This window comes from Kribbella swartbergensis (assembly GCF_054784135.1).
In genome coordinates this window covers 111,716-494,134 of sequence record NZ_BAAGPM010000008.1, presented here as the reverse complement: position 1 = coordinate 494,134, position 382,419 = coordinate 111,716, and the positions used below count along the sequence as shown (strand labels likewise).

Annotated in this window: 382 protein-coding genes, 1 tRNA gene, 2 pseudogenes and 1 riboswitch (1 of these 386 running past the window's edge); of the genes and pseudogenes, 225 read left to right on the top strand and 160 right to left on the bottom strand. The window is 69.3% G+C overall.

Features of this window, described 5'->3' with window-relative positions:
- Both ACYVOK_RS06110 and ACYVOK_RS06105 read right to left on the bottom strand, forming a co-directional pair.
- Window positions 1–190: hypothetical protein (locus tag ACYVOK_RS06110; protein ID WP_460661248.1), on the bottom strand; the 190-nt coding region annotated here is incomplete at its 3' end.
- Window positions 191–396: 206 nt separating this feature from the next.
- On the bottom strand, window positions 397–1,806 hold the full coding sequence (locus ACYVOK_RS06105) for a hypothetical protein (protein WP_460661247.1): 1,410 nt from the start codon (window positions 1,804–1,806) through the stop codon (window positions 397–399).
- A gap of 324 nt (window positions 1,807–2,130) precedes the next feature.
- On the opposite strand from ACYVOK_RS06105, the gene ACYVOK_RS06100 reads away from it, so the two are divergent.
- From ACYVOK_RS06100 to ACYVOK_RS06060, 9 genes are read left to right on the top strand one after another with little or no spacing between them, the layout of a single operon-like run.
- Window positions 2,131–2,757, top strand: a complete 627-nt coding sequence (locus tag ACYVOK_RS06100; RefSeq protein ID WP_460661246.1) for a DUF6668 family protein — start codon at window positions 2,131–2,133, stop codon at window positions 2,755–2,757.
- A 15-nt stretch (window positions 2,758–2,772) separates the two neighbouring features.
- Window positions 2,773–3,060: a conjugal transfer protein TrbC gene (locus ACYVOK_RS06095; RefSeq protein ID WP_460661245.1), complete on the top strand. Its 288-nt coding sequence runs from the start codon at window positions 2,773–2,775 to the stop codon at window positions 3,058–3,060.
- Window positions 3,061–3,101: 41 nt separating this feature from the next.
- A complete protein-coding gene (locus tag ACYVOK_RS06090; RefSeq protein ID WP_460661244.1) occupies window positions 3,102–3,959 on the top strand; it encodes a hypothetical protein in 858 nt (285 codons plus the stop codon).
- Window positions 3,959–4,861, top strand: a complete 903-nt coding sequence (locus ACYVOK_RS06085; RefSeq protein WP_460661243.1) for a type IV secretion system protein — start codon at window positions 3,959–3,961, stop codon at window positions 4,859–4,861. Before ACYVOK_RS06090 ends, ACYVOK_RS06085 begins: the two co-directional genes overlap by 1 nt.
- 1 nt (window position 4,862) lies before the next feature.
- Window positions 4,863–6,494 (top strand): TrbL/VirB6 family protein, encoded by a 1,632-nt coding sequence (locus ACYVOK_RS06080; protein ID WP_460661242.1) that lies wholly within the window; start codon window positions 4,863–4,865, stop codon window positions 6,492–6,494.
- Window positions 6,481–7,989: an SCO6880 family protein gene (locus ACYVOK_RS06075; protein WP_460661241.1), complete on the top strand. Its 1,509-nt coding sequence runs from the start codon at window positions 6,481–6,483 to the stop codon at window positions 7,987–7,989. The genes ACYVOK_RS06080 and ACYVOK_RS06075 overlap by 14 nt, the downstream gene beginning before the upstream one ends.
- Before the next feature lie 16 nt (window positions 7,990–8,005).
- Window positions 8,006–9,619, top strand: a complete 1,614-nt coding sequence (locus tag ACYVOK_RS06070) for an ATP/GTP-binding protein (protein WP_460661240.1) — start codon at window positions 8,006–8,008, stop codon at window positions 9,617–9,619.
- Window positions 9,619–11,463 carry a type IV secretory system conjugative DNA transfer family protein gene (locus ACYVOK_RS06065; RefSeq protein WP_460661239.1) on the top strand — a complete coding sequence of 615 codons (1,845 nt, stop codon included), beginning with the start codon at window positions 9,619–9,621 and terminating at the stop codon, window positions 11,461–11,463. Before ACYVOK_RS06070 ends, ACYVOK_RS06065 begins: the two co-directional genes overlap by 1 nt.
- Window positions 11,453–11,827 carry a DUF4913 domain-containing protein gene (locus ACYVOK_RS06060; protein ID WP_460661238.1) on the top strand — a complete coding sequence of 125 codons (375 nt, stop codon included), beginning with the start codon at window positions 11,453–11,455 and terminating at the stop codon, window positions 11,825–11,827. The genes ACYVOK_RS06065 and ACYVOK_RS06060 overlap by 11 nt, the downstream gene beginning before the upstream one ends.
- Before the next feature lie 130 nt (window positions 11,828–11,957).
- On the opposite strand, the gene ACYVOK_RS06055 is transcribed toward ACYVOK_RS06060, so the two are convergent.
- Window positions 11,958–12,680 carry a hypothetical protein gene (locus tag ACYVOK_RS06055; RefSeq protein WP_460661237.1) on the bottom strand — a complete coding sequence of 241 codons (723 nt, stop codon included), beginning with the start codon at window positions 12,678–12,680 and terminating at the stop codon, window positions 11,958–11,960.
- 43 nt (window positions 12,681–12,723) lie between these two features.
- The gene (locus tag ACYVOK_RS06050) at window positions 12,724–14,052 is read right to left on the bottom strand and encodes an MATE family efflux transporter (RefSeq protein WP_460661236.1); all 1,329 of its coding nucleotides are present in this window, start codon (window positions 14,050–14,052) and stop codon (window positions 12,724–12,726) included.
- 435 nt (window positions 14,053–14,487) lie between these two features.
- Here ACYVOK_RS06050 and dnaB point away from each other — a divergent pair, with 435 nt between their 5' ends.
- A complete protein-coding gene (gene dnaB, locus ACYVOK_RS06045; protein ID WP_460661235.1) occupies window positions 14,488–16,389 on the top strand; it encodes a replicative DNA helicase in 1,902 nt (633 codons plus the stop codon).
- On the opposite strand, the gene ACYVOK_RS06040 is transcribed toward dnaB, so the two are convergent.
- A complete protein-coding gene (locus tag ACYVOK_RS06040) occupies window positions 16,390–17,022 on the bottom strand; it encodes a MerR family transcriptional regulator (protein WP_460661234.1) in 633 nt (210 codons plus the stop codon).
- An 84-nt stretch (window positions 17,023–17,106) separates the two neighbouring features.
- On the opposite strand from ACYVOK_RS06040, the gene ACYVOK_RS06035 reads away from it, so the two are divergent.
- Entirely contained in the window at window positions 17,107–17,616 is a 510-nt protein-coding gene (locus ACYVOK_RS06035; protein ID WP_460661233.1) for a DoxX family protein, read from the top strand.
- Window positions 17,613–18,014: a hypothetical protein gene (locus ACYVOK_RS06030; protein ID WP_460661232.1), complete on the top strand. Its 402-nt coding sequence runs from the start codon at window positions 17,613–17,615 to the stop codon at window positions 18,012–18,014. Before ACYVOK_RS06035 ends, ACYVOK_RS06030 begins: the two co-directional genes overlap by 4 nt.
- Before the next feature lie 102 nt (window positions 18,015–18,116).
- Here the strand turns inward: ACYVOK_RS06030 and ACYVOK_RS06025 are convergent, their stop codons facing one another.
- Window positions 18,117–19,163, bottom strand: a complete 1,047-nt coding sequence (locus ACYVOK_RS06025; RefSeq protein WP_460661231.1) for a TetR/AcrR family transcriptional regulator — start codon at window positions 19,161–19,163, stop codon at window positions 18,117–18,119.
- A gap of 67 nt (window positions 19,164–19,230) precedes the next feature.
- On the opposite strand from ACYVOK_RS06025, the gene clpX reads away from it, so the two are divergent.
- Window positions 19,231–20,457 carry an ATP-dependent Clp protease ATP-binding subunit ClpX gene (clpX, locus tag ACYVOK_RS06020; RefSeq protein ID WP_460661230.1) on the top strand — a complete coding sequence of 409 codons (1,227 nt, stop codon included), beginning with the start codon at window positions 19,231–19,233 and terminating at the stop codon, window positions 20,455–20,457.
- On the opposite strand, the gene ACYVOK_RS06015 is transcribed toward clpX, so the two are convergent.
- The 5 genes and pseudogenes from ACYVOK_RS06015 to ACYVOK_RS05995 all read right to left on the bottom strand — a co-directional run bounded on the left by ACYVOK_RS06015 (window position 20,405) and on the right by ACYVOK_RS05995 (window position 23,818).
- Window positions 20,405–20,599 (bottom strand): hypothetical protein, encoded by a 195-nt coding sequence (locus ACYVOK_RS06015; RefSeq protein ID WP_460661229.1) that lies wholly within the window; start codon window positions 20,597–20,599, stop codon window positions 20,405–20,407. The genes clpX and ACYVOK_RS06015 overlap by 53 nt on opposite strands.
- Window positions 20,600–20,656: 57 nt before the next feature.
- Window positions 20,657–21,193, bottom strand: a complete 537-nt coding sequence (locus ACYVOK_RS06010; protein WP_460661228.1) for a GrpB family protein — start codon at window positions 21,191–21,193, stop codon at window positions 20,657–20,659.
- The gene (locus ACYVOK_RS06005) at window positions 21,190–21,585 is read right to left on the bottom strand and encodes a RidA family protein (RefSeq protein ID WP_460661227.1); all 396 of its coding nucleotides are present in this window, start codon (window positions 21,583–21,585) and stop codon (window positions 21,190–21,192) included. The genes ACYVOK_RS06010 and ACYVOK_RS06005 overlap by 4 nt, the downstream gene beginning before the upstream one ends.
- 82 nt (window positions 21,586–21,667) lie before the next feature.
- Window positions 21,668–22,743 (bottom strand): annotated as a pseudogene (locus tag ACYVOK_RS06000) (ABC transporter ATP-binding protein).
- 172 nt (window positions 22,744–22,915) lie between these two features.
- Window positions 22,916–23,818 carry a LysR family transcriptional regulator gene (locus ACYVOK_RS05995; RefSeq protein ID WP_460661226.1) on the bottom strand — a complete coding sequence of 301 codons (903 nt, stop codon included), beginning with the start codon at window positions 23,816–23,818 and terminating at the stop codon, window positions 22,916–22,918.
- Window positions 23,819–23,901: 83 nt separating this feature from the next.
- Between ACYVOK_RS05995 and ACYVOK_RS05990 the strand changes: the two genes are divergently transcribed.
- Both ACYVOK_RS05990 and ACYVOK_RS05985 read left to right on the top strand, forming a co-directional pair.
- Complete coding sequence (locus ACYVOK_RS05990) at window positions 23,902–25,137, top strand: MFS transporter (RefSeq protein ID WP_460661225.1); 1,236 nt, start codon at window positions 23,902–23,904, stop codon at window positions 25,135–25,137.
- Between the two features lie 31 nt (window positions 25,138–25,168).
- Complete coding sequence (locus ACYVOK_RS05985; RefSeq protein WP_460661224.1) at window positions 25,169–25,867, top strand: dienelactone hydrolase family protein; 699 nt, start codon at window positions 25,169–25,171, stop codon at window positions 25,865–25,867.
- On the opposite strand, the gene ACYVOK_RS05980 is transcribed toward ACYVOK_RS05985, so the two are convergent.
- Window positions 25,854–26,792: an AraC family transcriptional regulator gene (locus tag ACYVOK_RS05980; RefSeq protein ID WP_460661223.1), complete on the bottom strand. Its 939-nt coding sequence runs from the start codon at window positions 26,790–26,792 to the stop codon at window positions 25,854–25,856. The two genes, ACYVOK_RS05985 and ACYVOK_RS05980, sit on opposite strands and share 14 nt — an antisense overlap.
- A gap of 90 nt (window positions 26,793–26,882) precedes the next feature.
- Between ACYVOK_RS05980 and ACYVOK_RS05975 the strand changes: the two genes are divergently transcribed.
- Entirely contained in the window at window positions 26,883–27,725 is an 843-nt protein-coding gene (locus ACYVOK_RS05975; protein WP_460661222.1) for an NAD(P)H-binding protein, read from the top strand.
- Window positions 27,726–27,813: 88 nt separating this feature from the next.
- A complete protein-coding gene (locus tag ACYVOK_RS05970; protein ID WP_460661221.1) occupies window positions 27,814–29,097 on the top strand; it encodes an erythromycin esterase family protein in 1,284 nt (427 codons plus the stop codon).
- A 53-nt stretch (window positions 29,098–29,150) separates the two neighbouring features.
- Here the strand turns inward: ACYVOK_RS05970 and ACYVOK_RS05965 are convergent, their stop codons facing one another.
- From ACYVOK_RS05965 to ACYVOK_RS05955, 3 genes are all read right to left on the bottom strand, one after another.
- The gene (locus ACYVOK_RS05965; RefSeq protein WP_460661220.1) at window positions 29,151–30,320 is read right to left on the bottom strand and encodes a hypothetical protein; all 1,170 of its coding nucleotides are present in this window, start codon (window positions 30,318–30,320) and stop codon (window positions 29,151–29,153) included.
- Between the two features lie 93 nt (window positions 30,321–30,413).
- Window positions 30,414–31,229, bottom strand: coding sequence for an ABC transporter permease (locus ACYVOK_RS05960; protein ID WP_460661219.1), 816 nt, complete (start codon window positions 31,227–31,229; stop codon window positions 30,414–30,416).
- Window positions 31,229–32,200 carry an ATP-binding cassette domain-containing protein gene (locus tag ACYVOK_RS05955; RefSeq protein WP_460661218.1) on the bottom strand — a complete coding sequence of 324 codons (972 nt, stop codon included), beginning with the start codon at window positions 32,198–32,200 and terminating at the stop codon, window positions 31,229–31,231. Before ACYVOK_RS05955 ends, ACYVOK_RS05960 begins: the two co-directional genes overlap by 1 nt.
- 89 nt (window positions 32,201–32,289) lie before the next feature.
- Here ACYVOK_RS05955 and ACYVOK_RS05950 point away from each other — a divergent pair, with 89 nt between their 5' ends.
- Window positions 32,290–33,255 (top strand): helix-turn-helix transcriptional regulator, encoded by a 966-nt coding sequence (locus ACYVOK_RS05950; RefSeq protein WP_460661217.1) that lies wholly within the window; start codon window positions 32,290–32,292, stop codon window positions 33,253–33,255.
- Complete coding sequence (locus tag ACYVOK_RS05945) at window positions 33,252–33,836, top strand: YdeI/OmpD-associated family protein (RefSeq protein ID WP_460661216.1); 585 nt, start codon at window positions 33,252–33,254, stop codon at window positions 33,834–33,836. The genes ACYVOK_RS05950 and ACYVOK_RS05945 overlap by 4 nt, the downstream gene beginning before the upstream one ends.
- On the opposite strand, the gene ACYVOK_RS05940 is transcribed toward ACYVOK_RS05945, so the two are convergent.
- The 5 genes from ACYVOK_RS05940 to ACYVOK_RS05920 all read right to left on the bottom strand — a co-directional run bounded on the left by ACYVOK_RS05940 (window position 33,837) and on the right by ACYVOK_RS05920 (window position 37,738).
- On the bottom strand, window positions 33,837–34,679 hold the full coding sequence (locus ACYVOK_RS05940; protein WP_460661215.1) for a phytanoyl-CoA dioxygenase family protein: 843 nt from the start codon (window positions 34,677–34,679) through the stop codon (window positions 33,837–33,839).
- A 46-nt stretch (window positions 34,680–34,725) separates the two neighbouring features.
- Window positions 34,726–35,685, bottom strand: a complete 960-nt coding sequence (gene pip, locus ACYVOK_RS05935) for a prolyl aminopeptidase (RefSeq protein ID WP_460661214.1) — start codon at window positions 35,683–35,685, stop codon at window positions 34,726–34,728.
- Window positions 35,686–35,736: 51 nt separating this feature from the next.
- Window positions 35,737–36,651, bottom strand: coding sequence for a UbiA prenyltransferase family protein (locus ACYVOK_RS05930; RefSeq protein ID WP_460661213.1), 915 nt, complete (start codon window positions 36,649–36,651; stop codon window positions 35,737–35,739).
- A 63-nt stretch (window positions 36,652–36,714) separates the two neighbouring features.
- Window positions 36,715–37,545, bottom strand: coding sequence for a Vgb family protein (locus tag ACYVOK_RS05925; protein WP_460661212.1), 831 nt, complete (start codon window positions 37,543–37,545; stop codon window positions 36,715–36,717).
- Window positions 37,532–37,738 carry a hypothetical protein gene (locus ACYVOK_RS05920; RefSeq protein ID WP_460661263.1) on the bottom strand — a complete coding sequence of 69 codons (207 nt, stop codon included), beginning with the start codon at window positions 37,736–37,738 and terminating at the stop codon, window positions 37,532–37,534. Before ACYVOK_RS05920 ends, ACYVOK_RS05925 begins: the two co-directional genes overlap by 14 nt.
- A 189-nt stretch (window positions 37,739–37,927) precedes the next feature.
- Between ACYVOK_RS05920 and ACYVOK_RS05915 the strand changes: the two genes are divergently transcribed.
- A complete protein-coding gene (locus tag ACYVOK_RS05915; RefSeq protein WP_460661211.1) occupies window positions 37,928–38,530 on the top strand; it encodes a TetR/AcrR family transcriptional regulator in 603 nt (200 codons plus the stop codon).
- Window positions 38,531–38,545: 15 nt separating this feature from the next.
- Complete coding sequence (locus ACYVOK_RS05910) at window positions 38,546–39,313, top strand: SDR family NAD(P)-dependent oxidoreductase (protein ID WP_460661210.1); 768 nt, start codon at window positions 38,546–38,548, stop codon at window positions 39,311–39,313.
- A gap of 25 nt (window positions 39,314–39,338) precedes the next feature.
- Here the strand turns inward: ACYVOK_RS05910 and ACYVOK_RS05905 are convergent, their stop codons facing one another.
- A complete protein-coding gene (locus ACYVOK_RS05905; RefSeq protein ID WP_460661209.1) occupies window positions 39,339–40,922 on the bottom strand; it encodes an LCP family protein in 1,584 nt (527 codons plus the stop codon).
- 64 nt (window positions 40,923–40,986) lie between these two features.
- On the opposite strand from ACYVOK_RS05905, the gene ACYVOK_RS05900 reads away from it, so the two are divergent.
- Together ACYVOK_RS05900 and ACYVOK_RS05895 are read left to right on the top strand one after the other, a co-directional pair.
- Window positions 40,987–41,466 (top strand): GNAT family N-acetyltransferase, encoded by a 480-nt coding sequence (locus ACYVOK_RS05900; protein WP_460661208.1) that lies wholly within the window; start codon window positions 40,987–40,989, stop codon window positions 41,464–41,466.
- A gap of 191 nt (window positions 41,467–41,657) precedes the next feature.
- Window positions 41,658–42,479, top strand: a complete 822-nt coding sequence (locus ACYVOK_RS05895) for a DUF3152 domain-containing protein (protein ID WP_460661207.1) — start codon at window positions 41,658–41,660, stop codon at window positions 42,477–42,479.
- On the opposite strand, the gene ACYVOK_RS05890 is transcribed toward ACYVOK_RS05895, so the two are convergent.
- Together ACYVOK_RS05890 and ACYVOK_RS05885 are read right to left on the bottom strand one after the other, a co-directional pair.
- Window positions 42,470–42,838: a VOC family protein gene (locus ACYVOK_RS05890; RefSeq protein ID WP_460661206.1), complete on the bottom strand. Its 369-nt coding sequence runs from the start codon at window positions 42,836–42,838 to the stop codon at window positions 42,470–42,472. The genes ACYVOK_RS05895 and ACYVOK_RS05890 overlap by 10 nt on opposite strands.
- A gap of 67 nt (window positions 42,839–42,905) precedes the next feature.
- A complete protein-coding gene (locus tag ACYVOK_RS05885; protein ID WP_460661205.1) occupies window positions 42,906–43,487 on the bottom strand; it encodes a MarR family transcriptional regulator in 582 nt (193 codons plus the stop codon).
- A gap of 280 nt (window positions 43,488–43,767) precedes the next feature.
- On the opposite strand from ACYVOK_RS05885, the gene ACYVOK_RS05880 reads away from it, so the two are divergent.
- Window positions 43,768–43,998, top strand: a complete 231-nt coding sequence (locus ACYVOK_RS05880; RefSeq protein WP_460661204.1) for a hypothetical protein — start codon at window positions 43,768–43,770, stop codon at window positions 43,996–43,998.
- 234 nt (window positions 43,999–44,232) lie between these two features.
- Here ACYVOK_RS05880 and ACYVOK_RS05875 read toward each other — a convergent pair whose 3' ends face one another.
- The 3 genes from ACYVOK_RS05875 to ACYVOK_RS05865 form a co-directional block, all read right to left on the bottom strand.
- Window positions 44,233–44,598 carry a VOC family protein gene (locus ACYVOK_RS05875; protein WP_460661203.1) on the bottom strand — a complete coding sequence of 122 codons (366 nt, stop codon included), beginning with the start codon at window positions 44,596–44,598 and terminating at the stop codon, window positions 44,233–44,235.
- A 67-nt stretch (window positions 44,599–44,665) separates the two neighbouring features.
- The gene (locus tag ACYVOK_RS05870; RefSeq protein ID WP_460661202.1) at window positions 44,666–46,954 is read right to left on the bottom strand and encodes an alpha/beta fold hydrolase; all 2,289 of its coding nucleotides are present in this window, start codon (window positions 46,952–46,954) and stop codon (window positions 44,666–44,668) included.
- Entirely contained in the window at window positions 46,924–47,313 is a 390-nt protein-coding gene (locus ACYVOK_RS05865; RefSeq protein WP_460661201.1) for an AfsR/SARP family transcriptional regulator, read from the bottom strand. The genes ACYVOK_RS05870 and ACYVOK_RS05865 overlap by 31 nt, the downstream gene beginning before the upstream one ends.
- A 58-nt stretch (window positions 47,314–47,371) precedes the next feature.
- Here ACYVOK_RS05865 and ACYVOK_RS05860 point away from each other — a divergent pair, with 58 nt between their 5' ends.
- The 5 genes from ACYVOK_RS05860 (at window position 47,372) to ACYVOK_RS05840 (ending at window position 51,446) form a co-directional block, all read left to right on the top strand.
- A complete protein-coding gene (locus ACYVOK_RS05860) occupies window positions 47,372–48,001 on the top strand; it encodes a DUF998 domain-containing protein (RefSeq protein ID WP_460661200.1) in 630 nt (209 codons plus the stop codon).
- Entirely contained in the window at window positions 48,001–48,450 is a 450-nt protein-coding gene (locus tag ACYVOK_RS05855) for a YdeI/OmpD-associated family protein (RefSeq protein WP_460661199.1), read from the top strand. The genes ACYVOK_RS05860 and ACYVOK_RS05855 overlap by 1 nt, the downstream gene beginning before the upstream one ends.
- Window positions 48,450–48,803 (top strand): YciI family protein, encoded by a 354-nt coding sequence (locus ACYVOK_RS05850; RefSeq protein WP_460661198.1) that lies wholly within the window; start codon window positions 48,450–48,452, stop codon window positions 48,801–48,803. Before ACYVOK_RS05855 ends, ACYVOK_RS05850 begins: the two co-directional genes overlap by 1 nt.
- 256 nt (window positions 48,804–49,059) lie before the next feature.
- Window positions 49,060–50,868 carry a histidinol-phosphatase gene (locus tag ACYVOK_RS05845; protein ID WP_460661197.1) on the top strand — a complete coding sequence of 603 codons (1,809 nt, stop codon included), beginning with the start codon at window positions 49,060–49,062 and terminating at the stop codon, window positions 50,866–50,868.
- Between the two features lie 5 nt (window positions 50,869–50,873).
- Window positions 50,874–51,446 carry a hypothetical protein gene (locus ACYVOK_RS05840; RefSeq protein ID WP_460661196.1) on the top strand — a complete coding sequence of 191 codons (573 nt, stop codon included), beginning with the start codon at window positions 50,874–50,876 and terminating at the stop codon, window positions 51,444–51,446.
- Here the strand turns inward: ACYVOK_RS05840 and ACYVOK_RS05835 are convergent.
- On the bottom strand, window positions 51,443–53,695 hold the full coding sequence (locus ACYVOK_RS05835; protein WP_460661195.1) for an AAA family ATPase: 2,253 nt from the start codon (window positions 53,693–53,695) through the stop codon (window positions 51,443–51,445). The two genes, ACYVOK_RS05840 and ACYVOK_RS05835, sit on opposite strands and share 4 nt — an antisense overlap.
- 162 nt (window positions 53,696–53,857) lie before the next feature.
- Here ACYVOK_RS05835 and ACYVOK_RS05830 point away from each other — a divergent pair, with 162 nt between their 5' ends.
- Together ACYVOK_RS05830 and ACYVOK_RS05825 are read left to right on the top strand one after the other, a co-directional pair.
- A complete protein-coding gene (locus ACYVOK_RS05830) occupies window positions 53,858–54,385 on the top strand; it encodes an NADPH-dependent FMN reductase (RefSeq protein ID WP_460661194.1) in 528 nt (175 codons plus the stop codon).
- 30 nt (window positions 54,386–54,415) lie between these two features.
- On the top strand, window positions 54,416–55,435 hold the full coding sequence (locus ACYVOK_RS05825; RefSeq protein ID WP_460661193.1) for an LLM class flavin-dependent oxidoreductase: 1,020 nt from the start codon (window positions 54,416–54,418) through the stop codon (window positions 55,433–55,435).
- Between the two features lie 2 nt (window positions 55,436–55,437).
- Here ACYVOK_RS05825 and ACYVOK_RS05820 read toward each other — a convergent pair whose 3' ends face one another.
- Window positions 55,438–55,935, bottom strand: a complete 498-nt coding sequence (locus ACYVOK_RS05820; protein WP_460661192.1) for an Lrp/AsnC family transcriptional regulator — start codon at window positions 55,933–55,935, stop codon at window positions 55,438–55,440.
- 140 nt (window positions 55,936–56,075) lie between these two features.
- Here ACYVOK_RS05820 and ACYVOK_RS05815 point away from each other — a divergent pair, with 140 nt between their 5' ends.
- Window positions 56,076–57,245 (top strand): trans-sulfuration enzyme family protein, encoded by a 1,170-nt coding sequence (locus ACYVOK_RS05815; RefSeq protein ID WP_460661191.1) that lies wholly within the window; start codon window positions 56,076–56,078, stop codon window positions 57,243–57,245.
- Here the strand turns inward: ACYVOK_RS05815 and ACYVOK_RS05810 are convergent.
- Window positions 57,217–57,795 (bottom strand): ClpP family protease, encoded by a 579-nt coding sequence (locus tag ACYVOK_RS05810; protein ID WP_460661190.1) that lies wholly within the window; start codon window positions 57,793–57,795, stop codon window positions 57,217–57,219. The genes ACYVOK_RS05815 and ACYVOK_RS05810 overlap by 29 nt on opposite strands.
- A 127-nt stretch (window positions 57,796–57,922) precedes the next feature.
- Between ACYVOK_RS05810 and ACYVOK_RS05805 the strand changes: the two genes are divergently transcribed.
- The 3 genes from ACYVOK_RS05805 to ACYVOK_RS05795 are packed head-to-tail and all read left to right on the top strand — an operon-like array spanning window position 57,923 to window position 59,670.
- Window positions 57,923–58,282 carry a helix-turn-helix domain-containing protein gene (locus ACYVOK_RS05805; protein WP_460661189.1) on the top strand — a complete coding sequence of 120 codons (360 nt, stop codon included), beginning with the start codon at window positions 57,923–57,925 and terminating at the stop codon, window positions 58,280–58,282.
- Window positions 58,283–58,285: 3 nt separating this feature from the next.
- Window positions 58,286–59,272: a pyridoxal-phosphate dependent enzyme gene (locus ACYVOK_RS05800; RefSeq protein ID WP_460661188.1), complete on the top strand. Its 987-nt coding sequence runs from the start codon at window positions 58,286–58,288 to the stop codon at window positions 59,270–59,272.
- Complete coding sequence (locus ACYVOK_RS05795; RefSeq protein WP_460661187.1) at window positions 59,272–59,670, top strand: GNAT family N-acetyltransferase; 399 nt, start codon at window positions 59,272–59,274, stop codon at window positions 59,668–59,670. Before ACYVOK_RS05800 ends, ACYVOK_RS05795 begins: the two co-directional genes overlap by 1 nt.
- On the opposite strand, the gene ACYVOK_RS05790 is transcribed toward ACYVOK_RS05795, so the two are convergent.
- A complete protein-coding gene (locus tag ACYVOK_RS05790) occupies window positions 59,657–60,532 on the bottom strand; it encodes a hypothetical protein (RefSeq protein ID WP_460661186.1) in 876 nt (291 codons plus the stop codon). The genes ACYVOK_RS05795 and ACYVOK_RS05790 overlap by 14 nt on opposite strands.
- A 102-nt stretch (window positions 60,533–60,634) precedes the next feature.
- On the opposite strand from ACYVOK_RS05790, the gene ACYVOK_RS05785 reads away from it, so the two are divergent.
- Together ACYVOK_RS05785 and ACYVOK_RS05780 are read left to right on the top strand one after the other, a co-directional pair.
- Window positions 60,635–61,204: a DUF4865 family protein gene (locus ACYVOK_RS05785; protein WP_460661262.1), complete on the top strand. Its 570-nt coding sequence runs from the start codon at window positions 60,635–60,637 to the stop codon at window positions 61,202–61,204.
- 60 nt (window positions 61,205–61,264) lie between these two features.
- Window positions 61,265–62,488: an MFS transporter gene (locus ACYVOK_RS05780; protein ID WP_460661261.1), complete on the top strand. Its 1,224-nt coding sequence runs from the start codon at window positions 61,265–61,267 to the stop codon at window positions 62,486–62,488.
- Here ACYVOK_RS05780 and ACYVOK_RS05775 read toward each other — a convergent pair.
- Entirely contained in the window at window positions 62,475–63,167 is a 693-nt protein-coding gene (locus tag ACYVOK_RS05775; protein WP_460661185.1) for a TetR/AcrR family transcriptional regulator, read from the bottom strand. The genes ACYVOK_RS05780 and ACYVOK_RS05775 overlap by 14 nt on opposite strands.
- 46 nt (window positions 63,168–63,213) lie before the next feature.
- Here ACYVOK_RS05775 and ACYVOK_RS05770 point away from each other — a divergent pair, with 46 nt between their 5' ends.
- Window positions 63,214–64,125, top strand: a complete 912-nt coding sequence (locus tag ACYVOK_RS05770) for an SDR family oxidoreductase (protein ID WP_460661184.1) — start codon at window positions 63,214–63,216, stop codon at window positions 64,123–64,125.
- Here the strand turns inward: ACYVOK_RS05770 and ACYVOK_RS05765 are convergent.
- Both ACYVOK_RS05765 and ACYVOK_RS05760 read right to left on the bottom strand, forming a co-directional pair.
- The gene (locus ACYVOK_RS05765; protein ID WP_460661183.1) at window positions 64,122–64,922 is read right to left on the bottom strand and encodes an MBL fold metallo-hydrolase; all 801 of its coding nucleotides are present in this window, start codon (window positions 64,920–64,922) and stop codon (window positions 64,122–64,124) included. The genes ACYVOK_RS05770 and ACYVOK_RS05765 overlap by 4 nt on opposite strands.
- Window positions 64,923–64,936: 14 nt before the next feature.
- Window positions 64,937–65,533, bottom strand: a complete 597-nt coding sequence (locus ACYVOK_RS05760; protein ID WP_460661182.1) for a LysE/ArgO family amino acid transporter — start codon at window positions 65,531–65,533, stop codon at window positions 64,937–64,939.
- A gap of 73 nt (window positions 65,534–65,606) precedes the next feature.
- Here ACYVOK_RS05760 and ACYVOK_RS05755 point away from each other — a divergent pair, with 73 nt between their 5' ends.
- Complete coding sequence (locus tag ACYVOK_RS05755; RefSeq protein ID WP_460661181.1) at window positions 65,607–66,488, top strand: LysR family transcriptional regulator ArgP; 882 nt, start codon at window positions 65,607–65,609, stop codon at window positions 66,486–66,488.
- A 2-nt stretch (window positions 66,489–66,490) separates the two neighbouring features.
- Here the strand turns inward: ACYVOK_RS05755 and ACYVOK_RS05750 are convergent, their stop codons facing one another.
- The 3 genes from ACYVOK_RS05750 to ACYVOK_RS05740 are packed head-to-tail and all read right to left on the bottom strand — an operon-like array spanning window position 66,491 to window position 69,327.
- Window positions 66,491–67,336, bottom strand: a complete 846-nt coding sequence (locus ACYVOK_RS05750) for an SCO6745 family protein (protein ID WP_460661180.1) — start codon at window positions 67,334–67,336, stop codon at window positions 66,491–66,493.
- Entirely contained in the window at window positions 67,336–67,839 is a 504-nt protein-coding gene (locus ACYVOK_RS05745; protein WP_460661179.1) for a GNAT family N-acetyltransferase, read from the bottom strand. The genes ACYVOK_RS05750 and ACYVOK_RS05745 overlap by 1 nt, the downstream gene beginning before the upstream one ends.
- 42 nt (window positions 67,840–67,881) lie before the next feature.
- Window positions 67,882–69,327: an ankyrin repeat domain-containing protein gene (locus ACYVOK_RS05740; RefSeq protein WP_460661178.1), complete on the bottom strand. Its 1,446-nt coding sequence runs from the start codon at window positions 69,325–69,327 to the stop codon at window positions 67,882–67,884.
- A gap of 265 nt (window positions 69,328–69,592) precedes the next feature.
- Here ACYVOK_RS05740 and ACYVOK_RS05735 point away from each other — a divergent pair, with 265 nt between their 5' ends.
- The 3 genes from ACYVOK_RS05735 to ACYVOK_RS05725 are packed head-to-tail and all read left to right on the top strand — an operon-like array spanning window position 69,593 to window position 71,077.
- Entirely contained in the window at window positions 69,593–70,024 is a 432-nt protein-coding gene (locus ACYVOK_RS05735) for a hypothetical protein (RefSeq protein WP_460661260.1), read from the top strand.
- Between the two features lie 2 nt (window positions 70,025–70,026).
- Entirely contained in the window at window positions 70,027–70,437 is a 411-nt protein-coding gene (locus ACYVOK_RS05730) for a thiol-disulfide oxidoreductase DCC family protein (protein WP_460661177.1), read from the top strand.
- A complete protein-coding gene (locus ACYVOK_RS05725; protein ID WP_460661176.1) occupies window positions 70,409–71,077 on the top strand; it encodes a TetR family transcriptional regulator in 669 nt (222 codons plus the stop codon). Before ACYVOK_RS05730 ends, ACYVOK_RS05725 begins: the two co-directional genes overlap by 29 nt.
- Here the strand turns inward: ACYVOK_RS05725 and ACYVOK_RS05720 are convergent, their stop codons facing one another.
- Complete coding sequence (locus ACYVOK_RS05720) at window positions 71,078–71,587, bottom strand: DinB family protein (protein ID WP_460661175.1); 510 nt, start codon at window positions 71,585–71,587, stop codon at window positions 71,078–71,080.
- Window positions 71,588–71,985: 398 nt separating this feature from the next.
- Between ACYVOK_RS05720 and ACYVOK_RS05715 the strand changes: the two genes are divergently transcribed.
- The 3 genes from ACYVOK_RS05715 to ACYVOK_RS05705 are packed head-to-tail and all read left to right on the top strand — an operon-like array spanning window position 71,986 to window position 75,378.
- Window positions 71,986–73,479 (top strand): DEAD/DEAH box helicase, encoded by a 1,494-nt coding sequence (locus ACYVOK_RS05715; RefSeq protein ID WP_460661174.1) that lies wholly within the window; start codon window positions 71,986–71,988, stop codon window positions 73,477–73,479.
- Window positions 73,480–73,535: 56 nt separating this feature from the next.
- Window positions 73,536–73,967 carry a DUF1304 domain-containing protein gene (locus tag ACYVOK_RS05710; protein ID WP_460661173.1) on the top strand — a complete coding sequence of 144 codons (432 nt, stop codon included), beginning with the start codon at window positions 73,536–73,538 and terminating at the stop codon, window positions 73,965–73,967.
- A gap of 37 nt (window positions 73,968–74,004) precedes the next feature.
- Window positions 74,005–75,378, top strand: a complete 1,374-nt coding sequence (locus ACYVOK_RS05705) for an MFS transporter (RefSeq protein ID WP_460661172.1) — start codon at window positions 74,005–74,007, stop codon at window positions 75,376–75,378.
- A 1-nt stretch (window position 75,379) separates the two neighbouring features.
- Here ACYVOK_RS05705 and ACYVOK_RS05700 read toward each other — a convergent pair whose 3' ends face one another.
- Window positions 75,380–76,021: a LysE family translocator gene (locus tag ACYVOK_RS05700; protein ID WP_460661171.1), complete on the bottom strand. Its 642-nt coding sequence runs from the start codon at window positions 76,019–76,021 to the stop codon at window positions 75,380–75,382.
- 104 nt (window positions 76,022–76,125) lie between these two features.
- Window positions 76,126–76,196: riboswitch (adenosylcobalamin (AdoCbl) riboswitch) on the top strand.
- A gap of 50 nt (window positions 76,197–76,246) precedes the next feature.
- On the opposite strand from ACYVOK_RS05700, the gene ACYVOK_RS05695 reads away from it, so the two are divergent.
- The 4 genes from ACYVOK_RS05695 (at window position 76,247) to ACYVOK_RS05680 (ending at window position 78,196) form a co-directional block, all read left to right on the top strand.
- Window positions 76,247–76,444 carry a CbtB domain-containing protein gene (locus tag ACYVOK_RS05695; RefSeq protein ID WP_460661170.1) on the top strand — a complete coding sequence of 66 codons (198 nt, stop codon included), beginning with the start codon at window positions 76,247–76,249 and terminating at the stop codon, window positions 76,442–76,444.
- Between the two features lie 4 nt (window positions 76,445–76,448).
- Window positions 76,449–77,198, top strand: a complete 750-nt coding sequence (locus ACYVOK_RS05690) for a CbtA family protein (protein WP_460661169.1) — start codon at window positions 76,449–76,451, stop codon at window positions 77,196–77,198.
- Window positions 77,195–77,746 carry a histidine phosphatase family protein gene (locus ACYVOK_RS05685; RefSeq protein ID WP_460661168.1) on the top strand — a complete coding sequence of 184 codons (552 nt, stop codon included), beginning with the start codon at window positions 77,195–77,197 and terminating at the stop codon, window positions 77,744–77,746. Before ACYVOK_RS05690 ends, ACYVOK_RS05685 begins: the two co-directional genes overlap by 4 nt.
- A gap of 66 nt (window positions 77,747–77,812) precedes the next feature.
- A complete protein-coding gene (locus ACYVOK_RS05680; protein WP_460661167.1) occupies window positions 77,813–78,196 on the top strand; it encodes a hypothetical protein in 384 nt (127 codons plus the stop codon).
- On the opposite strand, the gene ACYVOK_RS05675 is transcribed toward ACYVOK_RS05680, so the two are convergent.
- The 4 genes from ACYVOK_RS05675 to ACYVOK_RS05660 are packed head-to-tail and all read right to left on the bottom strand — an operon-like array spanning window position 78,197 to window position 80,803.
- Entirely contained in the window at window positions 78,197–78,574 is a 378-nt protein-coding gene (locus ACYVOK_RS05675; protein WP_460661166.1) for a VOC family protein, read from the bottom strand.
- 9 nt (window positions 78,575–78,583) lie between these two features.
- Window positions 78,584–79,180 carry a class I SAM-dependent methyltransferase gene (locus ACYVOK_RS05670; protein WP_460661165.1) on the bottom strand — a complete coding sequence of 199 codons (597 nt, stop codon included), beginning with the start codon at window positions 79,178–79,180 and terminating at the stop codon, window positions 78,584–78,586.
- A 38-nt stretch (window positions 79,181–79,218) separates the two neighbouring features.
- Window positions 79,219–80,082 (bottom strand): fumarylacetoacetate hydrolase family protein, encoded by an 864-nt coding sequence (locus ACYVOK_RS05665; protein ID WP_460661164.1) that lies wholly within the window; start codon window positions 80,080–80,082, stop codon window positions 79,219–79,221.
- Between the two features lie 25 nt (window positions 80,083–80,107).
- Entirely contained in the window at window positions 80,108–80,803 is a 696-nt protein-coding gene (locus ACYVOK_RS05660) for a GntR family transcriptional regulator (protein WP_460661163.1), read from the bottom strand.
- A gap of 103 nt (window positions 80,804–80,906) precedes the next feature.
- Here ACYVOK_RS05660 and ACYVOK_RS05655 point away from each other — a divergent pair, with 103 nt between their 5' ends.
- Together ACYVOK_RS05655 and ACYVOK_RS05650 are read left to right on the top strand one after the other, a co-directional pair.
- The gene (locus ACYVOK_RS05655; protein ID WP_460661162.1) at window positions 80,907–82,001 is read left to right on the top strand and encodes a mandelate racemase/muconate lactonizing enzyme family protein; all 1,095 of its coding nucleotides are present in this window, start codon (window positions 80,907–80,909) and stop codon (window positions 81,999–82,001) included.
- A 47-nt stretch (window positions 82,002–82,048) separates the two neighbouring features.
- Window positions 82,049–82,888 (top strand): amidohydrolase family protein, encoded by an 840-nt coding sequence (locus tag ACYVOK_RS05650; protein WP_460661161.1) that lies wholly within the window; start codon window positions 82,049–82,051, stop codon window positions 82,886–82,888.
- Here ACYVOK_RS05650 and ACYVOK_RS05645 read toward each other — a convergent pair.
- Window positions 82,885–83,982, bottom strand: a complete 1,098-nt coding sequence (locus tag ACYVOK_RS05645) for a DNA polymerase IV (protein ID WP_460661160.1) — start codon at window positions 83,980–83,982, stop codon at window positions 82,885–82,887. The genes ACYVOK_RS05650 and ACYVOK_RS05645 overlap by 4 nt on opposite strands.
- 45 nt (window positions 83,983–84,027) lie before the next feature.
- Window positions 84,028–84,501, bottom strand: coding sequence for a GNAT family N-acetyltransferase (locus ACYVOK_RS05640; RefSeq protein ID WP_460661159.1), 474 nt, complete (start codon window positions 84,499–84,501; stop codon window positions 84,028–84,030).
- A 158-nt stretch (window positions 84,502–84,659) separates the two neighbouring features.
- On the opposite strand from ACYVOK_RS05640, the gene ACYVOK_RS05635 reads away from it, so the two are divergent.
- Window positions 84,660–84,989, top strand: coding sequence for a WhiB family transcriptional regulator (locus ACYVOK_RS05635; protein WP_460661158.1), 330 nt, complete (start codon window positions 84,660–84,662; stop codon window positions 84,987–84,989).
- A 9-nt stretch (window positions 84,990–84,998) separates the two neighbouring features.
- Window positions 84,999–85,424: a PaaI family thioesterase gene (locus ACYVOK_RS05630; RefSeq protein ID WP_460661157.1), complete on the top strand. Its 426-nt coding sequence runs from the start codon at window positions 84,999–85,001 to the stop codon at window positions 85,422–85,424.
- Window positions 85,425–85,452: 28 nt separating this feature from the next.
- Here the strand turns inward: ACYVOK_RS05630 and ACYVOK_RS05625 are convergent, their stop codons facing one another.
- Entirely contained in the window at window positions 85,453–85,761 is a 309-nt protein-coding gene (locus tag ACYVOK_RS05625) for a TFIIB-type zinc ribbon-containing protein (RefSeq protein WP_460661156.1), read from the bottom strand.
- 226 nt (window positions 85,762–85,987) lie between these two features.
- Between ACYVOK_RS05625 and ACYVOK_RS05620 the strand changes: the two genes are divergently transcribed.
- On the top strand, window positions 85,988–87,328 hold the full coding sequence (locus ACYVOK_RS05620; protein WP_460661155.1) for an FAD-binding oxidoreductase: 1,341 nt from the start codon (window positions 85,988–85,990) through the stop codon (window positions 87,326–87,328).
- Between the two features lie 47 nt (window positions 87,329–87,375).
- Here the strand turns inward: ACYVOK_RS05620 and ACYVOK_RS05615 are convergent, their stop codons facing one another.
- Window positions 87,376–89,280, bottom strand: a complete 1,905-nt coding sequence (locus ACYVOK_RS05615) for a penicillin-binding transpeptidase domain-containing protein (protein WP_460661154.1) — start codon at window positions 89,278–89,280, stop codon at window positions 87,376–87,378.
- Between the two features lie 273 nt (window positions 89,281–89,553).
- Here ACYVOK_RS05615 and ACYVOK_RS05610 point away from each other — a divergent pair, with 273 nt between their 5' ends.
- Window positions 89,554–89,886 carry an L-rhamnose mutarotase gene (locus tag ACYVOK_RS05610; protein ID WP_460661153.1) on the top strand — a complete coding sequence of 111 codons (333 nt, stop codon included), beginning with the start codon at window positions 89,554–89,556 and terminating at the stop codon, window positions 89,884–89,886.
- Here ACYVOK_RS05610 and ACYVOK_RS05605 read toward each other — a convergent pair.
- From ACYVOK_RS05605 to ACYVOK_RS05590, 4 genes are all read right to left on the bottom strand, one after another.
- Complete coding sequence (locus ACYVOK_RS05605) at window positions 89,883–90,590, bottom strand: pirin family protein (protein WP_460661152.1); 708 nt, start codon at window positions 90,588–90,590, stop codon at window positions 89,883–89,885. The genes ACYVOK_RS05610 and ACYVOK_RS05605 overlap by 4 nt on opposite strands.
- Before the next feature lie 94 nt (window positions 90,591–90,684).
- Window positions 90,685–92,082: a S1C family serine protease gene (locus ACYVOK_RS05600; protein ID WP_460661151.1), complete on the bottom strand. Its 1,398-nt coding sequence runs from the start codon at window positions 92,080–92,082 to the stop codon at window positions 90,685–90,687.
- Window positions 92,083–92,183: 101 nt separating this feature from the next.
- Window positions 92,184–93,782: a sensor histidine kinase gene (locus tag ACYVOK_RS05595; RefSeq protein WP_460661150.1), complete on the bottom strand. Its 1,599-nt coding sequence runs from the start codon at window positions 93,780–93,782 to the stop codon at window positions 92,184–92,186.
- Complete coding sequence (locus ACYVOK_RS05590) at window positions 93,779–94,471, bottom strand: response regulator transcription factor (RefSeq protein ID WP_460661149.1); 693 nt, start codon at window positions 94,469–94,471, stop codon at window positions 93,779–93,781. The genes ACYVOK_RS05595 and ACYVOK_RS05590 overlap by 4 nt, the downstream gene beginning before the upstream one ends.
- Before the next feature lie 121 nt (window positions 94,472–94,592).
- Between ACYVOK_RS05590 and ACYVOK_RS05585 the strand changes: the two genes are divergently transcribed.
- The gene (locus ACYVOK_RS05585) at window positions 94,593–95,591 is read left to right on the top strand and encodes an acetamidase/formamidase family protein (RefSeq protein WP_460661148.1); all 999 of its coding nucleotides are present in this window, start codon (window positions 94,593–94,595) and stop codon (window positions 95,589–95,591) included.
- On the opposite strand, the gene ACYVOK_RS05580 is transcribed toward ACYVOK_RS05585, so the two are convergent.
- Window positions 95,526–96,440, bottom strand: a complete 915-nt coding sequence (locus ACYVOK_RS05580) for a DMT family transporter (protein ID WP_460661147.1) — start codon at window positions 96,438–96,440, stop codon at window positions 95,526–95,528. The genes ACYVOK_RS05585 and ACYVOK_RS05580 overlap by 66 nt on opposite strands.
- Window positions 96,441–96,527: 87 nt before the next feature.
- Between ACYVOK_RS05580 and ACYVOK_RS05575 the strand changes: the two genes are divergently transcribed.
- Together ACYVOK_RS05575 and ACYVOK_RS05570 are read left to right on the top strand one after the other, a co-directional pair.
- Window positions 96,528–96,965, top strand: coding sequence for an Lrp/AsnC family transcriptional regulator (locus ACYVOK_RS05575; protein WP_460661146.1), 438 nt, complete (start codon window positions 96,528–96,530; stop codon window positions 96,963–96,965).
- Between the two features lie 99 nt (window positions 96,966–97,064).
- A complete protein-coding gene (locus ACYVOK_RS05570; RefSeq protein WP_460661145.1) occupies window positions 97,065–98,276 on the top strand; it encodes a pyrophosphate--fructose-6-phosphate 1-phosphotransferase in 1,212 nt (403 codons plus the stop codon).
- Here ACYVOK_RS05570 and ACYVOK_RS05565 read toward each other — a convergent pair.
- Together ACYVOK_RS05565 and ACYVOK_RS05560 are read right to left on the bottom strand one after the other, a co-directional pair.
- Window positions 98,273–98,722 carry a low molecular weight protein-tyrosine-phosphatase gene (locus tag ACYVOK_RS05565; protein WP_460661144.1) on the bottom strand — a complete coding sequence of 150 codons (450 nt, stop codon included), beginning with the start codon at window positions 98,720–98,722 and terminating at the stop codon, window positions 98,273–98,275. The two genes, ACYVOK_RS05570 and ACYVOK_RS05565, sit on opposite strands and share 4 nt — an antisense overlap.
- Window positions 98,707–99,096, bottom strand: coding sequence for a phage holin family protein (locus ACYVOK_RS05560; protein ID WP_460661143.1), 390 nt, complete (start codon window positions 99,094–99,096; stop codon window positions 98,707–98,709). Before ACYVOK_RS05560 ends, ACYVOK_RS05565 begins: the two co-directional genes overlap by 16 nt.
- A 133-nt stretch (window positions 99,097–99,229) precedes the next feature.
- Between ACYVOK_RS05560 and ACYVOK_RS05555 the strand changes: the two genes are divergently transcribed.
- From ACYVOK_RS05555 to ACYVOK_RS05520, 8 genes are read left to right on the top strand one after another with little or no spacing between them, the layout of a single operon-like run.
- The gene (locus tag ACYVOK_RS05555) at window positions 99,230–100,399 is read left to right on the top strand and encodes a DUF4185 domain-containing protein (protein WP_460661142.1); all 1,170 of its coding nucleotides are present in this window, start codon (window positions 99,230–99,232) and stop codon (window positions 100,397–100,399) included.
- Entirely contained in the window at window positions 100,396–101,103 is a 708-nt protein-coding gene (locus tag ACYVOK_RS05550; protein ID WP_460661141.1) for a FadR/GntR family transcriptional regulator, read from the top strand. The genes ACYVOK_RS05555 and ACYVOK_RS05550 overlap by 4 nt, the downstream gene beginning before the upstream one ends.
- A 34-nt stretch (window positions 101,104–101,137) precedes the next feature.
- On the top strand, window positions 101,138–102,430 hold the full coding sequence (locus ACYVOK_RS05545; protein ID WP_460661140.1) for an ABC transporter substrate-binding protein: 1,293 nt from the start codon (window positions 101,138–101,140) through the stop codon (window positions 102,428–102,430).
- On the top strand, window positions 102,427–103,347 hold the full coding sequence (locus ACYVOK_RS05540; RefSeq protein ID WP_460661139.1) for a carbohydrate ABC transporter permease: 921 nt from the start codon (window positions 102,427–102,429) through the stop codon (window positions 103,345–103,347). Before ACYVOK_RS05545 ends, ACYVOK_RS05540 begins: the two co-directional genes overlap by 4 nt.
- The gene (locus tag ACYVOK_RS05535) at window positions 103,344–104,168 is read left to right on the top strand and encodes a carbohydrate ABC transporter permease (RefSeq protein ID WP_460661138.1); all 825 of its coding nucleotides are present in this window, start codon (window positions 103,344–103,346) and stop codon (window positions 104,166–104,168) included. The genes ACYVOK_RS05540 and ACYVOK_RS05535 overlap by 4 nt, the downstream gene beginning before the upstream one ends.
- Window positions 104,169–104,177: 9 nt before the next feature.
- Window positions 104,178–104,942, top strand: a complete 765-nt coding sequence (locus tag ACYVOK_RS05530; protein ID WP_460661137.1) for an SDR family NAD(P)-dependent oxidoreductase — start codon at window positions 104,178–104,180, stop codon at window positions 104,940–104,942.
- A gap of 32 nt (window positions 104,943–104,974) precedes the next feature.
- Complete coding sequence (locus tag ACYVOK_RS05525; protein ID WP_460661136.1) at window positions 104,975–106,189, top strand: enolase C-terminal domain-like protein; 1,215 nt, start codon at window positions 104,975–104,977, stop codon at window positions 106,187–106,189.
- Entirely contained in the window at window positions 106,186–108,237 is a 2,052-nt protein-coding gene (locus ACYVOK_RS05520) for a glucosidase family protein (protein WP_460661135.1), read from the top strand. The genes ACYVOK_RS05525 and ACYVOK_RS05520 overlap by 4 nt, the downstream gene beginning before the upstream one ends.
- 137 nt (window positions 108,238–108,374) lie before the next feature.
- Here ACYVOK_RS05520 and ACYVOK_RS05515 read toward each other — a convergent pair whose 3' ends face one another.
- Complete coding sequence (locus ACYVOK_RS05515) at window positions 108,375–109,046, bottom strand: GntR family transcriptional regulator (RefSeq protein WP_460661134.1); 672 nt, start codon at window positions 109,044–109,046, stop codon at window positions 108,375–108,377.
- A 180-nt stretch (window positions 109,047–109,226) separates the two neighbouring features.
- Here ACYVOK_RS05515 and ACYVOK_RS05510 point away from each other — a divergent pair, with 180 nt between their 5' ends.
- Window positions 109,227–110,819 carry a phage tail tip lysozyme gene (locus tag ACYVOK_RS05510; RefSeq protein ID WP_460661133.1) on the top strand — a complete coding sequence of 531 codons (1,593 nt, stop codon included), beginning with the start codon at window positions 109,227–109,229 and terminating at the stop codon, window positions 110,817–110,819.
- The gene (locus ACYVOK_RS05505) at window positions 110,812–111,414 is read left to right on the top strand and encodes a PEGA domain-containing protein (RefSeq protein WP_460661132.1); all 603 of its coding nucleotides are present in this window, start codon (window positions 110,812–110,814) and stop codon (window positions 111,412–111,414) included. Before ACYVOK_RS05510 ends, ACYVOK_RS05505 begins: the two co-directional genes overlap by 8 nt.
- 54 nt (window positions 111,415–111,468) lie before the next feature.
- On the opposite strand, the gene ACYVOK_RS05500 is transcribed toward ACYVOK_RS05505, so the two are convergent.
- Complete coding sequence (locus tag ACYVOK_RS05500; protein ID WP_460661131.1) at window positions 111,469–112,341, bottom strand: dimethylarginine dimethylaminohydrolase family protein; 873 nt, start codon at window positions 112,339–112,341, stop codon at window positions 111,469–111,471.
- 142 nt (window positions 112,342–112,483) lie between these two features.
- Between ACYVOK_RS05500 and hisC the strand changes: the two genes are divergently transcribed.
- Together hisC and ACYVOK_RS05490 are read left to right on the top strand one after the other, a co-directional pair.
- Complete coding sequence (gene hisC, locus ACYVOK_RS05495) at window positions 112,484–113,563, top strand: histidinol-phosphate transaminase (protein WP_460661130.1); 1,080 nt, start codon at window positions 112,484–112,486, stop codon at window positions 113,561–113,563.
- Window positions 113,560–114,279, top strand: a complete 720-nt coding sequence (locus ACYVOK_RS05490; RefSeq protein WP_460661129.1) for an SDR family NAD(P)-dependent oxidoreductase — start codon at window positions 113,560–113,562, stop codon at window positions 114,277–114,279. The genes hisC and ACYVOK_RS05490 overlap by 4 nt, the downstream gene beginning before the upstream one ends.
- A gap of 220 nt (window positions 114,280–114,499) precedes the next feature.
- On the opposite strand, the gene ACYVOK_RS05485 is transcribed toward ACYVOK_RS05490, so the two are convergent.
- Together ACYVOK_RS05485 and ACYVOK_RS05480 are read right to left on the bottom strand one after the other, a co-directional pair.
- A complete protein-coding gene (locus ACYVOK_RS05485; RefSeq protein ID WP_460661128.1) occupies window positions 114,500–115,093 on the bottom strand; it encodes a hypothetical protein in 594 nt (197 codons plus the stop codon).
- A gap of 488 nt (window positions 115,094–115,581) precedes the next feature.
- Complete coding sequence (locus ACYVOK_RS05480) at window positions 115,582–116,526, bottom strand: EamA family transporter (protein WP_460661127.1); 945 nt, start codon at window positions 116,524–116,526, stop codon at window positions 115,582–115,584.
- 462 nt (window positions 116,527–116,988) lie between these two features.
- Between ACYVOK_RS05480 and pdhA the strand changes: the two genes are divergently transcribed.
- From pdhA to ACYVOK_RS05460, 4 genes are all read left to right on the top strand, one after another.
- Window positions 116,989–118,155, top strand: a complete 1,167-nt coding sequence (gene pdhA, locus ACYVOK_RS05475) for a pyruvate dehydrogenase (acetyl-transferring) E1 component subunit alpha (RefSeq protein WP_460661126.1) — start codon at window positions 116,989–116,991, stop codon at window positions 118,153–118,155.
- Window positions 118,155–119,132 (top strand): alpha-ketoacid dehydrogenase subunit beta, encoded by a 978-nt coding sequence (locus ACYVOK_RS05470; protein ID WP_460661125.1) that lies wholly within the window; start codon window positions 118,155–118,157, stop codon window positions 119,130–119,132. Before pdhA ends, ACYVOK_RS05470 begins: the two co-directional genes overlap by 1 nt.
- Window positions 119,132–120,679, top strand: a complete 1,548-nt coding sequence (locus tag ACYVOK_RS05465) for a dihydrolipoamide acetyltransferase family protein (RefSeq protein WP_460661124.1) — start codon at window positions 119,132–119,134, stop codon at window positions 120,677–120,679. Before ACYVOK_RS05470 ends, ACYVOK_RS05465 begins: the two co-directional genes overlap by 1 nt.
- 106 nt (window positions 120,680–120,785) lie before the next feature.
- On the top strand, window positions 120,786–121,616 hold the full coding sequence (locus ACYVOK_RS05460; RefSeq protein ID WP_460661123.1) for an EamA family transporter: 831 nt from the start codon (window positions 120,786–120,788) through the stop codon (window positions 121,614–121,616).
- 2 nt (window positions 121,617–121,618) lie between these two features.
- Here the strand turns inward: ACYVOK_RS05460 and ACYVOK_RS05455 are convergent, their stop codons facing one another.
- Window positions 121,619–121,915, bottom strand: a complete 297-nt coding sequence (locus tag ACYVOK_RS05455) for a metal-sensitive transcriptional regulator (protein ID WP_460661259.1) — start codon at window positions 121,913–121,915, stop codon at window positions 121,619–121,621.
- 173 nt (window positions 121,916–122,088) lie between these two features.
- Between ACYVOK_RS05455 and ACYVOK_RS05450 the strand changes: the two genes are divergently transcribed.
- The 5 genes from ACYVOK_RS05450 to ACYVOK_RS05430 all read left to right on the top strand — a co-directional run bounded on the left by ACYVOK_RS05450 (window position 122,089) and on the right by ACYVOK_RS05430 (window position 127,474).
- Entirely contained in the window at window positions 122,089–123,549 is a 1,461-nt protein-coding gene (locus tag ACYVOK_RS05450) for an MFS transporter (protein WP_460661122.1), read from the top strand.
- A 14-nt stretch (window positions 123,550–123,563) separates the two neighbouring features.
- On the top strand, window positions 123,564–124,067 hold the full coding sequence (locus tag ACYVOK_RS05445; protein WP_460661121.1) for a hypothetical protein: 504 nt from the start codon (window positions 123,564–123,566) through the stop codon (window positions 124,065–124,067).
- Window positions 124,068–124,163: 96 nt separating this feature from the next.
- Window positions 124,164–124,802 (top strand): DUF305 domain-containing protein, encoded by a 639-nt coding sequence (locus tag ACYVOK_RS05440; protein WP_460661120.1) that lies wholly within the window; start codon window positions 124,164–124,166, stop codon window positions 124,800–124,802.
- A gap of 124 nt (window positions 124,803–124,926) precedes the next feature.
- Window positions 124,927–127,176 carry a heavy metal translocating P-type ATPase gene (locus ACYVOK_RS05435; protein WP_460661119.1) on the top strand — a complete coding sequence of 750 codons (2,250 nt, stop codon included), beginning with the start codon at window positions 124,927–124,929 and terminating at the stop codon, window positions 127,174–127,176.
- A gap of 25 nt (window positions 127,177–127,201) precedes the next feature.
- On the top strand, window positions 127,202–127,474 hold the full coding sequence (locus tag ACYVOK_RS05430) for a heavy-metal-associated domain-containing protein (protein WP_460661118.1): 273 nt from the start codon (window positions 127,202–127,204) through the stop codon (window positions 127,472–127,474).
- A 61-nt stretch (window positions 127,475–127,535) separates the two neighbouring features.
- Here the strand turns inward: ACYVOK_RS05430 and ACYVOK_RS05425 are convergent, their stop codons facing one another.
- Window positions 127,536–128,966 (bottom strand): S8 family peptidase, encoded by a 1,431-nt coding sequence (locus tag ACYVOK_RS05425; protein WP_460661117.1) that lies wholly within the window; start codon window positions 128,964–128,966, stop codon window positions 127,536–127,538.
- A gap of 265 nt (window positions 128,967–129,231) precedes the next feature.
- On the opposite strand from ACYVOK_RS05425, the gene ACYVOK_RS05420 reads away from it, so the two are divergent.
- The 5 genes from ACYVOK_RS05420 to ACYVOK_RS05400 all read left to right on the top strand — a co-directional run bounded on the left by ACYVOK_RS05420 (window position 129,232) and on the right by ACYVOK_RS05400 (window position 134,174).
- On the top strand, window positions 129,232–130,197 hold the full coding sequence (locus ACYVOK_RS05420; RefSeq protein ID WP_460661116.1) for a GntR family transcriptional regulator: 966 nt from the start codon (window positions 129,232–129,234) through the stop codon (window positions 130,195–130,197).
- Window positions 130,194–131,510 (top strand): MFS transporter, encoded by a 1,317-nt coding sequence (locus tag ACYVOK_RS05415; RefSeq protein ID WP_460661115.1) that lies wholly within the window; start codon window positions 130,194–130,196, stop codon window positions 131,508–131,510. Before ACYVOK_RS05420 ends, ACYVOK_RS05415 begins: the two co-directional genes overlap by 4 nt.
- Before the next feature lie 89 nt (window positions 131,511–131,599).
- Window positions 131,600–132,589, top strand: a complete 990-nt coding sequence (locus tag ACYVOK_RS05410; RefSeq protein ID WP_460661114.1) for an ATP-binding cassette domain-containing protein — start codon at window positions 131,600–131,602, stop codon at window positions 132,587–132,589.
- Window positions 132,586–133,395, top strand: a complete 810-nt coding sequence (locus ACYVOK_RS05405; RefSeq protein ID WP_460661113.1) for an ABC transporter permease — start codon at window positions 132,586–132,588, stop codon at window positions 133,393–133,395. The genes ACYVOK_RS05410 and ACYVOK_RS05405 overlap by 4 nt, the downstream gene beginning before the upstream one ends.
- A 149-nt stretch (window positions 133,396–133,544) precedes the next feature.
- Entirely contained in the window at window positions 133,545–134,174 is a 630-nt protein-coding gene (locus ACYVOK_RS05400) for an NYN domain-containing protein (protein WP_460661112.1), read from the top strand.
- Between the two features lie 104 nt (window positions 134,175–134,278).
- On the opposite strand, the gene ACYVOK_RS05395 is transcribed toward ACYVOK_RS05400, so the two are convergent.
- Window positions 134,279–135,628 carry a serine hydrolase domain-containing protein gene (locus ACYVOK_RS05395; RefSeq protein WP_460661111.1) on the bottom strand — a complete coding sequence of 450 codons (1,350 nt, stop codon included), beginning with the start codon at window positions 135,626–135,628 and terminating at the stop codon, window positions 134,279–134,281.
- Window positions 135,629–135,714: 86 nt separating this feature from the next.
- On the opposite strand from ACYVOK_RS05395, the gene ACYVOK_RS05390 reads away from it, so the two are divergent.
- Complete coding sequence (locus ACYVOK_RS05390) at window positions 135,715–138,948, top strand: AfsR/SARP family transcriptional regulator (protein ID WP_460661110.1); 3,234 nt, start codon at window positions 135,715–135,717, stop codon at window positions 138,946–138,948.
- Between the two features lie 10 nt (window positions 138,949–138,958).
- Here ACYVOK_RS05390 and ACYVOK_RS05385 read toward each other — a convergent pair whose 3' ends face one another.
- From ACYVOK_RS05385 to paaI, 5 genes are all read right to left on the bottom strand, one after another.
- Window positions 138,959–139,585, bottom strand: coding sequence for a TetR/AcrR family transcriptional regulator (locus tag ACYVOK_RS05385; RefSeq protein ID WP_460661109.1), 627 nt, complete (start codon window positions 139,583–139,585; stop codon window positions 138,959–138,961).
- 126 nt (window positions 139,586–139,711) lie between these two features.
- The gene (locus tag ACYVOK_RS05380; protein ID WP_460661108.1) at window positions 139,712–140,233 is read right to left on the bottom strand and encodes a DinB family protein; all 522 of its coding nucleotides are present in this window, start codon (window positions 140,231–140,233) and stop codon (window positions 139,712–139,714) included.
- A gap of 230 nt (window positions 140,234–140,463) precedes the next feature.
- Window positions 140,464–141,765 (bottom strand): phenylacetate--CoA ligase PaaK, encoded by a 1,302-nt coding sequence (gene paaK / locus ACYVOK_RS05375; RefSeq protein WP_460661107.1) that lies wholly within the window; start codon window positions 141,763–141,765, stop codon window positions 140,464–140,466.
- Between the two features lie 15 nt (window positions 141,766–141,780).
- Window positions 141,781–142,983, bottom strand: coding sequence for a 3-oxoadipyl-CoA thiolase (gene pcaF / locus ACYVOK_RS05370; RefSeq protein ID WP_460661106.1), 1,203 nt, complete (start codon window positions 142,981–142,983; stop codon window positions 141,781–141,783).
- On the bottom strand, window positions 142,980–143,423 hold the full coding sequence (gene paaI, locus ACYVOK_RS05365) for a hydroxyphenylacetyl-CoA thioesterase PaaI (protein ID WP_460661105.1): 444 nt from the start codon (window positions 143,421–143,423) through the stop codon (window positions 142,980–142,982). The genes pcaF and paaI overlap by 4 nt, the downstream gene beginning before the upstream one ends.
- Before the next feature lie 84 nt (window positions 143,424–143,507).
- Between paaI and paaN the strand changes: the two genes are divergently transcribed.
- The 3 genes from paaN to ACYVOK_RS05350 all read left to right on the top strand — a co-directional run bounded on the left by paaN (window position 143,508) and on the right by ACYVOK_RS05350 (window position 147,195).
- Window positions 143,508–145,175 carry a phenylacetic acid degradation protein PaaN gene (gene paaN / locus ACYVOK_RS05360; RefSeq protein ID WP_460661104.1) on the top strand — a complete coding sequence of 556 codons (1,668 nt, stop codon included), beginning with the start codon at window positions 143,508–143,510 and terminating at the stop codon, window positions 145,173–145,175.
- On the top strand, window positions 145,168–146,541 hold the full coding sequence (locus ACYVOK_RS05355) for a serine hydrolase domain-containing protein (RefSeq protein WP_460661103.1): 1,374 nt from the start codon (window positions 145,168–145,170) through the stop codon (window positions 146,539–146,541). The genes paaN and ACYVOK_RS05355 overlap by 8 nt, the downstream gene beginning before the upstream one ends.
- Window positions 146,542–146,676: 135 nt before the next feature.
- Window positions 146,677–147,195, top strand: coding sequence for a flavin reductase family protein (locus ACYVOK_RS05350; RefSeq protein ID WP_460661102.1), 519 nt, complete (start codon window positions 146,677–146,679; stop codon window positions 147,193–147,195).
- On the opposite strand, the gene ACYVOK_RS05345 is transcribed toward ACYVOK_RS05350, so the two are convergent.
- On the bottom strand, window positions 147,180–147,644 hold the full coding sequence (locus ACYVOK_RS05345) for a MarR family winged helix-turn-helix transcriptional regulator (RefSeq protein ID WP_460661101.1): 465 nt from the start codon (window positions 147,642–147,644) through the stop codon (window positions 147,180–147,182). The two genes, ACYVOK_RS05350 and ACYVOK_RS05345, sit on opposite strands and share 16 nt — an antisense overlap.
- Before the next feature lie 61 nt (window positions 147,645–147,705).
- On the opposite strand from ACYVOK_RS05345, the gene ACYVOK_RS05340 reads away from it, so the two are divergent.
- The 5 genes from ACYVOK_RS05340 to ACYVOK_RS05320 all read left to right on the top strand — a co-directional run bounded on the left by ACYVOK_RS05340 (window position 147,706) and on the right by ACYVOK_RS05320 (window position 153,243).
- Window positions 147,706–148,173 (top strand): PNPOx family protein, encoded by a 468-nt coding sequence (locus ACYVOK_RS05340; RefSeq protein WP_460661100.1) that lies wholly within the window; start codon window positions 147,706–147,708, stop codon window positions 148,171–148,173.
- Window positions 148,174–148,352: 179 nt separating this feature from the next.
- Window positions 148,353–149,630 (top strand): ABC transporter substrate-binding protein, encoded by a 1,278-nt coding sequence (locus ACYVOK_RS05335; protein WP_460661099.1) that lies wholly within the window; start codon window positions 148,353–148,355, stop codon window positions 149,628–149,630.
- 43 nt (window positions 149,631–149,673) lie between these two features.
- A complete protein-coding gene (locus ACYVOK_RS05330) occupies window positions 149,674–150,573 on the top strand; it encodes a carbohydrate ABC transporter permease (RefSeq protein ID WP_460661098.1) in 900 nt (299 codons plus the stop codon).
- The gene (locus ACYVOK_RS05325; protein ID WP_460661097.1) at window positions 150,570–151,475 is read left to right on the top strand and encodes a carbohydrate ABC transporter permease; all 906 of its coding nucleotides are present in this window, start codon (window positions 150,570–150,572) and stop codon (window positions 151,473–151,475) included. The genes ACYVOK_RS05330 and ACYVOK_RS05325 overlap by 4 nt, the downstream gene beginning before the upstream one ends.
- Before the next feature lie 133 nt (window positions 151,476–151,608).
- Window positions 151,609–153,243, top strand: coding sequence for a hypothetical protein (locus ACYVOK_RS05320; RefSeq protein WP_460661096.1), 1,635 nt, complete (start codon window positions 151,609–151,611; stop codon window positions 153,241–153,243).
- Here ACYVOK_RS05320 and ACYVOK_RS05315 read toward each other — a convergent pair whose 3' ends face one another.
- Window positions 153,244–154,086, bottom strand: a complete 843-nt coding sequence (locus ACYVOK_RS05315; protein WP_460661095.1) for a hypothetical protein — start codon at window positions 154,084–154,086, stop codon at window positions 153,244–153,246. It abuts the gene before it with no gap.
- Between the two features lie 79 nt (window positions 154,087–154,165).
- On the opposite strand from ACYVOK_RS05315, the gene ACYVOK_RS05310 reads away from it, so the two are divergent.
- Window positions 154,166–155,950, top strand: coding sequence for an NHL domain-containing thioredoxin family protein (locus ACYVOK_RS05310; RefSeq protein WP_460661094.1), 1,785 nt, complete (start codon window positions 154,166–154,168; stop codon window positions 155,948–155,950).
- Here the strand turns inward: ACYVOK_RS05310 and ACYVOK_RS05305 are convergent.
- The 6 genes from ACYVOK_RS05305 to ACYVOK_RS05280 form a co-directional block, all read right to left on the bottom strand.
- Window positions 155,940–156,191 (bottom strand): DUF6458 family protein, encoded by a 252-nt coding sequence (locus ACYVOK_RS05305; protein WP_460661093.1) that lies wholly within the window; start codon window positions 156,189–156,191, stop codon window positions 155,940–155,942. The genes ACYVOK_RS05310 and ACYVOK_RS05305 overlap by 11 nt on opposite strands.
- Before the next feature lie 136 nt (window positions 156,192–156,327).
- Window positions 156,328–157,098, bottom strand: coding sequence for a DUF4097 family beta strand repeat-containing protein (locus tag ACYVOK_RS05300; RefSeq protein ID WP_460661092.1), 771 nt, complete (start codon window positions 157,096–157,098; stop codon window positions 156,328–156,330).
- 121 nt (window positions 157,099–157,219) lie between these two features.
- Window positions 157,220–158,446 carry a hypothetical protein gene (locus tag ACYVOK_RS05295; RefSeq protein ID WP_460661091.1) on the bottom strand — a complete coding sequence of 409 codons (1,227 nt, stop codon included), beginning with the start codon at window positions 158,444–158,446 and terminating at the stop codon, window positions 157,220–157,222.
- Window positions 158,443–159,087 carry a hypothetical protein gene (locus ACYVOK_RS05290; protein WP_460661090.1) on the bottom strand — a complete coding sequence of 215 codons (645 nt, stop codon included), beginning with the start codon at window positions 159,085–159,087 and terminating at the stop codon, window positions 158,443–158,445. The genes ACYVOK_RS05295 and ACYVOK_RS05290 overlap by 4 nt, the downstream gene beginning before the upstream one ends.
- On the bottom strand, window positions 159,084–160,301 hold the full coding sequence (locus tag ACYVOK_RS05285) for a hypothetical protein (protein ID WP_460661089.1): 1,218 nt from the start codon (window positions 160,299–160,301) through the stop codon (window positions 159,084–159,086). The genes ACYVOK_RS05290 and ACYVOK_RS05285 overlap by 4 nt, the downstream gene beginning before the upstream one ends.
- A gap of 269 nt (window positions 160,302–160,570) precedes the next feature.
- Window positions 160,571–162,430: an acyl-CoA dehydrogenase gene (locus tag ACYVOK_RS05280; protein ID WP_460661088.1), complete on the bottom strand. Its 1,860-nt coding sequence runs from the start codon at window positions 162,428–162,430 to the stop codon at window positions 160,571–160,573.
- A gap of 112 nt (window positions 162,431–162,542) precedes the next feature.
- On the opposite strand from ACYVOK_RS05280, the gene ACYVOK_RS05275 reads away from it, so the two are divergent.
- Window positions 162,543–163,064, top strand: a complete 522-nt coding sequence (locus tag ACYVOK_RS05275) for a histidine phosphatase family protein (RefSeq protein ID WP_460661087.1) — start codon at window positions 162,543–162,545, stop codon at window positions 163,062–163,064.
- Here ACYVOK_RS05275 and ACYVOK_RS05270 read toward each other — a convergent pair.
- On the bottom strand, window positions 163,061–163,969 hold the full coding sequence (locus tag ACYVOK_RS05270; protein WP_460661086.1) for an endo-beta-N-acetylglucosaminidase H: 909 nt from the start codon (window positions 163,967–163,969) through the stop codon (window positions 163,061–163,063). The two genes, ACYVOK_RS05275 and ACYVOK_RS05270, sit on opposite strands and share 4 nt — an antisense overlap.
- Before the next feature lie 248 nt (window positions 163,970–164,217).
- Here ACYVOK_RS05270 and ACYVOK_RS05265 point away from each other — a divergent pair, with 248 nt between their 5' ends.
- The 9 genes from ACYVOK_RS05265 (at window position 164,218) to ACYVOK_RS05225 (ending at window position 171,254) form a co-directional block, all read left to right on the top strand.
- On the top strand, window positions 164,218–165,507 hold the full coding sequence (locus tag ACYVOK_RS05265; RefSeq protein WP_460661085.1) for an MFS transporter: 1,290 nt from the start codon (window positions 164,218–164,220) through the stop codon (window positions 165,505–165,507).
- A gap of 1 nt (window position 165,508) precedes the next feature.
- A complete protein-coding gene (locus tag ACYVOK_RS05260) occupies window positions 165,509–166,663 on the top strand; it encodes an anhydro-N-acetylmuramic acid kinase (RefSeq protein WP_460661084.1) in 1,155 nt (384 codons plus the stop codon).
- A 14-nt stretch (window positions 166,664–166,677) separates the two neighbouring features.
- The gene (locus ACYVOK_RS05255; protein WP_460661083.1) at window positions 166,678–167,196 is read left to right on the top strand and encodes an AAA family ATPase; all 519 of its coding nucleotides are present in this window, start codon (window positions 166,678–166,680) and stop codon (window positions 167,194–167,196) included.
- Window positions 167,197–167,279: 83 nt separating this feature from the next.
- A complete protein-coding gene (locus tag ACYVOK_RS05250; RefSeq protein WP_460661082.1) occupies window positions 167,280–168,314 on the top strand; it encodes a DNA polymerase III subunit beta family protein in 1,035 nt (344 codons plus the stop codon).
- Entirely contained in the window at window positions 168,311–169,573 is a 1,263-nt protein-coding gene (locus tag ACYVOK_RS05245) for an MFS transporter (protein ID WP_460661081.1), read from the top strand. Before ACYVOK_RS05250 ends, ACYVOK_RS05245 begins: the two co-directional genes overlap by 4 nt.
- The gene (locus ACYVOK_RS05240; RefSeq protein ID WP_460661080.1) at window positions 169,513–169,746 is read left to right on the top strand and encodes a hypothetical protein; all 234 of its coding nucleotides are present in this window, start codon (window positions 169,513–169,515) and stop codon (window positions 169,744–169,746) included. The genes ACYVOK_RS05245 and ACYVOK_RS05240 overlap by 61 nt, the downstream gene beginning before the upstream one ends.
- The gene (locus ACYVOK_RS05235; RefSeq protein WP_460661079.1) at window positions 169,746–170,138 is read left to right on the top strand and encodes a type II toxin-antitoxin system VapC family toxin; all 393 of its coding nucleotides are present in this window, start codon (window positions 169,746–169,748) and stop codon (window positions 170,136–170,138) included. The genes ACYVOK_RS05240 and ACYVOK_RS05235 overlap by 1 nt, the downstream gene beginning before the upstream one ends.
- Before the next feature lie 40 nt (window positions 170,139–170,178).
- Window positions 170,179–170,778, top strand: a complete 600-nt coding sequence (locus ACYVOK_RS05230) for a DJ-1/PfpI family protein (protein ID WP_460661078.1) — start codon at window positions 170,179–170,181, stop codon at window positions 170,776–170,778.
- Window positions 170,778–171,254: a MarR family winged helix-turn-helix transcriptional regulator gene (locus tag ACYVOK_RS05225; protein WP_460661077.1), complete on the top strand. Its 477-nt coding sequence runs from the start codon at window positions 170,778–170,780 to the stop codon at window positions 171,252–171,254. The genes ACYVOK_RS05230 and ACYVOK_RS05225 overlap by 1 nt, the downstream gene beginning before the upstream one ends.
- Here ACYVOK_RS05225 and ACYVOK_RS05220 read toward each other — a convergent pair.
- Together ACYVOK_RS05220 and ACYVOK_RS05215 are read right to left on the bottom strand one after the other, a co-directional pair.
- Window positions 171,232–173,760, bottom strand: coding sequence for a polysaccharide lyase family 8 super-sandwich domain-containing protein (locus tag ACYVOK_RS05220; RefSeq protein ID WP_460661076.1), 2,529 nt, complete (start codon window positions 173,758–173,760; stop codon window positions 171,232–171,234). The genes ACYVOK_RS05225 and ACYVOK_RS05220 overlap by 23 nt on opposite strands.
- Window positions 173,761–173,879: 119 nt before the next feature.
- On the bottom strand, window positions 173,880–176,261 hold the full coding sequence (locus tag ACYVOK_RS05215) for a hypothetical protein (RefSeq protein WP_460661075.1): 2,382 nt from the start codon (window positions 176,259–176,261) through the stop codon (window positions 173,880–173,882).
- Window positions 176,262–176,440: 179 nt separating this feature from the next.
- Between ACYVOK_RS05215 and ACYVOK_RS05210 the strand changes: the two genes are divergently transcribed.
- The 3 genes from ACYVOK_RS05210 to ACYVOK_RS05200 all read left to right on the top strand — a co-directional run bounded on the left by ACYVOK_RS05210 (window position 176,441) and on the right by ACYVOK_RS05200 (window position 178,319).
- Complete coding sequence (locus ACYVOK_RS05210; RefSeq protein ID WP_460661074.1) at window positions 176,441–177,016, top strand: TetR/AcrR family transcriptional regulator; 576 nt, start codon at window positions 176,441–176,443, stop codon at window positions 177,014–177,016.
- 76 nt (window positions 177,017–177,092) lie between these two features.
- Window positions 177,093–177,809 (top strand): phosphatase PAP2 family protein, encoded by a 717-nt coding sequence (locus tag ACYVOK_RS05205; RefSeq protein ID WP_460661073.1) that lies wholly within the window; start codon window positions 177,093–177,095, stop codon window positions 177,807–177,809.
- A 162-nt stretch (window positions 177,810–177,971) separates the two neighbouring features.
- Window positions 177,972–178,319 (top strand): DUF1330 domain-containing protein, encoded by a 348-nt coding sequence (locus ACYVOK_RS05200; protein ID WP_460661072.1) that lies wholly within the window; start codon window positions 177,972–177,974, stop codon window positions 178,317–178,319.
- Window positions 178,320–178,354: 35 nt separating this feature from the next.
- Here the strand turns inward: ACYVOK_RS05200 and ACYVOK_RS05195 are convergent, their stop codons facing one another.
- Both ACYVOK_RS05195 and ACYVOK_RS05190 read right to left on the bottom strand, forming a co-directional pair.
- Entirely contained in the window at window positions 178,355–179,338 is a 984-nt protein-coding gene (locus tag ACYVOK_RS05195) for a phosphotransferase enzyme family protein (protein ID WP_460661071.1), read from the bottom strand.
- A gap of 152 nt (window positions 179,339–179,490) precedes the next feature.
- Window positions 179,491–179,564, bottom strand: a tRNA-Gly gene (locus ACYVOK_RS05190).
- Window positions 179,565–180,910: 1,346 nt separating this feature from the next.
- Here ACYVOK_RS05190 and ACYVOK_RS05185 point away from each other — a divergent pair.
- The gene (locus ACYVOK_RS05185) at window positions 180,911–181,354 is read left to right on the top strand and encodes a MarR family winged helix-turn-helix transcriptional regulator (protein WP_460661070.1); all 444 of its coding nucleotides are present in this window, start codon (window positions 180,911–180,913) and stop codon (window positions 181,352–181,354) included.
- Window positions 181,355–182,124: 770 nt separating this feature from the next.
- Here the strand turns inward: ACYVOK_RS05185 and ACYVOK_RS05180 are convergent.
- Window positions 182,125–182,259, bottom strand: a complete 135-nt coding sequence (locus ACYVOK_RS05180) for a hypothetical protein (protein ID WP_460661069.1) — start codon at window positions 182,257–182,259, stop codon at window positions 182,125–182,127.
- Window positions 182,260–182,555: 296 nt separating this feature from the next.
- On the opposite strand from ACYVOK_RS05180, the gene dcd reads away from it, so the two are divergent.
- Window positions 182,556–183,131 (top strand): dCTP deaminase, encoded by a 576-nt coding sequence (gene dcd / locus ACYVOK_RS05175; protein ID WP_460661068.1) that lies wholly within the window; start codon window positions 182,556–182,558, stop codon window positions 183,129–183,131.
- A 59-nt stretch (window positions 183,132–183,190) separates the two neighbouring features.
- Here the strand turns inward: dcd and ACYVOK_RS05170 are convergent, their stop codons facing one another.
- Both ACYVOK_RS05170 and ACYVOK_RS05165 read right to left on the bottom strand, forming a co-directional pair.
- Complete coding sequence (locus ACYVOK_RS05170; RefSeq protein ID WP_460661067.1) at window positions 183,191–184,687, bottom strand: hypothetical protein; 1,497 nt, start codon at window positions 184,685–184,687, stop codon at window positions 183,191–183,193.
- Window positions 184,688–184,823: 136 nt separating this feature from the next.
- Window positions 184,824–185,447, bottom strand: a complete 624-nt coding sequence (locus ACYVOK_RS05165) for a hypothetical protein (protein WP_460661066.1) — start codon at window positions 185,445–185,447, stop codon at window positions 184,824–184,826.
- Here ACYVOK_RS05165 and ACYVOK_RS05160 point away from each other — a divergent pair.
- Window positions 185,416–186,189: a hypothetical protein gene (locus ACYVOK_RS05160; RefSeq protein ID WP_460661065.1), complete on the top strand. Its 774-nt coding sequence runs from the start codon at window positions 185,416–185,418 to the stop codon at window positions 186,187–186,189. The two genes, ACYVOK_RS05165 and ACYVOK_RS05160, sit on opposite strands and share 32 nt — an antisense overlap.
- A gap of 437 nt (window positions 186,190–186,626) precedes the next feature.
- On the opposite strand, the gene ACYVOK_RS05155 is transcribed toward ACYVOK_RS05160, so the two are convergent.
- Both ACYVOK_RS05155 and ACYVOK_RS05150 read right to left on the bottom strand, forming a co-directional pair.
- On the bottom strand, window positions 186,627–187,457 hold the full coding sequence (locus tag ACYVOK_RS05155; protein WP_460661064.1) for a DUF4097 family beta strand repeat-containing protein: 831 nt from the start codon (window positions 187,455–187,457) through the stop codon (window positions 186,627–186,629).
- Complete coding sequence (locus tag ACYVOK_RS05150; protein WP_460661063.1) at window positions 187,454–188,206, bottom strand: type II toxin-antitoxin system HicB family antitoxin; 753 nt, start codon at window positions 188,204–188,206, stop codon at window positions 187,454–187,456. The genes ACYVOK_RS05155 and ACYVOK_RS05150 overlap by 4 nt, the downstream gene beginning before the upstream one ends.
- Before the next feature lie 100 nt (window positions 188,207–188,306).
- Here ACYVOK_RS05150 and ACYVOK_RS05145 point away from each other — a divergent pair, with 100 nt between their 5' ends.
- Complete coding sequence (locus ACYVOK_RS05145) at window positions 188,307–189,101, top strand: SDR family NAD(P)-dependent oxidoreductase (protein ID WP_460661062.1); 795 nt, start codon at window positions 188,307–188,309, stop codon at window positions 189,099–189,101.
- Between the two features lie 2 nt (window positions 189,102–189,103).
- Here ACYVOK_RS05145 and ACYVOK_RS05140 read toward each other — a convergent pair whose 3' ends face one another.
- From ACYVOK_RS05140 to ACYVOK_RS05120, 5 genes are all read right to left on the bottom strand, one after another.
- Complete coding sequence (locus ACYVOK_RS05140) at window positions 189,104–189,622, bottom strand: Dps family protein (protein WP_460661061.1); 519 nt, start codon at window positions 189,620–189,622, stop codon at window positions 189,104–189,106.
- Window positions 189,623–189,659: 37 nt separating this feature from the next.
- Window positions 189,660–190,520, bottom strand: a complete 861-nt coding sequence (locus ACYVOK_RS05135) for a COG1470 family protein (RefSeq protein WP_460661060.1) — start codon at window positions 190,518–190,520, stop codon at window positions 189,660–189,662.
- Window positions 190,521–190,530: 10 nt separating this feature from the next.
- Window positions 190,531–192,066, bottom strand: a complete 1,536-nt coding sequence (locus ACYVOK_RS05130; protein ID WP_460661059.1) for an alkaline phosphatase D family protein — start codon at window positions 192,064–192,066, stop codon at window positions 190,531–190,533.
- A gap of 241 nt (window positions 192,067–192,307) precedes the next feature.
- Window positions 192,308–192,850 carry a hypothetical protein gene (locus tag ACYVOK_RS05125; RefSeq protein ID WP_460661058.1) on the bottom strand — a complete coding sequence of 181 codons (543 nt, stop codon included), beginning with the start codon at window positions 192,848–192,850 and terminating at the stop codon, window positions 192,308–192,310.
- Between the two features lie 91 nt (window positions 192,851–192,941).
- Window positions 192,942–195,131, bottom strand: coding sequence for a (Fe-S)-binding protein (locus ACYVOK_RS05120; protein WP_460661057.1), 2,190 nt, complete (start codon window positions 195,129–195,131; stop codon window positions 192,942–192,944).
- A 186-nt stretch (window positions 195,132–195,317) separates the two neighbouring features.
- Here ACYVOK_RS05120 and ACYVOK_RS05115 point away from each other — a divergent pair, with 186 nt between their 5' ends.
- Complete coding sequence (locus ACYVOK_RS05115) at window positions 195,318–195,866, top strand: hypothetical protein (protein WP_460661056.1); 549 nt, start codon at window positions 195,318–195,320, stop codon at window positions 195,864–195,866.
- 1 nt (window position 195,867) lies between these two features.
- Here the strand turns inward: ACYVOK_RS05115 and ACYVOK_RS05110 are convergent, their stop codons facing one another.
- Window positions 195,868–197,319 (bottom strand): GAF domain-containing protein, encoded by a 1,452-nt coding sequence (locus ACYVOK_RS05110; protein ID WP_460661055.1) that lies wholly within the window; start codon window positions 197,317–197,319, stop codon window positions 195,868–195,870.
- Window positions 197,320–197,403: 84 nt separating this feature from the next.
- On the opposite strand from ACYVOK_RS05110, the gene adh reads away from it, so the two are divergent.
- Both adh and ACYVOK_RS05100 read left to right on the top strand, forming a co-directional pair.
- Window positions 197,404–198,927: an aldehyde dehydrogenase gene (adh, locus tag ACYVOK_RS05105; protein WP_460661054.1), complete on the top strand. Its 1,524-nt coding sequence runs from the start codon at window positions 197,404–197,406 to the stop codon at window positions 198,925–198,927.
- A 2-nt stretch (window positions 198,928–198,929) separates the two neighbouring features.
- Window positions 198,930–199,307 (top strand): DUF779 domain-containing protein, encoded by a 378-nt coding sequence (locus ACYVOK_RS05100; protein ID WP_460661053.1) that lies wholly within the window; start codon window positions 198,930–198,932, stop codon window positions 199,305–199,307.
- Window positions 199,308–199,412: 105 nt separating this feature from the next.
- On the opposite strand, the gene ACYVOK_RS05095 is transcribed toward ACYVOK_RS05100, so the two are convergent.
- From ACYVOK_RS05095 to ACYVOK_RS05075, 5 genes are read right to left on the bottom strand one after another with little or no spacing between them, the layout of a single operon-like run.
- Window positions 199,413–201,908 carry a GH116 family glycosyl-hydrolase gene (locus ACYVOK_RS05095; RefSeq protein WP_460661052.1) on the bottom strand — a complete coding sequence of 832 codons (2,496 nt, stop codon included), beginning with the start codon at window positions 201,906–201,908 and terminating at the stop codon, window positions 199,413–199,415.
- Entirely contained in the window at window positions 201,892–202,524 is a 633-nt protein-coding gene (locus ACYVOK_RS05090; protein WP_460661051.1) for a hypothetical protein, read from the bottom strand. The genes ACYVOK_RS05095 and ACYVOK_RS05090 overlap by 17 nt, the downstream gene beginning before the upstream one ends.
- On the bottom strand, window positions 202,521–203,345 hold the full coding sequence (locus tag ACYVOK_RS05085; RefSeq protein WP_460661050.1) for a carbohydrate ABC transporter permease: 825 nt from the start codon (window positions 203,343–203,345) through the stop codon (window positions 202,521–202,523). The genes ACYVOK_RS05090 and ACYVOK_RS05085 overlap by 4 nt, the downstream gene beginning before the upstream one ends.
- Complete coding sequence (locus ACYVOK_RS05080; protein ID WP_460661049.1) at window positions 203,330–204,238, bottom strand: carbohydrate ABC transporter permease; 909 nt, start codon at window positions 204,236–204,238, stop codon at window positions 203,330–203,332. The genes ACYVOK_RS05085 and ACYVOK_RS05080 overlap by 16 nt, the downstream gene beginning before the upstream one ends.
- A 1-nt stretch (window position 204,239) precedes the next feature.
- A complete protein-coding gene (locus ACYVOK_RS05075) occupies window positions 204,240–205,553 on the bottom strand; it encodes an ABC transporter substrate-binding protein (RefSeq protein ID WP_460661048.1) in 1,314 nt (437 codons plus the stop codon).
- Between the two features lie 289 nt (window positions 205,554–205,842).
- Here ACYVOK_RS05075 and ACYVOK_RS05070 point away from each other — a divergent pair, with 289 nt between their 5' ends.
- Window positions 205,843–208,758 carry a M36 family metallopeptidase gene (locus ACYVOK_RS05070; RefSeq protein ID WP_460661047.1) on the top strand — a complete coding sequence of 972 codons (2,916 nt, stop codon included), beginning with the start codon at window positions 205,843–205,845 and terminating at the stop codon, window positions 208,756–208,758.
- Between the two features lie 157 nt (window positions 208,759–208,915).
- On the opposite strand, the gene ACYVOK_RS05065 is transcribed toward ACYVOK_RS05070, so the two are convergent.
- On the bottom strand, window positions 208,916–209,926 hold the full coding sequence (locus ACYVOK_RS05065) for a LacI family DNA-binding transcriptional regulator (protein WP_460661046.1): 1,011 nt from the start codon (window positions 209,924–209,926) through the stop codon (window positions 208,916–208,918).
- 107 nt (window positions 209,927–210,033) lie between these two features.
- Between ACYVOK_RS05065 and ACYVOK_RS05060 the strand changes: the two genes are divergently transcribed.
- Both ACYVOK_RS05060 and ACYVOK_RS05055 read left to right on the top strand, forming a co-directional pair.
- Window positions 210,034–210,951, top strand: coding sequence for an amidohydrolase family protein (locus ACYVOK_RS05060; RefSeq protein ID WP_460661045.1), 918 nt, complete (start codon window positions 210,034–210,036; stop codon window positions 210,949–210,951).
- Complete coding sequence (locus ACYVOK_RS05055; RefSeq protein ID WP_460661044.1) at window positions 210,948–211,511, top strand: cysteine dioxygenase; 564 nt, start codon at window positions 210,948–210,950, stop codon at window positions 211,509–211,511. Before ACYVOK_RS05060 ends, ACYVOK_RS05055 begins: the two co-directional genes overlap by 4 nt.
- Before the next feature lie 229 nt (window positions 211,512–211,740).
- Here ACYVOK_RS05055 and ACYVOK_RS05050 read toward each other — a convergent pair whose 3' ends face one another.
- Window positions 211,741–212,094: a hypothetical protein gene (locus tag ACYVOK_RS05050; RefSeq protein WP_460661043.1), complete on the bottom strand. Its 354-nt coding sequence runs from the start codon at window positions 212,092–212,094 to the stop codon at window positions 211,741–211,743.
- A 140-nt stretch (window positions 212,095–212,234) separates the two neighbouring features.
- On the opposite strand from ACYVOK_RS05050, the gene ACYVOK_RS05045 reads away from it, so the two are divergent.
- Both ACYVOK_RS05045 and ACYVOK_RS05040 read left to right on the top strand, forming a co-directional pair.
- Window positions 212,235–212,630, top strand: coding sequence for a RidA family protein (locus ACYVOK_RS05045; protein WP_460661042.1), 396 nt, complete (start codon window positions 212,235–212,237; stop codon window positions 212,628–212,630).
- A 95-nt stretch (window positions 212,631–212,725) separates the two neighbouring features.
- Entirely contained in the window at window positions 212,726–213,658 is a 933-nt protein-coding gene (locus tag ACYVOK_RS05040; protein WP_460661041.1) for a PhzF family phenazine biosynthesis protein, read from the top strand.
- Window positions 213,659–213,669: 11 nt separating this feature from the next.
- Here ACYVOK_RS05040 and ACYVOK_RS05035 read toward each other — a convergent pair whose 3' ends face one another.
- Complete coding sequence (locus ACYVOK_RS05035; protein ID WP_460661040.1) at window positions 213,670–214,293, bottom strand: hypothetical protein; 624 nt, start codon at window positions 214,291–214,293, stop codon at window positions 213,670–213,672.
- Between the two features lie 248 nt (window positions 214,294–214,541).
- On the opposite strand from ACYVOK_RS05035, the gene kdpF reads away from it, so the two are divergent.
- From kdpF to ACYVOK_RS05000, 7 genes are read left to right on the top strand one after another with little or no spacing between them, the layout of a single operon-like run.
- Complete coding sequence (gene kdpF, locus ACYVOK_RS05030) at window positions 214,542–214,631, top strand: K(+)-transporting ATPase subunit F (RefSeq protein ID WP_460661039.1); 90 nt, start codon at window positions 214,542–214,544, stop codon at window positions 214,629–214,631.
- Window positions 214,631–216,292, top strand: coding sequence for a potassium-transporting ATPase subunit KdpA (kdpA, locus tag ACYVOK_RS05025; protein ID WP_460661038.1), 1,662 nt, complete (start codon window positions 214,631–214,633; stop codon window positions 216,290–216,292). Before kdpF ends, kdpA begins: the two co-directional genes overlap by 1 nt.
- The gene (gene kdpB, locus ACYVOK_RS05020; RefSeq protein ID WP_460661037.1) at window positions 216,289–218,367 is read left to right on the top strand and encodes a potassium-transporting ATPase subunit KdpB; all 2,079 of its coding nucleotides are present in this window, start codon (window positions 216,289–216,291) and stop codon (window positions 218,365–218,367) included. The genes kdpA and kdpB overlap by 4 nt, the downstream gene beginning before the upstream one ends.
- Window positions 218,368–218,380: 13 nt before the next feature.
- Window positions 218,381–218,959, top strand: a complete 579-nt coding sequence (gene kdpC / locus ACYVOK_RS05015) for a potassium-transporting ATPase subunit KdpC (RefSeq protein ID WP_460661036.1) — start codon at window positions 218,381–218,383, stop codon at window positions 218,957–218,959.
- Between the two features lie 12 nt (window positions 218,960–218,971).
- Window positions 218,972–221,599 (top strand): sensor histidine kinase, encoded by a 2,628-nt coding sequence (locus tag ACYVOK_RS05010; RefSeq protein ID WP_460661035.1) that lies wholly within the window; start codon window positions 218,972–218,974, stop codon window positions 221,597–221,599.
- Window positions 221,596–222,273: a response regulator gene (locus ACYVOK_RS05005; protein ID WP_460661034.1), complete on the top strand. Its 678-nt coding sequence runs from the start codon at window positions 221,596–221,598 to the stop codon at window positions 222,271–222,273. The genes ACYVOK_RS05010 and ACYVOK_RS05005 overlap by 4 nt, the downstream gene beginning before the upstream one ends.
- A 49-nt stretch (window positions 222,274–222,322) precedes the next feature.
- Window positions 222,323–223,165, top strand: coding sequence for a hypothetical protein (locus ACYVOK_RS05000; RefSeq protein WP_460661033.1), 843 nt, complete (start codon window positions 222,323–222,325; stop codon window positions 223,163–223,165).
- 101 nt (window positions 223,166–223,266) lie between these two features.
- On the opposite strand, the gene rpsN is transcribed toward ACYVOK_RS05000, so the two are convergent.
- Complete coding sequence (gene rpsN / locus ACYVOK_RS04995; protein WP_460661032.1) at window positions 223,267–223,572, bottom strand: 30S ribosomal protein S14; 306 nt, start codon at window positions 223,570–223,572, stop codon at window positions 223,267–223,269.
- Between the two features lie 3 nt (window positions 223,573–223,575).
- Window positions 223,576–223,743, bottom strand: a complete 168-nt coding sequence (gene rpmG / locus ACYVOK_RS04990) for a 50S ribosomal protein L33 (protein ID WP_460661031.1) — start codon at window positions 223,741–223,743, stop codon at window positions 223,576–223,578.
- A gap of 124 nt (window positions 223,744–223,867) precedes the next feature.
- Between rpmG and ACYVOK_RS04985 the strand changes: the two genes are divergently transcribed.
- The 3 genes from ACYVOK_RS04985 (at window position 223,868) to ACYVOK_RS04975 (ending at window position 226,802) form a co-directional block, all read left to right on the top strand.
- Window positions 223,868–224,974, top strand: coding sequence for a CobW family GTP-binding protein (locus ACYVOK_RS04985; RefSeq protein ID WP_460661030.1), 1,107 nt, complete (start codon window positions 223,868–223,870; stop codon window positions 224,972–224,974).
- On the top strand, window positions 224,971–225,216 hold the full coding sequence (locus tag ACYVOK_RS04980) for a type B 50S ribosomal protein L31 (RefSeq protein WP_460661029.1): 246 nt from the start codon (window positions 224,971–224,973) through the stop codon (window positions 225,214–225,216). The genes ACYVOK_RS04985 and ACYVOK_RS04980 overlap by 4 nt, the downstream gene beginning before the upstream one ends.
- 164 nt (window positions 225,217–225,380) lie before the next feature.
- Window positions 225,381–226,802, top strand: a complete 1,422-nt coding sequence (locus tag ACYVOK_RS04975) for an aromatic amino acid lyase (RefSeq protein ID WP_460661028.1) — start codon at window positions 225,381–225,383, stop codon at window positions 226,800–226,802.
- On the opposite strand, the gene ACYVOK_RS04970 is transcribed toward ACYVOK_RS04975, so the two are convergent.
- From ACYVOK_RS04970 to ACYVOK_RS04955, 4 genes are all read right to left on the bottom strand, one after another.
- Window positions 226,799–228,010, bottom strand: coding sequence for an SGNH/GDSL hydrolase family protein (locus ACYVOK_RS04970; RefSeq protein ID WP_460661027.1), 1,212 nt, complete (start codon window positions 228,008–228,010; stop codon window positions 226,799–226,801). The genes ACYVOK_RS04975 and ACYVOK_RS04970 overlap by 4 nt on opposite strands.
- A gap of 362 nt (window positions 228,011–228,372) precedes the next feature.
- Window positions 228,373–229,131, bottom strand: a complete 759-nt coding sequence (locus ACYVOK_RS04965) for an IclR family transcriptional regulator (RefSeq protein WP_460661026.1) — start codon at window positions 229,129–229,131, stop codon at window positions 228,373–228,375.
- Between the two features lie 23 nt (window positions 229,132–229,154).
- Window positions 229,155–229,346, bottom strand: coding sequence for a hypothetical protein (locus ACYVOK_RS04960; RefSeq protein WP_460661025.1), 192 nt, complete (start codon window positions 229,344–229,346; stop codon window positions 229,155–229,157).
- Window positions 229,346–230,242 (bottom strand): GNAT family N-acetyltransferase, encoded by an 897-nt coding sequence (locus ACYVOK_RS04955; RefSeq protein WP_460661024.1) that lies wholly within the window; start codon window positions 230,240–230,242, stop codon window positions 229,346–229,348. Before ACYVOK_RS04955 ends, ACYVOK_RS04960 begins: the two co-directional genes overlap by 1 nt.
- Before the next feature lie 54 nt (window positions 230,243–230,296).
- Here ACYVOK_RS04955 and hutH point away from each other — a divergent pair, with 54 nt between their 5' ends.
- The 9 genes from hutH (at window position 230,297) to hutI (ending at window position 240,943) form a co-directional block, all read left to right on the top strand.
- Window positions 230,297–231,889 (top strand): histidine ammonia-lyase, encoded by a 1,593-nt coding sequence (gene hutH / locus ACYVOK_RS04950; protein WP_460661258.1) that lies wholly within the window; start codon window positions 230,297–230,299, stop codon window positions 231,887–231,889.
- 20 nt (window positions 231,890–231,909) lie between these two features.
- Window positions 231,910–233,565 (top strand): urocanate hydratase, encoded by a 1,656-nt coding sequence (gene hutU, locus ACYVOK_RS04945; protein WP_460661023.1) that lies wholly within the window; start codon window positions 231,910–231,912, stop codon window positions 233,563–233,565.
- A gap of 155 nt (window positions 233,566–233,720) precedes the next feature.
- Window positions 233,721–234,719: an ABC transporter ATP-binding protein gene (locus ACYVOK_RS04940; protein ID WP_460661022.1), complete on the top strand. Its 999-nt coding sequence runs from the start codon at window positions 233,721–233,723 to the stop codon at window positions 234,717–234,719.
- A 234-nt stretch (window positions 234,720–234,953) separates the two neighbouring features.
- The gene (locus tag ACYVOK_RS04935; protein ID WP_460661021.1) at window positions 234,954–235,613 is read left to right on the top strand and encodes an ABC transporter permease; all 660 of its coding nucleotides are present in this window, start codon (window positions 234,954–234,956) and stop codon (window positions 235,611–235,613) included.
- Window position 235,614: 1 nt separating this feature from the next.
- Window positions 235,615–236,265 carry an ABC transporter permease gene (locus ACYVOK_RS04930; RefSeq protein WP_460661020.1) on the top strand — a complete coding sequence of 217 codons (651 nt, stop codon included), beginning with the start codon at window positions 235,615–235,617 and terminating at the stop codon, window positions 236,263–236,265.
- Window positions 236,266–236,362: 97 nt separating this feature from the next.
- Window positions 236,363–237,292, top strand: a complete 930-nt coding sequence (locus ACYVOK_RS04925) for an ABC transporter substrate-binding protein (RefSeq protein ID WP_460661019.1) — start codon at window positions 236,363–236,365, stop codon at window positions 237,290–237,292.
- 11 nt (window positions 237,293–237,303) lie between these two features.
- Window positions 237,304–238,476, top strand: coding sequence for an allantoate amidohydrolase (locus tag ACYVOK_RS04920; protein ID WP_460661257.1), 1,173 nt, complete (start codon window positions 237,304–237,306; stop codon window positions 238,474–238,476).
- Window positions 238,473–239,783 carry a formimidoylglutamate deiminase gene (locus ACYVOK_RS04915; RefSeq protein ID WP_460661018.1) on the top strand — a complete coding sequence of 437 codons (1,311 nt, stop codon included), beginning with the start codon at window positions 238,473–238,475 and terminating at the stop codon, window positions 239,781–239,783. Before ACYVOK_RS04920 ends, ACYVOK_RS04915 begins: the two co-directional genes overlap by 4 nt.
- Complete coding sequence (gene hutI, locus ACYVOK_RS04910) at window positions 239,780–240,943, top strand: imidazolonepropionase (protein WP_460661017.1); 1,164 nt, start codon at window positions 239,780–239,782, stop codon at window positions 240,941–240,943. The genes ACYVOK_RS04915 and hutI overlap by 4 nt, the downstream gene beginning before the upstream one ends.
- On the opposite strand, the gene ACYVOK_RS04905 is transcribed toward hutI, so the two are convergent.
- Together ACYVOK_RS04905 and ACYVOK_RS04900 are read right to left on the bottom strand one after the other, a co-directional pair.
- Window positions 240,940–241,332: a phosphoribosyltransferase family protein gene (locus ACYVOK_RS04905; RefSeq protein ID WP_460661016.1), complete on the bottom strand. Its 393-nt coding sequence runs from the start codon at window positions 241,330–241,332 to the stop codon at window positions 240,940–240,942. The genes hutI and ACYVOK_RS04905 overlap by 4 nt on opposite strands.
- Window positions 241,333–241,522: 190 nt before the next feature.
- Window positions 241,523–241,993, bottom strand: coding sequence for a GNAT family N-acetyltransferase (locus ACYVOK_RS04900; protein WP_460661015.1), 471 nt, complete (start codon window positions 241,991–241,993; stop codon window positions 241,523–241,525).
- A gap of 257 nt (window positions 241,994–242,250) precedes the next feature.
- On the opposite strand from ACYVOK_RS04900, the gene dnaK reads away from it, so the two are divergent.
- The 4 genes from dnaK to ACYVOK_RS04880 are packed head-to-tail and all read left to right on the top strand — an operon-like array spanning window position 242,251 to window position 246,463.
- Entirely contained in the window at window positions 242,251–244,110 is a 1,860-nt protein-coding gene (dnaK, locus tag ACYVOK_RS04895; RefSeq protein ID WP_460661014.1) for a molecular chaperone DnaK, read from the top strand.
- Window positions 244,107–244,820 carry a nucleotide exchange factor GrpE gene (gene grpE / locus ACYVOK_RS04890; RefSeq protein WP_460661013.1) on the top strand — a complete coding sequence of 238 codons (714 nt, stop codon included), beginning with the start codon at window positions 244,107–244,109 and terminating at the stop codon, window positions 244,818–244,820. The genes dnaK and grpE overlap by 4 nt, the downstream gene beginning before the upstream one ends.
- Window positions 244,821–244,847: 27 nt before the next feature.
- Complete coding sequence (dnaJ, locus tag ACYVOK_RS04885; protein ID WP_460661012.1) at window positions 244,848–246,011, top strand: molecular chaperone DnaJ; 1,164 nt, start codon at window positions 244,848–244,850, stop codon at window positions 246,009–246,011.
- A complete protein-coding gene (locus ACYVOK_RS04880; protein ID WP_460661011.1) occupies window positions 246,011–246,463 on the top strand; it encodes a heat shock protein transcriptional repressor HspR in 453 nt (150 codons plus the stop codon). Before dnaJ ends, ACYVOK_RS04880 begins: the two co-directional genes overlap by 1 nt.
- A 617-nt stretch (window positions 246,464–247,080) precedes the next feature.
- On the opposite strand, the gene ACYVOK_RS04875 is transcribed toward ACYVOK_RS04880, so the two are convergent.
- Window positions 247,081–248,298: an amidase gene (locus ACYVOK_RS04875; RefSeq protein WP_460661010.1), complete on the bottom strand. Its 1,218-nt coding sequence runs from the start codon at window positions 248,296–248,298 to the stop codon at window positions 247,081–247,083.
- Window positions 248,299–248,477: 179 nt separating this feature from the next.
- Between ACYVOK_RS04875 and clpB the strand changes: the two genes are divergently transcribed.
- Entirely contained in the window at window positions 248,478–251,060 is a 2,583-nt protein-coding gene (gene clpB / locus ACYVOK_RS04870) for an ATP-dependent chaperone ClpB (protein WP_460661009.1), read from the top strand.
- 60 nt (window positions 251,061–251,120) lie between these two features.
- Here clpB and ACYVOK_RS04865 read toward each other — a convergent pair whose 3' ends face one another.
- Window positions 251,121–251,681, bottom strand: a complete 561-nt coding sequence (locus ACYVOK_RS04865) for a dihydrofolate reductase family protein (RefSeq protein WP_460661008.1) — start codon at window positions 251,679–251,681, stop codon at window positions 251,121–251,123.
- Window positions 251,682–251,757: 76 nt separating this feature from the next.
- On the opposite strand from ACYVOK_RS04865, the gene ACYVOK_RS04860 reads away from it, so the two are divergent.
- From ACYVOK_RS04860 to ACYVOK_RS04850, 3 genes are all read left to right on the top strand, one after another.
- Window positions 251,758–252,387, top strand: coding sequence for a hypothetical protein (locus tag ACYVOK_RS04860; RefSeq protein WP_460661007.1), 630 nt, complete (start codon window positions 251,758–251,760; stop codon window positions 252,385–252,387).
- A gap of 63 nt (window positions 252,388–252,450) precedes the next feature.
- Complete coding sequence (locus tag ACYVOK_RS04855; RefSeq protein WP_460661006.1) at window positions 252,451–253,110, top strand: hypothetical protein; 660 nt, start codon at window positions 252,451–252,453, stop codon at window positions 253,108–253,110.
- 14 nt (window positions 253,111–253,124) lie between these two features.
- Window positions 253,125–253,478: an ArsC/Spx/MgsR family protein gene (locus ACYVOK_RS04850; protein ID WP_460661005.1), complete on the top strand. Its 354-nt coding sequence runs from the start codon at window positions 253,125–253,127 to the stop codon at window positions 253,476–253,478.
- Between the two features lie 24 nt (window positions 253,479–253,502).
- On the opposite strand, the gene ACYVOK_RS04845 is transcribed toward ACYVOK_RS04850, so the two are convergent.
- The gene (locus ACYVOK_RS04845; protein ID WP_460661004.1) at window positions 253,503–254,654 is read right to left on the bottom strand and encodes a pyridoxal phosphate-dependent aminotransferase; all 1,152 of its coding nucleotides are present in this window, start codon (window positions 254,652–254,654) and stop codon (window positions 253,503–253,505) included.
- Window positions 254,655–254,796: 142 nt separating this feature from the next.
- Between ACYVOK_RS04845 and ACYVOK_RS04840 the strand changes: the two genes are divergently transcribed.
- The 3 genes from ACYVOK_RS04840 (at window position 254,797) to ACYVOK_RS04830 (ending at window position 256,800) form a co-directional block, all read left to right on the top strand.
- Complete coding sequence (locus ACYVOK_RS04840) at window positions 254,797–255,123, top strand: NIPSNAP family protein (RefSeq protein WP_460661003.1); 327 nt, start codon at window positions 254,797–254,799, stop codon at window positions 255,121–255,123.
- 94 nt (window positions 255,124–255,217) lie between these two features.
- Window positions 255,218–255,577: a YciI family protein gene (locus ACYVOK_RS04835; RefSeq protein ID WP_460661002.1), complete on the top strand. Its 360-nt coding sequence runs from the start codon at window positions 255,218–255,220 to the stop codon at window positions 255,575–255,577.
- Window positions 255,574–256,800 carry an RNA polymerase sigma factor gene (locus ACYVOK_RS04830; protein WP_460661001.1) on the top strand — a complete coding sequence of 409 codons (1,227 nt, stop codon included), beginning with the start codon at window positions 255,574–255,576 and terminating at the stop codon, window positions 256,798–256,800. Before ACYVOK_RS04835 ends, ACYVOK_RS04830 begins: the two co-directional genes overlap by 4 nt.
- On the opposite strand, the gene ACYVOK_RS04825 is transcribed toward ACYVOK_RS04830, so the two are convergent.
- On the bottom strand, window positions 256,801–257,505 hold the full coding sequence (locus ACYVOK_RS04825) for a FadR/GntR family transcriptional regulator (RefSeq protein WP_460661000.1): 705 nt from the start codon (window positions 257,503–257,505) through the stop codon (window positions 256,801–256,803).
- 217 nt (window positions 257,506–257,722) lie between these two features.
- On the opposite strand from ACYVOK_RS04825, the gene ACYVOK_RS04820 reads away from it, so the two are divergent.
- The 3 genes from ACYVOK_RS04820 to ACYVOK_RS04810 all read left to right on the top strand — a co-directional run bounded on the left by ACYVOK_RS04820 (window position 257,723) and on the right by ACYVOK_RS04810 (window position 261,124).
- Window positions 257,723–259,036: an ABC transporter substrate-binding protein gene (locus tag ACYVOK_RS04820; RefSeq protein WP_460660999.1), complete on the top strand. Its 1,314-nt coding sequence runs from the start codon at window positions 257,723–257,725 to the stop codon at window positions 259,034–259,036.
- A 397-nt stretch (window positions 259,037–259,433) separates the two neighbouring features.
- A complete protein-coding gene (locus ACYVOK_RS04815) occupies window positions 259,434–260,291 on the top strand; it encodes a carbohydrate ABC transporter permease (protein WP_460660998.1) in 858 nt (285 codons plus the stop codon).
- The gene (locus ACYVOK_RS04810; RefSeq protein WP_460660997.1) at window positions 260,288–261,124 is read left to right on the top strand and encodes a carbohydrate ABC transporter permease; all 837 of its coding nucleotides are present in this window, start codon (window positions 260,288–260,290) and stop codon (window positions 261,122–261,124) included. Before ACYVOK_RS04815 ends, ACYVOK_RS04810 begins: the two co-directional genes overlap by 4 nt.
- Here the strand turns inward: ACYVOK_RS04810 and ACYVOK_RS04805 are convergent.
- Window positions 261,082–261,765 (bottom strand): pyrimidine 5'-nucleotidase, encoded by a 684-nt coding sequence (locus ACYVOK_RS04805; RefSeq protein WP_460660996.1) that lies wholly within the window; start codon window positions 261,763–261,765, stop codon window positions 261,082–261,084. The two genes, ACYVOK_RS04810 and ACYVOK_RS04805, sit on opposite strands and share 43 nt — an antisense overlap.
- 54 nt (window positions 261,766–261,819) lie before the next feature.
- Here ACYVOK_RS04805 and ACYVOK_RS04800 point away from each other — a divergent pair, with 54 nt between their 5' ends.
- Window positions 261,820–262,587, top strand: coding sequence for an SDR family NAD(P)-dependent oxidoreductase (locus ACYVOK_RS04800; protein WP_460660995.1), 768 nt, complete (start codon window positions 261,820–261,822; stop codon window positions 262,585–262,587).
- A 70-nt stretch (window positions 262,588–262,657) separates the two neighbouring features.
- On the top strand, window positions 262,658–263,467 hold the full coding sequence (locus ACYVOK_RS04795) for a hypothetical protein (protein ID WP_460660994.1): 810 nt from the start codon (window positions 262,658–262,660) through the stop codon (window positions 263,465–263,467).
- 13 nt (window positions 263,468–263,480) lie between these two features.
- Here ACYVOK_RS04795 and ACYVOK_RS04790 read toward each other — a convergent pair whose 3' ends face one another.
- The gene (locus ACYVOK_RS04790; protein WP_460660993.1) at window positions 263,481–264,374 is read right to left on the bottom strand and encodes a LysR family transcriptional regulator; all 894 of its coding nucleotides are present in this window, start codon (window positions 264,372–264,374) and stop codon (window positions 263,481–263,483) included.
- Window positions 264,375–264,722: 348 nt separating this feature from the next.
- On the opposite strand from ACYVOK_RS04790, the gene ACYVOK_RS04785 reads away from it, so the two are divergent.
- Complete coding sequence (locus tag ACYVOK_RS04785; RefSeq protein ID WP_460660992.1) at window positions 264,723–265,625, top strand: LysR family transcriptional regulator; 903 nt, start codon at window positions 264,723–264,725, stop codon at window positions 265,623–265,625.
- 33 nt (window positions 265,626–265,658) lie between these two features.
- On the opposite strand, the gene ACYVOK_RS04780 is transcribed toward ACYVOK_RS04785, so the two are convergent.
- From ACYVOK_RS04780 to tdh, 7 genes are all read right to left on the bottom strand, one after another.
- Entirely contained in the window at window positions 265,659–266,483 is an 825-nt protein-coding gene (locus ACYVOK_RS04780) for an aldo/keto reductase (protein WP_460660991.1), read from the bottom strand.
- 62 nt (window positions 266,484–266,545) lie between these two features.
- Complete coding sequence (locus ACYVOK_RS04775; RefSeq protein WP_460660990.1) at window positions 266,546–267,631, bottom strand: winged helix DNA-binding domain-containing protein; 1,086 nt, start codon at window positions 267,629–267,631, stop codon at window positions 266,546–266,548.
- 29 nt (window positions 267,632–267,660) lie between these two features.
- Window positions 267,661–268,227 (bottom strand): hypothetical protein, encoded by a 567-nt coding sequence (locus tag ACYVOK_RS04770; RefSeq protein ID WP_460660989.1) that lies wholly within the window; start codon window positions 268,225–268,227, stop codon window positions 267,661–267,663.
- Between the two features lie 66 nt (window positions 268,228–268,293).
- Entirely contained in the window at window positions 268,294–268,704 is a 411-nt protein-coding gene (locus ACYVOK_RS04765) for a type II toxin-antitoxin system VapC family toxin (RefSeq protein WP_460660988.1), read from the bottom strand.
- Complete coding sequence (locus ACYVOK_RS04760; RefSeq protein ID WP_460660987.1) at window positions 268,704–268,979, bottom strand: ribbon-helix-helix protein, CopG family; 276 nt, start codon at window positions 268,977–268,979, stop codon at window positions 268,704–268,706. Before ACYVOK_RS04760 ends, ACYVOK_RS04765 begins: the two co-directional genes overlap by 1 nt.
- 52 nt (window positions 268,980–269,031) lie before the next feature.
- Window positions 269,032–270,201 (bottom strand): glycine C-acetyltransferase, encoded by a 1,170-nt coding sequence (locus tag ACYVOK_RS04755; RefSeq protein WP_460661256.1) that lies wholly within the window; start codon window positions 270,199–270,201, stop codon window positions 269,032–269,034.
- An 11-nt stretch (window positions 270,202–270,212) separates the two neighbouring features.
- The gene (gene tdh / locus ACYVOK_RS04750; RefSeq protein WP_460660986.1) at window positions 270,213–271,262 is read right to left on the bottom strand and encodes an L-threonine 3-dehydrogenase; all 1,050 of its coding nucleotides are present in this window, start codon (window positions 271,260–271,262) and stop codon (window positions 270,213–270,215) included.
- A gap of 107 nt (window positions 271,263–271,369) precedes the next feature.
- On the opposite strand from tdh, the gene ACYVOK_RS04745 reads away from it, so the two are divergent.
- The 6 genes from ACYVOK_RS04745 to ACYVOK_RS04720 all read left to right on the top strand — a co-directional run bounded on the left by ACYVOK_RS04745 (window position 271,370) and on the right by ACYVOK_RS04720 (window position 277,782).
- Complete coding sequence (locus tag ACYVOK_RS04745) at window positions 271,370–271,999, top strand: class E sortase (protein WP_460660985.1); 630 nt, start codon at window positions 271,370–271,372, stop codon at window positions 271,997–271,999.
- Between the two features lie 28 nt (window positions 272,000–272,027).
- Window positions 272,028–272,573 carry an orotate phosphoribosyltransferase gene (gene pyrE / locus ACYVOK_RS04740; protein ID WP_460660984.1) on the top strand — a complete coding sequence of 182 codons (546 nt, stop codon included), beginning with the start codon at window positions 272,028–272,030 and terminating at the stop codon, window positions 272,571–272,573.
- Entirely contained in the window at window positions 272,573–273,289 is a 717-nt protein-coding gene (locus ACYVOK_RS04735; protein ID WP_460660983.1) for a hypothetical protein, read from the top strand. The genes pyrE and ACYVOK_RS04735 overlap by 1 nt, the downstream gene beginning before the upstream one ends.
- Window positions 273,290–273,328: 39 nt before the next feature.
- Window positions 273,329–274,066: a LemA family protein gene (locus ACYVOK_RS04730; RefSeq protein ID WP_460660982.1), complete on the top strand. Its 738-nt coding sequence runs from the start codon at window positions 273,329–273,331 to the stop codon at window positions 274,064–274,066.
- 219 nt (window positions 274,067–274,285) lie between these two features.
- Window positions 274,286–277,270: an AfsR/SARP family transcriptional regulator gene (locus ACYVOK_RS04725; RefSeq protein WP_460660981.1), complete on the top strand. Its 2,985-nt coding sequence runs from the start codon at window positions 274,286–274,288 to the stop codon at window positions 277,268–277,270.
- A 122-nt stretch (window positions 277,271–277,392) separates the two neighbouring features.
- Window positions 277,393–277,782, top strand: a complete 390-nt coding sequence (locus tag ACYVOK_RS04720; RefSeq protein ID WP_460660980.1) for a hypothetical protein — start codon at window positions 277,393–277,395, stop codon at window positions 277,780–277,782.
- 15 nt (window positions 277,783–277,797) lie between these two features.
- Here the strand turns inward: ACYVOK_RS04720 and ACYVOK_RS04715 are convergent, their stop codons facing one another.
- The gene (locus ACYVOK_RS04715; RefSeq protein WP_460660979.1) at window positions 277,798–278,508 is read right to left on the bottom strand and encodes a DedA family protein; all 711 of its coding nucleotides are present in this window, start codon (window positions 278,506–278,508) and stop codon (window positions 277,798–277,800) included.
- 72 nt (window positions 278,509–278,580) lie between these two features.
- On the opposite strand from ACYVOK_RS04715, the gene ACYVOK_RS04710 reads away from it, so the two are divergent.
- From ACYVOK_RS04710 to ACYVOK_RS04700, 3 genes are all read left to right on the top strand, one after another.
- Window positions 278,581–279,201: a TrmH family RNA methyltransferase gene (locus ACYVOK_RS04710; RefSeq protein WP_460661255.1), complete on the top strand. Its 621-nt coding sequence runs from the start codon at window positions 278,581–278,583 to the stop codon at window positions 279,199–279,201.
- 3 nt (window positions 279,202–279,204) lie between these two features.
- A complete protein-coding gene (locus tag ACYVOK_RS04705) occupies window positions 279,205–280,434 on the top strand; it encodes an alpha-amylase family glycosyl hydrolase (protein WP_460660978.1) in 1,230 nt (409 codons plus the stop codon).
- Between the two features lie 133 nt (window positions 280,435–280,567).
- Entirely contained in the window at window positions 280,568–280,756 is a 189-nt protein-coding gene (locus tag ACYVOK_RS04700; protein WP_460660977.1) for a hypothetical protein, read from the top strand.
- Window positions 280,757–280,903: 147 nt separating this feature from the next.
- On the opposite strand, the gene ACYVOK_RS04695 is transcribed toward ACYVOK_RS04700, so the two are convergent.
- The 6 genes from ACYVOK_RS04695 to ACYVOK_RS04670 are packed head-to-tail and all read right to left on the bottom strand — an operon-like array spanning window position 280,904 to window position 287,325.
- Window positions 280,904–282,640: an FAD-dependent oxidoreductase gene (locus ACYVOK_RS04695; RefSeq protein ID WP_460660976.1), complete on the bottom strand. Its 1,737-nt coding sequence runs from the start codon at window positions 282,638–282,640 to the stop codon at window positions 280,904–280,906.
- On the bottom strand, window positions 282,637–283,521 hold the full coding sequence (locus tag ACYVOK_RS04690) for an intradiol ring-cleavage dioxygenase (protein ID WP_460660975.1): 885 nt from the start codon (window positions 283,519–283,521) through the stop codon (window positions 282,637–282,639). Before ACYVOK_RS04690 ends, ACYVOK_RS04695 begins: the two co-directional genes overlap by 4 nt.
- Window positions 283,518–284,708, bottom strand: coding sequence for a thiolase family protein (locus ACYVOK_RS04685; protein WP_460660974.1), 1,191 nt, complete (start codon window positions 284,706–284,708; stop codon window positions 283,518–283,520). The genes ACYVOK_RS04690 and ACYVOK_RS04685 overlap by 4 nt, the downstream gene beginning before the upstream one ends.
- Entirely contained in the window at window positions 284,705–285,754 is a 1,050-nt protein-coding gene (locus tag ACYVOK_RS04680; protein ID WP_460660973.1) for a maleylacetate reductase, read from the bottom strand. The genes ACYVOK_RS04685 and ACYVOK_RS04680 overlap by 4 nt, the downstream gene beginning before the upstream one ends.
- Window positions 285,747–286,502 carry a CoA-transferase subunit beta gene (locus ACYVOK_RS04675; protein WP_460660972.1) on the bottom strand — a complete coding sequence of 252 codons (756 nt, stop codon included), beginning with the start codon at window positions 286,500–286,502 and terminating at the stop codon, window positions 285,747–285,749. The genes ACYVOK_RS04680 and ACYVOK_RS04675 overlap by 8 nt, the downstream gene beginning before the upstream one ends.
- Complete coding sequence (locus ACYVOK_RS04670; protein ID WP_460660971.1) at window positions 286,495–287,325, bottom strand: CoA transferase subunit A; 831 nt, start codon at window positions 287,323–287,325, stop codon at window positions 286,495–286,497. The genes ACYVOK_RS04675 and ACYVOK_RS04670 overlap by 8 nt, the downstream gene beginning before the upstream one ends.
- 61 nt (window positions 287,326–287,386) lie before the next feature.
- Here ACYVOK_RS04670 and ACYVOK_RS04665 point away from each other — a divergent pair, with 61 nt between their 5' ends.
- Window positions 287,387–288,169 (top strand): IclR family transcriptional regulator domain-containing protein, encoded by a 783-nt coding sequence (locus ACYVOK_RS04665; protein ID WP_460660970.1) that lies wholly within the window; start codon window positions 287,387–287,389, stop codon window positions 288,167–288,169.
- Between the two features lie 362 nt (window positions 288,170–288,531).
- Here the strand turns inward: ACYVOK_RS04665 and ACYVOK_RS04660 are convergent, their stop codons facing one another.
- Both ACYVOK_RS04660 and ACYVOK_RS04655 read right to left on the bottom strand, forming a co-directional pair.
- Window positions 288,532–288,951 carry a VOC family protein gene (locus ACYVOK_RS04660; RefSeq protein WP_460660969.1) on the bottom strand — a complete coding sequence of 140 codons (420 nt, stop codon included), beginning with the start codon at window positions 288,949–288,951 and terminating at the stop codon, window positions 288,532–288,534.
- Window positions 288,952–289,065: 114 nt separating this feature from the next.
- On the bottom strand, window positions 289,066–290,085 hold the full coding sequence (locus tag ACYVOK_RS04655; RefSeq protein ID WP_460660968.1) for an SIS domain-containing protein: 1,020 nt from the start codon (window positions 290,083–290,085) through the stop codon (window positions 289,066–289,068).
- A gap of 139 nt (window positions 290,086–290,224) precedes the next feature.
- Here ACYVOK_RS04655 and ACYVOK_RS04650 point away from each other — a divergent pair, with 139 nt between their 5' ends.
- Window positions 290,225–290,947, top strand: a complete 723-nt coding sequence (locus ACYVOK_RS04650; RefSeq protein ID WP_360514859.1) for a GntR family transcriptional regulator — start codon at window positions 290,225–290,227, stop codon at window positions 290,945–290,947.
- A gap of 195 nt (window positions 290,948–291,142) precedes the next feature.
- Window positions 291,143–292,168, top strand: a complete 1,026-nt coding sequence (gene fbaA, locus ACYVOK_RS04645) for a class II fructose-bisphosphate aldolase (protein WP_460660967.1) — start codon at window positions 291,143–291,145, stop codon at window positions 292,166–292,168.
- A 66-nt stretch (window positions 292,169–292,234) separates the two neighbouring features.
- Here fbaA and ACYVOK_RS04640 read toward each other — a convergent pair whose 3' ends face one another.
- Both ACYVOK_RS04640 and ACYVOK_RS04635 read right to left on the bottom strand, forming a co-directional pair.
- Window positions 292,235–293,209 carry a type IV toxin-antitoxin system AbiEi family antitoxin domain-containing protein gene (locus tag ACYVOK_RS04640; RefSeq protein ID WP_460660966.1) on the bottom strand — a complete coding sequence of 325 codons (975 nt, stop codon included), beginning with the start codon at window positions 293,207–293,209 and terminating at the stop codon, window positions 292,235–292,237.
- 84 nt (window positions 293,210–293,293) lie between these two features.
- Window positions 293,294–293,737 carry an HNH endonuclease gene (locus ACYVOK_RS04635; RefSeq protein WP_460660965.1) on the bottom strand — a complete coding sequence of 148 codons (444 nt, stop codon included), beginning with the start codon at window positions 293,735–293,737 and terminating at the stop codon, window positions 293,294–293,296.
- A 145-nt stretch (window positions 293,738–293,882) separates the two neighbouring features.
- Here ACYVOK_RS04635 and ACYVOK_RS04630 point away from each other — a divergent pair, with 145 nt between their 5' ends.
- From ACYVOK_RS04630 to ACYVOK_RS04615, 4 genes are all read left to right on the top strand, one after another.
- On the top strand, window positions 293,883–294,290 hold the full coding sequence (locus ACYVOK_RS04630) for a DUF3151 domain-containing protein (RefSeq protein WP_460660964.1): 408 nt from the start codon (window positions 293,883–293,885) through the stop codon (window positions 294,288–294,290).
- Between the two features lie 58 nt (window positions 294,291–294,348).
- Window positions 294,349–295,095 carry a 2-phosphosulfolactate phosphatase gene (locus ACYVOK_RS04625; protein WP_460660963.1) on the top strand — a complete coding sequence of 249 codons (747 nt, stop codon included), beginning with the start codon at window positions 294,349–294,351 and terminating at the stop codon, window positions 295,093–295,095.
- Window positions 295,096–295,248: 153 nt separating this feature from the next.
- Window positions 295,249–296,466, top strand: coding sequence for an MFS transporter (locus ACYVOK_RS04620; RefSeq protein ID WP_460660962.1), 1,218 nt, complete (start codon window positions 295,249–295,251; stop codon window positions 296,464–296,466).
- A 105-nt stretch (window positions 296,467–296,571) separates the two neighbouring features.
- Window positions 296,572–300,888 (top strand): rhamnogalacturonan lyase family protein, encoded by a 4,317-nt coding sequence (locus ACYVOK_RS04615; protein ID WP_460660961.1) that lies wholly within the window; start codon window positions 296,572–296,574, stop codon window positions 300,886–300,888.
- 33 nt (window positions 300,889–300,921) lie between these two features.
- On the opposite strand, the gene ACYVOK_RS04610 is transcribed toward ACYVOK_RS04615, so the two are convergent.
- Complete coding sequence (locus ACYVOK_RS04610) at window positions 300,922–301,740, bottom strand: DUF6597 domain-containing transcriptional factor (RefSeq protein WP_460660960.1); 819 nt, start codon at window positions 301,738–301,740, stop codon at window positions 300,922–300,924.
- Between the two features lie 58 nt (window positions 301,741–301,798).
- On the opposite strand from ACYVOK_RS04610, the gene ACYVOK_RS04605 reads away from it, so the two are divergent.
- The 5 genes from ACYVOK_RS04605 to ACYVOK_RS04585 all read left to right on the top strand — a co-directional run bounded on the left by ACYVOK_RS04605 (window position 301,799) and on the right by ACYVOK_RS04585 (window position 304,633).
- Window positions 301,799–302,284 carry a VOC family protein gene (locus tag ACYVOK_RS04605; protein ID WP_460660959.1) on the top strand — a complete coding sequence of 162 codons (486 nt, stop codon included), beginning with the start codon at window positions 301,799–301,801 and terminating at the stop codon, window positions 302,282–302,284.
- Between the two features lie 109 nt (window positions 302,285–302,393).
- Window positions 302,394–302,564 (top strand): hypothetical protein, encoded by a 171-nt coding sequence (locus tag ACYVOK_RS04600; protein ID WP_460660958.1) that lies wholly within the window; start codon window positions 302,394–302,396, stop codon window positions 302,562–302,564.
- A 33-nt stretch (window positions 302,565–302,597) separates the two neighbouring features.
- Window positions 302,598–303,878: an adenylosuccinate synthase gene (locus ACYVOK_RS04595; RefSeq protein WP_460660957.1), complete on the top strand. Its 1,281-nt coding sequence runs from the start codon at window positions 302,598–302,600 to the stop codon at window positions 303,876–303,878.
- A 78-nt stretch (window positions 303,879–303,956) separates the two neighbouring features.
- Window positions 303,957–304,229 (top strand): hypothetical protein, encoded by a 273-nt coding sequence (locus tag ACYVOK_RS04590; protein WP_460660956.1) that lies wholly within the window; start codon window positions 303,957–303,959, stop codon window positions 304,227–304,229.
- Window positions 304,226–304,633: a PIN domain-containing protein gene (locus tag ACYVOK_RS04585; protein WP_460660955.1), complete on the top strand. Its 408-nt coding sequence runs from the start codon at window positions 304,226–304,228 to the stop codon at window positions 304,631–304,633. The genes ACYVOK_RS04590 and ACYVOK_RS04585 overlap by 4 nt, the downstream gene beginning before the upstream one ends.
- A gap of 9 nt (window positions 304,634–304,642) precedes the next feature.
- Here ACYVOK_RS04585 and ACYVOK_RS04580 read toward each other — a convergent pair whose 3' ends face one another.
- Window positions 304,643–307,009, bottom strand: coding sequence for a serine/threonine-protein kinase (locus ACYVOK_RS04580; RefSeq protein ID WP_460660954.1), 2,367 nt, complete (start codon window positions 307,007–307,009; stop codon window positions 304,643–304,645).
- A gap of 114 nt (window positions 307,010–307,123) precedes the next feature.
- Here ACYVOK_RS04580 and ACYVOK_RS04575 point away from each other — a divergent pair, with 114 nt between their 5' ends.
- Window positions 307,124–307,444: a DUF1330 domain-containing protein gene (locus tag ACYVOK_RS04575; RefSeq protein ID WP_460660953.1), complete on the top strand. Its 321-nt coding sequence runs from the start codon at window positions 307,124–307,126 to the stop codon at window positions 307,442–307,444.
- Between the two features lie 22 nt (window positions 307,445–307,466).
- On the opposite strand, the gene ACYVOK_RS04570 is transcribed toward ACYVOK_RS04575, so the two are convergent.
- Window positions 307,467–308,168 carry an SDR family oxidoreductase gene (locus ACYVOK_RS04570; protein ID WP_460660952.1) on the bottom strand — a complete coding sequence of 234 codons (702 nt, stop codon included), beginning with the start codon at window positions 308,166–308,168 and terminating at the stop codon, window positions 307,467–307,469.
- Window positions 308,169–308,254: 86 nt separating this feature from the next.
- Between ACYVOK_RS04570 and ACYVOK_RS04565 the strand changes: the two genes are divergently transcribed.
- Both ACYVOK_RS04565 and ACYVOK_RS04560 read left to right on the top strand, forming a co-directional pair.
- Window positions 308,255–308,845, top strand: coding sequence for a TetR/AcrR family transcriptional regulator (locus tag ACYVOK_RS04565; RefSeq protein ID WP_460660951.1), 591 nt, complete (start codon window positions 308,255–308,257; stop codon window positions 308,843–308,845).
- 282 nt (window positions 308,846–309,127) lie between these two features.
- A complete protein-coding gene (locus tag ACYVOK_RS04560; RefSeq protein WP_460660950.1) occupies window positions 309,128–310,345 on the top strand; it encodes an alginate lyase family protein in 1,218 nt (405 codons plus the stop codon).
- Window positions 310,346–310,396: 51 nt separating this feature from the next.
- Here the strand turns inward: ACYVOK_RS04560 and ACYVOK_RS04555 are convergent, their stop codons facing one another.
- On the bottom strand, window positions 310,397–311,227 hold the full coding sequence (locus tag ACYVOK_RS04555) for a siderophore-interacting protein (protein WP_460660949.1): 831 nt from the start codon (window positions 311,225–311,227) through the stop codon (window positions 310,397–310,399).
- A 110-nt stretch (window positions 311,228–311,337) separates the two neighbouring features.
- Here ACYVOK_RS04555 and ACYVOK_RS04550 point away from each other — a divergent pair, with 110 nt between their 5' ends.
- Genes ACYVOK_RS04550 through ACYVOK_RS04540 form a run of 3 tightly spaced genes read left to right on the top strand, consistent with a single transcriptional unit; the run spans window position 311,338 to window position 314,555 of the window.
- Complete coding sequence (locus ACYVOK_RS04550; protein ID WP_460660948.1) at window positions 311,338–312,408, top strand: FecCD family ABC transporter permease; 1,071 nt, start codon at window positions 311,338–311,340, stop codon at window positions 312,406–312,408.
- Window positions 312,408–313,451 carry a FecCD family ABC transporter permease gene (locus tag ACYVOK_RS04545; RefSeq protein WP_460660947.1) on the top strand — a complete coding sequence of 348 codons (1,044 nt, stop codon included), beginning with the start codon at window positions 312,408–312,410 and terminating at the stop codon, window positions 313,449–313,451. Before ACYVOK_RS04550 ends, ACYVOK_RS04545 begins: the two co-directional genes overlap by 1 nt.
- A gap of 15 nt (window positions 313,452–313,466) precedes the next feature.
- Window positions 313,467–314,555, top strand: coding sequence for an ABC transporter ATP-binding protein (locus tag ACYVOK_RS04540; RefSeq protein WP_460660946.1), 1,089 nt, complete (start codon window positions 313,467–313,469; stop codon window positions 314,553–314,555).
- On the opposite strand, the gene ACYVOK_RS04535 is transcribed toward ACYVOK_RS04540, so the two are convergent.
- The 5 genes from ACYVOK_RS04535 to ACYVOK_RS04515 form a co-directional block, all read right to left on the bottom strand.
- The gene (locus ACYVOK_RS04535) at window positions 314,552–315,265 is read right to left on the bottom strand and encodes an MBL fold metallo-hydrolase (protein WP_460661254.1); all 714 of its coding nucleotides are present in this window, start codon (window positions 315,263–315,265) and stop codon (window positions 314,552–314,554) included. The genes ACYVOK_RS04540 and ACYVOK_RS04535 overlap by 4 nt on opposite strands.
- 149 nt (window positions 315,266–315,414) lie before the next feature.
- A complete protein-coding gene (locus ACYVOK_RS04530) occupies window positions 315,415–316,056 on the bottom strand; it encodes a hypothetical protein (protein ID WP_460660945.1) in 642 nt (213 codons plus the stop codon).
- A gap of 171 nt (window positions 316,057–316,227) precedes the next feature.
- Window positions 316,228–316,599, bottom strand: coding sequence for an FKBP-type peptidyl-prolyl cis-trans isomerase (locus ACYVOK_RS04525; RefSeq protein ID WP_460660944.1), 372 nt, complete (start codon window positions 316,597–316,599; stop codon window positions 316,228–316,230).
- Between the two features lie 101 nt (window positions 316,600–316,700).
- Window positions 316,701–317,564 carry an alpha/beta fold hydrolase gene (locus ACYVOK_RS04520; protein WP_460660943.1) on the bottom strand — a complete coding sequence of 288 codons (864 nt, stop codon included), beginning with the start codon at window positions 317,562–317,564 and terminating at the stop codon, window positions 316,701–316,703.
- A 140-nt stretch (window positions 317,565–317,704) separates the two neighbouring features.
- Window positions 317,705–318,562 (bottom strand): SMP-30/gluconolactonase/LRE family protein, encoded by an 858-nt coding sequence (locus ACYVOK_RS04515; RefSeq protein ID WP_460660942.1) that lies wholly within the window; start codon window positions 318,560–318,562, stop codon window positions 317,705–317,707.
- A gap of 128 nt (window positions 318,563–318,690) precedes the next feature.
- Here ACYVOK_RS04515 and purD point away from each other — a divergent pair, with 128 nt between their 5' ends.
- The 4 genes from purD to purB are packed head-to-tail and all read left to right on the top strand — an operon-like array spanning window position 318,691 to window position 322,531.
- Window positions 318,691–319,968, top strand: a complete 1,278-nt coding sequence (gene purD / locus ACYVOK_RS04510; RefSeq protein ID WP_460660941.1) for a phosphoribosylamine--glycine ligase — start codon at window positions 318,691–318,693, stop codon at window positions 319,966–319,968.
- A 54-nt stretch (window positions 319,969–320,022) separates the two neighbouring features.
- Window positions 320,023–320,514 carry a SigE family RNA polymerase sigma factor gene (locus ACYVOK_RS04505; protein ID WP_460660940.1) on the top strand — a complete coding sequence of 164 codons (492 nt, stop codon included), beginning with the start codon at window positions 320,023–320,025 and terminating at the stop codon, window positions 320,512–320,514.
- The gene (locus ACYVOK_RS04500; RefSeq protein WP_460660939.1) at window positions 320,507–321,073 is read left to right on the top strand and encodes a hypothetical protein; all 567 of its coding nucleotides are present in this window, start codon (window positions 320,507–320,509) and stop codon (window positions 321,071–321,073) included. Before ACYVOK_RS04505 ends, ACYVOK_RS04500 begins: the two co-directional genes overlap by 8 nt.
- A 12-nt stretch (window positions 321,074–321,085) precedes the next feature.
- Complete coding sequence (gene purB / locus ACYVOK_RS04495; RefSeq protein WP_460660938.1) at window positions 321,086–322,531, top strand: adenylosuccinate lyase; 1,446 nt, start codon at window positions 321,086–321,088, stop codon at window positions 322,529–322,531.
- Here the strand turns inward: purB and ACYVOK_RS04490 are convergent.
- Both ACYVOK_RS04490 and ACYVOK_RS04485 read right to left on the bottom strand, forming a co-directional pair.
- Window positions 322,507–323,040 carry a pyridoxamine 5'-phosphate oxidase family protein gene (locus ACYVOK_RS04490; protein WP_460660937.1) on the bottom strand — a complete coding sequence of 178 codons (534 nt, stop codon included), beginning with the start codon at window positions 323,038–323,040 and terminating at the stop codon, window positions 322,507–322,509. The genes purB and ACYVOK_RS04490 overlap by 25 nt on opposite strands.
- The gene (locus ACYVOK_RS04485; RefSeq protein WP_460660936.1) at window positions 323,037–323,888 is read right to left on the bottom strand and encodes an imine reductase family protein; all 852 of its coding nucleotides are present in this window, start codon (window positions 323,886–323,888) and stop codon (window positions 323,037–323,039) included. Before ACYVOK_RS04485 ends, ACYVOK_RS04490 begins: the two co-directional genes overlap by 4 nt.
- Before the next feature lie 81 nt (window positions 323,889–323,969).
- Here ACYVOK_RS04485 and ACYVOK_RS04480 point away from each other — a divergent pair, with 81 nt between their 5' ends.
- From ACYVOK_RS04480 to ACYVOK_RS04440, 9 genes are all read left to right on the top strand, one after another.
- The gene (locus ACYVOK_RS04480) at window positions 323,970–324,740 is read left to right on the top strand and encodes a cupin domain-containing protein (RefSeq protein WP_460660935.1); all 771 of its coding nucleotides are present in this window, start codon (window positions 323,970–323,972) and stop codon (window positions 324,738–324,740) included.
- Window positions 324,701–324,802 (top strand): hypothetical protein, encoded by a 102-nt coding sequence (locus tag ACYVOK_RS04475; protein ID WP_460661253.1) that lies wholly within the window; start codon window positions 324,701–324,703, stop codon window positions 324,800–324,802. Before ACYVOK_RS04480 ends, ACYVOK_RS04475 begins: the two co-directional genes overlap by 40 nt.
- A gap of 67 nt (window positions 324,803–324,869) precedes the next feature.
- Window positions 324,870–325,856, top strand: coding sequence for an LLM class flavin-dependent oxidoreductase (locus tag ACYVOK_RS04470; protein WP_460660934.1), 987 nt, complete (start codon window positions 324,870–324,872; stop codon window positions 325,854–325,856).
- Window positions 325,857–325,859: 3 nt separating this feature from the next.
- Window positions 325,860–326,216: a hypothetical protein gene (locus ACYVOK_RS04465; protein WP_460660933.1), complete on the top strand. Its 357-nt coding sequence runs from the start codon at window positions 325,860–325,862 to the stop codon at window positions 326,214–326,216.
- Window positions 326,213–326,605 carry a hypothetical protein gene (locus ACYVOK_RS04460; RefSeq protein WP_460660932.1) on the top strand — a complete coding sequence of 131 codons (393 nt, stop codon included), beginning with the start codon at window positions 326,213–326,215 and terminating at the stop codon, window positions 326,603–326,605. Before ACYVOK_RS04465 ends, ACYVOK_RS04460 begins: the two co-directional genes overlap by 4 nt.
- A 69-nt stretch (window positions 326,606–326,674) precedes the next feature.
- Window positions 326,675–327,907: a bifunctional glycosyltransferase family 2/GtrA family protein gene (locus tag ACYVOK_RS04455; RefSeq protein ID WP_460660931.1), complete on the top strand. Its 1,233-nt coding sequence runs from the start codon at window positions 326,675–326,677 to the stop codon at window positions 327,905–327,907.
- A gap of 1 nt (window position 327,908) precedes the next feature.
- Window positions 327,909–329,891 carry an ArnT family glycosyltransferase gene (locus tag ACYVOK_RS04450; RefSeq protein ID WP_460660930.1) on the top strand — a complete coding sequence of 661 codons (1,983 nt, stop codon included), beginning with the start codon at window positions 327,909–327,911 and terminating at the stop codon, window positions 329,889–329,891.
- A gap of 20 nt (window positions 329,892–329,911) precedes the next feature.
- Window positions 329,912–330,223, top strand: coding sequence for a hypothetical protein (locus tag ACYVOK_RS04445; protein WP_460660929.1), 312 nt, complete (start codon window positions 329,912–329,914; stop codon window positions 330,221–330,223).
- Between the two features lie 78 nt (window positions 330,224–330,301).
- On the top strand, window positions 330,302–330,724 hold the full coding sequence (locus ACYVOK_RS04440) for a hypothetical protein (protein ID WP_460660928.1): 423 nt from the start codon (window positions 330,302–330,304) through the stop codon (window positions 330,722–330,724).
- On the opposite strand, the gene ACYVOK_RS04435 is transcribed toward ACYVOK_RS04440, so the two are convergent.
- A complete protein-coding gene (locus ACYVOK_RS04435; RefSeq protein ID WP_460660927.1) occupies window positions 330,721–331,299 on the bottom strand; it encodes a TetR/AcrR family transcriptional regulator in 579 nt (192 codons plus the stop codon). The genes ACYVOK_RS04440 and ACYVOK_RS04435 overlap by 4 nt on opposite strands.
- 53 nt (window positions 331,300–331,352) lie before the next feature.
- Between ACYVOK_RS04435 and ACYVOK_RS04430 the strand changes: the two genes are divergently transcribed.
- Both ACYVOK_RS04430 and ACYVOK_RS04425 read left to right on the top strand, forming a co-directional pair.
- Window positions 331,353–332,432 (top strand): FAD-dependent monooxygenase, encoded by a 1,080-nt coding sequence (locus ACYVOK_RS04430; protein WP_460660926.1) that lies wholly within the window; start codon window positions 331,353–331,355, stop codon window positions 332,430–332,432.
- A gap of 31 nt (window positions 332,433–332,463) precedes the next feature.
- Entirely contained in the window at window positions 332,464–333,330 is an 867-nt protein-coding gene (locus ACYVOK_RS04425; protein ID WP_460660925.1) for a phosphoribosylaminoimidazolesuccinocarboxamide synthase, read from the top strand.
- A 246-nt stretch (window positions 333,331–333,576) separates the two neighbouring features.
- Here the strand turns inward: ACYVOK_RS04425 and ACYVOK_RS04420 are convergent, their stop codons facing one another.
- The 5 genes from ACYVOK_RS04420 to ACYVOK_RS04400 form a co-directional block, all read right to left on the bottom strand.
- Window positions 333,577–334,101, bottom strand: coding sequence for a hypothetical protein (locus ACYVOK_RS04420; protein ID WP_460660924.1), 525 nt, complete (start codon window positions 334,099–334,101; stop codon window positions 333,577–333,579).
- Window positions 334,102–334,174: 73 nt separating this feature from the next.
- Window positions 334,175–334,795, bottom strand: coding sequence for a CDP-alcohol phosphatidyltransferase family protein (locus tag ACYVOK_RS04415; RefSeq protein ID WP_460660923.1), 621 nt, complete (start codon window positions 334,793–334,795; stop codon window positions 334,175–334,177).
- Window positions 334,795–336,120, bottom strand: a complete 1,326-nt coding sequence (locus tag ACYVOK_RS04410) for an FtsX-like permease family protein (RefSeq protein ID WP_460660922.1) — start codon at window positions 336,118–336,120, stop codon at window positions 334,795–334,797. Before ACYVOK_RS04410 ends, ACYVOK_RS04415 begins: the two co-directional genes overlap by 1 nt.
- The gene (locus ACYVOK_RS04405; protein ID WP_460660921.1) at window positions 336,120–336,803 is read right to left on the bottom strand and encodes an ABC transporter ATP-binding protein; all 684 of its coding nucleotides are present in this window, start codon (window positions 336,801–336,803) and stop codon (window positions 336,120–336,122) included. Before ACYVOK_RS04405 ends, ACYVOK_RS04410 begins: the two co-directional genes overlap by 1 nt.
- Window positions 336,804–336,840: 37 nt before the next feature.
- Window positions 336,841–337,362, bottom strand: coding sequence for a helix-turn-helix transcriptional regulator (locus ACYVOK_RS04400; protein ID WP_460660920.1), 522 nt, complete (start codon window positions 337,360–337,362; stop codon window positions 336,841–336,843).
- 124 nt (window positions 337,363–337,486) lie between these two features.
- On the opposite strand from ACYVOK_RS04400, the gene purS reads away from it, so the two are divergent.
- Genes purS through ACYVOK_RS04375 form a run of 5 tightly spaced genes read left to right on the top strand, consistent with a single transcriptional unit; the run spans window position 337,487 to window position 343,266 of the window.
- Window positions 337,487–337,738, top strand: coding sequence for a phosphoribosylformylglycinamidine synthase subunit PurS (gene purS, locus ACYVOK_RS04395; RefSeq protein WP_132156044.1), 252 nt, complete (start codon window positions 337,487–337,489; stop codon window positions 337,736–337,738).
- On the top strand, window positions 337,735–338,406 hold the full coding sequence (gene purQ, locus ACYVOK_RS04390; protein WP_460660919.1) for a phosphoribosylformylglycinamidine synthase subunit PurQ: 672 nt from the start codon (window positions 337,735–337,737) through the stop codon (window positions 338,404–338,406). Before purS ends, purQ begins: the two co-directional genes overlap by 4 nt.
- Window positions 338,406–340,460 (top strand): hypothetical protein, encoded by a 2,055-nt coding sequence (locus ACYVOK_RS04385; RefSeq protein ID WP_460660918.1) that lies wholly within the window; start codon window positions 338,406–338,408, stop codon window positions 340,458–340,460. The genes purQ and ACYVOK_RS04385 overlap by 1 nt, the downstream gene beginning before the upstream one ends.
- 2 nt (window positions 340,461–340,462) lie before the next feature.
- The gene (gene purL, locus ACYVOK_RS04380; protein ID WP_460660917.1) at window positions 340,463–342,724 is read left to right on the top strand and encodes a phosphoribosylformylglycinamidine synthase subunit PurL; all 2,262 of its coding nucleotides are present in this window, start codon (window positions 340,463–340,465) and stop codon (window positions 342,722–342,724) included.
- 56 nt (window positions 342,725–342,780) lie between these two features.
- Window positions 342,781–343,266, top strand: a complete 486-nt coding sequence (locus tag ACYVOK_RS04375; RefSeq protein ID WP_460660916.1) for a DUF1707 SHOCT-like domain-containing protein — start codon at window positions 342,781–342,783, stop codon at window positions 343,264–343,266.
- Window positions 343,267–343,290: 24 nt separating this feature from the next.
- On the opposite strand, the gene ACYVOK_RS04370 is transcribed toward ACYVOK_RS04375, so the two are convergent.
- Window positions 343,291–344,118 carry a hypothetical protein gene (locus ACYVOK_RS04370; RefSeq protein WP_460660915.1) on the bottom strand — a complete coding sequence of 276 codons (828 nt, stop codon included), beginning with the start codon at window positions 344,116–344,118 and terminating at the stop codon, window positions 343,291–343,293.
- On the bottom strand, window positions 344,105–344,716 hold the full coding sequence (locus ACYVOK_RS04365) for an RNA polymerase sigma factor (protein ID WP_460660914.1): 612 nt from the start codon (window positions 344,714–344,716) through the stop codon (window positions 344,105–344,107). The genes ACYVOK_RS04370 and ACYVOK_RS04365 overlap by 14 nt, the downstream gene beginning before the upstream one ends.
- A gap of 70 nt (window positions 344,717–344,786) precedes the next feature.
- On the opposite strand from ACYVOK_RS04365, the gene ACYVOK_RS04360 reads away from it, so the two are divergent.
- Window positions 344,787–345,335 (top strand): GNAT family N-acetyltransferase, encoded by a 549-nt coding sequence (locus tag ACYVOK_RS04360; RefSeq protein WP_460660913.1) that lies wholly within the window; start codon window positions 344,787–344,789, stop codon window positions 345,333–345,335.
- Window positions 345,332–345,985: a cupin domain-containing protein gene (locus ACYVOK_RS04355; RefSeq protein ID WP_460660912.1), complete on the top strand. Its 654-nt coding sequence runs from the start codon at window positions 345,332–345,334 to the stop codon at window positions 345,983–345,985. Before ACYVOK_RS04360 ends, ACYVOK_RS04355 begins: the two co-directional genes overlap by 4 nt.
- On the opposite strand, the gene ptsP is transcribed toward ACYVOK_RS04355, so the two are convergent.
- From ptsP to ACYVOK_RS04330, 5 genes and pseudogenes are all read right to left on the bottom strand, one after another.
- Window positions 345,967–347,826 (bottom strand): phosphoenolpyruvate--protein phosphotransferase, encoded by a 1,860-nt coding sequence (gene ptsP, locus ACYVOK_RS04350; protein ID WP_460661252.1) that lies wholly within the window; start codon window positions 347,824–347,826, stop codon window positions 345,967–345,969. The genes ACYVOK_RS04355 and ptsP overlap by 19 nt on opposite strands.
- 54 nt (window positions 347,827–347,880) lie before the next feature.
- Window positions 347,881–348,291: pseudogene (dhaM, locus tag ACYVOK_RS04345) on the bottom strand (dihydroxyacetone kinase phosphoryl donor subunit DhaM); the annotation flags it as partial.
- On the bottom strand, window positions 348,288–348,908 hold the full coding sequence (dhaL, locus tag ACYVOK_RS04340; RefSeq protein WP_460661251.1) for a dihydroxyacetone kinase subunit DhaL: 621 nt from the start codon (window positions 348,906–348,908) through the stop codon (window positions 348,288–348,290). The gene dhaL and the pseudogene dhaM, both read right to left, overlap by 4 nt.
- Window positions 348,909–348,910: 2 nt before the next feature.
- On the bottom strand, window positions 348,911–349,915 hold the full coding sequence (dhaK, locus tag ACYVOK_RS04335) for a dihydroxyacetone kinase subunit DhaK (RefSeq protein ID WP_460660911.1): 1,005 nt from the start codon (window positions 349,913–349,915) through the stop codon (window positions 348,911–348,913).
- Between the two features lie 47 nt (window positions 349,916–349,962).
- Complete coding sequence (locus tag ACYVOK_RS04330) at window positions 349,963–350,523, bottom strand: RNA polymerase sigma factor (protein ID WP_460660910.1); 561 nt, start codon at window positions 350,521–350,523, stop codon at window positions 349,963–349,965.
- Window positions 350,524–350,575: 52 nt separating this feature from the next.
- Here ACYVOK_RS04330 and ACYVOK_RS04325 point away from each other — a divergent pair, with 52 nt between their 5' ends.
- Complete coding sequence (locus ACYVOK_RS04325) at window positions 350,576–352,174, top strand: serine/threonine-protein kinase (protein ID WP_460660909.1); 1,599 nt, start codon at window positions 350,576–350,578, stop codon at window positions 352,172–352,174.
- 233 nt (window positions 352,175–352,407) lie between these two features.
- On the opposite strand, the gene ACYVOK_RS04320 is transcribed toward ACYVOK_RS04325, so the two are convergent.
- Together ACYVOK_RS04320 and ACYVOK_RS04315 are read right to left on the bottom strand one after the other, a co-directional pair.
- Window positions 352,408–353,157: a hypothetical protein gene (locus ACYVOK_RS04320; RefSeq protein WP_460660908.1), complete on the bottom strand. Its 750-nt coding sequence runs from the start codon at window positions 353,155–353,157 to the stop codon at window positions 352,408–352,410.
- A gap of 98 nt (window positions 353,158–353,255) precedes the next feature.
- Window positions 353,256–353,945, bottom strand: coding sequence for a hypothetical protein (locus ACYVOK_RS04315; protein WP_460660907.1), 690 nt, complete (start codon window positions 353,943–353,945; stop codon window positions 353,256–353,258).
- Between the two features lie 316 nt (window positions 353,946–354,261).
- On the opposite strand from ACYVOK_RS04315, the gene ACYVOK_RS04310 reads away from it, so the two are divergent.
- The 4 genes from ACYVOK_RS04310 to ACYVOK_RS04295 are packed head-to-tail and all read left to right on the top strand — an operon-like array spanning window position 354,262 to window position 361,038.
- Window positions 354,262–355,548: an ABC transporter substrate-binding protein gene (locus tag ACYVOK_RS04310; protein ID WP_460660906.1), complete on the top strand. Its 1,287-nt coding sequence runs from the start codon at window positions 354,262–354,264 to the stop codon at window positions 355,546–355,548.
- A complete protein-coding gene (locus tag ACYVOK_RS04305; RefSeq protein ID WP_460660905.1) occupies window positions 355,545–356,477 on the top strand; it encodes a carbohydrate ABC transporter permease in 933 nt (310 codons plus the stop codon). Before ACYVOK_RS04310 ends, ACYVOK_RS04305 begins: the two co-directional genes overlap by 4 nt.
- Window positions 356,474–357,301: a carbohydrate ABC transporter permease gene (locus tag ACYVOK_RS04300; protein ID WP_460660904.1), complete on the top strand. Its 828-nt coding sequence runs from the start codon at window positions 356,474–356,476 to the stop codon at window positions 357,299–357,301. The genes ACYVOK_RS04305 and ACYVOK_RS04300 overlap by 4 nt, the downstream gene beginning before the upstream one ends.
- Window positions 357,302–357,303: 2 nt before the next feature.
- Window positions 357,304–361,038, top strand: coding sequence for a hypothetical protein (locus ACYVOK_RS04295; protein ID WP_460660903.1), 3,735 nt, complete (start codon window positions 357,304–357,306; stop codon window positions 361,036–361,038).
- Here the strand turns inward: ACYVOK_RS04295 and ACYVOK_RS04290 are convergent.
- The gene (locus ACYVOK_RS04290; RefSeq protein ID WP_460660902.1) at window positions 361,032–362,444 is read right to left on the bottom strand and encodes a family 43 glycosylhydrolase; all 1,413 of its coding nucleotides are present in this window, start codon (window positions 362,442–362,444) and stop codon (window positions 361,032–361,034) included. The two genes, ACYVOK_RS04295 and ACYVOK_RS04290, sit on opposite strands and share 7 nt — an antisense overlap.
- A 135-nt stretch (window positions 362,445–362,579) precedes the next feature.
- Between ACYVOK_RS04290 and ACYVOK_RS04285 the strand changes: the two genes are divergently transcribed.
- The 15 genes from ACYVOK_RS04285 (at window position 362,580) to ACYVOK_RS04215 (ending at window position 378,181) form a co-directional block, all read left to right on the top strand.
- A complete protein-coding gene (locus ACYVOK_RS04285) occupies window positions 362,580–365,237 on the top strand; it encodes a hypothetical protein (protein WP_460660901.1) in 2,658 nt (885 codons plus the stop codon).
- Between the two features lie 227 nt (window positions 365,238–365,464).
- Window positions 365,465–365,905: an excalibur calcium-binding domain-containing protein gene (locus ACYVOK_RS04280; RefSeq protein ID WP_460660900.1), complete on the top strand. Its 441-nt coding sequence runs from the start codon at window positions 365,465–365,467 to the stop codon at window positions 365,903–365,905.
- A gap of 630 nt (window positions 365,906–366,535) precedes the next feature.
- Window positions 366,536–367,873, top strand: coding sequence for an FGGY-family carbohydrate kinase (locus ACYVOK_RS04275; RefSeq protein ID WP_460660899.1), 1,338 nt, complete (start codon window positions 366,536–366,538; stop codon window positions 367,871–367,873).
- Window positions 367,870–368,487 (top strand): histidine phosphatase family protein, encoded by a 618-nt coding sequence (locus tag ACYVOK_RS04270; protein WP_460660898.1) that lies wholly within the window; start codon window positions 367,870–367,872, stop codon window positions 368,485–368,487. The genes ACYVOK_RS04275 and ACYVOK_RS04270 overlap by 4 nt, the downstream gene beginning before the upstream one ends.
- Window positions 368,484–369,284 (top strand): DeoR/GlpR family DNA-binding transcription regulator, encoded by an 801-nt coding sequence (locus tag ACYVOK_RS04265; RefSeq protein ID WP_460660897.1) that lies wholly within the window; start codon window positions 368,484–368,486, stop codon window positions 369,282–369,284. Before ACYVOK_RS04270 ends, ACYVOK_RS04265 begins: the two co-directional genes overlap by 4 nt.
- 73 nt (window positions 369,285–369,357) lie before the next feature.
- Window positions 369,358–370,821, top strand: a complete 1,464-nt coding sequence (locus ACYVOK_RS04260; protein ID WP_460660896.1) for an FGGY family carbohydrate kinase — start codon at window positions 369,358–369,360, stop codon at window positions 370,819–370,821.
- Window positions 370,818–371,837 carry a 2-hydroxyacid dehydrogenase gene (locus tag ACYVOK_RS04255; protein ID WP_460660895.1) on the top strand — a complete coding sequence of 340 codons (1,020 nt, stop codon included), beginning with the start codon at window positions 370,818–370,820 and terminating at the stop codon, window positions 371,835–371,837. Before ACYVOK_RS04260 ends, ACYVOK_RS04255 begins: the two co-directional genes overlap by 4 nt.
- Window positions 371,838–371,840: 3 nt before the next feature.
- Window positions 371,841–372,536: an MgtC/SapB family protein gene (locus tag ACYVOK_RS04250; RefSeq protein WP_460660894.1), complete on the top strand. Its 696-nt coding sequence runs from the start codon at window positions 371,841–371,843 to the stop codon at window positions 372,534–372,536.
- A gap of 77 nt (window positions 372,537–372,613) precedes the next feature.
- Window positions 372,614–372,970: an inositol monophosphatase family protein gene (locus ACYVOK_RS04245; RefSeq protein ID WP_460660893.1), complete on the top strand. Its 357-nt coding sequence runs from the start codon at window positions 372,614–372,616 to the stop codon at window positions 372,968–372,970.
- On the top strand, window positions 372,967–373,140 hold the full coding sequence (locus ACYVOK_RS04240; protein ID WP_460660892.1) for a hypothetical protein: 174 nt from the start codon (window positions 372,967–372,969) through the stop codon (window positions 373,138–373,140). The genes ACYVOK_RS04245 and ACYVOK_RS04240 overlap by 4 nt, the downstream gene beginning before the upstream one ends.
- Entirely contained in the window at window positions 373,137–374,090 is a 954-nt protein-coding gene (locus tag ACYVOK_RS04235) for a carbohydrate ABC transporter permease (protein ID WP_460660891.1), read from the top strand. Before ACYVOK_RS04240 ends, ACYVOK_RS04235 begins: the two co-directional genes overlap by 4 nt.
- The gene (locus ACYVOK_RS04230) at window positions 374,087–374,899 is read left to right on the top strand and encodes a carbohydrate ABC transporter permease (RefSeq protein WP_460660890.1); all 813 of its coding nucleotides are present in this window, start codon (window positions 374,087–374,089) and stop codon (window positions 374,897–374,899) included. Before ACYVOK_RS04235 ends, ACYVOK_RS04230 begins: the two co-directional genes overlap by 4 nt.
- Window positions 374,900–374,901: 2 nt before the next feature.
- Complete coding sequence (locus tag ACYVOK_RS04225; protein ID WP_460660889.1) at window positions 374,902–376,218, top strand: ABC transporter substrate-binding protein; 1,317 nt, start codon at window positions 374,902–374,904, stop codon at window positions 376,216–376,218.
- A complete protein-coding gene (locus ACYVOK_RS04220; protein WP_460660888.1) occupies window positions 376,215–376,895 on the top strand; it encodes a glycerophosphodiester phosphodiesterase in 681 nt (226 codons plus the stop codon). Before ACYVOK_RS04225 ends, ACYVOK_RS04220 begins: the two co-directional genes overlap by 4 nt.
- An 89-nt stretch (window positions 376,896–376,984) precedes the next feature.
- On the top strand, window positions 376,985–378,181 hold the full coding sequence (locus ACYVOK_RS04215) for a Gfo/Idh/MocA family protein (protein ID WP_460660887.1): 1,197 nt from the start codon (window positions 376,985–376,987) through the stop codon (window positions 378,179–378,181).
- A 145-nt stretch (window positions 378,182–378,326) separates the two neighbouring features.
- Here the strand turns inward: ACYVOK_RS04215 and htpX are convergent, their stop codons facing one another.
- The 4 genes from htpX to ACYVOK_RS04195 all read right to left on the bottom strand — a co-directional run bounded on the left by htpX (window position 378,327) and on the right by ACYVOK_RS04195 (window position 381,788).
- Entirely contained in the window at window positions 378,327–379,205 is an 879-nt protein-coding gene (gene htpX / locus ACYVOK_RS04210; RefSeq protein WP_460660886.1) for a zinc metalloprotease HtpX, read from the bottom strand.
- 510 nt (window positions 379,206–379,715) lie between these two features.
- Window positions 379,716–380,060, bottom strand: coding sequence for a VOC family protein (locus ACYVOK_RS04205; protein ID WP_460660885.1), 345 nt, complete (start codon window positions 380,058–380,060; stop codon window positions 379,716–379,718).
- Window positions 380,061–380,368: 308 nt separating this feature from the next.
- The gene (locus ACYVOK_RS04200; RefSeq protein WP_460660884.1) at window positions 380,369–381,016 is read right to left on the bottom strand and encodes a hypothetical protein; all 648 of its coding nucleotides are present in this window, start codon (window positions 381,014–381,016) and stop codon (window positions 380,369–380,371) included.
- A gap of 37 nt (window positions 381,017–381,053) precedes the next feature.
- On the bottom strand, window positions 381,054–381,788 hold the full coding sequence (locus tag ACYVOK_RS04195) for a GntR family transcriptional regulator (protein WP_460660883.1): 735 nt from the start codon (window positions 381,786–381,788) through the stop codon (window positions 381,054–381,056).
- Window positions 381,789–381,864: 76 nt separating this feature from the next.
- Between ACYVOK_RS04195 and ACYVOK_RS04190 the strand changes: the two genes are divergently transcribed.
- Window positions 381,865–382,419 carry the 5' portion of a UxaA family hydrolase gene (locus ACYVOK_RS04190; RefSeq protein WP_460660882.1) on the top strand. 2,160 nt of this gene lie beyond the right edge of the window, so only the first 555 of its 2,715 coding nucleotides appear in the window; the start codon lies at window positions 381,865–381,867; the stop codon falls past the right edge of the window.

Below are 382,419 nucleotides of genomic sequence, written 5' to 3'. Positions count from 1 at the left end.
CACCGACCCCGCGCCGAGCACCCCGCAACCCACCGGTCATCGTCGCCACCGGCTCCCACACGATCCGCCCAACCGCACCGACCCCGCGCCGAGCACCCCGCAACCCACCGGCCGTCGCCGCCACCGGCTCCCACACGATCCGCCCAACCGCACCGACCCCGCGCCGAGCACCCCGCAACCCGCCGGTCATCGCCGCCGCCGGCTCCCGCAGGGGTTGTCCGGCTCTACGGGTCGCGCGTGGGGTGGTGCCTGCTGGGCTGTGGGTGGTTGCCGTCGGGGGTTCCCACAGGGTCTGTCCGGTGCCGGCGGATCGGCCGTGGGCAAGCCAGTCGGTGGTTGCCGGCGGCGGTTGGCAGACGCGTCGGCTGGCTCCAGCGCTTTCGCGCCGGGTGGGGGTCATTGTTTGTCCAGGGCGTAGAGGACGGAGTTGTGGACGACGATGGCGTGGCTGCCGGCGAGGCCCCACGGGCGGGCGGTGTTTTTGGCGAGGGTGGTCGTGGTGCGGCCGGGGCGGATGGCGAGGAGGTCGCCGCGAACCGTCCCGTAGATCGTCCCGGCCGTGATCGACAGCGGCTTGAAGTCCGGCCGGATCGACGTCTTGCGGGCGGTGAAGTCGATCAGGCACTCACCCCACGCCGCGACCTTGCGAGCCTGGTCCGGCACCCACTGCCAACCCTCCGCGATGCTCGCCTTGGTGGCCGGGCACGTCGCCACGACACCACCGTTCGCGGTGGAGTGCACCGCAGGGATGACGATGTTCTCGGTCTTGGTCTTCCACAGCACAAGCGCGCGTCCCGGGCTCGCGGCCACCACGTGGTCGATGCCCGTGTTTCCGGCCGGTCCCTTGAGTTCGAGGGTCTCCAGGTCCTTGCCCGGCTGGCTCCAGTAGAGCGGGCCGCGGTACCGCGCCATCAGGGCCCGGTCGCCCTCGGCCAGCAGGGTGGTGGACTCGCGCGGCTGGTTCGGCACCGTCTTCAGCTCGCCGCCGGACACCACGGCCGCTCCGGCCTCGGCGCCCATCTGGATCAGCGGCGACGTACCGAAGAACTGGACGTCGGCCGAGTTCGGCAGTTCGACGTCTTCCGGCAGGGCGCCGTCGCCAGGCCAGTAGTACAAGGTGTCCGGCGTGGTGATCGCGAGCACCCGCTTGGAGTCGATGGTGGTGTAGACCGGGCCGACGGAGTCCTTCGGCACGGTGTCCTGCCAGAGCACCTTGCCGTTGGCATCGAACACGGCGACCTTCCGGTCCGGCGTCATCACCGCGACCTCGGTGCCGTCCGGGGACACCGCGGGCTTGCTGCCCTCGGCGATGTCGACCGTCCAGCCGGCCTGGGCGGACCAGCCGAGCGGTACCGGGCGGGACGCGAACTGGTCCGGCCCGACACTCGGCTCCGGCAACGGCGGCAGCTTCGGCGACTCCTTCGTCGTGGGGACCTTGTCGTCGAGCTTGCTGAACACGCCGACGTACAGCACCGTCCCGACGACCAGCACGAAGGCGATCGCCGCGGCGACGACGATCGGCCAGATCGGCTTGCTGCCGCGGCGGCCCTTGCCCTCCACCTCGACCGCCTCGACCCGGCCGTCCGGGTGGATGATCAGCGGCCAGGAGGCGCCGTCGGACTCGACCGCGGTCGCCTTCACCGGCCGGCCGAGCTGCCCGGCCCGTTCGCTGACCAGCGCGATCGCGGCCTGGCGCGGGTCGTGGTGGTTCACCGGGTGACTGCGCCCGGCGATCTTCACCTCGGCGTTGTGGTCGTCGTACAGCCGGATCGTCACCTTGGGCCAGGACGGGATCTTCTCAGCCACGCCGACCTCTCATTCCCGCCACCGACTCCACTCCTCCGACTCCGACTCGACTCCGACGTCACGGACGACATCGACCACACCGGTCCAGACCGCTGCGTCAGCGAGCCACCACCCGAGCCACCGGCAAAGTAGACCATTAGCATGTGCTGCGCACCAACGGCATGCCGGGGAACCCGGGCAGGCCCGACGACGCGAGCCCTGGCTCGACTGACCCCGACAAGGGGGTAGAAACATCCTCGCCTGTGGATGGGTCACAGAAGCACACCCGGAAAGCGAGAGAATACTGTGGGCGACAGCCTGTGACGCAGCGCGAGAGGAGGGGCCATGACGCAGAACCCGTGGACTCGGCAGCAATCGCCGACTCCGGGTCCGCAACAGCCGCACCCAGGCCCCCCACCGCAGGTGGACCTGACCCCGCGGGGTCCGTCCGCGCCACAGCTCGGTGTGCCCGCCCCGGCCGAGGACCAGCGACTGCCGAAGTTCGCCATTCCGGCGGCCGACACGCTCTGGTGGGTGGGGGCGCACGGCGGTTCCGGCGAGACGACCATGTCCTTGCTGCTACCGGGCACCAGGGCGGCCAACCATCGCTGGCCGATCCCGCCGCCGCCGGTGCCGACGCCGGTGATCCTGGTCGCCCGGACCAACGGTTCGGGCCTGCGGGCCGCTCAGCGGGCCGCGACCGAGTGGGCGTCCGGAGTGGTCCAGGGTGTCGCCGTCCTCGGCCTGGTGCTGATCGCGGACGCGCCCGGCCGGCTGCCCCGGGTCCTCGACGACTTCGCCGACATCGTCGGCGGAGGGGTGCCGAGGGTGTGGGACATCCCGTGGATCGAGGAGTGGCGCCGAGGGGAGGCACCCACCCCTGACAACACCCCTGACGAGGTTTTCGAAGTCCTTGAATCCATCTACGCTCTTCGCGCGTCAAACCCAGCGGACTACCCCGCCCCGTACTGAAAGGCTCTTACCGCGATGATGTTGGCACATCTGATCTCGGAGGCCGTCACCGTGCTTCCGCTCATCGACGACCCGGGTGCCGGTGAAGCGCCTCCCGGTTCGGAGAAGCTCAACCTGGTGATCCGCTGGGTGACCTGGATCGCATTCAGCATCTGTGTTCTGGGCATCATCATCGCCGGCGCCATGATGGCCGTCGGCCAGCGGCGGGGCGAGGGCGGCGAGCACGCGGCCCGGCTCGGCTGGGTCCTCGCGGCCTGCATCGTGATCGGCTCGGCGTCGGCCCTCATCGGCCTGCTGCAGTGACGGCTACCCAGCCCGACTGGGTCGCCGGAGGCTGATCGGCGATGGGACTGTTCAGCAGAGATCCCGACTCCGGTTCCGGAGGCGACGACGCCGGAGGTGAGGGGACGGGTTTCTGGCAGGAGCGCGGTTTCGTCGCCTCGGCGATCGTCGTCGGTGCGGTGGTCGTCTGCTTGCTGGTCTGGTTCTTCGCCCGGGATCCGGGTACGCCGGCCACGCAGCCGGCGACCTCACCGAGCACCGTCGTACCGACCGAACAGCCCACCGAGGAACCGTCCGTGCCGCCCGCCACGCCCACTGGAGAACCCACCGCCACCCAGACCACGACACCGTCCGGGCCGCCCACGCCCGGCACCGGTGGCTGCAAGCTGAGGAACCCCGACCAGACGATCCCGCGGGTGGCACCGCCGGCGGTCACCTGGCAGTTCGAGGCCGACATGCTCATTCCGCTCCAGCAGGAGGGTGGTCCGGCCGTCACCGACCGGACCGGTGTGCGCTCCTGCTTCGCCCACTCGCCGACCGGTGCCGTGCTCGCGGCGATGGTCACCCTGGGCCAGATCCGCAACCCGGACCTGACCGACGAGGTGCTGGCCACCCGGATCGCGCCCGGCCCCGGCCGGAACCGGGCGATCAGCGAGGCCCGGGTCACCCGGACGCCGCGCAACGAGGGCGACGTTGCGCAGTTCGCCGGCTTCAAGGTGCTGGACTACCTGCCGGACCGGGCGATCATCTCCATCGCCGTCCAGATCGACGACAAGAGCGTCGCGTCGCTGCCGGTCACGATGGTCTGGCACCGCGGCGACTGGAAGGCGGAGCTGAAGGAGGACGGGAGCTTCAACGGCAGCGTGGAGCCGGACCTGCTCGGTTCGCTCGACGGCTACGTCGGGTTCAGGGGGGCGTGATGATCGCCCTGGGCTGTTCGTGGGCGCCCTGGGACTGGGACGACTGCGTCGAGGAGTACCTGGGCCGGGCCGTCAACGCGGCCTTCGGGGGGTTCTTCAAGCTGATCTTCGAGGCCATTACCGCGGTCGTGGTGGCCGCGGTCGAGGCGGTGCTGAAGGCGGTCGGCTTCCTGTGGATCTGGATCGACACCCCGGACGTCTCCAACAGCGGGACGGTCGGCTTCATCCAGGTGCACACCAACTACATCTTCGCCGCGGTCGCGACCATCGCGGTCACCATCGGCGGGATCCAGATGGCCGTGTCGCACCGCGGTGAGCCGCTGCGCGACATCCTCCGGTCGCTGCTCACCATGGTGGTCGTCTCCAGCGCCGGCGCGGTGTTCGCGGCCACGCTGATCCAGGCCGCGGACCAGTTCTCCTCCTGGATCATCAGCCGGGCGCTCGGCGCGGACGACCACGCGTTCGCGACCAAGCTGACCGAGCGGATGATCGATCCGCTCAAGGATCCCGGCGAGGCGCTCGGGTTCGCGCTGATCATCTTCGTCGGCATCCTGATGGTGATCACCGCGATCATCCAGCTGGCGCTGATGATCGTCCGGTACGGGATGCTCGTGCTGCTCGTCGGCGTACTCCCGTTGACCGCGGCGGCCACGAACTCCGAGATGGGGATGATGTGGTTCAAACGCGCGGTCGGGTGGTTGGCCGGGTTCATCATCTACAAACCGGTGGCGGCGCTGATCTACGCCACCGCGATCAAGCTGATGGGTGCGCCGGCCACGCCCGACGGGGCGCCGGAGGGTACGCCGCAGACGCTCAAGATCGTGATGGGCGTGACGATGATGATCATCGCGGTCGTCGCGCTCCCCGCCATCCTCCGCTTCGTCTCACCGAGGACGTCCTGACATGATCGCGCTCGGGTGTGGTGATGGCTGGTTCGAGTGCCTCAAGGCGATCGTCAGTGAATTCCTGGCGCCAGTTGTCAAGGGACTGATCGAGTTGATCTTCCAGCCGATTCTCGACGCCATCGCCAAGGCCGTCACGGTGGTGATGGGCACCATCGGCACCTTCTGGGTGTACGTCGACACACCGGCCGTCGGCAGTACGACGACCGGACAGCCGGCCAACGACACGGTCGGCTGGATCTGGGACCACACCCAGTTCATCGCCGTCGCCGTCGCGATGATCGGCCTGATGGTCGGCGCCATGCAGATGGCCTGGAGCCATCGCGGCGAGGCGGCCCGGGACATCCTCCGGTCGCTGATCACCCTGGCCATCGCGTCGGTGCTCGGGGTTGCGATCGCGCAGGCGCTGATCGAGGTCGGCGACAAGTTCTCCGACTGCCTCGTCACCACCGCACTGAGCGACTCCGGTGAGGGCTGGCGCTGCGGCATGGGCAACACCGGCGGAGGCAAGAGCTTCGGCCAGACGATGGCCGCGATGCTGGGCCTGTCCGCCACCGTGGGGCCGATCGGGATCGGCCTGGCGATCACCATCGGCGTACTCACCATCGTCGCCGGGGTGATCCAGATCGTGCTGATGGTGGTCCGCAGCGCGATGCTGATCCTGCTGCTCGGCGTGCTGCCGATCGCGGCCGCGGCGACGAACACCGAGATGGGCCGGACCTGGTTCAAGCGGATCATCGCCTGGATCCTCGCCTTCATCCTCTACAAACCGGTCGCCGCGATCGTGTACGCGACCGCGATCAGACTCACCTCGAACAACGGTCAGGGGCTGAACTTCGCCAACGGGGACGAGCCGGTGGCGACCCAGGTGATGAACATGGTCACCGGCATCACCATGCTGGTGCTCGCCCTGTTCGCCCTGCCCGCGCTGATGCGGTTCATCGTCCCGATGGTCGCCGCGACCGCGGGCTCGGCCGGCGCCGGAATGATCGCGGCCAAGATGACCGGCCTGGACAAGCTCGCGGACAAGGCCCAGCAGCAGGCCGACCAGAGTGGCGCCGACGGCGGTGGCCAAGGTCAGGGCCCGACGGGTGCCCGCAACGTCGGCCGTCCCAGCCAGGCGCAGAGCCCGAGCGGTGCCGGAGGCGGCGGTGGCGGTGGCGCCGGCGGCGGTGCTGGGGGCGGTGCCGGTGGCGGCGGTGGGGCCGCGGCCGGTGGTCGCGGCGCTGCGGCCGCGGGCGGTGGTGGTGGCGCTGCCGCGGCCGGTGGTGGCGGCGGTGCGGCCGCGGGAGGCGGTGCGGCAGCCGCTGGTGGTGGCGCCGCGGCAGCCGCCGGTCCGGCCGCGGCCGCGGTCGTCGCGGTCAAGATGGGTGTCGACAAGACCAAGGAAGCCGGTCAGATGGCGGCCTCCGAGGCGTTCGACAACGACGCCATGGACGAGGGCTCCGGCGGCGGAGGCGGGGGCGGTGGCGGCGGGGGCGGTGGCCCGTCGGGGAGCGGCGGACCGACCCGCGACATGAGCCGCGACAACGAACGAGCACGAGCACAGCACGAGCAGAACACGCGCTGGCACGACGACCAGCACCGGCGCGACGCGCAACGAGACATGGACGGACCACGTGGCAGCAGCTGACAACGTGCGGAGCGCTCCGCGCACCTACGGCAACTGGCGACAGCCCGCCTCGGCGGGTATCGCCGGCCTGGGCACGCTCGGCACCGGCATCATGATGGGCGGCCTGCTCATGACGATCATCATGATGATGGCGGGCGGCATCATCGCCGCTGTCGTCACCTTGCTGATCGTCGCCGTGATGCTGCTGATGCTGATGACCAAGGACAAGCACGGCCTGTCCGCGCTGCAACGGCTTTCGACCCGCATTGGATGGCAACGAGCAAAGATGACGAAGCAGAACATCTACCGTTCCGGTCCGCTCGGCCGGACCCCCTGGGGCAAGTTCCAGCTTCCCGGCCTGGCCGCCGCCTCCCAGCTGAGCGAGTTCAGGGACTCGTACGGCCGGCCGTTCGCGCTGCTGTTCTACCCGAGCACCCGGCACTTCACCGTCGTCATCAACGCCGAACCCGACGGCGCCTCGCTGGTCGACGAGGAGCAGGTCGACGTCTGGGTCGCGCACTGGGGCCAGTGGCTCGCGTCGCTCGGCCACGAGCCGGGCATCGTCGCCGCCTCGGTGACGGTGGAGAGCGCGCCCGACACCGGCATCCGGCTGCGTCGTGAGGTCAGCAACAACATGCTGGACGGTACGCCGGCCATCGCGCGGGCGATGCTGACCGAGGTCGTGCAGACCTACCCGGAGGGCTCGGCGCTGGTCTCGGCCCGGGTCGCGCTGACGTTCAAGGGCACCGACCGCAACGGCAAGCGGCGTAAGGAAGAGGACATGGGCCGCGAGCTCGCGTCCCGCCTGCCTGCGCTGACCCAGAGCCTGAACGCGACCGGTGCGGGTGCCGCCCGGCCGGTCACCGCCCAGGAGCTCTGCGAGACCGTGCGCATCGCGTACGACCCGGCCGCCGCCGTGCTCATCGACGAGGCGCGTGGGCAGGGTATGGCGCCGGAGCTGCAGTGGACCGATGTCGGTCCGGCCGCCGCCCAGGCGTTCTGGGACAAGTACCGGCACGACTCCGCCTGGTCGGTGACGTGGCAGATGACCCAGGCGCCGCGCGGTGAGGTGTTCTCGTCCGTGCTGTCCCAGCTGGTCGCACCGCACCCGGACATCGATCGCAAGCGGGTCACCCTGCTCTACCGTCCGCTGGACGCGGCTACCGCGGCCCGGATGGTCGAGTCGGACAAGCGCAACGCGTCCTTCCGGGCGACCACATCCAGCCGTCCGACGGCCCGGACGATAGCCGAGGCCCGGGCCGCCGAGCGGACCGCCCAGGAGGAGGCCCGCGGTGCCGGTCTGGTCAACTTCGGCATGGTCGTGACCGGAACGGTGATGACGGCCGAGCAGATCCCGGACATGATCGCTGCCATCGACAACCTGGGCGCAACCGCGCGCATCCTGCTCCGGCCGGCGTACGGCTCGCAGGACTCCGCGTTCGTGGCCGCGCTGCCGCTGGGCGTCGTACTGCAGAGCCACCTAGCCGTCCCGGCTGGGCTGCGGGAGGCACTATGACCGCTGGGGAGTCACGGTGAGCAAGAAGACGAAGAAGCCGACCGACCCGACGCGCGGTGGCAAGCGGCCGATGCCGCGGGGCTGGCCGGGTCCCGGGGGCGGCTACTCGACGTACATCCAGGCTCCGGCGGAGTGGCGTGGTACGACGGTCCAGGTCTGCGGACTGTGGCCGTTCGCGGCCGGCACCGGCAGCCCGATGGTCGGCGTGCCGATCGGCCGCAACATCCTGTCCGGCGCGACCATGTGCTGCGACCCGATCAGCTGGTTCATGCGCGCGAAGCTGATCTCGAACCCGTCGATGTTCGTGCTCGGCAAACCCGGTCTGGGCAAGTCGACGATCACCCGGCGGATGGCGCTCGGCCTGGCCGGGTACGGCATCCAGCCGCTGGTGCTCGGCGACCTCAAACCCGACTACAAGGACCTGATCGAGGCACTCGGCGGCCAGGTCATCCAGCTCGGCCGCGGCCGCGGGCACCTGAACGTGCTCGACCCGGGTGAGTCCCGGGAGGCTGCGCTCCGGCTGACCGGCAAGGCCCGCGAGGCGATCCAGGCGGACGCGCACGGCCGCCGCCAGACGATGGTGTCGGCGCTGATCTCGATCATGCGCTCGGCGCCGCCGTCGGACCGCGAGGAGACGATCATCGACGAGGCCCTCAAGGTCCTCGACGAGCGGCATCAGGGTACGCCGTTGCTCCGCGACCTGCTCAAGGTCATCCAGGACGCTCCGGACCGGGTCCGCAACGTGGCCCTGGACCGCGGCAGCCTGGACCGCTACCGGCAGATCACCGAGGGGCTCGAGGCGTCGCTGATCGGTCTGGTCGGTGGCGGCCGGCTCGGTGAGATCTTCTCCGAGCAGACCGACAACCCGATGCAGATGGACCGTCCGGTGGTGTTCGACGTGTCCAACATCGACGACTCCGAGACGAACCTGCAGGCCGCCGTACTGCTGGCCTGCTGGTCCTACGGGTTCGGAGCGGTCGCGGTCTCACAGGCTCTCGCGGACGCCGGCCTGGAACCGCGGCGGCACTACTTCGTCATCCTCGACGAGCTGTGGCGGGTACTGCGGGCCGGGCGCGGCCTGGTCGACCGGGTCGACGCGCTGACCCGCCTGAACCGCCAGCGCGGTGTCGGGATGGCGATGATCTCGCACACCATGTCCGACCTGCTGGCGCTCGAGCACCCCGAGGACCGGATGAAGGCGAAGGGATTCGTCGAGCGCTCCGGCATGGTCATCTGCGGTGGCCTGCCGCGCGCCGAGATGGAGAACCTGACCGAGGTCGTGCCGATGTCCGAGGAGGAGCAGAACATGCTCATCGGCTGGCAGGACCCGCCGGCCTGGGACCCGGCCACCGGCGAGGAGGCGGCGCCGCCCGGCCGGGGAAATTTCCTGGTCAAGGTCGGTGGCCGGCCGGGGATCCCGGTGCATGTCGGGCTCACCTCGGTCGAGCGGGAGATCAACGACACGAACAAGCTGTGGAAGACCGGCGCCGACGGTACGCCGCTGAAGGTCGAGGTGGCCGCCGACGGTTCGGAGGAGGTCGTCGAGGAGTACAGCTTCGACGACCCGACCATGCTGCCGCCGCCGGACCCGAGCACCCGGGTGGTCGCCCGAACGGGAGTTGACGAGTAATGGCACAGGGCAAGAAGAGCACCGGTCCCGGCGGGCTGTCGGTCGAGTCGGTCCTGGTCTTCATCGGCGTCGGACTGTTCGCGATCGTCGTCGGCGGCATCTGGGGCGCGCTCTCGGTCGCCGCCGCGATCAACGACACCCGCTCGGTGTCGAACCCGGTCGGCGCGCTGGCCGACCTGATCAACGGCAAGCTCGAGTGGTCCGCCGCGGCGACGGGCGTCCTCATCCTCGAGGTCGTCGTACTGGCCGCGATCGCCGGCGGCGCCTGGTTCCTGGTCCGCAGGCGCCAGGAAAGCATCGGCCGGGTGGACCGGCAGGCGTTCCTGATGTCGAAGCGGTCGGAGATCTACAAGCTCACCCGCGAGGGCGCGCAGGGCATCGCCGACCGGCTCGGCGCCGGCCACGCCGGTCCCGGCATCCTGATCGGCCGGACCGTCCGCGACAACCTCGAGGTGTTCGGGTCCTGGGAGGACATGCACGTCGACATCTGGGGTCCGCGCACCGGTAAGACGACGTCCCGCGCCGTACCGGCGATCCTCGATGCGCCCGGCGCCGTGGTCGCGACCTCGAACAAGCGCGACATCGTCGACGCCACCCGCGGGCCGCGGCTGGACAAGGGACCGGTCTGGGTGTTCGACCCGCAGGAGGTGTGCGAGGAGCCGCCGAACTGGTGGTGGAACCCGCTGACCTACATCACCGACGAGGTGAAGGCCCGCGAACTGGCCGAGCACTTCGTCGCCTCGCAGCGCAAGGAGAACGCCCAGACCGACGCGTTCTTCGACGCGGCCGGCACCGACCTGCTGGCCGGGCTGCTGCTCGCGGCCGCGGTCGCCAAGCGCCCGATCACGCAGGTCTACAGCTGGCTCGCCGACCAGCGCAACGACGAGCCGGAGCGGATCCTGCGCAACACCCCGGGTCTGCACCTGTCCGCCGACGCGCTCGCCGGCGTCATCAACGCGCCCGACAAGCAGCGCGCCGGTGTGTACGGCACCGCCCAGCAGAGCGCGCAGTTCCTGGTCAACCGCAAGGTCACCCGATGGGTCGTCCCGCAGGGGCCGAACGACACCCGTCCGCAGTTCAACCCGCACGAGTTCGTCCGCAAGGGCGGCACGCTGTACAGCCTGTCCAAGGAAGGCGCCGGTACGGCGGGACCGCTGGTCACCGCGTTGACGGTGGCGGTCGTCGAGGCGGCCGAGGAGTATGCCAAGGGCTGCCCGATGGGCCGGATGCCGAGTCCGCTGGTCGGCGTACTGGACGAGGCCGCGAACGTGTGCCGCTGGAAGAACCTGCCCGACCTGTACAGCCACTTCGGCTCCCGCGGCATCGTGCTGATGACGATCCTGCAGTCCTGGGCGCAGGGGATGGAGTGCTGGGGCGAGCGCGGCATGGACAAGCTCTGGTCCGCCGCCAACATCCGGGTGTACGGCGGTGGTGCGTCGGACGCCACATTCCTGGAGAAGCTGAGCAAGCTGATCGGTGACTACGACATCACCTCCAGCTCGGTGTCGTACAACAAGGGCGAGCGCGGCACCAGCCGGCAGACCCAGCGGCACCACATCCTGGAGGTGTCCGACCTGGCGTCGATGCCGCCCGGCCGGGCCGTCGTCTTCCCGTCCGGTATCCCGGCGACGATGATCAAGACCGTGCCGTGGTTCACCCGGCCGGACGCGGGCGCGGTGAAGGCGTCGCTGGCGAAGTACGATCCTGGTGCATCCGGAGCGGCCGCTCCGCAGGGCGCGAACCCGTGGGTCTCGGCGGGCAGCCAGCCCCCGGCGGCGCCGCCCGCGCGGCCGGTCGGCGTGCCGGTGTGGGAGCAGAGTGAGGAGCAGCGCCGTGGATGGTGAACAGGAACTCTTCTATCCGCATGTCGCGGCCTTCGTCGAGGACCGGCTGATCTACCTCTACACGCGGCGGATCGGGCAGCAGTACGTCTGGTGCCCGGAGTGGTACCGCCACGCCGAGGCGCTCAGCCGGCTGGACTCGATCTGGCGAGCCTGGGAGCACCTGCGGCTCGACCCGGCCACCGGCATGTCGGTCTGGTGGCGGGACCACGCGGACCCGCACATGATGGCGCTGCTGGACCCGGACGGCCCGTTCGCCGCCTGCCGCGGTTCGCACACCGACTACCCGATTCCGCCGCTCCCGGTGGAGGAGCCCCCGGCCGGCCTGTTCTTCGACCAGCGCCAGCCGAACCTGCGCGGCATCTAGATGTGGACGTGGGGCTAACCTGCAGGTGGCGTTCGCCGCCGAGCTGGTTGCCCTCGGCATCTTCGCGCGGTGGGGTGGCCGGTTGTAGGGCGCCCCGTCCGCTGCTGCTCGCGATCGGCCTGCCAGCGGGTTAGTCGCCCAGGCCGATGTCGCGGAGTTCGCCGGGGTTGCGGGTGCGTTGCTTCTTGAGCTGCTTGCGGCGCTTCACGTACTTGCGGGCGGTCGGCGTCTCGGCCGGCGGGTTGCGGACGGCCTCGGCGGCGGGCGGTTGCCCGGGCTGATGGGCCGCTTCGCTTCGCCGGTCGCGCGCTTCCGCGTCGTACCGGTCCGCTGCGCCCTCGTCGTACCTCGCGGCCCTGTCCTCGCGCTCGGCGGCGCGCTGGTACCGGCGGCCGGCGGCAGCAGTGGCGTCCGCTCCGGGCTCGTCGGGACGCGCCGCGGCCTCGTCCAGCAGGTGATGCCCGTGGGCGCGGTCGCTGCGGCCCTGCCGGCGCTCGGCGGCGGCGTCGCTGCGCAGACGGTTGGCCCGGCTCTCGGCAACGTCGGCCAGCCGCATCGCCTCGGTGGTCTCCGCGGTGGCGTCGAGGACCTCCCGCCGGTGGCGGACCTCCTGCAACTCGCGCTCTTCCTGAGCGTCGAGCTCGATCTCCTCCTCGTGGAGTTCCTCGAGCTCCTCCTCGTCGCGGAGCGCCGCCTCCTCCTCCGGCGTCAGAACCCCGGCCGGGTGCTCGCCGTCACGCACCCACTTGCCGGCGCCGCGTCGCTCGCTCAGCGCCTCAGGGCTGTCGTCGTCGCCCTGCTCGCGCTGGTCGGGCTCGAGCGCAACGGTCTGCTCGTCGTCGGTGTCGGCCATGCCGCTCCTTTCCTTCCCGCCAAACGATGCCGCACCGGCGGGGTCAGCGGGTAGCCCCCGTCACCAGCCAGGCGTCGCGCCGCTCGCGGGTGACCAGCGTGAGCAGCCGCAGCAGCATGAACCCGCCGAACGCCCACCACAGCGCGACGATGCCACCGTCGAGCCACAGCACGCTCAGAGCCAGCGGCACGTACAGCACAAGGGCAATGACACCCGCCACCGCCAGGTACGGCCCGTCACCCGCTCCGATCAGTACGCCGTCCAGCACGAACACCACACCGTTCACCGGCTGCCAGAGCGCTGCCACGATCAGTACGGCGGCCAGCGTCCGTCGTACCTCTGGATCGGTGGTGAACCACGGCACGTAGACGTCGCGTAGACCCCACAGCGCCAGGCCGCCGAGCACTCCGGAGAACAGGCCCCACCACATCATCCGGCGGGTGATCGCCCGCGTCCCGGCGACGTCGCCGGCACCCAGGGAGCGACCGGTCAGTGCCTGTCCGGCGATGGCGATCGCGTCGAGTGCGAGCGCCAGGAACGACCACAGGGTGAAGGCGACCTGGTGAGCGGCGACGGACGTCGTACCGAGGGCCGTGGCGACGAAGGTCAGCAGAATGATTGCGACCCGCAACGTCAGGGTGCGGACGATGAGCGGCACACCCATCTGCGCCGACGCGATGATGCCCGGTCGGTCCGGTCGCAGCTTCGCTCCGTCCCGCCGGGCGCCTCGGACGACCACCACGACCAGCGCAACCCCGGCGGCTGTCTGGGCGAGCGCCGTACCGAGGGCTGACCCTGCAATGTCCAGGTCGAGGCCGTAGACGAGGAGGAAGTTCAGGCCGATGTTGAGGAGGTTGGCGCTGATCGCGACGACCATGGGGGTCTTGGTGTCCTGCAAGCCACGCAGTACGCCGGTCGCCGCCAGCAGGAGGAGCATCGACGGAATGCCGAAGCAGGAGATCCGCAGGTAAATGACCGCGTGGTCGGCGACGTCCGGCGACGGATCGAAAGCGGCAATCGCTGCCGGGGCCAGGACGAGACCGGCAACGGCCAGTACGACGCCCAGCAGCAGAGCCAGCCACAGTCCGTCGATGCCCTGCGCCAGCGCGCCACGGTGGTCTCCGGCTCCGATCCGCCGGGCCACGGCCGACGTGGTTCCGTAGGCGAGGAAGACGCACACGCCGACCAGCGTCTGGAGAATCGTCCCGGCCACACCGAGCGCGGCGAGTTGCGGCGTACCGAGGTGACCGACGATCGCCGAGTCCGCCAGCAACATCAGCGGCTCGGAGACCAGCGCGAAGAACGCCGGGACGGCGAGTCGCAGGATCTCCCGGTCCTGCGCGCCGAGAAGTCGTCGCTGCCCCGGCCTCACCGTTCCGGATGGCCCGTCATGAGCATGACGGCCATTGTGCCTGACTCAAGCTGTGCACAGGCTGCCGGACCCGGGAGTCCCGAAATCGGTGCGGGACTTTTTCTTCTCCACAGTTGTGCATTGGTGAAACCGCAGGTCAGAAGCAGGTTGTGGGTTGCTGTCCCCAGATGTCCACAGGGATGTGCCCAACCTGTGCACACCTGCTCCCGGGGTTTCCCACAGTTCATCCACACCCCCTGTGGACGACCGGCTACCACCCGGCGCCGTGACCGGCGTACGGTCGCGTGACTGACGCCGTCCGCCCGCAGTCTCGGGGGCGAGTCCGCCTGCGGATGGCGCCGGCGAACCTGTCCGGCCGCGAGGGCCGGGTGGGGCGGGAATTTGTCGGCGGGTTCGGTTACGGTTCGATCAGGTGTTCGATTCCCGTCGGGCGACATGGTTCGGCCCGGCACGGGTCGGTGGCGGACGAGGAGGTCGGGCGAAGTGAGCGTGGCGGAGTTCCGCGGGGGGCAGGGCGGCGGCCAGGAAGAGCGCAGCCCGGAGATGGGCTTCGACCGCACGCCGCCGCAGGACCTCGCCGCCGAGCAGTGCGTGCTGGGCGCGATGATGCTGAGCAAGGACGCGATCGCCGACGTGATCGAGACCCTGCGCGGCACCGACTTCTACCGCCCGGCGCACGAGATCGTCTTCGACGTCATCACCGATCTGTACGCGCGGGGTGAGCCGGCCGACGCGATCACCGTCGCCGCCGAGCTGAACCGGCGCGGCGAGATGGCCCGGATCGGCGGCGCGCCGTACGTGCACACCCTGGTCGCCTCCGTCCCGCTCGCCGCGAACGCCGGATACTACGCGCACATCGTCCGGGAGAAGGCGATCCTGCGCCGGCTGGTCGAGGCCGGCACCAAGATCGTCCAGCTCGGGTACGCCGGTGAGGGTGACGTCGACGACGTCGTCGACGAGGCCCAGGCCGAGATCTACTCGGTCACCGAGCGGCGGACCACGGAGGACTACGCGCCGCTGAAGGACATCATGGAGGGCGCCCTCGACGAGATCGAGGCGATCGACTCCCGCGGTGACGCGATGGTCGGCGTACCGACCGGGTTCACCGACCTGGACGAGCTGACCAACGGCCTGCACCCGGGCCAGATGATCATCGTCGCCGCCCGTCCCGCGATGGGGAAGGCACTCGCCCTCGACACCCCGCTGCCGACGCCGACCGGCTGGACCACGATGGGCGAGGTCGCGGTCGGCGACCAGCTCCTCGACGTCAACGGACTGCCGACCACGGTGGTCGCGGCCACCGAGGTGATGCTGGACCGGCCGTGTTTCCGGCTGTCGTTCTCCGACGGCAGCACGATCGTCGCCGACGCCGAGCACCAGTGGCGGGTCGAGGACGGCGGCCGCCCGGTGGTCTGCACGACCGCCGACCTGTACACGGCGATGTCGGCGAGTCCCGGGCTGACACCGCCGATCCCCGGGTCGACGCCGCGGCGGATCACCGGGCACGGTTTCCCGGCCGCGCTCGCCGACGAGGGCGACCGCCGGCTGGAGTGGATCGACCCGGTCGAGAGCGTGCCGGTGCGGTGCGTCGAGGTGGACAACCCCGACCATCTGTACCTGGCCGGCAAGACGATGATCCCGACCCACAACTCCACCCTGGGGCTGGACTTCGCCCGCTCGGCGTCGATCAGGCACGGCCTGACCTCGGTCATCTTCTCGCTGGAGATGAGCCGCAACGAGATCACCATGCGACTGCTGTCGGCCGAGGCGAAGGTGCCGCTGCACCACATGCGCAACGGCAAGATGACCGACGAGGACTGGGCCCGGCTGGCCCGCAAGATGGGCGAGGTGTCCGAGGCGCCGCTGTTCATCGACGACTCGCCGAACCTCACCATGATGGAGATCCGCGCGAAGGCCCGCAGGCTCAAGCAGCGCCACGACTTGCGGCTGATCGTGATCGACTACCTGCAGCTGATGACGTCGGGCAAGAAGGTCGAGTCCCGCCAGCTCGAGGTCTCCGAGTTCTCCCGCTCGATCAAACTCCTCGCCAAGGAACTCGAGCTCCCCGTCGTCGCCATCTGCCAGCTCAACCGAGGCTCCGAACAACGCGCCGACAAACGCCCCATGGCCTCCGACCTCCGCGAATCCGGGAGCCTGGAGCAAGATGCTGACGTTGTGATCCTGCTGCATCGGGAGGATGCGTATGAGCGGGAGTCGACTCGCCCCGGCGAGGCCGACTTCATCGTCGCCAAGCATCGGAACGGGCCTACGGCTGATGTGGTGGTGGCGTTCCAGGGGCACTACTCGCGGTTTGTGGACATGGCGCACGACGGGTGATCAGGGCTGCTTCCAGCGCTGGGCCGAGAGGGATTCCTGGGCCAGGAGGCGCAGGGAGGAGATGAGGGTTTCGCCGAGGATGGTGCCGATGACGACTGATTCGGCGAGTTGGTCTCGGGTGGGGTTGGTGGAGACGGCGGCGATCTCCAGTTCGGTGAAGCGTTCGACGGCCTCGGCGTAGGCGTCGAGGAAGCTGACCAGGTTCTCCTGGCCGAGGGTGCGGAACGCGGCGACGGTGTCGATCAGGGTGGACAGGGCGGGAGCCCTGGATTCGACGGTCCAGCCGCGGCGGGTGATGAGTTCGGTGACCTGAGCGGTCGCGGCGGCGCGGGCCTCGTCGGAGGCGGCCGGTTTGCGGGTCGGGGTGAGGGCGCGGTGGGCGCGACCGATCTGCTCGTGCAGGGGTACGGCGTCCGAGTCGAGCGCCTCGAGGATCTCCTTGACCTGCGCCACCGGGACCTGGGCCAGTTCGACCAGCGCCCGGATCAACCGCAGCCGGCGAAGGTGGCGGTCGCCGTACGACGCCTGGTTCGGGCTGCTCAGTTCACCCTGGGGCAACAGACCCTCGCGCAGGTAGTACTTGATCGTCGGCACCGGTACGCCGGTGGCCCGGCTGAGTTCCCCGATTCGCATCTCGCTTGCCTTCCTCGCGTCCTTGATGGATAGTAGCAGTATCCATTAACGGATAGTGCAGCTATCCATCGAGGAGTGAGGCAGATGATCCCCATCGTTCTGGTGCTGGCGACGCTGGTGTTCCGGGCGCTCGGTGCGCTCGGTGTCCGGCGGTTCGCGCGGTGGCCGGTGAGCGCGGCGCACGGGATGGCGGTGATGCTGCTGTTCACCGCGAGCGCGCACTTCGTCCCCGCGAGCGTGACGGTGATGCCGAACCACGCGGACCTGGTCCGGATGGTGCCGCCGTTCCTGCCGTTCGCGGACGCGCTGGTGTACGGCACCGGCGTACTGGAGTTCCTCGCCGCGGCCGGACTCGTCGTCACCGCGACCCGTCGGGCGGCTGCGCTCGGCCTGGCCGCGCTGTTCGTGATGTTGCTACCGGCCAACATCTACGCGGCCACAGCCGGCCTCACGTTCGCCAACGGGGAGCCGGCGACGCCGCTGTGGCAGCGCATCCCCGAGCAGATCCTGTACATCGCGGTCGTGCTGTGGGTCGCCCGTGCCTCCCGCCGTACGGCGTCCGATCACGTCAGCAAGGAGAAGGTGTACTCATGACGGAGGCTTCGCGCATCATCGCCGGAGCGATCCTGCTCACCATCGTGACGATACAGTTCGGTGGCTACTTCATGACCAGGATCGTCCGCGGTCAGGTCCCGATGACGGACTTCCAGAAGTCGTTCGCCCGAGCCGGCCACGCGCATGCCGGCGTACTGGTGATCCTGAGCCTGGTCGGGCTCCTGTACGTCGACCAGACCGCATTGAGTGGGGTCATGCTTTGGGTGGCGCGGCTGGCGATCCCGGTCGCGGCGATCCTGATGTCCGGCGGCTTCTTCGCCTCGTCCGCCGGCAAGGGCCGGACCCAGCCGAACCAGTTCCTCTGGATCCTCTGGCTGGGCGCCGCGTCCCTCGCCCTCGGCGTCCTGACGCTCGGCATCGGCCTGATCGCCGCCTGAAACGCACGAGACACGAGATGCACAAGGCACAAAGACACGCGCAGGCACCCGCGGCGCGCCGCAGTTCAGCGCGCAGGCCCCCGGGACAAAGGCCCCGGGTGATCAAGCCGACGGCACCGGGCGGTGAGATGTCCGTCCGGTGGGCTGGCCCGCGATCGCGGCCGCGGCGCCGAATCCCTCGGCACGGGCGGTGATGCGGCCGTTCTCCAGGCGTACGGCGTATTCCAGCTCGTCCCCGATCACCTCGCATCCCACCGCCGAGGCGAGTACGCCGTTCTCGTCGTGCACCACCTGGATCCACGGCAGCGGCAGTGATTGCCGCAAGCAACCAAGCAGTCCGCCGACCGTGTAGCGCGCCAGCGGACCGAGCTCGGCCGGATCCGACGAGACGAGGGCGACCGTGACGGGATCGGACGTCGTGCGTACGACGTCCTCCACGGCGGCGAGCCGACGCAGCCCGAGTACGACGACCACGCCGTCCGGGCGGAAGTCCGCCGTACGACGCCGGACCTCGTCGACCACCGGGGGAGGCGTCCACGGCTCGTCCGCAGGCCGCACTGGCGGCGTCGACTGCGGTGACATCCAGGGATCGTAGAGTTCCAGGCCGGGCAGTTCGGCGCAGGCCCGTGCGACGGCGAGCGGCTGAACGAAACCCGGCGCGGTCCCGGTCAGCTGACTGGCCCCGTGCAGCATCGTCAGGGCCAGCCGAGAAGCACGAACCATCCGGCCGAGCTGTCCCGGGCTGATCTGATCGAGCGACAGTCCGAGCAGGAGCGCGTTGAGCCCGAGGAGTTCGGCGTACGGCGTGCCACTCAACTCGGGCAGTGCGTCGACACCGGGACCGGGCCGGTCGAGACAGACGTTGGCGAAAGCGGCGAGTCCATCGGCGGCTCCGGCGCGCCTGCGCGCACGGAGTTCCCGGGGATCGGCCGCGCGGGAGGTGTCCGCCAGCTCGGCGAGGGCTGCGAAGTAGAGCGCGCGCTTCCCCGGGAAGTTCGAGTAGACGGCGCCGCGGGTGAGGTCGGCGCGGTCCGCGATGCGGTCGATCTTGGCATCGCGGTAGCCGTGCTCGGTGAACTCCGCCCGGGCGGCTTCGAGCACCTTCGCCCGGGTGCGGAGCTGTAGCTCCGCCCTGGTCAACCGGCTCACGGCCTCACCATAGCATTCTCGATGTTATCATCATCTGGATGATCAGATCATCCGAAAGGCGGCGACAATGGCAGCCGAGGTGCTGAAGTGCACGTTCTGCGGCAAGAGCCAGCACCAGGTCGGCAAGCTGATCGCCGGCCCGACCCCGCTGTGCATCTGCGACGGCTGCGTCGAGCTGTGCAACGAGCTCATCGCCGAGGAGGACCTCGGCGACATCAGTGACGACCTGCCGGCCCGGCTGCCGAAGCCCCGGGAGATCCACGAGTTCCTCGACGGGTACGTGATCGGCCAGGACGAGGCGAAGAAGGCCCTCGCCGTTGCCGTCTACAACCACTACAAGCGGCACCGCGCCAAGCCCGGTGACGTGGAGATCGGCAAGTCCAACATCCTGCTCATCGGCCCGACCGGCTCCGGCAAGACGCACCTCGCCCAGACGCTGGCCCGGATGCTCGACGTACCTTTCGCGATCGCGGACGCGACGGCGTTGACCGAGGCCGGGTACGTCGGTGAGGACGTCGAGAACATCCTGCTCAAGCTGATCCAGGCCGCGGACTTCGACGTCCGCAAGGCGGAGACGGGGATCGTCTACATCGACGAGATCGACAAGATCGCCCGCAAGAGCGAGAACCCGTCGATCACCCGGGACGTCTCCGGCGAGGGCGTTCAGCAGGCGCTGCTGAAGATGCTCGAAGGTACGACGGCGAACGTGCCGCCGCAGGGTGGTCGCAAGCACCCGCAGCAGGAGTTCATCCAGATCGACACGACGCGCGTGCTGTTCATCGTCAGCGGCGCCTTCGCCGGCCTCGACGAGCTGATCGCGCAGCGCTCGCGCCCGTCCCGCATCGGCTTCGGCGCGACACCAGGCCAGGCCGCCGTGGAGAGTGCGGGTGTGATGCCGCAGGATCTGATCAAGTTCGGGCTCATACCCGAACTGGTCGGACGGCTGCCCGTCGTCAGCACCGTCCCCGCCCTCGACCGCGACGCGCTGGTCCGGATCCTCACCGAGCCGCGCGACGCACTGGTCAAGCAGTACCGCAAGCTCTTCCATCTCGACGGCGTCGACCTCGAGTTCACCCCGGATGCGGTCGAGGCGATCGCGGACCAGGCCCTGCTCCGCCGGACCGGCGCCCGCGCCCTGCGCGCCATCCTCGAAGAAGTGTTGCTCCCGGTGATGTACGACGTACCTGGCCGCGACGACATCCTCCGCGTCGTCGTCGACCGCGACGCCGTCGAGAACAACGTCAATCCGACGCTGGTCCCGCGGACACCGCCGCGCAGGAAACGGACCGCCTGAGCCGCTCGCCGACCTCGGCGATCAACCCGGCGGCCTCCGGAGTCGCCTCGTCCACGGTGAAGTCGGCGCCCAGGGCAACGACTCCGGCGACGTACTGCATCAGCAACGAGTCCGTCTCCGCGGTGAACCGGGCGACGCACACCTCCGCGCCGGCCGGCTCGATGCTCCCGGCACGAACCCGTGGAGAGACTCACCGGCCTCAGGGACCGCTGCGACCCACACCGCCGCCTGGCGCCGAACCACGGGCTATGAGCTCCACGACCAGCCCGGCCTTCGCCTCGACGTAGGCCGTGCGGTCAGTGGTCAGCAGATGGGCGAGGTCTCGCTTCAGAGCGCCGTACCGCTCTCGGTCGGCGGCGTCCCGCCGTAGGTGATCCCGCAACACGATGTGGTCCTGGTGCGCTTTATTGCCAGCGACAACGACATACAGGTGGTGGTAGTACGGTGCGTCCGGCGGCACGGTGAACGCCTCCCGCCCGGCGACGCCGAGGTCGCCTTGATGTGTGTAGCCGCCGGCGACGAGTCGCTCGATCGCCACCGGGACCTGCTGCCGGTCGGGGACGACGACATCGAGATCGATGATCGGCTTGGCCGCGAGCCCGGGGACGGCGGTGCTGCCGACGTGCTCGACGATGTGCGGCACGTCGGCGAGGTACGGCGTCAGCCGGGCCCGGATCTCGGCGAACCAGAGCGGCCAGCGTGGGTCGTAGTCGACGACCTCGGCGGGGATGTTCACACGGCTGCGGTGACGTCGATTTCGACCAGTTGTCCGGGGAAGCCCAGCTGGGCCACGCCGAGAAGGGTGCTGGCTGAGGTGAACGCGGGTGCGAGTGGCGATTCGTTGAGCTGTGTCCACACCGCGGCAAGGTCCTCACGGACCGGGCTCGCGACGTAGATGACCGTGCGTACGACGTCCTGCGGCGTGGCGCCCGCGGATCCGAGGGCGAGGAGGATGTTCCGGATCACCTGCTCGGTCTGGCCTTCGAGGCCACCGTCGGCCAGATCGCCCGAGGGCCGGAGCGGGCACTGCCCTGCGAGGTAGATGAGAGTGTCGGCCTTGACCCGCGTCACGTGGTGGTAGCCAGGCGTCGGGTGCAGGCCGTCGGGATTGGTGCGCAGGATAGTCACGCAGCCGAGCAAACGTGATTGCGCGGTCCGCGGTCAACGGGATTACCCGGAAAGACCGCGGCCGTGCGTCGAGGTGAGGTGGTCAGGCGGTCAGCCGCTCCTCGGTGGAGCTGGAGAAGAGGTGCAGCTTCTCCGGGTCCGGGGCGAGGTGGACGACTGTCCCCTTGTCGTTGTGCAGGCGGTGCCGATGCGGGCGATGATCTGCTGGTTCGTGGTGTGCTCGGCGGTGCCGTAGAGGAACGCATCCGAGCCGAGCTCCTCGATCACCGCGACCTTCACCGGCAGGCCGTCGTCGGCGAGGTGGAACGCCTCCGGCCGGATGCCCAGCGTCAGTGTCTTGTCGTCGCCGGCCTTGGCCAGCAGGTTGCGTTCGATCGGGACCACGAAGTCGCCGATCTTCGCGCCGCCGTCGACGATCTCGGCCTCGATCAGGTTCATCGCCGGAGAGCCGATGAAGCCCGCGACGAACTTGTTCTTCGGCCGGTCGTAGAGGTTCAGCGGGGTGTCGACCTGCTGCAGTACGCCGTCCTTCAGTACGGCGACCCGGTCGCCCATCGTCATGGCCTCGACCTGGTCGTGGGTGACGTAGACGGTCGTCACGCCCAGGCGGTGCTGGAGTTCGGCGATCTGGGTCCGGGTCTGCACCCGGAGCTTGGCGTCGAGGTTCGACAGCGGCTCGTCCATCAGGAAGACCTGCGGGTTACGGACGATCGCGCGGCCCATCGCGACCCGTTGACGCTGACCACCGGACAGCGCCTTCGGCTTGCGGTCCAGGTACTCCTCCAGGCCGAGCAGCTTGGCCGCCTCGGCGACCCGCTTGGCCCGCTCGTCCTTGTGGATCCCCTGCATCTTGAGCGCGAAGCCCATGTTGTCGGCGACCGTCATGTGCGGGTAGAGCGCGTAGTTCTGGAACACCATCGCGATGTCCCGCTCCTTCGGCGGACGGTCGGTCACGTCCCGGTCGCCGATGTAGATGGAACCCTCGTTGACCTCTTCGAGGCCGGCCAGCATCCGCAACGCGGTCGACTTGCCGGACCCCGACGGGCCGACCAGCACCATGAACTCGCCGTCCTGGATGTCCAGGTCGAGCTTGTCCACGGCCGGGGTGTCGGTGCCCGGGTAGATCCGGCCGGCTCCCTTGAACGAGACAGTTGCCATGTCGCGCTTCCTTCCTTCGCCGGCAGGAACGTGCCGGACGGTCCGTAGCAAAGGCCCCCAGGAGTGTGGGTGTCTTGCTTTGGTGATGCATCACCAAAGCATCTCTTCCAACCGCCGGGCGACCATTTCCATTCCCGCCCAATGGATCCGGTGGGTGGCCGATCTGGGTCGCCTAGAAGTACGGTCCGTCTGCGCGGATCGAGTCGGACATCAGGTCGAGCAGGGCGGTCACCGCTCTGCTCGGTCGTCTGCCGCTCGCCGTGACGACCGACAAGGTCCAGCTCAGCTCGGTCCCCGCGATCGGCAACTGTGCCACGCCGGACGCCTTCGCCGGCTCCAGCGCCGGTACGACGGCGACGCCGAGACCGACCCGGACGTAATCCGGGATCGTGGTCAACTCCGGCACCTCGACCCGGACCCGGCGCGGGATGCCGGCGTTGTCGAAGGCGCGATCCACCATGCTGCGGTTGCCGAACCCGCGCGGCATGTCGACGAACCGTTCGCCGATGAGCTCCTCGAGACCGACCTCGGGCTGGTCCGCGAGTGGGTGCGTCGACGGCAGCAGGACGACGAACGGCACCGTGGCGAGGTCGCGAACCTCCAGCCCGTGCAGCTCCCACCTCGACAGCCCGACCAGTGCCATGTCGAGCCGGCCGTGGCGTACGTCGTCCGCCAGCCCGCTCGACCCGGTCGGCGAGGTGGCCACCTGGACGTCGACCAACGGGTACTTCCGGTGGAACGCGCCGAGCAGCTCGGCCAAGTTCACCAGGCCGAGCCGGGCCAGCGTCCCGATCCGGATGTTGCCGCGCAGCCCGGTCGACGCCTCCTCGACCACCGCCCTGGCCCGGTCCAGCGCCTCCAGCGCAGCCTTTGCCTCCGGCAACAAGGCCTGGCCGGCCGCGGACAGCGTCACCCGCCGGGTCGACCGGTCGAACAGGGTCGTCTTCAGATCCGACTCCAGGGCGCGTACGGCGGCCGACACCGTGGACTGGACCGTGTACAGGCGCTGGGCCGCGCGGGTGAAGCTCAGCTCCTCGGCGACCGCGACGAAGTACTCCAGCTGGCGACTGTCCACAGAACGCAATTATCGACTCTGCCGATAAGAGCGTGCAAGAAGTTTCGTTGGACTCGATAGATGCTTCGAGTCAGTCTGGGGACATGTCCACTCTGACTGGTTCCCGTGCGCTCGAGTCCACCGGCTCACGCGTGCGGTTCGCCCACGGTCCGGGGTTCTGGGTGATCGCGGCGGCCTTCCTGACCACGATGGCGTTCTCCACCGTCCCGACACCGCTCTATGCCATCTACCAGCACCGCGACGGCTTCCCGACGTACGTCATCACCGTCATCTTCGCCAGCTACGCGGTGGGTGTGATGGCGAGTCTGTACCTGGCCGGCCATGTCAGCGACTGGCTCGGACGCCGCCGGGTCGCGCTGCTCGCCGTACTCACGGAAGCCCTGTCTGCGCTCCTGTTCCTGGTCTGGCAGGACGTCCCTGGACTGCTGCTTGCGCGCTTCATCTGCGGGGTGGGCGTCGGCGTGCTGACCGCTACCGCGACCGCGCATCTGTCGGAGCTGCGGCAGGTCGCTCGTCCGGAGGAGGATCCGTCGCGGTCCGCGCTGATCTCCAGCATGGTGAACCTGGGTGGGCTGGCGTTCGGTCCGCTGGTGGGTGGGCTGCTGGCTCAGTACGTGTCGTCGCCGCTCGAGCGCCCGTACGAGATCTTCCTCGCCCTCTTGCTGTTGAGTGCTGTGGGGATCGCGTTGGTGCCGGAGACTGTGGAGCGGCTCGAGGAGCGTCCGGCGTACCGTCCGCAGCGGGTTGCGCTGCCGCCGTCCGCGAAGCCGTTGTTCTTCGCGTCCGCCGTCGGTGCGTTTGCGGCGTTCGCGATCTTCGGGCTGTTCACGTCGTTGGCGCCGACGTTCCTGGCCGGGACGTTGCATCACACGTCGCGGCTGCTGGCCGGTGTGGTCACGTTCGCCGTCTTCGTCGCGGGGGCCGTGAGCCAGGTCGTCTTCGTGCGGATGGCGCGTCAGCACCAGCTTCGCCTCGGCCTGGTCCTGATGTCCCTCGGCCTCATCGGCGTCGCCTCCGGCGGTCTGCTGCCGAGCCTGACGCTGTTCGTCGTCGGCGGAGTCGTGGCCGGCGCCGGGGTAGGCCTGGTCTTCCGGGGTGCTGTCGCCACCGCCGCATCCCTGGCCGACCCGGGTTCCCGCGGCGAGGTCCTCGCCGCCCTCTTCCTGATCGCCTACGCCGGCCTGGCTGTCCCGGTCCTCGCCATCGGCCTCGGCATCGCCCTCCTCGCGGCCGAACTCGCGCTCCTCATCTTCTCCGCGATCATCCTCGCGCTCGTCAACATCGCCGTCCTCCGCATGCTCAGCGCCCACCGGAAGTAGCCCAGCCGGGTCAGCTGCCTAGGATTCGCGTATGGGTGTGACTGTGCGGGTGGGGGAGCAGGACGCTTACCTGGCTCGGGTGGGGCGGGCCGGGATGTTGTTGTTGCCGATGATCACCGGGATCGGGGAACAGGTCCGGGAGTGGGCCGACGAGTTGGCCGGTGAGGGGATCACGGCACTGGTATGGGACCCGTTCAAGGGGCGGAGTACCGACAACTCGACGCGAGAAGAGCTCGGCGCGCTGTTGCGGGAGTTGGACGACGAGAAGGCGCTGGCCGAGCAGACCGAACTGCTGGACTACCTTTTCGGAGAGCTCGGGTGCGCCAAGGTCGGCGTGATCGGGTGGTGTCTCGGCGGCCGGTTCGCCTTCTTGCTGGCGGCAAGGGATCACCGGGTCGCGAACGTCGTCGCGTTCCACCCGACCGTGCCGTCGGAGCTTCCGCCTCATCATTCGTACGACGCGATCGCCGAGGCCGGCGCGATCACGGCACCGGTCCTGGTCAGTTACCCGAGCGCGGACACCGCCGTACCCAACGCCGACTTCGAGGCCCTCCAGACCGCGCTCCAGGCACGCCCGACCGGCGCGACCTTCACCCAGTACTTCCCGGGTGCCGACCACGGCTTCTCCGACAAGTCCCGCCACGACAAGACCGTCAATGCCGACGCCTTCCGCCTCGCCTGGCCGCAGGCGCTGGCCTTCATGCGCTCTACAACCACTAGGCCGCAGTAGCTCGACGGTGAGCCGTGGGGGTGGTGCCTCTGACGCGCTTGAAGGCGACGCTGAGGGCGAAGGCGTTGGCGTAACCGACGCGGCGGGCGATGGTGTCCACAGTGTCGCGGGTCGAGCGGAGGAGGTCGGCGGCGAGGGTGATGCGCCAGTTGGTGAGGTAGGTCATCGGAGCTTCGCCGACGAGGGCCGTGAAGCGGCGGGCGAGGCTGGCGCGGGAGACGCCGACGCGATCGGCCAGTTCGGGGACGCTCCACGGATGCGCCGGGTCCTCGTGGATCAGGCGCAACGCGAGCCCGGCAACCGGATCGCTCTGCGCCTGGTACCAACCCGGCGCCTGTGACTCGGGCCGGGCGAACCACGCCCGCAGCGTGGTGATCAACGCAAGATCCAGCCATCGGTCGAGGACACTCTGCTGGCCTGGTTCGTCACGCTGGATCTCGCCGATCACCATGTCCATCACCGAGCCGGCGATGTCGGCCGCCGGTACGACGAGCACCGACGGAAGGGCCGCGAGCAGCCGCTGACTCACGTCGCCGGCCAGTTGATAGGAGCCGCTGGCAACCATCGCCTCGCCCTCGGCGCGACCGCCGTACGTGCGGACCCCGAGCCGCGCGCTGTAGTCGACAGGGGCCCCAGGCAACGGTTCGCAGAGCCCGCCGGGGTGGATCCGCAACTGCGGCGCGGTCTCGAGTGCGTCGCCCACGACGTACGGCGCCGTGCCGGTGAACACCGCGACGTCGCCCGGCTCCATCCGCACCGGCTCGACGCCGTCCCGCCGTACCCAGGCCGACCCGCGGACCATGGTGGCCAGCGACAGCGCGGCCTGGTCGCGGATGTCGAGGGCCCAGGGTGGATCCATGATCGTCAGGTTGAACACGCCGTCGCGCGCACGGGTCCCGGAGAGCAGGTCGTCGAGCACATCCATGCGACCACAGTACGCGACGTGAGCGTTTGAGACATCGAATTGCGCCGAACAAATATGGTTTGTCTCACCGGCCCGCGATGAACTTGAGTCATGACAACGACACCGATTCTGATCCTGGGTGGTAAGGGCAAGACCGGCCGCCGCGTCGCCGAGCAACTCGAGGCGCGTGGCGTGCCGTACCGGCTGGCCTCGCGGTCGAGTGCGCAGCGCTTCGACTGGTACGACGACAGCACCTGGTCCGCGACCGTCGCCGGCGCGGACACTGCGTACCTGGCCCCGCCGGTCGGGCCGACCGGCCTCGCTCAGGCCGGCCGGTTCGTCAAGCAGGCAGCATCCGAAGGTCTTCGCCGGGTCGTCCTGCTGTCCGGTCGCGGCGTGGGCAGTCCCGGTCGCGACTTCGCCGTGTACGAGGGTTCTGTCGCGCTCGAGGACGCGGTCAAGGCCAGCGGCGCCGACTGGACGATCATCCAGCCGGCCTGGTTCGCCCAGGGGTTCAGTGAGGACTTCCTGCGCTACCACGTGCTCGCCGGCGAGATCCGCGTCTCGGCAGGCACCGGCGGAGAGGCCTGGATCGACACCGACGACGTCGGCGACGTGATGACCGCCGTACTGCTCGACGAGGCCTACACCGGCGCGACCCTCGCCCTCTCCGGACCCCGCTACCTCACCATGACCGAGGTGGCCGCGGAGCTGTCCGCCGCGACCGGCCGGCCGATCGGCTACGTCGACCTCGAGCCGGACGAGCACGTGACGGAACTCGTCGGCCAGGGGCTCGACCGCGAGGACGCGGAGGCGGTCCGCGACCTGTTCGCGGTGATCCGCAACCACCGGTCCGAGTACGTGTCCGACGGGGTCCAGCAGGTCCTCGGCCGGGAGCCGCGCGACTTCGCCGACTGGGCTCGCGAAACCGCGAAGACCGGCATCTGGGAGTAGAGCTGGCTCCACCTCGAGTAGGGCGTCTGCGGGATGGGGAGCGGCAGCCGGCCGGGACAGGGTTGAGGCAACCACCAAGGAGGCTTCGATGAAGAGATTCCCGGCCGCTGTGGCTCTGCTCGCCGCAGTCGCCCTGCCCGCATCCGTCGCATCCGCGGCCCCGCCCACCGAGCAGTCAACCAACCCGATTACTGCGCTGACCCGCGCCGCCCACCCACTCGTCAGCACCGAACCAGCAGGCAACACCTGGGACCTGCGGCCGTTGACCAGAATGGTCGGTACCGCGAAGGTCGTCGGTGTCGGGGAGGCCACCCACAACTCGCACGAGTTCTTCACCCTCAAGCACCGCGTCTTCCGCACCCTCGTGGAGCAGAAGGGCTTCACCGCATTCGTCCTGGAGGCGAGCTGGAGCACCGGTCTCGAGCTCGACCGGTACGTCGTCACCGGCGTCGGCGACCCGCGCGCGATCATGCGCCGGGAGTTCCAGGACGCCTACAAGTTCTGGAAGGTCCAGGAGTACCTCGACCTGATCGAGTGGATGCGTGACTACAACCGCACGCACTCCCGCAAACTCCGCTTCGTCGGCGACGACGTCGGCTACGCGAGCCCTGCCCTGATCGACCGGGTCGCCACAACAAATCCACGACTCACCCGCCTGTACGCCGGCATCCGATCGGACGCGGAGTACAAGGAGTGGAGTACGACGTACTTCGCCAAACCGCTGACGGAACGCCAAGCCATCGAGGCGGCGACCCGCCAAGCCCTCGAGCTGGTACGAAAGACCGATGATCCCTGGGCAATTCAGCACGCTCGCGCGATCTGGCAGACCGCCAAGCTGTACTCCTTCGACGTCGAGAACCCGATCGAGTTGCCCAAGGCAATGTTGTTCCGCGACCAGGCGATGGCTGACAACACGGCGTGGTGGACCCGGACCACCGGCGACAAAGCCGTGCTGTCCGCACACAACGGCCACATCGGCTACGACTCGTCGATGCCGTCGCAGTACCCGAAGATCCAAGGCGCCTTCCTCCGCGAGCAGCTCGGCAAGGACTACGTCAACGTCGGTCTCAGCTTCGACAGCGGTTCGTTCAACGCCAACGACACCGAGGACCCGCAGGGTCGGCTCCGCACCTTCACCATCCCGTCCGCGCCGCCCGGGAACAACGAGCACACCCTCGACCGGGTCCCGTACCGCGACTACCTGGTGGATCTCCGGACCCTGCCCGCCAAGACCAGGGACTGGCTGAACGTCGCCCGGCCGACCCGCGACATCGGCACCGCTTACCCGTTCCCGGACCTGCCGGTGAAGCTGGGGCGGACGTACGACATCCTGATCCACCTGCACCGCGTCACCGCGGCTCACCTGCTCTGACGACGCGAAGGCCCCCGCACCCACCTGAAGGTGCGGGGGCCTCGCGCCAAGCGTCAGCGATGGCTGTGCTGCAACCTGACGTACTCGGAGTGCGTCATCTCCTGCAGCTCGGAAGCCCCGGTCTTGGCCTGGACGTTCGCACCCTGGCCGACGGCGCCGCCGCCGAAGACGATGTTCGCCCAGTTGTTCTGCGCGGTCAGCGTCGTGTTGGCATTGTCGTCGTTGATGTCGGCCGCGGTGACGTCGGTGGCGTCACCGTCGCAGTTCCAGTCGATCGGCGAGCTGGCCGCGCCGGCCGTCGTCCGGGTGGTGCCGTTCGGGCACTTCCACTTGGTCTTGAACGCCGAGGCCGAGCTGCCGAGACCGGCGGCCTCGTTCAGACTGTTCTCGTTCAGCGCCGGCGGCGCGACGTTCGAGTAGCCCCAGTACGTCGTGCCGTTGGCCCTGAGCACACCACCGAGCTGGAAGAAGTAGTTCATCACGCTCAGGTAGTTGGGCTTGTAGTTCCCGTGGTCGGTGCCGCCGTGCCGCAGGCCCAGGTTGTGGCCCAGTTCATGGATGAACGTGCCGACCTCCTGGTCGTCGGTGCCGGCCCAGCCGCACTTGGGGCCGACCGTGACAATGAACGTGTCGTTCGGGATCGCGAACGCTTGACCGCTGCTGCAGCCGCCGTCGTAGCTGTCGGCCCAGAGCATGTAGTGGAACACGGCCCTCCGCGCACTGGCGAAGTTCGCATTCTTGATCGCGTTCGTCTGCGTGCCGGACGGCTGCAGGTTGTCGTCGTACGGAACCTGGTTGCCGCCGCCGAGGTTGTACGCCGATCCGCCGGCCGCACCGGCGTCGAGGTGCAGCCGGATCCCGGTGCTGCCGTCGGGGTTGCTGACCGGCGCGGTCGCGAACACCTGCACGATCCGGTCCAGCGCGGCGATGCTGGTGAGCCGGCCGGACATGTAGTCCATCTCGACGAACAGGTCCTTCTTCCCCGGGGTCGCGCCCATCGCGGGCAGGTTGACGTCGATGGTTCCGTCACCGTTGGCGTCGTACCCGTTGGTCTCCCAGCTGTCGGGCAGCGAGTCGCCGTCGGTGTCGGTCGCCAGCGGTTTCGCGGCGGCCGGGGCCGGCCCGTCGACGGACGGAGGGACGGCGGCCACCGCGCTCGTGGCGGCGAGCGCGGCGACAGCCAGGGAACTGAGCATGGTGAGCAAGGCAGGGCGGGGCCTCATCAGATCTCCTTGTGGGCGGTGGGTGATCTGTCCGACACCGTAGGTGATTCGGCCCGCCTTGCGCGGCTCAGCAGAGCCAGTGGCCCAATTGGGTCAGTTGGCCGAGCGCAGCATCGCCCGGATGCCGACGGTCAGACCGAGGATCGCGGTCACGATCGCGGCGGCCCAACCCCACAGCGCCGCGCTGGAGAACACCTCGCCGGAGAACAGCGCCCGCTCCGCGTCGACGACGTACGACAGCGGGTTGAACTTCGCCGCGACCTTCATCCAGTCCGGGCCGGCCTCCAGCGGCAGCAGCATCCCGGACAGGATCATCAGCGGGAACAGGAACGTCTGCTGCACCACCCAGAACATCCAGTCCTGCTTGCGGACCGCGATCGCCAGCGCGTAGCTGAACGCACCGAGGCCGATTCCGAACACCCCCAGCAGCGCCAGCCCGACGACCGCGCCGCCGAGGTGCAGGTCGAACGCGAACGGCGTCATCACCGCGATCACGATGACCGCCTGCCCGAACAGCGGCACCATTTCCTTCAGCGCGCGGCCGACCAGCAGCGACGACCGCGACAGCGGCGTCACCAGCATCCGTTCGTGCGCACCGGTCTGGAACTCGAACAGCAGGTTCGCGCCAGTGGTCGACGTACCGAACAGCGTCGTCATCACCAGGATCGCCGGCACGAACCACTGCCAGACCCCGCCGCCGAGCGAACCGCCCATCGACCCGGCCAGCAACGGCCCGAACAGGCCGAGGAACACCAGCGGCTGGATCATCCCGAACAGCAGCGAGAACGGATCCCGCAGCACCGGCTTCAGCTCCCGCGCCATCACGATCCGGGTGTCACGCACCAGGCTCCGCCGCGGTTCGTCCACGGTCGGGATCGCAGGGGTGGTGGAGACGGTGAGGGTGGTCATCAGGCTGCCTTTCCGTTGGAGTCGGCCTCGCGCAGGCTGCGGCCGGTGAGGTTGAGGAACACGTCGTCGAGGGTCGGGCGGTGCACCTGCGCCGCCGCGACCGGTACGCCGTACTGCTGAGCCGCCGCGATCAGCTCCGGGAGCGCCGCCGGACCGTCCGCCACCCGCACACTCAGCTCGTCGCCGGAGGCAACCACTTCGCGGGCTCCGGGCAACTTCCCGGCAAGCTCGGCGATCTTCGCCAGGTTGTGTGGGGCAACGGTCAGCGCGAGCCGGTCACCGGCCAGCTTGGCCTTCAGCGCGTCGGCGGTGTCGTCCGCGATCACCTGACCGTGGTCCACCACCACGACCCGCTCGGCCATCGAGTCGGCCTCGTCCAGGTAGTGCGTGGTCAGCACGATCGTCATCGCGTACTGCTCGCGCATCCGCAGGATGTGGTCCCACAGGTTCGCCCGGTTCTGCGGGTCGAGCCCGGTCGACGGCTCGTCCAGGAACAACAGTTTCGGTGCGTGCACGAGCCCCATCGCGACGTCGAGCCGGCGGCGCTGACCGCCGGACAACTCGGACACCTTCCGGCCCGCCAGTTCGGTCAGCTCGAGGGCTTCCAGCAGTTCGCCGGTACGGCGCTTGGCCGCACGCCGGTCGAGTCCGTAGATGACGCCCTGACCGATCAGTTCGTCACCGGCTCGCTGGTTGTGGCCGGCCCCGTTGCCCTGGCCGACGTACCCGATCCGGCGACGGACCTGGCTGGGCTGGGCGGTCACGTCGTACCCGGCGACCGTCGCCGTGCCCGACGTGGGGGTGATGAGCGTGGTGAGCATCCGCAGGGTGGTGGTCTTGCCGGCGCCGTTCGGGCCGAGGACGGCGACCAGCTCGCCGGGTTCGACGTCCAGGCTGATGCCACGGACCGCCTGCACGGTCTCGGTGCGGCTCACCACGAAGTTCCGGGTGAGCTCTCGGGTGCTGATCACGATGTCTCCATTCGGTCTGGGGTCTTCGGGAACGACACTTCCAGCAGTAGAGGACAGGTTCTGGCCGTTACTCGTGGCAATCTGAAGGCATGTCCGAAACCTCGGCCCGACTTCTCTCGCTGCTGTCCCTGCTGCAGGCCCGCCGCGACTGGCCGGGCGCACTGCTGGCCGAACGTCTCGAGGTCAGCCCGCGCACGGTCCGCCGCGACGTCGACCGGCTGCGCGAACTCGGCTACCCGGTGCGTGCGACGAAAGGGCCGGACGGCGGCTACCGCCTCGACGCGGGCGCGGACCTGCCCCCGCTGCTGTTCGACGACGACCAGGCGATCGCGGTCGCGGTCGCGCTGCAGACCGCGACCACCACGGTCACCGGGATCGAGGAGGGCGCGCTGCGAGCGCTCGCCACGGTTCGCCAGGTGATGCCCGCACGGCTTCGGCAACGCGTCGACGCACTCCAGGTCACCACGGTCGACCGGTACGCCGCGCGTCGTACCAAGGTGGACTCGGACCACCTGATCGCGATCGGTATGGCGGTCCGCGCCCAGGAGGTACTGCGGTTCGACTACGCGTCACCGCGAACGTCGGAGGAGGAGTGGCAGCCGCCGCGGAAGGTGGAGCCGCATCACCTGGTGACCTGGGGCGGCCGGTGGTACCTGGTCGGCTGGGACCTGGACCGGAAGGACTGGCGGACGTTCCGGGTGGACCGGATGACGCCGAAGACACCGACCGGTCCGCGCTTCACGCCGCGGGAGTTGCCCGCGCCGGACGTGGCGACGTACATCTCGGGCAAGTTCAAGACGCAGGACCAGTGGCCGTGCCGGGGCGAGGCGATCCTGCAGGCGAAGGCGTCCGACATCGCCCAGTGGGCGGGCCGGCACGCCGTCGTCGAAGAGATCAGCCCGACCAGTTGCCGGCTCATCCTGTCCGCCTGGTCGTGGACCGGTCTGGCCGCCAGCTTCGGCATGTTCGAGTGCGACCTGGAGTTCGTCGGCCCCCAGGAGTTGAAGGACGCCGCCGCCCACTTGGCCGCCCGGTACCAGGCGGCCGCGTCATGAGCACCGAACTCGTCGTGACCGACGCGGCGGCCTGGCACACCTGGCTGACCGAGCATCACCTGGAAAGCGACGGTGTCTGGCTGGTCCTCGCCAAGAAGAACGTGACGACGCCGACGAGCCTCAGCTACGACCAGGCGCTCGAGGAAGCGCTGTGCCACGGCTGGATCGACGGTCAGCGGAAGAGCCGCGACGAGCACACGTTCGTGCAGCGGTTCACCCCGCGGCGTGCCCGCAGTCTCTGGTCGAAGCGGAACGTGACGATCGTCGCGCGGCTGGAGCGGGAGGGCCGGATGGTCGCCGCCGGCCGCGAGCAGGTGCAGCGGGCCAAGGCGGACGGCCGCTGGGACAGGGCCTACGGCGGCGCCGGTGAGCTCGAGGTTCCGGCGGACCTGGCCGAGGCGCTCGCCGCCGTACCGCGGGCGCAGGCGATGTTCGACGTCCTGACCAGCGCCAACCGGTTCGCGGTCGTGTTCCAGGTGACCTCGCCGAAGCGGGCCGATACCAGGGCGCGGCGCATCACGCAGCTCGTGGAACAGCTGGCGCGCGGCGAGACGATCTATCCGCAGAAGCGGACGCTGTGATCAGTAGAGGACGGGGTTGAGCGGGGAGGAGACCGTCTCGCCGGGTTTGTTGCCGGGCACCCAGGTGGCGAGGTCGGTCTCCTGGAAGGTGTTGACCGGCGGTGCGATCGCCATGTCGGCGTCGACGTAGATGATCGTCATCACCCGGCGCGGTACGTCGGTCTTGTTCGGCGGCGCGTGGTGGAACGTCCAGCCGAGGTGGTAGCTGACCTCGCCGAGTTCGTACGGCTCGGAGACCTCGGGGAAGTCCTGCCCGGCCAGCGCCTGCTGCAGGACCCGCTCCGACTCGTCACTGATCGGCAGGTCCCGCCCGTGCTCGAAGACGTGGCTGCCCGCCGCGAACGACAGCGGCCCCATCTCCATCGGCGTCTCCTGCAACGGCACCCACACCGTCACGCATCGGTCGGTCGCGAACGGCCAGTAGTACTGGTCCGCGTGCCACGGCGTGACTCCGCCGCCGGACTCCTTGTAGAGCGCCTGGTCGTGGTACAGCCGGACCGACTGCACCCCGAGCAGTTGCGCCGCGATCCGCGCCAGTCGCGGTGACGACACGAACTCCAGCACCCGCTCACTGTCCTGCCACAGGTTCATCACCTGCAGGAACGCCTTCCCGTAGGTGTCGCGCTCCTCCAGCGGCAGGTGCTGGGTGTTGAGCTCGATCACCTTGCCGGTGATCTCCGGCTCGTACGCCGCGATGGTCTCCGGGCTGAGCACGTTCTTCAGCTTTACGAATCCTTGCTCGGCGAACTGTGTGACAGCGGACCGGCTGAGGGCGTAGTCGGTTTCCAGCTCCGGGCGGGTCGACCGGGGCGGTGGGGCGGGGAAGGGGTCCAGGGCTGACATGCCACCTTAGGGTTCCGGCGGGTTGAGTACCTGTAAAGATCAGTGATCAAATCTTTGCCGTCCTCGCGAACCGGTCCAGCGCCGCCAGGATCAGCTCCCTCGTGCCGCCGCCACCGGCCCCATGACCCTCCTGCTCGACCAGGTGCAACTCCGCGTCAGGCCAGGCCTGAGCCATCCGCCAGGCGATGTCCGGTGGGCTGCTGATGTCCAGCCGGCCATGGATCAGTACGCCGGGAATCCCGGCCAGCTTCACCGCCTCACGCTCCAGGACACCCTCGTCCAGCCAGGCGGCGTGACCCCAGTAGTGCGTGACGAGCCGGGCGAGCCGTAGCCGGAAGACCGGGTCGTCGTAGCGCGGGTCCGGCTTCCAGTCCGGATGCGTCCGCACATGGGTGTCCTCCCAGTCGCACCAGTCCCGCGCCGCCTTGTCCCGAACCGCCGGGTCCGGGTCGTGCAGCAGCCGGCTGTACGCGAGTGCGAGGTTCCCGTCCCGCTGGTCGGCCGGGACTCCGTCGCGGAAACGTGCCCACTCCTCGGGGAAGATGCGGCCCATGTCCCGGGTGATCCAGTCGACCTCGCGCCGGGTCGTGTTGGTCACGCTGAACAGGACGATCTCCGACACCGACTCCGGGTGCTGCTCGGCGTACGCGAATCCGAGGGTCGCGCCCCAGGACGCACCGAGCAGCAACCACTTCTCGATCCCGAGCATCGTGCGCAGTTGTTCCATGTCCGCGATCAGATGCGCGGTGGTGTTCGTGCTGAGGTCCGCGTCCGGCTCGGCGGCGTCCGGCGTACTGCGGCCGCAGTTCCGCTGGTCGAACAGCACCACCTTGTACGCCGACGGATCGAAGTACCGCCGCCACCACGCGCCGGCGCCGGAGCCGGGGCCGCCGTGGACGACCACGGCCGGCTTGCCGTCCGGGTTGCCGCAGACCTCCCAGTAGACGCGGTGGCCGTCACCGACGTCGAGCAGGCCGTGGTCGTACGGGTCGATCTCGGGGTACACGGGTCGCTCCTCTGATCTAACAGTGCTGTTATATCTAATGTAACAGCACTGTTAGATCGACAGCATCCCGGTATAGGTGAGCGCGAACGTCGCACAGGGAAAGAGGAACAGCGACGCGAGCAGGATCACGCCCTTGAACGTCTGGCCCGGACCGATCAGCCGCCGGTACGCAACGATCAGCACGGGAACCATGACCACTTCGAGTGCCAGCATGCTGCGCGGGATGATCGTTCCCGTCGCGGCCAGCACGACCGACAGCGCGGCCGCGGCGATCCAGGCGCCGAATCCGATCAGGTACGTCGTCCGGGCGCCGAACCGGACGGCGATGGTCTGGTACCCGGCGGCCCGGTCGGCCTCGAGATCCGCGAGGGTGGTCGGCAGATACAGACCGACCGCGGCCAGCGTGCCCTGCAGGCCCATCAGCCAGGGGAAGTCGCTGAGGTCGGGATTGACGGCGGCCCACCCGGCCAGCGGACCGAACGCACCGAGCGCCAGCGCGTTCACGGCGACATCGAAACCGGCCCTCGTCTTCAGCCGCACCGGCGGCACGCTGTACGCGTAGCCGAGCAGCACCGCGAGCAGCACACCGAGCGCGAACACGAGCCCGACGTGCAGGCTGATCCCGACCGCGGCGACCGCTGCGGCGAAGGCGAGCCGCTTGACCGCTCGCAAGGTGATGCGGCCGGCGAGCAGCGGTGAGGAGGACTTGCGCGGGTTCAGCCGGTCACTCGGGAGGTCGTACGCGTCGTTGATCGCGAGCACCGCGAGCCAGACCAGCGGGCCCAGCACGACAGCGCCGACGATGAGTCGCGGCCACTCCTCGAGCGGCGGCACCAGCCGCCGCGTGGCGAGCAGGATGCCGACGTAGTACGGCACGATCGACACGACCCAGAAGGCCGGCCGCCCCACCGCCAGTACGTCACGAACTCGCGGTGCCGCTGCCCGAACCCGCACCGTCGTGGTCACAGCACCACTGTGCTCCTGCCGGTCCGGGCCGGTCCTCCTTCCAGCGAGTGAACCCCCTCACTCTCACGGTTGAATGTGAGCAACGGAACCCTTCTCGAGCGCGACCCACACCGAGCCGTCGGCGTCCAGGGCAAGACCGTGCGGCTCCGAACCCTCACCCAGGTCGATCTGCTCGATGAGGTTGCCCGCGGCATCCAACCGGCCGAGCGCGGCCGCTCCCCACAAGGTGATCCAGCAGCCGCCGTCGTCGGTCGCCACCACCGCGTGCGGCTTCGAACCGGCCGGCAGCGCGAACTCCTCGATCTTCCCCTCGGGCGTGATCCGGCCGGCCTGGTCGGCGAGGATCTCCACGAACCACACCGCGTCCGCGCCGGCGCTGATCCCGACCGGACCGGCCTGGCCGGTGGGCAACGGGTACGTCGTCACGGTCCCGGACGTGGTCATCCGCCCGATCGCGTTCCCCTGGTTGAGCGTGAACCACAGGTCGTCGGCCGCGGTGATCATCGCCGGGAACGCCCCGGTCGTCCCGATCGGGTACGTCGTCACGTCGCCGTCGACCGTGATGCGCCCGAGCCGATCCGTGTCCATCAAGGTGAACCACAGGGCGTGGCCAGGTCCGGCGCAGATCCCGTACGGCGATCCCGGCACCTCGTACGACGCGCCGCCCGAGGAACCGATCCGGCGGTCACCGTTGCGGGTGAACCACATCGCACCGTCCGGGCCGGGCACGATCACACTCGGCCGTGAATCGGCCGCCTCCAGGTCGATGCGCTCGCCGGACAGCCGGGCAACCACCCCGGCGTGGACCAGGGTCGTCCACACCTCGCCCTCGGCGACGGCGACGCCGTACGGACCTTCGTTCGATCCGGCGACGGCGTACTCAGTGACAGACAAGACTGGCCTCCTCGAGGTCGAGAACCGCGCCGCGCCAGCGGGAGACGAACCGGCGGTCGTGACTGACCACGACCAGCACTCCGGCGAACCGGTCGAGTGCTGCCCCCAGTTCCTCCACCAGGACGAGCGACAGGTGATTGGTGGGTTCGTCGAGCAGCAGGACGTCGTACGGCGTACTCAGCAGGCGAGCCAGGGCGAGCCGGCGGCGTTGCCCTGTGGAGAGGTCGCCGACTCGGGTCGTAGGACTTGGTGATGTCGTGCAGGGACAGCTGGGTAGGCACAGGGATCCTCCTGACGCGCGTCGGATTCATGGACGCAACGGCGGGTCAGAAGATCACCGGCTGGCTCCTTAATGCGACGAATGTTGCGTTAAGATGATGCCATGGCAACGGGCGAGCGCGCAAGCAGGCCGGGTGGCCGGACCGCGCGGGTGCGGTCGGACGTGCTGGCGGCGGTCGAGGCCGAGCTAACCGAGCACGGGTTCGACGGCCTGACGGTCGATGCGGTCGCGGCGCGGTCCGGCGTCCATCGGACGACCGTGTACCGGCGGTGGAAGACGGTCGCGGGCTTGCTCGTCGACCTGCTCCAGGCAGGCCTCGACGACTCGTGGGAGCCGGCCGACACCGGGTCGCTCGAGGGCGACCTGGTCGAGCTCAACCGCGAGGTGCACGCGGCCCTCACCGCCCGTCCGTCCGTGACGCAGGCGGTGATCGCGGCGTCGTTCCGTACGCCGGAGGCCGCGGAGGCGCTGACCGCGTTCTGGGCCGATCGGTATCGCCGGAGTGCGGTCGTCGTACGGCGGGCCGTCGTACGCGGCGAGGTGGATCCGTCGACCGATCCGCATCAGGTGGTGATGACCGCGACCGCGCCGCTCTACCACCAACTCGTCCTGCTCCGGCAGCCGCTGTCCCGGGAAAGCGCTGACCGCTACGCGAGAGCGGCCGCCGCATCCGCCCGCGCGGGATTAGGCTCCAGTCACGCCTAGGTTGAGGAGACTGCTTTGACTGGACGTCTGACGAACGAGGTCGTGCTGGTGACCGGGGCCGCGCGGGGGATCGGGCGGGCGGTGGCAGCGAAGGCCGCGGAGGAAGGTGCCGCGGTCGCGCTGGTCGACGTACTGGCCGACCAGCTCACCGCGACCACCGCGGAACTCCAGGAGACCGGCGCCCGGGTCGCGGCCGCGGTCGGCGACATCACCGACGAGACCTCCGTCCGCCAGGCCGTCGAGAAGCTCACCGACGACCTCGGTTCGTCGATCACCGTGCTGGTCAACAACGCCGGAAAGAACGCGTACGCCGACGCGACCAAGATGACCGTCGAGGAGTGGGACAGCGTCTTCGACGTGGACCTGAAGGGCGCCTGGCTGATGGCGCGCGAGGTGCTGCCGCCGATGATCGCGAACCGGCACGGCTCGATCGTGAACATCGCGTCGATCCACTCCAGCCTGACCACCGCCGGCATGTTCCCGTACGCCGCGGCCAAGTCCGGCCTGGTCGGCATGACCCGCAGCCTCGCCCTCGACGTCGCCCCGCACCAGGTCCGCGTCAACGCCGTCAGCCCCGGCTACATCGGCACCGACCTGCTGGAAGAGTTCTTCGACACCATCCCCGGCGAACGCGAGAAGGCCCTGTCCGTCCACCCCCTCGGCCGCGTCGGCACCCCCGAAGACGTAGCCGAGGTCGTCTGCTTCCTCGCCTCCCCCGCCGCCGCCTTCGTCACCGGCGCCAACTGGTCCGTAGACGGCGGCCTCGGCATCCGCTACGCGTAGACCACTGCGACGGCCCCGCCCGGTGTCAGCCGGGTGGGGTGGGGTTGTAGGCGCATTCGGAGGTCAGGTCGGGGGGTTTGGTGGGGGTGGTGGTTGGTTTCGTGGTGGTGGGGCGGCGGGTGGGGGTTGCGGTGGGGCGGGGTTTGGGTGGCGGGTTGAGGGCGTTGTGGACGATGGTGCGCATGGCGGGGTAGTTGGGGTTGCGGCCGTTGGGGTAGTTGCGTTTCTTGTCCAGGTCGATGGTGGTGATCCTGGCGGACTTGACCCGCTGGCCGAGGGTGACGAAGTGGGGGAGGAGGTTCTGCGGGACGTCGGTGCGGATGAGTTGTTCGCCGGCCTTGGCGATGGACTGGTAGTTGGCGAGGACGTTCTGCGGGGTGGCACGTTCGACGATCGCCTTGATCGCGCAGCGCTGGCGTGCCTGCCGGGCCAGGTCGCCGCCGGGCACCCGGTAGCGGCCGCGGGCGAACCAGAGCGCGTCGGTGCCGTTCAGCTTCCGGTTCGGACCCGGCTGCAGGTAGCGGCTGGGCGGGATCTTCTTGTCGTCGTTGCCGCCGACCGGAACCGGGTAGTTGATGTTCACGGTGATCCCGCCCAGCGCCTCCACCAACCGCTCGAACCCGGCGAGGTTGACCTGCACGTGGTAATGCAGCTTCAGCCCGAGCGCCTCCCCGACCGACAGTTTGAGGACGTCGGCGCCCTCGTTGTCCGACGGCCCGAGGATGCCGCGATGCAACTCGGGCACCATCCGGTACATCGCGTCCAGGTAGAAGTTCGGCTGCTCGGCGCGACCCTGCGGATCCCAGAACCCGGTCGGGTAGAGCTCGTGCAGCGGCGAGCCCTTCGGGAACGGCATCCGCATCCAGTTCCGGGGCAGCGAGATCAGCGCGGTGTCCCCGGTCTTCGTGTCGATACTCGCGACCATCACCGTGTCGGTCCGCGTCCCGTCGCGGCCTTCGCCGTCGTCCGCGCCGAGCAGCAGCAGGTTCAGCCGCGGGAACTGCGCCCACACGTCCTTGGTGTTCGTGATCGTCGGCCGCGTCTGGCTCTTCGAGTCCTCACCGGAGAACACGTTCCGCACCAGGTCGCGCTGCGCCATCAGCGTCTGCGTCCCGAGCGCCGTACTCGAGGCCATGCCGAAGCACACGAGTCCGATGACCAATGCTCCGAACAGCCGCGACCCCGGGCGAGCGTCCAGCGGCCGCAACATCTTGTACGACGTGACGAGTACGGCGACCCAGCACAGTGCGACCGCACCCAGACCGCCGATCACCCAGAGCAGCAGGTCGGGATCCAGGGCCCACGTGATCACGTCGTCCCGCCGTTTCAGCCCGACGTACGCCGCCGCGCCGTACAACGCGAGGCTGATCGTCGTCACCACACCGCCGAGCCGGAAGCGTCGCGCGATCAGGTACGCCGTACCGGGAACAACCGCACCGAGGACCGCGAGGGCGAGCGCGCCCAGCGAGGATCGTCGCCGGGATCTCGGCCGCCGGGCCGGACCGGGACGAGCGGAGCGGCGAGCCCGGGATCCGGCACGGCTGCTCGGGGACACGGCACTCCACTCGGTCGACGGCAGGGCGGTGAGCGCGTCCCCGGGCGCGTTCACTTCCTTCGATTCACCGACCGGACGAAAAGTTCGGCAGCGATGGGCCTGCTGGCACGATGTGGTGGTGACGGAGATTCAGGTACGGCGAGCCAAACCGGACGACGCGGAGGCGCTGGTCAGGCTGCGGGGTCTGATGCTGGCGGCGATGGGCAACGACATCGGCGTCCCGGACGCACCGTGGCGCGAGGTGGCGCGGCAGTGGTTCGCCGAGCAACTCGCGTCGCCGGAGACGTTCGCGGCGTTCGTGGTCGACGACCCGGCCGCCGGGGTGGTCGCGGGCGCGGCGGGCAACGTGTACGTCCACCCGCCGGGCCCGAAGGACCTCACGACGCTGCGCGGTCACTTGTACAACGTCAGCACCGAGCCGGCGTTCCGCAGGCGTGGACTGGCCCGGGCCTGCGTGATCGCGCTGATGGACTGGTTCCGCGACGAGACCGGAGCCGGCCAGATCGAGCTGCACGCCACGCATGACGGTATCGATCTCTACCGTGCGCTCGGCTTCGTCGAGGCGACCTACCCGACCCTGCGCATCCACCTCGGCTGACCCAGGAGAAGTCCTCGACCCAGCGTGTCCGGACGCAGGTCGTCGCGGTCCACGTCGGCGGTTACACGTTTGTGCCGAAACCGCAGGTGGATAGCCGCCCCACCGCGTGGATCGGGAGAAGGGTTTGTGGGCACCCGGGCAAGAAGGGAGTGAGAATGCGCTCAGCGGGGGCGCTGTAAGGAGCTCGCCAGATGCGCCGTCGGAGTGTTGTCAGGTTGATCGGGTTGGCGATCGCGGTCGCGGCCACTGCCGGTGCGTTGTACCAGTTACCGGCCAGTCCTTTCGACCGCCACGGCTACCCCGCCCGCCCGGCCGCGGAGGCGGTCGAACAGGCCGGTGTGCAAGCGGGCCCGCAACCGGCCAAGCCCGTCGAGCCCGGTGACCGCTCCTTGTCGAAGCCGGTGCGACCACGGCCGGCGATCACCTACCCCGCTCGCGGCACGGTCTCGTACGCCGTCCTGCCCGGACACCCCACGGTCATCGGCCGTGCCGGCCGGCTGATGACGTTCCAGATCGGGATCGAAGGCGGTATCAACGGCATCGACCGGGCAGCGCTCGCGCAGTTCGTCCGGGCGACGTACGGCGCTCCGCAGGGCTGGGCGTCCGGAGGACAGTGGCGGTTCCGCCAGGTCGGCCCGGGTCAGGACGCGGACTTCGTGTTGATGCTGGTGACGCCGGCGACCCGCGACGTCATCTGCGGCGGCGGGTACGACCGCTACACCAGTTGCCGGATCGGGGATCGCGTCGTCCTCAACATCGCCCGCTGGGTGTACGGCGTACCGAACTACGGTGCGCCGCTGACGGCGTACCGGCAGTACATGATCAACCACGAGACCGGTCACCGGCTCGGCCGCGGCCACGAGCTGTGCCCGGGACCCGGCCAACCGGCGCCGGTGATGCAGCAGCAGACGCTGGGCATGCACGGCTGTACGCCGTACTCGTGGCCCTACGTCAACGGTGTCCGCTACAAGGGTCGTCTCGGTCAGTACGACGACCCGATCCCTCACTCCTGAAGGATCGACAACACGTTCCCGGCGGGGTCCTTGAACCAGGCGATCGCCGGGCCGCGCTCGTCCCGTCGGATGCCGAGTTCGTCGTGCTGGTCGTCGTACCGCTCGAAGGTGACGCCTCGTCCGGCCAGCTCGCGGGCCGCCGCGTCGATGTCGTCGACCGGGAAGTTGAGGATGGTGAACTCGGCCGGGACGTGGTTGTCCTTCGGGTAGACGAGGATCGGGATGCCGCCGGCGATCTTCAGCTGCAGCATCCCGTGCTCCTCGGCCACCTCCAGTCCGAGCGTTCCGCCGTAGAACTCCTTCGCCGCGCCGATGTCGTCGACCGAGAACCCACTGAACGCCTTCGTGTCCTTGAACATGACGTACCTCCTTGGGATGAGGATTACGTCAGGGACGTCGTCGCGGCCAGGGCGCCTTCGACACCGATCAGTTGTTCAGGGCGGCCTGGGGGAACGACTGGGTGACGGTCGCCGTGACGGCGGCGGATTCGAGGCCGTCGGCAACGGTGTGCAGCAGCCGGATCAGGTGGGCGGCGTCGGTCGGGCCGAGGATGCCGGTGATGACGTCGAGGACGCGGACGGTCAGGCCGTCCAGCTGCGAGAGCCGGGCGTGACCCAGTGAGGTGACCACCAGACGCGGACCGGTCCTCACCATGCCGAGAGCCTCGAGCTCGGCGATCGCCAGCTCGGCCTCACCGGTCGTCGTGCCGACCTGCTCGGCCACCTCTTCGGCGGTGGTCCGGCCGTTCGCGATCGCGCTCAGCGTCAGCGCGGCCGGCATCTTCATCCCGACCGCGTCCTGCAGGCCCAGGACGAGGGGGTGGGCGTGGCCGCGGACGCGTTCGACGGCGTCGAGAAGGCGGAGCGCGTCGCCGACGTCACCGATCAACTGCTCGGTCTGGACGGCCGCGAGCCCGGTGGGCCGGCCCCGCTCCGGGGCTTGCACGACTCCGTCGGTCACCCTCTGCGGGACCGCCAGAGCCTTCGATTCAGCGTCTTCGATGGTCACGCATTCCAGCGTACGGAGTCCCGCCGACAGCTCGGCGTGTCGTTCCTGAAGAAACCCTGTGAATGTCGCGATCGCCGCCCGGGCGAGGTAATCGAACACAGGCTCGAAGAATTCGGCCCTGGCCGGTATCGGAAAAGTGGTCCGAATCGCGATCGGTGCGTGACCTCCGGTCCCCGTCCTCCGTTGGATCTGACGTGACGGTGAACACACGGCGCACCGGCACCGCGCTCGCTCCGCGTTCCCAGGCCGACCACCCTCGAGTAACACGCCAGGAGGACCAGTGACAACCGCCACCGCCACCCAGACGACTGAGCGCCGACGCGTCCGAGTCTGGTTCGGTGAGCACGTGATCGCCGACTACAACGCCGAGCCGGCGTTGGCCGAGCGGTACGCAAACGCCATGAGCCGTCGGTTCGCCGGCCTGCGGGTCACCAATGACCCGATGCCGCCCGTCGACCGGCTCCCCGACCCCCTGCCCGGCGAGCGCATGTGGGACGTAGCACCCCGCTGAGAAGCACCCGGCACCTTTTCGCGTTCCGTTTCTCACCAGACAACCCACGCGGTGACGCGGCCCGGTCGAGCACCTCACCTCGATCACCAAAGGTGTCGTCGGCGGCAAGCGGGCGTTGGCGCTCTGCCCCCCGCTTGCCGCCTTGTTTCCCCTGAATGCGCCTGATCGCACGACCTGACAGAAGACACCGTCCGCACCGGTTCCCCAAGGCCGGTGCGGACGTTTTCGTTGCCGTCAGAGACCGGCGTAGTACTCCGGCTTCATCTGGATCAGCTGGACGTAGTTGCCGTCCGGGTCGATCAGCGTGGCGAACCAGCCGATCCCGCGGTCCTCCGGGTGCACCAGCCACTCGACGTCGAGGGTGCGCAGGTGGGCCGCCGCCGCCTCGATGTCGTCGACGGCGAAGTTCACGATGAACCGGCCGGGTTCGGCGGTCTTCGCGGCGACGTCGTCGCGGTGCTCGATCACCAGGCCGAAGCCGCCCAGGTTCAGGTTGCCGTAGCCGTCCACCTCGGCGTGGAAGCCGTCGCGGTACCAGGCCTTCAACCGCTCCGGGTCGGCGCTGCCGAGCAACATGCTGTTCAGAACGGGCTGTCCCATACGTGCGTCCTTCGTCCGGGGGAGCTGCCGATCAGCTCACACACCCGGTACGTCGGAGCCGCCCGCGTCACCTCGACATGGCGATGAAGTTTTCGACGATCGGGCCGAGGACGTCGGGCTCGACGTCGTGCGGGTGACCGTCCATGGTGAGGCGCCGGCCGTTCGGGAGCAGGTCCGCCACGACCTGAGCGGTGTTCCGGCGCCAGTCGCGGCTCTCACCGCCGTCGATCACCAGGGCCGGCACGGTGATCGCGGTCGCCCAGTGGTCCGGGATGGTGAAGTCGCCCATCACCAGGACGTCGTACGCCAACGTCGGCGCCAGCGCTTCCAGGTCCTTCCACAGCGGCGCCGACCGCATCGGCGCGAGTACTTCGGCCGGCATCTCCACGGCGTGGATCAGGAAGAGTTCGGTCGCGTCGCCGTACCGGTCCTGCTTGACCAGTTCCTGCAGCCGGGCGGGAAAGTCGGCCGGCAGTCGCGGCCGCGTGTCGTCGATGATGAACGGCGGCTCGATCAGCAGCAGTCCCAGGATCGGTACGCCGTGAGCCGCCGCCTCCGCCGCGAACACGGCACCGGACGAGACCCCCAGCGCGTACGCCGAACCGCCCGCCGCGGCCACGACCGCGGCCAGGTCCTCGATCTCCCGCTCGACCGCCCAGGGCAGCACCTCACCGCTGTCGCCGCGGCCGCGCCGGTCGTAGGTCACCACGGTGAACTGCCCGGCCAGCCGCTTGGCGAGCGGGACGAAGGTCCGCCGGTCGTTCAGCGCGCCCCCGACGAGAACGATCGCCGGCCGCCCGTCGCCGTACAGCTCGAGCACGATCGGCGTCCCGTCGGCCGAGGTCACGGTCATTGTCCGAGGCAACAGAGCGGCCGGTGACTCGGAGCGCTGCGGTGCGTCGCCGTACAGGCCGCCGAGGTAGGCGAACAGCTCGCTGTGTCCGTAGAGCCGAGGCTCGGTGTGCTGCGCCAGTCCTTGGAAGTACCGCTCGTACCGCCGCCGGGTCGACTCGAGCTCGCCGGCTTCCTCCAGTCGCTGCAAGCAGAACGCTCGGACGGTCTCGAGCAGGCGATACCGCGAACCGGACGTTCCGTCCACGCGTACGACGAGCGAGCGGTCGACCAGCCGGCTCAGCAACTCGGCGACATCGGCCACCGGTACGCCGTCACCCGCACACACCGCCTCGGCCGCGGCCAGTGTGCAGCCGCCGGGATGCGGCGCGAGACGCCGCAGCACCGCCCGCTCCGGATCACCGAGCAGATCCCAGCTCCACTCGACCATCGCGGACAACGTCTGCTGCCGATCGGGCAGACCGCGCTGACGGTAGCGATCGTCGAAGCGGTCGACCAGGTCGCGAACATCCATCGCGGCCACTCGGCTGGCCGCCAGCTCCAGCGCGAGCGGAAGTCCGTCGAGCCGTCGGCACAACGCCACAACCGCTGCGGTGTTGTCGGGGGTGAACCTGAAACGCGGATCCGCTGCCGACGCGCGCGCCACGAAGAGCTGCACAGCCGGACTCGCGGCGGCGTCGGTCCCGGCCGACGGGAGATCCAGTGGCGGGACCGGCCACCGGTGCTCGCCCGCGACCGCGAGCGGCTCCCGGCTGGTGGCGAGGATCCGCAGCTCCGGCGACGCGCGCAACAGCCGGGCCGCGACCTCCGCGGCCGCTTCGATTACGTGCTCACAGTTGTCGAGGACGAGCACTTCGGTCTCACCGATCGTGGCCTCGATCAACGCCATGACCTGGTCGGCGCCCGCCCCGGCTTCCAGCGCCGCGAGCTCGACCAGCCACGCCTTGTCGCCGGTACGGCGGGCAGCCGCCAGGGCGAGACTGGTCTTGCCGACGCCACCCGCTCCGGTCAGCGTCACGAGCCGCGCCGACGCGAGCCGGTCGGCCACTTCGTCCACGGCCGCGTCCCGGCCGATCAGCTCGACCTCGACCGGCAGGTTCGTCGTCGGCTTCTGCTTGGCCGCCGGTGCCGTGGTGAGGATTTCCTGATGCAGCGCGACCAGCTCCGGACCAGGGTCGAGGCCGAGCTCGTCGGCCAGCCGCTGCCGCAGGTCGGCGTAACTCCCCAGCGCCTCGGCCTGGCGGCCGGCCTGATGCAACGCCTTCATCTTCACGGCGCGGAGCCGCTGGCGTAGCGGGTTTCGCGCCACGAGTTCGGCCAGTTCCGCGACCAGTTCGTCGTACTCGCCGAGCACCAGCCGTGCTTCGGCGTACGCCTCCTGCACCGCCAGCCGCTCCTCGTCGAGCCGGTCGATGGTGGCCCGGGCGAACGCGTCCTGCGCGACATCGGCGTACGCGGGACCGCGCCAGAGTGTCAGCGCGTCGGCCAGGGTCGCGGCGCGCATCCGTGCGCTACCGATCTGCCGGGCCGGGCGGCGAGGGCGCGGAACCGGCCGGAGTCGACCGCTTCGGCGTTCACGGCGATGAGGTAGCCGGCGGGCGAGTTCCGGACCAGCTCGCGCGCCCCCGGCTCGGCGTCGTCCAACGCCTTGCGGAGCTGGGAGACCCTAGTCTGCAGGGTCGCGGTCGGATTGACCGGCAGGTCGTCGCCCCACAGGTCGTCGATGATCGTCGCCGCGGCGACCGGGCGGCCCGCGTGCAGCAACAGGTCCGCGAGCAGTGCCCGCACCTTGCGGTCGGGGATCCGCACCGCCCGGCCGTCATCGGTCCAGGCGGCCACCGGCCCCAGCACCCCAAATCGCATGCCGCTCACCCTAAGACTTCCGAAGTCTTTCTGAAGGGGTTCGATCGAGGCTGAAGGCATGACACGACCTCTCCTGCTGGCCGGGGCACTCGCCGGTCCTCTGTACGTCGGAATCGGCACCGTCGAGGCGATCGTCCGCGACGGGTTCGACATCCGTAAGCATTCACTGAGCCTGCTGGCCAACGGGACCGGCGGCTGGATCCACTCCACGATGATGGTCTGCACCGGCCTGCTCACCGTGATCGGTGCGCTCGCTCTGCGCCGGTCGTTCCCGGCCGGGCAGCGGTCGCGGTGGGGCGTCGGCGGTCTCGTCGTGTACGGCGCCGGCGTCGCCGCGGCGGGCTTCATGCGGGCCGACCCGGCGCTCGGGTTCCCGCCCGGGACACCGGACGAGCTGCCGGAGACGGTCAGCTGGCACGGGCTCGGGCACGTCATCGCCGGGATGGTCGGGTTCATCGGCCTGATCGTCGCGTGCCTCGTGCTGAGTCGGTGGTTCGCCCGGCGGCGCGCGGTCGGCTGGTCGCGGTTCTCGCTCGTGACCGGCATCGTGTACTTCCTCGGCCTGGCCGGGATCGCCACCGGCGGCGGCACCGCGGTCGTCAACCTCGGGTTCACCGTCGCTGTCATCCTGGGCTGGACCTGGGTCACGCTGCTGATGCTGCGCGCCCGCGCGGAGGGGAGTCTCTGATGAAGTTCACGGCCGAGCTCGAGTCCACCGGCAAGACGACGACCGGGTTCGAGGTCCCCGCCGAGATCGTCGAGGCGCTCGGCGGTGGCGCGCACCCGAAGGTCACCGTGACCGTCGACGGGTTCACCTTCCGCACCTCGATCGCCCGGATGGGCGGGCGGTATCTACTCGGGATGAGCGCGGAACGCCGTACCGCCGCCGGAGTCTCCGCCGGGGACGTGCTGGAGGTCGACGTCGAACTCGACACGGCTCCGCGCGAGGTCGACGTACCGGAAGAATTCGCCGCCGCGCTGGCCGCAAACCCGCCGGCGCAGGAGTTCTGGCAGACGCTGAGCTACAGCAAGCAGCAGTGGCACGTGCTGCAGGTGACGTCGGCGAAGACCGAGGAGACCAAGGCACGGCGGATCGAGAAGTCGATCGGGATGTTGCGCGAGGGCCGGGCCCGGTAATGCGATTCATCGCCTTGCTGCGTACGTCGGAGTCGCACGGCTTCCCACCGCCCGAGCTGCACGAAGGCATCGCCGCCCTCAGCGCCGAAGCCGCCAGCAGCGGCGTCCTCGTCGACACGGCCGGCCTGCTCCCGGTCGCCACCGCGACCCGGGTCGCCGTCTCGGCCGGCCGCCTCACCGTCACCGACGGCCCGTTCGACGACCCGGCCCCGCTCGGGGCCTACGTCCTGTACGACGTCCCCACCCGGGCCGACGCGATCCACTGGACCGAGCGCTTCATGGACCTCCACCGCCGCACCTGGCCCGGCTGGGAGGGCGAATCCGAAATCCGCCAGATCGTCGGACGCTCCTGAGGCTGACCGCAAGACCACTCCACCCCGAAGACCTGAAGCCGGCAGCCGACTTGGGCCCAACGCGACCCCCGCCGCTGAGGTCGCGGATCGGGGATGCATACGACCGGTGGCCGGGAGACCTGGGCATCTACGAGCCGCTGTGCACAGCCGGACCGCTGTTCTTCCTCCTCGGTTTGGCGTTCATCGGGAGGTCGCCTGGTGGTCATGGGGGAAGGTGATGATCGCGCGGGATTCCGCCATCCGAGAGGACTGCATGATGGGGCACGCGCACGGTCACAGCCACCCGCACACACCCGGCCACGGGCACAACGACAGCCACAGTCACGGGCACAGCCACAGTCACGGGCACAGCCACAGTCACGGGCACGGGCATGATCATCACCATCCGAATGGCGAGTTGGACGCGGCGACGTTGGCGGCGTTGGACGAGTCGGTGCCGGACTGTGAACTGTCGCCGAGTGAGGTGTCTCGGCGGGCGTTGCTGCGGTCCGCGGGGATTCTCGGGGGTACGGCGGCTTTGGCCGTCACCGGAGCCCAGGTCGCGGCAGCCACCGCGGCCACTGCGTCGTCCACGGACGGCTGGGTCTTCAAGTCGGGTGGCCGGCCGAACGTCTGGTTGGCCGGCGACCACCACATCCACACGCAGCTGAGCTCCGACGGCATGTACCGGGTGATCGACCAGGCCCGGCACGCGGCGGCGTACGGCCTCGACTGGCTCGTGATCACCGACCACGGCGGCGCGACGCACGCCCGGATCGGGGTCGACCTGGTCAACCCGCAGATCAAGGCGGCCCGCTCCGAGTTGCGCAACACGCTGATCTTCCAGGGCCTGGAGTGGAACATCCCCGCCGCCGAGCACGGCACCGTCTTCGTCGCCCCGGGCAGCCGCGAGGTCGACGTACTGAAGCAGTTCGAGAACAGCTACGACGGCAGCGTGAAGGGCGCCGGGGCGAACACGCCCACCAACGAGGCGCTCGCCGTGTCGGGCATCCAGTGGCTCGGTCAGCAGGTGGACCAGCGCCGGGTCGCGGACGCGCTGTTCCTCGCCAACCACCCGGCCCGCAACGGCATCGACAGCCCGCACGAGATCCGCAACTGGCGGGACGCCGACCCGCGGATCGCGGTCGGTTTCGAGGGCGCGCCCGGTCACCAGGCCGCGGGTCTGCCGGCCGGGATCGGCCCGGCGAACGCCCGCGGCTTCTACGGCAACTCGCCGAACGCGAACTCGTTCCTCGGCTACCCGGCCGAGAGCTACCGCACCTGGGGCGGTTTCGACTGGATGACAGCGACCGTCGGCGGTCTCTGGGACAGCCTGCTCGCCGAGGGCAAGCCGTGGTGGATCAGCGCCAACTCCGACTCGCACGTGAACTGGAACGAGACCGCGCGCCGGCCCGACGGGTCGAGCCAGGCGCAGTTCGACCGGGACGGGCGCTACATGGACCCGGTCTACGGCAACACCGTCAACCGCACCGCCGGCGACTTCTGGCCGGGCTTCTACAGCCGCACCCACGTCGGTGCCGACCGGCGCGACTACCTCGCCGTGATGGAGGGCCTCCGCAACGGTCGCGTCTGGGTCGACCACGGCGCGCTGGTCAAGGGTGTCGAGGTCGAGGTTCGTGAGGTCGGCAAGAGGTACGGCGAGCCCCTCGGTGGCGCGCTCGTCACGCGCAAGGGTCGTCCGCTCGAGCTCGTCGTACGGATCACCGCGCAGACGATGCCGAACTGGGCGAACTTCGTCCCGGCCCTCAACCGCGTCGACGTGATCCAGGGCGCGGTGACCGGGCCGGTCGCCGACCGCGACACGTTCACGGCCCCGAACACCAAGGTCGTCCGGCAGTGGGACACCTCGGGCCGCCGCGGCACGTTCGAGCTGGTGTACCCGCTGGGCAAGGCGGAGGCGCCGTTCTACGTCCGCGTCCGCGGCACCGACGGGAACCGCAGCCGGCCCGGGTACCTCGGCGCCGCGATCGACCCGGCCGGGCCGCAGCTCGATGTGGTCGGCGACGCGGACCCGTGGGTCGACCTGTGGTTCTACACCAACCCGATCTGGGTGCTGCCGAAGTAGGCGTGATGATCATCGCGATCGACGCGGACAGCTGGGACACGGCCGAGGCCGACCATCTGTTGTACGAACTGCTCGAGGTCGTGGACCAGCCGGTCGTCGCCTGCACCCACATGGTGTCAGGCGGCGACCGCCCGCACGTCGCCGTCTCGCTGATGAGCGCGGCGGACCTGGCCGACGACGTCCGCGGCCACTTCACCGACCGGACCGCCGGTCTCGCGATCACCCGCCCGGGTGCGTCCGAGCCGGAGCTGTCGGGCCCGAGTCAGCTCGTCCGGGGCGCGTACGTCGCCGCCGTCGAAGCGGCTCTGGGTACGGCGGGACGCGCGGTCCGCTGGCCTGGACACGAGCAGGCCCGCGGTGTCCTGCCGGCCGTGGATCTCCGCACCCGCTGCGGCATCGACCACCTGGAGGTCGTCGGCGGTCGTCCGGTCGCCGACGACGCCCTGGTCGACACCCGGGACTTCCTCCGCCCCCTGCGTCGCGCCGGCCGCCTGGTCCTCCAACTCCAACCGGCCGCCGGCAACCTCCTCATCCCGTTCGAACTCCAGCACCAGCAGAAGTGCTGCGCCGACCACTAACGCCGGTCGTCCCACGCTGCTGAGGAACGCAATACGTCGGGAAGCGGCCCGACCACCCCGAGGCGCTGGGTGCACCGCGTCAGAGCGACGTACAGATCGCGCAGACCGCGGGGTGACTCGATCAGGATGCCGTCGGGGTCCACGACCAGGACGGAGTCGAACTCGAGGCCCTTCGCCCCCGCTGCGCTCAGCACCGTGACGTCGCTCAGGTGAGCCACAGCCTCCTGCACCAACTCGAGACGGCTCCGCGACGTGATGACGCCGACGTGCCCGTGCTGCGTCTCCTCCGCGGCGACCTTCTGGACGTACGCCGCCTGGTCGGCGGCCGCGATGTCCGCGTGCCAGGGTTTCATCCCGGTCGACCGCACCGACCGTGGTGGCTTCGCCCGCGGATCGACCTCGCGGAGTACGTCGCCGGCCAACTCCATCACCTCTGCCGGGGTGCGGTAGTTCAGCGTCAGCTCGGCCAGCCGCCACCGATCGCCGAACGTCGAACCGAGCGCGCCCTCCCAGCTCGTCCCGCCGCCGACGGCACCGGTCTGTGCGACATCGCCGACGATGGTCATCGACCGCAACGGGCACCGCCGCGCGATCGCCCGCCACGCCATCGGCGTCAGCTCCTGCGCCTCGTCCACGATCACGTGACCGTACGTCCACCGGCGATCGGCAGCGGCGCGGTCGGCCAGCGTCCGGTCGTCGTCCGCCTCGAACCGGTCCGCGAGCATCTCGGCGTCGAGAATGTCCTTCGCGGTCAGGACCTCCGCCTCGTCGTCCTCGTCGTAGTCCGTCGACGCCGAGCCGGTCAGCACGTCCAGCGACCCCTGTGCGTACGCGATCGCCCGTGCCCGTGCCTGCCGCTCACGTTCCGCCTCCCGGCCGTCGTCCCCGAGCAACTCGGCCGCCTCGTCGAGCAGCGGTACGTCGGACGGGCTCCAGTCGTCGCCGTAGCGCAGCAGATGTTCCCGCTCCAGCACACTCAACTGCGGCGCGGCCAGGGCCAGCCGGTCCTCGTCGCCGTACAGGTCCTCGAGCAGCTGCTGCGGAGTGAGCAGCGGCCAGAGCTGATCGAGCAGCGCCTGCACGGCCGGCTCGGCGAGGACCTCCTTGCGGAGTTCCGCACGGTCGTAGTCGTCGAGCAGGTTCTCACCGCCGAGTGGGTCGGCACCGATGAGGTCGGCGAACTGGTTCGTCAGGAAGTCGACGATCTCGTTCAGGAACCTCGGCCGCGCCTGGTTGTGGGTGAGATGGCGGCGGCGAGCCCGCTCCCGCGCCTCGAGGCAGACCTCGGGGTCCAGGCGGAGCACGGTCCGGTCGACGGTCACCTGGATCGGCCGGTCCGGCACCCACTGCCGGTCGGCGACCGCCTTGGCGATCACCTCGGCCATCACCGCGCGGCCCTTGACCTCCGCGGTCTCCGCGGGCTCCGGCCGGGTCGCGTTCAGGCCCGGGTACAACTCCGCGATCGTGACCAGCCGGACACCGTCCTCACCGAGCGACGGCAGCACCTCGCCGATGAAACGCAGGAACGCCGGATTCGGCCCGACCACCAGAATTCCGCGCTTTTCGAGTTGTTCCCGGTGCGTGTACAGCAAATACGCCGCGCGGTGCAGTGCGATCGCGGTCTTGCCGGTTCCCGGGCCGCCCTGGACGACCAGGATGCCGGGCAGTTCCGAGCGGATGATCCGGTCCTGGTCGGCCTGGATCGTCTGCACGATCGACTCCATCCGGCCGGTCCGGCGGGCGTCCAGGGTCTTCAGCAGGACGGCCTCGCCCATCACGCCGGTCCCGGGTTTGGACGCGTCCGGCGCGTCCCGGTCCAGGTCGAGTTGCTCGTCCTGGACGTCGATCACCGTGCGCAGCCGGGTCTGGATGTGCCGGCGCCGGACCACGCCCTCGTTCGCGACCGCGGTGGCGATGTAGAAGGGCCGGGCGGCGGGGGCGCGCCAGTCGATCAGCAACGGTTCGTAGTCGGCGTCGTGCAGTCCGATCCGGCCGATGTGCAGGGTCTCACCGTTGACGTCGTCCAGCCGGCCGAAGTACAGGCCTTCCTCGGCCGAGTTGAGCCGGGCCAGCCGGGCGTTCAGGTCGCGGATCCGGCCGTCGCGCTGGTGCAGGGCCTGGGCGTTGCGGGTCTGGACCAGTTGCTCGTCGCGCGTGCGGTCCTCGGCGCGCTCGCGCTCGGCGTCCAGCGCGGCGTAGAAAGTCGTCAGGTGAACCTGCTCGGCCTCGACCGGATTCGGCAATTCCAACCCCTTGTGATAAAATGCGACCCGTTGGTTCCCAGAGGGCATTTCTGGATTTCCTCCGGTGGCAGCCACAAATCCCTGATTTTATCCCGTCACCCGGCTTTTCTGTACCGCTGTCCGGATCGCCTTGACCTCAAGTCGTGTTGAGGTACTAGCGTCGCCGACGTGACCGTTCATCCGCTGCGGCTGGCCCTGCTCACCCGCAACGTCGGCGCCGGCCGCTTCGGCACCCTGGTCACCCGCTGGTTCGCCCGCGAGGTCGAACGGAACGACGACTTCAAACTCGACCTGATCGACCTGAGCGCCGTACCCCTCCACGACCTGCCCGCCCGCATCGACGAGGCCGACGCCGCCGTGATCGTGACGGCCGAGTACAACCACGCGTACCCCGGCGACCTCAAGACCGCGATCGACGCGGTCCGGCGGCCCTGGTACGGGAAGCCGATCGCGTTCGTCGTGTACGGCGGCCGATCCGGCGGACTGCGCGCCGCCGAGCAACTCCGCCTCGTCTTCGGCGAACTTCACGCGGTCACGATCCGCGACACCCTCGGCTTCCACGAATCCGACTTCACCCCGGACGGCGAGCCGACCGATCACACCACACCGGGTGCCGCGTCGGCCTTGCTCGAGCAGCTCGCCTGGTGGGCCAGACCGCTACGGGACGCCCGCGACCACACGCCGTACCCGGAATAGCCGGCGGACGAGGATGGTTGGTGGTTCGACGTGAGTGCCGAACCCATGCCGCTGTCCGTGCTCGACCTCTCGCCGGTGCCGACGGGTTCGCGTCCGTCCCAGGCGCTGCACGAGACGCTCGAACTGGCGCGGACCGCCGAGACCGTCGGCTATCACCGCTACTGGCTCGCGGAGCATCACAACATCCCGAGCGTGGTCAGCACGAGCCCCGAGGTGATGATCGCGGCCGTCGCCGCGGCCACCTCGACCATCCGGGTCGGCTCCGGCGGAATCATGCTGCCTAACCACTCCCCGTTGAAGGTCGCCGAGACGTTCCGCGTGCTGGCTGGTCTGCATCCCGGTCGCATCGACCTCGGCATCGGCCGCGCACCCGGCACCGACCAGCGCACCGCGCTTGCCCTGCGCCGCAGCCGCGAGGCGCTCGGCGCGGACGACTTCCCCGAGCAGTACGCCGAACTCCGCGCATACGCCGAGGGGTTCCCGGCCGGCCACCCATTCGCGCCGATCTCGGCGCAACCGGACGACGTACCGCTGCCCCCGGTCTGGATTCTCGGTTCCAGCACGTACGGCGGTCAGGCGGCGGCCGCACTCGGAACAGGATTCGCGTACGCCGGTCACTTCGGCACGCTGGACCCGGCCGGCGTGATCGCGGCGTACCGGGAGAACTTCCAGCCGTCGGACCACCAGTCGGAGCCGCACGTCATCCTCGCGCTGGCCGCGATCGTGGCCGACACCGAGGAGCGCGCCCAGCAACTGGCTCAGGCCAACGCCCTGTCCATGCTGCGGCTCCGCTCCGGCCGTCCCGGGCCGCTGCCGTCGCCCGAGGAAGCCGCCGCCTACCCCTGGACCGACGCCGAGCGCGCCGCCGTCGAAGAATGGTCCGGCCTGGTCTCCGTCGGCACCCCCGACCAGGTCGCCGCCGACCTGGCCCGTCGCGCCAAGTCCGCCGACGCCGACGAACTCATCATCACCACGAACATCCACGACCCCGCCGAACGCCGCAACTCGTTCACCCAGCTGGCGAAGGCCTGGGGTCTCGACCCCCGCTAGGTTCAGACTCCCGCACCGCGGACATGCTCGAAGATCAAGCTCGTCTCGGCGTGCACGACCGCCGGATCGGCGGTCAGATGGTCGAGGACGAACTCGCGGAGCGCGTCCGGCGACGCCGCGGACACGTGCAGCAGGTAGTCGTTCGCGCCGCTGACGTGGAAAAGCGACAGCACGCCCGGTAGCTGCGGCACCTTCGTCCGGAAGCGGTCGATCTCGTCGCGCGAGTGCGCCCCGATACGCACCGCGACCAGAGCCTGCAACGGCTGACCCAGCGCGGCCAGGTCCACGTCGGCGTGGAAGCCGCGGATCACCCCGCGTTCCCGCAGCGACCGCACCCGCATCAGGCACGTCGACGGAGCGATGCCGGTCGCCTCCGCGAGTGCGTTGTTCGGCATCCGGCCGTCGGCGGTCAGCAGCCGGACCAGCTCCCGATCGACCTCGTCGAGCCCGCCGGGGACCGCGCGCGGCGCCGGCCCCGGGCTCCGACGATCCTTCGGCATGACACCACTGTAGGGCTCCTCCACAGAATCCACAGCGTGTGGATGACCCTGTGGATGAATTTTCTTCGGATCCCTTGCATCGGATCTGCAGAAGATTCCATCCTCGGCGCCGAGCAGCCAGTTCAGCCGAGGAGGCAGGCATGACCCAGCTCGACACCCGGTCGGTGCACGCCGGCCGCGACGACCTGACCGCGCTCGGCGTGCACGTCCCGCCGATCGACCTGTCCACCACCTATCCGCTGCCCGGGGTGGCCGCCGGCGGGACGTCGTACGACGAACTCAGCCAGGGCAACGGCCCGGACGGCGGCAGCCTCGTCTACCAGCGGCTGTGGAACCCGACCGTCGCCCGGTTCGAGGACGCCCTGGCGGAACTCGAGTACACCGACGGCGCGGTCGCGTTCGGGTCCGGCATGGCCGCGCTCACCGCGTGTCTGCTCGCGACCGTGGCCGCCGGTCGTCCGCACGTGGTCGCCGTACGCCCCTTGTACGGCGGCTCGGACCACCTGTTGTCCACAGGCCTCCTGGGTACGACGGTGACCTGGGCGACGGCGACCGGGATCGCGGCGGCGATCCGGCCGGAGACCGGGCTGGTGATCGTGGAGACGCCGGCGAACCCGACCGTGGACCTGGTCGACATCGCGGCTGTGGTCCGGCAGGCGGGCGACGTACCGGTGCTTGTGGACAACACGTTCGCGACCCCGGTGCTGCAGCAACCGGCTCGTCACGGGGCGAGCCTGGTGTTGCACTCGGCAACGAAGTACCTCGGCGGCCACGGCGACGTCATGGGTGGCGTCGTCGCGGCCGGCGTGGATTGGATCGCCCGGCTCCGCCGGATCCGGGCTGTGACCGGTGGCCTGCTGCACCCGTTGGCGGCGTACGAACTGCACAGGGGACTGCAGACGCTGCCGGTGCGAGTGCGGGCGCAGCAGGCGACCGCTCTGAAGGTGGCGGACTGGCTCTCCGCTCAGCCGGCCGTCGAGGCGGTGTACTACCCGGGTCTGTCCGACCCGCAGGAGCTGATCGGCCGCCAGCAGGCCGGTCCGGGTGCGGTCGTCGCCTTCAGCGTGAACGGCGGGTACGACGCCGCGGCCCGCGTGGCCGGCGAGCTGAAGCTCATCACCCACGCGGTGTCTCTAGGCGGCGTGGACACCTTGATTCAGCACCCCGCCGCCCTCACCCACCGGCTGGTAGCTCCCGAGGCCAAGCCTCCGGCCGGGCTCCTCCGTCTCAGCCTCGGCCTCGAAGACCCCGAAGACCTGACCGCCGACCTGCAGCAGGCCTTCAGGCAGGTACGGCGACCGGCCGGGTGAGAACCCGGTCGATGATGCCGTAGTCGCGGGCCGCGTCCGCGGTGAACCAGCGGTCGCGGTCGAAGTCGGTCGTGATCCGGTCCACCGGCTGACCGGTGCGGTCACTGATCAGTTTCGCCAGGTCCTCGCGGGCCTTGATCGCCTGCTCGGCCTGGGTCTTGATGTCGGACGCCGTACCACCCATGCCGCCGGTCGGCTGGTGCATCATGATCCGGGCGTGCGGCAGCGCGTACCGCTTGCCCGGCGCGCCGCACGTCAGCAGCACCTGGCCCATCGAGGCGACCAGGCCCATCCCGTACGTCGCGACGTCGTTGCTGATGAAGTTCATCGTGTCGAGAACCGCCAGACCGGCCGACACCGATCCACCGGGGGAGTTGATGTAGAGCGAGATGTCCGCCTTCGGATCCTCGGCGTTCAGCAGGAGCAGCTGCGCGCACAGGGCGTTGGCGTTCTCGTCCTTGATCTCGTCGCCGAGTACGAGGATGCGCTGCCAGAGCAGACGCTGGTAGATGTGGGTGTCGAGGGAGTTCGGAAGCTGCGGCTGGCTCATGTCGTCCAGCCTGCTGCCGCAGGCCACGGGAACGCCCATGAATCTGCCCATGGCAGATCTGCCCACCGCAGACCTCACCGGGATGGCACACTCGGTACAGGACATCCGGAGGCGAGGAGGGCCAGACGTGTTGCTACGCCAGGTGATCGGGAACGTCTTCCGCCGGCTGCGGCGTGAGCGGGGGATCACCCTGCGCGAGCTCGCCGAGCTGGCTCAGGTGTCGGTGCCCTACCTGTCCGAGATCGAGCGCGGCCGCAAGGAGCCGTCGTCCGAGATCCTCGCCGCGATCTGCCGGGCGCTGGACCTCGAGCTGAGCGACCTGCTCGCCGAGGTGCAGTTCGACCTGGCCACCGCGGTCCGGTCCACGCTGCCGATCCGCCTCCAGACCGCCGCGATCCGGGTCGAGGAGAGGCAGGCCCCGCAGCGGATCACCTCGGCCCCGCGTGCGTACTCCGGCTCCGCCGAGGCGTTCTGCCTGGTCGCCTAGGTCGTGCGCTGGTACGACAATCCGGGCGCACGCGCCTGGCGTACGTCGCCGGCGCCGGACGAGGTGCTGGCGTTCCACCAAAGCCTGTCCGGATACCGTCCGACTCCACTGACACCGGTGCCGTCGCTGGCAACGGAGCTGGGTGTCGGGCAGGTGCTGGTGAAGGACGAGTCGCAGCGGCTCGGCCTGCCCGCCTTCAAGGCGCTCGGCGCGTGGTGGGCGATCCACCGCGCGCTCCAGGACCACTCCGGACCGGTGGAGCTCGTCACCGCGACCGACGGCAACCACGGCCGGGCGGTCGCACGCCGGGCCGCCATGCTCGGTCTGCCGTCCCATGTGTTCGTCCCGCATGTGGTGAGTGATGAGGCGATCGACGCCATCCGCTCCGAGGGTGCGACGGTGACTGTCGTACCTGACTCGTACGACGCCGCGGTCGCCGAGGCAGCGTCGTACGCAGTGGACAACGGGCTGCTGATCCAGGACTCCGCGTGGCCTGGGTACGAGGTGATCCCGCAGCACATCGTCGACGGCTACTCCACTCTGTTCCGGGAGATCGACGTAGCGCCTGACCTGGTCGTCGTACCGATGGGTGTGGGGTCCGTAGCTCAGGCAGCGGTCACCCACTACCGGAGCGGTCGGTCCACTCCTGCCCTGCTCGGCGTGGAGCCTGCCAGCGCCTCCTGCGTCACCACGAGCCTCCTGGCAGATGAGCTGGTCACCGTGCCCACCGGCAAGACAGTGATGGCCGGTCTGAACTGCGGCACGGCGTCCAGCCTCGCCTACCCCGTACTGCGGTCAGGCCTCGACTACGCCGTGACAGTCGACGACGACGCGGCTCTGCAAGCAGTCGCCGACCTGCAGTCGGCCGGCATCTCGTCCGGCCCCAGTGGCGCCGCGACCCTGGCCGGCCTCCGAGCAGCCCGCGACCGCCTCGACCTCACCCCCGACAGCACCGTCGTCCTCATCAACACCGAGGCGGCGGTGCCGTGATGCCGGTGGAGTTGGTGGTGCGGTTCCCGGTGGACGAGCGGGAGTTGTCGACGCTGCATGCGCTCGCCTTCGGTGCCGAGGTCGAGGTGCAGGCGTGGCGCGAGCGGTTGGAGCGGTGGGCGCTGACCTGGGTGGGTGCCTTCGACAACGATCAGCTGGTCGGGTTCGTGCAGGTGTGCTGGGACGGCGGTGCACACGCGTTCGTGCTCGACACCGCCGTCCATCCGGATCACGGCCGGCAGGGCATCGGGAAGCGGCTGGTGCTCGCCGCAGCGGAGGAGGCGAAGGCGGCCGGGTGCGAATGGCTGCATGTGGACTACGAGCCGCACCTGACCGCCTTCTACATCGACTCCTGCGGGTTCCGGCCGACCGACGCGGGTCTGCTCAGGCTGAGATAGCGGTCAGCCGTTCGGTCGAGATGCAGGAGGTGAGGCAGCGCTCCTTCGCGTCGCCGAGCAGGTCCGCGGTCCACGTGGTGAAGCCGCCGTCGCCCAGTCCGGACCCGTTGCAGTCGATGCCGAGCGCCGTACCGGAGTAGTAGTTCGCACCCTTGGTCCGCTCGGTGTCCTCGACAAGGTCGGTCTTCAGCGCCGGGCGGACGGTGTCGTCGATCCGCTCCCGCACCACGGAGGGCGTGAACGTGGTGAAGGTCAGCTCGGCCCCGTCACCCAGTACGTCGTGCCAGAACCGCAGGTGGTCGATCAGCATCTCGGCCTCGGTCCGCCCCGAGCCGGTGTCCCGCGCACTCGACACCAGCACGAACAACTGGAAGTGCGCGAACATCCCCGGGCCGTCGACCGCCTGGGCGCGAACGACACGCTGGCACGCGGCCAGGTCCACCCTCGCCTGACCGCCGCGCCGCCGTACGGCGGCCTCGATGGCGAGCTCGTTGGTCGGATCACTGGCAACCTCGGTACTGCGCGTCGTGGTCAGCACCTGATGCTGGTTGATGGTGGAGATCGCAGAACACGTCCCGAGCGGCGTCACCGGCGACAACTCGACACCGTCGAACCGCTCCGGCAACAGCTCCCACAGCCGCTGCTGCGTCTTCACAAGCTCCCGCGGATCGCTCGGCGACGGCCGCACGAACCGGTCCTGCTGCCACCGCTGCATCAGCCGTGCCGGCGTCACCTTCGCCGCCCGCGCCCGACTCACGTCCAGCAGCACCGACTGCAGATCCGACGGACTCAACCCGTCGACCAACGCGTCCCGGCACCCCGCCGGCAACTTCGCCCAAACCCGGCCGATCACATCACCCATCGCCCCACTCTGACCGATGCCCGGGCCGGCGCGCTCTCCAATTTCGTCTGTACCTACTAGTATGTTCGGCGACGTCCAACGAAAGGGTGCGCCGTGGATGCGATGCAGTACGAGGTGTCGTTGCCGACCGAATACGACATGGGGATCATTCGGCGGCGGGTGGAGACGACCGGGCATCGGCTGGACGACTTCGACGGGCTGGGGATCAAGGCGTATCTGATTCAGGACCGGGCGAACGGGGCGATGGTGAATCAGTACGCGCCGTTCTACCTGTGGAACGACTCGGCCGGGATGGGCCGGTTTCTCTGGGGTGGTGGGTTCTTCACGGCGATTTGCGGGTCCTTCGGCCGGCCTCCGGTGCGGCGCTGGACCGGCGTGGAGGCGCTGGCCGGGCCGGACGTGGATCTGCCGGCGTTGAGTGCGACCAAGCACACGTGGCAGTTGCCGCCCGACGTGGACCCGGCCGCGCCGGTGGCAGAAGCTCGCGAGACGCTGCAGAAGTCCGCCGGACTCGCGGGCGTCTACAGCTCCGCGATCGCAGTGGATCCGGCGCGCTGGGAGGTGGTGCAGTTCACGCTGTGGAGTTCGCCGGAGCCGGGTCCGGTGCCTGGCACGCGGTACCAGGTTCTGCACCTGTCCACACCCGGAAGAAAGGACCTGCTCGGGCGGTGATTTCCTCGTATCTTGTGAGACATGAGGTACCCGAGCCCGCACCTTTGACGCACTGACCGCCTGCCGAGGAGCCTGTCCAGCCGCATCGTCGCGTACGAGGCGCTGCAGGACTTCATCCCGCTGTATCCGCTGTACCAGCTGCTCTTCTCCGACCACGGCCTGTCGCCGGCCGAGATCTCGATCCTGTTCGTCATCTGGTCGACGACCGCGTTCGTCCTCGAGGTGCCGTCGGGCGCCTGGGCCGACACGTACTCGCGGCGCAAGCTGCTGGTCCTCGGTGCGCTGATCAGCGCACTCGGGTACGCCGCCTGGATCACGGTGCCGTCGTTCGCCGGCTTCGCGCTCGGCTTCGTCCTGTGGGGTATGTCGTCCGCGCTGATCTCCGGCACGTTCGAGGCCTTCGTGTACGACGAGTTGGCCGCCCGCGACCGCACCGACAAGTACGCCGGTCTGCTCGGCCGCGCGAGGTCCGCAGCGCTGATCGCGAACCTGGCCGCGACCGCCTTGGCCGCACCGCTGTTCGATCTCGGCGGGTACGTCCTCGCCGGTGTCGTCAGCGTTCTCAGCTGCCTGGTTCAGGCCGCTGTCGCGCTGACCCTCCCGGAGGCTCCACCGGTCGAGCCGGCTCAGCCGGACGAGGACGAGCCGCAACCGACCTCGACCCGGGCCGCGCTCGCCGAGTACTGGTCCATGCTGCGGTCCGGAGTGACCGAAGCGCTGACCAGCCGGGCTGTCCGGCGAGCGGTCGCGCTGGTGGCCCTGCTCGGTGGCTTCCTGGCGTTCGACGAGTATTTCCCGTTGCTCGCCAGGGACGCCGGCGCTTCCACCACCCTGGTGCCGTTGCTGATCGCGGGCACCGTCGCGGCTCAGGCGATCGGCAGCGCGCTCGCCGGCCCGGCGTACAAGTTGCCAGCAGCAACATTCGGGATCGGGCTCGGCGCGACGGCGGGACTGATCGCCTGGGGCGCGCTCAGTGGCACGGCCTGGGGCTTCGTCCCGATCGGGATCGGGTACGGCGTGATGCAGCTGGTGATCGTGGTCGCGGAGGCGCGGCTGCAGGACTCGATCACCGGTCCGGCCCGGGCCACGGTGACGTCGGTGTCCGGCTTCTTCGCCGAGGTCTTCGCGGTCGCGGTGTACGCCGGGTTCGCGGTCGGGTCGCTGTGGTTCAGCCTGTCGATCCTGGTCGCCGCCCTGACCGTCCCGGTGCTGCTGACGGCGATCGTCGTACCGTTCGCCCTGCCGGCGGCACAGCGTTCGGTGCCCCGCGCTATCGGCCGCTGACGGTGGCGGCGAAGCCGGCGGTCAGGACGGTCAGCCCGGATTCGAAGCCGCTGTCGAAGTCGTAGGCGAGCCCCTCGGGTCCGAGTTCGCCGACCACGCGGGCGAGAGTAGGTGCCTTGCCCGCGGGAAGAGCCTGGACGCGGGCGAGCAGGTCCGGAGCCAGGTCGAAGGTCTCCGAGCGGACCGCCGACTCTCCGAGCAGGAAGCCGTGGACGAAATCGATGAGGGTGTTCACCGACTCGAAGATCTGCCGCGGCGACAGGCCGGCCCGGTCGAGGGCGCGGTAGAACGGCTCCACGGTCACGACCACCACCCCTGACACGGCAGAGGTGTCGGACAACACTTGCAGGGCGAGGTTGGGGTGCGCCCGGAGCGCGTTGCGATACGCCCGCGCGGCGTCCTTCAGCTGTTCCTGCCACGGCACGGAGTCACCCGGATCCGGCTGCTCCAGGTCGGCGAAGACGAGTTCCGCGAGGCCGGCCAGGACGGCCGCCTTGTTCGGCAGATGGTGGTAGAGCGACATCGGGTTGACCCCGAGGGTCGAGGCGAGCCGCCGCATGGTGAGGGCGTCGATGCCCTCGTCGTCGACGATCCGCAGCGCCGCAGTCAGGATCGCTTCCCGGCTCAGCCGCTCCTCGCCGGCGCGAGGCCGCCCGGGCCGCTTGCCAGCATTAACCATACGCCGTATGGTACATAACCATACAGCGTATGGAAAAGGAGGGCGTATGAAGCCGTTGGCGGGGAAGGTGGCGCTGGTCGCGGGTGCGACCAGGGCGGCCGGGCGGGGGATCGCGGTCCAGCTCGGCGCCGCGGGCGCGACCGTCTACGTGACCGGTCGCAGTACTCGATCCACGCGGTCGGAGATGAACCGGCCGGAGACGATCGAGGAGACCGCCGAGTTGGTCGACACGGCCGGCGGTCATGGCATCGCCGTACCGGTGGACCACCTGGATCCGGAGCAGGTCCGCGCACTCGTCGAGCGGATCGACCGCGAGCAGGGTGCGCTGCACATCCTGGTCAACGACATCTGGGGTCAGTTCAGCGAACCGGAGTGGGACAAGACCGTCTGGGAGAGCAACCTCCACGACGGCCTGCGGCTGCTCCGGCTCGGTGTCGACACGCACGTGATCACCAGCCACTTCGCCTTGCCGCTGCTGATCAGGTCACCGGGCGGCCTGGTCGTCGAGATGACCGACGGCACGAACGAGTACAACGCGGAGAACTACCGCGTCTCGTTCTTCTACGACCTGGCCAAGGGCGCGGTCAGCCGGATCGCGTTCGCGCTCGCGCACGAACTCGACAAGTACGCGGCGACCGCCGTTCTGCTGACGCCCGGCTGGCTCCGGTCGGAGGCGATGCTCGAAGGGTTCGGCGTGACCGAGGAGAACTGGCGGGACGCGACGGAGCGGATCCCGCACTTCGCGATCTCGGAGAGCCCGTCGTACGTCGGCCGCGCGGTAGCGGCCCTGGCCGCGGATCCCGACGTACGGCGCTGGAACGGCAGGTCCACCTCGAGTGGCGAACTCGCGAAGATCTACGGGTTCACCGATCTGGACGGCAGCCGGCCGGACGCGTGGCGCTACATCGTCGAGGTCCAGGACCCCGGCAAACCGGCCGACACCACCGGCTACCGCTAGAGCTTGTACGGCGGACAGGTGCCGGGGCCGTCACCAGGAGTCGGCAGCGGACGGACGTCGCCGGTCAGCGCCGCATGCGGGTGTGCGGCCGCGATCGGGATCCCCGACGCGGCCGCCAGCGCGAGGATCTCCCGCCGCGACGTCACGGCACGCTCAGGATCCCGCTCGTACACGTAGATGAGCTCGGGCCAGCGAGCCTGCGCCGGGTGCACCAGTACGTCGCCGCCGAGCACGGCCCGCACGGTCACCACCGACTGGTGCCCGGGCGTGTGCCCCGGTGTGGGCAGCAGCCGCATCCCGCGCAGCCTGGTCTCACCGTCCACGACCCTGAGCTGACCGGCCTCGACGATCGGCCGGATCATCCGCTCGTACGTCGTTCCGCCGCGAACGTGCTCGAGTTCGTCCCGCTGGACGACGTACTCCGCGTTCCCGAATCGCGGCCGGTCGCCCTCCGCGCTCCAGCCCACGTGGTCCAGATGGACGTGCGTCAGCACCACGGTGTCGACGTCGCTGTCCTGAACCCCCACCTTCTCCAGCAGTCGGGGCAAGCGTCCGCTGACGCCGAGCCATTCGGCCGCCTCACCACCCGCCGGTCCCACACCGGCGTCGACCAGCACGACACCGGCCTCACCGGTCAGCAGGTAGCTGTGGAAGTGGAGCCACCACCCCGCAGCCCGAACGTTCCCCGGCATCACCGTCGACGTCCACTCCGCGTGCTCAGCACCCCACCCGGGCAGCGCGTCCTCGATGCTCTCCGGAAACACCGCCACCGCGTCACACAACACCGTCACGTCCACCCGGACAGTCTGAGTCAGTCGAGGAGCATCCAGGTGGCCAGGCCGGCCATCAGGACGGCGATCCCGGAGTCGAGGATCTGCCAGGCGCGGGGGCGGGCGAACAACGGCGTGAGCTTGCGCGCGAAGAAGCCGAGGGAGAAGAACCAGGTGAAGGACGCCGTGACGGCGCCGAGGCCGTAGATCCAGCGGCCGTCGGTGCCGCGTTGATTCGCCAGGGAGCCGAGCAGGACCACGGTGTCGAGGTAGACGTGCGGGTTGAGGTAGGTGAAGCCGAGACACGTGAGCAGGACGCTGCGGAGCGCGGTGGGAGCGTGGTCGGCCGGGCTGATCGAGCCGGGCCTGAAGGCACGTTTCGCGGCGAAGGCGGCGTAGACGTAGAGGAAGGCGGCGCCGCCGTACTTGGCGATGTCGAGGGCCAACTCGCTCCGGGTGAGCAGCGCCCCGAGACCGGCGATGCCGCTGGAGATCAGCAGGGCGTCGGACAGCGAGCAGACCAGCACCACCGGCAGGACGTGCTCGCGGCGCAGGCCCTGGCGCAGCACGAAGGCATTCTGCGCTCCGATCGCGATGATCAGGGACAGGGTCGTGGCGAAGCCGGCAAGCAGGGGCATGCCTTCGACGGTAGGCAGCTGCGCTGCTTCAAGCCAGCTAAAGATTGCGAAGCTGCATTAGCATGGCTTCATCATGCAGCTCGATTCCGCACAGCTCGACACCTTCGCGGCCGTGGTCGACGAAGGCAGCTTCGACGCGGCGGCGCGGCGGCTGAACATCACGCCGTCGGCCGTGAGTCAGCGCATCAAGGCGTTGGAGAGTCGGCTTGGTCAGGTGGTCGTGATGCGTGGCAAGCCCGCGCGCCCGACCGAGGCCGGCGAGGCTCTCCTGCGGCTGGCCCGGCAGGTGTCGCTGCTGGAGTTGGAGGCGATCGCGGCGGTCCGCGGCCGGGCCGACACCCTTCGGCTGCCGATCGCGGTCAACGCGGACTCGCTGAACAACTGGTTCCTGCCCGCGATGCTCGACCTGTCCGAGCGTCACGCGGCGCGGTTCGTCGTCCATCAGGAGGACGAGGAGCACTCCGCCGAGTTCCTCCGCAACGGCACGGTCCTGGCCGCGGTGACAGCCGATCCACGTCCGGTACAGGGGTGCCGCGTCGTACCGCTGGGGAAGATGCGGTACCTGCCGGTCGCCACACCCGAGTACGCGGGGCGCTGGCTGACCGGGAAGCCGTTGCCGGACGCGCTCGCCGAGGCGCCGATGATCGTGTTCAACAGCAAGGACCAGTTGCAGCACCGGCTGATCCGCAAGGTGACCCGGCGCAAACTCGACCCGCCGACCCACGCGGTCCCGGCGCCGGGCGCGTTCCACCAGGCCGTCCGGATCGGGCTCGGCTGGGGCATGATCGAGGACGAGGTCGCCCAGCCGGATCTCGCCGCCGGCCGCCTGGTGGAAGTTGCCCACGGCAAATACATCGACGTTCCGCTCTACTGGCAGCACTGGAAGCTGCAGTCCGCCCTCCTCGACGCTCTCACCGCAGCCGTACTCCGAGCGGCGTCGAAGGGCCTCCGCTGACCTCAGTCCCAGCGCATCGCCATCGGATTGTCGGGTGGGATCAGACCCGACGACATCAGCGTCGCACTCAACGGACGCACGAGATCGTGGAGTTCGGTCGTCAGCTCGTCACCCAGGGCCCGCCAGCCTTGATCGGCCAGCGCATCCGTGGTGGCCTCCACCTGTTGCCGGAGTTCCCGACCGGCCGCCGTCAGTGCATCGGCCGAGTCGAGCAGGCCACGGCTGCGAAGGTCGTCCTCCGCGGCGGCCCAGTCGTCGTCGCTCCAGCGTCGATTGACCTGGAACACCTCCTTCGACGGTCCGCCGGCGGCCGAGATCGTCACGCACGCCTGGCACGGACTCAGCCCCGCGGCGACGAGTGCGGCGACGTGCCCGTCGCCTCGCGACTCTCGCAGGACCGTCGTTGCCTGCCACAGTGCGAGGTGCGGTTCGTCCGGCCACTCCAGGGCCGCGTTGGCCGCCGCGATCGGTCTGCCCGCGACCGGCGTCGACTCGGCGGCCCGACGAGCCACCTCGGCCGCGCGACGAAACGTCGTACCAGGGAAGATTCGCCGTACGGCGGAATCGACGGCCCGCAACCGGGCGTCGAGCAACTGGACCGGCGACGCGTACCCCCAGGCGTCCGGAAGAGCGCGAGCCACCATCGACGGATGGAAGCTGTAGAACACGGCCGCGACCAGTGCCGGGCCGACCGGACCGAGTGGAGCGGCCCGGCAGCCGAAGTAGCTCATCCAGCCGCCGCGCAGGCCCAACGCGTCGGTCTCCCGCCTGGTGTCCGGGGCGAAGTACGTGATCGCGTGAAACGGCTCGAGGGTCTTCCACATCTGCCGTGCCCGGTGCTCGGCCATCAGAGCGGCCGATGCATGACGTGAAAACCCACGTAGCCGTGCTTGGGGTGATGAAAGGCTTCCGGGACGGTGCCGATGATCGTGAAGCCGAGCGCCTGCCAGAGGTGGACGGCCGCTTCGTTGGTCTCGACGACGGCGTTGAACTGGATCGCCCGGAACCCCGTCCGCCGGGCCCAGTCGATCATGTCCTCGCAGAGCAGCCGGCCGACACCTTGGCCGCGAGCGAGCGGGTCGACCATGAAGCTGGCGCTGGCGACGTGCGAACCCGGACCCGGCCGGTTCGGGTACATGTTGGCGCTGCCGAGAACGGCGCCGCCGGCATCCACCGCGACCGTGGTCCGGCTGAGTGGACTGGACGAGGGCGACATCCAGAGCGCACGCGCCTGCTCCTCGGTCAGGTCTGGATCGTAGGCGTACGTCTCCCGCGCGGTGACGATGTCGTGAAAGAACGGCCAGATGCCCGGCCAGTCGGTATCGTCGGCGTTCCTGATCTGCACAGTCATGATGCCATAGGATCACCCGGACCGGCGGACGATGCCAAGCACCTATCCTCGTCTGCTGCCGGTTCCTCGCGACAAGCCCTTGAGGTAGTCGGCCACCGCCTGCTGGTGGTTGTGTTCGGCCCAGCTCAGCGCGTTCCCGCCGTACGACGGGTCACGCAGGTCTGGGTCGGCGCCGAGTTCGACGAGTTTCTTCACCGTGTCGAGGTGACCGTTGAACGCGGCCAGCTGGATCGGCGCGCAGCGTCCCATCACGTTGAGGTCGAAACCGAGAGTCCGCAACGGCTCCAGGGCCTCGGTCCGGCCGATCTCCCCGGCCCGGATCGGGAGGTACGGGTTGCGTGCGACGGCCCGCGCGGCCAGCTCCGCGCTGACCTCCGGGGTCTCACCGCGCATGGCGGCGGCGAAGACCTCGTGGACGTCGTCCAGCGGTGCGGCACCGTGAGCACGGAGCAGCTCGGCGATCTCGGTGTGCCCCTGGATGGCGGCCAGCTCGTAGGCCCGATGCCCGCAGAACACCGGATGCTCGGTGCCGCGTCCGTCCGGGTCGATGCCTTGGGCAAGCACCAGCTGGACCCGGTGGAGCAGGCCTTCCGACGACGCGAAGACCAGCTCGTCCTCCAGGAGTTGCCGCGGGGTCGGGTGGGCCGAGGTCAACCGGTGGTGCCACGGTCCGCCGTCGCCGCGGCCGAGGCCGTACTCGAGCAGTAGCTCCAGGTGTACGTCGTCGTACGGCGGGAGCCCGGGACCGCAGTTGTACATGGTCTGGCTGTCGTTCGGGTCGGCGCCGGCGTCGAGCAGCAGCCGGGCCAGCTCGACCCGGTCCCGATGCGGCGGCTGATCGCCTTCACCACGGCCGAAGACGCCGGTCAACGCGGTGAACGGCGACGGCAGACCCTGCCACAGATAGCCCGCGTTCGGATCGGCTCCGTTCTCCAGCAGGAGCCGGGCGATCTCCACCTGATGCGGTGCGTCCAGGCGACTGTAGGTGAGGTAGAGCAACGGCTCCCAGCGGTACGGTCCGCCCTCCTGCCGCGCGTGCTGCGGGAGTTCCTCCCGTACGGCGTCCAGCTCGCCGGCCACCACCTTGGTGTGAATGTTGCTGAGGGCAATCTCCGGGAAGCGGTCGAGCAGTTGGCGTGCGGCACGTTGCCGGGCCGGGTCGTCCTGGCCGTAGTGCAGGGTCGCCAGCCGGAGGAACTCGTCGGCACGCTGGTCAGGGGTGCCGAGCGGGCCGCCGATCGGCTGGCGATGCGGTGCTCGGCTGTACCGGTCGACCAGCTCGAGATGCCGCACGATCCGCGGCCAGCTGGGGAAGCCGTAGCTCCGCGCGATCACGAGCTGGGCGTCGGCGAGCGTCCGGACCGGATGGAACTCGGCGGCGAGCGCCACCGCCTCCGGGTCGTCGGCACGGACCTGTTTGAGCAGCGTCTTGGCCTGTTTGCGCAGGTGGTCCAGGTGCGGGTCGTTCGGGAGATTCCGGGTCGGCATCGCGACCTCCTCTCTACGAGCCTGCTGTCCGCGTCGTCAGGCGAGAAAGGAGGTGGAAACCACTGCACCGCATCGCACGCAGGTGGGCTGAGCCCTTCCCGCGGACCGGAGGCACCCTGAGCGCCTACCGGAAGGCTAACTCACCCAGCCTTCACGGCACGAGACCCAGCTCACGTCCGCGATGACTTGAACATGTTCAAAAAATCGCCATACGCTCGGGCCGTGACAGTTTTGAACGTGTTCAAATGGTGAGGACGTGGTGAGCATGACGGTGACGACGTACCTGATCTACCTGGCGATCGCGGTGCCGCTGACCATCTGGGTGGCCCGCACGCTGAGCCGGAACGGCCGGATCTTCCTGGTCGACGTGTTCCATGGCAACGACGACTTCGCCGACGCGGTGAACCGGCTGCTCGTGGTCGGGTTCTACCTGGTGAACCTCGGGTTCGTGACGCTGTTCCTGCGGACCGACAGCGCGGTCGTGGACGCTCGCGGCGTGTTCGAGGAGCTGAGCGTGAAGCTCGGCATCGTGATGCTGGTGCTCGGTGGGCTGCACCTGATGAACGTCTGGATCTTCAACGCCATCCGCCGGCGCAGCCGGATCGACGACATGACCAACCCGCCGGTTCCGCCGGACGACGTCCTGCCGGCCGGCGCGCTGACGGGCACCGAGCCGCCCACCCGTTTCGGCTACTGACCATGCGTGAGCTGACCGTCCTGTACGACGCGGAGTGCGGTCTGTGCCGCCGGTTCAAGGACTGGCTGGCGGCACAGCGGCCGGCGCCGAACGGGCAGGGAGGGGTGGTGCGCCTCAGGTTCGTCGCGGCGGGGTCGGCGGACGCGCGGGCGCTCTACCCCGAGCTGGATCACGCGGCGACCCTGCGCGAGGTGACGGTGGTCGCCGACGACGGGTCCGTGTACGTCGGCGACCGGGCGTGGATCGTGTGCCTGTGGACAACGTGGGAGCACCGGCGCACCGCCGTACGGCTGGCGAGTCCGGCGATGCGTCCGGTGGCGCGGGCGATGGTGCAGGCGGCGGCGGGACTCCGACGCTTCAGTGGGGGTGACTACGCTGACCGATGTGACGGACAGTGCGACCACCAAGGGTGAGCAGACCCGGGAGCTGATCCTGTCCACCGCGTTGCGGCTGTTCCGTGAGCAGGGGTACAGCAAGACCACGATGCGGGCGATCGCCACCGAAGCGGGAGTGTCGGTCGGCAACGCGTACTACTACTACAGCTCCAAAGAGCACCTGATGCAGGCGTACTACGACCACCTGCAGGAGCAGCACCGGGACGCCGTCGAGTCGATCCTGGCGTCGGAGACCGGGTTCGTTCCCCGGTTGACCGGTGTACTGCGGACCTGGCTCGAGGTGGCGGCGCCGTACCACGAGTTCGCCGGGACGTTCTTCAAGACCGCGGCGGACCCGAAGAGCCCGCTGTCGCCGTTCAGCGACGAGTCGCGGCCCGCCCGGGAGGCGAGTGTCGAGATCTTCCGCCGGGTGGTCGGCGGTTCGGACCTCAAGCTGCCGGCCGACCTGAAGGCGGAGCTGCCCGAGCTGCTGTGGCTGATGCAGATGGGCATCGTGCTGTTCTGGGTGCACGACGACAGCGAGGATCTCCGCCGGACCAAGGCGCTGATCGACCGCTCGGTCCCGCTGGTCGACCGCCTACTGCGGCTGACCCGCATCCCGGGGGTGCGCGGGGTGGTGAACGACATCGTCGGCCTGATCCGCACGCTCAGGCCGTAGCTACTCGCCGGTGAGTCCGTCGATCCGCTCGCGCAGGAAGTCGGCGTGGCCGTTGTGGCGGGCGTACTCCTCGATCATGTGGACGAGGAGATAGCGGACCGAGTAGTCGCCCTCGCGCCGGGGTCGTCGAAAGGTGTGGTCGAGGTCGTAGCGCGCGATCAGCTCGTCGGAGGTCTTGACGATCGCCCGATAGTCCCTGACGTCCTGCTCGGCCCCGGCGGCGTCGACGAGGTCGAAGTCGCCGTCCGGGTGCTCGTCGGTCCAGAACGTCGCCGTGACCGGGAGCTGCGCGAGGCAGATCTGGTACCAGTACCGCTCGACCTCGGTGAGGTGGCGGACAAGCCCGATCAAGGACATGCTGGACGGCTCGACGCTGCGCCGAACCAGCTGCTCGCCGGTCAGACCGGAGATCTTCCACAGCAGCGTCTCGCGGTGGAAGTCCAGGAAGCCCTGAAGAAGTTCGCGTTCACCGGCGGCGGTGGGTGGATCCACCCGAGATTCCGTAGTCACAAGGTGAACCCTAGGCGCCGGTGTGACATGTCTCCTGTGGACAACGGACGAGGGTTCGGCCCCCAGTGCCGTAGACTGCTCGTGACGGCCCGCTCAGTTCTGCCTCGGGCCGGTGAGCGCAAACACAGTGCGCCAGCAGTCGACTACCACGCGCCGCGGCCGGAGCCGCGCCGGGCAGGACGACCCCCGACCTTTGGAGTACCTACATGGCGGCCAGCCGCCCCACGTCCACATCCCCCCAAGCTGTCTCCACCTCCACCACTCGTCCCCGCCGGCGTCGTTCCGGTGCCCGGCGCAACGATTCGGCGGCGCGCCCGCTGTTCTCCCCGCCCGCCGGCACTCAACGGCAGCCTGAGGTTGCTCAGAGCAACAGTCCGGTGTACGACGAGGTGGCCGAAATGGTTGTCCCGGACAACCTGACGTTCGCCGATCTCGGCGTACCGGCGCCGTTGGTGTCGGCACTGTCCGCGGCCGGTGTGTCCACGCCGTTCCCGATCCAGGCGGCGACGCTGCCCGACTCGCTGGCCGGCAAGGACGTGCTCGGACGCGGCCGGACCGGCTCCGGCAAGACGTACGCGTTCGTGCTGCCGGTGCTCGCCCGCCTCGCCGCGAGCGGAGCGAAGCGCAGGCCGAAGCACCCGCGGGCGCTGATCCTCGCGCCGACGCGTGAGCTGGCGACCCAGATCCAGGCGTCGATCACGCCGCTGGCCGACGCGCTCGGCCTGCGCACGATGACGATCTTCGGCGGGGTCGGCCACGGCCCGCAGATCAACGGTCTGCGCCAGGGCGCCGACATCGTGGTCGCCTGCCCCGGCCGGCTCGAGGATCATCTCCAGGCAGGGCACGTGAAGCTCGACGCGATCGAGATCACCGTCCTGGACGAGGCCGACCACATGGCCGATCTCGGCTTCCTGCCCGCGGTACGGCGCATCCTCGGGGCGACCCCGTCCGGTACGCAGCGGTTGCTGTTCTCGGCCACGCTGGACGCCGGCGTCGACGTACTCGTGCAGCGGTTCATGACCGCCCCGGTCACGCACAGCGTGGACTCGGCGCAATCACCGGTCGCGAAGATGACCCATCACGTGCTGCACGTCCAGGCCGATTCCCGGCTGCCGGTGCTGGTCGACCTGACCGCGGCGCCGGGCCGTTCGCTGGTCTTCACCCGGACGAAGTACGGCGCCAAGTCGCTCACGAAGAAGCTGATCGCCCAGGGCGTTCCGGCGGTGGAGTTGCACGGCAATCTGTCGCAGGGCGCCCGGACCCGGAACCTCGAGGCCTTCGGCAACGGTACGGCGAAGACGCTGGTGGCCACCGACATCGCGGCGCGCGGTATCCACGTCGACGACGTCGCGCTGGTGATCCACGCGGACCCGCCGATCGAGCACAAGGCGTACCTGCACCGCTCCGGCCGGACCGCCCGCGCGGGCGCCGAGGGCACCGTCGTCACCTTGATGACCGACGACCAGGTCCGCGACGTCCGTGACCTCACCCGCAAGGCCGGCATCGCCGCGAAGATCACCAGGCTCACCAGCGGCGATCCGCTCCTCGCCGAGTTGGCCCCCGGTGAACGCCGCTTCGTGGAGCCGCCGGTCGCGACACCGGACAGCGCCCGCGCGTCCACCGGTGGTGGGTCAGGTCGAGGCAACCGTCGTCGGCGCGGCTCACAGTCGGCGACCGGTCAGCGGCCCGGCGGTCAGCGTTCTGGCGGTCAGCGTTCCGGAGACGCGGGTGGCGCGAAGTCGGGTGGGCCGGCGCGTGGTCGCGGCCGCTCGAAGTCCGCGAGCACGCCGAAGACTTACAGCACCAGCACGCCGGGCTCCAGCACTCGCCCGGCCGGTGCCGCCGCATTCTCCGCCGGCAGCCGCGCCGGGGCTGCCCGTCGCGGTCGCTGAGCCCGCGGCCGTCGAGCTGACGCAAGGCCTGGTCAGGCGCTGCCTGACCAGGCCTTGTGCACGCCCAGCTGGTGCGCGCCGTCGCGGTGGACCGGCGAGCCGGGCGGTACGGTGCGTTGGTGAACGTCGTCGCGCAGGTGTTCGTCGTGCTGGCCGGGCTGTTTCATGTCGCGGTGTTCGCGATGGAGAGCCTGTTGTTCCGGAAGCCGAGTACGTACCGGCGGTTCCGGGTCAAGGACGACGCCGAGGCCGCGGTCGTGAGGCCGTGGGCGTTCAACCAGGGGTTCTACAACCTGTTCCTCGCCCTCGGGGCGCTCGGCGGGCTGATCGCCGGCGGTGGCGGGGGTTGCGCGGTCGCGCTGTTCAGTTGTGCGTGCATGGCCGGTGCCGGTGTCGTCCTGGTCGCGACCGACCGCCGGATGGTGCGGGCCGCCGCCGCGCAGGCCGTCCCGCCGATCCTCGCTCTGGTGTTCGCCGCGGTTCTCTAGTTGACTTCAAGTGCAGTTGATGTCCGAGGGTTCTCGCATGACGACGACTGCCGCGGACCCGATCACCACTGAACCGACGACCGGTGGTGTGCTCTCACCGCAGTACCGGGCGCTCACCGTCGGGATGGTCGCGCTGATCACTCTGGTCGCGTTCGAGTCCCTGGCTGTCACCACCGCGATGCCGACCGTCGCCCAGGCGCTGGACGGCCTTTACCTCTACGCGCTCGCGTTCGGCGGGCCGCTGGCCTCCGCTGTGGTGGCGATGGTTGTCTCCGGGACCTGGAGCGACCTCAAAGGGCCGACCCGCCCGCTCTGGCACGGGACCGCGTGGTTCCTGGCCGGCCTGATCATCGCCGGTCTGGCACCGACGATGGAGATCCTCGTCGCCGGTCGCATCATCCAGGGCTTCGGGTCCGGTCTGCTCACGGTCGCCCTGTACGTCGTGGTCGGCCGGCTCTACCCGGCCAGGCTGCGGCCGCGCATCTTCGCCGCGTTCGCCACCGGCTGGGTCGTACCTTCCCTGGTCGGCCCTGCGATCGCCGGTCTGATCGTCGAGCACACCAGTTGGCGGATCGTCTTCCTCGCCGTACCGGTCATCGCCATCCCGGCGGCGCTCGTGATGCGGCCCGGCCTGGCCCGCGGCGCTGCTCAGGAAGTACGGCCGGGTCGGCTGTGGGACAAGCGGGCGCTGTTGGCGGTGGCGGCGGCGGTCGGCGTCGGCCTGCTCCACTACGGCGGTCAGCAGCACGGCGTACTGCGGATCGTCCTGCTCGCGATCGGTCTTGCCGGTGTGGTCGCGTTCGCGCCGAAGCTGCTGCCGAGCGGCACCTTTGTTTTCCGGTCGGGTCTGCCGTCGGTCGTCGCGTTGCGGGGGCTGGTCGCCTCGGCAGGCTTCGGTGCCGAGGTGTTCCTGCCGCTGATGCTGACCCGGGAACGCGGCCTGTCCCCGGCCCTGGCCGGTCTGGTGCTGACGGTCAGCGCGCTGAGCTGGACCGCTGCCTCCTGGTACCGCGGCCGGCCCAACCAGCCGTTCTCCCACGCGGTCTTCCTGCAAGCCGGCATGGTGTCGATCATGCTCGGCATCGTCACCGCCGCCCTGACCTTGAACGACAACGTCCCGGTCGTGGTCGGCATCCTCGGGTGGAGCCTCACCGGTCTCGGCATGGGGACCGTCTTCCCGACCCTGTCGGTGCTGGTGCTCGAGTACTCCGAACGCGACGCCCAGGGTGCCAACAGCTCCGCACTGCAGTTGAGCGACTCGTTGTCCACAGCAACGGTCTTGGCCGTCGGCGGTTCTCTCTTCGCCGTGCTGGAGCCGCGCTCCGCGGTGACCGCCTATCTCGTCGCCTTCGGCCTCCCGGCTCTGCTCGCCCTGCTCGGCGCACAGGCCGGACGCCGAACGGCCCGGTGACCTACTCCTTCGAGCCGGTGACGGCGATGCTGGCCCCGAGGCCGATGATCATCAGGCCGCCGGCCCCGCCGACCAGCTCGAGGCGGCGCGGCGACCGGGCGAACCACTCGCGAGCGGTACCGGCGACGAGCGCCCAGGCGCTGTCCGAGACCAGGGCGATCAGGATGAAGATCAGGCCGAGCAGCAGGATCTGGAGCCACGCCGGGCTGCCCGCGTTCGGGTCGACGAACTGCGGCAGCGCGGCGGCGAAGAACACGGCGGTCTTGGCGTTGGTGACGCCGACGAGGAAGCCCTGACGCATCGTCCGGCGGCTGTTGCCCGGCTTCACCGCACTCGTCATCGCGGTCACCAGGGACTTGCGGTGGCGGAAGGCCTGGACGCCGAGATAGATCAGGTACGCCGCTCCGGCCAGCTTCACCACGGTCAAGGCGATCGCGCTGGCGGCGATCAGGGTGCCGAGGCCGAGGGCGACCGCGATCAGCATGACCGCGGCGCCGACGGTGTTGCCGACCATCGTCAGCACCGCCTCGCGCCGCCCGACGGCCAGCGCGCGTCCGACGATGAACAGCACACTCGGACCGGGGACGACGATGATGATGAACGCGGTGATCGCGAAGGCGACCAGGTGATGGGCGGACGGCATCTGCTCAGGGTAAGGGCGGCCGTGGGGAACGTCACCCCGGTTCCGGCAGCGTTGACCCCCTCGATCCCCACCGATACGGTTCGGGGGACAACCTGCGGTGCCAGGAGGGAAGCCGGTGAGAGTCCGGCACGGCCGCGCCACTGTGAGCGAGCACTGCTCGTGAGTCAGGACGCTCGGGCACCAGCAGCCTTTCGAAGGGGACGCGCACTTCCCCAGGAGGTTCAGATGGCAGCTCCTGCCCGCACTCTCGCCGTACCGGCCGTTTCTCCCCGTCTTCTCGCCGTCGCGCTGCTCAGCGTCGGCGTACTGCTCCTGCTCGGCTACCTGGTCGCCTTCGACCAGGGTGCGGTGTCCCAGTCCGGGATGTACCTGCACGAGCTGATGCACGACGGCCGCCACCTGCTCGGCGTGCCCTGCCATTAGCCGCATGCGCACCTTCGGATCGCTCCTGGTGCGCGGACTGATCGTCGGACTCTTCGCCGGCCTGCTGGCCGGAGCGTTCGCGTACTCGATGGGCGAGCCGCACATCGACGCCGCGATCGCGATCGAGGAAGCCGGCGGCGCGCACACCCATTCGCACGACCAAGGCGAAACCGCTGCCTCCGGGGAGGCGCCGCTCGTCAGCCGCGACGGCCAGCGGGCCGGCCTGTTCCTCGCCACCACGCTGTACGGCGTCGCCCTCGGCGGCGTCTTCGCCGTCGCGTTCACCCTGCTCCGGCGCAAGCTGCGGACCGGCAACGACTCGTACGCCGCTCTGGGCCTGGCCGCGGCCGGATTCGTCGGCATCGTGCTCGTGCCGTTCCTGAAGTACCCGCCGAATCCTCCGGCGGTCGGCGATCCCGAGACGATCACCCGCCGTACGGTGACCTATCTGCTGACCCTGGTGATCGGTCTGCTCGCGGTGTGGGCCGGTGTGGCCGCCTCCCGGTGGGCCGCCCGGTTCGGTGACGTCGCGCGACTGGCCGGTGGTGTCGCGGCCTTCCTTGCGACGGTCGTGGCGGCGTACCTGATCCTGCCCGCGATCAACGAGGTTCCGGGGTCGTTCCCCGCTACGCTGCTCTGGCAGTTCCGGTTCGCCTCACTCGGTACGCAGGCGACGCTGTGGCTCCTGCTCGGTTTCGGGTACGCCGCCGCGGTGGATCGCCGGCTCTCCCGACAGAAGGTGGTTGCCGCGTGAGCGGGTTGAAACTGGTCGCCCATGCCCTGACTCCCGCGTTGCGCGGACTCGTCCTCGGTGGAGACGCCGAGCCGGATCCGGCGAGCCTGTCGGCCGCTCGCGAATTCGAGTTCGAGGCCGATGCCGTGTACGCCGGGCCGGAGCGAGCCGCCGTACTCACGGCCGAGGCGCTCGGCCTCACCCCGGTCGTCGAGGAGGCGCTCCGGGATCGGGAGTACGGCGAATGGACCGGGCGTGAGCTCGAGGAGTTGCTGGGCGCCGAGCCGGAGCGGGTGGCCGCCTGGCTCGAGCGGCCGCACACCGCGACACCGGGTGGCGAGACGGAGAACGACGTACTCACCCGGGTGGCGGACTGGCTCGGAGACCTCGCTCAGCAGGACGACGACAGCCGTTCGATCGTGGCCGTCGTCCACCCGGCGGTCGTCCGGGCGATGGTGTTGTACGTGCTGGATGCCCCGGCGGAGTCCTTGCGTCAGGTCGACGTCCGGCCGCTCGCCACCGTCACCCTCACCCGGTCCGACGGCTCCTGGTCCCTGGCCTTCCACTGAGCCGAACCCGCAGGCGAATCGCGGCGTCGCGTCGCGTTCGGTGCGGTCAAGGTGTATGACGGGGGTGTGACGCTCACCGAAGCGCGGAACTTCCTCCGCTCGGAACTACTCGCCGTCGCGGCGACGGTCGTCCCGGACCAGACACCGGTGGTGACGCAGGATGTCGGCCCGGTGAACCAGGGCGCCCTGTCCGACGACCGCGGCCCGGAGTCCGTGTGCACGATCACGGTCGAGACCGGCGACCCCACGTCGCCGGATCCGGAGGCGCTGATCACGTTCGCCGCCGAGACGCTGGCGGCACGCGGCTGGAAGGTCGAGCCGGAGCCGGCCGACGACGGCAAGTACCGCGTCAACGCGCGGCGCGAAGGCTACGACCTCACCGTCGACGCCCAGAGCACCGACTGGCGGATCACCTTCACCGGCCAGACGCCGTACGCCGACGACGTCTGATCAACTCGTCGCGGCCCGCTCGGCGGCACTGCGCAGTACGCAGAACTCGTTGCCCTCGGGGTCGTGCATGGTGACCCACCCGGTGCCGTCGGGCTCCCGGCGGTCGTATGCGATGGTGGCGCCGAGCGTGAGGAGCCACTCGACCTCCTCGTCGCGCGGACCGTCCGGCTCGAGATCCAGGTGGACGCGGTTCTTGACCGTCTTCTCGTCGTTGTTCTGCTCGAAGAGCAACGTCACCGAGTCCGTCACGACGGCCGCGTACGGGTCGCCCGGCTGGTCGTCGTCGGGTCGTGGGGCCTTCAGCACCTTCAGCCAGAAACCGGCCAGCTCGTAGGGGTCATGGGCATCGAAGGTCACCGTACGCACGCGCGAGGTCATGCGCCGAGACTACTTCCGGAAGAACAGCCGGTCCGCCGGGATCGCCGGGTCGAGGTACGGCGTGAAGCCGGCGGCGACGGCCAGATCGGTGAGGGCGCCGGGCATCCAGCGGTGGACGTGGACGTTCATCGGGTGCCCGCCGTACCCGGAGGTCTTGTGGGTGGACTCCTCGCCGACGTGGAACCCGAGGGCGAGGACCCCGCCCGAGGCGAGCACCCGGTGGAACTCGGCGAACGCCTGTGGCACCACGTCGCGCGGCAGGTGGATGATCGACCACCAGGAGATGACGCCGCCGAGCTCGCCGTCCGGCAGGTCCAGGGCGGTCATCGAGCCGACCCGGAAGTCCAGATCCGGATGGTCGCGCCGCGCGACCTCGATCATGCCCGGTGACAGGTCGATGCCGATGACCTGAAGACCTCGCTCGTGCAGCAGACCGGTCAGTCGCCCCGGTCCACAGCCCGCGTCGAGCACCGGCCCCGGACCGGCCAGCTTGGTGAACAGGTCGAGGGTCACGGGCTCGTCCGGCGGGCCGTCCTGCACGAGGTCGGCGTACGCGGCGGCGACGGTGTCGTACGAGGTCCTGATGTCGTCCAGCTGATCGGTCACGGCGCGACCCTAGAGGGCCGCGCCGACAGAACCGCGGTTCAGGCCTTGCCGAGGGTCTGCTTCTGCCTGCCGAGCCCCTGGATCTCCAGCTCCATCGTGTCGCCGGGGGCCAGGTACGGGAACCGGCCGGACAGCGCGACGCCCTCCGGGGTGCCGGTGTTGACGATGTCCCCCGGGCTCAGCGTCATGTACTGCGACAGGTCGCGGATCAGCGCCGCGACGGTGAAGATCATGTCCCGGGTGTTCGAGTCCTGCCGCGGCTCGCCGTTCACCCAGGACTTCAGATCGAGGTTCTGGACGTCGTCGATCTCGTCGGCCGGGACCAGCGCCGGGCCGAGCGGGTTGAAGGTCTCGCAGCACTTGCCCTTCGACCACTGCCCTCCGGACTGCTCGATCTGGAAGGCCCGCTCCGACACGTCGTTCGAGACGGCGTACCCGGCGACACAGGCGAGCGCCTCCTCGTCCGACTCGACGTACCGGGCCTGCTTGCCGATGACCACGGCGAGCTCGACCTCCCAGTCGGTCTTGGTCGCGCCGCGCGGCACCAGCACCTCGTCGTACGGGCCGACGACGGTGTTCGGGTGCTTGAAGAAGACGATCGGCTGCTTCGGCGGCTCGGCGCCGGACTCGGCGGCGTGCGCGGCGTAGTTCTGGCCGATGCAGACCACCCCGGCCGGGCGCGCGATCGGGGCACCGACTCGCAGGCCCTCGACGTCGGCCGCCGGGAGGTCACCGGCCTCGAGCGCGGCGCGGGCGCGGGCGATGCCGTCCGCGGCCAGGAACGCGCCGTCGATGTCGCCGCCGGTGTCACGGGTGATCGGGCTCAGGTCGTGAACGGTGCCGTCGGTGGCGCGCACGTACGGGCGCTCCGCACCGACCGCGCCGAGGCGCAGCAGTTCCACAGGTCTCTCCCTGGATGAGGACGGATCACTCTTTGTCGAACATCGGCCGCAACCGGGCCCGGGAGGCCTCGATGTGCGCCCGCATCGCGGCGGCCGCTTCCTCCGGGTCACCCTTGCGGACCGCGGTCACCACCGCCTTGTGCTCACGCAACGCCTTCGTCGCGATGCCGCCACCGTAGTACAGGCGGAACAGGTGCAGGTGGCAGTGTGTCCGAGCGAAGGACTGCCGGGCCGTCTCGTTGCCGGACAACTCCAGCACCAGATCATGGAAGCGCTGGTCGTGTGCAGCCATCGCCCGGTAGCTCTCGTACGCCGGACGGTCCGGTACGTCGGTGTAGCTCAGCATCTCGGCCTTCAGCCGGGCCAGGTCCTCGGAGCCGGCCCGCTCGGCGGCCCGGCCGGCCGCCCACGGCTCGATCAGCAGCCGGTACTCGAACAGGTCCTCGAACTCGGCCAGCGTCAACCGCGACGACACCCGGTAGCCGCGCAGTGGCTCCTTGATCACCAGGCCGTCGGACTCCAGCCGGGCCAGCGACTCCCGGATCGGGGTCTGGGAGATGCCCAGTTCGCGGGTCAGCGCGTCGATGTTCAGCCGGGTGCCCGGCTCGACCACGCTGTCCATGATCAGGCCCTTGACCGTCTCGTAGACGTCGTCGCTCAGTACCTGTCGCTGGGGCAGGCGCGTGAGCTGCCCCGCCAGACCCACATGCGCATCCGTCACCGTCGCTCCTCCCAGAGGCTCTCATTCTGCCCCACCCTTGACGGCTCCAGTGTGAAGCGGCAGCATCAGGTTCGCAATATCCTATAGGATCTGGAGCCGCCCCGTGAAGAGTCCGACGATCACCCGGGCCGAGGCCTTCCTCGTCGACCTCGAGGTCGAGACGGTCCGGACCGACGCGGTGCAGTCGTTCCTCAAGCAGGAGACGATCTTCGTCTCGCTGGAGACGGCCGACGGGCTCACCGGACTCGGATACTCGTACACGATCGGCACGGGCGGCACCGCCGTACTGGCTCTGCTGAAGGATCATCTGCTGCCACGGCTGACGGGCTCGGACTCGCGGAACGTCGAGGCGGTGTGGTCGGACCTGTTCTGGTCGACGCACGCGACCACGGTCGGGGCGATCACCTCACTGGCGTTGGCCGCCGTCGACACGGCGTTGTGGGACCTGCGGTGCCGACGAGCCGGCGAGCCGTTGTGGCGGCTGGCGGGCGGGTATCGGCAGCGGGTGCCGCTGTACGACACCGAGGGCGGTTGGTTGCAGCTGACAACGGATCAGCTGGTCGAGGGTGCGCTCGCGTCGCAACGAGCGGGCTGGCCCGGAGTCAAGCTGAAGGTCGGGAAACCGCGGGTGCACGAGGACCTGGAGCGGCTGCGCGCAGTGCGGGACGCGGTCGGTCCTGACTTGGACATCATGGTCGACGCCAATCAGTCGATGACGTACCCCGAGGCCCGGCGACGGGCCGCGGCGTTCGAGGCTGTGGAACTGTCGTGGTTCGAGGAGCCGTTGCCGGCCGACGACCTGACCGGCCACGTACGTCTGGCGGAGTCCACCTCGATCCCCATCGCGGTCGGGGAGTCGTTGTACTCGGTGTCGCAGTTCCGCGAGTACGTCGCGGCCGGTGGGGCCGGGATCGTCCAGGCCGACGTGGCCCGGGTCGGCGGGATCACGCCGTGGCTGAAGGCCGCGCATCTGGCCGAGACTTTCAACCTCGAGGTGTGTCCACACTTCCTGATGGAACTGCACGTCAGCCTGACGGCCGCCGTACCGAACGGCCGGTACGTCGAGCACATCCCGCAGTTGCGGGCGATCACACGGTCGGAGATGGTGGTGGCCGACGGTCACGCGGTCGCCCCGGACACGCCCGGCTTGGGCATCGACTGGGACCACGACGCGATCGACGACCGGCGGGTCGGATGACGACCTTGGCGGGTGTTCTCAGGCAGCTCGGAAAGGACCGCAGTCGGATGAGCAGAGTCGACGCGCATCACCACATCTGGGACCTGACCGTCCGCGAGCAGAGCTGGATGTCCGGGCCGGAGATGGACCCGATCCGGCGCAGCTTCTCCGTCGACGACCTGGCTCCGCAGGCCGCGGACGCCGGCGTCACCGCGACCGTGCTGGTCCAGACCGTCGGTCAGGTCGACGAGACGGTCGAGTTCCTGCAGGTTGCCGCCGGCAACGAGCTGGTCGCGGGCGTGGTCGGCTGGATCGATCTGACCGCGCAGGACGTGGGTGACGCGCTGGCCGGATTGCTGGCCCGGCCGGACGGATCGCACCTGAAGGGCATCCGCCACCAGGTCCACGACGAGCCGGACGTGGACTGGCTGCTCCGCCCCGACGTACGCCGCGGTCTGTCCGCGGTGGCCGACGCGGGCCTTGTCTACGACCTGCTCACCAAGACTCCCCACCTGCCCGCCGCGATCGAGACCGCGCGGGCCTTCCCAGGACTGACCTTCGTGGTCGACCACATCTCCAAGCCCGTGATCGGCCAGCCGCTGGAGCCCTGGGCGAGTCACCTGCGGGAACTGGCCGCCCTGCCGAACGTCACCTGCAAACTCTCCGGCCTGGTCACCGAGGCCTCCTGGACCGATTGGAAGACCTCGGACCTCCAGCCCTACGCCGACGTCGTCCTCGACGCCTTCGGCCCCGAACGCGTCATGTTCGGCTCCGACTGGCCCGTCTGCCTCCTCGCCGCCACCTACGCCCAGGTCGTCGAAACCGCCGAAACCCTGACCGCAGGCCTCACCCCCACGGAACGCGAGTCCGTCTTCACCACCACCGCCACCCGCACCTACAGGCTCTAGACCTGTACGTCGGCGGGCGCGAACTCGACCCGGACGCCGAGCAACCTGACCGGGCGGCGGAGTTCGAACTTGTCGAGCAGGGCGAGTGCGGTGGTGGCGACGACGTCCGGGTCCTGGGTGGTCTCGGGGAGCTTGCGGCTCTTGATGGGGGTGTAGAAGGTGGTGAAGCGGACCTTGACCCAGATGCGCTGGATGCTGCGGCCTTCGGCGACGACGTCGCGGGTGACCTCGACGGCGATCCGGCGGAGTTGTTCCACGACCTCCGCGCGGTCGGCCAGGTCGTGCGGGAAGGTCTCCTCCCGGCTGCGCGAGACCGGTTCGCGGGGTACGTCGGTCACCTCGGTGTCGCCGAGTCCGCGGCCGAGGGCGGCGTACCAGGCGCCCATCTTCGGCCCGAAGCGTTCGCGGAGGACGTCGAGGTCCGCGGCCGCCAGGTCGGCGACCGTGACGATGCCGAGTTCGTTCAGGTTGCGCTCCATCCGGCTGCCGATGCCCCAGAGTTCCCGGACGGCGCGGTGGTCCATCACCTCGCGCCAGTTCGCCCCGGTCAACCGGTAGACCCCGTCGACCTCACGCGGACTCCCGGTCCCCGCCTCCTCGAACGGGACCGCGTGGGATCGCGGCTGTTTGGCGAACGTCGTCGCCAGCTTGGCCCTGACCTTGTTGTCGCCGATCCCGATCGAGCAGGTGAGCGTCGTACGCTCGAACACCGCCGCCCGCAGGTCGGCCGCGAGTTGCTCGGGATCGTCGGTCTCCGCCCCGACGAAGCACTCGTCCCACCCCCACACCTCGACCACCACGGGGAACGAGCGCAGCGTGTCCATCACCTCGGTCGACGCCGCCTCGTACGCCGCCGGGTCCGAGGGCAGGAAGACCGCCTGCGGGCACTTCTTGTACGCCGCCCGGACCGGCATCCCCGAGTGCACACCGAACTCGCGCGCCTCGTACGACGCCGTGGCCACGACCTGCCGCGGTTGGGTCGGATCCCCCGAGCCGCCCACCACGACCGGCAGCCCCTTCAACTCGGGTCGCCGCCGGATCTCCACAGCCGCGATGAACTGATCCATGTCCACGTGCAGGACCCACCAGCTCATACCCCACAGGTAACCACAGCCCTCCGACAGCGGCCGGGTGAACCGTCAGAGTGCCTTGCGCATCTGCTGGGACGTGACGGTGTAACCGAGGGACGTGTAGAGGTTGATGGCGGTGGTGTTGGTGCCGAAGACGTTGAGGTCGAGGTGGGTGTGGCCGCGGCGGCGGCACTCCTCCTCGCCGGCCAGCATGATCGCGCGGCCGTAGCCCCTGCCGCGGTGCTTCTCGTCGACCTCGAGGCCGTAGACGAACGGGATCCGCGGCTTGGTGGTGATCCACAGGCTGCCGACCGGTTCGTCACCGTCGCAGGCCATCCAGATCAGGTGGTGCTCGGTGTCGCGGCCGTCGGGCAGCAACTTGTCCACCTCACGGTGCGCCACCTCGATCGCCTCCTCGGGGCTCAGCCCGCGGGCCGGCCCCATCCCGGCGGCGAACGACTCGGCGTTGAGGTGCTTCCAGGCCTCGAACTCGGTGTCGGACATCGGGCGCAGCGTCACGGGCGGGATGACGGACATGGTCATCTGCCGACGATAGCCCCGGGGTTTGCCCGGCGGGTACCAGACACGTACCCACCCCGGCCGCCCCGCCGCCGGTGCGGTGACGAGGAGACCCGCTCCGCCGCGGGTGATCGACGAACTCCGAGGTGTCAGGCGATGACGTCGCAGTCGAGGAAACTGTCATGAGACGGCGTAAACCGCCCGCCGGAGCGGTGACGAGGGCGCCGGCCGGCCTGCCGTACCCGCTGATCGAGAACTGGGAGTGGCAGGACCGCGCCGCCTGCCGCGACGTTGACCCGGAACTGTTCTTCGCCGCCGAGTCCGAGCGCGGCCTGCGCAAGCACGCCCGCGAGGTACTGGCGAAGTCGCTCTGCGGCACGTGTCCGGTACGGCGGGAGTGCCGCGAGCACGCCCTGGTCGTCGGCGAGGTGTACGGCGTCTGGGGCGGCACCACCGAAGAGGAACGCGAACCCGTCCTGCAGGCCCGGCACACGGAGTTACCGGCAAGTTAACCTGTCGGCATGGAGCTGACCTTCGAACTGGCCGGGAAGGTCCTGGCCGCGCAGCCGTTCAGTGTGCTGCTGGGGACCCGGCTGACCGCCTTCGGCGACGGTGGAGCAACCCTCGAGCTCGACATCCGCGACGACCTGAAGCAGCAGAACGGCTACCTCCACGGCGGTGTCCTCGGCTACGCGGCCGACAACGCGATCACCTTCGCGGGCGGCACGGCGCTCGGACCGGAGGTGCTCACCGGTGGATTTACGATCAGCTACCTGCGGCCGGGTCGAGGCGCCGTACTGCGGGCCGACGCGAAGGTCGTGCACGCGGGCAGCCGGCAGGCGACCTGCACCTGCGAGTTGTCCACCATCGACGTCGGCCGCGACGGCGGCAGCACTGTCACGCTGTGCGCGGTCGCGCAGGGCACTGTGATCGCCCTGCGTCGATGACGGGCGATCACAGTGCCGGGGCGCCGGCTCAGTCGAAGAGCTCCTCCATGAAGGACTTTTTCTTCTTGCGGGGGTACTGGTTGCCGTACCGCGGGTCGTAGCGGCGGTCGTCGTCGCTATACCGGCGGTCGTTGTCGTAGCGGCGGTCGTCGTACCGCTTCTCCTCGTGGCGAGGCTGCTGCGGCGCGTTGTACTTCAGTTCGGCGTCGACGAGCCGCTCCAGCTCACCGCGGTCGAGGAAGATCCCGCGGCACTCGGTGCACTGGTCGACGGTGATGCCGCTGCGTTCGTAGGTGCGCATCGCGCCCCGGCACTTGGGACAGATCAAGCTCTCCATTCCGCCACCCTAGGTGACGATTTCCCCGAAATGACGGGACTTCAGGGAACTCTCAGGGAGTTGCCCGGGCAAACCGTGACGGCTCAGGGACCTCGAGGACGAAACAGGGCGGCGGTCTGTGAGGTCGGGCGAGGGAGACATAGGTCACACCCGACAGGTATCACATCTGCGTCCCGCGTGTCGTCAGCGCTGTGTGGACAACGGATCTCCTGGGTGGAAGGACGTCATGAGCGCAGTACTGGAATCTCTTCGTCGTGACTTCGGCGGCGACATCATCGAACCGGGCGGCGCGGAGTACCAGACCGCTGCGCGCTCGGTCCTGGCTCTGGGCAGTCCGGCCTGTGTGCTGCGGCCCGAGAGCGTGGACGACGTACAGGCAGCCGTGAGGTTCGCGGCCGAGGCGGGGCTCGTGCTGTCCGTGCGAGGCGGTGGTCACGCCTTCCCGGGGTTCGGCACCAACGACGGCGGCGTGGTGATCGACCTGAGCAGGCTCGCGACGGTCGAACTCGTCGACCCCGACCGCCACGTCGTACGGATTGGCGGCGGCGCCACCTGGGGTGCGGTCGCGGCCGCCCTGGCCCCGCACGGCCTGGCGATCTCCTCGGGCGACACCAAGAGCGTCGGCGTCGGCGGACTGACGCTGACCGGCGGAATCGGCTGGAAGGTCAGGAAGTACGGTCTGGCCCTGGACAACGTCGTCGGCGCGGAGGTGGTGACCGCGGCCGGCGACGTCGTGCGGGCCGACGCCACGGAGAACCCTGACCTGTTCTGGGCGATCCGCGGTGGTGGCGGCAACTTCGGGATCGTGACCGCGTTCGAGTTCACCGCGCACCCGACGACGGACGTCTTCTTCGGCCGGATCACATTCCCGGCGGCGGAGGCGGCCACCGTGCTGCGGGGCTGGGCGGCCTACCTGCGGACGGCTCCCGTCGAGCTCACCTCGATCGCGACCTGCGCCAACCCGATGGCCGGCGGACCCGCGGCGCCGGTCGAGATCCACGTCGCGTACGACGGCGACGACCCGGAGTCGGCCGCGGCGGCGATCGACCCGATCCGCGGACTCGGCACGGTGATCACCGACGAGGTCGCGCCGACGCCCGCCGCGGACCTGCTGGTGGACGGCATGGTCCCGCCGCCCGGTCTCCAGTTCGTCGCCCGGAGCGCGTTCGTCGACAAGGAGTCGGTGGACGGCGCGCTCGAGGTCCTCGCCGACGTGGCGACCTCGCCGCAGCCGCCGATCGTCTCCATTCGCAGCGTCGGCGGCGCGGTGTCCCGGGTACCGGACGACGCCACCGCCTACGCGCACCGTCAGGCGGAGTTGATGTTCGTGACCACCACCGTGGGTCCCCAGCCGGTCATCGAGGCCGCGCGTCCCGGCCTGGACGCGATCTGGCGGCGGCTCGCGCCGTACGTCAACGGCGCCTACGCGAACTTCCTGGCGTCCGCCACCGAGGAGGACGTCGCCGCGATCTATCCGGCCGCGACCTATCAGCGGCTCGCCGCGGTGAAGCGGCAGTACGACCCCGGCAACCTGTTCGCCCGCAACCACAACGTGCGACCCGCGTAGGACCGTAGACGGCGGCCCCACAGACACTGTGGGACCGCCGCTCGGGCCTACTTGAAGCGGCCCAGGAAGTTCTTCAGGATCGGGCCGGCCGCCTTGGCGCCGGACTCGCCGCCTTCGACGATGACCGCGAACGCCACGTCGCCGCGGTATCCCACCATCCAGCCGTTGGTGACGACCTTGCCGTTCTGGACCACCTCGGCGGTGCCGGTCTTGGCGGCGACGGCGCCGTTGCCGGCCAGGACCTTGGCGGTGCCACCGGTGACCGTGGTCCGCATGAACGTGCGGAGCGCGGCAGCAGTTGCCGGAGGCAACGGAGAGGCGGCCGGTCCGGCGGCGTCCTTGCCCGGGACCAGCACCGGCTTCATCGCCGTACCGTGGGCGACCGCCGCACCGATCATCGCCACGCCGAGCGGGCTCGCGGTGACGGTGCCCTGGCCGATCATCGACGCGGCCTCGGCGACGTCGTCCTTCGGCGCCGGCACCTGACCGCCGTACGCCGGGATCGACAGGTCCAGCTCAGGACCGATACCGAACATCGCGGCCGCCTTCGTCATCCCGTCCTTGGGCAGCCGGCCGTGCTGCGAGATGAACGCGGTGTTGCAGGACTCGTTGAACGCCTTCTGCATCGTCCCCGCGCCGTACGCCGCCAGGCCGTCGTAGTTCTTGAACGACTTGCCGAACACCGTGATCGTGTTCGTACAGGGCAGCGAGGTCGAGGCCGTCTGTCCACTGCCCAGCAGCGCCGCCGCGGTGACGATCTTGAACGTCGACCCGGGCGCGTAGCGACCCTGGAAGGCGCGGTTGTAGCTGGTCGGCTGAGGCCCGTTGGCCGCCGCCAGGATCTGCCCGGTCGAGGCCTGGACGGCGACCAGCGAGGCGGGCAGCTTGCTCGTCGCCAGCGCGGCCTCGGCGGCACGCTGCAGGTTCACGTCCAGGGTGGTCTTCACCGGCTTCCCGGCGGTCCCCTTCTGGTTGAAGACCTCCTTGATGGTCAGCTTGGTCTTGCCGTCCCGCAGGGTCACGATGCCGCCCGGCGTCCCGGCGAGCTGCTGCTGGAACGCGTACTGCAGGCCCGTCGTCCCGACCTGGTCCTGCGCGGACGCGGTCGGACCCGCGTTCTTCAGCGTCTCCTCGGTCGCCGTCTTCATCGTCCCGATCACCGACCGCGCGAACGACGCCGACTCCGGCAGCGACTGGGTGCCGCCCATCGTCAGCACGCCGGGCAGCTTGCCCATCACCGGGCGCAGTTTCTCCCACTCCTCGGCGCGGATCGTGATCGCGTCGACGAACTGACCGGCCGGCGCCGCCTTCGCCCGGGCGGCGAGCTTCGCGCCGTCCACGTCGAGGTACCTGGTGAAGGCGGCGTAGGTCGCCGCCGTCGCCTTCGTCCCGGAGGCGACCCCGACGATGACGATCGGGCGGTTCGCGGTCAGCGCGACGCCGTTGCGGTCGAGGATCGAGGCCCGGGCCGGCAACGCGCGGACCCGCTTGAGGTAGTTCGAGTCACCGAGGCCGGGGTAGATGGTGTCGCCGGAGGCCGTGACCTTCCAGGTCTCGCCGACCTTCACGGCGGTCGCCGTACTGGTCCACTTCATCGTGCCGATGCCGCGCAGTTCCGCCTCGACCGCGAGGTCCTGGGTGCAGGTGTTGCCGTCACTGCACTCCGGGTCGCCCTGCGGGGCCACCTTCACCGTGCTCGCGACCAGGGCCGAGTCGACCTCGTCCAGCCGCTTGGCGAAGACCGTCGGGTTGTCGGTCAGCGCACCGGCCGCGTCCGGCTTCCCGTCCGGGGCCCACGCCGCGACCCAGGCGTCGGCGAACTGCTTCACCACCTCGGCGGACGCCTGCTTCTCGTCGTTCGGATCCGCTGGGCCGTCACCGGACTTGCTGTCGGAACAACCGGCGGTGATCAGCAGACTACTCAGACACACGATCGCAGTGGTTCGCTTCACGTTCTCAACTCTCGCACGACGACGGATGGACACTTTGGACAGTCTTCGGCGTGTGGTCTCAGGCCACGAGGGCGAAACTACTCAAGCCACTCAAGTACGACGCGCGCGGACCCGCGGGAGTTGGCAGAACAAGCTGATCGGGCAGCGACCGATCGCCGGGATGAATCAGCAGCAAGAGCGAGGACGAATCGGGCTCGACCCTGCCCCGGTACCGGCCGGATCCGGTCGCCGGACGGCGTAACGGCCGATCGTCCCCGCGTATTCTCGTCCCTTGTGACGACCCGCCTAGCTCTCCACAGCCGACTGATCCCGGGTAAAGAAGAGGCGTACGAGATCGAGCACGCCCGCGTGTGGCCCGAACTGATCACCGTGATGCGCGCCGCCGGTATCACCGACTGGTCCATCTGGCGCAGCGGCCGTGACCTGTTCCACCTGGTCGAGTGCGCCGACTTCGAAGCCGCGGTCGCGAAACTCCGCGACGACCCGGTCGACCGGCGCTGGCAGCAGCACATGAGCCAGTTCGTCGAAGGCTTCGCGCAGAACCCGGACGGCGTGGCCGGGCAGTCACTTCGTCACGTCTGGACGATGAGCGAGCAGCGCGACTAGGCGTACATCTCCCACACCAGGACCTCGGCGCCGTCCGGGCCGGCGGTGACACGCCGCCCGTCGGTCCCGGTCAGCCGTACGGCATCCGCCGTACCCAGGTCGCCCGCGCCCTCGAGCGTCACGGTGCCTTGGGCAACGAACACATGGACGTACGGCGCCGCCGGCAGGTCCACCGTCCGTCCCGGGGCCAATCGGGCCACCGACATCCCCGCGGCCCGCTGGTTGATGTGGATCGCGGTGCTGCTCGCGTGCCGCGGCAGACCGGACGCGATCGGAACGAGTTCGCCGGTCGTGAGGTCGACCGAGGCCTGCTGGTACGAGGGGGTGAGGTCGAACTCCTCCGGGCGGACCCACATCTGGACGTAGTGCACCGGTTCGCCGCCGTCGTTCCACTCCGAGTGCCGGATACCCGAACCGGCGCTCATCCGCTGCACCAGGCCCGGATACACCACGCCGCTGTGACCTTCCGAATCCCGGTGCGCCAAGGCGCCGCGCAGTACCCAGGTGACGATCTCCAGGTCCTGGTGCGGATGGGTGCCGAATCCGGTGCCGGGGGCAACGGTCTCGTCGTTGTGCGCGACCAGGAAACCGAACCCGACGTTGGCCGGGTCGTAGTGCGGCCCGAACGAGAACGAATGCCGGGAGTCCAGCCAGTCGCTCGAGGTCCGGAACCGGTCGTCCGCCCGCCGGATGTCCACAGTCATGACATCTAGTAGTACCCCTTCCGGCCGTCCCCAAGGGACTGCGGCCGCTCGGTGGGCGGCCGCAGTCCCGACCAGGGAGGGATGCCGGTGGGGGTCAGCCGGTGGGGTTGCCGTTGTCGGAGCCGAGGGTGGCGGTCACCGTCTGGGACTGGCCGTTGCGGGTGAAGGTGATCTTCACCTCGTCGCCCGGGCGGTGCGAACGGACCGCGGCGACCAGCGCGTCCCCTGACGCGATCACCTTGCCGTCCACAGCGGTCACCACATCACCCGCTTGCAGACCGGCCTTGTCCGCCGCACCGCCAGGCGTCACCTCGCCGAGGCGTGCTCCGTTCGGGAGCCCGTCGGATGACTGCGCGTCGCCGACCTGGACGCCGAGCCGCGCATGCGTGGCCTTGCCCTTGGCCACCAGCTCGTCGATGATCGGCTTGGCCTGGTCGATCGGGATCGCGAAGCCCAGGCCGATGTTGCCGCCTTCGGATTGTCCCGATCCTCCGGCGGTCTTGATCGCGCTGTTGATTCCGACCACCTGGCCGGCGAGGTCGATCAGGGCGCCGCCCGAGTTACCGGGGTTGATCGCGGCGTCCGTCTGAATGGCGGGGAAAACCGTCGTACTGCCCGGCTCGTCGTCGCCCGAGGTCACCGGCCGGTTCAGCGCCGAGACGATACCGCTGGTCACGGTCGCCTCCAGGCCGAACGGCGAGCCGATCGCGACCACACCCTGGCCGACGGCGAGCTTGCCGCTGCTGCCGAGGGTGGCCGGGGTCAGGTCGGTCGCCTCCGCCTTGATCACGGCCAGGTCGGTGAGCGGGTCGGTGCCCTTGATCGTGGCCGGGACCGTCCGGCCGTCGTTCAGGATCACCGAGATCTTGCCGCCGTTGCCCGCGCCGGCCACGACGTGGTTGTTGGTGACGATCAGGCCGTCCTTGCTGATCACGATGCCCGAGCCGGTCCCCGCGCCCTGCGACGTCGCGACCGCGATCTTCACCGTGCTCGGCAGCACCTTAGCGGCGGCGCTCTGCACCGAACCGTCCGGCGCCGTGGCAGGCGCGGCCTGGTTGCCGGTCAGCGGGGCAGTGACCGACGGGGAGCTGCTGGAGGTGTTGGTCGCGGAGTAGACGGCCGCGCCGCCCACACCGCCGGCGGTGCCGACCAGCAGAGCGGTGGCGGCGACCAGAGCCAGGCCGCGCCGCTTGGGCTTGGCCGGCGCCGCGGCTGCCGCGCTCGGCTGGGGCTGCGGACCGAAGGGCCAGTTCGGGCCCGGAGACGCCCCCTGATGCGGCCCCGGTGCCCCGAACTGGGGGTAAGCACCCCCGCCCGGGTGCTGACCCGGCCGCGGCTGCCCACCGGTCGGAGCGAACTGCTGCTGCTGATGCTGGCCGTAGCCACCCATCGGGAGCTGCTGCGTGCGCTCAGGCAACTGCTGCGTCCGCTCCGGCTGCTGCGGGTTCTGGCCCGGCTGGTTCTGCGGCTGCTGCGGCTGGTTCTCGGTCATGGCCCATACTCTGCTGGCCGGACCTGAGAAGGCCCTGAAGATCCCGTCAGAGCTGCCGAAGAACTCGATGAAGATCCCCTGAAGGATCAGTCAGCTCGGCGTCAACGCGTCTGGGTGGCGGCGTGCGGCAGCCACAGCGTGAACTGCGCTCCGCCGCCGGGGGCGTTGCGGGCGTAGATCATGCCGCCGTGCTGCTCGGCAGCGTGCTTCACGATCGCCAGACCCAGGCCGGAACCCGGCCGGCTGCGAGCCTCGCTGGAGCGGTAGAACCGTTCGAACACGTGCGGCAGGTCCGCCTCGGAGATCCCCGGCCCGGAGTCCGTCACGGTCAGCACCCCGTCCAGGAGCCGCACGGTGACGCGGCCGACCGGCTCGCCGTCGGGCCGTGCACCGGCGTCCTCGGGCACGCTGTACTTCGCGGCGTTGTCGAGCAGGTTCGTCACCGCCCGGCCGAGCAGCCGCTCGTCACCCCACACCGGGAACGGAGCGAGCTGGACGTCCCACTCCAGGCCCGGTGCGCGGCGCCGTACCTTGATCACCGCGTCCTCGACCACGTTCGCCAGCTCGATCAGCTCGGCGTTGCGCACCTGCGGGGTGTCGCGGGCGAGCTCGGTCAGGTCGCCGATCAAGGTGGTCAGCTCGTCCATCTGAGCACGTACGTCGTCCAGCAACTGCTGGCGATCCTCCGGACGGAGACCACCCCGCTTGTCCGCCTGGGCCAGCAGGTCCAGGTTGGTCCGGATGCTGGTGAGCGGCGTACGCAACTCGTGTCCGGCGTCACCGACCAGCCGCCGCTGGCGGTCCTGCGACCTCGCCAGCGCGGCCAGCATCGCGTTGAACGCCTGCGCCAGCCGGGAGATCTCGTCCGACCCCGTCACCGGGATCGGCTGCAGATCCTCCGTCCGGGCCACGTGCTCGGCCGCCCCGGTCAGGCGGGCCAACGGCCGCAGACCCGACGCGGCAACGGCGTTGCCGGCCAGTGCGGCCCCGATGACGCCGAGCAGACCGACGGCCCACAGCACGATCCCGAGGTTGTGCAGCGTGTGGTCGATCGGCCCGAGCGACTGAGCGACGACCAGCGCGGTGTCGTCGCCGAGTGGTACGGCGACCACGCGGTAATGCTGGTTGTTGGGCGATCCCGCGGTGCGGATGCTCGGCTCGTCCCCGAGCTCGGACCGCGCCACCGCCAGTTCTTCCGGGCCGATCGGCGGTAGGTACGACCGCGGGCTGCCCGCGGTGCGGCCGTCCCCGGCCAGCAGACCCATCCGGATGTCGGCGAGCCCCAGTGCCTCCGGAGGCAGGCCCTGCATGATCTCCGGGTTGGTCAGCACGGGGCCTTTGGCGGCAAGCGTGGTGCGCTGGATCAGGCTGTCGTCCAGGTTGCGGTACATCTGCTGGCGGACGGTCAGGTACGCCGCCACGCTGACGAACGCGACCGCCAGGCCGACCGCGACGGCGGCCAGCAGCGTCACACGGGCGTGCAGACTCAGCTGGTGCAGCTTCTGCTGCGCCCAGCTCTGGGTCCGGGCCGCGGTCGCGGCCATCCGGTTTCCGTTGCCGTTGGCAATGGGTTGGCCGGGACCCGGTGGGCCGCCGACCCGAGCGGGTGGCCGGCCGGGGGTACCGGGGTGCTGCGGGCCGGCCGGCTGGTTCGGGCGGTCGGCGTACGACGGGAAGTCGGAAGGGTCGGACGGGCTCACGGTGGGGTGTCTCTCAGGACGTAGCCGATGCCGCGGACGGTGTGGATGAGGCGCGGCAGGTTGTTCACCTCGGTCTTGCGGCGCAGGTAGCCGATGTAGACCTCGAGGGAGTTGGCGGTGGTCGGGAAGTCGTAGCCCCAGACGGCGTCCAGGATCACCGCGCGCTCGAGCACCCGGCGCGGGTTGCGCATCAGCAGCTCGAGCAGGGAGAACTCGGTCCGGGTCAGCGGGATCGCGATGTCACCGCGGTGCACCTCGTGCGCGTCCACGTCGACCACGAGGTCGGCGTACTGCAGCACCTCGCCGCGCTGGCTGCCCTCGCCGGGTCCGGTGCTGCGGCGCAGCAGGGCGCGCAGCCGGGCGAGCAGCTCCTCCAGCGCGAACGGCTTGGTCAGGTAGTCGTCGCCGCCGGCGTCCAGGCCGTCGACCCGGTCGGCCACCGCGTCGCGTGCGGTGAGCACCAGGATCGGCACGTTGTTGCCCGCGGACCGCAGGGCCTTGGTGGTCTCCAGCCCGTCCAGCCGCGGCATCATCACGTCCATCACCACGACGTCCGGCTCGACGTTGCCGATCACCGCCAGCGCCTCGGCGCCGTCGGCAGCAGTCACCACCTCGAAGTCGTTGAACTCCAGTGAACGGCGCAGCGAGTCCCGGACCGCCCGGTCGTCGTCCACCACCAACACCCGCATGCTCGTTCCCCGCTCACCTCGAAGTTCCACTCACGGCGAGCGTAGGCCGTCTGTTTGAGAATCGCCTGAGAACCCGCTGATCGCTCGCCAACCCCTCCCCAACACCTTAGGTTGGGCAGTCGTGGACGTCCTCGAATTCACCCCTGAGCCGACCGAGTACGCCTGGACCTTCGGCGGAGTGGCCCCGATCCGACGGGTCAGGCCCGGCACCGTCCTGCGGCTGTGGACCGAGGATGCGTACTGCGGCACCCTGCGCAGTACGTCGGACCTCGCCGGCGCTTCGCTGCGGATGCCGTTCGTGAACCCGCAGACCGGCCCGTTCTACGTCGAGGGCGCCGAGCCGGGGGACACGCTGGTGCTGCACTTCGTCGAGCTGACTCCGGCCCGGAGCTGGGGCGTGTCCACGACCATCCCGTTCTTCGGCGGTCTGACCAGCACCGACCGGACCGCGACGCTGCAGGACCCGTTGCCGGAGCGGACCTGGATCTACGAAGTCGACTCCGACAAGCAGACCGTCGGGTTCCAGGCCCAGAGCAACCAGCTGGAGATCGCGCTGCCGTTGGAGCCGATGCTGGGCACGGTCGGTGTGGCTCCGGCCGCCGGTGAGGCTCGCTCGTCGCTGGTCCCGGACATGTTCGGCGGCAACATGGACACCCCGGAGATGCGAGCCGGTGCTACCTGCTACCTCCGGGTGAACGTCGAGGGCGCGTTGTTCTCCGTGGGCGACGGTCACTACCGGCAGGGCGAGGGGGAGTCCTGCGGGACCGCGGTCGAGGGCGCGATGAACGTCGTACTGATCGTGGACCTGATGAAGACACCCGGACCGGTCTGGCCGCGGATCGAGAACGACGAGTACCTGGCTGTCGTCGGGTCGAGCCGGCCGCTCGAGGACGCCTGGCGAGCCGGACAGGTGGACATGGTCGGCTGGCTCGGATCCCTGTACGGACTGGACAAACTCGACGCCTACCAACTGCTCAGCCAGACCAGTGAGGTCCCGCTGGCCAACGTCGTGGACGTCAACTACAGCGTGGTCACCAAGGTCCCGAAGCGGCTGCTACCGGCGGCCGACGTCTACGGCGGCATCCACCGGCACCTGCGCGATCTTGCGGCGACGCTCTGACCTGCTGACGGCGACACCGACGAGGCACAGTGCACCGCCGGCCAGGGCAAGACCGGCCGGAGTCTCACCGAGGAACACCCAAGCCAGCAGGATGGCAACCATAGGCACCAGGTACGTCGTGGCGCCCATGCGACCCGCTGTCGTCCGGGACAACGCGTAGGCCCACGTCGTGAAGCCGAGCGCGGTCGGGAACGCACCGAGGTAGAAGACCCACCACAACGTCGCCGGCCGGGCCGCACCGATCTCATCGATGAGTGCAGGTGCGTACGGCAAGCAGACGACCGTGCCGATCACGCACGCGAGCCACGTGACCTGTGCGGCGGGCAGCCTACCCAGCAACGGCTTCTGGGTGACGACACCGACCGCATAGGACACGGCAGCGGTCACACACAGCAGCACGCCCCACGTCTCTGCGTGGCCGGTAGAGGTCGACAGCCCGATCAGGAGCACGCCACCGAAAGCAACCAGGCTGCCGACGAGCACCTGTCTCGGGAAGCCCTCGCCGAGGGTCAAGCCGGCCAGCAGTGCGACCAGCAGTGGCGCGATGTGCACGAGCATGGCCGCCGTACCCGCGTCGAGGCGCCGCTCGGCCGCGTTCAACGCAACGTTGTAGACGCCGAACCACAGCAGACCGCAGGCCAGCAGCAGCGGCCAGTCCCGCCGCTGCGGCCACCGGAACGGCTCCCGCTTCACCAGCAACAGCAACCCGAGCAGGACGCTGCCGACCAGCAGTCGGGCGAGTGACAACGGCCCGGCCGACAACTCGGTCCCGAGGTGGCGGATCGCCACGAAGGCCGAGGCCCACAGGACGACGGTGATACCGGCGGCGGCGAGGGCGGTGGGTTTCATGACGACAACCCTAAGAAGGTCAAATCAGAGGTACCATGACGAAACGGAGCCTGGGAGGCCGACATGCTTACCGAAACGAGAAGCGCAGTGCTGGATGAGTTGAATGTCCGGATACTCGAGGAGCTGACCGCCGACCCGCGGCTGCGGACCACCGAGCTGGCCCGCCGGCTGGGCGTCTCGACGCCGACCGTGCGCGAGCGGGTCACCCGGCTGGAGGAGTCCGGGGTGATCCGCGGTTACCGGCTCGACGTCGACCCCGCCGCGCTCGGCCACCCGGTCGCCGCCTGGGTCCGGCTCCAGCCAGGGCCTGGCCAGGTGTCCCGGATCGCCGAACTGGCCCGCAGTACGCCGGAAGTCGTCGAGTGCCACCGCATCTCCGGTGAGGACTGCTTCCTGATGCGGGTCCAGGTCGCCGCGATCGACAGACTCGAGGACCTGCTCGACCGCTTCGCTCCCTACGGCCGCACAAACAGTTCGTTCGTCGTCTCCACGCCGGTCCCGCCCCGCCCGGTCCCCCTCGGCTGACCCCGTCACGGTCCGAAAGGTGGGCCGAACCAGCGTCGAGAGTGGTCTGCATCACTACTCTGGTGGCGACTTCAGCGACCTTCGGAAGGACCCTGACCCATGGCTGCCGACAAGTCTGTCCGCAGAGTTGCCCTGCTCACCGCCGGCGGGCTCGCGCCCTGCCTGTCGTCCGCCGTCGGCGGGCTGATCGAGCGCTACACCGAAGTGGCGCCCGACGTGGAGATCATCGCCTACCTGAACGGCTACCACGGTCTGCTCAGCGGCCGGCACCTCGAGGTGACTCCCGACGTGCGGGAGAAGGCCGCCGTGCTGCACAAGTTCGGCGGCAGCCCGATCGGGAACAGCCGGGTCAAGCTGACCAACACCGCGGACCTGGTGAAGCGCGGCCTGATCGCCGACGGCCAGAACGCCCTCCAGGTCGCCGCCGAGCGACTGGTCGCGGACGGGGTCGACGTACTGCACACCATCGGCGGTGACGACACCAACACCACCGCTGCGGACCTGGCGGCGTACCTGCAGGAACACGACTACGACCTGACGGTGGTCGGCCTGCCGAAGACGATCGACAACGACGTGGTCCCGATCCGGCAGAGCCTGGGTGCGTGGACGGCGGCCGAGCAGGGCGCGCTGTACGCCCGCAACATCATCGCCGAGCACTCCTCGAACCCTCGGATGCTGATCGTCCACGAGGTGATGGGCCGCAACTGCGGATGGTTGACCGCGGCAACGGCCAACGCCTACCGGGACTGGTGGAAGCAGCAGGACTGGAACCCGGGCATCGGGCTGTCGGCGGGCCGCTGGGACGTCGACGCGGTGTATGTGCCGGAGGTGCCGATCGACCTGGACGCCGAGGCCGAGCGGCTCAAGGCGGTGATGGACCGCGAGGACTGCGTGAACATCTTCCTGTCCGAGGGGGCCGGGGTGCCGGCGATCGTGGCGGAACTGGAGGCGCGCGGCGAGACCGTCGCCCGGGACCCGTTCGGGCACGTGAAGCTGGACACCATCAACCCGGGTGCCTGGTTCGCCAAGCAGTTCGCCGAGCGGATCGGCGCGGAGAAGACGATGGTGCAGAAGAGCGGCTACTTCAGCCGCTCGGCCGCCCCCAACGACCGCGACCTCGCGCTGATCAAGGAGTGCACCGACTACGCGGTCGACGCCGCGCTGCGCGGTGAGAGCGGGGTGGTCGGCCACGACGAGGAGCGCGGCGACGAACTGCGCGCGATCGAGTTCCCGCGGATCGCCGGCGGCAAGGAGTTCGACCCGACCGTCGACTGGTTCGTCGACCTGAAGGCCGAGATCGGCCAGCCCTAGGTCATGGTGCGGAGGCGGCCGACCCACGCGTCGGCCGCCTTCTCGATCTGGTCCAGGACGTCGTCGAAGCCGTCGTCCTCACCGTAGTACGGGTCCGGTACGTCGACGTCCGCGAACAACTGGACCGTCCCGCCACGCCGGGTCAGCTCCGACAGGTGGCCCGAGTCCATCGCCAGCACCAGGTCCCGCTCACCGAACCAGTCGGTCCGGAACTGCTGCGCCTGGTGTGCGCTCCCGTCGTATCCACGCCTGCGCAGCGCCGCGGCGGCCCGCGGATCCATCGGGTCGCCCACGTGCCACCCCCCGGTCCCCGAACTGGTGACCACCACGTCGTCGATCCCGGCCTCGGCCAGCTTGGCCCGCAGCACCACCTCACCGATCGGCGACCGGCAGATGTTGCCCGAACAGACGATCTCCACCCGCCGCATCGTCAGCGGGTCTCCCACTTCTCCGGGAGTACGGCGTTCAGCAGCATGCCGACGACCGTGATCACCAGCGACCCGAGCAGCGCGGCCGGCCAGAAGCCGTCGACGTGGAACTGGACGTCCAGCTTCCCGGTGATCCAGGACGTGAGCAGCAGCATCGCGGCGTTGATGACGAAGATCAACAGGCCCAGCGTCAGGATGATGAACGGCAGTGACAGCAGTTTGACGATCGGCTTCACGATCGCGTTCACCAGGCCGAAGACGGCCGCCACGATCAGCAGGGTGAGGACCCGCCGGCCGGTGGTCGCGCCCTGGACGGTGATCCCGCTGACGAGCCAGGCCGCGATCGCCAGGGCGACGGCGTTGGCGAGCAACTTGACGATCACGTTCTTCATGGCGCCGATCCTCCCACCCCGTCGATAGCGCCGAGGTCCGGCACGCGCCCTGAGCGATCCCTGAGTCTTGACAGGCTAATGACCAAGTGATCTGATCATTTTCGCTCGTGAGGATCTGTCGGAGGGGACAAACGTGGTAGCCAACAAGTCACAGCCTGTTACGCGGCGGCTCCTGACCGCCGCGGCCGCGCTCACTCTGGTCGCCACCGGAGTCCCGGCTGCCCAGGCGGCTGAGCCGGGCGCCGCCGCCACGGCGGAGTGTGAGGCAGTACGGACCAACTGGACGGCTCAGGCGGAGCCGCACGCCGAGCCGGAGACTCTGCTCAACGACTACAGCGACACCGGCAAGGGCTGGACCGGTGGGGACAGCACCTACTCGGTCAAGCTCTCCGGCGGACGGACCGTGTGGATCTTCTCCGACACGTTCCTCGGCCCGGTGAACCCGGACGGCAGCCGTCCGACCACGACGCCGTTCCTCAACAACTCGTTCGTGGTCCAGCGCGGTGACTCGGTGAAGACCGTGACCGGCGGTACGTCGTCCAACCCGACCGCCCTGGTCCCGCCGCCGGCCAACGGCTGGTACTGGTTCGGTGCGGCGCAGACCAGTGACGCGGGCCGCAACCTCGATGTCGTGGCGCTGCGGTTCGAGAAGACCGGTCCGGGGCAGTGGGACTGGCGCTGGGCCAGCAACTACCTCGCCAGGTTCGACAGCGAGACGCTGAAGCTGAAGAAGCTTGTGTCGATCCCGTCGTCCGCCAACGTGCAGTGGTCAGGCTGGCTGCAGCGCGACAGCGGCTACACCTACATCTACGGTGTGGAAGACCTGGGCGCCTCCAAGTACCAGCACGTCGCCCGGGTCCGTGGTGACGACCTCCTCGCGAAGCCGTGGGAGTACTGGACCGGCAGCGGCTGGTCACCGGACGAGAAGGCCTCCGTACGTGTGCTGGAGGGTGTCGCGAACGAGCACAGCGTGACGCGGTGGCGCGACGGTTACGTGCTCGTCACGCACGACACCACCGAGTTGTTCAGCAAGCGGGTCCTCGCGTACTTCTCCTGCTCGCCGACGGGCCCGTTCGTCAAGCCGGTCGAGCTGTACCAGACCCCGGAGACCGGTGCGGACGGCAGCTACCAGAACGCCAACATCATCACGTACAACTCCCACGACCACCCGGACCGGCGCCGCGGCAACACGCTGCTGATCAGCTACAACGTCAACAGCCTCGACGCCAACACCGATCTGTACGCCGACGTCAGCATCTACCGTCCCCGTTTCGTCGCGGTGACTCTGGCGGCCACCCCATGAGTACTTCGGGTGGCGTCGTACGCCGAAGCCTGCTGGACGACCTGGCCACGTCCATGCTCGCGCTGATCGCGGACCGGAAGCTGTCGGCCGGCGACCAGTTCGAGTCGGTGCGGTCACTCGCCGACCGGTTCAAGGTCGCCGTACCGACGGTCCGCGAGGCGTTGCGTCGGCTGGAGGCGACCGGTGCCGTGGAGCTCCGGCACGGATCGGGCGTGTACGTCGGCCCGAACGTCGGCCGGCTGGTCCTGGCCAATCCGCTCGCGCTGGCACCGACGGCCGACCGCCTGGTCGAGCTGCTGCAGGCACGCGCGCTGATCGAGCCGCCGGTCGCCGCCCTGGCCGCACAGGTCCGGGCCGAAGGCGCTCTGGAGCAGATGAGCAAGGACCTCGAGACCGCGGCCGAGCTGATCGCGTCGGGTGATCACGCGGAGCTGGCCGAGATCAACATGGACTTCCACCGCTCCCTCGCGCAGGCGTCCGGGAACGCGACGCTGGCCGAGGTGGTCGAGTCCGTGACCGTGGTCAACGTCCGTGAGCAGCTGGAGATCCTGCACATCCACGGCGACCGGCAGACCGACCTCGACGAGCACCGGGCCATCTACGAGGCGGTCCGGGCCGGCGACCCCGAGCTCGCCGAGCGGCTCACCCGGGAACACCTCGACGGAGTCCTTGCCGTCATCAACAACCGCATCCAGCACCCCTGACGTTCAGCACCCTTGAAGCTGAGAGGACGCACCAATGCAACGCATCACCAACCGGAAGGCACTGACCGCGCTGGCGGTGGCCGGCGCGCTCGTGCTGTCCGCCTGCGGGGGCGGTGACGGCTCACCGGCCGCCAAGGGCGAGGACAAGCCGGTCGACTCGCTGAAGTTCTACAACGACAAGGGCGGCTGGAAGGACGCCTTCGTCCAGGTCGGCGCGGCCAGCAAGAAGGACATCGGGGTCGGGATGGAGCCGGTCGGCTACTCCGACTCCAACACCTACACCGCGTTCATCCGGTCGTCGTTCCGGACCAAGGAGAAGGCGGACCTGTTCACCTGGCACACCGGCAAGGAGCTGGAGGACCTGGTCGACCAGAAGCTGGTCGCCGAGACCACCGACCAGTGGACCAAGGCCATCGCCGACGGCAACATTCCCGAGCAGCTGAAGCCGTACTTCACCTTCGACGGCAAGCAGTACTGCGTCCCGCTGAACGCCGGCTACTGGGTCATGTACTACAACAAGGCGGTCTTCAAGAAGGCCGGGATCACCCAGACGCCGAAGACCTGGACCGACCTGCTCGCGGTCGCCGACAAGGTCAAGGCGGCCGGGGTGAAGCCGTTCTACCAGACCAACATCCTGTTCAGCTTCGTCTGGTTCGAGACCCTGCTGGCCGGCAAGGACCCGGACCTGTACGACGCCATCGCCGCCGGCAAGGCGAAGTACACCGACCCTGGCGTTGTCGAGGTGATGAACGACTGGAAGAAGATGATCGACGCCGGCTACTTCAGCGACCCGGGCTCGAAGACCGAGCCGCAGGCGCAGTTGAAGAACGGCGACGTCGCGATGATCAACTTCGGCACCTGGTTCAGCGGCAACTTGAACTCGCTGAAGATGAAGGCCGGTACCGACTACGACTTCTTCGTCATCCCGAACGTCAACCCGGCGCTGCCCAAGACCTCGATGATCTTCGAGACCGGCCCGGTGTGCTCGGCGGCCGGCAGCGAGCACTCCTCGACGGTGAAGAAGTGGACCGAGTGGTGGGTCACCCCGCAGGCGCAGACCGCCTGGGCGAACTCCCGCGGCGACCTGTCGTTCAACCCGAAGGCCGAGGTCAAGGACCCGAGCCTGGCCGCCTTGAACAAAGATGTCGGAGGCGGTGGCAGTGCCAGTTACCGGCTGATCAACCGCTGGTTCGAGGCCACTCCGGTCCCGGTCGCGAACAAGGCGCTCGAGGTGTTCGGCGCCTTCGTCACCAAGCCGGGCGATCCGATGCCGGGCCTGCAGAAGATCCAGGCCGAGGCGGACGCGTACTGGGCCAAGCAGAAGTGACCTCGACCATCGAGCGGCCGGCTGCCACCAAGCAGCCGGACACGGCGCAGCGGTCGGCGCGGACGGGTGCGCGAGTCGCACCGCTGTTCGGTCTGCCGGCCGCGGCGGTGGTCGCACTGCTGCTCTACCTGCCGTTCCTGTGGACGACGTACGTCAGCTTCACCGACTACGACGGCCTCGCGTCGCCGGTGTGGTCCGGGTTGGCGAACTACAAGGCGATGTTCAGCGACCCGGACTTGGTGGGGGCGCTGGTCAACACGCTGCTGTGGGTCGTCGGCATGGTGACCCTCCCGGTCGTGCTCGGACTCCTGGTCGCCGTACTGACGTACGGACACAGGTGGGGCACGTGGTTGCGGTTGCCGTTCCTGTTGCCGTACGCGATCTCCGGTGTGGCGGTGGGTGTGATCTGGGGGTTCGTACTGCAGCCGGACGGCGCGCTCGGCCAGGCGCTCGGGTTCTTCGGGCTGCCTGGTGAGCACACCGGCTGGCTGCAGGCCGGTCCGGGCAACACGCTGATGATGATCGTGGCAGTGACCTGGCAGGCGGCCGGTGTGAACGCCCTGCTGTTCGTGGTCGGGCTGCAGTCCATCCCGGCCGAGCCGCTGGAGGCCGCCCGGCTGGACGGCGCGGAGGGTTTCCGCCTGTTCCTGCACCACCTGTGGCCGCAGCTCCGGCCGATCACGACCGTGGTCATCGGGCTGTCGATCGTCGGAAGCCTGAAGACCTTCGACGTCGTGTGGGTGATGACCCAAGGCGGACCGGGTACGTCGTCGGAGACGCTCGCGCTGTCGATGTACAAGGAGACGTTCGTGTTGAACGACTACGGACAGGGCGCGGCGATCGCGCTGTTCCTGAGCCTGGTCACGTTCGCCGCATCGATTCTCTACCTGCGGTACCAACTGGGGGAATCGGAATGACCAAGACCTCCTCCGGCCCGGTCCGTACGGCGGTGCTCGTCGTCCTCGGACTGGTCTGGCTCGCCCCCGTCTACCTGCTGCTGGTGAACGCGTCCAAGGCCGTCGACGGGTATGACCCGGCGGCCGTGTGGAAGCCGGACGGGTTCTCGCTGTTCGCGAACTTCGGGGACGCGTGGACCAAGGCCGCGCTCGGCGACACCCTGGTGGCGACCACGCTCTACAGCGTGGTGGCGCCGGTGCTCGCGGTGCTGATCGGTGCGGCGGCCGGTTACGCGATCGTCGTACTGCGGCTGAGGCGCGGGTTCCTGTGGTTCGTGTTCATCTTCGGCGGGACGATCTTCCCGCTGCAGATGATCCTGATGCCGCTGTTCTCCGGGTACGCCGACTCCGGCCTCTACGACACCCGGGTCGGCATGGTCATCGTCTACACCGCGATCAGCGTGCCGTTCTCGGCGTTCGTGATGCGCAACTTCTTCACCGGGATCGCGCGCAGCGTGTTCGAGGCCGCGGTCGTCGACGGCGGCGGGCTGTTCCGGATCTTCCGCAGCATCTACCTGCCGATGGCCTGGTCGGCGCTGGCCGCGATCTTCATCCTGCAGGCGACCTTCGTCTGGAACGACCTGCTGCTCGGCCTGACACTGAGCCAGTCCGAGTCGGTCCGCCCGATCATGCCGGCCCTCACCGGCCTGCAGAGCACGTACGGCGGCGCCGCGCTGCCGACCGTACTCGCCGGCGGTCTGCTCGTCTCGCTGCCGACCGTTGTCCTGTTCCTGGCCGCACAACGCTTCTTCGCCCGGGGCCTCGCCCTCGGGCAGTTCTGAAAGGCGGATATGAGTCGCACAGTTGTAGTCACCGGTGGCGCCGCCGGGATCGGCCGCGGGGCGGTGGAACGCTTCGTGCAAGCCGGCGACAGGGTCGTCGCGCTGGACCGGGACACCGGGGCGCTCGAGGCGCTGCGCTCCGAGTTCGGTGACCAGGTCACCGGCATCCCCGTCGATGTCGGTGACCGCGGTGCGCTCGCCGCGGCCGCCCTGGAGGTCGACGAGGTCGACGCACTGGTCTGTGCGGCGGGCATCCAGCGGTACGGCACCGTGGTCGACACGTCCTACTCCATCTACGACGAGGTGATGGCGGTGAACGTCGGGGGCGTGTTCTTTGCCTGCCAGGCGTTCGTGCCACTCATCCCGCGCGGTGGCAGTGTCGTCGTGGTCGCGTCGGTGCAGGCGTATGCGGCTCAGAAGAGCGTCGCGGCGTACTCGATGGGCAAGGGTGCGCTGCTCAGCCTCGTCCGGGCGATGGCGGTGGACCACGCACCGGACGGGATCCGGGTCAACGCCGTCTGCCCGGGTTCGGTGGACACCCCGATGCTGCGGACCTCGGCCGCCCAGTTCGGCGGTGGGCGGTCCACCGACGACGTGGTCGCGGAGTGGGGACGGTCGCACCCGCTCGGCCGGGTGGCGACACCGGAAGAAGTTGCCGAGGTCATCCATTTCCTCACCTCGCCGGCCGCGGCCTTCGTGACCGGTGCGGACGTCAAGGTCGACGGCGGACTGACCGCGGGACTGGCCGTCGTACTGCCGGAGGACGAGAAGTGAAGCCGGACCCGGGCCGTGGGGCGGGGAAAGCAATGAGAATCGTCGACGTCCGGGCCACCACCGTCACGGTGCCGCTCGAGGCGCCGCTGCGGCACAGCAACGGTGCGCACTGGGGACGTTTCGTCCGGACCGTCGTCGAGGTCGAGGCGGACAACGGGCTGATCGGGCTGGGTGAGATGGGCGGCGGCGGACAGAGCGCCGAGGCCGCCGTCACCGGTCTCAAGGCCTATCTCGTCGGCCACGATCCGGCCCGTACCGAGGCGCTGCGCTGGATGCTCGCCAACCCGACCGCGAGCCTCTACAACAACCGGACCCAACTGCTGGCCGCGATCGAGTTCGCCTGTCTCGACCTGCAGGGCAAGCACCTCGGCGTACCCGTGCACGAGTTGCTCGGCGGCAAGGTCCGCGACAAGGTGCCGTTCGCCAGCTACCTGTTCTTCCGGCATCCGGCCGACGACGGCTCCGGGGAGATCCGCACCGCCGAGCAGTTGGTCGCGCACGCGCGGGCGCTGGTCGACGAGCACGGGTTCACCGTGCACAAGCTGAAGGGCGGCGTCTTCCCGCCGGACTACGAGCGCGAGTGCTTCCGCGCGCTGGCCCAGGCGTTCCCCGGGCACCGGGTGCGGTTCGACCCGAACGGCGCCTTCGGTGTCGAGGAGGCGATCCGGTTCGCCCGCGGCATCGAGGACCTCGACAACGACTACCTCGAGGACCCGACCTGGGGCCTGAACGGGATGCGCCGGGTGCGCGAGAAGACCTCGATCCCGCTCGCCACCAACACCGTGGTGGTGAACTTCGAGCAGCTCGCCGCCAACGTCCGCGACCCCGCGGTCGACGTGATCCTGCTCGACACCACGTTCTGGGGCGGCATCCGGCCCTGCATCAAGGCGGCCGGTGTCTGCGAGACGTTCCAGCTCGGCGTCGCCGTCCACTCCTCGGGTGAGCTGGGGATCCAGCTGGCCACGATGCTGCACCTGGGCGCCGTCGTGCCGAACCTGTCGTTCGCCGCCGACGCGCACTACCACCATCTGCGCGACGACATCATTGCCGGCGGCAAGCTCCCGTACGAGGGCGGCGCGATCGCCGTACCCGACGCGCCCGGGCTGGGTGTCGAGCTCGACCGCGACAAACTCGCCGAGTACGCCGAACTGTTCCGCGAACTCGGCCCGTATCCCTACGACCGGGACCCGACCAGGCCGGACTGGTACCCGCTGCTGCCGAACACCGATTGGGCCAACCCCTCATGACGATCCCCACCAGCGCCGACCTGGCGAGTGACGTCCTCACGCACACGTACGACGACATGTTCAACCCGCCGGGGTTGACCAACTTCCTGGGCACCGCTCAGGTCGATCTCGACGTGTTCGCGATCCGGAGCGTGAACTTCCCGCCGTACTCGCACGGCGACTGCATCACCGGGCAGCTGTACGTCGACGGACGGCTGGCCCGCTCGTACGGCGGAACCGTCGAGGTGGTGTGGCGCCCCGACTGCGTGACCCGGTCGACCATGGTCGACGGGCTCGAGCTGCGGACGACCACCGCCTGCGCACCCGGTCGCCCGGCAGTCGTCGTGCAGCTCGACCTGCAAGGCACACCCGGCCGGTCCGTCCGCCTCGGCTTCGCGCTGGCCAGTACGGCGACCCGGTCGGGGAGCGGCTGGTTGACGCCGGAGCCGCCGTCGGAGCCGAACACACTGACCGCGGCCGGCGGTCGTGTCGTCGGGACAGGGGAATCCGGGTCCGCGGTGAGTCTTCAAGGGCTCGACGTACCGGCGGACGTGAACCGGGCGATGCTCGAGGCAACGGTTGTGCTGGATGCTTCTGGCCGGGCAAGGGTCGGGTACGTGCACGTCCTGGCCGGTTCGTTGCCTGAGGCCACGGAGCACTTCGACGCGTGTGTTGCCGACGTCTCGGGTGTGTTCACCGCGGCCGAGGCGGCGTGGGACAAGGCGTTGGCGGATGCCTTCGACCCGGCGAGCGACGGGTTCAGCGGGTCGCTGCCGATCCTGGAGACGTCGAACGAGGCGCTGCGGAAACTCTACTGGTGGGGCGTCCTCGGGGTGATCTGGTTCCGCCGGGACAACCCGGCGAGTGTGCTCGGGCGGACGTACGACACGTTGATGCCGCGGTACTGGCAGACCACGACGTTCATCTGGGACTACAGCCTGTCCTCGCTGACCCATGCACTGCTCGACCCGGAGCCGATGCGGAAGCACATCGAGCACTGGATCGATCTGGACATTCACAAGCACTTCGGCACCGAGTGGCTGACCGGTGGGCCGGTCGGTTACTGGTACTCGGTCAACGACTTCGCCATGACGCGGCTGGTGCGGGACTACGTGCGCTTCACCGGGGATGCCGCGTTCCTGGACGCTCCGGTGGGTGAGAAACCGGTGGCGGAGCACCTGCACGACTGGGCGACCGCCTGGCGTGGACTGCGTGGTCAGCACGCGCTCGCGGACTACGGCGGGATCGACAACCTGCTGGAGTGCGTGAGCAGCTACGTGCACGAGGTGGCGAGCTTCAACGCCGCCAACGTCTGGTGCCTGCGGGTCGCCGCCGAGATCGCGTCCCGCTCGGGTGACGACGATCGTGCGGCCCTGTTGCGCAAGGAGGCCGACGAGCAGGCCGGGCACGTCAACGAGCTGTACATCGAGGGCGCCGGTTTCTGGCACGCACGCCAGCCCGACGGCTCACTGGTCCCTGTGCGGCACTGCTACGACTTCAACATCGTGGGTACGACGATGGCCGACGACCTCTCCGCGTCGCAGCGGGCCGAGATGGTCGGCTTCTTCCAGCGGGAGTTGCAGACCCCCACCTGGATGCGGGCGCTGTCGCCGTACGACGCCGATGCAGCCTTCAGCGTGCGGCCGGATCACCAGTGGAACGGCGCCTACCCGGCCTGGCCGGCCGACGCCGGGCGGGCGTTGTTCGCGCTCGGGCGTGGCGACGTCGTACTGGACTGGCTGCCGGGTCTGGCGCGCACGGCGAACCAGGGGCCGTGTGGTCAGGCGCACTTCGTCGAGGAGGCCGCTCCCGCGATGGCTGGTGGTGCGCGGAAGTCCCCGCCGCAGTTCCCGTACCTGATCGACTGGTCGTGCTCGTCGTCCGGCTCCTGGGTCAGCCTCATCCTGGAGGGCGTCTTCGGTGTCGAGGTCGCGCTGGACGGCACGGTGACCGCGAACCCGCAGGTCAGCGCCCTGGACCCCGACGCCCGCCTGACCGGCCTCCGCGTCGGCTCGACGACCTACACCATCACCGCCACCGGCCTCGAACCAACCCCACCCCCGAACTAGCCCCCGTCCATCCTCTCCCCATCTCAGGAGTCAACCCCGCGGTTGGTGGGTTGGACCCTCGGATTTCGGGTCCGCAACCCACAAGCTCAGGGGTTGACCCCTGAGACGTTCGGGGCGGGCGGGGCCGGCGCGGGTCGTCAGTTGCTCGGTGGGGTGGCGATGGCTTCGAGGAGGGACTCCTGGGCGCCGGCGAGATGGCGGCGGAGTTCCTCCACGCATTCGTCCAGCTCGCCGCGTTCCAGCAGGCGGACGAGTTTGCGGTGCGAGGCGACCTGCTGGCGCGCGTCCTGGCGGAGGGCGTCCACCCGGGCCAGCGCCAGCCGGGCCTCGCCGGTGACCGCGTCCGCCGTCGCGATCAGCCGCTCGCTGCCGGTCAGCGCGACCAGGCTGCGGTGGATGGCGAGGTGCGTCTCCGTCATCGCCTCCGGGTCGGCGCCGTCCTTCGCGGTCGCGGCGAAGGTCCGCATCGCCTCCCTGACCCGCTCCCGGGCCGACTCGTCGGCGTCGAACCAGGCCCGGATCCCGGCCGACTCCAGCACGAACCGGGCCTTGCAGATGTCCGCCACCGCCTCCGGCTTCAGGATCGCGACGCTGACGCCCTTGTTCGGCTCCCGGATCGCCAGCCCCTCGGTGACCAGCGTCGTCATCGCCTCCCGAACGGTGCTCCGGGCAACCCCCAGCGCCTCGGCGAGCGGCTGTTCGCGCAACGGCGTACCCGGCTCGAGGTCGCCGGCGAACATGGCGGCGCGCAGCGCGTCGACCACCCGGTCCACCGTGGTCGAGCGGTCCACCCGCAGCCGTTCGTACATGGGAAGATTCTCGTCCAGTCAAGGTCCGTTGTCGCGCGCGCCCCGGTGGTTGGCGCCCACCCCGCCCGGCCTGTGGATAACTCTCGACACGATGACCCGGTTTTCCGGCAGCATTTTCCCCAGTGACCGCCCCTCTCCACGACCGGCGTGGAGGGCCACTGAGCCAGCGAGGAGCCGACCGTGGGTGACAGCAAAGCACTGCCGATCCTCGGCGGCGTCATGCTGGTCCTGTTCCTGCCCCTGCTGATCGTGATGGCCCTGATCCTCGGCGGCCTGGCCGGCCTGGAGACCGCCGCGGCCGACTGCGTGCCGACCCAGACCGAGGGCAAGGCGTTCGCCTGGCCGACCGACCGGCACGAGGTCGACCAGGGCTGGTCCGAGCCGGACAGCGAGGGCAACAGCCACTCCGGGATCGACTTCGACGTCGACGAGGGCAGCAAGGTCTACGCGGCCGAGGACGGCGAGATCGTCTCCACCTCGGACAACGAGGTGCGGATCAGACACGACAGCGGTGTCGAGACCCGGTACAAGTACTTCAAGGACATCATGGTCCGGGTCGGCCAGAAGGTGAAACGCGGCCAGCAGATCGGCACCTCCGGCTCCGGCAGCGAGGGTACGCCCGGCCTGAGCGGCTCCCACCTGCACTTCGAGCTGTGGATCGAGAAGGAGCGGGGCAAGCCGCTCGAGGAGGTCGACCCGAAGAACGACTCCTTCGGCGAGGACGCCGAGGAGAGTGACAGCGGCTGCGGCTGCAGCACCCTGGTCGGGTCGAACAACCAGCAGAAGGCGTTCAATTACTTCGTCTCGAACGGGTACTCCAAGGAGCAGTCGGCCGGGATCGTCGGCAACATGATCCACGAGTCCGGCGTCGAGCCTGGCCGGAAGGAGGGGACCCCGCCGGGGAAGGTCACCAACCCGTCCGACGTGGTCGAGTTCTCCGGCGGCTGGGGCATCGTCCAGTGGACTCCGGCGGGCAAGATGATCAAGCCGTCCCGCCAGGCCGGCGTCGACGACGCGACGATCGCCTCGCTGGAGTACCAGCTCGAGTTCCTGAAGAAGCAGCTGGCCGGTGAGACGGCGATCCCGGAGAAGCACGCCGGCGACATGCTCAAACAGGCCACCACCGCCGAGGACGCCGCGGTTGCCTTCGGCCGCTACTACGAACGCTTCCTGGGCTCGAACGACCCCAGCCACCCGCGGTACGCCCAGCGCAAGACCGCGGCCCGGGAGGTCCTGAACACCTTCGGCGGCGGGGCGACGTCCGACGGTAGTGGTGGTGGTTGTGGCGCCGGCAACGGCGACATCGTCAAGACGGCGCTGCAACTGGCCTGGGACACTCCCGGCCACGGATTCGACCCCAAACCCGGCTACGCGGAGGCCCAGCGCAAGTACAACGGCTCCACCGGGTACAACGAACTCACCGACTGCGGTGTGTTCGTGGCGACGGTCATGGTGATGAGCGGGGTGGACAAGGACTACGTCCGGCGCCTGACGAGTGCGCAGCGCGAGTACGTGCGAAACTCGCCGAAGTACCAGGTGTTCGAGAATCTCACCAACGAGGGCCAGTTGAAGCCCGGCGACATCTTCGTCCACAACGGGCACACCTTCATCTACACCGGCAACTACAAGGGCGGTGACGGGAAGACCTACAACGCGGCGTCCGCCTCGCTCAACGGCCACGTGCCGGAGGCGACCCACGTGTACTTCTCCGACTCGCGCGGCCACTACACCGTGGCCCGGATCAGGCAATCAGGAGCTCCGACTGATGGATGAGAACCGGCGGCTGTTCATGCTCAGCGGCACGGTCGTCGTGGTCGCGCTGATCGTGCTCGGCGGCTACCTGGTGTTCCGCGGCAACCCTGAGCACACACTGACCGTGAAGTCGATCCCGAACGACCTGACCCTGACGCTCGACGGTCAGCAGATCCCGGCCAACGGCGAGGTCAAGGTGAAGGCCGGCAGGCACACACTGACCGGTGAGCGGCGCGGGTTCCAGAGCTACACCCAGACCGTCGACATCCAGCAGGACTCCAGCTACAAGATGTTCCTGTTCTCGAACAGCGCCGAAGGCCGCGCCTGGGAGAAGGCCCACCCGGAGGAGCAGATGGAGGCCGAGGCCGAGGCCGGCCGCCGGTTCGACGAGCTCAACGCCCGGCTCGAGGCGAAGTACCCGATCCTCCAGGAGCTTCCGTACATCGGCCCCGGGTTCACCGTGAACCAGGGCGTCTCCCAGCAGCACCCCGGCGACCCCGAGTACCTCGCCTTCTACATCAAGATCACCGACTCCGAAGGCAAGAAGAAAGCCCTCGAATGGCTCAACGGCCACGGCTACAAACCCGAAACCCTCGAACTCATCTACACCAAGTAGCCCCGGCCGTACGACGGTGGCCTCGCGGCGACCGCCGTACGGCCGGGAACGTGGTCAGGCGGGGAGGATGACTTCGCCGCCGGGGATGGCGGCCGGGGTGAGGTCGAAGTCGAGGGGGTTGGTGAGGCAGCGGGCGGAGCCGCCGCCCTTGTGGAACTCGGTCAGGTCCAGGACGACGACGCGCAGGCCGAGGCCGGTGAGGATCTCGTGCAGGCGCGGTGAGCAGGCCGGCATGATGATCGTCTCGTTCACCACGATCGAGTTGCCGCTGAACGCGAACGCCTCCTCGTCGGTGAGCACGATCGGGTCCGGCACGATGGCGAACAGTTCCGCCTGGCTCGCCTCGTCGAACGCCGCCGGGTAGACCATCGCGTGGGTGCTGTCGACCGGGCAGAACGGCAGGTCGAGGTGGTACATCCCCTCGTGCGTGATCCGCAGCCCGCGGACCCGGATGCTCCACTCGGTCGCCAGGTGCTTGAGCGCCTCCGCCTCGGTGCGCGGTCCGTACCCGACGACGAGGCTGTCGCCGAACACGAACGCGTCCCCGGACTCGAAGTGCGGCCCGACACCGTCCGACCCGGGCCGGCTGAGCGCGAATCCGTGACCGGTGAACCAGTCGCCCGCGGTCAGCGACTCCTTCCGCCGCGGCTCGAACCGCATGTGCGACAGCATCGCCCGGCCGTCCGCGGTCGCCAGCCCGAGGTTCATCGCGTACACCATGTCCGGTGAGTCCGGCCGCTGCGTGAGCACCTCGACCTCACCGCCGGCGTCGACGATCGCCTGCCGCAGCGACTCCCACTGCTTCAGCGTCAGCTCGGGATCCGGCTGGTCGTGGGTCGACATGTAGGGGTTGATCACGTAGTCGATCCGGAAGTGGTCCGGGCGGACCATCAGATACCGACGACCCCACTCCAGCGCCTGACCCATGACCACCCCTTCACTCTCGTCTGATCCCCTGATTGTCCGACAATCAGTCAGTTTGCAGGCCGGAGTTCGGCGAGTCAAACGGGTGGGGCAGGCCACGTTCGGGAGGGTGGTTCGGACGAGGGGTTGGGGCTAGCCTGCGGGCATGAGCGCTGAGGATGTGGTTCGGTTCCGCGCGTGCCTGGACGATGTCGCGGCTTACAAGCCCGGTCGTCCGCCCGTGCGCACCGACGGCCGGCCGACGTACAAGCTGTCGAGCAACGAGAACCCGTACCCCCCGCTGCCCGGCGTGCTCGCGGCCGCCACCGAGGCGGCCGCGCAGATGAACCGCTACCCCGACATGGGTGCGGTCGACCTGCTCGAGGCGCTGTCCGCGCGGTTCGGCGTGCCGACCGGGAACCTCGCCGTCGCGACCGGATCCGTTGCGCTGCTCTACCACCTGCTGCAGGCCGCGTGCTCCGAGGGTGACGAGGTCGTCTACGCGTGGCGCTCGTTCGAGGCGTACCCGATCGCGGTCCAGCTGACCGGCGCGACGTCGGTCCAGGTGCCGCTGACCGGCGACGCCCGGCACGACTTCAAGGCGATGGAGGCCGCGCTCACCGAGCGGACCAAGGTCGTCCTGGTCTGTACGCCGAACAACCCGACCGGCCCGGTGGTACGGCGCGACGAGCTGCTCGCGTTCCTGGACGTCGTACCGAGGAACGTCCTGGTCGTGATCGACGAGGCGTACCGCGAGTTCGTCCGCGAGCCCGACGTCATCGACGGGATCGACGTCTACCGGGACCGGCCGAACGTGGTCGTCCTGCGGACCTTCTCGAAGGCGTACGGCCTGGCCGGCTTCCGGATCGGGTACGCCGTCGGGCACGAGCCGGTCGTGACGGCGATCCGCAAGTGCGCGCTGCCGTTCGGCGTCAGCCACGTCGCGCAGGCCGCCGCGATCGCGTCGCTGGCCGCGGAGGAGGAGTTGCTGGAGCGGGTCGACGCACTGGTGACCGAGCGGATGCGGGTGGTCGCCGAACTGCGCGCAGCCCGGTGGGACGTGCCGGAGACGCAGGCGAACTTCGTCTGGATGCCGCTCGGCGACGACACCGTCGCGTTCGCGGAGGCGGTCCAGGCCGAGGGCGTGTCGATCCGGCCGTTCCCCGGTGACGGCGCCCGGGTCACGATCGGCGAGCCCGAGGCGAACGACCTGTTCCTGTCCGTCGCCCGCGCCTGGCGCCAGTGACCTCCCTGATCTGGATCTCCGGCGCGTCGGCCGGGATCGGAGCGGCCCTGGCCGCCTCGGTGCCGTACGACGACGCACGCGTGATCGACCTGTCGCGGCGCGGCGGTGGACCGGCCGAGCACTTCAGGGCCGACCTCTCGGATCCGGCCGACTGGGTGCGGGTGGACCAGCACTTCCGGGACGAGCTGACCGGGTACGACGGTGACCGCGTGGTGTTCATCCACAACGCCGGGACGGTCACGCCGATCGGGCCGGCCGATCGCGTCGACGGGGACGAGTACACCCGCGCCGTCCTGCTGAACTCGGCGGCCCCGCAGGTCCTCGGACGGGCGTTCCTGGACGCGAGCGCCGGTCTCGACTGTGAGCGCCACCTGGTGGTGCTGTCGTCCGGTGCGGCGAGGACCGCGTACGCCGGCTGGTCGTCGTACAACGCGGGAAAGGCCGCAGTCGAGCACTGGGTCCGCACGGTCGGCGCCGAGCAGGAGAGCCGGCCGAATGGGTGCCGAGTCGTCGCGGTCGCTCCCGGCGTGGTCGACACCGCGATGCAGTCGGAGATCCGGGCGACCGACGAGGAGGATTTCCCGACCGTCGCCCGATTCCACGAACTGAAGAACACCGGTGCCCTCAGCACCCCGGCGGAAGCCGCCGCCGGCATCTGGTCGCTCCTCACGCGCGACGTCCCCAACGGAGCCTGTGTCGACCTGAGAGACCTGTAGCTCGGGAGATGCCAACTGGGCACCTGCACCGCCCGGCGGTGACGACGCGCAGGACCCCCAGAACAGACGAAACGCCCGGCCCGCGCTGGGACGGGGGCCGGGCGTGACAGCGGCGCCGGGAGGAGTGAGGCTTGCTCCCGGCGCCGCTGGTGGTGCTACCGAATCAGTCACCCCACCGAGGTGACTCTTTCGGGCCCTGCATCACTGACCAGGGAGGAGGTCAGTTGTCCTGCTCGGAGTCCAGCTCGCAGGTCTTGAGAACGTCGACGGAGTTGCCGTCGTTGCCCAGACCCAGGACGCCCGCCAGGTCGCTGACCGGCACCTGCCCACCGACGGCGTTGATCGGCACGTCGTTGTGGCAGACCTGGAACGGACCCACGTTGTTGCGGCTGACGGACACGAGGCCGTCGTCACCGACGCGGTACCACTTGCCGTTGTTCTGCTCCGAGTCCAGCTCGCAGGTCTTGACGGCGGTGGCGCTGTTGCCGTCGTTGCCGATGCCGACGATGCCGGTGATGTCGGTGACGGGCACCTGGCCGCCGACCGCGTTGATCGGAACGAAGTTGTGGCAGGCCTGGAACGGGCCGATGTTGTTGTTGTCAACGGAGACGAGCGAGCCGTCGCCCTTGACCCAGTACCAGTGCTTGCCGCCCTTGTAGCCCTTGCTGGCCAGCGAAGCCGCGTCGGCCAGACCGGTGTCCGCAGCCTTCTTCTGGGTGTCGTCGAGAACGTTCGCGCTCACGACGGTGGCCAGGCCCAGCGTGGCGACCGTCGCCACGGCCGCGGCAGCGGCGATCTTGCGAGTTACCTGCATTATGCCAGGTTTCCTTTCGGGTTTGACGGATTCGTCTTAGTGGTAACGACACCTGGCAGGGCCGGTTACAAACTTTTTCGTCAACTATTGTGTTCCCGCCCGACCCCATAGCCGGCGCATGATGGGTTTGCTGACGAGGCAACGAATCACCCGTGACCAGGCAACTTGCCGGTAACCAGGCGGGTTGAAGCGGTCCTCATTTTTTGTCGCCGGCGGCGTAACCGATGCCGCCGTACCTCGTTGAGTCAGCGCGGGTGACGGATGAACCCGGTGATTCGGAAGATTGTTTTCGGTGGTCTCGGTGGTCGCCGAATTGGCAATACCATGATGAATCGGAATGTCGTTGGAACCTTTGCCGGAGTTTCGCGCCGTGTTTTTTCGGGGCAGGGTGCCGGCCGGCAACCAGGTCCCGCTGCCGCGCGCATCGGCAGCGGTGGGAGACCCGGGTCCTCAGCGGCCCGGGTTCTTCCTTGTCCGGGCCCGTTCGGTCAGGACGCGCTGGTCCGGCGTTCGGCCGTCACCACCAGCGCGACGCCGAGGATGATCACCGCGCCGCCGATCAGGATCTTCCAGGTGACGTGCTCGCCGAGGATCAGCCAGCCGAGCAGTACGGCGACCGCCGGGTTCACGTACGCGTAGGTGCCGATCAGCGAGATCGGCGCGTTCGCCAGCAGATAGCTGTACGCCGTGTAGGCGAGCAGCGAACCGAACGCGATCAAGTACCCCAGCGCGATCCACCCCGGCGTCTCGATCCGGCCCAGGTGGAGCCGCCCGGGCTCGCCGAGCAGTACGCCGAGCAGCAACATCGCCGTACCGCCGAAGGCCATCTCGTAGAGCGCGGCCACCAGCGGGTCGCGCGGCAGGCCCAGGCGCGGGGAGAACCGCGAGCCGATGGCCCAGCAGATCGTGCCCACCACCAGGATCGCCACCGACATCGGCTTCGCGCTCGTGTCGCCGCCGGACAGGGCGAGCAGCGCCACGCCGGCGAACCCGATCAGTACGCCGCCCCACGTGAGCGCCCGCGGGCGATCGCCACCGGCGACGCGGAGCAGCATCAGCCACAGCGGGATCGCGGCGACCAGCAGCGCGGCCAGCCCGGACGGCACGGTCTGCTCGGCGACCGCGACCGCGCCATTGCCGAAGGCAAGGAGCAGGAGGCCGACGACGGCCGCGCCGAACGCCTCCTGCCGGGTCACCCGCAGCCGCCGCGGGCCCGACTTCAGGCCGAGGAAGGCGGCCAGCAGGACGGCGGCGATCAGGAACCGGGCCGACATGCCGAGCATCGGCGGGATGTCCGCCTCGACGACCACCCGGATGGCCAGGTAGGTGGAGCCCCAGACGACGTACACGACCCCGAGCGCGGACCAGATCATCGCCGGGGACGCCTGGCGGCCACCGGATTCGGGCAGTACGGCGGGGGAAGCGGAGGCCATCCTCGTCCTCACTGTCATGGGTGTAATGCAAGAACAGTCATTACGCTAGATCCGGTCCCGGAGTCGCGCAAGCGGGTTTCCGGTCAGCAATCCGCTGTATCCGGCCAGCGCGGTGTCGCAATCGGTACGGAGTTGTGACACTTGTCATCCGACGTACCGATTGCCTGTCACATGAGCGGGACGATATGACCAGTTGCTGGACTGGTGTCTCACCCGAGGACCGGTTTCGGTACCGGCGTACCCGCTCGCGTCCAGACAGTTAGCGGATCAGGCAACTGCTGGGTACGGTGTCCGGCAAGTAGTACAGCCAGGCAGGCCGGTGAGGAGGTCTACTGGTAGCGAGACAGTGCATCAACCCCTGGATCCACGCGGTCCTGCCTGCGAAGCCTCACCCGGCTGAAGGGCCGGCCCCGTGCAACGTTGCGGTCGCGGCGATCCCGCGCTCGAACCCGAGGAGTGCATGTGAGTGAGTCGGTGCCGGGTACTGCCCCGGAAGTGTTTGCGCCCCACAAGGCGCCGGTCAGTCCGCCCCAGGCCTCCGAGGAGGTCGAGTTCGTCCAGTTGCTGACGCCGGAGGGTGAGCGCGTCGAGCACCCGGAGTACGCGTTCGACCTGGACGACGAGGCGATCAAGGGCTTCTACCGGGACATGGTCCTGGTCCGCCGGATCGACACCGAGGCGACCGCCCTGCAGCGGCAGGGTGAGCTCGGTATCTGGGCGTCGCTGCTCGGCCAGGAGGCCGCGCAGATCGGCTCCGGCCGCGCCCTCAACGACAAGGACATGGTCTTCCCGACCTACCGCGAGCACGGCGTGGCCTGGTGCCAGGGCGTCGACCCGCTGCGGCTGCTCGGCCTGTTCCGCGGTGTCGACCAGGGTGCGTGGGACCCGCGCGACGACAACTTCCACCTGTACACGATCGTCATCGGCGCCCAGACGCTGCACGCGACCGGGTACGCGATGGGCCAGCAGCGCGACCACGCGATCGGCGACGCCGAGAACGGCGAGTCCACCATCGTGTACTTCGGCGACGGCGCCAGCAGCCAGGGCGACGTGAACGAGGCGTTCATCTGGGCCTCGGTGTTCAACGCGCCGGTGGTGTTCTTCTGCCAAAACAACCAGTGGGCCATCTCCGAGCCGATCGACCGGCAGACCCGGATCCCGCTGTACCAGCGCGCGGCCGGCTTCGGCTTCCCCGGTGTCCGGGTCGACGGCAACGACGTGCTCGCGACGTACGCCGTCACCCAGCAGGCCCTGAGGCGGGCCCGCGAGGGCAGCGGCCCGACCCTGGTCGAGGCCTACACGTACCGGATGGGCGCGCACACCACCTCCGACGACCCGACGAAGTACCGGCTGAACGAGGACCTCGAGCACTGGAAGCTCAAGGACCCGATCGCCCGGGTCCGCGCGTACCTGACCCGCTCGTCCGGTGTCGGCGCCGAGTGGTTCGACCAGATCGACGCCGAGGCGGACAAGATCGCCGCCGAGTTGCGGGCCGGCTGCCTGTCCATGCCGGACCCCTCGCTGACCGACTTCTTCGACCACGTGTACGTCGAGCAGACCGCACAGCTGGCCGAGCAGAAGCAGCAGTACGCCGCGTACGCCGCCTCGTTCGAAGGTGAGGGTCACTGATGGCGAAGATCAGCCTCGGCAAGGGCATCAACATGGGCCTGCGGGCGGCGATGGAGGCCGACCCGAAGGTCCTCGTCATGGGTGAGGACATCGGCAAGCTCGGCGGTGTCTTCCGGGTCACCGAGGGCCTGCAGAAGGACTTCGGCGAGGACAGGGTGATCGACACCCCGCTGGCCGAGTCCGGCATCATCGGCACCGCGGTCGGCCTGGCGCTGCGCGGCTACCGGCCGGTCTGCGAGATCCAGTTCGACGGGTTCGTCTTCCCGGCGTACGACCAGATCATCAACCAGGTCGCCAAGATGCACTACCGGTCGCTCGGCAAGATCAGGATGCCGGTCGTCATCCGGATCCCGTTCGGCGGCGGTATCGGCGCGGTCGAGCACCACTCGGAGTCGCCGGAGTCGCTGTTCGCGCACGTCGCCGGCCTGAAGGTGGTCGCGTGCGGCGACCCGGTGGACGCGTACTGGATGATCCAGCAGGCGATCGCCTCGGACGACCCGGTGGTGTTCTTCGAGCCGAAGCGCCGGTACCACGAGAAGGCCGAGCTGGACGAGTCCGTGCCGCCGGCGCTTCCGCTGCACCAGGCGAAGGTGGTCCGCGAAGGCACCGACGCCACGCTGTTCTGTTACGGCCCGATGGTGAAGACCTGCCTGCAGGCCGCCGAGGCCGCGGTCGAGGACGGCCGGCAGCTGGAGGTCGTCGACCTCCGGACGATCTCGCCGCTCGACCTGCCGGCGATCTTCTCGTCGGTGAAGAAGACCCGCCGGGCGGTCGTCGTCCACGAGGCGCCGTTCTCACTCGGGCCGGGCGCGGAGATCGCGGCGCGGATCACCGAGGAGTGCTTCTACCACCTCGAGGCGCCGGTGCTCCGGGTCGCCGGGTTCGACACTCCCTACCCGCCGTCGCGGATGGAGGAGGAGTACCTGCCCGACCTGGACCGGGTGCTCGAGGGCGTCGACCGGGTGATGGAGTACTGATGGGCATCCAGCAGTTCCGCCTCCCCGACGTGGGCGAAGGGCTGGTCGAGGCCGAGATCGTCAGCTGGAAGGTCAAGCCGGGTGACACGGTAAAGCTGAACGACACCGTGGTGGAGATCGAGACGGCGAAATCGCTCGTCGAGTTGCCGGTGCCGTTTGCCGGGACCGTCACCGAGCTGCTCGTGCCGGAAGGCGAGACGGTCCCGGTCGGTACGCCGATCATCGCCGTCGCAACGGACGCGCCGGCGCCTGGTGACCTTGCCCCGCCGGTCGGCGAGGGCACGCCCAAGGAAGACATGGTCCCGTCGATTCCTGACGAACCGGAAGCTTCCCCGGGCGGCCGCACCGCAGTCCTCGTCGGCTACGGCCCCAGAACCACCGAAGCCAAACGCCGCCCCCGCAAGACCGGCGCCGCCCCCTCCGCCGGCTCAGCGCCGGCCCCGGGTGCTCCTGGCTCGGCGCAAGCTCCGGGTGCGGGTGCCGCTGCCTCGGCGCAAGCTCCGGGTGCAGCGTCCGCCGGCTCGGCCGCTCCGGGTGTTGGTGGGGCTGGTTCCGCCGGGGTAGCCGGCGCGCTCGGGGCGCCCGGCGGAGGTGAGGCTGCGGCCGTCACCTCCCCTCCCGTTGCCGGAGGCAGCGGGGGAGCCGTGCATGTGTTGGCGAAGCCGCCGGTGCGGAAGCTGGCCAAGGACCTGGGGATCGACCTCGCCACGGTGACCCCGACCGGACCCGGTGGGATCATCACCCGGGCCGACGTCGAAGCCCATGCGGCAGCTCCGGCGACCGAGGCCCCCGCCGCGGGCGTCGGTGCGGCGCAGCCCAGCTACGAACCCGCGCCAGTGGTCAGCGGGCAGGGCGACACCCGCGTGCCGATCAAGGGTGTGCAGAAGGTGATGGCGCAGGCGATGGTGGCCAGCGCATTCACGGCGCCGCACGTGACCGAGTGGATCACCGTCGACGTCAGCGAGACCATGAACCTGGTCGAGCGGCTGAAGTCCGACAAGGCGTTCCGCGACCTCAAGGTGTCCCCGCTGCTGATCGTCGCCAAGGCCGTCACGCTGGCAGCCCGCCGTACGCCGATCGTCAACGCGGCCTGGGACGAGCAGGCGCAGGAGATCGTCTACAAGGGCTCGATGAACCTCGGCATCGCCGCGGCCACCCCGCGCGGGCTGATCGTGCCGAACATCAAGAACGCCGACTCGCTCACCCTGCCCGACCTGTGCCGGGCGCTGAACGCCCTGGTCGCCACCGCTCGCGAGGGCAAGACCCAGCCGGCCGACCAGGCGGGCGGCTCGTTCACGATCACCAACGTGGGCGTGTTCGGGGTCGACGCCGGGACACCGATCATCAACCCCGGTGAGGCCGCGATCCTCGCGTTCGGTGCGGTCCGCAAGCAGCCGTGGGTGGTGGACGACGAGATCGTGCCGCGCTGGATCACCACGCTCGCGCTGTCCTTCGACCACCGGATGATCGACGGCGAGAAGGGCTCCACCTTCCTCGCCGACGTCGCCGGGATCCTCGAGGACCCCGCCAGGGCCCTGATGTTCTGATCAGTACGACGTACGGCGAAGGCCCGGGCGCGTTGTCGCCCGGGCCTTCGTCTGCCGGCGGAGAAATCCGTCTGACCGGCGCCCACCCCGATGAGAGGGTGGAGCGGTGCTGGTGTTGACGGTGGTGCTCGGGGCGGCGATGCTGCACGCGGCCTGGAACGCGATGGCGCATGGGGCGCCGGACCGGATGGCCGGGCTGGCGTTGTTCGGGCTGGCGGCCGGGGTGATCGGGCTCGTCATGGTGCTGGTGATGGGACTACCGCCGGCGGACACCTGGGGCTACATCATCGCGTCGGTGCTCCTGCACCTGGCGTACCTGAGTGGACTGCTCGCGTCGTACCAGCTCGGGCAGTTCAGCCAGATGTATCCGTTGGCCAGAGGTACGTCGCCCTGGGTGGTGGCCGTGGTGTCGATCGCCGTACTGCAGCAGTCGCTGGCCATGGTCGAGCTCGCCGGGGTGTTGCTGATCTCGGCGGGGTTGATCGCGCTGGTGTTCATCGGGCGGCCCGGGCGGCGCCAGTTGCCCGCAGTGCTCGCGGCGATCGCGACCGGTCTGACGATCGCGGCGTACACGGTCGTCGACGGGCTGGCGGTGCACAAGATGCCGGTGCTGACGTACATGGGCTGGGTGTTCATGCTTCAGGGGTTCGCGATGCCGCTGGCGGTACTGGCGTGGCGGGGCACGGCCGTGCTCAGGCAACCCCGGTCGGCGGTGCTGTCCGGGCTCGGCGGCGGTGTCGTGTCGATGATCGCCTACGGGTTGGTGCTGTGGGCGCAGACGCGCGGAACCCTCGCCGCGATCGCGGCGCTCCGCGAGACCAGCATCGTCTTCGGCGCGATCATCGGCGCACTCTTCTTCGGCGAACGCTTCGGCCCCCGCCGTGCGATCGCCGCCGCGGTCGTTGTCGCCGGGATTGTCCTGATCAGCCTGGGTTGAGGCTAGGAGCGCACCAGCCGGGCGATGGCCTCGGACGCTTCCTTGATCTTGCGGTCGGCCTCGGGACCGCCGGCGGCCGCGGCGTCGACCACGCAGTGCGCGAGGTGGTCCTCGAGCAGCCCGAGCGCAACGGATTCCAGGGCCTTCGTCATGGCTGAGATCTGGGTGAGGATGTCGATGCAGTACTTCTCGTCCTCCACCATCCGCTGCAGGCCGCGGGCCTGGCCCTCGATCCGGCGCAGCCGCCGCAGGTAGGCCTCTTTGTCGTCGATGTAACCGTGCTGTGCCTGTTCGGCCATGCTCACCACGTCCTCCCTCGGTACGCCGCACCTTACCGCCGGCCGTCACGAATTCCGGCAACCCTCTTGTGTTTTATAGGGTACCCCCCTAGGGTATCGTCTCGTCCACCGGTTCCCAACCCCGGAACCTTCATGACCTGGGTCGATACCCCATACGGGTAAGGAGTACGGAAATGAGTCAAACGGAATCGCCGGCGTCCTCGCGACGCTGGTGGGCGCTCGGCCTGATCGCCGCGGCGCAGTTCATGGTCATCATGGACACCTCGATCATCGGAGTGGCGTTGCCGAAGATGCAGGCCGAGCTCGGGTTCAGTCCGGGCAACCTGTCCTGGGTGTTCAATGCGTACGTCGTCGCGTTCGGCGGGCTGTTGTTGCTGGGCGGACGGCTGTCGGATCTCCTCGGCGCTCGCCGGGTGTTCGCGGCCGGCTGGGCCGTCCTGCTGGCCGGGTCCCTGGTCGCGGGCTTCGCCACCGGTGTCGGTGCCGAGCTGGCTGGTCGGGCGATCCAGGGAGTGGGGGCGGCGCTGATCGCTCCGGCCGCGCTGACGCTCCTGATGATGCTGTTCGGCGCGAACCCGAAGGAGCTGACCAAGGCGATCGCTCTGTACGGCGCGGCCGCTCCGGCCGGCGGTACGGCCGGGGTGTTCCTCGGTGGCGTGATCACCGAGTACCTCTCCTGGCCGTGGGTGTTCTTCCTCAACGTGCCGATCGCGCTGATCGCTCTGCTCGCCACGCCGGCGCTGATGCCGCAGTCCGCCGTACGGCGTGGATCTGTCGACCTGCTCGGCGCGCTGACCGTGACGGTCGGTCTCGGCGCCGGTGTCTACGCGATCGTCCGCGCGCCCGAGGTCGGGTGGTCGGCCGGCTCGACGCTGCTGGTCGGCGCGATTGCCGTCGTACTGCTCGGTGTGTTCGTCGCGGTGCAGGCCAAGCGGCGGGAACCGCTGATGCGGCTCGGGATCTTCACGGCGCCGAACCTGGCCGCCGCGAACGTGGCCCAGTTGCTGCTGGGGGCGGCCTGGGTGCCGATGTGGTTCTTCCTGAACCTGTACCTGCAGCAGGTGCTCGGGCTGAGCGCGTTCCCCAGCGGCTCCGCGCTGTTGCCGATGACGACCTTCATCATGCTCGGGATGATCGTCGCCGCACCGAAGCTGATCGCCGCCATCGGTCCGAAGAAGACGCTGGTCAGCGGTATGGCGATCCTGACCGTAGGCCTGGCGGGGCTGTCCCTGATCCGCTCCGACGGTTCGTTCTGGACCGACGTCCTGCCGGCCTCACTGATCGCCGCCGCCGGGATGTCGCTGGCCTTCATCCCCAGCCTCGGCATCGCCCTGTCGTCCGCCCGCCCCGAGGAGGGTGGCCTGGCGTCCGGGATCGTGAACACCAGTTACCAGATCGGCTCTGCACTGGGGCTGGCCGCGATGACCGCAGTGGCGGCCGCGAACGGCGCGGACCTCCTCGGTAACGCCGCCGCGCTCACCGACGGGTACTCCGCCGCCTTCATCGGCGCCGCGGTGATCGCAGCCGTCGGTGCGGTGCTCGCGGCGATCAGCCTGCGGATCCCGGGCGCCGCCGGGGCGTCGCCGTCAGGCAACGAGCAGGACCTCAAAACCGCCCAGTCGGTTGATCAGTAACTAAGGTGGGACCGATGAAGATCCAAGACAGCAGCACACGGTCGGGCCTGATCAGGGCCGTGGTCGCCGTGTGCCTGCTGGCCGGGGTCTTTGCGATGCACGGCCTGACCGGTAACCATGACGCCGCCGCCTTGACTCATGCAGCGCAGCCTCCGGCGGCTGCGCTGCAGAGCATGCACCAGGCGACCCAGCCACCCGCGGGGCACGCAGCTCACCACCTGTCTGACGGCCCTTCCGTCACCGCAGGATCGCTCGGGTCGGCGGCGTACGAAGCGGTGATCCTGAGTGGCGTCACGGTGCAACCAGCCCAGGACGGGCACGGTCACGCGATGGGCGATGTGTGCCTGGCGATGCTCACCGCCCTGGCGCTGGTCATCGTCGCGGCGCTTGCGTCCCGTAGTCTCCGCACCACCCACCCCGTCGTACGACGCCGAGCCGGGCGCACGTGGTACGCCGCAGGGCCGTCGCCGCCCTGGGCGCAACCGACCTTGTCGAAACTCTGCATCCTGCGAACCTAGGCCGAACTCTGCCCGTTTCCGGGCGAACGGTCCTCCTTCGTACGCCCTCCGTGGCGCCGCGTAGATCACAGTTTCGAACGACAAGGACGCTTACTCATGCGACACATCACGTGGAAGGGTGCTGCCTCGGCGGCGGTCATTCTGCTGGCGACCGTGAGCCTGGCCGGCTGCGGCGATGACTCGAACGGTGGCTCCATGCCTGGCATGGACCATGGCGCGGCGACAGCCGCGCCCAGCAGTTCGGCCACACCGGCAGGCGAGTTCAACGACGCAGATGTCACCTTCGCGAGCCAGATGATCCCGCACCACCAGCAGGCCGTACAGATGGCGAGCATGGCCGGCTACCAGGCGACCACCCCCGAGGTGAAGCAACTCGCGACCGCGATCAAGGCCGCGCAGGATCCGGAGATCAAGCTGATGTCCGGCTGGCTCACCGCGTGGGGCAAGCCGGTCCCGTCCCCACAGCACGGTGGCCACCACGGCGCGGACGAGATGCCCGGGATGATGACCGAGGACGAGCTGTCCGAACTCGGCCGGGCGAAGGGTTCGATGTTCGACCGGATGTGGCTCCAGATGATGATCAAGCATCACCAGGGCGCGGTCACCATGGCCAAGACCGAGCAGACCGCCGGCAAGGATCCGGCCGCCGTCGCGCTGGCCAAGAAGATCGAAGCGGATCAGAACCGTGAGATCGCCACCATGAAGCGCCTGCTCGGCCGGCTCCCCGCCGGCTGACGAACGCTCAGCCACTGATTTCTGTCTATACGGAATACCCCTATGGGGTATAGTGTTCGGAGTCGTGAACCGCGGCACCGCGGCCGCGGTTCACCGATCACCGAACGTCGAGAGAGGACACATCATGGTGAAGGCCAACCATCACGGCCAGGATCACCAGCACCCTGGCAACGACCACCCGCCCGCGCACGGCGGACACTCGACCCAGGCAAGCTCCTCGGCCACCGCCCACCACGAGCCAGCCCACCACGAGCCGGCGCACCACGAGCCGGGGCAGCATGACCAAGCGCAGCACGGGCACGCGCAGTACCAGCAGGCGGCGGAGCACTCCGGCCACGGCGGGCACGCAGGTCACGGTGCCCACTCGGGCCACGCCGGCCATGACAAGCACGCGGGACACGATCCGGAGATGTTCCGGCAGAAGTTCTGGCTGAGCCTGCTGCTGACGCTGCCGATCGTGGCGACCAGCCACATGGTGATGGACTGGTTCGGCTACACGCTCGACTTCCCCGGCATCGACTGGGTCGGGCCCGTGCTCGGCACCTTCGTGTTCTTCTACGGCGGCTGGCCGTTCCTGGTCGGCGGCGTCCGCGAGGCCCGCGACCGCGCGCCCGGGATGATGCTGCTGATCTCGATGGCGATCACCGTCGCGTACGTCGCCTCCCTGGCCACCAGCCTCGGCGCGTTCGACCTGGACTTCTGGTGGGAACTGGCCGCCCTGGTCACGATCATGCTGCTCGGCCACTGGCAGGAGATGAAGGCGATCGGCCAGGCGCAGGGTGCGCTCGCCGCACTGGCCGCGCTGCTGCCCGACGACGCCGACCGGGTCACCGATGACGGTGTCGAGACCGTTTCGATCGCGGACCTTCGCCTCGGCGACGTCGTCCTGGTCCGATCCGGCGCCCGGGTCCCGGCCGACGGCGAGATCGTCGACGGCTCGGCCGAACTGGACGAGTCGATGATCACCGGCGAATCCCGCCCGGTTTCCCGAGGTGTCGGGGATCGGGTCGTGGCCGGAACGGTGGCGACCGACTCCGCGATCCGGGTCCGGATCACGGCCGTCGGCGAGGACACCGCACTGGCCGGGATCCAGCGCCTGGTGGCCGAGGCGCAGCAGTCCAGCGGGCGGGCCCAGGTCCTCGCGGACCGGTTCGCGGCGATGCTCTTCTACATCGCGACCGCCGCGGCACTGGTCACCTTCGTCGTCTGGTGGGCGCTCGGCAACCTCGACGAATCCGTCGTACGGACCGTCACCGTGCTGGTGATCGCCTGCCCGCACGCCCTGGGTCTCGCGATCCCGCTGGTGATCGCGCTGTCGACCGCTGTCTCGGCGAAGGCCGGCATCCTGGTCAAGGACCGGCTGGCGCTCGAGCGGATGCGGACCGTGCAGGCCGTGCTGTTCGACAAGACCGGCACGCTGACCAAGGGCGAACACGTCGTGACCGGTGTCGCCGGCGACGGCATCGACGAGGAGCAGGTACTGCGGATTGCCGGTGCGGTCGAGGCCGACAGCGAGCACCCGCTGGCCCGGGCGATCGTCACCGCCGCCGACAACCGCGGTGGACGGGCCAAGGCCGGCGAGTTCAAGTCCCTCACCGGACGCGGCGTCCAGGCCGTCGTCGACGGGGAGAAGTACGCCGTCGGCGGACCGGCACTGCTGCGTGAACTCGACGCCACGGTGCCCAGCCACCTGCGCGATCGTGCCGAGGAATGGTCGGCACGTGGCGCGGCGGTGCTCTACCTCCTGCGCGTCGACGGCGCGACCTCGGTGGCGACCGGTGCGATCGCGTTGGAGGACCAGGTCCGGCCCGAGGCCCGCCAGGCCATCGAGCAACTGCGCGCCGCGGGCGTCGAGAAGATCGTCATGATCACCGGCGACGCCGAACCCGTCGCCCGCGCGGTCGCCGCCGATCTCGGGTTCCGCGACGGCGTCGACGAGGTGTTCGCCGAAGTACTGCCGGCCGACAAGGACAAGGCAGTCAGTGAACTGCAGTCCCGCGGGCTGACGGTGGCGATGGTCGGCGACGGCGTCAACGACGCACCCGCCCTCGCCCGCGCCGACGTCGGCATCGCCATCGGCGCCGGTACCGACGTCGCGATCGAATCCGCGGGGGTCGTCCTCGCGTCGTCCGATCCGCGCGGTGTGACCGGAGTGATCCGGCTGTCCAAGGCGTCGTACCGCAAGATGATCCAGAACCTCGCCTGGGCCGCCGGCTACAACGTCGTCGCCATCCCGCTCGCCGCAGGTGTCCTGGCCTGGGCCGGCATCACACTGAGCCCTGCCGTCGGCGCCGTACTGATGTCCGCCTCCACGATCGTGGTTGCGCTCAACGCCCAACTACTCCGCGGCGTCCAGCTCACGCCGGACCGCTGACACCAACCGAGAAAGGAACTGCCCTATGTGCACCGATTGCAGTTGCGGCACCGTCGACATCCAGGCGGCACCGCAGACCAGTGACGAGTCGGTCGTTGCCACCTACAACGTCACCGGCATGACCTGCGGGCACTGCGCCGGCACCGTCACCGGCAAGCTCCAGCAACTCGACGGCGTCACGTCCGTCGACGTCGACCTCGCCACCGGAGCAGTGACCGTCCACAGCGACAAGCCGGTGGAGGCCGACAAGGTTCACGCCGCCATCGAGGAAGCCGGTTACACACTCACCCCGGCCTGAGGCTCTACCTATCAAGAGAAAGGAGAGGGGGTCCTGGGCGGAGGACCCCCTCTCGGTCTGTTCAGCGGCGGTGGACGGCGTCCAGGGAGTCGGCGATGCCTTCGCCGAAGAAGGAGTTGTTCGCCGTCGTGCCGGTGCAGCGGGGGTCCGGTGTGGTCGGGCACGCGGTGTCGTCGGCTTGGGTGAGCAGCGCAGCCTCCAGCTGACGCGGACCCCACCACGGGTGGACCGACTTCATCAGCGCCGCGACACCGGCGACGTGCGGCGACGCCATCGACGTACCGCTCATGGTGCCGTAGCCGCCGCCCGGCAGCGTGGACAGCACCGCGCTGCCCGGTGCCGCGACGTCGATCTTGTTCAGGCCGAAGTTCGAGAAACCGCTGCGGGCCCCGGTCCGGGTCGTGCTGGCCACGGTGATGACGCCCGGCAGTTCGGTCGGCATGTCCAGGCAGTCGTTGTCGATCGTCCGCGTCACCGGCGTCGAGTCGTTCGGGCTGGTCGAGTCGGTGGTCTTGTTGGCCAGGTCGTAGTTCGCGTTGCCGGCCGCGGCGACCGACAGCACGCCGCGGTGGGTCGCATAATCGACGGCCCGGCGTACGGCTTCCTGCACGGCGCCCTGGTCACCGTTGTCCTTGCACCAGAACATGTACGGGTCGATGAAGTAGCTGTGGTTGGTGATGTCCATGTGGTGCTCGGCGGCCCAGATGAAACCGCAGATCGCGTACTCCGGGAAGATGTAGCCGTCGTCGTTCACCACCTTCACCGAGGCGATCCGTACGCCGGGCGCCACGCCGACGATGCCGACACCGTTGCGGGCGGCCGCGACCGTCCCGGCGACGTGCGTGCCGTGCGAACTCGTGGTCGGCCGCCACGCGCCCTCGGTCGTGTCCGGTACGCCGTTGTCGACACAGCTCACCGAGTCGGCCTTGTCGAAGTTCGGCGCGAGGTCGGGGTGGGTGTCGTCCACTCCGCTGTCGTTGATGCCGACCAGGATCTGGCGGGAACCATCGGTGATCGCGTGCGCCTGGTCCGCCTTGATCTGGACCATGTCCCACTGCTCGCCCTCGCGCGGGTCCGGCGCCGGCGCGGCCTCGGCCTGGCCGAGCGACTTCAGCCCGGACTCGGCAGGACCCTCGCTGACCGCCGCTGTCCGCGTCGCACCGACGGACTGCACCTCGCGGCCGTACTTCCCCGCGCGGACGTCGGCCTTGAAGCCGGGATTCGTGGACTGGGCGACGACGACGCCGATCCGGGCGTAGGACTGCAGCACGGTGCCACCGGCCGCGGTCACCGCCTTCTCGACCTTCTTCACGTGACCGGGTGCGGCCTTGGTGTTGACGACGTAGTTCATCAGCGGCCCAGGCGCGGCCGCCGCCGTACTCGGCTCGGCCGTCGGTACGGCGTTCGCCGTGGTGGCGCCGAGAGCGGTCATGGTCAGAGCGGCAGCGGCCAGGCCGGCGGCCAGCCGGTGTGACCGGGAGCTTCGGATCACGCTGTCTCCTTGAGGACGGTCAAGCACGGTTGTCGCGACTCTAGAGCCGATTCCGGGCCGGCGTGGTTCTTCATCCACAAGACAGGGGAAACCCTCCTCCCGTCACTACTGACGGTCTGGTTGTTCACAGTGAGTTGCCCACATCTGTGGATTGGCCTGTGGATAACTCGTGGACAAGGTGGGGACGGGTGGTGGATTTGCTGTGGGTGTAAGATAGATACAACAGAGATACGAGTCGTATGTGAGGGGTGCAGTGACAGGCGGGGTGCCGGAGCAAGAGCCGGCGACAGCAAACCCGGCACCGGAGGTCCCAGCAGGTATCCGGTCCGAGGACGAGACCGCGAGCATCCGGTCGGAGACCGAGACCGCGGGAAGCGGGTCGGAGACCGAGACCGCGGACAGCCGGTCGGACACCGGGACAGCGGACAGCCGGTCGGAGACCGAGACCGCGGATGGCCGAATCGGGGACCAGACCGCGGGTGTGGGGGCGGGCGAACAGGTCGCGCAGCTGCTGACGGCGGAGTCGGCCACGTTGGTTCGGTTGGGGGATGAGACGGCTGAGATTGCCCGGGTGGTGGTCGAGGCGGCGCCGGGGGTGGAGAAGATTCCGGCGGCCGAGCGCGTCTACGCGTACGTGAAGACGGCGATCCTCGACCGGACCTACCCGGGCGGCGAGCTGCTCACCGAGGGCGAGCTGGCCACGGCCGTCGGGGTGTCGCGCACCCCGGTGCGGGAGGCGCTGCTCAGGCTGGAGGAGTCCGGCCTGGTGAAGCTCTACCCGAAGAAGGGCGCGCTCGTCCTGCCGGTGCTGCCGCAGGAGATCGACGACGTCCTGGAGGCCCGCGAGCTGATCGAGACGCACGCGGCCGCCAAGGTCTGGCCGCGGCGCAAGCAACTGGTCGAGAACCTCACCCGGCGTGTCGAGGAAATGCGCGCGCACCGCAAGGCCGGTGACGCGAAGAGCTTCCTGGAGGCCGACCGTGCCTTCCACGAGGCGATCGTCGATGCCGCGGGCAACCAGATCCTCGCCAAGCTCTACAACAGCCTCCGTGACCGCCAGGTCCGGATGGGGGTGCCCGGGATCGAGATGCAGCCGGCCCGGATGGACCGGTCCATCGCCGCGCACCAGGAGCTGATCGAGGCCCTCGGCGGCAACAGCGTGAAGCGCTTCCGCGAGCTGGTCGTCACCCACATCAACGAGGCCGCGACGGATCTGCGGAGCACGCGTTGACGGAACTCCTCTTCCCCCTGGGCGGTCGGCGAGCCTGGGCGGTGTGGGCCACTGCTGTCCTCACCTACCTCGTGACCGTGCTGCACCGCGGTTCGATGAGTGTCGCCGGTCTGCAGGCCGCAGAGCGCTTCAACATCTCCGCGTCCGCGCTGGCGAGCTTCACCGTCGTACAGCTGACCGTGTACGCCGCCATGCAGGTGCCGGTCGGCGTACTGCTGGACAGATACGGCTCCAAGCGGTTGCTGATCACTGCGTCCGGCCTACTGTTCGTGGCGCAGTCTGCCTTCAGTTTGGTCGAGTCGTACCCGGCTGCATTGGCTGCACGGGCCGTGCTGGGTGTCGGCGACGCACTGGTGTTCATCAGCGTGCTGCGGGTCGTCATGTCCTGGTTCCCCGCGCTGCGACAGCCAGTGATGTCGCAGGCGACCGGGATGCTCGGTGGTATCGGCGCGATCATCTCGACCGTGCCGATGGCCGCGGCGTTCCACTCGTTCGGCTGGACCGGCACGTTCGCCGGCGCCAGTGTGCTGAGTCTGGTCACCGGTGTCGCCGTACTGCTCCTGATCAAGGACACGCCGTACGACGAGCCGCTGCGGCGGACCAAGCAGTCGCTGAGCGAGGTGCGGAACAACCTGCGCCGGGCCTGGAAGGAGCCGGGTACGCGGCTCGGGCTGTGGACCCACTTCACCACCAGCTTCTCCGGCAGCACCTTCGGTCTGCTCTGGGGATACCCGTTCCTCGTCCAGGGCCAAGGCCTCGCGCCGACCACGGCCGCGGCGATGCTGATCCTGCCGGTGCTGGCCAGTCTGTGCTACGGGCCTCTGGTCGGGCGGTACGCCGCCCGGTTCCCGTTCTACCGGTCCTGGATCGTGCTGGCCGTGATCGCGGGGTCGGTGCTGATGTGGACCGTCGTACTGCTCTGGCCCGGTCGGGCGCCGATGCCGGTGCTCCTGCTGCTGATCGTCGTACAGGCCGCCGGTGGGCCGGGGTCGATGCTCGGGCTGGACTATGCCCGGACGTTCAACCCGGCGACCCGGTTCGGGGCGGCCAACGGGATGGTCAACACCGGTGGGTTCATCGCGACGCTGATCTGCATCGGCATGGTCGGCATCCTGCTCGACGCCTCGTCGGGCGGGGCGCCGCAGACCATCACCGACTTCAAGTGGGCCCTCGCCTTCCAGTACGTGCTGTGGGCGATCGGCACCCGCCAGATCCTCAAGTACCGACGCAAGGCGCGCGCGACCCTGGCCCGCTACAACCCGGAGATCTACGAGGCGCTCCGGGCCAACCAGGTCGTGCCGCTGAAGGGCTGACTGTCACGCGCTGCCAGCCCGGTGCCAGGGCGGTGCCAGTACCTCGCCGGACGGTTGTCCCAGTGAACTGAGTCCACTGGGAGGAACCGATGACCACAACGAACCAGGTCGCCATCGAGGCGGTCGGTCTGGTCAAGAGATATGGCAACACGACCGCTCTGGCAGGCGTCGACCTGAGGGTGCCGACCGGCACGGTGCTCGGCGTCCTGGGCCCGAACGGCGCCGGCAAGACCACGGCGGTCCGCATCCTCGGCACGCTGCTCCGCCCGGACGGCGGGCACGCTACGGTCGGCGGGTACGACGTCGTCCGCGAGGCCGGCAAGGTCCGCGAGATCATCGGCCTGACCGGGCAGTACGCCTCGGTCGACGAGGACATGTCCGGCCGCCGGAACCTGGTCATGATCGGCCGGCTGCTCGGGTACTCGCGGGCGCGGGCCAGGGCCAAGGCGGACGACCTGCTGGAGCGGTTCGAGCTCACCGACGCCGGTGAGCGGATCGCCAAGACGTACTCCGGCGGTATGCGCCGGCGGCTCGACCTCGCCGCCAGCCTGGTCGGCGAACCGAGCATCCTCTACCTCGACGAACCCACCACCGGCCTCGACCCGCACGCCCGCAACGGCGTCTGGGAGACCGTCCGCAACCTGGTGCTCGACGGGACCACGGTGCTGCTCACCACGCAGTACCTGGAGGAGGCCGACGCGCTGGCCGACTCGATCATGGTGTTCGACAAGGGCCGGGTGGTCGCCTCTGGGCGGCCGGCCGAGCTGAAAGCGCAGGCCGGCAAACAGTCGCTGGACGTCCGTCCGGCCGAGCCCGGCCACCTCGAGCGCGTCGCCGCGATCGTCGCCGAGTCCGTCGGTGTGCGGCCGAGTGTCGACGTGGTCAACGCCCTGATCAGCGCGCCGGTCAGCGACGGTACGCCGATGCCGGTGGTGGTACGGCGCCTCGACGAGGAGGGCATCGCCGTCACCGAGTTGTCCCTGCGACTGCCCAGCCTGGACGAGGTGTTCCTCGCCCTGACCGGGCACACCGCCGAAGAGAAGAAGTCCGGCGAAGTACTGGAAGGAGCGGTCCGATGACGACAGCTGTTGTCGAAGCCCCCGCGGTGCGCCGCAACCGGCCGTTCGCCTGGGTCGAGCAGAGCCTGACGCTTGCCTGGCGCAACATCGTCCGGATCCGGCAGAACCCGGAGGCGCTGGCGGACGTCACGTTCCAGCCGATCATCTTTCTGGTGCTGTTCCTGTTCGTCTTCGGTGGCGCGATCGCCCAGGGCGGGACGTGGCGGGACTACCTGCCGTTCCTGCTGCCCGGCCTGCTGGTGCAGACCGTGGTGTTCTCCACGATGGGCACCGGTGTCGGGCTGAACGACGACTTCGCCAAGGGCGTCTTCGATCGTTTCCGCAGCCTGCCGATCGCCCGGGTCGCGCCGCTGATCGGCGCCGTCCTCGGTGACGCGGTCCGGTACACGCTGTCGATCGTGATCCTGATGGGCACCGGGTTCGCACTCGGGTTCCGGTTCCAGAACGGCGTCGGCTACGGCCTGCTCGCGTTGCTGCTCGTGCTGCTGTTCGCACTGTCGATGTGCTGGATCTGGGTCTGGCTCGGCCTGAAGCTGCGCACCGCCCAGGGTGTCCAGGGCATAGCGTTCCTGGTCATGTTCCCGCTCACCTTCGGCAGCAACGTGTTCGTCCAGACCGACACTCTGCCGGGCTTCCTGCAGGCCTTCGTGAACGTCAACCCGATCAAGTACCTGGTCGACCTCATGCGCGCCCTGATGCTCGGCGGCAACATCCAGAAGCCCCTCCTGATCACCCTGGCCTGGATGGTCGCCCTGATCGCACTCTTCGCCCCACTGGCAATCCGCACCTACCGCCGCCGTACCTGAACGTTGGTGCGGATGTGCCGAACACGTCCGCACCTTCGCAGATCGCCTGATCTCGGGCTGCCCCGGCCATCCCGGGGCAGATTGAACTCCTTGTCCACAAGGGAGTTCTAGGCGCCGTCGTGCCGCGACCAGATGACTAGCCTGGTGCGGTGCGGATCAACGTGTACATCGACGGCTTCAATCTGTACTACGGCTGCCTCAAGGGGCGGCCGTACAAGTGGCTGAACCTCGAGACGATGTGCGACCTGTTGCTGCGCCGGTTCGACGTACAGCGGATCCGGTACTTCACCGCCCATGTCAAAGAGCGTCCGGGGAACCCGCAGGCGCCGGTTCGGCAGCAGGCGTACCTCCGCGCCCTCGGCACGCTGCCGAGGGTCGAAGTGCACTACGGCAGCTTCCTCACCAAGCCGACCCGGATGCTCCTGGCCAACCCGCCTGCCGTCGGACCGCGGACAGTCGAGGTGATCAAGACAGAGGAAAAGGGTTCCGACGTCAATCTGGCGACGTACTTGCTGGTGGACGCCTTTCGGAACGACGCCGACGCCTTTGCCGTCGTGAGCAACGACTCGGATCTCACCGAGCCGATCCGGATCGTCCGGCACGAGTTGGGCAAGGTGGTCGGACTACTCAACCCTCAGCCGGTACCGAGTCAGCGCCTGCTTCGTTGCCGGCCGACATTCGCCAAGCAGATCCGGCCTGGCGTTCTCGGCGCCAGCCAGTTCCCCCAGAAGGTTGTGGATGCCGCGGGGTCGATCATTCACAAGCCCGAAGACTGGTGAAAAAGCAGAAGCCCCACCGAAGTGGGGCCTCGCACCCAGCCACCGAAGCAACTGGGGGGATGCTCAAAGGTTAGCCGATGATCCGTCCTCCGGCAACCGAGGACTCAGCGCAGGTGCTCGCCGAAGGCCAGGGGCTGGCGGGTGCAGAGGTAGGTTGCCCAGTGCAACTTTGTGGGGGTGCCGTCGGGGGCGCGGGTGATGCGGAGGAGTTCGCCGGTCTCGCGGCCCGAGATGGTGCGGTAGACGTCGTCGGAGACGCGGGTGAAGACCGCGGGAGCGAGGTGTTCGGCGGCTGCGGGGGACTTGGCCTGGAGCCGGCCGTTCTTGACGGAGAACACGAACGGGCTGCCTTCGGAGAACCAGGTCCCCAGCACACCCTGCAGTTCCGGCGGGACCGCGGTGCCCGGGACCCACGGCTCCTCGGCCAGCGGGTCGTCCTCGAGGACCTTGATGATGAGGTCGGTGGCGAGGGCGCCGGGTGCCGGTGCGGAGGTGGAGCTCTGCAGGGCGATGCCGGCCGTACCGGAGGGCCGGTGCACGAAGGTCGACGTGATGTGACCCGGCATGCCGCCGTCGTGGCCGACGAAGATGCGGTCACCGCGCCGCAGCAACATGAAGCCGAGGCCGAACGCGAGCTGCCAGCGGTCCATGTCGGCCATGATCTGGACCTGGCACATCTCCTCCAGGGTGTCCTTCGACAGCACCTCGTCGACCGGGTCCGCGACGAACATCGCCCACTTCGCCAGGTCCTCCGCCGTACTCGCCAGCCCGCCGCAGGCGTCCATCGAGCCGATGTCGAGCAACTGCTCACGCACCGGTACGTCGGAGAACGGCGGCACGTAGTAACCGACGGCCGCCGGTCCGCCGTCCATGCCGACCGTCGTACGGCGCATCTCCAGCGGATCGAGGATGCGGGCCTTGATCGCGTCGTACCAGGGCCGGCCGTCGAGCCGGGCGACGATCTCGCCGAGCATCGAGTAGACCAGGTTCGAGTAGTGGAACCGGTGATGCGGCTTGCCGACCCGTTCGGCGGCGTTCCAGCCGGCCACCAGCTCCTCGCGGTCCGGGAACTTCATCACGTCCCAGACGTCACCGACGGGTTCGCGCTGCATGCCGCTGGCGTGGCTGAGCATCTGCCGCACGGTGATGCCTTCGTGCTTGCTCTCCGGGATCAGCTGCTCGACCGTGTCGTCGAGGCTGAGCTTGCCCTCGTCGCGCAGCGCCATGATCGCGACCGCGGTCAGCGTCTTGCTCTGCGAGGCGATCAGGAACTGCGAGTCGGCGGTCGGCGGGACGCCCGGGTTGTCCAGGTCGGCCGATCCGACCCCGGTCGACCAAACCAGCGACCCGGCCCGGGCGACGGCGGCCACCACCCCGGGAACACGTCCCTTGGCCTGCCGTTCGGCGACGATCCTGGTGAGAGCTGTCTGGGTCTGCGCGGCGATATCGGTCACGACTGCCGACCTTAGGTGAAGGAGGGGACAAAAGGCAGGGGTATTCGGACAGACGGATGTGCAAGGCTGGGCGGGTGCGCATAGCGGTGCTTGGGCCTCTCGCGATGTGGGCGGCCGACGGGACTCCGCTGGACGTCCGCGGCGTCCGGCTGCGCGGACTGCTCGCCAGGCTCGCGCTGAGCGCGGGGAAGCCGGTGAGCGTCGAGACCCTGGTGGACGGTCTGTGGGGCAGCGAGGCCCCGAGTGCGAACGCCCTGCAGTCCCTGGTCTCCCGCCTGCGCGCCGGTCTGCCCGTCACCGAGTCGAGCATCTCGGTCCGGTCCGGTCCGGCCGGCTACACGCTCACCATCGCTCCGGACTGCGTCGACGCCCTCCAGTTCGAGGATCTGGTACGGCGGGGACGCGGCCTGATCGGCTCGGATCCGGAGAAGGCGTGGACCCTGCTCACCCAGGCGGACAGGCTGTGGCGCGGAGACGCCCTCGCCGACCTCCGCGATCTGCCGTTCGCCGCGATCGAGGCCGACCGTTTGGCGGAGCTCAGGCTCGCCGCCACCGAGCACCTCGCCGAGGCAGCCGTCAGCTGCGGACACGGCCGCGAGCTGATCGCCGAGCTCGAGCGCCTCGCCGCAGCACACCCGCTCCGCGAGCGCCTGCACGAGCTCCTGATCAGGGCCCTGTACGCCGATGGCCGCCAAGCCGAGGCCTTGGCGGCGTACGAGCGAGTCCGGGAGACCCTCGGCTACGAGCTCGGCACTGATCCAGGGACCCGGCTCCGTGACCTGCACCTCGCCGTACTGCGCGGAGAATCGGTGGATCCGCCCGCGGCCACGGCCGTCGTGCCGGCGGCCTCCCCGATGCCGCGGCACAACCTGCGCGCCCCACTGACCAGTTTCGTCGGGCGGCGTGAGGACGTGGCCGAGCTGGCGCGGCTGCTGAGCGACGGGACTCGCCTGGTGACGATGGTCGGCCCAGGCGGCGCCGGCAAGACCAGGTTGGCCACCGAGACCGGCCGGGCGCTGGTGGACCAGAGTGGTGACGGCATCTGGTTCGTCGAACTCGCGCCACTCGGCGACGCGGCCGATGTCGCACCGACGGTGCTGTCCGCGCTCGGCGCCAGCGAGTACGTCGACGATCTCCGTACGTCGCTCGCACCGAAGCACTTCCCGACCAGCCGGGCCGCGACCGCGCGACTCGTCGAGGTCATCGCGGACCGCCGGATCCTGCTCGTCCTCGACAACTGCGAGCATCTGATCCAGGAGGTCGCCGGCCTGGTCGACTCGTTGCTCGCGGCCTGTCCGCGGCTCCGGGTTCTCACGACCAGCCGCGAGCCGCTGAGCATCCCGGGTGAGCACCTGCACCCGGTCGGGCCGCTGGGCCTGCCGCCCGAGGACGACACCGACGACCAGTACCCGGCCGTGCAGCTGTTCGTCGACCGGGCGCGCGCCGTACGACCCGACTTCGCGCTCAACGACGCCAACCGCGCGGCGGTCGCGGAGATCTGCCGTCGGCTGGACGGGATGCCGCTGGCGATCGAGTTGGCGGCCGCACGGCTGCGGGCGCTGACACCGTCGCAGATCGTCGACCGGTTGGCGGACCGGTTCCGCTTGCTCACCAGCGGTTCGCGAACCGCGCTGCCCCGGCACCAGACGTTGCGGGCGGTCGTGGAGTGGAGTTGGGAGCTGCTCGACCCGGACGAGCAGGCCGTCGCGCGGCGGCTTTCGCTGTTCTCCGGCGGCGCGACGCTGGAGGCCGCCGAGCAGGTCTGCAGTGACGACGACCTTCCGTCGGAGTCCGTGCTCGGCGTACTGGCGTCCCTTGTCGACAAATCGCTCGTCGAGGCCGCGGCCGACGACAGGTCGGTGCGCTACCGCATGCTCGAGACGGTTCGCGCGTACGGCGCCGAGCAGCTGAAGGCAGCGGGTGAGCACGAGCGCTTCCGCCAAGCGCACACCGCGTACTTCAGCCGGCTCCTCCGGCAGGCCCGGCCGAAGCTGCGCAGCGCCGAGCAGATCCACTGGATCGCCCGGCTGAACGCGGACAACGAGAACCTGCTGGACGCCTTGCGGACCGCGATCGACAGCGGCTCGGCCGGTACGGCGGTCGAACTCGTCGCGGCCCTCGGCGAGTACTGGAACATGTGCGGTCGCCCGGCCGAGGGCGTCAACTGGATGCAGGCCGCGCTCGCCGTACCGGGGCCGAGTTCACCGGCCGACCGGGCGTCGGCGCTGATGCTGCTCTCGCTCGGCATCCTGTCGACCGGTGAGGATCCGGACGAGGCGTTCCCACGGGCGGTGCGGGGGCTGGCCGAGGTTCGGTGGCTGAGCCGGCGGCACGAGCAGGTCGCGACCTCCGGCGTCGGCCTGTTCACCAACGCGATGTGGGCGGCGATCCGCCGGGACAGGGCCGCATGCTTCCGCGAGCTCGAGGCGGCCCGGAGGCACGACGATCCGTGGACCCGGAACATGGGCGTGATGATGACCGCGATGTTCCGCGAGAACGACGGCTACGTCGACGAGATGGCCGCCGACCTGGCCGTCGCACTCGACGGATTCCGGGCACTCGGCGACCGCTGGGGAACCTCGCTGGCCTTGCGTGGGCTCGCCAGTTTCCAGAGCAACAAGGGTGAGCACGAGGCCGTACTCGCATCGCTCGCCGAGGCGCTCGACCTGCTGCAGGAGCTCGGTACGACGGACGGCGTACCGCAGACCCTCGGTCAGAGCGCGATGAGCCGGGTCGAGCTGGGCGACCTGGACGGCGCGCGGGCCGATCTGCAGCGCGCGATGCAACTGGCCGAGGAGACCGGTTCGCGCAGCGGCCAGGGGATGGCGTACGCCGGGATGTCGCGGATCGCGCTGCGGACCGGAAAGCTCGACGAGGCCAAGGAACTGGCCGAGCTCGCGTACTCGATGCTCGACCTCGAGGCCGAACGGATGGCGCCGCACGGTCAGGCGATGATGCTGTCGCAGCTGAGCCGGGTGAGCGTCGCGCGCGGCGAGCTCGAGGAGGCGGTCGGCTACAACCGCACGGCGATGGAGCTCGGCCTGACCACCGAGGACATGCCGCTCACCGCGCTCATCGTCGAGGGCGCCGCCGAGGTGGACCTGCTGGCGGGCGATCACGAGCCGGCCGCCCGGCTGCTGGGACTGGCGGCGGCCATGCGCGGTATGCGCAGCATTCCCGGCGCCGACGTCCGCTCTACCTTCGACCGGTTGCGAGAGTCGCTCGGCGCGGAGACCTTCGAGCAGGCGTACGACGCCGGCGCCTCGTTGACCCGGGACGAGGCGATCGCCGAACTCCGCAAGCGCTTCAGCTCGTCATGACGCGCGCGGTTCAGCTCGTCATGAGCTGGACGGCCAGGTCACCCAACGCCTGCTGCACGGTCTGCTCGGGCGGCCGCGGGTCGGCCAGCATCCAGTCGTAGACGACGGTGTTGACCGCGCCGAAGAAGCACAACCCGAGGAACCGGAAGTCCTTGGTCTTGATCTCGCCGCGGGCGACCGCGGTGTCGCCGAGGTCCTTCACGCTCGAGATCATCAGCTCCCGGAACGCGATCCGCTGCTCCTCGACCGCCGGACTGGTCCCGACCACTTCGACGAACGAGATCCGGGCCCGGCGCAGGTCGGCCATGATCGTGCGCAGGTAGCTGCCGACCGCCGCCTCGATCCGCTCCCGCACCGGCCGGTCCACGGTCGCGCGCAGTGCGTCGCCGGTGCTGCGCACCGCCAGTTCGATCACCTGCGCGTGCACCGCGAGCAGCACGGCCTCCTTGTTCTGGAACTCGTGGTAGAAGTGCCGGGTGGACACTTTCGCCTGTGTGCACAGGCGTTCCACCGACGTCGCGGGATAACCTTCGGTCCCGAACAACTCCAGCGCCGCGGCCAGCAACCGCTCGCGCCGTGCAGCCTTCCACTCCTCGACTGACCGCCCGGAATAACGGCGTACGGAGGGTTCCCTCATCACACCTCTTGTCGCTACCCCGTGCCAGATGCCGGACATCCTATCCACCCCTCGGCGTCACTGTCGCCGGGCTTTGCGCACCGGACGGTCCCCGCCCGGCGAAGACCATCCGGTGCCCGCGTGGTGTCAGTTCATCCGCTGGTAGCCGGTGGCTCCGTCGACGAGTTCCCGGATGATGTCGAGGTGGCCGACGTGGCGTGCGGTCTCCTCGATCATGTGGCAGAGGATGTAGCGCAACGACGCCGCCTTCTCCGCCGGGACCCCCTGTTCGACGGCGTCCAGCGGGAGATCGGCGATCGCCGCGTCGGAGAGCGCGCACTCGGCGTGGTACTCGTCGAGCAGTTGGGCCAGCGGTACGTCGTCGACGAACATCTCGGCGTCCGGGTGGCCGCCCTCGGTCCAGGGGGTCTGGCCGGTGTCGGGGACACCGAGGAGGCTGAGCTGGAACCACGAGTACTCGACCCACCGCAGGTGTGCCACCACGCCCGCCACGGTCATCAGCGGTGAGGTGGGCAGAACCTTGCGGTGGGCATCTTCTTCGCTCAGCCCTTCGCACTTCATCCGGACGAAGGAACGTTGCAGGTCGAGCCATCCGGTCAACTGCGTGCGCTCGTCGGCGGTCAGCGGCGGACGGTGTACTTCGGTCATTCGAAAGCTCCTGGTGTGTGGAGCCACCCGTTCTCAGCCGCGGGTACGGCGGACGGGCAGCACGACGGTCTGACTCGACATCGCGCTCACCTCCTCTCCGCCGCCGGGGGTGTCGATCCCACCGGCACCAGCACCCTACCGACGCGACGCCGGCTACGAAACCCGATTTCCACCAGCGTGGAAGCGATGCCCGACTGGGTTACCCGGCACGCTGGTGTACCGTGCGGCGCTCAGCCGGCTCGGTTGTCCTTGATGCGTTTGGCTTTGCCGAGGGAGCGTTCGAGGGTGTGGGGAGCGACGACGTCGACGGTTGCGGTGATGCCGATGTGGTCTTTGATGCGGCGGGTCAGGTGGGCCGCGGCGGAATCGTGGTCGGTGAGGGTGGGGGCGGCTTCGACCTGGACGGTGAGTTCGTCGAGGCGCCCTGGGCGGGTGAGGATGCAGAGGTAGTGCGGGGTCAGGCCTTCGACCAGCAGGATCTGTTCTTCGATCTGGCTGGGGAAGACGTTGACGCCGCGGACGATCATCATGTCGTCGGTGCGGCCGGTGATCTTCTCCATCCGGCGCATGCCGGGCCGTGCCGTGCCCGGCAGCAACCTGGTGAGGTCCCGGGTGCGGTAGCGCAGTACCGGAAGGGCTTCCTTGGTCAGTGTGGTCAGGACCAGTTCGCCGACTGAGCCGTCGGGCAGTACGTCGCCGGTGACCGGGTCGATGATCTCAGGGTAGAAGTGGTCCTCCCAGATGTGCAGGCCGTCCTTGATCTCGACGCACTCCTGGGCGACACCCGGGCCCATCACTTCGGACAGCCCGTAGATGTCGACCGCGTGGATCCCGGTCCGCTGCTCGATCTCGGCCCGCATCTGCTCGGTCCACGGCTCCGCTCCGAAGATCCCGATCCGCAACGAGGTGTCGTGCGGGTCGAGCCCGCGCGCCTCCAGCTCGTCCACGATGGCGAGGAAGTACGACGGGGTGACCATGATGATCCGGGCGCCGAAGTCGCGGATCAGGTCGACCTGCCGCTCGGTCATCCCGCCCGACACCGGTACGACGGTGCACCCGAGCCGCTCGGCGCCGTAGTGCGCGCCCAGTCCGCCGGTGAACAACCCGTAGCCGTAGGCAACATGGCACACGTCCCCCGGCCGTCCGCCGGCTGCCCGGATCGACCTGGCCATAAGGTCGGCCCAGTTGTCCAGGTCGCGGCGGGTGTACCCGACCACGGTCGGGCGTCCCGTCGTACCCGAGGACGCGTGCACCCGCACGACCTCCGACCGCGGTACGGCGAACATCCCGAACGGATAGTTGTCCCGCAGCTCGGCCTTCCCGGTGAACGGCAGCCGGCTCAGGTCGTCGAGCGACTTCAGGTCGTCCGGCGCAATCCCGACAGCATCGAGGGCCGCCCGGTAATGCGGGACGTTCCGGTACGCCGTTCTGATCGTTGACTGAAGCAACGACAACTGGCGGGACCGCAGCTCGTCCACGGACAGCCGCTCGCCGTCGTCACGAAGCTCCTCGGGACACGGCTCGCCGAGCATCACAAGACCTCCCGGTCAGGGTCGGGCGAACAGGGTCGCGATGCCCTGGCCCACGCCGATGCACATGGTGGCCAGCGCGTACCCGGCGTCGCGATGGCGAAGCTCCAAGGCGGCGGTGAGAGCGAGGCGGGCGCCCGACATCCCGAGCGGGTGGCCGAGGGCGATGGCGCCGCCGTTCGGGTTCACGTGCTCGGCGTCGTCGGGGAGGCCGAGTTCGCGCAGTACGGCGAGGGACTGGGAGGCGAAGGCCTCGTTGAGTTCGATCACGCCGATGTCGGCCAGGGCGACGCCGGTGCGGTCCAGCAGTTTGCGGGTCGCGGGCGCCGGGCCGATGCCCATGATCCGGGGCGGCACTCCGGCCGCCGCCGTACCGACGATCCGGGCGAGGGGAGTGACGCCGAGTCGCTCGACCGCCTCGCCGCTCATCACCAGCAGCGCGGCCGCGCCGTCGTTGACGCCCGACGCGTTCCCCGCGGTGACGGTGCCCGGCGAGCGGAACGGCGTCTTCAACCCGGCCAGCGCTTCGAGCGACGTTTCACGGGGATGTTCGTCGACGTCCACGACCGTCACCGTGCCACGCTTCCCCGGGATCGGGACCGGCACGATCTCCTCGGCCAGTCGCCCGTTCGCCTGTGCCTTGGCCGCACGCTGCTGGCTCCGCAGTGCGAACAGGTCCTGATCCTCGCGGGAGACGGCGAAGTCCTCGGCGACGTTCTCGGCCGTCTCCGGCATCGAGTCGATCCCGTACTGCTGCCGCAGCACCGGGTTCACGAACCGCCAGCCGATCGTGGTGTCGAAGATCTCGGCCTGCCGGGAGAACGCGGTCGTTGCCTTCGGCATCACGAAGGGCGCCCGCGACATCGACTCGACGCCGCCCGCGACGACGATGTCGTTGTCCCCGGCAATGATCGACCGGGCCGCCGACGCGACCGCGTCCAGGCCGGACCCGCACAGCCGGTTGATCGTCGTACCGGGCACCGAGTCGGGGAGCCCGGCCAGCAGCACCGCCATCCGGGCCACGTTCCGGTTGTCCTCACCGGCCTGGTTCGCGCAGCCGAGGATGACGTCGTCGATCGACGCAGGGTCGATGGAATGCCGGGCGAGCAATGCCGAGACCGCATGTGCCGCCAGGTCGTCCGGCCGGACCGCGGCGAGCGCTCCGCCGTACCGGCCGATCGGCGTACGTACGCCGTCCACCACGAATGCCTCACGAGTCATGGCAGTTCCTCCGGAAGGATGGTGCCGGACAGTTGGCGGCTGCGGCCGCGGAACTCGGCGATGACCTCGTCACCGCGCCGGACCGTCACGTCGTAGATCGCGTTCCGGCCGTAGGACGTCCGCTCCCTGGCCTCCGCGACGAGCAGGTCGCCGCGCTTGGCGGGGGCGACGAAGACGATGTCGCAGGTCTGCGCGACGGTGACCCGGTTGCGGGAGTTGCACGCGAACGCGAACGCGGAGTCGGCCAGGGTGAACACGAATCCACCATGCGCGATACCGTGCCCGTTCACCATGTCCTCGCGGACCGGCATCTCGATCCGGGCGAATCCCTCGCCGACCTCGGCCAGCCGCATCCCCAGGCCGGCGCTGGCGGTGTCCTCCGCCCACATCTTGGCCGCCACCCGGGCCGCCAGTTCGTCACCCATACGTGTGTGCCCCATCGAGAAGAAGGCTTGTGACACCCTATCGCCGGTCGCGGCATCGACTGTAACATCACAGAGGTAGATCCCGAGCTTGGAGGACCGATGAACGACTGGCTGGCGACCCATCGTGAGCGCCTCGACGACGCCGTGCAGGCGATCCGCAGCCGGGGCTACCACTCCGCCTTCCCCGAGTCGCCCAGCCCGCGGGTGTACGGCGAGACCGCGGCCGCCGACGGCAAGGCGGCCTTCGAGCGCTACCTCGGTACGACGTTCCCGCTCGAGACACCGGGGTCGCGGGGCACTGTCGTCAGCGAGCACTCGCCGTACGGGCTCGAGCTCGACATCGCCTACCCCCGGGTGGTCGAGGACGGGCTGGACGAGTTGCTGGCGGCTGCCCGCAAGGGCATGACGGAGTGGCGTGCGGCCGGGGTCGACGGCCGGACCGGGGTGGTGCTGGAGATCCTCGACCGGCTGCACAAGCGGGTGTTCGAGTTGGCCAACGCGGTGCAGCACACCAGTGGGCAGGCGTTCGTGATGGCGTTCCAGGCCGGTGGCGCGCACGCGCTGGACCGGGCGCTGGAGTCGGTGGCGTACGCGTACGAGGAGATGAACCGCTACCCGGCCGAGGCGACCTGGGAGAAGCCGGCCAAGGGGGACCCGATCCGGATGGAGAAGACGTTCACCGTCACCGGTCGGGGAGTCGCGCTGGTGATCGGGTGCAACACGTTCCCGACCTGGAACTCCTGGCCCGGCCTGTTCGCATCCCTGGTCACCGGCAACGCCGTCGTGGTGAAGCCGCACCCGCTCGCCGTCCTGCCGCTGGCGATCACCGTCCAGGTGTGCCGCGAGGTGCTCGGCGAGGCCGGCTTCGACCCGAACCTGGTGACGCTGGCCGCCGAGCGGGCCGGTGACGGTCTGGCCAAGCCGCTGGCGACCCGGCCGGAGGTGAAGCTGATCGACTTCACCGGCAGCAGCGAGTTCGGCGAGTGGCTCGAGCAGAACGCGACCCAGGCGACCGTGTACACCGAGAAGGCCGGGGTGAACGCCGTCGTCGTCGACTCGACCGACGCGTTCAAGGCGCTGTGCGGGAACCTCGCGTTCACGCTGTCGCTGTACTCCGGCCAGATGTGCACGACCACCCAGAACATCTTCGTCCCGGCCGGCGGGATCGAGACCGACGAGGGGCACAAGTCGTTCGACGAGGTCGGCGCCGGGATCGCCGCCGCGATCGGCAAGTTGCTCGGCGACGACGCCCGCGCGGTCGAGATCCTCGGCGGCATCGTGAACCAGGCCGTGATCAGCCGGCTCGAGCTGGCCCCGGAGTACGGCGAGGTCGTCCTGGAGTCGCGGGCGATCCAGCACCCGGCCTTCCCGGACGCGGTGGTGCGGACGCCGCTGCTGGTCGCGATCGACGCCAAGGACGACCAGGTGTACGGCCGGGAGTGCTTCGGGCCGGTGTCGTTCCTGGTGCGGACCGCCGACACCGCGGAGTCGATCGATCTGTTCCGCAAGACCGCCGCGGAAGGCGGCGCGATGACCGCCGGGATCTACTCGACCGACGCCAAGATCCTGGATGCGGCGCGCGACGCCGCCCTCGACGCGGGCGTCGCGTTGTCGGAGAACCTGACCGGTCAGGTGTTCGTGAATCAATCGGCTGCTTTCAGCGATTTCCACGGCACCGGCGCGAATCCTGCCGCCAACGCGACATACACCGACGGCGCTTACGTTGCGAGTCGCTTCCGCGTCATTCAGTCTAGGCGTCATGTCTGATCGTGAGTCACTGCAGGAAGTCCTGACCTATTACCGCAGCTGGCTTGCGTTCAACCAGCGCTATCTGCGGGTCCCCGGCGTCCAGGCGGCCGTGTACGCCGAAGGTTCGGTGGTGTTCTCGGCGGCCTTCGGGCTGGCCGACCTCGAGACCGCCGAACCGCTGACCGAACAGCACCTGTTCCGGATCGCCTCGCACTCCAAGACGTTCACGGCGACGGCCGTGCTGCAACTGGTCGAACAAGGACGGCTGCGGCTGGACGACAAGGCCGGCATGCACGTGACCGAACTCGTCGGCACGCCGCTCGGCGAGCTCACCCTGCGGGACCTGCTGAGTCACGCCGGCGGCGTGACTCGCGACAGCGCGGAGGCGGACTTCTGGCAGCTCGCGCAGCCGTTCCCGGATCGCGAGAAGCTGTTCGCGGTCCTGCGATCGCCGGAGTCCGCGATCATCGAGGACAACGAGCGGTTCAAATACACGAACATCGGCTACGGCCTGCTCGGCCTGGTCGTCGAGGCCGTCACCGGCAGTTCGTACAACGACCACGTCCGTACGGAGATCGTCGAGAAACTCGGCCTGACCGATCTGGGTCCGGAGCTCGATCCGGCCCGGATCTCGGAGTACGCCGCCGGCTACAGCTCGCTGGCGTACGCCGAGGAGCGGGTCCCGATCGATCACGTCGACACCCGGGCGCTGGCGTCGGCGACCGGGTTCTACGGCAACGCGCGGGACCTGGTCAGCTACTTCTCCGCCCATCTTCCCGGCGACGCGCGGCTGCTGACCGACGGGTCGAAGCGGCAGATGCAGCACCCGTTGTGGCAGACCGGTGACAAGGACTGGCCGAAGTACGGGCTCGGCCTGCAGATCGCGAAGGTCGGCGAGCGGCAACTCTTCGGGCACGGCGGCGGCTACCCCGGCCACATCACCCGGTCGCTGGTCGACGGATCCGCCGGTATCGCCGTGTCGGTGCTGACCAACGCGATCGACGGGCCCGCGCAGCAACTCGCCGAGGGGTTGTTCAAGCTCCTCGACCTGGCTGCGTCGGAGGAGCGCGGTCCGACGGCGGATCTCACCCGGTTCACCGGCCGCTATGCGAACCTGTGGGGCGTCAGCGACATCGTCGTGCTCGGCGGCCGGCTCTACGCACTGGATCCGACCTCCGAGGATCCCGCCGCCGAGCCGATCTCCCTCGAGGCCGACGGCGACTCCCTGCGGGTCACCGGCGGTTCCGGCTACGGCGCGTACGGCGAGTCGTACCGCTTCACCTTCGGGCCCGCCGGTGAGGTCCAGTCGGTCCGGAGCTCCAGCGGCCTCCTCGCCCACCCCATCGACCGCTTCACCCTCCCGCCCCGGGTAACAACAGGGTAAGTACCGTGCGGGGTATGACGATGCATATGGCCGGGCCTCCGGCGCCGGCGGGTCATGGGGCTTTGGCTCCCGGCCTTCCCTCGTCGCTCCGGTCGCTTCGCTCCCTGCGCTCCTCAGTCCAGGCCGGGAGGCCCCATGACCATCCACGGTGATCACCCGTTTCTGCCGCCTGAGTCGGAGCGGAGTCCGGTGCGGCGGTTGCGTGGGCGGCTGCCGTCGCCGGTCGGGCTCTGGACCACGACGTACGACGGGAAACGCGCGGGCCTGACCGTGTCGTCGATGCTGGTGGCCGACGGCGAACCCGGCGCGGTGATCGGGTTGATCGACCCCGACTCGGACCTCTGGGAAACGTTGCGGGAGGCAAGGACCGCGGTGGTCTCCCTGCTCGGGGCGCCGCACCGGCAACTCGCCGACGCCTTCGGGTACGTCGCGCCCGCGCCGGGCGGCCCGTTCCGGATGATCGACTGGACCGACACCTCCTGGGGGCCGGCGCCGGTCGGTGTCAGCACCTGGGCCGGCTGCACGCTGGTCTCCACCGAGCCGCCCGAGGTCGGCTGGGCACTCCAGGTCCAGCTCGAGATCGCCCACGTCGAACTCGGCCCCGACGAAACCCCCGCCCTGGTGCACCGCCGCGGTCGCTACTTCACGCTCTGATTGCGGATCCGTTCCGCCTGCTGGTCCTGGAGTTCCTCTCCCTGGACCAGGAAGCGGTGGATCGTCTCCAACTCCGTCCGGGTGTAGCGGGACAGTTGCGCCGTACCCGCGGGCCTGATCGGGCCGTACAACTTCTCGATCCGCTCCTCCGCCAGCGGGGTCGCGGTGACCAGCACCCGGCGACGATCGGTCTCGTCCTTGGTGCGGACGGCGTACCCGGAACTCTCGAGCCGCTCGATCGCGGCCGTCGTCGCCGCCGGGCTCAGCCCCGCCTCGACCGCGAGCCGGCCGGCGGTCATGCCGCCGTTCTGCAGCAGCAGCCCGATGCACAGCAGGTCGGTCCGGTTCACTCCCAGCACCTCGGCCGCCGCCGCGTCCACCCGGTCGGTCGCGTTCTGGAACCGCACGACCGCCGCGGTGATCTCGGCGATCAGCATTTGTTTCGACACTCGAAACAATTTACCATCGACTCCAATGTTTCGACGGTCGAAATAATTTGGAGGTCTCGCGATGGCTGTCACCACCCCACTGCCCGGCTGGCTGAAGCCGGTGAACCGGCTGGTCAAGCTCCTGTCCCGCGCCGGTCTGCCGCTCGGCACGATCCACGTCCTGTCGGTGCCCGGTCGGGTCAGCGGTGCGATGCGGGCGACACCCGTGTCACCGCTGACCGTGGACGGCGGGCGGTACGTCGTGAGTCCGGTGCCGAGCTCCGACTGGGTCCGGAATGCGCAGGCCGCCGGCTGGGGTGTGCTTTCCGCCGGGCGGAAACCGGCCCGGGTCCGGCTGGAGGAGGCCGCCGATCCGGCGGAGAAGGCAGCGGTGCTGCGGGCGTTCCCGGCCGAGGTGCCGAATGGCGTGCAGTTCTTCGTCCGCGTCGGCGCGGTCACCAGCGATTCCCCCGACGAGTTCGAGGCGGCCGCGCCGAGGTGCGTCGTGTTCCGCGTAGTTCCGTCACAAACGCGCAATGTCACTGCGTGAAGGGCTCGCCAGGCGGCTGGATGTGCGCGCTCTCACACGCTGACCGCGCCGGGGGTCACGGCTGCGCAACGCGCCTGCGCGGAACGTTGACACCCGGCGCGCGGCGTGCCCAGAGTTGGGCCGTCAAGGGGGCATCGTTGTCACAGGCGGCTTCCATGAGCTGAGCGGAGAGTGAAAACATGCGTGGTGGTCTGAGCAGGACCGTCGCGGTGCTGGGTGCGGCGGGTCTTCTCGCGGTCAGCGCTTGCGGAAACAGCGACGACGGCGGCGGAAGTGGAGACGCGGCGGCCACCAAGGACGTCACCGTCTTCACCTGGTGGGCCGACGGTGGTGAGAAGGCCGGTCTGGACGGGCTGGTCTCGGTGTTCAACACCGAGTGCAAGGACTTCAAGTTCGTCAACGCGGCGGTCGCGGGTGGTGCCGGCTCGAACGCGAAGCAGGTGCTGTCCAACGACCTCGCCTCGGGCAACCCGCCGTCCACGTTCCAGGCGCACGCCGGCGCCGAGCTCGCCGACTACATCAACAACGGTCAGGTCGACGACGTCAGCGGGCTCTACCAGGAGTTCGGCCTGGACAAGGCGTTCCCGCAGAGCCTGATCGACAACCTGACCGTCGAGGGCAAGATCTACTCGATTCCGGCCAACGTGCACCGGGCGAACGTCGTCTGGGCCAACCCGACGGTGCTGAAGAAGGCGAACCTCGACGCGACCAAGGCGCCGGCCACCGTCGACGCGTGGATCGCCGACATGGACAAGCTGAAGGCCGCCGGGGTGAAGGCTCCGCTGGCGATCTCCAAGGGCTTCGCGCAGGAGATGCTGGTCGAGGCCGTGCTGCTCGCCGAGCTCGGGCCGGACAAGTTCACCAACCTCTGGAAGGGCGAAGGCTGGGACGGCGCCGACGTGACCGCGGCAATCGAGAAGTACAAGAAGCTGCTGTCCTACACCAACGCCGACCGCGAGGCGATCGACTGGCCGGACGCGCTGCAGTACGTGAACAAGGGCCAGGCCGGCTACACGCTGATGGGTGACTGGGTCGCCGCGCAGCAGCTGGCCGACAAGGTCCCGGACACGGCGTACACCTACTGGCCGGCTCCGGGGACGGCGGGCAACTTCCAGTACCTGGCGGACTCCTTCACGCTGCCGACGAACGGGAAGAACCCCGACGGTGCGAAGTGCTGGCTGAAGGTCGTCGGCTCGGCCGAGGGCCAGAAGGCGTTCAACACCAAGAAGGGCTCGATCCCGGCCCGGTCGGACGCCGTACCGGCGGACTACCCGAAGTACCAGCAGGCCGCGATGGCCGACTGGAAGAAGGACAAGATCGTTCCGTCCTGCGCGCACGGCGCGGCCTGCTCGCTGGGTCAGAACAACGACATCCTGTCCGCGATCAGTCAGTTCAGCGGCAGCCAGGACGTCGCCAAGCTGCAGGCGGCGCTCGGCACCGCGATGAAGAAGAGCTGATGCCGGACGAGTTGCGGACCGGCCCCGGTCTGGAGTGCTGACCATGCACGGGAGAATTCGTACCTGGGGACCTGGTGCCCTGGTCCTGCTGCCGACAGTGCTGCTGCTCGGGTACTTCGTCTACGGGTTGATCGCGTGGTCGTTCAACACCTCGCTGACCGACCGGCACACGGCCCGCAGGGGCCCGGCCGACTACGTCGGGTTCGAGAACTACGCGAACCTGTTCGGCGAGGACCGGTTCCTCAACTCGCTGAAGAACCTCGGCGTGCTCACGGTGGCGTTCATCGTGGGCACGCTGATCTTCGGCCTGGTCTGGGCGCTGCTGCTGGAGAAGGGCGTCACCGGCGAGGGGATCTTCCGGTCGATCTTCCTGTTCCCGATGGCGATCTCGATGATCGCCTCCGGGGTGGTCTGGAGCTGGTTGCTGAACCCGTCGCAAGGTGACGAGGCGCGCGGCCTGAACCGGCTGTTCTCGATCGTCGGCCTGAACTTCCTGGAGAACTCCTGGTGGACCGCGGGGAGTCGATGGACGACGATGATGTCCATCGCCCTGCCCGCGGTCTGGCAGCTGTCCGGCTACATCATGGCGCTGTTCCTGGCCGGATTCCGCGGCATTCCGGGGGAGCTGCGCGAGGCCGCCCGCGTCGACGGCGCGAGCGAGTTCAAGCTGTACCGGCACGTGCTGTTCCCGCAGCTGTCGCCGATCGCGCTGTCGGCGCTGATCATCCTCGGCCACATGTCGCTGAAGCTGTTCGACCTGATCTACGCGATCACCGGGCCGAACCAGTTCCGCACCGAGGTGCCGGCGGTCTACATGTGGAACACGTTGCTCCGCAACGACATGGCCAAGGCGGCCGCGATCGCGATCGTCCTGCTGGCTGTTGTCGCCGTCCTCGTCATCCCGTACGTCGCATACACCGTCCGGCAGGAGAGCGAAGAATGACCGCCGTAGAGGCTGAGGCCGCCACCGGTAGGGCCGCCGCGGCGATCAGCCGGAAGCCGCGCCGCGGCGCCATCGCGGACGGCACGACCCGGACCAGCCGCACGGTGAAGTACCTGCTGCTGCTGTTCTTCCTGCTGTTCGTGCTGACCCCGGTGTACGTCGTACTGATCACCAGCTTCAAGACGGCCGCCGACACCACCGCCGCCGCGCAGTGGTCGTTGCCGGAGACGTGGACGCTGGAGCCGTGGCGCAAGGCGTGGGACGTGCTGCAGCCGTACATGATCCGGTCGCTGTCGCTGGCGATCCCGGCCGCGATCATCTCGTCGATGATCGGCTCCGCGAACGGGTTCGTGCTGGCCCGCTGGCGGTTCCCGGGCGCGAACCTGGTGTTCGCGTTCATCCTGTTCGGGATGTTCATCCCTTACCAGGCGGTGATGCTGCCGCTGCGGACCACGTTCCAGGAGCTCGACGTGACCCGCGGCGTGCCGACGCTGATCGTCGCGCACGTCATCTACGGCATCCCGATCTGCACGCTGATCTTCCGGAACTACTACGCCACCATCGTGCCGAACGAGATCATCGAGTCGGCCCGGGTGGACGGGGCCGGTCTGATCCAGACCTACGCGCGGATCATCCTGCCGATCTCGATCTCCGGGTTCGTGGTGACGCTGATCTGGCAGTTCACCTCGGTCTGGAACGACTTCCTGTTCGCGCTGTTCCTGACCCAGCAGAACAACGGTCCGGTCACGCTCGGACTGGCCGCACTGTCCGGCGGGCAGAAGGTCGACTACGCGGCCAGCATGGCGGGTGCGCTGATCACCTCGTTCCCGACCCTGCTGGTCTACATCCTGCTCGGCCGCTGGTTCATCGGCGGTCTGATGGCAGGGGCCCTGAAGGGCTGATGCACGTCGTCTGCGGCCCGGGCTACTCGATGCACGGGCCGCAGTCGTGCGGTGACGGCGTGTCGACCTACTTATCCACAGGACGCGCGCAGGGGCCTGCGGCGGACCGGGACCGGACGGTAATGTCGCGGACGTGACCAAGTCACCACGAGGCCGGAACGGACGACCAAGCCACCTGCGGCTGGTCGGTTCCACCCCCGGCCCGACCCAGCGCCCCCCGGCGGGTGTCGACGTCGACACCACGCCGAGTGTCGCCGTGCTGGACACCTTGCTGGAAACACTGTCCCTCGACCTGGCCGCCGCGCCCCGTTCCCTGCATCCGGTGATCGCGGAGGCGTCGGTGGCGCGGTCGGCCGCGATGCTCGCCGACCAGTTGTGGCCGGCCGGGCGTCCGGACGAGATCGGCGAGGTGGAGCGGTTCTTCTGGGCCGACGCCGCCCGCGTGCTCGGCGAGCGCCGCGACCCGGAATCCTTTGTCCTGTTGACGAGTCTGGCCCGCACGGTCGGTCCGGCCGGGCGGTTGCCGCTGCAACGCGCCCACCTGTCCCGGTTGCGTACCGAGCCCGAGGTGCCGGACTGGGTGACCCGGATCGCCGGGTTCCGGCTGACCAGCGCGATCGTGTCGGAGGACATCACCGGTGACGGGCTGAGCGTCGTGCTCGACTACGACGACGACCGCCATCCGCACACGGTGGTGGTGTTCATCGACAACAACCTCGGCGCGATCGTCAAGGACGTCTTCGTCGGCCCACCGGTGGACCGGGTGCTGGAGGCGTACCAGCGCGGCGGCCGGGTGACCATCCGGACGGTCCGGCCGCCGACCGCGGCCGGCATCATCCTGCAGGCACTGGGCGAGACCAACGACTTCGACGACCCGCCGGTGACGGAGGACTTCGAATTCTTCTCCGCCCTGCTGGTGAACCGGCTGACCCAGTTGCCGGAGCGCCCGATCCGGCCACCGGTCCGGCCGTTGCTGTCACCGCGGCAGCGCGAGCAACTGGTGGGCGAGTTCCTCGACTCCCGGTTCGCCGCGGGCCTGTCCGCTGACGCCGCCGACATCGTCCGGTTGTGGATCGACCACGCGGTGGACCACACCGTCGGCGGTCCGTTGCGGGTCAGCGCCGTACTGGTCGAGCTCTTCCTCGCGCACTGGCTGCCCCGCAAGGTGCTTGCCGACAGCACCTACTTCGAGGCCGTGCCGGTGGTGGTGAAGGCGTGGCTGGAGTTCGCGGGGGAGCGGACCCAGTTGGCCCTCGACGTGATCGACGAGGCGATCGACGCGGTGGATGTGTGGACGCCGGCACTCGAGGCCGCGGCGATGATCGACCCGGTCGGTTCCACCCCGGGTGAACGCGTCTTCCTCGACGACACCACCAACGACCTCGAGGACGCGTACCGGGCGCTGGCCGGCCTGGGTTCACCACCGCAGCCGGACCTGCGCGGACTGGACAAGTCCCAGGCGGCGACGTTGTCGGTGCTGGCCCCGCACGCCTGGCTGATGGCCGGCGAAACCCTGGGGACGACGTACGCCCCGGACGCCTTCGACATCGCCGAGCGCCTGGTCCGGGATGCCCCGGACCTGCTGGCCAAGGCCCGCCTGTCCACCTGGCCGCGAGCGATCGTCTGGCTGCTCGCCCACCGCCACCGCCTCGTCGGCCCCGGCGAAGCGCTGACCCCCTACACCCTGGCCGCCGACCTCTCCTCGTCGGCCGCCACCCTCCGCAAGACCGCCAAACTCCTCACCGACACCCTCGTCCTCCCGCGCTGATCAGGGCGGATCCGCGGTCGGTTTCCGGTCGCCGTCGAGGTCGACCGAGTACTTCCTGACCGGCCGGGTGCAGGTCGCGGATCCGGCCGGAATGGAACGCAGCACCTCGCGCCGTCCGTTCTGGTCGATCGGCCCGACGATCTCGCAGCCCTTGTGGACGTACGCCGTACCGTTCCACTCGAACACGTCGCGACTGGTGGCCGGGTTCCGGGTGTTGGCCGGCCAGCCTTCCCGGTAGGTGATCAGCCGGCGGACCCCGGCGAAGTTCGGCTCCTCGTAGGCGTCGACCACCAGGCCGGCCCCACCGACGGTGCCGAACGTCTGCACCGGCGTCGCCGACGGGTCGATCACCCAGGCGATGCCGCTGTGGTTGGTGACGGCGAAGCTGACGAAGAGGTGGTTCGTCACGTCGGTGTCCAGCGCGGTCAGCCCGTAGCCGGGCAGGAACGACTGGATCGGTGACTTCCAGCGCAACCCGCCGGACTTGTCGAAGACCAGGACGGCCGATCCGGCCGAACTGTTCATCAGGTTCTTGTCGACGAGGTCGACGCCGACCGCGGTCAGCTCGCCGGCGCCGTTGGCGATGACGATCGACTTCGACGTCTTGCACTCGAACCCGTCCTGCCGGCATTCCTCGATCGCGTCGCGGACGCGTTCCTCGAGGCTCGGGCTGCCCTTGAACCAGCCGCCGACACGGGTCACGAGGTCGTCTCCGAACAGCAGGACGACGACGGCGACGATCAGGCCGGCCAGCGCGAGTTTGTTGCCGTCCCGGTACCAGGGAGTCTTCGGCTGTTGGGCCGGCTCGGCCGGCGGAGGCTCGGTCTGGTCCACGTCTGGCACCGGGTCATTCTGTCAGCGTCGCCGGGTCGCATGCCGGACCGGCCGGAGTGCCGGTTGAGCCGCGGCGGACAATGGGGCCATGCATGTGCGCGCGCCGGAGCTCAAGGGTCGTGGGTGGTTGAACACGGGTGGCCGGGAGTTGTCGCTCTCGGACTTCCGGGGGCGGTTCCTGCTGCTGGACTTCTGGACGTTCTGCTGTATCAACTGCCTGCACGTGCTGGACGAGTTGCGCCCGCTGGAGGAGAAGTACGGCGACGCGCTGGTGATCGTCGGCGTCCATTCGCCGAAGTTCGCGCACGAGGGCGAGGAGGCGGCCGTCAAGGCCGCGGTGGAGCGGTACGAGGTGAGCCATCCGGTGCTGGACGACCCGGAGCTCATCACCTGGCAGAACTACACCGCCCGCGCCTGGCCGACGCTGGTCCTGGTGGATCCGAACGGCTACATCGTCGCGCAGTACTCGGGTGAAGGTCACGCGCACGCCCTGGACGCCCTGCTGGCCGAGTTGATCGCCGAGCACGAGCAGGCCGGCACGCTGACCCGCGGCAAGTCGCCGTACGTCGCTCCCGCGCCGGAGCCGACCGACCTCCGCTTCCCGGCCAAGGTGGTTGCTCTCGACAACGGCTTCCTGGTCGCCGACGCCGGTGACCACAGCATCGTCGAGCTCGCCGCGGACGCGACCACAGTGGTACGACGGATCGGCACCGGCCGGCGTGGATTCGCCGACGGGGCCGCCGACCGGGCGAGCTTCTCCGAGCCGAACGGTCTCACCCTGCTGCCGCCGGAGGTCGCCGGCCAGCTCGGGTACGACGTCGTCGTCGCCGACACGGTGAACCACGCGCTGCGCGGCGTCAGCCTGGAGACAGGACACGTCACGACGTTGGTCGGCACCGGGAAGCAGTGGATGGACGGCGACGGCACCGACGTGCTGAGTTCACCCTGGGACGTCGCCTGGTGGCGGGACAAGATCTGGATCGCGATGGCCGGCGTCCACCAACTGTGGACGTTCGATCCGTTCACGAAGGTCACGGAGGTCGCCGCCGGGACCACGAACGAAGGCCTGAAGGACGGTCCGCTCGAGGAGGCGTGGTTCGCGCAGACCAGCGGCCTGGCCGTCGACGGTGACCGCCTGTGGCTGGCCGACTCCGAGATCTCCGCGCTGCGCTGGATCGACACCGAGGTGCACACCGCGGTCGGCACCGGCCTGTTCGACTTCGGCCTGCGTGACGGCAAGGCGAGCGAGGCGCTGTTGCAGCACCCGCTCGGCGTGACCGTCCTGCCCGACGGTTCGATCGCGATCGCCGACACCTACAACGGCGCGGTACGGCGCTACGACCCGCGCGCCGAGGTGGTCGACACGATGGCGACCGGCCTGGCCGAGCCCAGCGGAGCTGTTGTCGTCGGCAACGACCTTCTGGTGGTCGAGTCAGCGGCCCACCGGTTGACCCGGATCCCGCTCGGCGCGTCGGCGACCGCGGACGAGTTCAGCACCAGGACGCAGCGGCCGCCGATGGACGTCGCGGCCGGCGAGGTCACGCTCGACGTCGTGTTCACGCCGCCGCCGGGCCAGAAACTCGACGACCGGTACGGCCCGTCGACCCGGCTGCTGGTGTCGTCGACTCCCGAGTCACTGCTGCGCGAAGGTGCCGGCGACTCGACGGATCTCACCCGCCGACTCGTCGTCGACGAGCGCGTCGGGGACGGCGTACTGCACGTCGCCGTGCAGGCTGCGTCGTGTGACGACTCGGACGAAGTCGAGTTCCCGGCCTGCCACATGCACCGGCAGGACTGGGGCGTGCCGGTTCGCGTGACGCCGGGCGGTTCCGCCCGGCTGGAGTTGGTGCTGTCCGGAGCTTCTACTCCTTGATGTCGCCGCGGTGGTGCTCCTCGACCACCCGGTACTCCTCCTCGATCGCCGGGTCGATCGCGTCGGTCTCGACCCGCCGGCGCCGGTTGGTGATGTAGAAGGAGAGCACGATCCCGGCCAGTCCGGCGAGGATCAGGATGTAGCCGACGGCGGTCAGGTTGACAGCGTCCCACGAGTCGCGGACCGCGAACGCCAGGATGGCGCCGACGACCATCAGAAAGATTCCCACACCGATACTCATGCGCGTCCTCGCTTCGCTCCGGTCCTCTGTCTTCGAAGCTACCCCGGTTGCGTGGTGTAATCCATCGACAGTGCGTGTCTGGTACACCACCGGACGACCACTTGGTACCCGGGTGTAAACGCTGCGGCGGCGGTGATCAGCGGGCGTGCAACTCGATGTCACCGCTGGTCGTGGTGGCGTCGATGGTGTGGCCGCCGGCCGGGTCGTCGCCGAGGGCGTTCTCGACGTCACCGCTGCGCGTCTCGGTGCTGACGTTCCAGCCACCACTCGGTGCGGTCACCTCGATGTCACTGCTGGTGCCCTTGGCGCGTACGTCGTTCGCCTCGGCCAGCTCGAGTTCGAGGTCGCCGGAGGTGGTCTCCACGTGGACCGGTCCGCCCTTGAGCCCGGAGGCCTCGATGTCTCCCGAGGTGGCGGTCACGTCGAGCTTGCCGGTCAGGTCCTTGACGACCACGTCGCCCGAGGTCAGGTCGACCTTCACGTCGCCGGTGACGTCACTGATCTCGAACGTGCCGGACCGCGACTTCGCGTCCACACCGCCGACGCCCGTGATCGAGATGTCGCCGCTGCCGTTCTCACCGGTGACCTTGGTCCCGCGCGGAACGGTGACGACGAAGTCGGCGCTGCACTGCCAGCCGCAGTCTCCGTCGAGCTTCAGCACACCGTCGTCGACCGAGTACGCGTCGCCGTGCTTCCACAGCCAGAACCTGCGCTTCTCCTCGACCGTGGTCTTGTCGTCGTCGGAGACCTTGATGGTGATGTCGGCGCTCTTGGCGGCCAGCTGGACCGTGCTGATCCGCTCGCTGATCGCGTGGCCGTCGGTGGAGTCCCGGTCCCCGAACTGCCAGAACGCCAGTGCCGCCCCGGCCACCAGAAGCACCGCCCCGAGCTGCTTGCTCTCAGCCATCATCCGCCTCTTCTCGCGCCCCGCCCTGCCTTGTCGCTCGACAGTAGGCCGGGCGGCACCGGCCGAGGATCCGGCAGAACCCCCGAGGCGTCCCTGAACGATGCCTCAGGGACGCCTGAGGTCAGGCGCGGTGGTCACCCCGGGACACGGCGGCGGGGAGGTCGTCGTGCAGGCTGCCGAAGAACGTCCGGGACCAGAGATCATCGCCGTGCCAGTAGGGACCGTCCTCACCGGGCAGTGAAGCCGGCGCCTTCCCCCGCTTCAGAGCCTGTCGACATTCGGCGCACAGCGGCAGGGACAGCGTCGACCCGTCCGCCTCCACCTGCGTCGGCCGCCCGGAAGACCTTCCGTGCAAGGGGTTGAACGCACACAGCGGCGGTACGGCGTCCTGCTTCCGGCCGGCTGCCACTGCGACGGCGGCGTCGTACTCGCGCCGTGCCTTGTCCAGCAACACCATCGCCCCGACCACGTCGACCAGATCCTCCGACGAGTCGAGCACCTTCCCGGCCGCGTGATGCGCGTCGAGCGCAATCTGTTGATGCCGCAGGGCCTCACCTGTGGCAGTCGGCAACGCGGCGAGCTCCGAACCCAGCTTGGTGAGTTCGGCATTCGTCTCCCGCGTCAGCCGACGACGCCGCTCGGCGGCAACCGTCGCTGCCACATGCGGAGGGATGCTGAACGGCTTCTCCCGCCGCGGACGCTCAGCTCCAGGCCGCCGCAGGCCGATGACCAGCCCGAGCCCGACCAACGCAGCGATCCCCAACCCGACGAACAGTGCGATCGTCCCGGCCGGGGACTCCTCGTCATCCGACCTCTCGGGCCGGGCGGCCGGTCGTGTGGTCGGAGTGGTGGCAGGCAGACCCGGGCCGGCCAGCAGCTCGTACATGCGGGCCAGCACTTCGGTCGGTCCCGCGTCGTAGCCGGTGTCGTCCAGCGCCCGCTTCCGCGCCGCTCGCAGCTTGTCCTCGTCCAGCTGCGGCAGGTTGTGGGCCTCGTACCAGGGGAACTGCCCGCCGCCGTCGACCACGACGTACAGCCCGGGCTTGCCGAGAGCATCGATCACCAGGGTGAGCACGTTGCTCTCCTCGCCCCGGAAAGGATCGCTCGGCGACAGCGGCAGCACGATCGAGTAGACCGGGTACCCCAGCGCCTTCGCCTTGGCCTGGAGGTCGGCGCGCAGGTTCGCCGGTAAGGCCGACTTGTACGCCGGGTCGACGTACAACGGATCCTTGGCCAGCGCGGACGCGATCTCCCGGGCGCGCTCGGCCGGCGTCTGCGCCCGCGCGGGTATGGCGGTCAGCGACACGAGCAGCGTCAACAGAACGGTCAGGGCGAACCGGATCTTCACTGCGTTCCTCCACGTCCTCGGCCGACCAGCGCCGCCACTGCGAGCACGACCCCGGCGAGCAGCGCGCCGCCCATCAGCCCGAGGACGCCGCCGCCCACGCCGTTGCCGATCGCCTTGCCTACGGTGAACCGCTCCTCGGGATAGGTCCGCTCCGGCCGCGGCGGAAGCGGCTCGGTCCGGGCCGGCTTCTTCGCGTACCGGTCGCCCACCTCGAGCTCGCCCAGGTACTCGGCGAGTTGGCTGCTCATCGTCTCCTTGCTGTCCGCCCAGGTGTACTCCGGTCCACGGGCCGCGATCTCGTGCTCTACGCCGTACGTCCGGTCGCCGTCCATCACGACGTACAGCCCGGGCTTGTCGTTTGCCGCGGCCATCCAGCCGCCCAGCAGAGCGGTGTCGTCCTCCTCGGGGAACCACTGCCCGGTCGGCACCACAGCGACGTACACCGGGACCGGCGCGGCCTCGATCGTGCGGAGCAATTCCGCCGTGTTGACCCGGGACTCGTAGTCGGGGTCGACGTACAAGGGCTGAGTCCGCCAAGCGGCGACCGCGGCCGTCACCCGTGGGTCCGCCGGAACCGCGGCCCAGGCCGGACCCGACGCCAGCCAGACGGTTGCCACCAGCAACAGCAGGAACCGTCTCATCGAACACCGTCCTGCAGCTGGGACACCCGGTCGGCCAAATCGTCCGACAGCGCCCCGAACCCGGTCTCCACCATCAGGCTGTCCTCCGGCTTCAGGGTCCAGTACGGCACGTGCTCGCGACCGACGAGGCCGGACCGCTTCCACACCTGCAGCCCGTACGGCGTCGCGCCCTTGCCGAGCACCCGCGCGCACTGCCGGCAGGCCGGAACCTCGATGTCGTCGGACCAGGTGACCGGCGTCGTCCCGGACTGGTGCGTCGGGTCGAAGAAGCACGGCGGCGAGACCTGCTGCCCGCTCGCGGCGCGGTGGGCCTGGCGCGCCAGCACAAAGGCACCGGTCAGCCCCAGCAGATCGTCCGGTTGCCGGTCCCGCAGCGTACGGGCCGCCTCCAGACGGCGGTAGGCCTCGTCGCGCTGGTCGAGCACCTTCACCGACTTCCCGCGCCGCCGGTCCAACCGGTCGAGGGCGAGCTCGGCCCGCTTGATCCAGTCGTCCGCCCGGGCCCGCATGTCGGGCGCCGCGATCGGCTGCCCGCCCGCGGCCACCCGCTTGGCCGGCCGGGTACGGCGGCGCAGGGCGAGCCACAGCGTCAGCCCGAAGCCGGCCAGGCCACCGATCCCCAAGCCGGTGAACGCGGATCGATCCTCGAGATCCGTGACCGACGGACCGCGCTCGCCGCGCTCCGGCTCCAGATCCGTGGCGGGGATCGCGGGCAGTGAGCGGCCGTCGTACGCGGTCGCGGCGTACTGGATGGTCCGCACGATCCGCGGCGCCGGCCGGTCGTCGACGATGTCGTAGTACTTGTCGTCACCGCGCCGCACGCTGCTGAGGTCCCGCCCCTTCAGCCCCGCCGGGCGGAAGAGCTCCTCCGTGCCCGACCAGTAGTCGTCGGTCACCACCGCCACGACATACAGTCCCGGCTCCCCGACCCGGGCCTGCAACAGCGTGGTCAGCTCGCTCCGGTTCTCTCGCAGGTACGGCGTCCGCGGGACGAGTGCGACGTACACGCCGAAGTCGACGGTCCCCGCTTCGGCGCGGATCCGGTCCAGCTCAGCGGCCGGGACCTGCAGCCGCTCGTCGACGTAGAGCCGGTCGCTTCGCCACCCGGCCGCGATCCGGTCCGGCAGCTCGGGCGTCGCGGCCCGCGCCGGAAGGACCGGGAGGAACGCCAGGACGGCGAGCACGGGGGCGAGGCGGCGCAGACGGGCGAACATCGCGCCCAGCGTACGACGACCTGGTGGGGACACAGCTGCACGGACGCAGTCTGTGGGAGAGAGGTTCCCCACGCGGAGACGGCACGGCCCTGGCTCGGACAGGGGAAGCCGAGCCAGGGTCGCGGAGGGGCCACGGGGAGACACGTTGCTACAGGCGACGGCCGCTCACCAGGGCAGATCGCCGGGCAACCCGGGGCAGATCAGACTGCCCTCAGGTGCCCCAGCCTCCGGCTCGACCCGCGCAAGTGATCGAGCCGGAGGGCTGTGAATCAGAAGGCGGACTCCGGCAGGTCCATCACGTCGAGGTCGGTCAGCTCGGCCTTGACCCGCTCAGCCCGGACGGACGGCATCGTGGACCGGACGAACCACTGGGCCGCGGCGACCTTGCCGGCGTAGAAGTCCTGGTCGGCCGGGGAGAGCTCGCCGCCGAGCCGGTTCAGCGCGACCTCGGCCTGCCGCAGCATCAGCCAGGAGCAGACCACGTCACCCAGCACGTACAGCAGCCGCGAGGTGTTCAGTCCGACCTTGTAGATGTTGCGCGGGTCGCCGTTCTCCGCCTGCGGGTTGCTCGCCATCAGCGCCTGGCCCATCACCCCGAGGATCTTCTGCGTGTCCTCCAGGCCCTTCGCCAGCAGCGCCCGCTCCTCCTTCAGCCGGCCGTTCCCGGCCTGGGAGGCGACGAAGGCCTGGATCTGCTCGGCCAGGTGGCCCAGCGCCTTGCCCTGGTCCTTGATGATCTTGCGGAAGAACAGGTCCTGGCCCTGGATCGCGGTGGTGCCCTCGTACAGGGTGTCGATCTTGGCGTCCCGGACGTACTGCTCGATCGGGTAGTCCTGCAGGAAGCCGGAGCCGCCGAACGTCTGCAGCGACTCGGTGCCGAGCAGCGTCCACGACTTCTCCGAGCCGTAGCCCTTCACCAGCGGCAGCAGCAGGTCGTTCACCCGCTCGGCCAGTTCGTCGTCCTCACCGGCGTAGCGGGCCTGCTCCGCGCGGTCCTGGTACGTCGCGGTGAACAGCACCAGCGCCCGCAGCGCCTCGGCGTACGCCTTCTGCGTCATCAGCGAACGGCGGACGTCCGGGTGGTGGGTGATGGTGACCCGCGGCGCGTCCTTGGCCGGCTGGGTCATGTCCGCGCCCTGCACCCGCTCCTTGGCGTACTCGAGCGCGTTCAGGTACCCAGTGGACAGGGTCGCGATCGCCTTGGTCCCGACCATCATCCGCGCGTACTCGATCACCTGGAACATCTGCGCGATGCCGTCGTGCACCTCGCCGAGCAGCCAGCCCTTGGCCGGCGTCCCGTCGCCGAAGGTGATCTCGCAGGTGGTGGACACCTTGATGCCCATCTTCTTCTCGACGTTCGTGACGAAGGCGCCGTTGCGCTCACCGGTCAGCTCGCCGGTCTCCAGGTCGAAGTGGTACTTCGGGACGACGAACAGGCTGAGGCCCTTGGTACCGGGACCGCCGACACCCTCGATGCCCTGCGGACGGGCCAGCACCAGGTGGATGATGTTCTCGGTCAGGTCGTGCTCACCGGAGGTGATGAACCGCTTGACGCCCTCGATGTGCCAGCTGCCGTCCTCCTGCAGCGTGGCCTTGGTCCGGCCTGCGCCCACGTCGGAACCGGCGTCCGGCTCGGTCAGCACCATCGTGGCGCCCCAGCCGCGCTCGATGATGTGGTGCGCGATCTTCTTGTCCCGCTCGGTGCCGTTGCGCCAGAGCACGTGCGCGAAGTTCGGGCCGGCGGCGTACATGTGCACCGGCGGGTTCGCGCCCAGCACCAGCTCGGCGGCGGCCCAGCGCAGCGACGGCGGGGTCGGCTGACCGCCCAGCTCCGCCGGCAGCTCGAGCTTGAACCACTCGGCGTCCATGTAGGCCTGGTAGCTCTTCTTGAACGCCTCGGGCATCCTCACCTCGTGCGCCTCGGCGTCGAAGACCGGCGGGTTGCGGTCGGATTCGGCGAACGACTCGGCCAGTTCGTGCTTGGCCAGCCGGTCGATCTCGGCCAGGACCTCACGGGCGGTGTCGACGTCCATCTCGGCGTACGGGCCCTGCCCGAGCACCTCGTCCCGGCCCAGGACCTCGAGCAGGTTGAACTCGATGTCCCGCAGATTCGACTTGTAGTGGCTCACAGGGTTCCCCTACCTTTTCGCAACACTGTACTCACGAGTAACTTAAGTATATACCCACGGGTAACGAAGGCAAAGGTGCTTTTCCTGTGAGGTGATCGAGGAAACTGTCCGGATGACGCTCAGGCTGATCTACGAGACGCACTCGATCACGGTCGACAACGAGCGGGGCATCGCGACCGGATGGCTCCCCGGCGAGCTGTCGGCGGAGGGCTGCCGGCTGGCGAGCGAGATCGGTCCGCGGCGGCAGGACGTGGACGTCGTGTTCAGCTCGGACCTGCGCCGGGCCGTTCAGACGGTCGAGCTGTCCGGCCTGACCGTGCCGCACCTGCAGGACTGGCGGCTGCGCGAGTGCAACTACGGCTCACTGAACGGCGCGCCGGTGAGTGCGCTCGATCCGCGGCTTGAGCGGGTCAACAAGCCGTTTCCGGGTGGGCAGAGCTACCGGGACGTGATGGAGCTGACCCGCTCGTTCCTCCAGGACGTCAAGCGCTGGTACGACGGCCAGGTGGTGCTCGTGGTCGCCCACTCGGCGAACCGGTGGTCGTTCGAGCACCTCCTGGGCAGTCATGCTCCACTCGAGGAACTGATCACGTCCCCGTTCGACTGGAAACCGGGGTGGGAGTACCGGCTCTAGGGGTTGTAGACGGCCGGGCTGCCGTAGAGCTTGTCGGTGAAGGCGGAGATGTAGGCGGCCGTGTTCGCCGAGGTGAGGTTGTAGGTGAGGAAGGCGCCGTAGCCTTCGTCGACAGTGCGCTGGGCCAGGCTCGCGGCGGTCGACGAACTCGTGGCGGTGAACGACACGGCGGCTGGCGAGAGCCGGGCCTTGTCGCTCGGTCCGCTCGGGACCATCCAGGTGCCGTACCACGGGTTCCACGCGTAGTCGAAGGTGTTGGCGATGCTCACGCCGTCGTAGCTCAGCCGGTCCGACGCCGGGCCGATGTCGTACAGCGTGATGAGCTTGTCGGGCAGCTTCTCGCGCAGGGCGGAGACGAGGTAGACGAACGAGAAGTCGTTCGGCTGGCCGGTGCCGTTGTTGCCGTATCCGGCGTACTCGTCGTCGAAGTCGATGCCGTCCAGCCCGTACTGCGTCACCGCGTCGGCCAGTTCCTGGGCGAACGCCTCGGCGGCCTGCTGGGTCGGGAAGTTCGCGAACCCGGCGCCCTGGTGGTTGCCGAGGATCGACAGCAGGACCTTGATGCCCTTGGCCTGCAGCGGCCGGACCTCGGTCGCCACGTTGTCGAGTACGCGCTGGACGTTCTCGTTGAAGTGCAGGTAGGCGTTTGTGCCGTCGTAGTTGATGTTCGCCGCGAAGATCAGCGCGATGTCGAACACCTGCGCGCCGCCCTTGGCCAGGGTGTACTTGGCGGCGTTCGTCATGCTCTCGTTGTTGACCTCGATGTAGACCACCGAGAGCGGTCCGGTCTTGGCGCGCGGCCGGCGCTTGGCCTCGGCGGGTAGTGCGACGCCGGTGCCGGCCGCGACGGTGGTCGCGGCCAGGCCTGCCAGCAGGGTCCTTCTGCGCATGAGCTGTGAACTCATCGATCGACTCCTCGTCGTAGGGCGGACTTCGCTATATCGGTTAAGTCGCCTGATCGGCCACCGAGAGGCGACAGGAGATAAACCGGTATAGCGCCACCGATCATCGGGTGGGCACCCTGCGATGTCAAGGTTTCGCTGCCCGTGACCGCGGGTTGCCGGGAGGCCGGGTCGCGCGGTCGGGAAGAAATAGACGAAGATGGTGGGCAGGGGTGGGAAGAACTCACGGGGGCCGAGGACGAGAGGACCCGATGAGTACAGTCGATCAGGTCGGTGCGGTGCGGACGCGGCGGTCGCTGGTGGCCGGGACGGTCGGCAACTTCGTCGAGTGGTACGAGTTCGGCGCCTACGGCTTCTTCGCGACCGTGATCGCGGCGAACTTCTTCAGCAGTACGTCGACCAGCGACGCCGAGAGCCTGATCAAGACGTACGCCTCGTTCGCGCTGGCGTTCTTCTTCCGGCCGATCGGCGCCGCGGTGTTCGGCCGGGTCGGCGACCGGATCGGCCGGCGCCCGACGCTGATCCTGGTCCTGCTGCTGATGACCGCGTCGACCACGCTGATCGGCCTGCTGCCGACGTACGCGACCATCGGTGCGGCGGCGCCGTGGTTGCTGACCCTGGTGCGGGCGCTGCAGGGCCTGTCGGCCGGCGGCGAGTTCGGCGGCGCGGTGTCGATCATGACCGAGTTCGCGCCGAAGACGAAGCGCGGCCTGTACGGCGCCTGGCAGTCGTTCACGGTCGCCCTCGGACTGCTCGCGGGTGCGGGGCTGGCGGCGATCCTGGCGACCGTGCTGAGCAGGGAGGCGCTGAACGACTGGGGCTGGCGGGTGCCGTTCCTGCTGGCCCTGCCGCTCGGTCTGGTCGCGCTGTGGCTGCGGCTCCGGCTCGACGAGACGCCGAACTTCGAGCGGGTTCAGAAGGAGGAGCCGCGACCGGCCGGCGCCGGTGAGGTGGCGAAGGCGATCGCGCTGGGTATCGGACGGCTGATGGGCTGGTCGGCCGCCGGCTACACCTTCCTCGTGGTGATGCCGTCGTACCTGCAGGCCACGCTGAACGCGACGTTCCAGCAGGCCCTGGTCGCGACCGTGCTGGCGAACGCCGGGTTCGCCGCGTCGATCCTGCCGGCCGGCTGGCTGAGCGACCGGATCGGGCGGCGGCCGGTGATGGTGGCCGGCGCCGCGCTGGTCGTCGTCCTGGCGTTCCCGTTGATGAACCTGCTGCAGGACAAGGAGTCGGCGACCGCGGCGAAGGGAATCGCGGTGTTCGTGGCCGGTATGGTCGTCGGGCTCATGGCCGGGCCAGGTCCGGCGATGCTGGCGGAGATGTTCCCGACCCGGGCCCGCTACACCGGGCTGGGGCTGGCGTACTCGCTGTCGAACGCGGTCTTCTCCGGGTCGGCCGGGTTGATCATCACCGAGTTGATCAAGCGGACCAAGAACGTCGACATCCCCGCCTACTACGTGGCGGTGACATGTGCGGTCAGTGTGGTGGCCCTGCTGACGTTGCGCGGTGACGACCATCGACAGGAGTTGCGGGACTGACATGCGAGTCATCGGCCTGATGTCCGGTACGTCGTACGACGCGATCGACGCCGCCGCGGCGGACCTGCGGCTCGACGGGGACCGGTTGGTGCTGACGCCGCTCGGCCTGCTCAGCCAGCCGTACCCGTCCGGGCTGCGGGACGCGCTCGCGGCGTCGTTGCCACCGGCAAGTACGTCGATGGAGCAGGTGTGCCGGCTGGACACCGGGATCGGCCAGGCGTTCGCGGACGTCGCCCGGCAGGCGGTCGAGCAGTTGTCCGGCGGGTCGGCCGATCTGATCGTGTCGCACGGCCAGACGGTGTTCCACTGGGTCGACGGCGGCGCGGTCCGGGGCACCCTGCAGCTGGGGCAGCCGGCCTGGATCGCGGAGGCGACCGGCACGACCGTGGTGTCGGACCTGCGGGCGCGCGACGTCGCGGCCGGCGGGCAGGGTGCGCCGCTGGTGAGCATCCTCGACGTGCTGTGGTTGCGTGGGCGATCCGGCGTACCGGTGGCGCTGAACCTCGGCGGGATCGCGAACATCACCGTGGTGCACGGCGAACCGGTCGCGTTCGACACCGGGCCCGCGAACGCGCTGATCGACGCCGTGGTGAACGAGTTGACGGGACAGCCGTTCGACGCGGACGGGGCGATGGCCGGTCGCGGACAGATCCACAGCGAGTTGCTGGAGCGGCTGCTGGCCGAGCCGTACTACGGCCGGTCGGCGCCGAAGAGCACCGGCAAGGAGTTGTTCAACCTCGCCTACGTCGCCCGCGCGCTGCAGGGTCTGCCGGAGATCCCGCCCGACGACCTGGTCGCGACGGTGACGGCGCTGACCGCCCGGACCGTTGCGGACGCGGCCCGGCGGTACGGCGGGACCGAGGTGATCGCGTCCGGCGGGGGGATTCGCAACCCGGTGCTGATGCACCTGCTGGCGTCGGAACTCGGGTCGGTGCCGGTGCGCAGTACCGACGAACTGGGGTTGCCGTCGGCGGCCAAGGAGGCGTACGCGTTCGCCGTACTCGGGTTCCTGACCGTGAACGGGCTCGGCGGGACGGTGCCGAGTTGCACGGGTGCGCGGCATGCGAGCGTGCTCGGATCGATCACTCCCGGAGTCCGCGGTGTGCCGGTCGCCTCGGCAGACGCGCATCCGCCGGTGAGTCTCGTGATCGAGTGACCGACACTTGGTCTGTGACGAGGCTCTTCGTGGTGACGGGTGCGCCCGGTTCCGGGAAGTCGACCGTCGTACCGGAACTGGTACGGCTGAGTCCGGGGAACCTGGTCGTGATGGACATGGACGAGTTGCTGGACGATCACGGACGGTTGCTCGGGATCGACATCGCGAGTCCGACCGCGGCGCCGATCTGGCCGGCGTACAACGCGCTGTGGCTGCGGATCACCGAACTGATCCGGCGGTCGGGGATCCCGGTGCTGCTGCTCTCGCCGCTGCTGCCGACGGAACTGCCCGAGGGGCGGTGGCTGCACCTGGACTGCCCGGACGCCGTACGGCGCAAACGGCTGGCCGAGCGCGGTTGGGGTGAGGCCGAGATCGAGGAGGCGCTCGCGGACGCGGCCGAGATTCGCAAACACGTGCCGCGCTCTGTGCGAGGCGACGTCTCGCCGGAGCACTCGGCGAAGAGCATCCTCGACTGGATCCGCGGCGAACGCCTCGGCAAGACCCTCAACCTGTGGGGCCGACTGCGGAGCTGACGCCTGCCGCTGGGTGGTGGCAGTGATCGTCCGGAGAGGTGCGGTTTGACCTTCGAGTTGGTGCAGGGGAGAGGGTCGCTGGCATGAGGTTGACGATCAGTGAGTTCTCCCGGCTGGTGGGGTTGGCGCCGAGTGCGCTGCGCTTCTACGACGACTGCGGCGTCCTCCCGCCGGCGTCCGTCGACGAGACCAACGGCTACCGCTACTACAGTCCGGCCCAAGCGCCGCGGGCGCGGCTGCTGCGCGACCTCCGCGAGATCGGCCTGCCACTCCCTCAGGTCCGCACTGCCCTGGACGCCGACCCGACCGAACTGGCCGCCGTCGTCCGCGCCCACCTCCGCACTGTCGAGGCCAAAACCGCCGCCGCCCGAGCCGCCGCCGACCACCTCCTGTCCACCCTCCTGGCCCACCACACCACCGCCACCCTCGGCGGCCCCGAACTAGCCAGCGCCCTCCGCCAAGTAACCCCCGCCGCAGCCACACCCGCCCCAGAGTCGGACGAGGAGATGCTTGCGGTCTTGGGGTGTGTGTTGATCGAGCTTGGGCCGGATGAGGTGACGTTGGTGGCGACCGATCGGTATCGGCTCGCCGTGCGGACTGTGCAGCCGGTCGAGTTCAGTGGGGTGGCGGCGCGGCTGCTGGTGCCGGCGGCTGAGTTGAGCCTGCTGACCCGGTGGGTCGCGGCCGGTGAGGTCGTACGGGTCGAGACCAGGCCCGAAGGTGCGGCGATCGTGCGGGACGGGAAAGAGCGCCCGATCACGGTGAGCCCAGGTGAGTACCCGGCGTACGACGTGATTCTGGACGGACTCACCCCGCCGCTGTGCCGGGTGGTGGTGGATCGGACCGCATTGCGTTCGGCCCTGGAGGGTCGCGAAGTTGTTGCCTTCGACATCGATGCCGGGGAGTTGCGAATCGACGGCGAGGTGAAGCTCGACGTCATCGGTTCGGGGGCGACCAGGATCGGATTCACCGCCTCGTTGCTGGCCGCGGCGCTGGACGCGAGCGTCGGCCCCGACGTACTGCTCGAGATCTGCGCCCCCGACCGGCCAGTAGTCGTACGCTCCGCCGACCAAGGCACCTTCACCACACTGGTGATGCCTGTCCACCTGGACCGGTGAACCGCGGCTTCTACGGCTGGCTGGCAGGCTCCACACTCTCGGCATTCGGCGACAGCGCACTGTTCTTCGCGCTCGGCTGGGCGGCGACCGGGATCGCCCCGCACGTCGCCGGGCTGGTGCTGACCGCGTTCACCCTGCCCCGCGCCGTACTCCTCTTACTCGGCGGCGCCCTCGGCGACCGCTGCGGCCCCCGCCGCATCCTCCTGGCCTGCTCGTCTGTTGTCTGCCTTGCTTGCTTCGGCCTGGCGGCGGCTGTTGCGATCGCCGGTACGTCAGCCGGGCTGTTGATCCTGACTGCGGCCGTCATCGGGACGGTCGACGCGTTCGCGCTCCCGGCCGCGGGTGCGTTGCCACGGCTGTTCGTGCCGGACAAGGAGCTGTCGAAGGCGATGGCGTTGGGTACGTCGGCCAACCAGGTCGCCCGCCTCGCCGGCGGCCCGGTCGGCGGCGTACTCGTCGCCACGCTCGGCCTGGTCGGTGCGCTCGTGGTCGACGGGCTGACGTTCGCCGTACAGTTCCTCGTTCTGCTCGCGATCAGACCGCCGTACGACGTGAGGCTCGAGCCCGACCGGCATTCGTTCGCACGGGAAGCCGTGGATGGTATCCGCGTGGCCTGGTCGGATCCGGTCCTGCGGACCATCCTCCTGGTCGTCGCGCTGGTCGCGGCCTTCGTGCTACCGGTGACGTCGCTGTGCATCCCGATGCTCGCCCGCAGCCACGGCTGGTCCGCCTCCCAGACCGGCCTCATCGTCGCAGCGACCGTCACCGGCAGCCTCCTCGTCACCGTCCTGACCGCCCGTCTCGGCACATCCAACCGTCCCGCCCGAGCCGCCGCCTTCGGCTGCCTGATCGCGTCCGTAGGCATCATGACCCTCGCCCTCTCACCATCCCAGTGGGCGGCCACCGCCGCCGCACTCGCCCAGGGCATCGGCGTCGGCCTCTTCGCCTCCCACCTGGCCCCGCTCTTCGTCCGCAGTACACCCCGCTCCCACCTGACCCGCCTCCGATCCCTCCTCACCCTGGCGCAAACGGTCCCCCTCATCCCCTCCACCAACCTCCTGGCAACCCTCCCCGCCAACCACGCCCTCTTGCTGTCCGCCACCGCCATCACCCTCGCCGCCCTCTCCCTCCTCCACCTCACCGGAACGCCCGATCGTGCCCGCTGGTCTTGTAAGACACGATGTCTTACATTGAAGGCATGGCAGACACGATCACGATCCGGACCGACGCGGAGACAGAGCATGCGCTGGAGGTCCTGACGCGCGACGGCAGTTCACGCTCGGCCGCGATCCGGCAGGCAGTGCTCGAAACGGCTCTGCGCAGCGAGCGTGCGGCCGCGATGCGTCGAGCGGTGCTGCGGATGCCGCTCGGTGAACCCGATGGCGTCGACGTCGCCGCGGAGATCTCCCGGGCGCGAGAGCGCGAGCGCTGATGATCTATCTGGACTCGGCGGCAATCGTGAAGCTCGCGCACGCCGAATCAGAGTCACAAGCGTTGCGCGACTGGCTCGACGTGCGAGCGGAGACAGGCTGGACGAGTTCGGTCCTCGCGGAGATCGAGTCGTCCCGGGCGCTGGCCCGGTATGCCCCCGACGCCGTCGTCCGACTCCATCCCGTTCTCGACCTGATCGACCTGGTGGAACTGGATGCCGGCATCCGCATCCTGGCGCAGACCGTCAGGCCGGCCACCGTTCGCAGCCTCGATGCGATTCATCTGGCGACCGCCCTGCGTATTCGCCCACAGCTCACCTCGTTCGTCACCTACGACAAGCGCCTCGCCGACGCGGCCCGATCCGCAGGACTCCCGGTCGACGTACCTGTATGAACCTATTGACAACATGTTGTCGTGATGACAGGATGTTGTCATGAAGACGGCTTATGTGGGTGTGTACGAGACGTGGGCGGACTGGGAGATCGGGCATCTTCTGGTGGAGTTGCGGACCGGGCGGTTCACCGGCGAGCAGTGGAGGATCGTGTCGGTGGGCGAGACGGCTGAGCCGGTGACGACCATGGGCGGGTTGCGGATCGTGCCGGACGTAGTGCTGGCGGAGGTCGAGCCCGAGGACGGGGATCTGCTGGTGCTGGCCGGGTCGGCGTTGTGGGACGAGGGTGGGGGAGACGCGTTCGTGAAGCTGGCGCAGCGGTTCCTCGAGGCCGGCGTACCGGTCGCGGCGATCTGTGGCGCGACGGCCGGGCTGGCTCGGGCAGGTCTGCTCGACGACCGCAAGCACACGAGTGCGGTGAAGGAGTACCTGCTGGCCACCGGCTACCGGGGCGGCGACAACTACGTGGACGAGCGAGCCGTGGTGGACGGCGATCTGATCACCGCGGGGCCGGACTCGCCGGTGCAGTTCGCGCGGGCTGTGCTGCAGCGCCTCGGTCTCGCGTCGGAGGAGAAGCTGGACGCGTACGAGGGCGTGTTCCACCGCGCCGACCCGTCGGCCTACCCGGCGCTCGTCGGCTGATGACCGTTCCGCCGCGCGAGGACTGGCCGACGCCGGCTCCGCAGTCGGAGGGTGGTGCGTTGTTGACGGACGTCATCCTCGCCACCTTCCGGCTGAATGCCCGGCTGATGGAGGCCGCTCAGGATCTGGCCGCCCACGGCGGGATGACCGCCGCGTGGTGGCAGGTCCTCGGCGGCGTCCTGGACGAGCCGCGGTCGGTCGCAGACGTCGGCCGGGTCATGGGCGTCAGCCGGCAGGCCGTGCAGCGCATCGCCGACCTGCTGGTCGAGCGCGGCCTGGCCGAGTACCGGCCGAACCCGGCCCATCGTCGCGCCAAACTCCTCGCCTGTACCGAGGCCGGCTACTGGGCGATCCGGCAGATCTCGGTCGCCCAGCACCCGTGGGCCGACAAGCTGAGCGCCGCCGTCGACCTCGATGAGCTCCGTACGACGCTCGCGACCATGCGGACCCTGATCACGAAACTGGAAGAAGCCTGACCGTCAGGCTCCGCCCGTACGTGTGGTGAGTGGTGAACGTCAGCCGCGTCCCGGTCACTGTCCGCACCACCTGTACGCCGGGATCCGCGGAGGCAGGTCGCAGGTACTGCGCCCAGAGGTTCACCGTGATCGTGTCGCGGGCCGTGGTCGGTTCGGACGCGGCGACGGTGATCGTGCGGTCCTGGTGCCGCTGCAACAGCACCGACGCCGGCCCGTCGATAGTGAGTCCCGGCAGGTTGTGGCGGCCGGGTCCGAAGCTGTTGGCGCCGGTCAAGCCGAGCCCGAGGTGCTGGACCGCCTGCAACCGGGGAGTGTTCGACAACACTGCCAGCCGGCCGTGCTGGTACGAGCGCAAGGCCGATTCCGTTGCATTGGGCACCAATGCGTAGGCGAGGGCCCGCTTCGACCCGGCCGGCTGCGTGACGGTCAGCCCGAAGACCTGCTTGGTCACTGCCGTGTCCGGGTTCGAGGTCCGGACCACCCGCCGGCTTCGCGTCACCTGCTGCAACCCCACCGATACCTGACTCGGCTGGAGGAAGTAGTACCCGAGCGACATCCCGCCGCTCGCGTACCGCAGCCACCGCGGATCCGTTGTACCCGTCCCGCTCCACTCCCGGCCGTCCCGCCGTACGCCGGTGATCGCGACAGCGTCACCAGGAGCGGCGATCCGGGTGTCGATGGTGGTCGTCACCTCGCGGGTGTCGTCACCGACGCCGGCGGCCAGTACGACGATCTCGTCGTCGAGCATGAACCACGACTTGGTCGCCTCCGCGTTGCGGTACACCACGAAGTCGTCGGGCAGGATGTCGCGGGACGCGTACGCGAAGTCGCTCGACTGGACCCAACCGGACGTGCCGTACGCCCCGAGCGTCGCCCCGCCGGAGTGCGCGTTCGTCCCGGTCGGGAAGTAGACGTAGGTGTTCTGCGACTCCGACGACGGGGTGAAGTTCAGCGGGTGCGTCGGGTTGTCGTAGTACGGCGTCGCGTAGAGCTCCGGGATCGTCTTGCGGGTCTCGACCGGCGCGGTCACACCGGCCAGCGCGTACGGCGAGACGGCGGTGAAGTAGTCGATGCCGAAAGCCTGGGTCTGGTCCTGACCCGACAGGTAGAGGTAATGCGCGCCGTCGCCCTGGAACCAGGGCATCAGGTTCTCGCCGCTCATGTACTCGTACTTGCTGATCCGGTCCGAGTTCCGCGACAACGCGAACGCGTACCCGGGCCGGCGGTGCACGTGCCGATCCATCGCGTTGAACGCCGTGGTGCTCGCGGTCGGGTTGAGGTCGGCCGGCACGATCGCGGGATCGGCCTGGAGGTCGGCGAACCGGGCGATGCTGACCGGGGAGACGAAGCTGTTCGGGTTGATCGTCGGCCGGGCGGTGAACTTCACGAACGACTTGAGCCGGGCCGCGTCCTCGCCGGTCGCGTAGTCGGCGAGGTCGACGATCGCCTCCACCACGACCGCCACGTCGGCGTACCCGGTGGTGGTCCGGGACACCGCGCGACCCTTGACGATCTCCATCATCCAGCCCTCGAAGATCAGCGGCGCGAACCCGTCCTCGACCCAGCCCTGCACCACGCCGACCAGGTCGTCGCTCTGCGCGTACTGCGTCCCGGCGAGCACCTTGATGGTCTGGACGACCCGGCTGAGCAGGCCCTTGCCGTAGGAGCCGGTGTAGGCGACGGACGAGTGTTGGATGAACGAGCCGTCGGCGTAGTACCCGTCGGTGACACCGTGCCGCAGGTTGTACGGGTCGATCGTCGCGAACACGGTGAACTGGTCCTGCAGCGCCTTGCGGATCCGCGCGTCGTCACCCATCAGCGCGCCCTGGAGGATGCGGTTCGCGGTGATGTCGACGAGGTTGGCGCCGGTGTGGAAGCGCGAGTCGAGATCGACGTCGCCGTTCTTGCCGTTGCGCAGGTACGCGTCCATCGAGGGGACGTACAGCGCGATCACGTCGGCGGGGGCGTCGAGGAGGGCGAGTGTCTTCGACACGTGGGTGGAGATGCCGATCTCCCAGTTGAACCAGTTGCCGTAGTACCCCTTCGACTGGTCGCCGTAGTAGTTCTGGTGCAGCCAGACCAGCTTCTCGGCGACCCGGGCGCGGACCTGCTCGTTGCCCTGCAGGTTGGATGCCGGGCCGGGGCGCTTCGTCGCGAGCGCGATCTCGTACAGGTGCTGGTACGACGCGTTGAGGTTGGCGTCGCTGGTGCCGAGGGGAAGGCCGGCGAAGAGTTCACCGGATCCGGCCCGGTCCATCGCACCGAGCCAGGTGCGGGCGGTCGAGTCGATCGCGGCGAGCTTGGCGGCGACCTCCGGTCGGGCGTTGGACGCCGACGTACCGGCGTAGATCCCGACCGCGTTGGTGAGCAACTGGCTCGCGTCGGCGTCCACGGCAGTCATGGTGGCCTGAGATCCGGCGGCGCGGGCGGCCGGGGCCGGGTTGACCGCGGTCAGCAGGGCGGTGGCGGGTACGAACGACAGCAAGCGGCGGCGGCTGATGTGCACTGATACTCCCGGACGGATGGGAAAAACCTCACCCGGGGAGTCAATCAGCCGGAACTATCCTTCGGCAACCGCTTACAACCTGCTGACGCAGGTTTTCTGAGCCTGCGCCGCGCCCACCGTCACGAGCCGCCCGCTCCCACCAGCCGGCCGTCGATCGACAGGATCCGGATGCCGCCGCCGGTCGCCTTGGTTGGGATCACCAGGGCGACCTGGTGGAGGTAGTCCTGGTGCAGGGTCTGGGTGTACTTGACCATGCTGCTGAACGCGGTCGCCTCGCCGCTGGTCCAGTACGCGTTCGAGCCGGGCTCGACCCGCTGCAGGTACCGCTCGGTCACAGCCAGGAACACCAGCGCGTCGCCGGTCGAGGTGATGAGGGTGAGCGGTTCGCCGGACGGCTCGAAGGTGTCCGCGACACTCAAGATGTACGGCTGCTTGGTGTCCGCCACCTTCGCCCTGGCCCGCCGGTCGAGGAGCGTCGTCGTACCCGGCGAGGGGACGAACAGCTTGGCCTTCGCCGACTTCGCGCCCTCGGACAGGTACGCCGCCAGGTTGGTCGCGGCCGACGCCGGCAGGCTGTGGAGCTTGTCCAGGTCCGCCTTGGCCGGAGTCCGCAGACCCTCCATCGACGGCAGCTTCACCGTCTTCAGCGGGTAGACCGAGTGCGTCAGCAGCCACGGCGCGCCGGCGCTCTGCCGCTGCCAGACGCCGAGCTGCCGGCTGCCCGGGTCGTCCGAGACGCCGGAGCTGACCACGAACCGCATCGGGTACGAGCCGAACTCCGGGGCGCCGATCTGCGGGTCGGTGAAGCTGAACGGCTTGGTCGTCTCCTTGCCGGCCGGGTCGAGCTTGCGGCCGATCAGGAAACCGGCCCGGGTCTGGGCCAGCGTCGGGTTCGCCTCGATGGTCTCGGCCAGCTTGGCGTCGCGGGCCTGGTTCGCCTTGTTGTTGAGCTGGTTGTACCGCTGGACGACGGCCTGCGCGTCGGCCAGCGTGACGGCCGGGCGGGTCTCCGGCGCGGCCATGCTGTTCTTGGCCGGCAGCAGACCGCAACTCGTTGTCGTGAGCAACAAAGCGCCGCTGGCCAGCAGCGCCGCGGTCTTCCGCACCGCCTCGTCACTACGTTCGAACTCCGGCGACTCCTCCAGACTCACAATCGCCGGCTCCTCATCCCCCTCCAGCTCCTCCCGGGCGTCCCGCCACTCCCGGTACTCCCGCTCATCCTGGGCGTCCCGCTCCTCCCGGTCCTCCCGGGCGTCCCGCCACTCCCGGTACTCCCGGGCGTCCCGGTTCCCCGGGTCCTCCCGGTCTTTCATGTCGTCCCGGTCCGCCAGGCTCGCCCGGACGTCCCGGTCCTCCCGGTCCTCCCGGTCTCTCAGATCCTCCCGGGCGTCCTCCCGGTCCGCCCGGTCCGAAAGGTTCGCCCGGTCGTGCCGGTCTTCCTGGCCGGACGCGTCCTTGGCGTACGGCGCGTCGTCGTACCCGGGGTCCTGCTCGTCGTCCCGGACCGCGCCGACCGCGATCAGGAACGCCGGGGACTTCGCCTTCGCCACGGCGACCGGCGACATCAGCATCGGCGCCGTGGTGATCGACTCCCTCTGCTCCGCCGGCCGAATGATCGGGGCCTGATAGACCTCAGCCTGTGCACCCGGTGCAGCCGGTGCCGCCTGGGCCGAGGCCACCGGGGCCGGGGTGAGGGGCACGGGTGCCGGGGCACGGTGTGGGCTGGCCGGGGCGGAGCTGGGTGCGACTGTGGCCGGGGCCGGGGCCGGGGCCGGGGCCGGGGTCGAGGACGAGGTCGAGGCCGGGGCGGCTGGGGCTTGGGCCGGGATGGTCGGGCTCGGGGTGACTGGGAGCGGGGTGATCCGGGCGGGGGTGAAGGCCGGCGCCAGGGCGGTCGCGGAGCGGGGGCGGAAGGTCAGCAGGAGGCCCAAAGTGAGCACCAGGACGCCGGCGCCCAGCACCAGCAGGCAGACCCCGAACGCACGCTGGATCTCCACCCCGAACCGCACGTCGGCGCCCACGGCCGGTGTCCCGTCCGCGTTCATCACGACCACGTCGTACCGGCCGTCCTGGATCGGCCAGGCGACGGACTGCGTACCGGACCCGCTCGCCTGCGCGACCCACCAGTCGAGCTCGCCGGGCGGCGTCAGCTTGGCGTTGCGGCCGCGCATTTCCTGCGTGCCGAACGCGGCAGGCGGATCGAAGCGGATCAGCCGGGTGTGCGCGGTGCCGGCCAGGTAGTCGGCGACGTCCAAGTCCTGCGCGACGCCGACGAACACCGGTCTGTCACCGGTCGCGGTGACGTGCAGGGTCGGGCCGTGCCGGTCGAGCAGGTCGGGCGCGGTGATGACGGCCAGACCCGGGCTGCTGAACTGCCGGCTGCCGGTCGAGATCGTGTTGTCCGGGCCGACCAGCCAGAAGGCGGCGACCGCTCCGGCGACGGTGACCACCAGGCCGGCCAGGCTCAGCAACAGGCCCAGGGCGGTGCGGGCGAAACGCATGAAGAGGCTCCCGTTGGTACGACGAGCCCGGCCGCGGCGGGTGGACCGGGCACGGGCTCACCACCGAGGCCAGATCGCTCCCCGTAGTTCACCCGTTGCCCTGGATAACTGACCCAACAAGAATCTGTTACTGTTTCATGAATTAACGAATGGGGATTCACAAATCCGGAGGGTTGGCGATGGCGCGCCCGAGGCTGGTCGGCGACGACCTGATCCTGGACGCGACCCGCCAGGTTCTGGCCGAGCTGGGCCCGGTGAAGCTGACCCTGGCCGCCGTCGGCCGGCAGATCGGACTGGCGCCGCCGACGCTGATGCAGAGGTTCGGGTCCAAGCGCGGGCTGCTGCTCGCGTGCGCCGCACGAGCGCCGCTGATGGTGGTCCGCGCGGTCGAGGAGGCCGAGGCGAGGAACACCTCACCGCTCGCGACCCTGCGGGACTTCGCGCTGTCGGCGTGTGTGCAAGAACTCAGCACCGGTCTCGGCTTCGGTCAACTCGACGTCGCGGATCCGGAGCTCCGTCAGCACGCGCAGGCGTACTCCGTGGCTGTCGTGGACAGCTGCGCGCGTCTGTATCGAGCCGCCCAGGAGGCCGGCGAGTTACGGCCGGACGTCGACGTGCCGGCCCTCGCCCGTCACACCCTCGTCTGTCTCAACGGTGCGCATCAGGCCTGGGCGGTGAACGGTTGGGGCTCGTTGACCGAGTTCCTGACCGAGCAACTCGATCTGATGATCGGGCCTTATATCTGTCGGCAGTAGGACCTGACGATCGTCAGGGGTCAGGCAAGACTTTTGCTCACTGTGGTGCTTGGTCGTTGCTCGTAGTTTCGGGACCATGATCTCGAGGTACGACGGAATCCGTCGAGTCCTGGCGTCGATCGGCGTACTGATCGCGGGAGCGGTCGCCGTCCTACTTCTCTATCCCGGTGGGCTGGGCACGCCCGAGCCGGTGCGCGTGACCGGCGGCGAATCGGTCACCGTGTTCCGCGAGGTGAACGAGGTGGTGGCCGGCGCGCCGTCCTGGGTGGGCTCGCTGGTTGACCTCGCGGGCGACGGTCTACTGATCGTGCTGGGCTTGCTGCTCGTCTGGGCGGCGCTGCGGCAGCGGGATGCGCGGGCGCTGGCCGGCGTACTGCTGACCGGTTTCGGGACTGTGGTCGCGTATGGAGTGAGTGAGGCCCTGAAGTTGGTGGTCGACGAGGAACGCCCCTGCCGAGTCGTCTCCGGTGTCTCGGTGATCGCGCACTGTCCCGCGATGGGTGACTGGTCCTTCCCCAGCAATCACGCCACCCTCGCGGCCGGGCTGGGCGTCGGTATCGCACTGCTGTGGCCGCGGCTGGCTGTGATCGCCCTGCCGTTGGCAGCCGGAGACGCGTTGGCCCGCGTCGCGGCCGGGGTGCACTACCCGCATGACGTCGCGGCCGGTGCCGCCCTCGGCGCGGCCTGCGTTGCCGCGCTACTGCTCCTGGCCAACCCGCTCGTCACCCGGCTGGTCAGCGTACTGCTCAGAACAGGCACCATCGAGAAGCCGAGCAACGCACGGGTCGCCTGACCTTTGCCTTGGTCAACCGTTTGATCGAGGCGCCTCAACCCCAGGGCCGGTTCGTCAGGTGAGCGATGCGCGGGCAGAGCCCTTTACCTCTGAGGTCATCGTCCTCGGTGCGCCAGGGGTGCGACGATCGGCGTACCGAGGCCGACCGAACGAAAGGACGTCATGACCGCCTACGTCATCGCTCACCTGCAGGACGCCGCCCCGCACCCGGAGATCGCCGAGTACATCGAGCGCCTCCCCGCGACCTTTGAGCCGTACGGCGGCCGCTACCTCGTCCACGCCAGACAGCACGAGGTGATGGAGGGCAACTGGCCTGGGTCCGTGGTGATGATCGGCTTCCCCGGGACCGCCGAGGCGCGGGCCTGGTGGGACTCACCCGGATACCAGGAGGTCGCGCCGCTGCGCGCGCGACACATCGAGGGCGACATCATCCTGGTCGAAGGTGTCCCCGAAGACTATGTGCCGACCGCTGCCGTCAAGGCGCTACGCGACGCCCTGCTCACTGAATAGCCCGGGCCGGCCCGCGGCGTACGAGGACATCCACATCACAGCACTCGATCAAGCGACCGTTGGATGGCGTCCATCACCTTGTCCAGGTCGGCCGCGAACGCTGGATTGACCTGAGCCATCCCGGCGAACCACAGGCCGAAGGCCACCTCCCGAGTGGCGATGAAGTCGTCCAGGTGAGTTGGATCGGGCGGCTCGCGGCGTTCACCGTAGCCGTCGAGAAGCGCCGTACGGATCGCGGTGTAGTCGTCCCGGCCGCGGTACTCCCACAGTGGTACCGCGATGTCGTAGAGCCAGTAACCGAATCCGCAGTCGTCGAAGTCGATCAGCCGCACCGCATCACCGTCGAACAGAGCGTTCTCCAGATGCAGGTCGGCATGGATCAGGCCGAAGGCGTCCGGCTTCGATCCGAGACCCGCCATGACAGAACGCATCCGGCGCGCGACCTCGTCGAACTGCACGCGGACCGGCGCCGGCAGCAGGTCCCAGCACCCGGCCGCGGACACGCCGCCGTACTCCATCGTGTCGCCGAAGAAGGTCTCCCAGTCCCACCGCATGCGGACGAACCCGGACGGCGGAGTCCACGCCGAAGCGTGATCGTGCAAACGGGCGAGGACGCCACCCAGTCGGCGGAAGTGCACCGATCGTGGATTGGCGGCCTGCATTCGTCCGCTCTGCCAGCCGAGGACAGAGCAGACCCGGCCGTCGGCGACGGTGGTCCACTGTCCACTGCGGGTCCGGATCGGTGTCGGCACGCTCAGATCCGTGTCTGCCTGCAAGGCGGCCAGCCAGGTCAGCTCCGATCCGACCGCGACCCTGGAGTCGACTCCGCGGCCGTGCCGGTTCGGCCGGTGTACGCGCATCAGGAATCGGCCGTCGCTGGAGTCAACCCGAAACGTCGTGTTTTCGCCGTGCGCGATGAATGACAGGCGTGGATCGTCGATTGGGTAGTCCGCAAGCGCCCGCACGGCCGTACGTCGGATGCGTGCGATCTGTGCACGCTTCGACACCAGCTCGGGCATCCCGCAGCGTATCGCCGACCCCTCGCCCGCCACCAGGACGGCCAGCGTGAGGTGACGGAGACGGCGCGCTGCCGGTCGCATCGGGCGCGTAACGGTCGGATCCCTGAGATGACGAAACCCCAGGTCGGACTTGCCTCTGACCTGGGGTTCGCTGGAGCGGGTGACGGGAATCGAACCCGCACTGTCAGCTTGGGAAGCTGATGTTCTGCCATTGAACTACACCCGCATGCCTGGCGGTTGGACCAGCAGGCGCAGACGAGCATAGCGGATAGGTGGACCCCGATCCACGCAGGGTCCACGCGCCCCGGCAGGCCGGCGAGTGACAAACCGTGGCGTCAATCCGCCCGATCCACGCGTCCGCACGCCGCGGCGGATCGGCGAGTGACATACCTTGCCGTCGATCCGGCCGATGCACCCGCGCCGCGACGCACCCCGGCCGCGACGCACCCCCGCAGCCGGTCCGGCGCCACTCCTCCTGCCGCATCGGCGCCAGCCGTCGCGCTCGCACGGCGACAACGCCTCTCAACTGCCTCGACCACCTCCGACCTGCCCGCCGTACGACGACCACCCCTCTCAACTGCCTCGGCCACCTCTGACATGTCGCCCGCACCGGCCCGGCGAGTGGCAGACCGTGCCGTCGATCGGCCGGCACACCATCGTCCGCCGCGACGCACCCCCGGCCGCCGGTCCGGCGCCAATCCTCCTGCCGCATCGTCGCCAGCCGTCGCGCTCGCACGGCGACAGCGCCTCTCAACTGTCTCGGCCACGTCTGACCTGCCCGCCGTACGACGACCACCCCTCTCAACTGCCTCGGCCACCTCTGACGTGTCGCCCGCACCGGGCCGGCGAGTGGCAGACCGTGCCGTCGACCCGGCCGACACACCAGCGTCCGCCGCGACGCACCCCCCGGACGCCGGTTCGGCGCCACTCCTCTGCCGCATCGACGCACTCCGCGCCGCCGGTCCGGCGCCAATCCTCCTGCCGCATCGACGCCAGGCGTCGCGCTCGCACGGCGACAACGCCTCTCAACTGTTTCGACCACCTCTGACCTGTCCGCCGTACGGCGGCCACCCCCTCGACTACTCGACCGTGCTTGGTATGCCCGCCGTACGGCGACCACACCGTCAACTACTCGACCGAGCTCGGTGTGCCTGTCGTGCGGCGACCAGGGCGTTGTCGGCGAGGGTCCGTCGGACGCGGGGCTGATGGTTGTCGGAGGAGTCCGCGCGGGCAGGTGGCTGTTGGTCGGGAGGGGCCGTTCGGGCCGCCGGTTGCGTTGTTGGGAGGGCCGCAGGTGGGGGCCGGATCGGTCGGTGGGGGCCGTTGGTGGGTGCTGGTGGGGTCGGGGGAAGTGAAAACCGATGCCCGATGCATCGAAAAGGGGGTGTGGGGCGGTTTGCGCGGAGGGTTCCTGGGCAGTTTTCCACAAAGGGCGCGCCCAGGACTGGGCAGGTCCGGCAGTTTCTGGCAGATTAGAACGCGTTGCCGGGGGCAACATTCGACGCAACGTGAGGACGCGGTCCTCGCCGGGACCGGACAAAATGGTTGCGGGGCAACTGGATGAAGGGGTGAATGGTGGCAACAGACACGAGTGACGTGCTGGACAACCTGGAGAAGGAGCTCGTCACGTTGGGCCGGCGGCTGCGGGGTCTGCAGCGGACGCTGTCCGACGAGGCGCATCCGGATCTGGAGCCGGCGCAGTACGCGTTGCTGAACCACGTCGAGGAACTGGCGCCGGTCCGGATGGCCGACCTGGTGGCAGCTCTCGAGGTGGACAAGGGTCCGGTCAGCCGGGCCTGCGCGCGGCTGGAGGAGGAGGGTCTGCTGAAGCGTGCGGCCGACAAGTCGGACGCGCGGGCGACGCTGCTGACGCTGACCGCGGCGGGCAAGCGCAAGCTCGCGGCGGCCCGGAAGAAGCGGCACAAGGTGATCGAGGACCTGCTCAAGGACTGGTCGCCGGCACAGGTGAAGACCTTCGCCAGCCAGGTGTCGAAGTTCAACAAGCTGGCCGGCTGAGGCAGTTCGTTGCCTGAGGCCCCGAGGTCGCCGGTACGCCGCAACGGTGCCGGCGGACGTCAGGGGTACGACGGCCGGACGCGGGACAACTCGGGGAAGCCCGGAGGCGTGGTCACGCCGGGGAGCTGAGGGCTCCGGACGACCGCCCCCGGGCACCGGGACGACCCCCGGCCGCCCAGAGTCAGCCAACCCACGCCCGAGCCGCCCAGGGGGAGCGGCGGCCGGGCCTGGTCGAACCCCGAAATCACGGTCTTGGACGGCGTGTCGCCCATCGCCCACGAAGAACCCGTCGTCATCATCGACGCGCCTCGCGCCTCGCGCCTCGCGCCTCGCGCCTCGCGCCTCGCGCCTCGCGCCTCGCGCCTCGCGCCTCGCGCCTCGCGCCTCGCGCCTCGCGCCTCGCGCCTCGCGCCTCGCGCGTCAGGCAGCACGGTCCACGCGCCACGTCACGCGCCAGGCAGCACGGCCACGCGCCGCTGTCCACCACCATGCCGACCTGGTCCCGCGAGCCGCCGCCGCGGCGATGACACGCTGCTGCATCTGGCCGACCCGACCAGATCCCGATCCGGTCGCGTGTCTCAGGCGCTGCGCGGCCGAAGGAACAGCCGCTGCTGAGGGCCGCGGCGCGGTCCGGACCATCGCGTGATCACCCTGACCCACGGTGGGGCGCGTGAGCGCGCCACTTGTCACGCGTCAGGCGGCGCCGAAGGCCGCCTCGCGCCACTCGCCACCCGCCCACGCGCCACCGCCCACGCGCCAGGCGTCAGGCGTCAGGCGTCAGGCAGCACGGTCCACGCGCCGCGCGCCACGTCGCGCCAGGCAGCACGGCCACGCGCCGCGGTCCACCACCGCGCCCGACCTGGTCCGCGAGCCGCGGCCGCGGCGATGACGCGCTGCTGCTGCATCTGGCCGACCCGACCAGATCCCGATCCGGTCGCGTGTCTCGGGCGCTGCGCGGCCGAAGGAGGCCGCGGCGCGGTCCGGACCATCGCGTGATCACGCCGGCCCACGGTGGGGCGCGTGAGCGCGCCTCTTCTCACGCGTCAGGCGGCGCCGAAGGCCGCCTCGCGCCTCGCGCGCCCACCGAAGGCCGGCTCCCCGCCGGCGCGAAGACGTGTTCACCGATCGAGCGGCGCCCAAGGCCTCCTGACCGCCGGTCAGCCGGCTGGCAGAATCTGGGGATGGGGGCTAACGTGCGAGCGTGCTGCTCTCCGACCGTGACATCCTGGCCGAGCTCGAGGCGAAGCGGGTCCTGCTGGAGCCGTTCGATACTGCGATGGTGCAGCCGTCGAGTGTCGACGTACGGCTGGATCGGTTCTTCCGGGTGTTCGAGAACCACAAGTATCCGCACATCGACCCGGCCGAGGAGCAGCCCGACCTGACCCGGATGGTCGAACCGGACGGCGACGAGCCGTTCATCCTGCATCCCGGTGAGTTCGTGCTGGGATCGACGTACGAACTGGTCACGCTGCCCGACGACGTGGCGGCGCGGCTGGAGGGCAAGTCCTCGCTGGGCCGGCTCGGTCTGCTCACCCACTCCACTGCCGGGTTCATCGACCCCGGGTTCTCCGGGCACGTGACGCTCGAGCTGTCCAACGTGGCGACACTGCCGATCAAGCTGTGGCCCGGTATGAAGATCGGCCAGCTCTGCTTCTTCCGTCTGTCCTCACCGGCCGACCACCCGTACGGCTCGGAGAAGTACGGCTCCCGCTACCAGGGCCAACGCGGCCCCACCCCGTCCCGCTCCTACCAGAACTTCCACCGCACCGACATCTGAGTACGGCGACAGCCGAGAGCCCCGGCCGGAAGACCGAGGCTCTCGTGGGGCGCGGACGATCAGCCGACAGCCTTCTGGACAACCAGGATCGCCTGGGTAGACGCCGGTGCCTTGCTGTTCGGTTCGAGGAGGTATGCGCTTCCGTAGGTCGAGACTGCGGTCGGCGACTTGGGCTGGCCGTACAGCAAGGAGGTATCGCCCCACCCGCCGATGTCGCCCGGCGACGATTGCGCCGCCTCCGGCGTGCTGCTCTCGGTCGGGGTGCTGCCGTCGGACGGTGTGCTATCGGGGGTCTCGCCCTCGCCCGGGGCTGGAGTGGGCGTCGGGATGTCCTGGCCGCTGACGGCGTCCATCAGGACAGCTTGCTTCTCCGCCTGGGCGTACACCACCCCGTGGAAGACAGCGGTCACGTCGGGGACGACGCGGCTCGCGGCCTCGTTCGTGTAGCCCCACACCTTCTTTCCGGTGGTGTCGTCGAAGCCGATGATCTCGACCGGCTCCAAAGCGCGGATGCCGTTGCAGACGACGGTGTTCTTCTGATCACCCCGACATTCGTAGTCGACCTCGCGGCTCTCGTCCTTCAGCGTCGACGTCAGCGTGGTGAAGGCACCGCTGGCGATGTCGACGGAGTACAGACTCGACGACTTGTGGCCGTCCAGCTTGCCGCGTGCCGACTCCGGGACATAGATCGAACCGGACAAGAACGCGTGCTTCCCGCCGGAGCCGGCCGGGCTGAGGTGGGTCACCTTGACCGGCGACTTCTTGATGATCTTCCCTGTCGAGGCGTCGGCGGTGGCGATGCTGATCACCATCGACCCAGCCGGTCCTTCGCCGGTGGCGCCAACCATCCTGCCGTTGAGTACGCCGGCTACCTCGAAGACCGGGGTCACTGAGGATTTCTTCGTCGTGGGATCGGCGAAGACGGTGAAGGTGCCCGCCTTCTTGGCGGCGGCGGACGAACCGGGCGTGACGCTGACCGCAATCTGTCCGGTTGCGGTGTCGTACGCCTGGCTGATGACGTCCTCGCCGCCGTTGTCGGGGCCGAGAGTGGGACTGAGGTCGACCGGAACCGATGCGAGGACCTTGCCGTCGGCCGGATCGATCCACTGGAAGAGGACCTGGCCGTGGGCTTTCTGCGTTCCGCTGCCCTGGACCCGCTGGACGTAGGCGACGCCGATGACCTCCTTGCCGTTGAGTTGCACGGCAATCGGCTTGCTGGAGTCCGAGGTCGTGGTTGTGGTGTCCTCCTTGGACATCACCTGCCACGAGTTGAGACCTGCGACGTTGCGACCGGTGATGCCGTCCACCCCCGCGTACAACGCGGTTTGCCCGACCATGCCGGCTGTGACCGAGTGGATGCTGGTCCCCTGCGTCCGTGGCTCGGGGATCGCGGCGACGGGAGAGAACGCCTTGGGCGGATCGAACGACGCCATGTCGGGCGTGGTGGAGGGCGACGCGCTCGGCTGGCCGCCGTCGCCGGCGCCGGAATCGGATGCCTTATCGTCATTGGCGCTGCAACCGGCCAGAAGCGCGACGGCGGCGGTCGCAGTGATCAACGGACGCAACATTGTGGTGTTCTCTCCCCAGTCTGGACCAAGCGTGACCGCCTGAACGCTAGCAGTGTTCGCGGGCCCCTACGGCCGTTATCCACAGCCCTTGCCACAAGTTGCAGACGGGTGCCGGGACGGGTGGTCAACCAGTCGGGGTGAGGGTGACCAGGACCTTCTCGAAGTCGAGGCTGGCGGCGCCGGTGGCATCCTGCAGGTAGATCGCGCCGTACGGCGTCACGGCGGTCGGCGACTGCATCTGGTTGTCGTAGAGGGACAACGCATCGCCCGCTGGGGTAGCGCCTGACGGACTCCGCGTGGCGGCCGGGATGGCCCTACCGGAGGCCGCCTCCAGCAGCACAGGCTGTCCCCCGGACTGCGCATAGACGACACCGTGGAAGGCTGCGGTGACCCGGGGCGCGACGCGCTGTCTCTCGGTGTAGCCCCAGAGCTTCTTGCCGGTCTTGTCGGCGATGCCCAGGATCTCGACGCTTCTCAGATCCTGTGATCCGTTACAGACGATCAGATCGGCCTGGTCGCCGAAGCAGGTGAAATCGCTCATGCCGGGCATCCGCGAAATGATCCGCTCGATCGAACCCGAGACGAGGTCGACCGAGAACAACGTGGTGCGGTAGGCGCGGATCGGCGATTCGACGATGTCGACGCCGTCGAAGACAGCCTGCCTGGTGCCGCTGCCTGCCGGCCACAGGATCTCGAGTCGGGTCGGAATCTGCTTCGTGATCTTGGCAGTGGCGCCGTGGGCCAGCACAATCGCCGGGTTCGCCTTCCGCTTCCTGATGCCGGCGACGACGCCGTTCAGTACGCCGCCGGGGACGACGAACGGGATCACGGACGACTTCCTGGTCTTCGGGTCGGCGTACACGGTGAAGTCGCCGGCCTTCGCCTCGGTCGCGTCGGAGCCGGGTGAAACGCCGATCGCGATCTGCCCGGTGGGCGGCGTCGTACGCCTGGTGCAGCACCCGGTTGCCGCGCCCGCCCGGGCCGAGGACTGCGGTGAGGTCCGCGGCCACCTCGGCGAGCTTCGTTCCCTCGGCCGGATCGAGCCATTGGAACAGCACCCGGCCGGTCTGCACGTAGGCGACGGCGACGACGTCCTTGCCGTCCAGCCGGACCGCCATCGGGGTGGTCACGGCCGAGGTGGTGATTCCCGCAGCCGCGGCCGGGACGGTCCAGGATTTGCCCTCGCCGGCGATGTTCCGGCCGGTGATCCCGGTGACGCCGGCGGTGAGCGCCGTCTGTCCGGCCATGCCCGCGGAAATGGTGTCTCTGTTGTCCTTGAGGTTCCGCTCGACGCCGACGGCAGACGTAGGGACGAACACCTTTGGTGGGTCGAAGACGGAAGGCGTCGTACTGACCGCAGCCGTTCCGGCGTCGGGCTTGTCTGCGTGACTCCCGGTGCAACCCCCGAGCACCACCAGGGCCGTGGCGGTGGCGACTGCCCTGACCGTCGTCGGACGCAGCTTCATTCTTGTTCCCCCCAGCCGAACTGATCGCGTCGAACGCTAACAGTGACCCCGCCGCCTCACCGGCATCAGTCCCAAATGTTGCAGCAAGGTGCAGATGCCCATGGGGTCATCGGACGACTGAGAGGCGGGGGCTGGAGTGTTTGGGTTGGGGTTCGAGGCGGTCGGCGAGGCGGCGGAGGGCGGTGGCTAGTTGGTGGCGGGGGCGGCTGACGCGGTTGGACTGCGCCGACGTCTGTCGCTGGTGATGCTTGGCTGCTTCGCGCTGATGGTGGCGTTGGGCTCGGGCTTCGGCGGCTCGTAGGTGTTCGGCGACGCGGTGGCGTGCGATCTCTTGGTGTTCGGTGATCATCGTTCGGGCTCCCCTCACGTTGGCCCCGTGCTGATGTCGGCAATGCTTCGCCCAGGTCCCGCCGGGCCAGGACCGGCGGGACCTCCTGGGTGGGTGGATCAGGTGGTGCGGATCAGACCTTGACGACGCTGATGTCGCCGGAGACCGTGCGGGCCCGCAGCATCAGCGCGCGCTCGCCCTCGGCCGGCTTCTCGCCGGGCTCCAGGTCGCACCGGATCCGCCCGGTGACGGTCTTCAGGTCCAGGTACGTCGGGACGCCGTCGGGTACTCCGATCTGGACGTCACCGCGGGCCGTCTCGGCCTGGACACTCGGTCCATCGGCGATCTCGACCGTGACATCGCCGGAGCCGGAGGTGGCGATCGAGTGGTCACGGATGCGCTCGATGGTGATGTCGCCGGAGCCGACCTTGACGGTCGTCGGGCCGGCCGCGTCGCCGACCCGGACGTCACCGGAACCGGTGGTCAGTCCGAGCGCGTCCGCGGCCTCGTCGATGTCGATCGAGCCGGAGCCGGTGCCTGCCCGGACGGCGCCGGCGGCGCGCTCTACGCGGACGTCGCCGCTGCCGGTGGTGATCGCCAGGTCGCCCTCGACCCGCTCGATCCGTACGTCGCCGGAACCGGTGGACAACCGTGCCGTGCCGAGCGGCATCCGCGAACTGATGTCGCCGGACCCGGTCTTGATCCGGGCGTCCAGGGTCGCCGGCGTGGCGACCCGCACCCGGATGTCCGGACCGTGGCGGACGTTGCGGGGGCCTTCGACGATCAGTTCACCGTCGTGCACCTTGAAGACGACGTCCTCCTCGCTGCCGCTGTCGACCTCGAGGGAGACCGCCGTCTCGGTGCCGTCGTTCGGGACGATCTCGACCCGGCCGGAGCCGATCTCGATCCGGACCCGGTCGATCAGGCTCGCGTCCTCGACCAACTGGCTGTGGAATCCGCTCACTGGACCCACCCCGTCAACCGCTGGCCAGGTCCACGGCGGCCGCGGTCGCGGTCGCGGTCACGGGTCCGCCCGCCACGGTCGCGGTCCCGGCCCCGCCGGCCGCGATCGGGTCCCCACATGCTGTCCTCGCCGAACGGTCCGTCCGGGCCGAACACACCGTCCGGGCCGAAGACGCCGTTGGGTCCGAGCGGTCCGTCGGGGCCGAGCGGTCCCTCGGGTCCGAAGAAGCCGCCGCGCGGTGGCCGCGGCGGGCGGGGCGGGCGTGGTCCACGGCCCCGGCCGCGGTCGCTCAGCTCGGTCATCACGGTGCGCATCAGCCACGCGTTCGCCGAGATCCCCTCGGCCGCGGCCGCCTCGTCCACCTTGTTCTTCACCGACAGCGGCAGCCGCAGCGTGAACCGCGCGGTCGGCTCGTCGGCCTCCGGCGTGAGCGCCTCGGCGGCCTCGTCGCCGGTCTCGTCGTCGTCGATCTCCTCGTCCACGTCGTCGTGGCTGGTCAGCTGGCTCGGGGCCGGCGTGACCACGAACTCGGGACGGCCGCCGGCCATCCGGAGCTCGACCGAACCGGGAGACAGCTCGCGGCTGATCTCCCCGGCGGCGTCGGACAGGGCTGAGATGAGGGCCAGCCGGCCCGCGTCATCCAGCGTGGCTCCGAGGCGCTGTGCCACGGAGCGAGTTTGGTCATCGGCCAGGGCGGTGGCGTTCTCGACGCTGCGCCGTACCGACTCGAGATAGTGGTCAAGTTCCATGACTGCAACTATGACGTCACAGTGACGTCACTGTCAACCCGGTCTGATGTCATTTCGCCGCCACGGCAGAATGTGAGGCAATCGGCGACAAGGAGATGCGGTGTCCAGAGGTGTTCTCGTCACAGGTGCGTCCAGGGGTGTCGGAGCGGCGGTCGCGCGGGCGTTCGCCCGGGCCGGTGACCGGGTCGTGCTGCATTGCCGCGGCGCGGTCGACCGGGCCGAGCAGGTCGGCTCCGAATTGCCCGGCGAAGGGCATGGGGTGGTCGCCGCCGATCTCGGTGATCCGGCCGCAATTCCTGTCCTGGTTGAGGAATCGGCCGCGATCCTCGGCCGGATCGATGTGCTGGTGAACAACGCGGCATTGTTCGTCGACGAGCCGGTCGCGGGCTCACGGCGGATCGGTCATCCGCTCGCGGAGACGTCGTACGACGAATGGGTCTCGGCGTGGCGCCGTACGCTCGCCGTCAACCTGGAAGGGGCCGCGCACGTCACCTGGTGCGTGGCGCGGCACATGCTCGACAAAGAGCCGTCCGAAGGGGTACGGCGGGGTGCGATCGTCAACGTGGGGTCACGCGGTGCCTACCGTGGCGAACCCGAGGTCCCCGCGTACGGCGCCTCGAAAGCCGGACTGCACGCACTCGGCCAATCCCTGGCGGTATCGCTGGCGCCACATGACATCACGGTGACGTCAATCGCGCCCGGTTTCATCGCCACCGACATGACCGAGACCTTCCTGAACGGTCCGGGTGGTGACGCGATCCGGGCGCAGAGCCCGTTCAACCGCGCCGCGACCGCCGAGGAGGTGGCCGAGGCCATCGTCTGGCTCGCCTCCCCTCCGGCCGGCTGGTCAAGCGGCGCCGTCCTCGACTTCAACGGCGCCTCCTATCTGCACTGACCTCAGACGACCCGGTTCTCCGCGCCGAGCATCCAGGCCTGCTTTTCCAGCTCGACGATGATCGCGTGCAGCAGGTCGCTCGTGCTCGGGTCCTCCGCGTCGACGCGATCGTGGATGGCGCGTGCGGTACCGGCGGCCGCGTGCAGTCCCGCCGTGACCAGGTCGACGACGGCCGCCACGTCCTGCTCGCCGGCCGGGAACTCCGGCAGCGAGGCCGACGCGACGATCGTCGGCGCGCGTCCGTCGGGTGTCGCACCGAGCGCGCGCATCCGCTCGGCGATGGTGTCGGCGGCCTGGCGGGCCGCGTCCACGATCTCGTCGAGTTGCAGATGCAGGTCACGGAAGTTGCGGCCGACGACGTTCCAATGGGCCTGTTTGCCTTGGAGGTGCAGGGCGATCAGGTCGGCGAGAAACTGCTGGAGGCCGGCGGTCAGTTCGGCGGATGCCCGGAAGCCGGTGGAGGGGTGGAGAGCTGATGTGGTCATGACCCCATCGTTGTCACGGAGGGCTCGACCCACCATGTCCGTTCCGACAGGCTTCCCTCAGATCAGGACATGGTCAGCTGCTGTAGACCTCGAGTTCGACGATGCGGGAGTAGGTGTTGCCGTTGCCGGACAGGCAGAGGATGCGTACGGCGTCCGCCTGGACCGGAGCGAAGGTCGAGGTGACGTGGCCGGCCGTGTTGCCGCGGACCTGTGCCACGGTCTGCCAGGCGCCGGTGCCGCTGCGGACCTGGACGTCCCAGTCCCGCAGGCCGTTGGTCGCGGCCGGGTACCTGGCCGAGTCGAGCGTGTAGAGCTCGACCCGGCCGACCGTGGTCGGCTCGGCCAGGGCGACGTCGTAGTGGTCCGGGAAGGCCGCGCGGGTCCCGTCGTTCCAGCCGGTCAGGGTGTCCCAGTGCTCGGAGTCCTTGTCCCCGTCGACCCCGCCGCAGACCGCGAAGTTGCCATGCGTCGACGAGGCCGAGGCCTGCTCGCCCAGGGCGACGTTGCTGCCCGGGCCCTTTGACGGCAGGGGATTGACCGTCACCGGAACGGTCAGCTTGGACTTGTCGACCTCGAGATCGATCGAGTACTCGCCCGGCTCGGTGTCGCGCGGTACGCGGACCTCGACCGGCGCGGACACCGGCTGGTCGGGATCGACGGCCGGCAGCCAGGACGAGAACAGTTCCCGCGACAGCTGCAGCGGACCACTCGGGTCCAGCGTCAGGTCGGCGTACCGGTCCTCGGTGCCGGTGTTGGTCATGGTGAGCGTCAGGTTGCCCGGGAAGCACGGCAGGCCGACGACGCTGAGCTGCTGCGGCTGGACCGCGATCTGTACGTCGGTCCCCGGCCGGCTACTGGTTGCCTCAGGCAACGCGATCACGGTCGCGGCCACCGCGGTGCCGAGGGCGACGGCCGACTGCCAACGAAGGGTCATCGAAGTCTCCTCAGACGAACTGGATTCCCGGGCGCCCGTCCTCGACGAGGAGCTTGGCGCGGGTGCTGACGGTGCCGTTCGGGACGCTGACCTTGTCGACCACGCGGTAGTCGGAGATCCAGCGCTGCGGCGTGATGCTGCAGCTGACGTACCCGCGCTGGAAGTTGCCGAACTTGATGTGCGGGTTCTCCCTGAGCAGGGTCGCGCCGCCGGGGTCGAGGTCCATCCCGTCGATCCCGGACGAGATCGACGTACCGACGAACTCGGTGCCGACGGTCGGCGAGTCCGGGTTGGTGAAGTCGAGCTTCAGGTCCGAGGCGACGCTGCGGTGCAGGTCGCCGGCGATCGACACCAGGTTGCGGACGTTGCGCTGCACGGCACCGCCGAGGATGCGGTCGCGGGACGCCTCGTACCCGTCCCAGGTGTCCATCGGGACCAGCACCTCCGGGCCGTCCTTGACGTCGAGCCGGGCGATCGCGGTCTGGTGGGCGAGCACGTTCCAGCGCGAGCGGGTCGCGGACCACCCGTCGAGCAGCCACTTCTCCTGGGCGTCACCGGTGATCGTGCGGGCCGGGTTCTTGGTCTCCGGGCCGGGCGGCTTGGAGCCGTCGCCGTAGGCCTGGTCCGAGCGGTACTGCCGGGTGTCGAGCACGCTGAACTCGGCCAGCTGCCCGTACCGGATCCGCCGGTAGAGCTGCATGTCCGGGCCCGTCGGCAGCTGCGTGAGCCGCAGCGGCATGTGTTCCCAGTACGCGCGGAAGGCGTTGGCTCGCCGTACCAGGAACTGCGCGGGCGGCGCGCTCGGATGCGCCTCGTCGGCCCAGTTGTCGACCACCTCGTGGTCGTCCAGCGTGACCACCCAGGGCGCGGACGCGTGGGCGGCCTGGAGATCGGGGTCCATCTTGTACGACGCGTAGCGCACGCGGTACTCGTCGAGCGTGACGGTCTGCTGGGTCATCCAGGGCTCGTTCGAGTGCGGCCGGATCCCGCGGTCGATGCCGAACTCGTAGATGTAGTCGCCGAGGAAGAACACCAGGTCGTGGTCCCGCTTTGCCATGTCGGCGTACGCCGTGTACCAGCCCTCCCACCAGGCCTGGCAGGACGCGAAGGCCAGCGACATCTCGGGAATCACGGCGTCCGCCGGCGGCGCGGTCCGGGTCCGGCCGACCGGGCTGAGCATGCCGTTCACGCGGAAGCGGTACCAGTAGTGCCGCCACGGGCGCAGTCCTCGTACGTCGACGTGCACCGAGTGACTCGACTCCGGCCGGGCCTGGGTCGTGCCGTGGCGAACGACCCGGCGGAACTGTTCGTCCTCGGCGACCTGCCACTGGACCTCGACCGGGTGGCGGTCCATCCCGCCGAACGGCGCCAGTGGTTCCGGGGCGAGCCGGGTCCAGATCACCACCGCGTCCGGCAGTGGGTCGCCGGACGCGACGCCGAGAGTGAACGGGTTGCGTCGGTCGGGACCGCCGGTCGCGCCCGCCAGCGCCTGCCCCACCTCGGGCAGGTTGCCGGTCAGCGCCAGCGCGGCCGCCGCTCCGGTCACAGTCAGGAAGCTTCGTCGAGTACTACCCACACGCACGCTCATCGGCACCAGCCCACTCGATCAGTCGAGGTGATCACTTCCGCGACAGGTAAGTTGCCACCTGTCTAACGTCACGTTACGAGAAGTTCTCACAAAGCGCCGTGATCTGACCGATTCCGGCCTCAGCCCCTGACGACCTGGCCGCCGGCGGCGCCTTGATCGTGACCGGTTTGCCGAAGTCGGACATCGTCAACTGGGAGCCTCAGCTGACGATCTTGCTTGCCGGCGGCGCGGTGATGCTGACCGGCTTGTTGTAGTCGGACATCGTCATCACCACCGACATGCCGGAGAGGTTGAACTCCAGCTTGCGCACCAGGTTGGCCTTGTCCAGCCACAGCCAGTACGTCAGCGTCTTCGGCACACCCGCCGGAACCTTCTTGCCCTGTGCGGCCAGGGCCTTCGCGGTGTCCACGGTCACTTCGTACCGGTCCAGCTTCTGGCGGCGGACGGCCTCCGTGCCGACGAACTTCACGCTCTTCAGCGCCCCGTTGAACGACTTGAAGATCTTCGTCGGGTCGCCACCCTCGAGCAGCTCGTCGAGCTCGGCGGACTCACCGGCTTCGAACTTGATGTACTTTCCGGCCGGTGTCGCGCCGGGAATCGAGGCGAAGCCGGTGCCTCCGATCAGGACCATCTTCGCCGTTTTGCCGTTGAACGGCGTGCCGGTCATCGTGAGCGACATCGCGACCGGATCGGCGGTCTGGATACCGTCGATGGTCAGCACGGTGCTGCCGCCGGATGTCACCGTGCCGCTGATCCGCCAGGACTTCTGCCGGGTCAGCGCGCCACATCACGCGGAGAGGAAGAGGTTTTCCACAGATTGCAGGTAGTTGCAGCTAACTTTCGCCGCGTTTGACGGAGGCGAGCAGGAGTTGGGCGACGTCGGCGACCTCGACGGACTCGCGGGCCGAACCATCGGCCTGCTTCGCGGTCAGTCCGTCGGACAGCATCACCCGGCAGAACGGGCACCCGGTGGCGATCCGGTCGGCGCCGGTCTCGACCGCCTCGGTGGTCCGGTTCACGTTGATGCGGGTGCCGATCTTCTCCTCCATCCACATCCGCGCACCGCCGGCGCCGCAGCAGAACGACTTGGTCCGGTTCCGCGGCATCTCGGCGTACTCCGCACCCGGGATGATCTCGAGCAGCTCGCGCGGGGCGTCGTACACCTGGTTGTGCCGGCCCAGGTAGCACGGGTCGTGGTAGGTGATCTTCTGGCCGTTCAGCGAGCTGTCCGCCGGTGCGACCGGGGTCAGCTTGCCCTCGCGGACCAGCCGGTTCAGCAGCTGGGTGTGGTGGATGACGTCGAGCTCGACACCGAGCTGCGAGTACTCGTTCTTCAGCGTGTTGAAGCAGTGCGCGCAGGTGGAGACGACCTTCTTCGCGCCGGTCTCCTTGAAGACCTCCGCGTTCTGCATCGCCAGCTGCTGGAAGACGAACTCGTTACCGGACCGCCGGGCCGGGTCACCGGTGCAGGTCTCGCCGTCACCGAGTACGGCGAAGCTGACGCCGGCGATGTTGAGCAGCTCGGCGACGGCCTGCGTGGTCTTCTTCGCCCGGTCCTCGAACGCGCCGGCGCAGCCGACCCAGAAGAGGTACTCGACCTCGTCCAGCGACGCTGTATCATCAGGGGCGGCACCCCCGATCTGTTTGACCTCGAACGGCAGGTCCTTGGCCCAGTCCATCCGGCCGGACGGGTTCATGTTCCACGGGTTGCCCTTGTTCTCCAGCCCCTTGAACAACCCGTTCAGCTCCGACGGGAACGAAGACTCGATCAGCACCTGGTAGCGGCGCATGTCCATGATCGCGTCGACGTGCTCGATGTCGACCGGGCACTGCTGCACGCACGCACCGCACGACGTGCACGCCCACAACGCGTCCTCGTCGATCACCGCGACGTCCGGCGAGCCGACCAGCGGCTTGTCCTGCTCGGCGAGCACGAGCTCGGGCAACGACTTGCGGTCTTCGTCGGAGGAGGCGAGCAGGTACGGCGCCTTGTTGTACGCGTGCTCGCGCAGGTTCATCACGACGAGCTTCGGCGACAACGGCTTCTCGGTGTTCCAGGCCGGGCACTGGGACTGGCAGCGGCCGCACTCGGTGCAGGTGGTGAAGTCGAGCAGGCCCTTCCAGGTGAAGTCCTCGACCTTGCCGACGCCGAAGGCCGCGTCCTCGTCGAGTTCGTCGATGTTCTCGAAGTCGATCGGCTCGCCCTTGACCATGATCGGCTGCAGCGCGCCTAGTGACAGACCGCCGCCATCACTGGTAGCAGGCTTGCGCTTGAACCAGATGTTCGGCCAGGCGGTGAACCGGTGCCAGGCGACACCCATGGTCGCGTTCAGCGAGATCGTGATCATCCAGGCGAACGAGATCAGGATCTTGATCATCGCGACCAGGTAGATGCCGTTCTCCAGCCGCGACTCGGGCCAGTCGGTGACGGCCTCACCCAGGAACCAGGTCAGCGGGAAGTGCCACCGCGACGCCTCGCCGAGATGCGAGGCCAGCCCGTACTCGAGGGTCCGCAGGGCGAGGATGCAGAGCATTACGCCGAGGATCGTGTACTCGACGTAGTACGCCTGCCAGGCGCGCGAGCCGAAGAACCGGCTGTAGCGACCCTCGGAACCGCTGGGCAGGTGCCGCAACCTGATCACGATCAGCGCGGCGATGCCGAGCAGGCCGGTCCAGGTGAGGATCTCGGTGACCCACTCGAACACGATCCAGTGGCCGACGATCGGCAGCGCGAAGTGGGCGTCGAACAGCTGCCCGAACGCCGTCACCAGGCTCAGGAACAGTCCGATGAAGCCGACGGCGACGAACCAGTGCAGGACGCCGATGTGGCTCCACTGCAGCATCCGGGTGTGGCCGAGCGTCTCCTTGACCAGCGTGATCGTGCGCTGCCCCGGGTTGTCGGTGCGGCCTCGGACCGGCTGGCCGAGTTTGATGACGGACACCATGTGTCCGATCGTCTTGCCGAACAACGCGATACCGACGGCGGCGATCGCGAGCGAGACGACGATGGCGAGGATCTGCATACCAGCGATGTTATTGGTTGGTTACTCGTCAGTCATGTCGATGCGGCCATCATCACGCCCGAGATGTGGTCGAGAGTCAACCGACACACACCGTTACACGGAACTCGTTGCTGCCGGAACGGGGTGCTCCGTAAGTTTCCTACCACTGCGAACGCAGTGATGGAAATGATTTCACGGGAGAATGCGATGCGTCTTCAGCGGGCAGCGGTCGCGGGTGCGGTGCTGGCGAGCGGGTTGATGGTGCAGGGAGCAGGTACGGCGTCCGCCGTGCCGGCCGGCCCGGACAGCACGGTCGCGAGGAAGTGCGACACGAAAGCGGTCTACTGGTACACGCGGGGCGGTAAAGAGGTGTACGTCGGGACCAACCTCTACAGCGAGTGGCTCGAAGGCCCCGGCCGGATCACCTATCAGAAGACGGCGACCTCGGAGTCGAACTCGTCCTGGTCCGGCGACCTCGGGGTGAGCATCCCGCTGGTGATCGCGGAGATCCAGAACAAGTACTCCAAGTCCGTCGGCAAGTCGCACTCGGTCTCGCAGACCTGGTCGTACACCGCCGAGGTCCCGGCCGGGAAGATCCGCCGGCTGCACCAGTTGAAGCAGTCGTGGCGGGTCCAGGTGGTCCGCTGGCGGTACACCACCAGCGACTGCAAGAAGACCAAGGAGATCAGCAACAAGACCGCAACCTTCCCGGTCAAGAACCGGGACTATCTGTGGATCCTCGTCGGTCGCGAGTAGGTCAGACGGAGAGACGGTGCAGCCGGGCGGCGACTGCCGGCAGCCGGTGGTCCGACGGCGGGAGCACCGCGTGCAGCGTCTCGAAGATCTCCAGGTCCTCGGCGCCGGTCGACGTCTGGGCGAACTGCCACAGCAGGTCGGCGTCGCCGGTGTCGAGGACCGCGCGGCGCAGCGTCGCGTCGAGTTCGTCGCGCTCGGCCCGGAGCGCCGGGGCGTCGGAACGGGCCAGCAACGGGCCGTTGTACAGCTCCACCGCTGTGGTCAGGTCGCCGTCGCGCAGAGCCGCCTGTACGTCGGTGACGTCGCCGGAGACGTCGGCGATGATCCGGTACGGCTTGGTGTCGAGGACCCCACCACCGAGCAGGTTCCGCAGCCGGTGCATCTCCGCCCGGACGGTGGTCGGGTTGCCTTCGTCGCCGTACAACTGGAGCATCAGTTGCTCGGCGGTGAGCCCGGCCGGATGAAGCAGCAACAGTGCGAGTACTTCGGCCCGTCGCAGGGTCAACGCGATCTCACGGCCGCCGACGACCGCGATCGGCTGGCCGGCGCCGAGAAGTCTGAGTCGCAACGACGGCCGGGACCGGCGGATCGGCGCACCGGGGATGCGCAGCAGGTAGCCCTCGTCGAGCTGCTCGACGACACCTTCGCGGCCGTCGCCGAGATCGATCCGGGACGCGCCGTCGGGAACGTCGAGGCGATCGGGCAACCATTCGAGCGGTTGGACGGCGAGCACGCGGCCGGTCGGGGTGAGCAGGGCGCCGGGCTCGTCGCCGAGTGCGATCAGGTGCCGCATGTTGCGAGCGCGGAGGAGTTCGTCGGCCGCGGCCATCCGGACCCGCAGTTGCCCCTCGGCCAACTGCGCGGCGGCCGTGACGAGCGCGACCATCGCCGGATGCACCGTGCGCAGCGGGCCCGACACGTCGACGGCCCCGATCAGCTTGCCGGTGTCGGGATCGTGCACCGGTGCCGCCGCGCAGGTCCATTCGTGGATGCGGCGGACGAGGTGTTCGGCCGAGTGGATCTGCACGGGCCGGCCCACCGCGAGCGCCGTACCCATGCCGTTGGTGCCGATCTGGTCCTCCGACCACACCGCGCCCTCGGACAGGGCGATCCGGTCGGCCTGACGCCGGACGTCGGCCGCGCCCTCGCGCCAGAGGATCAGTCCCTGGGCGTCGGTGATGATCATGATGTGCGAGGCCTCGTCCGCGATCGAGGTCAGTGTCTGTCGCAGCACCGGCAGGACCGCGCGGAGCGGATGGTTCTCCCGCAGGCCCTCGACCACCTCGGACTCGACGATCACCGGTGGCGCGTCCAGCTCGGGATCGACCGAGGCGGCGAGTGAGCGCTGCCAGGACTCGGCGACCAGCGGGCGTTGTTCGGCGGGTACCCGGCCACCGCCGAGCACCTCGTCGTACAGCTCGCTCAACCGGCGGGCCTGCTCCGGTGCGTCCATCCAGCCTCACTCCGTGTTGCAACGTCGCTGCAACGTCACGCCGCCTACGGTCGGGTCCACGGTCTGGTTTCCGAAGGAGAACCTATGACGATCTTCGCAGCTCCCGGGCGCGATGGCAGCCCGGTCGCGTACAAAACGCGGTACGAGCACTACATCGGCGGCGAATGGGTGCCCCCGGTCAAGGGCGGATACTTCGAGAATCCGACGCCGGTCACCGGTGAGGTCTTCACCGAGATCGCCCGCGGTACGGCGGACGACGTCGAGCTGGCCCTCGACGCCGCCCACGGTGCCGCGCCGGGCTGGGGGCGCACGTCACCGGCCGAGCGGGCGAACATCCTGAACAAGATCGCCGACCGGATCGAGGCCAACCTCGAGGCGCTCGCGGTCGCCGAGACCTGGGACAACGGCAAGGCGGTCCGGGAGACACTGGCCGCCGACCTGCCGCTGGCGATCGACCACTTCCGGTACTTCGCCGGTGCGCTGCGGGCCCAGGAAGGGTCGGTCTCGGTCATCGACGACGACACCATCGCGTACCACTTCCACGAGCCGCTCGGCGTGGTCGGGCAGATCATCCCGTGGAACTTCCCGATCCTGATGGCCACCTGGAAACTGGCGCCCGCGCTGGCCGCCGGCAACGCCGTCGTGCTCAAGCCGGCCGAGCAGACGCCGGCGTCGATCCACGTGCTGCTGGAACTGATCCACGACCTGCTGCCGCCGGGCGTGGTCAACGTGGTCAACGGGTTCGGCGTCGAGGCCGGCAAACCGCTTGCCTCTAGCAACAGAGTGGCCAAGGTCGCGTTCACCGGTGAGACCACGACCGGGCGGCTGATCATGCAGTACGCCTCGGAGAACATCATCCCGGTCACGCTCGAGCTCGGCGGGAAGAGCCCGAACATCTTCTTCTCCGACGTCGCGTCCAGCCGCGACGAGTTCTACGACAAAGCGCTGGAGGGTTTCACGCTGTTCGCGCTGAACCAGGGCGAGGTGTGCACCTGCCCGTCCCGGGCGCTGATCCAGTCCGACATCTACGACGCGTTCCTGGCCGACGCGACCGCGCGGACGCAGGCGATCAAGCAGGGCAACCCGCTCGACACCGACACGATGATGGGTGCGCAGGCGAGCAACGACCAGTTCGAGAAGATCCTCGCCTACATCGAGATCGGCAAGGAGGAAGGCGCCAAGGTGGTCACCGGCGGCGCCCGGGCCGAGCTCGACGGCGACCTGGCCGGCGGGTACTACATCCAGCCGACCATCTTCGAGGGTGACAACAAGATGCGGATCTTCCAGGAGGAGATCTTCGGCCCGGTCGTCGCGGTGACGAAGTTCGACGACTACGCCGACGCGATGAAGATCGCCAACGACACCTTGTACGGGCTCGGCGCCGGGGTCTGGTCCCGGGACATCAACACCGCCTACCGGGCCGGCCGGGAGATCCAGGCCGGGCGGGTCTGGACGAACTGCTACCACGCCTACCCCGCGCACGCGGCGTTCGGCGGGTACAAGAGCTCCGGCATCGGCCGGGAGAACCACAAGATGATGCTCGACCACTACCAGCAGACCAAGAACCTGCTGGTCAGCTACAGCCCGAACAAGCTCGGCTTCTTCTGACCATGGTCGAGAAGGTCGGGTTGACGGACGCGGCGGCGGAACTGCTGCGCCGTCTCACCGCGATGCACGGTCCGCTGATGTTCCACCAGTCCGGTGGGTGCTGTGACGGCAGTTCGCCGATGTGCTACCCGGACGGTGAGTTCAAGACGGGGTCGGCGGACGTGCATCTCGGTGATCTGGTCGTCGACGGCCTGGACCGGCCGATCGCGTTCTGGATGTCCGCGAACCAGTACGAGTACTGGAAGCACACCCGGCTCACCGTCGACGTGGTGAAGGGCCGCGGTAGCGGCTTCTCGGTGGAGGCCCCCGAAGGCGTCCGCTTCCTGATCCGCTCCCGTCTCTTCACCGACCAGGAGTCCGCGGAACTGGGACTCCTCTGAGCTCGCGCGGGTGCGCCCCAGACCACCCCTGCACCCGCGTGACCGACGAGTGCCGACCGTCCGGTGGCGTTGCCGGACGGCCGGCACTCCTTTCTTTCTGCCAGGTCAGCTTCTGGCGATCACCAGGGGTTTTCCGGGCACGACGACGGTCTCGTCCACGGGTACGGCGGTGCCGTCGAGGTGGAGCGCCTTGAGGTCGAGGTGGCCGGCCTCGCAGGTGAGGGTGATGGAGTCCTTCGTGCTGGTGGCCACGCCCCAGCCGGTGCCGGCGACGAACGGGAGTTGCCAGTCGTCGTCCGAGCGGGCCACGTCCAGTGGGGCGAACGTGAGGGTGCCGGACAGGGCGTCGTACCGGAAGCCTGCAAGAGCTTCGAGGACGGTCCAGCCGGCCGCGTTGCGGATGTAGTGGTCGCCGCACTCGATCGGGTTGAACGGGTTGCGCCGGCTGCCGTCGTACCGGTCCCAGAGGCCCTGGAGGATCTGGAAGCCCTCGTCGACCAGTCCTTCGTAAAGGCAGTGGGCGGCGACCTGGTACTCGGAGCCGGTCCACACCTCGTCGCAGTACCGGGTGGGGACTTCCGGTCGGCCGCCGTGCGGCCAGGTGCACATGAGAAGGCCGGTGTCGTTGCCGTCGGCGAAGACCCGGTATGGATGGTCGAAGCCCTCGAAGCCCTTGCGAAGGTTGTGCCGCACCACGTTGCGCAGAGCCGTCTTCACATGCTCGGCGGGCAGTATGTAGCCGAGGTCCAGTTGGTGCGCCCACCACTGTCCGACCAGCTGGTCCGCCAGGCAGCCGTCACCCCATTGGAAGTCGGTCTTCTCTTCCGGCGACAGTACTTGCCTGTAGTACTCGCCGGTGAACAGGAGTTCGTCGTACGCCTTGCTACCGACTTCGAAGAGGACGCGGTAGTCCTTGCCGTCTTCACCCAGTAGCTGCGCCATCTCTTCGGCGGCGCGCAGCGCGGCCAGCCACAGCGTCCCCATGAAGGTGTTGACACCGCACAGGTCGATGTCGTGCGTGCTGGGCTGGATGCCCCGCAGTACGCCCGTCCCGGCCGGGTCCCACTTGGTGCGGATGTGCGTGAGCAGTCGCTCGACGTTCGGCCAGCGTTGACCGAGCCACTCGAGTCCTGCGCCTTGCCGGACTTCCCGGTAGGTCTTGAGTACGTTGCCGAGCATGCCGTCGAGGGCGGGCTCCTCCGGGCCGCCGATCATCACGTCCCACAGTTGGCGGTGGTACGTCGGTGCGATCACCCGGTGCGGGATGTACCCCTCGGGGGCCTGCATCACGTCGTACTCCGTGTCCCGCATGTTGCGCTCGAGTGCTGGGAAGAGGCGTGACAGGGTCTGCTCGTAGTTCCAGACGTGAGTGCAGTTGAGCGGGCAGGAGCCGCCGTACCGACCGGCCCACATCCCGGTGGATGCGCCGAGCACGCCTTCGAAGCCGAACACGGTGTCGTCGGCGGTCTGGAAGACGGTGGGGCTCCGTACGTCGGCAACGAGTGCAGCCAGCCGGGAGCCGGCCTCACCGGGCAGACTGCTCGACTCGAACGCCTGTGCCCAGGCCGTGGTCTGTGCTTCCAGTTCGGGCCAGTCGGCGATGAACGACTCGGTGACAGCGACGGCGTCAGGCGTACGGCGGGTGTACGCGTTGCCGAGCCAGAAGCGGCTGTGCCCGTAGTCGCGCCGCGGGCCGAACTGCTGAAAGTCGACATATCGGTTCGGGAAGTGCCACGCGATCAGGAACCGCAGCCGCATGGACTCGCCCGGCTCCAGCTGGAACGGCACGGCGATGCCGCCGTTCCACGTCGTTCCGGGTGCGCTGGGACCGTCCGCCGGGAACGGCCGGCGCGTCGGGCGTCCGGCCAGGAAGGTGACGAACTGCTCCGGCGTCGACCACTGCGGATACGGCAAGGCATCAGCGCTCTCGGTGGAGAGCACCAGTTGCCCCGCGCCCGGGTGATCCAATGCGAGAGCGGCGTTCTCCATGATGAGCGATGTCCACTCTGCGGTGCGCCGCACTCGGTTCGTGTTGCCGCCGTACAGCGGGCATGAGACACCCTCGATCGGCGTCACTCCGTCCCAGCCCACCGAGTTCTGCAACGTGCCGGCGAGCAAACCGTGCAGCGCGAAATCTCCGGTGTTGTGCAGCGTGAACGTGAACGCTGCGACCGGGAGAGAGCTGGCAGCCGCATCAGCAGGAACCAGCGGGTTGAACACCTCCATGCTGATGTCCAACGGCAGGTCAGTCTCGTAGTCGACCCGCGCACTCGGATACGTCGTCGACACAGTCGCCTCGCCGACAGGACGCAGTACCTCGTGGAGCCGCCGCTCACCAGCCGGTACGACGTCGTCCGTGACCAGTGGCGTGTTCGTCGGCTCCCGCAGAGGCCCTTGAAGCAAACGGATCTCGTCCAGCGGCGGCTCGATCTGCGACAGTCGAAGCGCGAAGAAGCTGTCCGGTACGTGGGCGTCGTGGTTGCCGATGTTGTGCAGTTGCCACTGTCGCAACGCGCCGTTCCCGGCCAACGCGACGGTGCCGGTTCCCAGACCTCCCAACGGCAGTGCGAAGTGTCGAAGGTTGTCACCGGTGTAGTGCATGATTCTCCGTCCATGTACCGGCGGCGGCGAACAGGGCCACCGGGCCGGGGGCGAGCAGAAGCAAGGATGCGGTGATCGAGGTGCCGAGCACCACAGCGACAAAGGCCAGCGCCAGTACGCCGAGCGGGACCCAAGGCGCACGAGCGACCAAGTGGAGTGCGGTCAGCCAGAGCGTCTTGCCGCGGAGTCCGGCGGTCACGCGGAGGCTGAACGCGTAGCAGGAGGCGAGAAGGACCAGAACGGACGCAGAACCGCTGACCGCCACCGGGATCGCGAACACCGGTCCGGAGTAGAGCTGCCAGTTGAGCAGAGCGAGGGCGACGATCAGGCCAGGTACTACGGCGACCTCCACACCGGCGAGAACGTGTTGCTTGAGGTGCCGCAGTAACAGCAGTACACCGCCTCGACCGTCCCGCACCACTGAGTCCGTCGTAGCCACCACGGCCGCCCACACCGGGCCGACGAGCAATGCGCCGAGTACGACGCTGCCCGGCGACACTCCAGGCATCAACAGCACGACCAGGCCGGACGCCGTACAGACCAGGACTCCGCCCGCGGCAAGCAGCGGAAGCTCGTACCACAACGCACGCAGAGCCGCGGGCAGATAATCGGTCATGCGCGGAGTCCGGTGGATGCGATCGAGGCGATGAAGGAGCGCTGGAAGATCAGGAACAGCACGAGAATCGGCAGCACCACCAGCGTGATCGCCGCGAACAGCACCACCGCCGGTCCGCCACCCATGGCCCCCTGCAACGACACGAGGCCGACCGGCAGGGTCATCTTCTCCGGTGACGACAGGAAGATGTACGGCCAGAAGAAGTTGTTCCAGGACGCTTCGAAGACGAAGATCCCGAGCGCGGTCAGCCCCGGCCGGGCCAGCGGCAGGATCACCCGGAACAGGATCCAGAAGTGGCCGGCGCCGTCCATGATCGCGGCCTCGTCCAGTTCCCGCGGGATCGACGCGATGTACTGCCGCAGGAAGAAGATCCCGAACACGTTCACCAGTGCCGGCAACCAGATCGCCACCGTGGTGTCGACCAGGTTCAGCCACCGCATCAGGATGAAGATCGGGACCACCGTCAGTTGCACCGGTACGACGAGGGCCGCCAGCAACACCGAGAAGATCTGGTCGCGGCCCGGGAAGCGCAGCCGCGAGAACGCGTACGCCGCGAGTGCGCTGGTCAGCAGGGATCCGGCCGTGGTGATGACCGCGATCTGCAAGCTGTTCCACGCCATCTGCGCGAACGGGATCAGGTCCGGGACCTGCTGGAAGTTCTCCAGCGTCGGCGGCCGCGGGATCCACCGCGGCGGCAATTGGAACGCGTCGATCGGCGCGGACAGTGCGGTCACGATCAGCCAGACCAGCGGCGCGATCATCAGCAGCCCGCCGAGGACGAGGACGAGGTCGATCACCTTGCCCTTCACTGGTGCACCCACCGTCGGCTCAGCCGGAACTGCAGACCGGTGACGAGCATGATCACCACGAACAACACCAGCGAGAGTGCGGCGGCGTACCCGACCTCGAACGACTGGAAGCCCTTCTCGTAGGTGTACATCACGATGCTGCGGGTCGCGCCGTCCGGACCGCCCTGGGTCATGATCACCATCGGGTCGAAGATCTGGAACGCGCCGATGAACGTGATCACCGTGGCGAAGAAGATCGTCGGCGACATCACCGGCAGCGTGACGCTCCAGAACCGCCACCACGCGTTCGCGCCGTCCACCCGGGCCGCCTCGTGCAGCTGAGCCGGCACCGTCTGCAGCCCGGCCAGCAGGATGATGAAGGTGTAGCCGATGGTGTGCCACCAGTCGACCACGATCAGCGTCGGCAACGCCCAGGTCGGCGAGGCCAGCCAGTTGGTCGTCAAGGGCAGGTAGTAGTTGACCAGACCGAAGGCCGGATCCAGGACGTACTTCCAGATCAGCGCGACCGCAGCCCAGGAGATCAGGAAGGGAAAGAAGAAGGCGGTCCGCACGAAGTACTTCGTTCCGCGGGTCATGGTCCGGTGGACGCCGAGCGCGAGCAGCATGCCGAAGCCGATGTGCGTCACCACCGAGGCGAGCGCGAACACGAAGGTGTTGATCACCGCCCGGATCGTCGCCCCGTCGCTCACCAGTTGCCGGAAGTTCTCCAGCCCGGCGAACTCCGGCGTACTGAGCAGGTCCCAGTGGAACAGGCTCAGCCCGAACGCGGCGATCAGCGGGAGGGCGACGAAGACGAGGAACAGCAGGACGGCGGGACTGATGAACAGGTAGCCCGGAAGCCAGTCCCGCCGTTGGCCGGCCGCCGCCTGCTGGACACGGGCGCGTTGCGCAACGGCGGTCGCCAAGTCAGACCAGCCCCTCGAGCGCGGTCTGGGCCTTGCCGAGCGCGTCGGCCGGCGACGCGTTGCCGGTCAGCACCTGCTTCCAGCCGTCCTCGACCGCCTTCTGTACGGCGGCGCCCTTGTCCGGCGACGGGATCGGCGTCGCGTAGCTCAGCGCCTGGTACAGGTACTCCGTTCCCTTCGGCGCGTCGGTCAGGAACGACGGGCTGTTCGCGATCGACTTGCGGGCCGGGACGATGGTGCCGCCGAGCTGGGCGAAGAACGACGAACCCTCCTTCGAGATCAGGAACTTGATGAAGGTCCAGGCCTCGTCCTTCTTCTTCGACGCCTTCATGATCGGGTAGCCGTTCCAGCCGACCGGCGAACCCTGCTTCACCTTCGTCGGCCAGGGCACGATGCCCATCTTCGCCGTCGCCTTCAGGTTGCGGATGCTGATGATCGGCCACCGGCCGCCGCCGAACATGGCCAGCTTGCCCTGTGCGGCCGCCGTGAACGCGTCGAAGGTCCCTCCGGGCGGCGGCGACAACTTGTCCGCGACCAGGGCACGGTTGAACTCGGCCGCCTCGATCACCGCCGGGTCGTCGAACGTCGGCTTCGACCAGTCGTCGCTGAAGCTGCTCGTCCCGTTGGTGAGCAGCCACGGCATGATCGCCGCGAAGTACGCCGAGTCGGCGACGTACCCGAACGCGCCGGTCTTGGCCTTGATCTGCTCACAGGCGGTGCGGAAGTCGTCCCAGGTCCACTGCGCGGTCGGCTCCGGTACGCCGGCCTTCGCGAACAACTCCTTCGAGTACCACATGCACATGGTGTTGAACTCGCCCGGCAGGTAGTAGGTCTTGCCGTCGGTGGAGCTGTACTTCTTGTTCCACTCGATCAGGTTCGGGTCCATGTCGGCGTAGTACTCGTCGATCGTCGCCTTGTCCTTGGCGATGTAGTCGTCGAGCGGTGCGAGCAGGCCCTTGGACGCGAACAGCCGCTGGCCCTCGGTGGCCACCTGGATCACGTCCGGCACCTGGCCGCCGGCCAGCCGGGTGGACAGCTTGTTGAAGAAGTCGCCCCAGTTCGACAGCGGGATGCCCTCGGCCTTGAGCTTGATCTCCGGGTGCTGCTCACCGAACTTGGCGAACAGCTTGTTCCAGGTGGCCTGCTGTTCGGCCGTGCCCATGTAGACGAACGACAGCTCCTTGGTCGACGACCCGCCGCCGGAGTCGTCGCCCCCTCCGCATCCGGCCAGCGTGGCGGCGAGCGCCGTACCACCGGCTGCCTGCAGGCCGATGGCTTTGAGGATGGCGCGGCGGCTGAGCAGGGGCTGGTCCATCGGAGACCTCCGAGCTGGCGGGAAATCGATTTCTCGCCAGCATAGGCCCGGCCGCCGAAACCGTGTCAAGGGCACGAGCGGCCCGTTCTGAGGTTGCCCGACACTCACCGCAGCCACTTCGTAGCCGCATGCAACAGTCGGGACGTCGCTGCTAGTACTCTTCCGGACACGAAGGACAACCCTCGTCTCCACGTCATTCCCTTCCCCGGGGCCTCGGTCCGGCCTAAGGTCACCCCCGGACGGGTCGTGGAGGGCGATCCGCGCACACAACTCCATGGAGCGTTTTGCTGTGACCACATCACGCAGAGGGCGGGGGCTCCTGGCAGCCACCGCCGTCTCGGCCGCCACTGTGCTGGTCGTGACCGCCGCCGGCGGCGCCACGGCCGCGCAGACCGCCGGCCCGGACCAGGGCAAGGCGGCCCAGGCCGAGAAGGTCGAGGGCAAGGAACAGAAGGGCTACTACGACGCCCGCACGCCCAGCGCCAGGGCCACGTACGCCCGCGCCGCGAAGGTGGCCGGCAAGGAGACCGCCGCGTCGGCGAAGTTCCGCGACTCGCTCGGCGCCCAGGGCGTCGTCGAGGTGGACCCGAACACCGGCACTCCGGCCCAGGTGACCAGGCTCGACGGCTTCCTCACCGGCAAGAGCGCCAAGAAGGCCCAGGACATCGCCCTGAACTACGTGAAGGCGCACCCCGAGATCTTCAAGCTCTCCGACGGCGACCTGGCCACGCTGAAGCTGCGCAAGGACTACGTCGACGATCTCGGCACCCACCACATCTTCTGGTCCCAGGTGGTCGACGGCGTCGAGGTGTTCGGCAACGGCCTGAAGGCCAACGTCACCAAGAACGGCCAGCTGATCTCGGTCATGGGCGCTCCGGTGGCCGGCCTCGGCGCGCAGGCCCAGGCCAAGTCGGCCGCGCCGAAGCTGTCCGCGGCGGAGGCTCGCGCCGCCGCGACCGAGGACATCGGCGGTACGGCGAAGTCCGCGACCGCGACCACGACCGGCGGCATCACCAAGTGGAAGAACGGCGACACCGCCAAGCAGGTGTGGTTCCACACCGCCGACGGGCTGCGCAAGGGCTGGATGACCTACGTCAACGCCGGCGGCACCAAGATCTACACGCACGTGATCGACGCCCAGACCGGCGGCCTGCTGTACCGCCGGAACCTGTCCAGCGACGGCAACGGCGACGCTCTGGTCCAGGACAACTACCCGGGTGCCGCCAAGGGCGGTACGCAACGGGTCGAGAACCTGATCTACAACAAGTGGCTGCCGAAGAACGCCAAGACCCTGCTCGAGGGTACGTCGGTCGCCGCCTGGGCGGACGTCAACGACGACAACCAGCCGAACGCCGGTGAGACGGTCAAGGTGCCGGGCACCCGGACCACGGCGGAGTACAAGCTGGTGTCGTTCCCGAACGCCTCGTCGTTCTGCTCGGCGTCGTTCATCTGCACCTGGGACCCGGCCAAGCCGGACTCCTGGCGGACGAACCTGAACCAGGACGTCACCAACGGCTTCTACCTGGCCAGCAACTTCCACGACTGGCTGGCCAAGCCGCCGATCAGCTTCACCCCGGCGGCCGGCTCGTTCGACGCGGCGGGCGGTGACCCGGTGCTGCTGCACGCGCTGGACGGCGCGGCCACCGGCGCCAACGGCGGTCCCGACGCCAACCACGTCAACAACGCGAACATGTCCACCCCGCCGGACGGCACCCCGCCGACCATGCAGATGTACCTGTTCCACGCACCGGGTGCGAGCGACGAGCAGGACGGCTACGTGCCGAGCAGTTCGTCGAACGACGCGAGCATCCTGTACCACGAGTACGGCCACGGCCTGTCCAACCGCCTGGTCGTCGACGCCACCGGCAACTCGACGCTGAACAGCATCCAGGCCGGCGCGATGGGCGAGGCGTGGAGCGACTTCTACGCGATGGACTACCTGGTCGCGCACGGTCTGGAGAAGGACACCGTGGCGCCGGGCGAGGTCCAGGAAGGCAAGTACGTCAGCCACGGCCTGCTGTTCCGGACCCAGGCCATCGACTGCCGGGTCAAGGCCAAGGCGCCGACCTGTGTCGGTGCCGACGGCTCGCAGGGCGGCTACACCTACGGCGACTTCCCGACCATCGGCGGCGCGCCCCAGGTGCACGCGTCCGGTGAGGTCTGGGCGCAGACCCTGTGGGACCTGCGGGAGCGGTTCGGCCGCGGCTACGCGCTGAGCCTGATCACCCGGGCGATGGAACTGTCGCCGAACGACCCGACCATGCTGGACATGCGCAACGCGATCGTGCAGGCCGACCTGGTCGCCAGCGGCGGCAAGAACGCCGACATCATCTGGACCGTGTTCGCCAACCGCGGCATGGGCTGGTACGCCGGTGTCGTCGACGGCGGCGACGCGTTCCCGGCGGAGGACTTCCACAAGCCGCCGAAGGGTGCGACCACGACCCTGACCGGGACCGTGACCGACAAGGACACCGGCGCTCCGGTGGCCGGCGCGCTGGTCTACGTCGGCGGTCACGCCTCCGGGTACGCGGGTGACTATGCCGACGCCACCGACGCGAACGGCCAGTTCAGCATCACCGGTGTCGCGCCGGGGACCTATCCGAAGGTCGTCGTGTCCGCTCCGGGCTACGAGCTGATCGTGCAGAAGGTGACCGTCAGCGCCGGCGCCAAGGCCGACTTCGCGCCGCGCCGCAACTGGGCCGCCGCGTCCGGCGGTGGTTCGGTGGCCGGCTTCAACGGTCCCGACTACACCGACTTCGGCTGTGGGCCGGGCGGCGCGATCGACAACGCGCAGGGGACCGGCTGGGGGAGCACCACCGGCGACAACAACGCCACCCCGACCAACGTGATGGTGCCGAAGCACGTCGACATCAAGCTGCCGGCGACGGTGAACATCAGCGCGTTCAACGTCGACCCGTCGAACACCTGCGGTGACCCGGGTAGCTCGTCGACCGGCCAGTACCGGATCGAGACGTCGGCGGACGGCACCACCTGGGCGACCGCGGCGGAGGGCACCTTCACCGCTGCGAACCGGGGCAAGTACAACCTGGTCACCCCGACCGGCAACACCGCCGGGGTCCAGTACGTGCGGTTCTGGATGCTCAGCCCGCAGGTGCCCGACTTCGCCACGAACTGCCCCGCCGGCGCCTTCGGCGGCTGCCAGTACACCGACATGACCGAACTCCAGGTCTTCGGCACGAAGTAACCGCACCACCCCGCGAGGGCCGGTCGAGCATCCGCTCGCCCGGCCCTCCGGCCTTCCTGTGGTCACACCTTCCACATGATGGACAGGCAAAAGTAAGTTGATTAGGTTAGTCTAGTTTGACGGGGTGGATGCTGCGGCTCGGGTGTTGCCGTCTCACTCAGGTTCTGGGTGGGGCGGCGACCGAGCCGCGCTCGATCAGGGTCGGCGCGACGGTGGTACGGCGGACGCGGCGGTTGGTGTCGACGGCGGAGGTGACCCGGGCGACCACGTCGGCGACCAGCTCGTCGAGCGGCCAGTGGAACGTGGACAGCGGCGGCGTGAGCAGCTGCGACATCGGCTGGTCGTCGTACCCGAGCAGGGAGATGTCGTCCGGGACGCGGAGGCCGAGCTCGCGGCCGGCGGCGTACACGCCGAAGGCCATCGAGTCGGCCAGTGCCAGGATGCCGGTCGGACGCCGGCTGCCGCTGAGCAGCTCGCGGGCGACCTCGGTGGCGCCGGGCAGGTCGTGCGGGCAGGGGATGATGCGGACCTTCAGCTTCAGGCCCGCCGCGACCCGCTGAGCGATCTCCTCGGCCGGACGGTCGGTTTCCATCCGGCGCGACGGGCTGAGCACCGCGACGTTCCGGTGGCCCGCGTCGGCCAGCCGGCGCAGCGCCGTACTGACGCCGCTCTCGTTGTCGAACACCACCTCGGACTTCGCCTTCGCGGCCGGCAGCGCGTCCCCGATCGCGATCACCGGCGTCTGCCGGGCGATCTCCGCCCAGCCCTTCGCGGCCGGGTTGATCGGGATCACCACGATCGCGTCGGCCCGGTGGTCGACCAGGTGCTGGGCGAGCTCGAGCTGCCGGTCGGCGTCACCGGCCGAGTCGATGATCCAGGCGTTCCGGTCCGGCGCCAGCAGCTCCCGGCCGAGCGCGGCCGCGAGACGCTGCTGCCAGAGGTCCTCCAGGGACGCGCAGAGCACGCCGATGGAGCCGCTGCGGCCCGACGCGAGCGCGCGGGCGACCGGGTCGGCCTGGTATCCGAGCCGCTCGGCGGCGTCCTGGACCCGCTGTATGGTCGCCGGCGTCCCGTGCAGGCCGCGCAGGGCGTAGGACACGGCCGCCATCGACAGACCGGTCTCGGCGGCGATGTCCTTGAGGGTCGGCCTCCGGGCGTTTCCGGACATGTACTGCACCCTAGTGGGTTCCTCGGACAGAAACTTGACAAGCGGACCTTTGAAGCGCTTCACTGCAGATGTACTGAAGCGCTTCAATCCGGTCGGGAGGAGGAGTCGTGATCGACGTTCACCAGCACCTGTGGCCGGCGGAGTTCGTCGACCGGCTCCGGGCTCGCGACACCCCGCCGTACCTCGACGGCTGGACGCTGCACACCGCGACCGAGGCGCCGTACGAGATCGACCCGGCGGCGCACGAGATCGGCAAGCGGGTCGCGATCGAGCAGGACGCGGGGACGACGCTCGCCGTCGTGTCACTGTCGAGTCCGCTCGGGATCGAGCACCTCGGCGATCGGGCGCTCCTGGACGCGTGGCACACCGGCGCGGCCGCGCTGCCCGCGCCCTTCAAGGCCTGGGCGTCCGTCGATCTGCGCGAGCCTGATGCCGGCGATGTGGAATCGCTGCTGGGCAGCGGATTCCTTGGTCTGCAGCTGCCCGCCCATGTGCTCGGGACGCCGTCCGGATGGGGCGCGCACGGCGACCTCCTTGCGACCGCCGAGCGGCTGAACAAGCCGATCCTCGTCCACCCGGGTACGGCTCGGCCGGTCGACGATGCTCCCGGTTGGTGGGCGCCGGTCGTCGACTACTCGAGCCAGTTGCAGGCAGCGTGGTGGGCCTGGCACGCGTACGGCGGACGGCGCGACTTCCCGCGGCTGCGGCTGTGCTTCGTCGCCGCGGCCGGTCTCGCGCCGGTCCACCACGAACGCCTGACCGCCCGCGGCGGGCGGCTCGGCACCATCGACCCCAACCTGTACGTCGACACCTCGAGCTACGGCCCGCAGGGGATCGACGCGGTCGCGCGAATTCTCGGCATCGACCAGGTCGTGCACGGCACCGACCGGCCGTACGCCGGGATCACCGACCACCGCCAAGGCGACGCCGCCACCGCGGTGATCCGTCACGACAATCCGCACCGGCTCCTCTTCGGCGTGAGCCCAGGGGCCGGCACACCATCTCCTGAGAGGGGAGTGCAGTGACTGCTCAGCCCGTCAGCGACGTTCCCGTCGTACCAGCGCGCCAGGCCAGCCGGCTCGTGGAGCTCAACGACTGTCTGTCGCTGGACAACCTTCCGGGGCGGGACCTCGACCCCAGCGAACTGGCCGAACTGGCCGCGTCGATCGCGGCCCAGCCGCACCTGTGGGAGGACAAGGTCGCCTACAGCGACGAGGAGCGCGTCTTCGCCTCGCTGCACCGCGACGCCAACGTCGACGTCTGGCTGATCTGCTGGACGCCGGTCAACGACACCGGCTGGCACGACCACGACGTCTCGTCCGGCGCGGTCGCGGTGGCGCGCGGCAAACTCGTCGAACACAACCTTGCCATCGGCACCGAGTCGATCGAGACCGAGGTGAAGGCCGGTGACGTGTACAGCTTCGGCCCCGACCACATCCACCGCCTGACCGGCCTCGACAAGGGCAGCGTCACCGTCCACGCGTACAGCCCGCCGCTGTGGCGGATGGGCCAGTACTCCGTCAAGGACGGCGTCCTCCGCCGAGTCTCCGTCTCCTACGCCGACGAACTCCGCCCACTGGAGTAGAGGAAACCTGGACTACGGCTGGGGCGGGCCTGCTGACCGAGGTCGGCGGGCCCGCCCCGGCCTTCAGCGTGAGCCGTGTGCGTATCGCTGGTTGGGGAGTGTTTGTAGGACTGGAAGGTGCGGGGTGGTTGGCGGGCCTCTTGCCAGCGCAGTTGCATGGAGCCGGCGAGTTGGGTGAACCAGCGGCTGAGATTTGGGTAGACCGGGGCCGCGGTGGTGGCAGCTGAGGTCAGGGTCTGGAGATCTCAGTACGGCGTCGCAGCGCCTCGGCCAGGTCTTGGTCGTCGGAGGCGATCAGCCGGAGGCGGAAGCCTCGGATGATGGCCCAGGTCACGCAGCCGGTCGCCATCATGCGGACGTAGGTGGCGTCGTCAGGCGAATCGAGCTCGTCGTGGTACGCCCGGTCCACCTGGGTGAGGACCTCGTGTTTCCCCATCGCCAGCAGACCTCGAGTTGCCGTCTCGGGATCGTCGTCGTACGAGCGGTCCAAGATCAGTCGTGCGACCGGCGTCAGCTCGCTGGTTCCGAGGTCCACGCGCTCAACGACGCGGACCCCTAGCAGCCGCTCGACCGTCCGTTCCACGGGCCGACCCTACCGGCGGGCATGTCACTTGTTTGTCGGTTCGCCATCGATCCGCTTGGTGGGGTAGGCGGGTCGGGTGGCGCGAGGTAGACATGGGCGGAGATCTCGGGGTGGGGAAGTCCGATGACGAGGGGGAAGACATGTCTGGATTTGCGATTCAGCCGTTGGATCCGGCGGTCCTGCCGGCGGCGACCGGGAATTACACGCACGGTGTGCAGGTCGACGGGGCGCGGCGGATGGTGTTCGTCAGTGGACAGGTGCCGTGGGGCAACGAGAACGGGCGGGTGCCGGAGAGCTTCGAGGCGCAGTGCCGGATGGTGTGGCGGAATGTGCTCGCGGTCCTCGGCGAGGCGGGGATGGGAGTACGGAACCTGGTGAAGGTGACGACGTACCTGTCGGATCGGCAGTACCGCGTACTCAACTCGAAGATCCGCGAGGAGGTCCTGGGCGACCATGCGCCGGCCCTCACCGTCATCATCTGCGACATCTACTCGGAAGACTGGCTCCTGGAAATAGAAGCCATCGCCATGGCATGACATCGCCGGCCTCCGGCCGGGTGGCGGGGGAGGTGGGGCCACTCGATGGGGAAGTGGTTATGGAATCGGGGGTGGGTCTTGTTTAGCGTCGGGGGATGAGAGTTCGGGTGGTTGATGCGTTTGCCGAGCGGGCGTTCGGGGGGAATCCGGCGGCTGTGTGCGTGTTGCCGGGTGGGGAGTGGCCGGACGCGGGGTGGATGCAGGCGGTGGCGGGGGAGTTGAACCTGTCCGAGACCGCGTTCGTGCGACCGTCCGCCAGGACGGATGCCGAGCCGTCGGACCGGACAGGTGCGGAGCGGGCGGACCGGACAGGTGCGGAGCGGGCGGACCGGACAGGTGCGGAGCCGGCGCAACGGTTGGGTGTCGAGTCGGCGGGGCGGGCCGGTGTGGACTGGGATTTGCGGTGGTTTACGCCGGCGATCGAGGTCGACATGTGTGGGCATGCGACGCTCGCGACCGCGCACGTGCTGGCCGGTGACGGGCTCGTCGGCGACAAGGTCCGGTTCAGCACGCGCAGCGGCGTCCTGATCGCGTCCATCGGCGCCGGGATCACGCTCGACTTCCCGGTCTCGCGTACGACGGAGATCGAGGCGCCGGACGGACTGGTCGAGGCGCTCGGCGCGAAACCGGAGAGTGTCCACAGCACCGGCGCGCTGACCGACGTACTCGTCGTACTCCCGGACGAAACCGCGGTCCGGGAGTTGGCGCCGGACATCAAGGGCCTTGAGGCCGTCAACCGGCGCGACCACAACCGCGGCACCATCGTCACGGCGCCGGCCGACGACGACACGGACTACGACTTCGTCTCGCGGTTCTTCGCGCCTGCCGCCGGGATCGCCGAGGACCCGGTCTGCGGCAGTGCGCACACCGCGCTGACGCCCTACTGGGCCGACCGCCTCGGACGGAACGACCTGGTCGGCTACCAGGCGTCCGCCCGGGGCGCTGTCCTCCACGTCACCGCCGCCGGCGACCGCGTCCACCTCACCGGCAGGGCAGTCACCACCCTCGACGGCAACCTGCTCGTCTAGGTCGGCCGGGTTTACGCCCAGGTCTCGGCGTGGGTGGCGACTCCGTTCGGGGCGATGAGTTCGGTGACGACGTCGTCGGCGTCGGCGTCCAGCGGCTCGAACGGGTGCTCCGGTACGACGTACGCGCGGGCGCCGGCGACCATCTCGACACCCGGCAGCTCGAACCACGCCTCGCCGACCTCGCGGCTGATCTCATAGATCGCCTGCTCCGCCGACTCGACCGGCTCCTTCTCGCCGCCCTCGTCCAGTTCGGCCGGGTGCCGTTCCTGGGCGGCCCGTCCGGCGTCGAGCAGCGCGTCCAGGTCGACCACGCGCAGGTCGAACCGTGACACCACGCTGATCACCTGGTCCTGCTCGGCCTCCTCGTCGTCCTCGTCGTCGGCGCTGTCCTCGAGCAGGAGCGGCGCCGTACCGGTGTGCTCGAAGACGGCCTCGTTCCACTTCTCGACGAGTTCCTCCAGGGCGGCGTTCTGCTCGTAGAGCGCGGACTGTTCCTCGTCGCCGGTCATCGCCAGCAAGGCCTCGGTGTGGGCCTGGAGGCGCTCCGCCAGCCGGCGGCTCGCCTCGGCGAGCGCCTCCCGGGTCTGCGTGGAGAAGAACTGTTCGGCGGGGGCGGTGGTGTCCTGGTCAGTCACGTGCTTGTTCTTCCCTTGTCTGTCGATGGGAAATGCCAGGCGTAAGTATGTGAGAGACCTGTGAGAGCTCCGTCAGCGGGTGTGAGAGGCCTGCGAGAACACTCCTGACCGGGCAGCGAGCGGTGTGCAGTGAACCCATGAGCACTTTCGCCGTGAGGTCGTGCAGTCATGGGTGACGTGAGCTACCTGGCCCTCACCGTCGTCGTCTTCGGGACCGTCTGGTTCGTGCTGCGCGGAGTGGAGAAGTTGTGAGCGCCGAGAACATCACCGGCCTGGTCGTCGCGGCGGCCCTGGTCCTCTATCTCGTCGCCGCCCTGATCTTCCCCGAGAGGTTCTGATGTCCGATACCGCTGCCGGCCTGTTGCAGGTCGGCCTCCTGGTCGCGCTCCTGGCCGCCGCCTACCGGCCACTGGGCGGGTACATGGCCCGGGTCTTCACGTCCGAGAAGGACCTGCGGATCGAGCGCGGCACCTACCGGCTGCTCGGCGTCGACTCGAAGACCGAACAGACCTGGGCCGTCTACGCCCGGTCGCTGATCGCGTTCTCCGCGGTCAGTGTGGTCCTGCTGTACCTGCTCCAGCGGCTGCAGTCCTACCTGCCGTTGTCGCTGGGGCTGCCGAACGTCGATTCGGGTCTGGCGTTCAACACCGCGGCGTCGTTCGTCTCGAACACCAACTGGCAGTCGTACTCGCCCGAGCAGACGATGGGCCACCTGGTCCAGTTCGCCGGCCTCGCGGTGCAGAACTTCCTCTCCGCCGCGGTCGGGATCGCGGTCGCGGTCGCGGTGATCCGCGGTTTCGCCCGGTCGAAGACCGACCGGTTGGGCAACTTCTGGGTCGACCTGACCCGGACGACGCTGCGGATCCTGCTGCCGATCGCGGTCGTCGGCACGCTCGTGCTGGTCGCGACCGGCGTCGTACAGAATTTCTCCGGCGGTCACGAGGTGACCTCGGTGGCAGGCCTGACCCAGACCGTCCCCGGCGGTCCGGTGGCCAGCCAGGAGGCGATCAAGGAACTCGGCACGAACGGCGGCGGCTTCTACAACGCCAACTCGGCGCACCCGTTCGAGAACCCGAACCCGCTGTCGAACCTGTTCGAGATCTTCCTGCTGCTGCTCATCCCGGTCTCCCTCACTCGCACGTTCGGCCTGATGGTCGGTGACAAGCGGCAGGGGTACGCGATCCTCGGCGTGATGGGCACCCTCTGGGCCGCCTTCACCTTCTCCGCCACGTTCTTCGAGAACCAGGGCGCGGGTACGGCGACCCGGGCGGCCGGCGCGGCCATGGAGGGCAAGGAAACCCGCTTCGGCGAATGGGCCTCCGCACTCTTCGCGTCGTCCACCACGGGTACGTCGACCGGCGCGGTGAACTCGGCACACGACTCCTTCACCCCGCTCGGCGGCGGTACGGCGCTCTTCCACATGATGCTCGGTGAGGTGTCGCCCGGCGGTGTCGGGACCGGGTTGTACGGGATGCTCGTGCTCGCCGTACTGACCGTGTTCGTCGCGGGCCTGATGGTCGGCCGGACACCGGAGTACCTGAAGAAGAAGATCACCGCGCGCGAGATGAAGCTGGTCTCGCTCTACATCCTCACCACGCCGACGCTGGTGCTGGCCGGTGCGTCGATCGCGATGGGCCTGGCGGTGGCGCGGGCGGCGATCTTCAACACCGACAGTCCGCACGGGTTCTCGGAGGTGCTGTACGCGTTCACCTCGGCCGGCAACAACAACGGCAGCGCGTTCGGCGGGCTCAGCGCGAACATCCCGTTCTACAACACCGCTCTCGGCCTGGTGATGCTGCTCGGCCGGTTCGTGCCGATGGTGCTGGTGCTCGCGCTGGCCGGCTCCTTCGCGAGGCAGCAGCCGGTGCCGGTGACCCAGGGCACGCTGCCCACCCACAAGGCGCTGTTCGTGACGATGCTGATCGGCGTCGTACTGATCGTCACCGGCCTGACCTACTTTCCCGCACTCACTCTCGGACCCCTTGCGGAGGGACTGTGACCACGCTGTTGACGCCGCCCGTACCGAAGGAGGCGGCGGTTCCCGAACGGGCCGGGTCCGGCCTGTTCGACCCGAAGATGCTGGTCACCTCGCTGCCTGACGCGCTGCGCAAGCTCGATCCGCGGGTGATGGTGAGGAACCCGGTGATGTTCGTGGTCGAGGTGGGCGCCCTCGCGTCGACGATCCTCGCCTTCACCGACTCGAGCGTGTTCGCCTGGTGGATCGTGGTCTGGCTCTGGCTGACCGTGGTGTTCGCCAACCTGGCCGAGGCGGTCGCCGAGGGCCGGGGCAAGGCGCAGGCAGAGACGCTGCGGCGGGCGAAGACGGAGACCACCGCCCGGCGGCTGACCGGCGACGGCGAGGAAGAGGTGCCCGCCACCCAGTTGACGCTCGGCGACCTCGTCGTGGTCGAGGCCGGCCAGATCATCCCCGGGGACGGTGACGTGGTCGAGGGTGTGGCGAGTGTCGACGAGTCGGCGATCACGGGTGAGTCGGCGCCGGTGATCCGGGAGTCCGGCGGCGACCGCAGCGCGGTCACCGGCGGTACCAAGGTGCTGTCGGACCGGATCGTCGTGAAGATCACGACCAAACCCGGCGAGAGCTTCATCGACCGGATGATCGCCCTGGTCGAGGGCGCGTCGCGGCAGAAGACGCCGAACGAGATCGCGCTGAACATCCTGCTGGCGAGCCTGACCCTCGTGTTCCTGGTCGCCACGGTCACGCTGCCGACGTTCGCGGCGTACGCGCACACCGACCTGAGCATCGTGGTGCTGGTCGCGCTGCTGGTCTGCCTGATCCCGACCACGATCGGCGCACTGCTGTCCGCGATCGGAATCGCCGGTATGGACCGGCTGGTCCAGCGCAACGTGCTGGCGATGTCGGGCCGTGCGGTCGAGGCAGCGGGCGACGTGAACACACTGCTGCTGGACAAGACCGGCACCATCACCCTGGGCAACCGGCAGGCGGCCGAGTTCATTCCCGTGCAAGGGGTCGCCGAGACCGAACTGGCGGACGCGGCCCAGCTGTCCAGCCTGGCCGACGAGACGCCGGAGGGCCGGTCGATCGTCGTCCTGGCGAAGACCGGGTACGGACTGCGCGAGCGGCACACCGGTGAGTTGCCGCACGCAACGTTCGTCGACTTCACCGCGCAGACCCGGATGAGCGGGGTGGACGTGGACGGCCGGATGATCCGCAAGGGCGCCGCCGGCGCGGTCGACACCTGGATCCACGCTCAGGGCGGTACGACGGACCCCGAGCTCGGCGCCATCGTGGACCGGATCTCGGCCGCCGGCGGTACGCCGCTGGTCGTTGCCGAGAGCATCGACGGGTCGGCCCGCGCACTCGGCGTGATCCACCTGAAGGACGTGGTCAAGGACGGCATGCGGGAGCGGTTCGCCCAGTTGCGCGCGATGGGCATCCGGACCGTGATGATCACCGGTGACAACCCGTTGACCGCGAAGGCGATCGCCGAGGAGGCCGGCGTCGACGACTTCCTGGCCGAGGCGACGCCCGAGGACAAGATGGCGCTGATCAAGCAGGAGCAGGAGGGTGGCCGACTGGTCGCGATGACCGGTGACGGCACCAACGACGCGCCGGCGCTGGCTCAGGCCGACGTCGGGGTGGCGATGAACTCCGGTACGTCGGCCGCCAAGGAGGCCGGCAACATGGTCGACCTCGACTCCAACCCGACGAAGCTGATCGAGATCGTCGAGATCGGCAAGCAGTTGCTGATCATCCGCGGCTCGCTGACCACGTTCTCGATCGCGAACGACGTGGCCAAGTACTTCGCGATCCTGCCCGCGCTGTTCGCCGCGGCGTACCCGGGTCTGGACAAGCTCAACGTCATGCACCTGCACTCGCCGGAGTCGGCGATCGTGTCGGCCATCGTGTTCAACGCGCTCGTCATCGTGGCGCTGGTGCCGCTGGCGCTGCGCGGTGTGCGGTACAAGCCGTCCTCGGCCTCGGCGATGCTGCGCCGCAACCTGCTCGTGTACGGCGTCGGCGGCCTGGTCACGCCGTTCGCCGGGATCAAACTGCTGGACCTGGTGATCTCGCTGATCCCGGGAATCCGCTGAAAGGTAGTTGTCGATGACAAGCAATCTTCCCGGTTCGGTCCGCCAGTTCGGGGTCGCCGTCCGTGCCCTGCTTTTCTTCACCGTCGCTCTCGGCATCGTCTACCCGCTGACCATGACCGGTGTGGCGCAGGCGCTGTTCCACGACCAGGCGAACGGCTCGATCGTCCAGGTGAACGGCAAGGACGCCGCCTCGAAGCTGATCGGCCAGGCGTACCCGGACGGGTGGTTCCAGACCCGGCCCTCGGCGGCCGACTACAACGGCAAGGGGAGCGCGGCCTCGCAGTACGGCCCGAACAACCCCGACCTGGTCAAGCTGATCGACCAACGCCGGCAGGAGATCGCACGCCGGGAAGGGGTCGACCCGTCACAGGTTCCGGCGGACGCGGTGACAGCGAGTGCCAGTGGGCTGGATCCGGCGATCAGCCCGGCGTACGCCGCCCTGCAGGTGAACCGTGTCGCCCGGGAACGCGGGCTGCCCGTCGAGAAGGTGGAGGAACTGGTGAAGGAGAACACCCACGGCCGGACGCTGGGCTTCCTGGGCGAGCCCTACGTCAATGTGGTCACACTCAACGCCGCACTCGCGGCCGGCTGAGATCATCGAGACATGAGCAGTACCGGCCGCGGGAAACTGCGGATCTACCTCGGTGCCGCGCCCGGCGTAGGCAAGACCTACAAGATGCTGGGCGAGGGGCAGCGACGGCTCGCGCGTGGCACCGACGTCGTGGTCGGATTCGTCGAGACCCACGGCCGGGTGCACACCGCCGAGATGCTGCACGGCCTGGAGGTTGTGCCGCGCCGGATCATCGACCACCGCGGCGCCAGCTTCACCGAGATGGACGTCGACGCCGTCCTGGCCCGGCGGCCCGAGGTGGCGCTGGTCGACGAACTCGCGCACACGAACGTGCCCGGCAGCCGGAACGAGAAGCGCTGGCAGGATATCGACGAGTTGCTGGCCGCCGGGATCGACGTGATCTCGGCGGTGAACATCCAGCACCTGGAGTCGATCAACGACGTGGTCGAGAAGATCACCGGCGTACCGCAGCAGGAGACGGTGCCGGACCGGGTGGTCCGGGCCGCCGACCAGATCGAACTCGTCGACATGACGCCGGAGGCGCTGCGCCGCCGGATGGCGCACGGCAACGTCTACACGGCGGACAAGATCGATGCTGCCCTGGGCAACTATTTCCGGGTCGGCAACCTGTCCGCCCTGCGCGAACTCGCGCTGCTGTGGCTCGCGGACCGGGTGGACGCCGGCCTGCAGCAGTACCGGGCCCAGCACGACATCGACTCGACCTGGGAAGCGCGGGAGCGGGTGGTGGTCGCCCTCACCGGCGGCCCCGAGGGCGAGACACTGATCCGGCGTGCCGCCCGCATCGCCGCCAGGTCCTCCGGCGGGGACCTGCTCGCCGTCCACGTCGCCCGCTCCGACGGCCTGACCGGCGCGAACCCGAAACGTCTCGCCGAGCAGCGCGACCTGGTCGAGAGCATCGGCGGCACGTACCACCAGGTCGTCGGGGACGACATCCCCGCCGCGCTGCTGTCGTTCGCCCGCGCCGAGAACGCGACCCAACTGGTGCTCGGCGGCTCCCGCCGGTCGCGACTGTCCTCGCTCGTCTCCGGCCCCGGCATCGGCGCGACCACGATCCGCGACTCGGGCGACATCGACGTCCACATCGTCACGCACGCGGAGATGGGTCGCGGCCGGTTGCCGCGGTTGCGCGGCAGCCTGTCCCGGCGGCGCAAGGTCCAGGGGTTCGTGCTGGCCGTCGTACTGCCGCCGCTGCTGGCGCTGCTGCTCGGGCTCGGCGGGGACCATCTGAACCTGACGAGCAACGTGCTCGCGTTCCTGCTGGCCGTCGTCGTGGTCGCATTGGTCGGCGGGCTGTGGCCGGCACTGGTGACCGCGATCGGCGGCACCGTCGTCCTGAACTACTTCTTCACCCCGCCCACCCGGACCTTCTCGATCGCCGAGATCAACAACGCCCTGGCGCTGGCGATCTTCGTGCTGGTCGCCGCGATGGTGAGCTCGGTCGTCGACCGGGCGGCCAGACGGACGAGGCAGGCGGCCCGGGCGGCCGCCGAGTCCGAGACTCTGGCCACGCTGGCCGGGTCGGTGCTGCGCGGTGAGACAGCTCTGCCGGCCCTGCTCGAACGGGTCCGCGAGGCGTTCGGGATGACCGGGGCCTGCCTGATGGAGCGGGTGGACAACGACGAGCTGACCGAGGTCTGGCGACCGCTGGCTTCGGCCGGCACGATGACCTGCGGCCGGCCGGAGGAGGGCGATGCGGAGATCCCGGCCCGCGACGACCTCGTCCTGGTCCTGCAGGGTCGCCGGCTGGCCGCGGACGAGCGCCGTCTGGTCGGGGCGTTCGCCGACCACGCCGCCGCGCTGGTGGACAAGGTCCGGCTGAGCGAGGCAGCCGCCGAGGCCAAGCCGCTGGCCGAGGCCGACAAGCTCCGTACGGCGTTGCTCCGGGCGGTCGGCCATGACTTGCGATCCCCGTTGGCATCGGCGAAGGCGTCGGTGACCAGCCTGCGCAGCGACGACGTGGACTGGAGCGACTCCGAGCGGGCCGAACTGCTGGAGACCGCGGACGAGTCGCTCGACCGGTTGTCGCGACTCGTGGACAACCTGCTCGACCTGAGTCGGCTGCAGGCCGGCGTACTGCCCGTCTTCACCCGGCCGATGGCGCTGGACGAGGTGATACCCGGTGTACTGGCCGAGCTCGGCGACGACGGCGACAAGGTGACTGTGGACATCCCGCACACGCTGCCGCTGGTGGAGGCGGACCCGGCGCTGCTGGAGCGGGTGATCGCCAACCTGCTCGCGAACGCGATCCGGTACTCGCCGCCCGGACGTCCGCCGTTGGTCACCGGCAGCGCGCTCGGGGACACCGTGGAGGTGCGGGTGATCGATCGCGGCCCGGGGATCCCGCGGGAGGACCGGGATCGGGTGTTCGCGCCGTTCCAGCGGCTCGGCGACACCGACAACACCGTCGGCGTCGGGCTCGGTCTGGCGCTCGCGCGCGGTCTGGCGGAGGCGATGCACGGCACGCTGCAGCTCGAGGACACGCCGGGTGGCGGGCTCACCATGGTGGTCGCGATCCCGACCGCGACCCTGCGGCCGGCCGACGCGCCGGTCCCGGGAGCCCGGGAACGATCCGCACCGAAGGTGCCCGGAACGACGCAGCCGAAGGTGCCCGGAACGACGCAGCCGGAGGTGTCCGAATGACGCGCGTGCTGGTCGTCGACGACGAACCGCAGATCGTCCGCGCCTTGCAGATCAACCTCAGAGCCCGGGGGTACGAGGTGCATCTGGCGGGTTCGGGTACGGCGGCCCTGAAGGTGGCGGCGCAGTACCCGCCGGAGCTGGTGATCCTCGACCTGGGATTGCCGGACTTCGACGGGATCGACGTGATCCGTGGCCTGCGCGGCTGGACCGAGGCGCCGATCCTGGTGCTGTCCGGCCGGACCGACCAGACCGACAAGGTCGAGGCGCTGGACGCCGGCGCCGACGACTACGTGACCAAGCCGTTCGGGATCGACGAGTTGCTCGCCCGGATGCGCGCCGTACTGCGACGCAGCACGACCTCGCAGGACCAGCCGGTGGTGACGGTCGGCGGCATCACCGTCGACCTGGCAGCCAAGCGGATCACGTTGGCGACGGGTGAGGACATCCGGCTCACTCCGACCGAGTGGCACCTGCTCGAGGTCCTGGTCCGTCACCCCGGCAAGCTCCTGTCGCAACGCCAGCTCCTCACGGAGGTTTGGGGACCGGGCTACGAGACCGCCGGCGGCAACCTCCGCTTCTACATGGGCCAGCTCCGCCGCAAGCTGGAGCCCGACCCGGCTCGCCCCAAACATCTGCTCACCGAGCCGGGCATGGGCTACCGCTTTCAGCCGTGATGTCTGTTTCGTTCAAGACTTTGCCGGCGGTCTGCGCCAGGGTGAGGGTATGGACATCTTCAGCGCAGGTCGGGATTTCGTACGGCGTGAGGCGCGGCTGGTCGAGCGGCGGGTGTTCGCCACGGTGTTCGAGGGGGCGGATGCGGCCGGGGTCGTGGACGCCTTGCGCGGCTATCAGAACGCGGACGGCGGCTTCGGGCACGGGCTGGAGCCGGACAAGCGGTGCCCGGACAGCCTCCCGCTCGATGTGCAGGTCGCGTTCGAGACGCTGCTGACCGCCGGAGCGCGTGACGAGGAGCTGATCCGCCGCGCCGTCGACTGGTTGCAGTCGGTTGCGACGCCCGATGGGGCCGTCCCGCTCTGCGGCCCGGCCGTCGAGGGTTATCCGCGGGCCGAGCACATCAGCGAGTGGACGTACGAGCCCAGCCTCAACCCGACGGCCGGTCTGGTGGGTCAGCTGTACCGGTTCGGGTTCGACCACCCGTGGCGTGACAAGGCCGCCGCCTGGTGCGCTGCCGAGCTGGCCAAGGGTTTCCCCGAGGATGCCCACGCGATGCACGTCTCGATGGAGTTCCTCGAGCACACCGACGACGTCGACCTCGACAGGGTCCGCGCCTGGCTGCCCAAGCTCAAGTGGTACCGCGCCGACGCCGCGGATCCGTCGTACGGCGTGACACCGCTGCACTTCGCGCCGACCCCGGACAGCTTCTGGCGCCCGCTGTTCGACGAGGCCCAACTCGAGGCGCACCTGGATCGCCTGATCGCCGATCAGCAACCCGACGGCGGCTGGGCCCTCACCTGGGAGCCGCCCAGCCAGGCCGCCACCCTCGAGTACCGCGGCCTCGTCACCGTCGCCGCTCTCCGGACCCTGAAGGCGTACAACCGTCTCTGAGACGTACGACGGCCCTCCGCGAAGCCACCTGACTTCGGGGAGGGCCGTCGTGCTGCCCGGGGCCGCGGCATCCACGTCGCGGCGCGGGCACTACCGGTGCATCACCAGGACGACTTGGTGATGCCGGGAAGCTCGCCGCGGTGTGCCATGGTGCGGAAGCGGACGCGCGAGATGCCGGCCTTGCGCAGGTAACCGCGCGGGCGGCCGTCGGCGACGTCGCGGTTGCGGACCCGGATCGGGCTCGCGTCCCGCGGGAGCTTCTGCAGCTTGAGCTGCGCCGCGCCGCGCTCCTCGAAGGACGTGGCAGGGTCGGCGATGATCCGCTTCAGCTCGGCCCGCCGCTCGGCGTACCGGGCGACGGTCCGCTTGCGCTGCTCGTTCTTGGCGATCTTGCTGGTCTTCGCCACGACTTACCGCTCTTCGCGGAAGTCGACGTGCTGCCGGATCGCCGGGTCGTACTTGCGCATCACCAGCCGGTCGGGGTTGTTGCGCCGGTTCTTCCGGGTGACGTAGGTGAACCCGGTGCCCGCCGTACTCCGCAGCTTGACGATCGGGCGGAGGTCGTTGCGCTTGGCCATACTGTCCTTTCCTGGATCACCTGGCGGGTGACCCTCGCCGGGAAGAACACCGGCCGGGTGGCCGCTATTCCGATCCGGAGTGTACATTGTACTGGTTATCGTTTTCAATAAGGCGGGAGTGCTGATGCTACCGGTGACCGTGCTGACGGGTGTCGACGAGCCGTTCCGCGCCGCCGTGGCGGGGAATCTGCTGGCCGCCGCCGGATCGTCCGGGGTCCTGGTCGAGTACGACGTCAGCGGCCTGGCCGGCGGGTCCGTCGTACGGATCGCCCGGACCGCCGCCGGGGTGATCGACCGCGAAGTGATCCGGATGGGTCACCCCTGTGTCTCCTGCGCGATGCGCGGTTCACTGGTCGCCCTGCTGGTCAGCATCGCGGCCGTCGAACGGTACGACGTCGCGATCGTCTCGGTCCCCGGCGCCGGGGACACGCAGGCGCTGGCCGAGGAGATCGCCCGTGACGGCGCCGGCGAACTGCGGGTGGACGCCGTCGTCACCACGGTCGACACCGGCAGCGTGATCGACGACGTGACCGGCGACCAGTTGATCCAGGACCGCGGCGTCCCGACCGCCGCCGAGGACGGCCGCGCGATCGCCGAGGTGATCGCCCGTCAGGTGGAGTACGCGAACGCGGCCGTGCTCAGCAGCGACGACGAGACCGTCCGGGCGCTGGTGCAAGCGCTCAATCCGCAGCTGCTCGTCCGGACCACGCCGGCCGGACTGCTCGGCGTACGACTGCATGACCCCGACGCGGCCGAGACCTGGACCGAGCCCGGCTCGATCAGCGCCGCCGTGGACAGCGGCCCGGTGCGGACGCTGGTCTGGCAGTCGAACCGGCCGTTCCACCCCGAGCGGCTGTACGACGCGCTCGAGGAGCTCGTCGCCGGTACGGCGCGGGGCCGGGGGACGGTGTGGCTCGCGACCCAGCACCGGAACCGGCTCAGCTGGGACAGCTTCGGCACCAACATCTCGATCGGCGTCCTCGGTCCGTGGCTGGCCGATCTGCCGGCCGATCGGTGGTCCGGGGTCGGGCAGCAGCACCAGGCCCGCTCGGCCCTGGAATGGGACCCGGTGTACGGCGACCGGGCGTCGTACCTGTCCATCACCGGGATCGGCCTGGACGTCCGGGAATTACGCGAGCGCCTCGACGGTTGTGTCCTCCGTGCGGACGAAGCGGTCCACCCCCTGACCGATCCGTTCGCCCCTTATCTGGAAGGAAGTACCGCAGCATGAAGAAGGACATCCACCCCGACTACCGCCGCGTCGTCTTCCGGGACAAGTCCGGCGACTTCAGCTTCCTCACCGGTTCGACGCGCGAGAGCAACGAGACCATCGTGTGGCACGACGGGAACACCTACCCGGTCGTCGACGTCGAGATCTCGTCCGCCTCGCACCCGTTCTACACGGGCCAGCAGCGCGTGATGGACACCCAGGGCCGGGTGGAGAAGTTCAAGAAGCGCTACGGCCAGTCGTAACCCGGCGGGACCTCGGCCAAGTCTTCGGGGCCTTGAGCAGGTAATTCCTGTCCAAGGCCCCGTTGTGCTATTCAAGGCCCCGCCGCCGTCTGGGTCTCGGATTCGAGACGGCGGCTGGTCGTCAGTGCTGTGTGCGGACGAGTGCGTCGCCTCACACTGGGTGGATGGAACCGGTGGAGCTTTCCGGCGGCGGGCTGACGCCGCTCGAGGCTGTTGCGTTGGGTCAGCGGCGGACCGCGGTGCGGCTGAGTGATGACGCCCGGAAGCGGATGAGTGAGTCGGCTGCCGCGGTGGCGGAGGTGGCCCGGCATCGACCGGTCTACGGCCGGACCACCGGGGTCGGTGCGAATCGCGACGTACTCACCTCGGATCCGGAGCACGGGGCACGACTGCTCGGATCACACTCGACCACCGGTACGACGTCGTACCCGGCGGACGTGATCCGGATCGGCCTGCTGATCCGCGTCAACCAGCTCGCGGCCGGCGGATCGGGCCTCGCCCCGGAGGTCGCTGACGCGATCGTTGCCCTCCTCAACGACGGCGACCTGCCCGACCTGCACCGGGGCGGCGCGATCGGGACCGGCGATCTCGGCCCGCTGGCCGAGCTCGGTCTCGCGCTCGGTGACGTCATCGACGGGACCAGTGCGTTGCCGCTGCTCTCCAGCAACGCCATCACCTTGGCCGAGTGCTGCCTCGCGTACGTCGAAGCCGCCACGCTGATCAACGTCGTACCGCTCGTCGGAGCGCTGTCCCATGTCGCGCTCCGCGGCAACGCCGAGGTGTACGACGTACGCGTCCACGAGGCCCGCCCGCAACCCGGGCAGGTCCGGGTGGCGCGCCGGATGCGCGGGCTGCTCGACGGTCTGCCGATTCCACCGGCCCGGGTCCAGGACCCCTTCGGTCTCAGGGCCTTCGCGCAGGTCCTCGGCCCGGCCGTCGACCATGTGGATGCTCTGGGCAACAGTTTGCGGATCGACATCAACGCTTCCGCGGAGAACCCGTTGGTGGCCGGTGACACCGTGCTGCACAACGGCAACTGGCATGCGATGCCGATCGCCCTCGCGCTCGACTCGCTCCGGTTGAGCCTGCACAGTGTGGCGACCCTGTCGACGTCCCGGGTCGCGAACCTGGTCGACCCGGAGTACACCGGGCTGAGCCGGTTCCTGGCCAGCGGCGCGGAGGCGAGCTCGGGCGTGATGATGATCGAGTACGTCGCCCACGATGCCCTGGCCGCGGTCCGTTCGGCGGCCCAGCCGGCCACGCTCGGCACGGCGACGCTGTCACGCGGCGCCGAGCACCACGCCAGCTTCGCGCCACAGGCCGCCGTACTCACGGCTCAGCTCCTCGACGCACTGCGTGAAGTACTGGCCAGTGAACTGGTCACCGCGGTGCGGGCGATTCGCCTTGCCGGGTTGACGCCTGACGATCTCGCGCCGGCCGCGGTCGGGCCGTGGCTGGCCGACGCGCTCACCGCGTTGCCGGGTGACCTCGCGGACCGGTCGCTGCGGGAGGACCTGGAGATCGCCCGCGGTCTGCTGACGCAGTGGGGCGACCGCCAGGTCGAGCATCCCGCCGAGTCGGGTTAGAACTCCTTCAGGTCGAAGGCCTGGGCCATCGCCTTGAACCCTTCGGCGTTCGGGTGCAGGTGGTCGCCGACGTCGTACGCCGGGAGCATCCTCGACGGGTTCGCCGGGTCGCGGACCGCCTTGTCGAAGTCGACGACGGCGTCGTACTCACCGGAGGTGCGGATCCAGTGGTTGAGCGCCTGCCGGTCCGCCTCGCCCTCGGGCGTGTAGTAACCGGCGCCCTCGAACGGCGTCAGCGTCGCGCCGATCACCTTCAACCCGGCCTGGTGCGCGCGCTGGATGAACTGGCGGTGCACCGCGATCAGGGCCGCCGGCTCGACCGCGCCGCGACTTCCGCCGATGTCGTTGATGCCTTCCAGCAGTACGACGGTCCGTACGCCGGCCTGCCCGAGCACGTCCCGGTCGAACCGGGCCAGCGTCGAGTCGCCCGCCGTACCGGCGTTGTTGAGCAGCCGGTTGCCGCTGATCCCGGCGTTGAGGACACCGAGTTCGCGGGACGGCGGCTCGGCCAGCAACCGGTCGGCCAGCTGGTCCGGGTAGCGCAGGTTCCGGTCGACCGGCGAGACCACGCCGTCGGTGATCGAGTCACCGAAGAGCACGACCGAGCCGCGGACCCGGCTCCGCACGTCGACGCCTTCGATGATGTAGCGGGCCATGCCGGGGATCGCCTGGTACTGCGACCCGTCGCCGTCGGTCTGGTCACCGGAGGCCCGGAAGCCGGTCGCGTACCCGGCCGGGTGCTGAGTCAGCGGACCGGTCGGACCGGGGAAGTACGTGCTGATCACGAGGTCCGTGTCGTCCGGTACGGCGACTCGCACCGGGTCGGACACCCACTCCGCACCCACCGGGATCGTCACGGAAGGCTTGCCGCCGAACAGCACCGGGACCAGGTCGGCCGGCTGCACTGTCGGCGTACCGGCGAGCTCGTCGGCTCGCGGGGTGACGGTGACCCTGCCCACGACGAGCGGCGAGGTGCCGTAGACGTTGGACAACCGCAGCCGGATCTCGGAGCCGCCGATCGACACGTGGGCGACCTGGCGCAGGGTCGTGTTCGTGACACCGGTCGCCGACAGTCCGGACGTACCCGGCGGAGTGACGGCCACCGACCAACTCCCGATCCAGTCGGGCGACAGCTGGGCCGAGGCGGTCGGGGTGAGCGGGATGGCGAGAAGAGTGAGAGCAAGAGCGAGCTGCTTGAGACGACGCATGAGACCACCTTCGTCTGGGCGGAACGGGGGTGTTCCCCTCGATCTTCACCCAGAGTCCTCACCCGCTCGCAACCAGTCATCGCCCAACGGTCGCTCTCCAGAGCCGAACGACCATCTCACCCACCCTGGGACGGCCGACTCACACCATTTCGCCCCGAGTTCCAGGCCGCGGGCGCCAGCACGCGCACGCCGGCGACAGCCGGCAGGTCGCGGGCGAAAGCACGCCCGGATGCTCGGGCGATAAGCACGAGGGTGGGTGGGAGCGCGCTCAGCGGTCGTGACGAGGAGCGGAGCGACGAGGAACGGCTGCGTAGCACGCGTGGGCTGTACCCCCAGCACGCCGTGGGCCTGACGCAGAAGTTCTAGCCGTGGAGGCGGCGGGTTAGGGCGGTGGCGGCTTGGCGGATGCGGTGGGCGAGGGCGCGGCGGTCGGCCGGGGGGATGGCGTCGGTGCGGAAGGTGACGCTGATGGCGGCGACCGGGTGGCCGGCGTGGTCGACGGCTGCGCTGGCCACGGACGAGAGGCCCGGGGTGATGAACGAGTCCTCGACGGCATACCCCTGGCGTTTCTCCTCGGCGAGCAGGCGCCGGAGCTGGCTGAGTGTCTGCGGTCCGTGATCGGTACGCCGTACAAAGGTCTCCGGACTCGGGAACAACGCCCGCACCTGCGCCGGCGGAAGCTCGGCGAGCAGGGCACGGCCGGATGCGGTCAGGGTCGCCGGCAGACGTACGCCGACGTCCGTCACCAGCGTGACCGGCCGGGGCGGCTGCTCCTTCAGCAGGTAGACGAGCTCACGACCGTGCAGTACGCCGAGATGCGCCGTCTGCCCGACCTCGGCGACCAACTGGACGAGCAGCGGCCGGGCGAGCCGCTCGAGCGGGTCGTGGCGCAGGTACGCCGAGCCGATCTCGAACGCGGCCACCCCAAGCCCGTACCGCTTCTCCTCCGGCAGATGCACCACGAATCCCTCGTCGATCATTGCTCGCAGCAAGTGGTACGTCGACGAGCGCGGCAGGCCGACCGCGGAGGCGATGCGCTCCATCGGGACGGGTCCGGGCTGGGTGGCCAGGAACGTCAGTACCCGCAGAGTGCGGGTCGAGGCGGGAACGTTGCCGCTCACAACGGCAGCGTAACCGCCGGATCTCAGATTCCGGACGTTTCGCGCGACTTGGCGCGGCCGCGGCGTAGCCACAGCCGGAAACCCTCACCGGCCAGCGCGACGGCGAACAGGCCGCCCGCGACGATCCAGTCGACATCCTGGTCGTCGCCGGACAGCAGGACTCCGACGGCGACCGAGAGGATGCCGAAGAACGTGAGTGAGACGAACGGTCGCATCAGAGGGTCTTCTCCGCGGTCCAGGCGGCCGACGACACCTTGTAGCCGAGCCACGAGTTCACTGTCAGCATCGGCGCGTTGGCCGCGTCGTTGCCGGTGTACGCATGGGTGAATCCGGCGTCCCGGGCGCGGGCCAGCGCCGCCGACTTCACCACCTTGGCCAGTCCGCGGCCACGGTGCGCCGGGATCGTGCCGGTCAGGTTCGACCAGATGACCCGGCGGTCCGGATCCGCCGTGGTGATCACGAACGACGCGACCGTGTCACCGTCGAGCACCGCGACGCTCAGGTCGCGCCGCAGGTCCGGGTGACCCCAGTCGGTCGCCAGCCATTCGTCGTACGGCGGCGCGAACGACAGGCCACTCGGGTCGCCTTCGGCAACGGCGACCACCGCCTGCCAGACCTGCTCCGGGTTCAGTTGCCCGAAGTCGGTGACGCGCAGTCCCTCGGGCGGCGCAGCCGGCTCGGGTACGGCGCTCAGGTCCGCGCGCGAATGGCTCATCCGGCGGCCGATCGTGAACCCGCGCCGGATCGCGAACCCCTTGGACTCGTCGTTGTCCTCGACGACGACCAGAAGGCTCGCCGCACCAGCCTTCGCCGCTTCCGCGCAGACCGCCTCGGCCAACGGGCCGCCGATGCCACGCCTGCGCAGATCGGGCGGTACCTGCACCGAGATCCTGACCCGCGGCGCCCGGTCGCCCGGATCGGGCAGGAACACGTTGCCGTACCCGACCACCTCGGAGCCGTCGACCGAAATCAGCGCGACCCGACGTCTGCTGTTGCGCAGTTCGGCCTGGATGCCGCGTGCCGTCTTCACCAGTTGCGGCATCGCGGCGGCCCAGACCCGGGCGATCCCCACCGCATCCTCCGGCCCCGCCGTCCGGATCTCGAACACCATTCCTGAACTCTAAGTGACCAGCGGTCCATGTCTCGGATGCGAGACACAAAGTGCATGGCGCTGCTGTCGGATCGCGGTGCGGCGCGGTGGAATGAACGCGTGGAAGAGCAGAACGAGGTGATCGTCGGCGTCGGACCGCTGAGCGCGGCCGACGTCGTGGCGGTGGCGCGGCACGGAGCCCGGGTGCGGATCGACGACCAGGCGCTCGAGGAGATCGCGAAGTCGCGGGCCGCCGTCGAGGCCCTCGCGCACGCGGACACCCCGCACTACGGGGTCTCGACCGGCTTCGGTGCGCTCGCGACCCGGCACATCGCTCCGGAACTGCGTGCCCAGCTGCAGCGCAGCCTGGTCCGGTCACACGCGGCCGGTTCCGGACCGGAGGTCGAGACCGAGGTAGTCCGGGCGCTCGCGCTGCTCCGGCTGTCGACGCTCGCGACCGGCCGCACGGGTGTGAAGGTCGACACGGCCCAGGCGTACGCCGAGCTGCTCAACGCGCACCTGACTCCGGTGGTGCACGAGTACGGCAGCCTCGGCTGTTCCGGCGACCTCGCGCCGTTGGCCCATGTCGCTCTCGCCGTGATGGGCGAGGGACAGGTGCGAGATGCCGACGGCAACCTTCTCGACGCCGGCGAGGCGCTGCGGGCGCACGGGCTGACGCCGATCGTGCTGGCCGAGAAGGAAGGTCTCGCGCTGATCAACGGGACCGACGGCATGCTCGGCATGCTGGTACTGGCCCTGGCCGATCTCGACCGGCTCCTGAAGACCGCCGACCTGGCCGCGGCCATGAGCGTCGAGGCGCAACTCGGCACCGACCGGGTGTTCGCCGACGACCTGCAGGCCCTGCGGCCGCATCCCGGTCAGCGCTCCGCCGCCGCCAACCTGCGGGCGCTCCTGGCCGGCAGCGACATCGTCGCGAGCCACCGCGGCCCGGAGTGCAACCGGGTCCAGGACGCCTACTCGCTGCGCTGTTCGCCGCAGGTGCACGGCGCCGCCCGCGACACCGCGGCGCACGCGGCCACGGTCGCCGACCGCGAACTGGCCGCCGCGATCGACAACCCGGTCGTTCTCCCGGACGGCCGGGTCGAGTCCAACGGAAACTTCCACGGTGCGCCGGTCGGCTACGTGCTGGACTTCCTCGCGATCGCCGTCGCGGACCTGGCCGGCATCAGCGAACGCCGTACCGACCGCTTCCTCGACGTGGCCCGGAACCACGGGCTGAACGCGTTCCTGGCCGACGATCCGGGCGTGGACAGCGGCCACATGATCGCGCAGTACACCCAGGCCGCGATCGTGTCCGAGTTGAAGCGACTCGCCGTACCGGCCAGCGTGGACTCGATCCCGAGCAGTGCGATGCAGGAGGACCACGTCTCGATGGGCTGGTCGGCCGCCCGCAAGCTGCGGACCGCGATCGACGGCCTGCAGCGGGTCCTCGCCGTCGAGATCCTGACCGCCGCGCGGGCGCTCGACCTGCGCGCACCCCTCGCCCCGGCACCGGCCACCGCCGCCGTCCGGGACGCCCTGCGGGAGTACGTCGAGGGGCCGGGCACCGACCGGCACCTCGCCCCCGAGATCGAGCAGTCCGTCCGGCTCGTTGCCGACGGCACCTATCTGACGGTGGCCGAAGCAGTCACCGGTCCGCTGTCCTGAAGAGAAAGGCTGGATCACCCATGTCCGGACCCCGTCCCGTGCGTGCGCCCCGCGGTACCACCCTGACCGCCCGCGGGTGGCAGCAGGAGGCCGCGCTGCGGATGCTGCAGAACAACCTCGACCCCGAGGTGGCCGAACACCCCGACGAACTGGTCGTGTACGGCGGGTCCGGCAAGGCCGCCCGGGACTGGAACTCGTTCGACGCGATGGTCCGCACGCTGACCACGCTGAAGGACGACGAGACCATGCTCGTGCAGTCCGGCCGGCCGGTCGGCGTACTGCAGACCCACGAGTGGGCGCCGCGGGTGCTGATCGCGAACTCGAACCTGGTGGGCGACTGGGCCACCTGGGAGGAGTTCCGCAAGCTCGAGGCGATGGGGCTGACGATGTACGGCCAGATGACGGCCGGCTCGTGGATCTACATCGGCACCCAGGGCATCCTGCAGGGCACGTACGAGACGTTCGGTGCGGTGGCCGAGAAGAAGTTCGGCGGCTCCCTGGCCGGCACCATCACGCTGACCGCCGGGCTCGGCGGCATGGGCGGTGCGCAGCCGCTGGCGGTGACGATGAACGACGGGGTGGCGATCTGCATCGACGTCGACTCCTCCCGGATCGACCGGCGGATCGAGCACCGCTACCTCGACGTCCGCGCCTCGTCCGTGGACGAAGCGCTGCGACTGGCCGAGGAGGCCAAGGCGGCACGGAAGCCGCTGTCGATCGGTGTCCTGGGCAACGCGGCCACGATCGTGCCGGACCTGCTGCGGCGCGGTGCGCCGATCGATGTGGTGACCGACCAGACGTCGGCGCACGACCCGTTGATGTACCTGCCGGTCGGGATCGAGTTCGAGGACTGGACGACCGCGCGGGAGAAGGACCCGGCCGGGTTCACCCGGCGGGCGCAGGAGTCGATGGCCAAGCACGTCGAGGCGATGGTCGGCTTCCAGGACGCCGGTGCCGAGGTGTTCGACTACGGCAACTCGATCCGCGACGAGGCCCGGAAGGCCGGGTACGCCCGGGCGTTCGAGTTCCCCGGCTTCGTCCCGGCGTACATCCGGCCCTTGTTCTGCGAGGGGAAGGGACCGTTCCGGTGGGCGGCGCTGTCCGGCAACCCGGCCGACATCGCCAGGACCGACCAGGCGATCCTCGACCTGTTCCCGGACAACGAGCACCTGGCCCGGTGGATCAAGATGGCCGGCGAGCGCGTCGCGTACCAGGGCCTGCCGGCCCGGATCTGCTGGCTGGGCCAGGGTGAGCGGGACAAGGCCGGGCTGCGGTTCAACGACATGGTCGCGTCCGGTGAACTCGAGGCGCCGATCGTGATCGGCCGGGACCACCTCGACACCGGCAGCGTCGCGTCGCCGTACCGGGAGACCGAGGGAATGCTGGACGGCTCGGACGCGATCGCGGACTGGCCGTTGCTGAACGCGATGGTGAACGTGGCCAGCGGCGCGTCGTGGGTGTCGATCCACCACGGCGGCGGCGTCGGCATCGGCCGGTCCATCCACGCCGGTCAGGTGTCGGTTGCCGACGGCACCGAGTTGGCCCGGCAGAAGCTGGAACGCGTACTCACCAACGACCCGGCGACCGGTGTCATCCGGCACGTGGACGCCGGTTACGACAAGGCAGCGGAGGTCGCCGCCGAACGAGGTGTCCGGGTTCCGATGCAGGAATCCTGACCACGACCCGGCAACTGCTGACGGAGTGCGACCATGGCATTCTCCACCGCTAGGGTGCGCTTTCCGGGGAGCGAGACATCGAGCGATCACGTGGCTTCGGTCTCTCGTTCCGTTAGGGTCGAAGCCGCGACCGACGACGAGCGCGAAGGGGCGCCATGATCGAGTTCGAGGACGTCACCAAGCGGTATCCGGACGGCACCGTCGCCGTCGACAACCTGTCCCTGCGGATCCCGAGCGGCCAGATCACCGTGTTCGTCGGGCCGTCCGGCTGCGGCAAGACCACGTCGCTGCGGATGATCAACCGCACCATCGAGCGGACCAGCGGGACCATCTCGATCGACGGCGAGGACATCACCGGCAAGGACCCGGTGGCGCTGCGCCGCGGCATCGGGTACGTGATCCAGCACGCCGGGCTGTTCCCGCACAAGACGGTGGTGGACAACGTCGCCACGGTGCCCCGGCTGCTGGGCTGGGACAAACGGAAGACCCGCTCCACCGCGATGGAGTTGCTGGAGCGCGTCGGTCTCGACCTGAAGCTGGCCGAGCGGTACCCGTCCCAGCTGTCCGGTGGCCAGCAGCAACGAGTCGGCGTCGCCCGGGCGCTGGCGGCCGACCCGGCGATCATGCTGATGGACGAGCCGTTCAGCGCCGTCGACCCGATCGTCCGGCACCAGTTGCAGGAGGAACTGCTCCGGCTGCAACGCGACATCGGCAAGACGATCGTCTTCGTCACCCACGACATCGACGAGGCGATCAAACTCGGCGACAACGTCGCGGTACTGCGGGTCGGCGGCAAGCTGGCCCAGTTCGCGCCGCCGGCCGAGTTGCTGGCGAACCCGGTCGACGACTTCGTCCGCGGGTTCGTCGGGCAGGACCGCGGCTACCGGGCCCTCACCTTCGTGCATCCGGAGGAACTGCCACTCAAGCCGTTGCCGTCCGAGCTCGTGCTGGACGACGACGGCGCACCGGTCGGATGGCGCGGCGACCATGTGCTGCACCCGATCGGCGCACTCTTCCGGCAGGGCGACTCGCTGCGTGCCGCGCTGGACGCCGTACTGACCTCACCCACCGGCTGGGGCGTCTGTGTTGACGGCCACGGCAAGGCCGTCGGCGTCGTCGACCAGACCATAGTCGCGGAGGCGTTGCGGCAATGACTGTGCACATTGCCGCGCTGCCGCGCGGCGCGTCATGGGGCTTTGCCTCCCGGCCTTCCCTCGTCGCTCCAGTCGCTGTGCTGCATGCCGCGCCTCCGGCGCGGCGGGTCATGGGGCCTTGGCTCCCGGCCTTCCCTCGTCGCTCCAGTCGCTTCGCTCCCTCCGCTCCTCAGTCCAGGCCGGGGGCCCCATGACCGGGCTCCCTCCGCTCCTCAGTCCAGTCCGGGAGGCCCCATGACGTGGATCGGTGACAACCTCGGGCTGATCTGGGAACAGCTGCGCGAGCATCTCTACCTGGCGATCCTGCCGGTCCTGCTGGGGCTGCTGATCTCGGTGCCGCTCGGTTACGTGGCGACCAGGTTCTCCTGGCTGGCGAACCCGCTGATCGCGTTCGGCGGCGTGCTGTACTCACTGCCGTCGATCGCCTTGTTCATCGTGCTGCCGGCGATCCTCGGCACGCTGGTGCTGTCCGCGGTCAACATCGTCGTGGCCCTCACCATCTACACGGTCTCGCTGCTCATCCGGAACGTGATCGACGGACTGCGTTCGGTGCCGGTCGAAGTCCGGCAGTCGGCGGTCGCGGTCGGGTACGGCTCCCTGCACCGCTTGATCGCCATCGACCTGCCGATCGCCGTACCGGTGATCTTCGCCGGCCTGCGCGTCGTCACCGTGGCGAACATCTCGATGGTGAGCGTCGGCGCGGTGATCGGTATCGGTGGACTGGGCGAGCTCTTCACCCTGGGCTTCCAGAGGGACTTCCTCACCCCCGTGGTGGTGGGCGTTGTGCTCTCGCTGCTGCTGGCACTGCTCGCCGACCTGGTTCTGGTCGGCCTGCAGCGGGTGCTGACGCCGTGGGCGCGCGTGATCCACACTCCGCCGGTGGAGGTGGCGTGACATGTGGGAATACCTGACCGACCCCTTCAACTGGTCCGGCCCGGAAGGCATCTGGGCCAGGATCCTGCAGCACATCTGGTACACGTTCGCCGCTCTCGGCCTCTCGGCGGCGATCGCCCTGCCGGTGGGGTTGCGGATCGGCCACACCCGGCGCTGGGCCTTCCTGGCGATCAACCTCGGCAACGCGGCCCGGGCCCTGCCGAGCCTCGGGCTGCTGATGCTCGCGGTGCTGCTGACCGACCAGATCGGGTTCCTGCCGGTGCTGATCGCGCTGGTCGCGCTCGGCATCCCGCCGATCCTGGCCTCGACGTACGCCGGTGTGTCCGGTGTCGATCCGGCCACGATCGACGCCGCCCGGGGGATGGGGATGACCGGACGCGAGATCCTGACCAAGGTGGAGATCCCGATCGCGATGCCGCTGATCATCTCCGGTCTGCGCGGCGCGACCCTGCAGATCGTCTCGACCGCGACGATCGCCGCGCTCGTCGCGCTCGGCGGCCTCGGCCGCTACGTGGTCGACGGGCTGAAGCTGCGCGACTTCCCGCAGATGTTCACCGGCGCCCTGCTGGTGGCCCTGCTCGCCATCCTGCTCGACGTGATGTTCGCCGTCCTCGGCCGGATCGCCGTCTCCGACGGTCTCAAGTCGAGCTGAACTGTCCGACGTACCTGATCAACTTGACTCAGATGTTCCGCCCCACCGAACCATCCACCGGCGCCCGCCGGTGGCTGACGAGACACTGGAGGCTCTCGTGTTGAGATCCACGCTCATCCGTACTGCGATCGCCGGGGTGGCGGTGCTCGGCCTGGCCGGTTGTGGGGGTGGGGGCGACCAGCTCGGGGACAGCGATGCGGGCTCCTCGCCCGCGCCGGACAAGGTGACCAGCATCACGGTCGGGTCCGCCGACTTCTCCGAAAGCCAGCTGCTGGCGGAGATCTACGGCCAGGCGCTCGCCGCCAAGGGCATCGAGGTGACCCAGAAGCCGAACATCGGCAACCGGGAGACCTACATGGCCGCGATCAAGGACGGGTCGGTGCACCTGCTGCCGGAGTACACCGGCGCGGCCCTGCACTACTTCAAGAAGGACGCCACCGAGACCGAGGAACAGGCGACGTACGACGCGCTGAAGGGCTCGCTGCCGTCCGGGCTCGAGGTGCTGGAGAAGTCGCCGGCGGCCGACGAGGACACCATCGTGGTGACCAAGGCGACCGCGGACAAGTACAGCCTGAAGTCGCTGGCCGACCTGAAGCCGGTGGCGAAGGACATGGTCGCGGGCGGCAGCTCCGAGTTCAAGGTGCGTGACGCCGGGCTGAAGGGCCTGAAGGAGAAGTACGACGTCGAGTTCAAGGAGTACAAGACGCTCGACGCGGGCGGCCCGCTGAGCCTGAAGGCGCTGCTGGACAACCAGATCCAGGTGTCGAACTTCTTCACCACCCAGGCGCTGATCAAGGACAACAACCTGGTCATGCTGGAGGACCCGGAGAACATCCTGCCGCCGAACAACATCGTTCCGCTGATCCGGACCGACCACAAGTCGGACGACGTCGTGTCGACGCTCAACGCGGTATCCGCCAAGCTGACGACGGACGGCCTGACCGACATGGTCAAGCGGATCGACGTCGGCAAGGAGTCGCCGAACGCGGTCGCCAAGGACTGGCTGTCGAAGAACCCGCTGTCTTGAGTTTCGAGGAGATGTGGGCGGCGTTGGCCGCCGTCGGCCGGGACCCCGACACCGGGGGCTACCGCCGCGGCGGCTGGACGCCGACCGAACGCGAAGCCACCCACTGGTTCCTGGACCAGTGCACCACCCGCAACCTCACCGTCGATTCCGACGGCCTGGGCAACCTCATCGCCTGGTGGGGTTCGTCAGAGGGTGCTGGTGTGGTGACTGGGAGTCATCTGGATTCGGTGGTTGATGGTGGGGCTTTTGATGGGCCGTTGGGGGTGGTGTCGGCGCTGGCGGCGGTGGATCGGCTGAGGAGTGAGGGGTTCGAGCCCTCGGTGCCGATCGGGGTCGGGGTGTTCGTGGAGGAGGAAGGCTCGCGGTTCGGGATGCCGTGTCTCGGGTCGCGGGTGGCGGCCGGAGTGCTGCCCGCCGAGAAGGCTCTCGCGCTGAAGGACCGGTCGGGCGTCTCGCTCGCCGCCGCGCTGGAGGCGGCCGGGACCGACCCGGCCGGCGTCGGACCGTCGCCGCTGCTGGAGCGGATGGGGACGTTCGTCGAGTTGCACGTCGAGCAAGGCCGGGGACTGACCGCACCGGTCGGCGTGGCGAGTTCGATCTGGCCGCACGGGCGGTACCGCTTCACCTTCCGCGGCGAGGCCAACCACGCCGGTACGACGCTGATGGAAGACCGCCGCGACCCGATGCTCACCTACGCCATGACCGCCCTTGCCGCGAACAAGCAGGCCCGCCTCGCCGGCGCCCGTGCGACGTTCGGCCGCCTCGCGGTCGAGCCCAACGGCACCAACGCCGTACCGTCGCAGGTGACCGCCTGGCTGGACGCCCGGGCCGCCGACGACGCGACCCTGGAGTCGTTGCTAGCGGCAATCACCAGGCAGGCGACGGAGCGCGCCGAGCGCGACGGTACGACGGTCGACGTGGTCCCCGAATCGGTGTCGCCGGTGGTCGACTTCCCGGCCGGGTTGCGGGACCGTCTGGTCGGCGTACTCGACGGAGCGCCGGTGTTGCCGACCGGGGCCGGGCACGACGCCGGCGTGTTCTCCGCCGCCGGCATCCCGACCGCCATGCTGTTCGTGCGGAACCCGACCGGCGTCTCGCACTCGCCGGCCGAGTACGCCGAGATGGACGACTGCCTGGCCGGCGTGGACGCGCTGGCCGCCGTACTGAAGGATCTCGCGAAGTGACGTCGTACTGGTGCTCGAGCGCCGTGCTGCCGACCGGGGTGGCCGAGCGGGTCCTGGTGACGGTCGCCGACGGCCGGTTCGCCGCGGTCGAGACCGGTGCGGAGCCAGGTGACGCGGTCCGATTGAACGGCCTCGTCCTGCCCGGGTTGGCGAACTGTCACAGCCACGCCTTCCACCGGGCCTTGCGCGGCCGGACGCAGGCCGAGCGCGGCACGTTCTGGACCTGGCGTGAGCAGATGTACGCCGTCGCGTCGACGCTCACCCCGGAGTCGTACTACCACCTCGCGCGGGCCGTGTACGGCGAGATGGTGCTGGCCGGGATCACTGCCGTCGGCGAGTTCCACTACCTGCATCACCCCCCGGGCGGACGGCGGTACGACGACCCGAACGCGATGGGCAAGGCGCTGATCGCGGCCGCCCGGGACGCGGGGCTCCGGATCACCCTGCTGGACACCTGTTACGTTGCCGGCGGCATCGACCAGCCGCTGAACCAGGTGCAGCAACGCTTCAGCGACGGCGACGCGGCAGGCTGGGCCGCGCGGATCTCGCTGCTGGACGGCTCCGACGACGTGGTGATCGGCGCCGCGGCGCACTCGGTGAGAGGTGTGCCCCAGGACCAACTCGGCGCGGTCGCCTCGGCATTGCCGGACGCCCCGCTGCACATCCACCTGTCCGAGCAGGTCGGCGAGAACGTGGCCTGCCTTGACGCCTACGGCCGTACGCCGGCGCAGGTGCTGGACGAGACCGGCTTCCTCAGCGGGCGGACGAGCGCCGTCCACGCGACCCATCTCACCGACGTGGACGTCGGTCTGCTCGGCGGCGCGGCGACGTACTCCTGCTTCTGCCCGACGACCGAGCGCGACCTGGCCGACGGCATCGGTCCGTCGGTGGCGCTGCGCGACGCCGGGTCGCCACTGACGCTCGGGTCGGACAGTCACGCGGTGATCGATCTGTTCGAGGAGATGCGCGCGGTCGAGCTGGACGAACGGCTGGCGTCCCAGGAGCGCGGCCACTGGTCCGCTCCCGAGCTGCTCAGGGCCGCGACCGCCGACGGCCACCGCTCACTCGGCTTCGCCGACGCCGGGGTGATCGAGGTGGGGGCTCGCGCGGACCTGGTCGCCGTACGGCTGGACAGTGTGCGTACGGCGGGGACCGGAGCCACCGTGGAGACTGCCGTGTTCGCGGCCTCCGCGGCCGACGTCACCGACGTGATCGTCGGCGGCCGGCAAGTGGTTGCTGACGGCAATCACGCGAAGCTCGACGTGGCGGCCGACCTGGCGGCCTCGATCGCGGCGGTGACCTCGTGACCTCTCTGTTGCTGACCGGCATCGGTTCGCTGGTGACCAACGATCCGGCGCGTGGTGCGTTGCTTGGCGAGATCCGGGACGCGGCGCTGGTGATCGAGGGCAGCAAGGTCGCCTGGGTCGGGTCCCGCCGTGATGCCCCGGGGGCCGATCAGGCTCTGGACCTGGGTGGCCGCGCGGTCGTCCCCGGGTTCGTCGACTCCCACGCGCACCTGGTGTTCGCCGGTGACCGGGCGGAGGAGTTCGCCGCCCGGATGACCGGTACGCCGTACTCCGCCGGCGGGATCCGGACCACGGTGGCGGCGACCCGGCAGGCCACCGACGAGGCGCTGACCGCGAACGTGGCCCGGCTGGTGACCGAGATGCGCCGCCAGGGCACCACATCGGTCGAGATCAAGTCCGGTTACGGCCTGACGGTCGCGGACGAGGCCCGGGCGCTGAGGATCGCGGGCCAGTTCACCGACGACACGACCTATCTCGGGGCGCACGTCGTACCGGCGGAGTTCGCCGAGGACCCGGCCGGTTACGTGTCACTCGTGACCGGTCCGATGCTCGAGGCGACCGCGCCGTACGCCAAGTGGGTCGACGTCTTCGTGGAACGCGGCGCCTTCGACGAGGACCAGGCCCGGGCGATCCTCACGGCAGGGCAGGCGAAGGGGCTGCAGGCGCGGGTCCACGCCAACCAGCTGGGAGAGGGGCCTGGTGTCCAGCTGGCCTGCGAGGTCGGTGCGGCCGCGGCCGACCACTGCACCTACCTCACCGACTCCGACATCGACGCCCTGGCCTCGACGGGCGTGGTCGCCGGGCTGCTTCCCGCGGTCGAGTTCTCCACGCGATCGCCGTACCCGGACGCCAGGCGCCTGATTGACGCCGGAGTGACCGTAGCCCTGGCCACCGACTGCAACCCGGGCTCCGGCTACTCCTCGTCGATGCCGCTTTGCATCGCTCTGGCTGTCCGGGAGATGCACATGACCCCGGCCGAGGCCCTGTGGTCGGCGACCGCGGGTGGTGCCGCGTCCCTCCGCCGCACAGACGTTGGCCGACTGACGCCGGGTTCCCGTGCCGACCTGGCCGTCCTCGACGCGCCGTCGTACATCCACCTCGCCTACCGCCCCGGCGTCCCCCTCGTCACCCAAACGTTCGTCGGCGGACGCCCGGTCTAGAGCCGTCGTACGTCGATCAGTCCGCGGAGGGGGAGGTCGTGGCGTAGTCGGGCGTTGCCGAGGGCGTCGACGACGCAGGCGGCGCCGATCCACCGGGCGCCACAGTCCTCCACCAGGGCACGGGCGACCAGGGCGGTCGCACCGGTGTCCGCCCAGTCGTCGACCATCAGGACCCGGTCGCCGGCCATGACCAGGTCACGCCGGAAACCGAAGACGACGTGCCGATCCCGGTAGTCGGGACCCGTCGTACGCCGCACCCATCGGTCGCTGTCCGTCGCCTGACCGCAGTCCTTCCGGATCTCGACGAACCCGACGCCCAGCGCGGCCGCGGTCAACGCACCGAGCAGGGACCCCCGGGACACCGGACCCAGGACGACGGTCGGCGTCACGTCGTACAGGCGACCCAATGCGGGGCCAAGATCACGTAGCAACTCGGCGTCGCGCCACCACCCGGTGACGTCGGCGTAGCTGCTTCAGGCGCCGCGGTCCGTCCGCCACACGAACGCGTTGCGCAGCCGCTCCTGCATCTGTCTGGACATGCCTCCAGGGTGACCGCTGGCCGCGTGGCACGCACCCGATTTAGTCGCTCAGCTCCTTGGAGCACAGCGCCGTGGTGGTGCCGTCGGGACGGTTGAGCTTGCCGACCTCGACGAAGCCGCGGCCGGCGTGGAAGGCCAGGCCGGCCACGTCGGGAGGGTCGGAACTGATCCCGCAGACGAGCCGGTCGAACGGCTTCGCGGCCCGCTCGACCGCCCGGTAGACCGCGGTCGCGATGCCCTTGCGCCGGTGCTGTTCGGCCACCACGATCCGGTCCAGGTGCAGGAAGCGGTCGGCGTACGTCTCGGTGAACCACTGGAAGTCGAGGCTGTCGTGCGCCGACCCGGGCGTGAAGGTGAGGACGAAGGCCGCCACCTCGTCGTCCAGTTCGACCACGGCGGCGTGGGCGGCGATCAGCCGGAGCCAGTCCAGCCGGTCCGGTCGGAGTGGCTCGACCAGGCCTTCCGCGGCGGCGTTCAGGGCGAGCACCGCGGCGTCGTCGGCTGAGGTCATGGGGCGGAGCTTCACCGTGACACCATCCCACGGAAACCCTTTTCCGCGGCAGGGGTCCGACCACCGCCCCGGATCCGTGGCCGGGCCGGGAGTTCCCTGGGCGATCCCTGGGAATCGGGGGCCGGGGTTGGGAATGACCCAGGGGGTGTGTCATGTTGAGTCAGGTGTACTCAAGTTTGTTCAGTCACGGATTTGAAACCCGGGCGGCAGAACGGCAACATTGAGTCCGCATCACTCAACTTCGTGGAGGTAAGCACATGGCCCGCGCGGTCGGTATCGATCTCGGTACGACGAACTCCGTCATCGCCGTACTGGAAGGTGGCGAGCCCACCGTCATCCCCAACGCCGAGGGAGCGCGTACGACGCCCTCGGTCGTGGCCTTCGCCAAGAACGGCGAGGTCCTGGTCGGCGAGGTGGCGAAGCGCCAGGCCACCACGAACGTCGACCGCACCATCCGCTCCGTCAAGCGCCACATGGGCGAGAACTGGAGCGTGGACATCGACGGGAAGAAGTTCACGCCGCAGCAGATCAGCGCGTTCGTGCTGCAGAAGCTGAAGCGGGACGCCGAGGCGTACCTCGGGGAGCAGGTCACCGACGCGGTCATCACCGTGCCGGCGTACTTCTCCGACGCGCAGCGCCAGGCGACCAAGGAGGCCGGTGAGATCGCCGGGCTGAAGGTGCACCGGATCGTCAACGAGCCGACCGCGGCCGCGCTCGCGTACGGCCTGGACAAGGGCACCGAGCAGACCATCCTGGTCTTCGACCTCGGTGGCGGCACCTTCGACGTCTCCCTGCTGGAGATCGGCGACGGTGTCTTCGAGGTGAAGGCGACCAGCGGTGACAACCACCTGGGTGGTGACGACTGGGACAACCGGATCGTCCAGTGGCTGGTGACCCAGTTCAAGAACAAGAACGGCACCGACCTGTCCGGCGACAAGATGGCCATGCAGCGCCTCACCGAGGCCGCCGAGAAGGCCAAGATCGAGCTGTCCGCCGCGGCCGAGACGACCATCCACCTGCCGTACCTGAGCCTGACCGAGTCCGGCCCGCTGCACCTGGAGGAGAAGCTCTCCCGGGCCGAGTTCCAGAAGATGACCAACGACCTGCTGGAGCGCGCCCGCGCCCCGTTCAAGGCGGTCATCAAGGACGCCGGCATCGACGTGTCGAAGATCGACCACGTCATCCTGGTCGGCGGTTCGACCCGGATGCCCGCGGTGGCCGACCTGGTCCGCGAGCTGACCGGCGGCAAGGAGCCGAACAAGGGCGTGAACCCGGACGAGGTCGTCGCCGTCGGCGCGTCCCTGCAGGCCGGTGTGCTGAAGGGTGAGGTCAAGGACGTCCTGCTGCTCGACGTGACCCCGCTGAGCCTCGGTATCGAGACCAAGGGCGGTGTGTTCACCAAGATCATCGAGCGCAACACCACGATCCCGACCAAGGGCTCGGAGATCTTCACCACGGCCGAGGACAACCAGCCGTCGGTGATGATCCAGGTCTACCAGGGCGAGCGCGAGATGGCCCGCGACAACAAGTCGCTCGGCAACTTCGAACTCACTGGTTTGCCGCCCGCCCCTCGGAATGTCCCGCAGATCGAGGTCACCTTCGACATCGACGCGAACGGCATCGTGCACGTCAACGCGAAGGACCTGGCCACCGGCAAGGAGCAGCGGATGACCGTCACCGGCGGTTCGGCGCTGCCGAAGGACGACATCGATCGGATGGTCCGCGACGCCGAGCAGTACGCCGAGGAGGACCGCAAGCGCCGCGAGGCGGTGGAGGCCCGCAACCAGGCCGAGAGCCTCGTTTACCAGACCGAGAAGTTCCTGTCGGAGAACGAGGACAAGGTCCCGGACGACGTCAAGACCGAGGTCAAGGACGGCGTCGCGGAGCTGAAGAAGGCGCTCGAGGGTGACGACGCCGACGCGATCAAGTCCGCGTCGGAGAAGCTCGCCCAGTCCAGCCAGAAGATGGGTGCCGCGATGTACGCGAACGCCCAGGCCGCCGGCTCTTCCGAGGAGAGCACCTCGTCCGCCGACAGCTCGGGCAGCACCGACGACGACGTCGTCGACGCCGAGATCGTGGACGAGGACCGGCCGCAGGACAAGACGGAGGACAAGTGACGGATCGACCGACTGGCAGCGAGTTCGGCGACGGTGAGCCCGTCGTCCGGGACAAGCGCCGGATCGACCCGGACACCGGCGAGCTGCGGGAGCAGTCCACTTCGGACGCTCCCGCGGCCGGCGCCGCACCGGGCATGCCGGGCACCCCGGGCGCGCAACCGCCGAAGGACCCGTCGGACCTGATCGGCCCGTCCGCCCAGGAGGCACTGCTGACCGAGGCGCTGGCCGAGCGTACGGCGGACCTGCAGCGGCTGCAGGCCGAGTACGTCAACTACAAGCGCCGGGTTGACCGCGACCGGGAGGCCGCGCGGGAGGTCGTGATCGGCTCGGTGCTAACAGAGCTGCTCGGGATCCTCGACGACATCGGCCGGGCCCGGGAGGCGGGCGAGCTGGAGGGCGCCTTCAAGGCGGTCGCCGAGTCGCTCGAGCGGGTCACCGAGAAGCTCGGTCTGGTGAAGTACGGCGAGAAGGGCGACCCCTTCGACCCGCGCATCCACGAGGCCCTGCTGCACAACTACTCCGACGAGGTCGACGGACCGACCGCGACGATGGTGATGCAGCCGGGGTACCGCCTCGGCGATCGGGTCCTGCGGCCGGCCCGGGTGGCCGTCTCGGAGCCGACCGAGCAACTGCCGGCCGAGGCCGCGAAGGCCGACGTACCGGTGGAGAGCACAGATGACGACCAGCCCGCAGACAAGTCTGCGGAGTAACCGACAGGGCGAGAGGGGAGGCGTCGGATGAGCACGAAGGACTGGCTCGAGAAGGACTTCTACAAGGTTCTCGGCGTCTCCAAGACCGCCGAAGCGGACGAGATCAAGAAGGCCTACCGCAAGCTGGCGCGCAAGTACCACCCCGACTCCAACGCCGGGGACGCGACCGCGGAGGCGAGATTCAAGGAGGTCTCCGAGGCGTACGACGTCGTCGGTGACCCGAAGAAGCGCAAGGAGTACGACGAGGCACGCCGGCTGTTCGGCAGCGGCGGCTTCCGGATGCCGAGTGGCGCCGGTTCCGGTGGCGGCTTCAACTTCGACGTCGGCGACCTGTTCAACCGCGGCGGCGCCACCGCCGGTGGCGGCCTCGGCGACATCCTGGGCGGCATGTTCGGCGGTGGCCGGACCACGACCACCACGTCCACGGCCCGGCCGCGGCGTGGTGCCGACATCGAGACCGAGGCGACGATCGAGTTCGCCGAGGCCGTGAACGGTGTCACCGTCGGGCTCCGGATGACCAGCGACGAGCCGTGCAAGACCTGCCGCGGCACCGGTGCGAAGTACGGAACGGTGCCGAAGGTCTGCCTGAAGTGCGAGGGCACGGGGATGCAGACCTCGGTCCAGGGCGGCGTGTTCGCCATGACCGAGCCGTGCACCGAGTGCAAGGGCCGCGGCCTGGTCGTCGACCAGCCGTGCGAGACCTGCCACGGCTCCGGCCGCGGCCAGTCGAGCAAGACCATGCAGGTCCGCATCCCGGCGGGCGTGCAGGACGGCCAGCGGATCCGGCTCAAGGGCAAGGGTGCGGCCGGTGAGCGGGGTGGCCCGGCGGGCGACCTCTACGTCACCGTGCACGTCAAGCCGCACCGGATCTTCGGTCGCCAGGGCGAGCACCTGACGCTGAACGTCCCGGTGACCTTCACCGAGGCCGCGCTGGGTGCCGAGATCAAGGTGCCGACCCTGGACGGTCTGCCGGTCACTGTCCGGATTCCGGCCGGTACGGCGAACGGCAGCAAGCTGCGCGTCCGCGGCAAGGGTTCGGTCCGGCGGGACGGCAGCAAGGGCGACCTGCTGCTCACTCTCGAGGTCCAGGTGCCGCACGAGCTGACCGACGAGCAGCGCGCCAAGCTGCAGGAGTTCAACGCGGCGTCGGATCAGCCCGACCTGCGGGCAGGGTTGTTCGGGAGCGCGTGATGGGGATCCCGTTCAACCAGGTGCCGACCTGGGACGACCGCACCCCGATCTACGTGATCTCGGTGGCGGCCCAGCTGGCCGGCATGCACCCGCAGACCCTGCGCCAGTACGACCGGCTCGGCCTGGTCACGCCCAGTCGGGCGTCCGGCCGCGGCCGGCGGTATTCGGCGTACGACGTGGCGAAGCTGAGGTACGTGCAGCACCTGTCCCAGGAAGAGGGCATCAACCTGGCGGGAATTCGGCACATCCTCGCGCTACAGTCCGAAGTGGAGGACCTGCGCAGGCAGGTCAACCAGCTACTGGCAGAAGTCCAGCGGGGTGTCGGTGCCTCCCGGCGGAGCACCGGCAGCCGGGTCTTCTCGGCCGGCCCGGCCGGCGACGTGATCGCCATGGGCCGGCAGCAGACCACCCGCTGGATCCGGACCCAGCCCCTGGAGCTGGGCCCCCGCTGACAGTGAAGAGCCCGAGCTCAGGCCGATCGTGCTGGGCCCCCGCTGACAGTTGAAGAGCGCGGGCTCCGGCCGGCCGTGCTGAGCCCAGGCTGACAGTGAAGAGCGTGGGCTCAGCCCGGTTGTGCTGAGCCCAGGCTGACAGTGAAGAGCGTGGGCTCAGCCCGGTTGTGCTGAGCCCAGGCTGACATGAAGAGCGTGGGCTCGGGCCGGTTGTGCTGAGTCCAGGCTGACATGAAGAGCGTGGGCTCGGGCCGGTTGTGCTGAGCCCAGCGACCCGGAGGCTTCCGCTCCCCCCTCGGAACCTCCGGCCGGTGGAGATGTTGTCCCCCGACGTCTCCACCCCCGAAGGCGCGTCCCACCCCCAGGCGCCCTTCGGCTCCCGCAGGGTGGTCCACCCCGGACCGCCCTGCGGCTCAGCTTCCGCACCGCTTCGCCCCGTGCGCCTCCGCTTCAGCTTCCGCACCGCTTCGCCCCGTGCGCCTCCGCTTCAGCTTCCGCACCGCTTCGCCCCGCGCGCCTCCGCCTCAGTTTCCGTGTGGCTCCGCCCCGCGCTCCTGCGGCTCGGTTTCCCGTGTGGCTCCGCCCCGAGCTCCTGCGGCTCGGTTTCCCGCGTGGCTTCAGTTTCCGTGTGGCTCCGCCGCCTCCGGCGCCTGCGACTCCCGTGCCTGGACCATACGGCCGGCCTCGAACCGGACGTCCGCGCCGATCAGCGCGGCCAGCAGACGGTGTTCCTGCCCGTGCCGGGTGACGAGTTGCAGGCCGACCGGCAGACCTGACTGCGCGAATCCGGCTGGAAGGCTGATCGCCGGGTGTCCGCTCAGGTTGAAGGCCCAGGTGAGCGCGACACTGAACGTGTCGCCCGGCCCGTCGTGACCGTGCGGGAGATTCGGCGTGGTGGGTGTCGCGACGACGTCGGTCAAAGCGAAGGCTCGCCGCAGTCGGTCGTCGTTCGCGCGACGTACGCCGGTGCGGTCTGGTTCGCCGTCCGCTCGGATCGCCATCCAGGCCGGTGCGGGGTCGAGCAACTGGACCGGAACGTCCACTGGCTCAAAGATGCCCTTGGACACCAAGTCGCTCAACACCGTACGGGCGATCGACGCAACGTCCGGCGCGGTGGGAGCGAAACCGAGGTCGGCGGACCAGGTCACCCGGAGGGCCGGTGGACGCGGGGGAGCGTCCTGCCCGCTCATCACGGACCAGTACTGCCGCAGGTCGACGAGGTGCCGACCGATCACACCGCCCACCGCGAGCCCGGTCCGGTCCGCGCTCGGGATCGCGCCGTTGGTCGGCTTGAGCCCGAGGACTCCACACCACGCCGCCGGGATGCGGACCGAACCCGCGCCGTCGGTCCCGGTGGCCAACGGCACCATCGAGGTGGCGACCGCCACCGCCGCACCCGCCGACGAACCACCGGGCACCACAGAGGCGTCCCACGGGTTGACGGTCGGACCGCGGTCGGTCTGTCCCCACGTCTGCCAACTGGTCCCCGGTCCTGGCGTAGCCGTCGCGCCGACTGGGATCGCCCCGGCGGCGATCAGCGGACCGACGTACGCCGTACTTCCGCCTTTGACCGCGATCGGTACACCGAGCAGCGGCCGCTTGCCGATCGCACTCTCCGCGATCTCCCGGTCGATCGCGGCGGCCTGCGCGCGAGCCCGATCCGCCCAGACCTCCCGGAAGGCCCGAAGCCCCTCATCGATCTCCCGGATCCGCACGAGCGCCGCCTCGACCACCTCGCCCGCCGACACCTCGCCCGCCGACACCACCCCCGAACCGACCGCCGCCGCGATCCCGACGGCCGACATCCGCTGGTACTCCTCGGTTGTCCACAGCAAGCCAACTCACCTCAACCAGCAGCCACCAAACGGATACAACTTGTAGCAAGAGCATCGCCGACCCCGAGGAGGACCCTGAGTTCTCCCCAGAATTTCCTAGAGTTGAGTGGAATGGACTCAAGTTTGGATAGGTTGTATCCAGTGACTGCTGTTGCTCGAGCTTGAAAGGCTGGAACCAGATGGACGTTCAGCGGTTGACGACGCTGGCCCGGGAAACCCTGTCGGTCGCGATCCGTCAGACCTCCGCGGCGGGCAACCCGACCGTGGAACCCATTCACCTCCTGTCCGCACTGCTCGCACAGCCGGAGGGGACCACCGCCGGGCTGCTTCAGGCTGCGGGAGCCGATGTCGACGCTGTCCGCCGTCGTACCGCCGACTTCCTCGGCCGCCTGCCGAAGGCGAGCGGCGGCAGTGTGCAGGCGCCCAGCCTGTCGCCGAAGACCAGCGACGTGCTGAACCAGGCCGAGCAGCGGGCCCTCGGGCTCGGGGACGAGTACGTCTCCACGGAGCACCTGCTGATCTCGCTCGCCACCGTCGAAGGCAATGCGAAGACCGCGCTCGGCGTGACCCCGGACGCGCTGCTGCAGGCGTTCGACCGGATACGCGGCAACCGCCGGATCACCTCGCCCGAGGCCGAGGGCACCACCAAGACCCTGGAGAAGTACGGCGTCGACCTGACCGAGCGGGCCAAGGAGGGCAAGCTCGACCCGGTGATCGGGCGTGACGCCGAGATCCGCCGGGTGGTCCAGGTGCTGTCCCGCCGGACCAAGAACAACCCGGTCCTGATCGGTGAGCCCGGCGTCGGCAAGACCGCCGTCGTCGAGGGCCTGGCCCAGCGGATCGTGGCCGGTGACGTGCCCGAGTCGCTGCGCGGCCGCCGGCTGATCAGCCTCGACCTCGGCGCGATGGTCGCCGGCGCGAAGTACCGCGGTGAGTTCGAGGAGCGGCTGAAGGCGGTGCTGACCGAGATCAAGGAGTCCGACGGTCAGATCATCACCTTCATCGACGAGTTGCACACCGTCGTCGGCGCCGGTGCCACCGGCGAGGGCGCGATGGACGCCGGCAACATGCTGAAGCCGATGCTGGCCCGCGGTGAGCTGCGGATGATCGGTGCCACCACCCTGGACGAGTACCGGACCCGCATCGAGAAGGACCCGGCGCTGGAGCGCCGCTTCCAGCAGGTCTTCGTCGGCGAGCCGAGCGTCGAGGACACGATCGCGATCCTGCGCGGCCTGAAGGAGCGCTACGAGGCGCACCACAAGGTCGCCATCTCCGACTCCGCCCTGGTCGCGGCGGCGACGCTGTCGCACCGCTACATCAGCGGCCGCCAGTTGCCGGACAAGGCGATCGACCTGGTCGACGAGGCCGCGTCCCGGCTGCGGATGGAGATCGACTCGTCCCCGGTCGAGATCGACTCGCTCCGCCGTACCGTCGACCGGCTGAAGATGGAGGAGCTCGCGCTGTCCCGCGAGGAGGACCCGTCCAGCCAGGAGCGGCTGGAGCGGCTGCGCGCCGACCTCGCCGACCGCGAGGAGGAGCTGCGGGCGCTGGAGTCCCGCTGGGAGCAGGAGAAGTCCGGCCTGAACCGCGTCGGTGAGATCAAGGAGCGGATCGACGAGTTGCGCGGCCAGGCCGAGCGCGCCCAGCGCGACGGCGACCTGGAGACCGCGGCCCGGATCCTGTACGGCGAGATCCCGCAGCTGACGAAGGAGCTCGAGGCGGCCGCGGCCGAGTCGGAGGCCACCGAGGGTCCCGAGGCGATGGTCAACGAGGAGGTCGGCCCGACCGAGATCGCCGAGGTGATCGCGATGTGGACCGGCATCCCGACCGGCCGGCTGCTCGAGGGCGAGACCGGCAAGCTGCTCCGGATGGAGGACGAGCTGGGTCGCCGGCTGATCGGTCAGCGCGAGGCGGTCAAGGCCGTCAGCGACGCCGTCCGCCGCGCCCGGGCCGGCATCTCCGACCCCGATCGGCCGACCGGCAGCTTCCTGTTCCTCGGCCCGACCGGTGTCGGCAAGACCGAGCTGGCGAAGGCGCTCGCGGACTTCCTGTTCGACGACGAGCGCGCCATGGTCCGGATCGACATGTCGGAGTACGGCGAGAAGCACAGCGTCGCGCGGCTCGTCGGCGCCCCGCCCGGCTACGTCGGGTACGAGGAGGGCGGCCAGCTCACCGAGGCCGTGCGCCGGCGCCCGTACTCGGTGATCCTGCTCGACGAGGTGGAGAAGGCGCACCCCGAGGTCTTCGACCTCCTGCTGCAGGTGCTGGACGACGGCCGGTTGACCGACGGTCAGGGCCGGACCGTCGACTTCCGCAACGTCATCCTGATCCTGACCAGCAACCTCGGCTCGGCGTACCTGGCCGACCTCACGCTGGACGACCAGGTCAAGCGCGACCAGGTGATGGCGGTGGTGCGGCAGTCGTTCAAGCCGGAGTTCATCAACCGGCTGGACGAGATCGTGCTGTTCGACGCCCTGGGCAGTGAGGAACTGACCCAGATCGTCGCCCTGCAGATCGCCGCGCTGCAGCGCCGCCTGACCGATCGCCGGATCACCCTGGACGTCGGCGAGGACGCGATGGAGTGGCTCGCGATGACCGGCTACGACCCGGTGTACGGCGCCCGCCCGCTCCGCCGCCTGGTCCAGTCCGCCATCGGCGACGAGCTGGCCCGCAACCTCCTCTCCGGCCAAGTCCGCGACGGCGACACCGTCAAGGTCACCCTCAACGAGGCCAAGGACGCCCTCGACGTAATCCCCGCCTGACGCTCGTCCGGCAGACAGCCGGGCCCGGTCTGCATCCGGGCCCGGCTGTTGCGTTCTCACTCAGGACGGGTGATACGTCAGGGTCGTGACGCCGTTGGCGAGAGTGGTCTGGCTGACGAGATCGAGGCCGGTGCGTGGTGTTCCGTCGGGGAACAACTTGGCGCCGCTGCCCAGGACCAGGGGATGTATGGCGAGGGTGAGTTCGTCGACGAGCCCGTGCTCGAGGAGTGAGCGGAGGAGCGTCGGGTTGCCGTACATGATGACGTCGCCACCGGGCTGCCGCTTGATCTCATCGAGGGCGGTGATCGCGTCGCCCTCGAGCAGGGACGCGTTCCACGTCAGCCCGCCGGTCAGCGTGGCCGAGGCAACGAGTTTGGGGAGGGTGCGCAGGCGATCGGCGTACGGGCCCTGCGCGGTGGCCCAGGCTGCGGCGAACATCTCATAGGTACGGCGTCCGCACAGGAAGTAGTCGCACGTCGACAGCTTCTCGAGTGATCGGCGGACGGATTCCTCACCGAAGTACGGCTGCGCCCAGCCGCCGTACGACGTACCCCCGTAACCGCCCGGGTCCTCGGCGACACCGTCGAGCGTCACCAGGGCTGACGCGATGATCCTGCGCATGACTCTCCCTCCGAACGTGGTTGTGTCCACGTGTAGACCGGCTCCGGCGGTGAAAGGAATCCGGGAGAATGGGTGCGTGACGCAACCGCGGGCCGACTGGGTCAACACCACGCACGACTGGGCAGGCTCGGTCGACCAGCAGCATCTGCAGCTGATCCGCTCCAACTCCGCCGGCTATTCGCCGGGCGGGTTGCTGCATCTGGTCCTCGAAGTCATCGCTTACCCCGAGGACGAAGCCGAATCAGGCGGCCGTCGCGGCACGTGCACGGTCACCCTGCACCCCGACGGCTCCATCGCGGTCGAGGACGACGGCCGCGGCACCGACACCCGCGTCGACGAACACGGCCGGCTGATCAAGAAGCCGATCATGGCTACCCAGGACCTCCGCTTCTTCGCGAACCCGTCCAGCCCGCTCCTCACCGACGGGCACCCGCGCCGAGGGATGTCCGTCGTCGCGGCCCTCAGCGACTGGCTCGTCCACACCAACCGCCGCCTCAACGGCTCCTGGACCCAACGCTACGAACACGGCCTCCCGGTCACCGACCTGGAACCGATCCCCACCACCGCGACCACGGCGACCACCGGCACCACGGTCCACTTCCACCCCGACCCGGCGTACTTCCCCGGCGACGACCTCACCGCCGACGACCTCAGCCCGTTCCTGACCTTCCCCAACCTCGACATCCGCGTCGTCGCCGACTCCTGAACGGTGTGTTTGAGCCGATCTGCGAGGATCGGGGTGAGCCGGTGGGAAGGAACTCTTCAGGGCATGACCGACCAGCAGGGCAACAATCCCGGCGAGGACCGCCCCGGGCCGCACCAGGGCGTCTTCGGCGCACCCGGCTCGCCGTCGCCCGGTTCCCCGGGTTCACAGCCGCCCGGCTCGCGGTCGCCCGGTCCACCGGGTTCACACCCGCCCGGCTCGCCGCCGTACGGCTCCCCGGGCTCACACCCGCCCGGCTCGCCGCCGTACGGTGATCCTCGGAGCCCGTACGGCGACTACCCGGGGCCGTACGGCGATGCGTTCGGCGGCGATCCGAATCCGTACGGTTACCAGCCGGGTCCACCGAAACAGGTCACCGTCGCCGCGGTGATGTCGATCGGACTCGGCGCCATCTGCCTCCTGCTCGCCGCGCTCGCGTTGAGCTCCGCCGGCGAACAGATCGCGGAGATCGTCCTCGGCTCGAAGGACGCCCGAGGTCAGGTCGTCGCCGTCATCCTGATCTGCGCGGTCGCGTACATCCTCCCGGCGATCTTCCTGCTCAAGCGTCGCGCCTGGGCCCGCTACCTGCTCATCGCCGTCGCCGCGATCGGGATCGCCGGCGGGCTGATGGAACTGCCCAGGAGCATCCTCACCCTCGCCATCCACGGCACACTCCTGTACCTGATGCTGCAGCAACCGACCAAGCTCTGGTTCCACCACCGCTGACTGAAGGACCTCACGTGGAGATCTGGATCAACCCGGCCTGCTCGAAATGCCGCACCGCCACCAAGGCCCTCGACGAGGCCGGTGTCTCGTACACCGTCCGGCGCTATCTGGACGACCCGCCCACCGCGGACGAACTCACCGCGGTCCTGTCCCGCCTCGGCCTCGAACCCTGGGACCTGGTCCGCCACAACGAACCCGCCGCCAAACCCCTCCGCGACATCCCCCGGGACCCGGCCCACCGCACCACCTGGATCGAGGCGATGACCAACAACCCCATCCTCATCCAACGCCCAATCCTCACCACCGACGACAACACCACAGCCATCGCCCGAGACCCCCAAACCCTCGCCCGCTTCCTCCCCAAGTAGCCGGCATTCGACCGAGCCCCGACGTCAGAGTTTTTGGAGGCGGGTTAGGGCTTCTTGGAGGATGTGGGGTTGTTTGCAGAAGGCCCAGCGGACCAGGGGGCGGCCGGGTTCGGGGGTGTCGTAGAAGACCTGGTGGGGGATGGCGACGACGCCGGTGCGTTCGGGGAGCATGCGGCAGAACTCGATGCCGTCGGTGTGGCCGAGGGGGCGGATGTCGGTGGTGACGAAGTAGGTGCCCTGTGGGCGGTGGACTCCGAAGCCGAGGTGTTCGAGGCCGTCGCAGAGCAGGTCGCGGCGGGACTGCAGGTCGGCGCGCAGGGCGTCGAAGTAGTCGTTGCCGAGGGCAAGCGCTCCGGCGACGGCCGGCTGGAACGGCGCGCCGGAGGTGAAGGTGAGGAACTGTTTGGCGGTGGTCACCGCGGTCACCACCGAAGGAGTGCCGGTGACCCAGCCGATCTTCCAGCCGGTGACGGAGAAGGTCTTGCCGGCGCTGCTGATCGACACGGTGCGTTCGGCCATCCCGTCGTACGACGCCAGCGGCTGGTGCCGGCCTCCGTCGTACACGAGGTGTTCGTAGACCTCGTCGGTGATGACGACCAGGTCGTGGTCGACGGCGACGGCACTGATGCCGCGGAGTTCGTCGTCGGTGAGGACGGTGCCGGTCGGGTTGTGCGGCGAGTTGATCAGCAGGACCTTGGTGCGCGGGGTGACGGCGGCGCGGAGTTCGTCGAGGTCGAGGCGGAAGTCGGGGGCACGCAGGGTGACCGGGACGCGGCGGCCGCCGGCGAACGCGATGCAGGCCGCGTACGAGTCGTAGTACGGCTCCAGCGCGACCACCTCGTCACCGGGTTCCACGAACGCGAGCAAGGCGGCCGCGATCGCCTCGGTGGCGCCGGTGGTGACGAGGACCTGGGTGTCGGGGTCGTACGACAGGTCGTAGAACCGCTTCTGGTGGTCGGCGATCGCCTGCCGGAGCGCGGGGACGCCGCGGGCGGGCGGGTACTGGTTCGCGCCCGCGCGGATCGCGCTGATCGCGTCCTCGAGCAGCGAGTCCGGCCCGTCGCGGTCCGGGAACCCCTGGCCGAGGTTCACCGAGTTGGTCGCCGCCGCGAGGGCGGACATCTCGGCGAAGATCGTCGTCCCGAGCCCGGTCAACCGCTCAGCGTGTTCGCGCATGTTCCCGACCTTAGGGCATGACCGACCGTCCGGCGCCGAGTCGCCTGGCCTTCGGTCGCCTCGACCGCATAGTCCGTACGACGTGGTCGACCTCGCTGGTGTGGAACCGGAAAGTGTCGGGGCGCACCACTAGTTTGACGCCATGATTCTGGAGATCCGCACGTATCGCCTCAAGCCGGGCACCCGGGACGAGTTCGTCCGGGTCATGCGGGAGGAGGCGGAGCCGCTGCTCGCGGAGCACGGCATCACCGTCGTGAGCTCGGGCCCGTCGCTGGTCGCCGAAGCCGGCCACGAGGAGGCGTACCTGATCCGCCGCTTCGACTCGCTCGAGCAGCGGGAGAAACTGGAGGACAGCTTCTACTCGAGCGCGCCGTGGCTGGACGGCCCGCGCGAAGCCATCGTGTCGCGGATCGAGAGCTACCACACCATCGTCGTCGACGAGACCGAGGTGGCACGGCCGGCCGGCTGACCCCGGCGGTTCGGTGGGAGTGTCCAGAACCGGTCGGCGGCTCCGACTACCGGGCACGGCGCCCGAGGGCGGCGCTCGACGAAAGGGTTTCGGGATGAAGTACATGATCATGATGACCGGCGGCCTGGGTGCCTCCCTGGCGAACCGGACGCCGGAGTGGATCACCGAGATGCACCAGTTGATGACGACCATCGACGGCGAGTTGCGCGACTCCGGAGAACTGGTGTCGAGTCAGCAGCTGGTGGACCCCGGTCAGGCCAAGACGGTCAGGGTTGTCGACGGTGTTCCGCTCGCGACGGATGGACCGTTCGCGGAGATCAAGGAGGCCCTGGCCGGCTACTGGATCATCGAGGGGAGCGAGGAGCGGGCGCTCGAGATCACCTCGCGGGTCGTCGCGTTCACCGGCTATCCGATGGAGGTTCGCCGGCTCATGGATCACGCCGACGCGCTGTGAGTACGACGCACCTGGAGGACCTGCTGCGCGAGCTGGCGCCGCAGGTCCTCGGTGTGCTCGTCCGGCGGTACGGACAGTTCGATGCCTGTGAGGACGCCGTACAGGAGGCGCTCCTGGCCGCGGCGGTCCAGTGGCCCGAGCACGGCGTACCGGAGCAGCCTCGAGCCTGGCTGCTCACCGTGGCGCGCCGTTCCCTGGTCGACGAATGGCGAAGCGACAGCGCGCGTCGACGCCGTGAGGACGAGGTACGACGCGATCCGACGGCCAAGGGTGCCTCGCAGCCCGAGGAAGTCGACGACACGCTGACCCTTCTCTTCCTGTGCTGTCATCCATCGCTTCCGGCCGCCTCCCAGCTTGCTCTCACACTGCGAGCCGTCGGCGGTTTGAGCACGGCCGAGATCGCCGCCGCGTTCCTCGTTCCCGAAGCCACGATGGCCAAGCGCATCACCCGGGCCAAGAGCCGGGTGATGGCGGCCGGCGGCCGCTTCGAGTTGCCTGCCGCTCCGCAGCGAGCCGAACGCCTCGACGTCGTACGGGGTGTGCTGTATCTGATCTTCAACGAGGGATACACGGCGTCCTCGGGGCCCGAGCTCGTCCGGACCGACCTGACGACCGAGGCCATTCGGCTCACCCGGCTGTTGCATCGGCTGCTGCCGGACGACGGCGAGACCGCGGGACTCCTCGCGCTGATGCTGCTCACCGATGCCCGGCGGCCGGCGCGGACAGACGCTGCGGGATCGCTGGTGCCACTCGAGCTGCAGGACCGTGAGCTGTGGAACGGCGCCGAGATCTCCGAAGGGCTCGGACTGATCACCAGCACCCTCGGCAGGTATCCGATCGGTCGCTATCAGGTCCAGGCGGCGATCGCGGCCGTGCACGACGAGGCGACGTCCGACCACACGACCGACTGGCCACAGATCCTTGCGCTGTACGACGTACTGGAGCGTGTGGCTCCTGGACCGGTGGTCACGCTCAGCCGCGCTGTTGCCGTCGCGAAGGTGCACGGCCCGCGGGCCGGTCTGGCGCTGCTGGGAACTCTCGACAGCGACGAGCGGATCAGTCGCTCGCATCGCCTCGACGCGGTCCGAGCCCATTTGCTCCAACTGGCCGGGGATCTGCCGGCCGCTCGCGCCTGCTACCTGCGAGCCGCGGGGAGGACGGCCAGTGTTCCCGAGCAGCGGTACCTGACCCTTCGCGCGGCCGAGCTCGGCCGAGGGCTGTAGCTACTCGGCGGGCAGGTCGACCTGGGGTTCCGGGCGGAGGGCGCGGAGCCAGAGTTCGGTCTGGGCGATGTGGGCGGAGGCGGCGGTGGCGGCCGCCGCCGGATCGCGGGAGGCGATGGCGGCGAGGATGGCCCGGTGGCCGCGGTCGCTGGTCTGCTTGATCGCGTCGAACTCCTCGCCCGGCTCGAAGATCCGGTAGTGACCGCCGCGACCGCGGATCACACCCGTCAGCGCGGTCACGGTCGGGTTCCCGCCGGCTGTGCAGATCGCGCCGTGGAACTCGGCGTCCAGCTGCTGGATCTCGGTCGCGTCGGTGGTCGCCTCGAGCCGATCGAGGATCTCACCCAGTCGCTGCGCCAGGTCCGGATCCTGCCGGGCCGCGGCGGCCGCGGTCGCATGAGCCTCGAGCACCCGGCGTACCTCCATCAACTGCAGGACGCCCTCCAGCGGGATCAGCTCGACCGACAGCGAGAACCGGCTGATGATCTCGGCCGGATCCAATGCCGAGACGTACGTGCCGGAGCCGTGCCGCGACTCGATCACGCCGAGCGCCGCCAGCGAGCGGACCGCCTCGCGGAGCGAACTGCGGGACACGCCGAGGTGGTCGCACAGCTCCGGCTCCGGCGGGAACTTCGCCCCCGGCCCGAGCCGGCCGGACGCGATCATCTGACGCAGGCCGGCCAGCGCGTTGTCCGTGGCTGCCATTCCTACCTCCTCGTCGCGGACGCCTCGTCCGAAGAGTCGCTCACCACTCACCAGAAGAGTAAGTCCTCAGACATCTTACGGTCACATTGTCGCCGAACGCTTGTCATTCCCGCGCGACGGTCACTAGGGTGCGGGAAGCGGTCGATCAACTCATCAGATGTCCGCGCCCACATCTGATGCCCTCCCCTGGGCCTACATCCGCTGAGGAGAAAGCGCCATGCCCCACCGACCACGCACGATGTTCGCATCTCTCACCGCCGCGGCGACCGCCGCCGCCCTGCTGCTCACCGCCTGTGGCCCCGGCCCCGCCGAGAAGGCCGACGGGCAGGTCACGCTGCAGATGGTCGAGAGCCTGACCAACCCGGCCCGGACCACGCTGCTGAAGAAACTGATCGCCGACTTCGAGGCGAAGAACTCCGGGATCAAGGTGCAGCTGATCTCGCCGCCGACCAATCAGGCGGACCAGAAGATCCAGCAGATGCTGCAGTCCGGCAAGGGCGTCGACGTCCTCGAGGTGCGCGACACCACCGTCGGCCCGTTCTCGACCAACAAGTGGATCTACGACATGGCGCCCGACCTGAAGGGCTGGGAGGGCCTCGACGCGCTCACCCCGAACGCCCGCAAGGTCACCGAAGAGGGCGGCAAGTCGTACATGGTGCCGTACGGCTTCTACGGCCTGTCGCTGTTCTACCGCAAGGACCTGGTCCAGCAGGCCGGGTTCAGCGGCCCGCCGAAGAGCTGGGCGGAACTCGTCGAGCAGGCGAAGAAGATCAACAACCCGTCGAAGAACGTGTACGGCTACTCGTTCCGCGGCGGGCTCGGGGCCGGCGGCAACGCGATCGCGGTCATCTCCGGGTACGTGATCGACGAGATCAACCGGGACAACGCGTTCAAGCTGACGAACGGCAAGACGATCTTCTCGTCGCCGAAGGCGGTCGACGCGCTGAATCTGTACCTCGACCTGTTCAAGAACGCCTCCCCGCCGTCGGCGGTCAGCTGGGGCTACCCGGAGATGGTGCAGGGCTTCACCTCCGGTACGACGGGCTTCCTGCTGCAGGACCCCGAGGTCATCGCGACCGTGAAGCAGTCCAAGACGATCAAGGAAGACCAGTGGGGTACAGCGCCGCTGCCGGTCGGACCGACCGGGAAGGCGGCGCAACCGCTGGCGAACGCGGGCTGGGGGGTCGCGCAGGGCAGTGAGCACAAGAAGGAAGCGGTGGAACTGGTGAAGTTCCTGACCTCGGGTGAGGCCGCGATGACGTTCTCGAAGGAGAACAGCCTGGTGCCGATCCTGAAGTCGGCTGCTGAGGACCCGTTCTTCAAGGACGGTCCGTGGGCGTCGTACGTCGCGATGAACGAGTCGCCCGACACGTACATCGTGGTCACCCAGCCGCGCGGCGTGCCGTGGTCGACCGAGTGGGGCAACAAGTCCGATGCCGACGTACAGAAACTGATCACCGGCAAGGCCCAACCCGCCGAGATCCTGCAGAGCTGGGACGACTACTGGACCAAGAAGTGGGCCGGGAACTGATTACAGCGGCCCGCCGTCTTCCCACCTCACAGCCCGCCGGCTCCGCGCTGCGCGCGAAGCCGGCGGGGAGAGGACAGAGGCCCGGACTCGTGCCGGGGCGTTCGGGTGTCCGGGTCGGACTGGTGCCGGGGTGTTCGGGTGTCCGGGTCGGACTCGTGCCGGGGTGTTCGGGTGTCCGGGTCGGACTCGTGCCGGGGTGTTCGGGTGTCCGGGTCGGACTCGTGCCGGGGCGTTCGGGTGTCCGGATAGGAGTGGCGTCCGGGCGTGCGGTCGCCCGATTGGAATGGAAGTGCGGATGGCGGTGACAGAGACGAGCCGGGCCGCCCGGCCGGAGGCTCGGAATCCACGACCTCGGTCGGGGGGTGGGCGGCGGCGGTTTAGTGGGCGGACAGCGTTGGTGTTGTTTGCGTTCATGGTGCCGGCGTTGGTGTTTGTCGGGCTGTTCACGTACTACCCGCTGCTGAGCGGGATCCAGATGGCGTTCCGGAACTACAACCTGAACGACCTGTCCGACACGTCGTGGGTCGGCCTGGGCAACTTCCGCACCCTGCTGCGCGACGAGATGTTCCGCGGCACGGTGACGAACTCGATCGTCTGGGTGGCCGGCTCGCTCGTCCCGCAGTTCCTGATCGGGTTCACGATGGCGCTGTGGCTGCGGCGGCGGTTCCGTTTCCGCGGTGCGTACCAGGCGCTGGTGTTCTTCCCGTGGGCGGTGTCGGGGTTCCTGATCGGCATCCTGTTCCGCTGGATGTTCAACGGCGAGTTCGGCGTCGTCAACGACCTGCTGATGAAGACGCACCTGATCGACACCCCGGTGCCGTGGCTGGCCGACGCCCGCTACGCGATGTTCTCCGTGATCGTCGCGAACGTCTGGTACGGCGTGACGTTCTTCGCGATCATGATCCTCGCGGCACTGCAAGGCGTACCGGAGGAGCTGTACGAGGCGGGCGCGATCGACGGGGCCGGCAAGGTCCGGACGCTGTTCAGCATCACGATCCCGTCGATCCGGACCACGCTCGCGCTGACCGTGCTGCTGCGGGTGATCTGGATCTTCAACTCGCCCGAACTCATCTTCGGCATGACCGGCGGCGGCCCGGCGAACGAGACCCACATCGTCACGTCGTACATGATCCAGGTGACCCAGGAGGGCGACTACGGACGCGCCTCGGCGATGGGCGTGATGGTCGTGTTCGTGCTGCTGCTGTTCGCGGTGTTCTACCTGCTCGCGATCCGGCCGAGGAAGGGACTGTCGTGATCCGCTCCGAGACGCTGCCCGGCCGGATCGTGAAGTTCGGCGGGCTGGGGATCTGCCTGATCGTCACGGTGTTCCCGCTGTACTGGATCCTGATCACGTCGTTCAAGGATCCGGGCACGATCTTCGCGTATCCGTTGAGGTACTGGCCGGCCACGTGGTCGCTGGAGAACTACCGCGGTCTGTTCGACCAGTCGAACTTCGGTGTCTTCATCGGCAACAGCCTGATCGTGTCGCTGGTCGCGGCCGCGCTGGCCACGGTGGTCTCGCTGTTGTCGGCGTACGTGCTGGCCAGGTTCGAGTTCGTCTCCAAGGGCGCGGTGATGGGCGCGTTCCTGGTGACGCAGATGATCCCCGGGTTCATCGCGCTCGGCTCGCTCTACATCCTGATGACGCGGATGTATCTGGTCGACAACCGCTGGGGTCTGGTCCTGGTGTACGTCGCCATGTCGATCCCGCTGTGCACGGTGATGCTGCGTGGGTTCTTCGAGAACGTGCCGGCGTCGCTGGAGGAGGCGGCGATGGTGGACGGCTGTTCGCGGCTGTCCGCGTTGTTCCGGGTGCTGGTGCCGGTGATGACGCCGGGGATCGCGGCGTCGTTCATCTTCAACTTCGTCAACTGCTGGAACGAGCTGTTCCTGTCGGTGACGCTGCTGAACAGCGACAGCAACAAGACGATCCCGGCCGCGCTGAACGGCTTCATCAGCAGTTACAACATCGACTGGGGATCGATGTCGGCGGCCGCCGTGCTGAGCATCGTGCCGACGATGATCCTGTTCGCCGTCGCCAGCCGCTACATCGTCGAGGGCCTGACCGCCGGCGCCGTCAAGGAGTGAAGGAAGGCGGGCAGGTCCCAGACCTGCCACTGCCTGCTCCCGATCTCCAGGTACGCCGCCGCGCCACCGGCCCCACGTGGTCCGCCGACCAGCACGGTCGCCATGCCACGGGCGTACGGGACCTCGAGGTTGACCGGAAGGTCGTCGAACATGGCGGCGCGGCCGGGATCGACGGTGAAGCGGGTCAGGAACGCGTCGAAGCTCTCGGCGTACGGTTTCGGGATCAGGTCGCCGGCCAGGATGTCGAAGATGCCGTCGAAGCACGCGGTCAGGCCGAGTTGCCGGAGCGCCTGTTCGGCGTGGTACGCCGAGCCGTTCGTGTAGACGTAGCGGCGGCCCGGCAGGCTGGTGAGCGCGGCGGCGAGTGCCGGGTCCGGGCTCAGCACCGAGTAGTCGATGCGGCGCTCGAAGCTGAGGAAGTCGTGCGGGTCGATGTTCCGCGTCGTCATCGCACCGCGGAGTGAGGTGCCGTACTGCGCCACCAGCTCGGCCTGGATCTGGCTGGCGCTGGGGAGGTCGGTGCCGTAGATCTCGGCGACGGACGAGAGGATGCCGTGCGTGACCTGCTCGGCGAGGGCGGAGTCGGCCGGATAGAGCGTGTTGTCGAGATCCAGCACCCAGGTGTCGATGTCCGTCAGCACCGGTCCAGAGTAGTGACAGACTGGGCCCTGATACCTACGGGAGGACGGGAGAACGTGGCGACTGCGCTCATCACCGGGCCGGCGACCGGGATCGGACGGGCGTTCGCGGACAAGCTGGCGCGGGAGGAGTACGACCTGGTGCTGGTGTCCCGGGACGAGGCGCGGCTGAAGGAGACCGCGGCCGAGATCACCCGGCGGTACGGCGTCGCCTGCGAAGTCCTCCCCGCCGACCTGACCGATCGCGACGACCTGGCGAAGGTGGAGGACCGGTTCCGGACCGGGCCGATCGAGGTCCTGGTGAACAACGCCGGCTTCGGCCAGAAGAAGCCGTTCTGGGCGAACCCGGTCGAGGTCGAGGAGAAGCAGTTCGACCTCCTGGTCCGCGTGGTGCTCCGGCTGACACACGCCGCCGTACTGCCGATGATCGAGCGCGGCTCCGGCGCGGTGATCAACGTGTCGTCGGTCGCCGGCTTCCTGCAGCGCGGGAGCTACAGCGCCCACAAGTCGTGGGTGACGAACTTCTCCGCCGGGCTGGCGATCGAGCTGCACGCCAAGGGTGTCGCGGTGATGGCGTTGTGCCCGGGGTTCGTGCGGACCGAGTTCCACGACCGGATGGGGATGGACAAGACGATCATCCCGTCGTTCCTGTGGCTGGACGCGGACGAGATGGTCGAGCTGGCCTGGAAGGACCTGATGCGCGGCAAGGCGATCTCGATCCCCACCCGCCGCTACAAGCTCCTGATGGCAGCCGCCCGCTACACCCCGCAAACCCTCATCGCCCGCGTCTCCACCATCGGCCTCGACGGCCGCCGCCGGGTCTGAGGCATCACGCGCCAACCAACCCGCTGCGGTGTGCGTCCAAGGGTGCACATCGAGCGAGAAGGTTGGTGCCATGTCCACACGGGGAACGAGTCGCGCGGCGCTGAGCCGGCTGACGGGTGCGGCCGGGCTGGCGATGGCCGGTCTGCTGTTGGTGGCCTGCGGCAATGAAACCGACGGGAGTACGCCGTCGGGCAACGCGAGTACGGCGGGCCGCCCGAGTGCCACGCCCAGCGTGACACCGAGCCTGACACCGAGTCCGGCGCCGAGCGGGTCGCCGAGCCCGACGCCGGAGCGGTCGATCCCGGCGCCGCGGAAGACGCCGACCGTGGTGGCGACCCCGGCGCAGCAGCCGGCGGCGGCGCGGTTGCGCACGGCGATGCTGATGACCGGAGCGGATGTGGCCAAGGCGGATCCGAGACGTGGCTGGGTCACGACCACCGCGTCCAGCGATCCGATCTGCGGCCCCTCGTCCACGCGCGGAAACGCCGTCCGCGGAAGCCTGAACCGGAACTTCACCACCGAGCTGGACGCGTCCGGCGGGCAGTGGCTGACCCGGTACGACGATGCGCGCGCGGCGAAGGCGGCGTACGACAAGATCGTCGCGACGATCAAGGTCTGCACGGCGCTCGACCCCTCGCCCACCCACGCCCGCAAGCTGACCGAGAACCGGACGCTGCCGGTCGGGGACGCGACCGTCATCCTGCGCTGGTACGACTACCCGCTCCCGAACGACCCCGGTAGCGAGGACGGCGGCTTCCCGTACGCCGTCACCCGCCAGGGCAATCTGGTCTCGGTCCTGGCGTTCCGCGAAATGGGCACCGGCGTGGCCCCGGCTCACTTCGAAGCCCTGACCCGAACCGCCGCCGCCCGGCTGCGCTGACCGGGCTGCCGCGTCAGAGCTTCTCGGCGACCTCGGTCAGTACGGCGAGGGTCGCGGTGACGAGCGGGTGATCGGCCCGGCTCTGGCGCACAGCGGCGTACACGCGCCGGGTGGGCACGGGTTCGGTCAGCGGGCGGGTCACGGCGAGCGCGGGTACGGCGAGGCGCGGGACGAGCGAGACACCGCCGCCGGCCGCGACCAGGGCGGCGACGGCGTGGAAGTCGTCGGACTGGTGGACGATCCGGGGCTGGAAGCCGGCCTGTTCGCAGGCCAGCAGGACCACGTCCCGGATCGGGTTGCCGGGTGACGGCATCACCCAGTCGTCAGCGGCGAGCATCGGCAGCTCGATCGTGTCCGCCGAGACAGCCGGGTGCGACGCCGGCAGTACGGCGACGAAAGGCTCGGCGTACAAGGGGATCCGGACCAGCCGCTGATCGTCCGGCTTCGGCGAACCGCGGTGCTCGACGGCGATCGCGAGGTCCGCGTCGCCGTCGAGCAGTTGGGTGATGCCTTGGTGGGCCTCGGCATCGCGGATGACGAGGGTGAGGCCGGGGTTCGTCTCGCGGAGGCGGGCGAGAGCGGGAGCGACGAGCAGGCTGATCGCGGTGGCGAACGCAGTCACCCTGACTTCGCCGGTCACCCCGTGCGCGTGCAGCCGCATGGCCTCCTCGGCGCGTTCGACCTCGGTGAGAATGGCGTCGGTGTGGGTGAGCAGCAGGCGCCCGGCCGAGGTGATGGCGACGCGGCGGCCGCGGCGTTCGAGCAGTTCCTGCCCGACCTCGGACTCGAGGGCCGCCAGTTGCTGCGAGACCGCCGAGGGCGTCAGGTGCAGCACCTCGGCGGCCGCGGTCACGGTGCCGTGATCAGCAAGCGCGCGCAGTACTCGCAGCCTCCGTACCTCGATCACGGACCTCAGCTTCGCACAGCTCGCCGGCGACCAACGTCAGCGGTGGGAGCGGCTGCGGTGCCGCCGGGGCGGGCTCTGGGGAGGCCGGCGCGGACTGTGGTGACGCCGCCCGGGCTTGCAGAAAACGTCGTACCGCGCGGATCGGGTGGCGACGCGGACGCGGGATGTGCGGGACGACCCGGGCGTTCGGATAGGCGGAGTGTGTCTCCTCATGGATGGTCTTGATCACGTTGTAGGGGACGTACATCACGGTGGTTCCTTTCGACACTTCGACAGTAGGAACTCGGGCCTTGATACGTCCAATGAAAGTTCTTCGCAGAGTTGATGTGTTTGGTGCATGATCTGGTCATGGAACTGCGTCAACTCAGATCGTTCGTGGTGGTGGCCGAGGAGATGAACGTCGGCCGGGCCGCGACCCGGCTGCACCTCACGCAGCCGTCGCTCAGCCGGCAGATCGCCGCCCTCGAGCGCGACCTGGGAGTTGAACTGTTCGCCCGGGTCCGTCGCCGCTTCGTGCTGACCGCGGCCGGGGAGGCGTTCCTGGCCGACGCGCAGGACCTGCTGCGGCGGTCGGAGGAGGCGGTCCGCACCGCCCAGCGGACCCAGCGCGGTGAGCTCGGGACGCTGCGGTTGCGGTTCGTCCAGTCCGCGACGTTCGAGGCGCTGCCGCGGTTGCTGGGCACGTTCCGGCAGGCGTATCCCGAGGTGGTGCTCGATCTGGAGAGCCTGACGACGATCCGGCAGACAGAGGCGTTGCGCGACGGCCGGATCGATGTCGGCCTGATGCGCCCGACCACGCCGGAGGGTGCGCGGACCGCGCAGGGTCAGGCGGGCCGCATGGACGGCTTGTTGACCCGGGCGGTGTCGAACGATCCGCTGGTCGCGGTCCTTCCGGCGCGCCATCGGCTGGTACGGCGGAAGCGGATCCGGCTCGAGGAACTCGCGGACGACCCGTTCGTCTTCTACACGCGCTCCAGTGGGCCCGTCGTCTACGACACGCTCGTCGGTTACTGCCGTGCGGTCGGGTTCACGCCGCGGATCGAGCAGGAGGCTGCCGACGTCCAGACGATCGTCTCGCTGGTCGCGGCGGGACTCGGGGTCTCACTGCTGATCGGGCCGACGCCGCCGTCGAACCCGGACGCGGTCGTCTACCGCGAGTTGTCCGACGACCTGCCACCCTGGCAACTCTCCGTCGCCTGGTCGCCGGACAACCGCTCACCGGTCCTGGCCCGCTTCCTCTACCTGCTCTGAGGCCGGCCGAGACTGACTCGGCCGGCCTGGGGCTCAGCCGAAGGTGTCCGGGTCGCCGCCGGTGCGGACGCCGGTCTCGAGGTCGGCGATCGCGGCCATGTCGTCGTTGTCGAGCTGGAAGTCGAACACGTCGATGTTCTCCTTGATCCGGCTCGGGGTCTTCGACTTCGGGATGACCACGTTGCCGAGCTGCAGGTGCCAGCGGATCACCACCTGGGCCGGCGTCTTGCCGTGCTTGTCGGCCAGCGTCTTCAGCGTCGGCTGGTCGAGCAGCTCGCCCTGGGCCAGCGGGCTCCAGGCCTGCGTGACGATGTCGTTCTCCGCGTTGAACGCGCGCAGCCCGTCCTGCGGCAGCGCCGGGTGCAGCTCGATCTGGTTCACCGCCGGCCGGATCGTGGTCTCGTCGAACAGCCGCCGCAGCGCCGGTTCGTGGAAGTTCGACACCCCGATCGCGCGGACCCGCTTGTCGGCGTACAGCTGCTCGAACGCCTTCCAGGTCTCGACGTACTTGTCCTTCTTCAGCGCCTGCCAGTGGATCAGGTACAGGTCGACGTACTCCAGCCCGAGCCGCTCCAGGCTGGCGTCGAACGCCTTCAGCGTCGTGTCGTAGCCCTGGTCGCTGTTCCAGAGCTTGGTGGTGATGAAGAGTTCGTCGCGGGGCAGGCCCGACGCGGCGATCGCCCGCCCGACGCCGGCCTCGTTGCCGTAGATCGCCGCCGTGTCCACGTGCCGGTAGCCCGCCTCGAACGCGGTCGTCACGACGTCGGTGACGATCTCGTCCTCGATCTGCCAGACCCCCAGGCCCAGCTGCGGGATCGCGACACCGTTGTCCAGAGTGATGGTGGGGACTGTGCTCATTCGTCTATTCCACCGGGCCGGAGGGTTCCGGCCCAGTCATCCGACGTGTGACAACAACCTCATCACCCATCCGTAACCACCTCGAAGGTCTTCGCATCGGGCTCCAGGAATCGCAGCAGCCCCGTTCCCTCACGCTCCAGCTCGGCCAGCGTCTTCTTCGTCGTACGCCCGAACGGCGTGAGGGTGAGAGTCGCCACACCGCGCTTCTTCGCCGCCGTCCACAGCCCGGCGACCAGGCCGTCGACGGTATACGTCGCCTTGACGCGAAGGTTCTTCGTGAAGACGGCCGGCTTGTGCTCATCCGCGATGATCCGCTCGCGTTTGGCATGGGCGAGCAGCAGGTTGTCGAACTCCGGCAGGAACCGGACCGGAGCCGGGGTGTCCGGATCAGGTCGCGGTGCATCGGGTACGTCGTACAGCGTCTTCCCGGCGTCGTCGGTGAACCGCTCCAGCTCCAGGCCGTCGAACACGGGCTTCGCCTTCGGCAGCCCCGACCACGTCTGGAAGTCGGCCGGGGTCGCCGGACCGAACGCCTGCAGGTAGCGGAGTACGAGCTCGTCGGGCACCGGCTTCGGATGGAGCTTGCCGCCCAGCCAGGCCTCGGCGGGGGTGAACCGCGCGTTCGCCGGCCAACTCCACCGGGTGCCCGTCGGGTGGATCACCAACGGCACCATCATCCGGGTGCAGAAGCCGAGCGCCCGCTCGTTCACGGCCGGGAACTCCTTCTGCAACGCGTCCCGCACCTCGGTGAAGGTCAACGGTTCCTTCGCCAGCAGTTTCTGCGCCGCCTTCACCACCTTCTGCGGCTCGAGTCCCTCACCCCGCTCCTTCAGTATCCGGAGCCCCGCCTCGAGCACCGGCGCCAAGGTCGTCCTGAACCGCAGGTAGTCCTCGGCCGTGACCAGGTGCAACGTCCCGCGGAACAGGGTGGCCCGCACGACCTCCCGCTCCTCGACGGCCCGATCCAGGTCTCCCTCCGCAAACCCGGCGACCCGAGACCACAACCCCACGTAGGGATGCTTCGGCTCCTGTCCCTGCATCCCGGCCAACCGGCCCACAGCCTCCACCGCAGACACGTCCGCCCGCTCCAGCAACATCTGCCTGGCAAGCGTCGCCCGGCCGACCGCCTTAGCACTCAGAACCGCCATACCCGCATCCTCCCCGCGAGCACCGACAATCAGCTGTAGTCCTTCTCGTCGTACTTCGGGAGTCCGAGCAACCGGCGGATCTCGGCGGCGGGTGCCTTGCCGCTCTCGGCCGACGCGAGCTTCAGGTGACGCGCCATCTCCGAGAGGCTGTCGGCCTCGGCCGCCCGCAACCAGTGCGGCCGGGCCGCAGCGTCGGCTTCGGTCAACGCCCGGATCTGTTTGTCGACCTTGGAGGGCCAGGGGATCGCCTGGAGCTGCTTCGACTCAGCCAGGTTGGCGGCGGCGACCGCCCGAGCCCGGGACCGCAGCGTTGCCACCGAGGCGCCGGTGTTGGCTGCCTTCTCGAAGCGCTCCAGCGCGACGTTGTACGGCCGGGTCACCAGCAGGTACTGCTTGCCGGCCGCGGCCATGCTCAGCTGCGCCGGCGTGGCCCGTACGACGGGAGCACTCCGCTCCGGACTGGGCGTCGTACCAGGTGTCGCACTCGGCGAAGCCGGTGGACTCGAGGAGGCCGCCACCGGCGTCTCCCCGTCCTCACCACAGGCCGCAACGAACAGCAGCCCCACCACCCCAGCAACAACCACCGACCGACGCATGACACTCCCTCACCCGGACAGACCGCAACACCCTAGGTCCTGGGTCAGCTGAGGTCGGCGCGGGCCTCACTCGCGGCCGGGTGACGCGACGGCGAGGGAGTTCCGGCGGCAGGCGTCCGCCAGTCGGTCGTCGTACGTGACGACGAGGTCGGCGTCGATCAACACCGCCGTTGCAAGGTGGATGGCATCGAAGCTCCGCAGCACCAGCGGCTCGGTCCGCCGAGCGACGCTGACCACCTCGGCTGTCATGGGGCGTTCGTCGATGCCGGACATCGCCCCATCGATCAGATCGCCGGCATCCGCCGATGCCTTGGCTCGCGCCAGTACGGCGCGTGACACCTCGACCCAGGCGAGCGAAGACGATGCCAAGAGGTCGGCCTGCTGGTAGTGCGCATCGAGGAAGTCCACCAGCTCAGTGGATTCCTGCTCCACGATCACTCGCTTGATCAGGGCGCTGCTGTCCATGTAGACACGCATCAGAAGCGGTCGTCCCGATCGAGCAGGCCGAGACTGTCAGTGCCCTTCGGGAGGCGGAGTCGTGGCGTCACCCTCCGATAGGCCACCCGGGCCGGACGTACTACCTGTGCTGCCCTGGCCCGTTCTCGATCGCTTGCGGAGGCATCATCTTCGACCAGGTGCAGATGACGGGTGACAGCTTCCCGGACGATCTCCTGCTGTGACCTGCCGGTGCGCTCGGCCTCGGCCTGGAGCGCCGACGCCATCTCGGGACTGAGCCGCAGATTCATGGCCATGAGCTGATGGTACCGCGAGCGGTACCATCAGCGGCACCAACGGTCAGGACGATCAGGTAAGGGCGGCGCGGGCCTCGACGAAGGCGGCTATGGCCTGCTCTACGTCTTCGGTGGAGTGGGCGGCGGAGAGTTGGACGCGGATGCGGGCCTTGCCGTGGGGTACGACGGGGTAGGAGAAGCCGATGACGTACACGCCGAGCTCGAGGAGCTTGTCGGCCAGGCGGCCGGCTTCGGCGGCGTCGCCGATCATGACGGGGGAGATGGGGTGATCGCCGGGCAGTACGTCGAAGCCGGCCTCGGTCATCTTGGTGCGGAAGAGGGTGGTGTTGGCCTTGAGCTTGTCGCGGAGGGCGGTGGAGCCGGCGATGAGTTCGAGGGCCTTCAGCGACGCGGCAGTGACCGACGGGGCCAGCGAGTTGGAGAACAGGTACGGGCGGGAGCGCTGGCGGAGCAGTTCGACGATCTCGCGGCGGCCGGAGACGTAACCGCCGGAGGCGCCGCCGAGAGCCTTGCCGAGGGTTCCGGTCAGTACGTCGACCCGGTCCTTCACACCGAACAGCGACGGCGTCCCGGCGCCGTCCGGGCCGACGAAACCGACCGCGTGCGAGTCGTCCACCATCACGAGGGCGTCGTACCGGTCGGCCAGGTCGCAGATCTCGTCGAGCGGAGCGACGTACCCGTCCATCGAGAAGACGCCGTCGGTGGCGATCAGCCGGTAGCGGGCGTCGGCGGCGTCCTTGAGCTGCGCCTCCAGGTCGGCCATGTCGCGGTTCTTGTAGCGGTACCGCCGGGCCTTGGACAGCCGGATGCCGTCGATGATGCTGGCGTGGTTGAGCTCGTCGGAGATGACCGCGTCCTCGGCGCCGAGCAGGGTCTCGAACAGGCCGCCGTTGGCGTCGAAACAGGAGCTGTACAGGATGGTGTCCTCGGTGCCCAGGAAGTTGCTCAAGGCACCTTCCAGGTCCTTGTGGATCTGCTGGGTGCCGCAGATGAAGCGGACCGAGGCCATCCCGAAGCCCCACTCGTCCAGGGCGGCGCGGGCGGCCGCGATCACCTCGGGGTGGTCGGCCAGGCCGAGGTAGTTGTTGGCGCAGAAGTTCAACACCTCCTGGGCGGAGGCGACGGAGATCAGCGACTGCTGCGGTGAGGTGATCACCCGCTCGGACTTGTACAGCCCGGCGTCCCGGATCTCGCCGATGGTCGCCGCCAGGTCGTCCCGCATCCGCCCGAACATCAGTGCTTCTCCTCCAGGGATTCCGTCGTCCAGTCCATGATCACCTTGCCGCAGTGCCCCTGCCGGGCCACGTCGAAGGCGTGCTCGAAGTCGCCGTACCCGAACCGGTGGGTGATCACCGGGGTCAGGTCCAGGCCGCGTTCCAGCATCACCGACATCGAGTACCAGGTCTCGAACATCTCCCGGCCGTAGATGCCCTTGATCGTCAGCATGTTGAGCACGACCGTGCTCCAGTCGATCGCGATCTCGTCCGCGGGCAGTCCGAGCATCGCGATCCGGCCGCCGTGCGTCATGTTGGCGATCATGTCCCGCAGCGCGGCCGGCTGCCCGGACATCTCCATCCCGACGTCGAACCCTTCCCGCATCCCCAGGCTCTGCTGCGCGTCCGCGATGCTCTCCGAACCCACGTTCGCCGCGCGGGTGACGCCGATCTTGCGGGCCAGGTCCAGCCGGTACTCCGACAGGTCGGTGATCACCACGTTCCGCGCGCCGGCGTGCAGCGCGACCGCCGCGGCCATCACGCCGATCGGCCCGGCTCCGGTGATCAGGACGTCCTCGCCGACCAGGGGGAACGACAGCGCCGTGTGTACGGCGTTGCCGAACGGGTCGAAGATCGCCGCGACGTCCAGGTCGACGGGGTCCTTGTGCACCCACGCGTTGCTCGCGGGCAGAGCGACGTACTCCGCGAAAGCGCCCGGCACGTGGACACCGAGGCCGCGGGTCTCGATGCAGAGGTGGCGGCGGCCGGCCCGGCAGTTGCGGCAGCGGCCGCAGACCAGGTGGCCTTCGCCGCTGACCAGGTCACCGACGGCGACGTCGCGGACACCGACGCCGATGTCGACCACCTCACCGCAGAACTCGTGCCCGGTCACCATCGGCACCGGCACGTTCTTCTGCGCCCAGTGGTCCCAGCTCTGGATGTGCAGGTCGGTGCCGCACAGACCCGTGCGGAGCACCTTGATCAAGACCTCGTCGGCCTCGATCTTCGGCTCCGGAACGTCCTGCAACCACAGACCGGCCTTGGCCTCGGCCTTGACGAGTGCCTTCACAGCGCACCTCCAGTACGACGATCGTCCACATCGTCGTCCCGGGCAACCACCGGCGTCCATCGACACGTCGTACACAGCCTTTTCAGATCATCTGCATACTTGTCCGCATGGCGCGGGGCGTGGTGCGGGGACTGGGGGTCGTCCTGCTGGTGGCGGGACTCGGGCTGCTGGGGTGGGTCGGCTGGCAGTACTTCGGGACCGGGATCACCTCCGACCGGAAGATGGGCGAGGCGGAGAACGCGCTGCGTGAGCAGTGGGCGAAACCGGCCCCGTCCGAGGTCGCGCCGGCAACCGGTGAGCCGATCGTGCTGCTGCGGATCCCGAAGTTCGGCAAGGACTGGGAGAAACCTGTCGTGGAAGGGGTCGGCAAGGACGACCTGGCCCGTGGGATCGGGCACTACCCGCAGACCCAGCTCCCCGGCCGGCCGGGGAATTTCGCGATCGCCGGGCACCGGGTCACGCACGGATCTCCGTTCCGCAAACTGCTCGAGCTTCGCAAGGGCGACGAGGTGATCGTCGAGACCGCGGAGGCCGTCTACACCTACGAACTCGACGGATCGCCGCGCGACCTGACCGTGAAGCCGACCGACAACTGGGTCCTCGATCCTGTCCCCGGGAAACCGCGAGAGACCCCGACGAAGTCGATCATCACGCTGACCACCTGCCAGGACCTGTTCCACTCCCCGGACAGATCGGTGGCCTTCGGTCATCTGGTGAAGGTGAGCAAGAAGGCCTGAACTCAGCGGTGAACTAGGCTGAGGCGCCATGAGCTACGACCGGGACGGACTGCTGGAGCAGGTGAAGTCGAAGGCCGTCGTGCACGGCCGGGTGACGCTGGCGTCGGGGAAGGAAGCCGACTACTACGTCGACCTGCGCCGGATCACGCTGGACGCGGACGCGGCCCCGCTGATCGGCCCCGCGATGCTCGAACTGACCAAGGATCTCGAGTACGACGCGGTCGGCGGACTGACTCTCGGCGCGGACCCGGTCGCGATGTCGATGCTGCACGCGGCCGCGCAGCAGGGCCGCCGGCTGGACGCGTTCGTCGTCCGCAAGGCCGAGAAGACGCACGGCCTGCAGCGCCGGATCGAAGGCCCGGACGTGAAGGGCCGCCGGGTGCTCGCGGTCGAGGACACCTCCACCACCGGCGGCTCGGTGCTGACCGCGGTCGAGGCGCTGCGTGAGGCCGGCGCCGAGGTGGTCGCGGTGGCGGTGATCGTGGATCGGGCGACCGGCGCGCAGGAGAAGGTGGAGTCGGAGGGCCTGGAGTACCGGGCCGTGTTCGGGCTCGAGGACCTCGGGCTCGGCTGATGGAGTTCAACCCGGCGCTGCTCGTGCCGATCGCCTTCGTGGTCGCGCTCGGCATCTTCTACCTGAACCACCTGGCCGCGAAGAAGCGGCGCGGGCTGTTCGCCGGGTTCGCCGCACAGCAGGGCTGGACGTACCAGCCGGCCAACAACGCTCTGGCCGGCCAATGGTCGGGTACGCCGTTCCGGACCGGGGACAACTGGCAGGTCAAGAACGTGCTGTCCGGCGCGTTCAACGGTCACCAGATGGTTGCCTTCGACTACAGCTACCAGACCCACTCGACCGACTCGAAGGGCCGCCGTACGACGACCACGCACAAGTTCGGCGTCGTCGTACTGCAACTGCCCGGGGCGCTGCCGCACCTGGAGGTCACGCACGAGGGGATCTTCGGCGGGGCGGTGGCGAACGCGTTCGGGTTCCGCGACCTCCAGTTCGAGAGCGACCAGTTCAACCGGGCGTTCCGGGTGAAGGCGGACGACGAGCGGTTCGGGCACGCGGTGGTGACGCCGAGGATGATGGAACTGCTGCTGGCCCGCGGCGAGATCGGCTGGCGGATCGAGGGCAATTCGCTGGTCGGCTGGGACAAGGGCGCGCACGACCCGGCCGAGGTGATGAACCGGCTGTCCCTGCTGCAACAGGTGGTCGAGCAGGTCCCGCCGTACGTCTGGAAGGACTACGCCGGCGTCGACCCGCGGGTCGGGGGACCTCATCACCCGTAGAGTCGCACCTGAGCATCGCCGACACTCGGGAGCAGGGGAATGCTGACCTTCGTCATCGTCGCGGTCGTCGCGGTCGTCGTGATCGTGGGAATCGCGCTGGTCGTGTCGTACAACCGGTTCGTCAAGCAGCGGAACCTGATCCAGGAGTCGTGGCGCCAGATCGACGTCGAACTGCACCGTCGCTACGACCTGATCCCGAACCTGGTCGAGACGGTCCGGGCGTACGCCGCGCACGAACGGCACGTGTTCGAGGAGGTCGCCCGGCTGCGGACCCAGGCGGTGAACGTGCAGGGCGCCCCGCCGGAGCAGCGGGCCGCCGCGGAGAGCGAGCTGTCCGGTGCGCTGCGTCAGCTGATGGTCTCGGTCGAGGCGTACCCGCAGCTGCGATCGAACCAGAACTTCCTCCACCTGCAGCGCGAGCTGACCGACACCGAGGACCGGATCGCGGCCGGCCGGCGGTTCTTCAACGCCAATGTGGGCGACTACAACACCCGGGTCGAGGCGTTCCCGTCGAACGTCGTCGCGAACTCCTTCAAGTTCGAGAAGGCCGGGTACTTCGAGGTCAAGGACGAGCAGGTGCGGTCGGTGCCGCAGGTCTCGTTCGGGACGATCGGCTCGGTCGCCGGTGAGCAGGCGCCGCCGCAGATGCAGTCCGGGCCACAGGCGTCGGGTCAGATCCACCCGCAGATTCCGGGGGGTCAGCCACCGGTGGGCGGCCCGCCTGCGGGTTCCCCCAGCCCGCAGGACGGACAGCCGCCGTTCACCGGTGGCCACTAGGCACCGGTTCCCCGTGGTTCGAGGCCCCCGACCCCGAGCTCCCTACCAGTGCCAGACCCGGGCGTGACGGCGGTCAAGTCATCACTCCCGGGCCTGTCCTCCCCCCGGTACCGGTGTCAACAGTGCCGCAGCGAGATACATCCGGCGTACATCGGCCTTCCGCAGGAGTACAACGGGATGCCACGATAGGTCGGTTCAACAGTGGGAGAGGGCAGGCACGTGGACAGTCTGAGGTACGGAATCCTCGGACCTCTGCGTCTCGGCCACGTCCACGGGCAGCCGCTCCGGGCCGCCAAGCCGCGTCAGCTGCTGGCCACCCTGCTGCTGCACCCGAACCGGTTCGTCTCGACCGACCTGATCGCCGACGCGCTCTGGGAGAACAATCCGCCCCGGTCCGCGACCGCCAACATCCGGACCTATGTCCGGGCACTGCGTGGCGTGCTGCAGGAGGCCGGGCTGCCCGCTCCGATCGACACCTCGGCGGCCGGCTACAGCATCGAGGTCGGCGTCGACGAGCTGGACGCCAGCCTGTTCGAGTCGCTGCTCGCCGAGGGGGGCCACCTCCGGGACGCCGGTGAGGGCCGCCAGGCCATGCAGGTGCTGTCCCGGGCGTACGCACTCTGGCGCGGCCGCCCGCTCGAGGACCTGCCGATCCCGGCCGCGTGGGAGGGTTCGCTCGCCCGCCTGGAGGCGCAGCACCGCGGCCTGGTCGACACACTGCTGGAACTCCGGCTGGAGCATGGCGACGCGAGCGGTGCCGCAGTCCTGCTCAGCGCGCGCCTGACCGACGACCCGTACGACGAGCAGCTCTGGCGGCGCCTGGTCGACGCGTTGCTGGCCGCCGGCCGGGTCGGTGAAGCCCGGGCCGCCTACGCCAAGGCCGTGCAGACCCTCGCGGACGAGTTGGACATCAAACCCGGCCCGGAACTCGAAGCTGCCGGAGCCCGTGCGGAGAAGGGCCGCTCCGCCAACTGGCCGAACCCGGGTATCCCCGCCACCCGTACGACTGAACGCCCCGGACAGGACGCCGTACCTCCAGGCCCGATGGCGGCGCCGGAGCTGACGGACCCGCAGCGGCCCCCGAGCCAGTTGCCCCTCGACCTGCCCGACTTCAGCGGCCGCCAGGAACACCTGGAGCAGCTCCGCGACCTCGTCTGCGGCCGCGACCCCGTCCGCCCGCCGGTCGCGGTCATCTCCGGTGCGCCCGGGACCGGGAAGACGTCGCTCGCGGTCCGGCTCGGCCATCTGGTCCGGGAGTCGTTCCCGGACGGCCAGATCTACCTGGACATGCACGGCGCGACGCAGCCGCGCGATCCGGCGGCAGCGCTCACCGATCTGCTGCTCAGCCTCAACCTGCCCGACTACGCGATCCCGACCGATCCCGAGCGGCGGTCGGCGATGCTGCGGTCCGAGCTGGCCAGCCGCCGGGTGCTGATCATCCTCGACGACGTCGCCACGGCGAGCCAGGTGACCCCGCTGATGCCCGGTACGGGCGCTTCCGCGGTCGTCGTCACCAGCCGCAACCGGTTGATGGACCTGGCGGGCGCGGACAGCTTGCCGCTGGACACCTTCGACGACGCCGAAGCGGCCGCTCTGCTCGAGCAGGTGGCCGGCACCGGCCGCGTCGACCCCGCCTCGCCGGAGGCCGAGGAGATCCTGACCGCCTGCGCGAACCTTCCGCTCGCCATCAGGATCGTCGGCAGCCGACTGGCGCAGCGGCCGGACCTCAGCCCGCGTGAGCTGGCCCGGCGGCTGCGCGACGAGTCGTCCCGGCTGGACGAGTTGAGCATCGGCGAGCTTGCCGTACGCACGAGTGCCGATCTCAGCTACGGCGCGCTCAGCCCGGAGGAGGCCCGGCTGTACCGGCTGATCGGGCACTTCGCGGTCGGAGTCTTTTCGGCCCGGGCGCTCGAGGCGGTCGCGTCGCCGGCCGCCGTACGACGCAGCCTGGACCGGCTGATCGAGGTCAACCTGGTCCGGATCAGCTCGGTCGACCACCGCGGTACGGCGCGTTACCGGGTCCACGACCTGCTCCGGCTGCACGCCCTCGGGATCGGCGACGAGGAGCAGAAGGCGCAGGCGGTCCGGGACGTGACGACGGTGCTGGACGCGATCCTGAACAAGATGCGCCGGGCCAACGCCGCGCTCGCGTTCGAGTACTTCGGCGTGCTGGAGCACACCGGGCCGGTGAGCGGGCCGGATCCGTCGCCGTTCACCGAGACCGACGCGATCGCGTGGTTCGACAGCGAACGCAGTACGTTCGTGCCCGCGATCCGGGCCGCGGCGCAGAACGGGTTGCACGACCACGCGTGGCGGATCGCGTCGGCCTGGGCGCCGTACCTGGACATGCGGGCCGGTTTCGACGACTGGAACAGCTCGCACCAGCAGGGTCTGCTCAGCGCGATGGCGTGCGGTGACCGGCGCGGTGAGGCGATCATGCACCGCAACCTCGGTCAACTCGCGCTGTACCAGGACGACTGGGACACCGCGTGGCGGCATCTGACGGCGGCCGCGGAACTGTCCGCCGAGGTCGGCGACCGGCTCGGCGAGGGCATCGCCGGCGTCGGACTCGGCACCTGGCTGCGTGAACGCGGCCGGCCGGACGAAGGGCTGCAGCAGTACGAGCAGGCCGTCGAGGCTTTCGTCGAGGTCGGCAACGCCAATGCCGAAGCGCTGGCCCGGACCGCGATCGCGAACGTCTGGCTGTCCCGCGGTGACACGGTGACGGCGGGACACTATCTGGCCAGGGCGTTCCTGCTCGCCGTACGACGGGCCGACGTCCACCGCGAGGCCAAGGTCCGGCGCCGGATCGCGGCGCTCCGGGCCAAGCAGGGGCGGTACGACCAGGCCGTCAGGCAACTGCGCACGGCGCTGGCGATCTTCACCGGCATGGGCGACGACCACTGCGCGGCGTACACCCGGGCCGACCTCGGCCAGACGCTGATGGCGCGCGGCGAGGTGGCGGCTGCGCGGAAGATGCTGCTGGACTCGATCGACATCGGCCACCGGCTCGGCGATCGCAGTGTCGAAGGGCAGGCGGCGCAGCACCTCGGGCAGTTGTACCTGTCCACGGGCAACCTCGAGTCGGCCCGCCGTACGCTCGATCGCGCCGCGCGGGTCTGGCAGCAGGCCGGGAACGACGTCCGCGCCGCGGAGTGCCGCCGCGAGCTCGCCGCCTTCGACACCACCCCCGCGGCAGGCTGATTCACGGCTGCCGGCGAATGTACGGCGGGTGTATCGCGGTCGGACAGGATCTTTCTGCCACGGCAACAGGCCGGCGGTTCGGGGGAATCGGGGGAACAGCTATGGCCTGGGGGGAGGTAGCCGTGGAGCGCCGGAGCGTCCCGCGGGTGGCGAACCCGCGGGACACCGAGGCGGCGCTGAACTGGCAACTGGAACGGGTGGGGTCGACGGCCTGGCAGGACTGGCCGTTGAAGTTCCAGCGAATGGCCTTCGGCTACGCCCAGGACAGCGGCTGGCACGATGCGGCCGACGCGGTCCGGTGGCTCGACCATCACGCCCTGCTGCAGGAGGGGGCGGCGCCACGGGGGGCGCTGGTCTGGTACCAGGCGGCTGACCGGATCCGGGTGGCGTGCTCACTCGGCTCCGGTCGGGTGGTCGGCCCGTTGCTGCGCGGTGAGGTGGAAGTGGCCCCGCTCGCCGATCTCACCACGGACTGGGTCTGGTCCGCCCCGCACTTCCCGTTCGGGCAGTAGCGCGCTGTCGCGAGATCAGTCGCCGAGGTGGTTGGTGGTGGCCGCCGGCTTCGGGGCGTCGGCGTCGTCGGCCGAGGCCGCCAGCGCGGTGATGCGGCCGCGGCGCTTGGCCAGGAACCACTCGACGAACATCGGCACCACGGAGACCAGCACGATCAGCAGGATGGCCGACTCGAGGTGCTCGTGGATGAACTTCACCCGGCCGAGGGCGTGGCCGAGCAGGGTGAGGCCGGTGGCCCACAGCACGGCGCCGACACCGGTCCAGACGAAGAACTTCCGCGGGTCCATCTTGCCCGCGCCGGCCACCACGGTGATGAACGTCCGCACGATCGGCACGAACCGGGCCAGCACCAGCGCCCGCGGGCCGTACCGTTCGAAGAACTCATGCGTTTGCTCGATGTACTTCGGCTTCAGGAACCGCGCGTTCGGGTTGGTGAACAGCGTGGTCCCGAGCACCCGGCCGATGTAGTAGCCGGACACGTTGCCGAGGAAGGCCGCCACGGTCAGGACCACACAGGTCAGCCACAGCGGTACGTCGATCGTCCCGTGCGCGACGAACAGGCCGACGGCGAACAGCAGCGAGTCGCCGGGCAGGATCGGGAACAGCAACCCGCACTCGACGAACACGACCGCGGCCGTACCCCAGAGGGCCCAGTCACCCAGCCAGTTCAGCAGGTACTCCGGGTCCATCCAGTTCGGCATGAGCATCGCGACAAGAGAAAGCACGCGGACAGGGTAGCGTCCCAACCTGTGCGTGAGCTTGTCGACGGAAGAAACCGGGACCTGATCGGTGCTGACATGGTGGGGCCGAACGAGGTCGGAGTAGGGCCGTGGGAGGGCGAATGGCCGGACGACCCGCGGTTCGACCCGGAGCTGCTCGCCCACGGCGATCGCCGCAACGTGGTGGACAAATACCGCTACTGGAAGCTCGAGGCGATCGTCGCCGACCTGGACCGGCAGCGGAACCCGTTCCACGTCGCGATCGAGAACTGGCAGCACGACCTGAACATCGGCTCGGTCGTCCGGACTGCGAACGCCTTCCTGGCCGCCGAGGTGCACATCGTCGGCAACCGGAAGTGGAACCGCCGTGGCGCGATGGTCACCGACCGTTACCAGCACGTCCGTCACCACCCGCGCCTGGAGGACCTGGCGTCGTACGCCGCCGAGCGCGGACTGCCCGTGATCGGGATCGACAACCTGCCCGGCTCGGTGCCGCTGGAGACGTACGAACTGCCCGCGGCCTGCGTCCTGCTCTTCGGCCAGGAGGGCCCGGGCCTGACCGCCGAGGCGCACGCGATCTGCACCGACGTGCTATCCATCGCCCAGTTCGGCTCGACCCGCTCCATCAACGCCAGCGCCGCGGCCGCGATCGCCCTGCACGCCTGGATCCGCCGCCACACCTTCGGCCAGAAGCCGTAGACCATGTGGGCTGACGAGACGATCTGGTGGCACGTCTACCCGCTCGGCTTCACCGGTGCGGAAATGGAGGCCGGTACGCCGCTCGTCCACCGGCTCAGCCGGTTGGAGAACTGGCTGGACTACGCGATCGACCTGGGCTGCTCGGGGCTCCTGCTCGGACCGGTGTTCGCGTCCGAGACGCACGGCTACGACACCGTGGATCACTTCCGCATCGATCCACGGCTCGGGGACGACGACGACTTCGACCGGCTCGTCGCCGCGGCTCACCGTCGCGGGCTGCGGATCGCGCTCGACGGTGTGTTCAACCACGTCGCCCGGTCCTTCGAAGGACCGCCGGAATGGTTCCGTCGTCGGGCGGACGGCTCGTACGACACCTTCGAGGGGCACGAGCATCTCGTCGCCCTCGACCACGAGCAGCCCGCGGTCGCGCAGTACGTCAACGACGTCCTGTCCCACTGGCTCGAAACCGGTGTCGACGGCTGGCGGCTCGACGCCGCGTACGCCGTACCACCGGAGTTCTGGCGTGCCGTCCTGCCGCGGGAGCGGTACCCGGATGCCTGGTTCTTCGGCGAGGTCATCCACGGCGACTACGCCGGGTACGTCGAGACGAGCGGGCTCGACTCGGTCACGCAGTACGAGCTGTGGAAGGCGATCTGGAGTTCGCTGAACGACCGCAACTTCTTCGAGCTCGCCTACGCCCTCGGCCGGCACGACGCGCTGCTCGACACGTTCGTGCCGCAGACCTTCGTCGGCAACCACGACGTGACCCGGATCGCGTCCCGGCTGGAGGACGAGAGGCACCTCGGTCACGCGCTCGCGATCCTGTTCGCGGTCGGCGGCGTTCCGAGTGTGTACTACGGCGACGAGCAGGCGTTCCGCGGTGTGAAGGAGGACCGGGCCGGCGGCGACGACGCGATCCGCCCGGCGTTCCCGGACTCGCCCGAGGACCTGGCTCCGTCCGGCCGGCCGACGTACCAGCTGCACCAGCGGTTGATCGGCGTACGGCGTCGCAACGCCTGGCTGAGCCGTGGACGGACGAAGGTCGAGCACCTCACCAACGAGACGATCGCCCTGCGGTCGACGGGGGACGGATCGGAGCTGCTCCTCCTGCTCAACATCTCGGACGAGCCCCGGCGCTTCCCGGTCGATGCGGCGCGGCTGACTGCCGACGAGCCCGCCGAGGACCCGCTGCTCGTGCCGGCGCACAGCTGGAGATTGCTGACAGGTCCGTAACTTCCACCCTGGGTGCGGCGTTGTGTTCGGTGAGTAAGTGAGGCTTCTCGACCAAAGTCAGACCCCAACTCGGGCGGGGCGGCGTGCATCGTGCACGGCGTACTGGGTTTGTGACGGGAATAGGGGGCAGTTGATGAGTTCACTGTGGGACGAGCTGATCTACGAACTGGGGACCGTGCGCGCCCTGAGCGCGGCGGCTCTGGAGGCGCGCACGGAAACGTCCCGGGTCGCGCTGATCACGTTGCTGGACGCCGAGACCGCCGAGATCTCGGCGATCCTAGACCGCATCCTGCAGGAGGCCGACCAGTCCTCAGCGGCTTAGGCCGTGTCTGGCAATTCCCCGCCTACTGCGCGGCACTCGGCACGGCACCTCGCCGCACTGGCGCGAAGGCCACGATGCTCCGCATCGCAACCTCCGCTCCAGCACGCCGATGCACCGCACCGAGCACCTGCTCGCGACGGCGCGGAATTACCAGACACGACCTAACAGCGTGAGAACCGCCTGCTGCAGCGCATCGGTGGCGTCGGCGGGGAGGTCGAAGGACCGGTAGGCGATGTGCGCGTCCGGGCGGACCAGGAGGCACCCGGCGTCGGGGATCTCGCGCACCCGCGACCAGTCGCCGTACAGGTCGTCCAGCTCCCGGCCGGGCCCGATCATGAACGGTTCGATCGGTACGCCGAGGTGTTCGGAGACGGACTGTGCCGCCTTCACCCACGCGTCGCCGCCGATACCGGTGAGCAGGGTGAACCGACCCTTGCCGACGATGTCGAGGGTGCTGACGGTGTCCGAACCGCGAGTCAGCCAGCAGTGCGGGATCCGCGCACCCGGCCAGGTCGTCGGGTGGTAGTACAGCTCGGGATCCCGGTCGTACGACGGCTCCGGCGTACCGTCGGCGATCACCGCGGCCGACCGGTAGCGCTGGCCGAGCTCGACACCGTGCGCGTTGAACTCGTAGTTCTTCAGCTCGATCGCGGCGCGCAGTTCCGCACGCTGGGCGGCACCCTCCGGGGTGTCGTCCTTGCGTGACTCGATCGTCCGCCCCTGCGGTGCGTCCGGCGTCATCCCGAGCGCCCGGAAGATCTGACCGAACTGGTTCCGGCTCTTGTTCGCCCGCTCGACGATCTGCCGCGCGATCGGCACCCGCTCCTCGTCGTAGGTGTCGAGCAGCTTCGGCGAGGCCTGTCCGCGGAGCACCAGGGCGAGCTTCCAGGCCAGGTTGTACGCGTCCTGGACCGAGGTGTTCGAGCCGAGGCCGTTGCTCGGCGGGTGCCGGTGGATCGCGTCGCCCATACAGAACACCCGGCCGTTCGAGGCCTTCTCGGCGTACATGTGGTTGACGCTCCAGACCGACGTACTCTTCAGCTTCACGTCGATGCTGTCGTCGCCGACCAGGTTGTGCACGATCTCGGTCGCCATCGCCTCGTCGACCACCGGCGCCGGCTGGGTGATGTCGTAACCCCAGACGATCAGCCACTCGTTCCACGGCCGGACCATCCGGATCAGGCCGGCGCCGATCCCGCCGATCTCCGCGCCGGGCTGCAGCACCCAGTACAGGACGCTCGGGCGATGGGCGACGTACCTGGACAGGTCGGCCTCGAAGACGATGTTCATCGAGCCCTCGACGTCCATCGCGCCGGCCATCGGCAGCCCGATGTCCTGCGCCACCTTGCTCCGGCCGCCGTCCGCACCGACCAGGTACTTCGCGCGGATCTGGTACGTCGTGTCACTCAACCGGTCGCGGACCGTCGCGGTGACGCCGTCGTCGTCCTGCTCGAGCGACAGGTACTCGGTGTTGAACCGGAGCCGTGCACCGCGACTGGCCGCCGTACTGAGCAGGATCGGCTCGAACAGCGTCTGCGGCAGGTCGCAGGGCAGCGTCGGACTCGCCTCGGTGTAGTCGGCCAGCCGGCGCGGATGCGTACCCCAGGTGCGGATCCGCCCGATCTCCTCACCGGCCAGGCTCGTGCAGAACGCCGTCTCACCCATCAGAGCGTGTTCGGTGCCCTTGTCGATCACCTGGTCCTCGATGCCCATGTCACGCATCAGTTCGATCGTGCGCTGGTTGGTGATGTGGGCACGAGGCGTGTTCGCCGTCCAGCCGTACCTGGTCAGTACGACGTTGTCGACGCCGTACGTGGACAGGAAGAGCGACGCGGCTCCGCCGGCGGGACCACTGCCGACGATGAGGACATCTGTGCTGATCACTGCGTCTCCTCGGTGGTGGCGAGCACCAAGTCGTAGTGGACGGTGTAGTAGGGCTGGTCCGGCGTCTCGCCGTACGGGGCCGGCGTGCCGGCCGGGTGTTCGGTGAACTCGGCGATCAGCGAGTCCTTGACGCCGAAGACCGCGTCGTTGGCGAGGTACTCGTCGCCGGCCGCGAACACGTGCGTGATCAGCCGCGCGTACCCGGGTGCGGTGACCATGAAGTGGATGTGGGCCGGGCGCATCGGGCCGCGGCCGCCGGCGCGGAGCAGTTCGCCGACCGGGCCGTCGTCCGGGATCGGGTAGGCGACCGGCTTCACCGACCAGAACGCATAGTTGCCTTCGGCATCGGTTCTCAGGTGGCCGCGGTTCTGCGGTACGTCGAGGCCCTTCTGGACGTCGTAGAAGCCTTCCTCGTCGGCCTGCCAGGTCTCGACCAAGGCGTCCGGGATCGGCTCGCCCTTGGTGTTCAGGACGCGCCCCGTCACCAGGCAGGGCTGTCCGGGGGCGCCGTTCGCGATGTCGCCGCCGTTCTCGACCTCGGGTGATCCCTCGACGAAGAACGGCCCGAACACGGTCGACTGGGTGGCCTCCGGCGGCTTGCGGTTCTCCAGGCCGACGGTCAGCATCGACAGCCCGAGTACGTCGGCCAGCAGCACGAACTCCTGCCGGGTACCGGTGGAGATCTGGCCGGTCCGGGTGAGGAAGTCGATCGCGGTGAAGTACTCGTCCTCGGTCAGCTCCACCTCACGGGCGAACGCGTGCAGGTGACGCACCAAGGCGGTCATGACGGTCTTGGTGCGCGGGTCGGCGCTGTGGTCGAAGCTGGCCACCACCGCCTCGGTCAACTCGTCGCCTTGCAGGTCCATCTGGTCGCTCCTCATGCTTCGATCACCATCGCCAGGCCCTGGCCCACGCCGATGCAGAGCGTTGCCAGGCCGTATCCACCGCCGCGCCGGCCGAGTTCGTGGGCGAGGGTGGTGAGAATGCGGGTGCCGGAACTGCCGAGCGGGTGGCCGAGGGCGATCGCTCCGCCGTTCACGTTCACCCTGCTCCGGTCCAGTTCAGGCCATTGCTGCAGGCAAGCAAGGCTCTGGGCCGCGTAGGCCTCGTTGAGCTCGACCAGAGTCAGGTCGCCCCAGCCGATTCCTGCCTTGGCCAAAGCTTTCCGGGATGCCTCGACCGGACCGATCCCGAAGTACTCCGGATCGACCGCGTGGACAGCCCGGCTCACGATCCGCGCCATCGGTGTGAGGCTGAGTCGCCTGGCTGCCGCTTCGGATCCGATCAGTACGGCGGACGCGCCGTCGTTCAGCGTGGATGCGTTGCCCGCGGTGACTGTGCCGTCCGACCGGAACGCCGGTTTCAGCCGGGCCATGGTTTCGACGGTGCCGCCGTCGCGGACCGACTCGTCGCGGGTCAGGGGCGGACCGTCGATGCCGAGAACTTCCCACGGCACGAGCTCGGCGTCGAAGGCGCCGGCCGCCCAGGCCTTGGCCGCCTTCTCGTGGCTCTCCAGGGCGAACAGGTCCTGGGCTTCGCGGCTGATCCGGTACTTCTCGGCGAGGAGTTCGGTCGCCTCGCCGAGAGAGATCGTCCACTCCTTCGGCATCCTCGGGTTGACCAGCCGCCAGCCGAGGGACGTCGACTCGGCGGTCAGGCTGCCGTGGGGGTAGGCGCGGTCCGGCTTCGGCAGCACCCAGGGTGCCCGGCTCATCGACTCGACGCCGCCGGCGATCACGAGGTCGGCGTCGTTCGTCTCGATCGCGCGGGCTGCCTGGATGGCTGCTTCGAGCCCGGATCCGCACAGGCGATTGACCGTCGTACCCGGAACGCTGGTGGGGAAACCGGCGAGCAGGGCGGCCATTCTGGCGACGTCGCGGTTCTCCTCGCCGGCGCCGTTCGCGTTGCCGAGGAAGACGTCGTCGAGCTCCGCCGGGTCGAGCGTCGTGCGGCTTGTGAGCTGTTTGAGCGTTGCTGCGGCGAGGTCGTCCGGCCGCGCGGACGCGAGGGCACCACCCAGCTTGCCGACCGGGGTGCGGACCGCGTCCAGGATGTAGGCCTGTCTCATCGGGGTGCTCCTTCGGGCCTGGTCCCTGCCCAGGCGCGGGTGAGGATGTCGTCGAGGACCTCGGTGGGAGCAAGGTCTGCCTTGTGAGCGGCTTCCTGGGCCTGGTCGTGGCTCAGGCCGAGATCCTTCAGGTTGGTGGGGATACCGGCCGCGGTGAACAGGTCGTAGAGGCCGGTTGCGAGATCCGTTGTTTCGAAGGCGGCTTCCAGGCGCGCCTTGGCTTGCGGTACTTCGGGCGCCTTGAGGCGGGCCACCTGGGGGAGTACGGCGGCGTGGGTCTCGGCGTGGGGGAGGTTGTAAGTGCCGCCGAGGAAATGGCAGAGCTTGTGGTGCAGGTCCGACCCGGCAGCTGCGAACGCCGAGCCGGCCAGACACGCGCCGTACAAGAGGTTGCTTCGGGCATCGATATCGGTTGGGGCTTGCAGCACGGGTTCGAGTCCCATGGCGAGCGCGCGTGCTGCTTCGACCGCGATGGTCTCGGTGATCGGGTCGGCTCGCGGCGTCCACACCGCCTCCACGCAGTGGGCAAGGGCGTTGGCGACGCTGGCCGCGGTCACCTTCTTCGGCAGGTGCAGACTCAGGACCGGGTCGTAGACCACGACCTTTGGCAACACTGCCGGATCGGATCCGGTGGTCTTGCCGTCGGCCGACGTCTCTCCCCAGACCGGGGTCATCTCGGATCCCGCGTAGGTCGTCGGCACCGCGACGATCGGCACCCCGCTCGTCAGCGCGACGGCCTTCGCCAGACCGATCGCCGACCCGCCGCCGATCGCGACCACCCCGTCGGCGCCGACCACCCTCGCCATTTCTCGAGCGTTCTCCGCGACTGCGGTCGGCACATGCTGGGTCACGCCGTCGATCCGGCCGGCGAACCGGTCGGTGAGTTGGACCTCGACCACATCCGCCGCGTCGCGGGCCGATCTGGTGGCTATCAGCAACACGCGCCGTACTCCCAGTTGCTCGACCTCGTCGGCGACCCGGTCCAGCGACCCGGCGCCCAGCACCACCCGGCCGGGCAGGAACGTGTGCACGAACCCGTCAGGCATCGAAGTCCTCCCGGCTGCGCAGGCGACGGAGAGCCGTCAGCTCCTTCTCGGTCGGCGGGTCCACCTGTTTGATGCTGTCGGCAACCTTCAGGTCCCAGCCGGTCGCCTGCCGGGCCTGGTCGACGGTCACGCCGGGATGCAGTCTGGTCAGGGTCAGCTCGTTGGTGACCGGGTCGGGTTCGAGTACGCCGTGGTCGGTGATGACGAGCGTGGGACCGGCGCCCGGGGCCTCGCGTTCGCGTCCGGTCGGGCCGTAGCCGACGGAGGTGACGAAATCGAGCTTTTCCACGAACGTCCGCGGCGACTGCTTGACGATGACGATCACCCGGCCGGCCGCCGCCGCAATCTCGGGTGCTCCGCCCGCCCCCGGCAGCCGGGTCTTGGGATTGGCGTGCTCGCCGATCACGGTCGTGTTGATGTTCCCGTACCGATCGAGCTGCGCCGCCCCGAGGAACCCGACATCGATCCGCCCGGCGCCCACCCAGTAGTTGAACATCTCCGGCACCGACACCACCGCGGTCGCCGTCGCGGCGAGATCGTCGTCACCGATGGACAACGGCAGCCGGCGAGGCTTGGCGTCGATGGCCCCCGATTCGTAGACGAGCCGGCAGTGGGGCGCGTGAGTCCGCCGAGCCAAGTTCGCCGCGAGGTTCGGGGGACCCACGCCGACCAGGCAGACGTCCCCGTCGGACAACTCCCTTGCTGCCGCCACATTCATCATGTCCGCGCTGTCCCAGGTCTCAGGCATGTGTGCCCGCCTCCTGCGCGGCTGGGAGTCCGTTGACCCGGGCCCACTCCAGGAACGCCGTACGGTCACGTGAAACGGCGTCCCACTCCTTGTAGAAGTCGTTGTCACGCACGGAGTACCCGGCGGCGTACGACGGCCACGCACCGTTCGGTACGACGGACACCGCGGACAGCACCCAGTTCGGGAGCACTACGGCGCCGGTGCGCTCCGGGAACTCGTCGACCACCTCTTCCACGGTCACGATCGCCCGGTCCGCCGCCAGCACCGCTTCGCGCTGCACGCCGGTGATACCCCACAGCATGACGTTGCCGTCGCGATCCGCCAGTTGGGCGTGGATCACCGCCACATCCGGGTTCACCGCCCTCACCGCGGCCAGTTCCTCACCGGTGAACGGGCAGGTGACCCGGCTGATGATGTCCCGCTGCTCCTCCAGATCCGTTCCGCGGTATCCGCGCAGTACGGCGAACGGCAGCCGGGCAGCGCCGGCGACGTACGCGTTGGCGAGGCCTGCGTGACTGTGCTCGTGGACGACGAGCCGATGCGGCCAGTGCTCCTCGACCGCGTCCCGGAGCCGGTGGAGTGAGCCGACACCCGGATTGCCGCCGTACGAGAACACCAACTCGTCCGCGACGCCGAGCCCGATCAGTTGGTCGTAGACGACGTCGGGCGTCATCCGGACCAGCGTCAGATGACGGCGGCCCTGCCGGGCGATCTCGTGGGCGGCCGCGAACGGGATCAGGTGGGTGAAGCCTTCGAGCGCCACGGTGTCGCCGTCGTGCACATGGGCCGCGATCGCTTCGCCGAGTGGAACTGGACTTGGCATGCGCTGCTCCGCTACGATTTCGCTGAGCGAAAAAATCTTCTTTCAACGAAAAGGCTAGCCGATGGCCGGTGAGGCGTCCACAGGTACGTTCCTGCAAGGGCTCGAACGGGGGCTCGCGGTGATCCGCGCGTTCTCGGCGGAGGCGCCGTCGCTGACGCTCAGCGAGGTGGCTCGCGACGTCGGGATCTCACCGGCGACGGCGCGGCGGATCCTGCTCACGCTGGAGGAGCTCGGGTACGTCCGCAGCGACGGCCGGCGGTTCTCGCTCACTCCGCGCGTGCTCGCGCTCGGCTGGGCGTACCTGTCGTCGCTGGACTTCGGCGAACTCGCCGGACCGTTCATGGAGGAGCTCAGCGCGAAGACCCGCGAGTCCTGCTCGATCGCCACCCTCGACCTGCCGGACATCGTGTACGTCGCCCGCGTCCCGACCAGCCGGATCATGACCGTCGCCCTCGGGGTCGGCGCCCGGCTGCCGGCGTACGCGACCTCCATGGGCCGCGTCCTCCTCGCCGGCCTCCCCGACAACGAGCTCACCGCGTACCTCTCGTCGGTCAAAACCGAACCCCTGACCGACCGCACCATCACCTCACCCGACGAACTCCGTGACGTCATCGTCCGCGCCCGCACCGACGGCTACGCCCTCGTCGACCAGGAGCTCGAACTGGGCCTCCGCTCGATCGCCGCCCCCATCCACAACGCCCGAGGCCGAACCATCGCCGCCCTCAACGTCTCCGCCCACGCCTCCCGCTCCACCCCCACCTCCCTCCGCACCGAAGTCCTCCCCCACCTCCAATCCACCGCCACCCAAATCACCACAGCCCTAACCCACCGCGGCCACCTCTAACCCCCGCTGCCCCCGCGGCTACCTCTGAGTCACGCGGCCACCTCTGACCCCGCGGCCACCTCTGACCCCCGCGGCCGTACCTGGCCGAGCGCCGGGTTCGCCTTCAGGCGCGGTGCGTGCGGGCTTGGGGTGGATGGCAGGAACGCGGCCGACGGCTCACCTGCGGACTGCGCCGCCCGGAGTTCGCTCTCGGTATGCGCCGCCGCGGGAAGCCGTCGGGCGTGGGGACCTGCTGCGCTCCGCGCCGACCAGGTGCCGAGCGGTGGTTGGCGGAAGGGCCAGGGCTTCGGCTCGGTGCCGAGCGGGGGTTGGCGGAGGGGGCAGGTGTTCAGCTCGGTGTCGAGCGGGGGTTGGCGGAGGGGTTACGGGTTCAGGTTGGCCAGGATCTCCAGGTAGTGGGGGTTGTTCATGATGCCGATGATGTTGCCGAAGGGGTCGGTGACCGAGGCGGTGCGGAAGCCGGTGTTGTTGCCTCGTTCGGTGATGCCTTCGATCAGGGTCGCGCCGAGCGAGAGGAGCCGGTCGAGCGTGCCCTCCAGGTCGTCGACGTGCCAGTGGATGATCGCGCCGGCGGGGCGGTTGCCGACCTGGTGCGGTGCGTACTTCGCGTCGATGATCCCGAGCTCGCACTGGAAGTCGCCGAAGCGGTACTCGAGATACCCCGGATTCTCGAAGTTCGGTACGGCGAAGTACGGCTCGATGCCGAGCAACTTCGTGTACCACTCCCGGGCGGCCTGCATGTCGGTGGAGTAGAAGCTGACGGTGGCGAATCCTCGCAACATCTCGGTGGTCCTTCCTGGTGTTCCCGGTTGATGACCACCACACTTCCAGTCAAACAGCTCACCAAATGAGCACTTTTCCCGACGACTTTCTGAGGCCGTGGATTCTGCCGAACGTCAGTCGGTCTGGGTGACCTTGCGGAGGCCTCGGGGAGCGTCGGGGTTGAGGCCGAGCTTGCGGGCCAGGGACTCGATGGCTCGTTGGGCGGGGATGACGAGGGCCAGCGGGGCCAGGGTCTCGGGGAGGTCGGGGCCGGCCAGGTCGACGTCGCAGCGCGAGGCGAACTCGGGGTCGCCGCCGATGCCGAGGATCTTGCTGCCCTTCTCGCGGACAAGGCCGGCCAGCTCGGTCATGCCGGGCAGGGCGGGACCCTCGCCCGCGGCGACCAGGATCGTGACGAGGTCCGCGTCGACGACCGCGATCGGCCCGTGCTTCAGGTCGGCGTACGACAGACCGCGCACCGGCTGCAGGCAGGTCTCCTCCAGCTTGAGGGCGACCTCGAGCGTCGTCCCGAAGGTCAGACCACGACCGCTGGCCAGGACGTCGTGCGCACCCGCGAGCAGGTCGGCGGCCTCCTCGACCGAGCCCTGCAGCATCTGCGAGGCGGCGTCCGGGACCCGGGCGATGTCGGCGTCCAGGGTGCCCGGCTTCTGCGCCAGCGCGTCGACCGCGACGGTGATCGCCGCGAGCTGCGTGGTGTAGGTCTTGGTCGCGGGTACGGCGAGCTCCTGGCCGGCCTGCGTGATCAGGGCGACGTCGGCCGTCGAGGCGAGCGGGCTGTTGCCGTCGTTGGTGATGCCGACGATGGCCGCGCCGTTCCGCTTGGCCCACTCGGCGGTGTCGACGATCTCCTGGGTCGCGCCGGACTGGCTGATCGCGACCACCAGTGAGTTCGACAGGTCGAGGTTCGCGCCGTACAGGGTGGCCACCGAGGGGGCGGCCAGGGACGCCTGCCGGCCGGCGTGGATCTCGGTCAGGTAGCGGCCGTAGACGCCGGCGTTGTCGGACGATCCGCGCGCGACGAAGATCACGTGCCGGCGCCCCGCCGCCAGTCGCGTGATGTCGTGCCGCAGCGGCAGAACGTGCTCGAACGTGGCCGCCAGCGCGGCCGGCTGCTCGGCGATCTCGCGCGCCATCTGGGTTTCCGGGGCGGGGACAGACACCACTGGGATCACTGGTCCTATCTGGTCTTAACAGGTATGCTGCGCACGATAGCAGTGAGCGGCGTCCCGGGGCACCCCCGAGGCCCGCCCAGGTCTGGAGGATCGAGATTCGATGGTTGCGACCAAGCGGGCCCAGGTCCGATCGGTACTGGAACGGCTGATCGATGTCGAGCTTCACCCCGGCGACCCGATCCCGTCCGAGCGCGCCCTGGTGGACAAGCTGAACGTCTCCCGGGTGACCGTCCGGCAGGCGATCAGCGACCTGGTCGAGTCCGGCGCGCTGGAACGCGTGCACGGCAAGGGCACCTTCGTCACCGGTCCACAGGTCGACTCCCAGCTGCACCTGACCTCGTTCTCCCGGGAGATGCGGGCCCGTGGCCTGGAGCCCGGCACGGTGGTGCTGTCGGCCACCGAGATCGAGGCGTCCGACGAGACCGCGAAGGGTCTGCGGGTCGCCAAGGGCACCAAGGTGATCCGGGTCGAACGCCTCCGCACCGCCGACGCGTCGCCGATGGCGTACGAGATCGGCTACTACCCGTCCGCGCTCTTCCCCGGCCTGCTCGGCCGTGAGCTCGGCACCCTGTACGACGTCTTCGCCAGCGAGTACGACGTCGTCGTCACCTCCGGTGAGCAGACCGTCCGGGCGGACAACGCCGACGGTCATGTCGCCCGGGTTCTCGGCGTGGCCAGGCGGGCACCCCTGCTGGTCCTCGAGCGCACCACCTTCGCCGGCCGCAAGGTCGTCGAGCTGTCCTGGTCGGCCTACAGGGCCGACCGCTACCGGCTGCACATGGCCCTGACCCCGCGCGGCCCGAGGTCCGGGTCGTCGGCCTGAGCCGGACCGGCCGCCGTCATCGGCGCGCAACGAACTGGACCGGTCCTGTTCATCCACTGGTCTGCAAGCCTGCCGATCGCTCCCCGGCCACCTGGCCGGTCCGGCTGGCGGGCCGCCGGGTACGACGAGGTGCCCGGCGGTGATACTGGAGCTCAACAACCCACATGAACTGTGTTGTGAGGAGTACCGCGAGACATGCCTATTGCCACCCCTGAGGTCTACGCCGAGATGCTGGACAAGGCCAAGCAGAACCGCTTCGCCTACCCGGCCATCAACGTGAGCTCCTCGCAGACGCTGATCGCCGCGATCCGCGGTTTCGCCGAGGCGGGCTCGGACGGCATCGTCCAGGTCTCCACCGGCGGCGCCGAGTACCTGTCCGGGTCGACGGTGAAGAACATGGTGACCGGTTCGGTCGCGCTGGCGGCGTACGCGCACGAGGTCGCCAAGAACTTCCCCGTCAACATCGCGCTGCACACCGACCACTGCCCGAAGGACAAGCTGGACGGCTTCGTCCGCCCGCTGCTGGAGATCTCCGCGGAGCGGGTCGCCCGCGGTGAGAACCCGCTGTTCCAGTCGCACATGTGGGACGGCTCGGCGGTGCCGCTGCAGGAGAACCTCGAGATCGCCAAGGAGCTGCTGGCCAAGACGGCCGCGGCGAAGATCGTGCTGGAGATCGAGGTCGGTGTCGTCGGTGGCGAGGAGGACGGTGTCGCCAACGAGATCAACGAGAAGCTCTACACCACCGTCGAGGACGGCCTGGCCACGGTCGAGGCGCTCGGCACCGGTGAGAACGGCCGCTACATCACCGCGCTGACCTTCGGCAACGTGCACGGCGTCTACAAGCCGGGCGCGGTCAAGCTGCGGCCGGAGATCCTGAAGGAGATCCAGGACCAGGTCGGCGCCAAGGTCGGCAAGGAGCGCCCGTTCGACCTGGTCTTCCACGGCGGCTCCGGCTCGACCCTGGAGGAGATCCGCGCCGCGGTCGACAACGGCGTGATCAAGATGAACGTCGACACCGACACGCAGTACGCGTTCACCCGGCCCGTCGCGGCCCACATGTTCACCAACTACGACGGTGTGCTGAAGGTGGACGGCGAGGTCGGCAACAAGAAGGCCTACGACCCGCGCTCGTGGGGCAAGCAGGCCGAGGAGGGCATGGCCAAGCGCGTCGCCGAGGCCTGCGAGAGCCTCCGCTCCACGGGTACGTCGCTGAACGCCTGACATCTGTTTCTCCTGACAGAGCTGGGGTTTCGAGGGGCTCACCGCATCGTGCGGTGGGCCCCTCGCTCACATCCGGGCCCGGGCGACGTCGAAGTGCCTGATACCGCTGCGGCGGGCGGCTCGGGTGAAGCCGGCGCGGACCCGGTCGACGACGAGGAACGGGTCGTCGAGGTCTCTCCAGGAGATCCAGCAATGCTCGAGCGGATCGGGCGCCGTCGGATCGGGTCCGGCCGGAGTCTCGGTCGGCTCCTCGTCCTCAGGCTCGGCTTCCTCACACCAGAAGGGGAATCGCGGCTCGAACTCCACAACCGTGCGCTCGTCCGGGAACCACAAGGACGCTACCTCCGCGCCGGGAGGCTCCGAGGGATCGGCATCCGGTGGCGGTGCGGACGACGGCTTGGGCAGGCCCGCGCCGGCGAGGATGAACCGCAGGCGGGATTCGGCCACCGAGGCGGACTCCGCACCGGCCCGGGAGATCGCCGCGACAGCGCGTTCGTTGCCGTGGTCCGCGACAGCGCGTTTCAGCGACCGGCGGGTGACCAGACCGGCGTACAAGGCGGCCTCGGTCAGGACGACCGCGGGCGCGGCGGGCGAGGTCGCGGCCACCTCGACGACGGCGCGGGCCGGTGACACCATCCGCAGCTTGTTCCACACCTGGACCCCGGGGCCGACTGGATCACGGATGTGCCGGTAGACCCCGCCCACGCAGCCGCCTCGGCCGTGCGGTGCGGTCACGTGTACACGGGACAGGTCGAGGCCCCACAGCGGCAGGGCATGCAGGGCCGCCGCGGACTGGTGGCTGGCGACGACGGAAGCGCCACCGGAGCGGAGCACCCGGTAGACCTTCCGCAGATGCAGGACCTCCTCGGTGACGAGCGTGAGCGCCCGGTGCGCGGCATAGGTGCCCGGCCGGACGCGGCGCCAGCCGCCGGTGTCCAGCAGGATGTCGATGTCCGGGTCGGGGTAGCCACAGGCGCGCGCGTCGGCACGGGTGAACACCCCGCCGCGGATGGTGGCCATCACGGCGAGTTGAGGGTTCATGCCCTAGAAAGTGCCGCGATCGGACCCGCGATCTCACCACGACTTCAAAGCTGTGGACAGCGGGCATGAAAAAAGCCCGTCATGTCAGATGACGAGCTCCGCGCGGGTTGGTACCCAGGGTTGCCAGAGGAGCGGCATGCCGGCCTCGGCGGGCGTGCGGTTGCCTTTCCGCTCGTTGCAGGCGGCATGGGCGGCCACGGCGTTCAGCCACTCGGTGCGGCCGCCCCTGGATCTGGGTTGGACGTGGTCCATGGTGTCGGCGTTGTCCAGACCGCAGTACGCGCACCGGAACTTGTCCCGTCGCAACACTCCGTGCTTGCTGTACTTCATCCGGCCGGCCGCGTACCGCCAGTGCGTCACCACGTACCGGACCAGTCGCAGCACGCGTGGGACCGGAAAAGGGCCGATCGTCCGCTCTCCGTGCGCCTCTTCCACCACTGCGACCTCTCGCACCAGCATCCGGATGGCGTGCTGGATCGAGACGGTGTGCAGGGGCTCGTACGACGCGTTCAGGACTATGACGCTCATCCGGTGCCTCCTTCCGGCCGTAGCTGGGAACCACGGCGGCATTGACGCAGGGTCTCAAGCATCCGTGGCCGGTCGGTGAACGGTCAACGGATTTCGTCAGACGGTCACGTGCCGGTTGGGCTGCGTGATCGGCGAAGATGTGCTTATGGAATTGAACAATCTGCTCTCCGGTCCACCCGAGACACTACTCCCCGTAGACCCGGCGGCGGCGGAACTCGCCGCGGGGGCCGCTGCGGTGGACGTCGCGGCCAAGTTCCCGGCGTCGTCACTGGCCTGGAGTCAGCTGGCCGAGGCGGCGCTGGCCGACGGGCGCACGATCGAGGCGTACGCGTTCGCCCGGACCGGCTACCACCGCGGTCTGGACCTGCTTCGCCGCAACGGCTGGAAGGGGCACGGCCCGATCCCGTGGGAGCACGAACCGAACCGCGGGTTCCTGCGCTGCCTGGCGGCCCTGGCCAAGGCGGCCTCGATCATCGAGGAGAAGGACGAGGCCGAGCGCTGCGCCACCTTCCTGCGGGACTCCTCGGCGACGGCGGCGGACGCCCTGAGCTGAGCCGGTGCCGGGGTAAATCCGGTTGTGGGGCTGGTGGCCCGGCGGCATCATCCGTCGGGTGACCAGCCCCTACGCGCAGGACGGATTCCGGGTCGGCTTCGACTGGGCGCCGTCGGGCGCAGCCGCCGTACCAGGCAGCATCACCGCGGTCGTGGACGTGCTGTCGTTCACCACGACCGTCACGGTCGCCGCAGACCGTGGCATCGTCGTCTACCCCTACCGCTGGCGTGACGAGACCGCCGTCACGTACGCGCAGCGCCATGACGCAGTGCTGGCCGTCGGCCGTTCAGCAGCCGGCCCCGGCGACGTGAGCTTGTCGCCGGTCACCATCCGCCGAGCGCAGGGCATCGAGCGGCTCGTGCTGCCCTCACCCAACGGCTCGACCATCTGCCACCAGCTCAGTGACAGCGGAACGACCGTGCTGGCGGTGTCGCTGCGTAACCGACTCGCCGCAGCGGCGTGGGTGAACGCGCGTCTCGCCGAAGACCCGGGTCTCAAGGTGGTGGCGATCGCGGCAGGGGAGCGGTGGAAGGACGGCTCGCTACGGCCGGCTGTCGAGGATCTCTGGGGTGCCGGCGGATTCCTGGCCGCTCTCGACACGGACGGGTTCTCGCCCGAGGCCAGAGCCGCGGCAGCCGCTTACAGAGACGCCGAAGCCGAGCTCCCGAAGCTCCTGCACGAATGCGCCGGCGGTCGCGAACTCACGCAGTACGGCTTCGCGGAGGACGTCGCGATCGCTGCGGAAGTGGACAGCAGTCACTGCGTGCCCGTCCTGCGAGACGGTAAGCTGACCCCGTCAACCTGAACCACGAGGTTTTCTGCCCGTTGACATAGCCGGTAGGCGGCGTGCGTCCCCGCTTCCTGCCGAACATGGACGGTTGTAGGCGGATTCGACGGACCGGTGAAGCTGGACGCCCACGGTCGGTCCCCGCCCCTTCGGGCAGCGGAAGGTCTCACCGTGCCGGCACTCACCGGACGGATTAGCACGCCCACCGGCAACTACGCAGCGGTACTGCGTACTCCCGGGGCGTGGAAGTTCTACCTCACCGCGGCACCGGCTCGCATCGGTGTCGCGATGACCAGTCTCGGCATCGTCTGGCTGGTGCACGGATCCACCGGGTCGTACGCCGTGGCGGGCAGCGTGACCGGCGGATTCGCGGTTGCGGAAGCTCTGGCGGGTCCGCAGGTCGCCCGGCTCATCGACCGGTTCGGCCAGACCCGCATGCTGCCTGCAACGCTCATCGCTCACGCGACGGCCGTCGCCCTCCTGATCGGCCTCACGGTCACGCACGCATCGCTGTGGTCTCTGGTTGCCGTAGGAGCACTGACCGGTGCGTCACTGCCTCAGATTGGTGCGCAGACCGCGGCCCGTTGGTCGCAGGCGCTTCGAGGCACACCGTTGCTCTCGTCCGCGTTCGCCCTGGAGTCCTTGGGCGTCGGCATTGCTTTCATGGTCGGCCCCGCGCTCATAGGTACGGTCAGCTCGCTCGCAGGCCCAGTCGTCGGTATGTCGCTGGCGACCAGTCTCGTACTGCTAGGCGGCTTCTCCTTGGCTCTGCAACGCAGTACGGCGCCCCCGCCGGTCAAGCGGGATCGCACTGTGAAGCCGGATCGCCTGCTGCACAAGGGCTTTGTGGCCTTGATTGCCACGAACATCGGTATCGGCATCTTCTTCGGCTCCATGCAGGTCGCGGTCACCGCGTACGCCGTCGGCCGTGGCAGCCCGTCCCTGGCCGGACCGCTCTACAGCATCACCAGCCTGGTCGGCCTGGTCGCCGGACTCGCGTACGGCGCCAGGCGGTGGCGTATGCCGGCCCGCAACCAGTTCGTCCTCGTCCTGACAGCACTCACCATCAGCACCGTCCCACTGCTGCTGGTCGAAACGCCTTTGGCTGTTGGGATTGCGCTGGCACTGCCTGGACTCGCCATCGCTCCGTTCCAGACGCTGTCCGCCGTACTCGCCGAGGCTGAGGTGGAGTCCGCCGTACTCACTCAAGCGTTCACCTGGCTGAACTCGGGTAGCGCGGCAGGCATCGCCCTGGGCGCGGCCTTCGCAGGGCGAGCCGTCGACGCCCACAGCGCCCAGTACGGCTTCGCGGTCGCCCTGCTGGCCACGCTGGTCGCGACGGCGATGGCCTTTGTCGTCAGGGTGTCCGGATCCGGCCAGCGGAACTGACGGCGAGGTCTGTTCCGCCGGACACCCGATCCGCATACTCGGTGTTCCAGTGTGGAGAACGCTTTCCGCAGGCCCGCTCGCCTACGTCCCCGCCAGGAGTTCCCCATGAGTGCACCACTCGCCAGGCGTCGCTTGCGCCGGCTGGCCGCCGCAGTAGCGGCAATAGCCCTAGCAGCCCAGCTGCCGACCGCAGCGCAGGCGGCAGAGACAGTCCACCGCTTCGACTTCGGTACGACGGACAGCCCCGTGGCTGACGGGTACACCGGCGTCGGAGCACTGCAGTACGACGCCACGCGAGGCTACGGCTTCACCGACCCGAGCAAGGTGACGGCCACCGATCGGGGCGGCAGCGACCCGATCCGCCAGGACTTCGTGACCGTCGGCAGTACGTCGTTCCTCGTCGACCTCCCGAACGGCGACTACACGGTCGCGCTCGTCGCCGGGGACTCCGCCGAGGCCGGCGAGATCGCCATCACCGCCGAGAAGATGGCCAAGGTCCAGCTGACCGCGAAACCGGCCGGCGAGTACCTCAGCATGACGTTCCCGATCTCGCTGGTCGACGGACAACTGAACCTGGACTTCAGCGGTACGGCGGCCAAACTCAACTCGCTCGTGATCACCCGGCTGCCGGCCCGGACCGCGGGTGCGAAGCCGACCGTGTTCATCGCCGGCGACTCGACCGTGCAGACGTACGACCCCGGCTTCGCGCCGCAGGCCGGCTGGGGCCAGATGATCGGCCGCTTCTTCACCAACGACGTGCTGTTCGTGAACAAGGCGATCGGCGGCCGCAGTTCGAAGAACTTCATCAGCCAGGGCCGCCTCGACGAGATCCTCGGCGCGATCCGGCCGAACGACTACCTGTTCGTCCAGTTCGGTCACAACGATGCGACCCAGGGTGTGGACGATCGCTACGCCTCGCCCGCGGACTACAAGGAGTACCTGCGGACCTACGTGCACGGCGCCAGGCAGCGCGGGGCGGTCCCGGTCCTGGTCACACCGGTGTCCCGCCGCAGCTTCGACCCGGTGACGCTGAAGTTCAACGTCAGCTTCCCCGAGTACGTCGCCAAGATGAAGGAACTCGCGGCCGAGGAGAACGTGGCCCTGGTCGACCTGTCCGCCTCGAGCCGCTCCTACCTGGACGAGATCGGCCCGGAGGCGGCCAAGGCCGTCTTCCTGCACGTCGATCCGGGCATCTACCCGGGCCGCCCGAACGGGACCGTCGACGACACCCACTTCCAGGAGTACGGCGCCATCCAGATGGCCAGACTGGTCGCGACGGACGTCGCCGAGCTGGACGTCCCGATTGCCAAGCACGTGGTCGAAGTAGAGCCGCCGGCGACTGTCCCGGCCTCACCGACCGGGCTGATCGCCACGAGCATCTCCAACGCCGGTGCGACGCTGAAATGGACCGCTGTGGACGGCGCTGACATCTACCGCATCTACCGCAAGTCCGACGCCGGCTACACCTTGGTGGGTACGACGACAGTCGCCAGCTCCGTCGTACAGGGGCTGGCCGAGGGGCAGCCGTACTCCTACCGCGTGACTGCGGTGAACGGCCGCGGAGAGTCAGCACCCTCGACGGAGATCACCTTCACCACCAAACGCGCCAAGTACAAGTTCGACTTCGGTCCGGTCGGTTCACCCGTCGCTGCCGGCTACACCGAGGTCAACCGGACCATGACGTACACACCGTCGCGTGGCTACGGCTTCACCCAGCCGCCAGAGGCAATGGGTGACAGGGACCGCGGCAGTACGGCGGGGGTCCCCAACGACCTACAACGCGACTTCGTGCTGTCCGGCAGCCCGTTCGAGTTCAAGCTCGACGTGCCGAACGGGACCTACATGGTCAAGACCTACAGCGGCGACTGGATCGGCACCAGCCGAACAGACTTCACCATCGAAGGCCGGGCCTCCGGTAACGGCAACGCCGGCCGGGCGAGCGTCACCGAGCGGCTGCACGGACCGATCTCCATCGGCGACGGCCAGCTGAACGTCCTCGTCGGCGGAGCAGGCTCCCGGCTCAACGGGATCGACGTCACGCCGCTCCTGGTCGCGCCCACCGGCATCAAGGTGGAGGCGAGTCCCGAAGCCGCAACCATCTCCTGGACCGCGGCCGACGATGCAGCCGGCTACCGGGTGTACCGCCGCGGACCTGAGAACCCCGAGCCGGTCAAGATCGCGGACACCACCACACCGGGCCTCGTCGACACCACAGTCGTCGCGGGCTTGACCTACGAATACTCCGTCACCGCAGTCGACAACACCGGCCTGGAGTCGGTGCCTTCGGCCACGGTCCGGGCTGCGATGATCGACCCCGCCGTACCCGTTCCTGCCGCGCCGCAGTTGCTGAAGCTCCAGGACATCGACAAGAACGAACTCACCTTCCACTGGCAGAGTGTGGCGTCCGCGACCGCCTATCTCGTTGCCCGGTCGGAGGCCGCCGACGGCGTCTACCGAACCGTTGGGTTGACCACTGGGAAGTCGTTCACCGACAAGGACGTCCTGACCACGATCAAGTACTACTACCGCGTCTCGGCAGTGAATGCCGGTGGTGTCTCCGGTCCCTCCGAAACACTGGTCACGCCTGCGGCGACAGTTCTGAAGCGGCAGGCCGAGTACCTCGATCGGGCGCCGTCCGCCGTACCGACTGCTGACGGCAAGGTGCTCGTCGGCTGGCGGCTGCTGGGGACTGACCGTCCGTCGCTCGGGTTCAACGTCTACCGCGACGGTGCCCGGATCACCGCCAAGCCGATCAAGACGTCGACGAACTTCCTCGATGCGAGCGGTACAGCGACCTCCCGGTACCGAGTCACTGCCATCGACGACGAGCGCGAGTACCCGGTCACGGAGGAGTTCGGGACCTGGACGAAGAACTACTACTCCGTGCCGTTGGACAAGCCGGCCGACGACTACACCAAGGACGGCCAGCCGTACACCTACAGCGCCGGAGACGCGAGTGTCGGTGATGTCGACGGTGACGGCCGCTACGAGATCATCCAGCTCTGGTCGCCCTCCAACGCCAAGGACAACTCGCAGGCCGGCTATACGGGCATCGTGTACATCGATGCCTACAAGCTCGACGGCACCCGGCTCTGGCGTATCAACCTGGGCCCGAACATCCGGGCAGGCGCTCACTACACGCAGGTCCAGGTGTACGACCTGGACGGCGACGGCCGGGCCGAGGTGACGATGAAGACGGCCGACGGTACGACGGACGGCGCCGGGACTGTGATCGGCGACCCGAACGCCGACTACCGCAACAGCTCCGGTTACGTGCTGACCGGACCGGAGTACCTCACCGTGTTCGAGGGACTGACCGGCAAGGCGCTCGACACCGTGGACTACACGCCGCCGCGTGGTGACGTCGGCTCCTGGGGTGACACCTATGGCAACCGCGTCGACAGGTTCCTGGCTGGTGTGGCGTACCTGGACGGCGAGCACCCCAGCGTGGTGTTCAGTCGTGGCTACTACACCCGCGCCGTGCTGGCGGCGTACGACCTGGTGGACGGCAAGCTGCAGAAGCGCTGGGTGTTCGACAGTAACGACCCGGGCAGCGAAGGCGGCTACGGGATGGGTAACCACAACCTCTCCGTTGCCGACGTCGATGCCGACGGCAAGGACGAGATCGTCTTCGGTTCGATGACGGTCGACGACGACGGCTCGTTGCTCTACAGCACCGGTCTCGGGCACGGTGACGCGTTGCACGTCTCCGATCTCGTGCCGAGTCGTCCGGGGCTCGAGGTGTTCGCCGCGCACGAGGACATGGGCCGCAGCGGCAACCGCGGCGCGACCATGCGCGACGCCCGGACCGGCGCGATCCTGTGGGACATCCCGGCGGCACGTGACACCGGACGAGCCGCGGCCGGCGACGTCGACCCGCGCTACCCAGGTGCTGAAGGCTGGGCAGTCGGAGGTGACGCGGCCTGGAACTCGCGGGTCGGTCAGCTCAAGTCGTCCACCGGTGAGTTGCTGTCGACAAGCATTCCGGCGGCCAACTTCCTGGCCTGGTGGGACGGCGACCCACTGCGTGAGATCGTCGACCACGACTGGAACGCGACCACCTCGACCGGTACGCCGACGATCGCCAAGTGGGACTGGCGGACGCAGACCTCGGGCGTGCTGCTCACCGACCCGGGCGCCCGCTCCAACAACGGGACGAAGGGGACACCCGCAATCCAGGCCGACCTGTTCGGCGACTGGCGGGAGGAGATCGCCTGGCGCAGTGCGGACAGCTCGGAGCTGCGCATCTACGGAACGCCGTACGAGACCGACCGCCGGATCCACACGCTGATGCACGACCCGGTCTACCGGCTAGGCGTCGCGTGGCAGAACACCGCCTACAACCAGCCACCACACACGAGCTTCTTCATCGGCCAGGGCATGACCCACCCGACCCGGCCGAACATCGTGTACGCCCGCTGACGCCGGTGACGCGCCTCTCGCACGGGAGGCGCGTCACCGGTAGGTGATCTGGCGTTCGGCGGCGGCTCGGGCGGCGTACTCGGCCGGGGTGAGGCCGATCTGCTGCTTGAACTCCTTGGAGAAGTGGGCCTGGTCGAAGTACCCGAGCGACGCCGACAACTCGGCCAGCTCGGCGACCTCGCCCTGCGCGAGCAACTCGGCGCCGTCGTGCAGGCGATAGCGTCGAAGCACCCACTTCGGGCCGACACCGACGTACCGCCGGAACAGCCGCTGCAGCGTGCGGATCGGGACGCCGAACTGCTCGGTGATCTGGTCCACCCGCGACACCGAACGGTCCGCCGCCATCGTCGTGACGATCTCCCGGACCAGTTCGTACGACGGGTCCGGCGGCGTGAGGTGGTCGCGGATGAACGCCTCGAACACCGCACGGCGCCGTACGTCGGAATCCGCGGCGAACATCAGGTCCGCGAGCCGATCCCCGTCCGGGAACACCGCGGTCAGCGGCAGCACCTGGTCGCGGAACGACGCGACGTCCAGCCCGGTCACCGCACCGAACCCGCCGGCCCAGAACTTCACCCCGAACACGTGGCCCCGGCCGACCAGTTCCCGCTCGAACTTGCGGGTGCAGACCCCGTTCACGAAGGCCCCGCCGGGCTGCTCGAAGGTGACGTTGACGCTCGGGTACGGCAGCACCTCGGCTGTGTACGGCTCGTCCAGGTCCCACTCGACGATCCAGTACCACTCGACGAACCGGCCGGCCTCCGGCCCGGCGGCGAGCCGGCTCAGCGTTCGGTGCCGGGCCTGCTCCCGCGGATGCAGGATGCCCTTCTCGCTCTCGGGAGGCGTGGTCAAAACTGGCTGTCGCTTTCTTACAAGACCGGTACGGCGTCCCGGCGGTTGACTGAGGGCCATGACGACGAACACGGTAAACCCCATCCCCGACGGTTATCACTCGCTGACGCCGTACCTCGCCGTGGCGGACGGGCCGAAGGCGATCGAGTTCTACCAAGAGGTGTTCGGGGCCGAGGTGATCAGCCGGCAGGACATGCCGGACGGGCGGGTCGGCCAGGCCGAGCTGAAGTTCGGCGACTCGATGCTGCAGTTGAGCGACCAGATGCCGCAGATCGGGCTGCGGGCGCCGAACGGCGAGTGGGTGCACTCGTCGCTGGTGCACTACGTGCCGGATGTGGACGCGACCTTCGCGAAAGCGGTCGCGGCGGGGGCGAAGCCGGTCGAGCAGGTGCAGACGTTCATGACCGGCGACCGGTACGGGACGGTGATCGACCCGTTCGGGCACCGCTGGGCGATCCTGACCAAGGTCGAGGACGTCTCGCGGGAGGAGGCGGATCGCCGGGTGAAGGAATGGCTCGCGTCGAACCCCTCAGACCTGCAATAGGTCGAGAGAACGAGGAAGCGGCCCGCCGGAACCGTCCCCTGCGGCAGTTTCGGCGGGCCGCTGACTAAGAGTGTGCACGCGATCACGCAAAATGGCAACCCGTTAGGTGATGAAACAGATACTTGAAGTGATCGTTTCAGCCCTGTGGACGGTGCCCACGCGCTGGAGTCTGGTTCCGGTAAGCTTTGGTCGCAAGAGCCTGGATGCGTCGCCGGATGAATGTCCGGTGAACGTCTCCGGGCTTCACCGTTTCCAGCGTTCGGCCGCCGGGTTGTCGTGAGGCCTCGGCCGACGCGTGAAGAGGAGGGCTGAGATGCCCGCGATCGTGCTCGTCGGCGCCCAGTGGGGCGATGAGGGCAAAGGCAAGGCGACCGACCTGCTCGGCAACACGGGCGAGGTCATCGACTACGTGGTCAAGTTCAACGGCGGCAACAACGCCGGCCACACGGTCGTGATCGGGTCCGAGAAGTACGCACTGCACCTGCTGCCGAGCGGGATCCTCACCCCGGGGGTCACCCCGGTGATCGGCAACGGGGTCGTGGTCGACCTGAGTGTGCTGTTCGAGGAACTCGACGCGCTGCAGGCCCGGGGTGTGGACACCTCCCGGCTCGTGGTCAGTGCGAGTGCTCATCTGATCCCGCCGTACAACCGGACTCTCGACAAGGTGACCGAGCGGTTCCTCGGCAGCCGGAAGATCGGGACCACGGGCCGCGGCATCGGGCCGACGTACGCGGACAAGATGAACCGGATCGGCATCCGGGTCCAGGACCTGTACGACGAGAAGATCCTCGAGCAGAAGGTCACCGGCGCGCTGGAGCAGAAGAACCAGCTGCTGGTGAAGGTCTACAACCGTCGCGCGGTCGAGATCTCCGAGGTGCTAGACGAGCTGCTCGGGTACGCCGACCGCCTCAGGCCGATGGTGGCGGACACCAGCCTGCTGCTGAACAAGGCGCTCGACGACGGCAAGACCGTGCTGATGGAGGCCGGCCAGGCCACGCTGCTGGACGTCGACCACGGGACGTACCCGTTCGTCACGTCCTCGAACGCGATCTCCGCGGGCGCGTGCACGGGGTCCGGAATCCCGCCGACCCGGATCGACCGCGTCATGGCGGTGGTCAAGGCCTACACCACCCGCGTTGGCGAGGGGCCGTTCCCGACCGAGCTGCTGGACGCCGACGGTGAGTGGCTGCGGCAGCAGGGTGCGGAGTTCGGTACGACGACCGGCCGGCCGCGCCGGTGTGGCTGGTACGACGCGGTCATCGCCCGGTACGCCGCCCGCGTGAACGGCGTCTCCGACTTCGTCCTCACCAAGCTGGACACGCTGACCGGGCGCGAGAAGATCCCCGTCTGCGTCGCGTACGACGTCGGCGGCGTCCGGCACGACGAGATGCCGATGACCCAGACCGACTTCCACCACGCGGTCCCGGTCTACGAGGAGTTCGACGGCTGGTCCGAGGACATCTCCGGCTGCCGCGCCTTCGACGACCTCCCGAAGGAAGCCCAAACCTACGTCCGCGCCGTCGAATCCCTCAGCGGAGCCCGAATCTCCGCCATCGGCGTAGGCCCCGAACGAACCCAAATCGTCCAGCTCTGAGACACCTCGGCGGCCACCCGGGTCTCTCGGTCCGGGTGGCTTTTGCCGATGGTCATACCGCAGTCATACCATCGAGGTATGGCGGTGAAGAAGAAGACGCTGTCGTTCGACGAGGAACTGTGGGCCGCGGTCGAGCGCCGAGCCCGCGAGGCCAACACGACACCCTCGGCCTACGTGAACGAGCTGGTGGCGCGGAGCGAGCGGCTGTACCGAGGTCTTCAGGCAGTGTCCGACTGGGAGTCGGAGCACGGCGCGCTCACCCGAGACCAACTTGCCTGGGCGGACCAGGCGCTTGCCGACGCGCAGCGTGACGCCGGAGACGAGGCCGGCGCCGGGAGTCCTGAGGCATGACCCAGTTGGTCTACGACGCCGGCGCGCTGATTGCCGCCGAGCGCGATGACCCACGTCTGTGGGCCATTCACCTGCGAGCACTCATGCGGGGTGTGGAGCCGAACGTTCCCGCCGCGGTGCTGGCGCAAGTGTGGCGTGGGCACAAACAGCAGAGCCTGCGGCGACTGATCGACGGCTGCGAGGTGGTGCCGTTGACGCAGGAGCTGGCCACCACGGCCGGCGAACTGCTGGCTGTCGCCGGTCGGGCAGACGTTGTGGACGCCCAGGTCGTCGCATGTTGTCTGGAGTCGGCGGCGACCTGCGTGACCTCCGATCGAGGGGATATCGCGCACCTTGCGGAAGCGGCGCGAAGTGGTGCGTGGCGCGGCAACACCCGGTGGAAGGTGCCGATCATCTCCCTCTGAGCCGTGCTCTCAGCGGCCGATGATGGGGAGGTCTCGGAGGAAGGGGGCTTCGCGGAGGTCGTCGAGGGTGGGGCGGGTGTTGATGTCGGGGGTCTGGATGGGGGTGCGGGCCCAGGTGGAGCCTTCGCCCTGGGTCGCGTTGTAGAAGGTTAGGGCGCCGAGGGCCAGCAGTACAGCGGCGACCGTGGCGGAGAGCCAGCGTGGGCGGAACACGGTGCGGGCCGCGGTGTGGGCTCCGCGGCGAAGTGAGCTGCCGCCCGGGCCCCACCAGGCGAAGAAGAGGGCGGTGAGTGCGGCGGTGCCGAAGCCGACGGCTGAGAGCGGCTGCCAGTCGAGGCCGCGTGCGGTGGCGGCGGCTCCGGTGACGATGCCTCCGACGACCACACCGGCGAGGAGCGGGAGGATCAGGCACGGCACGGTGATCAGGGAGGCTGTCACGAGCTGCAGGGGAGTTGAGGCGGCGGCGACGACACCGTCCGAGCGGCCTGCGCGTCCGCGGATCTGACGGCGTCGCATGAGCGCTGTGCTGGAACGGTCGATCGTGCGCGCGATGATGAACAGCACGATGGTGACGAGCGAGCCGAGTCCCGGGTACAGCGCGACAAGGCCGGTCAGGGCGACCATCGCGCCCACAACCACCGCCGTGCGCTTACCCGTCGCGGGAGCTCGCTGCGGCTTCGCCTGGTACGGCTGTTGCTGGGGCGTTTTGGGCTGCTGATACGTCGCCGGAGGTTGACTCCGGAAGGGCGCCTGACTCTGGTACGGCGGGGCGGTAGGGCTCTGGTACGGCGCGAGGCCGGGGCTCTGGTACGGCGCCGAAGTCTGGTACGGCGGTGGAGCCGCGAAGCCGGGTGAAGCCTGATACGGCAGGGGCATCGCCGCCGGTGCGGCCGCGTTCGGCGCCGGACTGTACGTCGCCGGATGCACCGGAGCCCCGCCCACCCCAGCCCCCGCCACACCAGGCCCGCCCAGGCCAGTACCCGCGCCTGCCACACCGGGACCGGCCACACCAGCACCCGCGCCTGCCGCACCGGGACCGGTCACGCCAGCACCTGGGCCCGCCACACCGGGACCGGCCAGGCCAGCTCCAGCCAGACCATGACCGGAGAGGCCGGCGCCAGTACCTGCAACACCGGCCCGAGCGCCGCCGCCACCGCTGCCAGCACCGGCCACGCCGGCACCAGCGCTGGCCACGCCGGCACCAGCGCTGGCCACGCCGGCACCAGCGCTGGCCACTCCGGCAGCGGCGCCGGCCGCGCCAGCGCTGGCTGCCGCTGCGGCGGCTGCTTTTCGGGTGGTGGCGTTGCGGAGTTTGTCTCGGAGGGGGGTGAAGGCGGACAGCGGGGGGATCACCCGTGGGATGAGTTGCGCCACCTCCTCCGGTGACGGCTCATGAGAGCCGACCTTCGCCGGTGACGGCTCATGGGAGCCGACCTTCGCCGGTGACGGCTCATGGGAGCCGACTTCCGACGGCATGACCCGCGTCATCAGAGCAGTGGACGGCGAGACCACCAGTGTCGGGCTTTCACGGGGTGGTAGCGCGTCGCGGCCCTCGGCGTACCGACTCAGGCCGGTCATGATCTCTTCGTGGGTCGGCCGGTCGCGTCGGTCCGGTGAGAGCGCCGCAGCGAGCAGTGGCTTCAGCCGCGGGTCCAGCCCCTCCAGATCAGCCTGACCGGTGTGCACCCGGTGCAGCACCGCCTCGAAGGGCCCCTTACCGAACGGTCGCCGTCCGGTGGCCGCGAACGCCACCGTGGCGGCCCAGCCCCACCAGTCCGCGGACTCCGACACCATCTCGCCCTCGATGAGCTCGGGTGCCAGGTAGCCCGGCGTACCGATCACCAGGCCGGTCTGGGTGAGTCGCAGGTCGTCGGCGGCCTGGGCGATGCCGAAGTCGATCATGACCGGCTTGCCGTTGCACATCATCACGTTGCCGGGCTTGAGGTCGCGGTGGATCACTCCGGCCTGGTGGATCGCCTGCAGCGACTCCGCCAGACAGCCGGCCATCGGCAGCCACTTGCGCGGTGTGAGCGGCCCACGCTCGTCGACCTGCTCGTCCAGCGGCCGTCCCGGCACGAACCGTGTCACCAGGTAGGGCTGATCGCACTCCAGGTCGTGGTCGAGGATGCCTGCCACGCCAGGGTGGTTCACCTTCTGCAGCGTGGTCGCTTCACGCTGCAACCGGGCGCGGGCGATCGGGTCGTGGGCGACGTGCGGCCGCAGCACCTTGAGCGCGACTTCTTGGTGTTCCGGCCCTTCGGCCAGGTACACGACGCCCATGCCGCCCTGCCCGAGCCGCCGGATCAACCGGTACGGCCCGACCCGCTCCTCCACCTCCTCCACCGGTGTGGAAGGAGATCCCCCTGTCGCTGACATGCCATCTACGGTACGTCGGCAGCAGACCAATCGACGGGGATGACCTCCGAGGTAATCGTCTGGATTCAGTCCGTGGCCGAGTCTTGTCGCAACCGAAAGCGAGGAGGCTCACTCATGAAGCACTACGCCATCGCCAATCTGCGCAACGTCCGCCCCGGCCCGGGGATCGTCGAGTACCTCGATCGGATCGACGCGACGCTGGCGCCGTACGACGGTCACTTCATCGTGCACGGCGGGCAGCCGGAGTACGTCGAGGGCACGTGGGACGGCGCGCTGATCGTCATCGAGTTCCCCGACTACGAGCGTGCCCGCGGCTGGTACGACTCGCCGGCGTACCGGGAGATCCTGCACCTGCGCACCGACAACTCCGACGGCGTCGCGATGATCGTCGAAGGGGTCGACCGCACCCACAAGGCCACCGACGTCCTCGGCTGATTCCGTTGCTGCAGGCAACTGGTCAGCCGGCGAGTTGCGGGTAGGTGGCGGTGAGGTCCTGCGACAGCCCGGCCTTGGCGCCGCGGGCGGTGTCGTCGGCGAGCACCTCGAAGGCGCCGGCCTCGATCCCGTCGAGGGCCTGCTCGGCGATGTCCTCGGGGCGCGACTTCGGCGCGCGGACCGCGGTGACCATGTCGGTGTCGACGTACCCCATGTGCAGGCCGGTGACGCCGATGCCGCGGCCGAGCAGTTCCAGCCGGATGGCGTTGGTCTGCATCCAGAACGCGGCCTTGGTCGCGGCGTACGCGCCGTGCGGGGCCACCCAGGACAGCGCCGAGTGCACGTTCAGGATGTGCCCGCCGCCGTTGCGCTCGATCACCGGGACCAGCGCGCGGGTCAGGTTGAGCGGGCCGAAGAAGTTCGCCTCGAAGACGGCGCGGACGTCCTCGATCGGGGTGTCCAGGTAGGTGTCCGGCGAACTCGCGCCGGCGTTGTTGACCAGGACGGTGACGTCGGGGACCGCTGCGACCAAGGCGTCGATCGAGGCCTGGTCGGTGATCTCGAGCGGCAACGGTACGACGCGCGGATCGCTGCTCGGCTTCGGGTCGCGGGCGGTGGCGTAGACCTTCGCGACCTCGCGGCCGAGCAGGTCGTCGACGATCGCCTTGCCGATGCCGCGCCGGCCGCCGGTGACCAGGACGACGGCGCCTTCGAGTGTTGTCATCAGAACTCCCAGGAGGAAACAGATCAGTTTCCACACAGTAAACCGATCTGTTTCCGGATGCAAATCCAGGCGGTACTCTCGAAGGCATGAACACCTCGGCGACACCCCGCGAGCGGCTCCTGGATGCCGCGGGCGAACTCTTCTACCGCGACGGCGTGAACATCGGTGTGGACGCGCTCTGCAAGGCGGCCGGGGTGTCGAAGAAGTCGATGTACCAGTTGTTCCGCTCCAAGGACGAGTTGATCGCCGAGAGCCTGGCCAGTCGCGGCCCGTCGTACCAGGCGCTGCTGCACCCGGGGCCGGAGGACGACCGGCCGCCGCGGGACCGGATCCTGGCCGTGTTCGAGCGGCAGGACCGGATGGTTGCGGAGGGCAATTACCTCGGCTGTCCGTACGTGAGTACGGCGGTCGAGCTGAAGAACCCGGAGCATCCGGGCTCGGTGGTCGCCCGGCACTTCAAGCAGCAGTTGACCGACTTCTTCCACCGCGAGCTGATGAAGGCGGACGCGGAGGACCCGGGCACGCTGGCGATCCAGCTGACGATGATCTTCGACGGTGCGAGTGCGCGGGCGGTCGTCCGGGCTCAGGCGCTCGCCGGGATCGGAGTGGCCACCGCGGCCGCGCTGCTGGATGCCGCCGGTGTCCGCTCGGGCGAGCTGGCGACCCAGGCGGGCTGAGCTGCCGCCGCAGCTTCGGTTGCGGTGACGGGGTGTAATTCCTGGCCGGTCACGACGGGCGATGCCGAGGTGCAGAACGGCGCCGTCGGGTGGGACAACGTCGTGCTTTGTTCCACGTGTGATGGGACTTTCTGGCACGTTGTTCCATGGCGAAGTTCCGGTTCGCCGGGATATTGACGCGCTCACGGCGCGTCGTCAAACTTTCGCAAAGACCCTGCGGTAGTGCCTCGGGCACTCGGGGGATCGCAGTGTCCTACCGCCCCGAAGAACAGGACATCCGCCATGCGAAAGAAACCCCTGGTCCTGGCCGCCGCCTGTGCGCTACTGGCGGCCGGTGCCCTCGGCAACTCAGCGGCCGCCGCGTCCACGGCCGATCCGCGACCAGCCGCCGTACCCGGTCCGGCCGACGCGCCGGCCGTGTTCACCCATCCCGGTGTCGGTGTGAGCCGGGCGCAACTCGACTTCGTCCGGGCCAAGGTGCAGGCCGGTGCGCAGCCGTGGACGAACGCGTTCAATCAGGCCAGGAACAGCGGCTATGCCTCGTTGAGCCGGACGCCGAAGCCGCGTGCCGTGGTCGAGTGCGGCTCGTACTCGAACCCGAACTACGGTTGCACCGACGAGCGTGAGGACGCGATCGCGGCGTACACGGACGCTCTGCTGTGGTACATCACCCGCGACGATCGCTACGCCCAGAAGGCGATCCAGATCATGGACGCGTGGTCGGCGACGATCCGCGACCACACCAACAGCAACGCGCCGCTGCAGACCGCGTGGTCGGCGTCGTCGTGGCCGAAGGCGGCGGAGATCATCAAGCATGCCTACGGCAACTGGCCGAACGCGGACCGGTTCGCCACCATGCTGCGCAACGTCTACCTGCCCGAGATCATCAACGGCTCGAACTCCAACGGGAACTGGGAGTTGAGCATGACCGAGGCCATCCAGGGCATCGGCGTGTTCCTCGACGACAAGGCGGTGTACGACAAGGCGATCTCGCTCTACCGGGTCCGGGTGCCGGCCTTCGTGTACCTGGAGTCCGACGGCCCGCTGCCGAAGACGAAACCGAGCCAGAACCTCGACACCCGCGAGAAGATCATCTCGTACTGGCACGGGCAGGAGACGTTCGTCAACGGGCTCACGCAGGAGGCCTGCCGCGACTTCACCCACACCGGGTACGGCATCTCGTCGATCTCCCATGTGCTGGAGACCTCGCGGATCCAGGGCGTCGACCTCTACCCGGAGTTCGGTGAGCGGCTGCGGCACGCGCTCGGGTTTCACTCACGTTGGGAGCGCAACCTCGAGCCGGTGCCGTCCTGGCTCTGCGACGGCACGATTCATCGCGGCCTGGGACCGATCACCGAAGTGGGGTACAACGCCTTGCACACCCGGCTCGGCTTCGCGATGACGAACACCCAGGCACTGACCGAGTCCCGGCGTCCGGCCGGCTCCAACAACCTCTTCGTGGCGTGGGAAACCCTCACCCACGCGGAGAATCCGGCCTGATCAACCACCTGGGCGGCCGGGGAGCGCGGAGCCCTCCGGCCGCTCGGCTGCTCAGACCTGGGCTTCGCCGCGTTTCCAGTAGCCCTGGAACGAGATGGCGGACTTCGGTAGGCCGGCCGCGTTGACGAGGTGGCGTCGTACCGCCTTGATCATCGACGACTCACCGGCCACCCAGGCGTAGTCGGCGTCGGACGGGAGATCGGCCGTTGTGAGCGCCTCGAGCAACGAGTTCGGGCCGCCGTCCGGGGCCGGGGCGATCCAGGTGATGTCGGCGGTGCCCGGCGTCGGCAGCGGGCGGATGTCGCGGAGGTCCGGAACCTCGACGAAGACGCTCGCGTGGACGGCGGCCGGCAACTGCTCCAGGATTCCGGCCAGCGCGGGCAGCGCGGTCTCGTCGGCGACGAGCACCCGGCGGATGCTGGTGGCCGGCGGGACGTAGTCGACGCCGGAGTGCAGTAATCCCTTGGTGCTGGTGGTGTCCACCGCGAACGGGATGATCAGGCCGATCCGGTCACCGGGAACCGCCTCGCTGACCCAGGCCGACGCGGGCCCGTTCACGCCGTGCAGGACGAACTCGACGTCGAGCTCGGAGACCTCGGGGCGAAGCGCTCGGACGGTATAGGTCCGCATGATGAAACGCTCGTCGACCGGCTGTGCGCACCATTCGGTGTACCAGTCCGGGCCGGCCGGAAGTTTCAGTTCACTGCCGTTGGGCGGCGGGAGCAGCACCTTGATCCGCTGGTCGGGGCCGGCGGTCACCGCTTCCGCGATCCGGGGTGTGACGAAGGTCACGCGCCGCAGGTGCGGGCTGATGTCGTCGACCGCTGCCACGGTGGCGAACACCGAGTCGAACACGATCGGCCGCTCGAGCACAGTCGTCATGCTGGTTTCTCCATCACAGTGCAGGGGAGACTCAGGTGCGGACCCGTGGACCGCCGGGTTATTCTGAGGCAACTAGAGGTTAGCCTTACCTAAGAGGATCTCAAAGTCCAATGCCCCCGCCCAGTACTGCGGTCGCGTCCGCCGACCCGCTCGCCGCCGCTCCGTCGCGTCCGCGACGAACCCGGCGGGCGACCCTGCTCCTGGGCCTGATCGGCTGCATCGCGCTGCTCGCGGTGGTAACGGTGCTCAGCATCGCGGTGGGCTCGAAGCAGATCCCGCTGTCGACCGTGTTCGATGCGCTGCGCCACTACGACGACGCCGATACCGATCACGTGATCATCCGCTCGCTGCGGGTGCCGCGGACGGTGATCGGCCTGCTGGTCGGTGCCGCGCTGGGGCTGTCGGGTGCCCTGATGCAGGGCGTCACCCGGAACCCGCTGGCCGATCCGGGCATCCTCGGTGTCAACGGCGGTGCCGCGCTGTTCGTTGTCGCCGGCATCTACTGGTTCGGGTTGGCGAGCCTGACGGCGTACGTCTGGCTCGCGTTCGCCGGTGCGGCCGCGGCGTCGGTCGCGGTCTATCTGCTCGGGTCGCTGGGGCGGGAGGGTGCGACGCCGGTGAAGCTGGCGCTGGCCGGTGCGGCGATGACGGCGATGCTCGGGTCGCTCACCACGGCGCTGCTGATCGGGGACGTCGACACGTTCGACCAGTTCCGGTTCTGGGCGGTCGGATCGCTGGCCGGCCGGGGTGCGGACATCGCGGAGCAGGTCGCGCCGTTCATCCTGGTCGGCATCGTGCTCGCGCTGGTCGCGGGGCGCGTGCTCAACGCGTTGTCGCTGGGCGACGAGGTGGCGAAGTCGCTCGGCCAACGGGTCGGACTGGCCCGGCTGTTCGTCGCGGCGATCGTGGTCGTGCTCTGCGGTGCCGCCACCGCCGCCGCGGGACCGATCGGTTTCATCGGGCTGACGATCCCGCACGTCGCGCGGCTGGTGACTGGGCCGGACTACCGCTGGATCCTGCCGTACTCGATGCTGCTCGCCCCGATCCTGCTGCTAGGCTCCGACGTCCTCGGCCGGGTCGTCGCCCAGCCTGGTGAGCTCCAGGTCGGCATCGTCACCGCGGTCATCGGCGCACCGTTCTTCATCGCGCTGGTACGGCGGCGGAAGCTGGCGGACCTCTGATGGCGACCGCGGCCGAAGCAGTTCAGGTCATCGCGCGGGCGCGGGCGGTCCGGCAGGCTCGTTCGCTCGCGGTGATCGCGGTCCTGGCCGTCCTCGTCTTCGTGGCGTTCTGCGTCTCGCTGTCACTGGGTGACTTCAAGATCCCGGTGATCGACGTGGTGAGGACGCTGTTCGGCGGCGGCGACCGGGCGACCGAGTTCATCGTCAACCGGCTTCGGTTGCCCAGGGCACTCACCGGCCTGATGGTCGGCGCCGCGCTCGGCATGTCCGGCGCGATCTTCCAGAGCATCGCCCGCAACCCGCTGGCCAGCCCGGACATCATCGGGGTCACGTACGGCGCCAGCGCGTTCGCCGTGTTCGCGATCGTCACGCTGGGACTGACCGGTGTGGCGGTGTCCATGCTCGCGATCCTCGGCGCGGTACTGACCGCGTTCGCCATGTACGTTCTGGCCTGGCGACAGGGCGTCTCGAGTTACCGGCTGATCCTGATCGGGATCGGCATCGGTGCGATCGCCACCAGTGTCACGTCGTACCTGTTGACCAAGGCGAGGGTCGAAATCGCGCAGCAGGCGCTGATCTGGTTGACCGGCAGCCTGAACGGCCGCGACTGGTCGAACGTCCGGTCGATGGGTGTGACGCTGGCGGTACTCACTCCGTTGATCGTGTTCATGGTGCACCGGCTACGCATCCTGCAACTCGGCGACGACACGGCGTACGGGCTGGGGCTGCGGGTCGAGAGTTCGCGGCTCGGCCTGATTGTGGTCGGCGTACTGCTCGCGGCCGTCGCCACGGCCGCGGCCGGGCCGATCGGCTTCGTCGCGTTCGTCGCACCGCCGATCGCGCGGCGGCTGACCCGGTCGCCGGGGCCGGCGATGATCGCGTCCGCGTTGATCGGCGCGCTGGTGGTCGCCTTGTCCGATCTGATCGCGCAGCACGCGTTCGGCGACACGCAGTTGCCGGTCGGTGTGGTGACCGGCGTGGTCGGCGCGCCGTACCTGATGTTCCTGCTGGCCCGGGCCAACCGGGTGGGGAGTGGTGGCTGAAAGATGGAGAACTCTGTGGAACCCGAGATCTTGCACAGCCTCGCCGCTGACGGCCTCGCGGTCGGTTACGACCAGCGCGAGATCATCCACGACCTGTCCGTGCGGATCCCGACCGGGAAGATCACGGTGATCGTCGGCGCCAACGCGTGCGGCAAGTCGACTCTGCTGAAGACGCTTGCCCGGTTGCTGAAGCCGTCGCGCGGGACCGTGCTGCTGGACGGGAAGAGCATCCAGTCGATCCCGACCCGCGAGGTCGCCACCAAGCTCGGACTGTTGCCGCAGTCACCGACCGCGCCGGAGGGCATCACGGTCGCCGATCTGGTCGGTCGAGGCCGTTACCCGCGGACGCGGTGGATCCGGCAGTGGACGAAGGCCGACGACGAGGCCGTCGCGGCCGCGATGACGTCGACCGACGTGCTGGAGATCGCCGACCGGCCGATCGACGAACTGTCCGGGGGTCAACGGCAGCGGGTGTGGATCGCGATGGCGCTGGCGCAGGAGACGGACATTCTGCTGCTGGACGAGCCGACGACCTTCCTCGACCTGACCCACCAGTTCGAGGTCCTCGATCTGCTGGTCGACTTGAACAAGCGGGACGAACGCACGATCGTCCTCGTCCTGCACGACCTCAACCAGGCCTGCCGGTTCGGCGACCACCTGATCGCGATGAAGGACGGCGCCATCGTCTGCGAGGGCAACCCGAGCGAGGTCATCACCGAAGAAGTCGTCCGCGACGTCTTCGGCCTCGGCGTCAAAGTCATCCCCGACCCCGTCGCCGGCACCCCCATGGTCGTCCCCATCGGCCGCCACACCACCCGCACCGACCGCCCCCAGGACGCCCTCTCCCCAACCCCAACCCCAGCCCCGGGCTCGGGCTCGGCCTCCCCGGCCCGACCCCCGGCGTTGGCCTCGCCGGTCTCAGCCCAGGCCACGGCCGAGCCGCCCGCGGCTGCCGGCGATGCGGTTCCAGGCTCGGACTCGACCGACGCCCCGAGCTCCGGCGGCGCAACTCCGCGAGAAGCCGCCGTCCCCCGCAACCCAGCGGCTCAGGCCTTGGCCGCCACCGCCGCCGCGAACGGCATCTGCCGACCCACCGACCGTTAGACGTTCAGACGCAGTCCGTCGTACGCGACCCTCCAGGCGGTCAGGTCGGTGGCGAGGGCTGTGGGGGAGAGGTGGGTGAGGACCAACTGACGGCAGGTGAAGCGCGCGCGGTGGTGGTCGAGGGTTTGGAGGTCGAGGTGCCAGCGGATCGGGGTGGGGCTGTAGCCCTCGCACAAGAACAGGTCCGCGTCGTGCGCGGCGTCGATGAGTGCGTCGGTCCACTCGGTGTCGCCTGAGTACGCCAGCGACCCCGTCGGCGTTTCCAGTCGTACGGCGTACGCCGGAGCCCCGGATGCGTGTCGCACCTCGTACGGCGTGATGCTGACATCACCCAGTTGCTGCGCCTGACGGTCGACGTGCTCCAGGACATGCACCTCGAACCGGCGCTGCACTTGTGACGACCCGGGGTAGAGCGTCTCCATTGCGGCGGTCAGCCGTTCGCGCGTCCCCGGCGGACCGACAACCGTCAGATCCCGGGTACGCCGCCGGAACTGCCCGTCGAGCACGACGAACGGCAAGCCGCCGAAGTGATCGCCGTGCAGATGCGTGATGACTACGGTCTCGATCTCGTTCGGATCGAACTCCTGCCGGCGAAGCGCGGTCAGACTCGTCGCCCCACAGTCCACCAGCACCCGCGGCACCTCATCGACGGCAAGCGCAATACACGTCTGAAACCGCCCACCTGACCCGAACGCATCCCCACTCCCCACCACAGTCACGTCCACCCGACCACCCTTGCACGCCAGGCAGTCCACCCGCTGACTCCTGCCTCGCCCCTACGAGCCGTCGCGTGACCAGCGGCCGCGTCCGGCACCTGGTTGCGGGTCGTGTCTCGGAGGCGTCGGCGCCTGGCATGCCGTTAGTTGGTAAGGCGGCCGGGGAGTTGCTGGGTCAGGCGGTGGCGGACCTGGTGGATGGTGAGGCCGGCGGTGAGGGCGCCGAGGGTGCCCAGGGCCATGTCGCCGAGGGTGTCGGTGTACGCCGTCTGGAGTTCGGGGGAGCTGCGGATGAAGGCGACGTACTCGCCGAGCTCCCACACCACGGCGGCCGTCGTACCGAAGCCGAGGGCGACGAAGGCGGTCAGGCCGCGCGAGAGCGTGGGCGGCGCGAAGGCCAGCAGTACGCCGGCGGTCAGCAGACCCCACAGGATCAGGTGCATCGCGTCGTCCCACCAGCTCACCGTGTCGAACAGGTTGAGCCGGTTGCCGATCAGGTCGATCAGCCACGGCAGGGTGATGAGGAGATCGGCACGCCACGGGAAGCTGGTGTGCAACGTGCTGCGGGTGCGGCCGTACGCCCACCACCACAACGGGAGAACCATCGCGCCGATCGGATAGACGACCAGCCGGGCGGTCGTCGCCTTGCCCTTGATGCCGCTGAGGTCCGGCCAGATCAGGGCTGAGAGCAACAGAAGGAACAGCACCAGTTTCGCGGCCAGGGCGGCGTACCGGACCCAGCCGACCCGCGTGGCCGGGACCGTCGTGGCAACCATCGTCGTCATGCCTCCCAGTCAAACGAGCCGCTGGGCGAGGCGGATGAGTACAACTACGGACACGCAACCACGGAAAACCCCCGGCCGCGTCATTCTGACGCACCCGGGGGCAGTTGTCCCGTCTCCGCCGCCCGCGTGCAACCTCAGGTGACGCTGGGCAGGTCTACGGCGACGAAGTGGTCAGCTGACGCTGAGGAGGTCTACGACGAAGATGAGGGTCTCGCCGGGCTTGATCGCGTTGCCCGCGCCGCGGTCGCCGTACGCGAGGTGCGGCGGGATCACCAGCTTGCGACGGCCGCCGACCTTCATGCCCTGGACGCCGGTGTCCCAGCCCTGGATGACCTGCCCGACGCCGAGCTGGAAGCCCAGCGGCGCACCCCGGTTGTACGACGCGTCGAACTCCTCGCCGGTCGAGTGGGCGACGCCCACATAGTGCACGTTCACCCGCGACCCGGCCTTGGCCTCGTCACCGTCGCCGACAGTGATGTCGGTGATCTCCAGGTCCGCCGGCGGCGGGCCCTCCGGGAAGTCGATCTCTGGCTTGTCAGTCATGCCCCCAGCTAATCAGACTCCCCACCGGACCCCCGTCCAGGGCTGGCTTTCCCCCGCGTCGGCGCCGTACCCGGTGGAGTGGGGTACGGCGCCTCGCGGATCTACCGGCTGAGGACCTCGCGGAGTTTGGCGGCGAACTCCTCCGGCTTGCCGGGCATGCCGTATTCGTTGCCCAGGAAGCCGCCGTGGTTGCTGGGGAAGACGACCGGGGTCAGGCCGAGGCGTTCGGCGACGGCGAGGCCGCCGCGGTGGGCGAGCTCACCGGCGGACTCCTCGCCGACGGCGACGACCAGGCGGTCCTTCTCCTTGGCGAGGGCGTCGAAGTCCGGTTGGTACGACGTACAGCCGCGGAGGTTCTGCCCGAGCAGGGCGTCACCGCGGGAACCGTCGTCCTCGGTGGGCAGGCCGAACATCGCCGGGTCGGGAGCCGGCTGCTCGGTGTAGTCGTCGGGGATCTCGCCCTTGAAGCTGGTGATCGCGATGAACTTCGCCATCCCGGCGCCCATCCCGTCCCGCTGGTACGTCTCGTAGATGTCCTCGACCGCCGCCGTCGCCGCCTTGGCATCCGGCAGGATCCCCGCCAGGGGCGGCTCGTGCGCGACCAGAGTCCTGATCAGGTCGGGTCGCCGAGTGAGCAGCGCCAACGCGTTCACCGCGCCGCCGCTGCTGGCGAAGATGTCGACCGGTCCGGCGTCGAGCTTCTCGATCAGCGCGATCAGGTCGGCAGCGTGGTCGTCCGGCGACAGCTCGCCGGTGCCGTCGCTGCGGACGCTCCGCTCCACGCCGCGCGGGTCGTAGGTGACGGTCGTCCGATCGGTGAGGTACGACGCCAGGGTCGGAAACCCGCTCGCCCCCATCGGCGACCCGATCAGCAACAGCACCGGTTCATCGCTGAGATCGCCGCGGACGTCGTACGTCAGCGTGGCGCCCGGTACGTCGATCGTGCTGGTGGCTGGCTCCGGCATGAAAGCTCCTCTGGTCCCGCCCCATCCCCCACGGTGGAGCTCGTGCCCGCGAGCCTAGACCGGCTCCGGTGGCACGGACCAGGACCTGAACCTGCACTCAACCGGCATTCACGACGGGACGACCACCAGCCCCGGCGCCATTAGGGCCAGCCGGCCTTCGGGGTGGGGGCGGGGTGGGTGAGGAGGCGGCCGGTGGGGGTGGAGAGGAGGCGGTCGAGGTTGGCGTCGAAGGGTTCTTGCATGTGCCAGTCGGCGGTGAGCAGGTAGAGGGTTCGACCGTCGTCCCCGCCGAGGGCGCAGGCGAAGCAGGCATAGTCCAGGAGGACGGTGTCGAGGATCTCGCCGCCTTCGGCAACCCGGTGACAGGCCGGGCGGCCGTCTGACCAGCTGGGCGCCCAGATGGCGCCGTCGGCGTCCATGGTGATGCCGTCGCCGGTGCGCGGGGCCCAGACCCGGCGGTTCGAGAGGGCGCCGTCGGCCGCGATGTCGTACGCCGTGAGCTGGGCGGCGAACGACTCGACGACGACCAGGGTGGAGTTGTCCGGCGTCACCACCATCCCGTTGGGGAAGGCGAGTTCGTCGGCCACCCGTCGTACCGAACCGTCCGGCTTCACCAGCAGGACGAACCCGGGCCGCTCACCTTCGGCCGGCTGGAAGTCGCAGCCGCCGTTGACGTAGACGTTCCCGCGGCCGTCGACGACGATCTCGTTCAGGCCGCCGTACGCCGACAGGTCCGCATGCGTGACCAGCTCACCGGACGGTTCCTGGCGCAGCAGCATCCCTTCCGGCCCAGCTACCACGAGCAACCGCCCGTCCGGCAGCCAGTCGATCGAGAACGGGATCGTCGTCGGCACGCGGGCCATCACCTCGGCCTTGCCGGAAGCGTCGACGGCGAGCACCTCCTGCGTGCCCCAGTTCGAGCACCACAGGCGTCCGTCGTGCCAGCGTGCGGACTCCCCGATCACCAGTCCTTCGAGCAGGATCTTCGGCTCAGACATCCGACTACTCCTTTCGGTTCAGTTCTCTCACCCCCTACACGAACGACACCACCCCGGATCGACAGCGATCGTCCGGCGAATCGGACGGATGCGCCGGGCGTCCCCGCAATGGCCTAGGCTGATGGCCCGTGAAGGTTTTGGTGATCGGCTCGGGTGGCCGCGAACACGCACTGGTCTGGGCGCTGGCCCAGGATCCTGAGGTCGAGGAGATCGTGGCGGCTCCGGGCAACCCCGGTATCGCCGTACTGCGGCCCGCTCACGACGGTCAGACCGTCGTGTGCCGGTCGGTGGACATCGCCGACCACGAGGCGGTGCTGGCGCTGGCGACCGAGTTCGGCGCCGACCTGGTCGTGGTCGGGCCGGAGGCGCCGCTGGTGGCCGGGCTGGCCGATCCGCTCCGCGACGCCGGGATCGCGGTCTTCGGTCCGTCCAAGGACGCCGCCCAGATCGAGGGGTCGAAGGCGTTCGCGAAGGACGTGATGGCCGCGGCCGGCGTGCCGACCGGACGGGCGTACGTGTGTACGACGCCGGAGCAGGCCGCGGAGGCGATCGACGCGTTCGGGCCGCCGTACGTGGTCAAGGACGACGGTCTCGCGGCGGGCAAGGGTGTCGTCGTCACCGCGGACCGCGACGAGGCACTCCAGCACGCGGCCGGCTGCGAGCAGGTGCTGATCGAGGAGTACCTGGACGGCCCGGAGGTGTCGCTGTTCGCGATCACCGACGGTACGACGGTCCTGCCGATGCAGCCGGCCCAGGACTTCAAACGCCTTGCGGACAACGACGAAGGCCCGAACACCGGTGGCATGGGCGCCTACACACCGTTGCCCTGGGCACCGGAAAAACTGGTCGACGAGATCGTCGAGAAGGTGCTCCAGCCGACGGTGGACGAGCTGCGCCACCGCGGCACGCCGTTCGTCGGCCTGTTGTACGCCGGTCTGGCGCTGACCTCGCGTGGTGTCCGCGTGATCGAGTTCAACTGCCGCTTCGGCGACCCGGAGACGCAGGCGCTGCTGCCGTTGCTGAAGACCCCGCTCGGTGGGGTCCTGTACGCCGCCGCGACCGGCAAGCTGGCCGATCACGAGCCGCTGAGCTGGAAGAACGCCGCCGCGGTGACGGTCGTGGTGGCCGCGAAGAAGTACCCGGCCAGCCCGCGCAAGGGTGACGTGATCACCGGCATCGGCCAGGCGGAGGGGAACGACGTCCGCGTCTTCCACGCCGGTACGGCGCTCGACCGGGACGAACTCGTCACCTCGGGCGGCCGCGTTCTCGCCGTCAGCGCGACCGGCAAGGATCTCGACGAGGCTCGCCAGCGCGCCTACGCCGCCGTCGGCCAGATCCGCATCAAGGGCTCGCAGCACCGCACCGACATCGCGCTCAAGGCGGCGCGCGGGGAGATCACCGTCTGACCTTCCACCGGCGTTCAATGGAACCGCCGAAGCGGTTCGGGGGTGTCGGTGGGTATGAGGGCGGCGGATGTCGAAGGGCTGCGGGAGTTCTACTCCGTGCAGCAACCGCGCCTGGTCGGTGTCATCTCGTTGCTGACCGGGTCGCGGGCCGAGGCGGAGGACATCGTCCAGGAGGCGTTCGTCCGGCTGGTGCCGCGCTGGCCGAAGATCTCCCGGTACGACGCTCCGGACGCGTGGGTGAGGCTGGTCGCCGTACGACTTGCCGCCAACCGGCATCGCAACAGCCACCGGTTCGCCCAACTGTTCCGCCGGCTGACGCCCGAGAACGCACCCGACCCGGCGGACGGCTACGCCGGAGACCTCGAGCGGGCGCTGGCCGAACTGCCGATGCCGGCGCGTCAGGTCGTCGTCCTCCACTACGTCTGTGATCTGAGCGTCGCCCAGGTCGCAGACACCCTCGGGATCGCCGAGGGCACGGTGAAATCGCGCCTGTCCCGCGCCCGGGAGGCTTTGTCCGTGACGCTGAGGAGCGAAGACCATGCCTGACCTGAAACAGGAGCTCCAGACCCTCGCCGACCGCCGCTCCGCCGAGTCGACCACCGACTTCGACGCCGTACTGCATGCGGCTGTTGCGAGGCGCCGCCGCCGTACCGCCGTCGCGTCGGCAGCGGTCGCCGTGGTCGTTGTGGCAGCCGTCATCACCGTTGCACCGCGGGCGGATCGAGACACGACACCCGCACCGGCAGAGTCGACGGCACCGCGGGTCCCGAGCGGCATCGAGATCACGCCGGCCACGGCTCGTCCCGGCGCGACGGTGGCGCTGACCTTTCCGGAGGAAACCGGACGCGGCATCGCATTCCAGCTGGCGAAGGCGGCTGAGCCGAACAAGGTGCTGTACTACATGACATCTGACTGGGGGCAAGGGGCGGAGCACACACCGCGTTGGTGGGCCGCCGGTGGTGACGGCGGCTGGGTGGACGTCGGGATCGGCGGTCCAGGGCCGGACCGCGTCGTTCTGCCGGAGACCGCCGAGGACGGCACGTACCTGCTCTGCACGGCCAACGCCGTCGAGCAGGCCTGTGGACTGGTGACGGTCAGGCGGTGAGGTTCTGGGAGAATGGGGCTTGTGTCGAGCTCCAGTAAGCCCCGGATTCCCAACGTTCTCGCGTCTCGTTACGCCAGTTTGTCGATGGCGGAGTTGTGGTCGCCGGAGCACAAGATCGTGCTCGAGCGGCGGCTGTGGGTGGCGGTGCTGAAGGCTCAGAAGGAGCTGGGTGTCGCGGTCCCGGACGGGGTGGTCGAGGACTACGAGCGGGTGCTGGAGCAGGTCGACCTGGAGTCGATCGCCGCCCGTGAGCGGGTCACCCGGCACGACGTGAAGGCGCGGATCGAGGAGTTCAGCGCGCTCGCCGGGCACGAGCACATCCACAAGGGCATGACCAGCCGCGACCTGACCGAGAACGTCGAGCAGCTGCAGATCCGGGCCGGGCTCGAGCTCGTCCGCGATCGCGCCGTGGCGACCGCCGTACGGCTCGGCCAGAAGGCGGCCGACCACGCGGCGCTGGTGATGACCGGGCGCTCGCACAACGTCGCCGCCCAGGCGACCACCCTGGGCAAGCGGTTCGCGTCGGCGGCGGACGAGCTGCTGGTGGCGATCGCTCGGGTCGAGGAGCTGATCGAGCGGTACCCGCTGCGTGGCATCAAGGGCCCGGTCGGTACGTCGCAGGACATGCTGGACCTGTTCGGCGGTGACCCGGCCAAGCTAGAGCAGCTGGAAAGCGGCATCGCCGAGCACCTCGGATTCAGCCGGACGCTGACGAGTGTCGGCCAGGTGTACCCGCGGTCCCTGGACTACGACGTCGTGTCGGCGCTGGTCCAGCTCGCCGCCGGGCCGTCGAGCCTGGCGACAACGATCCGGCTGATGGCCGGGCACGAGCTCGTCACCGAGGGGTTCAAGGAGGGCCAGGTCGGGTCCTCGGCGATGCCGCACAAGATGAACACCCGGTCCTGCGAGCGGGTCAACGGCCTGGCGGTGATCCTGCGCGGGTACGCCTCGATGGCGGGCGAGCTGGCCGGCAACCAGTGGAACGAGGGTGACGTCTTCTGTTCCGTCGTACGGCGGGTCGCCCTGCCGGACGCGTTCTTCGCGCTGGACGGGTTGTTCGAGACGTTCCTCACCGTGCTGGACGAGTTCGGGGTGTACCCGGCCGTGGTCGGCCGGGAGCTGGAGCGTTACCTGCCGTTCCTGACCACGACCAAGGTGCTGATGGCCGCGGTGAAGAACGGCGTCGGCCGGGAGACCGCCCACGAGGTGATCAAGGAGCACGCGGTCGCGACCGCGCTCGACCTGCGCAAGGGCCTGGCCGGGAACGACCTGTTCCGGCGGCTCGGCCAGGACGGCCGGCTGGGTCTGACCGAGGAGCAGATCGTCGGCATCGTCGGCGAGCCGCTGTCCTTCACCGGCGCGGCCGTGGACCAGGTGAACACCGTGGTCGCCCGGATCGACGAGCTCGCCAAGCGCTACCCCGAAGCCGCTACCTACAGCCCGGGAGACATTCTCTGACCAGGCGCCCGGTCCGCGGCGGGTGTCCACAGCCGGGACGCGTCCGGGCCGCCGGTCATCAGGTCCGCCCGGCGCAGGACCTGGATGCGGTACGGCTCCAGCTTCAGGACCTGGAACGCCGTGCTGTCCGGACCACCGGGCCAGTACGGCGCCGGTGGGTATCCGACGCCGCGCGGTGAGCCCTTCTCGTACAGGTCCCACACGAAGCGCCGCTCGCCGGGATCGTCCGTCCAGGTGGCGATCGCGTCGATCGCCGCGGTCTCCTGGCTCTGGTCCCAGTACGAGAACGTCGTGTGCGGGTTGTTCGCCAGGTGCCGCTCCTTGACCGGCGTCCGGAACGTCGCGAGCCAGCCGAGCGGCTCGTCCCGGTCGAGTTCCCAGACGGCGATCAGGACCCGGGTCCGCGGTCTGCCCTTCGGGTCGACGGTCGACATGGTGGCGTAGCGGACTCTGGACAGCACCGCGCTCAGGTCGTCGCGAAGCTCGGCGTACGGGACCGTGGTCGTCATCGCAGTACCTCCGTCACGCTGGCGAGCCCGTCGTCGGCATGACCGGCCTCGACGGCCCGGGTGATGAGAGTCCGGAAGGGTACGGCCAGATCGGTCGCGACTCCGCGGCCGGCGGCCGTGGCGATCAGGTGGTCGACGGCGGCGCCGTACACGGCGAGCGAGCCGTCGTCGTTCGGGTACTCCTTGGCGTCGATCTGCCGTGCGTGGTCCCCGAGCAGCCCGGTGGCGAAGGGCAGGTACTGCGTCGCGACCTCGGCGACGTCCCGCGCGGAGCCGCCGATCATCGCGACGGCCTGGTAGAAGGCGCCGAGTACGCCGAGGTTCAGGCCCAGCAACGCGGTGTCCCACAGAGACGCGGCACCGGGGTCGGCGCCGACAGCCTTGGCAACGCCAAGCGCGCCCAGGGTCGGTTCGGCTTCAGCGAACGTCTCGGCGGCGCCGGAGTACAGGAACAGGCCGGAGGGGTCGCCGACGAGCCGCGTCCCGCTCATGGCGGCGCCGTCGAGATAGCGGGTGCCGACCCGATCGGCCAACGCCCGGGTTTGCGCTGGGGTGGTCGAGGTGAAGTTGACGACGATGCGCGCGCCGAGCGTCGTGCCCGCCGCATCCAGGACCGCGTCAGCGGCAGCGGCGTCGGCGACCGCGAGGACGACGAGATCGGAGTTCGCGACGGCTTCCGGTATCGAGCCGGCGCGGCGCAGGGCGGGAACCTCATCGACCAGTCGCTCGACGCGGCGGGGCGTGCGATTCCAGACAGTGGTCGGGTGGCCGGCGGCGGCAAAGGCCCGGGCGATGACCGCGCCGAGCGAGCCGGCGCCGAGGACGGTGACGCGGGGGTGATCTGTCATGTCGTCGATTCAACTGGCCTGGACAGCACTACGAAATATCCAAGAAGCCTCATCGGATACGACATCGTCTACACTCGGGTGGTGACCGATGCCCTTTCCCGGCTTCTCGACGACGTCCGTCCGATGGGCGTGGTGGTCGAGAGCGCGCGCCTGGTCTCGCCGTGGCAGGTGCAGTGCCCCAACGGCGCCGCCCTGACGGTCGTGGCAATGGTCCACGGGGCGGCCGTGCTGACGGTGGACGGGCAGCCGCCGCTACCGCTGGCGGAGGGCGCCGTGGCGATCATCGTGGGGCTGCACCCGTACGCGCTGTCCGACAGCCATGATGCCGTGTTGGTGACGGGTGCGTACGACGTCCACAGCGGCGTCTGCGACCGGGTCCTCAACGGATTGCCGCCGATGTTGTCCGTCGAGTCCGGCCCCGCGGCCGGCGGTGCGGTGGGCGGGGCGCTGGCGATGCTGAGTAGCGAACTCGACGGCGACCGCGCCGGGCGGAAGGCTCTCCTGGACCGGCTGCTCGACCTGGTCCTGCTGACCGCGTTGCGCGAGTGGCTCGACCGCCCCGGCTCCGGCGCCCCGGCGTGGTACACGGCGCAGACCGACCCGGCCGTCGGAGCGGCCCTGATGCTGATCCACGACCAGCCGGCGCGACGCTGGACGGTCGAGGATCTCGCGCGGGCCGCCGCGATGTCGCGGGCGGCGTTCTCCCGCCGCTTCCGCGAACTGGTCGGCGAGCCTCCGATGTCGTACCTGACCTGTTGGCGCTCTGCCTGGCGGCGGACCTGCTCCGGCAGTCCGACGACACTCTCGCCACCATCGCCCGCAAGGTCGGCTACGCCAACGCATTCGCCCTGAGCGCTGCCTTCACCCGCTTCTACGGCGTCCGCCCCGGCGAGTACCGCACAGCCGCCGCCTGAGCTTGATAAGCGGACCGCGGTCCAATAACCTCAATAGGACCATAGTCCGGTTAGTGGGGTGGGTCCAGTGGGTTGGCAGCAGCGGGTCGGGGTGGTGTTCGGGAGCCTGACGCCGGCGGAGGAGCTGGCTCGGGCTGCGAAGGCGGCGGAGGACGCCGGGTTCGTGAATCAGTGGTTCTCGGAGGACTGCTTCTTCAGCGGCGGACTGTCCGGTACGGCGCAGTTGCTGGCGTCGACCGATCAGGTGACGGCCGGGCTCGGACTCGTGAGCGTCGTGACCAGGCATCCGGCGGTGCTCGCGATGGAGTTGGCCGGGCTGGCCCGGATGCATCCAGGCCGGCTGCGAGCGACCGTGGGCCTCGGCAACGAGCAGTGGTTGCGGCAGATGGGGTTGATGCCGGACAAACCGTTGACGGTGGTGCGCGAGACTGTCGCCGTACTGCGGGACTTGCTCGCAGGGAAGGTGGTCGACGGCCGGACGGCGGCGCACGAGTTCCAGCAGATCAAGCTCGACCACCCGCCGGAGGCAGTGCCGGAGATCTGGCTCGGCGCGGTGAACGAACGTGCGCTCCGGCTCGGTGGCCAGATCGCCGACGGGGTGTTGTTGTCGGTGCTGGCCGGCCCGAGCTACGTCCGGTGGGCGACGGCTCGGACCGGTGACGTGCCGGTGACGGCGTACGTGCTGGCTGCTGTGGACGACGATCCTCAGGTCGCGCGGGACGCGGTGCGCGATGCGGTGGGCTTCTTCCTGCAGGCCGAGGCGCGGTCGGCGTTGGTCACCCGGTCGCGGTACGCCGACGAGGTGAAGGCGGCGTTGGAGCGCGGCGGTCCCCTGGAGGTGCCCGATCACTGGGTCGACGAGTTCGCGGCCGCGGGCAGTCCGGCGCAGGTCGCTGCGCGGCTGCAGGCCTTGTTCGACGCCGGTGCGGCGTCGGTCGGGCTGTGGTTGTTCCCGCCCGAGCGGCTGACCGAGCAGATCGGGCGGTTCGCGTCGGACGTCTTGCCGAGGCTGGCCCCGGACGTTGCCGAGCGCGGGGTGGATGACATCCTCTAGTCCGTGTTCGAACCGCTCACCTGGGCGTTGGTCGCCCTCTCGTTGGCCGCGATGGTGTTCGCCATCGTGCTGGCCGCGCGCGACAAGCGGATCAACTGGACCCTACTGGCGATCCTCGGCGTCATCGAGGTCGGACTGCTGGCCCAGCTCGTCGTGGGCATCGTCCAGTTGACCGGCACCGACCGGGACGTCTCCGGTCCGTTCTTCGTCGGGTACCTGATCGGGGCGCTGATCGTGCTGCCGCTGGGTGCGTTGTGGGCGCTCGCGGAGAGCAGCCGGTGGGGCGCCGGGGCGCTCGCCGTCGCGTGCCTGGTGATCCCGGTGCTCGAGTTGCGCATGTACGAGATCTGGGCGGCATGACCGATCCGGTCGAGACCCGGCACGGGCCCGGTCGGGTCCTGATCCTTGTGTACGGCGTGTTCGCGCTGGCCGCGACCGCGCGGGCCGGAGTGCAGATCGCGACCAAGTTCGACGAGGCGCCGGTCGCGTACGTGCTCTCGGCCGTTGCCGCCGTCATCTACTGTGCCGCGACCCTCGCGTTGGCCAAGGCAACAAAACTGTCCCGCCGGGTCGCCACCGTCGCGATCCTGGTCGAGCTGATCGGCGTGATCGGGATCGGGGCGTTCAGTTACGCCGTACCGGAGGACTTTCCGGACGCCACCGTGTGGTCGCACTTCGGCCAGGGGTACGGCTTCGTCCCGCTGGTGTTGCCGATTCTCGGCCTGCTCTGGTTGCGTCGTACCAGCTGATCGAGACTCCCAGGAAACTGCCAGCCGGGCGCAGGGGACGGCTCAGGTTCACCGGACAGCATCGGTGACATGCAGATTCCAGGTCATCCTCGGGTCGAGATCGTCGTACCCGTCAAGAACGAGGAACACGACCTCGGTCCGAACATCAGGCGGCTGCGTGAGTTCCTGGACACCGCCTTCCCGTTCCCGGCCGAGGTCTGCATCGCGGACAACGGAAGCACCGACGCGACGTACGAGATCGGCGCGCTGCTGGCTCTCGAGCTGCCCGGCGTGCGGATCGTCCGGCTGGAGCAGTCGGGTCGTGGCCGGGCGCTGAAGAAGGTCTGGTCCGAGAGCACCGCCGAGGTGCTCGCCTACCTGGACGTCGACCTGTCCACCAACCTGAACGCGCTGCTGCCGCTGGTGGCACCGCTGTTCGCCGGTCACAGCGACGTCGCCATCGGCACCCGGTTGTCGAACGGGTCGCGGGTGGTACGACGGCCGAAGCGGGAGTTCATCTCGCGGTCGTACAACCTGTTGCTACGAGCAACCTTGAGCGTGCACTTCTCCGACGCCCAGTGCGGGTTCAAGGCGATCCGCGCCGACGTGGCGCACCGGTTGCTGCCGTTGGTCGAGGACACCGGCTGGTTCTTCGACACCGAGTTGCTGGTGCTGGCCGAGAAGGCCGGGCTGCGGATCCATGAGGTGCCGGTGGACTGGATCGACGACCTGGACTCGCGGGTCGCGATCGCCAGGACCGTCGGCGAGGACCTGCGCGGGATCGCCCGGCTGATGCGGACGCTGGGCCGCGGTCAGGTCGATCTCGAGCCGGTGCGCCGGGCGTTCGGGCGGCCCCGGGTCCTGGATCCTCGGACGGCGTTGGCCGCGCGGGTACTGCGGTTCTGCGCGGTCGGGGTGCTGAGCACAGCGGCGTACGCACTGCTCTATCTCGTACTGCGGCAGGGCATGCCGGCCCAAGTGGCCAACATACTCGCGTTACTGGTCACGGCCATCGGTAACACGGCGCTCAACCGGCGGATCACCTTCGGCGTCCGCGGCATCGAGAACCGCCGGCGGCATCAACTGCGCGGCCTCGTCACCTTCGGCATCGGCTGGAGCCTGACCGCGTCGTCGTTGTGGTTGCTGCACACCGCGGTGGCCGCGCCGCATCAGGCCGTCGAGATCACGGTCCTCACGCTCGCGAACCTGGCCGCGACGGTGGTCCGGTTCAGCCTCTTCCAGGCGTGGGTCTTCGACGACGACGCGCCCACCTTGCCCGCTTTCGAACCCCCTGCGGTTCTCGACCAGACCCGGAGCAACTGACATGACCACCCTCTCCGATCCCGTCGAGGCGAGGTCCCGACCCGGGCCACGCCTACTCACCACGGCGTACTCCATAGGCCGGGACAAGGTCCTGTACGGCGGCCTGCTGATCCTGACCGCGGTCGCGTACCTGTGGGGGCTGTCCAAGAACGGCTATGCCAACGAGTACTACGCGGCCGCGGTGCAGGCCGGGTCGACGAGTTGGAAGGCCTGGTTCTTCGGCTCTCTCGACGCATCGAGCTTCATCACCGTCGACAAGACCCCGGCCGCGCTGTGGGTGATGGGACTGTCCGGCCGGATCTTCGGCTTCAACACCTGGAGCATGCTGGTGCCGGAGGCGCTGATGGGTGTCGCCAGTGTCGGCTTCGTGTACGTCTCGGTACGCCGGTGGTTCTCCGCGAACGCCGCCCTGCTGGCCGGCGCGATCCTCGCGCTCACGCCGGTCGCGGTCCTGATGTTCCGGTTCAACAACCCGGACGCGTTGCTGGTCCTGCTGCTCTGCGCCGGCGCGTGGGCGGTGACCCGGGCGATCGACTCCGACAGGCACGCGGCCCGCTGGATGATCCTGGCCGGCGCCCTCGTCGGTTTCGGGTTCCTGACCAAGATGCTGCAGGCGTTCCTGATCCTGCCGGCGTTCGGGCTGGCGTACCTGGTCGCCGGAAAGCCGGCGGTCGGGAGGCGGATCGTGCACAGCGTGCTGGCGCTGGTCTCGCTGATCGTCAGCGCCGGCTGGTGGATCGCGATCGTGCAGCTGATGCCGGCCTCCGCACGGCCGTACATCGGTGGTTCGCAGAACAACAGCATCCTCGAGTTGACCCTCGGCTACAACGGACTCGGCCGGTTGAACGGCAACGAGACCGGGTCGGTCGGCGGCGGTGCGGGCGGCGCCGGATGGGGCGGCGCGACCGGACTGCAGCGGCTGTTCGGCGGTGAGTTCGCCTCGCAGATCGCCTGGTTGCTGCCGGCCGCGTTGCTCGCGACGCTCGTGCTGGTTGTTGCCGCCGGCAAGGCGCCGCGGACGGACAGGACGCGGGCGTTCGCCGTTCTATGGGGCGGCTGGCTGGTCGTCACCGGGCTCACCTTCAGCTACATGCGGGGCATCATCCACAGCTACTACATGATCGCGCTGGCGCCGGCGATCGGTGCGCTGATCGGCGCCGCGATGTCGGTGCTCTGGCGGCGCCGGTCCGAATGGTTGCCACGAGCAACTCTCGCCGGTGGCGCGTTGCTGACGGGCGGGTGGGGCTTCGCGCTGCTGAACGAGACGCCGTCGTGGCATCCGTGGCTGCGGTGGGTGGTGCTGCTGACCGGCGTACTCGGAGCTGGGCTGGTGATGATCCTGCCGGACCTGAAGCTGAGCCGTACGACGGCACGTCGGGCCGGTGTGTTCGCCGGCGTACTGCTCGCGGTGAGCGCGCTGGCCGGTCCGACGGCGTACTCGGTGAACACGATCAGCACGGCACACGCCGGAGCACTCCCCTCGGCGGGTCCCTCGACCGGCGGCGGAGCGGGCGGCGTACCCGGCGGCGGCATGGGGCGGATAGCTAGGCCCCCCGGCGGGGACGGTGCCGCTACGAGGGGCAACGGCACGACCGCAGGCCGCGGCATGGGGAACGGTGGCGTCGGCGGGTTCCTCGGCGGCGGTGGAACCAGCGGAGTGTCGAATGAGCTGATCGCGCTGCTGCGGAACGGTGCCAACGGCTACACGTGGGCGGCGGCGGCGATCACCGCGAACGGCGCCGCGCCGCTGCAGATCGCGTCCGGCGAGGCGATCATGGCGATCGGCGGGTTCAACGGCACCGATCCGGCGCCCAGCCTGGCCGAGTTCCAGAAGCTGGTTGCCCAGGGCAAGATTCACTACTTCGTCGGCGGTGGCGGGTTCGGCGGCCGCGGCGGGACCTCGAACGAGATCGCCACCTGGGTCGCGGAGAACTTCCAGGCCCGGACCGTCGGCAACACCACCGTCTACGACCTCACGAGCTGATCGAGAAACGGAGTACAGACATGACGCAGGACACCAACCCCCCGATGCCTGAGGCTGGGGAATCGAGTGCGAAGAGTGACAGGCGGCCGAGCAATCTTGCGCTCGCCGGGAGCGGGTCGGCGCTGGCGGTGCTGGCGTTCCTCGGCGGGGCGGCGGTCGGTCACGCATGGGACGGCTTCGACACCCAACAGAACCAGTTCGGCGGTCCCGGCCCCCAGTTCCCCGGCCAACAAGGCCAACAAGGCCAGCAGGGCCAGCAGGGTCAGCAGGGTCGGGTCCCGGGCCAAGGCACCACCAACCAGAACGGCCCAGGCCAGGGCACCCCTGGGTGACGGTGCTGGGGCGGTGACTGTCAGTGGCGACACGCGGGGACGGTTCGGGGTCGGGGTTGGTGGGGTAAGGATCGGGGAGTGGAATGGTCGAACGTCACCTGGTTCCTGACCGCCTTGGGCGCGGTCGTCGTACTGCTGACGCGCGTCCGGCTGGGCGACGCCGTGGCGCAGGGCATCGGCCGGTCCAGTGGTGTGTTCGGGTATTCCGCTGCCCTGGTACGAGCGCACACCACGATCGGTGTGATCACGCTGATCGGCTGGATCGTTGCCCTCGTCACCGGTGGCCGCGAGATCGCGTTCGTCGTGCTGGCCGGGTGGTGGCTGCTGGCAATCGTCGGATTGTTGCTGCTGGCCCGTTGGCTGCCGAGCCACGCCAAACACTCCGACGACAAGAAGGGCGACGCCTGGGGCTCCGGCGCCGGCCTGTCGCTGCTCGGCCACGTCGGCATGGTCGTCGGCGTCAGCTACTTCACGTTCGTCGTCGTGACCGACCGGTTCTAGCGGGCCAACCCGTCCAGGAGCGCGGTGATCGAACGCCGTACCCCGGCCTCGAACTCCTCCTCCGACAGCGTTGCCCCGGCACCGGCGACCCGGTCGTACATCAGCCCGTCCATCATCGCGGCCGCCGGCCAGGCCGCCTGCTCCGGATCCGGTACGCCGAGTCCGTCCAGCAGCTGAGCCAGGACGGCCCGCAGCTGCCGCCCGCCCTCGTCGATCGCGGCCCGCAGCTCCGGCTGGCGGCTCGCCTCCAGTGACAGCTCGTACCGGGCGATCAGGTCGTGTGGCCGGTCGCGCGCCAGGCTGATCCCCATCTGGATCAGCAACTCCAGCGGTGACGTCCCCGGGTCGATCGGCGGCGCCGCGCTCAGGTCGCGGGCGAGCATCCGGTTCACGCAGGCGGTGAGCAGGGCGCTCCGGGTGCGCAGGTAGTACGACGTCGAGCCCGGCGGCAGCCCGGCCTCGGCGTCGACCGCGCGGTGGGTGAGCCCGCGCAGGCCACGGGTCGCGACCAGCTGGATCGCGGCGTCGGCGATGGCGTCCCGGCGATCCGCCCCGAGCGGCACCTGCTTCGTCACGGCGGTCAGTCTCGCACTTCCCAGCCGAACTCTACAGATGTAGAGTCGAGATCATGGGTACGGCGATCGTGGTGGGAGCGGGCATCGGCGGGGTCACGGCGGCCGTCGCACTCCAGCGGTGCGGATGGCAGGTCTCGGTGCTGGAACGGGCGCCGGAGCTGGGTGAGGTGGGCGCCGGGATCTCCGTCTGGCCGGCGGCTGTCGCCGTACTGGAGGAGCTCGGGGTGAAGGGCGTCGAGAAGGCGTCCGTGCCGTCGAGGCCGGCCGGGATGCGGAAGCCGGACGGCCGCTGGGTGGTGCAGGCGGCGGAGTTGGGGCTCGACCTGCCGGTGATGATCCACCGGGCGCAACTGCACGACCTCATCACCGACCAGTTCGGCGCCGGCGTCACGGTGCGGACCGATTACACCGTCACGAAGGTCGCTCAGGACGAGACCGGCGTGACCATCAACGACGACCTGCGCGCGGAGCTGGTGGTCGCCGCCGACGGAATCCGCAGTGTGATCCGGCAAGCGCTCTACCCGGCGTACAAGGGTCCGCGGTACTCCGGCTACACGGCGTACCGTGGTGTTGCCGACGTACCGATTGACGACGGGGGCGGCGAGACCTGGGGCCGCGGGCAACGGTTCGGGTTCGCGCGGCTGATCGACGGGCGGATCTACTGGTACGCGACCGCCAACCAGCCCGCCGGGCAGGGCGGCGATCACGGCACCGTGAGCAAGGCCTTCGGCGGCTGGCACGAGCCGATCCCGGCGATCCTCGCCGGTACGCCGCCGGACGCCGTACTGCAGAACGACATCCACGACCTGACGCTGCCCCTGGTCCCGTTCGTGCACGGCCGGGTGGTGCTGCTCGGCGACGCCGCGCACGCGATGACGCCGAACATGGGCCAGGGTGCCTGCTCGGCCGTCGAGGACGCCGGTGCCCTCGCCCGGCACCTGGCCACTCCTGGTCCGTTGAGTACGGCGTTGGCGGCGTACGACGCGGAACGGCGGCCCGCGACCACCAAGCTGATCAAGCGCTCACGCGGGATCGGGCGGGTCGGTCAGGTGGAGAACCCGGTGGTGTGTGCGGTCCGGGACGGACTGTTCACCGTAGGCGGCAAGCTCGTGTCGCTGCGGAGCCGGAAGTAGGCGCCTCGGCGGCGGGTGGAAGAATCGCGGCGTGACCACCCCCGCTGAGATCCCCGGTGCGAAGCACATCCACTCCGGCAAGGTCCGGGACCTGTACGAGCTGGAGTCCGGCGACCTGCTGATGGTCGCCAGTGATCGGCAGAGTGCGTTCGACTGGGTCCTGGAGACACCGATCCCGGACAAGGGCAAGGTGCTCACCGCGATGAGCCTGTGGTGGTTCGAGGTACTCGACGTACCGAACCACATCGTGTCCACCGACGTACCGGCCGAGGTCGCCGGGCGCGCGGTGATCTGCGAGAAGCTGGCGATGTTCCCCGTCGAGTGTGTCGCTCGCGGGTACCTGAGCGGCTCGGGGCTGCTCGACTACAACGCGACCGGGAGCGTCTGCGGGATCCCGCTGAAGCCCGGCCTTGTCGAGGGGTCGCAGCTGGACGAGCCGATCTTCACGCCGGCGACGAAGGCCGAGCTCGGTGAGCACGACGAGAACGTCTCGTACGACGCCGTGGTGGCGACCGTCGGCGCGGAGACCGCGGCCGCGCTGCGGGACACGACGCTGGACATCTACACGCGGGCGCACGGGATGGCGAAGGAGCGCGGGATCATCCTGGCCGACACGAAGTTCGAGTTCGGGGCGCGGGCGGACGGGACGATCGTGCTGGCCGACGAGGTGCTGACGCCGGACTCGAGCCGGTTCTGGCCGGCCGGCGAGTGGGCGCCGGGGAAACCGCAGCCGTCGCTGGACAAGCAGATCATCCGGGACTGGCTGCAGTTCGAGTCCGGCTGGGACCGCAGCTCCGGCGAGGCCCCGCCCCCGCTGTCCGACGAGGTGGTCGAACGCACCCGCGCCGCCTACATCAACGCCTACGAACAACTAACCGGCCGCAAGTTCAAAGCCTGAAAAGCAGCCGCCTTCGGCGGCGGGGTGGGGCTGACGGGCCGCAAGTTCACCGGCTGAAACGCAGCCGCCTTCGGCGGCGGTGGGGTGGGGCTGGCCGGCCGTAGTTGGCCGCGTGGTGTTTGAGGGGTCAGCACCCGGCGTTGTGGGTTGTTCCCCCGGATTTTGAGGGGGCAACCCGCCAACTGAAGGGTTGGCCGCTGAGATGGGCGGGGGTGGGGGGGACAGGGCGAATCGAGCGGGGGCCGGTTAGAAGAGGCCGACGCCTAGGGCGAGGAGGATGAAGCGGGCGGCTCGGCCGGTGAGGACGGAGAGGGTGAAGGTGAGGACGCCCATCCGGGAGGCGCCGCCGATGAGTGCCACGCCGTACAGGGGTGGGATGCCGACCGACGCGCTCAGCAGGGTGACCGGGACGCCCCAGCGGCGGTCGCTCATCGCGTCCAGGAGGCGTTTGCTGACGCCGCGGTTCCACTGCACGAACCGGCCCCACCGGGTGTCGAGGTCGACCGCCTTCGGTTCCTTGGACTTGCGCGCGGCGTACCCCGGCCGGTACCGAACGGCGAGAAACATCGTCACCTTGCCGATGGTCTGCCCGACCGACACCCCGATCGCCGCCACCACCGGATCCAGCGCCCCGGAGACGCCGACGCCGAGGACATAAGCCTCGGCGTTCATCACCGGTACGACGGCGGACCCGATCCCGAAGCCCACCGCCAGCGCCAACTGCCACAGCCACATGACCCCGAGGCTATGCGCCACCAGCAAGCTCGCCACGCCACCCACCTCCACTTCCGGGCCGAGCCAGGGTCCCACCCGACCGACCCCCTGCCACCCTTGACAGCACCTCTCAGCCCGTCGGGGCGGGTACGGCGGGCCGACGGCCCCGCAGGATCGTCAGCAGGCGGTAGGTCGAGGCGACCTTCACGACCAGCGCCGCGATCGCAACGGCGTACGGAAGCCAGTGAGCACCGGTGTGGTGGGCGATGATGAGTGAGATCACCACAGCCGCCGTGTTGACGGCCTTGGCGGGCTTGGACCAGTTCCAGAGCCAGATGGGCCGGTCCACCTTGTAGAAGTAGTTGGGGCTGAGCGTGCCCGGCCAGAGCAGGAAGGCCAGCGAGAGCATCGTGTCCAGTACGCCGAACTGGACCAGGAAGATCGCCAGCGGCCCGATCGTCGCCGGGAACGTCGCCATGAACGCGGCCGCCAGCAGGAACGAGCAGGCCCGGTCGCAGACGATGTCGAAGACCGCACCGGCCACCGACTCCTCGTTGCGGTAGCGGGCGACGGCTCCGTCGGCCATGTCGCCGACCCAGTAGGCGGCGTACCCGATCACCAGCCAGCTCAACGCGCCGGTGCGGAACGCAACCGCGGCGATCACCATCGCGACAACGGTCCGAACCAGCGTGATGCGATTCGGAACACCCAGCAAAAGCGCCGGCCGAACCGCCAGCGGGATCGAACTCATTAGGCTGCCCTCAGGTTTTCGGGGTCGAGTGCGTCGTGGAGTTGGTTGCGGAGCAGGAAGCCGGCCACGATGCCGCCGAGCAGGCCGAGCAGCCAGCCGGCGGCGGTCAGTCCGGCAGCGGTGATCAACGTGCTGACCCGAAACGGATCAGCAGCCCCACCAACTAGCCGGCCGACGCCCAGGAGCGTGCCGAGGAGCAGTCCGCCCGCGAGGGCCGGTGCGGCGACCGCGGTCAGTTGTCTGCGGATCACTCGACGCAGGAACCGCGCGTCCACACCCAGTGCGGTGAGGCAGGCGAGCTGCCGGCGTTGGTCCACCAACTGGTCGGCCACGCCGACGACGAGGGCGGCGAGGCCGGTCAGCACGACCAGCAGTACGCCGACCGAGCCGAGCGCGAAGCCGGTCACGTAGAAGGCCGGCTGTTCGGCCAGGTCCTCGCCGGCGGTGATCACGCCGATCGTCCCGCTGGCCAGTGAGCCGATCAGGAACGCGCAACACGCGAGCAGGGTCGCCATCCGGCCGGCGGGGCGCGCGTCGGTGACGAGGTGGACACCGGTCAACAGGCTGGCCGGGTCGCCGGAGCGCTTGAACCGGCGGCCGACGGCCTGGATCCACAGTGGTGCGAGGCTGACGAAGAACAGCGCCAGCCCGATCACGAACACGGTCGACGCGACGTACCCGATCCAGCGAACCGTGAACAAGCCGAGGAGGATCATCACCGGCCCGGCGATGATGCCGGTCCGCACCGGCTCCGGCCGGTCCCCACTCGGCAGGAGTTGGTCGCGGTGCAGCAGGCTGCCGATCAGCGCTCCGGCCGCTGTCGTCATCGCGACCACCGGAATCCAGGTGACCAGGTCCAGCGGCTCCGCACCGGGAAGGACCTGGGCCATCCGTGGCAGGAGGCCGAACAGCAGGCTGAGGACGAGGTAGAGCGGTCCCGCGACCAGTCCGCCGGCCAACCCCACCAGGGCGGCGTCTGTCACGGACAACTGCCGAACCTGCTTGCGGGAGGCTCCGGCCAGTCGCAGTGCGGCCAGTCGCCGTTCGCGAGCCGCCGTACCCAGCCTCAAGGCCTGGACGGCGAGGCCGCCGGTGAGCACCGCAAGGATGATCAGGATCGCGACGAGACCGGAGCGGAGTCCGCTCTCGGCGACGTAGTTGCTGTAGACGGCCTTCGACAGTTCAGCGTCGCCCAGCCGTGCTATTCGGAGTGCGGCGAGCAGCAGGGCTCCGCTGAGGCCGAGGGCTGCGGTGGCTAGTTGGACTCGGTTGCGGTCGGCGGGGGTGCGGGAGCGGGCCAGTTGGACCAGTGTCTCGAGTGTCATCAGAGCGCGACCTCGTGCTGGATCTCCCCGTCGCGCAGCCTGATCTCCCGATCGGCAGAGGCTGCGACGAGGTTGTCGTGCGTCACCATCACCAGAGCCGCACCCCGGTCGCGCGATGCCTTCAGCAACACCTCCAGCAGCTCCTGCCCGGCACGGCTGTCCAGGCTGCCCGTTGGCTCATCAGCCAGTACGACGGACGGCCCGGTGATCAGAGCACGGGCGACGGCTGCGCGCTGCGTTTGACCGCCGGAGAGCTCAGCCGGTACGGCGTCGGCCTCGTCGGCGACCCCGACCTGCTCGAGCCAGTCCAGCGCGGTCTCGTGGGCCTGCGCTCGCTCATGGCCGTCGAGCAACAGCGGCAACGCCACGTTGTCGACCAGTGGGAGGTCCGGCACGAGCTGACCGAACTGCAGCACGATGCCGACCTTGGTACGACGTAGTCGGGCGCGCTGGTCCTCCGGCAGAGCGGCGAGGTCCTGACCGGCCACCCGGACCGTGCCGGCGTCCGGAGTGAGGATGCCGGCCGCACAGTGCAGCAGCGTGGACTTGCCGCAGCCGCTGGCGCCGGTGATCGCGACCACCTCGCCCGGCTTCACCTGGAGCGTCACGCCGCGGAGTGCCGCGTTTCGCCGGTAGGAATACTCGACGCCGCTCAAGTTGAGCGCGGGCTGTGATCCGCTCATGAGGCCTCCCGGGACCCGCCGCGTGGCATCAACACACTCATGGGCGGGGCTCTTTCTGTTCGGAGATGTGTTCCAGCGCGCTGTCCAGCCAGCGCAGGTCGGCGTCGAGGTGGGCCACGATGTACTCGCGGACCAGCGGCGACGTGGGGTCGTCCTCGGCCGGCGTCTCCCGCAACTCCCGGATCCGGCGCAGGTGGCTGGCGCGCTGCCTGGCCAGAAAGGCGGCCGCGTCCCCGCCCGTCCGGATTGCCGCGACCAGCTTCCGCAGTACCTCGTCGGCACTGCCCCAGGCGGGCGGCACCGGGTCGCTCAGCCAGTTGGCGAGGTGCTCGCGGCCCTTGCCGGTCAGCGCATACACCGTCCGGTCCGGACCGCCTCCGGAGGTCTTGTCGACCACCTCGACCAGTCCGTCCCGCTCCAGGCGCCCGAGCGTCGTGTACACCTGCCCGAACGCCAGGGGCCGGCTGTCCGGGAACCAGGCGTCATGGCCTCGCTTCACGTCGTACCCGTGGGCAGGGCCGCGTGACAGCAGTCCCAGCACCAGCTCAGCAGTGGCCATGGCCCGACTATACACCGCGTGTATGTACTGAGTGAATAGTCCGCAATTCCGGCCGATGCGGGGGTTCCGGGCGCCGGTCGGTAGGATTCAAGCCGTCACCCCGGAACGAGACCTGGAGTAGTCAGTGGCTCGCGTTGTCGTCGACGTCATGCTCAAGCCCGAGATCCTCGACCCGCAGGGCAAGGCGGTGCACGGCGCGTTCGGCCGGCTCGGCTTCGACGGCGTGGCCGACGTCCGCCAGGGCAAGCGGTTCGAGATCACCCTGGACGGCGAGGCGACCGAGGAGCGGGTCGCCGAGATCCGCAAGGCCGCCGACACGCTGCTGGCCAACCCGGTGATCGAGGACTACACCCTGCACGTCGAGGACGCACAGTGAAGATCGGGGTCGTCACCTTCCCGGGCTCGCTCGACGACGCCGACGCCCGGCGCGCCGCCGCGATCGCGGGCGCCGAGCCGGTCGCCCTCTGGCACGCCGACGCCGACCTGCACGGGGTGGACGCGGTCGTCCTGCCCGGCGGCTTCTCCTACGGCGACTACCTGCGCGCCGGCGCCATCTCCCGGTTCGCCCCGGTGATGGAAACCATCATCGCCAAGGCCGGTCAGGGACTTCCCGTCCTGGGTATCTGCAACGGCTTCCAGGTGCTCTGCGAGTCGCACCTGCTGCCCGGCGCGCTGATCAAGAACCACCACCGCAAGTTCCTCTGCAAGGACCAACGGCTGCGGATCGAGAACAACCGCACCGCGTGGACGTCCGACTACGACGCCAACCACGAGCTCACCATCGTGATCAAGAACCAGGACGGTTCGTACGTCGCCGACGAGGCCACTCTGGACCGGTTGGAGGGCGAGGGCCTGGTCGTCGCCCGCTACCTGGGCGAGAACCCGAACGGTTCGTACCGGGACATCGCCGGCATCACCAACGAGCGCGGCAACGTGGTCGGCCTGATGCCGCACCCGGAGCACAGCGTCGAGACCCTGACCGGCCCGTCCACCGACGGCCTGGGCTTCTTCACCTCGGTGCTGAAGGCCGTCGTCGCCGGCTGATGAGTTCCACCGGGTTGCGGCGCCTCCTGGTCCGCACCCTCTTCCTCACCGCGGCGGTCCTGTTCGTCACCACCGGTACGGCGGCCGCGCAGCCGAGCAGCCTGATGGCGAAGGTCGTGGTGATCGGCGTACCCGGCCTGACCTGGAACGACGTCAAGGCCTCACCGGAGCTGACCGCCCTGGTGAACGAGTCCCACGTCGGCTCGATCACGGTGAAGACGGCCGGCCCGCACACCTGCCCGGTCGACGGGTGGCTGACGATCAGCGCCGGCACCCGCGCGTGGGGCAGCGACGCCGACCAGCCGTGCGGCGACCTGCCCGCGGTGACGGACGGCAAGGTGCAGGGCTGGCAGACGTACGTCGACCGCCAGGCGGAACACCACACCGCCGCCCCGATCGGCCGCCTCGGCGCAAGTCGTGAACGGGTCTGTGGCTTCGGTCCGGGCGCGGCGATCGCGGTGGCCAGGCCCGATGGCTCTGTCTCGAACTGGATGCCGGAGTTCAACGCGCTCAGGCTCGCCAGCACCGCCTGCGGTGACGCGATTGTCGATGCCGGAGCCTTGCCGCCCCGGGAGGGACGGGACGAGGCGCGCAAGAAGGTCGCCGACCTCGTCGCGCAGGCGCGCGCGGCCGGTGGCTGGGTGCTCCTCGTCGGAGTGAGCCAGGAGCTCGCCAACGCGCACCAGCAGCCCCTCGTCGCCCTGCAACTCCCGCCGGACAACGGTCCACGCTGGCTGACCAGTGACTCGACCCGCAGGCCCGGCCTGATCCAGCTGACCGACATCACCGCAACCGTGCTGCGTGGCGAGGCCAAGGAGGTGGACCCGGCGGGTCAGGAGAAGCCGGGTCCGCTCGACGGCAACGAGATCCACTTCACCGGGGACCTTCACTCCGATGCCGCGGCCGTCATCGAGGACCGGCTGGACACCAACGAGCGGTTCGAGCAGCCACGGCCGATGCTGGTCGCGGTGTCGCTGACGATTCTGGCCGCGGAGCTGATCGCGCTGGCCTGGTTCGTGATCACGCGCAGCCCGCAGTCCCGTCGTACCTTCGTCTTCACGCTGCTGACGCAGGGCGGATTCTTCATCGCGGTCTTCCTGTCCACAGTGACCATGTGGTGGCGGTGGCCCGCTCCCGGTTTCTCCTTGTACTGCGTGGTCCTCGGGATCAGCGCGGCGCTGGCGGCGGTGGCTCAGGTCGTCTGGAAGCGCTGGGCGTTCCTGGGGATCGCTGCGGCGGCGTACGGGATCCTGCTGGTGGACGGGGTACTGGGGACGCCTCTGCAGTTCGGGAGCATGTTCACCGACGGTCCGGTGATCGGTGGGCGGTTCTACGGCTTCGGCAACTCCACCTTCGCCACTCTGGCGGTCGCCGCACTGGTCACGGCCGGCTGGGCGGCGCAGAAGCTCGTCGACACGAGCCGGAAGCAGGCTGCGCTCGCCGTACTCGCCGTCGGGGGAGCGGCCATCGTGGTGGACGGCCGGCCGGGCTGGGGGACGGACTTCGGGGGCATTCTCGCTCTGACGCCCGCCGTACTGCTCCTCGCCTGGCTGACCTGGCGAGGGAGCATCTCCTGGCGCGCGCTGGTCGGTGTTGGCCTGGCCGGTGTGCTGGCTGTGTCTGCTGTCGCCTTCCTCGACTATTTGCGGCCGGAGGACCAGCGGAGTCATTTCGGTGCGTTCGTGGCCCGGCTGATCGACGGCGACGTCAACGACATCCTCATCCGCAAGCTGGACATGGCTGTTGGGTTCTTCAGCGGCCCGGGCGGCTGGGGCATGCTCGTCGGTGCTGTGCTGGCGATGCTGGCCACGGTGCTTCCGGACCGGGTGCCCTCAGAGCGGTACCGAGTCTTCTACTGGAGGCTGCCGATGGTCCGGCCGACTCTGCTCGCCCTGTCGACCTGTGGCCTGGTCGGCATGCTGATCAACGATTCCGGCGTGGCGGTGCCCGCGATCATGACCGGATTCGCCCTTCCACTGCTGGTGGCCCACCTCGTGGCTTCCGAGCAGCCCGCTACCGTTTCACCTGAGTCCCACCTAGTGCAGGAGTCCTAAACGTGTCTACCGACACCGTCAGCAACGCGAGCAACACCCCTGACGTCGAGCAGCCGTGGGCGGAGCTCGGTCTGAAGCCGGACGAGTACCAGCGGATCCGCGACATCCTGGGCCGGCGTCCGACCAGCTGCGAGCTGGCGATGTACTCCGTGATGTGGAGCGAGCATTGCTCGTACAAGTCGTCCAAGGTGCACCTGCGCAAGTTCGGCGAGATCCCGCAGGAGACACCGGCCGGGAAGATGCTGGCCGGGATCGGTGAGAACGCCGGCGTGATCGACATCGGCGAGGGCTACGCCGTGACGTTCAAGGTGGAGTCCCACAACCACCCGTCGTACGTCGAGCCCTACCAGGGCGCGGCGACCGGGGTCGGCGGTATCGTCCGCGACATCCTCGCGATGGGCGCGCGCCCGGTCGCGGTGATGGACCCGCTGCGGTTCGGCCCGCTCGAGGCCGACGACACCAAGCGGGTGCTACCGGGGGTTGTCTCCGGGATCGGCGGCTACGGCAACAGCCTCGGCCTGCCCAACGTCGGCGGTGAGGTCGTGTTCGACCCGACGTACCTCGGCAACCCGCTGGTGAACGCGCTCTGCGTCGGCGTGATGCGGCACGAGGACCTGCACCTGGCGAACGCGACCGGTGTCGGCAACAAGATCATCCTGTACGGCGCCAAGACCGGCGGCGACGGGATCGGCGGGGTGTCGGTGCTGGCCAGCGAGACGTTCGCGGAGGGCGGGCCGACCAAGCGGCCGGCCGTCCAGGTCGGCGACCCGTTCATGGAGAAGCTGCTGATCGAGTGCACGCTCGAGCTGTTCAAGGCGCGGCTGGTCGAGGGCATCCAGGACCTCGGCGGTGCCGGGCTGTCCTGCGCGACCTCCGAGCTCGCCAGCGCGGGCGAGGGCGGGATGTACGTGTCGCTCGACAAGGTGCCGCTGCGGGACGCCTCGCTCGCCCCGGAAGAGATCCTGATGAGCGAGTCGCAGGAACGGATGATGGCGGTCGTCACGCCCGACAACGTCGAGGGGTTCCTGAAGATCTGCGCCAAGTGGGACGTCCAGGCAGACGTGATCGGTGAGGTCACCGACACCGGCCGGCTGCAGATCGACTGGCACGGCGAGCGCGTGGTCGACGTGCCGCCGCGGACCGTCGCGCACGAGGGGCCGGTGTACGAGCGGCCGTACGAGCGGCCGGCCTGGCAGGACGAGCTGCAGGCGGACGGCGCCGAGAAGTTGCCACGGGCAACCACTGGCGCGGAGCTGCGGGACACGCTGCTGAAGCTGGTCGCGTCGCCGAACCTGTGCGACAAGTCCTGGGTGACGGACCAGTACGACCGGTACGTGCTGGGCAACTCGGTGCTGGCCCAGCCCGAGGACAGCGGGATGATCCGGGTCGACGAGACCAGCGGTCTCGGTGTCGCGGTGTCGACCGACTGCAACGGCCGGTTCGCCAAGCTGGACCCGTACACCGGCGCCAAGCTGGCGCTGGCCGAGTCGTACCGGAACGTCGCCACCACGGGTGCCCGGCCGGCCGCGGTGACGGACTGCCTGAACTTCGGCTCGCCCGAGGACCCGGCGGTGATGTGGCAGTTCGCGGAGGCGATCCGCGGACTGGTCGACGGCTGCAAGGAGCTGGGCATCCCGGTCACCGGCGGCAACGTGTCGTTCTACAACCAGACCGGCGAGACCCCGATCCTGCCGACGCCCGTGGTCGGCGTACTCGGAGTCATCGACGACGTCACCCGCCGTACGCCGATCGGCTTCACGCCCGAGATGGAAGGCCACCAGCTGTACCTGCTCGGTGAGACCGAGGAGGAACTGTCCGGGTCGGAGTGGGCGCACGTCATCCACGGTCACCTCGGCGGCCGGCCGCCGGCGGTCGACCTGGCCGCGGAGCAGCAGCTGGCGGACATCCTGATCAACGCGTCGCGCGACGGCCTGATCGACGCGGCGCACGACGTCAGCGACGGCGGTGTCGCCCAGACGCTGGTCGAGTCGGCCCTGCGCGGCGGTGTCGGCGCGCGGGTGTGGACGCCGGACGGGCTGGACTCGTTCCTGTTCCTGTTCGCGGAGTCGGCCGGCCGCGCGGTGGTCGCCGTACCGCGCACCGAGGAGGTCCGGTTCACCGACATGTGCACCGCCCGCCGCTTCCCGCACGCCAAGATCGGCGTCATCACCGGAGACTCCCTCGACGTGCAGGACCAGTTCGAGATCCCGCTCTCCGAACTCCGCACCGCCTGGACCTCGACCCTCCCGGCGGCCCTCAGCTGACCCTTGGGGTTGCCGCTCCGTCTGGCACACTCGAAGGGGACGAGTGAGGTGAGGCCATGGCGGAGCGGCGGCCGGTGAAGCCGGGTGAGCTGATGGGGCTTGCGGCGGCGGCCGGGCAGGAGGCCCGGCTGGTGGCTGCCCGGCGGCGGATGGCGAACATCCGGCTGACCGACGAGGAGCGCCGGACCTGCACCGACGACCTGGCCGAGCAGTTCGCGGTCGGGCGGCTGGACGAGGACGAGTTGCACGCCCGGGTCGATCGGCTGAACGACGCCGTCACGCACGCCGACCTGCAGCCGATCTTCGCCGGGTTGCCGGCTCCGTCGCTGTACAAGCTGGAGCCGCGCAAGCCCGGCCGCTGGCGGTGGGCCGCGTTCGCCGCCGCGGTCTGGATGGCGGCGCCGTTCTTCCTGACCGGGTTGGTGCTGCTGGTCTTCGGCCGTGAGTTCGCCGCGGCGATCTTCGGTCTGCCCGCGCTGGTGTGGACGTACGTCGCGTACCGCTGGGCGGCCGGCAAGGGCAAACGCTCCCGCCGGGAATGACCCGACGGGAGCGTTCTGTGGTGGTTACTTCGCGGGAGTCGGGGCGACGTCCAGGGTGACCTCCCTGGGTGCGAAGGGCGTCGCGTCGTGGACGAACCAGGTGCCGGGCGGCGTTGGCTGGGCCTGAGACCCGTTCTGGTAGCGGACGACCTTCACCCCGCGGTCCGCGATCAGCGGCAGTACCTCTGCGACCGTCTTGTTCTTGATCGCGAGCCCGGCCAGTGCCTCACCCTTCTCGGTGGCCGAGGACGACGTCACCTGATACCTCTCGCCCGGCTTCGCGGCGCGGCCGAAGTCGACCACTGACTGGCCGTCGTAACTCCTCGGCAGCTCAAGACCTCCCTGGCACCCTGCATCGGACGCGTTCAGCGTGCCGGGGCACTTCTCACCCGGCTCCAGCCGGTGCAGCTGATCCATCTCGTGCTGGTTCCGGGCGGTGAAGCTGACGATGTCGCCGACGTACCGCGGACTGACCGGGATCGCCTGGACCGTGATGTCCAGGCCCATCTTCTTGAACTCGGCGTTGTACTGCTTCGGGTCGGCGTTCGGGTCGACCACGCGGACGATCAGCTTGTCGCCCTGCTCGGTGAAGGAGAGCGCCTGCGGCTGGTCCTGGCCCGGCCGGTTCAGCAGCGTGGCAGCGACCACGCCGGCGATCAGCAGGCCGGCCGCGGCGACCAGCACCGGGCGGGGGCGGGCCGGGCGCCGGCGGGTGTCGAGTGCGACGGCCGGGGCGGCGTGCGCGCTGGTGACGTTCTCGGCGACCTGCGACCAGGCCGCGTCGGTGATCCGGTCCTCGGTACGGGCAGGGGCGAGGCCGCGGACCGCGGCGTCGATGTCATGCGTCTTCATGTGAGGCCTGTTCTGTGAGGGCGACCAGCTTCCGGTTCGCCAGCGGGGCGGTGAGCAACTTGGCGAACCGCTTCCGGGCGCGGTGCAGCCTGATCCGTACGGCGTTGCTGGAGATGCCGAGCACGGTCGCGATCTGGGCGGTGTCGAGCTCCTCCCACGCGACCAGCGACAGCAGTTCCCGGTCCTGCTCCGGCAGGGCGCGGAACGCCCGGGCCGCCGGGGTGTCGTCCGGCAGGGCTGTCTCGGTGGCGTCCAGGTCGGTGAGCTCCTGGCGCAGCTTCGTGGCCAGCGCGTGCCGGCGGCCCTCACCTCTGCGGTGATTCGCCAGCACTCGGCGCGCCACGCCGTACAGCCAGGGTCTGGTCTGGTTGCCGGTCGGTACGTCGTCGAGCCGTCGCCAAACCACCAGGAACGTGTCCGCGAGCAGGTCGGCGGCGTCGTGACCGTTGTCGGTCCGGCGGCGCAGGTAGCCGAGGACGGCCTCTCGGTGCGTGCCGAACAGGTCCTCGAACCGCTCACGGCGTCCGTCTGGTGGTGGGTCGTGCACGACTCCCTCACTCACCGGCCCCGGCCGGGCCTTGATCGGTGTCTGCGTCATACCCGGTAGATGTCCGGGATCGGGTCCGTCCATTTCACCGCGCGGGTGTTGCGGAACTAGCCTGTGCCCCGTGGAGGCTGTGTTGCGGCTCGCCGTGCCCGCCGACGGACCCGCCGTGGCGGAGCTGGCGCGCGCCTCGGTGCTGGAACTGTTCCCGGCGTACTACGACGCCGCGCAGACGGCGAGTGCCGCCGAGCACATCACCACGCTGGACCAGACCCTGATCGACGACGGCACGTACTACGTGCACGAGGCCAATGGGGAGGTCGTCGCCTGCGGTGGCTGGAGCCGCCGCAACAAGCTGTTCAACGCCAGTACGGCGGGCGCGGACGGGCGGCTGCTGGACCCGGCGACCGAGCCGGCCCGGATCCGGGCGATGTTCGTGCGCAGCGACTGGACCCGGCGCGGACTCGGCCGGGCGATCCTCACCGCCTGTGTCGACGCGGCGAGGGCCGAGGGGTTCACACGGCTCGCGTTGATGGCCACACTGCCCGGCGTACCGCTGTACAAGGCCTTCGGATTCACCGAGGTCGAGACCGTCGAGCTGCCCATGCCGGACGGCGTGCTGCTCGGTGGTGTAGCCATGGAACGCCCCATCGATGAGGAGAACGCCGTATGACAGCAGGCACCACCGTCGTCGCACCGGACGGGACCGAGGTCGTCCTCGGCGAGATCGGCACGCGCGTTCTGCTGAAGAACTCGCGGGTCCGGGTCTGGGAGGTGTCACTCGCTCCCGGCGAGGCGCAGGGCTGGCACCTGCACCACAACCCGTACGTCGTGCTGTGCCTGTCGACCTCTCCGTGTCACATGGACTGGCTGGACGGCAGCCCGGCGCGGTACCTCAACGAGACCGTGGGCGGCTCGGTCTACCGGCCGGTGTCGCCGGTGCACATGCTCACGAACGACGGCGAGTCGCTGTACCTCAACCGCCTGATCGAGCTGCTCGACCTCGGTGAGGAGGCGTCCGGCGACCCGTACTTCGGGATCACCGGTGTGCCCGCCGAGGCCGGGTTCGACCAGGTCGGTGAGGTGCCGGCCAAGGTGGTCGTCGACGAGGACGACGTGCGCGTCCAGCACGTCACACCGGACGCGGGGGAGTCGTACACCTGGCACACCGGTGCCTACCCGGCCCTGGTGGTCGACCTCGACCTGGACAGTCCCGACGTGACGTACCTGGAGCCGGGTGAGAGCTACACGCTCCCTGCCAAGCCGACGCGCACGTCCGGCTTCAACCTGGTCGAGTTGCTGTACTACCGCCGTACCAGCTGACGGACCTCGGCAGCGTCCCGTGCATTGAGGATCTCCTCCGTTGGCACCCGGGTGAGGTCCGTCTGCCGAAGCAGGGCCTTGACCAGCGGGACCTGTGGGCCGACAGCGCTGAGCTCCTGCACACCGAGGGCTGCCAGCAGTACGGCGCTCTGCGGGTCGCTGGCCAGGTCGCCGCAAACGGCCACTCGCACACCGGCCTTCCGAACGACGTGGTCGATCAGCCGCAGTACGGCGGGATCGAGGCCGTCGGCGAGTGGGGCGACGGCGGAGTTCGTGCGATCGGCCGCGGTCGTGTACTGCGTGAGGTCGTTCGTGCCGATGCTGACGAAATCGAGGCCGGCGGCCAGCGTCTCGATCCGGAGCGCGGCGGCCGGGACCTCGACCATGATGCCGACCTCGAGCCCGTCCGGCCGCGGCCCGAGTTCGCCGAGCGCCCACGCGACCTCGTCGGCGGTCGTCACCATCGGGAACATCACGTGCACGGTGGTCTCGGCCGCGACCTGGCGGACCGCTTCGAGCTGCTCGCGAAGTAGGTCGGGACGCCGCCGGAAGACCCGGAGGCCGCGTTCGCCCAGGAACGGGTTCGCCTCCCGGTCCTGCGGCAGGAACGGCAGCGGCTTGTCGCCGCCGATGTCCCAGGTGCGGATGGTGATGGGCTTCCCGTCGAGCGCGGCCGCGATCGCGCGGAACTGCTCGGCCTGCTCCGCCACGGTCGGCGCGGTACGGCGGTCGCCGAAGAGCACCTCGGTCCGGACCAGCCCGGAGCCGTCGGCGCCGCGGGCATCGACGGCATCCTGCACGGACCCGACGTTCACGAGTACGTCGATCGTGCGGCCGTCCACTGTCGTCGCGGGCCGATCGGCCTGCGCGGCGGCCTCCTCGCGCTCGGCCCGCCGTTCGGCGATCGTGGCCTGGACGGTCGCCTCGTCCGGTGCGACCAGGAAAGATCCGTGCCGTGCGTCGAACGCCACGATCGCGCCCGCCGGCACGTCCACCTCGCCGATGCCGGTGATCAACGGGATCCCGCGGGAGCGGGCGACGATCACACCGTGACCGGTGGTGCCGCCGGCCCGGACCGCGATCCCGGCGATCCGCGTGGCGTCGACGGTCGCGGCCGTCGCGGCGTCCAGCTCGGGCAGCACGAGAATGCCGTCCTGCGTCACCTCCTCGGTCGCAGTTCCGGTTAGCGCGCGCAGCACGCGGTCCCGCACGGAGCGGACATCCTGGGCGCGTTCCCGCTGATACGCGTCGTCCAGGCCCTCGAACCGTTTCGCCAGTTCGTCGTACGTCTGCTTCCACGCCACCGCAGCCGGTGTCCCCTGCGCGACCGCGGCCTGGATCTCGCCGAGCGGCTTGCGATCGCGCAGCATCGCCAGCTGCGCGTCGAAGATGCCGCCGTGGTTCGGGCTGGAATCTCTGAGCACCTCGAGCTGGGTGGCTGCCGAGGCGAGGGCGTGCTCGAGCCGGCCTTGTTCGTCGTCTCCCGGGGTGTACCCGCTCAGGTCGACGTCGGCGTCGAGGACCACCGCCGGGCCGATCGCCACGTCCAGTCCGGAACCACCGGCCAGCTGGGCGGTGGCTTCGGCCGGCCTGTCGCCGAAGTTCTCGGCGGCCAATTCGTTGATCGCGGCAAGCACCTCGGCGGCCTGTGGTCCGCTGGCGCCGACGAGGAGGCGATGGCCCTGCAGCGCGTTGAGCGTGGCGACCATGCTGAGGCTGGCCGCGTCGACCGGCCCGCGGCCGGTGCTCAGATCGGTCAGCGTGACGGCGGCGTCGAAGGAGTTGACCAAGGCAACGAGTCGCGCAGCAGGCCGGGCATGCAGTCCGTGCTCGTTGCTCACCTCGACCTCGACTGTCTGGTCCGGGGCTGCCGTGGCACTGGTGTCCGATGGCTCCGAGTCGCCCAGGTGTTCCTGCTTGCCGATCAGTCCGCGAGTGGCCTCGGCCGCCACCGCGTCGAGCGAGGCGCCGGTCGACGCCGTGACGACGGCCGCGACCAGCCCCTCGACCAGCGGGGCACTGGACAGCCTCACCCGCTCGGCCAGCTCGGGATCGACGAACTCCAGCGCCATCTCCGCGCTCAGCACCGCACTGCCCAGGTCGAGCAGCACGAGCACGCCGTCCGGGCTGTCGGCCGCCGTGATCGCCTCCGACACCGCCATCGCGTCGGTGCCGAACGTCTTCTCGTCCAGCCCGGCCGCCACCGCGATCACCGGGCGGTTGTCCTCGGCAACCATCTCGGCGGCCAGGCCGACCGCGGCGGTCGCCAGCGCGTGGCTGTGCGACACCACCACGATCCCGATCATGCGAGGGTGCGCGCGGCCGACTCCAGCAGCAGCGTGGTGCTCGTCGCCCCCGGATCCTGGTGCCCGGCGCTGCGGTCGCCCAGGTAGCTCGCGCGTCCCTTCCGGGCGACCAGCGGGACCGTCGCGTCCCGGCCCTTGGCCGCCGCCTCAGCGGCCGCGTTCAACGCACCGGCGAGATCCGATCCGCCCGCGACGGCGGCGTCGTACGCGTCCAGAGCCGGTGCCCAGGCGTCGTACATGGTCTTGTCGCCGAGCTCCGCCTTGCCCCGCGCGAGGATGCCGCCGACGCCGGCCTTCAACGCCTCACCGATCGCCTCCGGGGTGATCTCGGCGCCGGCCAGCGCGGTCCCGAACCGCAGGAAGAACGTGCCGTACAGCGGCCCGCTCGCACCGCCGACCTTGCTGACCAGCGTCATCCCGGCCTTCTTCATCAGCTCGTCGACCGACTCGAAGGAGGACTCGTCCAGCAACGCGACGACCGCCTTGAACCCGCGGTCCATGTTGGCCCCGTGATCCGCGTCCCCGATCGCCGAGTCCAACTCGGTCAGGTACGCCGCATTCTCGTGCAACGTTCTCGCGGCATCCCGCAGCCAGCTCTCGAAGGTGTCGACTCCCATGCTCACGCGCCCCAGCGTAGGCCGGGGGTGTTCACCGGGGCGTCCCAGAGCCGTACCAGTTCGTCGTCCACCTTGAGCAGGGTGACCGAGCAGCCGGCCATCTCCAGCGAGGTGATGTAGTTGCCGACGAGAGAGCGGGCGACGGTGATCCCGGCCCGGTCGAGCAGCTGCGCGACTTCGTTGTACATCAGGTACAGCTCGATCAGCGGCGTACCGCCCATGCCGTTGACGAACGCGATCACCGAGTCGCCCTGCTGGTACGGCAGGTCGCCGACGATCGGGTCGACCAGCATCGCGGCGATCTCGCTGGCCGGTGCCAGCGGCAACCGCTGCCGGCCGGGCTCGCCGTGGATGCCGATGCCGACCTCCATCTCGTTCTCGGCCAGCTCGAACGTCGGCTTGCCGGCCGCCGGGACGGTGCACGAGGTGAGTGCCATACCCATGCTGCGGCCGCTGTCGTTGACCTTCCTGGCCAGGTCGGCGACCTCCTGCAGCGGCCGGCCCTCCTCGGCCGCGGCGCCGACGATCTTCTCCAGCAGCACGGTCACGCCGACTCCGCGGCGGCCGGCCGTGTACAGGCTGTCCTGGACGGCGACGTCGTCGTTCGTGACCACGGACTGCACCTCGACACCGGCGTCGGCCGCGGCCAGTTCGGCGGCCATCTCGAAGTTCATCACGTCGCCGGTGTAGTTCTTCACGATGTGCAGGACGCCGGCCCCGGCGTCGACCTCCTTGGTCGCCGCCATCATCTGGTCCGGCACCGGGGAGGTGAACACCTCGCCCGCGCAGGCCGCGTCCAGCATCCCGAGCCCGACGAACCCGCCGTGCATCGGCTCGTGCCCGGACCCGCCACCGGAGATCAGCCCGACCTTCCCCGGCCTCGGCGCGTCCTTGCGGTACACGATCCGGTTCTCGTGATCCACCCGCAACCGGTCCGGATGCGCCGCCGCCATTCCCCGCAGCGCCTCACTCACAACATCACCAGGTTCGTTGATGAGCTTCTTCATGCCCCCATCTGAGCACACCGCGGACGCCCACGGCAGGGGCGCGCGCCTCAGTCCTTGGGGCGGAGCAGGGGGCGGACGACCTCGCGGGCGTCGTGGATGCGGGACTTGATGGTGCCGAGGGGGGCGCCGACCTCGGCGGCGATCTCCTCGTAGGAGAGGCCGTAGACGTCGCGGAGGACGAGCGGCGTCACCATCTGGGGCCGGTCGCGTTCGAGGGTCTCGAGGGCCTCGAGCAGGTCGAGGCGGGTGCCGGCGATGACGCTGGTGGTGCGCGGGTCCGGCCGCTCCATCGTCTCTGGGTTGTGCGCGGCCTGGGCGCTGCGCTTGAGCTTGCGGTACGTCGACCGGGCCGAGTTGGCCGCGACCGAGTGGACCCAGGTGGAGAAGCTGCTCCGGCCGGAGTACGTGTGGATCTTGGTGGCGATGTTCAGCAGCGCTTCCTGGGCCGCGTCCTCGGCGTCGGCGGAGTACGGCAGCACGCTGCGGCAGATCCGCAGGACGCGCGGATGGACGAGCCGCAGCAGGTCGTCCATCGCGTGCTTGTCCCCGCCCTTGGCGCGCTCCGCCAGGGCTCCGAGGTCGTCGGTCGGGTTGCTGCTCTCGCTCATCTGTGCCTTCGCTGTCATCGGGCCCCCGGCATGGGACTCCCAGTGATCCATAATGCCCTCTATGGGGGTCCCAAGCAGACTCGGTCGTTACGTCGTGCGACGACGCCTGGGTTCGGGCGGTTTCGCTACGGTGTGGCTTGCTCACGATGAGCAACTGGACGCCGAGGTGGCGATCAAGGTCCTCGCGGACAACTGGGCGCACGACGACTCGGTCCGCCGCCGGTTCCTCGAGGAGGGCCGGTTCCTGCGCCGGGTCGAGTCCGAGCACGTCGTCCAGGTGCACGACGTCGGCGAACTCGAGGACGGCCGCCCCTTCCTCGTGCTCACGTACGCCGATCGCGGCACGCTGGCCGACCGGTTGAAGAAGGAACCCTTGGCGCTGGCGGAGGCTGTCGACGTGGTCGTCCAGGTCGGCCGCGGCCTGCAGGCGCTGCACCGGCGCGGTCTGCTGCACCGTGACGTGAAACCGGCGAACGTCCTGTTCCGCAGTACCGACGAGGGTGAACGGGCCGTGCTGTCCGACCTCGGCCTGGGCAAGTCGCTCGACGACGTGTCGCGCATCACCATGCCCGGCGGCACCCCGTCGTACGTCGCCCCGGAACAGGCGATGGGTGAGCGGCTGGACGAGCGCGCCGACCAGTACTCGCTCGGAGCCGTCGCGTACGCCGCTTTGACCGGGAGATCACCGCATCAGGTCGACGGGCTGGGCGCGGCCTCGCGGGTCACCGCCGCACCACCGCCGAGCACGCTCGGATTCGACCTGCCGGACAACGTCGACGCCGCGATCGTCCGCGCCCTCGACCCGGACCGGGAGAAGCGCTGGCCGGACGTCCAGGCGTTCACCCGGGAACTGGTCGGTGCTCTGAACGAGACCACCCACGACTTCGTCCCGCCGAAGGTCGCCGCCCGCGAGACGGTCGTGGTCCCGGCCGCCGACCTGGGCCAGGACACGGCGCTGAGCGACGCCAACAAGCCGACCATCGTCAAGACTCCCAGGTCGGCGGAGACCGTCGCCGCGCCCACCGAGCCACGGGCCGCCACCGATCTGGCCGCCACCGATCCGGCCGCCGCGGAATTGGCCGCCTCGGATCCGGCCGCCACGGAGCCGGTCGCACGGCCGAAGCGACGGCGCGGCCGGTGGGTGGTGGCGGCCGTGCTCGCGCTGATCATCGGCGGGGGAGCCGGGTTCGCCGGGCAGCGGTATCTGGCCGCTCGCGAGGTCGTCCCGGTCTCGTCCGGCAGCATCCAGGTGGAGATCCAGCGCGGCTGGGCGAAATCCGTCGCGGAGTCCGAGTGGCAGCCGCCCGGCAGCAGCAAGGCGTACCCGGCGCTGCGGGTCAGCCGCAACGACGGGTGGACGACGGACAGCGTGGGTGTCTTCGTCGGGGTCGCCGACGCGCGGGACGCCGAACTCTCGATCACGGACGGCACCGCGTTCGGTTGCGAGACCACGGAAGAACCCGCGCAGGGGAACGAGGACGGCCACGCCACCACGGAGCAGTTCTCCACCGCCTGCGGCGCCAGTGGCAGTATGCTCCTCCAACGAGTCGTGGACACGGGGACCACCGGCTCGATGCTCGTCCAGGTCCTGGTGCCGGAGAACGACCGCGACCGTGCCCTGGAGATCGCCCGATCGGTCCAGGTCGGCTGACGAGCGCCCAGCCACTACAGCCTGCTCTGAGGAAGTTCCTGGTGCGTTTCCCGACCGAACGGCTGCGGCCGTCGCCCGCGTTCATCCAGTCGGCCCGCCGGCGGTTCTACCGGCTCCGGTCCACGATCTTCCGCACCATCTGGCCGGTCGACTGAACCCCGGCCGACGGGGTACGCCGTACTGCTTGATCGGCATTTTCACCGAGTTCGACGACCAGGAACGCGAGCCGGAGGCTAGCTGGGCTTGTCGGACTTGGAGAGAGGGCCGTCTCGGCGTACGACGGTGGAGGCGGCCTTGTCGAGCACCTCCATCAGGGCGTTCTTGTCCTGGGGGAGTCCGGTGGAGCTCATCTCGACGGCGCAGAGACCGCTGTCGTCGGCGACCCAGCGGACGATGACGTAGCGGACCGTTGCCACCGGCGACAACGAGGCGGGCGGGACATAGGTGTAGGCCAGGGTTGCGTAGTTGCCCTCGACCGTCCTGGAGACGTACTTCACCATCTGGTCCTTCGGCAGCGCGTCGAGTTGCGCGATCCGTGCCTGCATCGAGGCGGCCGGCGGGCGCTGGATGGTGAATCCGGCCTCGATCCGGAGCCAGCGCTTGCCGGTCGGGTCGGTGAACCGCGCGGTGCGCGGCGGGTCCGGACGGGTCATTTCCCAGTTGGACGGCAGGCGAGCGGTGAGCTGCGACCTGTAGACGTACTCCACGCTGAACGAGCGGGACTTGTACCGCAGCTCGTCCGCTTCGAGCGGGGGTGAGTTGTCGGGTACGACGTTCCGCGGCGGCACCGTCGGCGACGGAGTTGTCGAGGGCGTCGGTGTCGACGGCTGGACGGGTCCCAGCGGAGCCGCCGTACCGGCTGCCGCGGCCGATCGATCGGTCGCGGTGAGCAGGCCGACTCCGTACCCGCCCGCCCCGCCGATCGCGGTGATCGCCACCAGTCCCGAACCGAGCAGGGCGCCAACAGTCCCCCGACGAGCCACGCCTTGCCTCACCTCCCCAGATTTCCCCTACTCCCGACAGACACCGTAACCCGCCCCCAGGTTGCGGTCCGGTGGGTAACGATTCCGTGAAACCGCCGTCAGGTGGTCTCCCGGACGGTCCGGGTGGCCTGCCGCAGCACCTCGGCGAGACCGTCCGCGTCCTGCGGCAGGCCGGTGATGCTCATCTCCACCGCGGTGCGGTCGTCGTCGGTCGCGACCCAGCGGACGATGACGTAGCGGCGGGTCTGTTTCGGGATGAAGGTGTAGATCAGCGTCGACACCGTCCGGGGCCGGCCGTCGTCGCCTTCGATCTGCTCGTCGGTCTCCGTGAGGATGCGGAGGTCGTTCTCCGGCGGCTGGCTCTGGCGCAGGTTGACGACGAGCTGCTCGCGGGCGTCAGCGGTGGTCTGGTTCGGTTCGACCGCCTCGACCCGGACGCCGCGCTCGTTCAGCCGGTCCAGGAACTTCACCTCGCCCGGGGCCTTCGGGTTCCTGGTCAGCCGCCAGCCTTCCGGTGTCTCGATCGAGATCTGCACCGGCCGGTAGCCCTCCGGTGTGACCGTGAACGTATGACGCTGGTAGGCCAGGCCGGTCTCGAGAGCCGCGACGTCGCTCGGCACCGGGGTCTTGACGGGCGGCGACGGCTCGGACGGTGACACCCCGCCGAGCGGGAGCGCCTCGCCGGACTGGGTGGGGGTCGGTTCGGTGCGATCGCCGGCGTAGTAGCCGCCGGCGGCGCCGAGGAGGGTGGTCAGCACGATGACGATGACCAGAATCGGACGTTTCACCCGCGCACCGGTCCGGGCGTCACGCGGCCCCGGCCGGTCCCGTCGTACGACGTGACGAGGCGCAGCACGTCGTACGGCGTGCTGACAGGCGGAGCGCAGGCGGTCGCTGGCACGGCGACATCTTCTCAGGCGACCCCGGGAGCCCTCCAAACAGCGCTGGGGCGCCCGCGTCACTGAATCCTTTCAACGAGGTCTTGACACCCTCTCGGGCCGTCCGTAGCGTCCCGCGTGAAGAAAGTAACACGACTTCGCGATTACTTCACATCACCTAGCGGTAATTCAGGGGCGGCTCTCGCCCCGCGGCTCAGGAGGAACCATGGCACTCGATCAGTCCGTCAGTCGGAGGCGTCTCCTGCAGCTGATGGGTGGGGCGGCCGCCGCCGGCACGCTGGCTGCCTGCGGCGGCGGCAACGGCAGCTCGTCCTCGTCCGGCGGACAGGTGAAGGTGATCGGCGCCGGCAGTCAGGAGGCCGGTCTGCGCAAGGCGCTGGAGGAGTACAAGAAGGCGCACTCCGACTTCGACTTCAACCTGTCGTTCTCACCCGCCGACCAGTTGCAGACCGCGCTGCGCGCCCAGCTCGCGGCCGGCAACGCGCCCGACCTGCACGCGGTCTACCCGGGCAACGGCAGCGCGATGTCGATGGTCCAGCTGAGCAAGGCGAACCTGCTCGCCGATCTCAGCGACCAGTCCTGGACGCAGAAGATCCCGACCGGCTTCAAGGGCGCGTTCCAGAACGACGGCAAGACCTACATCTTCTCGCCCGGCACCAGTGTGCTCGGCGCGATCTACAACAAGAAGGCGTTCGCGACCGCCGGGGTCGAGCCGCCGACGACGTGGTCGGAGCTGCTGACCGTCTGCGACAAGCTGAAGAAGAAGGGCATCGTGCCGATCGCCCTCGGCGCGCAGACGCCGTGGGTGACCCAGTTGATCGACTACGCCCTGGTGCCCGGCACGGTCTACTCCAAGACGCCGGACTTCGACGACAAGATGATCGCCGGCAGCGCGTCGTTCGCCGACTCCGGCTGGGCCGACGCGATGAACAAGTACCTGGAGCTGCAGAAGAAGGGTTTCTTCAACGACAACCCGAACGGGACGACGTACGAGCAGGCCACCTCGATGGTCGGCACCGGCAAGGCCGCGATGGCCGTCCAGGTGTCCGCCGTGCTGCAGGCCTTCCGGGAGGCGGCGCCGTCACCGGACGACCTGGGCATGTTCCCGTTCCCGGCCACCGACGTCGAGGCGGACAACTGGATCCCCGGCGGTGTCGTGGTCGGCCTCGGGATCAACGTGAAGAGCAAGAACGCCGACCAGGCGAGGAAGTTCATCGAGTACTGCGGCCAGCCGGAGACCGTCAACGCCTGGGCCGAGGCGGTCGCGTGCGTGCCGCTGTACTCCGACGGCGAGGCCAAGGTGGACCCGGTGCTGAAGCCGTTCCTGCCGTACCTGAAGGACAACAAGGCGGTCCCGTTCATGGACCAGCGCTGGCCGAACGCGGAGGTCCAGCCGACCCACTTCGCCGTCGTCCAGGAGCTCCTCGGCGGCAAGACCACGGTCCAGGGCGCCCTGAAGAAGATGGACGAGGCCTACCGGAAGACCGCATGACAGTCTCTCTGCAGGCGGTACGACGGGAAGCCGTGAAAGCATCGCGGCGTCGCGGCGGGGGTATCGCGCCACCGTGGTTCTTCGCGGCACCGGCTCTGATCGTGTACGCGCTGGTGATGCTCTACCCGAGCATCGCCGGCGCGGGCTCGGCCTTCACCGACTGGTCGGGGGTCGGCGAGCAGCGGACGTTCGTCGGGCTGGAGAACTTCAAGCAGTTGGTCCGCGACGACCAGGCCCTGGGCGCCCTGCGCAACACCTTGCTGCTGACGGTGGCGATCGTCGTCGTGCAGAACGGCATCGGGTTGCTGCTGGCGCTCGGCGTACACACCGGGATCAAGAGCCGGATGGCGCTGCGGGTGATCTTCTTCGCGCCGGTCGTGGTCAGCCCGGTGATGGTGTCGTTCCTGTGGAAGTACGTCTACAACCCGGCGCCGGACGCGGGCCTGAACGCGGCGCTGAACGCGATCGGCCTCGGCGCGCTGCGGCAGGACTGGCTCGGTGACCCGTCGCTGGCGATCTGGTCGGTCGCGTTCACGGTGATCTGGCAGTGCGCCGGCTACTCGATGGTGATCTTCCTGGCCGGGCTGGAAGGCGTACCGCAGGAGTTGCACGAGTCCGCGATGGTCGACGGCGCCGGCACGTACGCGCGGTTCCGGCACATCACCTGGCCGTTGCTCGCGCCCGCGACGACGATCAACGTGATGCTCTCGACGGTCGGCGGTCTGACCCTGTTCACGCAGATCATCGCGATGACGAACGGCGGACCTGGCTACGCGACCGACACGTTGTCGACGGTGCTCTACAAGCAGGCCTTCGTGTACGGGAAGTTCGGCTACAGCACCGCGGTCGCGCTGGTGCTGGCGATCTTCGTCGCGGCGGTCTCGTTCATCCAGATCGGGTACCTGCGTTCGAGGGAGACGACGGCATGACGACCGGATACCGTCCGCGCACGCTGGTCCGCGAGCTCGTCATGATCGCGGTCGCGATCGCGTTCCTGTTCCCGGTGTACGCCCTGGTGACGCTGGCCTTCAAGGATCCCGAGCAGATCGCCAACAAGCCGTTGTCGCTGCCGGATCCGCCGTCGGTCGGCAGCTTCGGCGAGGCCTGGCAGTCGGCGTCGCTCGGATCGGCGCTGCTGAACAGCACCCTGATCACGGTGACCAGCGTGGTCGTCCTGATCGTGCTCGGGTCGCTGGCGGCGTACTTCCTCGCCCGAACGGCGTCCCGGCTGAGCTACAGCCTGTACATCCTGTTCCTGGTCGGCATCATCCTGCCGTTCCAGCTCGGGATGATCCCGCTGTACCAGCTGGTCAACGACCTGGGCCTGCTCGGCACGTACCAGGGGATGATCCTGTTCTACACCGGCATCCAGCTGCCGTTCACGGTGTTCCTCTACACCGGGTTCATCCGGTCGCTGCCGGCCGACTACACCAACGCGGCGCTGATCGACGGCGCCTCGCACCTGCAGGCGTTCGGGTACGTGATCTTCCCGCTGCTGCGGCCGATCACCGGCACCGTGCTGATCCTCAACGCGGTGCACATCTGGAACGACTTCTTCACCCCGCTGCTCTACCTCGGCGGGTCCGGGCGGGAGACCGTCCCGGTCCGGGTGTTTGCCTTCGTCAACGAGTACACCTCCGACTACGGGCTCGTCGCCGCCGGCCTGGTGCTGGCCGCGCTGCCGATCCTGCTCGTCTTCCTCGTCCTCCAGCGGTACGTCATCCGCGGGTTCTCCAGCGGCCTGAAGGGATAACCGTGGCACTTCCCCCTCGCCTGGCATCGGTTCTGACCGATCCGCCCAGGGCGTACTCGCCCGCGCCCATCTGGTGGTGGAGCGGCGAACCGCTCGACCCGGCCCGGCTGCGCCGGCAGCTGGAGCGGTTCGTCGAAGGTGGGGTGTACCAGCTCGTCGTCCTGAACCTGGCTCCGGCCGGCTCGGACCACGGGTGCGATGCGGACGATCCGGCGTTCTTCAGCGAGCGGTGGTGGGAGATCTTCCTCGGGGTGTGCGACGACGCCGCCGAGCTGGGTGTCTCGTTGTGGTTCTACGACCAGCTCGGGTTCTCCGGGGCGGACATCCAGGCGCGGTTGGTGGCTCGCCGGCCCGCGTACGCCGGCCGGCGGCTCCAGCGGTCGACGCTGAGTGGGACCGGTCGGCTCGAGGTGCGGTGTCCGGCCGGCGGCCGGGTGATCTCCGCGACGGTCGAGCCGTCTGCCGAGGTGGTTGTCGACTCTTCCGGCGCCTCCTGTGACGCCGCCGTCGAGTCGCGGTTGTCCTTGTTCTACGAGACGGACCATGGGTTCGACTACCTGAGTCCTTCGGCCTGTACGGCGTTGCTGGACCAGGTGCACGGTGAGTTCGAGCGGCGGCTGGGGGACCGGCTCGGTCGCGTCGTGGTCGGGTCGTTCCAGGACGAGTTGCCGTCCGTGCCGACCTGGTCCGCCGACTTCGCGTCACGTTTCCTGGCGCGTTACGGGTACGACCTCCGGGAGCGACTCGGTGCGCTGTGGGACTCCGCCGTACCGGACGGGGCTCGAGTACGGCGCGACTACCACGCACTGCGGGCCTCGTTGGCCGAGGAGGCGTTCTTCCGGCCGTTGCACGAATGGCACGACAAGCACGGGCTGATCGTGGGCTGCGACCAGCAGGATCCGGCCCGGGCCGGGTTGCCGGTCGACGGCGTCCAGTTGTACGCCGACTATGCGCGGACGCACCGCTGGTTCAGCGCGCCGGGGTCGGACCATCACGGGGATGCGCGGATCCACTCGTCGTTGGCGCATCTCTACGGACGGCCGAGGACCTGGATCGAGGCGTTCCACTCGACCGGCTGGGGCGGGACGCTGGAGGAGACGTTCGACTGGTTGCTGCCGTGGTTGCGCACCGGCGCGACGTTGTACAACCCGCACGCGGTCTACTACACGACTCGGGCCGGGTGGTGGGAGTGGGCGCCGCCGTCGACCGATTGGCGGCAGCCGTACTGGCGGCATCACAAGTCGTTCGCGGACGCGGTGACGCGGTTGTGTGCGGCGTTGTCGATGGGACGGCACGTGTGCGAGGTCGCCGTACTGTTCCCGAATGCGACGGCTCAGGCCGATCTGACGCTGGACGGGCCTGGTCCGTCGGCGCTGCGCGCGCAGGAGGTGTATCGGGAGCTGATCGGGGACGCGACCTGGTTCGCGCCGGCGCTGGGGGTGCTGGACCGGGCGCGGATCGATGCGGACGTGATCGACGACGAGTCGCTGGCCGGTGCCGAGGTGGTGGCCGGGCCGCGGCTGTCGTTTGCCTCCGAGTCCTATGCCGCCGTCGTCTTGCCTGCGGCAACTGTGCTCGAGGAGGCGGTGATCGAACGGCTGAACGAGTTCATCGCCGCCGGCGGGCTGGTGGTTGCCGTGGACGCGGTGCCTGACGGGTTGTCGGGCGAGGTCGTGGTGGTTGCCTCGTCGGCGGAAGTGCCTGCGGCCTTGGCGCCGGTGCCGCTGCGGGTGGAGGCCGACGTACCGGTGTTGACTCGGGAGGTCGACGACGCGCTGGTCGTGTTCGTCACGCCGACCGAGTGGAGTGCGACGCAGATCGACGGCGCGCCCGTCGGGCGGGGGATCAGTCACGAGTGGGCCCGGGTCGGGTACTCGTTCGATCCGTCGCGGTACCTGGACGAGGTGCGGCTGCGGGTCCGCGACGTACCTGGGCCGCCGCTGCTGGTCTCGCCGTTCGACGGGTCGACCAAGCCGCTGATGTGTGAGGACGGCGAGGTGGTCGTGCCCTTCGACCAAGGGCCTGCCGCGTTGGTGGTGTTTGCCGAGGGCAACCCGTCGGCGGCTGCCGAGACGCCGGGTGAGTCGGACGAGGTCGTGCTCGACGGTGACTGGGACTTCGAGCTGATTCCGACGCTGGACAACAGTTGGGGCGACTTCGCCTGGCCTGCTTCGACGTCACGTGATGCCGTCGTCGAACGCTGGGCGCTCGAGCATCGGGTCGAGGGGTCGGACGACTGGCGGCCGGCGCACGCCACCTTCGGCCCGCACGGTCTGATCGATGGTCGACCCGTGGAGTACTCCGAGTCCCGGGGAATCTTCAAGGACCACATACATCACCATGCTCTCGGTCCGAAGGGCCACGTTCCGGAGGACTTCCTCGACTTCGGCACCGTCGAGGCCGGTCACACGGTGACGTTCTCCGCCGCCTTCGCGCTGACCGAGACCTTGCAGTCGACCGTGGTGGTGAGTGCGCCCGCAGCCAAGGAGTTGCTGCTCGACGGCAGACCGCTGCCGATCTCCGACGCGGGCGGTCAGTTCGGGTCGGTCCCGGTGGATCTCGAGGCCGGGACACATCACCTCGAGCTTCGGCTGACGCCTTCGGAGCAGTTGAACCTCCGGGCGAACGTGGCATTCGTGCGCGACCTGGCGTCGTACCGCCGCCCGGAGTGGATCGCCGCGGACTCGGCCGGCCCTGGTGCCGCGATCCGCTACAGCACGACCGTCGTACCGGGGGAGTGCACCGAGCTGACGCTGACCGCGTGGGGATCGGCGCGGTTGCTGGTGAACGAGGTCGAGGTGGGTCGCCAGGGTGGATTCATGCCGTACGAGCGGCCGATTCCACGCGTACGCCGGTACGACGCAGCCGCCGTACTCCGGCCGGGAGTCGAGAACACCGTCGTGGTCGAGGTGACCCGGCCGGCCCCGATCCTGGTCGACGGCCTGGTGATCTCCGACCACGACTGGACGGCCACGGTCGACGGATCCACCGTGCCGACGGTACGGCGGCGGCCGTGGCATCGCTCACTGGCCGATCTGTACCTCACGCGTCGGCCGCATCCGCTTCCCGCCGCTGCCTGGCTGGACGGCACCGATCTGGGAGTCGTCGAGCCGATCACGTTCGCCGTACCCCGCCCGTCGCCGGACCGGATCGAACACCTGCGCTTCGACCTGCCGCCAGGCACGACCCGGTTGGAGATCGACCTGGCCGGCGAAGCGGTCCTCACCGTCGACGGTCAACAACTCGCCACCGGTGCAGGCACACTGGTCGCCGACGTCCCTCCAGGTGCCAAGACCGGCTTGCTCACGGTGATGACCACACCCGGCCACGAGTCCGGCGCGGCCCTAACCGCTCCCATCCGGGCAACCGTCGGCCCCGGCCGAATCGGCTTGGGCAACTGGGAAACCCTCGGGCTTTCCGAGTACTCCGGCGGCGTCCGCTACACCCGCGCGGTCGAACTCCCCGAGGCCGACTACCGGCAGCTGGACCTGGGCCGAGTGCGCGGCACCGCAGAAGTCCTGATCGGCGGCACCTCGGTCGGCTCCCGCTTCTGCTCGCCGTACACCTTCGACCTCACTGACATCCCGCCGGGCCAACACACCCTCACCATCGAGATCTTCAACACCGCCGCCCCCTACCTCGACGCGGTCAGCCCAACCCACTTCGTCTTCCCCGGCCAGAAGACCTCCGGCCTCCTCGGCCCGGTAACCCTCAGAAGCCGGTACGTCGGTCAGTAGACCTCGATGCGGTCGAGGCTGATGACTGTGCTGCCGGAGGCGGGGTTCTTGTCTCCGGTGACGCGGACCTTCAGGGTGTGCGGGCCGGCGGGGAGGGTGGGGCTGACGTAGATGAGCTGTTCGCCGACGCGGATCGAGCTGTAGTAGTCGATGCGTTGTTCGGGGCCGCCGTCGACGGAGATCGCGGCGATGCCGTTGCCGACGTCGAGGACGCTGAGCAGGGCGACCTTGGTGCCGTTGAAGCGGATCGTCGCGGACGCGTCGCGCTGCCCGCTCCAGTGGTCGTTGCCCCAGAAGCACTGGTTGCCGCAGCCGGAGCCGGAGCTCCAGGCGCCGCTGTAGACGACCGCGCCGTCGGTGTCGTTGATCCAGTAGTTCGCCGAGCCGGGATCACCGGACGGCAGGGTCTGCGTGGCGCCGGCCGCGAGCGGGCGGCCCAGGTTCGGGGTGCCGTCGGCGTTCCAGCTGATCTTCTGCACACGGCTGGTGCGGAAGGCGTACGTGTACGTGCTGGTGTTCTTGCCGTGGTACGCGATCCAGTCCTCGGTGCCGTCGGGAGACTTGAAGAACGAGTGGTGACCCGGTCCCCAGACGCCGGTCGCGTCGTTGCGGGAGAAGATCGGGCCGGGGTGCTGCACCCAGTTCGACGCGACCATCGGGTCGGCGCCGTTCGCGATGCTCTTCATCCACAACTGGTAGTCCGGCTTCCCGGTGTCGCAGGTGGAGTAGGTGAGGAACACCCGCCCGTTGCGGTAGAGCGGTGTCGGTCCCTCCCGGACCTCGGTGCAACCGCCACTGGCCGGGATCGCGACCCGGCCGCCGGTCACCGACCACGGGCTGTTCATCCGGGCGATGTACAACTGCGCCGGCCCGCCCTGACCGCGGCCGGGTCCGGACCAGACGAAGTACTGCTGCCCGTTCACCGTGATCGGCTCGCCGTCGATCGCGTACTCGCCGAAGTCCGCGATCTTCGCCTTGAAGTGGTACGGGCCGAGCGGGTTGTCGCCCTCGGACTCGATCACGTACATCCGGTGGTTCGCGTCGACGCCGTCGGACGCGGTGTAGTAGATGTACCAGCGGTCGCCGACCTTGCGGAACGCCGGCGCCCACATCTGCTGGTTGCGGCTCGGATCCGGATCCCGCCAGACCACCTGCTCGGGCTGGATCAGCAGTGTCGCCAGGGTCGGTGACGACCAGATCCCGATCCGGTCGCCGCGGGTGGTGGCGACGTAGTACCGGCCGTTGTAGTGCATCAGCGACGGGTCCGCCGACGGGTTCACCGGATTCCGGAAGGTCTGCGACGCCATGGTGTTCTCCTGTCGAGCCTCGGCCGGTCCGGCCGGCAGACCGCTCAGCGCCAGTACGACGGAAGCACTCAAAGCCATTGCGGGGCGGAAGAACCTCATGGCAGAACCTCTCGAGCCGGAGGGGCGGGACCGGTCCCGTCCGTTGTACTGCGGCTGTGCCAACGTTGTAAACCTTTCACACCACGATCGAAAGCCGGGTGGCCGCCTGGCCCCCGGCACCGGCATCATGGGGCGATGCTCGGGGAATCGGAGGGCACCAAAGGCGACGCCACGATCGAGCAGATCGGCCGGCGCCGTACGTTCACCAGGACACTTCAGCTCGCCGTCGTCCTCGCGGTCGTCCAGTGGCCGATGCGGGACGCGGTGCACGACGCGGCCGGTTCGGCGTACGACTGCGAGGTGCCCGGCCGGCTGTCGTTGCTGCTCGACGCGACGTTCATCATGGCCTACGTCTACGCGGCGTACCGCGCGTACAAGTACGTCAAGTTCCTGAACCGTCAGTCGTGGGCGCGGGTCGCGGCGGCCGGGTCGTGGATCGTCTTCGTCGCCGCGCTGCTCGACGTCGTCGAGGACATCCGGCTGTGGACAGAGTTCGGCGCCTCGACCGGTCCCTGTGCCGATCTGTCGACAGGCTGGTTCACCTGGCTGATGCGCGGCATCGGACTCGCCGGCGCACTGGTTCTCGCGGTCGCCTACTTCGCCAGCAGCCGCTTCGGGCAACGGAAGCTGTACGGCGTCGTGATCGATCCACCCGCGACGTTCAAGCGGATCAAGGACGACGGCAAGGACGCCGGGCGGCTGGTGATCACCTGCTCCGGCGGCGGCATCCGGTCGGCATCGTTCTGTCTCGGTGCGCTGCAACTCCTGCGGGAGAAGGGGTACTACGACAAGGCGTCGACCGTGATCGGCGTCAGCGGCGGTGGTTACATGGCGGCCGCGTTCCACGTGCTCAGGCGGACCTGCGCCGACCCGTTCTCGCCGGGATCGCCCGAGCTCGCGCGGTTGCGGCGGCAGACCCGCTACCTGCTGCAGGGTGGCCGGGCGATGTTCCGTGCGGCGTTGTCGGTGCTGTTCGGGCTGGTCGTCAACCTGCTGCTGATCGGGATCACGCTGCGCGCGATCGCCTGGGTGCTCGGCTGGTTCCTTGCCGACCAGGAGGTGATCACCGAGGCGGGCTCCAGCCTTCACGTGGACTGGCGGCCGAACGACTCGTGGTCCTTCCTCTGGTTGTCGCTGTTCCTGCTCGCGCTCAGTGCGGGAATGTTCGTGCTGGAGAAGGTGTGGGATCGCTGGGCACGGATGCCCGACGTGGTCCGGATGCTGCTGACAACGATCGGGAACGTGTCACTCCGGTTCGGGCTGCCGCTCGCCGTACTGCTCCTCGGCGTACCGGGAGGCCTTTATCTGCTGGGACAGCTGCCCGGTGATTCCGCCGACCAGCCGAGTCTGCCCTCGGCTCTGCAGGCGTTGGTCGACCCCACGAAGCAGGGTGTCGCGTCGTTCAGCGCACTGGTCGTCGTACTGATCGGGCTCGGCAAGACGGTGTGGAACGGGCTTGCGGTCGAGGGCAAGGAGGCGGCCGGCGTGCGGGCGCGGTTGCTGGCGTTCGCCCGGACCAAGCTCGCGCCGTGGCTGGCCAGCACGATCATCGTGGTCGCCGCCGTCATCGTGCTGCTGCGCTGGACCGGCGGGTACGCGATCGACCGTTCCTACCAGGAGGACTGGAACGTCGCGTTGGTGCTGGCCGCGATCGTGGTTGCCGTCAAGCTGCTCACGGACGCGAACCGTACGTCGCTGCACTCGTTCTACCGGGAGAGGCTGTCGCGCGCGTTCCTGGTGAGCCGCAAGGACAACGGCGCCGCGGTCGCGCTCGACTACCACCTGCGTTTGCGGTACTCCGAGTGGGCCAAGCCGGTCGACGGCGGTCCGCAGTTGGTCATCGCGGGCGTGGCGAACGTGTCCGACGCCGACTTCGTGCCGATCCAGCGTGACTGCGTGCCGTTCGTCTTCGACGCCGAGCAGATCGGGATCATCGGTGACCGGTCGCTGCCGGACGGCGGGCGTCGTACGACGGACGACTACGAGCGCGAGGCCGACGTACTGAAGCGCGAGGTGACCGTGCCGGCCGCGATGGCGATCAGTGGTGCCGCGTTCAGCCCGCTGACCGGCCGGGTGAACGCCCGGACCCGGCCGGTCCGGCTGCTGCTCGCCGTACTGAACGCACGGCTCGGGGTGTGGCTGCCGAACCCGTACTGGAACAACCGGCCCGAGCCCACGTTCCCCGAGGTCCGCGGGGTCCTGGCGAAGGTACGACGGTACGTCGGCAGCGTGATCGACAAACCCGGTCCTTATCGGTTGCTGCGGGAGGGGATCGGTCAGCCGTCGATGTACGACCGGCGGATCTACGTCACCGACGGCGGTCACTACGACAACCTCGGCCTGGTCGAGGCGCTCCGCCGGGAGCCGGCCCAGGTGATCGTGATCGACGCGTCGAACGACGCCGAGGACCGGTTCACCGCACTCGCCGAGGCGATCGCGACGGCCCGGATGGACCACGGGATCCAGATCGACATCGACCCGTCGCCGATGATCCGCGGCTCCAAACCGCGCGCCGACCGGGCCTGGGCGTACGGCATCGCGACCCACCCGCTGAAGGACGGCGAGGAGGAGCCGTACAAGTCCGAGATCTTCTTCCTGAAGGCGGTGCTGGCCGGCCACCTCGGCTGGGACATCGAGCAGTACGCCGTCGGTCACCCCGACTTCCCGCGCCGCACCACCGGCGACCAGTTCTACGACGAGTGGGACTTCGAGGCCTACCGCTCCCTCGGCTACACCCTCGCCAACTCCCTCACCACCCACCACCGCGTCAAAGCCCGCCTCGACGATCTGTAACGACACGTGACGGTGACTCGATGTAGCCCCTCGAGGGGGAAGTCACCATGCACACATTCAATTCACCACCGGGCTGGCCGGAACCACCGGCTCCGGATTGGCAACCACCGCCCGGTTGGCGACCAGACCCGAGCTGGCCGCCGGCGCCACCGGGCTGGGCCTTCTGGCTGAACTCCCGCGGACTTCGAGCCCGCGGACCGAGCGGGCGGTACGGCGCGGAGCCGCCGGTGAAGCTGATCGCCGGATGGGTGGCGGCAGGGATCGCCTTCGTCACCATCCTCGCCGCGATCGGCGGCAGCGACAGCGCGTCCTCGTCGCCGGTGCCCGGCGCAACTGCCACGGCAACAACGACGGTCACCCTGCCCGGACCTACCGAAACCGCCGTGGTCACCGTGCCGGGGCCGACGGCAACCGTCACCAAGGCACCGCTGCCGGCTCGCACAGTCACGGTCAAGCCACCGCAGGCGACCACTACGGTGACCGAGCGGGCGCCGCTGGCTCAGTCCACCACGAGCGCACGACCCAGCAAGACGACAGCGCCGGCGCCGGACGTGTACTACGCGAACTGCGCGGCGGTGCGGGCGGCCGGAAAGGCGCCCCTGTATGCCGGGCAACCGGGCTATGCGTCGCATCTCGACCGGGACGACGACGGAGTCGCCTGCGAGTAGGCCGTGCCGGCTGAGGCGGCAGATGCGGGTGCGGATGCACGTGCAGTCCGGGTGGTGGGCGGATGGTTGCCCAGGTTCGGGGGCGGTGGTGTCATTGGTGGCCGTGTGCCGGGAAAACTTTACGGAAACTTAGCCGTGACGTCTGGTACGCCAGATCGTTGATCTGTCAGACAGTTGGCGATCGACGGATCGCTGGGGAATCCGAGGGGGCCCGCCCGTGCACAAGTTCAACCCACCGCCCGACTGGCCCGAGCCGCCGAGTGATACATGGCGTCCGCCGCCGGGCTGGGAGCCGGACCCCGACTGGCCGGAGCCTCCGGCGGGCTGGGGTTTCTGGGTCAACCGTCACGGTCGCCCGGCCAGTGGACCCATCGGCGCCTACGGGGCCGTCGAGGCGGGCCGGGTCGAGTTCGCGGCTGTCGACCCCGCCTTGGTGCTCATGCATTCCTGACCGGCAAACACCTGACCGTCCCGTCGGCGCAGGCGCAGCCGGCCGGGCCACCCGGCTCCCACAGGCTTCCCAGCTGTGGGAGCCGTGGCGTGTCCGGGTTCGGACGCGGACTGGCGTGTTCTTATCGCCTTCTGGTGTTATGTTATCAGCGCAGATAACACTGGACTGGGAGGCGTGACGTGGCCTGGATCGGCGTGGACCTCGGTACGCAGAGCGTGCGCGCCGTACTCGCCGATGCCGACGGAACGGTCCTGGCCCGCGCCGCCCGGCCGCTGGCCAGCCACCGTGAGGGCGCGCGGCACGAGCAGGACCCGCAGAGCTGGCTCGACGCCGTCGACGCCGTGCTCGCCGAAGTCTCCGGACCGGCCGTCGAGGGCATCGCGATCTGCTCCACGTCCGGCACCTTCCTGCTGACCGACGAGCACGGCAGGCCGGTCACCCCGGCCCTGATGTACGACGACGCCCGTGCAGCCGACCAGCGTAACCGCATCGTGGACGCCGACCCGGAACGCTGGTCGACGGCGATGCAACCGACCTGGGCGCTCCCCAAGCTGCTGTCGCTGAAGCCGACAGAACACCACCGGATCGTCCACAGCGCCGACTTCGTGGCCGCCCATCTCGTCGGCCATCCGGTGGCGACCGACACCAGCCATGCTCTCAAGACCGGCTACGACCTGGTCGCGGACGCCTGGCCGCACGCCGCGTTCGACAAGCTCGGTCTCGCGCCCAGCCTCTTCCCCGAGGTCGTCCTCCCCGGCACCGAACTCGGCCGCACGCCGGCGAGCGTCCCGGTCCACGCCGGCATGACCGACGGTTGCGCCGCCCAGATCGCCGCCGGTGCCCTCAGCCCGGGCGCCTGGAATTCGGTCCTCGGTACGACGCTCGTCCTCAAAGGGGTGAGCAAGGACCTGCTGGACGACCCCACCGGCGCGGTCTACAGCCACCGTCACCCCGACGGCGGCTGGCTCCCCGGCGGCGCGTCCAGTACGGGTGCCGGCGTACTCACCGAACTGCTTCCCACCGCGGACCTGGACGCCCTCGACAAGGCAGCCGGCCCGGTCGACGCCGTCCTCTATCCACTCACCAAGACCGGTGAGCGCTTCCCCTTCGTCGCGCCGCAGGCGGAACGCTTCACCCTCGGCAACCCGGCCGACGACCTCCAGACGTACGTCGCCGTGCTGCAAGGCGTGGCCTTCATCGAACGACTCGCCTTCGAGCACCTGGTCGGCCTCGGCGCCGACCCGGTCCGATCCGTCTCGCTCACCGGCGGCGCGGTCCGTAGCGGCTACTGGAACCAGCTTCGCGCCGACGTACTCGGCGTACCGGTCGAGCTGCCGGCCGCGCCGGACCCGGCGTACGGAATGGCCGTCCTGGCCGCGTCGTCCGGAGGCTCGCTCACCGAGACGGCCCGCCGGATGGTCCGCACCGACCGCATCCTCGAGCCTGGACCACACAACCTCGAGGACCTGTACGGCGAGTTCGTCGCCGAACTGGATCGCCGGGGGTACCGCGGATGAGGACGACGATCGTGCTGGCCCGGCACGGCCGGACCGAGTGGCACCACGGCAACCGCTACACCGGTTCGACCGACCTCCCGATCGACGAGGTCGGCGTACAGCAGGCGCGGCAGCTCAAGGAGTGGGCGATCGACTACGCACCGGACGCGCTGTGGTGCTCACCGATGCTGCGGGCCCGGCAGACGATCGCGCCGACGGCGGAGGCACTCGGTCTGGAACCGACCTTCGACGCCCGGCTGCGCGAGGTCGACTTCGGCTCGGCCGAGGGCAAGATGCTCAGCGAACTCCCGCCGGCCGTGGCCAAGGCCTTCCAGCTGGATCCGGTGCGTGACCACTTCCCGGGCGGCGAGGATCCGGCCGCGGCGGCCGACCGGGTGCACGAGGTCTTCGAGGAGATCGGGCGGGTGCACCAGGGTCAGAAGGTGCTCGTCGTCGCGCACAACACGCTCATCCGGCTGCTCACCTGCCGGGTGCTCGGACTGCGGCTGAACGACTACCGCAGACTGCTACCTGTTCTCGGTCCCGCGGCGTTGGTGCGTTTCCGCTGGCAGGACGGCACAGTGGGTCTCGAGGCGTACAACCTTCCCGCAGTCCGAATGGAGACCCTGGCATGACATCCGACGTCGACGGTGACACCACCGAACTGAGTCGTCCCGCCCGCCGGCAGGCCGAGATCGCGGCGTACGTCGTCGAGCACGGCTCGGTCTCGGCCAACGAACTGGTCGAGGCGTTCGGGGTGAGCGTGATGACGGTGCACCGCGACCTGGACGAGCTCGAGCGGCAGGGCGTGGTGCGCAAGTACCGCGGCGGCGTCAGCGCGCAGCCGACCAGCGTGTTCGAGAGCAACGTCGCGTACCGGCTGAACACCGCGCAGACCGAGAAGGCCGCGCTGGCCCGACACGCCCGGGCGATGATCGAGCCCGGTATGTCGGTGATGCTCGACGACTCGACCAGCGCGCTGGCCCTGGTCGACCTGTTCGAGGACATCACGCCGTTGACCGTGGCAACGAACTTCCTGCCCGCGATCACCAAGCTCACCCAGCTGCGCGACATCACCCTGCTCGCCCTCGGCGGCATCTACTCCGCGACGCACGACTCGTTCGGCGGGATGCCGTGCGCGGAGGCGGTCGAGTCGCTGCACACCGACCTGCTGTTCTGCTCGGTGTCCGCGGTGTCGCCGACGCACGCGTTCCACCAGGAGGAGGAGATCGTGCTGGTGAAGCGGGCGATGCTGCGGTCGGCGAAGACCAAGGTGCTGCTGGTCGACCACGCGAAGCTGCAGCGCACCGCCCTGCACCGGCTCGCGCCGCTGACCGACTTCGACGTCGTGGTGGTGGACGAGAAGACCCCGCAGGACCTGATCCAGCCGCTCCGCGACCACGGCGCGACCGTGGAGGTCGCAAAACTATGACCGCTCCCGCTCAGCTTTCCTTCCTCCCGCAACCGAAGGGCAGCTGAGCTGGAGCAGTAGAGGAGGGGAGAGTATGGACGTCGGAGTCGACGTCGGCACCACCGTCACGAAGGCCGTCGCGTTCGACGACAACGGCCGGCCGGTGGCCGAGGCGTCCCGGCCGACCAAACTGGTCCGGGCCGGGATCGGGCGGTTCGAGCACGAGACCGCGGAGATCGTTGCTTCGGTCAACGAGGTGGTCGGTGAGCTGGCCGGCACGGTGGGGGACCGGCCCGGCGTCCTGGCGATCACCGCACAGGGCGACGGTCTCTGGCTGGTCGACGCCGACGGTACGGCGGTCCGTCCGGCGATCTCCTGGCTGGACGCTCGCAGCAGTGCGATCCTCGATCGCTGGACCACCGACGGTGTCGCCGAACGCGTCTTCCGGCGATCCGGCAACCGCATGTTCCCGGGCGCCTCGGGTCCGCTCCTGGCCGCCGTACTCGCGGAAGAGCCTGACGTGATCGCCCGCGCGGGCACGGCGGCGTACTGCAAGGACGTCGTGATGCAGCAGTTGACCGGCGTCCGTGCGACGGACGTGTCCGACGCGTCCGCGCCGTTCCTCGATCCGCGGACGAACCAGTACGACGACGAGGCGCTGAAGGCGACCGGTCTCTTCGAGCTGAAGCACCTGCTGGCACCGGTGGAGGCCGCCGGGCCGGTCGGCGAACTGCGTGACGACTCGACCGGGATGGCCCGCGGCACCAGGGTTTCCGCCGGGCCCTACGACCTGCCGGCCGCAGCCGCCGGGGCCGGTGTGCAGGAGCCAGGCGACGCCTTGCTCACTGTCGGTACGACGCTCGCGTGCCAGGTGGTGACGCGCGAACTGCCAGTGGACGGTGAACCGGCGGGGTTGTTCCTCGGCACATGGACGCCTGGCACCTGGCTTCGCGCGATGCCCGCCATGGTCGGCACGGCCGCGCTCGACCGGGTCCTGGCGCTCGTCGGCGTCGGGACGGACAAGCTCCCGGAGTTGCTGGCCGAAAGCCCGGTCGGCGCGCAGGGCGTGACCGTTCTTCCGTACCTGTCCGAAGCGGGTGAGCGGGCGCCGTTCGTCGACACCCGGGCCCGCGGCACGATCGACGGGATCTCGCTGTCCACCACCACGGCCGACCTGGTGCGCGCGACCTGTGAAGGGATCGCGTACGCCGCTCGGCACTGCCTCGAAGCGGCCGGCTGGACCGGACGGGTCACGGTCTGCGGCGGTGGCGCCCGCAGTACGGAGTGGACGCAGATCCTCGCGGATGTGCTGAACGCACCGCTGCACACCGCCGAAGCCGAGCAGGTCGCCGCCCGCGGCGCCGTGATCTGCGCTCGGCGCGCGGTCGATCCGGACAGCGCCGGCCCCGACTGGATCGCCGAGACCCGTCAGGTCGATCCCGATCCCACCCGCGCCGCCTTCTACGCCGAGGGCTACGCCCACTACCTGCGCCGGATCGAAGCGGCCCGCCCGCGCTGGTCCGACCCCGCCCCCACCTTCACCTCAGGAGTTCGATGAGAACCGTCAGGACGCTGCTTGCCGGCGACCATTTCGTCCGGAACGACCTGCTTGCCGCTGCGCTCTCGACGCTGGACGACGTCAGCTTCGAGTTTCGGGAGGTCACGTTGCCGTGGCCGTTGACGCCGTACGGGCGGGTCGCCGAGGTGGACGAGGCGAGTGACGCCGAGGACCAGCTGATCGAGGCGCTGGCCGGGATCGAGATCGCGGTCACCCAGATGGGCCCGTTCACCGAGCGGGTCCTGGACGCCGCACCCGACCTGCGGTTGCTGGTCGTCTGCCGTGGCGGTCCGGTGAACGTGAACGTGCCCGCGGCAACCAAGCGCGGGATCGTCGTCGCCTCGACGCCCGGCCGCAACGCGGTCGCCGCCGCCGAGCACGCGGTCGCGCTGATGATGGGGGCCATGCGCAACCTTCCGCGGCTGCAACGCACCCTGGAGCAGGGAGAGTGGCGCAGCGACCTCTACGCGTACGACGAGTGCGGGGTGGAGCTCGACGGGTCGACAGTCGGCCTCGTCGGGTACGGCGCGATCGGGCAGCGGGTGGCCCGGGTGATGCTCGCTTTCGGCGCTCACGTCCTGGTCGCCGACCCCTTCGTGGACCAGGCGCCCGAAGGGATCGAACTGGTCGAGTTGGACGAGCTGCTGCGCAGGAGTGACGTGGTCAGCCTGCACGCCCGGCTGACCGATCAGACCCGCGGCATGATCGGCGCCGACCAGATCGCGCTGATGCCACGAGGCGCCGTACTGGTGAACACCGCGCGCGGGGGGCTGCTCGACTACGACGCGACCGTGGATGCGTTGCAGTCCGGTCACCTCGGTGCGGCCGCCTTCGACGTCTTTCCCGAGGAGCCTGTTCCTGCGGGCTCTCGGCTGCTCACCGCGCCCAACGTGGTGATGACGCCGCACCTGGCCGGTGCAACTCGGCAGACCGCTCATCGCGCGGGCACGATCGCGGCCGAGGCGGTCGCCGCGTATCTGGCCGGGAAGGACCCGGCAGGGCTGGTGTCGGCGTAGGGCATGCAACTCCTGACGCCCAGCACCTGGACAGAGCTCCTGCTGCTCCTGGTTGCGTTTGTCCTGTCGATGATCATCGGCATCGAACGCCAAGTGCAGCAGAAGAGCGCGGGGATGCGGACGCACACGCTGGTCGGCACCGGTTCTGCTCTTTTCACACTGGTGTCCGGCTTCGGTTTCAACGCCGTCCTCGGCACCGATGTCAATCTCGATCCGTCCAGGATCGCGGCCCAGATCGTCTCCGGCATCGGCTTCCTCGGTGCGGGCGTGATCTTCATGCGCCGCGACGTGGTGCGCGGCCTGACGACCGCCGCGACCATCTGGATGACGGCTGCGATCGGCATGGCCTGTGGTGCGGGCATGCCACTGCTCGCAGCGGCCGCGACAGTGCTGCACCTGGCTGCGGTCGGTCCGTTCGGCCGGCTGGCGCGGTTCCTGCCGTCGCCGGACCGGCGCAGGATCGTGACCGTGCGGTACCGCGACGGTTCCGGCGTACTGCGGTCGATCCTGGCGACCGCGACCTCGATGGGCTTCGAGGCGTCGGTGCTCGGGACCGAGGTGCACCGTGAAGGCGGCTATCCGCAGGTCCGGGCGTCGATGCGGTTCCGCGGCCGCCCGCCGCTGCAGAACCTGGTCGTCGCACTCGACGAACTCGACGGCGTCACCGGTGTCCGGCTGCGCAACGACGATGACGACTGACCGTTGATGGTGTGAACTCAGTGAGAAAACACATAGTTTCTCTATACGTCACCATGAATCGGTGATAATTTCACGCCGTGCTTCACACTCAGTCGCCCACTGAACTCCGCGCGTTGGCCGTCCGGCTGGCCGTCGCGGCCGGCGAGGAGTTGCTGGCACGCCAACCAGGTCTATCGATTGATGCCGCCGGTGTCGAGACCAAGACCTCGGCCAGCGACCCGGTCAGCGCCGCCGACCGGGCCTCGGAGAAGCTGATCACCGAGGGCCTCGGCGAGGCCCGGCCCGGTGACGGCCTGCTCGGCGAGGAGGGCACCGCCCGGACGTCGTCCACCGGACTCACCTGGGTGATCGACCCACTGGACGGCACCGTGAACTACCTCTACGGCCGGGCTCGGTCGCCGACGGTACGGCGGACGCCTACTACGAGCACGTGATCCAGCCGTGGGACATCGCCGCCGGTGCGCTGATCGCCCGCGAAGCAGGGGCGCAGACCATCGGTGGACCCGGGACCGCCCTGCCGCAGGGCATCGTGGCGGCCGCGCCGTCCCTGGCCGCGTCCCTTGTCGAACTACTCGTTCCCTCAACCCCGAGGAGGTCGGTGTGACCGCACTGGACCTGCCGGTCCGGACCCATCCGGACGAACGCCGGCTCACCGACGACGGCGGCAGGCAGCAACGCCGCCGGCGCCGCCGGGAGTACGGCCTGTTCGCCCTGCTGGTGGCGCCGAACCTGCTGGTGATCGCCGTGTTCGCGTACTGGCCGATCATCTACAACGCCTTCCTCAGCCTGACCGACTGGAACATGATCGCGGCGCGGCCGACGTTCGTCGGGCTGGCCAACTACGGCCGGACGCTGACCGACCCGGCGTTCCACAAGACGCTGTGGATCACCGTCGTGTTCACCGGCTTCGTCGTGGCCGGCAGCCTGGTGGTCGGGCTGGCGCTGGCGTTCCTGTTCAACCTGCCGCTGAAGGGCCGCGGCGCGGTCCGGACGATCGCGTTCGCCCCGCACATCCTGTCCGGTGCCGCGGTCGCGACGATCTGGCTGTTCATCTTCGACCCCGGCTACGGCCTGATGCGGGCGCTGATCGACCCGTTCGGCGCGGAGCCGCCGGACTGGATGAACAACTCCGACTGGGCGCTGCCCGGACTGATCATCGTCTACCTGTGGAAGAACATCGGGTTCGCGGCGCTGATCTACCTGGCCGGTCTGCAGGGGCTGCCGAAGGAACTCGACGAGGCGGCCGCGATCGACGGCGCGAGCACGTGGACCAGGTTCCGCGCGATCAAGCTCCCGTTGCTCGCCCCGATCAGCTTCTTCCTGCTGATCACCACGGTGATCGGCACCTTCCAGGCGTTCGACGTGATCGCGGTGATGACCGGTGGCGGCCCTGGTGATGCCACCACCACGCTGAGCTGGTCGATCTACAACGAGGGCTTCCAGGCGTTCAACGCGGGCCGCGCGGCGACGCTGTCGATCATCATGTTCGTCATCCTGCTGGTCGTCACCACGGTGCAGGCCCGAGTGATGGAGAGGCGGGTGCACTACCGATGAAGGTGCGTGCGATCCAGTACGTCGTACTGATCGGTGTGGCGGCCGTCTTCCTCGGGCCGCTGTACTGGCTGCTGTCGACGGCGTTCAAGGAGCCGGCCCAGATCTACCAGTGGCCGCCGGCCTGGTGGCCGGACCTGACCTGGGAGAACTTCGGCCTGGCCTGGAAGGCGGCGCCGTTCGACCGGTTCTTCGTCAACTCCACCGTGATCACGGTGGCGGGGACGCTGCTGAAGGTGACCAACGCGGTGCTGACGGCGTACGCGTTCGCCTACCTGCGGTTCCCGTTCAAGAAGGTGCTTTTCTTCCTGGTGCTCGGCGCGATGATGGTGCCCGGCCACGTGACGCTGTTGCCGAACTACCTGACGGTGGCAACACTCGGCTGGATCAACACCTACGCGGGCCTGATCATCCCCGGTATCGGGTCGGCGTTCGCGACGTTCCTGATGCGGCAGCACTTCCTCACCCTGCCGACCGAGGTGACGGACGCGGCCGCGGTCGACGGCGCCGGGCATCTGCGGACCCTGTGGCGGGTCGTGCTGCCGATGTCGCGGCCGATGCTGATCACGGTCGTGGTGATCACCGCGGTGGAGGAGTGGAACAACTTCGTCTGGCCGCTGATCGTGACCAACACCGCGTCGATGCGGACCCTGCCGGTCGGCCTGCTGATCCTGAAGGACGAGGAGGGCCTGGCGAACTGGGGAACGATCATGGCCGGCACCCTGCTGGTCCTCGCCCCGATGCTGCTGATCTTCCTGATCGCGCAGCGCTACATCGTCGGCGGTATCACGCAGGGAGCGTTGAAGGGATGAATATGCGACGCAGGACGTTCCTGGGCCTCACGGCCGCGGCGACGTTGGCCGGCTGCGGCTACCGCTCGGTCGACGCGGAGTACTCGCAGCCCGCCGGGGCCGTGCCGAAGCAGTACGCGAACCGCGTGCGGGTGGTCTTCTGGTCGCCGTACGGCGGGGTCAACGGCAAGGCACTCGACAAACTCGTTGCCAAGTTCAACGATTCCCAGCAGGACGTGTACGTCGAGGTGCAGTTCCAGGGCAGCTACGACGACGTGGCCCAGAAGATCGCGGCTGCGCTGGTCGCCAAGCAGGCGCCGGACCTCGCCGTACTGTCCGACGTCACCTGGGAACGGTTCTTCCTCAACGAGGCGCTCGAACCGCTGAACGGCTACTTCACCGACGGCTTCGGTCCGGCCGTGTACCAGCAGAAGCTGTTCGGTGAGTACGTCGTGAAGGGGCAGAGTTGGTGTGTCCCGTTCGCCCGGAGTACGCCGATCCTCTACTACAACCGGGAGGCGTTCGCGAAGGCCGGGCTGCCGGACCGGGCGCCGCGGACCTGGAGCGAGCTGCGGTCGTGGTCGCCGGAACTCGCCAAGGTGCAGTCCGGCGGGCGGTCGCTGCGGACGATCGCGTTCGCGAAGATCGACGGCGACTGGCAGTTCCAGGGCAACGTCTGGCAGTTCGGCGGCGCGTACTCCGACGGCCTCGACGTCACCATCGACCAGGACGGTGCGGTCGCCGCGGGCGAGTGGCAGCGGCAGATGGTGCACAAGGAGGGGCAGGCCTACATGGCCAGCAGCCCGAGCACCGACTTCGCCAACGGGCTGGTCGCCGTCGTCCAGGAGTCGACCGGCGGCCTGAAGAGCATCACCGGCAAGGCGAAGTTCGACGTCGGCGCCGGGTTCATCCCGTCCGAGGTGGCCGCCGGGATCGCGACCGGTGGCGGCGGGATCGGCATGCTGCGCAACATCTCGGCCGAACGGAAGCAGGCCGCGGCCGCATTCCTCGCCTACCTGGCCCGGCCGGAGAACTCCGCCTGGTGGACGATCGAGACCGGCTACCTGCCGGTGGTGAACGCCGCTCGCGAGGATCCGGCGCTGAAGAAGCTGATCGCGGACCAGCCGAACTACGGGGTCGCGATCGCCCAGCTGGAGAACGCGCGGCAGCAGGACGCGATCCGGCTCTACGGGCGGAACGCGAACGTGGTGATCTACACCGGCCTGCAGCAGATCTACGCCGACAACGCGGCGCCGAAGGAGGTGTTCGGGTCGGTCGCGCGCCGGCTCGAGGTGATCGGCGACGAAGTCCGACGACTCTACGAGGAGAAGGTGCTGTGATCATCACCGGCCACCGGGGCGCGCTCGGGACCGAACCGGAGAACACGCTGCGGTCCTTCCGCCGCGCCGTCGCGGACGGCTGCGACGAGATCGAGTTGGACCTCCGCGTCACCGCCGACGACCGGCTCGTCGTCCTGCACGACGCCACCGTCGACCGCACCACCGACGGCTCGGGCGAGCTCGCCGAGCTCACGTTCGGCGAGTTGCGGTCGCTGGACGCCGGTCTCGGCGAGGTGGTCCCGACCTGGGCCGAGACGGTCGCCGCGATCGACGTACGCCTCCAGGCGGAGGTGAAGGCGGCGCGCGCCGTACCGCTGCTGGTCGAGTCCCTTCAGGCCGACCCGGCACTCGCCGCCCGCACGATGGTCACGTCGTCACACGCCGACATCCTCCTCGCCGTACGTCGTGCGATGCCGTCGGCGAACACCGGCCTGATCTTCGGGCGGACGCCGGCGATCGCCGACGTGCTGGCACTGACCCGGGCGGCGGAGGCAGGTACAGCGCTCTGCGGTATCGACGGCCTGACACCCGAGGGCGTGGCCGAGCTGCACGCGGCCGACCTGGACGTCACGGCCTGGCCCGTCCCCGACCCCGAAACCCTGGACCGCGCAATCGAACTGGGCGTCGACGGCATCACCACCGACAACCCCCACCTCCTGACCCGCTCCAACGCCTGACACCGCTGCCGGGCAGGTGGTCCGCATCACACATTTCAACGTCTGAATATGTTCTTCCGTGGAACAAAAATGTGTGATTGCCTAGACGCATGGGAATCAGCATCGGTGTAGTCGGAGCGGGCCAGTTCGCCCCGTCCTTCCTGCGGTTGTGGTCCGCGCATCCTGACGTCTCGCAAGTCCGGCTGACGGACGTGCTGCCCGAGCGGGCAGCCGCGATGGCCGAGAAGCAGGGCATCAAGGTCACGCACGCGTCGTTCGAGGAGATGCTCGCCTCGGACGTGGACGCGGTGGCGATCTTCACCCAGCGCTGGCTGCACGGCGAGATGGCGATCCAGGCGCTCGAGGCCGGCAAGCACGTGTACTCGACCGTCCCGATGGCGATCGAGGCGGACCAGATCGCCCGGATCATCGAGCTGGTCAAGGAGACCGGCCTGACCTACATGATGGGCGAGACCAGCTACTACTACCCGTCGTCGGTGTACTGCCGGCAGAAGCTGGCCGCCGGTGAGTTCGGCCGGGTCTTCTACTGCGAAGGCGACTACGTCCACGACATGGATCTCGGGTTCTACGCGGCGTACCAGTACAGCGGCGGCGAGGACTGGAAGAAGACCGCGTCGTTCCCGCCGATGCTGTATCCCACGCATGCCGTCGGCAACGTCTTGTCGGTGACCGGGCAGCACGCCACCCACGTGTCCTGCATCGGCGTGAAGGACGACCGCGGCGACGGCGTCTTCGACAAGGAGATCAGCCAGTTCGACAACGACTTCAGCAACGCGACCGCGCTGTTCAAGCTGGCCGACGGCGGGGTGATGCGGACCAACGAGATGCGCCGGGTCGGCTACCCGTCGCACATCCGTGAGTCCCGGCTCCGGGTGTTCGGCACCGAGGGCAGCTTCGAGCAGCTCGCCACCACCACGGTCTGGCAGACCAAGGAAGGCGTGGAGGACATCAGCCACCTGATGGAGACCGAGCCGAGCGGTTCACTCGAAGACGACGACCTGGCGAACGTGGACCCCGCGCTGCGGGACGCGTTCATGTCCGGGCTGTCCCCGGTGCACGACCGCAGCCGCCTCCCGGTCGAGTTCGCCGGCCTGCACAACGGTCACGAGGGCTCGCACCACTTCCTCGCCGACGACTTCGTCCGCGCTGTCGCCGACAAGACCCTCCCGCCCGTCAACGCCTGGGTCGCCGCCCGCTACACCCTCCCGGGCATCTACGCCCACCAGTCCGCCCTCCAGGGCGGCGTACAGCTGGAGATTCCCGACCACGGCGACGCCCCCGCCTAGGACACAGCAACGAAAAGGCCGACCGCCGGGCGGTCGGCCTTTTCTGTTGGGACTCGGCCTCATCTGTTGGGACGGCCTCATCTGTTGGGACTCGGCCTCATCTGTGGAGTCGGCCTCGTCTGTTGGATCAGACGGCGGCGTCGGATCAGACGGCGGTGAGTTCGCGGGCCTTCTGGTGGAGTCGCCGGATGCGGCTCTCCATCGGCGGGTGGGTGGAGAAGAGGGCCGCGATGCCCTGGCCGCTCAGCGGGTTGGCGATCATCAGGTGGCTCTGGGTCGCCACACTCGACTCGGCCGGCAACGGCATGGCCGCCGTACCGCGGCTGATCTTGGCCAGCGCGCTCGCCAGCGCCAGCGGGTCGCCCGACAGCTCGGCGCCGTCGTCGTCCGCGGCGTACTCACGGCGGCGGCTGATCGCCAGCTGGATCAGGCCGGCCGCGAACGGCGCGAGCAGCACGGTCAGCAAGGTGGCCAGCGGGTTCGGGCCGTCCTCGTCGTCGGAGGCGCCGAACGGCAGGAACAACGCCACGTTGGCAAGCATCGTCACGATGCCCGCCAGGCCGGCCGCGACGCTCGAGGTCAGGATGTCGCGGTTGTAGACGTGCGCGAGCTCGTGCCCGAGTACGGCGCGCAGCTCACGACGGTTCAGGATGCGCAGGATCCCGTCGGTCACCGCGACCGCGGCGTGCTCCGGGTTCCGCCCGGTGGCGAACGCGTTCGGCTGGGCGATCGGGCTCACGTAGATCCGCGGCATCGGCTGGCCGGCGCGCTGGGCGAGCTCGGCCACCACGGCGTACAGCTCGGGCGCCTGCTGCGGGCTGACCGGACGGGCCGCCATCGACCGCAGCGCGAGCTTGTCGGAGTTGAAGTACAGATAGGCGTTGAGTCCCAGCGACAGCACGGTGGCCAGCAGGACACCCGTCGTACCGGCGATGTACCCGCCCACGACGATGATGAGGGCGGTCAGCAAGGCCAGCAACGCGGCGGTCCTGACCGCGTTACCCGCGCGGCGAAGACCGTTCATCATTCATCACTCTCCATCGGGAAAGGCTTTATCCCCGAAAACGCCACCACCCCAACTGGTATTCCCCAGAAAGCCCACGCGTGTATTCCCCGGGGACGCCCACGCGTGCTTTCGCGGTCACTCCTTCGTCGCGACCGCTACGCCCGCTCCCGCCCGCCCCCGGCTTAGCGCCGGTGCCTCCTTTGCCAGCTGCCGCCGGCGATCTGCGGGCTTATCGCCCGCGAGGTGAGTGTGTGACGTGGTGCTGGATGGACTGGGGGGTGGGAGCAGGGTGGTCTGACCCACGCGTGCTTTCGCGGTCACTCCTTCGTCGCGACCGCTACGCCCGCTCCCACCCGCCCCCGGCTTAGCGCCGGTGCATTCCTTGCCGGCTGCCGCCGGCGGTTACGGGCTTATCGCCCGGGGGATGAGTACGTGCAGTGGTCAGTTGGACGGACTGTGGGGGTGTCTCAGCCGCCGGACCTGTGGGTTGTTGACGCGTACCTTTCCTGCGTTCGGACCGGGGCACGGTCAGTCGACTGGGGCGCCGCCGTAGGAGATTTCGTTGCCGTCGGGGTCGTAGAAGGTGGCGTGGCGGACGCCGTTGTCGTAGGTCTCGCGGACGGCAGGTTCCAGGCCGCGGTCGGCGATGGCGCCTAGGACACCTTCGAAGTCGTCGACGAAGAGCGTGTGTTGAGCGTGCCCGGCGTGATCCGGGACGACCTCGATGTAGATGAACTGATGGTCGCCCAGCTCCCACACCGCTTCCACGTCGTTGGGCAGGAAGCTCGGAGGTGCGCCAAGCAGCTTCTCGTACCAGGCGACGGCCGTGTCATAGTCGCTGACCGAGACGCCTGCAAACAGATCAAGAGCCATACGGGATCGTAGCCAGTACCTCGGTCCACCGGCGTCGGTCGCCGCTTGGCACCGAGAGTCCGCACGAGGGCTCGAACCAGTAGGCCTCAGCACGGTCGTCCAGCCCCCACGGCCCGCGTGTACTCAACGCGCGGGGGACAAGCCCCGCAGACCGCCGGCGGCAGCCGGCAAAAGGATGCACCGGCGCTAAGCCGGGGGGTGGGTGGGAGCGGGCGTAGCGGTCGCGACGAAGGAGTGACCGCGGGAGCACGCGTGGGTCCGACCACACCCTCATAGTTCGCCCTGCCCGCCACGGCGCGCCCGGCGGGTCAGGGTTCGTGGTCGGAGCGGTAGCGGAACAGGTCGGGGAGGAAGTTCTCCAGGTTGCCGATCTCCTCGACGTGGTGGCGGACCCAGGCGGCGAGCTTGGCCGGGGGGAAGGCGCGGGTGTTGGCGATGCGGTTGAGCAGGAGCCGGCCGGCCGCGGTGGTGTCGCCGATGGTCATTCGGGTGACGTACTGCGTCCCGCCGCGGACTGCGGTGAACTCGTTCTCCAGCCGGACCAGCGCCGTACCGAGAATGCGGGTGGAGATGATCGCGGCCTGGCTGTCGATCTGCTCGACGCCGACCTTGATGTCGATCAGGTGGTCGAGGTCGCGGCCGGGTGCCTCGGTGATGTGCAGGCGTGCGCCGGGGCCGACGGCGCCGTGGGTGTCGGGGCTGGTCACCCGGTAGGCGATGTGGTCCAGCGGATGCCAGACCAGGTACCTGGGCCACTCCTGACCGGCGTATCTCATGGTCCCGGAGACATGGCCGTACCACCACGACAGCATCTCGGGCGTGACGTCGGCGAGTGGGGCATGGCGGATGGTGACGACAGTGCGGCTGTCCTTCGCGGCGGTCCGGACCGCAGCGGATCCGAGGGGACGGAGTGGCCAGAGGACCGGACGCGGCGCAGGGAGATGCGGAGCGGTCATCCCATTCGCGTGCCCGCGCTTCGCCGTACGAAACGGCCTACTCGTAGATCTTGCGCAGCCGCAGCGACATCGAGTTGTCGATGTGCTGGTTCATCGCGGACTCGGCTGCGTCGGGGTCGCCCGAGCAGATCGCCTCGACCAGGGTGCGGTGCTCGGTGAGGACCTCGGGGCCGATGTCGCGGTCGTAGTGCAGCCGGAAGATGTGCAGGTGGCAGTGGGTCCGTTCGAAGGCGAGCCGGACCTGGTCACTGCCGGAGAGTGACGCGATCAGCAGGTGGAACCGGTTGTCGTGCGCGGTCAGTGACTTGTAGCCGGCGTAGTCCACCGAGGTCGGCTCGACCGCGTTCGCGAGTTCGGCTCGCAGCCGGGCCCGGCCCTCGTCGTCGATCAGTTCGGCCGCGCGCCGGGCCGCCCAGGGCTCGAGCAGCCGGCGGAACCGGTACAGGTCGTCGAACTCGGCCAGCGACAGCAACGGCGTCGCCCGGTATCCCTTCAGCGGCTCCTTGACCGCGAGCCCTTCCGACTCCAGCCGCGCCAGCGCCTCCCGCACCGGCGTCGACGACACCTGGAACTCGCGGGCCAGCCCGTCGATCGAGATCCGGGCGCCGGGCCGGATGACGTGGTCCATCAGCATCGTCTTGATCGCCTCGTACACGTCGTCGGCGAGCATCTGCCGGCGCATCAGCCGCCGGTCCCGCGGCTCCACGATCTCCGTCATCAGCCCTCTCCGCATCCTGGTCGCGGTCTTGACCCGGCCGGTCGTCTTCGGCAAGGTGGCACCTGTAATCATGCATCATGCACGATTCCGGGTCCCGTTCTCAACAACCGGAGAGCCAGAGAGGCGAGGCATGCTGAGGTTCGACGAGGTCGGCGTACTGCCGGAGCCGGAGGACAACGCGGCGATCTGTTCGCGCCGGCTCGACGCCGGTACGACGATCGAGCTCGACGGCGCCGTGGTCACGCTGCCGCACACGGTCCTCGAGGGTCACCGCTTCGTCGTCCGCCCGGTCCGCGCCGGCGAGGCGATCACCTCCTGGAACACCCCGTTCGCCCGCGCCTCCCGCGATCTCGTGCCGGGCGACTACGTGTGTACGCCGACCAGCCTGGCCGCGGTCACCGCCCGCGGCGTCGAGGGGCTCCCGGACGAGCCGTCGGCCACCAACGAGCCGCTCGACCCCTTCGAGCTGGACGAGTCCGCGCTGAACTTCGGCGCCCAGGTGACCAGCGTCGAGCAGCCCGGCACCTTCCTCGGCTACCCCCGTGAGCAGGGACCGGCCGGCACCCGCAACCACGTGGTGATCATGGCGACCAGTTCGCGCAGCAGCGGGTTCGTCACCGAGCTCGCCCGCCGGTTCGAGGGCGTGGCCGCCGGGGACGGCGTCGTACCAGTGGCGCACACCGAG

Bases quoted from the DNA above. Each gene is read 5' to 3' on its own strand.
- ACYVOK_RS06100 (WP_460661246.1), top strand. From the start codon at position 2,131: ATGACGCAGAACCCGTGGACTCGGCAGCAATCGCCGACTCCGGGTCCG.
- ACYVOK_RS06095 (WP_460661245.1), top strand. From the start codon at position 2,773: ATGATGTTGGCACATCTGATCTCGGAGGCCGTCACCGTGCTTCCGCTC.
- ACYVOK_RS06090 (WP_460661244.1), top strand. From the start codon at position 3,102: ATGGGACTGTTCAGCAGAGATCCCGACTCCGGTTCCGGAGGCGACGAC.
- ACYVOK_RS06085 (WP_460661243.1), top strand. From the start codon at position 3,959: ATGATCGCCCTGGGCTGTTCGTGGGCGCCCTGGGACTGGGACGACTGC.
- ACYVOK_RS06080 (WP_460661242.1), top strand. From the start codon at position 4,863: ATGATCGCGCTCGGGTGTGGTGATGGCTGGTTCGAGTGCCTCAAGGCG.
- ACYVOK_RS06065 (WP_460661239.1), top strand. From the start codon at position 9,619: ATGGCACAGGGCAAGAAGAGCACCGGTCCCGGCGGGCTGTCGGTCGAG.
- ACYVOK_RS06055 (WP_460661237.1), bottom strand. From the start codon at position 12,680: ATGGCCGACACCGACGACGAGCAGACCGTTGCGCTCGAGCCCGACCAG.
- dnaB (WP_460661235.1), top strand. From the start codon at position 14,488: ATGGTTCGGCCCGGCACGGGTCGGTGGCGGACGAGGAGGTCGGGCGAA.
- ACYVOK_RS06040 (WP_460661234.1), bottom strand. From the start codon at position 17,022: ATGCGAATCGGGGAACTCAGCCGGGCCACCGGCGTACCGGTGCCGACG.
- ACYVOK_RS06035 (WP_460661233.1), top strand. From the start codon at position 17,107: ATGATCCCCATCGTTCTGGTGCTGGCGACGCTGGTGTTCCGGGCGCTC.
- ACYVOK_RS06030 (WP_460661232.1), top strand. From the start codon at position 17,613: ATGACGGAGGCTTCGCGCATCATCGCCGGAGCGATCCTGCTCACCATC.
- clpX (WP_460661230.1), top strand. From the start codon at position 19,231: ATGGCAGCCGAGGTGCTGAAGTGCACGTTCTGCGGCAAGAGCCAGCAC.
- ACYVOK_RS05990 (WP_460661225.1), top strand. From the start codon at position 23,902: ATGTCCACTCTGACTGGTTCCCGTGCGCTCGAGTCCACCGGCTCACGC.
- ACYVOK_RS05985 (WP_460661224.1), top strand. From the start codon at position 25,169: ATGGGTGTGACTGTGCGGGTGGGGGAGCAGGACGCTTACCTGGCTCGG.
- ACYVOK_RS05980 (WP_460661223.1), bottom strand. From the start codon at position 26,792: ATGGATGTGCTCGACGACCTGCTCTCCGGGACCCGTGCGCGCGACGGC.
- ACYVOK_RS05975 (WP_460661222.1), top strand. From the start codon at position 26,883: ATGACAACGACACCGATTCTGATCCTGGGTGGTAAGGGCAAGACCGGC.
- ACYVOK_RS05970 (WP_460661221.1), top strand. From the start codon at position 27,814: ATGAAGAGATTCCCGGCCGCTGTGGCTCTGCTCGCCGCAGTCGCCCTG.
- ACYVOK_RS05965 (WP_460661220.1), bottom strand. From the start codon at position 30,320: ATGAGGCCCCGCCCTGCCTTGCTCACCATGCTCAGTTCCCTGGCTGTC.
- ACYVOK_RS05960 (WP_460661219.1), bottom strand. From the start codon at position 31,229: ATGACCACCCTCACCGTCTCCACCACCCCTGCGATCCCGACCGTGGAC.
- ACYVOK_RS05950 (WP_460661217.1), top strand. From the start codon at position 32,290: ATGTCCGAAACCTCGGCCCGACTTCTCTCGCTGCTGTCCCTGCTGCAG.
- ACYVOK_RS05945 (WP_460661216.1), top strand. From the start codon at position 33,252: ATGAGCACCGAACTCGTCGTGACCGACGCGGCGGCCTGGCACACCTGG.
- ACYVOK_RS05940 (WP_460661215.1), bottom strand. From the start codon at position 34,679: ATGTCAGCCCTGGACCCCTTCCCCGCCCCACCGCCCCGGTCGACCCGC.
- ACYVOK_RS05915 (WP_460661211.1), top strand. From the start codon at position 37,928: ATGGCAACGGGCGAGCGCGCAAGCAGGCCGGGTGGCCGGACCGCGCGG.
- ACYVOK_RS05895 (WP_460661207.1), top strand. From the start codon at position 41,658: ATGCGCCGTCGGAGTGTTGTCAGGTTGATCGGGTTGGCGATCGCGGTC.
- ACYVOK_RS05890 (WP_460661206.1), bottom strand. From the start codon at position 42,838: ATGTTCAAGGACACGAAGGCGTTCAGTGGGTTCTCGGTCGACGACATC.
- ACYVOK_RS05875 (WP_460661203.1), bottom strand. From the start codon at position 44,598: ATGGGACAGCCCGTTCTGAACAGCATGTTGCTCGGCAGCGCCGACCCG.
- ACYVOK_RS05870 (WP_460661202.1), bottom strand. From the start codon at position 46,954: ATGCGCGCCGCGACCCTGGCCGACGCGCTGACACTCTGGCGCGGTCCC.
- ACYVOK_RS05865 (WP_460661201.1), bottom strand. From the start codon at position 47,313: ATGCGATTTGGGGTGCTGGGGCCGGTGGCCGCCTGGACCGATGACGGC.
- ACYVOK_RS05860 (WP_460661200.1), top strand. From the start codon at position 47,372: ATGACACGACCTCTCCTGCTGGCCGGGGCACTCGCCGGTCCTCTGTAC.
- ACYVOK_RS05855 (WP_460661199.1), top strand. From the start codon at position 48,001: ATGAAGTTCACGGCCGAGCTCGAGTCCACCGGCAAGACGACGACCGGG.
- ACYVOK_RS05850 (WP_460661198.1), top strand. From the start codon at position 48,450: ATGCGATTCATCGCCTTGCTGCGTACGTCGGAGTCGCACGGCTTCCCA.
- ACYVOK_RS05845 (WP_460661197.1), top strand. From the start codon at position 49,060: ATGGGGCACGCGCACGGTCACAGCCACCCGCACACACCCGGCCACGGG.
- ACYVOK_RS05840 (WP_460661196.1), top strand. From the start codon at position 50,874: ATGATCATCGCGATCGACGCGGACAGCTGGGACACGGCCGAGGCCGAC.
- ACYVOK_RS05820 (WP_460661192.1), bottom strand. From the start codon at position 55,935: ATGCCGAAGGATCGTCGGAGCCCGGGGCCGGCGCCGCGCGCGGTCCCC.
- ACYVOK_RS05815 (WP_460661191.1), top strand. From the start codon at position 56,076: ATGACCCAGCTCGACACCCGGTCGGTGCACGCCGGCCGCGACGACCTG.
- ACYVOK_RS05810 (WP_460661190.1), bottom strand. From the start codon at position 57,795: ATGAGCCAGCCGCAGCTTCCGAACTCCCTCGACACCCACATCTACCAG.
- ACYVOK_RS05795 (WP_460661187.1), top strand. From the start codon at position 59,272: ATGCCGGTGGAGTTGGTGGTGCGGTTCCCGGTGGACGAGCGGGAGTTG.
- ACYVOK_RS05790 (WP_460661186.1), bottom strand. From the start codon at position 60,532: ATGGGTGATGTGATCGGCCGGGTTTGGGCGAAGTTGCCGGCGGGGTGC.
- ACYVOK_RS05785 (WP_460661262.1), top strand. From the start codon at position 60,635: ATGCAGTACGAGGTGTCGTTGCCGACCGAATACGACATGGGGATCATT.
- ACYVOK_RS05775 (WP_460661185.1), bottom strand. From the start codon at position 63,167: ATGGTTAATGCTGGCAAGCGGCCCGGGCGGCCTCGCGCCGGCGAGGAG.
- ACYVOK_RS05770 (WP_460661184.1), top strand. From the start codon at position 63,214: ATGAAGCCGTTGGCGGGGAAGGTGGCGCTGGTCGCGGGTGCGACCAGG.
- ACYVOK_RS05760 (WP_460661182.1), bottom strand. From the start codon at position 65,533: ATGCCCCTGCTTGCCGGCTTCGCCACGACCCTGTCCCTGATCATCGCG.
- ACYVOK_RS05755 (WP_460661181.1), top strand. From the start codon at position 65,607: ATGCAGCTCGATTCCGCACAGCTCGACACCTTCGCGGCCGTGGTCGAC.
- ACYVOK_RS05750 (WP_460661180.1), bottom strand. From the start codon at position 67,336: ATGGCCGAGCACCGGGCACGGCAGATGTGGAAGACCCTCGAGCCGTTT.
- ACYVOK_RS05745 (WP_460661179.1), bottom strand. From the start codon at position 67,839: ATGACTGTGCAGATCAGGAACGCCGACGATACCGACTGGCCGGGCATC.
- ACYVOK_RS05740 (WP_460661178.1), bottom strand. From the start codon at position 69,327: ATGCCGACCCGGAATCTCCCGAACGACCCGCACCTGGACCACCTGCGC.
- ACYVOK_RS05735 (WP_460661260.1), top strand. From the start codon at position 69,593: ATGACGGTGACGACGTACCTGATCTACCTGGCGATCGCGGTGCCGCTG.
- ACYVOK_RS05730 (WP_460661177.1), top strand. From the start codon at position 70,027: ATGCGTGAGCTGACCGTCCTGTACGACGCGGAGTGCGGTCTGTGCCGC.
- ACYVOK_RS05715 (WP_460661174.1), top strand. From the start codon at position 71,986: ATGGTTGTCCCGGACAACCTGACGTTCGCCGATCTCGGCGTACCGGCG.
- ACYVOK_RS05705 (WP_460661172.1), top strand. From the start codon at position 74,005: ATGACGACGACTGCCGCGGACCCGATCACCACTGAACCGACGACCGGT.
- ACYVOK_RS05700 (WP_460661171.1), bottom strand. From the start codon at position 76,021: ATGCCGTCCGCCCATCACCTGGTCGCCTTCGCGATCACCGCGTTCATC.
- ACYVOK_RS05695 (WP_460661170.1), top strand. From the start codon at position 76,247: ATGGCAGCTCCTGCCCGCACTCTCGCCGTACCGGCCGTTTCTCCCCGT.
- ACYVOK_RS05690 (WP_460661169.1), top strand. From the start codon at position 76,449: ATGCGCACCTTCGGATCGCTCCTGGTGCGCGGACTGATCGTCGGACTC.
- ACYVOK_RS05675 (WP_460661166.1), bottom strand. From the start codon at position 78,574: ATGACCTCGCGCGTGCGTACGGTGACCTTCGATGCCCATGACCCCTAC.
- ACYVOK_RS05650 (WP_460661161.1), top strand. From the start codon at position 82,049: ATGAGCAGAGTCGACGCGCATCACCACATCTGGGACCTGACCGTCCGC.
- ACYVOK_RS05645 (WP_460661160.1), bottom strand. From the start codon at position 83,982: ATGAGCTGGTGGGTCCTGCACGTGGACATGGATCAGTTCATCGCGGCT.
- ACYVOK_RS05640 (WP_460661159.1), bottom strand. From the start codon at position 84,501: ATGACCATGTCCGTCATCCCGCCCGTGACGCTGCGCCCGATGTCCGAC.
- ACYVOK_RS05635 (WP_460661158.1), top strand. From the start codon at position 84,660: ATGAGACGGCGTAAACCGCCCGCCGGAGCGGTGACGAGGGCGCCGGCC.
- ACYVOK_RS05630 (WP_460661157.1), top strand. From the start codon at position 84,999: ATGGAGCTGACCTTCGAACTGGCCGGGAAGGTCCTGGCCGCGCAGCCG.
- ACYVOK_RS05625 (WP_460661156.1), bottom strand. From the start codon at position 85,761: ATGGAGAGCTTGATCTGTCCCAAGTGCCGGGGCGCGATGCGCACCTAC.
- ACYVOK_RS05620 (WP_460661155.1), top strand. From the start codon at position 85,988: ATGAGCGCAGTACTGGAATCTCTTCGTCGTGACTTCGGCGGCGACATC.
- ACYVOK_RS05605 (WP_460661152.1), bottom strand. From the start codon at position 90,590: ATGACTGTGGACATCCGGCGGGCGGACGACCGGTTCCGGACCTCGAGC.
- ACYVOK_RS05600 (WP_460661151.1), bottom strand. From the start codon at position 92,082: ATGACCGAGAACCAGCCGCAGCAGCCGCAGAACCAGCCGGGCCAGAAC.
- ACYVOK_RS05590 (WP_460661149.1), bottom strand. From the start codon at position 94,471: ATGCGGGTGTTGGTGGTGGACGACGACCGGGCGGTCCGGGACTCGCTG.
- ACYVOK_RS05580 (WP_460661147.1), bottom strand. From the start codon at position 96,440: ATGAAACCCACCGCCCTCGCCGCCGCCGGTATCACCGTCGTCCTGTGG.
- ACYVOK_RS05570 (WP_460661145.1), top strand. From the start codon at position 97,065: ATGGCTGCCGACAAGTCTGTCCGCAGAGTTGCCCTGCTCACCGCCGGC.
- ACYVOK_RS05560 (WP_460661143.1), bottom strand. From the start codon at position 99,096: ATGAAGAACGTGATCGTCAAGTTGCTCGCCAACGCCGTCGCCCTGGCG.
- ACYVOK_RS05550 (WP_460661141.1), top strand. From the start codon at position 100,396: ATGAGTACTTCGGGTGGCGTCGTACGCCGAAGCCTGCTGGACGACCTG.
- ACYVOK_RS05545 (WP_460661140.1), top strand. From the start codon at position 101,138: ATGCAACGCATCACCAACCGGAAGGCACTGACCGCGCTGGCGGTGGCC.
- ACYVOK_RS05535 (WP_460661138.1), top strand. From the start codon at position 103,344: ATGACCAAGACCTCCTCCGGCCCGGTCCGTACGGCGGTGCTCGTCGTC.
- ACYVOK_RS05530 (WP_460661137.1), top strand. From the start codon at position 104,178: ATGAGTCGCACAGTTGTAGTCACCGGTGGCGCCGCCGGGATCGGCCGC.
- ACYVOK_RS05525 (WP_460661136.1), top strand. From the start codon at position 104,975: ATGAGAATCGTCGACGTCCGGGCCACCACCGTCACGGTGCCGCTCGAG.
- ACYVOK_RS05520 (WP_460661135.1), top strand. From the start codon at position 106,186: ATGACGATCCCCACCAGCGCCGACCTGGCGAGTGACGTCCTCACGCAC.
- ACYVOK_RS05515 (WP_460661134.1), bottom strand. From the start codon at position 109,046: ATGTACGAACGGCTGCGGGTGGACCGCTCGACCACGGTGGACCGGGTG.
- ACYVOK_RS05505 (WP_460661132.1), top strand. From the start codon at position 110,812: ATGGATGAGAACCGGCGGCTGTTCATGCTCAGCGGCACGGTCGTCGTG.
- ACYVOK_RS05500 (WP_460661131.1), bottom strand. From the start codon at position 112,341: ATGGGTCAGGCGCTGGAGTGGGGTCGTCGGTATCTGATGGTCCGCCCG.
- hisC (WP_460661130.1), top strand. From the start codon at position 112,484: ATGAGCGCTGAGGATGTGGTTCGGTTCCGCGCGTGCCTGGACGATGTC.
- ACYVOK_RS05485 (WP_460661128.1), bottom strand. From the start codon at position 115,093: ATGCAGGTAACTCGCAAGATCGCCGCTGCCGCGGCCGTGGCGACGGTC.
- ACYVOK_RS05480 (WP_460661127.1), bottom strand. From the start codon at position 116,526: ATGGCCTCCGCTTCCCCCGCCGTACTGCCCGAATCCGGTGGCCGCCAG.
- ACYVOK_RS05470 (WP_460661125.1), top strand. From the start codon at position 118,155: ATGGCGAAGATCAGCCTCGGCAAGGGCATCAACATGGGCCTGCGGGCG.
- ACYVOK_RS05465 (WP_460661124.1), top strand. From the start codon at position 119,132: ATGGGCATCCAGCAGTTCCGCCTCCCCGACGTGGGCGAAGGGCTGGTC.
- ACYVOK_RS05455 (WP_460661259.1), bottom strand. From the start codon at position 121,915: ATGGCCGAACAGGCACAGCACGGTTACATCGACGACAAAGAGGCCTAC.
- ACYVOK_RS05450 (WP_460661122.1), top strand. From the start codon at position 122,089: ATGAGTCAAACGGAATCGCCGGCGTCCTCGCGACGCTGGTGGGCGCTC.
- ACYVOK_RS05445 (WP_460661121.1), top strand. From the start codon at position 123,564: ATGAAGATCCAAGACAGCAGCACACGGTCGGGCCTGATCAGGGCCGTG.
- ACYVOK_RS05440 (WP_460661120.1), top strand. From the start codon at position 124,164: ATGCGACACATCACGTGGAAGGGTGCTGCCTCGGCGGCGGTCATTCTG.
- ACYVOK_RS05435 (WP_460661119.1), top strand. From the start codon at position 124,927: ATGGTGAAGGCCAACCATCACGGCCAGGATCACCAGCACCCTGGCAAC.
- ACYVOK_RS05430 (WP_460661118.1), top strand. From the start codon at position 127,202: ATGTGCACCGATTGCAGTTGCGGCACCGTCGACATCCAGGCGGCACCG.
- ACYVOK_RS05410 (WP_460661114.1), top strand. From the start codon at position 131,600: ATGACCACAACGAACCAGGTCGCCATCGAGGCGGTCGGTCTGGTCAAG.
- ACYVOK_RS05405 (WP_460661113.1), top strand. From the start codon at position 132,586: ATGACGACAGCTGTTGTCGAAGCCCCCGCGGTGCGCCGCAACCGGCCG.
- ACYVOK_RS05385 (WP_460661109.1), bottom strand. From the start codon at position 139,585: ATGAGGGAACCCTCCGTACGCCGTTATTCCGGGCGGTCAGTCGAGGAG.
- ACYVOK_RS05380 (WP_460661108.1), bottom strand. From the start codon at position 140,233: ATGACCGAAGTACACCGTCCGCCGCTGACCGCCGACGAGCGCACGCAG.
- paaK (WP_460661107.1), bottom strand. From the start codon at position 141,765: ATGCTCGGCGAGCCGTGTCCCGAGGAGCTTCGTGACGACGGCGAGCGG.
- pcaF (WP_460661106.1), bottom strand. From the start codon at position 142,983: ATGACTCGTGAGGCATTCGTGGTGGACGGCGTACGTACGCCGATCGGC.
- paaI (WP_460661105.1), bottom strand. From the start codon at position 143,423: ATGGGGCACACACGTATGGGTGACGAACTGGCGGCCCGGGTGGCGGCC.
- paaN (WP_460661104.1), top strand. From the start codon at position 143,508: ATGAACGACTGGCTGGCGACCCATCGTGAGCGCCTCGACGACGCCGTG.
- ACYVOK_RS05355 (WP_460661103.1), top strand. From the start codon at position 145,168: ATGTCTGATCGTGAGTCACTGCAGGAAGTCCTGACCTATTACCGCAGC.
- ACYVOK_RS05350 (WP_460661102.1), top strand. From the start codon at position 146,677: ATGACCATCCACGGTGATCACCCGTTTCTGCCGCCTGAGTCGGAGCGG.
- ACYVOK_RS05340 (WP_460661100.1), top strand. From the start codon at position 147,706: ATGGCTGTCACCACCCCACTGCCCGGCTGGCTGAAGCCGGTGAACCGG.
- ACYVOK_RS05335 (WP_460661099.1), top strand. From the start codon at position 148,353: ATGCGTGGTGGTCTGAGCAGGACCGTCGCGGTGCTGGGTGCGGCGGGT.
- ACYVOK_RS05330 (WP_460661098.1), top strand. From the start codon at position 149,674: ATGCACGGGAGAATTCGTACCTGGGGACCTGGTGCCCTGGTCCTGCTG.
- ACYVOK_RS05325 (WP_460661097.1), top strand. From the start codon at position 150,570: ATGACCGCCGTAGAGGCTGAGGCCGCCACCGGTAGGGCCGCCGCGGCG.
- ACYVOK_RS05310 (WP_460661094.1), top strand. From the start codon at position 154,166: ATGCATGTGCGCGCGCCGGAGCTCAAGGGTCGTGGGTGGTTGAACACG.
- ACYVOK_RS05305 (WP_460661093.1), bottom strand. From the start codon at position 156,191: ATGAGTATCGGTGTGGGAATCTTTCTGATGGTCGTCGGCGCCATCCTG.
- ACYVOK_RS05300 (WP_460661092.1), bottom strand. From the start codon at position 157,098: ATGGCTGAGAGCAAGCAGCTCGGGGCGGTGCTTCTGGTGGCCGGGGCG.
- ACYVOK_RS05290 (WP_460661090.1), bottom strand. From the start codon at position 159,087: ATGAGACGGTTCCTGCTGTTGCTGGTGGCAACCGTCTGGCTGGCGTCG.
- ACYVOK_RS05285 (WP_460661089.1), bottom strand. From the start codon at position 160,301: ATGTTCGCCCGTCTGCGCCGCCTCGCCCCCGTGCTCGCCGTCCTGGCG.
- ACYVOK_RS05275 (WP_460661087.1), top strand. From the start codon at position 162,543: ATGACGCTCAGGCTGATCTACGAGACGCACTCGATCACGGTCGACAAC.
- ACYVOK_RS05270 (WP_460661086.1), bottom strand. From the start codon at position 163,969: ATGAGTTCACAGCTCATGCGCAGAAGGACCCTGCTGGCAGGCCTGGCC.
- ACYVOK_RS05265 (WP_460661085.1), top strand. From the start codon at position 164,218: ATGAGTACAGTCGATCAGGTCGGTGCGGTGCGGACGCGGCGGTCGCTG.
- ACYVOK_RS05260 (WP_460661084.1), top strand. From the start codon at position 165,509: ATGCGAGTCATCGGCCTGATGTCCGGTACGTCGTACGACGCGATCGAC.
- ACYVOK_RS05250 (WP_460661082.1), top strand. From the start codon at position 167,280: ATGAGGTTGACGATCAGTGAGTTCTCCCGGCTGGTGGGGTTGGCGCCG.
- ACYVOK_RS05240 (WP_460661080.1), top strand. From the start codon at position 169,513: ATGGCAGACACGATCACGATCCGGACCGACGCGGAGACAGAGCATGCG.
- ACYVOK_RS05235 (WP_460661079.1), top strand. From the start codon at position 169,746: ATGATCTATCTGGACTCGGCGGCAATCGTGAAGCTCGCGCACGCCGAA.
- ACYVOK_RS05230 (WP_460661078.1), top strand. From the start codon at position 170,179: ATGAAGACGGCTTATGTGGGTGTGTACGAGACGTGGGCGGACTGGGAG.
- ACYVOK_RS05225 (WP_460661077.1), top strand. From the start codon at position 170,778: ATGACCGTTCCGCCGCGCGAGGACTGGCCGACGCCGGCTCCGCAGTCG.
- ACYVOK_RS05215 (WP_460661075.1), bottom strand. From the start codon at position 176,261: ATGCGTTTCGCCCGCACCGCCCTGGGCCTGTTGCTGAGCCTGGCCGGC.
- ACYVOK_RS05210 (WP_460661074.1), top strand. From the start codon at position 176,441: ATGGCGCGCCCGAGGCTGGTCGGCGACGACCTGATCCTGGACGCGACC.
- ACYVOK_RS05205 (WP_460661073.1), top strand. From the start codon at position 177,093: ATGATCTCGAGGTACGACGGAATCCGTCGAGTCCTGGCGTCGATCGGC.
- ACYVOK_RS05200 (WP_460661072.1), top strand. From the start codon at position 177,972: ATGACCGCCTACGTCATCGCTCACCTGCAGGACGCCGCCCCGCACCCG.
- ACYVOK_RS05195 (WP_460661071.1), bottom strand. From the start codon at position 179,338: ATGCCCGAGCTGGTGTCGAAGCGTGCACAGATCGCACGCATCCGACGT.
- ACYVOK_RS05185 (WP_460661070.1), top strand. From the start codon at position 180,911: ATGGTGGCAACAGACACGAGTGACGTGCTGGACAACCTGGAGAAGGAG.
- ACYVOK_RS05180 (WP_460661069.1), bottom strand. From the start codon at position 182,259: ATGCAGCAGCAGCGCGTCATCGCCGCGGCCGCGGCTCGCGGACCAGGT.
- ACYVOK_RS05150 (WP_460661063.1), bottom strand. From the start codon at position 188,206: ATGGAACTTGACCACTATCTCGAGTCGGTACGGCGCAGCGTCGAGAAC.
- ACYVOK_RS05140 (WP_460661061.1), bottom strand. From the start codon at position 189,622: ATGGTGGGTCGAGCCCTCCGTGACAACGATGGGGTCATGACCACATCA.
- ACYVOK_RS05135 (WP_460661060.1), bottom strand. From the start codon at position 190,520: ATGACCCTTCGTTGGCAGTCGGCCGTCGCCCTCGGCACCGCGGTGGCC.
- ACYVOK_RS05120 (WP_460661057.1), bottom strand. From the start codon at position 195,131: ATGCAGATCCTCGCCATCGTCGTCTCGCTCGCGATCGCCGCCGTCGGT.
- ACYVOK_RS05115 (WP_460661056.1), top strand. From the start codon at position 195,318: ATGCGTCTTCAGCGGGCAGCGGTCGCGGGTGCGGTGCTGGCGAGCGGG.
- ACYVOK_RS05110 (WP_460661055.1), bottom strand. From the start codon at position 197,319: ATGGACGCACCGGAGCAGGCCCGCCGGTTGAGCGAGCTGTACGACGAG.
- adh (WP_460661054.1), top strand. From the start codon at position 197,404: ATGACGATCTTCGCAGCTCCCGGGCGCGATGGCAGCCCGGTCGCGTAC.
- ACYVOK_RS05100 (WP_460661053.1), top strand. From the start codon at position 198,930: ATGGTCGAGAAGGTCGGGTTGACGGACGCGGCGGCGGAACTGCTGCGC.
- ACYVOK_RS05095 (WP_460661052.1), bottom strand. From the start codon at position 201,908: ATGCACTACACCGGTGACAACCTTCGACACTTCGCACTGCCGTTGGGA.
- ACYVOK_RS05090 (WP_460661051.1), bottom strand. From the start codon at position 202,524: ATGACCGATTATCTGCCCGCGGCTCTGCGTGCGTTGTGGTACGAGCTT.
- ACYVOK_RS05075 (WP_460661048.1), bottom strand. From the start codon at position 205,553: ATGGACCAGCCCCTGCTCAGCCGCCGCGCCATCCTCAAAGCCATCGGC.
- ACYVOK_RS05065 (WP_460661046.1), bottom strand. From the start codon at position 209,926: ATGTCCGGAAACGCCCGGAGGCCGACCCTCAAGGACATCGCCGCCGAG.
- ACYVOK_RS05045 (WP_460661042.1), top strand. From the start codon at position 212,235: ATGTCTGGATTTGCGATTCAGCCGTTGGATCCGGCGGTCCTGCCGGCG.
- ACYVOK_RS05040 (WP_460661041.1), top strand. From the start codon at position 212,726: ATGAGAGTTCGGGTGGTTGATGCGTTTGCCGAGCGGGCGTTCGGGGGG.
- kdpA (WP_460661038.1), top strand. From the start codon at position 214,631: ATGTCCGATACCGCTGCCGGCCTGTTGCAGGTCGGCCTCCTGGTCGCG.
- kdpC (WP_460661036.1), top strand. From the start codon at position 218,381: ATGACAAGCAATCTTCCCGGTTCGGTCCGCCAGTTCGGGGTCGCCGTC.
- ACYVOK_RS05010 (WP_460661035.1), top strand. From the start codon at position 218,972: ATGAGCAGTACCGGCCGCGGGAAACTGCGGATCTACCTCGGTGCCGCG.
- ACYVOK_RS05005 (WP_460661034.1), top strand. From the start codon at position 221,596: ATGACGCGCGTGCTGGTCGTCGACGACGAACCGCAGATCGTCCGCGCC.
- ACYVOK_RS05000 (WP_460661033.1), top strand. From the start codon at position 222,323: ATGGACATCTTCAGCGCAGGTCGGGATTTCGTACGGCGTGAGGCGCGG.
- rpmG (WP_460661031.1), bottom strand. From the start codon at position 223,743: ATGGCCAAGCGCAACGACCTCCGCCCGATCGTCAAGCTGCGGAGTACG.
- ACYVOK_RS04985 (WP_460661030.1), top strand. From the start codon at position 223,868: ATGCTACCGGTGACCGTGCTGACGGGTGTCGACGAGCCGTTCCGCGCC.
- ACYVOK_RS04980 (WP_460661029.1), top strand. From the start codon at position 224,971: ATGAAGAAGGACATCCACCCCGACTACCGCCGCGTCGTCTTCCGGGAC.
- ACYVOK_RS04975 (WP_460661028.1), top strand. From the start codon at position 225,381: ATGGAACCGGTGGAGCTTTCCGGCGGCGGGCTGACGCCGCTCGAGGCT.
- ACYVOK_RS04970 (WP_460661027.1), bottom strand. From the start codon at position 228,010: ATGCGTCGTCTCAAGCAGCTCGCTCTTGCTCTCACTCTTCTCGCCATC.
- ACYVOK_RS04960 (WP_460661025.1), bottom strand. From the start codon at position 229,346: ATGCGACCGTTCGTCTCACTCACGTTCTTCGGCATCCTCTCGGTCGCC.
- ACYVOK_RS04955 (WP_460661024.1), bottom strand. From the start codon at position 230,242: ATGGTGTTCGAGATCCGGACGGCGGGGCCGGAGGATGCGGTGGGGATC.
- hutH (WP_460661258.1), top strand. From the start codon at position 230,297: ATGGCGCTGCTGTCGGATCGCGGTGCGGCGCGGTGGAATGAACGCGTG.
- hutU (WP_460661023.1), top strand. From the start codon at position 231,910: ATGTCCGGACCCCGTCCCGTGCGTGCGCCCCGCGGTACCACCCTGACC.
- ACYVOK_RS04940 (WP_460661022.1), top strand. From the start codon at position 233,721: ATGATCGAGTTCGAGGACGTCACCAAGCGGTATCCGGACGGCACCGTC.
- ACYVOK_RS04935 (WP_460661021.1), top strand. From the start codon at position 234,954: ATGACGTGGATCGGTGACAACCTCGGGCTGATCTGGGAACAGCTGCGC.
- ACYVOK_RS04930 (WP_460661020.1), top strand. From the start codon at position 235,615: ATGTGGGAATACCTGACCGACCCCTTCAACTGGTCCGGCCCGGAAGGC.
- ACYVOK_RS04920 (WP_460661257.1), top strand. From the start codon at position 237,304: ATGTGGGCGGCGTTGGCCGCCGTCGGCCGGGACCCCGACACCGGGGGC.
- ACYVOK_RS04900 (WP_460661015.1), bottom strand. From the start codon at position 241,993: ATGACCTCAGCCGACGACGCCGCGGTGCTCGCCCTGAACGCCGCCGCG.
- dnaK (WP_460661014.1), top strand. From the start codon at position 242,251: ATGGCCCGCGCGGTCGGTATCGATCTCGGTACGACGAACTCCGTCATC.
- dnaJ (WP_460661012.1), top strand. From the start codon at position 244,848: ATGAGCACGAAGGACTGGCTCGAGAAGGACTTCTACAAGGTTCTCGGC.
- ACYVOK_RS04880 (WP_460661011.1), top strand. From the start codon at position 246,011: ATGGGGATCCCGTTCAACCAGGTGCCGACCTGGGACGACCGCACCCCG.
- clpB (WP_460661009.1), top strand. From the start codon at position 248,478: ATGGACGTTCAGCGGTTGACGACGCTGGCCCGGGAAACCCTGTCGGTC.
- ACYVOK_RS04865 (WP_460661008.1), bottom strand. From the start codon at position 251,681: ATGCGCAGGATCATCGCGTCAGCCCTGGTGACGCTCGACGGTGTCGCC.
- ACYVOK_RS04855 (WP_460661006.1), top strand. From the start codon at position 252,451: ATGACCGACCAGCAGGGCAACAATCCCGGCGAGGACCGCCCCGGGCCG.
- ACYVOK_RS04845 (WP_460661004.1), bottom strand. From the start codon at position 254,654: ATGCGCGAACACGCTGAGCGGTTGACCGGGCTCGGGACGACGATCTTC.
- ACYVOK_RS04840 (WP_460661003.1), top strand. From the start codon at position 254,797: ATGATTCTGGAGATCCGCACGTATCGCCTCAAGCCGGGCACCCGGGAC.
- ACYVOK_RS04835 (WP_460661002.1), top strand. From the start codon at position 255,218: ATGAAGTACATGATCATGATGACCGGCGGCCTGGGTGCCTCCCTGGCG.
- ACYVOK_RS04825 (WP_460661000.1), bottom strand. From the start codon at position 257,505: ATGGCAGCCACGGACAACGCGCTGGCCGGCCTGCGTCAGATGATCGCG.
- ACYVOK_RS04820 (WP_460660999.1), top strand. From the start codon at position 257,723: ATGCCCCACCGACCACGCACGATGTTCGCATCTCTCACCGCCGCGGCG.
- ACYVOK_RS04795 (WP_460660994.1), top strand. From the start codon at position 262,658: ATGTCCACACGGGGAACGAGTCGCGCGGCGCTGAGCCGGCTGACGGGT.
- ACYVOK_RS04785 (WP_460660992.1), top strand. From the start codon at position 264,723: ATGGAACTGCGTCAACTCAGATCGTTCGTGGTGGTGGCCGAGGAGATG.
- ACYVOK_RS04780 (WP_460660991.1), bottom strand. From the start codon at position 266,483: ATGAGCACAGTCCCCACCATCACTCTGGACAACGGTGTCGCGATCCCG.
- ACYVOK_RS04775 (WP_460660990.1), bottom strand. From the start codon at position 267,631: ATGGCGGTTCTGAGTGCTAAGGCGGTCGGCCGGGCGACGCTTGCCAGG.
- ACYVOK_RS04770 (WP_460660989.1), bottom strand. From the start codon at position 268,227: ATGCGTCGGTCGGTGGTTGTTGCTGGGGTGGTGGGGCTGCTGTTCGTT.
- ACYVOK_RS04765 (WP_460660988.1), bottom strand. From the start codon at position 268,704: ATGCGTGTCTACATGGACAGCAGCGCCCTGATCAAGCGAGTGATCGTG.
- ACYVOK_RS04760 (WP_460660987.1), bottom strand. From the start codon at position 268,979: ATGGCCATGAATCTGCGGCTCAGTCCCGAGATGGCGTCGGCGCTCCAG.
- ACYVOK_RS04755 (WP_460661256.1), bottom strand. From the start codon at position 270,201: ATGCGGGACGACCTGGCGGCGACCATCGGCGAGATCCGGGACGCCGGG.
- ACYVOK_RS04745 (WP_460660985.1), top strand. From the start codon at position 271,370: ATGGCGCGGGGCGTGGTGCGGGGACTGGGGGTCGTCCTGCTGGTGGCG.
- pyrE (WP_460660984.1), top strand. From the start codon at position 272,028: ATGAGCTACGACCGGGACGGACTGCTGGAGCAGGTGAAGTCGAAGGCC.
- ACYVOK_RS04735 (WP_460660983.1), top strand. From the start codon at position 272,573: ATGGAGTTCAACCCGGCGCTGCTCGTGCCGATCGCCTTCGTGGTCGCG.
- ACYVOK_RS04730 (WP_460660982.1), top strand. From the start codon at position 273,329: ATGCTGACCTTCGTCATCGTCGCGGTCGTCGCGGTCGTCGTGATCGTG.
- ACYVOK_RS04710 (WP_460661255.1), top strand. From the start codon at position 278,581: ATGGTGGGGCCGAACGAGGTCGGAGTAGGGCCGTGGGAGGGCGAATGG.
- ACYVOK_RS04705 (WP_460660978.1), top strand. From the start codon at position 279,205: ATGTGGGCTGACGAGACGATCTGGTGGCACGTCTACCCGCTCGGCTTC.
- ACYVOK_RS04700 (WP_460660977.1), top strand. From the start codon at position 280,568: ATGAGTTCACTGTGGGACGAGCTGATCTACGAACTGGGGACCGTGCGC.
- ACYVOK_RS04690 (WP_460660975.1), bottom strand. From the start codon at position 283,521: ATGAGGAGCGACCAGATGGACCTGCAAGGCGACGAGTTGACCGAGGCG.
- ACYVOK_RS04685 (WP_460660974.1), bottom strand. From the start codon at position 284,708: ATGAGACAGGCCTACATCCTGGACGCGGTCCGCACCCCGGTCGGCAAG.
- ACYVOK_RS04680 (WP_460660973.1), bottom strand. From the start codon at position 285,754: ATGCCTGACGGGTTCGTGCACACGTTCCTGCCCGGCCGGGTGGTGCTG.
- ACYVOK_RS04675 (WP_460660972.1), bottom strand. From the start codon at position 286,502: ATGCCTGAGACCTGGGACAGCGCGGACATGATGAATGTGGCGGCAGCA.
- ACYVOK_RS04670 (WP_460660971.1), bottom strand. From the start codon at position 287,325: ATGCCAAGTCCAGTTCCACTCGGCGAAGCGATCGCGGCCCATGTGCAC.
- ACYVOK_RS04665 (WP_460660970.1), top strand. From the start codon at position 287,387: ATGGCCGGTGAGGCGTCCACAGGTACGTTCCTGCAAGGGCTCGAACGG.
- ACYVOK_RS04660 (WP_460660969.1), bottom strand. From the start codon at position 288,951: ATGTTGCGAGGATTCGCCACCGTCAGCTTCTACTCCACCGACATGCAG.
- ACYVOK_RS04655 (WP_460660968.1), bottom strand. From the start codon at position 290,085: ATGGCGCGCGAGATCGCCGAGCAGCCGGCCGCGCTGGCGGCCACGTTC.
- ACYVOK_RS04650 (WP_360514859.1), top strand. From the start codon at position 290,225: ATGGTTGCGACCAAGCGGGCCCAGGTCCGATCGGTACTGGAACGGCTG.
- fbaA (WP_460660967.1), top strand. From the start codon at position 291,143: ATGCCTATTGCCACCCCTGAGGTCTACGCCGAGATGCTGGACAAGGCC.
- ACYVOK_RS04640 (WP_460660966.1), bottom strand. From the start codon at position 293,209: ATGAACCCTCAACTCGCCGTGATGGCCACCATCCGCGGCGGGGTGTTC.
- ACYVOK_RS04635 (WP_460660965.1), bottom strand. From the start codon at position 293,737: ATGAGCGTCATAGTCCTGAACGCGTCGTACGAGCCCCTGCACACCGTC.
- ACYVOK_RS04630 (WP_460660964.1), top strand. From the start codon at position 293,883: ATGGAATTGAACAATCTGCTCTCCGGTCCACCCGAGACACTACTCCCC.
- ACYVOK_RS04615 (WP_460660961.1), top strand. From the start codon at position 296,572: ATGAGTGCACCACTCGCCAGGCGTCGCTTGCGCCGGCTGGCCGCCGCA.
- ACYVOK_RS04605 (WP_460660959.1), top strand. From the start codon at position 301,799: ATGACGACGAACACGGTAAACCCCATCCCCGACGGTTATCACTCGCTG.
- ACYVOK_RS04600 (WP_460660958.1), top strand. From the start codon at position 302,394: ATGAAACAGATACTTGAAGTGATCGTTTCAGCCCTGTGGACGGTGCCC.
- ACYVOK_RS04595 (WP_460660957.1), top strand. From the start codon at position 302,598: ATGCCCGCGATCGTGCTCGTCGGCGCCCAGTGGGGCGATGAGGGCAAA.
- ACYVOK_RS04590 (WP_460660956.1), top strand. From the start codon at position 303,957: ATGGCGGTGAAGAAGAAGACGCTGTCGTTCGACGAGGAACTGTGGGCC.
- ACYVOK_RS04585 (WP_460660955.1), top strand. From the start codon at position 304,226: ATGACCCAGTTGGTCTACGACGCCGGCGCGCTGATTGCCGCCGAGCGC.
- ACYVOK_RS04580 (WP_460660954.1), bottom strand. From the start codon at position 307,009: ATGTCAGCGACAGGGGGATCTCCTTCCACACCGGTGGAGGAGGTGGAG.
- ACYVOK_RS04575 (WP_460660953.1), top strand. From the start codon at position 307,124: ATGAAGCACTACGCCATCGCCAATCTGCGCAACGTCCGCCCCGGCCCG.
- ACYVOK_RS04570 (WP_460660952.1), bottom strand. From the start codon at position 308,168: ATGACAACACTCGAAGGCGCCGTCGTCCTGGTCACCGGCGGCCGGCGC.
- ACYVOK_RS04565 (WP_460660951.1), top strand. From the start codon at position 308,255: ATGAACACCTCGGCGACACCCCGCGAGCGGCTCCTGGATGCCGCGGGC.
- ACYVOK_RS04560 (WP_460660950.1), top strand. From the start codon at position 309,128: ATGCGAAAGAAACCCCTGGTCCTGGCCGCCGCCTGTGCGCTACTGGCG.
- ACYVOK_RS04555 (WP_460660949.1), bottom strand. From the start codon at position 311,227: ATGACGACTGTGCTCGAGCGGCCGATCGTGTTCGACTCGGTGTTCGCC.
- ACYVOK_RS04550 (WP_460660948.1), top strand. From the start codon at position 311,338: ATGCCCCCGCCCAGTACTGCGGTCGCGTCCGCCGACCCGCTCGCCGCC.
- ACYVOK_RS04545 (WP_460660947.1), top strand. From the start codon at position 312,408: ATGGCGACCGCGGCCGAAGCAGTTCAGGTCATCGCGCGGGCGCGGGCG.
- ACYVOK_RS04530 (WP_460660945.1), bottom strand. From the start codon at position 316,056: ATGACGACGATGGTTGCCACGACGGTCCCGGCCACGCGGGTCGGCTGG.
- ACYVOK_RS04525 (WP_460660944.1), bottom strand. From the start codon at position 316,599: ATGACTGACAAGCCAGAGATCGACTTCCCGGAGGGCCCGCCGCCGGCG.
- ACYVOK_RS04520 (WP_460660943.1), bottom strand. From the start codon at position 317,564: ATGCCGGAGCCAGCCACCAGCACGATCGACGTACCGGGCGCCACGCTG.
- ACYVOK_RS04515 (WP_460660942.1), bottom strand. From the start codon at position 318,562: ATGTCTGAGCCGAAGATCCTGCTCGAAGGACTGGTGATCGGGGAGTCC.
- ACYVOK_RS04505 (WP_460660940.1), top strand. From the start codon at position 320,023: ATGAGGGCGGCGGATGTCGAAGGGCTGCGGGAGTTCTACTCCGTGCAG.
- ACYVOK_RS04500 (WP_460660939.1), top strand. From the start codon at position 320,507: ATGCCTGACCTGAAACAGGAGCTCCAGACCCTCGCCGACCGCCGCTCC.
- purB (WP_460660938.1), top strand. From the start codon at position 321,086: ATGGGGCTTGTGTCGAGCTCCAGTAAGCCCCGGATTCCCAACGTTCTC.
- ACYVOK_RS04490 (WP_460660937.1), bottom strand. From the start codon at position 323,040: ATGACGACCACGGTCCCGTACGCCGAGCTTCGCGACGACCTGAGCGCG.
- ACYVOK_RS04485 (WP_460660936.1), bottom strand. From the start codon at position 323,888: ATGACAGATCACCCCCGCGTCACCGTCCTCGGCGCCGGCTCGCTCGGC.
- ACYVOK_RS04460 (WP_460660932.1), top strand. From the start codon at position 326,213: ATGACCGATCCGGTCGAGACCCGGCACGGGCCCGGTCGGGTCCTGATC.
- ACYVOK_RS04455 (WP_460660931.1), top strand. From the start codon at position 326,675: ATGCAGATTCCAGGTCATCCTCGGGTCGAGATCGTCGTACCCGTCAAG.
- ACYVOK_RS04450 (WP_460660930.1), top strand. From the start codon at position 327,909: ATGACCACCCTCTCCGATCCCGTCGAGGCGAGGTCCCGACCCGGGCCA.
- ACYVOK_RS04445 (WP_460660929.1), top strand. From the start codon at position 329,912: ATGACGCAGGACACCAACCCCCCGATGCCTGAGGCTGGGGAATCGAGT.
- ACYVOK_RS04430 (WP_460660926.1), top strand. From the start codon at position 331,353: ATGGGTACGGCGATCGTGGTGGGAGCGGGCATCGGCGGGGTCACGGCG.
- ACYVOK_RS04415 (WP_460660923.1), bottom strand. From the start codon at position 334,795: ATGAGTTCGATCCCGCTGGCGGTTCGGCCGGCGCTTTTGCTGGGTGTT.
- ACYVOK_RS04410 (WP_460660922.1), bottom strand. From the start codon at position 336,120: ATGACACTCGAGACACTGGTCCAACTGGCCCGCTCCCGCACCCCCGCC.
- ACYVOK_RS04405 (WP_460660921.1), bottom strand. From the start codon at position 336,803: ATGAGCGGATCACAGCCCGCGCTCAACTTGAGCGGCGTCGAGTATTCC.
- ACYVOK_RS04400 (WP_460660920.1), bottom strand. From the start codon at position 337,362: ATGGCCACTGCTGAGCTGGTGCTGGGACTGCTGTCACGCGGCCCTGCC.
- ACYVOK_RS04385 (WP_460660918.1), top strand. From the start codon at position 338,406: ATGAGTTCCACCGGGTTGCGGCGCCTCCTGGTCCGCACCCTCTTCCTC.
- ACYVOK_RS04375 (WP_460660916.1), top strand. From the start codon at position 342,781: ATGGCGGAGCGGCGGCCGGTGAAGCCGGGTGAGCTGATGGGGCTTGCG.
- ACYVOK_RS04370 (WP_460660915.1), bottom strand. From the start codon at position 344,118: ATGAAGACGCATGACATCGACGCCGCGGTCCGCGGCCTCGCCCCTGCC.
- ACYVOK_RS04365 (WP_460660914.1), bottom strand. From the start codon at position 344,716: ATGACGCAGACACCGATCAAGGCCCGGCCGGGGCCGGTGAGTGAGGGA.
- ACYVOK_RS04355 (WP_460660912.1), top strand. From the start codon at position 345,332: ATGACAGCAGGCACCACCGTCGTCGCACCGGACGGGACCGAGGTCGTC.
- dhaL (WP_460661251.1), bottom strand. From the start codon at position 348,908: ATGGGAGTCGACACCTTCGAGAGCTGGCTGCGGGATGCCGCGAGAACG.
- dhaK (WP_460660911.1), bottom strand. From the start codon at position 349,915: ATGAAGAAGCTCATCAACGAACCTGGTGATGTTGTGAGTGAGGCGCTG.
- ACYVOK_RS04330 (WP_460660910.1), bottom strand. From the start codon at position 350,523: ATGAGCGAGAGCAGCAACCCGACCGACGACCTCGGAGCCCTGGCGGAG.
- ACYVOK_RS04325 (WP_460660909.1), top strand. From the start codon at position 350,576: ATGCCCTCTATGGGGGTCCCAAGCAGACTCGGTCGTTACGTCGTGCGA.
- ACYVOK_RS04310 (WP_460660906.1), top strand. From the start codon at position 354,262: ATGGCACTCGATCAGTCCGTCAGTCGGAGGCGTCTCCTGCAGCTGATG.
- ACYVOK_RS04305 (WP_460660905.1), top strand. From the start codon at position 355,545: ATGACAGTCTCTCTGCAGGCGGTACGACGGGAAGCCGTGAAAGCATCG.
- ACYVOK_RS04300 (WP_460660904.1), top strand. From the start codon at position 356,474: ATGACGACCGGATACCGTCCGCGCACGCTGGTCCGCGAGCTCGTCATG.
- ACYVOK_RS04290 (WP_460660902.1), bottom strand. From the start codon at position 362,444: ATGAGGTTCTTCCGCCCCGCAATGGCTTTGAGTGCTTCCGTCGTACTG.
- ACYVOK_RS04285 (WP_460660901.1), top strand. From the start codon at position 362,580: ATGCTCGGGGAATCGGAGGGCACCAAAGGCGACGCCACGATCGAGCAG.
- ACYVOK_RS04270 (WP_460660898.1), top strand. From the start codon at position 367,870: ATGAGGACGACGATCGTGCTGGCCCGGCACGGCCGGACCGAGTGGCAC.
- ACYVOK_RS04265 (WP_460660897.1), top strand. From the start codon at position 368,484: ATGACATCCGACGTCGACGGTGACACCACCGAACTGAGTCGTCCCGCC.
- ACYVOK_RS04260 (WP_460660896.1), top strand. From the start codon at position 369,358: ATGGACGTCGGAGTCGACGTCGGCACCACCGTCACGAAGGCCGTCGCG.
- ACYVOK_RS04255 (WP_460660895.1), top strand. From the start codon at position 370,818: ATGAGAACCGTCAGGACGCTGCTTGCCGGCGACCATTTCGTCCGGAAC.
- ACYVOK_RS04250 (WP_460660894.1), top strand. From the start codon at position 371,841: ATGCAACTCCTGACGCCCAGCACCTGGACAGAGCTCCTGCTGCTCCTG.
- ACYVOK_RS04230 (WP_460660890.1), top strand. From the start codon at position 374,087: ATGAAGGTGCGTGCGATCCAGTACGTCGTACTGATCGGTGTGGCGGCC.
- ACYVOK_RS04225 (WP_460660889.1), top strand. From the start codon at position 374,902: ATGCGACGCAGGACGTTCCTGGGCCTCACGGCCGCGGCGACGTTGGCC.
- ACYVOK_RS04215 (WP_460660887.1), top strand. From the start codon at position 376,985: ATGGGAATCAGCATCGGTGTAGTCGGAGCGGGCCAGTTCGCCCCGTCC.
- htpX (WP_460660886.1), bottom strand. From the start codon at position 379,205: ATGAACGGTCTTCGCCGCGCGGGTAACGCGGTCAGGACCGCCGCGTTG.
- ACYVOK_RS04205 (WP_460660885.1), bottom strand. From the start codon at position 380,060: ATGGCTCTTGATCTGTTTGCAGGCGTCTCGGTCAGCGACTATGACACG.
- ACYVOK_RS04200 (WP_460660884.1), bottom strand. From the start codon at position 381,016: ATGACCGCTCCGCATCTCCCTGCGCCGCGTCCGGTCCTCTGGCCACTC.